Source organism: Clostridium sp. JN-1 (genome assembly GCF_003718715.1).
GTDB lineage: Bacteria > Bacillota > Clostridia > Clostridiales > Clostridiaceae > Clostridium_AV.
On record NZ_CP033465.1, the window covers coordinates 1,614,802 to 2,076,174 of the forward strand.

The following is a 461,373-nucleotide window of genomic DNA, read 5'->3' on the forward strand; positions in this document are numbered from 1 at the left end:
AATATTTACCATTTCAGCATGATAAAATATGTAATTAACCGGAGGTAACTAACATGAAAATATTTGGTAATATATTTTCTTCAAAACCTAAATCAATTTATACATTTATTCGAGAAGGAAACCTTAATGAAATAAGGAATTATTTTAAGGACGCTGGGGATTTAAATTATAATTCAAAGCTTGAAAATATGCTTTTTTTTGCTATTGATAATTGTGAAAATAATTATTTTGAAGTAATTGAAATACTAATAAATAACGGTGCCGATATTAACAGCCATCATGGCAGTCTTTCAGAAACCCCTCTTCATAGGTTTTGTGCACGGGGTAAACCTCGCATAGACGTAATAACTATGCTATTAGAAAAAGGAGCGAAAGTTAATGGACTCAACATATCCGGCAAGACTCCTATATTTTACTGCACCTTTAACTATTCTGTAGAGCTTCTGAATCTTCTTGTAAAATATGGAGCTGATATAAATATAAGAGACAAATATAAAAACACACTTCTTCATGATGATTATATTGGCTGTCCTTATGAAAACTTTGAAGAGTTTTTAAAAACCCTTATAAGTCTCGGATTCGATATTAATTCAAAAAATTCCTTAGGACTAACTCCTTTAGAAGCTTGTCAGAATAAAAAGATCAAAGCTATTATAAGAAAATACGCGTAAATAAATAAACCTCTTTGTATTTAAATGGTCTTGTAGTGAAACCAAACATAAAGAGGTTCAATTTATTTACCCATCATACTTGACTAAAGCCTTCTTTAAATTTCTAACTACACCTCTAGGATTTTCTACATCACACTTATATCTTGGAATTAAATGAACATGCAAATGCTTTATTGTCTGTCCAGCATAGTAATCTACATTAACTCCTATGTTGTATCCTGTTGGTTCATACTGAATATCTAACATCTCCTTAACCTCATGCATAAGGCTGTATATAGCTTTTATTTCTTCCTCTGTCGCTCAATGTCATCAGTTTAAAATGTAATAAAAAGTAAAAGGTTCCTTTCAAAAACACTTTACATTTTAAAATTATCACAAATGATCAAAAAGATCACATAGATTTTGTGTATTTCTAATGATTAAAATGAAATTTAACTTAGAGTATAATTTTAGTAGGCAAAAGTAGTAAATGTTACTGCATACTAAATTAAAAGGAGATACAAAAAGTACCTCCCACATACATAAAAAATCCATTATAATGTAAGTTGTGAAGACTATACAAGAAAATGGGTGAGATTATGTACAATTTAAGTTTAAATGATAAAAGTATAACTTTCAATGATTTGGAGAAAAAAATATATAAATATGTATGCGATGAGGCATGTAGATTTTTAAGAAAAGTGCTAACGCACCTAGACCGAAGGTTGATGGATGAAAGGGATAGTAAGGTCTATAGAAATAAAGGGTTAAGATCTACTTGTATAAAGACTATTATGGGAGACGTAGAGTTCAAAAGACGTATGTATAAATTTAAAACAGATGATGGGAAAAAAGCATATAAATTTTTATTAGATGAATATTTGCAAATGGATACAATAGGTCATATTTCAAGTACTTTAGTAGAAAAGATAGTTGATAATGTAACTAATGTATCTTAGAGAAATACTTCTAGTAATATCAAAGAGCTGACAAACCAAGAAATCAGCCATACAGCAGTATGGAATATAATACAAAAGTTAGGTTCTAAAATAGAAGAAAAGGAAGAAAGAAAAATACTGTTGAATAAAAAAGGACAATTGAATGGACCAAAAGAAGTTAAGGTTTTGTTTCAAGAACAAGATGGAATATGGCTAAATACACAGGGAAAAGATAGACCTAAGGGAAGTAAGTCTAAAAAGAAAGAACTTAAGCTTGGAATAACTTACGAAGGATGGAAGAAGAGAAATGGCAGCAAAGATGCTTATGTAGTTGAGAATAAAATAGCATGTGCTAGTTTTAGTACCGGTAAAAAGTTCAAAGAACTTAGTGATGCTACCATTGCAGAAATATATAATACAGATGAAATTGAAACAAGAATTTTAAATGGAGATGGAGCATCATGGATAAAACAAGGTATAGGGGATGAAGGCATATATTTTCAATTAGACCCATTTCATAAGAGCCAGGCTGTATTAAGGAATATACAAGACAAAAAGGAAGCACATAAACTAATGAAAATGCTGCATGATGGACAAATAGAAGAGAGTTTTGCATACGTAACAAAGCTAATGGTTAAATATACTGAAGATGAAAAAAAGTTTAAGAAGTTAAAAAAATTATATACATATATTTTTGACAATAAAATAGGATTAAGGCCATATCACTTAAGAGAAGAGATAAAAATGCCAGAAGCCCCGGAAGGCTTAGAATACAGAAATTTAGGAACAATGGAGCATAATATATGCGATATACTAGCTCAAAGGATGAAAGGAAGAAAAATGAGTTGGTCCATTAAAGGTGCAAATAATATGGCTAAGATATTAGCAGAAAAAGCAAGTAAGAGGATATATAATTTAATTAATGAAGTATGTTCTGGAGTTATTCCAGATAGTAAGTTAGAAACAATAACAGAAATGATTACGCTAACAGCAGCTGATGTAAATAAGAAAGTAAAGAAATGTTGTACAACAGGCAAGTATACCATTTACAGGCTGCGCCATGACTAATGGAAGAAAAGCAATACAAAGTTTTTTTAAGCAGAGAAATTTTAGTGAACTTATTTATAGATAAGTTTAAAATTCCAGATAAAAAGTTAAGGGGATAAGTACGCCCTTTCGGGCTGCGGGCGAAGCCCTTTGAAAATGGAATTTTTAACCACATTTATAATGGAAAAAGTTAAAAAATAAATTGCCTACTAGAACTTGACACAAACTCTAGTGAGAAACTTTTTGTATGATAAGTAGTTTTATGATATAATTATATATTGTCATTAAATAATGACTAAATAAAAAATGTAAAGTGAGACTATTAAAATGAGAAATGAAAAATTAGAAAGAACAATAATCAAACTAGATAATGAAATTGCTGCTATGAAAATTGCTAAGAAGTACTTATCAAATGTGGAAGAAATAAATAAAGTACAAGAGACTTTAAATAACAAGAGACAATTATTAGCCAATGAAATATATGCCGAGGATCATAAATCTTATTCAGAATGCCGCGAAGTTATAGAAGGAATGTTAGATAAAGAATTAGGAAAAGAAGAACAAATTGAATTGCTTGAAACGATAAAAGACAAATTTGGGAGAAAATCACCAAATGTAAGTAAAGTAAGTAATGGACTTAATGCTTGGCTAAAAGAACTTAGCATTGAATATAGTTGGATTAATAATGAAGAAACTGATTGGGATAAATTGGTTATAACTGGATTTGGATTATATAAGCAGAAATAAAACAGTTTACATACTAATATTATATTGACGGCTGGAGAGCGTCCACAGATTTTATGTAAATATCTCACCTGCCGTTACCAGTTTTTTTATTGAAATCCTTATGCATCCTGTTATTACTGCAAGTTCTAAAGAAGAATTTGTTTTTAATGCTGATTCAAAAAGAATACTTCCAAATTAGTATAATATATTCACATTATAATCTATCTTCAATTTTTATCAAAACGAAATATGAGATACTTGAATTAAAAGAATTTCAGCTGTCACCTAAACAATATTATAAATTCACTATGAAGCTGTAATATCTAACGTAAAATTTTCAAAAACAATTCACAAGAATATTAAATACAAAGGAGCACTAATATATGAATGGTAAAAGAAGAGAAGATGTTTATGCAGGAAGGCTTGTAGATATTGTGTTAAAAGAGGATCAACGCACTGGGAAATTGACACGTGGAACTGTCAAAGATATACTTACAAATTCAACCTATCATCCTAGAGGAATAAAAGTAAGGTTGAGCGACGGTAAAATAGGCAGAGTTCAAAATATAATAAAATAACTAAAAACCCCTTAAATAGAATAACTATTTAAGGGGTAAAATATTCATTAATTAAATAATAGTAATATTTTCTGCTTGAGGTCCTTTTGGTCCTTTAACTACGTCATAAGAAACTTTTTGACCTTCTTCAAGTGATTTGTAACCATCTGAATTTATTTGAGAAAAATGTGCAAAAACATCTTTTCCATCTTCTCCTGTAATAAATCCAAATCCTTTTTCTGAATTAAACCATTTTACTGTACCATTCATTTAATGTATACCTCCGAAATTTTATTCTTAAATTCATTGTAATAACCCACTAAATAAAATCTCGATATCACATACTATATTTATAAAGTACTAATTGAAATATATTCGTGTTGCATTAATTACTATTAATTTAAGTTCTTATTAATGATATCATAGTTTATTATATATAGCAAGTTATTTTAATATTATACCCTAATAAGTGATATAATATTTATCTAAAAGATGTAATCGATGGCGAATTTTTATTCTAAAAATCCTCCAAGCTTTTCTATTAAATACCTTTTTGAAATTTATTTCTATTCCTATATTACGAAATTGAAGATATTAAAATAATTTACTGGCACAAGAGATTAATTTATGATATAATTGCATCTATGTTTTTTGGATAATATATATATAGTTAAAAAATTAATGAATATGAGGTGGACAAAAATGGATAAAAGGATGACAACAACGGCTTTTGAACTTCCAGGATATAAGGTAGTAGAAAACAATGGATTAGTAAGAGGTATAATTGTTCGTTCAAGAAGTATTGTAGGGAATATAGGAGCAGGCTTACAAAGTCTTGTGGGTGGAAATATATCATTATATACTAAATTGTGTGAGCAGACTAGAAATGATGCTTTTGAATTAATGATGAAGCATGCAGATGAATTAGAATCTAATGCTATTATTGGAATTAGATATGATGCAAATGAGGTATCACAAGGCATAACAGAAGTTTTATGTTATGGTACAGCAGTTAATGTAGAAAAAGAATAGTTTAAAGAACATCTTATAGAAATAAAATCGCATTATTCAGAAAGAATTTGCGATTTTTTACTATGCAATATAAATGTTATATAAAGCAGCAGTTTTTCATAGAGACATAATAAGAAAAGGAAAAGAGGTTATCGCGCAAGAATTTTTAAAATCTATAGAGAACGCAGCCTGTGTACCCAAATTTAATTTTTCATTATAAATCAACAGAGACCTCTTCAAATAAAAAATTAGTATGATTTTACTTATATGTGATACTCAATAAAAATATTTTCAACTAAAAAATAAAGGCTAGTCTATAAGCAAAATTAGCCTTTAAGTAAATCCATACTTTGAATTATTATTTTTTTATTAATTTAAATGATTCTGTCTGCTCTTTAATACTTCTCTCGGCCGCAAGTCTTTCAATACTAGATGCTCCAAAGAAACCATCTATTCCTTCTGTTCTCTGAATTACATATTTAGCATCTTCTGGTTCTGCAATAGGTCCACCATGGCAAATTACCATAATATCTGGATTGACTGATCTGCCTGCTTTAATTATAGCTTCAATTTTCTCAACACAATCATCTAATGTAAGTGCTGTTTTAGCACCAATTGTACCTTTTGTAGTCAGACCCATATGTGCCACTAAAATATCAGCGCCTGCTTCTGCCATTGCTTTTGCTTGTTCTGGATCAAAAACATATGGCGTTGTAAGCATATCCAATTCATGTGCTTTTTTAATCATTTCAACTTCAAGTCCATATCCCATGCCTGTCTCTTCTAAATTTTGTCTAAATACTCCATCAATCAAACCTACTGTTGGGAAATTTTGAACTCCGCTAAATCCCTGAGCTTTTAATTGTTTTAAATATATATCCATAACTCTAAAAGGATCAGTTCCACAAACACCAGCAAGTACTGGAGTATTCTTTACAACTGGAAGTACTTCTGCTCCCATTTCAACTACAATTTTATTAGCATCTCCATAAGATAATAAACCTGCAAGAGAACCTCTTCCTGCCATTCTGTATCTTCCAGAGTTATATATAATAAGCATATCAGCACCACCAGCTTCGCTGCTCTTAGCTGTAATACCTGTTCCTGCTCCTACTCCTACCAATATTTTACCACTTTCAACCTGTTTTTTAAAACCTGATATAATTTCGCTTCTTGTCATTGTATTCATAAATAATTCCTCCTATAATTTAAATTTATTATTTTTTCATCATATCTATTAACTTTTGTGCTGCAGCCTCTGCAAATTCTACATCATTAATAGCACAATCCATTTCTACTATTTCCACAAAATTTTTATTTACATTATTTCTTAATATATCAAATAGAACCTTATCTTCTTCTGGTCCATAGAAAGGTTGACCTTCTACATCAATACCAGATATTCCTTTTAGTGGTATAAGCAATGCTGCTTTTTCTTTAGCCAAATTTAATTTTTCAGCTAACTTTTTACCAATTGCTTTATTTTCCTCTATATTTGTTCTCATAAGTGTTACTGTAGGGTTATGTTTATATAAATTACGTCCTTTAAATTTCTCTGGTACTGTATCGTATGGACCAAAGTTACACATATCAAGTGCACCTACAGATACAACTTGCGGAATATTATTTTTGCTTGCTGCCTCTAAACGCTTAGGTCCTGCATTTAAGACCCCTCCAATAATTTCATCTGCCCATTCAGTGGTTGTAAGATCTAGTACACCTTCAATGAAACCTCCATCAATAAGTGATTCCATTGAGCGTCCACCTATACCTGTTGCATGAAATACAAGGACTTCATATCCCCTTTTTTCAAGATACTCTCTTGCAGCTGTTATACATGGTGTTGTTACACCAAACATAGTTGCAGCAGCCAATGGCTTTTTCTCCACAACTCTTGTATTCTCAAACTTAACCATACCTGCAATTGCAAATACAGCATTTGTAAAAATCTTTGTTGAAATCGAGTTAAGACCTGCAATATCTACTATAGAAGGCATCATGATTATATCACTGGTACCTACATAAGGTTCAGTATTTCCTGAAGCAACTGTTGAAACCATAACCTTTGGCACACCTATAGGTAATGCCCTCATAGCTGGTGTCACTAAAGAAGTTCCTCCAGAACCTCCAAAAGAAATAATGCCATCGAATTTACCCTGCTTGTATAATTCAGGTACTAATTTTTCCATACCTTTTGCTAATAATTCTGTTGCTAATGCCCTATCTTTTTTAGAAGCTAAAGTTTCTATATCTATGCCTGCTGCCTTTGCTACTTCACTATTTGATACATCTGGTTCAAAAGTCGGCTTAAATACCCCTGTATGAATAGTAAAAGTACCTAAACCCAAACTTTCAACTAATTCCTTTACATATGAATATTCAATACCTTTGGTATCAAATGTTCCTGCAATAGCGATAGTCTTCAATTTATTTAACCTCCTTTACAACTTTATTTTTACCTAGTCTGTACAATACTAGGTAAATAGTTTAGAGAACGTTCTCATAAAAAAGTATGATTAATTACAAGTTAATCATACTTTTTTCATGCTTTAGAGTAAACGTTATTATGTACTATATTCTTGTGTTTATGTCATATTTCTAAATTTATATTGTTTTGGAGAACATCCCTTATACTTTTTAAATATTTTGCTAAACTGTGCATAATCCTGATAACCAACTAACACTGCTAATTCTGACAATTGAATATTCTCTTTAGATATAATTTCTGCTGCTTTATTTATACGAAATTTAACTAGATACTGTGGAAAACTACAGCCTACTTCTTTTTTAAACAAACTGCTTAAGTAACCTCTAGATACATGGGCTACTTTAGCTAAATCTAAAAATGAAATATCATTCATGTAATTTTGAGCAACATATTCTTTAACAAATTCAACATAATTATAATGCTTTGTAATTCCATCTAGCATCTTAACCATTAAATCATCTTTATCAAACTGAGCTGATGATTTAAAAGCTTTTGTTATATTTGTAATAGACTTTTCTGATGGAATTCTTTCAAATGCCGAGCCACCTACATATCCCATTAAATCTTCATTATTACTATACATATATTGAACATCAATTGGTGTTTTTACAGGCCCACCATATATTAATTTAATTACATTGGGCTTTAACTCATCACATTTATTAAATATCTTTGCTGCCTTAACCTTTGCAGCTTCCAGTGAGAAGACTTTTTTTGCTCCTAATAATCCCCCTCCTGTTAATCCCAAATGTACACAAATAACATCAGCTCCAGCATTAATCATTTGCTCTGCTTGTATTTTATTAAATACAAATGCAACTGTAAACATGTTTTCCCTATGAGCTATTCTTATTGCTTCTACCTCGGTTAAATAATTACATCCAGCTTCTTCAAGTGCTTCGCCGAATTGATTGTCTATCAATCCGACTGTAGGATAATTATTAATACCAGAAAAGCCCATATCTTTTATTTTATATATGTAGTTTTCCATATCTTTTGTAGGATCCGTTGCATTAAATCCAAAAATAATAGGCATATCTTTTACTAATGGTATTATTTCTTTTGAAGCAAAGTCCATTACCATATCATTGCTATTACAGAATGGTAAAAAACCCGCTAATGAGCTTCTCCCCATCTGCCGAAACCTACCAGAATTTAACGCTAAAATAAAATCAGCTCCACCCTTTTCTACATATTTTGCTGTCATTCCCGTACCTGTTGCTACACCAATAATATGGTTTCCTTTTTTTATTTGTACACTGATATTCTTCAATAACCTTTCTCTCTTCATATTTTTTCTATACCTCTCATCTTGTTCACCATTTACTATTTTTCATAATAGCTCACATTACCCAACTTTTAAAGAAGTAACTTTTCTAATTAATCCATAAAAGTTGTGAAGCAACTCATTAATCGTTGGAAACAGTAAAAACCCACTACATCTGTCGTGGGTTTCAGTTACAATCTTGTCTTTTAATTCACTGTATTATATCTATATTATCAACCAAATCCGGAATATTTTTTCTATAAATTCTTCCCGAAAAAGCTTCATGTGGAAGTGATATAAATTTAGTACTAGGCTGAATAATCCTGCGATAAATAGGGTCTGCAATCACAGCCTTTGCATTTTGCAAATACAGCATTATATTATCTTCATCTTCTGCCAAAATATCTTCTGATAATAACAAATCAGGTTCCGTTTCCAAAGGGCATAAAACTTTAACTTTCATATTCTTTGTAAGTGCAAGTGCTGCAGCTAATGATTCGGAGTAAATGTTTTCTCCAATAATAACTGTGTCACAGTCGCATACAGCTCGTTTATATGCAATTTGTGATTTTCCTGTGCTAATTGCTTTATCTAATGATTTCATTACTACAGCTGCAAACTGATCTCCCATTGGAACGCCGACAACATATGGTGTTCCAAACTTCTTCTGTAATTCTTTTGCTGCCAAAAGTCCAGTAGAAGAAACAACTAAGTTTACTTCTGCAGCTCCGGCTTGTTTCATTTGATCCAGTGTACTTCCCATTGCCCATGCAGATAAAACCTCGAAACCAGCTTCAGTTAATCGCCTTCTAATGCTGTCTACACTGCTGTTTACAGAATAATCTAAAGGAGTAACTCCAAGCACATTTACACTTTTTACTCTTTGAGGTAAACCATCCAAAGTAAATCGTTTAGCTATTTCAGCAAGAGCCTGTCCTGCTCCACATATATAAGAGTGCATTCCATTTGTTTGAATAGCAAATGTAGGGATTTTAGTTTCATTTTCAATCACTTCTGCAATAGCAAGAAAATCTGTACCTATCATCATTGGAATGGGTGTACCTGCAATAGCTATAAATTTAGGATGCAAGTCATTGGCAGCTGTCACAATATCATGTATTAATTTTTCATCATCACCCATGATAGCTTCCATTTCAGAAAGACCTGTAATATATATCATGCTGTCCATATCATACCAGCGTGGTTCGTCATGAGTAGTATATGTCGAATTGCACCCTGATGCATCATGCATGACAGTCATCCCGCCTAATTCATATAGTGCGGAACAGACACCCGATACATCTGCAGTATATATTGAAATAAATGCTGAAGTCTGTTTCATAAGCAGCAATCACACCCCAATCCTTTGACTTGTATAATTTCGCGTACATTTTTCGGATATATAAAAGCTTCTTTTATAAGCCCAGCTAGCCTCACAATTCCATCAAAACCATACATGCCGCCGCCTTCTACTATGTTTACAAAGTATTCACTTCCTGTAAAATAAGCAGCCTTTTGTCCTATTGCAAGGCTCTTTTCACTGCATTTTCTGTCCAGAACACGCATTTTTGCATGTACTGTAGCATACACTTTTATTTCAGGTTTGTTTTTTACAAGCCAGTCAAAATCTGTTTTGTCCCATTTTGTAAATGAATCTACATACAACCTATCTACATTAAATCCATTTTCCACAAGTAATCTTGTAAGTCCTGCTGGTCTCGGAACAGATGTATAATCTATAGAAATCTTTGCACCGCCAGTCACTTCTTTTGCTTCTTTCAAAGCATTTAAAGCTGCTAATTTTTCATCTTCGTATTCTTTTTTTGGTAATCCCAAATATTTGTTCAATATATTCAAATTTTTTGTTATTTCATCAAATCCATAACACAAAGGCAAATACAAGTGCTTCTGTTCTAATTTTTGTTGTAAATACTCCCCAGCTGGTATTGCAGCAGGAAGACAGGATATATTAGCACAACTTTCAGCCATTTTAAGGTATTCATCATAGGTTTTGCAAAGAGTAATATCCTTAAGTTCATATCCATTTTCACGGATGGTCCGTATTAATTCACTGCTTTCATCCGTAGGAATATTGTTGCCAATGATATTAATGCTTTTTTTGTTAATTTTAATTGGTTCAAGTATACTATACAACTGGCGTCTCATTTTCTCATCCGGCGTTAGACCACTTTTCCTCATAATAGGATCCATATAGCATTCTGCAAAGGCCACATCTGGATATCTTTTTCGTAATTCTCCATAAACTAGCTCCAAATCACATCCCATAAAATGCTGTATGCAGGTTGTATATAGCAAAACTACCGTGGGTTTTTGTGGAAGCTTCTCAAGTATATCCGATACACCCTCAATGATAAGTTCTTCCATGTCACCTTCCAGCACATTGTTCTCCTGTACAGCTATAGTTGAAAATCTGTCAGATGCGCCCATTTCTGCTGCTGTAAGAACAACTCCTCTTAAACAATTTGCTGCACATACATATATCTGATGTGATTTTGGAATGAGCATTCCAATATGAACTATATTCCATGTTCCCCTAGCAGGAGCATTATATTCAAGTCCAGATACAAAAGGTGCAGGAAATGCAGCATCTTTTATTGCAGTGCAGGCACCTGTCTCATCAACATGTCTAGATACATTTATAAGCATGATATCTCCTTCCCGCATATCCTTGTGATACTCTCTGCTAGCTTTCTATACTGTTTTGCAATATCACTTTCGGGAAATGCTTCTATTACCGTCTTATTCAAGGTTTCTGCTTCCTGAACGACATCACTCCTGTCTAGGGTACCAACTATTTCTGAATGAATATCCTCTGCCAATTCGCTCACTTTTTCATATTCATTTTTCACATTTCTTCTGTTAAGAATAACTCCCCCAAGGCTTGCATAACCTCTGCCTTTAAAGTTATCTATAGCCATTGCAATATTGGCTGCTGCATGAATGGCCATGTTTTCGCCTGACGTTATAATAAATACTTTGTCTGCATAGCCCTTACGCATTGGCATGGAAAATCCTCCGCATACTACATCACCCAATACGTCATATATCACTAAATCTGGTTTATATACATCATACGCGCCTTTTTCTTTTAACTTTTCCAGCGCTGCTATAATTCCTCTACCTGCACACCCTAAGCCTGGATTAGGACCACCTGCTTCCACACATATTACACCGCTGTATCCAATGGTAACCATGTCCTCCAGGGTAAAATCATTTTTCTTAGTTCTTACAAGTTCAAGTACTGTATTCATGTTTGCTTTACCATGAAGTGAAATTGTAGAATCAGCTTTAGGGTCGCATCCAATCTGCATGACTCTTATTCCTTTATCAGAAAGTGCAGCTGATATGTTAGAAACTGTTGTAGATTTTCCAATACCACCTTTTCCGTATACTGCAATTTTTATCATAATATGTTCCCTCCATATTCTAATTTACTAGAGTTCACCTATTCTTATTTTATAGGTATCTACGGCCAACATTTAAATGTCTGGTTCAGTTATCTATAGATAGTTAACCCTAAAACTAAACTTATGCAATTTACCAATTTAAATATAGCTGTTAGTATTTTAACTACCAACTATGTATAAGTATGGTAAGTTCCTAATATAATAAGTTCATGTTTACAATTTGCTATCCCTATTATAAACATTAGTATTTTCAATACATGTTAGAAATGTTTAAATTAACGATTTATATAAGATTCAATACCAGAAACTCAACATATCCCGGAGTGTAAGTTGAGTTTCGGCCGTGTAAGCCTGTATTAACATATTCTTGGAAGCAATTCTCCCCCTGGCGGCGGTAATAATGTTTCTGCACCAATTTCTGTTTTTACAATAACACGCCCCGGCATATCGCAAGTTACCTCACCTATAATAGCTGCATCTTTAGAATATTTACCCTTACGTAATGTATCAACAAGCTTTGGAGCAATTTCTTTTGGAGCAAAAATCACAAGCCTGCCTTCACATGCAAGATATAATGGTTCCAGTCCCAGCATACCGCATACACCCTTTACACCATCTGCTACTGGTATACTCTTTGAATCTAGTCTAATTCCAACTTTACTCTGCTCTGCAATTTCATATAATACCGTGCCGACACCCCCGCGTGTAGCATCTCTTATAACATGAATATCTTTTGACGTATCAAGCATAGCTTTTACTGTTCCCCATAATGGTGCACAATCACTTACTACATCTGATTCAATTCCAAACTCATTTCGTGCCAGCAAAACAGTACATCCATGTCGTCCTATATCACCGGTTACAATAACTGCATCACCAGGTTTTGCATTAAAGCCAGAAGTATTAACATCCTCCATAATCTGTCCTATACCTGTTGTTGTTATAAATACACCATCAACCTGCCCTTTTCCAGCCACCTTTGTATCTCCAGCTACTATTTTAACCCCTGCTTCATCTGCAGTCTTTTCCATAGCTGCTGCAATTTTCTCTAACTTATCCATTGGAAAGCCTTCTTCAATAACAAAGGCACAGGATAAATATAAGGGCCTCGCTCCCATACAAGATAAGTCATTTACTGTACCGCAAATGCTTAGTTTTCCAATGTTTCCACCTGGAAATTCTGATGGAGAAACAATAAATCCATCTGTTGTAAATGCTATTTTCCCACCTTTAATGTTCAATACTGCAGCATCGTCTGATGTTAAGTCAGAATTCGAAAAATGAGTTTTAAAAACCTTATCTATTAATTCTGATGTTTGTCTTCCTCCAGCCCCATGAGCTAGCATAACTGTTTTATCCATTTATATTTCCTCCATACTGATAATATGCTGAACATGCCCCTTCATTGGATACCATGCAGGCTCCAACGGGATGCAGTGGTGTACATCCTTTACCAAATACCATGCAATCTGATGGTTTACATTTTCCCTGCAAAACATCACCACATCGGCATGCCGGATTGCTTCTTCCCTTTACTTCTGGTAAATTGAATTTATCTCTGGCATCAAACTCTTTATAAGCTTCCTTCAATTTAAGACCTGAATTTTTAATAATGCCAAGACCTCTCCATTCAGAATCACAGTTCTCCATGATTTCAGATACAATAGCCTGAGCCGCTTTACTGCCTTCATGTGTTACAACTCTCGGATAACAGTTTTTAAAGAAGCTGCCTCCCTCTTGTAATTTTGTGATTATTACAGCAAGTGCTGTCATAATTTCATTTGCAGTAAAACCTGTTACTACTCCGCTAACGCCTTCGTTAACTAAAGACTCACAAATCTTAGTACCTGTAATGGCATGTACATGACCCGGATATAAAAATGCATCTGCACTGTCTTTTAGTGTTTTGTATGCTCCCGGCATAGTTTTGTTTGCCGTAAGTAATGCAAAATTTTTAAGCCCTGCATCTTTCGCCTTTTTCACCGACAGACAGCTGGCAGGTGTAGTTGTTTCAAATCCTACTGATAAGAATACTACCTGCTCTTTAAGGTGCCCACTTGCATACTCATAAGCATCAATAGGTGAGTATACTATTTGAACCTTTGCGCCTTTTGACCTAGCTTCCGCAAGGCTCATTTCTGAACCAGGGACTCTCACTAAATCTCCAAAAGTACATATTGTGGCATTATGGTAAAGAGCCAGCATAACAGCTTCATCAATAAAGCCAACAGGAGTAACGCAAACTGGACATCCCGGTCCTGATATCAGTTCAATATTCTCTGGTATGATATTTCTAATTCCCAGCCTGAATATTTCATGGGTATGAGTTCCGCAAACTTCCATAATGCGAATTTTGGGTCCCCTGTAGGATTCAATAATCTCCTTTGCGGTTTTTTTTATATTATTGAGCATTATAATTCCTCCATGATTTTATCTGTTTCGCTTTTGTCATCATTCGTAATTTTAGCAATGGCAATTCCTGCATGGACCATAACATAATCACCTGGTTCCAATTCATCGATTAATTCTGAAGATACTTCTCTTTTTGCTCCTGAAGCATCAATGACTGCCGTCCCTTCTTTAATCTTTACAACTTTTGCTGGCAAACCTACACACATAGTCATTCTCCTTTCATTTTTTCAATTTATTTATATGTTTCATTGCTGCTACTGCCTGCCCTAGTGCGATTCCTCCATCATTTGGCGGCAATAAACTATGGGTTAAAACTCTAAAGCCCATTTTTCTCAAACGTTCTATGCTCATTTTTAATAATAACTGGTTTTGATACACTCCACCGCTTAATGCTATAGTATTGATTCCACTTTTTTCTGAAGCATGTTCACAAGCAGCTGCAATCATGTCTGACAATTTTTCATGGAAAAAGTAAGCAAGCATCTGTGCATCTTTTCCAGCTAAAGTTTCCTCTACAATTTTCTTTACTAAAGCATCAGTTGCTAAAATTAACTGCGCATTTGAATTTTCATAAACAAGGCTTTCAAGCTCAATACTGTCGGCATCAGGAATCTTACCGCCGCTATTGTAAACAGCATATTTTTCTTCATAAGCTTCTGCTTCAAACTCAAGCATCATAGAAGCTTCACCTTCAAAAGATGATTGTTTTCTGATATTCAAGATAGCACTTACAGCATCAAACAAACGCCCCGCACTTGTAGATATTATGCTGTTTATTTTGTTGTCAGCCATCGTAAACTGAACATTGCAGCTCTTCTCATCACATAATTTAAGCATTTTTACAATTTCAGCTGCCTTTGCTCTGTCTTTGTATATACCATAGATCATAGATACTGCAATTCGCCAGCCCTCTTTAGCTGACATATCGCCGCCAATCTGGACAAAGGGTTTTATGCTGCCGAGCCTTTCAAAGCCATCATAAGTAGCCTTTAATAACTCCCCGCCCCAAATTGTTGCGTCAGTCCCATATCCTGTTCCATCAAAGGAAACACCTATAACCGGCTCGGAATAATCATTTTCAGCCATACAGGATACGATATGTGCATAGTGATGTTGAACCTGCAGAACAGGAATTCCAATTTCCTGTGCCACATAAGTAGTATTATACTTTGGATGCATATCGCATGCCGCAATGGCTGGCGTGATCTCAAGCAGAGTTTCAAGTCTTGTAATTGACTCTTTCAAAGCATTTACTGTTCTTAAATCTTCCATGTCACCAATATATGGGGACTGATAAAACAAATCATTTTTACCTAAGCAAAAAGTATTTTTGAGTTCACCGCCGACTGCTAGTACTTCCCCTTTAAACCCGTTTGTAATCATAAATGGCAGTGGTGCATATCCCCTAGAGCGCCTTATCATATAAGGTTTTTCTTCAAAGAAATCCATAACAGAATCATCTGCACGAATACGAATCATTCGGTTGTGTGATAATATAACATCACACATCTTTGATAATTCTGTTATTGCATCATTGTCATCTCTGCATATTGGTGTACCCGATGTATTACCGCTTGTCATAACTAGGCAGTCCGGCATGGATATATCATCATCATATCTAAATATGAGAAGTTGAAGGGGGGCATATGGAAGCATTACTCCAACCTTTGGATTGTAAGGTGCCGCAGCATCGCACACATTTCCACCTGGCTTTTTTTTCAGAAGTATGATTGGTTTCTGATATCCATTGAGTATTTCTTTTTGAACTTTTGTAAATTCACACTCACGTTCTACAGTTTCCATATCCCGCATCATAACTGCAAATGGTTTCGCTGGCCTTCTCTTTAATTTTCTAAGGCGCTGCACAGCTTCTTTACTTGCGGCGTTACAGCAAAGATGAAAGCCTCCAATTCCCTTTATAGCTGCAATCCCTCCATCATGGATTACTTGTCTTGTATAAGTAATTGCAGCTTTGCCACGTTCATCTCTTCCAATTAGGTAAACCTCCGGGCCGCATTCATTGCAGCATACCGGCTGTGCATCATATCTTCGAGTTTCTGCATGAGTGTATTCATATTCGCACTCTGGGCACATAGGAAATTCGCCCATGCTGGTACGCACACGGTCGTAAGGCATGGAATCTAAAATAGTAAGCCTTGGTCCGCAGCACGTACAATTTATAAATGGATGAAGGTATCGTCTGTCATTCTTATCAAAAAGTTCTTTTATACATTCTGGACAGATGCCAATATCTGGGGATACAAAAATCTCACCTTGCTCCTTTTCACTTTCAATAATTTCAAATTTATCAAATCTTTTTGACTCCACCACTTCATGCACATCAATTTTTAATATTGATGAACGTTTCGGAGGATTGTGTTTTAAATCATACAGAAAGCCTTCTACTTCACTTCTACTTCCCTGTGCCCATATTTCTACGTAAGATCCTTTGTTGCACACACTTCCAAGTATATGATTTCTACCTGCATGCCGACTTACTGTAGGTCTGAAGCCAACCCCCTGAACGATACCATAAACTCTTATAAGTAAAGTTTTATACGCCTTCATCTCATATCACATCTTTCCTGAAACTGCAAAATGCGGTGCGCTAACATACCTTCCCTTGAAGTTAGGTACTGCACGTTTCAATATATTATCTCCTACAATCACATCGTAATTTCCTTGTTCTATAAGTTCCACAAACTGATCCTCTTCTGTAAGAGAAATATCCTGATCTTCTCTAAGCTCGTCCTTTAGCATAAACCAAGAAGCAACTGTTACGTCTGAATTGACATTTCTATATATTTCATCTCTTATAGAATTTGCTATAACCTGCTGATGTATTACTAAAACCTTTTTACCTTCAAAACTTTTAAAATGTTCTTTCGTTTCATCCTGTAATATATCTGAGACAAGCGGATAATGAACTTCATAAGGTGTACCAAATCTTTCTCTTAAATACTGTGCAGCCTTTAATCCAGCAGGCGATACTACCAAATTTTTAAAAACACTTCCAGCTGATTCTACTTTTGATAAATCTACTCCCATACCGCAGCAGTAAACATTTTTAAAGCCCTCTTTCTTTAATGCAGCTTCTATTTTGTCTGCTGCCTTTAAATCACCTATATCAAGTGGAATTGTTCCAATCACACCGATGCTTTCTTTATCTACTGTGAAACCATCCTTTGCAAAGGTCTTAAACACTTTAAGATAAGCTTCTTGAGCTCCTGCGTCATATAAATTCATACCAGTAGTTTCTATGGTAAGGACAGGTATGTGGAGTTTCTTTTCTGCCATTTTCTTTATTGCATTGTAATCAGTAGCAATAACTGATGGTACCGGAGTTCCGATAACTGCTGCAAATTTTGCTCCCACTTTTTTAGCGGCATCCGCAAGCTTTGACACAAGCCTGTCATCACGCCCCAGTATAGCATCCATATCACGAAGACCTGCACTAAAAATTTTACTTTTTTCTACAGCCCATCTAGGCTCATCAAATCCACATATATTACCAGCACATCCTCCTGCATCACAGATAACTATAATTCCGCCTAACTTGTAAAGAACAGCTGCCGCACCAGACTGATCTGGTGCAAAAGGTGGTATATACTTCCTTAACCCTTTCATTTATGCCTCCTTACCAAAACAATCTAATGAATGTTTCAATTCCTCAAATAATTTTTTTATACCAGCATACCCAAATGGCTGAATATCCTGATTCCAAGGTACATTTGCACAGTTAGGATGATAGTACTCTGCGTCCTTGCCAATAGTTATATCAATATTTTCTTCACTGCAGTCATAATAAATCATGGTAGGTTCAAGATTGGAATAAATCTTGGTCCCAGGGCTCAATTTGGCAATTTTTCTTATATAAACAAAGTTTTCGTACGCAGGATTGCTATATATTTCAGCTACCTTGAATCCATATCTTAAAAGTGCCAAAGACAACTCAAAAGAATTAGCATTCAGGGTCTCCCCTATCGCAAAAGTTACATCATGATAAACAGCTTTAAATTCATCTACTGCCTTTTTCGCTTCGTCATAATACTTTTGATCATCAAATTTTGTACCAAGAGCATTTACGAAAATCCGATATTGATTTTGAACTTTATCTATCTGATACAGTCTTATAAGCTCTGCTGACGGAATATTCATCCGTTTCATAATATCCTGTGCTGCAAATCTTGCTTCTGGATTTAATACGAGATTAAAATTTGCCTCCGCCATATGCATATATTCATCAAAGTCTCTTAAGCGGGAGATTTCATTTATTTTCCTTATGCCAATGCTGTGCAGTAAATCATATAGTTCTGAGTTTTCTATAAGCGGAGCAAAATACCCTAGTATATTAACTGTATCCCGCCTTTTTTCCATTGGTTCAAGAAGCGAATAAATAGACTGTCTTACATGTACCATAGGGGGCTTACGGCTTTCTCTTGTCAATGCATACATATAACATGGAAGCACAGGAATATTCACCTTATCCATAGCTTTTCTACAAACACGCTCCATATCTGTTCCGAGCAGTGCATCAACACATGTAATACAAATCATAACTACTGACGGCATACTTGGTGTACACTCACAAATTTCTTCCACCGCCTTTGGAATCTTCTTCAAATGGCCTCCAGTAACTATATCTGTTTCATCCATCATCAAATAGAAAATTCTGCCGCCGTATTCACTGAGGTCACTTAATGCTGCCGTATTTCTGCCGCAGCATCCTGGAGCTACTAAAAGCATAACTGACCCTGGTATTGACAAGGCTGCACGCTTAACTCCAAACCCTTTAGCACCAGGTGAATTAAAAGAAAGTGCTGCCGGTGAACTATAAATCAAATGCGTATTCGGAATAAGTTCTGCAGGAATATTATCTTTACCTGCCCCGGCCAAATTTTCTGCTGTAATATAATATGGCTCTTTTTTCATTTCATCTCCTCATCTCTAATCAATAATTTGGCTAAATTAAAAAAGCTCTTACTTATTAGAAGGTTAGGATCCCCTTCAATAACCGTTTTACCCATTTCCTCAAAGCGGTTGATATCCTGATTTCTTGGAATATCACCTACAATTGGAAGATCAGCCCTTCTTGCAAAGTCTTTTATTTTTTCCTCTTCATTTTCAATATTTCTATGATTGAATACTATACCAAGCACTTTTGCATAACTTCTATCTTCAAAATTTTTAACTGCATTATTTATATTGTTAGCTGCATAAAGGGACATTTTTTCACCCGAAGTAACAATGAGTACTTTTTCAGCATATCCTTCACGAATAGGTGCTGCAAATCCACCGCAAACTACATCACCTAAAACATCATAAAGTACAACATCAGGTTTGTATGTTTCAAAAATATTTAAATCCTTTAATAAATTAAATGTAGTAATAATTCCTCTGCCAGCACAGCCCAGACCAGGTGTAGGTCCCCCGGCCTCTATACATAAAACGCCCCCAAAACCTACTTTTGAAATATCCTCAATTTTTTCTGGCTCCATATCAAATTCTCTCATATAATTCATTACAGGCATTAATTGTTGTCCTCCAAGCAAATTGATGCTGGAATCTGCTTTAGGATCACATCCTATCTGAATAACTTTTTTCCCGAGCTTGGCAAAAGCTGCTGACAAATTACTAGTAATTGTAGACTTTCCAATGCCGCCTTTCCCATATATGGCTATTTTCAGCACTTCTAAAACCCCCTATAAAATTTCATTTACAATTGCCGCATATTACATCTAGTACTTTTCCTTTTCCTATGTAAAAAAACTCCTCCCAAATTTGGAAAGAGCTTAAATGCAGTCATAATATATAAACAATGCACTAATGCAAAAATATTACTTTTTTACTGCCCGCTCTTTATCTCAGGACACCTTCGCTTCAGAGTGACAAGACTATTAATTTTACACATTTAGTTTATCATTCAAGATTGCTATTGTCAAGAATTTACACTAACTTGGCAAGGTATCTTTCTCTTTACTCTGTGCTCTAATTTTCTCATAGTCTTCGGGAGTATCAACATCCATTAATACTCCTCTATCTTCTACTAAAACAGCTGCAAACTCATGTGAACTTACAAAATCTCTCATTGATTCATAATTAGTATTCTCCAATACATCATCTAGTAAATTGCTATTCACAAGTATAGGATGACCTTTTTCGCCGTCATATACAGGTATAACAATATCTGCCTTACATTTAAGCATTTTTTCATAGGTTTCTTTTCTCACTAGTGGACAGTCTCCTGGAGTCAGAAAAAAACGCTCACCTCTAACTTTTCTCAGCCCAGTCTTTACTGAACTAAACATACCATCCATATAATTTTCATTTAAAACAATTGTTACTTTACTATATGATTTTAAAAGTTCAGCAATTATATTATAATTGCAGCCAGCAACTACTATGATATTAGAACAATAATCATACATGGATTCTATACAATTTTCTAAGATAGTCTTTTTTCCTAACTTTAAACTCATTTTATATTTTCCCATTCTACTCGATAATCCAGCTGCCAATACAACTCCATAAGTACTCACTTTAACACCCCTAATCTAAAGTAAAAAGTACAGGATAGAGATTATAGTGAAATCCTACAAATCTAAAACCTATGCTCTTCATTTCAATAGTGTATATTTTCTCCAATAAACACAAAAATATAATTTATACATATTTGACGTATTAGGGATGGTGATTTAACCTAGTTTATAACTATCATCTTAAGGCAGCTTTCCTTTTAAAGATCATACCATACTTTCACCATTTGACATTCTTACAATTTCTTGTTCTATATAGCAATTTCCATTATATATCTTTCTATTAAAAAAGCCGTCCCCTTTGCCTAAGCTTTTATAAATATTAACAAGTTTCGTTGATTTTCCTGAATTAACACTGCCAGTAATTATATTAATCATATAAATCTATGCAGTATTATTGCAAATGAAAACATTGCAATGGACAAGGTAACTTTTGCAACTATACCGCCCTTTCTTTTTTCAACCTGTTTCCTTGAAAACTTTTCTCTAGCTATTATATATGCTTCAATAATAATCGTATTTGCAGCACTTTCAAGCAGCATAAATTTTAAAAACGGGCTCAGTGCCCTAAGCTGCGATGTAAGTATAACTGATTTTGGCATAAACACAAAAATATACGTTAAAAAAATTGCTCTCCATGCCACATTCACTCCAGCTATATCTAAAATACCTATCTTCTTATTCTTTTTTTCTATTATTTTATACAAAAGCACTAATGAGGCAGCCTCAAAGATTATAGAAGCAGCTGGATTAACTACCTTAATAACATTCGGCTCAATAAACAAGTCAGTGAGTTTTATCGCTGCTGCAATAAATCCACCATAGAGTACGCACCAAGCTTCTCCTGTTTTTCTATAAATCTTATCTAAAAAATAAAAAGCAAGTGGAAACCATATACACCACCCAACACTTAAATCCATTCGATGCAGCAAGTATCCAAGTGTAGCTTCAACTATTCCCCAAAGTGAACCAAAAAATACAACAACACAAAAGTTTATCCAAATCTTCTCTGAGTGACGAAATTTTATTAACAAATTAGTCATATAAGCCCTCCAAAATTAAACATTCCTTATATTTTATTTTTCTTATTTAATTTTTATGATATTTAAAGTAAAAATTGCATACTTTTTATTTGCCTGGGAAATATATACTTTGTAATATCTTTTCATAGGGAGGAAACGCACTTGAGTAATACAGTAGGAATCGGGGTAAGTATACCAAGAAAAGAGGCTTTTGATAAAGTTACAGGAGCGGCAAAATATACAGATGACATAATCATTCCTGGTACTTTACATGCAAAAATGCTCACAAGCCGCTTTGCACATGCAAAAATTAAATCAATAGATGTATCTAAAGCTCAAAAATCACCAGGTGTTCAGGCAGTAATAACAGGAGATTATTTTCCTGTGCTCTCTGGATCAGTAATAGAGGATAGACCTGCCATAGCAAAAGATAAAGTGCGTTACTATGGTGAACCTGTTGCAGTGGTTGTTGCAAATAGTGAGCAGGAAGCAATGAAAGCTTTAAAACTAATAAATGTAGAATACGAGCCTTTACCTGTTGTTAATTCGATAAGCGAAGCTTTGAAGTCAGGTGCCGCTCTTATACATGAAAATATAGGTCAGTATAAACATGCAGTAGAGGATGTGTATCCTGAGCTAAATACTAACATTTCAGACCGAATTCAAATAAGAAAAGGTGATGCAGTAAAGGGATGGTCAGAAAGTGAAGTTACAGTAACTGGAAACTTCTCGCTTCCACAGTCAGATCATATTGCAATGGAAACTCGAAATGTTAGAGCACAGATTATGCCTGATGGGAAAGTAATAATTTATACTTCTTCACAAGCTCCATTTTCTGTTAAAAAGCGTTTAAGTAAAATTTATAATATACCGGAAGGAAATATAGTCGTTAAAGTACCATTTGTAGGTGGAGGATTTGGTGGTAAGGCAGCTGTTCAACTAGAAATTGTTGCATACCTTGCTTCAAAGGCTGTTAATGGCAGACCTGTTAGAATAGCCAACTCAAGAGAAGAAGATATTAAAACTTCACCATGTAGAATTGGAGTTGAGGCAAATTTAAAAATAGGTGCAACAAAAGATGGAATTATTAAGGTTCTTGAAGCCAAATATATGGTTGACAATGGGGCTTATGCAGATACTGGTCCGCGTATGGCTAAGGCTATAGCGGTAGATTGCTCGGGACCATATAATATTGAAAATATATGGTGTGACTCAATAAGTGTTTATACTAATCATACTTATGTTACTTCCTATCGCGGATTTGGTCATACAGAGTATACCTTCTGCATGGAGAGAATGATGGATAAGTTGGCAGCAAAGCTTGGCATTAATCCCTTAGAATTAAGGATTAAAAATGCCATAAGACCTAGTCAGTACACACCTACACAAGTAAAAACAACCAAAAGCAATATAGGAAATTTGCCTGCTTGCCTGCAAAAATTAAAAGAACTGGCAAAGTGGGATGAAGGTCAAGTAGTAAAAACAAAAGACGGTATGATAAAAGCAAAGGGAATGGGCTGCTTTTGGAAGACCTCAGATTCACCAACCAATGCTGTTTCTGGGACATTTCTCACTTTTAATACAGATGGAAGCATAAATCTAAATAACGGTGCAGTTGAAATTGGACCTAGTACAAAAACTACTTTAGCACAGATACTTGCTGAAAGATTAAAAATGGATGTATCGAGAATTCATGTATTCATGGGAGTAGATACACAAGTTTCACCAGAGCACTGGAAAACCGTTGCAAGCATGTCAACGTTTATGGCAGGAAGAGCTACCCTTAGAGCTGCTGATGATCTTATAAGGCAGCTGAAAAGCTTAGCTGCTACTGTTATGAACTCTCCACCGGAAGATTTAGATGTTGCAGAAGAAAAAGTGTATTTGAAGCAGGACCCAGAAATATATGTTTCATTCAAGGATTTAGCACGAGGATATAAACAGCCAAATGGTCTTGCAGTTGACGGTCAAATAATTGGGCGCGGAACCTTTATAATGAGTCATATTACTGACATAGACGAGAAAACGGGAAAAGGTAAACCTGGACCTGGATGGACTGTAGGTGCTCAAACAGTTGAAATTGAATATAATCCTTTAAACTATTCATATAGATTTTTGAAAGCAATTACTGTTTTAGACGCAGGTAAGGTAATCAATCCTAAAACCTCTAGAGGACTCATAATGGGAGGAATAAATATGGGCTTTGGAATAGCTACTAGGGAAGCTTTAGAATATGATAAGGATGCTAGACTGCAAACTACTACACTTAGAAATTATAAACCTATGAGGTTTGGTGAAAATCCAGAATATATAGTTGATTTTATTGAAACGCCTCAGATTGATGCACCTTTTGGAGCACGTGGATTTGCTGAACACGGCATAATAGCAATTCCAGCTGCATTTGCAAATGCTATGTCGCATGCAGCTGATTATGAATTTGATAAACTACCTATTACGCCTGAAGTAATTTGGAAAGCTAAGACTGGAGGAAAATATGATACCCTTTGATTTTGAATATTATAAACCTGAAACCGTTGAGGAAGCTGTTCAACTATATATTGAATTAAATGGTAAAGGAAAGAAACCTTTATATTATGGCGGCGGAACTGAGATTATAAGTATGGCAAGAGCTTATAACGTATATACAGAAGCAGTAATTGACATAAAAGGAATATCTGAATGTAATGTTCAAGAATTAAGAGATAACAAACTTATTATTGGTTCTGCTGTGACACTTACACAAATTGCTGAATCTAATTTATTTCCTCTACTTGGTTTAACAGTACAAAGAATTGCAGACCATACAGTACAAGATAAAATCACACTTGGAGGAAATATATCAGGAACAATTATATATAGGGAAGCTGTGCTGCCTCTTTTAATATCTAATAGTGAAGTTACTATAGCAGCTCCAAATGGAACAAAACAAGTTTTATTAAAGGATGCATTTGATAAAAGAATAAAACTAAATAGTGGAGAATTTATAGTAAATGTAATAGTAGATAGCCATTTTCTCTCACTGCCATATATGCATGTAAAAAGAACTAAAAGTGATAAGATAGACTATCCCTTAATTACTCTTACTGCACTTAAAGATAATAATAGAATAAACATAGCTTTTAGCGGAGTTTGTAATTATCCATTTAGATCTTCTTTAATTGAAGATTATTTAAACGATAATAGTCTGCAAAATAATATGCGTATTAACAATGTAATAGATACTATACCCGATTCAATATTAAGTGACTTAGCTGGATCAGCTAACTTTAGAAAATTTATGCTGCAAAAAATGCTTACAGAAGTTTTAGAGAAGCTGGAGGGATGATTAAATGCTGAAGATATCTGGTAAATCAATAATAACCTTAAATGTTAATGGAGAAGATAAAGAAGTTGCTGCAAAACCTTCAGATATTCTATTGAATACTCTTCGCATTGAATTAGGACTCACAGGAGCTAAACCAGGTTGTGAAAATGGGGACTGCGGTTCATGTACAGTTCTTGTGGATGACTGGCCTATAAAATCCTGCTTAATGCTGACAGTTGAAGCAATAGGCAAGAAAATAGTCACTGTTGAAGGTTTAAAAGATGCACCAATACAAAAAGCATTTGTAGAAAACTGGGGTTTTCAATGCGGATATTGTACATCTGGATTTTTAATGGTTTGTCATGCTTTGGCTAATATACACCCTGATGCAAATGACCATGTAATAGAGCAGTGGCTTCAATCTAATATTTGTCGATGTACCGGTTATGAAGAAATAGGAAATGCAATTAAGTCCATTTTAAAAAATAGCTAATTTTTTAAATTAGTCTCATTTTGCAAATAAGTCAAAATAAAAAGAACCTCATATAAGTTAAGGTCCTTTGCAATTACTTCTAATTTTTATAACTTATTTATCATACTAGCATTATAGGCTGCTCCAAATCCGTTGTCTATATTTACTACACTTACACCATTGGCGCAGCTATTTAACATGGACAGCAGTGCCGTAATTCCTCCAAGATTTGCTCCATAGCCAACACTTGTAGGAACTGCTATGACAGGTTTATCAACAAGTCCGCCTATAACACTAGCTAAAGCCCCTTCCATTCCTGCAATTACTATAACAACTTTTGCTCCTCTAATAATATCTAACCTTGAAAAAAGTCTGTGTATACCAGCAACACCGACATCAACTATTTTGATAGCTTTGTTTCCAAATATTTTAGCAGTTTCAAATGCTTCTTCCACAACAGGTAAGTCAGATGTACCAGCTGAAACAATGGCTATATAACTTTCTGTAAGAGGTTGTCCTTTTTTTCTATTGATTGTTATTGTTCGTGCAAGCTTATTATATTCTGCCTCGATACATATTTCTTTTACTGCATTATACATTTCTTCATTAGCTCTAGTTCCTAATATATTAGTATCTTTCGTAAGCATGAATTTAACAATGTCTCTAACTTGATCTACTGTCTTTCCTTCACAATATATTACTTCCGGATAACCAACTCTAATTTCTCTATGATTATCTATTTTAGCAAAGCCTAAATCTTTAAAAGGTAAATCTTCTAATTTTTTAAGAGCTTCTTCTATGTTTATTTTATTATCCTTAACACCTTCTAATAAAACTTTAATTTCCTCTTTATCCACTAGCTTTACCTCCTAGAATTCTTATACTACTTATTATCCATTCTTTTTATTTATTTTGTTCATCCAAGTTTTTCATTATAGTTTCATTAAAGCTTCCTACTCTATATCCTTGTAAGTCTAATGTTACATATTTAAATCCACATTCTTTTATATTTTTATCAATAGTGTCTAAAAGCTCTTCATCAAATAATTTACTTCTATCACCTTTACTTACTTCAATCCTAGCTAAATCTCCATGACATCTAACTCTAATTGCTCTAAAGCCTATGCTCATCATGTATTTTTCTGCATTTTCGATTTTTTCAAAATCCCCTACTTTTAATTCAGTTCCATATGGTATTCTTGTCAAAAGGCAAGCGTATGCTGGCTTGTTCCAAGTACTAAGTCCTAATTCTTTAGAAAAAGCTCTTATTTCTGCTTTAGTTAATTTGCACTCTAAAAGCGGACTCTTTACTTCTAATTCCTTTAATGCTTTAAGACCTGGTCTGTAGTCACTTATATCATCATAGTTAGTTCCATCAATCACATAGTTATACCCTTGTTCCTTAGCAATAGATAATATCATGCTAAACACTGCAGTCTTACAAAGATAACATCTGTTTTCTGGATTAAACTTAATTGAATCAATAATTGGAGCTTCTATAATTTCATGCTTAACTCCCAATTCTTTAACTAGTTCTCCTGCTTCTGCTATTTCCCATTTTGGAATATATGGTGATAAAATTGTAACTGCTTTTACATTGTCTCCAATGGCTTCTTTTGCTGCTTTAAGTAAAAAAGTACTATCTACCCCACCTGAAAATGCTAGAACAACTTTTCCTAACCTTTTAAGATATTTTATTAACTCATTATACTTTTCATTATTTATCATGTATGTTTTTACCTCACAAACATTAATTTAAATCTTGTTTATATACTGCTTTATATACCTTATCTATAGATATATTTTGTTCTTTTGCTATAGCCTTACATTCTTCATACTCTGGTTTATATTTTAATAATTTCCCTTTATAATAAGATTTTTTTACTGTAATATCTCCATACTCTGTTTTTACTTTTGAAAAATCTCTATTTAACATTATTTTTTGAACTTTATATTTTCTGACACCTATTGAAGTAGTTTCTTCAAAAAAAACATTTAAAACATTCTTTTCAGCTTTTTCATTAATTAGCACACTTAACTTTATCCCTGGTCTTCCCTTTTTCATAAATATAGGTGTTTTAAATACATCTAATGCTCCTGCTTCAAAAAGTTTTTCTTCTACATATCCATACAATTCTGGATTCATATCATCTATATTAGCTTCAAGTATATACTGCTCTTCTACTTTTTCAGCGCCTTCCTTTTCACCTAAATATACTCTTAAAACATTTGGAATTTCTAAATCTCTATGACCTATTCCATAACCTACCTTTTTAATAGAAAAATCAATTTTTTGAGTAAATTCATTAACATTTGCTGCGAGTATTGCAGCACCAGTAGGAGTAGTTGTTTCAAACTGCACTATTCCAGTATTAATTGGAATATTCTTTAGTATTTCTGATGTTGCAGGAGCTGGAACCGGCATAAGACCATGAGCACATTTAACAAATCCACCTCCAACTTGAACTGGAGATGCAATAATCTTGTCAACATCTAAATAATCTAAACAAATTGCTGCTCCCACCAAATCTACAATTGAATCAGCCGCTCCTACCTCATGAAAATGTACTTCATATAAACTTTTTCCATGAACTTTTGCTTCTGCTTCTGCAACCTTCATAAACATATCTAAGCTAAGTTTTTTGACTTTATCACTTAAGTCACTTGAATTTATTATTTCCTCTATATCCTTCAAGTTTCTATGATGATGCTCGTGATTATGAACATGCCCTTCATGGCTATGATTATGTTCCTTTAAATTAACATTTACTCTAGTCCCTGTTATTCCAAGTTTTGTGGAATTATCAATTATTAGCTTATATTCAGAATTTAAGTTAAGCTTTGAAAGTTCCTGCACTAAATATTCTTTAGGAACTCCTAAATCTATTAGTGCCGCCAAATTCATATCGCCGCTTATTCCGCAGAAACAATCATAATATAAAATCTGCATGTTTATCACTCCTTTTAATCATTTGAATTTAAGTTACATTATATAATGTTGCATTTTCTTAAAAAATCTTTATCACTCATAATATTTTCATATTTATCATCTCTTATTATTTTATGATCCTCTGAAAAGACAATAGCTCTATGAAAAATACCTTCTATATATTCAAAATCATGAGTTGCACAAATTATAGTTTTGCCGCTTTTATTTAGATCTATTAATAATCCATTTAAAAATCTTTTTCCCTTTGGATCTATGCCATTCATGGGTTCATCTAAAGTTATTACTTCTGGATTCATAGCTAAAACACTAGCAATTGCAACTCTCTTCTTTTCTCCTCCACTTAAATTATACGGATGTTCATCTTTTAACTTATCTATATTAAGAAGATTAAGTGAGTCTTTTACTCTTTTATTTACTTCTTCCTTTGGCAGTTCCATTTGCATAAGTCCAAATGCCAGTTCTTCAAAGACAGTAGAACAAAACAGCTGGGCATCAGAATTCTGAAATACAAATCCTAATCTTTTATGAAATAATTTTAAGAACTTAGTATCCTTTAATGTATGTTCATTTATTTCAGTATTATCAAATATATACTTGCCTTTACTTGGAAAAATGATGGCATTTAATATTTTTAAAAAGGTTGACTTTCCACTTCCGTTTGGACCTATAATGGCTATAGATTCCCCAGCTTTTATATGAACATTTACATTATCAAGAGCTGTTTTATTCTTGTATGTAAATGAAATATTCTCAAATTTTATCATCAATAACTCTCCTTAATTTATTTAGTAATTATAAAGTATATAAATAAACTAATCAAAAATATATTTATTACTAAATAAACATAGTCTGCTCTTTTAAATTTTAAATTGACTTTTGTAGAATATTCTCCTACAAAGCCTCTGCATTCCATAGCATGAAACATCTCTTCACTCATTTTATAAGACTTTATGAATAAATTTCCCATAATTCCTGTGAGAGAATTATATTTATTAGAAGTTATACCAATTGATCTAAGTTTTAATGCATACAACAAATTAATAGAATGTTCACCTAGAAGGACAATATATTTTATGGTTATATCCATAATCCATAAAAATATATCTGGTATAAATAATAGCTTTAATGATTTACTAATTTCACTCCATTTAGTATTATGAGCTAATAAATTCATAAGTAATATAGTTATAATTAGCTTTTGAAAAAGCAATAAACTATTATATATATTTCCATAAAACATAGATGGAATTAATGCTATTAAAGTTATTAATGGAAACATAAGACTTCTAAGTAATATCCTTTTTCTAAATTTCTCTTCCATAAGGAAAAGATTAATTAATACATATATGTCTATTATGAATAGGTAAATAAAACTTCTTGAAATAGACACGCAAAGTATCATTATTATAACACTTACAACCTTTAAGGTTGGATTTATTGAATAAATTAACTTATCTTGATTTTTATTTTGTCTGATTATAGAAATTATCTTAATTAAAGAAAAAATACTTTTTTCAACATATAAATTTTTTTCTTCCTTTGGAATGTAATTATCTTTTACTGAAAGCCATTCTGGAATCATTTAATCTCCTTTTACATTTTTCTTCAAATTTATTTTTCCCAAGGTCTTAAAAATGATTAAAATTACTATTACTCCAACTAATGCCGATAAAATATATCCAAAATATTTATTTAAAAATTTAAAGCTATAATCTTGAAATAGAGAGCTGTATTGAAATCCTTTTTCCATTCCTTTAGGTACAAATCCTAAAAGATTTTTGATTTCTTCCGATCCCCACTCTCCCCAAGCACCTCCATTTGCTAAAAGTCCTAAAGGAGCAGCTAAAATAAGAATTCCTATTACAATATATAAATATTTTGCCTTACTACTCTCCACTTTTCCTTTATATATTATATCAGGTAATGCTTTTTTTATATAGCTGTAAGCCCCCACAGTTATTATTCCTTCTAAAACTCCAACTACTAACAAGTGCGGTACCATCATAGCTGGAATAGATACAGCTAGACCATATGGACTGTATAGTGGTAATCCTGTAGAATCTTTAAAAAGTAACGGCTGAATGCCAAACTCAACTGCTGCAAATAATGCCGCCATATTGACAGAAATATATGCACCTAAAAAAGCTGCAATATATTCTCCTCTTTGATTTCTAAATAATTTTTTTATGAGTTTGAATAAATAAAATGCTGTAAATGGCATTATAAAAGCCATATTAAAACAGTTTACACCTATCGCTAAAATTCCTCCATCTCCAAAAAACAATGCTTGAATTACAAGGGCTATAGTAACTGCAAAAACAGCAGAATAAGGTCCAAGCAAAATAGCAGCAAGAGCTCCTCCAATAGCGTGTCCTGTAGTTCCTCCTGGAAGAGGTACATTAAACATCATAATTAAAAATGAAAAAGCTGCTGCCACTCCAAGAAGGGGCATTTTCTGTCTTGTCATTTCATCTTTTACCTTTAAACTCGCTCTTCTCCATATAGGTAACATAATTACTCCAAAAGCAGCACAAGTTGAAGGACTTAAATAATTATCAGGTATATGCATAAAGTTTTCCCTCCCTTAGATATCTAAATAATTAAATACTTATAATGCCTTAAATATGGAATTATTAAATTAAAACAAAATATGGAAATTGCATAAAATTAAATTTTAATTATGCAATTTCCTTATTTAATAAAAATTTGTACATCAAAGATAATTCTATTGTAAACAGGTTATTAAGTAATTATGTTTTTCCCCTCAGTTATGTTGTTATCCATAACTTAATTATAACAGGAGATTGCATAAATTTCTTTATTTATATAATATAAATTATGATTTTAAATTTTAATTTATGCACTTTCTACTTTGCCAGCATTTGGTGCTGTTTTTCCATTACCCCACTTTTTAACTGCAGCAGATGTTATTATCGGACATAAAATTGCAGTAATTACCGCTGAGGCAGCAAGGGCCGTAGTTGCAGCTCCAACTTGACTCGATAAACTTGGTATTGCCTGAGCTACAATTGCAGGAACTGCTACAGCACTACTAGCAGATGAGCAGTTTGCAGCAGCTGCATATCCTGGACGGCGAAGTATAAATTTGTCGGCAGGAACTAAGAATATGAATGACAATACAATAACTAATATTCCTAGTAAAAGACCTACAGGTCCGCCTTTAATTATGTTTACAATATTCAATGCGCTTCCAACAGAGAATCCTATAAATGGAAGTGTAAACATGATTCCAGGTTTTAAAAAGTTTCTTATATCTTCATCAAGATTTCCTAGTATAAAGCCTACAATCATTGTTGCAACTGATGCAAGTATAGCAATTGGCTTAAATCCGCCGCCTGCAGCTCCTAATCCAAGCAGTGTGAAAAGAGGACCAGCAGTAAGACCTAATAATGATTGAGCACCCATATCGTACTCATCTCCAATTTCAGGCATAAGCCCAAGATATATACCGCAGTTATCACTTGTAACAGCTGCTAAAAGCATCAAAGGTGTAATACCTAAAAGACCATCATTTCCAAACATTTTTACTACAATCATGGCTGGAATAAAACCTGCAAGAAATTTTGCAGTTGTAAGTACTGCTCCACGTTTTAATGATTCTGCAACACCTTTAGGGTTTATCTGTGCACCTACACATAGTAAGTTACAACCTATGAATGCTAAAGCACCAGTGGAAAAAGTTGCTGTAGCAATTCCACCAATTTTTAATATTTGAGGAAAACATGTATTTATTATTGCTGCGAGAAATAGCGGCACAATCATTAATCCACCTGGGACTTTTTGAACAGTTTTTAAAATTTTCATTTGCACTCCTCCTTATATTAGATCATAAATCCATCTTTATCAAATTTAATATCTTTTGGTTCACTTAAAATTTCAACATCTTCTCTATCCTTCAATTCATCATAATAGCTTTCTGAAACTTCTATTACATCCATTGTTGATGAATTCTTTATATGTGCTACTTTTACCTTATCAAAATCTATACCATTACAAGTTCTAATAGCAAGTAAAAGTGCATTTCTGTCATTATTTGCATACATTGGAATACGTCCGCCATTTAACATTGTAGCAGTTGATACATTAATCCAAGTAGATTCATAATCAACATCACATACACATCTTCTAGTAGTAATATCTGCATGATTTAATCCGCATGCATTATGGTGTGTTTCCTTTGTAAGACCTCTTATAAAAAGCTTTTTTAAATCAAGAATATCTTCAAATCCATGAGAGTTACTTCTTCCAACAACATTAGGATCAAATCCATTTCCACTGATATTCTTACCAATTTCATCAATTATAAGTACATCTATAGATGGCATTTTGAATTTTGCAATTTTCTTCTTTGCTATTTCAAGTAGTGCTGCATCTCTTTCAAGGATATGATCTTTTTCCATAACTTCTAAATTACCTATTTCATCATAGGCATTCTGAACAATTCCTACACCAAAAGCAACAGGAGCATTCTTTAAAAATACATCACAAACTTGAGGGATTCTTTCTGGGAATGAAGCAAATCCTTTCATATGAAACATAGAAGCTCCTTTATGTTTTGCCAAACCAATAGCCATCATCTTAGCCATACCGCTTTCATGTTTTCCCCTAAAATCTGTATGTGGTTTTACTTTATTAAGTACAACAATACCATCCGACTCATATGCATTTTTATCACAGTAAACTGGAGTCTTATCAGGTAATTCTCCTATCTTTACAACTTCCATAGAAGATAGTATAGGAACACCCATTGATTCTTCTGTAATATTATATGATGCTATGAAATCTTTTTGGCCTTCTGCAGTTCCACCAGCATGGCTTCCCATTGCAGGAATAATAAAAGGATTGGCTCCCCATTCTTTTAATTTTTTAACGATGGTTCCTATAATTATATCTAAATCAGGAATACCTCTACTTCCGGCAGTAATACAAATCCTTTTTCCTTTAAAAGCATCTTTATGAGAAAGGTTATTTTCCATTTCTTTCTCTACCCATCCTTTTAAATCTTCAATTTTGAATGGATCATAAATCTGCTTTATCTTCATCATTTTAGGTATCTTTATATTTTCCATTCCTTCAACTTTGACATTCATTTCAGGAAAATCAATAAATTTCATACTAAACTCAACCTCCAATTTTATATTTTTCATACCAGTATATATCATAAAAACTTTATTTATATGATAATATACTGGCATGAAATTTCACACAAATTAAAATTGATATTGATAAATCGCTGCAAAAGCGATTAAATCTTTACGTTATTTTCCAATATAAAGTGACTTATCATCAATTAGTTTATTAATTTGCTCATCTGTATATCCAATTTCCTTTAAAACATCTTTACCTTGTTCACCAATCATTGGTCCGCGTGCATAATCTGGTTCTCCCATTTCAGCAAAGTTTACAGGTGGTCTAACAAGTGTTCTTGTATTACCATTATCATATTTCATGCTGTAGAAACATTCATTAGCCCATGCTTGTTTATCTTCTAAAATTTCTTCCCATGATTGTGCAAGAGCAAAAGGAATATCTGCTTTTGTTAATCTTTCGCTGCATTCTTCAACAGTCATAGTTCTCATAGCTGCCATTACGATGTCATAAACTTCATATCCTACTCCAGCTTTTTGTACGTTCTGAATTGGGAAATACTTTTCAGAATCAATTAAATCATCTCTACCAATTGCAGCCATAAGTTTCTTATAGTAAGTATTGTAATCAGGTGTACATGTTTGTATATACCTTCCATCCTTTGTTTCCCATGCAGCAAGAAGTGGATTATTTCCATTACGAACATTTATAGGATATGGAGTTCCTACATCTTTGTATTGTGCAGCTTGAACCATCATTCCCATATTGAATACAGCAGTTTGAAACAAGCCTGTAGTAACTTTTTCTCCTATTCCCTTAGTTTTTGCTTGATATAGGGCAGCTAAAATACCAGCTGCAAGATTCATACCTACATTGTGATCTCCTAAACCAGGTACAACATTCATAGGAACAGAACCCTTTTGACGTAATGTTTCAAGATAACCACCTCTTGCAAAGAATGCAGTAAAGTCAAATCCTGGTAAATCTTTGTCAGGACCATATTCTCCATAACCTGTACACATTGCATAAACTAACTTAGGATATCTTCCTTTTAAACTTTCATAATCTAATCCAGCACGCTGTAAAGCTTGAACTCTCCAGTTTGTAATAAGTATATCTGCTGTATCTAATAGTTTAAAGAAAGCTTCTTTTCCTTCTGGAGTTTTCATATTTAAAGAAATACAGCGTTTATTAGCATTTTCAAGATCCCACGTAGTATTTTCATGCATATCTAAAGGTCTTCCTTCACTTGGTGCTGTATAACGAAGAGGATCTCCTTTAGGACTCTCTATCTTTATAACATCTGCACCTAAATCTGCAAGAAAACGTCCTGCAGTTGCAGCAGCTATAAAGTTTGCTAATTCAACAACTTTTACACCTTCTAATGGTTTGTTACTCATAATTAATTCCTCCTGACTATTATTAGATAAATTTTATTGAAATTGATTAATAAAAACGTGTCTTAATTACTTTTCCAACTGTTCTAGTATTTCAGGAATTACCTGATATAAGTCGCCAACAATACCATAATCAGCTACTTCGAAAATAGGAGCGCTTTCATTTTTATTGATAGCAACAATATAATCAGAATCTTGCATACCTGATAGATGCTGAATAGCACCAGAAATACCACAAGCAAAATATATTTTAGGTTTTACTGTTGTACCTGTCTGACCTACTTGATAAGAATGATCAATCCATCCTGCATCTACACATGCCCTTGAAGCAGCAATAGTTCCACCTAATTTATCTGCTAATTTTTTTAAAAGTTCAAATCCTTCTTGTTTTCCAAGTCCCATACCACCTGCAACAATTATCTCTGCATCTGTTAATGAAACCATATCTCCTGCTTTTTTTACGATGTCAAGAACTTTTGTTCTAATGTCGCCTGCTTTGAATTCTACATTTAATTTTACAATTTCACCTTTACGGCCTTCTTTATAAGCAGCCTTATCCATAACACCTGGTCTTACTGTAGACATCTGAGGACGATTATTTGGACAAACAATAGTAGCCATAAGATTTCCACCAAAAGCTGGTCTAGTCTGTTTAATCTTTTTATCTTCTGGATCAATTTCAAGTCTAGTACAATCAGCTGTTAATCCAGTATTACATTTTACAGCTAGACATGGACCTAAATCACGTCCTATATGAGTAGCTCCTAATAATACAATTTCAGGTTTGTATGTAGAAATTGCTTCAAAAATTACTTTTGAATAAGCATCAGTACGATAGTTTTCTAATTCTGGGTCATCAGCTGCATAAACTTTATCAGCACCATAAGCAAATAGTTGATCTGCTAATCCACTTACGTTGTTTCCACATAAAACTGCACAAAGTTCAGTACCAACTTCTTTTGCTAATTTCTTACCTTCACCAAGTAATTCAATTACTACTGGCATAATTTTTCCTTCACGCTGCTCAGCAAATACCCAAACACCTTTATATGCACTTAAATCAACTGCTGCTTTCTTTTCTTCCACTTTTTCAATTGCTCCAAATGGACAGTTCTTTACACAAACTCCGCATCCAGTACATGAGCCGCCAATGTCAGCAACTTTATTTTGAATAGTTATTGCACTAAAAGGACAGTTTTTTACACATTTAGCACAACCTTTGCATTTTTCCTTTAAAACTTTTACAGCCATTTCAACCCGCCCTTTCTATAATACATGTTTTTCTTCAAGTCTAGAAATAAGAGTAGCTGCCATTTCACTAACAGAGCCTTTTAACATTTCACCTTTTCCTTTTGGTGGTGGTGTAAATGAACGGAATACTTGTGTTGGTGATGCATTTAAACCGCAGTCTTTAGGGTCTAATTCTACATCTGCATGATTCCATACAGTAACTTCTTTTTTATAAGCATCAACAATACCGTAAATGCTCATGTATCTTGGCTCATTTAATTCTTTTACAGCTGTTAACAAGCAAGGAGTTTGTGCTTCAACAACTTCATATCCATCTTCCATTTGTCTTTGAACAACTACTTTATCTCCTTCAAGTTTTACATCTTGTACATAAGTAACTACTGGTAATCCGAGTCTTTGTGCTACTTGTGGTCCAACCTGTGCAGTATCACCATCGATAGCTTGTCTTCCAGCAAAAATAATATCTACTTTGCCAACCTTTTTTATGCCAGCTGCAATAGTTGTAGATGTTGCACAAGTATCAGCTCCACCAAATGCACGGTCACTTAATAGATATGCCTCATCTGCTCCCATAGCTAAACATTCACGTAATACAACAGTTGCTTGTGGTGGTCCCATAGTTAACACAGCTACTGTTGCATCAGGATTACTATCTTTTATAGCAAGTGCAGCTTCCAATGCATTAGCATCGTCGGGATTTAAAATACTAGGAACTCCATCTCTTATCAATGTACCTTTTACTGGATCGATTTTTACTTCGTTTGTATCAGGTACTTGTTTTACACATACTAAAATTTTCATAAATTACAACTCTCCTTCCTACTTTTTTAATAGCTTTCTAGAAATTACTATCTGTTGTACCTGTGAGGTTCCTTCATAAATAGTAAATACTCTGCAGTCTCTATATAAACGTTCTACTTTATAATCTTTTATAAATCCATATCCACCATGAATCTGAACAGCTTTAGCACAAATTTCATTACAAACTTCTGCTGCATAATATTTAGCCATAGAAGAAGCCATAGATGCATCTTTATTTGTATCTTTCAAATAAGCAGCATCATAAACTAATTCTTTGGCAGCCTTTAACTTGGTTGCCATATCTGCAATCATAAAACCTATAGCCTGAAAATCTCCAATTCTTCTTCCAAATTGTTTTCTTTCCTTAGCATACTTTATAGATTCATCTAGAGCTGCCTGTGCTATACCAATTGCTTGGGCTGCTACACCAATACGTCCTACATCAAGAGTTTTCATGGCATTTATAAATCCTTGATTTTCTTCTCCTAAAAGATTGCTCTTGTGTATTTTGACATTTTCTAGAATGATATCGCTAGTAGCACATCCAATGATACCCATCTTAGCTTCTGGTTTACCACAAGATACACCTTCCTGTTTCATATCAACGATAAAAGCAGAAATTCCTCTTGTCCCCTTGCTCATGTCTGTTTTTGCATATATTACAGCGTAATCTGCTAGAGGTGCCATTGTAATAAATGTCTTACGACCATTTAATATGTAATAATCTCCTTTTCTTACTGCTGTTGTAGTAAGTCCACCTGCATCAGATCCTGCTCCTGGTTCTGTAAGTGCAAATGAAAGCTTCTTTTTTCCTGTTATAACAGGTCTTAAATATTTTTCTTTCTGTTCGTCATTTCCAGATAATAATAATGGTCCTCCTGAAAGAGAATTTGGAGTTGAAACATAGAGGCTGGCAGCACCACTAACTCTTGTAACTTCTTCCATTACAATTACATATGCACGTGTATCTGCTCCTGCACCTCCTAATTCCTTTGGAACCTTTATTCCAAAGAAACCAGCTTTCGCCATCTTCTGTAAAATTTCTTCTGGGAATTCTCCTGTTGCTTCAACTTCATCCAAAATATCTGATGTCAATTCTTTTTCTGCAAAATCTCTTGCCAATTTTCTAATTAACTCATGCTGTTCTGTTAAAATCATAAATTTTCCTCCTTACCTATTCTTAGTTGAATTTCTTCCTTTAACTGCTTCACATTAACTTTTCCATTAGAATTTAGTGGAAACTTCTCAAGGTTGTAAATATATTTTGGAATTTTATAATTAGCTAAGTATTTTTCTAAATATTCTTCTAAATTATTGATCTGCATTTCCGCATCATCACTAACAATACATGCAGCTATTTCTTCTTGTACAACAGGTGCTGGTATTCCAAATACCTTTACTTGAAGAATATTAGGATATTTTATAATAACATCCTCAATTTCCTTTGGTGAGATGTTCTCCCCAGAACGTATTATAATTTCTTGTTTTCTTCCTGTAACATAAAGGTTTCCATCATTATCTACATACCCTATATCATCTGTATAAAGCCATCCGTCCTTAAGTTTTTTTAAGTTTTGATCAGGTCTTTTATAATAGCCCTGCATTACATTGTATCCTTTAATGATGATTTCTCCAGTTTCATAAGGTTTTAATTCATGTTTGTCTTCTCCTGTGCTTACAATTTTAAGTTCTACATTGGGAAGCACTTTTCCAACAGAAACGCATTTAATATCAAGGGGATCATTATAGCCGTTAAAAGTAATACTTGGTGATGCTTCTGTTTGTCCATAAGACTGCTGTAATTTTTCAAAATTGAGTTCTCTACATATCTTTAAATAATCCTCTTTAAAAACTGTAGAACCGGCAATGATCCCCGACTTCAGAGATGACAAATCATATTTTTTTCTTTCCGAATTACTTAAGAGAGCTAAGAACATAGTTGGAACTCCATTTAATATAGTAATCCTGTATTGATCAATACATTTTAGAACGTACGATGTATGAAATCCTGGTAATAAATACATACAAAATCCTTTATGCAAGCTTGCAAAAAAACTAACACTTAATCCAAAACAGTGGAACATAGGTAATGCTATACACATTCTATCTTCTTTAGTCCACCCCATTTGTTCTGCAGCTTCTCTGGATGTATTCATGAGTTGATAATGAGTAAGCATTACACCCTTAGGCATAGATGTTGTACCAGATGTAAATACCATACTTGCAATATCCTGCGGTGTAACTTTTCTCTCCGCTTCTCTTAGCCTTTCCATATCAGATAAGGTTAACTTTTCTAAAGCTTGAGTTTCGCCGCATTTACTAGACTTATTTTGTCCTATATATATATACTTCTTTATTTTTTCTATGTTTTTCTCCTTTAAACTAGCGACAACATCTTTGTGATTTTCATTTTTGCAAAAATCTCCATAGCATACATATTGTACATCTGAATATTCAAGAATTTGACTTAGCTCTCTTTCTTTATAATTAGGATTAATCAATACAGAAATAGCTCCAACTTTAGCCAGCGCTAAATAAGTAATTATCCAGTTAGGAGTATTAGTACTCCAAATAGCAACATGACTATTATATTCAATTCCGCAATCTAGAAATTTAATTGCAAATTTATTGGAAGTTTCATCTAGTTCTTTCCATGTATAAAATACATTTTCATACTCTATTGCATTTTCATCTGCCATAGTTTCCAGCTTATCCAATAAAACTTGTCCTATTGTTATATTTTTTAATTTCATACATCAGTTCTTCCTTTTCTAATTGATATAAATACTATACTACAAGCGGCTATAAACATTCCGTTTGTCACTTAACAAACACATTTCATGAGTAAAATACTAACCAATCATTTCTCCAAAAGTTTGAATTATTGTTTTAGCTTGTTCATAATTAACCATCTGTCTGTCAACTTCAATCATAGTACTTGGGATATCTGCTGCATCAAGAGCTCTTTTTACGAAAACATAATCAAATTCTTCTGGATCACAGAATTTTGTCATAAAAATAATCACACCTTGTGCACCTGTACGTTTTACCAAATCTACAATATAATCAGCTCGCTTTTTATCGACATCATATAACACAGAGCAATTGTCCATTTCTGAAAACTTTTGACTTAGAGAATCTAATGATGATGCTTGAGGTTTAGCATCTACTCTATACTGACGGGATTCATGTGCAATATCATCAGCAACTATCTGCATATTATTGTCATCTAAAATCTTTAATAAGTTTTTGCTATCAGCCAAAATTCCTGATGTAACAACTTTGATTTTTTTACTTTCTACAGGCTTGCTTTCTTTTAATGCATCTATTAATTTGTTTAACAACTTAGTATGTTCTTCTTTTGTAACAAAATATGCACTTTTAAATATGTCACTTCTTTGTGAAGCTGTTATATTAGGATACTTAATTAATAAATCACTAATCTTTCTCATTGCATTATTGTGTGCATTGTACACTTCAATAGATTTTTGTAATGCTTCTTCAGAAAAAGCTGCTCCTGTTGCTTTTTCAAGTTCTTTTATAACTTTTTCATATTCAGCTCTTGTGAATTTTCTTCCAACTTCATTTGCTCTGTTTTGTGGATAAGTCATTGGAATAAATGGAACATCTTTTACAGCGTACTTCCAATTTTGTCCAAGACATTTTAATGAATCACAAAGAGAAGGAACAACAATAGCAGATACACCCTTATACGCACCTGTAATTCCTAATTCCAAAATGGATTGTAGAATACTACAGATAAATGCAGGAAAATACTTCTTTGCTTCTTTTATTTCAATATCTGCACCCCATACTCCCATAGGAACAATCCCCATAGAATGGATAATTTCTTCTGGTGTATATACAGGTGCACAGATAACTACCTTTTTACCCTCTTTAATATAAGATTTGAGCTGCTTATCCGGATTTGCAGCAATATCATGAAATTTTGTTAATAATTCATTCAATGCAGCCATTTTATTTCCCCTCCTTATTTGCTTCCATAATCTCAGCTAATCCTTGTACACGAGTTTCATATTGTGCTTCTGAGAAGTTACGTGGATCAGCTTGATCTCCATCAAATGATACAACAGGAATTTCACATTCCTCTCCAATTTGACGGCTCATTTCATACATAAATCCACTCCAAAGCTTACAGGATCTATTTGTATGTACTAATAGACCTTTAGCACTGCACTTTTTAACTAGTGCAACTCTTTTATCACGAGCAAGTTCCAAATTTATTGAATTAGGAACTCTGCAGTATGCCCTTATCAGACCATCAAAATCATCATATATGAATCCAAATGCATCTGCATAAATTGTTGCTACCATATTCATACCTCTGGATTTTAATCCCTTGGATGTTACACGAAGATGCGGCCAGCAAGCAATTCCTTCAAACATAATTCTATATTTTTCTTCTGCATGAAATGTACTAGTGCCCTCTTTAACTGCCTTTTTGTACTCTTCCAATAAAGTTTCAAATGCTTCTGCTGCATCTACAGTTCCTCTAGCACATACTGCTACTGCCATATGATTTAATAAATCAAAACCATTTAATGGTGAAGGCTTATATTTTGTATAGCTAGTAGCTTCAAGCCATGCTCTAGATGTACGATTAGAAATTTTCATAACCTCTTTAAACTTCTCATCGCTCCACTTTTTACCGGTAATTTCTTCTAATTGTTTAATTGCAGCTAAAAATTGACCCTTTACATATGCAATCTGAGCATCGGACACTTCATAATCTGGATTGAAAGGAATATCAATTAAAATAAGTGGTATATTCAACTCTTTAGCAATGTTTTCATACCATTTAATCATACAGTTGCAGATATTGTTGCAGCATAATACGAAATCTGGCTGCGGCATATTTTGTTCCTTAACATCTTTTAATTTCATGTAAGCTAAGCTTATTCTTGCATAAGCACAAATGTCATTTGAATATCCATCGGATTCTGATTCGGAACATAATCTTTCACCAGCACCTCTAGCTGCAATCGCTGCTGCTTGATTTTCTGGATAGCAAACTTTAATACCAAGTGTTTGAAAAATTTCCTGTGGAAAATTACTAGCACACCATCCAATTTTTTCGCCCTTATCTTTTGCCTCCTGTACTTCTTTGTAATGTTTCACAACGATCTGGTTCAGCTTATAAGCAGCTGAATTAGGATCTACAGTTCTTTTTGCTTTTTTCTTTTCATCACCCATTTTTAAAATCCTCCTTTTCTAATTCACTTTATTGTAAGCAGCTAATGCTGCACCAAGTGCACCCATTAATTGAGCGGAAGGTGAATAAAAAATTTCTGCATCTAATTCTTTTGACAGTGCATTTCTAACCCCACCATTACGTGCTACACCGCCGCTCATACATACTTTTTCTTTAATCCCAATACGCTTAGCTAAAGAAGCAACTCTACTAGCTACGGAACTACAAATTCCAGCAACTAGGTTATTTAATTCCACGCCAGATGCAAGTTGGGATATTACCTCTGATTCTGCAAATACCGTACATGTACTTGAAATTTTAGCTGGCTCTGTTGCCTCTGCTGCCTTAACTTCTAAATCATTAATATCCAGCTGTAAAATTCCAGCCATAACATCTAAAAATCTACCTGTACCTGCTGCACATTTATCATTCATTAAAAAATTAACCATTCTACCTTTTTCGTTTAGGCTTAATACTTTTGCATCTTGTCCACCAATATCAATAATTGTTCTTACGTCAGGAAATATATGCTGTACTCCCAAAGCATGACAACTTAATTCACTGATTTCAGCATCAGCATCGGTATACATAGACCTTCCATATCCAGTTACTACCACATAACTTAAATCCTCTTGCGTAAGTCCAGAATTTTTCAATACTTCTTTCCTTGCCTTATCCGGTCCATCTGTACCTGTTCCTGCAATAACAATTGAAGAAGCAGCGATATCTTTTCCATCTTTTAAAATTACACATTTTGATGTTGTTGAACCTATATCAATGCCTAGTGTATACATGATAAAGGATTCCTCCTTTCTCCTATAAATAACTTTTGGAAATCAATTCTATTGCTGATTTACCAACTAGATAGCTAGTTATCTAGACCTCTAGTTAACTTGTTAACAAGTTAACAATTACATAATAACATATTATTTTTCATTTGTAAACGGATCCAATAAATTTATATTAAAATAATATTTTCAGGGGACAAAAGACATAAAAACAGAGTACATAGGACAATTGATGGTGAAGGAGGATTTTTCTCCGCTGCACTTACGAAAAATCTTTAATTAAATTAATCTAAAGCTATCCGATGAGGCTGTGGGTTTAAAACTTATTACCGCTGCTTTCAGTGTAAAAAGGTACAATTCCAGTAAAAATAAAGTAATATACGATTATGAGAATAAAAAATATGAAAAGTAAAAAATGTTAGTAATTATTAGATATGAGAAAATGGCCAGATATTTTGCTAAAATTTCTACAGACCGAGAAATAAATTTAACAATTATTAACAGCATAGAAATTGAACACTGCCATACAGCATTTTTACAATCCCTATGCAGTAACTTCAATTGTATTATTTTTATTTTGTAAAATATTCAGGATATTTTTCCTTTGCCAAATCGGCAAGTGTTGAAATACTACTCAAGTGCTTTGCTATACTATGTTGAGCTCTTTCTAAGTCATTATCTTTAATTGCATTTACAATTGCCCGATGTTCCTCTATCAATTCAGAAATTCTATGAGTAAGAGACACATCAACATTACGCCACCTAGTAATATGAAGCATTGGATTTTCCAAAATTTCCACCAATCGATAACGATTTACACTATCAACTATAATTTTATGAAACTGTGAATCTAGTTTCATATAACCTCTATCATATAATTTCAAATTTCGGTAATGTTCTTGCATTTCTAAATTGCTTTCTAACTTTTTTATTAATGACAGGCGGTTACTCTCTTTAATTTTTGTAAATATCTCATATAATACTTCTTTTTCTACTGCAGATCGCAGAACTAACAAATCCTCTATATAGTGTAAATCAATTAAACTGACGTAAGTCCCCCTCTGTGGATATACAGTAAGTAATTCCAATTGATTTAAACGATTAAATACATTACGAATGATAAAGCGAGAAGCATCATATTCTTGACACATCTGATTTTCACTAATCTTCTCACCTGGTTTCAATTCTAATTTTAATATTCTATTTCGCATATCACGATATACCTGTTCTACACTAACTGGTTGATTATTATTTAACATGTGCTCCATTTAATTCTCCTTTTTATAACATTTTAAATTTAAGGGATTTAAAATTTGCTTGTTCAAAATTTCATAGTTATAATTTTTTATACCTATGAAATTTTCTATTGATAAATATAATATAAGGCATAATCGTATGCCTTATATTATATTTATCATCATATTTAAATGTAGTATTGTTCTCTTTTTTATATTTACATTCTTAATTTAAGGCTCAAAAAGTTACTTATACTTTTTAATTCTGCAGTCAAATGACAACGTTGCACTATAAGTATATCACAATTTGGATTAAATCCAAAATGAAAGCTGTAACTAAATTAAGTATAAGTGCTGCATTTTAGCTTTTTAATCTATTTTAATAATTATTTTGTACTGCTTCTACAAGATTTAAATGAATATGATTCAAAAACCCTAATTTCTATAATATGTCTTAATACTTGGTATGTCATGGTAAAAGTTAAAATCAAAACTTAACTTTAGTTTTATCAGAAATAGTGTTATTATAAATTATATCCAGGTTAACTTTTACTTATTATCAATAATATATAATTAATGTTAATGAAACCCATAGGGAACTTCTTATTAAAATTAATTAACTTTTAGCATAATCTTACTTTAATTATTCAAACAAAAATATCATTAAATAAAAAAATAAATTGTAGTATAAAATTCTATATAATAAATAAATATATAATACAATCAACTATCTAACATACTTAGTTCATTATATTCAAAGATTCACTTATTTAAAATAATATTTATAAAATAGTTCGTTTAAATTTAATTAATAGTTTTAATAATACATTGACAATTATATCAAGGATATGTATTATTTAACACATGCGTAAATATTATTTCACTATGAATTTTATTTAATAATTAGTATAGTATGGTAAAACCATTTGTAGTTTACAATTCTTTATAAGGAGAAGCTTAATTATGTTAAATTTAGACGTAAATTATTATGAAACATATTTATTTAACAATTGGGATAACTTTAGAGCATACAGATTCTTGGGAAGTAGATTCATAAAACTTAAGGAGACTTCAGGAACCATATTTAGAGTTTGGGCACCTAATGCCTTAAAAGTAAGCGTTGTTGGTGATTTTAATAACTGGGATGGTAAAAATCATGTCATGAAAAAACAATCTGATACTGGTTTTTGGAATCTTTTTATAGAAGGCATTAAAGAAGGAGATCTATACAAATATGAAATTTTAACATCTGAGGGTAAATCCATTTTCAAATCGGATCCTTATGCTTTTTATTCAGAGCTTAGACCTAATACTGCTTCAATTGTTACAAATGTTGTGGGTAATTATGTATGGAATGATAAAAAGTGGTTTGAAGAGAAATCTAAAAAAAATACATTTTCTTCTCCATTAAATATATATGAAGTACATTTAAGTTCTTGGAAGTTAAATGCTAAAAAAAATTTTTACTCTTATAGAGAAATAGCTGATCTTCTCATCCCTTATATATTGGACATGGGGTATACTCATGTAGAATTACTTCCTATTGCAGAACATCCATTTGATGGCTCTTGGGGATATCAAACAACAGGATACTATTCCTTAACTAGTCGTTTCGGTACCCCCTCTGATTTTAAATATTTTGTAGATAAATTTCATCAAAATGGTATAGGGGTTATTATGGATTGGGTTCCAGGTCATTTTTGCAAAGATTCACATGGGTTGTATAAGTTTGATGGTTCTTATCTTTATGAATATCAAAATACTGACCTAAGAGAAAATTACGGTTGGGGAACTGCTAATTTCGACTTAGGTAAAACACAAGTGAGAAATTTTCTAATATCCAATGCTTTGTTTTGGTTTGAAACATATCACATAGATGGCATACGAGTTGATGCAGTAGCAAATATGCTCTATTTAAATTATGGAAAACAGGATAATCCAAATTTAAAAAATAAATATGGTGGCATTGAAAATCTTGAAGCAGTTGAATTTTTAAGGAAATTAAACAAAGCCATATTTGAGCATTTTCCAGATGCTTTAGTTATTGCAGAAGAATCAACAGCTTGGCCAATGGTTACACGTCCAGATTACGACGGTGGATTAGGTTTCAATTATAAATGGAATATGGGTTGGATGAATGATATTTTAAGATATATGGAGCTTGATGAAAATGGCAGAAAATATAATCATAATCTAATTACTTTTTCACTAATGTATGCTTTCTCAGAAAATTTTATACTGCCAATATCACATGACGAAGTTGTCTACGGTAAAAAGTCTATTTTAAACAAGATGCCGGGAAACTATGAAGACAAATTTTCAGGATTAAGAGCCTTCTTTGGTTATATGATGACTCATCCAGGTAAAAAACTGAACTTTATGGGAAATGAATTTGCACAATTTGATGAGTGGAAATTCAATTCAGAACTTGATTGGAACTTATTATCGTATCCAATGCATTCAAAGATGCAAAAATACGTTAAAGATTTAAATCACCTGTATAAAGATGAAAGTGCCTTATGGGAGCAGGATTACAGTTTTGATGGATTTAACTGGATAGATGCTTCAAATAATAACCAATGTATAATTTCTTTTATAAGGCAGGGATTTAGCAAAAATAACTTTATTATTGTCATATGTAATTTTAGTTTTAAGCCATATGAAGATTTTAAAATTGGTGTTCCAAGATTTATTAACTATGAGGAACTTTTCAACAGCAGCAATAGTATTTATGGCGGTTCAAATAATTTAAATAATAATATCATTCATCCAATTATGGAAAAATGGAATGACAGACCTTTTTGTATAAGGATAAAGCTACCAGCATTATCAACTATTTTTATTAAACCTATACTAGAAACTACTAAAAAACCAACAAAATTATTAATTACTAAAAATCTTACGCAGTTAAATGAAATACATCTTAAAACAAAAAGGTTATTAAAGGGAGGGGTTTCTATTGATAAAAAAAGAAATTATTGCAATGATACTGGCAGGCGGACAAGGCTCTCGATTAAAGGACTTGACAAAATATAATGCAAAGCCAGCTGTACCTTTTGGAGGAAAATATAGAATTATTGATTTCACTCTAAGTAATTGTACACACTCTGGTATTGATACTGTTGGAATATTAACACAATATCAGCCTCTAATTTTAAGTAACCATATAGGCATAGGCAGTCCGTGGGATCTCGATACAATGAATGGAGGAGTTACAATTCTTCCACCCCATGTTAGTCAGTCAGGGATGAATTGGTACAGTGGTACTGCCGATGCTATATATCAAAATATAAATTTTGTAGACTATTATGAGCCTGAATATATAGCTGTTTTATCTGGTGATCATATATACAAGATGGATTATTCTGCTATGTTAAATTATCACAAACAAAAAAATGCAGATGCAACTATAGCAGTTATAGAAGTACCTTTTGAAGAGGCTAGTCGATTTGGAATTATGAATACTGATGAACACAATCGTATAGTTGAATTTGAAGAAAAACCTAAAGAGCCTAAAAACAACATGGCCTCCATGGGAATATATATTTTCAATTGGAAAATGATAAAGGAATTTTTAAAGCAAGATGAAAATAATTCTTACTCCAGCAATGACTTTGGTAAAGATGTAATACCTGCTTTACTTAAGAATAATAAAAAATTATTTGCATATTCTTTCAAAGGGTACTGGAAGGATGTTGGTACAATTCAAAGTTATTGGGAAGCTAACATGGATTTATTAAAGGAAGATAATAAACTTAATTTATATGAAGAAGATTGGAAAATTTATTCCAATAATTCTACTCTACCACCTCAATACATAGGCAGTGGTGTTAAAGTAGAAAATTCAATGATTTCCGATGGATGTGTAATATTAGGCGATGTATTTAATTCTGTTTTATTTCCGGGTGTTCATGTTGATAAAAATTCAAGAATAACTGATTCTGTAATTTTACCAAATGTAACAATTGAAAGTAATGTAATAATAGATAGAGCAATAATAGGTAACAATTGTATTATAAGACAAAACAATATAATAGCTGATTCAAATAAAATTGTACTTATTGGTGAAGATAAGGAAATAGGCTTAAATTCTATAGCTATATAATGGGGTGATAATATGATAAAAAATTCATATATGTCAATGTTAATGTTAAATGAAAATCAAGAAGATATTAGAAGTTTAACTAAAAATAGGCCTCTGGCATCTATACCAATTTATGGTCGATACCGTATTATTGATTTTATTCTTTCAAATGTAGTAAATTCTGGGATACGAAACGTTGGTATCTTTTCACCAAATGATTCTCGTTCCTTAGCTGATCATCTTGGTACTGGACGTGCCTGGGATTTATCTAGAAATTCAGATGGATTATTTATATTTAGTTCTTATTCTAAACATAATCACCGCCAAAATGAAAATTTATTAAAGAACTTTGTGGAGTACCTTTCCATGAGTAAGCAAAAAAATGTTGTTTTAGCTAAATCTCATATGATATGTAATATTGATATTGCTAAAGTCATAATGGATCATGAAAAATCCCAAAAAGACATAACAATTGTCTATAAAAATATAAAAAATGCATATAACTATATGCATGGATGCCATATCCTAAATATAGATGATAAAGGTAATATATCAAAAATACAAAAAAATATTGGTTTTCATACTGAAGCTAATATTTGTATGGATATATTGATTATGAAAAAGGAATTATTAATTAAATTTTTATATGAATTCATTAAATCAAATTGTACAACTTTGTATGAATTTATATATTTAAATATAGATAAATACAATGTAAATACCTATGAATTTGATGGGTATTTACGATCTATTAATTCAATAAATCAATATTACCATGCTAATATAGATATGCTAAATTCTGAAGTGCTGTATGAACTTTTTAATAAAAATGGTTCTATATATACTAAACCTAAAAATGAACCTTCCACAAAATATGTTGAAAATTCTTCTGTAAGCAATTCACTAGTAGCTAATGGCTGTATTATTGAAGGAAACATTGAAAATAGTGTTATATCAAGACAAGTTCATGTTGAGGAAGGTGCTGCAATAAAAAATTCTATAATATTTCAAAATTCAAAAGTAGAAAGCGGTGCTTATTTGAATAATGTTATACTTGATAAAGATGTTTTTATTGGCAAAAATGTAAAAATTCAAGGTACATCAGAATTTCCAGTAGTTGTAGAAAAAAATAGTATTTTAAATTCTTATTAGATAACAAATCATATCCAAACTGGGGGGTAACAATATGGAGAAAATTTTATTTGCAGCATCAGAGGCTCATCCTTTTGCAAAAACGGGTGGTCTTGGTGACGTAGCTTATTCACTGCCTAAAGCACTAAGGAAATTAGGAGTTGACGCTAGAGTTATACTTCCTAAATATCTACAAATACCTTCAAATTTTAAATCAAGAATGCAGCATATTGCTGATTTTACTGTACCTGTGGGCTGGAGACAAAAATATTGTGGATTAGAATGTTATGATTTTAACGATGTTCCATTTTACTTTATAGATAATGAATACTATTTTAAAAGAAATAAACTTTATGGATTTTTTGATGATGGTGAAAGATTTTCATTTTTTTCAAGAGCTGTTTTGGAATCCATGAGATACATGGGAAATTTTTTCCCTGACATAATACATTGTAATGATTGGCATACTGGAATGATTCCTGTATTATTAAACGAACATTATAAAAAAAATAATGAGTATACCAATGTTAAGACTATTTTCTCAATCCACAATTTAAAATATCAAGGTGTTTTTCCTAAAGAAATACTAAGTGAGTTACTTTGCCTTGGAGATGAATATTTCAATGAGGGAGCACTTAAATACTATGATGCAATTTCATTTATGAAGGCAGGAATCAACTTTTCAGATATAATAACTACTGTAAGTAGATCATATGCAGAAGAAATAAAAACTCCTTTTTACGGTGAAACATTAGATGGTCTGCTCAATAGCAAAAGTTATAAACTTCATGGAATTGTAAATGGAATTGACTATGAAATCTTTGATCCTAGTAAGGATAAGCATATATACTATAGATACAATACATCAAATGTTTATGAGAAAATAAGAAATAAGACAAGACTTCAAAAAATATTAAACTTGCCTGAAAATAAAAGTGTTCCAGTAATCGCTATGGTTACAAGACTTGTTAAACAAAAGGGACTTGACCTAGTTGCTTCTATTATTCAAGAATTACTTGCCATGGATATTCAGCTGGTAGTTCTCGGCAGTGGTGATGAAAATTATCAGGACTTGTTTCAGTACTTTTCTCACATTTATCCTTCGAAACTTTCAGCTAACATAAAATTTGATGATGATCTTGCTTCTAAAATATATGCAGGCTCTGATATGTTTCTTATGCCGTCTCTCTTTGAACCTTGTGGAATTGGTCAATTAATTTCTTTAAGATACGGCACAATACCAATAGTAAGGGAGACAGGTGGGCTTAAGGATACAATAATCCCTTATAATGAATATACTGGGGAAGGTAACGGTTTTTCCTTTGCAAATTATGATGCTCATGAAATGTTAAATGCAATAAAATATGCTGTAAAAATATATGAAAATAAAAAAGCTTGGTCTGATATTATGAAAAGGGCAATGCTTGAAAATAATAGTTGGGAAAATTCTGCAAAAACTTATATTGATCTATACAAGACACTAATATAGTATTTAGAGGTGATTAACATGTCCTTAGATAAGGAATTTATCCAGAATAACTTTAAGCAAAAATTAACAAACATGTTTGCGGAAGATATAGATGAATCCAACAAATATCACTATTTTGAAGCCCTAAGCAGCTTAGTTAAAGACTATGCTTCAAAGGGGTTCAAGGATACAAATAAATATTATTTAAATAAAAAGCAAAAACAAGTTTATTATTTTTCAATGGAATTTTTAATAGGAAGACTTCTTGAAAATAATCTTATAAATCTTGGAATAAAAGATGTATGCGAAGAAGCTCTTTCAGAACTTGGAATAGATTTTAATGAAGTTTTATCTGTCGAACTAGATGCCGGTCTTGGTAATGGCGGACTTGGTAGATTAGCTGCTTGTTTTTTAGATTCAATGGCATCTATCGGAATCCCCGGACATGGATGCGGCATAAGATATAAATATGGACTTTTTGAACAAAAAATAAAGGATGGTTATCAAATAGAAGTACCAGACAATTGGCTTAAAAATGGCTATGTGTGGGAGACAAGAAAAACCGAAAAATCCGTTATAGTTAAGTTTGGAGGAAATGTAAATCTTATTAATGAAAATGGAAAACTTAAAGCTGTACATGAAAATTATGAACCTATACTTGCAGTCCCATATGATATACCAGTAGTTGGTTATCATAATAACATGGTAAATAACTTAAGGCTTTGGAGTGCAGAAACAGTTGATAAGGATTTTGACTTTTCTTCATTTAGTAATGGTGACTATTTAAAGGCTGTCGAATATAAATATTCAGTTGAATCCATAACTCAAGTACTATATCCAAATGATTCAACTGAAAAAGGAAAACTTTTAAGATTAAAGCAAGAATACTTTTTTGTAAGTGCAGGGCTTCAAAGTATACTCAGAAGATATGAAAAAATGAAACTTCCCCTAAATGAATTAGATAAGTATATAGCCATACACATAAATGATACTCATCCTTCTGTTGCCATTGCAGAATTAATGAGATTATTGGTCGATGAAAAATCAATGCCTTGGGATGAAGCATGGAAAATAACTACTAATGTCATGGCTTATACTAATCACACTATTTTAGCTGAAGCTCTAGAAAAATGGCCTGTAGATATGTTTAAAAAACTTCTTCCTAGAATTTATATGATTATAGAGGAAATAAACAGAAGATTTTGTTCTGAAGTTTTTGACAGGTACAATGGAAACCAAGCTAAAGTAAATGAAATGTCCATAATATCTAACAACAATGTACGTATGGCATACCTCTCCATAGTTGGCAGCCATTCAGTAAATGGAGTTGCAAAACTTCACACTGAAATACTCAAAAAACAAGAATTAAAAAGTTTTTATGAATTTTATCCTGAAAAATTCAACAATAAAACTAATGGTATAACACACAGAAGATGGCTTATTCAATCTAATCCTAAACTATCTAATTTAATAACCGGATCAATAGGTTCTGATTGGATTAAGCATCCTCTAAAATTAAAGGATCTTGAAAAGTTTGCTCATGACAGCTCAATTCAAAATAAATTTGCATGTATTAAAAAAGATAACAAAATACGTCTGTCAAACTTTATTAAAGAAAAATATGATTTAAATGTTGATCCTGATTCGATATTTGATGTACAAGCAAAAAGGCTTCATGCTTACAAAAGACAAGTTTTAAATGTATTCAATATCTTGGATTTATATAATAGATTAAAGGAAAATCCAAACTTAGACATTGTTCCTAGAACATTTATCTTTGCTGCAAAAGCTTCTCCTGGATACTTCTTGGCAAAGCAAGTTATAAAATTAATAAATACTGCTGCAAACAAGATAAATAATGATAGGAGCATAAATGATAAAATAAAGGTAGTATTTCTTGAAAACTATGGTGTATCCTTAGCCCAAAATCTTATACCTGCTGCAGATGTAAGTGAACAGATTTCAACAGCTTCCAAAGAAGCGTCTGGTACGGGAAACATGAAATTCATGATGAATGGAGCCATTACAATAGCTACCTTAGATGGTGCAAATGTTGAGATAAGAGAAGCCGTTGGAGACGATAATATAGTTATATTTGGTTTGACAGCAAAAGAAGTAATTGAATTCTATAAAAATAAAAACTATCATTCAAGAGATATTTTTAACAGCGATCCAAGAGTCAATAAAATCTTAACCCAGCTCACAAATGGATTTTTAGATGTATCTAATTATGAATTTAATGCAATATATGATAGTCTTTTATTCAATAACGACGAATATTTCGTATTAAAAGATTTTGATGCTTACGTAAAGGCCCAAAATAAAATAAATGATCTTTACGTAAATAAGAAAAAGTGGCAAGAAATGAGTATAGTAAATGTAGCTAACTCTGGTATTTTTTCAAGTGACAATACTATAGCAAAATATGCTGAAGAAATTTGGCATGTTAATAAAATTGATTTAAAAAATTAATATTTATTGGAGGAAAATTAAATGGACTCAATTTTACACAACTCGTGGGATTCCTTCTTTAGATCTCCATTTGGTGCAGTTGAATGTGATAAAAATGTATCCCTTAGAATTAAAGTATCTGCCCATTCTAATGTGAATGCCGCAAAACTAGTAATTTTTGATGATCACAATAAAAATTACTATCCTATGAATTTTGAATTTAAATCTAATGATAAAATTGTTTTCAATTACAATTTAAAAACCCCATCAGTTCCTAATTTACTTTTTTACTATTTTGAAATATGGATAGATGGGAAAGTAACTTTCTACGGAAACAATCATACCTTAACAGGTGGAACTGGAGACCTTTATGAAAGCTCTCCCCTCCCCTATCAAATTACAGTCTTTGAAAAAGGATATAAAACCCCTGATTGGTTTAAGAATTCAGTGATTTATCAAATATTTGTAGATAGGTTCTTTAATGGAAATCCCGATAAATCCATATCAAATCCTAAAAAAAATAGTTTTATATATGGAAATTGGTATGACAAACCAATGTACATAAAAGATTCGGAAAATAATAAAATACTGAGATGGGATTTTTATGGTGGAAACTTAAAAGGCATTACAAAAAAACTTGACTATTTAAAAGATCTCGGTATAAGCACAATTTATTTAAATCCAATATTTGAATCTCATAGTAATCACAAATATGATACAGCAAACTATAAGAAAATAGATAGTATGTTTGGAAATGAAAATATATTTAAAAAACTTGTAAAAGAAGCCTCTATAAGAAATATAAATATAATTCTAGATGGAGTTTTCAATCATACTGGATCAGACAGTATATATTTTAACAAATTCAATACCTATGACTCCATAGGTGCATATCAATCAAAGGATTCTAAGTACTATTCCTGGTATAATTTTAAGAGCTGCCCGGACGATTATGATTCCTGGTGGGGAATTCCAGACTTACCAAGTGTCAATGAATTAAATGAAAGTTATTTAAACTATATTATAAGAGATGATGACAGTGTTATAAAACATTGGATGAAAACTGGTATAAAAGGCTGGAGATTGGATGTTGCAGATGAGCTTCCAGACGAGTTTATAAAGGAACTTAAAGAAACTTGCAGCAAGCTCGATTCAAACTCTGTTGTCATAGGTGAAGTTTGGGAAGATGCTTCAAATAAAATAAGTTATAATAAAAGAAGGCAGTACTTTCTAGGAAAAGAATTAGATTCTGCAACTAATTACTTGATGAGGGACAATCTTTTAGATTTTTTAAGAAATAATATAAATTCTGTAACTTTACAAGACAAGTTTATGAGTTTATATGAAAACTATCCCCTTCATAACTTCTACTCCATGGTAAATCTCATAGGGAGTCATGACGTAGAAAGAATATATTCTATGTTAAAAGAAATTGCAGGTAATCTTTATATTGCTAACTCTAACAGTAATCTTGATAATATATGTTTTAAACTGTTAAAAATAGTAACATTAATTCAATTTACATTTCCTGGAGTACCCCTTTTATATTATGGTGATGAAATAGGACTTGAAGGACTTAAAGATCCTTATAATAGGGCAACTTACCCCTGGGGTAGAGAAAATAAGGATATTTTAAATTGGTACAAAAACTTAATTCATATAAGAAATGATGTAAAAGCTCTTAGAACAGGACATTGGAGGCAAATATGTTTTGGTGACAGCGTATATGGCTACTTTAGATATATATATAACCATAAAGATAAATTTAATACTCCTTCTAAAAATGCAACTTGCCTCGTGTTAATAAATAAAAATCCCTATGACAGTTATGACTTTAAAATAAATGTACATGATTATGTATATGATCATGATTTTAAAAACTTAACTAACATTTTTAATAAAAATGATAATATTAGAGTTATAAATAATGAATTAACTATTCACATTGATTCATTAGAAGGAAAGCTATATATAGACAAAACGTGAGAATATAGACATAAGAGATAGAGCTGCTGCACTGCAGATATCTACGCCAAACATTTAACATATGCCGAAGTATAAGTTAAATGTCTGCTGAGGAAATCTATAGCAGCAGCCCCTTGTTATTAACCTATAAAATTGTGATATTCTTCATCTGCAGCATTTTGAGCTGCAATTCTAGAATTATTTATAATATCATAATTATCTTTGATTAATTTAACAATATCCTTGTCCAGAGCATTTGGAGTCATATCATTCATTATCTCCATTACTTTACTATATTTTAACCCGCTTTTATATGGCCTATCTTCCTCTAATGCAACAAATACATCTGCTGCTGCCATAATCCTCGAACCAGTTGAGATTTGATCACCTTTTAGATGGAATGGATAGCCATTTCCATCTAATCGTTCATGGTGAAGTGCCCCCCATTTCCTTATAGTATCAAAATTTTTAACTTTCTTTAATATCTTATCTGTATAATATGGATGAATTCGTATTATATTATATTCTTCTTTTGTAAGTTTACCATGTTTCTCCAAAATTTCAGCAGGAACGGCAAGCTTACCCAAGTCATGGACATATCCTGACATTTTAATCGTATTACATCCATCTTCCGTAAAACCTTTGATTTTTGCAATTGCTTCTGCAGTAGACGCAACTCCACTAGAATGTGTAGCTGTAAACTCACTTCTAAAATCAATTATACGGCTAAATAATTTTATGAGTTCGGAAAATTCCTCATTAGATAAATCATTCTCACAGTTCAAATTATTCTTCAAAATATATTCAAGTGAATTTGAGCGAATATCAAGCCAAAATGATTCCTTTTTGGAAAGCTCAATAAATGCTTCAACTAATTCTGGAGTAAAGATACTGCCAGAGTATTTTGATATTTTTTCACGAATATAATCAACTTGGGTTAATATGTTTTTGTTTGGGTTTATAAGTACTGAAATTCTATCTGCTAAATTTAAAAGATGACTTTCAAGTGGAACTTCTTCTGAATTAACACCTTCACACTTTCCATTATTCCACGGTACATGATGATATCTTACATAATTTGCAATATTCAAAAATGGTTTGTATGTCTTCAAAAACATATATCCCTTTTCAGAATGACCATTTATACTATCCTCAAAATCAAATTTCAATGCTTTTATTTTGTCACTAACTGATAGTGCACCAATATCATGAAGTCCTCCAGCTATCACTATTTCCTTTTGTTTTTGAAAAGATAACCCTAACTGTTTACTTATATAATAAGACACAGTCGCAACTTGCTTATGATGATTTTCCACAGTTGGACTAGCTGAATCTACTGCTTCTGATAATGATAATACCAAATCTATTATTGAAACATTTATTTTCACCTAAACACCTCTATTCCTAAGTTATACAATAATTCTAACTCATTATAGCTCAGCTGTAAAATATAACTTCAAGTGGAAAACATGTTAGTCCTTAATATTTTAATACTTTCTGCTGTATTGACACAAGCGGCGAATTGTGATAAATTGATAATTTACATGCATTGTGATATAATAATAGGAACAGTTGATTTACAATAAAATATATTAATTCATTAATTAAATTAAATGACATCAATGCCACCTTTATAAGGTGGTTTTCTGTGTGACATAATTTTTATATTGTATAACTCAAAGTAATTTCGAATTATACAATTATTTTTACATTAAATATTAATATGGGAGGAATCTTATAATGAGAAAAAATTATAAAATGAAAAAAACAATATCAATTAAACACTTCATTTCAGAATTTGGTGAAAACTTTTCTGAACATATAAAAAAAAGATTACTGGAATTAGAAGTTCCAAGTGTTTTAACCAGAAAACAAACTAGTTATATATTAGATCTTAAGCATGTGGAACATACAAAGTATGACTGTACTTTAGAAAATAATTCAGCAGTACAAAAAGAATATGTATATGGTCAATTCATAGTAATGGATGACGTATTATACTTTTCTAAAGACTGCATAGAAGATGATAAAGTTATGAAATCACCTGTAGTAGATAAAATATATTATTCATTAGATGAGAAAGATATGCTTTATGACGATGATATAACAGCCAAAAAAGTAGATGATAGTAATATTGATTTTGTTATAGATACTATATTTACAGTATTTCCACAAGTATCCCAAAGATATCTAGATATCGTAGAAGAAATGATGTCACATTCGAGAAAATAAGAATCGAACTCATTATTTTAAAATTTCTTCATGTTCATTTTTAACATTTGCAAATCTCAAAATTTCCTTTATTATAGATTTCAAATATATAGAATGAATAATCAATATACTTTTTTATAAATATATTGATTTAACAATTCAACTTTAATTTTATACCTTGGTATGTTTTATTAGGTATATACGTAATTAGCATACAATCAATACTCTTTATTATAAAATAGTGCAGTTACAAATAACTTTACTCTTAGATTTAAGTGTTAAAATCTATATTGAATTTTTAATGCTGCACTATTTTATTTTTAAGATAGTTAATCCTTATTTGTTAGCTTTAAGCTCTCAAAATAATCCTTAATTTTTAAATCACTGCCCAATATGTGGCTTGATATCCAGCTTGATACAAAGTCAAGTAAATTTAAAATAGCCTTTTGTTGATTTTCATCTACTGAATTAAGATCTATATTTTCTAATTTTTCAATAAACTTAGCATGAATATGTTTTTGATCGTCTAACCCAGGATAATCATATAATTTCATGACTTTTTCTTCATCACTAAAGTGATAAGCTGTATAGTCTTTTAACTCGTCCAATAAATCCAATATATTATCATAATAGTCTATATGATTTTCATCTACTGCAAGTTTATATATACTCCTGCCTATTTCAAATAATCTTTTGTGTTCATCATCTATTTGCTTTATATTGCAGCTGTAATTTTCCTTCCATTCGAACATTGAACTTCCCCACTCCTTTACATCTATAATCCATAGTTCTATATTAATCTTATACCATAACAACTAAAATTTAAAGCACAATATGGTTTTAAATTTTACTATAAATTACCATATTGTACTCTCATTTACACTTCTATATTTTTCAACGCATTTGAACTAACTTTAATACAGAGAAGATACATTAAACAGTCTATTGCTAAAAGTACGAGTACAAGTATAGAATCTATTACAAGTATTTTTTCATTAAATTTTATAATTAAAAACATCAAAATTCCTGCAAATGCTACTCCAATAATCATACTTATAAACGCGTTAAAGTTTTGCTTAACAGCCTTAGCTTCATTATCCCAATTTAATTTAGGAAAATTCACATCAACTATTATTCCTAAAATACATGAAAAGACTATTCCTAAAGTAGAGATAAAAAGCGAAATAACAGCTAAATATATTGGTAATTTTATCAATATCATAGCAACTACAATAACAACTAGCATACTAACTATACTCAATATTATACCTGATAAAACCTTACCCATGATCTGAACTTTATAACTTACAGGTAAATACTTTAGTATATAAATATTATGACCTTCTCTTGATATAGCAGTACATGTAATCATATTAGTTGAAGCAACGAAAATACCAATTACCATAGAGAATCCTAAAATCATTCCAATTATTTTAGGTTCATTTATAAGTTTAGAAAACTCTCTTAATACTTTCATAAAATCTTTTTGAGTAAAAGCTGGTATTAAAATAAAAACTGGCCATATAAAATTCATCAGTACACAATTTAAAAAATAAGATGGTGTTCTAAAGAGTATTTTAAGTTCTTTTATTGTTATTGACTTTAACGGAAAATTTTTAGCAAATAATCTACTATTTTCACTTAAGTTTATTTCTTTTCTCTCTGAAGAAGACTCAGAACCTCCAACTGCTCCTTTAAAATATAATTTTTCTCCTATTATTAAAAGTATTATTATAGAAATTAAATTTAAGAATAAAAACAAAATTAAATACTTGAATCCAATTAATGAATTGTTAAAAATCAAGGATTTTGCTGCTATAGCCGAGTCAGGAAATATCTTAGATGTAAGTCCTATTAGTGAATTATTGCCTGAAGTTATCATATTTATCATATCTTGATTACTCATGCTGTTTTTCTGCATACCTTGAATCCATGTATTTACAAGTAAAGCTGCAGCTATTCCAAATATTCCTCCGAGTATTTTAAATAAATCTTTATGTTTGCCAATATTAGTAAAACTCATAATGAATATATTCAAAATAAGTGCTAAACTAAGTGGAATTACTGGTACTAAAATAAATAAGATTATAGAATATACATAATATACGATACCTTGAGAACTCTTAATTCCATAGGTGATTAAAAATGGCATAAGTAAAATAGTTTCTGTAAGGTATTCATATAGCAGACTTATGGTAAATTTAGCCCCTATTATTTCAGATGGTTTAAGCGGCATTGGCAGTAATATATCAATATCTTTACTGAAGTAAAATATATTGATAGTATAAAATATACCAAATAAAAATATTATAATACTGACAATTCCAATTCCAAGTCCAAGTATTAATCCTTGTTGATTTATAACAACGAGTCCTTCATAAATATTACTGATGAATTCAATGACAAGCCATATAGTTGGAATAAAACATAAAATTATAAAAATTCCAAGTGCAATACTTTTAATTCTTTTCTTTTTATCTCCAGAAGAATAATCACTATTTTTTAGCAGTATTTTTGTAAGTAAAATATATCTATTCATTTTCTGTCATCTCCAAAAATATCTTTTCTAATGATTCTTTATTTTCAAATTTATTTTCAAGTTCATCAAAAGTTCCACAAAACAATATTTTTCCCTTATTTATTATGGCAAATCTATCACACAATTTTTCGGCTATATCAAGTATATGAGTTGAAAAGAATACTGAATTTCCTTTATCAGCATGCTTCCTCATCATTTCTTTTAGTATGTACGATGATTTAGGATCAAGTCCTGTCATTGGTTCATCCAGTATCCATACGGAAGGATTGTGTACCAAAGCTCCCATTATAACTATCTTTTGTCTCATACCATGTGAATAACTTTGTATTTTATCATCTAATGCCTTATTCATTTCAAATTCTTGACTTAATTTCTTTATTATATCAATTCTTTTATGAGTGTCTACATCATATAAATCAGCAATAAAATTCAAGTACTCTATGCCCTTAAGCTTTAAAAACATATCTGGATTGTCTGGAACAAATCCAAAATTCTTTTTAGCTTTTATTGGATCTTTCTCAATATTTACTCCATTTATATTTATATGGCCACTATCTGCCTTTATAATTCCAGTTATCATTTTTATTGTAGTTGTTTTGCCAGCACCATTAGGTCCTAGGAAACCAAATATTTCCCCATCTGGTACCATTAAGTTTAAGTTGTCAACTGCCTTTGTCTTTCTATTATAACTTTTATTTATATTTATTAATTCTATCATTATAAATTTCCCTCCAAAGCAAAGATACATTTGTTATATATATGATATAACAAATGTATCTTCTAATCAATATAAACTTGTACTGTAAATTAACTATCTAGAGTCATCAATACTGCAAGTTTAGCTAAATTAAAAATAGAATTTTTTTCATTAATTATGGTTATATTTTCAGTAATAACGTTATTATCATCTATTGAAAATAATGAAGCAGCATTTTTTCTAAATGATGACACATCAAAATATCTTAATTCGAAACTAAAGCCTTTTCTTTCATTTTTTAAGTCATATAATTTATTTAACAAATCTCCCATGTTTTTTATATTTTTATCTTTTATCGTTTCCTTTTCCATACCCTTACTCAATACTAATATCAACATTTTAATCAATCTATCTGAAATTTGTCCATCCAGTTCACTATAGTTTTCATATATAAATTCTATCGATTTATTTAACTGATTTGAATATATATCTATGTTTTCATCACTCATTACAAATGCAAGTAAAACCATAGCAGTAGTTTCCATCTTATCTTCTAAATTGTTATCTTCATAATCAACAAAAGAACCATCTGCAAATTGATTTCTTGCAATTATTCTAAGTAATTTCTTCATTGGATACAATTTTTTTAAATGTATATTATTATTTGCATTACGTTTTCCCTTTTCCCTATTAACCTTATATTTTAATTTTTCCTCATCCCACTCTTCCAACTCTTCTATTTCACTCGCAAGATTGCTTTCATTGATTTTTGTTGGAATTATATTTTTAAGCTCAATTCCAAGTACTGGTTCTTCCCTAAGTTCCATAAATATAAATGTAGTTTCATGGCTTACAATTCTATTTTCCTTAGATAATTGTATTACTTTTTTTCTCATTGCTTCTCTTACTTCGCCCCGCTGAACTCCCATATTAAACTCAATAGATTTTATTCTCTTTCTAGACCAAATCTTCTTTAATAAATTTGCATTTTCTTCTGTATTAAAGTTATCTAAATTAACCTTTTTTACATATTGCTTTCCATCTACATTTCCATTTATGACAATTTGACCTGAAACTTCTCCCTCCACATTTGCAAAAATACAAAATGGTTCTCTATCATACATATAATCTATTGTTCTTGGATACGTAGATTTTACTTTTAAATTACCCCAGTTGATAGTTACATCATCAACTTCTGGATTTTTAATTCTCTTAAATTGTTTTAAAACTACATTTTCAATTCTTCGCCCATTATTTATAAATTCTGCTTTTCCAAAACTCTCATGTGCAAGTTTATTTAAAAAATAATTATTTGCAACTGAATCTATTCCAAAAGTAAATATCCTATTATCACCAATATTTTCTCTAACATAATCTAATATTTCATTTTCTTCTTCAACTTGATCATCAGTAAATATGAGTATAGTATTATGTCCGCCTTCATTTTCAAGGCTGTATTTTATAGCACCAAAAATATCTGCATCTTCTTCATCCTTTAGGTTATCTATCCACTCAGACGCTTTCCTTAAAGTATTTGCATTAAATTCTACCATACCATCTTGATTAAAGTGATGGAGTTTTACACCCATAGCTATAATATCAAACTTATCGCGGCTTGTTAAATTTCTTATACAAAGCTGCAGTGCATTTTTAGCCTGTTCTAATTTTTCACCTTTCATTGTATCTGAAATATCTATTAAGAAAACATAATTTTCAGATTTATCTTCTTCAAAAAAATCTAGTTTAGGTATAATTCTTAAATAAATTATTCCCCTATCTTCACCATCTTTCTTATACTCATATATCATGCCATCTGCTTCTTCAGGATTTTTTTCTCTCATGAACAAAACAAAGTCTTTATCCATTGATTCATAAATGCCTTCTAAGTTTACTTTTGCAATATTTTCTCCTTCTCTTTCAACTTTTATATTATGTGAAGGAGACTTGAATTCCAATCTGCACATTGATTCAACTATTATATTTGCCTTGAACTCAAAATCAAGTTTTAGTTTTTTCCTAGACATTTTTTCGATGATATTGTCTTTTAACATTCCAAGTTTAAATCCTTCTTGGAATTTTCTTTCTTCAAATACTGCAGGTATTAATAGTTTAAATGTATTATCCCTGTATTCAAGTTTATCTACATATGAAAGTTTTATGGTTACTGATTTACCCGCAATTATTTTACCTATACTAACCTTAAAAAAATGCGGTTTAAACTCCTCTAAAAGTAATGTTTTTTCTTTTCTCTCTCTTGCATTTTTATATATTTTAAATGCCTTATCCTTTTCCTCAACAACAGCTCTTAATGTCCTTCCACTTATTTCTACTTCAAATCCTGAAATAATAGCCGTTTTAGGTATTGGAAATATATAAAATCCGTCGATGTCCTTTTTCCCGCAGTTTTCATATGTTTGATTTATTGATATTTCTACAAATTGTCCGCAAACATTTCCGTTTATACTAACTTTTTTGAGTATTAAACTATCTGAGTTCTTAGTTTCACTTATGCCATAGGCCATTCTTAATCCTCCTTAATTTTTATTAATTTTGTTCATCCCATATCATTTTAGCAAGTGGAAATGGTTTTAATGCCCTATCTAATATTCCCTGTACATAAGCAATAAGTATGCCATAATTAACTATAGGTACATTAAATTCTTTTGCAGTATTAATTCTGTAGACCATAGAAGATCTATTTAACATACATCCTCCACAATGGACTATAAGCGCATACTTTTTTATATCATTTGTAAAAGAAACACCAGATGAAAACTCAAAGTCAATCTTTTTTCCTGTAATTTGCCTTATCCATCTAGGTATCTTTACTGTTCCTATATCATCGGATTGTCTGTGATGTGTACATCCTTCAGCTATAAGTACTTTATCTCCATCTTTTAGTTTTTCTACGGCTTTAACTCCCTTTATAAGTTCTACTAAATCTCCCTTATATCTTGCAAACAATATAGAAAATGAAGTCATTAAAATATCTTTAGGAGTATCTGCTGCTACTTTTGAAAATGCTTGAGAGTCCGTAACTACTATTTTAGGTTTTTTAGATAAACTTTCAAGTGTCTCCCTTAATTCATATTCCTTAGTTACAACTGCAACAGCATCACTTTCTAAGATATCCCTTATTGTCTGCTGCTGTGGAAGTATAAGTCTTCCTTTTGGAGCTGCTTTATCTATAGGTGTAACGAGAACTACAAAGTCCTCGGGTTTTATCAAATCTCCAATTATTTTGAATTTACCTTCATCTTTAGGCAATACATTTATTATTTGATTTTTTAGTTCTTTTATTCCTTCTGATGTAACTGCAGATACACTTACAACGGGCACATTAAATTCTTTTTTTATATTATTAATATAATCATTATTTATATTTGATATGTCAATTTTATTTAAAACCAATACAACTGGAAGCTTTTTATCATTTATTTGCTTCATTATATATTTATCATAATCTGTAATTCCTGCAGTTGAATCTATTACAAGTAATGATATATCAGTTTTATTTAAAACGTCCATAGTTTTTTCACATCTAAGTTCTCCAAGCTGACTTTCATCGCCAAGTCCAGCAGTGTCTATTATGACACACGGACCAATTGGAAGTATCTCCATAGACTTATAAACAGGGTCAGTAGTGGTACCTTCAACATCTGATACTATAGCTATATTCTGACCAGTTATAGCATTAATAATACTTGACTTTCCTGCATTTCTTCTCCCAAAAAGAGCTATGTGTACTCTTACAGAACTTGGTGATTCATTTAAACTCATAGTTTTTCCCTCCAACATTATTTTAAGTAAACTTTAACTTAGTATTATTTTATAACAAAGAAACTTAAATTAAAATACTAAAATATTTTGTGATATGAATTAAAAATAGAGGAATATAGATATTTTGATATCCATAATCCTCATATTTTTGCATAACAAATTATAACTTAAAATGCAGGAATTATACTTCCTTTATACTTTTCCTCAATAAACTTTTTAATTTCTGGAGATGTTATTGCTTTGTCTAAAGCTTTTACAAAGTCCTTATCCTTATCTTTGGTCCTTACTACTATTACATTAGCATAAGGTGAATCTTTAGATTCTATTGCTATTGCATCTTTAGTCGGATTTAATTTTGCATCCAGTGCAAAATTAGAATTTATTACAGCTGCATCCACATCACCTAATGTTCTTGGAAGCTGTGGTGCATCTAATTCTTTTATTTTTATATTTTTCTTATTTTCAGTTATATCAGTTTTAGAAATAAGCTCTCCATTTTTTACTTTTATAACTCCAGTTTTTTGAAGCAGCTTTAATGCTCTTGATTCATTTGTTGGATCATTTGGTACTGCAATTACAGCTCCATCTTTTAAGTCATTTAAACTTTTAACCTTTTTAGAATAAACCCCCATTGGCTCTAAATGTACCCTTACAGTATAAGCTAAATCTGTATGTTTTTCCTTATTAAACTTTTCTAAGTAAGGTATATGCTGAAAGAAATTAGCATCTATTTCTCCTGAATCAAGTGCAGTATTTGGCGCTACGTAATCTGTAAATTCTTTTATCTGCAAATCATATCCTTCTTTTGCAAGTATAGGCTTAACTTTCTCTAATATTTCCTTATGAGGTACAGGACTTGCCCCAATTTTTATGACTTTTTTGTCCGATTTATTATTACTCGAGACATCCTGCTTAGAAGTATTTCCGCAGCCTGTAAAAACAACTGAAAATAGTAACACTGATAAAATAATTGACAATATCTTTTTCATTTTATTTTCCCCCTTAAATTTTATTTGATTAAATATCTATATAATAGATTTCCAATTCCCTGAAGAATCTGTACAAGAACTATGAGTATTACAACTGTATACATCATAATATCTGTTTGAAATCTATAATATCCATATTTTATGGCTACATCTCCAAGACCTCCACCGCCAATGGCACCTGCCATAGCTGAGCAGCCTATAACACTTATTACAGTAAGTGTTATTCCAAGTACAATTGATGGAAGAGATTCCTTAATCATAACCTTGAATATAATTTGAAGATCACTTGCTCCAAATGACTTTGCAGCTTCTATTACTCCTGGATCTACTTCTTTAAGCGAAGATTCTATTACTCTAGTTGCAAAAGGTGCTGCTGCTATTGTAATTGGAACTATTGCAGCAGTAGTTCCAATAGTTGTACCTACAATCATCTTTGTAAAAGGCAAAATTGCTACCATTAATATGATAAAAGGAAAAGATCTTAAAGTATTAACTATAAATTCTAAAACTTTATTTACCACTTTGTTTGGTCTTAAACCTTTTTCATCAGTTATTATAAGAATAATTGATGGTATAAATGCAATTAATACAGCTATAACTGTTGATAAAAAAACCATATATAATGTTTCGCCAAAGGCCGGCAATAAAACTTCATTAATTAATTCCATTTTGTTCTACCTCCCATTTTATATTTTTTGAAGATAAGAAATTACATATTTTGTCCTTATGTTCTCCATCAAAATTTATTACAAGACTTCCAAGTACATCATTTCTGAACTTCTCAAGTTTTCCCCAAACTATAGAAATATCTATATCAAGCTCTCTTGCCATAGAAGTTATTATACTTTGAGTACTTATTTCCTTGGGGAAGAATATTCTTATATTCACTCCCGTTTCAGGAAGAGTTTTGTCTTCTCCTAAGAGACTTTTTAAATTATTGTTTGGCTTTAAAAATAAGTCTTTTACATATCCTACATCCTTTATTTGTCCATTTTCCATAACTGCAACCCTTTGACATACCTGCTTAATTACTTCCATCTGGTGAGTTACTATAACTATAGTTATATTTAATTCATCATTTATCTTTTTTAAAAGCTGTAGTATAGACTTTGTAGTTTTAGGATCTAATGCCGATGTTGCTTCATCACATAAGAGAACTTCTGGATCTAAAGACATTGCCCTTGCTATTGCAACCCTCTGCTTTTGTCCGCCGCTTAAATTTCTAGGTTTGCTATTGGCTTTATCTTGAAGTCCAACAATTTTTAGCAATTTTAAGACTTTTTCGTCTATTTCTTTTTTACCATATCCCCATACTTCCATAGGAAGAGATACATTTTCATATACTGTCTTTCTATTTAGCAAGTTAAAATTTTGAAATATCATTCCAATCTTTTTTCTAAACTCTCTTATTTCCTTTGATTTCATATCTTTTATTTCTTTCTCATCTATCTTTACACTTCCACTATCATAACTTTCAAGTCCATTCAAGCACCTTAAGAGTGTAGATTTACCAGCACCACTTTGTCCTATTATTCCAAATATCTCCCCCTTGTTTATATGCAAATTTATATCTTTCAGTACTTGATTTTTTCCAAAGTTTTTATTTACATTATTTATTTTTATCATTAAAATACCTCCCAATTTTAATTGTTTAAAACATATATCATATAAAAATGCAAAATTAAAAGCCGAAGAAATATCTCCAGCTTAAATAAACCTAATATTTCTCATCTTTCAACTATAAATATAGCTGCAGGAGTTGGCACCATTATATTATTAAACATAATACTGGTTGCCGGGTTTCATTGGGCCAGTCCCTCCACCGCTCTTGATAAGTGAACTTCAATATTAATTTGTTTTATTATGATTAATATTATAATTATATATTAAATCATTGTCAATAGTTTTTTATCGGACTTTACTTAATTTATTTAATAACTTAAAATATGTATGAACACTTGTTATTGTGGTGATAATTACATAGAAAGTATAAGAAGGTGAAATATGTGAGAATTCCAAATCATATAGGAATAATACCTGATGGTAACAGAAGATGGGCCGTCAGCAATGGATTAAAAAAAGAAGATGGATACTCATGGGGTCTTGAACCAGGTATGAAATTATTTAAGATATGTAAGAAATTAGGTGTAAGAGAACTTACTTATTATGGTTTTACTGTTGACAATACTAAGAGACCTGCAGTTCAAACCAAATCATTCACTAAAGCTTGTATAGAAGCCGTAAACATGCTTTCAAAAGAAGACGCTTCCTTACTCGTAATAGGAAATACAAAATCTCCTATGTTTCCAAAAGAACTTCTCCCGTATGTAAATAGAAAAAAGTTTGGTAATGGTTCTATGAAAGTAAACTTTTTGGTCAATTATGGTTGGGAATGGGACTTATCAAATATTAAATCACATACTGGAAATAGTGCTAAAAATATAATTAAATGTTTAAAATCTAGCGATGTAAGTAGGTTAGATTTAATAATAAGATGGGGAGGCAGAAGGAGATTAAGTGGTTTCTTACCAGTACAATCTGTATACTCAGATTTTTATATAATTGATGATTTGTGGCCTAACTTCAAACCAGATCATATATCCGAAGCATTACAATGGTATGATCATCAAGACATAACACTAGGCGGCTAAACTTTACAGTTAAAAGTTAGTAGTTAAGAACACGAATCATAGTATATATTTATATCAATTTAAAGGAAGCCTTTTGACTTCCCTTAATTCGTTTTATGAATATTGTGTAATACTTTTTTATGCTTATGTCACATATACTAAATAATAATAAATTATGATGTGAATTTGATTTAACACTATTATGGGATACCTAACTTTACATAAAAGTTATATTAGAAATTGATGTCTGCAATAGAATACAGTGCTGCTTTTCCACTCATTTTAATGCGGTTGCCCTCAACTTTGCAATACAAGGTTCCACCTCTCCTCGAAGCTTGATATGCAATAATATTGTTCTTTTTTATCTTATTTGCCCAAAACGGAACTATATGGCAGTGACCTGAACCGCAAACCGGGTCCTCTGGCACATTAAGTTTAGGAGCGAATGAACGTGATACACAGTCAAAGTTTTTTCCTTTTGCTGTAACTTGCAAAAGCAAACCGTCTAGTTCCTTAACTTTTTCTATATTAGGATTCATGCTGCAAACATCTTCTTCATTTTCTAATACGCAAAGTAAATCTCTAGACATCCATGCCTCAACGGGACGTACACCAATTGCCTCAACCATGGCATCAGTTACTTCCACTTTTTTTAGTTCATATGCTGGAAAATCCATTTCTAAAAGTTCATCATTTTTATTGACTGTCAAAATACCACTTAAAGTTTCGAAACGAACCTCTTTCAAACTTGGTTCTACAAATGTCATTATTATATATGCCGCAGCCAAAGTCGCATGCCCACAGAGATCTATTTCACCTCCAGGAGTAAACCATCTAAGTTTATAATTTTCACCTTCCTTTACTGCAAAGGCAGTTTCAGATAAATTATTTTCCATGGTAATATTTAATATAGTTTCATCATCAAGCCATTTGTCCATCACACAAACTGCTGCTGGATTTCCACCAAATACTTTGTCAGTAAAAGCATCCACTACATATTGTCTCATAATTTAATTTTCCTCCCATATATAAAATTTTATATACACTAACTTGTTAATTTATTAATATTATAAAATTTATTACACTTATTTACAATACAACATATTATAATCGTAAGGAGTGATATGTATGTATTATAATGGATCAAAATGTAACTACAAAAATTTAGTAGCTGGTACAAATTCTCGCATTATTAATAAAAATGGAAAATTTGTAAAAGCCATAAATTTTGATAATGCAGCTACTACTCCTCCTTTTTATTCTGTACTGCAGCAGATAATGAGTTTTTCGGAATACTACTCTTCTATCCACAGGGGAGCTGGATTTAAATCCGAATTTTCCTCTAAAATTTACGAAGACTCTAGAAAAACAATATGTGATTTTGTCCACTGCAATTACGAAGAAAATACAGTTATATATGTTAAAAATACTACTGAAGCCATAAACAAATTATCTTATCTCTTATATAATAAAAATAAAAATTTAATAATACTCTCCACTAGAATGGAACATCACTCCAATGACTTGCCATGGAGAAATAAATTTAAAACTGACTATATAGAAGTAGATGAATTGGGTAAATTAAAACTTGAAGATTTAGAATATAAATTAAGAAAATATATAAATAACGATAAGTTAGTATGTATTACAGGAGCTTCAAATGTAACAGGATATAAGAATCCAATATATAAAATAGCTAAATTGTGTCACTCTTACAATGCTAAAATACTTGTAGACGGTGCTCAATTAGTACCTCATTGTCCTATATATATGAATTCTATATCTAGTGAAGATCATATTGACTACTTAGTATTTTCAGCCCACAAGATGTATGCTCCATTTGGTATTGGAGTCCTAATAGGACCTAAAGAGACATTTATTGCTGCAGATCCTGAATATAGAGGGGGTGGAACGATAAAGCTCGTAACCGATGATTCTGTAGTATGGGCAGACCCTCCAGATAAAAATGAAGCAGGTTCACCTAATGTAATGGGAGTAGTTGCCTTGCTTGCAGCTATACGAACACTTAACAATATTGGCATGGAAAATGTTGATAGATACGAGATGAGTATATACAGATATGCTTTAAAAAGATTGAAGTCTATACCAAATATTACAATAGGATGTGATACTAACGCAAATTGCAGCAAAGTTGCAATAATCCCATTTAATATAGATGGAATTTTTCATGAAACTACTGCCAAATTATTGTCCTCTATATCACAAATTTCTGTGAGAAGCGGATGTTTTTGTGCTCAGCCATATGTACAAAGACTCCTTAAAATATCTAATTCAAAAATAAATTACTATAAAAATCATCCAGATTGTAAACGTCCGGGATTTGTAAGATTAAGTTTTGCTCTCTATAACACTTATTCTGAAATAGATATACTCGCTGATACACTTAAATATATAATTAAAACTAGATAATTATATAATTTCTAATCTACAGTTCAATTTACACCATTGGGATATACTGCTAAAGTTGAAATCATATTTTAAAACTTTTTATAAGTCTAAATTAATGATATTTTACGGTATATTCCAAGCTTACCTTTCAATATAATTAAGGCTTGCCTTCATAATTTTCTTAATACAATTTGATTATAATTTTTCTCCACTTATTAATATTTGTTTCAATTTTGTCAATTTAGTTTTATCCGATGACTACTCGCTCTAATACTCCCACTTATCCAAGTGAGAGTATTAGAAGCAGCTGGCGTCCCTGGATAACGATTTCTAAGCATCAGGTGGAGTTTAAAACTCCATCTGATGCCAAGAACTCTGTTTATAATTGTGCTTTTTTATTTTAATATATTGTGTACTCAAACTAAAAAGTGTTACAATATATAATATGTTATGTTAAATAATTACTCATTTAACATATTTAAATTAATTTACCTCTATAATAAATATCATACATTTAATACAAATTTGTTTAAAGGAGATGACATAAATGGATAAACTATTTCTTGAAGAATTATTAAAAAACATTTCTGCAGAATCTTTTGTAGCTAATTTTTGGGATGGTACATCTAAAAAATTCGGAGATGGTGAATCTAAATTTAAAGTAACATTTAATAAACCAATAAGTAAAAAGGCTATTATGGAAGATCCAAGTTTAGCTTTTGGAGAAGCTTATATGAATGGTGACATTGATTTTGAAGGAAGTATACAGGAAATTATAGAATCTATATATAGAAATAAAGAAAGCTTTCTTCACAATCACAAATTAATTGACAAACTTTTTAAATCAAAAGGTACATCAATAAAAGAACAAAAACAGGATATATCCCATCATTATGATATTGGTAATGATTTTTATAGTTTATGGCTTGATAAAAATTTAAATTATTCTTGTGCATACTTTAAAAATGAAGATGATAGCTTAGATCAAGCTCAAATAAATAAGGTAGATTATATACTAAAAAAGTTAAATTTAAAGCCAGGTCAAAGTCTCTTAGATATAGGCTGCGGTTGGGGTTATTTAATACTAAAGGCTGCAAAATTGTATAATGTTCATACTGTTGGAATAACTTTAAGTAAAGAACAATATACAAAAGTTAAAGAAAGAATAAAAGAAAATCAACTGGAGAACTTAGTTGAAGTTGAATTTTTAGATTATAGAGAATTACCTAAATTAAATAGAAAGTTTGATAGAGTAGTAAGTATTGGTATGATCGAGCATGTAGGGTCAGCTAATATCCCACTATATATGCAAACTGTAGAAAAAGTATTAAAAGATCACGGTGTTTTCTTACTACACTGTATTACAGGTCTTTTAGAAACTGAATGTAATAAATGGATTAGAAGGTACATCTTCCCCGGCGGATATATTCCATCTGTGAGGGAACTAATATCTTCCTTTCCAGACTTAGACTTTCACCTTGTAGATGCCGAAAGTCTTAGACTTCATTACTGTAAAACTCTCGAAAATTGGGCTTTTAATTTTGAAGCTCATCTCGATGAAGTACGACAAAAATTTGATGAAAGATTTATTAGAATGTGGAGACTTTACTTAAATTCTTGTGCAGCATCTTTTCATTACGGCACAATTGACATACATCAATTTATAATAACTAAAGACTTAAATAACGAATTACCAATGACAAGGGATTATTTATACACCCATGATTCATAATTCAAAAATATTAATACCAATAATAATTGATACCTGGATTGATTATAACCCCAAATGTTTTAAAAACATTTGGGGTTAACTTATATAAATTTAAAGATTCTTTCGCGTTAGCAAAAAATCAACCTTCAATGTCCTCTATCTTCTGTCAATTGTCCTTTATTGTCCTCTAAAAAATGCTTTGCTTTTTTTTATATTACGAATTGCAATTTTATAAGCTATTAGGCTGTTCCTGTAAGTAATTGTTATTCATTCTCAATTGATAACGATGTTCTGTTGATATATCATTGATAGCCTATTGATTTATCGTAGATTAAAGTTTATAATTGTTGTAACACATTTTATCAATTGAACATATAATATCTAGTAAGCTCTATACTATTGCTTAATTTTAAAATGAATTTTTACGTGTAATATACGGGAGGAACATAAAAATGAACAAAAATAATGCAGCTGCTTTATCTATATTCTCTAATTCGCTGCTTATAATATTTAAATTTACAGCCGGGATTATAATAGGATCTGTTAGTGTTATTTCCGAAGCAATCCATTCTTCTATAGATTTATTAGCAAGCTTTATAGCTTATTTTTCTATAAAGAAGGCATCCAAGTCAGAAGATTATGAACATCCTTTTGGACATGGCAAGTATGAAAACCTATCTGGCTTTATAGAAGCAATTTTAATATTTATAGCAGCTGCTTTAATAATTTTTGAAGCAGTAAAAAAAATTATATACGGGTCAAATATAGAATCTGTTGGTCCTGGGTTATTAGTTATGGGAGTATCAGCTTTAATTAATCTCTTTATTTCAAGGACACTCATGAAAATTGCTAAAAAGACGGAATCTATAGCACTTGAAGCAGATGGTACACATTTATTTACAGATGTAATAACAGCTTTTGGTGTATTTTTAGGTCTGTTACTTGTAAAAATAACTGGAATAAAGATCATAGATCCTATAACTGCTGTTATAGTAGGATTTCTAATAATAAAAACTTCAGTAGACCTAACTAGAAAGTCAATAAAAGATTTGGTTGACAGCAAACTGTCCGATAAAGATATAAATAAGCTTTTAAATGTAATAAATTCACACAAAGAAATAAAAGGCTATCACAATCTAAGAACAAGACAATGTGGAGATGAAAAGCAAATTGATATCCATTTAAATGTAGCTAGAACGTCATCTTTAATACAAGCCCATGATATCTGCACTACTGTTGAAAAAGAAATATACAACATTTTTCCTAAATCGTATGTTGTTATACATGCTGAACCAGAACAGCAAAAAAACAAACTTCCAGGAGAATAATCTCCTGGAAATCTATTTTTTCTGATCATTTTATACTATTAAAATTTATAAAATTTCATCTATAATTCCGCCGCCAACAAGTAAGTCTTTAGAATAAAATACTACTGACTGTCCTTTTGTTATGGCTCTTTGTTTTTCTTCAAATTTTACTTTTACTCTTCCATCTTCTAATTGAGTTATCCAAGCTCTTGAAGGTTTTGATGAATATCTAACCTTGGATTCTACTTCCATAGTACCTTGAAGACTTTCAAATGGTATGAAATTTATATCTTTTGCAATTAATTCTGTTTTAAATATATCTCCTTCATCTCCAAGAACAACTTCATTTGTAAGCGGATTTATGTCTATAACATACATTGGTTTACCAAATGAAGTTCCAAGTCCTTTTCTTTGACCTATTGTATAATATACTATTCCCTTATGTCTTCCAAGTACATTTCCTTTTTTGTCTACAAAATTTCCATTTCTTACTTTATCCGGTACTTGTTTTTTTATATATCTACCATGATTATTATCAGGTATAAAACATATTTCTTCACTATCTTTTTTATTATGAACAAGTAATCCTATGTTCTTTGCAATTTCCCTTATATGTTCCTTTTTGTATATTCCACATGGCATTAATGTATGAGCCAATTGAAATTGACTTAAATTATATAATACATATGTTTGATCCTTTTTGTCATCTTCTGATTTTCTTATTATATACCTTCCATTTTGCTTTTCTATAACAGCATAATGACCTGTAGCTACATATCTTGCTCCTAAATCCATGGCTTTCTTTAAGAGTGCATCAAACTTTATATACTTATTACAAGCTATGCATGGATTTGGAGTCCTTCCATTCATATACTCATCTATGAAATAATCTATAACATCTTTTTTAAATATTTCTTTAAAGTTAACAACATAAAATGGAATATCAAGTTTATAGGCAACTCTTCTCGCATCTTCTACAGAACTTAATGAACAGCAGCCTCCTTCATTTGCCTCATATTCTTCGTCTTCCTGCCATACCTGCATAGTTATTCCTATAACATCATATCCCTGCTGTTTTAGCAAATATGCCGTTACAGAACTATCTACTCCTCCACTCATTCCAACAACAACTTTTTTATTCATAATTACCACCTATCACCGTAAATTAATATATTATTTATTATCTTTTAATTTTTCTATACATTCCTTAACAACTTCTACAACATAGTTTATTTCTTCTTCAGCAGTTCCTGAACCTATAGTAAACCTTATAGAACTTCGAGCTAACTTTGGTGTCAATCCTATTGCAATTAGTACATGTGATGGCTCTAATGCTCCTGCTGAACATGCACTCCCAGCAGATACACATATTCCCCTTGCATCTAACATCATAAGTAATGTTTCTGCATCTACACCTTTAAAACTTACATTTATATTTCCCGGCAGTCTATCTTCACCTAAGGCACCATTTATACTTGTTCCCTGTATTTTAAGTAACTTTTGGATGAACATATCTCTAAGTTTTGTAAGCCTATCCTTTTGAACTTCTAAGTTTTGAACTGCAATATCAAGTGCTTTTCCTATTCCAACAATACCTGGTGTATTGTATGTTCCTGCTCTCCTGCCCCTCTCTTGTGATCCACCATGAATTAAATTATCTATTCTTATTCCCTTTCTTATGTAAAGAGCTCCAACACCCTTTGGACCATAAAATTTATGAGATGACATCGAAAGCAAATCTATATTCATATCTTTAACATCAATTTGTATGTTTCCAACTGCTTGAACTGCATCTGTGTGAAATATAATTTTTCTTTGTCTGCAAAAGTCGCCAATTTGTTTAATTGGCTGTATGGTTCCTATTTCATTGTTTGCAAACATTACTGATACAATTATGGTATCATTTCTTACTGCTTTCCTCAAATCTTTAAGTTCAATTTTTCCATACTTATTTACTGGAAGATAAGTAACATCGAATCCTAACTTTTCTAGATACTTACACGTATTTATTACTGCATGATGTTCTATGGAAGTAGTTATAATATGTTTTCCCTTGACTTTATGTGCAGAAGCTATTCCTTTAAGTGCCCAGTTATCGGATTCTGATCCTCCCGAAGTAAAGTATATTTCATCTACATTGGAATTTATGGCACTAGCTATCCTCTGTCTTGAAGCATCTATAGCCATTTTAGTTTTTCTAGATATATGATAAACAGATGAAGCATTTCCAAAGTACTCATCTATATACAATTTCATCTCTTCAATAACTTCAGGTTTTATATAAGTAGTTGCTGCATAATCCATATAAATTTCTTTACTCATTATGTGCCTGCTGTCAAAAATACATTGATGATTCACAAAATCTTTATCAGCAGACTTTTCACACCACCTTCATTTTTTGATAATTAAAAGCTGCATCATAAAAATATTTCTAAAACTGCATATATTTTAGTATATCATAAAAATCATTAAAATAATGATATGTTATATTTTTTCATTATAATATTATAGTATATTTTTAAAACCATGCAAAATAAGTAACAAAAATTTTTTAAAAACATAACTTATTATTGTAGAAGATTTTTTAGGAGGAAATATGTATTATAGTGATTTCGATTATATGAGATCTGATGATCACACAAATTCTCAAGACGAAAATTTTGAAATAACATGTCCTTTTTCTTTATGTCCTTTTGCATATCAAGCTAGAGGTTTTGTAGATATGCCTAGAGTTAATCCACCTGGACCACCTCCAGCATTTACCCCAACTAAGAAAAGTGCTGGCCCAAGCCTAAAAGCAGTTGATCCTGGTGCTATAAGACCTTGCAGGAACAGATTTGTTTATATTTGGCAAACTGACGGAAGATCTTACTGGGCTTATATAACTTTCGTAGGTCCTAGATCAATAGCTGGTTTTAGATGGATACCGCGTACACGTAGATGGACATATTTCGGGCTCGACCTAAGAAGAATAGAGTCTTTTTTCTGTGCATAATCAATCTATAACAATTATAACTTGTTGAGTAATATGCTGCTCAACAAGTTATATTTTAATAAACATTGATTTTTTAGTGTATTCCAATTTTATTTATTTGTAATTAACTTCATAAAATAATTAAATAAACTTTCTGGTTTTTCTTCTCCATAAATATAATAGGATAAAACATCGTCAAACCATATTACTGCTATACTCAAGAAGTACCAGTAAATACAATTTTTTAAACATATTTGTCCAAAAAAGTTGTATTTTTTTTGAGAATAATTCCATATATTTAAGTGTAAATACATATTTAAAAATGCACCTGCAATCAATTCTACACCTGTAATTAAAGATCCTCCTATAACAACTTGCTGCCACATCTTAAGTTTATAATATACTTCTCTATCATTTAAAGAGCCTATAATTACTGCACATAATCCACCTATAGGAAACATCCACAGCGAAGTCCAACCACATAAACTCCATTTTGATATACCACTAACTCCTGATAATGAGCAGCATAAAGCTCTTACTGCCACTTCTACATTTAAATAGATACTTCCAAATATAAAAAAATGAATTATTTTGTTCTTTTTATGTTTCAAGTAAAACACCTCTCAAAATCTAGTATTACCAATTTTGATAGATGTATTAGCTTGAACATTATTCTACTTAAATCTTAATAAAACAATTTATCATATATAAAAAATAACTCTAAAATAGTATCATACTACCTTAGAGCTTAATCCTTCTATATTTAAGATCTAATTTTTCTTATCCAAAACATATCATTTAATACTTGCCAATTTTGTGGAAACGGCTGTGCAAGTACCCAATAGCTTACCCCTCTTAATCCGTATTCATTTACCAACAGATACTTTGCTCTAACACTGCGTGCATCTTCAAACCATACCTCATGCTCTCTTCTAGAACTACTAAAATAATTATAGTGTGGGGATTGAGATTTTTGATCATACTTTATAACTGCTCCATACCGTCCGGCTCTATTTATTGCCTCTTGATTTCCTATACTTTCTGCAAATTCACCTCCAGGTGTATATGGTAGTGTCCAATCATATCCATACAATGGAACTCCCATCATAATCTTCTTAGGTGGTATTACAGAAACAGCATAATTTATTACTTTCCTCACTTCATTAATTGGAGCAACCGCCATAGGTGGACCTCCTGACCAACCCCACTCATAAGTCATTATTATGACAAAATCAACTATTTCACCATGTGCTTTATAATCATGTGCACCATGCCATGCTCCTTCCAAAGCATCATATGTTTTAGGAGCTAATGCTGTTGCCACAATATATCCTAATGGATGAAGACTTGCAACTAATTTTCTCAAGAAATTATTGTACTTTTGCCTATCTGATGGAGGTATTCTCTCAAAATCCACTATTACTCCATGATATGATTTTCTTTTCAACATATCAATTATGTTGTTTATTAAATTTTGTTGTAAACTTTGACTATTAAGTATTGTACTTATAAGCTGGGTATCAAAATTACTTCCGGATATATTTGTGACAGACAGCATAGGAGAAACTCTATTTTTTTGTGCCTCTTCAATTATGGTTGAATCATTTAAAGGAGTTAATCCTCCAGTTGAAGTAACATGATGGCTAAATGGAGTTAAATAAGTTAAATATTTTATCGGATCACTTAACACCTCTCTTTCCCTGCTGGGTGTTGAAGGCTGTATAAAAGCATTAACTTCAATAGTACCATAATTTTTAGCCTGCTCTGGAATTCTTAAAACCTGACCCGGGAAAATTCTGAAAGGACTTGTTAAGTTATTTAATTCAATTATACTCTCTATTGAGACCCCAAATTTCCTTGAAATAGACCATAAGCTGTCACTAGGTTTAACCACATAAGCTCTCTCTTGAGTTGGTACAATTAAACTTTGTCCAACAACCAAGGTATATGAACTATCAATTTGATTTGCATTTAGTATACTTTGAGGTGTTACTCCATAGTTTCTAGCTATGGACCATACAGAATCCCCTGGTTTAACTACATATATTCTCAATAAAAATTACCTTCCTTAAAATCTACTATCAATAAAATTATATTCATTACATATAATTTTATGTACTACTTTTATTATTTAACATACTAATAAAGTTGTTTCAACTTATTCAAATTTAATCAATTCCTCAAACATCTTAATTGCAAAATTATCCGTCATTCCGGTTATATAATCTATAACTGCCATTAAGTAATCATTTTTATTCGATAATCTATATATAATATTATTCTTATACTTATCCGATCTTTTTAAGCTGCCATTATCAAATGAATATTTAACTAGCCAGTCTCTAAAGGAATTAATCAGGCAGGGATATTCATTTAAATTCAGCTCAAGCTTATTAAATATCTCATATAAATTATTAGAATAAAATCCAGACAAAAAATCGTATATAGATTCAATAATAAGTTTTGCATAATTCTTAAAATACTTCAATCTTTTATGATTATAAATGTATTTATAATTAAATTCTTTTATTGAATTTATGAGTTCTAGGTATTTACTTGAAAAACAAATTCCTCCTTGCGGACTACTTGATTTGCATAAATCAATTGTAAAATTGTTAATTAACACTGTATTATTAATACTTTCAATACTTTCATTTTTTGAAACGATACATACTTTTCTTACAATTTCTAAGAGTTCATCTATTTGTTTTTGTGATAATATGTTTAATGTTAAAGCATCTTCTATATCCCGCCCGAGATAAGATATCTTATCTGATATCTTAACAACACATCCTTCCCAAGTATACGGCTCATATTCATTTGGTCTTTCAATACCTTCTAAATTTAAATATTCATTTCTCGGAAAAATAGCATTTTCATTGACTTCTCCACAATGACTTACAATCCCGTCTCTAACTGCATACGTTAAGTTTAAGTTCTTTTCTTTGCCATTTGGATCAGATAGTATTTCTATTTCATCTACAAATTTTAAACTATTTTTTTCATGCCAAAAATTTTTATTTAAGTCTCTTTTCATAATTTTCTTTATTACCTGCTCACCTTCATGTCCAAAAGGTGTGTGTCCAAGGTCATGTCCTATAGCAATAGCATTTGTAAGTTCCGTATTGAGTCCCAAAAATTTAGATATAGTATAACTAACAGCTGCAACATGATTTACATGTTCTATTCTAGTGCATATATGATCATGTCCGGCAGCAAAAAAAACTTGAGTCTTATGTTTTAACCTTCTATATGCTGTACAGTGCAAGATTCTATTATAGTCTCTTAAAAATTCACTTCTTATATCATCTTTTCTGATGTACAAATCACCATACCTCTTTATAAGATTACTCCATTTTTCATTATCTTTATATGCTCTTACTTCTTTAAATTTACCTGCTTGCATTTTATACCTTCTTTTTTAGCTATAACAGCCCTTTATATGTTTGCTTCAACTTTATAAATATAAACCTAGTAATTTAAAAAAAGCACCATATACGATGCTTTTTTATTTTAATTAATTTATCTTTTCTGTCTTCTTAAGAATGCTGGTACTTCCAAATTATTTTCATCCAACCTCTTATAATCTATTGGAGCATCAGATTCATCTTTATTTGCTGCAAAACTTGGCTGCTGTTTTTTATCTAAACCTTTTTTACTAAAATCCATCTTGCTTGCAGACTCATCACATTCAAAGCCCGTAGCAATTACAGTTATTCTTATTTCATCTTTTATGTTTTCGTCAATTACAGCTCCAAATATGATATTAGCATCTGGGTCAGCTGCATCTTGAACTATTTCTGCTGCCTCATTTATCTCAAGCAATCCTAGATCAGGTCCTCCAGTAACATTTAACAATACACCAGTAGCTCCAACTATTGATGTTTCAAGTAAAGGACTTGATATAGCTTGTTTAGCTGCATCCTGTGCCCTGCTATCTCCATTTCCTTTTCCAACTCCCATATGTGCAAGTCCTCTATCTATCATAATAGTTCTTACATCTGCAAAGTCTAAATTAACAAGTCCAGGTATTGTTATCAAATCAGATATTCCTTGTACGCCTTGCCTTAATACATCATCTGCAAACTTAAATGATTCCATTAAAGTTGTCTTTTTATCTACAATACTAAGTAATCTTTCATTTGGTATTGTAACTAGAGTATCTACTCTTTCTTTTAAAGTTTTTATACCCATTTCTGCATGAAGCATTCTCTTTCTACCTTCAAATGGGAAAGGTTTTGTTACAACACCTACAGTAAGTATTCCAGCAGATTTTGCTATTTCAGCAATTATGGGTGCAGCACCAGTCCCTGTTCCGCCTCCCATTCCCGCTGTAATAAATACCATATCTGCACCCTTTATAGCCTGTGCTATTTCATCTTTACTTTCTTCTGCAGCTTTTTGTCCAATTTCAGGATTAGCTCCTGCTCCTAATCCTTTAGTCAGTTTGTCTCCTATTTGAATTTTCTGTGATGCTTTTGAAAGCATTAATGCTTGCTTATCTGTATTTATAGCTATAAACTCAACATTTTTAAGTCCTTCTTTAATCATTCTATTTACAGCATTGTTTCCTCCGCCACCACATCCTATTACTTTTATTTGAGCGAATTGTTGAACATCAACATCAAAATCTAGCACAATATTAACCTCCTTATTAGAAAAAATCTGTGAAAAATTCTTTTATTTTTAATAAAAATCCGGTGTTATTTTCACCTTTCTTTAAATTCTTATCCTTTTCGTGGATCCACTCATCAGACTTTTTTTCTGTACTCTTTTCATTGCTAAATACATTTTTTTTATTTTTTACTACATCTGCAACATCTTTAACTATTCCAACAACAGATGCATACAATGGACTAGAAGCTCCTATATAATTAGGAATTCCTATTCTAACAGGCTTTTGCAATATTTCCTTACTAAACTCTTCAATATCCTTTGTTAAAGCCAAACCTCCTCCTACAATAACTATACCTGATAGCTTCTCGTAATGTCCACTAGCACTCATTTTTTCACCTATCATACAAAGTATTTCTTCTATTCTAGCCTCTATTATCTGTTTTAACATGGAAAAATCAACTTTTACCTTTGTATTATAGTCAGATATTACTTCTAGATTTAAATTACCGTTTTCACGACTTTTACCAACATTACCATACTTTATCTTAAGCTTTTCAGCTTCCGAAAACGGCAACTTGAGGCATATTGCAATATCATTAGTAATTATATTACCTCCTATAGGTATATTATCAATGTGAACTAATTTACCTCCATAATAAATATATATATTTGTACAATCAGCTCCTACATCTACAACTGCAACTCCTCTTTCAATTTCTTCTTTTTTTAATATAACTTCAGATATAGCTATAGGTTGAAATACTATACCTAATACTTTTATTTCTGATTTATTGATACTTTTAAAAAAGTTATTTACAACAGCAGTTTGAGCCAATATAAGTTGAGCATCTACTTCAAGTCTTAATCCACTCATACCTATCGGGTCTTTTATCTTATCATATCCATCTATAATATATTGCTGTGGTATTACTCCTATTATTTCTTTATCGGATGAAATTGTAGTTACTTTTGATGCTTTTAATACTCTTTTAACATCATTTTCTTTTATTTCCTTATCCTCAGATGATATAGCAACAATACCTTTATTTGATATTAATTCGCTTATTACACCAGGTAATGATATGTAAACTCCTGTAATTTTAGCATCTATCATTCTCTCTAACGAAGTTATACATTTCGTTATAGCTTCTGAAGTACTATCTATGTCAACAACAATTCCCTTCTGTACTCCACTACAGATTGATGATGTAATTCCCATTATCTGCACTACTCCATGCTTGTCTACTTTTCCAGCTGCAGCACATACCTTTGAGGATCCAATATCCATTCCGATTATATATCCACTCATTAAGCACCTTCCCCCTCCGAATGCAAATCATCAACTTATATATTCAACAAAAAAACTATTTTCCCTTTTATATTTTATCACATTTTAATAAAATCTCAAATATGATTAAAGTAGGCAATTCTGTTATACTTTAATACAAAAACAAGGAAAGACTGGTAAGTCCTTCCTTGTGCACTAATTTACTTTTTCCAAATCACTTATATCAATACTTCTAGTGTGAACTGTATGATTCCACTCTTTCTTATTTTTATCTAAAATCCCTTGTACTGATATTGGGAACCATGTTATGGTATATATTGGATATATTATGTAGCACAAAAATACTTTCATACTGAACTTTTTTTCTAAAATTAATATAAATGGAGTATATATATACTGTACCGTAGAATATACAATTACAATTATAGTAATTGAATTAAAATTAATAGAATAAATAAAACTATTAAAATTAGTTACTATATCAAATACCTTAATACAATATTGAATTATACCAATAATTGCTGAAGTTCCTATCAAAATAGTAACTATCGGCTGAATACTATATAGTGCACAATCAAATGAAGTAAAATTTAATTTTACTATAGATCTCTTTAAAAGTTTGAAGAAATATCTACTTGCCACATCTGCAAAACCCTGCATCCACCTTTTTCTCTGTTTCCATGACTGTACAAGTGTAAGCGGCTTCTCATCATATATTATTGCATCATGTGCCCAACCTACTTTGTATCCATTTAAAACAAGTTTACATGTAAATTCTAGATCTTCCGTTAAGCAATTAGCTCCCCATCCAAGCTTTTTTAATACATCGGCATCTATACAGAAACCTGTTCCTCCCAGCTGACTTGATAATCCAACATTGCTTCTTGCAAGTTGAAACATTCTATTACAAGACCAAAAAGCTATCGAATAACTTCCAGTAATCCAAGTATCATTAGGATTTTTACTATCAAGATATCCTTGTACAACTTTATATCCTTCACACAGCTTCTTATTCATTTCTTTAAGGAAATTTTTATGGACCAAATTATCTGCATCAAATATTGCAACTGCATCATATTTTTTATGTAATTTAAATATTCTTTCAAACATCCATTCAAGAGCATAACCTTTACCTATCTTTTCTTTATTATTTCTTTCGTATACAATAGCTCCTTCTTCTTTTGCTTTAATAAATGTCCTATCGCTGCAATTGTCAGCAATAACAAAAATATCATATAATTTCTTAGGATAATCAAGGTTTTTCAAACTTCCTATAATATCACGTATAACAGTTTCTTCATTATGTGCTGCTACAATTAATGCAAATCTTTTTCTAGGTTCTACTTCTCTTTTGTCCTTTCTTCTCCATATTCCAAATAACGATATAAATAAATAGTATATAGTTATGATGCCAACTACATACATTAGAATACGAGACGCATCATGAATTATTTCTTTAAAAATACTCACTACTGAATCCCTCCTAATTCAAAACTATTTTAGCATAAAAAGAGCTTAATTACTATAGGTTTCACATAATTGCAAGAAATATTCCATAGTTTATAAATTAATAAAAACAAAGTTTTCCTAACATTTTATATTAAATTATATGCTATTAATTTTTACAATATATTCAAATATAATTCCATAAACTTCAAAAGGGACAATCTATTCCTGTCCCTTTTTTATTATAACGATATTATTTTTGCTAACATTTCTCTATCAACAGCATAGTTTAATGCAGAATCATAAGATATCATACCTTTTTTATAGAGATTAGACAGGGCCATATCCATAGTTAACATCCCATACTTGGATCCTGTTTGCATTGAAGACTCTATTTGATAAGTCTTTCCTTCTCGTATCATATTTTTAATAGCAGTAGTAGCTACCATTATTTCTAATGCTGCAATTCTTCCACTGCCATCTGCTTTAGGTATAAGCTGCTGAGAAATTATCCCTTTCATAACTCCCGCTAACTGGATTCTGACTTGCTGCTGCTGATGCGGGGGAAATACATCAATAATCCTATCAATAGTTTTAGCTGCTCCTATAGTATGCAGTGTTGAAAAAACTAAATGTCCTGTTTCAGCAGCAGTTAGTGCTATTGATATAGTTTCCAAGTCTCTCATTTCTCCTATTAAAATTACATCAGGGTCTTCCCTTAATACAGCTCTTAATGCATTAGCATAGCTCCTTGTATCCCTTCCAATTTCTCTTTGATTAATTATTGATTTATTGTGTTTATGTAAATATTCAATAGGATCTTCTAACGTTATAATGTGTGCTGCTCTTGTTATATTAATTTCATTTATCATTGCAGCTAATGTAGTACTCTTACCAGAACCTGTTGGTCCTGTAACCAAAATCAATCCTCTTTTACTGAGCGTCAAATCTTTTATAACAGTTGAAACTTTTAATTCATTTAAGCTTGGTACTTTTAATCCAACTGCACGTATTGCTATTGCAGCACTTCCTCTTTGTTTAAATAAATTTACTCTAAACCTTCCAACTCCTGATACAGAAAATGACGTATCTATTTCTCCTATTTTCATGTAATCACCATAGAGGTCATTATCTAATATTTCTTTAGCATAAGCTTCTGTATCATCGGGATTAAGCTTTTCATTAGATATGTATAATAATTGACCATCTACTCTTATAACAGGTGGGACACCTACAGTTAAGTGTAAATCAGAAGCATTTTGATTAATTGTAATATTTAATAATTCTCTTAATGATATCAACTTTAGTTCTCCTTTCAATGACATCTGCCCTATGTTTCTTAAACTACACATAAAGATAATATTCTACAGTATTTTCATAATTCCTTTTTTAGTATAAAACTTTTTTTACTAACTGTATTAAAATATTATATATACAAATTAATATAGTAAAAGCTGAGAATTAATAATTAATTTTTAGTTTAAATTATTAATTTTCAGCTCTTTATCATTCTCTACCATAATTCAACTCTTTATACAACTTTTCTAATGCCCTTTTTTCTATTCTGGACACATAAGATCTAGATATTCCAAGAATTTTTGCTATCTCCCTCTGTGTTCTTGGCTTACCTTCTGATAAGCCATATCTCATTTGTACAACATTTTTTTCTCTTTCTGAAAGGCATGTATTGATTTTTGAATACAACTTTTTCACCTGTATCTTACTTTCAACTATTTCAATTATTGAATCTTCATCACTACTCAGTATATCCATAAGTGATATTTCATTACCTTCTTTGTCCACACCTATCGGATCTTGTAGGTATACTTCGTTTTTCGTTTTTTTATTGTTTCTTATAAGCATAAGTATTTCATTTTCTATGCACTTAGCTGCATAAGTCGCAAGCCGTGTTCCCTTTGAAACATCAAATGAATCTATAGCTTTAATAAGTCCAACAGTTCCTATAGATATCAAATCATCTACATCCTTAGCTGGATAAGAGTACTTTTTTACAATGTGCGCTACCAGTCTTAGGTTTCTCTCAACTAATACACTCTTAGCTAAGATATCTCCTTCTTTAAGTTTTTTTAGATAATACTTCTCCTCTTTATCACTCAAAGGTTGAGGAAACGAACTGTTATTCGTAACATATGCAGTAAAAAAAAACATATTACCAATCATGCCTAATAAGGAATTTGCTAGAAACAAAAGATAGTCCTCCCACTAGTGCTTATTAATATATTATGATTATATTTTTAAAAAAGTGCATACTATTTTATTTAATTATTTTTTAATTCCTGTACTATACTTTTAAAAATCGGTACAGCTGTGGTTCCTCCACTATCATTATCCTTATCAATATCTTCTACAAATACTACCATAGAATAGTCTTTTCCATTTAAATTAAAAAAACCTATAAACCAACCATCCGAATGTTCTTGTATAGTCTTACTATCCTTTACAGTTTCCATCCTCTGTGTACTTCCAGTTTTACCTCCAATTTCACAATTCGGCATATAAGCCTCTCTAGCCGTTCCATTTTCAACTACATTAATCATTTGACTTTTCATTGTTTGAGCCGTGGATTTATCTATGGCTTGATGCATAATAGTTTTATTTGCATCTTCAATTTCATTGTTGTTGTCATCCACATAACTATCAATTATTGTAGGTTTTACATATACACCCTTGTTTACAACCGTATTAGCTATGCTTATAGCCTCTACTGGTGTTATTCTTATATTTTGACCTATGGACATAAGACCTAAAGTTCCATCGCTAACTTTTGGATTTTTAACTTCACAATTTCCAGATTGCTCACAATCCAACCCCAATACTTTTTGAAATAATCCTTGAGAATTTGCATTGTCATAAAAGTTATTGAATCCAACTTTTGCACCTATTTGAGCAAATATATCGTTGCAAGATACTGCTAAAGCTTCCTCTGGGGTTAGGCTTCCATGCCCTTTGTCATCTTCTAATTCATAAAATCCCCTGCAGCTAAATTTCTCATTCGTCTGTATACTATTCCTGTCCAATCCTGCTTCTTCCACTATTACTTTGAAAATTGAACCTGGAAAAAATCCATGATTAGTAGATGCTCCAAGATTTATATTGGGCTTGCTGTCATCTTTCTGTACCATTGCCTTTATTTTCCCAGTATTTGCTTCCATTAAAACTGCACCAATTTGACTATATTTTTTGTTATCGCTGCTATTTAAAACATCTTTTATTTTATCTTCCATATTCTTATCAACTGTCAATCGTAAATTTATATTATTTTTAGGTAATTCAGTTTTTTGCCCAATTATTTTACCATTTACATCTCTGTCAATTATAAGCTGAGGTTTTTTATTATTTTTAGTCTTCTCAAAAATTTGCCCTTCTAAAGATTCAGGAGACTTTAATGTAGTACCATCAGTTTTTTTATTATTCATTAAAAGATTTTCAAGTTTCCATGTATCCCCTTTGTCTGAATCCGAATAAGCATATGTATAAAAACCTTTTACATCCTTTATATTCTTTAATTTATTATAAGTACTTTCATCTATAGGGTAATAGATCTTTTTGCTGCTATTTGAAACTTCTTCTTTTGATAAGTCATATTCACTATTATAATTTCTAAGTATGTACATAAGAGTTAATATTTCATTTTCATTTGTATCTATATTATCTTTACTAAATATATCTGGAGAAATAACAGCATAATATTTTTTAGTATAATTTATTAATTGTTTTCCATTACAATCAAACAGAGAAAAATTTGTATCTGTTAAATCTTCTTTATATGAATACTGTGACTCAGCCATAACTGATAACTTATTTGATCCAAAACATTGTATTCTTACTATATTTAAATACAATCCGGTAATTAATAAAATAAACATTATAAATATAGTACGTGTTCTCTTTTTTATTGTAACTTTGCTTATCTTAATTATCAAAAAAAACACCTCACCCTAGACTAAAATTTTGCCCAAAATAAGGTATTTTATTCAAGTTTAATTTTTACTTTTTATGATCAAGTCATCTTTTTTTAATCTAACTTCTGAATTTATTGTGTAAATCATTTGAGCATTTGGCGTTGATTCTATCTTCTCACCAAGTTCACTTTTTATATTTTTTATATAAATTTCGAAGTTATCTCCTTCAGGTCTCAAAATTTCGACCTTATCTCCTTCGAACACTTTGTTTCTCTGTTCTATAGTTGCAATATGTAAATTTTCATCATAACTTCTAACTATACCAACAATATCATAGTCTCTTATATATGATGATGTTTCATATACTTGATTTGGTTCTCCAAAGTAAAAGCCTGTATGATACGCCCTATGGCTAACTTTCATGAGATTATCGAGCCATTTTTGTTGAAATTCATATCCATCAGGATTTTCAAAATACGCATCTATTGCTTGCCTGTAAGATTTAACTACAGCAGCGACATAATATGAGCTTTTCATTCTTCCTTCTATTTTTAAAGAATTTACTCCAGACCTTACTAATTCAGGTATGTGCTTAATCATGCATAAATCCTTTGAATTCATTATGTAAGTACCTTTTTCATCCTCAAATATTGGAAAATATTCTCCCTTTCTCTTCTCTTCCACAAGATGGTATTTATATCTACAAGGTTGTGCACATTGTCCTCTATTTGAATCTCTACCAGTCATATAATTTGAAAGAAGGCATCTGCCTGAATAAGATATACACATTGAACCATGGACAAATACTTCTAATTCACAATCCTTAGAAACATTTTTCCTTATCTCCTGAATCTCTTTCATAGAAAGTTCTCTAGCCAAAACTATTCTTTTAGCACCTTGTTCATACCAAAATTGTGCCGATTTCCAATTAACAGTATTTGCTTGAGTACTCAAATGTATAGTTAAATCTGGAACTACTTGCTTGGCTGTAACCAATATACCAGGATCTGAAACTAATATGGCATCTACATTTAAGTCATATAAATTTTTTAAGTATTTTTCTAATCCATCAAAATCTTCATTTCGTGGAAATACATTTACAGTTACAAATACTTTTTTAGATCTATCATGAGCATATTTTACACCTTCATACAATTGTTCATCTGTAAAATTATCTGCAAAAGCTCTTAAATTGAGCCTATTTCCTCCAAGATAGACAGCATCTGCACCAAAATTTATAGCAGTTTTAAGTTTTTCTAAGTTTCCAGCTGGTGCTAGCAATTCAGGTTTATTCAAGTTAATTCCTCCTTGTGGTTACTGCAATACCATCTCCCATAGGTATAACAGATGTTATAAATTTTTTATTGTCTGATACAAGTTTTAAATAATTTCTCATTCTCTTGACAATAGTTATCTTTCTTCTAGCCACTAATTCATCACAGGCTACCATTCCCCTAAATAGAGCATTATCTGCTATTATTATTCCATCTTGTTTTAATAATCTCATACATTCCGGAAGAAAATGGTTATAGTGACCTTTTCCTGCATCTATAAATATTAAATCATACTCATCATTTAAATTCTTAAGCACTTCTATACAATCACCTTCAATAACCTTTATGTTATCTTCAAATCCATATTTTCTTATATTATCATTTGCTATTTTTATCATATGTGGATTTCTTTCAATTGTATGGATTGTACTTTTATTTTTAGAACTCATACTCATAAGTATAGAAGAGTAACCTATAGCTGTTCCAAGCTCAAGTATTTTAGAAGGGTTCTTGATATGTATCATAAGTTCTAAAAACTTACCTACTTCTTTATGGATTATTGGTACAGAATTATCACAGGCATACCTTTCTAATTCTTTTAATACACCACTGTTATCTTCTATAAGTGACTGTATGTATTTTTCCATGTAATCATAAGTAATACCGCTCACTCACTCTTACCTCCACATTTTCATTATATAATAGTAAGTGGTTAGTCAAGATATAGCACATCTATATTCTCAGCCATCCACTTATCAATTATACTACCTAGTTTTGTAAATTAATAATACTATTATTTTCTTCTTGCTGCTTTCTTTCTAAGATCAGTATTTAAAATTTTCTTTCTCATTGTTACTCTCTTAGGTGTAATTTCAACTAATTCATCCTCTGCTATAAATTCAAGTGATTGCTCTAGGCTCATATGTTTTGGTGGAACAAGCTTTAAAGATTCATCTGCTCCAGATGATCTTGTATTGGTTAAATGTTTTTTCTTACATACATTAACTTCTATGTCTTCAGATCTTGAACATTCTCCTGCTATCATTCCTTCATAAACTTCTATGCCTGGATCTATAAATAAATTTCCTCTTTCTTGTGCATTAAATAATCCATAGGTAATAGATACTCCATCATCAAATACTACAAGTGAACCTCTTGTTCTTTCTTGAATTTCTCCCTTGTATTCATCATAACCAGATAATACGTGATTCATTATTCCATTACCTTTGGTATCAGTCATGAATTCATTTCTAAATCCAATTAAGCCTCTTGCAGGTATCTTAAATTCTAATCTAGTGTAACCATTTATAGCTGAAGTCATATTTACCATTTCAGCCTTTCTTGGTCCAAGCTTTTCCATAACTACTCCCATAAATTCTTCAGGTACATCTATTGTTAAATATTCAATTGGTTCAAGTTTTTTCCCATTTTCTTCTTTATATATTACTGCAGGTTTTGAAACCTGAAATTCATATCCTTCTCTTCTCATAGTTTCTATTAATATAGAAAGATGAAGTTCTCCTCTTCCACTAACTTTAAAACAGTCAGGCGAATCTGTTTCTTCAACCCTAAGGGATACATTTGTTTCAAGTTCTTTCATAAGTCTATCCCTTAAATGTCTTGATGTAACGAATTCTCCATCACGTCCAGCAAAAGGAGAATTATTGACCATAAAGTTCATACTAAGTGTAGGTTCATCTATGTCTACAAAAGGAAGAGCTTCTGGATTACTAGTGTCTGCTATAGTTTCTCCTATATTTATATCAGGTATACCTGAAACTGCTACTATATCTCCTAATTTAGCTTCAGTAACTTCTTGTTTCTTTAATCCATCATACACATATAAATTTGACACTTTAACATTATCTATCTTGCCATCTTTTCTTATTAGTGCAACCTGTTCATTTCTATCTATAGAACCTCTTTCAATCTTACCTATACCTATTTTTCCAACATATTCGTTATAATCTATAGTTGTAATTAATAATTGAAGCGGCATGTCCAGATAGCCTTCTGGTGCTGGAACATTCTTCACTATTGCATCAAATAAAGGTTCCATAGTAGTAGAATCATCTTCCATCTCTTTTTTTGCAAATCCAGCTTTAGCTGAACAATAAACCAATGGAAAATCTAATTGCTCATCATTTGCTCCTAATTCTATGAACAAATCAAATACTTCATCTAAAACCTCAGCTGGTCTTGCATCAGGTCTATCTATTTTATTTATAACTACTATTGGATTTAAGTTAAGTTCTAAAGCTTTCTTTAAAACAAACTTAGTTTGAGGCATTGGTCCTTCGTATGCATCTACAACTAAAAGCACACTATCAACCATTTTAAGTACACGTTCAACTTCTCCACCAAAATCAGCATGTCCTGGAGTATCTACTATATTTATCTTCACTCCATTGTGAACAACTGCTGTATTTTTAGATAAGATTGTTATTCCTCTTTCTTTTTCAAGATCATTTGAATCCATAACTCTATCTTGAACTCTTTCATTTTCTCTAAAAACATTACTTTGTCTTAAAAGTGCATCGACCAAAGTAGTTTTACCATGATCAACGTGTGCAATAATTGCAACATTTCTTATATCATTTCTTGTAAATAATTTCATTATCGTTCCTCCACTTTTCTATTAGTAAAATTCAAATATCATAATATTATTTGAAATACATTCATAATAAATTACAATTATGTTTATTTAAAACATCCAAAAAAATTGGATACTTTCAAGTATCCAATCTTTACTCATTACCCTATCTATTTTAGTATCATAGTTTTAAAAAGTCAACTTATTATTTTTCTTCAAAAGAAAAATCTATTCCTATTGCGTCATTTAAGATTTTTAATAAGTCATTCCATATAACACTAAATTTTTGTTCTGCTTGAAGATATTCATTTACAGAAGGATTCGTTGATATTATTGAACCCATATTCTGAATTTTTTCTTTGGTTTCATCAGATACTTTACCATCTTCCATTTGTTCAGAATAAGCTTTTAATTGTAATTTTCTAAAATCACTTAGCATATCCTTATCTTTTTGATTGACTTTAATTTTTTCAGATGCTTCCCTCAATTTAACAACTTCATTACAGTTTTTAAGTTCTTCTGCAAATTCATTTGCTTTGTCATATATATTCATATAAACCCTCCTAGAAAGCCCAGCCTTATATTTCCATAATTATAGGTAATATCATAGGTTTTCTCTTCGTCTTTTCATATAAGAACAACCTTAAAGCTTCTTTTATACTTGATTTTATACTTGCCCATTCAGTTATGTGTTTTTCTTCACATTTTTTAAGAGCACCGCGTACTATTTCTCTAGCTTCCTCCATTAAATCTTCGGATTCTCTAACATATACAAAGCCCCTAGATATAATATCAGGACCAGCTATAACATTTCCAGTTTGTTTTTCAATTGTAACAACTACCGTTAAAATTCCATCTTGTGAAAGATGTTTTCTATCTCTTAAAACAATATTTCCAACATCGCCTACACCTAAACCATCTACAAATATCTGTCCAGCCGTGACAGTACCATTTTTTCGTATGCTGTCACGTGATACTTCTATTACATCGCCATTGTCTGCAATTACTATATTATTTTTATTCATTCCAAGCTTAGCAGCCAATTCTGCATGTTGTTTTAGATGTCTGTACTCCCCATGTACAGGGATAAAAAATTTAGGTTTTACGAGAGTATGCATAAGTTTTAATTCTTCTTGACATGCATGACCAGAAACATGTACATCAGCTAATGCTTCATATATTACTTCAGCACCTTTTTTAAATAATTGATTGATAACCCTTGAAACCAGTTTTTCATTTCCTGGTATTGGGGTTGCAGATATTATTACCATATCACCTGGAATTATATTTACCTTTTTGTGTTCAGAAGCTGCCATTCTTGAAAGAGCAGACATAGGTTCCCCTTGACTTCCTGTAGTAATAATAACTATTTTATTTTCTGGGTATTTGTTTATACTATCGATACTAATGAATACTTCTTTATCTGCCTTTATGTAACCTAAATCCATTGCTACTTCCATTACATTTTCCATGCTTCTTCCTGATATAGCTACTTTTCTGTCATACTTTATAGCAGCAGTAATTACTTGTTGTATCCTATGTATGTGAGAAGCAAATGTAGCAACTATTATTCTTCCCTTGGCAGTTGAAAAAATCTTTTGAAAAGTTTCACCTACTGTACTCTCGGACATTGTATATCCTGGTCTTTCGACATTAGTACTGTCAGCTAACATAACTAAAACACCTTTTTTACCTAATTCAGCAAATCTAGCTAAATCAGCAACACATCCATCAATAGGTGCATAGTCTATTTTAAAATCTCCTGTATGGAGAATTACCCCTAATGGAGTATGAACTGCAATAGCAACTGCATCTGCAATACTGTGACTTGTTCTTATAAATTCCACAGACGAATTTTCTAATTTAACTATATCTTTTGGTTTAACACATCTCAAGTCTACAGAATCCAGCATATTGTGTTCTTTTAATTTTGTTTCAACCAGTCCCAATGTTAATTTAGTACCATATACAGGAACATTTACTTCCCTCAATACATAAGGTAATGCACCTATATGATCCTCATGACCATGTGTTAAGAATATTCCCTTTACCCTATCTAAATTTTTTTGTAAATAACTTGTATCTGGTATTACTACATCTATACCTAACATTTCTTCATCTGGAAACTTCAAGCCACAATCTATTACTATTATATCATTTTTGTATTCTATGACTGTCAAGTTTTTACCAATTTCACCTAATCCGCCTAATGGAATAATCTTTATTTTTTCCCTTTCCTTGCGCAAAAAAATCTTTCCTCCTTTTTTATTATTTATTTATGGTCGATTGTAGAATTCTAACCCGTTGAATTTCAAGGCTTTCGTTTACCAATACGGAAACTTCTCCCTTCAATTTTTAAGCTAATTGTATCAATTTTTATAAAAACCTTTGTAAGCCTTGAAATACTGCATTACTATTTCGCAATCGTCTATATCATTTATTTATAATATTTTTTTTACATTCACTGCATATTCCATAAAATTTCAAGCTGTGGTTTGTAATCTTAAAATCATATTTAGATTCAATTTCATTTTCTAATCCTTCTAATAAATCTGCTTGAACCTCAAATACTTTTCCGCAATTTGTACACACAAGATGATGATGCTGATGATTTTCTTCCTGATGTACTAATTCATATCTTCCACAGCCGTCATCTAAATCTAATTTACAAACAATTTCCAATTCTTCTAGCAGCTGAATTGTCCTATATACCGTGGCAAGACCTATCTCCGGACAATCTTTTTTAACTAAATCATATAATTCCTCAGTAGTAAGATGACTGCCTTCATTTCTTATTATTATGTCAACTATAGCTCTTCTTTGCGGCGTAAGTTTATAGCCTTTTTCCTTGAAATTATTTTTAAGTTTTTCTATTTCCCCAGGTGAAAGCTTTGACATTATACTCCTGCTCCGTTTCCATAATATTTTAATTTCTGCCTTATATTAAATTGCACTCTAATCATCCCCAAATAGTGTTTCATATGCTTCTTGTACCATACTAAATTCATCATCATCATCTATTGTCACTAATACATCATTTCCTTCGCTGTCCTTATCTATTCTAAGTACTACGGCTTCTTCATCATCATTCTTCTTATCTTTGGGTACAACAATAACATACTCATTATTTTCAATATCTAATTTAGTCACTACTTCAAATTCAACTTCATTTCCATCTTCATCATTTACTGTTATTGTCATTGTATCATCTTCCATATTTTCACCCCTTTATAACAACATATTATATATCTCGTTTATTAGCTATACTATCCAAGTAACCTTGAAGTATGTAAGTAGCAGCTATCTTATCAACTATCTTCTTTCTCTTGCTCCTAGATAAATCTGCTTCAAGCATGGCTCTATGGGCTGCTACAGTAGTTAGCCTCTCATCCCACATCTTAATAGGTAAATCTATGTTATCTTTTATAATATTACAAAATTCCAATACTTTTTCACTTTGCGGACCCAAAGTTCCATTCATATTCTTAGGTAACCCTGAAATAATAGTATCTACATTATATTCAGAACAAATTTGTTTTAATTTTTCTATATCTTTTTCTTGATTTTTTCTTCTAATAGTAGTAATTCCTTGTGCAGTAATACCAAGTGGATCACTTACAGCAACTCCTATTGTTCTATCTCCTATATCTAATCCCAATATTCTCATATAAAATCTCCTAATTTAATATACCTAATAACCAAATTGTTTAATTAAAATAAAAGTGCCCCTTAAGGGCACCTTTATTTTATCCCCAAATAAGCTTTTAGGACTTCTTCCATAATCTCGTCTCTCTCAAGTTTTCTAACTAGTGCCCTTGCTCCATTATAATTTGTTATATAAGTTGGATCACCAGAAATTAAATATCCAACTAATTGGTTAACAGGGTTATAACCTTTTTTGATTAGCGAATCGTAAACCTCAGTTAATATTTCCTTGGTCAAATCTTTTTTGCTTTTGGATATATCAAACTGAATAGTATTATCGTTGCCCATTTATATCACCTCGCTAATAATCTAATACCTATATTATAGAACATATTTTTGAAAATGTATACTATTTAACTAATGTTTCCATGATCACAGAACTTTTTTCTATTGCTTCATCTACTTTTTCAGGAAGCTTTCCACCGGCTTGAGCCATATCTGGTCTTCCTCCTCCACTTCCTCCTGCAATAGCTGCAACTTCTTTTATGAGTTTGCCGCAGTGTACTCCCTTGGCTAAAGTACTTTTAGCTGCCATGGCTACAAACTGAACTCTATCCTTTGTCAAGCTGCACAGAAGAACTACACAATCTCCACCTTTACTTCTAATTTTATCTGCTAAACTTCTAAGTGCATCATTGTCAACATCTTTTACAATTCCTGTGAATAATTTTATACCCTTTATCTCTTTCACATTTTTCATTATGTCTTCTTCTGCACTGCCTGCTAATTTGGAATTTAATTTTTCAATTTGTTTTTCCTTTTCTTTTAGTTCTTGCAACTGCAAATCAATTTTGTGAGGTATCTCCTTTTCCGAACACTTTAATTTGTCTGCTGCTTGTTTTAATAAGTCGGTTTTATCTTCAATAAAATCTAAAGCTTTAAATCCTGTTACAGCTTCTATTCTCCTTATACCAGCTGCAATTCCAGTTTCAGATATTATTTTAAACAATCCTATTTCGGAAGAGTTATCTGCATGTGTTCCACCGCATAATTCCATGCTAAAATCTCCAATGGAAACTACCCTAACTTCATCTTTATACTTATCATCAAATAAAGCTACTGCTCCAATTTCTTTTGCCTGTTCCAAGTTCATAATACGGGTTTTAACTTCTAGACCCTTCATTATATTTTCATTTACTAATCTTTCAACTTTTTTCAATTCATCATGACTCAAAGCTTGAAAATGATTAAAGTCAAACCTCAATCTTTCATCATCAAGGTATGAACCAGATTGATGTACATGTTCTCCTAACACTTTTCTTAAAACTTCATCTAGAATATGCGTAGCCGTATGATTTCTTCTTATCTTTTTTCTGCGCTGTTCATCAATACATAAACTTATAGTATCATCTAATTTTATACTTCCTTCTTTTACTTCTACAAAGTGTAATATCTTACCTGATATATTATTTTTGCAGCCAACTACATTAGCCTTGAAGGAATTATTATATGCAAATCCAGTATCTCCTACTTGACCGCCCATTTCTGCATAAAAAGGAGTATTTTTGACTACTATTATTCCACTGTCTCCTTCATTTAGTGATGATACAAATTCTTCATCCTTAATTAAAAGAGTTACTCTAGAAGTAGTTTTTATGTTATTATAACCTTCAAATACAGTTTCTATGTCAAGTGGAATCTTATTTAATATTGTATCTTCTGCTCCCATATAGTTTGTTTCTTCTCTAGCAGCTCTAGCCCTTTTTCTCTGCATTTCCATTTCATTTTCAAACTCTTTTAAATCAGCTGACATACCTTTTTCTTCAAGTATTTCTTCAGTTAATTCAACTGGAAATCCATATGTGTCGTACAATTTGAATGCCCTTTCACCTGATAAAACTGTTTGCTTTTTTTCAAACATATCATTCATAAATTCATTTAAAATTTGCATTCCACTATCTAGAGTTTCATCAAATCTTTGTTCTTCTAAACTTATAATTTTCTTTATATAATCTCTTTTCTCTGAAAGTTCAGGATAATTTCCGCATGAATTATCTATAACTACATCTGTTAGTTTATACAAAAAAGCATTATTTATTCCTAATGACTTACCGTGCTTTGCTGCTCTTCTAAGCAGCCTTCTAAGCACATACCCCCTTCCTTCATTTGAAGGAAGTATTCCATCTGAAATCATAAAAGTTACACTTCTTATATGATCTGTTATAATTCTAATTGATATATCATTTTTTGAATTTTCGCCATACTTAACATTAGCAATATCACATACTTTATCTAAAATTGCTCTAATCGTGTCAACTTCAAATATACTTTCTTTATTCTGCATGATAGTAGCTATTCTTTCAAGTCCCATTCCCGTATCTATATTTGGATTTGCAAGCCTATTATAATTTCCACTTTCGTCTTTATCAAATTGAGTAAATACTAGATTCCAAAACTCAATTATCCTGTCCTCATCTCCTGCTTTTATAAATTCGTCTGCGGTCTTTACTGGTCCTTTTTCAATATTTTTATCATAATGGATCTCAGAACAAGGTCCGCATGGTCCTGTTCCATGTTCCCAAAAGTTGTCTTCCTTGCCAAGCCTAAAAACTCTTGAAGGCTCTACACCAACTTCCTTAGTCCAAATATCAAATGCTTCATCATCATCAAGATAAATGGTTACATAAAGCCTATCCTTAGGCAATTTTAATACTTCTGTGACAAACTCCCATGCCCATGGAATTGCTTCTTTTTTAAAATAATCCCCAAATGAAAAGTTTCCAAGCATTTCAAAGAAAGTTCCATGTCTTGATGTTTTTCCTACATTCTCTATATCACCTGTTCTTATACACTTTTGACATGTTGCAACTCTAGTTTTAGGTGGAGTTTTGAGTCCAGTAAAATATGGTTTTAATGGAGCCATTCCAGCATTTATTAAAAGTAAACTCTTATCATTCTTTGGAACAAGTGAGAAACTCTGCATTCTTAAATGTTCTTTACTCTCGAAAAAGCATAAGTACATTTCTCTTATTTCATTTAGCCCTAGTTTTTCCATCAATTATCACTCCTCGTATTTTAATTTTCATAAAAAAAGACTTTCATCCCAAAGGGACGAAAGTTACTTCGCGGTACCACCCTAATTACACAAACAATGTCATTTGTGAACTCGTTTATAATAAGACTCCCGAGCTGCTTCAATATAATCTACAAAAAGTTTTCACCAGCCACTTTCTCTCTATATGCAGAAATATATTTACTTCTCCCAATCATCATCAATATATTATATTATGTACTCAATTATTGTGAACCTCCACTACCACAAGAGTAGGGGCTTCGTACAGAAGATTGATAGTCTAAGCTATCCTTATTCTAGCGGGCGTATCCACTTCGCCGCTGCTGTATAGTGCATTTAAGCACACAACGCTGCTTTTCTTTAAGTTAAAAAGTATAGATAAAATTATAAGCAAAAGGTTACAATATGTCAATATAAATTACTTATATAGAAACCATTACCTAAAATAAATAATAATTTATATTATCATAAATTCCTTTAATTATTGCACCAATTGGAATTGCAAGTACCATTCCCATAAATCCAGCTGCTTTTCCTCCAATAATAAGCAGTATTATAACCATAAGAGGATGCATACTAACACTGTCTCCAGTTACTTTAGGTGATATTATATTTCCCTCCACCTGCTGCAGCAAATAAAGCCAAATTGTAACCCATAATGCACTTTGAGGTGACTTAAGTAATGCTACAAGTATAATTGGGACAGCCCCAAATACCGGTCCAAAATACGGAATTATATTCATAAATGCATTTAACATTGACAATATTACTGGAAAGTCTATTTTAAATACTATAAGTATTATAAAAGTTGCTGCTCCAATAATTGCACACAAAAATAACTGACTCAATATATATTTTCCAAGTATTTTATCTATGTCTAAGCTTATTTTTTTTATTAAATTTCTGCTCTTTGCCGGAAAAAAATTTAATATTTTATTATTTATATTATCACCATCTGATAAAAAGTAATAGGATATTATAGGCACAATGGTTACAACTACTATATTTTCTCCTAAATCCAATACTGAATCAAACAATTTCGTTACCATACTTACAACTTGATTGTTTACCTTAAGAGATAAGTTATTTACTATCGTATAAATAGTTTTATTGCTGCTTATTAACTTTATCTTATAATAAAAGACATCTATAAACTTTTGTATACTGCTTATTGTATCACTTATATTAGAACTTTCTTTGGAAATAGACGGTATTAAAAGGCTAAAACTTAAAATAAATATAAATATTAATGCACATATAAGTATTAATGCACTGTTTGTATTTTTTATTCCAAGACCTTCTAAGTATTTTTGTATTGGTTTTAAGGTGTATGAAACTATAAATGAAATAAAAATCAAGTACATTACTTCCCTCATAACTGCGCTTTTTACTAAAAAATATATTATAATTAAGCTTATAAGTATCAAAAAGAAATACCTATATTTCTTGACTTTGCATTTTACATTCATCTAAATCATCTTCCTTAAACAGCCGATGCGGTAAACTCAATAATTCTATATTTTCACTCCTTTTATTTAAGAAGATATTTTCATCTCCAAGTATTATATCTTTTACAAGTATTACCTTTTTGCCATAGATAAAGTTAGTGATAATTCCTGTAGACACTATCAAGGCAGTCATGTTAAACTTTTCCTTATCAAACATAATATCCTCTACAATTCCAACTATATTTCCTGCTCTATCCCGTACATCAATACCCCTTATGTCTTTAAAATTTAAAAACTTATCTTTCCTTGCCTTTACAACTATCATGACTGAATTAAAGCTAACAACATCTTCTAGCATTACACTAATATTGTTTTTAAACCAATTGTTAGATGATATGCTAAATCCGAGTATTCTCTTACTATCAAAATCTATAATCAAATCATTTATAATTCCCAGCTTTTTGCCACTTAAATCTACTACATCCATAAGCATAAAATCCTTAGATCTATACATTTTAACATATCACTCCAATTTAATTTTTTATAAACTTCTTATAATATTTTCTCCAAAGCAAAAAAAAATATAACCCCTTAAATAGGGGTTATATTAAAACAAGTTATTTAATTTCCATGAACATGCTCATGAATAGTTTCTGAATGAGTTTTTACTTTCCATGGTTCTAATCCTACTGATTCTCTATAGTTATTTATTGCCTTGTGAATTGCTTCTTCTGCTAATACTGAGCAGTGTACTTTTACTGGTGGAAGTCCATCCAAAGCTTCTGCTACTGCTTTATTTGTAAGATTCCATGCCTCGTCTATTGTCTTTCCCTTTATAAGTTCAGTAGCCATACTTGAAGAAGCTATAGCTGAACCACATCCAAATGTTTTGAATTTAACATCTTTAATTATATTATCTTCGACTTTTATATACATTTTCATTATATCTCCACATTGTGGGTTACCAACTTCTCCAATACCATTAGCATCAGGAATTTCTCCTACATTTCTAGGATTTCTAAAATGATCCATAACTTTTTCACTGTACATCATAATTTATTTACCTTCTTTCTTTTCATTCTCTTTTTTTAAGAATTCTTCCCAAAGTGGTGACATAGCCCTTCTTCTTTCAACAACCTCTGGGATTACTTTAAGAGCATAATCTACATCTTCTTCTGTAGTTCCTGCTCCAAGGCTTAACCTCATTGATCCATGTGCTACTTCATGCGGCAGTCCTAAAGATAAAAGTACATGTGATGGATTTAAGGAAGCAGATGCACAAGCACTTCCTGTAGAAATTTCTATTCCCTTATCATTTAAATCCAATAGAAGTGTTTCACCTTCTATTCCTATAAAACTAAAGTTAGCATTTCCAGGTAATCTCTTATCCAAATCCTTTCCAACTGGACCATTTATCTTTGTATAAGGTATCATCTTTGGTATGTTTTCTAATAATTTATTTCTAAGCTTTGTTAGCCTTGCAGATTCTGATTCCATCTCTTGTGTTGCTAATTCAATTGCCTTTCCTATTCCAACTATTCCTGGAACATTTTCAGTAGAAGCTCTTTTCCCCTTCTCCTGTTCTCCTCCATGAATTAAATTTTCTATTTTTACACCTTTTCTCAAGTACATAGCTCCTATCCCCTTAGGTCCATAGAATTTATGTCCTGACATTGAAAGTGCATCTATGTTCATTGATTTTACATCTATCTTTACGTGAGTAACAGCTTGAACTGCATCAGTATGAAAATATATATTATGTTCTTTGCATATCTTTCCTATTTCTTCTATAGGTTGAATTGTACCTACTTCATTGTTAGCAAACATTATTGAAACTAATATTGTCTTATCTGTAATTGCATTTTTCAAATCATCTAAGCTTATAAATCCATACTTATCTACTGGAAGATATGTTACATCAAACCCACTCTTTTCAAGAAACTTGCATGCATTTAATATAGCATGATGTTCTATTTTAGTAGTTATAATATGATTTCCTTTATTTTTATTTGCAAATGCTATACCTTTTAATATCCAGTTGTCGCTTTCCGAACCACCAGCTGTAAAAAATATTTCACTTTTTTCAGCATTTAAAGCTTTTGCAACTCTCCCTCTAGCTTTATCTATAGCCTTTTTAGGCTCATCTGAAATAGAATATAAAGAAGATGGATTTCCAAAGTACTCTGTAAAATACGGAAGCATTTCCTTTAGTACCTCCGGTTTAGTATAGGTAGTTGCTGAATAATCCATATAAATTTTCTTATCCATTTAAACATTATCTCCCTTCAATTTGTTTGAATTCATTTGTTTATAATCATCTACCATATCTTGAAGCGTAGTTGATTCCATAACGCTATCAATACTCTGTTTTATTCTAGCCCATAAAAGTCTTGTAGCACAATAATCTACATTACTACATACATTTTTTTTACTTGCATCTATGCAATCTGATATTTCTACTGGTCCTTCTAAAATACCCATTACTTCTGCTACAGTTATATCTTTAGGACTTCTGCTCAAAATATAGCCTCCCTGAGCCCCTCTAATACTTTTGATTAACCCAGATTTTCTAAGTGAAGAAAACAACTGTTCAAGATAATATTCAGATATATTTTGTCTTTCAGATATACTCTTTATAGACGACGGCCGTTCACCATAATGAATTGCCAAATCAACCATAGCTTTTACGCCATATCTTCCTTTAGTTGACAGCTTCACTTAACCACTTCCTTTAATGTTGAGTATTTTACTACAATTTCTATTCTGATAATATCAAATCCTAGTAAAGTTGTCAACAATAAAATTATTTTTTATCAATCTTTTTTCTTGATTTTTTCCCAATATTGTTTACTTATTTGTTCTATTTTATTTGTTCCATAATCATAATAACTTTTATCCTTAATATTATCCGGCAAGTACTGCTGTTTTACATAGTGATTCTCATAGTCATGAGGATATTTGTACCCCTCCATTCTACCAAGTACCTTTGCGCCATCATAATGTCCGTCTCTCAAATAATTTGGTATTTGTCCTATATCAATATTATTAATATCACTTAGAGCCCTATCAATGGCACAAATAGCTGAATTTGATTTTGGAGATACAGCTAAAAGTATGGCAGCTTCTGCAAGAGGTATTCTTGCTTCTGGAAGTCCTAATTGCACTGCCGAATCAACACATGCTTTTACTATTGAGATAGCTTGAGGATAAGCAAGACCTATATCTTCTGATGCAATAACTAAAAGTCTTCTGCATATTGATGTTAAATCGCCTGCTTTTATGAGAATTGCAAGGTAAAAAACAGCTGCATCAGGATCGCTGCCTCTTATTGATTTCTGAAAAGCACTTAGGACATCATAGTGACTGTCACCATCTCTGTCATGATTTAATAATTTTTTTTGATTGAGTTCACAAATTGAATCAACAGTAATCTTTATCTCATCTTCCTTTTTACTGCAGCATAAGATAATTTCCATTATGTTCAGTGCACGTCTTAGATCTCCATTAGATAAGTTTGCTATGTAATATAATGCATCTTCATCATATTTTATAAACTTATAACCTAAATCCTTTTTGCTGATTTCTATGCATCTACTTAATCCATTAACTATATCCTTTTGACTTAATGGTTTGAACTCTAGCACAAGACACCTGCTTAAAACAGCTTTAAATATATAAAAATAAGGATTTTCAGTAGTACTTCCTATAAGAGTTATTTGACCATTTTCAATAAACTCTAAAAGGCTTTGTTGTATTCTCTTAGTAAAATGATGAATTTCATCAATATAAAGTATCACACCATTGTAATTCATAATTGTATTTAAATCTTTTATTATATCTTTAATGTCCTTTAATGAGTCAGTTGTTCCATTTAACTTATATAACTTTTTTCCAGTAGAAGATGCTATTATATTAGCTACTGTAGTCTTTCCTGTTCCAGGCGGTCCATAAAAGATCATATTCATCAAATGTCCAGAATCTATCATTTTCCTCAAGACTTTGCCCTTCCCAAGCAAATGACTTTGCCCTACAATTTCATCTATATTCTTAGGTCTAATTTTATTAGCTAAAGGATTCATACAAAAACTCCCTTACTTTCTTCCATACTAATATTTTTCATATTCTTTCTTTCTATCTTTAAAATAAACAATCTTAAGGCTGCAAATATCTGCTATTTCTATTGCAGATTTAAAGTTCATACCTACTGCATCTATGTTATGTGCATCTGATCCAACAGTTATGTCTTTTCCTCCTAATTCCCTAAATCTCTTATATATTGGAATTATATTATCTACAGCACTCTTTGTACCTAATCTTCTTGTATTAAGTTCTATACACTTATCCTTTTCTATAAGTGCTTTGAGTATAGAATCTATTAAATCTGAATAATCATTGTAATAAATTTCTTTGTCATCAAATTTAGCATACCTAGCTATATAATCTATATGTCCCATACTATCTATGAAGTTATACATTTTCACACAATCAAGCATGGTCTTAAAATACTTACTATAGGCTTGTTCTTTGGTTTTTCCATTATAATATTTATCATAATAAATATCCATATTGTCAACTAAATGTATAGAACCTATGACATAATCAAAACAATTGCCTAATATTAATTTTTTGCTTTCAGCTTCACAATCTTGTTTCATTCCTATTTCTATACCAAGTAGTAAATTAGATCCTCTATATTTTGAATACTCTTCAAAATACTTTTTTTCATCAAAGCAGAAGGATCCGTTTATTGGAAACTTTAAGTCCATATGATCAGTCACTATAATTGAAATTCCTTTATTTTGTGTATTAACTACTGCATCTTCTATTTTCATATTTGAATCAGTTGAGAATTTGGTATGGATATGCGTATCAAACATAAAAAAAGCCTCCTTAACAAAATGTTAACAATATAATTTTAAGTTTAATGATAATGTCATCAATATAAAGTAAATTTTACACTTCCAAAGTTAAAAAATAAAGGTAAATATTGAAGCTCAATACATTGACGATATATATATTTTTTTACTTTTATAAATTTCAATTTCATAAATGTATATTTCATACATTCAAATATTAACCATATATTCAATAAATTATAATATAATTCTTCTTAAAACTTGAGTTTTTGTATATTTTAATGGTATAATAAAAAACATTAGCAGATAAACAAATAATTTTTCAATTAATATTAGGGGGGAAAGCTATTGAATAAGAAAATGCTATCTATTATTATGACGTTGATTTTAATGACAGTCATAAGTAGTAACGTTTTTGCTTCACCAAATACAAGCACATCTGATGAGTTAAAGCAAACTCAAAATGATAAAAAAGAAGTACAAACAAAAATTCAAGATTTAAATAATCAAATTGATGATGTAATGAAAAATGTTGATAAAAATAAACAAGATATGAATAAAATTGCAAAAGACATGAAGAATACACAAGCTAAATTAGAAACTGCACAAAAAAATTCAAAAGCTCAAGAGGATTTATTTGCAAAAAGATTAAGAGCTATGTATATAAATGGTTCTGACACTTATCTTCAAGTTCTTTTATCATCTGAAAATCTAGGTGACTTTATATCAAGATTAGATATGGTCACGAGAGTAATAGGCTATGATAAAAACGTTGTCAACAAGCTAAAATTGGAAAGACAAGCTATATCAGATCAAAAAAAAGCTTTAGATTCTGAAAATGCTAAGCTGCAAGCTCTGAAAACTACCAATGAAAGTAAGTTGTCAAAATTAAACAATGATATAAAAGAACAAAAGGATCTTTTAGGCAAAGTAACAGAAAAAGAAGGCCAATTACTTGCAAAAGAGTCTGCATCTAAAGAAGCAGCCTCTGCTAAAGAAGTAGCCTCTGCAAAAAGCAGCCCAAGTTCTAGCGGTACATTATCACGTGGTACGTCAGGGTCAGGGTCTTCTTCATATTCACAAGTACTCGATATATGTGCAACTGCATACTCAGGTGATGGTATTACTGCATCTGGAACAGCAACTAAGAGAAATTCCGGCGGCTATAGTACTATAGCTGTAGATCCTAGAGTTATACCAATTGGATCAAGAGTTTATGTAGATGGATATGGTTATGCTGTTGCTGAAGATACAGGTGGAGACATAAAGGGAAATAGAATAGATGTGTTTTTCAACTCAGAAGCAGAAGCCCAAAACTGGGGCGTAAGACCTGTTAAAGTATATATACTTAATTAAGGTGATATAGGCTGTCTAAATATGATTTTTAGACAGCCTTATTTTTTACTTCATTAACTTTTTTTGATATTTTCCAATCATCTTATATACTAAATTACGCGGCAGCTTAACTAACAACTTATTCATAATTCCAGGCACTATAACTTTTTTATTTTTTAATAATTGATGATATGCATCTTTAGCAACTTTATTTGGTGTCATTGAGGTTTTATTATCACGCTTACCTGCTCTTTTTGAAAAATTTGTTTTTGTTGCACCCGGACAAAGTGCTGATACTATAACATTATAAGGTTTAAGTTCTTCAGATATTGCTTGTGAAAAGGACAAAACATATGCTTTTGTTGCATAATAAACTGCTGTAAAAGGTCCTGGAGAAAATGAACCTGTAGATGCTACATTCAATATCTTACCTTTTTTGCATTTTACCATATCTCTTGCAAATAGTTTTGTAAGTTCTGTTAAAGCAGCTATATTCAACTTTAGCATTGTTATATCATCATCTATAGACTTTTCATGAAATAAACCTACATATCCTATACCTGCATTATTTATAAGTATATCAACTTTTTTGCCCAATTTACTAATATTATTATATACATTTTGAGCTGCATTACTTTCACATAAATCCTGTTCTATAGTGTTTACTTCGATATCATATTTATCCATTAATTTATAAGCTAATTTATCTAACTTGTTTATGTTGCGTGCAATTAAAATAAGATTAAAATTATTTTCAGCAAATACTTTTGCAAGTTCATAACCTATTCCGCTGGATGCGCCTGTTATAAGTACTGTATCAAAATTATTCACAAAATATCATCCCCAATTTATATAAACTTTTTATTTATCTTTTTTTGAAAAATCCCTTGTAAATATTATACTAGCATAATACTTATCTATTTTCATCCAATTTTCTGCATCACATTGAGTATATAATTAGATACTAAAATTCATGAAATAATTTGTAAGCATTTTCTTTATTGATATAAAAGAACTCCTTCTTATAAATAATTGTAAAATTATTGTCAAGAAAGAGTTCTTTTTATTTAATACTTTATTTTTAACACGAGGAAGAACTTCCCCCGCTTATAGTAAATCCTTGATTGAACCAGCTGTTTGAGTAATCAATAACTGATCCATTTACATATGCTTCGAGATCCGAATTATAAACAACATTTATACCTTCTGAATTAATAACTACATCATCATTATTTTTTACCTCATCCAGAGCTAATTGTAATCTTGGACCGCCTCAGCCATGACCCTCAAAACTAACTCTTAGCATTGCATTTTCAGTGTTTTTAGCTTTTTGTTTCATTTGATTAAACTTTTCAACTGCTTCTTTAGTAACCTTAACCACAGTAATTCACCTTTCCTTCATAATTTTTATTTTAGCTATTATTTATATGAATAAGTTAACATTGGAATCTTCTGCTTCTCCTAGATAATACCCCACGCCGCCTACTTTAACTCCATCTATTAGTTCTTCCTTTTTAAGTCCCATAACATCCATAGTCATTTGACATGCAACTATTTGTATTCCGCTGTCTATAGCAGCCTTAATTAAATCTTCAAGTGAAGAAACATTTTTATTTTTCATTGCCTTTTTCATCATTTTTGTTCCCATTCCAAGCATATTCATCTTGGAAAGCTTTAATTTTTTAGTTCCTCTTGGCATCATGAATCCAAACATCTTATCCATAAATCCCTTTGAAACTTTAACTTTTTCATGTTTTCTTAATATATTAAGTCCCCAAAAGGTAAAGAACATAGTAACCTTTTTGCCCATAGAAGCTGCACCATTTGCTATTACAAAGGATGCCATTGCTTTATCAAAATCTCCACTAAATACTACTAATGTCTTGTTATCCTTTTGTGCAATTGTACCAGCATTAATGCTTGTATTAGAAGTATTATTATTTAGCACTATCTGTTTTTTTTTACCCTTTCTTATGAAAGCTGTGATACTGCCTTTATCTTTTTCTCTACCTAATAATTCGTTATCTGTTCTTTCACACCAAGACTTTATATCTTCATAAAAACCTTGATCCGATGCAGTAACTTTTAATACTTCTCCTTCTTTCATATCCTGCACATTTGTATTAACCTGCATTAGTGGTCCTGGACAGCATAATCCACAAGCATCAAGATCTTTGTCAAAGTACCCTTTTTTATGTGCTTCAGATGCTTCTTTGTATTCATTTAAATTACTCTCTAAACTTACATTACTAGATTTTCCTTTTAAATTCATAGAACCTATGTCATTATTCTTATTCATTACAACATCCTTTGGTTTGAACTTACTCATGGTATAAGTTTTATATCCACCTGTTAAGTTCTTTACTTTGAATCCATTTGCCTTTAAGATTCTTGCAGCTATATATCCTCTAAGTCCTACCTGACAATAAACTAATATTTCTTTATTCTTATCCAATTCATTTAATTTATTTCTTAAATCATCTACAGGTATATTTAAAGCTCCGTTAATATTTCCATTACTATATTCTAATCCGGTTCTTACATCCACAAGTTGAGTAGTATTTTTATCCCTATTGTCTATATCTTCAGGAAGTACTGCATCCATTTTTCCTGTTAACACATTTGCAGCTACAAATCCAGCCATGTTTACTGGGTCTTTGGCAGAAGAGTAAGGCGGCGCATAAGCAAGTTCCAGCTCTTCTAAATCATAGATTGTTCCGCCAAGTCTCATAGTCACTGCTATGTCATCCATTCTCTTATCTACACCAGCATATCCAAAAGCTTGTGCTCCAAGTATTTTTCCTTTAGCATTGAAGATAAGCTTTATAGACATAGGTGAAGCTCCTGGGTAATAACCTGCACTAGATTGAGGATGAACATATATAACTTTGTATGGTATATTTTTTGATTTTAATGTTCTCTCGTTGTTTCCCGTACTTGAACCTGTCAATCCAAATACCTTTATAATTGATGTTCCCATAGTTCCTTTATAAATTGAATTTAAGCGGCATACATTATCTGCTGCAATTCTTCCTTGTTTATTAGCAGGTCCAGCAAGTGCAATAGCTGTCTTACTTCCATTTACAAAATCAACTACTTCAATAGCATCTCCTACTGCATATACTCCTTCTACATTAGTTTTCATTTTATTATTTACTATTATATGATCTTTTGGTCCAAGCTCTATTCCTGAGCCCTTTAAAAATACAGTATCTGGTTTTACTCCTATGGCAAGTATAACTATATCTGCATATAAAGTTTTTCCACTATTTAATGTTACCTTTATAACATTGTCGTCTTCCTTAAAAGACTTAACTCCATCTTTTAGTATAACCCCAACTCCATTATATTGTAGTTCCTTTTCCGCAAAAGTTACCATCTCTGAATCAAAAGGTGCTAATATATGCGGTGCTCCTTCAACTAAAGCTGTATTTAAGCCTCTCTCTTTAAGGTTTTCTGCCATCTCGACACCAATAAATCCTCCGCCAATAACAACTGCATTTTTTATATTACCCTTGTCGATATAAGCTTTTATTTTATCAGTATCTGGTACATTTCTTAGTGTAAATATCTTATCACTTTGTATTCCTTGTATAGAAGGCTCAGCAGGAGATGCTCCAGGTGATAAAATTAAATAATCATAATTTTCCTCATACTCGCCATTATCTTTACTATTTACCTTTACTTTTTTATTTTTAGTATCTACCGTTATTACTTTACTATTCACCCTAACATCAATATTAAATCTTGCTTTCATAGCTTCAGGAGTTTGTACTAATAATTTTTCTCTTTCCTTTATAGTCTCTCCTATATAATAAGGTAATCCACAGTTTGCAAAAGATATATATTCACCTTTTTCAAACAGTATTATTTCTGCATTTTCATCAAGCCTTCTAAGTCTTGCGGCAGCAGATGCACCTCCAGCTACTCCGCCAACTATTATAATTTTCTTCATATACATTTCCTCCCAGTATAAATATTATAATAATCTATTTTTCTTTATTTAAAATCACATTGATTAAATCTTCATAATCGTTATATTTATATATTACAATATAGTAATATAAAAATCAATACTTTTTTTGATAATCTAAAATTCAAATGCAAAGCATTTTTCTCTATAGCTGATTGCAAAACTAGGATAACATTCAGGAAGTTAATGGAATAAGGTTTGTCGAGCTGTCTGTCAATTAAGTTATACCAGTAATAACTAATTCGGACTTTAAAGAATCAGTTTTATGGATCTTTTAGTTCTTAGGTAAACGGTTTACCGTATACAAAATAAGTGCTCACCGACTAAGTCAGTGAGCACTTTATTCCTTCATCCGCAACTTACAAATTTATTTTTATCTACAATATTTATCTCTTAAAGCTAAAGTATACTTGACTGTTTGTTCTACAGCTTTTTCTTGATCCTCAATCATCTTATCAATAAGATTTTCTGGTGGATAATAATAGTCTGAAGGTTTAATTACATTTGGATCATATGGCGGTTTCTCAACTTTAAATGCTCCTTCACCCACATTAAATACTCCACCTGTTCCAGGTTCTCTCTTAAATGAAACTGCATATGGGAAACACATTTCTATATTTACTCTTGTTAATTTTGACTCATTAACAAGTATTTTAAAGCATTCATCTAAATCTATATTACCTGTACCTGCTGGAACTCCACAAACCTTATATTCATCTCCATCTTTAATTACAATATGATCTTTAAAATGTGTAGTAAATGCATATGGGGCTAGTTTTTTAACAGCTTCAACAGGATCTTCCCATGCCATCATTCCGTTTCCAATGTCACAATGTGCTCCAACCCAAGGGCTGTTTACTTCTTCTATTACTTTTATTACGTCATCTGTTGTTTCTTCTTCATGATTTTCAACTGCAAACTTTATTCTATATTTCTTTAATAATGGTACAACTTGTTTTATATCTCCAGGAGCTTTTTCTAATAATTTAACATCGTATTCTCCCATACAGCAGTAAGTACGAACAACATCTGCTCCTATTTTATGAGCTACTTCTATAACCTCTGTTAAATGTTTTGGATCTGTACCATTTGTATCGATTTCAGCGTATAATCCGTACTTTTTGATTTCCTGTCTTACTTTTTCTAAATATTCAGGTTCAAAGGACTCCAGAACAGCTATGTTCTGTACCCCTGGCCATGGAATAATATTTAGCATTACACCATCTAATCCTAATTCAGCAGTCCTTCTTATAAACTTAAATACATCCATTCTTCTAGTAATAAACTGTAGATGGTAGCTTTCTGTTTCTAATCCTATTTTCATATTAATCCTCCTCATATTATATAATCTTATTTTCATTATATTATTTATCCAATTAATGTTATTATATATTAATGTATGTGCATCTTTAAGGCATCTTGTTGATTTTGTGTGTTTTATAGGGTCTAATCTGTTTTTTATGTGTATTTTTAAGTGCTTTCACTTAAAATAAAATATTCAAAATATATATTAAATTATATCTTTAGTGTATATATCTTATCTATTTATTAACAATTTCTATTCCGTTTTTTAGGTAGTTATTCAGAATCTTAGAATCTAATTTTGAATCAGTTATAATTAAGTTCACTTCATGAATATCTTCTAATTTAATAAGTGATATTTTATCCATTTTACTACTATCAGCTAATATTATAGTTTCTTGAGAAATCTCTATTAATCCTTTTTCAATTTGAACCTCTTCTGGCATAAAATCAGTAATGCCCCTAATCAATGATACACCGCCAACGCTAATAAATGCTTTATCAGCGATAAAATTAGAGAGTAACTTTTTTGGAAGTTCACCAAAAAAAGCACGTTCCTTACTATTCAATATACCACCTGCCAAAATAACAGTGAAACTCTCTGCATCATCTAACTCATTAGCAATCATTAATGAATTGGTTATAACCGTAAGCTCTTTAAAGTTATTTTTTAGCTCTCTAGCAATTTCTATATTAGTAGTACTATCATTTAGTGCAATTGATTGACCATCCTCTATATATTTAATAGCAATTTTCGCAATTTCTCTTTTTTCATTAATAAATTCTTTTTCTCTATTTATATAATTTAATTTTTGAACTTCATTTTTTTTTAATACAGCGCCGCCATAAACGCGTTTCAATAACCCTTCTTTTTCAAGAGATTCTAAGTCTCTCCTTATTGTTTCAATAGAAACATCAAATAGTTTAGTTAATTTTGATACCTTAACGCTGCCTTCTTCTTCAAGCATTTGTATAATAGTGTCTTTTCTTTCTTCTGCTAACAACAAATTCCCCCCCTTTCATCAACTTATAGGTTTTTATTTATATCGTATCAGCATAAGAACTTTTATTAAATGCAAAATGTGGAATGCTATAATTATTTCATGACATTTATTATTTTTTGTATCCTATTATTAATATATTTTCTAAAATATTATCGCTGTAGAAATAGCTATAGGACGATTTAATATCAATCCTACAGCAGTCTATTTTACTTATTTTAGGCAGCTTCTTGGCCTAATGCTTTTTTCTTATTAACCATATGAACTAATAAACTACTTAAAATGAATCCTAATACTGAAAAAGCAATCATAAGCAAAAATACTTGTTTGTATCCATTAATTCCTGGAGTCTTATCTATTAATGAACCAAATAGAGGGAATGCAAACATTGAAGGCGCATATCCTACAAAACAAGCTACTGAAGTTGCAGCGCCGCTTATTTCTCTTGGTATTTCAACTTCTTCCATAGGTGCAAAGAATACTGCTCTCATTGTAAATATTATTGTTCCAAAACCAAGTGTAAATGTCATTCCTGCATATACATTCATTTTCTGATGCGGTAAGAATATAAATATTGTCATTGCTGCAATTGCTGCTACAAAAGCAGCTCTTATATATTTTGATGGAGATTTAAATCCCTTATCAGCTAAAAATCCACCTATAGGTCCGCCAACCATTTTTAAACCATACTGATTTATAATACCGTAAGCACCAACAAGCGCTACAGGCAGTCCATAAATATCCTTTAAGAATGGAATGAAATAGGTTAAACCACAATATACTGAATATACTGAGAATATAGTAAATGATACTAGCCATACTTCCGGCATTTTCAATGCTTTAATTGCACCTTGTAATGCAATTTTATTTTTATTAACTTCGCCATCTTTATTTTTAGTTGTTACTATTACATCATCTTCAAGTAAGAAATAAGAAATAATACCTACTACAATTACTATTGTTGAATAGAATACTATAGCTCCCTTTAAGCCAGTTGATCCTGCTCCTAATAGTTGAAATATTCCAAGAGCAGTAAATGCAACTATTGTATCAACTACTCCTCTGCCTGCCTCAAGAAATCCAAACATTCTTCCCTGTTCGTCTTTACCGCCTAGTAATCTAACTGACTTTACAAGAACCGGCCAGAATAACAATTCTGCAAATACAGCAAATAGACACCAAAGTATTAACATTCCTGTATATCCTGGAGACGTTAACATAAAGAATCCCAAAGCTCCAACACCTATCAGTCCAATTGGCAGCAGTTTCTTTTTGGAGAATCTATCTGTTAAATACATTGAAAATATATATCCGAAAGATTGGACAATTGCATAAGCAGATAACATTGCACCTATTTGTGTATTTGTTAAATGGAATTGCTGCTGCATAGGAACATAAAATGCATCTTTTAGGTATGGAAGTTTATAAATCGTTCCTCCTCCTAAAATTAAAGTTCCAAATGTCATCCATTTTTTAATACTCCCCTTTTTTTCTTCCAACTTAAAAACCTCCCACAATTATTATGAATAATGCCGTTAAAAATCGTTAAGTATCGAAAACATTTTCATTAATGCAAGTATATATTATTTTTTGTGGATTGTAAAGCATTTCTATGTACTTTTTTTGTTGTTTTGTGGCTTTTATTTGGAAACTCCTTTATATTTATTCAATATTCTTGCTTTTTTGTGCTTTTGTGATAATTTGTAGGTTGTATTTTTGTGTCATACTTGATATTATAGCTAAAATATATTTAACTACGGATACCTTACTTAAACCTGTTATGGTAATAATCTCTTTATTTGAAAAAGGAATTTTATTGTTCTATATAGATTAAACTTGGGGCTAGAAACCCTATGCATTTGATTACTCCTTTTTCATAGTAATTGCTGCGTGCTTATTTACTCTATTAAACACATAAATTGTTATTTTGCTGCATATCAATCCTAAAATTATGCCAGCTAAAACATCTGTAGGATAATGAACATATAAATACAACCTTGAAAAAGCTATCAAAGATGCCAAACCGAAAAAAACAAATGCATATCTTTTAAAATACTTTGCCAATACCCCTGCAGCTGCAAATGAAGAAGCAGCGTGTCCTGAAGGGAATGAATATGATAAAGGTTTTGGAATTAAAAGATTAGCTGCTGGTATATAAGTTGATGGTCTCATACGCTGAACTGCATGTTTTAAAATTCCTTCACATAAAATTGTATTTAATAATAAAGCTCCTAAAACCATAAAACCTATATTTCTATATTTTTTATTAATTATTAATAAAACAGCAATCGTAATCCATATAAATCCACCGCTGCCTAAGTAGGTCACGAAAACCATTATTTTATCCATTACATATCCATGCATATTATTATTTATACACAGGAGAATGTAATTATCAAGGTGTTGTATTAATGACATCATTTTTATTATTTCCTCCATTTCTTTTTTCTTTAATTAATATAACTACTGCTGGAATAATAGATATTATTATAATAACAATTAATACATGAAACTTAATTCTCTTCAAATAATCTGCATCTATTACATATAACATTATCTATTCTTAAGATTAAAATTACATTAAAAAGCTCTTAGATTTTCTTAAAAGTTGCTCTATATTTTAAAACTTACAAAAAATAAGATGAAAGGAACTTATCTTCCATCTTATACTATATCTTTATTTATCTAATTATTATGTATTGCATAACTAAAAACCTATATTTATTTCAAACAATGCATGTATTCTTTTGCCTTATCTCCACTTACTAAAAATGCTTGCCCTTTTGAACAAAATATTGAACTCGATGTATATTCAATATCTGCATTGTTATTGTATCCTATATTTTGTATAACTTCTTCTTGATTATGACAAACATCGTATCCATCAAATACAAAGTTGATTTTTCCCCTGCCATTTGTTGATGATATAAACTCTAAATTATAATTCATAAATTCTGACACAGGTCCTCTTCCATTTATAAAAACCTTGTCATTATGTATATCCGGGCTTTTAAAAGAACCATTTAATCTTTGTATATCTGACAAGACCTTTCCTATATACTCTACATCTGCTGATATTTTAAATCGGTAATATGGCTCTAAAACTACATTTTTAGCAGATTCAAGTCCTTGTCTTAGTGCCCTTAAAGTTGCTTCTCTAAAATCTCCACCACTTGTATGTTTAATATGCGCACGCCCCGTCAAAAGTGTAATCTTTAAGTCAGTTACTGGAGAACCCGTCAAAATTCCATGGTGTTCCCTTTCATATATATTGGTACGTATTAAATTTTGATTTCCAATTGTCAAATCATCTGTACTGCATTCACTTTTAAATGTAATTCCACTATTTCTCTCACCAGGCTCCAGCCTAAGATGTACTTCAGCATAATGCTTTAAAGGTTCAAAATGTCCATATCCTATGCTGTTCTCTAATATAGTTTCTTTATACAAAATTTTGCACGGACCAAAGTCAACTAATAAATTAAATCTTTCTTTTACAACCTGTTTTAAAACTTCAAGTTGAACTATACCCATAATATGAACTTGTATTTCTTTCATTTTCTCATTCCAAGTTATATTTAAAGCAGGATCCTCATCTTCTAAGATTTTAAAACAGTTTAAAACTTCTTTTGGATTTAATTTATCATCAAATATAACTTTTGATTTTAAAGTTGGTACTGCACTATAGTTTGCCTTTTTCCCTAAGCTGCCTATTCCATCTCCTATTTTTACACTTGTAAGTCCGCAAACTGCAAAAAGCTGGCCTGCCGAAACGCTGTCTGCTGTTTTAAACTTACTGCCATTGTAAATCCTTATTTCATTTACTTTTTCGTAATTTTCACCAATCTGAATTTTTTCTTTTATATTTAATACACCGCTTAGTGCTTTTATATAAGTAATCTTATTTTGATCTTCATCATATCGTACTTTATATACTATACCGCTAAACTTAACCTTATTGTCATATTCAGTAAAAGTTAATATATCAAGTTTTTCAATAAAAGTATCTATGCCAATATCTTTAAGCGCCGAACCACTAAAACATGGAAACAACTTATTTTGTTTAATCATCTTTCTCACAGAATTTAACCATAAATCTTTCTTATAGCCATTTTCCAAGTATTTCTCAAGAAGGTTATCGTCTTTCTCAGCTATAAATTCTACAAGTTCAGGACTCATATTTCCGCCTTCAAATGAATCATCCATTAGATATACATCTAAAGTCAAATTCAATTTTATTTCATTTAAGACAGCCTCAAGATTAGAAGTTTCTATATCAACTTTATTTATAAAGAAAAAAGTTGGAATTTTATTTTTCCTAAGTAATTCCCATATGACTTCCGTTTGACTTTGAATTCCCTGGTTTCCACTTATTATAACAATGGCATAATCCATAATTTGAATTGCCCTTTCCATTTCAGACGAAAAATCCATATGCCCTGGGGTATCTACTAAATAATAAGTAGAAGAATTATACTTAAAAACTGCTTGATCTGAAAATACAGTAATTCCTCTTTCCTTTTCTATATTATTATTATCTAGAAATGAGTCTTTATGATCCACTCTTCCAAGACTTCTAATGCTCTTTGTGTGATATAATATTTGTTCGGCAAGTGTTGTCTTTCCTGCATCTACATGTGCAAACATACCAATTATTTTATTCATATTAAGCACTCCTAAGTTAATTGTTCTTTTTTTTCGTTATCATATGCCTTTGAGGCCTTATAGTTATATCAGTTATAATCGTTCCTTCTCTTTGATTTAAAATATTTTCAACTGCACCTGCTACACATTCTGATGTTATATAACTATCCTCAGCATCACCTTCCCTAAAATTGCACTTATCATAAAAGTGTGTTTTAACTATATCAGGATGTATAGTTATAACCTTCACACCATATTTTCTAGTTTCTTCAAAAAGACTTTCCGAAAAATGTGTTAGTCCAGCTTTTGCAGCAGCATAAGCACATCCATATGTACTCCACTTTTTTGCCGTTATAGATGATATATTTATTATATATCCTTTATTCTTTTTTAAATCTCTAAGCAATAAGTTAGTTAATATCATAGGAGCTTCTAAATTTACTTCTACAATTTGGCGTATTTTATATGGATTTAATTCTTCATGAGGTCCAAAGTATCCAACCCCTGCACTATTAACAAGCATATATATATCATTTTCTTTTTTTATTTTCTTTATAATATCAACTACTTTATTTGTTTCCATTAAATCACAAACAACTTTTATAAAATTATCTGAGTTAAAATCTATTTTGGAAAAATCCCTTCCAAGACCATAAACCTTGTAATCCAAGCTTAAAAGTTTTTTACTTATTTCAAATCCTATACCAGAGGATGCCCCTGTTACAATTGCAGTTTTCATAAATTATACCTCTTTATCTTACATAAATTAATTAATCATAATTAAAGATACATTTATAGAACTAAATTTTCAAGTCAATTATTCAATAATCTGCAGATATTGCATATCAAGCATTGCATTGCAGCAAAATAAATGCTAACTGTACCATCTGTATATATTAGTATTGTAAATTATGTTGAAATAATTATAAATACTTATCTTACACTTACTAGGGCTGAAAAGCCCGCAGGTCGATAGACCATTAATTTTATACTTAGTTTTATTTGCTACAAAAGCTTTAAGAAAATCAATAATAAAATGCGCAGCATCGGAATTTTAAATTTTATCAAGCAGTATCAATAATTATTTGTAATACTTAGCCAAGATTTTTCTTAACCTTTCAGCTAAATTTTTATCATGTCAAATAATCCACCTGATGATTCATATGTATTAATTCTACGATATTACGAAAGAAATACATACAGAATAAGATTTACAGTTACACTTGCGATTTGAGCATGAAAATCAGAGCCTCATCGTCTAAGTTTTAGATTAATTTAATTACATACATAAAAATCCACAAAAATATGTATTTTAAGAGACTATCGTCTCAAAATCACTAAACGAATTATTCCACTTATGATATATAATTTGCTGATTTAAATCTATTTTTACTATGTTTTATTAGCCATTTAAATAAGCAAATATATACAATACTTAATGGCACATTTGTATAAATTGATGTATAAAATATTGTTAACAGTTATATACGTGATAAGGACAAACTTGGTTCATACGCAAAGGTATACTTGCAAACTGAAGGCACATTTAAAAAGTTTTTACAGTTCTTAGCGAAGTCTTTTGGAAAAATTTTAGTAGATTATATATGTTTGAGCTTTGCGAGTTTATATAATCTGCTTAAATTTTCAAAAGACGAGCTTAGAAATGTTAAAACTTTTTTAAAATGCTGAAGTTTGTGAGTATACCTTGGAGTATGAGTTAAGTTTGTCCTTATGCTGCATATATCTAACAACAATGCTTGATACGTAATATCTGCAAATTACGAAGCATTTTTTAAAGGACAATTTTCCTTTCAAATTTAATCTATTCCATCTGCTCTTTTGCCCATAACTTTTTTGTTAAGTGTCTTTTGTCTTCTTTTTTCCAACTCTTGTGCTATATCATCTATAGCTACACCCTGATGTACCATTAAAACTAACAAATGATATAATAAATCGCTTATTTCATAAACCTTCTCTTCTTTATTTGAATTTTTACTTGATATTATAACCTCAGAAGATTCTTCCCCTACCTTTTTTAATATTTTATCCAAACCCTCTTTAAACAAATAGCTAGTATATGATCCCGTTGCATAAACTTTATAAATGTATATAAAAACCTTATATAACTTTATAAATTTTACTTATGTTATCCATTACTAAATAACCTTTCCTATTCACAGAGTTCTATTTTAAATAATTGCTTATTCTACTTTAGTTTGGTGCAACTCTCCAAGGACTTAAATTCTCCCACAGCGCAGGATACATATAGTATAACCTTTCAAAATCACCATTTATACTATTTCATAATTACCAAGATTTATTGAAGCATTTTTATCTCTATCTATTTCTAGCCCGCAAATATCACATACATACATTCTATCTTTAAGTTTCAAATCTTTTTTTACATTTCCACAACAAGAACAAGTTTTACTGCTGGGATAAAATTTGTCTGCCTGAACAAACTCTATCCCATTAAACTTACATTTGTATTGCATTTGTCTAATGAATTCATAAAAACCTTGTTCTTGTATAGTTTTTGATAAATGTTTATTTTTTAGCATACCGCTAATATTTAAATTTTCCATTACAACTCTGTACGGTCTTAGTTTTATTATCATATTAGTAGCTTGATGTATGTGATTAGCTCTAATGTTATTAAGCTTTCTATATACAAGTTTAATAACTTTTTCTAGCTTAATAATATTATTTGTCTTATTAAATTTGCATCCTTCTCTATTTGCTTCATATTTTCTTGATACTTGTCTTTGTAATCTTTTTAATTTCTTTTTCAATTTTCTAACCTTAGTTGATTTATTAATGTTTTTAATAGGCTTATCTAAACAATTTACTACAGCCAGGTTAGAAACTCCTAAATCAATACCAATAGATAAATCTTTATTAAGCTCAACTTGGTTTTCGTTATGCTCAAAACCTAATGTTAAATACCAGTACTTGCCGTCAAAATGACATCTTGGATTATTATAATTAGGTAAAATAGGTATATCATAATTGGTTTTATATTTTACTTTACCTATCTTTTCAATATTGACTGCATTTCCTTTAAAGTAAAGTCTGTCGTATCTAACGTAAAAGGATTTTCTAGATTTTCTTTTGGTCTTAAATCTAGGGTATTTAGCTAATCCTTTGAAAAAGTTCTTATAAGCTTTGTCTAAATCATCAAAAGCCTGTGATGTAATTTGACCACTAACTTCTTTTAACCATTTATAATCTTCCTGCTTTTTAATAGTATTGTTAAATTCTTTTTTAATTTTAGCTTTTGAAGGTTCTAATCCCTGTTTATATAACTCTTCCCATCTAGCCCTGCCCCAATTATAGGCAAATCTCATTACACCGCAGAATTTGAACATTAATATTTCTTGTTCTTTGGTTGGAAATAACCTTATTTTTACTGCCTTTATCATTATTTTTCACCTCCCTTTCCATAAATTTATTATAACCATATAATAAATTTATAGGAGATGATTAATTATGATTTTAAAAGATTACATCTATACTCCTTAAAAGAGTGCTATTTTTATAAAGTTATATAAAGTTTTCAAAGAACATTTATAAAGTTTATTATGTTTATCATAGAACGCTGCTTCTATGATGCCATTTCGCTTACGCGAGTGGCCTCGACCTTTCGGATACGAGCGCAGACTATATCACTACCCGTTATACTTATTAGTACAAATTAGGTATCCTCCACTTCCACTATCTTTAGCTTATAGTGTACTTCCTTTACGGAATAGTCGTTGAACTTTACTCTATTCGAGTCTTAGCTGCTGATTATCCACTGCTTCAGCACTTAGGATTTAACCATATGCCATCTTAACTATTTTTTCTGCTTTCGCAACCTTCACGTCTAGGCTTATTTCATCCTTACGTTGTAGTTAGTTAAGCTTTAGGAACTTCCAGCAGTTCAAAGGATTTTGAATGCATAATATGCATCGCTCCATACTCTTTACGAATATGGGAGGTTTAGTTATAAGAAACTTTTAAAGTTTTATAAACTTTATGAAAGTTTCTGTAACTGTTTAGTTACCTCTACAGGATTGTCCCTCCTACTTTCTATAACTTCATAAAGATCTTTAAAAACATCATTCAAATCCATTTATAACCCTCCTTCCAAAATTGTATGGGAAAACTAACTAGAAAGTTAACTTATACACTAAAAAGTATTAGCAACATTTTCCTCCGTTACACTACGGAAAAACCTTTAATTATTTTTCATAACTTGTTTTGCTAAAGCAAAACATCGCTACTTAAGCAGATATCCCAAATCTTTGATTTGGTGATAGTCGCTTACGCAGAGTATACTCCTGCGAAACAAAAGAGCAGGAGTTTCCTTTAAATTTAAAGATTTTTCGTAGTGTAACGTAGAAAAATCCTCCTTCATTGTCCTCTGTCCTATATTTTTATATTACGAATTATAGTGTCAAAGGCTGTATATATTCCCCGGAGTGTAAGTTAAGTTGCAAATTAGGAACCCTATAGTATATTTCTATAAAAGCAGCTTCTATTGCCAGTATGACATGCTGCCCCAACTTGCTTTACTTTTATGAGCAGTGTATCTCCATCACAGTCAACACTTATACCCTTAACATATTGATAGTGTCCGGAAGTTTCTCCTTTATTCCAGTATTCATTTCTTGATCTACTCCAAAACCATGTAGTTCCACTTTGCAAAGTTCTCTTTAAAGACTCTTCATTCATATATGCAACCATTAAAACCTGCCCACTTTCATAATCTTGAATTACTGCTGGAATCAAGCCGCCTTTAAAATTAACTGCTTTCAAATTTTGAGTATTGATATTTTCATCCATATTATTTCCCCTCTTTAAATACCCTAAATTCTAACTTCTACATTTCTACTCTTTAAATACTCTTTTACTTGTTTTATGGTAAGTTCTCTATAGTGAAAAAGAGAAGCTGCAAGAGCTGCATCTGCATTAGATTCAGCAAACACATTATAAAAGTGCTCTAATTTTCCGCATCCTCCTGATGCTATAACTGGAATATTTACTGATTTTGATATCGTATCTGTAAGTGGTATATCATATCCGCTTTTGGTTCCATCTGTATCCATACTAGTTAAAAGTATTTCGCCTGCACCTAAAGTTTCTACTTTTTTTGCCCACTTTACTGCATCAAGTCCAGTATCAATTCTTCCACCATTTATGACTACATTCCAACCAGTCTTATCCTGTCTCATTCTAGCATCTATAGCTGCAACTACACATTGACTTCCAAACTTATCCGCTGCCCTTGTTATAAGTTCTGGATCATTTACTGCAGCTGAATTAACGGATATTTTATCTGCACCTGCCCTTAAAATGTTTTTAAAATCATCCAAATTTCTTATACCTCCTCCAACTGTCAAAGGTATAAATACTTCTTCTGCTGTTCTTCTAACTACATCTATCATCGTTTTTCTTTGATCACTCGTTGCAGTAATATCTAGAAATACTATTTCATCTGCACCTTCTTCATTATAAGCTTTTGCTATCTCAACAGGATCTCCTACATCCTTTAAGTTCACAAAATTAACTCCTTTAACTACTCTTCCACCTTCTACATCTAAACATGGTATTATTCTTTTAGTAAGCACAATTAATTCCTCCCAATTTCTATAGCATCTTGAAGGAAAATATCTCCTGAATAAATTGCCTTTCCAATAATAGCTCCATATACACCAACATTTTTTATATTTTTTACATCTTCTATATTTTTAACTCCACCTGAAGCAATTATATTACAGGAAACATTTGATTCAATTTCAGAAAGTTGTTTTAAATTAGCTCCTTTCAAAGTCCCATCTCTACTTATATCCGTAAATATTATAGTTTTTACGCCTACATCTTCAATTCTCTTTGCAAATTCTATATAGTCTATTTTGCTTACATTAACCCATCCATCTACAGCAACTAAACCATCTTTGGCATCTATACCGACGGCAATTTTATCTCCGTACTTTTTAACTGCTTCTTTTAACATATTAAAATCATTTAAAGCAGCTGTTCCAAGTATCACTTGGCTTACTTTACTTTCTATTAAAAGGTCTATTGTTTCAAGGTTTCTTATTCCTCCGCCAACTTCTACAGGAAGTTTAACTTCATTTATTACTCTTAAAACTTGATCTAAATTTCGCATTTTACCTTCAACGGCTCCATCTAAATCAACCATATGTAAATATTCCGCTCCTGCATCTTTAAAACTTAAAGCTGTCTCTACCACATCTTTTGCAACTACTTGAGCTGATGACATTTTCCCTTGATATAGTCTCACACACTTACCATCCTTTAGATCAATTGCTGGAATTATAATCAATTAAACTACCTCCTCATCTACTCAATTATTAAAACTTAGTCAACTTTGAAAAATTTTTAAGCATTTGCATCCCAACGTCACCGCTCTTTTCAGGATGAAATTGTACTCCAAACAAACTATCTTTACTTACAACTGCCGGTATATTCATTCCATAATAGGATACTGCATTTAAATTTTCACTATCCTCAACTTCCGTATAAAATGAGTGTACAAAATAAACATAACTTTCTTCATCAATTCCATTTAAAATTTCACATGTCTTTTTTATATTTAAGCTGTTCCACCCCATATGAGGTATCTTTACATCTGCATATATCTTTTTGACACTTCCTTTTAGAAGGTCAAGTCCGCTGCAAGTTTTTATCTCTTCACTAATACTAAACAAAAGCTGCATTCCTAAACATATCCCTAATGCTGGTTTTCCAGACTTTAAAGCCTCTTTAAATGCTTCATCTAATTTGGTCTCTCTCAAGTTTTTCATTGCATCTGGGAAAGCACCTACCCCAGGTAAAATAACTCCACTTGATTTTTCTATTTCCCCTGCATCAGAAGTTATAATTGCATCTTGACCTATATACTGAAGTGATTTCTGGACACTTCTTAAGTTTCCCATTCCATAATCTATTATTGCAATCATCAAATCACACTCCAATAATTTTTTATTTCAACTAATTTACAATATGCCTTTAGTAGACATTATTCCTTTTATTTTTTCATCACAAGTTACAGCTTCTCTTAAAGTTCTTCCAAAGGCTTTAAAAATTGCCTCTATCATATGGTGAGAATTATTCCCATAAAGTACTTTTATATGAAGAGTAATCCCTGCATTAAAGGCTACAGCTCTAAAAAATTCTTCAACCATTTCCGTATCCATTTGTCCAACTTTTTCAGCACTAAAATTTGCATCAAATACTAAATAAGGTCTTCCACTTATATCCATTGATACCATGCAAAGAACTTCATCCATAGGTAAAAAAGTTGTACCATATCTCTTTATCTGTGCCTTATCACCAAGAGCTCTTTCAATACACTTTCCAATAACTATTCCAATATCTTCAATAGTATGATGTGAATCAACATATAGATCCCCTTTTGCACTTACTTCCATATCTATAAATCCATGCTTTGACATAAGGCACAGCATATGGTCAAAAAAACCTATGCCTGTATCTATCTTATAATTTCCACTTCCATCAAGATCAATTTTAACATTTATATTTGTTTCATTAGTTTTTCTCGAAATTGAAGCTTTTCTCATAATACACCACCTTAAAGTTTTAGTTATTTTATAATTTTTTTCAAGCAATTAAGTACTGCTTCATTTTCCTTTCTGCTTCCAACACTTATCCTTATAAAATCATTGAGTCTTCCGTCACCAGCATAGTTTCTAACCGATATACTATTTTTTAAAAGCTCTTTATATATATTTTGTGAATCTTTAAGTTTCATAATTATAAAATTAGAGTGTGTTGGATAAACTTTCAGTCCATTTATACTTTTTAATCCATCAAACAAAAACTTTCTCTCAACAAGTACTTTTTTAGTATAATCTTTTATATAATCTGTGTTTTCTAAAATGACTTCACCAATAGCTTGAGTAACTGAATTGACATTAAAAACAGGTTTTACTTTTTTTATTTCTTGAATTAATTTATGATTTGTTATTAAAAATCCCAATCTTATAGCAGCCATTGCCGCAGCTTTTGAAAATGTTCTTAATACTATAAGATTTTCATAATCATTTATTTTATCCACTATTGATTCACCGTAAAATTCAATATAAGCTTCATCTACAACTACTATTGAATTACATTCATTAATTATCCTTAATACATCTTGCCTTGGTATTATTGTACCAACTGGATTATTGGGATTTGATACAAAAAGTACTTTTACTTTTTCTCTATTTACTGATTCTATTAATTTATCTACATTTAGAGAAAAATCTTCATTTAATTCAAATACTTTTGCCTTTCCACCTTCTATTTCAGTGTACTCCGCATATATCGAAAAATCAGGATTGACACACATTATACTTTCACCTTTATCTACAAATGCAGAAATTATAATTTGTATGAGTTCATCTGATCCATTTCCAGCCATTACATTTTTAGCATCTGTTTTTGCATAGTCAGCATACAACTTACATACCTTGGTTGAATCAGGATCAGGATATCTATTAAAATCAAGGCTTTTAATTTTACCTAAAACTTTTTCTAAAATATCACTGCGTATATTCATAAAATTTTCATTTGCATCTAACTTAATTTCATATTTAACTTCTGGTGCAGTATATGGATTAAAATTTTTAAGATTTTCTTTTAAGAATTTTTCTATCATTTTAACAATCTCCTTTAAGCACTATTTTAATCTAACCTTTACAGAATTAGCATGTGCAGTAAGCCCTTCTATATCAGCAAACTTCATAATTTTATTACTAACCTTTTGAAGCTCTTCTTGTGAGTAATATGTAAAGCTAGATTTCTTTACAAAATCATCTACTGATAATGGTGAAAAAAACCTTGCAGTCCCGCCTGTTGGAAGTACATGATTTGGACCTGCTATATAATCTCCGAGTGGTTCTGGTGCAAAATTTCCCATAAATATTGACCCTGCATTTTTTATACTCCCAAGAATAGAAAATGGCTCTTTAACACATAACTCCAAATGTTCTGGGGCTATAGAATTACTTAAATCAATTCCACTTTGAATATCATCTGTTACTATGATGAGTCCATAATTTTTTAATGATTCAAGAATTATATCTTTTCTGCTCAAATTCTCAACTTGCTTCTTTAATTCTTCTTTGACATCTTGAGCTAATTTTTCCGAAGTAGTTATTAAAACTGCTGATGCTAATTTATCATGTTCTGCTTGTGACATTAAGTCAGCTGCTACATAGCTGGGATCAACACTTTCATCAGCTAATATTAAAATTTCACTTGGACCTGCTATCATATCTATATTCACATATCCAAATACACTCTTCTTGGCCATAGCTACAAATATGTTTCCTGGTCCTACTATCTTATCAACTTTATCAATTATTTTTGTTCCAAATGCAAGTGCACCTATTGCCTGTGCACCTCCTGCTTTATAGATCTTATTAACTCCAGCTATATCAGCTGCTGCAAGTATGTTAGGATTTATGCTTCCATCTTTTGAAGGAGGCGTTACCATCACTATTTCTTTTACATCTGCTATTTTTGCTGGAATTACATTCATCAAAACCGAAGATGGATATGCTGCCGTACCGCCAGGCACATATACTCCTACTCTCTCTAATCCTCTAATTTGCTGTCCTAGTATTACTCCATTATCTTTTGTAATCATCCATGAGTTTTTCTTTTGTCTTTCGTGAAAAAACTTTATATTTTTTGCTGCAAGTTTTAATGTATCCAAAAATTCACTGTCAATAGTTTTATAAGCATTTTCTATTTCTTCTCTAGATACACAAATGCTGTCCTTATCTATACTTGAACTGTCAAATTTATTTGTATATTTTATTAAAGCATCATCACCATGCTTTTTTACATCCTGTAATATTTTATTTACTGATTCAATAACTTCACTTTGTACAGTTTTACCTCTTTCTTTAAAACCTTTCAAATAATTTTCTCCAGCTTCTGTACCACCATATATTAAATTTATAATATCTTCTTTCAAAATTACACCCCCAACTTAAATAGATAATTTTTCTTTTAATTTGACTTGTTTTTGAATAGAATTTATTATCCTTTCTATCTCATCTTTTTTCATTTTCATACTTGCTACATTAACAACCATCCTAGCACTTATATCACATATGTTCTCATATACAACAAGACCATTTTCCTTAAGCGTATTACCAGTTTCAACTATATCTACTATTGCATCAGCAAGACCTAATATAGGTGCTAATTCAACAGATCCTTCTATTTTTATGATTTCAACATCCTGACCAATTTTTCTAAAATACTCTCTAGCAACATTTGGATACTTTGTAGCTATCTTTTTTCTATTGTATCCTTCATAAAACTTATTATTTTTAGGTCCTGCAACTGCAAGTTTACATGCTCCAAATTTTAAATCAAGTACTTCATAAAAATTTCTCTTTTGTTCAAGTAAAGTATCCTTTCCAACTATACCTATATCAACAACTCCATATTCTACATATGTCAATACATCTGGTGCTTTAACGAGTACAAACTCAATATTATGCTTTTCATCTTTAAATATAAGTTTTCTACCTTTATTTATAATTTGACTGCAGTCTATACCTGAATATTGAAATAATTCAACAGCCCCTTTTTCAATTCTTCCTTTAGTCAAAGCTATTTTGACAGTTTTAGCATTACTCATAGTAAACTTCTCCCCATTTTTTATTTATAAATTTATAAGTTTCATATTCTTCTTCTCTGCATAATTAGCTGCTTCAATATTATTATCAAAAGAGCTTACTTCTGCTATTATACCTTTATTTCTAAGTTCTAAAGCCTTTTCATAAGCTTCCTTAAATGAATCACTTCCATAGCATATGAGAACCTTAGTCCTTTTATCTTCAAATGTTTGATTACTATCATCTAATGCTGATAGTACACTATCCACATCTATTGCAAAACCTGTTGCAGGTTCATTATCTCCAAACTGAGTTATAAGATTATCATATCTTCCTCCAGTTAATATATTTCCACCAACTCCGTGAGTATATCCTCTAAATATTATGCCTGTGTAATAATTTAAATCTTGAACCATTCCTAAATCTATAGATAAATATGAACTAAGCCCTATGCTTTCAATTACAGCATATACCTTTCTTATGCTATTTAAAGCAGCTTGAGCCATTTCATTATCCAAAGTAAGTTTTTCTGCCTTATCAAGTATTTCTATGCCTCCAAATAATCCCGGCATTTCTCTTAATACATTTAATACTTTGCCATCAATATTTTTTCTCTCAACTTCGAGTAATTCTGATAATGTTGTAAAGTTCTTACTCTCTATAGACTTTCTCAATTTTTCTTTCTTTTCATCTTCTAAATTTGTTTCTTCAATTACTGCTTTAAAGAATTCCGCTTGACCTAGTTCTATTTTAAAATCTTTGAGTCCGCAATTTAAAAGAGATCTAATTCCAATTATTATTGCTTCTACATCAGCTTTTAAACTCTTAACGCCTATTATTTCAATACCTGATTGAGTTATTTCATTATTATTTCCGTGTAAGCTTTCATTGACCCTATATATGTTAGATGTATAGCATAATTTAAGTGGATGAGGTGCTTCATTTAATTTTGCAGCAGCAATTCTTGCTATTGGTATAGTCATATCAGGTTTGAGTACTAATATCCTCCCTTGATTATCAAATAACTTATACATTTTTTCTTGAGGCAATGTTGTATTTTCTATATTAAATACATCATAAAATTCCAAAGTAGGAGATTTCAATTCCATAAAGCCGCTCTCTACATAAGTTTTTCTAAGTATATTTTCTATATAAATTTTTTTACTGCATTCCTCAAACAGCGTATCCTTTGTACCTTCGGGTATATATCTTCTCCAATTTGCCATTAATTTCGCTCCCTTATTTTATTACGTTATTAATTTAATATGATAAAGTGATGAATTACTATAATAATAACAACTTATAAGTAAAATTGCAATATATTAATAAATTTTATTTTTGATATATCATTAATAATAATGTCCCTTACTATTAAATTTATAAATCATGTATTTTTTTAAATTCAAAAAAAGCTTCAATTTTAAAAATACATTGAAGCTTTTTTAGTTGAATAAATTATTTATGTAATATACATTTCGGTTAAATTTTAGAAGTTTATTACGTTAACTAAAGAACTCTATGTGTAACTCCCTTAAACAATAGAGTTCTTTGGTGTTTTAAACATCCTTATTCAAGAAGTTCTATAACATCTTTATATATTAGAACATTTGATATATTGCCATAATATCTTATTACACCATCTATTACTGTAAAAGGTACTTCATACCCATTATCAATTAATTCTTTTATTCTAGGATATTTATCTCCCCAATTTTCATAATCACTTATATCTATAAATTCCAGCTTCACATTTTGGGATATACTGCTGTTAGCTATAAATCTTTGTAAATTCCTATACATATCCATCATGGTAAGCTGAATACTAGAATCACAGTTAGTACCATGGCCACAGCCGCCACCAGCAGCACTATTACAGCCCTTACATGTATTATTTTTGCTTGAGCAGCATCCATTTCCCCTGCATCCTCCGCACTTGCCAGAATTAAAATTTACTTTTTTGTTTTTTTCTCCAAAAATTTGAACTAATATATCCTTATTTATTTCTATCATCTCCTCAATTACATCATTTTTAATACAATCAATTTTAAAATATAATTAATTAGCTTAAGGAAGTTTTCTATCACTATATTATATAATATAAAAAACACGAACTGTAAATATACAGTCCGTTATAAATAAAAACAAGATTTAATTTTTATAATATTAAATGCCTATCCTTCACATTTTGATATTTTGTCAATATAATTTCTGTCATCGCTTATTCTTATGAGGCTTTCTATAAAATATTTACTTTTACTCTTAGGAATTTGTTTCTTTTCTATCAATTTGATCATTACCATACATATATCATATCTTTTAACGTGAGTATGACCCTCCTTAAACTTTTTATGTGTGTTGTGGATAATATAGTCACCTCCAGCCTTATATATCTTAAATTCTGGATTTTGATATATCTGTACACTCAAAGTTTTATCACCTCATAATCATAATAACATAGTATTATTATAAAATATTATAACTTTTCTAATATTATGACACCTTTTCATGTCCCATATAATCCACTTTTCAAGGAAAGTCAATACTTATTAATATCTTTATATAGTATATGATTTGCAAATTAAATTTGACTAATAAATATTCTATACATTTATCTCTACCTTTTGACCAAGCAGCTCATTATTTTCTTCTAAAAGAGGTTTTATTTGAGTTTGAATAAAATCTACAACTTGACCTGGAGCTCTGCCTATAAATTTTTTAGGATCTATTAGTGACAGTATTTCTTCCTCTGTCATGTTAAAAAACTCATCATTTATTATTCTAGATATTAAATCATTTTCTTTGCCTTCTTCTTTAACCACTTTTGCAGCCTGCATAGAATGCTGTCTAATTCTTTCATGTAAATCTTGTCTATCTCCACCTTTTTTAACAGCTTCCATTATTATATTTTCTGTAGCCATAAATGGCAGTTCTCTCTTAACATGAGCTTCTATAACTTTAGGATATACAACCATGTTTGAAGATACATTCATGTACAAGTTTAAAACTCCATCCAATGCTAAAAATGCCTCTGCAACTGATATCCTCTTATTTGCAGAATCATCAAGTGTTCTTTCAAACCACTGCGTAGATGCCGTTATAGCTGGGTTTAAAGAATCTACAATTACATATCTAGAAAGTGCACTTATTCTCTCTGATCTCATAGGATTTCTTTTATATGCCATAGCCGATGATCCTATTTGATTCTTTTCAAATGGCTCCTCCATCTCTTTCATATTTTGGAGAATCCTAAGATCATTACTAAACTTATATGCACTTTGTGCTATTTCTGAAAGTGTATTTAATATTATTGAGTCAACCTTTCTTGTATAAGTTTGACCTGTAATCATAAATTCACTTTTAAATCTCATTTTTTCTGCAACCATTTTATCAAGAGCTTTAACCTTATCTTCATTTCCATTAAATAACTCCATAAAACTAGCTTGGGTTCCCGTTGTACCTTTAACCCCTCTAAATCTCATATGATCTATAACAAAATCTATATTTTCCATATCCATGTATAAGTCTTGAATCCAAAGACAAGCTCTTTTACCAACTGTAGTCAGCTGGGCTGGTTGAAGATGTGTAAATCCAAGTGTAGGCAATTCCTTATATTTTAATGCAAATTCTGTAAGTGAATTTATAACATTTACCATTTTTTTCTTGATTATAAAAAGAGCCTCTCTCATTACTATCAAGTCCGTATTGTCCCCTACATAACAACTAGTAGCACCTAGGTGTATTATACCTTTTGCCTTAGGACACTGCACACCATAAGCATAAACATGGCTCATTACATCATGACGAACTTCTTTTTCCCTTTCTTCAGCAACTTCATAATTTATATTTTCAGCATTAGCCTTAAGCTCATTAATTTGTTCATCTGTTATATTTAAACCCAGCTGCTTTTCACACTCTGCTAAAGCAACCCATAATTTTCTCCACGTCTTAAATTTCATTTCGTCTGAGAATAAATAACTCATTTCCTTAGAAGCATATCTAGTATTAAGCGGCGTATTATAAATATCTCTTCTTTTCATTTTGCAAAAGACCTCCATACGTATATAATTTCTATTAACATATTTTTCATTCATATTATAGCATATAATCGCTATAAATAATATATTTTTGTTCGTGTTAAAAACATCCCTCGTTCTATTTTTTTTTATCATTAATATAATTTATTAAATGATACTATAACAAAAAAGGAGGAATATTGCTGTGTATAAATTAAACATTTTAGACAAGATTTCATTTATTCTAGTAATTATAGGTGCTATAAACTGGGGTTTAATAGGTTTATTTAATCTTAATATAGTAGGACTGCTATTTGGTGAGCCGGTAAATTTGCTTGGAAGAATAATTTACATACTAATAGGAATATCAGGATTGAATATGGTATTATTTCTATTTAAGATGAAAAGCAGTTACAAAAAATAAAAAACAGTCATAAATAAAAGGTTTTTATTTTAAACCTTTTATTTATAACTTTTAATTATTCTTCAAGGGAATTTAATAATTTAACTACTTCTTCTAATGCTAAAGATTCATCATCACCAGAAGCTGAAACTGTTATTGTAGCATTTTTAGTAACTCCTAGAGATAATACTCCTATAAGGCTCTTAACATTAGCCTTCTTCCCGTCAAATTCTATACTTACATCTGACTTAAAGGAAGATGCTTTCTTAACTAATAGTGTTGCAGGACGTGCATGCAAACCTGTTGAACTTTTAACTATAACTTCTTTAGATACCATTTTATTCACTCCTATATGTGTTTTTTCTAAGTTCCCTTATAATTATACCATTTTCTCTATATGTTTCAATACTTATATGACATCATAATTGTAAATTTTACTTTAAAGATTTTATAAATTCATCTATTCTATTTAAACCTTCTTTAATATTTTCCATGGAAGTAGCATATGAAAGCCTTACATAGTTATCAACTCCAAAACCTGCACCAGGTATTACTGCAACCTTTTGTTTCTCGAGTAGCATTTGTGAAAAGCTAAGCGAATCTTTTATTTCTAAGCCATCACACTTTTTACCAAATACTTTTGATATATTCATCATTGCATAAAATGCGCCTTCAGGTTTTCTGCAAGATATATTTTCTATAGAATTTACCCTGTCTATCATAAAGTCCCTTCTTCTTTTAAATTCTTGGACCATTATATCTATATCAGAAGAATCTGATTTCAATGCTTCTACAGAAGCATACTGTGCTATGGAATTTGGATTTGAAGTAGTATGACTTTGTATATTTGACATAAGCTTTACTATCTCTTCACTTGCAGCAGCATATCCAATCCTCCATCCAGTCATGGCATAAGTCTTAGATACACCATTTATAACTATGGTTCTATTATAAGCATCTTGTGACAAACTTGCTATGCTTATATGTTTATTATTTCCATATATCAATTTTTCATATATTTCATCTGATAAAATTAGTATATCATTTTCCCTAGCAAAATCTGCAATTGCTTGTAGTTCTTCCTTAGTATAAACAGTTCCTGTTGGATTATTAGGACTGTTTATTAATATCATTTTAGTCTTTTCTGTTAGTACTTTATTGAGAGAATCTACTGTATACTTAAAACCATTTTCTTCACTAGTTTGAGCAAATACTGGGACTCCATCTGCCAATTTTACAAGTTCTGGATAACTAACCCAATATGGTATAGGAATTATAACTTCATCACCCGGGTTTAAAACTGCTGAAAATGCGTTTGCAAGGCACTGCTTAGCTCCTGTTGAGACAATTATCTGATTTGTATTATATTTTAAGTTATTATCACTGCAGAATTTATCGACAATTGCTTTTTTTAGTTCCATTATACCTGAAGCAGGAGTATATTTAGTATACCCTTTTTTTATAGCTTCTATAGCAGCATTTTGTATGTTCTTTGGGGTATTAAAATCTGGTTCTCCTGCTCCAAAACCAACCACATCAATTCCCTTTGATTTCATTTCTTTTGCTTTAGCTGTTATAGCCAAAGTTATTGACGGCTGAATTTTCTGAGATTTCCTTGATAAAATCATTTTTATTCCTCCATTTCAACAATACTTATCTATTTTTAAAGGTACTTTTAGTTAATTTTAAATAACTAACTTAGAATACTTAGCCTAACTTCTAGCTACTAAAATAACTCCTATCATGATGAATATAACACCAATTATCCTTGTAAGTGAAATATTCTCCTTAAATATGAAATAAGAGAAAAGCATAACTAAAACATAACCCATACTTACCATAGGATATGCATAACTTAATTCCACTTTGCTTAAAACCTTTATCCATAATAAAAAACTTACACCATAAGATACTATACCGCACATAACTGGAATATTTTTTATTATGCTAATTATACTTGGTATTAAATGTCCTATAGTTAAATCTAACTCGACTCCTGTTATGCCGTACTTTACTAATACCTGTCCTACAGAACCTAATAAAACTGAAACTAATATTAATATTGTCATAAATTTAACTCCTTGTATTTACATATCGTAAGCTTAATAAAATGATAAAATCCATATACAAATATGAATATTTCAGGGAATGAATATCTTCCCTGACCTTCTGTTATAAAATATACTGAAGTAAACATACAAAATAAAATTACACAGTATAAATCAAATTTATTTATATCTCCAGATTTAAAATTAAATATATTTAGCAGTACATATATTCCATATAATAAAATGTATACTATTCCAAAAGCAAAAACAACACTTCTAATTATACCAGTAATTAAATATAAAACTGCCTTTGAACAATGGCTTAAATTAGCTCCATAAGTACTGTATACTATATCATCTCCTACAAAATATGTATTAAATAGCCTTTTAAAACCAAGTTCCATAAATTGCTTAGGATGAGATTTTATCCACTTTTTAGCTGCACTGCTTAACATCTTATTTTTTTGAGTCATATTTGCATTTTTATATTCTTGTGTTTTTACAACAGAATTTTCTACATCTTCTGCAGCCATCCATCTGCCATTCTTATTTTGTGAATTATTATTTATATATAAAACAATCCCGCCGTTATTTGATACATATGTAAATTGACCTATTAATTTTGTATTTCTATACAGCCATGGAGTCAGTATTAAAAAGCTTAAGATGAGTACAACAGCTGAATTTAAAAGCGGCTTCAAAAGTTTTTTTTGAATTATCAAGTCTACTAAAAAAATAGCAAGAAAAAAAACTATAAAAAATGGTTTTATCATTGTATTTAAACCAGTTAAAATCCCTATTAATACATACTTTAATCTTAGTTTACTAAAATACAAACATGTTATTCCAAGTAATATTGTAGTAAATAATATTTCTGTTCCCAAAATACTATTATAAAATATATTATTTGGCATAAATACAAATAAAGCAAATATTATTTTTCTTTCTATTTCCTTTAATGGTATCCTCTTTAATATAATCAAGAAAAATAAGTTTGAGATTAAGGTAAGAATTATATTAAATATTTTTGCATTAAGTATGCTTACTCCAAATACCTTAAATATTTGTCCTAATACTATTGGGTAACCTACTGAGGTATATGTGTCTCCCCATTGTTTTCCATTAGCTATTTCAGCAGCTAATTCATAATAATAATTAAAATCAGAAAATGGTTTAGTGTTTACAAGAGCTGCCCATAATATACAGCAAATTAAACCTGCCAGCATTATGATTTCATAATACTTATTTTGTTTTATTACGTTGATTTTCATAACAACTATTAGTCCTTTCTGTGCTCACTACAATTTTAAGTATATTATAAGTAATACCGATATCCCCCATAATACTATATTTATTAAAAAAGGAGTATCTTTAAAAAATACATCTTCTGGTTTTCCACCTATGTTCTTTTTATCCATCAAATATTGGTACCTAAATATTCCATACAGTACAAACGGTATTGTAAAAATCATAGTTTTGCTTTGTACAGAACTAAAAGTATAGAGACAGTATGCCATCAATATAGATGGTGTCACTATAGTAAGCATTTTATCTATCATATCTACAGAATACTCTTCTAATATTTTTCTATGTGATGCACTCTTATCTTTTAAAGCTATAATTTCACTCTTTCTCTTATTAAGTGCTATAAACAGAGCTAAAAGTATAGTACATAAAAATAGCCATGGAGATACTTGTACACCTGTAGCAAGACTTCCACTTTCTACTCTGAGTACAAACCCAAAGGTTATAGTCATTACATCTATTATCACCATGTTTTTTAACTTAAAACAATAAAATATATTCACAACTATATAAATCAAAAATATTGATAATATTTCTATGTTTAAATATAGATAAGAAAGAGATATAACACAAAAAACCACAAAAATATCCAGTATAACAGCAGTTTTCTTAGAAACTCTGCCGCTTGGAAGCGGTCTTTTTTTCTTGTCTGGATGGCACTTATCTTTTTCAATATCAACTATATCATTTAATATATATATAGTTGATGATGTAAGACAAAATAAAGCAAATGTCAATATATTGTAGTAAACTACACTTTTATCTAAAAACTTACCTGAAAAAACTACAGCAGCAAATACAAAAAAATTCTTAATCCACTGTTTTGGTCTCATTAATTGTAATATCGCTTTTATGTCCATATTTTCCTCCTTACAACAAACAACTATAATTACAATGTCTTTTTACATTTTAACACAGAGCACGATATAGTCAACTTTATTTGTACAAATTTTTTGTCTATATATAATTTTATCACATAATTTTTAAGTATTTAAAATTAATTTTTCGCAAAATATAATTTCCACAGTATTTATTCAACAAGTTAACAGAGTATTAAAAAAAGGCTTGAAAACTCAAGCCCTCTATTTATATACTATTTACTATCTTGGTTGAATTATTAATTTTATTGCAGTTCTCTCTTCACCATCTATTTCAATATCGGTAAATGCTGGAATGCAAATTAAATCTATACCGCTTGGTGCTACAAACCCTCTTGCTATTGCTACAGCCTTTACAGCTTGATTTAGAGCTCCTGCTCCTATAGCTTGTATCTCTGCGGCTCCTCTTTCTCTCAAAACACCTGCTAATGCCCCTGCCACTGAATTTGGACTCGATTTTGCTGAAACTTTTAATACTTCCATAATAAACCTCCTACATATTAATTATAAAATTATTTAACTTTATTTGTTATTGTTACTACAATATACTATTCTACATAAAATTAAAAATTCCTTTTAGATTTTGTAAATCTACTTACAAAATTTAAAAGGAATATTAATAAAATTAATTATTTTGCGTACTCAATAGCACGTGTTTCTCTTATTACATTTACTTTTATTTGACCAGGATACTCTAATTCATTTTCTATTCTCTTAACTATGTTCCTTGCCATTTCCACAGCTCCTGCATCATCAACTTCTTCTGGTTTGATCATGATTCTTATTTCCCTGCCCGCTTGAATGGCATATGACTTTTCCACACCTTCACATGAATTTGCTATTTCTTCCAGCTTTTCTAATCTCTTTATATAAGCTTCCAAAGTTTCTCTTCTAGCTCCAGGTCTTGCTGCTGATATAGCATCTGCTGCCTGGACAAGTACAGCCTCTAATGACTCAGATTCTACATCATCATGATGAGCTGCAATAGCATTTACAATTATAGAAGATTCATGATATTTTTTTGCAACTTCTGACCCAATAATTGCATGAGGTCCTTCTACTTCATGGTCAACAGCCTTACCTATATCATGAAGCAATCCTGCCCTTTTAGCAATAGTAGGATCAATTCCAAGCTCTGATGCCATAAGACCAGCTAAGTATGCAACCTCAATAGAATGTTTTAATACATTTTGACCATAACTAGTTCTATACTTTAATCTTCCCAATAACTTTATTAATTCCAAGTGAAGACCATGTACTCCTGTTTCGAAAGTTGCTTGTTCTCCTTCTTCTTTAATGTTATTTTCTACTTCCTTCTTAGCTTTTTCAACCATTTCCTCAATTCTTGCTGGATGAATTCTGCCATCAATTATCAGTTTTTCCAACGCTATTCTAGCTACTTCTCTTCTTATAGGATCAAATCCCGATAGAATTACTGCCTCTGGTGTATCATCAATTATTAAATCAACACCAGTTAATGTTTCAAGAGTCCTTATATTTCTACCTTCTCTTCCTATTATTCTCCCTTTCATTTCATCATTAGGGAGAGAAACAACATAAACAGTCGTTTCTGCAACATGATCTGCTGCACATCTTTGAATAGCACATGTTATTATTTCTCTTGCCTTTTTATCTGCTTCTTCCTTTGCCCTTGTTTCTACTTCTTTAATCATCATTGCAGATTCATGTTTTATTTCCTTATTAACCTCATCTAGCAATATTTCTTTAGCCTGTTCAGATGTTAAACCTGACAATCTCTCAAGTTCTTTTCTCTGCTTTTCATATAATTGTTCCACATTTTGTTGTAATTCATCAATTTTTTGCTGCTTTTTATTTAGATTTTCATCTCTTTTTTCAAGCATATCACTTTTTTTATCAAGTAATTCTTCTCTTTGAATTAACCTTCTCTCAAATCTCTGAGATTCATTTCTTCTATCCCTTGATTCCTTATCAAAATCTGCCCTTAATTTATGAACTTCTTCTTTAGCCTCAAGTATTGCCTCTTTCTTTTTGGATTCTGCATCCCTTTTAGCTTCTTCTTTTAATCTATTGGACTCTTTAAGAGCCTCCGATCTTATAGTTTCAGCTTTATTTTTTATAAGGTATAACATTATTAACAAAACAATAGCTACTATTATACCAGTAATAATTACATATATAATAGAATTCATATAAACACCTCCTTTGCTTTTATCACGTATATATATTTTAGGTAAAATATGCAAGCATAGAAAAGGTGCCTTATTTTATTCAATTGGTAACTAGTCAAAATAAATGATAAACCAGAATTTGTCTTAATTTTATATTATATTTTTATTATTGTCAAGTTTTAAGTGTTATATTATTAATATAATCCGTTATTTTACAATAACAAGAATTTATATTAGAATATCATGTTTTCCTTATGAAATATCAAGTTTTCCTTATGTTTTTATTTGAAATTTTATTTACTTTGAGTATCTTCTTCTTTTTTTAGTTTATCTTCTTCTTTTTTTAGTTTATCTTTTCCCTTAGCATCTTCATCTATCTTAGGATTTACGGCAGGAAGGTTATATTTTTGTCTTATATTATTTTCTATTTCATACATTATCTTAGGATTTTCTCTAAAAAATTGTTTTGCGTTTTCTCTTCCCTGCCCGAGCCTAGTTTCTTTGTATGAAAACCATGATCCACTTTTTTGAACAAGTTCTTCTCTAACACCAACATCTAAAACATTTCCCTCTCTTGATATTCCTTGGTTATACATTATATCAAATTCTGCTTGTTTAAATGGAGGTGCAACTTTATTTTTAATTACTTTAACCCTTGTTCTATTACCTACTATTTCATCACCTTGTTTTATAGAATCTATTCTTCTAACATCCAGTCTAACAGAAGAATAGAATTTTAGTGCTCTTCCGCCTGGAGTAGTTTCTGGATTTCCAAACATAACCCCTACTTTTTCTCTCAACTGGTTAATAAATACTACAGAACATTTGGACTTGTTTATAGCCCCAGTAAGTTTTCTTAAAGCTTGAGACATAAGTCTTGCTTGTAAGCCAACATGTGAATCTCCCATTTCTCCTTCTATTTCTGCTTTAGGAACTAGTGCAGCAACAGAATCAACTACTATTACATCTATAGCTCCTGATCTTACAAGTGCTTCAGCTATTTCAAGTGCTTGTTCTCCAGTATCTGGTTGAGATACAATTAAATTTTCTATATCCACTCCTAATTTCTTAGCATATCCTGGATCAAGAGCATGTTCAGCGTCTATAAATGCTGCAGCTCCTCCAGCTTTTTGTGCTTCAGCTATTATATGTAGAGCTACTGTAGTTTTACCAGATGATTCAGGTCCAAATATTTCTACAACCCTTCCCTTGGGGATACCGCCAATTCCAAGTGCTATATCCAGATCTAAACATCCAGTTGATATAGCATCTAAATCCAATACGCTGTTTTCACCAAGTTTCATTATAGAACCTTTACCAAATTGCTTTTCTATTTGCGTTAACGCAGAATCAAGTGCTTTTAATTTTTCAGTATTAATATTTGCCAAAATAGCCACTTCCCTTCCTTAATTATGGCATATATACTATATAGTATACGGGTTCGAACATTTGTTCTAAACTAATTATATAATATATTATATATTTGGTCAACCTAGTATAAGTTCAGCTATTTAAATCAAATATAACATTTATTATAGAAATCTATGCCTATAATTTAAAATTATCAAAAACATAGGTATTTTCTATATAGACATTATAATTATTTACATAAAATTATATTTTAAACAATCGAGTATAAGGAAAATAATTAATTTATTTTCTGTTCTTATGCACCGCGTGAGTAATACGCTAGAGCTAGAGCTAGAGCTTGAGCAGCTTTATAGGGTTCCTAACTCATAAGTTGACTTAGGCTGTAATCTGACTTGGGCACATAAAATAAAGAGTTAAATTTTTTAAAATTTAACTCTTTAATAAACCTATTTATCAGGTCTAAGCATTTCCTTATTCTTAATAAAATAATCTAGTCCAGATATTATAGTTATAATTATAGCTAATGTCATAGCCACATCTGTTGTCATATTTAAAAACTTATGAGGATGTTTAATAAATTTTTCTAGCATTCCTAGAAAAACATGTTGATAATTTAAATTTATTAATGCTAATACTATAGCTATTATCTGAGTAACTGTTTTTGCTTTTCCCCATTTACTTGCTGCTATAACTTTTCCTTCTGCAGCAGCTACAGTCCTAAGTCCAGTAACAGCAAATTCTCTAGCTATAATTATTATTGCTACCCATGAAGGAATTACATGGTATTCAACTAGACATACTAGTGCTGTTGTAACCAATAACTTATCTGCTAGAGGGTCCATTAATTTCCCAAAACTAGTTACTTGATTTCTGCTTCGCGCAATATATCCATCCAACTTATCTGTTATAGATGCTATAATAAATATAGCTATAGAAATAAGTGTACCATAAGGTATCCCTTTTATAGTTATAAATATTAAAAAAACAGGAACTAATATAATTCTAAGTATTGTAAGTTTATTAGCAAGATTCATAGTACACAACTCCTATTAAATCATATTCAAAAGCATGAGTGATTTTTACTTTAACAATTTCTCCTATCTTTAAGTCTTTATCACATTTAAAGTAAATGAGTCCATCAACTTCAGGAGTCATTTCATAACTTCTCCCATACCATTCTTCGTCTTTACCTTCCACTATAACGTCATATACTTTTCCAACCTTTTCACTATTAATATCCTTGGATATCTGTTGTTGAATACTCATAAGTTCTTCTTCTCTACTCTCTTTGATTTCCTCAGTAATTTGAGAATTCATCAAAGCTGCAGGAGTTCCCTCTTCTCTAGAATATTTAAAAACTCCTAATTTGTCAAATTTGATATCCTTAATAAATTCTTTCAATTCATCAAAATCATCCTGGGTTTCTCCAGGAAAACCTACTATAATAGAAGTTCTAAGTACAATATTTTTTATCTTTTGTCTCAATTTATGTATATTGCTTATTATATCTTGTCTTGTTCCTTTCCTTCCCATAGCTTTTAGCACATGATCACTTATATGTTGAATTGGTATATCTAGATACTTACATACTTTACTATTTCGTGCCATTTCATCTATGAGTTCCTGAGTAATTTGTTCAGGATAACAATACAGAATTCTGATCCATTCTATGCCATCTATAAGAGAAAGCTTTTTTATAAGTTCATGGAGCATGCTTTTACCATATATATCAATACCATAAATACTTGTGTCCTGTGCTATAAGTATCAGTTCTCTTACTCCCAAGCTAGCTAAATCAGATGCTTCCCTTAAAATATTTTCCATATGCCTGCTTCTATATTTCCCTCTTATTTTAGGTATTATACAGTAAGTGCAAAAGTTGTCACATCCTTCTGCTATCCTTATATAAGCATAGTGTGAATCAGTAGTTAGAACCCTATTTCCTTCATTTATATTTACATCACTATAGGTACAGCTATAAAACTTATTTTGATTTCCATTCATACAACTTTCTATAGCTCCACTTAACTTGTCATAGTCATTTACTCCAAGTAATATATCTATTTCCGGAATCAAATCCATTAATTCCTTACCATATCTTTGTGTAAGGCAGCCTGTAGCAGCCAAAAGTTTACATTTGTATTTCTTTTTGTATTCAGCCATTTCTAATATTGTATCTATAGATTCCTGTTTTGAATTTTCTATAAAACCACATGTATTAACAATTATAACATCAGCTTCTCTTGGGTCATCTACTATAATATATTCGATTTTAATATTGCTTAGAATAATTTCCGAATCTATTCTGTTCTTATCACAACCCAAACTTATTAGTCCAATTTTTACATTGTTCTTCACTATATTTCCTCCTGTATTATAGCATATTAAAATAAATACATAACTTATTTTAAGACTACTTATTATTTTTTACAAGCATAAATTTAATTTTTATTAAATCAAAAATGCAAAATCATTTAAAAAGTTTGATATCTATAAATCATCTTTCTTTATCAATACCTGTCTCGGCTTACTTCCATCTCTCGCCGATATTATCCCTCTTTCTTCCATTTGATCTATAATTCTAGCTGCTCTATTATAGCCTATTCTAAGTCTTCTCTGAAGCAGTGACGTAGAAGCTTGATTGGCTTGTACCACAATTTTAGTTGCTTCTTCTAATAATTTATCACATTCAGAATCCTTATTAGTATCAACATTGGTATCAATTTGATTTATTATATCACTTTGATATTGAGGAACTTTATGACTTGATTTGATAAAGCTAACTACCCTCTCAACCTCATTTTCTGATATAAATGCTCCCTGTATTCTTATTGGTTTAGCTTCGCCAACAGGATAAAATAACATATCTCCTTTACCTAAAAGCTTTTCCGCACCAGCACTATCTAATATTGTTCTAGAATCAATTTGGCTTGATACAGCAAAAGATATTCTAGAAGGAATATTAGCTTTAATGACTCCAGTAATAACATCTACAGATGGCCTTTGAGTAGCTATAACAAGGTGCATACCTGCTGCCCTTGCCATTTGAGCTAACCTACATACATAATCCTCCACATCATGTGGGGAAACCATCATTAAATCTGCTAACTCATCTATTATTATTACTATAAAAGGAAGCTTTTCTTGAGCCGTTCCCTTAACAGTTAATTTATTATAGCTTTCAATATTTCTAACGCCATTGTCTGCAAATAACTTATATCTTCTCTTCATTTCCTGCACAGCCCAGTTTAATGCTCCTGCGGCTTTTTTAGGATCTGTAACTACTGGTATCAATAAATGTGGAATTCCATTATATATACTGAGTTCAACTACTTTAGGATCTATCATAAGTAACTTGACATTGTCAGGAGAATACTTATACAAAAAACTAATTATAAGGGTATTTATACACACACTCTTACCAGATCCAGTTGCCCCAGCTATGAGCACATGAGGCATTTTTGAAAGATCAGATATAACACAGTTTCCAGCTATATCCTTTCCAAGACAAAACGCCAAATTATTATCTGAATTCATAAATTCAGATGATTCAATAACTTCTCTTAGATAAACAGGAGTTAACTCCCTATTTGGTACTTCTATTCCTATAGCTGATTTACCTGGAATAGGTGCTTCAATTCTAATTCCAGATGATGCAAGTCCCAATGCTATATCATCAGCTAAGTTTACTATTTTACTTACCTTAACACCAGGACTTGGTTGAATTTCAAATCTTGTGACAGATGGACCCTTGCTTACTTGAATGACTTTAGCTTCAACTCCAAAGCTCAACAAAGTTTCCTCAAGCTTACTAGCATTTCCTATTAATTCTTTTTTATCTTCTTTATTTAATTTAGATAGTGTATTTGTATTTAACAAATTAGAGTTTGGAAACTTATACATAACAATAGATGCTGCACTTTTTATTCGTTTACTAATTTCATCATTCATAGATCTATCAGAAGTTTTATCTGATGCACATTCAATATTTATGGGATGCTGTTTTGGCTTTTCTACTTCTTTATTTTTTTCAGATGACTTCATAAAATTTAATATCTTTATTCTGCTGTTTATTCCATTTATAAAATTCTTCTTTTTATCATTTTGGTTACAATCTTCAATATTATCTTCCTTTTCATCAATTAATTTTATTGCATCGTCATCATTTCTGTGAATAAAGTTTTTTACATTATATATTATTTCATATATAGTAATTTTACTCATTAAAATAAACGATATTATGTATAATGACAAAAAAATTATATAGCATCCTACTTTACCAAATAACTTTAATAGTGGAATATCTATTAAAATGCCTATCACACCAGCATGGATTATTGTATTTGATTCATATAATTTCCTTATAGCTAATTTTATATTGTTATCTACATAGTAATTATCAATTACAAGCATTTGTATAAAAAGCAGTGTATTTATAATAGAAAGTATTACTCCATAAAACTTTGTACTAAATTTCATTTTCTTCTTTTTAGCTATGTAACAAAATCCTATAAATATTATGAGTACTGGAAAGATAAAAGCTCCGAGGCCTGCGATGGTTATTAGAATTTTCTTTATAAAGTTTCCTACAATACCTGAAGTCTCAGGTGAAAAGACACTAATTATCATAAGTATGCCTATTGTAACTAGTAGAATTCCTTTCACATCATTATTATTTTGGTAACTTTCCACTTTTCTAGTCATGTACCTTATCACCTCAAGTTAATAATTCTACATGCTTATAATATTTCCTTTTATTTTAATATACCAAAATCATCAAAGGAAATTTCATTATAAACTTTCTTTTTATCAGCTAAGTTTACTTTTCTTTAGCTAACTTTTTTTCTATTAAAAATTCTAATTTAGATATTGCATCACTTATTCCGCCTACTTCATCTATTAGTCCTTCATCAACAGCTTGCTTTCCAATTAAAATAGTTCCCATATCATTTAACAGATCATTAGTCTGTGACATAAGCTTTGTTAAATTCTCCCTCTTAATTTTGGAAGTTCTAACTATGAATTCTGTAATTCTTTCCTGCATTTTCTTAAAATATTCAAATGTTTGCGGCACACCTATTACAAGCCCATTCATTCTTATGGGATGAACAATCATAGTAGCAGATGGTGATATAAATGAATAATCAGCTGAAGTAGCAAGAGGAACTCCTATAGAATGACCTCCTCCTATCACTAGAGAAACTGTTGGCTTACTCAAACTTCTTATCATTTCTGCTATTGCAAGTCCTGCTTCCACATCTCCACCGACAGTATTTAATACAACGAGTAATCCCTCTACTCTTTTATCATTTTCTACAGCTATGAGTTGGGGGATTACATGCTCATATTTAGTAGACTTAGTTTGTGGTGGAAGTATCATGTGTCCTTCTATTTGACCTATTATAGGCAAAATTTGAATTCTATCAATTCCCTCAGGTGTATTTGTAGTTCCTAATTCCTTTAAATTTTTTAATTCTTGATTTTTATTATCATTTTCTTCAGGCATATTATCTCCTCCTTAAACACAATCATATTTTGTGCATTAAGGTGATTATATATACATTTTTTACTACTTAAATTAATGATACTTTTTCAAAGACTCTTCTTCTGCATCAATTATTATTGTCTTAGATCCTATTTTTTTTACATATTCCCAAGGTACTTCTATAAATTCATTTTTGCTAAATAAGCCTATTTTAGATTTATTATTATTTAAGATTAACATTTTGAAATTTCCATATTCATCTATTACAGTATCATTATTTCCAAGGTAGTTAAATTTATTTCCATCATTTACATTAATTATTTCATACTTTTCCATTTCACTATATAACTTTAAATTGTCGCTCATGATTATCCTCCCTTATATAAATTAATATTTATGGTTAGTTCCTGTTAATTTACAATTATGATATGAGCTTTAAAAATATTACTTAAAGTTATATACATTAGAAATATGTATTATATAAGCTTTTTATCTCCGCTTGCTTTAAATAAACTTATATCTTTTTCCATTATGTTTTTAAGTTTATCTAAATTGACATTACTTCCAACAAATGCGGAGTTTACTATTCCTTTTTTAAAGGTTTTTTCCATAACTCTATTTACATCATCAATACTAACCTTATTCACTTTACTTATTATATCTTTAGGTGTATTTACTTTATTTAAAAATAGTACAGATTTACCATTACTAAACATTCTACTGCTGGTACTTTCAAGTCCTAAAATATAGTTTCCCTTTAGTTGTTCTTTTGCTATATTTAATTTTTTCTCACTTATTCCTTTTTGTGTAAACTTATATATTTCCTCTTTTATCATATAAACTACATCCTCAGAATATTTGCTATTTAAACTATTATATATGCTGACCATTCCCGTATTGTTAAAAGACGATATATACGAATATATTGAATAACACAATCCTCTTTCTTCTCTTATTTTTTGAAAGAGTATGGATGATGCCCCTCCTCCAAATATACTATTTAAAATTGACAATGTATAAATATCTTCATTACCTACCTCAACACCTGGTATTCCAAGTATCATATGAAGTTGTTCTATATTTTTCTTTTTAAACATATAATTGTTTAAAATTTCTGGTTTAGAGTACATTGTGAGTTTTTCATTACAACTTACCCAATTTTCAAAATATTCTTTTATCAGCTTTAATGTACTATTTATTTCAAACTTTCCTGAAATAGATATAACAGAATTTTCTGGCACGTAATAGGAAGATACATAGTCAAGTATTTGTTCCCTATTAAAAGAACTTACAGTGTGAGCATTACCTAATATAGGAAAGGATATTGAATCGTCTCCCCATGAAGCCTTGCTGTGTAAGTCTACCAAAACATCCTCTGGCAAATCTTCTCCCATATTTATTTCTTCTATGATTACTCCTTTTTCTCTTTCTATATCTTGAGGATCAAATTTACTATTAAAAAGCATATCAGCTATGACATCTAATGCTAATTCAAGATGAGAATCAAGAACTTTTGCATAAAAACATGTAGATTCTTTTCCAGTAAAAGCATTTATTTGACCGCCTACATTTTCTATACACTCTGCAATTTTAAGTGCACTTCTCCTTTTAGTGCCCTTAAAAAGCATATGTTCTATAAAATGTGAAATACCATTATTATCCTTACTTTCATTTCTAGATCCATTTTTTACCCACAAACCTACACTTACTGAATTAACATAATCTATATCTTCCAAAACAATACTCAAACCATTATCCAATTTAAATAAGTTATACATATACCCTCCTAATAAATTAAGATTATTAAACATCAAATAAACTAGAATGAACTTAATTAATGATAAAAATAAAAAGGCATTTTAATGCCCTTCTACTTTTGTTGATCTTTAGAATTCTTATCTTCTGAATCTTTTATAGCATCTTTTCGTGATAAATTAATTCTTCCTTGGTTATCAATTTCAGTTACCTTAACCAGTATTTCATCCCCCACAGATACTACATCTTCGACTTTATTTACCCTATTAAAGTCTAACTTAGATATATGAACAAGACCTTCTTTGCCTGGAAGTACTTCTACGAATGCTCCAAAGTTAGTTATCTTAGTTACCTTTCCAAGGTATATTTCTCCTACCTTGACTTCCTTTGTTAAGTCTTCTATTATCTTAAGAGCTTTCTTTGCCCCAGCACTATCTTCAGACATTACAAAAATTCTTCCATCTTCTTTTATATCAATCTTAACTCCAGTTTCGGCTATAATTTTATTTATAACTTTCCCACCTGTGCCAATAACGTCTCTTATCTTTTCAGGATCAATTGTCATAGTATAAGTTTTAGGTGCATATTTGGATACTTCTGCCCTATGTTCTGGTATACATTCATTTATCTTCTTTAATATGAATAGTCTGCCTTCCCTAGCTTTCTTAAGTGTCTCATTTATACATTCATTAGTCAAGCCATGAATTTTAGTATCAAATTGTATAGCTGTAATTCCAACTTCTGTTCCAGCAACCTTAAAGTCCATGTCTCCAAAGAAATCTTCTATACCTTGTATATCTGTTAAAATTTCTTGTTTAGACATATCCTCACTAGTTATAAGTCCCATAGCTATTCCTGCTGCCGGTCTCTTTATAGGAACACCTGCATCAAGTAATGCGAGTGTGCTTCCACAAACACTAGCTTGTGAAGTTGAACCATTTGAACTCAATACTTCTGAAACCAATCTTATTGTATATGGAAATTCACCTTCACCAGGAATAAGAGGTTCCAAAGCTTTTTCTGCTAAAGCACCATGGCCTATTTCCCTTCTGCCTGGTCCCCTTAAAGGTCTTGTTTCACCAGTACTATATGACGGAAAATTATAATGATGCATATATCTCTTGGATTCCTCTGATCCAATACCATCCAAAATTTGAACATCACCTAAAGCGCCAAGGGTTGCAACTGTCATTACTTGAGTTAATCCTCTAGTAAATAATCCAGTTCCATGAGTTCTTGGAAGTATACCAACTTCGCAAGTTATAGGCCTAATTTGATCAAATGCTCTTCCATCTGGTCTTCTATGTTCATTTAAGAGCATATTTCTAACTATTTCTTTTTGAATCCTATATATAACATCAGCTATATCGGCACCATTATCTGGATACTTTTCACTAAACTCTTCATCTATTTTTTCTTTTACTGAATCAACAGCTTCATTTCTTTTGTCTCTATCCATTATGTACATAGCTTCATTTAACATGTCAAATGAAAATTCTCTTACTTCTTTTTCAAGAGTTTCATCAACTTTATATAATGTTGGAACATCTTTTTTCTTACCAAATTTTTGCACAGCTTCTTCTTGGAAAGCTACTATCTTTTTACATTCTTCAAATCCAAGCAAAATGGCATCATACATGATATCCTCAGGTACTTCATCTCCACCTGCTTCTATCATCATGATTTTATCTTTTGTCGCACAAACTGTTAAATTTAGTGTGCTCTTTTTTCTTTGTTCAAGCCCTGGATTTATTACAAATTCACCATCAACAATGCCTACTGACACAGCACCAACTGGTGTATCAAAAGGTATACTTGATAAACACAAAGCCATAGATGCTCCATTTATTGCTAGTATATCAGGTAAGTTATCTTGTTCTACTGAAAGTACAGTACAAACTACTTGAACATCATTTCTATATCCCTTAGGAAATAGTGGTCTAAGCGGTCTATCTATAGCTCTTGCATGTAAAATTGCTTTCTCGGATGGTTTACCTTCTCTTTTTATAAATCCCCCCGGTATTTTACCTACTGAATATAATCTTTCTTCATATTCTATACTTAGTGGGAAAAAATCCACCCCTTCTCTTGGCTCGCTTGAAGCATTTGCATTAACAAGAACTACTGTATCACCATAGCTCACTAGTAATGCACAATTTGAAAGCATTCCAACTTTTCCATAATCAATTTTAAGAGTTCTTCCTGCTACATTAGTCTGCAATATTTGACTCATAAATTATTTAACCTCCCTTCATAGGTTTGTTTTAATATTATTATAGTTACTAATAAATTTTATTATACAATTATTAAATTAGTAAAATCATAATTGTAATTGAAATCGAAATATTTTGAATTAATTCTTAATTAAAATAAGAGCGGTATTAAGCCGCTCTAAAATTATTTTCTTAAATGTAATTTTGCAATAATAGCACGATATCTTTCAATATCTTCTTTCATTAAATAATTCAAAAGACCTCTTCTTTTACCAACCATCATTAAAAGACCTCTTCTTGAATGATGATCTTTCTTATGAATCTTCAAATGTTCATTTAAATGATTAATTCTTTCAGTAAGTAATGCAATTTGTACTTCTGGAGAACCTGTATCTCCTTCATGTCTTGCATATTCTACTATTATATTATTTTTCATTGCCTTTTCCATTTACTGACACCTCCAATTGTAATCTCCTAATTCCATGAAAGTCGTCGGCAAGTCGATTTTCATAGCATAAGGTTCACGAATGTATTATAGCAAATATGTTGTCAAATGTAAATTAAATTTTAAAATTAATTTGTAATTTTTGTTTACTTGCATACATCTTGTCTTTTTTTAATTGATCTGCTAATTCATCTAGTGAATCAAATTTTTTCTCATCTCTTATTCTATCTATGAAAAATATACTTACATATTGATTATATATATTTTCATGAAAGTTCAATATATTAGTTTCCACGCTCAATCTATTATCTTCTACAGTAGGATTATATCCAACGTTTGTTATTCCTTTATATGGTTTGTTTTTATAATATACTATGGTATAGTAAACCCCTCCTCTTGGAAGGATAAATCTCTTATCATAATTTAAATTTACAGTTGGAAATCCCAATTTTCTTCCAAGCTGTTTTCCTCTTATAATATTTCCTCCAACCATAAAGGGCCTTGTAAGCATTTTTCGAGCCTTTTTCATATTTCCTTCTTCAGATATAACATTTCTTATTGTAGAACTACTTACAACTTGACCTTTTAATTTTACTGGATCAACTATTTGAAGTAAATAATTATATTTTCTACTCATTTTCTTTAGAAGCGATAAATCGCCTAAATTTTTATACCCAAATCTATAATTGAATCCAACTACAATACCTTTAACATTATAATGTTCTACAAGGTTTACTATAAATTCTTCTGGAGTTATTTTCATAAAATCTTTATCAAAACTTGCCATATTGACTATATCAAGTCCAGCAGATTGTAATATCCTTATTTTACTTGGGTTATCCATAATAATTCTAGGGGCTAATTCTTTATTTATAACCATACGCGGATGATTTTTAAAGGTAAATACCATACTTTTAGCATTATTTTTTTTAGCAAGCTTTATAGTTTTATCTATTAACTTCATATGTCCCATATGTAATCCATCAAAGCTTCCCAAGGCAACATATGTATTATTTTTTAAATACTTTTTAAAATTATCTTCTATTAAAATCATATCAACATTACCTCTGCAATAACAACTTTGTCATTTTAAATCCAGAATCCCTTCTCATTCCTATACCTATAAATTTATCTTTTCCTATATAAACTCTATATAATTTATTCTTTTGTATATCCCCAATGACAAATAAATTATTCATCTCTACTCCATTGATGAGTAATTTTTCATATTTAGAATCTATATGAATCTCTGGATAATCCATTAAAACTCTGTCCATAGGTATTAAATAATTAGATATATTTTCTTTTGTGAGATCATCTAGCTTTATAGAATCCTCTATTCTAAAGTTTCCAGTTTCAATCCTTTTAAGATTCCACATAGAACCTCCACACTTTAGTTTTTCTCCGATGTCATAGCATAAGCTTCTTATATAAGTACCCTTAGAACACTTTACCATAAAAGTTATTTTTGGAATACTAACATCTATTATATCAATGTTATAAATATTTACATCCCTTGGCTTTCTCTCTATCTCTATACCCTGTCTTGCTAATGAATAAAGCCTTTTTCCATTTACCTTCAAAGCAGAATACATAGGTGGAATCTGCTTTATACTGCCTTCAAAACTCTTTATTGCGTAAGCAGCTTCATTTTCTGACAAGTAAACTTCACAGTTTTTAACTACAGTTCCTTCTCTATCGTAAGTATCAGTAACCATACCAAGCATAAGCTCAACTTTATATATCTTATAATCACTCATTATGTAATCAACTAACTTTGTTGCAGCTCCTATACATATTGGAAGAACTCCAGATGCTTCTGGGTCTAAAGTTCCTGTATGTCCTACCTTCTTAGTATCTGATATCTTTTTAACCTTTCTCACAACATCAAAAGAGCTCATTCCAACTGGTTTATTTATATTCAATATTCCATCCATATATATATCACTCTTTTTAATTAATTTCTTTTTCTACAGCTTCAACTATAATTTTTTCAGCTTCATATACACTTTTTCCATCCATTGAACAACCTGCAGCCCTAATATGTCCGCCGCCGCCAAAAGCTTCAGCAATCTTCCTAACATCTACCTTGGATTTAGATCTCAAACTAATTTTTGAACCTTTATCTGTTTCTTTTATAAGTATTCCAACCTCAACAGTTCCAACTTGCATTGCAAAGGTTATAATATCAGAAGTGTTAGTTTCTTCCTCTATTCCTAAGCTTGAAAGCATATCCTTGTTTAAGGTCATTAAACATATTTTTTCTCTTATTAATTTCATATTGTCAATTACTTTTCCATACAGCTTTATTCTCTCAAATTTCTTATTATCAAAAATAGTTCTATGAATTTCGCTAAAATCAATACCTGTATTAACTAAATCACCTGCTATGGTATGTGTAACACTTGTAGTTGAAGAATATCTAAATGATCCAGTATCAGTGATTATTGAAGTATACAAACATGCAGCTATATCTTTGTCAATATCTATTCCCATTATCCTTACCATTTGATAAACAATTTCGCTCACAGCAGCTGCATTAGTATCAACATAATTTAAATCTGCATATAAATCATTTGACATATGGTGGTCTATGTTTATTAAAGTGTATTTTCTATTGTTCAAATCTAATTCTGCATTAATTCTCTCAGTATTTCCACAATCAAGTACTATGACACAATCTGTATTTAACCTTACGTTTACAGTTTCACCATCTATTTCATGGGAACAAGGTAAAAATTTAAAATCCTCTGGAAGGCTTTCTTTGGATATTATATATACATCTTTTCCTTTTTTTCTAAGTGCTTGCATTAAAGCTAAAGATGAACCCAAAGAGTCGCCATCTGGAGATACATGGAAAGTAATTGCAATAGTATTACTTTCTTCTATCTTTTCTAGTACTTCATTCATTATCATTTTGCTGTTTTCCCTTTATTTCTTGGAGAATCTTATCTATATGCATACCTTGTTCTATACTATCATCTAGTTCCATGATTATCTCAGGAGTATACCTTAAATTAATTTTTTTTCCCACTTCTCTTCTTATAAATCCTGAAGAATTTTTCAATGCTTCAAAAGTACTTGACTTAGATTCCTCGCTTCCAAAAATACTTACATATACCTTGGCATATCTTAAATCTTTAGTTACATCAACTTTTGTAACGCTTACCATTGCAGTTATTCTAGGGTCTTTTACATTATGTTGAATTATATTACTTATTTCTTTTTTCATTTCTTCGTTTATTCTTCCACTTCTATACTTAGCCATATAATTCACCTCATTTTCTACTGATTTCATAGTCAATTAAATTTATTTTTATAGAAATTACAGCTGTTTCTTTATCTCTTCCATTTTATATGCCTCTATTACGTCTCCTTCTTTTATGTCATTAAACTTTTCAATGGAAAGTCCGCATTCGTATCCAGAAGCAACTTCTTTTGCATCATCTTTAAATCTCTTTAAAGATGCAAGCTCAGATTCAAATATTACTATACCATCTCTTATAACTCTAACACTGCTATTTCTAACCATCTTACCATCTGTTACATAACAGCCAGCAATAGTACCAACATTTGAAATCTTATATGTTTGCCTAATTTCAGCTTTTCCAATAACTACTTCTTTATAATCTGGTTCAAGCATACCTTCCATAGCTGCCTTTATATCATCTATTGCATTATATATTACCCTATAAGTTTTTATATCAACAGATTCTTTTTCAGCAGCAATTGTTGCATTTGTATCTGGTCTTACGTTAAATGCTATTATTATTGCATTAGATGCAGAAGCTAAAGTTACATCTGTTCCAGTTACAGCTCCTACAGCTCCATGTATAACCCTTACTTTTATTTCATCATTAGATAATTTCTCTAAAGATTGTTTTAAAGCTTCTATAGATCCATGTACATCTGCTTTAATTATAACATTTAGTTCTTTTACTTTACCTTCTTTTATCTGGCTATATAAATTTTCCAATGATACTTTATGAGTTGACTGTAAGTACTGCACTCTAAGTTTCTGTTTTCTCTTATCAGCCATTTCCCTTGCTGTTTTTTCATCTTTTACTTGATGGAATCTATCTCCTGAAGCTGGCACCTCTGAAAGTCCCAATATTTCTACTGGTATAGAAGGTCCTGCTGATTTTATTTTCTTTCCCTTGTCATCAAACATAGCTCTTATTCTTCCATATGTTGAACCAACTATTATTGAATCACCAACATGAAGTGTTCCATTTTGAACTAATAGAGTAGCTACAGCTCCTCTTCCCTTATCAAGTTTAGCTTCTATAACTGTTCCCTTTGCATTTCTATTAGGGTTTGCTTTTAATTCCTGCATTTCAGCAGTTAAAATAACCATTTCTAAAAGTGTATCTATTCCCTCTTTTGTATGTGCAGATACTGGAACACATATTACATCTCCGCCCCAATCTTCAGGTACAAGTCCATAATCAGTTAATTCTTGTTTAACTTTATCAGGATTTGCACCAGGTCTATCAATTTTATTTATAGCAACTACTATAGGAACATTTGCGGCTTTACAATGGTTTATCGCTTCTACAGTTTGCGGCATTATACCATCATCTGCTGCTACAACTAATATAACTATATCTGTAATTTGTGCACCTCTAGCTCTCATAGCTGTAAATGCTTCATGTCCTGGAGTATCTAAGAAGGTAATCTTTTGTCCATTTATATTTACAGTATACGCTCCTATATGTTGTGTAATTCCGCCAGCTTCCATACTTGTAACTTTAGATTTTCTAATAGCATCAAGTAAAGAAGTCTTTCCATGGTCAACGTGTCCCATAACTGTAATAACTGGAGGTCTGCCTTCTAAATTATCATCTTCTTCTTCGTCTTCTTCCTGTTCTACAGCTTCTTTATCAATATCTAATTCTTTCTTAACAACTATAGTATCAAATTTTTCTCCTAATTTTTCAGCAGTAGGAAAATCTATTTCGTCATTTATAGCTGCCATTACACCCATAAAAATAAGTTGTTTTATTACTTCTGTATAAGGCTTTCCTATTTTTTCTGCAAATTCCTTTACGGTTATGGTACTTTCTTCTAACTCCATAATATTATCTTTCTCCGAATCATTTGACTTTGAATTACTTGCACTTTCATCTTTCTTTTCCTTGTTGTTTTTATTCTTAACCTTGGTCGTTTTTAAAGATTTTTTCAAATTTTCCTCTTCCAAGTCGTCATATTTTTCTACTATGCTTTCTTTATCATCTATATTTTCTTCACCGTCTTTTTTTTCTGCAAATAACTCCTTAATTAATTGAGCATCTTCCTCTTCTATAGCACTCATATGATTCTTTACTTTGACATTAAATTCTTCATGTAAGATTTTTATCAAACTCTTACTTGATATATTCAATTCTTTAGCTAATTCATAAACTCTTACTTTTGTCAAATAGATCACCCCCGAAACTAAATTTATTTCCATATGTTAATTAGTTTTTTACTTATGTTCTCATCTGATATGCCTAATACCTTTATGACACTTGCACCTATTGATTTGCTCAATTTATCTTCGTCAATATTCTCAATTATAGGTACGTTAAACTTTTCAGCATAATTTTTAAACTTATCAAGCGTATTTTTACTTACACTTGAAGACAATAATATTAAAAATACCCTGCCGCGTTTTATTCCATCTTCACATTTATTATAACCTTCTAAAGTTTTTCCTGCACGTTTTGCCAGTCCTAAAAATTGAAAAAAGTTATTTTTCATTTTCTATTTCTTCCTTAAGTTTACTATATATTTCTTCATCTATAGTAATTTCTAAATTTTTTTCTAGTCTCTTGCTTTTAAATGCTTTCTCCAAACAGTCGATGTTTTTACAAACATAAGCTCCTCTTCCATTTTTTTTGCCAGTTAAGTCTATAAAAACTTCGTCTTCTTTGTTTTTTACAACCCTTATAAGCTCTTTCTTGGGTTTCATCTCCATGCATCCAGTACACATTCTCTTAGGTATCTTTTTTACCTTCATAGTTTTCACCACCTAATCTTCAAAATAAGTTTATTCCAAAACATCGCTGGTGTCTTCAGTATCTTTAATGTCTTCAGTACCTTTAATTTCCTCAGTATCTTTAATTTCTTCAGTGTCCTTAGTCTTTTCAACTTGTGATTTACTTTTGATATCAATTTTCCATCCTGTAAGTCTAGCAGCTAATCTAACATTTTGACCTTCTTTACCAATAGCTAATGAAAGCTGGTTGTCATCTACCACAATTTGTGCAAACTTGTTTTCTTCGTTCAAAGTTACATCTAAAACTTTAGCTGGGCTTAGAGAGTTAGCTATATATTCTTCTGGAAGTTTACTCCACTTTATGATATCAATTTTTTCATTTTTTAATTCATTAACTATGTTTTGAACCCTTATTCCTTTAGGTCCAACGCAAGCACCCATAGGATCAACATTTTCATCATTTGAACTAACTGCTATCTTAGTTCTTGAACCTGCTTCTCTAGATATTGCCTTAATTTCAACAGTACCATCAAATATTTCAGGAACTTCAAGTTCAAATAATCTCTTTATAAGACCAGGATGTGTTCTAGATATGACGATTTGTGCTCCTTTTGTAGTATTTTTAACTTCCACAATATAAAGCTTAAGTTTATCATTAAAATTATACTTTTCTCCAGGCATCTGCTCATTAGGACCAAGTACTGCTTCTGTTTTTCCTAAGTCAACAAGTACATTATTTTTGTCTTTTCTAATAACAGTACCAGTTATTATATCATCTTCTTTTTCAATGAAATCATTATATATGATTCTTCTCTCTTCTTCTTTTATCCTTTGAACAACAACTTGTTTTGCAGCTTGTGCAGCTACTCTTCCAAACTTCTTAGGAGTTACTTCTATACTAACTATATCATCAATATTATAACTTGTATCTATATTTTTAGCTTCTTCAACAGATATTTCATCTATTTCATCCATTACCTCTTCAACAACTCTTTTTTGAGAGTAAACATGAATTTCTCCATTTTCTCTATTCATTGTAACTTTAACATTTTGGTTACCTGATCCATGATTAGCATAATTTTTCTTGTAAGCTGCAACTAATGCATCTTCTATAGTTACAAACAATAAGTCTTCACTTATTCCCTTTTCTTTAACTATCTCTCGTAAAGCTTCAATAAATTCCTGATTCATTTTTCTAAATACCCTCCCTTAAAATTCCGCTCTTAAGTTTATATTTGAAACTTTATTTCTAGGAATGGAAATATTACTTCCAGCACAATCTATTACGATAGTTTCTTTATCAAATTCAATCAACTTTCCGTCATACTGTTTTTTTCCATTAAGTGCAGAATATAATCTAACTGCAATCTCTGATCCAGTATATTTTTTTAAATGTTCCTCCGTAAAAAGTGTTCTTTCTATTCCTGGAGATGATACTTCAAGATAATAACTATCTTTTATAGGGTCTTTTAAATCCAACATATCACTAACAGCTCTACTTACTTTTTCGCAGTCATCTAAAGATATATTTCCATTTTCTTTATCTATATATACTCTCAAGTAATTGTCTTTTCCTTCTTTTACAAACTCTAGATGATATAACTCATATCCAAGTTCAGTTGCTATAGGTGCTATAAAATCTATAAGTTTATCTTTCAAAGTATCTTTACTCATAATCTATCCCTCCCTATTTTGCATACCTTATAATCTTAAATAAGGCGTAATTTAAAATATTATCTAATTTATGCTAATTTAAAAACGCAACTGACGCTGCGTTTTTAACAAATAGAAAGAGCGGGCTATAACCCACTCTACATAATCCTAATAAAACTATCTAGATTTGTTAAGACTATTTTAGCACACTAGATAATTTATTTCAAGGAAAACTTATATAGAACTAATTAAACATAGATAATTGGTTAGTTTCAGGCAGTCCATTAAGACATCCATGTTTATCTAAAGTTTCTATAACAGACTTTGAAGCTTTAGATCTCATTCTCAAATCTTCCTTTGAAATAAACTTTCCATCCTTTCTACTTTCCACAATACCTTTAGCAGCATTTTCTCCAACACCTTGAAGTGCAGTTATTGGAATTCTTATTCCACCTTTTTCTATTAAAAACTTTGATACGTCTGATTTATATAAATCAATATTTAAAAACTTCAATCCTCTTTTATACATTTCATAACATAATTCCAATATAGTTATAAGTCCCTTGTCCTTTTGAGATATTTCATTTCCCATATCATATAACTCGTTTAGTTTCTTTCGTATAAACTCTTCTCCTTTTAAAACCACATCTACATCAAATTCATCTGCTCTTACTGTAAAATACGTTGCATAATAGGCCGCAGGATAATATACCTTAAAATATGCTATTCTAACTGCCATCATTACATAAGCTACCGCATGTCCTTTAGGAAACATATATTTAATCTTTTTACATGATTCAATATACCAGTCTGGTACATTATATTTTCTCATTATTGACTCATGTTCTTCTGAAAGTCCTTTACCTTTCCTTACCTTCTCCATTATGCTAAAAGATGTCTTCGGAGGCAGTCCCATATGGATTAAATACATCATTATATCATCTCTACATGCTATACAATCCTTTAATGTGGTATATCCTTCTTTTATATAGTACTGTGCATTATTGATCCATACATCTGTACCATGTGATAATCCTGATATTCTAACTAAATCTGCAAAAGTTTTTGGCTGCGTATCAACAAGCATTTGACGTACAAACTTAGTTCCAAATTCCGGCAGCCCATATGTACCAACAGGACATCCTAATTCTTCTTCAGTTATCCCAAGTGCTTCAGGTGATGTAAATAAGCTCATAACTTTATGATCTCCAAGTGGTATCGTCTTAGGATCAAGTCCTGTAAGATCCTGAAGCATCCTAAGAACTGTAGGGTCATCATGACCTAGTATATCTAGTTTCAGCAGTCTTCCACTTATGGAATGATAATCAAAATGAGTTGTTATTATATCTGTTTTATTATCATCTGCTGGATGCTGTATTGGGGTAAAATTGAATATTTCATTGTCCCTTGGAACAACCATAACTCCACCAGGATGCTGACCTGTAGTCCTCTTTATTCCAGTACACCCCATAGACAATCTTTCTATTTCAGCTTGAGATACTTTCATATTTTTTTCCTGCAAATATTTTTTAACAAATCCATATGCAGTTTTTTCTGCTATAGTTCCTATTGTCCCAGCTCTAAAAACATGACCTTCTCCAAAGAGTTCTTCTGTGTACTTGTGAACTACTGGCTGATATTCTCCTGAAAAATTTAAGTCTATATCGGGCTCTTTATCACCAGCAAAGCCAAGGAAAGTTTCAAAAGGTATATCATGACCATTTTTTCCTAAATTTGTTCCGCACTTTGGACAAACTTTGTCAGGTAAATCTGCACCCGAGTCAACTGAACCATCTGTTATAAACTCGCTGTATTTACACTTTGGGCAAACATAATGTGGAGGTAATCCATTTACTTCAGTTATATTTGACATAGTAGCAACAAATGAAGATCCAACAGAACCCCTGGAACCAACAAGATATCCATCTTTATATGATTTTGCAACTAGTTTTTCTGCTATTAGATACAAAACTGCATATCCATTATTTATTATAGAGTTTAATTCCTTTTCAAGTCTTTCATGCACAATATCTGGAAGCTTTTCTCCATATATGCGGTGTGCTTTTTCTAATGTCATATTTTTTATCTGCTCTTCTGCACCATCTATTTTAGGTGGAAAAGTTTCATCTGGTATTGGTTTTACACTTTCAATCATATCTGATATTTTCTGAGTGTTGTACACTACAACTTCTTTTGCTCTTTCACATCCAAGGTACTTAAATTCCTTTAACATTTCATCAGTTGTCCTAAAGTATAAAGGAGCTTGATCATCAGCATCTGAAAATCCTTGACCTTTCATTATGATTCTTCTAAAAACTTCATCTCCAGGATCCATAAAGTGAACATCACAAGTGGCAACTACAGGCATATTATTTTTGTCAGCCAAATCACATATTCTCTTATTTATGTCCTGCAGTTCTTTAACATCCTTGACTGTTTTATTTCTGACCATGAACATGTTATTTCCTGTAGGCTGAATTTCAAGGTAGTCATAAAATTCTATAATTTTCTTTAATTCGTCATCACTTTTTCCACTCATTATTTCCCTATACACCTGTCCAGCCTCACAAGCAGATCCAATTATAAGTCCTTCTCTATATTGCATTATAAGACTTTTAGGCATTCTTGGCCTTTTGAAGAAGTATTTTAAATTGGATATAGAAACTAACTTATATAGATTTTTAAGCCCAACTTGATTTTTAACCAATATTATTAAGTGATAAGTATGTTGTTTCTTTATATCTATATTGTCCAAAAATTGACTATTTAATTCAGCCATATTACATATTGACTTTTCTTTAAGCAATTTAAAACATTTAAGTAATATCTTTGCTGTAGCTTCAGCATCATCTACAGCTCTATGATGATTTTTTAATGATATACCCAAGTGTTTTGCAACTGTATTCAATTTATATCTCTTAAGTTCTGGGAATAAAAAAGTACATAGAGGTACCGTATCCATTATTGCATTTTTAAATTCTATACCTTGCTCTCTACAGCCTTTTTTAATAAAAGAAGTATCAAAGCTTGCATTATGAGCAACTAGTACATCATTACCTGCAAATTCCATAAACTTTGGCAAAACCTCTCTTATGCTGCCGCAAGAACTTACCATCTCTTGGCTTATACTTGTTAATTCAACTATATTTTGAGGTATGTCAATTTCAGGATTTACAAACTCACTAAATCTTTCAACAATCCTTCCCTCTCTTATTTTAACAGCACCTATTTCAATTATCCTGTCATTTGCACTTGAAAGTCCTGTTGTTTCTATGTCAAACACAATATACGTATCACTTAAGGTTTTATCGTCTCCATTTACTACTATAGGTACTCCATCATCTACAAGATAGGCTTCTATACCATAGATTACCTTAATATTATTCTTTTTAGCCGCATCCATAGCTTCAGGATAAGCTTGAACTACTCCATGATCCGTGATTGCTATAGCCTTATGACCCCATTTTGCTGCTCTTTTTATAAGAGATGATGCAGATGTCATACCATCCATCGCGCTCATTCGAGTATGCAGGTGCAGTTCAACTCTCTTTTCTTCTTCAGTATCCATTTTTTCAACTTTTTTGACTTTAACTATATCCTTTGCCATTACTACCGGTTCACGTGCATACATGTCATTTACGACTTCGCCTCTTACCTTGCAGTGAAGTCCTTCATTTATTTGATCAATTATCATATCTGCTTCTTTAGGTCTCGGAAAGAACTTAACGGTAATTGAACTAGTGTAATCTGTTATGTAAAAGCTCACTATCTTTCTTCCAGTCTTTGTCTCTATTATTTCCTTTTTAAAAATATCGCCGCATATAACAACCATGCCTGACGTTTCATTTAAACCTTTTATGTCAGCAATATTTCCTATTATATTTCTTCCTAATATAATAGGATTATTAGATGCAGCTGGTCCTATACTCATTTCTCTATTAGCTGAACTCTTTTCTTTAGAATTTCCTTTGGGTTTAGATACACTTTGTTCTTGCACATGTATACCATTTTCCTTTATAAGCTTTTCTATGTATTTTTTCTCATAATCCTGTGATTTCTTTAAATATTCCCTGTTATCAATATTTTCATCATACAAAAAATTAACATTGCAGTTGAGTCCAAATACTTCTTTGATAATATTACTTATAATCTTAGATATATTCTTTTTTTTCAAAAGATCATACATGAACTTATTTCCATAGTGAATATTTAATGTATCTTCGCTTAATTCTTTAGAGCAGTCCAATAAACACTGTCTGCATATGGGAGCAAAATCGTCTGCAATATTTATAAGTTCCGTCCAATACTTGTTACATACTTCTTCCAAAGTCACATTGGATATATCTTTATAACACAATATTTCAACATCGTTAAAACATCCAAACTTTTTACATATAAGTTCCTTAATCTTATTTTTTATATTCTTATTTAATTCGCCTGCAGATTTTAAAATTACTTTCAAAGTATTACTCTTTTTAAGATATTGTATCTTTAATAACTTAATATCAATATTTTGCTCCATAACACTGTCACTGTCATTTATATCCTCTTGCAGCATACTTATTAGATCCACACTCATAAAAATATTCCTCCCATTAAAAATCTATAGTTCTTCAATTTGACTTATGAGTTCATCTACTAAGTTTTCTTCTTTTACTTTTTTTACTATTTGGCCTTTTTTAAATATCAATCCTTCTCCTTTTCCACCTGCAATTCCAATGTCAGCTTCTCTTGCCTCTCCAGGTCCATTTACAACACATCCCATTATTGCAACTTTTATATTTTTATTACAATTACTTAGTCTTTTTTCCACTTCATTTGCTATTTTTATTATGTCTATTTGAGTTCTACCGCAAGTAGGACATGATATGAATTCAATTCCACTTTTTATATAACCTAATGTCTTTAAAATTTCTCTTCCAACTTTTATTTCTTCTGCTGGATCACCTGTAAGTGAAACTCTTATAGTATCACCTATACCCTGTGACAGGAGACTTCCTATTCCTATACTTGACTTAATAGTTCCCCTCCAAGTCGTTCCTGCTTCCGTAACCCCTAAGTGCAGTGGATATTTTACTTTATTTGAAATAATCTTATAACTCTCTATCATTTGATTGACATTAGATGATTTTATAGATATAACTATATCTTGAAAATTTAAGCTTTCAAATATAGATACATGCTCCAGTGCACTTTCAACTAAAGCCTCAGGGCACACTTTCCCATACTTATTTAATATATTCTTTTGAAGAGATCCAGAATTAACTCCTATTCTTATAGGTATATCTTTATCTTTAGCTGCTTCAACTACCCTTCTTACTCTATTTATGTTTCCAATATTACCAGGATTTATTCTAAGACCATTGACTCCATTTTCTATCGACTTAAGTGCTAATCTATAATCAAAGTGAATATCTGCAACTAGAGGAATTTTTATTTGTTTCACTATTTCCTTTATAGCTTCAGCAGCTTCCATGTCTGGAACTGCACATCTTATTATATCGCAGCCATAACCTTCTAGTTTTTTTATTTGACTTACTGTGTTTTCTACATCTCTAGTATCAGTATTAGTCATAGACTGAACCGATATTGGAGCGCCGCCTCCAATGTATGTATCTCCTATTTTTACCTTTATAGTATCATTTCTTCTCAAATTAATTCACCTCTCACAATAAGTAAACTGCCACCACCTTTAGAAGATGATGGCCTTTATTTATATTTTAAAATTTTATAGGATAGAATATATCTTTTATGGTAACCAAGACCATGAGTGCCATGAGTACGGCAAACCCAATATAATTAATAACCCCAACTTTATTGTCATCCACTTTTTTGCCTGTAAGTATCTCAAATATGAATAGTAATATATAACCACCATCTAATGCTGGTATAGGCAGCAAGTTAAATATACCAAGCTGCAGTGTTATATATGCAGCAAAAGCAGTAAGACTTAAAATTCCAGCTTTGGCTGCAGCTCCAGAAAGCTTTATTATTGTAACTGGTCCGCCAAAGTCATTCATAGACGCTCCTCCTGTAAATAAAACCTTAAAGAAAACAAATGTTTGTTTTATCAAAGACTTAGTCTCATCTAATCCATATTTGATAGATTCACCAAAACCTGCTTTTTCGATTGTTTTGAAGTATATACCAACTATATACCTATTTTGACTGTTATCCTTTATTGGAGTAACTTTAACTGTTTGAACCTTATTATCTCTAATATACGTTATGTTAGCAGGTTTATCACCGCCAGTATACATTTCTGTTACAAAATCGTCTCCAAGTGATACTTTAGAATTGTTGACTTTTACAATTTTATCTCCAGATTTTAAACCCATCACAGCAGCTGGCTGATTTGGAGCTACCTTATCTATTGTTGAAGAGACATAACCTCTAGCAGAGGCTATTATTGCAAAAAGTACAACTCCCAGCAAAAGGTTCATTATAGGTCCTGCAATTACAATACTCAATTTCCGCCATGGATTTTTGTTGTTAAATGACCTTGGATCACTGCTTCCCGATTCTTCTCCAAGCATTTTAACATATCCACCTATTGGAAGTATTCTTATAGAATATAAAGTTTCCTTACCATTTATCTTAAACAATTGAGGTCCCATACCTATGGCAAATTCTTCAACCTTTACACCATTTAATTTAGCCAAAGTAAAATGACCTAACTCATGGATTAAAATCAACAAACCGAATGCTATAATAGCCGCTATTATATACAAAAAAATCCCTCCACTTTAATTAAATTTACTTCTAACATACTCTTTAACTTCTAAATCTAATTCCAATACTTCTTCTAATTCATATGATTTTTTTACATTAAATTTATTCATACTTTCTTCTAATATATCCCCTATATCCAGGAACCTGATCTTTTTATGTATAAAAAGTTTTACAGCTTCTTCATTTGCTGCATTTAAAATTGCCGGCATAGTTCCTCCTATCTTACCTGCTTCATAAGCAAGTTTCAAAGGTTTAAAAGTACTTGTGTCTGGTTTTTCAAAAGTTAAACAACCTAAGTCAAAAAAATCCATCTTTTTAACTACAGCCTCATATCTATTAGGATATGTAAGTGCATATTGTATTGGAAGTCTCATATCTGTCGATGCCATCTGTGCTATTACACTTCCATCGTTATATTCAACCATAGAATGTATTACACTTTGAGGATGAACTACTACTTTGATATTATCATAGTCCATATTAAATAACCAATGTGCTTCTATAACTTCGAGCCCTTTGTTCATAAGGGTAGCTGAATCAATTGAAATTTTCTTTCCCATGTTCCATTTAGGGTGCTTGAGTGCCTGATCTACCGTAACACTCTTAAGCTCATCTCTATTTTTTCCCCTAAAGGGTCCTCCTGAAGCAGTTATAATTATGTTTTCTACGGAACTTTTATCATTGCCCTGAAGGCATTGAAAGATGGCACCATGCTCAGAATCCACTGGCAATATGCTGACATTATTTTTTTTAGCTTCGGACATAACAAGTTCTCCACCCGCAACTAAAGTTTCCTTATTAGCTAGTGCTATACTCTTTCCTGATTTTATTGCTTTTATTGTAGGTACTAATCCAACCATTCCAACTACAGCTGTAACAACCATGTCAGCGAATGATAAAGTGCTTATTTCTATTAATCCATCCATTCCGTACAATACATTAATTTTTAAATCTTTTTCTTTACAATACAACTGCACCTCTTCAAATGCTTTTTTATTCATCATAGCAACAAATGCTGGTTTAAATTCATCAATTATTTCAATTATTTTACTTGAATTTTTATTAGCAGATACACCAACTAATTCAAATTTATCTTTAAACCTTTTTATAACATCAAGCGTCTGTGTTCCAATTGAACCAGTAGCACCAAGTATGACTAACTTTTTCAAACTTAACATCTCCTATTTTTTATATCAAATAGCGTAAAATAACTTTAATCTTTAGAATCTTATATTTAGAATTTTTAACACGATTAAATATACCATATTTGTTATTTAAAATAAAGTAACCAATAAGTTAATACATAAAATAGAAATTAACATTTAAGGTACTTAAAATCCAATTAAAACCATTAAATATATAGTGTTCTATTATTAATATTATATATATTAACATTATATTAAATTTTATAAATTAAAAAATCGAGATTTAAAAAGGAATCTAGTAATACCAGATTCCTATCACATTTTTATTATAAATGTCAAATAATAATATACTATTACAGATGAAAACAAAATACTATCAAATCTATCTAAAATTCCACCATGTCCAGGTATTAAATTACTATAATCTTTTACACCTGCGTGCCTTTTTATTGATGACGCTGTAAGATCTCCAAACTGACTAAAAATTCCACATATTATTCCTAAAATTATGTAATGGTATAATGGTATAATAATAGCTTTTGAATTAATAAACATACCAAATAATAAACATCCAATAGTACTTCCGACTATTCCTCCAATAGATCCTTCAATTGTTTTTTTAGGGCTTACTTTTGGACACAACTTATTTTTTCCAAAATTTTTACCTATATAGTATGCAGCTGTATCACATCCCCATGATACAATAAATATAATCCATACAAAGTAATTCCCATAATCCTTGTTACTTACTAAAACTATAAAGCTAAAAAAAACCGCAGAATATAAAAATGCAAATATAGTTAAAGAAACATCTATAAAATTATATTTTAAATTCAAAACTGGTATACATAACAATATGAAAACTGCCATTATAATTGTAAAAAACATTAATTGAGTATTTACAGATTTGCTTAAAGTTACATAATATACTATGCAAAGTGCATATCCTAATATACCTATAGGATGGTTTACATCTTTCTCTCTCATAACTTTGTACAGTTCATACATTCCCATAAGCGACAATATCATAATACCATATTTTAAGACTTCTCCACCTATAAATAAAAATATTAAAAATGGTGCTAGTATTACTGCTCCTAAATACCTACTACTCACTAGATCATCTCCTACACTAAGAATTTATAAAAAAATATATTACTTGACTGCTCCAAATCTTCTATCTCTATTTTGATAATCATGTATAGCCTTATGTAAATGTACTTTCTTGAAATCCGGCCACTTTATATTAGAATACCAAAATTCTGAATAAGCACACTGCCAAAGCAAAAAATTACTTAATCTTTGTTCTCCACTTGGTCTTATTATTAAATCTGGATCAGGTATATTTTTAGTGTATAGATAATTACTTATTAGTTCTTGATTTATATCACTTTCTTCTATTACACCACTTTTTATATCCTTAATTATATTTTTAAAGGCATATATAAGTTCATCTCTTCCACCATAATTTATGGCAAGATTTAAAGTTAAGCCTGTATTAGATTTAGTTCTATCATAAGCCTCTATTAATTCTTCTTGACAAATACCCGGCAGCTTAGATATGTCTCCTATATGATTTATTATCACATTATTTAAATTTAACTCTTTGAATTCACTTTTTAAATATTGTGCAAGAAGGTTCATTAGTGTATTAACTTCATCACGAGGTCTTTTCCAATTTTCAGTTGAAAAAACATATAACGTTAAATACTTGACTTTTAATTTACTGCATTCCTTAACAATTTCTCTTACAGTCTCTATAGCAGCCTTATGACCCATAGTCCTTGGTAAATTTCTCTCTTTAGCCCATCTTCCATTGCCATCCATTATTATTGCAATATGCTTTGGTATGTTATTCATATCCAATTCTATATTGTCTGCTGCAACTTGTTCATCTCGTTTATTTAAAAACTTAAACATAATATACCTCCATATTATACTGTTTTAAAGTTCATACTTTTATATTATATACCAATTTATCATCTTCTACTAGTGAAGATCTGCAATTCGCAGTCTACAATGCAGAATGCTAATTGTACCATCTTATATATATTGATGTATCAAATTTTGTGGTTAGCCTTTATACATGGTTATAATAAAAGACCTGCGAAAACGCAGGCTTTTGTTATTATAATTATATGGACATAATTTCTTTTTCTTTACCCTCAACTAACTTATCAATTTCTTTAATAAACACATCTGTTTTCTTCTGTATTTCATCTTCACCTTTTTTTATTTCATCTTCAGAAATATCATTTTGCTTTTTAAGTGCCTTTAGCTTATCATTACAATCTCTTCTTATGCTTCTTATAGCAACTTTACATTCGTCTCCGTCTTTTTTTACGTTTTTAACTAGTGCTTTTCTAGTTTCTTCTGTGAGTTCAGGTATAATAAGTCTTATCATTTCACCATCATTATTAGGGTTTATACCTAAATCTGACTTCAAAATAGCTTTTTCTATATCCTTCATGGAGTTTTTATCCCAGGGTTGTATGGCAAGAATTCTAGGTTCAGGAACTGATATATTAGCTAATTGTGATATAGGTGTTGCAGTACCATAATATTCAACTTCTATTTTGTCTAATATCGCAGGATTAGCTCTACCTGCCTTTAATGACGCTAACTCTTTTTTCAAAACTGCAGTAGTTTTAAGCATTTTGTCATTTGCCGCATTTAAAATATCTTTAATCATAAAAATACCTCCCTTTTATCTATTATTTAGAAATAATTGTACCAATGTCTTCTCCACTTACAGCTTTTATTATGTTCTCTGGTTTATCTAGTCCAAATACTAAAATTGGTATATCATTATCCATACACAATGAAGTTGCTGTAGAATCCATAACTTGAAGACCCTTATCCAAAACTTCTATGTAACTTAACTTACTAAACTTTTTAGCATCTTTGTATTTATGTGGATCTTTATCATAAACTCCATCTACCTTTTTTGCAAGGAGTATAACATCTGCTTCTATTTCAGCAGCTCTTAATGCTGCAGTAGTATCAGTTGAAAAATAAGGATTTCCTGTACCTGCTGCAAATATAACTACTCTAGATTTTTCAAGATGTCTCATTGCTCTTCTTCTTATAAATGGTTCTGCTATTTCTCTCATTTCTATTGCAGTTTGAACCCTAGTGTTAACTCCAACTTTTTCAAGAGAATCCTGAAGTGCTAATGCATTTATACAAGTTGCAAGCATACCCATATAATCAGCAGTAGTTCTATCCATTTCTTTTCCGTTTCTTCCTCTCCAGATATTTCCGCCGCCTACAACAGCACCAACTTCAATTCCCATATCTACAAGAGCCTTTATCTCTTCAGCTATTTTATTACTAATATCAAAGTCTATTCCAAATCCTTTTTCTCCTGACAAAGCTTCTCCTGAAAGTTTCAACATCACTCTTTTATATTTAGGTTTACACATATATTATACCTCCGATTTGTAATAAATTACATATAATTTATTTTATTCTTTAAAAAAAGAGAACACACAGTGTTCTCTATTTTCAATTTCTTATTTACCCTGCATTTGTTTTTGAACTTCTTCAGCAAAGTTTTCTTCTTTTTTCTCTATTCCTTCACCTTTTTCAAATCTTACAAAATCAGTTACTTTTATTGGTGCTCCAACTTCTTTTGATTTTGCTTCAAGATACTTTTTAATAGTGAAATCTGAATCCTTTACCCAAACCTGATCAACTAAGCAGTTTTCCTTGTAATACTTTTGAATTCTTCCCATTACCATTTTTTCAATGATTTTTTCAGGTTTTCCTTCATTTAAAGCTTGAACTTTGTATATCTCTTTTTCCTTTTCCAATACGTCTTTATCTACTGAATCCCTATCTAAAAATAATGGATTAGTTGCAGCAACTTGCATAGCTACATCTTTTGCAATTTCTTTTAATGAATCACTTTGTTTTTCACATTCAAGTTTAACGAGAACACCTATTCTTCCACCGCCATGAACATAGCTTTGAATTACTCCATTTTGTACTGAAAATGATTTAAATCTTCTTACATTCATGTTTTCTCCAAGTTTTGCAATTAAAGCAGTTAGAGAATCCTTTATTGTAGTGTTCTCATCATATTTTTCTTCAACAAATTCTTCTACAGTCTTTGCACTTGTGGAAGCTGCTTTTTTTGAAATAACATCAACAAAGTTTGTAAAATCTTGATTTACTGAAACGAAATCAGTTTCACAGTTAACTTCTACTATTGCTGCATTTTTAAAATCATCTGATACATAAGCTTTTACTAAACCTTCAGATGCTACTCTTCCAGCTTTTTTAGCTGCAGCTGCTAATCCGTTTTCTCTTAATATTTCAACAGCTTTTTCTATATCACCATTGGCTTCATTTAATGCCTTTTTGCAGTTCATCATTCCTGCGCCGGTTCTTTCTCTTAGTTCTTTAACCATTTGTGCAGTTATCATGTTATATTCCTCCTATAATCCTATAAATTAAAGTCAATTCAAAAGGTAAATGAAAAAAATACTTCATTTACCTCAACAGACTATTCTGCTAATTCTTCTCCCTGTCTTCCCTCTACTACTGCATCTGCAATCTTTGATGTTATTAATTTTACAGCTCTTATTGCATCATCATTTCCTGGGATTACATAATCAACTTCATCTGGATCACAATTTGTATCAACAATAGCTACTACTGGTATTCCTGAAATTTTAGCTTCTGATATAGCATTTTTTTCTTTTCTTGGATCTACTACAAAAAGTGCTCCTATATTATTAGCATCCATTTTCTTAATTCCGCCTAAATTTTTCTGTAATTTTTCTTGTTCATTTTTAAGTTTTATAACTTCTTTCTTTGGAAGAACCTCAAATGTTCCATCCTCTTCCATCTTTTCAAGCTCTTCTAACTTCTTAATTCTGCCTTTTATAGTAACAAAGTTAGTTATCATTCCACCAAGCCATCTATTATTAACATAATGCATTCCACTTCTTAATGCTTCTTCTCTGATAGCTTCTTGTGCTTGTTTCTTAGTACCTACAAATAATATGTCTTTTCCTTGTTCAGAAACGCTCTTTATAAATTCATAAGCTTCTTCTACTTTTTTTACTGTTTTTTGTAAGTCTATAATGTAAATTCCATTTCTTTCTGTAAATATGTATGGAGCCATTTTAGGATTCCATCTTCTTGTTTGATGTCCAAAATGAACACCTGCTTCTAATAATTGTTTCATTGAAATAACTGACATAATTTTACCTCCTAGGTTTTTTCCTCCACTGCCATCATATTTATAAAACACCTTAAAATCAAAGGAACCATTTCATAAATTAGACAATGTGTGTATTTCTCACCTTTAGTAGTATATCACAAGCATTACTGCTATTCAACTATAAATTTAAAATTTCCTATATACAAATTATATAAATTAAAGGTTAGATTAAAATTTTTATTAACCTAACCCTCACATTAATGATTATTTACTATTTTATCTTTTTTAATTCATCCAATAGCTTGTCATTTAATATTCTTATATGAGTTCCCTTCATTCCCAAAGATCTTGACTCAATAACTCCAGCACTTTCAAACTTTCTAAGTGCATTTACTATAACAGATCTTGTAATTCCAACTTTATCTGCTATCTTTGAGGCAACAAGCAAACCTTCATTACCATCTAGTTCATCAAAAATGTGCTCAACTGCTTCTAATTCAGAATAAGACAGCGTTCCTATCGCAAGTTGAACTACAGCTTTTTTTCTAGCATCTTCTTCTATTACATCTTGTTTAGCCCTTAGTATTTCAAGTCCTATAATTGTAGCACTATATTCACTCAATACTAAGTCTTCATCTGTAAATTTTTCATCAAACCTTGCAAGTAGAAGTGTTCCCAATCTTTCTCTATTTCCATTTATAGGCACAATTGTTGTTAACTTGTTTTCTATAACGCAAGAATTGTTTTCTTGAAATACACATATCCCATTATTAGACAAGTTAGATAATGTTTCATTAACTGTTAATAATTTATTATTATATTTTTCTGGAAATCTCATTCCGCTTATAACTCTATCTTTTACTACATCGCATTCGAATCCTGTTGAAAAATTATAACCAAGTACTTTTCCCTTTCTACTTATAATATAAATATTACAGTTTAGTACATCACTTAGTAAATTACATATATCATTAAAAACAACTGGCTCAGTCCCTGACTTCTGTAATATCTTATTTAACATCCTTGTTTTATCCAATAAAGACTTCATTACTACTCCTCCTTAATAACTTTACAATATAACTAAACTATTCGTTATTTACAATCTTTGTTTATATAACTACAATCATCAAAATAAAAAATATTTTTTTATTTTATATGCGACAAAAGCATTGCGTAAATAATTTAGACTTTTTTAAATATTTTGAATTGTTTCTTACACAATAAATATCATAACATAATGGCTATTACATTTCAACATCATTTTTGTATGATTCGACATTTTGTTTTTAAGTAATGTACTAACTTTACTTTTTTTCCTCTAGTAGTTCGATATTTTTACACTCATTATTAGAACATTGTAAATAGTTTCCTTTAGCTTTACTGTATTTTTTAACCATATAACTTCCACATAATGAACATTTATTTGAGGTTGGTTCAAACCAACTCACGAAATCACATTCAGGGTAATTGCTGCATCCATAAAACTTTCTGCCTTTTTTACTCTTTTTAACTAAAACCTTTCCTCCACATTTAGGACACTTTACATCTAATTCTTGAACTATAGGTTTTGTATTCTTACATTCAGGATAACCTGGGCATGCAAGAAATTCTCCAAATCTTCCGTGTTTTATAACCATGTTTCTACCGCACTTTTCACATTTTACATCTGTAACTTTATCTTCTATTGTAACTTTTGCAATTTCCTTTTCAGCAGCATCAATAGCTTTTTTTAAAGGAGAATAAAATTCATCAACAACTTTTCTCCAGCTTTCTTTGCCTTCTTCAACATAGTCGAGCTTTTTTTCCATTTCTGCAGTAAATTCTATATCTACTATCTGTTTAAAGTGCTCACTTACTATATTATTTACTATATCACCTAATTCAGTAGGTTCCAATGTCTTTTTGGATCTTTCCACATACTTTCTCGCTAAAAGTGTAGATATTATTGGAGCATATGTACTTGGTCTGCCTATTCCATTTTCCTCTAGTGTTTTTACAAGACTAGCTTCAGAATACCTTGCTGGTGGTTGTGTAAAATGTTGTTTACCTTCTATGGTTTTTTTAATTAATTTTTCGCCTTCTTCTAAAATTGGAAAGTTTGTGTTGTCCTTCTCATCATCAGTAGCATAATCATATACTCTCATAAAACCATCAAATTCTATGTTTGAAGCATTTGCTTTAAGTCCGTATTTTCCATTATATATGCCTACAGATATAACATTCACTATGCAAGATGCCATCTGGCTTGCAACAAACCTATTCCATATTAATGTATATAATTTATATTGCTCCGGCTTCAAGTTTTCCTTAGCTATTTCAGGAGTAATTTGAACGTTAGTTGGTCTTACGGCTTCATGTGCATCTTGTATATTCTTTTTGCCCTTGAAGTTTCTAAATTTGTCCAAAGCATATTCTTTACCAAATTTATTTTCAACAAAATCCTTACATGCCTTTTGAGCCTCCAAAGCTATTCTCACAGAATCTGTTCTCATATAGGTTATAAGTCCAACCGTACCATAACCTTTAACATCCATGCCTTCATATAACTGTTGTGCAACAGACATAGTTCTCTTAGTTGAAAAGTTTAATTTTTTGTATGCATCCTGCTGCAGCGTACTTGTTGTAAATGGTGGAAGAGGATTTTTAGTTTTAGTAGATTTTTTTATTGACTTTACTATAAATTCACCGTTCTCCAAATTTGAAATTATAGCATCTGCTTCTTCTTTACTTCCTATCTCAACTTTCTTTTTATTAAGCGTAGTCAATTTAACTTTAAATGACTTTTTTAATTTTTCTTTATGCAGTTGACATTCTATTGTCCAGTATTCTTTAGGTACAAAAGCTTTAATTTCTTTTTCTCTATCACATATCATTTTTAAAGCTACAGATTGAACCCTACCTGCACTAAGTCCCCATCTTACTTTATTCCATAGTATTGGACTTATTTTATATCCTACTAGCCTATCAAGTACTCTTCTTGCCTGCTGTGCATTGACTAAATCCAAGTCGATTTTTCTAGGATTTTTTATGGCATTTTTAACAGCATCTTTTGTAATTTCGTGAAATTCAATTCTACAATTTTGATCTTCATTCAACTTAAGTACATGTGCTAAATGCCATGAAATAGCTTCACCTTCTCTATCAGGGTCGGTTGCAAGATATATTTTGTCACTCTTTTTAGCTTCTTTTCTAATCTTATCTAATAATTCTCCCTTTCCCCTTATTGTTATATACTTAGGATTGTACTCATTATCTATATCAACTCCCAATTGGCTTTTTGGAAGATCTCTTACATGTCCCATAGATGCTTGAACTGTATAATTTTTGCCTAAATATTTTCCTATAGTTTTAGCTTTTGCTGGTGATTCAACTATAATTAACTTCTGTCCCATTTTAAGCTCTAGTCAATATTTTATAACTAGAGTTTCACACCCCCTCGTTTTAAAACTTTTAGTTAATAAATATTCTTTTATTTTAATAAATACTATTCACTATATGTAAATAAATATACCTTTGCAACATAGATTAATTCTTTTATAATGTTTTTTCTACTTTTGCAAAGTAGTTTCCTGAAATACATATTACTTGATTCCTAAGTTGCAATTCAAATAATACCTCATATAATTGTTTTATGTCAACATTAGTTCTGCGAAATATATCATCTATGTGCATTGGTTCATCGCTTAATACATTATATATTCTGCCTTCCACTTTGGTAAGAATATCTGAACTTTTTTTACATTTAACCTTATTATTGTACTCTACACCTAAAACTTCAAATATATCTTTAAAATCCGTAAAGACATATGCACCTTCTCTTATTAACTTGTTTGTTCCCTTACTTTGTTCTTTAAAAATAGAACCCGGAACGCTCATTACATCTCTTCCTTGATCCAGAGCCAGACCTGCAGTTATAAGCGATCCACTCTTTTCCCCAGCTTCAACAACAATTATTAAATCACTTAAACCGCTTATTATTCTATTTCTAACTGGAAAGTTATAAGAAAACGGCTTAGTTCCAGGTATAAATTCTGATATTACACAGCCTTTTTCTGAAATTAAATCATACAACTTTTTGTTTTGTTTTGGATAAACTACATCGATTCCACATCCCAATACTGCACATGTAAATCCATTTTCCATTAAACTTCCACTATGCGCAAAAGTATCTATCCCCCTAGCCATTCCACTAATTATACTTATACCATTTTTTGAAAGTTCTCTGCTTATAAGTTCTGTAGAATTTTTTCCATATAACGTATAATTTCTCGATCCAACAACAGCAACGTTTAAATTTTGATTAAGCCTTCCTATATTACCTTTATAAAATAAAACAGCTGGATAGTCGCTTATATTTTTTAATTTAATTGGATAGTCTTTATCATAAAAGCTTATACTTTTTATGCCTTGAATAGAACATTTTTCGCATATATCTTCAAGCTTTGATTTACTCCAGAACTTTTTCATATGAATTTTAGTTTTCTCATCTATAAGTATATTTTCGTGATCATAAAATACATAATTCCATATATCATAAATGCTTTTAAAACTTTTTAATAACCTTATCTTTGATTTACTTGTAAGCCTTATTGAACTAAACCATAAATTATATATACTCATTAATATTTCCCCTTTAATTAACTTAATAAATCAAATTTTATATACAAGTTTATAATTATTTATGTTATATTATTATTTGGGCAGATAAATTTATTATATGCTCAATATTTAAGAAAGGATATAATATAACATTATGGATAAATTATTATTTGGTATTTCAGGACTTCCAGCTGGTGGTGAAGCTCAAAAATTCAATTACTCATCTGGAATAGCATATCTGAAATCCTTAAATCTTGATGCAATGGAACTTCCATTTGTCCGTTCTGTAAATGTTACAGAAAAAAATAAAAAAGACATATTGGAAGCTAAAATAAAACACAATTTTTATCTTTCAGCTCATGGTTCTTATTATGTAAACTTAAATGCAGATGAAGATGAAAAACAAAGTAAATCTCTTGAAAGGATTATAAAATGTGCAGAAGGTTTATCAAAGGTAAATGGAAGAAGTCTTGTATTTCATCCTGGTTTTTACCTAAAAGATTCTAAAGAGGAAACTTATACTACAATAAAAAATAACTTACTCAAACTTCCACATGATAGTGTTGACTATAGACTTGAAACTACAGGTAAGGCATCCCAATTTGGAAGCTTAAAGGAATTAGTTTCACTCTGTAAAGAAGTACCTTCATGCAAATTATGCGTAGATTTTTCACATATACATGCAAGATATAATGGTTCACTTAAAAGTTATGATGACTTTGCTAAAATACTGCAATATATAAAATCAAACTTAGGTGAAAATGCATTAAAAGATATGCACATACATATGTCTGGAATAAAATACAGTAATAAAGGTGAACAAAATCACTTACCATTTAAGGAAAGTGACTTTAATTATATAGAATGTTTACGTGCACTTAAGAAGTTTGATGTAAAAGGATGCATAATATGCGAAAGTCCTATACTTGAAAATGATGCATTACTTCTTAAACAAACCTACTGTGATTTATAAAATTTTGCATAAAAGACTCTCTAGTTTTCATAGGGAGTTTTTTACTCATATAATTTCTTCATTCAAAAACTTTCTGTACTGCAGAGCTTCTATTAAATGTTTTTTCTCTATATACTTAGAATTATCTAAGTCAGCTATAGTTCTAGAAACTTTTAATATTCTGCTGTAAGCTCTTGTACTCAATTTAAACTTACTATATATATTAGACATAATACTTTTACACTCTTTATTAAGTTTACAATACCTTTTTATGAGTTTTGCATTCATCTCAGAATTACAATATATATTATAATTTTTAAATCTATCTTTTTGAATTCTTCTTGCTTTTTCAACTCTCTTTCTAATACTAGACGAACTTTCACTTTTGGTTTTATATTGAATGTCATTGTATGAAAGTGAATTTACAAAAGTAAATAAATCTATTCTATCCATTATTGGACCAGATAATTTACTTATATATCTTTTTCTTTCATAATCACTGCAGGTACATGGTTTTGCTGAAGCATAAAAACCGCAGGGACATGGATTAGTAGAAAATACCGCCATAAAATTAGCAGGATATTCAACATTACCTAAAAGTCTGCATATTCTAACTACCTTATTTTCTAATGGCTGTCTTAGTGCTTCTAGAACTTGGCTTTTAAATTCCAAGACTTCATCTAAAAACAAAACCCCATTATGGGAAAGCGATACTTCTCCAGGCATGAGATTACCTCCACCTATTAGTGCAGTAGCTGTTGTATTATGGTGGGGACTTCTAAACGGTCTATTTTTTATAAGTCCTTTACTGCAATTTAGCTTACCTAATACACTATAAATTTTAGTTACTTCCAGTGCCTCTTCATAAGTAAGTTCAGGCAATATAGAAGGTATTCTCTCTGCGATCATCGTCTTACCTGAACCTGGAGGACCAATCATAAGCATATTATGATTACCAGCGGCAGCTACTTCAACTGCTCTTTTGCAGCTTTCCTGACCTATCACATCTTCAAAATCCAATTTTGAAGAAAATTCTACATTATCTTCCTTGTATTCATATGGAACCAAATCTCTATATATTATATATGCTGCTGCCTGTTTTAAATTGTCAAAACAATATACATTACTTCCTCTTACAGCTGAACACTCCTTTACATTTTGAGTAGGTATTAAAAAATTGCATATATCATTTTTTACTGCTTCTATGGCAATTGGCAAAACTCCCTTTACCCCGTTCAAATCTCCAGAAAGTGAAAGTTCGCCCATTATTAAAAACTTTTCTGCATCATTAAAAACAATTTGCTTAGTTGCAGTGAGTATTCCTATTGCTATTGGCAAATCAAAATGTGAGCCCTCCTTTCTAATATCAGCAGGTGCTAAATTTACTATTATTCTTCCAACTGGAAAGTCGAATCCAGAGTTTACTATTGCTGCCCTAACCCTCTCCTTGGATTCTCTTACTGAAGCATCTGCAAGACCTACAATATTAAAACATGGAAGTCCTCTTTCTATGTCAACTTCAACAGTAACTATCACTCCATCTATACCGCTAAATGTAGCAGTTACAATTTTAACTGCCATAACATCACCTCTGCTTAAGTATTGACAAATAAAAAATTATATATTCAAAACATTTATAAAACATTTTTACCAGTGTATAAAAATTTGATTTACAATCGATAACATTAATGCTAAAATCATTACATATAAAGTCGCTGACTATTTTAACGATATCTATAATAACAAAACAATATATTATTGAAGGGAAGAGATGTATGCAGTCTTTTAACAATGATATCGGTTCCATGGGCGAAGATATTGCTGAAAACTATTTAAAACAAATGGGCTATACTATACTCCAAAGAAATTTTAGATGTAAAGTAGGGGAGATAGATATAATTGGAAGGGATGGAAACTATATATGTTTCATTGAGGTCAAAACAAGATATGGTTCACTATTTGGTAACCCATGTGAATCTGTAACTTATTCTAAACAGCGTAAAATATATAAGACAGCTGAAATATATATAATGAAGAAAAAACTTTTTAAATTTAATTTCAGATTTGATGTAATTGAGGTAATACTTACAAATTATACAAACACACCTTCCATAAAACTTATTAAAGATGCCTTTCAAATATAAATTAAGAATAATAAAAACTGCATCAGGGGACGCAGTTTCTAACTTTTATATTATATTTTTTAGGAAACACATTCTATGTATTTTGCAGACACCATATTTCTTAATGGATTCTATATGTTCTTGAGTGCCATAACCTGCATTATTTTCAAATCCATAGTTAGGATATTCCTTTGAATACTCTTTCATTAATTTATCTCTATAAACCTTTGCTATTATGGATGCACAAGCTATACTAGCACTCTTGGCATCTCCCTTTATTATAAATTCATTATCTAAATTTAAGTTTTTAACAGCATACCCATCTGAAAGTACTAAATCAGGCTGTATTTTTAAACCATTTACAGACTTCTTGAGTACTTCATTATTACACCATGATATGCCTCTCTCATCTATTTTCATATTATTAATTAAGGCTATGTTAAAATCTAATGCCTTTGATTTAATAACTTTATCTAGTCTTTCCCTACTTACAGGCGATAACTTTTTGGAATCTTTTATCCCCAAAATCAAATCCTTATCACTTTTATAATTTAAATTTAAAGTTACAGCAGCAGCTACTATTGGACCTGCAAGAGGCCCCCTTCCAACTTCATCTGTACCTGCTATAAAGAGACATCTGCTAAACTTTTTATCAAATTCATACATACCTTTAACTCTATTTATTTCTTTTTCTTTCTTAACCACAAACTTATTTAAGCTTGTAGATAAGTTTTTAACATTTTTTCGTGAGTCACTGTCTAATGTCTCTATTATTTTGAAGAACTTTTCTTTTTTAGTATCAAAGTATTGATCTTTTAAAAAGTCTACATAATCTTTAATATTTTTAAAATTTAAGTTAGATGAATCTTGAAACAGCTTTACTTCTATCTGTTCAAAATGAGTAATCTTAATGTCACTTTCATCCATAAAAATAAACTCCATTCTTTAAATTAATTCAAGGTCTTTCAAGGGATATTTTGCCTAACTTTCCGCTTCTAAATTCATCCAAAAGGATTGTTGAAACTCTAGTATAGTCTATTCTACCACCAGAAACCACTGCACCTCTCTTTAAAGCTATTTTTTCCATATTTTTTAGTGGTTCTTCGTTTAATTCATTTAATTTGTATCTACTAATCAATTTATCAGGGTAATCATTTTGAAGCTTTTCTACTAACTTTAGTGCCAATTCCTCCGTATCAAGAATTTCATCTTTTATAGCCCCTGTAAATGCCAAATTTAACTGAGTTTCATGTTTTTCTAACTTAGGCCATAAAATTCCTGGAGTATCCATGAGCTCCATCCCAATTTTTGTCTTTATCCACTGTTTACTTCTAGTAACACCCGGCTTATTTCCCGTTTTAGCATTGCTGCTTTTAGCTGCTCTATTTATAAATGACGATTTTCCCACATTTGGTATTCCAACAACCATTACTCTATCTACTATTTTAGCAATTCCTCTTTGTTTAAGCCTAGCATGTTTATCCTTTAAGAGTTCATTTAACAGCGGCTTAATCGACTTTAAACCTTCGCCTGTATTACAATTGACACTTATAGTCTTTACATTATTACTTGATAAGTATTTGATCCAATCTTTTGTAACTGAAGCTTCGCTTAAGTCACTTTTATTCAATAATATTATTCTTGGTTTACTTCCGCATATTTCATTTATATCAGGATTTTCACTTGACCTTACTATTCTAGCATCCCTTATTTCTATTACAGCATCTACTAACTTTAAACTTTCTTTAAGTTCTCTTTTAGTTTTTGCCATATGTCCTGGAAACCAATTTATAACCATATTAACCCGTCCTTTCTAATTACTTTAAGCTGCCAAATCTACTAAACGGGTATATTCTTATTGCAGCTCTTCCAACTACCATTTTATAATCAACAAAACCTACATCAGGATATCTACTATCCCTGCTGTTATTTCTATTATCACCCATAACAAAAACTGTATTTTTAGGTACTGTCACTTCGTCAAAATCAGTCATTGTATGTTCAAGTATGTATGGCTCATCTTTTGGTACATCATTTACATATAACGTATTATTTTGAATTTTAATTCTATCCCCACCAACACCTACAACTCTTTTTATAAATTTTTCTTTTGGATTAGCAGGATATTTAATGACAACTATATCTCCTGGTTTAGGAGCTCTAAAATAGTAACTTACTTTTTCAACTATAAGTCTATCTTTATTGTTCAGAGTTGGATCCATAGAATGACCGTCTACACTTACTGTTTCAAATACAAAGGTTATTATTAAAAATGCTGCTATTATAGCTATAACTATAGATTTACCAAGTTCTAACAATTCCTTCATCAAAATTTAACACCACCTTAATATACAAAACGGGACTTTAAAAGCCCCGTTTTTATTATAGTATTTCCTTTACTTTTGCTGCCTTACCAACTCTGTTTCTTAAGTAGAATAATCTAGCTCTTCTTACTTTACCTCTTCTTACTACTTCTAATTTTTCAATTATAGGTGCATTAACAGGAAAAGTTCTCTCTACTCCAACACCATAAGCAACTCTTCTTACAGTGAAAGTTTCTCTTAAGCCGCCATTTTGTCTCTTCAATACTATTCCTTCGAATACTTGAATTCTTTCTCTGTTTCCTTCTTTGATTCTTACATGAACTTTTACAGTATCTCCTACATTAAATTGTGGTAGATCATTTCTTATTTGTTCTGCTTCTATTTGTTTTATTACTTCTAACATCGTGCCTTACCTCCTAATAATTATTCGACGTTCATATCCAGCTAATCTATAAGCAGACAGAGGAGCGCCTGTGTAGCACAAACTTTATTTTATCATATAATTTTACACTTTTCAATATTGCATTAAAATATATTTAACTTGCAGCTTTTCAAACCTCATCATTTTCGGTAAACTTAATATCTTCTATAAGTTTTTTATCTTCTTCTGTAAGTTTGAATTTTTTAAACAAATCAGGTCTTTTAATCCTAGTTATATTCAATGATTGAGCCTTTTTCCATTTCCTTATGTTTTCATGATGTCCTGATATTAATACTTGAGGTACTTTTTCTTCTCTAAAATTTTCAGGCCTCGTATACTGTGGATATTCTAATAATCCGCTGTAAAAGGATTCATCAATACAACTTTCACTATTAGATAATACTCCAGGAATCATCCTGCATATACTATCAACTACTGGTATACATGCCATTTCCCCGCCAGTTAATACAAAATCACCTAGTGATATTTCCATATCTATGTACTTATATGCTCTTTCATCTATTCCTTCATAGTGCCCACATAAAAATATAAGTTCTTTTTCTTTAGAAAGCTCTTTTGCCATTTCTTGGTTAAAAGTTTTTCCTCTTGGTCCTAAAAATATAACTTTTCCATTGTTATTTAATTTTACAGACTTTATAGAATCTACTATTGGCTGTGCTGCCATTATCATACCAGCACCGCCACCATATGGATAATCATCAACTTTTCTGTGCTTATCTAAAGTATAATCCCTAATATCAAATGTATTTATATCTATAATATTGTTTTTTATTGCTCTCCCAATTATACTGTGGTTAAATACTTCAAACATCTCAGGAAACAACGTCAAAATGTCTATCTTCACTGCCATGTGTCCGCGGGCTTTATTGTTATTTTCTTATTTTCTACATCAATATTAACCACAATATTTTTTAAAGCTGGAATCAAAAGTTCCTTTCCTTCCTTTATCCAATATACATCATTATTTTTAGTTTGTATAACATCAGCTACTTTACCATATTCAATACCATTTTCATCTATAACATCACAGCCTATTATATCTGCAATAAAATAGCTTCCTTCCTGAAGCTTTACAGCATCTTCTCTTGGAACTTCAATATACTTTTGCTTATATTTAATAGCTTCATCAATACTATCTATACCTTCAATCTTTAGGATAACTACCTTAGGTTGAACTTTGCATGAGACAACTTTATTTTCTTCTCCATCTATATATACTTTCTTTAAATTTTTAAATCTCTTTATGTCATCTGTTAAAGGATATACTTTTACTTCACCATTAATTCCATGGGTATTTATTATCTGCCCAATAGCTAAGAATTTTTTCATAAGTGTACCCCTCCTAACTTTAAAATTTAATTAAACAAAAGAGTTAGGTGTACCTAACTCTTATATTATCTCAACAACAACTCTTTTATTTTCTTTTATAGCTGCTGCCTTCACAACAGTTCTTATAGCTTTTGCTATTCTTCCCTGTTTTCCTATTACTTTTCCCATATCGTCTGGAGCAACTTTCAATTCAAGAATAATTGATTGTTCTCCAGCAATTTCATTAACTTGAACCATATCTGGGTTATCAACTAATGATTTAGCTATAATTTCAACTAATTCCTTCATTTATTACACCCCCAGTAACTATTTTGCAAGTTTTTCGCTTAATCCAGTTTTTACGAAAAGCTTTTTAACAACTTCTGTTGGTTGAGCACCATTTTCTACCCATTTAACAGCTTTTTCTTCATCATACTTTATAGTAGCTGGTTCAGTTGTTGGATTATAGTAACCTATTTCTTCAATAAATCTACCGTCTCTTGGAGATCTTGAATCTGCTACAACAATTCTATAAAATGGAGCTTTTTTTGCACCCATTCTTTTTAATCTTATTTTTACTGCCACTTATATCACCTCCTTGCAATAAACATCATAAGCAATTAAATATCTTGATTATGACTTCCTAATTATATAATTTATATAACAAGCTTATATTTTTAAACCTTAAAAAGGCAGCTTATTACCAAATAAACTTTTTTTGTTAAACGACTTTTTCATACCCTTCATTTGCTTCATCATCTTCTTCATGTTTTCAAAATCTTTTAATACCTTATTTACATTTTGAACTGTAGTACCTGATCCTTTTGCTATCCTCTTTTTTCTTGACATAGAAGCACTTATAATCGAAGGGTTTCTTCTTTCCTTTATTGTCATGGAATTTATTATAGCTTCCATTCTAGCCAATTCTTTTTCTTGACTGCTTAAATCTACACCTTTAAGTTCCTTTGATGCAGCTCCTGGCATCATTTCCATCAACTTATTTAAAGGGCCAAGTTTTTTCATTTGGTGCATAGAACTTAAAAAGTCTTCAAGATTAAACTCTTGACTCATTAGTCTAGTCCCTAATTTTTTAGCTTCTTCTTCATCTATTGACTGTTTTGCTTTTTCAATAAAAGATAAGACATCTCCCATTCCAAGTATCCTTGAAGCCATTCTATCAGGATGGAATACTTCAAAATCATTCATCTTTTCACCAGTACCTATAAACTTAATTGGCTTTTGTGTCATGGCTTTTATTGATAATGCCGCTCCACCTCTTGTATCACCATCAAGTTTTGTAAGTATAACTCCACTTATGTCAAGTTGTTCATTAAAACTACCTGCAACATTTACTGCATCTTGACCTGTCATAGAATCAACTACTAAGAGTATCTCATCTGGATTCACGTTTTGCTTTACATCTTTTAATTCATTCATTAAATCTTCATCTATATGGAGCCTTCCAGCAGTATCTATTATAACAACATTTAAGTTGTTATTTTTTGCATACTCCAAAGCACCTTTTGATATATCTACTGGTGTAACTTTATCACCCATAGAAAAAACAGGTATATCTATTTGTTTACCAACTACTTGAAGTTGTTTTATAGCTGCAGGTCTATATATATCACAAGCAGCTAAAAGTGGTCTTTTGTTGCTCTTTCTAAGTTGAAGTGCCAACTTACCACACATAGTAGTTTTACCTGCTCCTTGAAGACCAACTAACATTATAATAGTAATTCCACTTGAATTATATTTAATATCACTTTGTGTATTTCCCATTAAATCTTTAAGTTCATCATTAACTATCTTTATAACTTGCTGTGCTGGAGTCAAACTTTTAAGTACTTCTTCACCTAAGCTCTTTTCACTTACCTTCTTAATAAAGTCCTTTACTACTTTATAATTGACATCCGCTTCTAAAAGTGCAAGTTTTACTTCTCGCATAGCATCTTTTATATCTTTTTCTGAAAGTTTACCTTTTCCTCTAAGCTTTTTTAAGGTATCTTGAAGTTTAGAAGTTAATCCCTCAAAAGCCATGCCATTTTCCTCCTAAAAATTATCTATTATAGATTGTTTTATATTTTTTAATATTGCCTGACTCTCTTCATCTAAGCATTTAATTTTATCTATTTCACTTAGTAAAAACTTTTTAGTATTCATAAGTCTCAATGTTTTATCCATAAGACCAATTTTATTTTCGTATCCAATCAAAAGTTTATTACATCTTTTTATTATATCATAAACTGCCTGTCTGCTAGTATTTGTTAGCTCCGAAATTTCTGATAATGATAAATCATCATTATAATATAAATCCATTATACTTTTTTGTTTTTCTGTTAAAAGTTTTTCATAAATATCTAACAATATAGATATCTTTACTCTCTCTTCCATTAGGCATCTGCAATATACTTAATTGCATTTTCTCTCCTTTACTGACGAATTATATAATAACAAACATTTTTACATGTGTCAAGTAATTTTACTTAACAGGTAAATTTATTTTTAGAAAAGTGCTTCTGCAAACTCCTCAGCATTAAATTCCTGAAGGTCATCTATACCTTCTCCAACTCCTATAAGTTTAACGGGAATATTTAAAGTATTCTTTATAGATATAACAATGCCGCCTTTAGCTGTCCCATCTAACTTGGTGAGTATTATACCATCTATAGGACACACTTCTTGAAATTGTTTTGCTTGGTTTACAGCATTTTGACCTGTAGTAGCATCTAAAACTAATAAAACTTGTTTTTTAGCTTCCTTAAACTCTCTATCTAAAACTCTATTTATTTTACCTAATTCATCCATTAAATTTTTCTTATTATGAAGTCTTCCAGCAGTATCACATATAAGGACATCAGCTTTTCTTGCTTTAGCTGCTTGTATTGCATCAAAAACCACAGCTGCAGGATCTGACCCTTCCTTATGTTTTATAAGATCAACTTCTGCCCTATTACTCCAAACTTCTAATTGATCTATTGCTGCAGCTCTAAAAGTATCTGCAGCAGCCATTATTACCTTATGACCACTTTTCTTGAGTTTTGCAGCCATCTTGCCTATTGAAGTTGTCTTTCCAACTCCGTTTACTCCTATTACCATAATTACTTCAGGCACACTTTCAGGCTCTATGGATGAAACTTCATTTCCCATTATATCTACAATAACTTCTTTAAGACATGAACTTACTAGTGATGGATCTTTTATCCTATTTTCTCTTATTTTTTCTTTAAGCCTATCTATTATTTCCATAGTAGTCTCTACACCAATATCAGCAGTTATTAAAATTTCCTCCAAGTTTTCATATAATTCTTCATCTATGGTCATTGCACCGCTTAAAATATCAGTTATTCTCTCAGTTAAATTATTTTTAGTTTTGCTTAAACCATTCTTTAGTTTATCAAAAAGTTTACTAAACATTGCTTATTCCTCCATATTGATTAAATTATGAAACTTCCTCTTTTAAATCTACAGACACTATTTTTGATACTCCTTTTTCTTCCATAGTAACACCATACAAAACATCAGCTGCTTCCATAGTCCCTTTTCTATGAGTTATCACTATAAATTGTATACCATCAGAAAATTTTTTCAAGAACTCAGCATATCTAGCTACATTTGCATCGTCAAGTGCAGCTTCTATTTCATCTAGTATACAAAATGGTGTAGGCTTCATCTTTAATATAGCAAAGAGTAATGCTATAGCAGACAATCCCTTTTCTCCACCAGACATAAGGTTAATGTTTTGCAGTCTTTTTCCAGCTGGCTGCACTTTAATTTCTATATTTCCTGTAAGTTCATCACCATCTGATAAAATTAAATCAGCATTTCCTCCTTTGAAGAGTTCATTGAAAATTTCATTAAAGTTCTTTCTAATTTCTTTAAAATTTTTTGCAAATAATTCTCTCATATTTTCCGTCATTTCATTTATGAGACTTATAAGCTCTTCTTTTGATCTTATCAAATCATCTCTTTGTGAACTCATAAAGTCAACCTTTTCAACTAAAGTTTTATATTCCTCTATTGACCCTAAATTTACAACACCAAGATCTGAAATTCTGTTTTTTAAACTTACTATATCTTCTTTATAGGACTCTAAGTCTGGTATATCCTTTTTGTATTTAACTGCTTCTTCAAAAGTAACTTCTAACTCTTCATTTAATTTTGTATTCAAAGCTTTCTTTTCTGTATTAAACCTTGTTATCGATATCTCCGTCTTATGTAATTCTTTTTGATTTTGGTTTATGATAGATGTGATATCATTCAGCCTTTGACTATACTTTTCAACGTCTTGTCTAATATTTATCAAGTCAGCACTTGCATTTTTACTCTTCTCATCAAGTTCAACTATATGCTTATCTATTCTAATAATTTCATCTTCATTATGTTTTATTTTGCACTCATATTCTTTTATCATATTTTTAAGTTGTTCAACTTGATTATTTAAATCTAATTTCTTTTTATTCATTTCATCAATATCTATCTTGATATTTTCAAGTTTAGACTTCTTGTTTAAAACACTTTCATCAATTTGTGCTTTTTCAACTTTAAAATTAGTAAGCTTTTCTCTATTAATACCTATTTGCTTATTTTTATCCTCAAGTTTCTTTTCAGTTTCAATTATAAATTTATTATTTTCAAGCTGCTTATTAGATATAACTTTTAGTTCATCTTCTTTTAATTTTAAATTTTTCAAAGTTTCTTCTAACTTTGAATTCAACATCTTTATTTCAGTTGTACATACTCTTACACTTTCTTCTAACTTTTTATGTTCATCATCAATTGTATTTATTTTTTGCTCTGTCTTCGCAGCTTCAAGATTTTGGTTATAAATTTCATCCTTTAAATCTAGATTTTCATCATCTAACTTTTTAAACTTTAATTTATTAGATTCCATCTCTTTATCTAAAGCTTCAATTTTTTGAATACATTTATCCATTTCTAATTTGGTATCATGTATTTGCCTCTTCCTTCCTATTATACTTGTACTTTTATGTTGTAAACTTCCGCCAGTAAGGGATCCACCAGAGTTAACTACTTGTCCATCAAGGGTAACTATTCTAAAAGAATAATTACTTTGTTTAGCTATTTTAATGGCATTATCCATATTGTCACATATGATAGTTCTGCCAAGAACATGTTCAACAGCACACTTAAAAATCGGATTATATTCTATAAGATCACTTGCTATTCCTATGTAACCATCTATCTTTTTTATAGCCCTGACATCATTTATTTTTTTACCTCTAATTGTGCTTAGAGGAAGAAATGTAGCTCTTCCCATATTGTTATCTTTTAGATATCTTATAAGTCTTCTTGCAATGTTTTCATCCAATGTTATTACTTGTGAAATTGTAAATCCCAAGGCTATTTCTATTGCAATTTCAAGTTCCTTTTTTACTTTGAAGATATCACCCAATACAAAACAATCATCTTTATTTACATTTAATTTGCCTTTAGCTATATCATTCATCAACATTTTAACTGATCTTGTATAACCTTCATGTTGTTTTTCAAGATTACTTAGCATAGTATAATTAGCTTCTAATTTAGTTTTGCGAGTATTTAAGTCTTTAAGTTCATTTTCGCCGTATACAACTAGTTTATTCAACTTAAGCATGCTCTTTTTATTTTCTTGAATCTTGTCATTTACTTCAGATATTTTATTTTTCATATCATGAAGATTTTTAAATAAAGCATTTTTAGTATTTGAATTCATATCAATAGAATTAGAGTAACCCTTACACTGCGTTTCTATGTTGATTATCTTTTCTTTTAATTCTTTTACACTATTATTCATTATAACTAAATCATTTTTAACATTTGATACAGTTGTTACATATTCTATTTGATCATCTTTTAAATTTTTAACTAAGTTACTTTTATCATATATTGAAGCATCTAATTCACTTATGTATTTTTGAAAATTATCAGCATTTTCCCTTAACATTCTTTGTTTTTCCATTAAGCCATTTAAAGTTTTATTGTCAGCATATCTACTTTTAACCAAATCTATAATCTTTGATTCTGCAGTTTTAACTTCATTTGAATAACTTTCCACAGAAGAATGAGCATTTTTTAGTCTTTCATTGAACAAATTAATTTCTGATTCTAAATTTTGCTTTTTAGACTTGCTATCATAGTATTGTTTCTTATAACCTTCATCTTTCAAACTCAATTCACCAATTAACTTATTATTCTTAAGTATGTGCTCTTTGATGTTCTCATAATCTAAATTCAATTTTTCAATATCACAATTTACACCTTTTGAATTTTTTTGGAGCTCATCAACTTGCACTTGAATTGTTTCAATAAAGTGGATAATTATATTTATTTCCTTACCCTTAAGTTCTCCTGATATACTTATAAACTTTTTTGCCTTTTCATTTTCAAGTCTTAATGGTTCTAATCTCTCATTGTATGTCCTTAAGATGTCATCTATTCTAATTAAATTTGCATCTGTATTTTCTAATTTTTTTTGTGCTTCATCTTTTCTCCATCTAAATTTTACTATCCCTGCTGCTTCTTCTAAGATCCCTCTTCTATCTTCAGGTTTACCGCTTAGGATTGCATCTATCTTACCTTGTCCTATTATAGAATAGCCTTCTTTACCTATACCTGTATCCATAAAAAGTTGTTGAATATCTTTAAGTCTGCATTGAGTATTATTTATATAATATTCACTTTCCCCAGAACGATATAATCTTCTCGATATAGTTACATCTGTATAATCAATAGGCAGCTTTTTATCCTCATTATCTAATGTAAGAGATACTTGGCTAAGTCCTACCGCTTTTCTAAATTGGGTTCCAGCAAAAATTACATCTTCCATTTTGCCTCCCCTTAAGTTTTTTATGCTTTGTTCACCAAGTACCCATCTTACAGCATCTGCAATATTACTTTTTCCACTTCCATTTGGACCGACAATTCCCGTAATGCCTTTTTTTAAAGTTAATTCAGTTTTATCTGCAAAAGATTTAAATCCTCTTATTTCAATACACTTTAAAAACATAAAGTCACTCCTTATATATTTAACATTGGGAGCAAGCTTACTAAAAATATAATGATTACAAAGACAATAATAAATTTAGTCATTTTTTCCCTTTGATTCTTTTTCAACTTTAAACACCCCATTCTATTTAATAAGATTACAAGTTTACTTAATATAGTTTATATTATACAAATGAAAATATCAATTGCAAAAAAGTAAAAACCCTGTGAATTACATGTGAATTACACAGGGTTCATAACAATTTATTTATCTTGGTTCCACAATAAACTTTATGGCAGTTCTCTCCTCGCCATCTATGCTTATTTCAGAAAAAGCGGGGACCACCACTAAATCGATACCATTAGGGGCTACAAATCCCCTCGTAATTGCAATAGCTTTTACTGCTTGATTGACTGCTCCTGCTCCAACTGCTTGAACCTCTGCTGAAATATTACCTCTAAGCACTGCTGCTAATGCTCCTGCTACAGATTTGGGCTGTGATTTAGCTGATACCTTTAATACTTCCATGAATAATTCCTCCCTACAAATATTAGTTGATTCTTATATTTATAGTTATATTTCTATAAAATACTTGTATTTCCTTCTTTGTACTTTTCTATAATATATTTATATACTGATATTTTTTTACATTCCTCACTATTATCAAAAATCAAGTCGCCGCATATTACAGAATCATCCTGTACAATCTTAATATTTTTTGTTTTCATTTGTTTTATAGTGTCATTAAAAAACTTTTTCTTATCAGCATATAATTTTGATATATCTCTACTATTTATCTGCACAACTACATTTTTGGATTTAGATTTGAGGATTTCATCAAGCATACATTCATTATATATGCTTCCTTCAACTAATTCCCTAAAAGCAGGGTGAAATGGACCTGCTGCAAGTTCTCCACCTTCATTTATTTCCGCAGTTGGCTGAAGTCCTATTCTTATTACATTTATAGTATTTGCAAGGAGCATTACATATAAAATCTTACATATATGAACTGCTTCATACAATTCATACGGCTTATATATATTTTGATTATACATTTTTTCCATGGGAGTATTTTTTATAACTAAAGCTGGATATATTCTATATATATTAGGTTTCATAGCTATAGATTTTTTTACACTTTCGATATCTTTTTCAAAACTATCTCCAGGAAGTCCAACCATCATCTGATGTCCTAAACAAAATCCATATTTTCTTATAAGCTCAGATGCCCTTTTTACATCATCTGCTGAATGACCTCTTCCTGATTTTTTAAGTACACATTCATCTAAAGATTGAACACCTAATTCTATTATATCAACAGAGTACTTCTTTAAATTTTCAAGTATATTGTCATCAATATAATCTGGTCTAGTTGAAAGATGTATATAATCTATATAACCATTATCCTTATAGTATTTAGCAACTTCCAAAAGCTCATTTTGCTTTTTTATATCTATAGCAGTAAAGGTTCCACCAAAAAATGATACTTCAATTGTGGAATTATCTTTATCCATAGTTTTAAGGTATTCCTCTATGGTATTAATTGTAAAACTTGCATCTACTTTTTGTACACTTCCTGTAATTGTGTTTTGATTACAAAATACACAGTTATGAGGGCATCCTTCATGAGGTACAAAAATAGGTATTATATAATGATTCTTACTCATCCTCTTCCTCCATATTTTTAAGTGCCTGTTTTGCCGCATTTTGTTCTGCTTCTTTCTTACTATATCCAGTTCCATCACCAAGTATCTTTTCATCTACAGAAACTTGAGTATAGAACTTTCTTCTATGAGGTGGTCCTTCATATTTTAACAAATTATATTCAATATCTACATATCCATCTTTTTGAACAACTTCTTGTAACTTAGTTTTATAATCAAGCACTATTTTATTTAATATAGCTTTTTTTATTATACCCTTGAAATTATCAATAACAAACTTTCTAGCTATTTCAATTCCATTATCTATATAAATTGCAGCAATTATAGCTTCCATACAATCTGCAAGTATGGATACCCTTTCTCTGCCGCCAGTTAATTCTTCCCCCTTACTCATCCTTATATATTTACCTATGTCCAAATTCTTAGCTACTTCATAAAGTGAGTTTTCACATACGATAAGTGCTCTCTTCCTAGTAAGTTCACCCTCAGCTTTCTTTTTATAATTTAAAAACAAGTATTCTGATATACAAATTTGTAAGACAGCATCTCCTAAGAACTCAAGTCTTTCATTGAACTTAATTTTTTTGTTCCCGTTTGCATAAGAACTATGAGTAATTGCAGTTTCTAACAGCCCCTTATTACTAAAATTAACACCTAATTTCATTTCTAATTCTTCTGGTACATATATATCTTTCATATTAACTCCTTCTTGAAGTTTATTCTTCAACCTGCTATGACATAACAAATTCAAGAATAAACTACATTTTTACAAACTTAAAGCCCCGTATATAAACGGGACTCTCAAATTATTCTTCTGTATGAGCTTTTATGTAATCAACTATATCCCCAACAATAGTTACTTTTTCAGCATCTTCATCAGGTATTTCTAAATCAAACTCTGTCTCTAGAGCCATTATCAATTCAACAACATCAAGAGAATCAGCACCTAAGTCATCGATAAAAGATGATTCCATTTTTATTTCCCCTGCATCAATACCAAGTTGTTCTGATATTATACTTTTAACCTTTTCAAATATCACAGTCTTCACCTCCCAAAAGCTTTATAAATAAATAATATTACATAACGGTTATACCGTCAATATAAATAATACTAAAATTATTATATTAAAATGTTTAACATTAATACACATTATTTTAGTTATTATCCAGTTTACTTAATTGCATCCTTATATTATCCACAATCTTATTTTCATGGCAGCTTACAGCATTTCCTATTGCATTTTTTAATGCCTTGCCATTTGAGCTTCCATGTGCTTTTATACAAATTCCACTTGATCCCAAAAAAACTGCCCCACCGTATTCAGTATAATCAAATTTTTTTTTCAAATTTTTAAACATAGGTTTTAAAAATAAAGCTCCTAATTTACTTCTAGTTGACTTTGTAATCTCATCTTTGATCATGGCAAACAAGTTCATGCCAACTCCTTCATACATCTTAAGTATCGTGTTTCCAACAAAGCCATCACAAACTAATACATTTATATCACCATTAGATACATCTCTTGGTTCAACATTGCCTATGAAATTAAAATTTGTACTTTTTAACATATTATATGCAGTTTTAGTAAGTTCATTACCTTTTTCTTCTTCTACACCTATATTAACAAGTCCTATTGAAGGATTTTTTGCATTTAAAATATTTTCAAAATATAACTTTCCCATTAGGGCAAACTGAAGTAAGTATTGAGGTTTACAATCAACATTTGCACCCCCATCTATTATCATAAAGGCTCCATTTTTGCCTGGTAATATTGGTGCTAATGCAATCCTGTCTATACCTTTTATTCTTCCAATTATAAGCGCAGCTCCTGCCATGAGTGCTCCTGTACTGCCTGCTGAAACAACAGCATCAGCTTTTTTATCTTTAACAAGTTTAATTGCTTTAACTAGACTAGAATCTTTCTTTTTTCTAATGGCCATAACAGGTGTCTCATTTGTGTCTATAACTTCTCTGGCATCTAAAATTTGAATTTTGCTATTATCATAATTATACTTAGCAAGTTCATTTTTTATTACTTCTTCCCTGCCTGTGATTATTATATTTACATCAAATTCACTTAAAGCCATAACACAGCCTTGAACAACACTTTGCGGTGCAAAATCCCCGCCCATTCCATCCACGGCAACTATCATATACTTACCTCCTGTAATCATAAAAAAAGAAAGTCATAAGACTTTCTTCCTATTTTTCAGTTGAAACAACTTCCTTGCCATTATAATATCCACAACTTTTACATACTCTATGTGCAAGCTTCATCTCATGACATTGAGGACATTCAACTATTCCTGGTAAACTCAATTTAAAAGTCTGAGCTCTTCTTGAACCTCTTTTTCCTTTTGACAACTTTCTTGCTGGATTTCCCACAATAAACACCTCCTTAATCAGTCGAAAACATATCCTTTAGTTTTGCCAATCTAGGATCAATATCATCATTTTTACAATTACAAGTAGAATAATTTAAATTAGTTCCACAGTATTGACACAATCCCCTGCAATCTTCCTTACATAATCTTTTAATTGGCAACATCAATATTATATTATTTTCTAATACTTCTGTGATATCTATTGTATCACCATTAATAAAAATGATACCGTCATCTTTATTACTTTTTTCAACATTTGTAAATCTTTCTTTAACAGGAATATTTACAGTGTATTTAAACTTTTCTAGGCACCTTGAACAAGTGAGTTCCAAAACAGTATGTATCGCACCATTTAATTCAATAATATCTCTTACCTTAGTAAGAGTCCCATCTAATTTTATTGGTTCTAGTAGCTTGATATTTTCGCTTCCATCATTAAGGCTTTTTTCCACTGCTTCAATATGGAGCTCTTTTTCAAACATTTCTTTTTCTAATAAATCTGACACACATAATTTCATAATGCTCACCTCTATACATTAGCCACATTTATTATATAGAGATGAGCATTAAAAGTCAAGATTTATTTATATATAAAGAATTTTAAACTCACAATTCATAAATAACTTTGATTTTATTTTTCTACAATAGCCTTTGTATCCCTTGCTATCATAAGCTCTTCATTTGTTGGTATAACAAGAATTTTAACCTTAGAATCTGGAGTACTTATTTCCATAGCTTTTCCTCTTGCTGATTCATTTTTAGCTTTATCTATTTTAACTCCTAAGTATTCCAATCCCTTACAAATTCTTTCTCTGCCTTCACTGGAATTTTCTCCAAAGCCAGCAGTAAAGACTATACAATCAGCCCCATTTAAAACAGCAGCATATTGTCCAATATAAGTTATTACTCTGTAGTAATAAACATCCAGTGCAAGTTTGGCCCTTTCATTTCCTTCTTCAGAAGCCTTAGTTAAGTCTCTAAAATCGCTGCTTAATCCTGAAAGACCCAACACTCCTGATTGTTTGTTTATCAATTTGTCAACTTCTTCTGCTGACATATTTAATTTACTTATAAGGAAAGTTATAACGGCAGGATCTATATCACCACATCTAGTTCCCATAACAACTCCTGCAAGAGGTGTAAATCCCATTGTAGTATCTACAGATTTACCATCTTTAACTGCACAAAGACTTGCACCATTTCCTAAATGGCATGTAATTACCTTTAAATCGTTTAAATCTTTTCCAAGCATCTTTGCTGCTTCGGCTGATACAAATCTGTGAGAGGTTCCATGAAAACCATATTTTCTTACACCATACTTTTTATATAATTCATACGGCAGTGCATACATATATGCGTAATCTGGCATAGTTTGATGAAATGCAGTATCAAATACACCAACCATAGGTGTGTTTGGCATTAATTCCTTGCATGCATTTATACCTATTATGTTAGGTGGATTGTGAAGAGGTGCTAACTGAACGCAATCTTCAATAGCTTTCATAACATTTTCATCTATCAAAACAGACTCTGCGTACTTTTCTCCTCCATGTACAATTCTGTGTCCTACTGCTGATATTTCAGACATATCACTAATTACTCCATGTTTCTTATCAACAAGTGCATCTAGAACCAACTTTATTGCTACTTTATGGTCCTTCATTGGCTGTTCAGTTATATATTTTTCTCCATTGACTTTATGTGTTAATATTGAACCTTCAATTCCTATTCTTTCTACAAGTCCTTTTGCCAATACACTTTCATCTTTCATATTTATTAGTTGATACTTTAAAGATGAACTCCCGCAGTTTATTACTAATATATTCATTTCTACCTTCCTTTCAAATGAGATTTATAATTTTAATCAAAGTTATTAAAATACTAGTTTAATTAGTTTTGTGCTTGAACTGCAGTAATAGCAACTACATTTACTATATCATCTGCACTGCATCCTCTTGACAAGTCATTTATTGGTTTAGCAAATCCTTGACATATAGGTCCTATAGCTTCAGCTTTAGCAAATCTTTGAACTAATTTATATCCAATATTTCCAGCTTGAAGATCTGGGAATACTAATACATTTGCTTTTCCAGCTACACTGCTGTCAGGAGCTTTTAACTCTGCAACTTCTTTAACTATAGCAGCATCAAGTTGTAATTCTCCATCTACTGGTAAATCCGGATTCATCTCTTTAGCAAGTTCAGTTGCCTTAGTAACTTTATCAACTAAATCATGGCTGGCACTTCCCCTTGTTGAGAAAGATAACATAGCAACTTTAGGATCCATTCCACAAAGATTTTTTGCTGTTTCAGCAGTACTTATAGCTATTGCTGCTAATTCTTCAGAATTTGGCTGTGGATTTACAGCACAATCTGCAAATAATAACATGCCATCTTTTCCATAAGTGCAATTTGGAACTTCCATAATAAACATACTTGAAACTACTGACGTTCCAGGTGCAGTTTTTACTATTTGAAGTCCTGGTCTTAATAAATCACCTGTAGTATGTATAGCACCAGAAACCATTCCATCTACATATCCAAGCTTAACCATCATTGTTGCAAAATAAAGTGGATCTCTGACTATTTTATTAGCCTTTTCCAAAGTCATTCCCTTTTTCTTTCTAAGTTCATAAAATGCTTCTGCATATTCTGAAGTTTTTTCTGAAGTTTCAGGATTAGCTGTTTCTGCTCCATCGACTTTGACTCCAAGCTTCTTAGCTTTTTCTGCTATTACCTTTTCATCACCTACTAAGACTATATTAGCCAATCCATTTTCAATTATTTTAGCACAAGCTTTAATATTTCTCTCTTCTTCTCCCTCTGCTAAAACAATTTTCTTTTTGTTTGATTTTGCTTTTTTCCAGATTTCGTTCATTAATTTCATGTTCGTTTCCCCCTACTAATAAATTTACATACACTTATACTATAATCCTTTTACTGTACATTTTTCAATAAAAAAAATAAATTCTTATTAATTAAAGAATTGAGTTAATAAACTCAATATAGTGTACTTTGCGAATAACCTTATATCCAGTATTTATATTAGTATCCAAAACAAGTAATAATTAAACCTAGTCAAATAAAATTTGTATTTTAAAATACATTGACATTTAAAAATCATCAGATTAAAATTAATCAATATATGGGAGTGTTGTTTATGAATGTTACTGGAATTGTAGTAGAATACAATCCTTTTCACAAAGGTCATCTTTATCACATAAAAAAAGCACGGGAAGTAACCAAATCAGAAGGCATAATAGCTGTTATGAGCGGTAACTTTGTTCAAAGAGGTCAGCCTGCAATAATAGACAAATGGAATAGAACAAAAATGGCATTAGAAAATGGTGCAGACCTTGTACTTGAGCTTCCTGTTGTCTATAGTTTGTCTTCCGCTGAATTTTTTGCCCACGGCGCCATAAGTCTTTTTAATAACTTGGGTATAACAAATAATATATGTTTTGGAAGCGAACTTGGTCAAATTGAACCTTTACTCTTTATAGCTCAAATTTTAAATTCTGAACCAGATACCTTTAAAGCTTTATTAAAGGAGCAGCTATCAAAGGGAATTTCTTATCCAGCTGCAAGAAATAAAGCTCTTTTAGATTTTTTAACTCACTTGGATATTAAAGGCGTTAATCTTGACATCATAAACTTGGACAATATATTAAAATCACCTAATAATATACTTGGAATAGAATACTGCAAGAGTATACTGAACTTAAAGAGTAGTATTAAGCCATTTTCAATTGAAAGAATTGGTGAAAAATACAATGATACTTCATTAAATCATGATATTTCAAGTTCAACAGCTATAAGAAAATATATTGAAGGCAATTCTTCAATAACTGGTCTTAAAGAATTTTTGCCGGGCAGTGTGTACTGCTTATTAGAAAAACTTCAAAAAGGTCAATACGAGTTTGCATTTAATAATTCAATGCTAAAATATATAAAATACAAATACTTCTCAAATAAAACTAATTTAATAAAAAATATTCCTGATGTATCTGAAGGAATTGAAAACAGGATATTTAAATTTTTAAATGGTTCTAATAGTATGAAAGAGTTAATAGACAAGGCAAAAACAAAAAGATATACATATACTCGTATAAGCAGGATACTGTGTCAATTTTTCATTGGTTTTGAAAATTGGAATACAGGGGCAATGAGAAAAGCTGAATGTCCATATGCTAGAGTTTTAGGCTTTAATTCAGTTGGACTAAAGATACTCAAGGAAGCAAAATCAAAATGTTCTATACCCATATATACAAAATTACCTAGGAATATTAAGAATTCACTAGCTCTAGATGTACAAAGTACTAAAATGTACAGCTTATTAAATAAAAACATAAATCCCATGTCAGATTATCTTATAAGTCCAATAAAGTATATTTAACAACTTATAAGTACACATTTTTGATATTATTTATCATTTAAGATAAGAGGAATATATTCATAGATTTATCTATATATCTATACCAAATGGACTTGCGATAAGTTTTATCAATTTCAAAAATGGAGGTACTTAATGTTAAATACAATATTGTATTTATTGATACTCATAATAATTATACTTTTAGCTTTTTTGCTTAAAGATAAAAATACACTTATAACAATAATCTTCTCTTTACTTATAATTCAAATAATAATGGCTCCAAAAATATGCATAGAAGGCGTCATATCAGGAGCAACTTTATTTTTTTACAAGGTATTTCCATCATTATTTTCTTTTTTAATTGTATGCAATGTAATAATAGCATATGATGGAGTATACATATATTCTAAAGTTATAGGAAATATGATTTGCAAACCTTTAAGGCTTCCAGTAAGCTGTAGTTTTGTGGTTATAATAAGCGTATTATGTGGGTATCCCTTAGGGACAAAATATGCTTGTGATCTATATGAAAATAAAACAATAAACTTACAGACTTGTGAAAGACTTATCAATATAGCCTCTAATGGCAGTCCGCTATTTATACTGGGTTCCGTTGGAGTATCAATGCTAAAAGACGATTTTATAGGATACATATTACTTTTATCAAATATACTTTCATGCATAATTATGTCATTTTTAATTTTTCCAAAGCAAAAGCTTCCAAAAAATACTTACATTCAAAGCCGTCATACTATGTCACAAAATAATATTGGAGATGTGCTTAAATCAAGCATAGAAAATTCCATAAAAACTTGTTTATCGATAGGTGGATTTGTAACTCTTTTTTCTGTCATAAACAACATAATTAAAAACAACAGCTTATTTTCGATTATATTAAACAATATTTCATATATAACAAAAATTCCGCTGGATGTACTTCAAGGTTCTATACTTGGAATAATAGAAATGACTAATGGCTGTAATTTAATCTCGGGAACTAGTTTACCAATTTTACCTAAAATAGCAATTATAAGTTTTCTCTTTACTTTTAGTGGTTTATCAATAATTTCACAAGTATATTCTTTTACTTATAAATTTGATATATCAATGAAAACTTATACTTTAAGAAAGTTATTACAAGGACTTATATGTTCTATATTGAGCATATTTTTGTATAAAACATTTTACTGTAACTTATTTGTTATAAGTAGTTTTAACAGCTTACATAATTACAACCATTACAATACCCAAAATTTCATTTTTCTAGTATATATACTATTTTTAATTCCATGGATACTAACTAAACTAAAGTCCCTATTTCATATTCCTTAATTCTTTTACATTTTGTCTTATAACATCTGTCTTCAATTTTACACTTGAATCGAGTTCAACTAAAAAACTTTGCAGTTCACTTTTCAAGTTCAAAAGTAACTGCTTCTTTTTTTCATTTATTTCATTATCAAGTTCGTTTAATATTCCATCTGCATAGTCCCTTGCACCTAGTGTAATGGACTTTGCACTCTTTTGAGCAGATTTTATTATCTCTTCCGCCCTTGCATTTGCTTCCATCGTTATATCATGATTTTCAACTTGCTTTCTTAAAAATATCAAATTTTCCTTTTTCAAGTTTTCTGCTTCCTGAATGGAGTCACTTAATATTCTTTCCTTTTCCTCAACTATCCACTGTGCCTTTTTTAGTTCATCCGGAAGATAATTTATAATTTTTTCAACTATTTCTAAAGTTTCATTTTTATCTAATATCACTTTACCTGTCATAGGAACTTTAGAAGATGTTTCTAAAACTTCATGAAGATATTCTAACAATTTTATAACATCCATATTCTTTCCCCCTAAAGTTCTTTTACTCTTTTTAATACATAAGGTATAATTTCCTCTGGAACTAAATCTTTAATGCATCCTCCAAACATAGCAACTTGCTTTACAGAAGAAGAACTCAAAAAAGAATTTGCTGCACTTGTCATCATAAATACAGTTTCTATTTCAGGGTCTAATTTTTGATTCATAAGTGACATTTGAAATTCATATTCAAAATCCGAGACTGCTCTTAAACCCTTTATAATTATTTTCGAATTTTTTTCCTTCATAAAATTGATTAAAAGTCCATTAAAGCTTTCTACTTCAACGTTTGGTATATTTCTAACAACCTTTTTTATTAATTCAACCCTTCCCTCAATAGTAAAAAGTCCTTTTTTATCGGGATTTACAAGGACTGCTACAATAACCTTGTCAAAAACTTTACAGGATCTTTTTATTATATCTAAATGGCCATTAGTTATCGGGTCAAAACTTCCGGGATAGACAGCAACTCTCATAATTAATTATCCTCCTTATAATTATAAAAACATACTGTTGTATTTCCATATTTCCTATGATCGCTTAAAACTATGTTAGAATTTCCACCATATAGTTTTTCAGCAGTATCTATCTTTGTAACTATAATTCCAGTTTTACTTAACAATTTCTTCTCGTCAATTGACTCTATTGCTGGTGGTATCATATCTTTCATATAAGGCGGGTCTATAAAAATTAAATCAAATGTAATTTTTTTACTCTTAAATTCTTCAAGTGCTCTATATGAATTCATATTAATACATTTGCACCTATCTTCAAACTTTAGGTTTTTTACATTTTGAACAAGAAAAGAGTAAGTTTGAGGGTTTTGATCTACAAGGTAACATGACTTACAGCCTCTACTAGCAGCCTCAAGTCCCAAACTTCCTGTTCCAGAAAACATATCTAGAACTGTAGAACCATATACTTTCATTTGAATTATGTTAAATATGGCTTCCTTTATTCTATCTAAAGTAGGTCTCGTAACATTTGCTCCAATTGGTGACATGATTTTTCTACCTTTTGCAAGACCTGCAATAATTCTCATATTTTTCCCTCCCTGTTAAATAACAACTTATTAAAAATGAAAACACTTTTGATAATTTCTATAACATTTTAACATATATGCTTTCATTATACAAAATTATTTTATAATAAAGTTGATAGGGGCTGTCGCACTAAAAAATTAGTGCAACAGTTTTTTGCACACAAAAATAAATCCCCCACTCGAAAAAGTAGAAGATTTATAGTAAAATTAATATATGCCTAAATATATTAATTTACACAAAAATTATACTTCAAATCGTGGAAGTTATCAATTAAAACTTCCTCTAAATATTGAGTACATGATTCCAAATAATGATTCGGTGCGTTTGCTAAGTCAGTTTGTAGAGGAGATGGATTTAACTTCAAAACACCATTAGAAGAAAGAGTTAAAAATCTTGAGACTTCAAAGCTATTCAATATGCTTCGCAAAGAGAATCTTGAAAGAATTGTAAGCGAAGCAGGCTGCGAGTTGAAAATGAATCGAAGCATTCAAGCCGAAGGCTCTTTTGCAGAGATAAAACAGGATATGGGATTTCGTAGATATCTAAGTAAAGGTAAGAAGAATGTTTTGGCGGAAAGTGTTCTGTTAGCAATAGCACATAATATAAATAAGCTGCATAATAAAATTCAGTCAGATAGAACTAGAACACATCTTTTTCCACTTAAAAAAGTGCATAATTTTAAAATTTCAAAAACTCTACAAATCAAAAAAAGCCTTAATATCAAAGGTTTATTAAAGTGTGCAATTTTTTAATTATCGAGCTTATTTGGGGTTAAAATATCCTTAAATTTTCTATGAGACACACAAAAACGCTGCCGCGTTAGCATATTTTTTATGCTAATGCGACAGCCCCTATCAATTAATTATAAATGCATGTATTATTTATTTTTTTGTGCATCTTTTTTTAAAAAATATAGAAGTACTTCTGTACGTTCCCTTTGTTTCTCTTTTAGAGCCTCTGGTGACCAATTATAGAAGCCTTGTCCACTTTTGCTTCCTAAGTTTCCTGCTTCAACTTTGTCCTTCATTAACTTAGAAGGTTCTGTATAATTACATAAATCTTTAAATAAATACGTAGCTATATTATTGAATATATCCAGTCCTCCTAAATCTGCACTGCATAATGGTCCAGTAACAGGTAATCTTCTTCCATGTCCATACTCCATAGCTTTATCTACTTCCTCAGGTTTTGCCCAACCTTTTTCAACTATATATAAAGCTTCTCTAAGAAGTGCAAGTTGAAGACGGTTACCTATGAAACCCAAACATTCCTTTTCCATACGAACAGCTTTTTTACCTATAAATTCAGCCCAGTCCATGGTTATTTTCATCGTATCTTGTGATGTTTTTTCCCCAGGTACTACTTCTACTAAGGGAATTAACTGCGGTGGATTCCAAAAGTGAGCAATTACTGCTCTTTCAGGATGTTTTGTATTTTTAGCTATAGCTGTTGGACTAAGCCCTGAAGTATTACTAGCTAAAATTACTTCTGGTGGACAAAGTTCATCTAGCTGCTTAAAAATTCTTTGTTTAAGCTCTAGGTTTTCAGCTAAAGATTCTATTACAAAATCAGCATCTTTAACAGCATCCTCAATAGTTTCAGCTCCCTTTATTTTACTTAAGATTTCTTCGGATTCATTATCTGCTAACTCCCCTTCATCCTTTAAACGATTTAAATCAGCTTTTATACTGTTAAAGCCCCTATCTAAACTTGCATCAGATCTACCATACATAACTACATTTAATCCTGCCTTTGCAGAAAGTAATGCTATTCCATGTCCCATAGTTCCAGTACCTAATACTGTTATATTTTTAATATTCATACTTTATCTCCTCCCATCATATTAATTTAACATTTTCTTATTTAGATATTTATGATTTTTAATGATCTATATTTATATTCTACACGTCTGTAACTTTTTAGCAAATCGAGAGTTAGAAATGTTTGTGTCAAGTTCTAGTGGGCAATTTATTTTTTTGATTTTTCCATTACAACTTCAGTTAAAAATTTTATTCTTAAAAGGCTTCGCCCGCAGCCCGAAAGGGCGTACTTATCCCCTCAATTTTTTATCTGGAATTTTAAACTTATCTATAAATAAGTTCACTAAAATTTCTCTGTTTTAAAAAACTTTGTATTGATTTTCTCCCATTAGTCATGGCGCAGTCCGTAAATGGTATACTTGCCTGTTGTACAGGATAATATTTACCCATCTTTACTTTCTTATTTATATCAGCTGCTGTTATCGTAATCATTTCTGTTATTGTTTCTAACTTACTATCTGGAATAACTCCAGAGCATACTTCATTAATTACATTATATGTCCTCTTACTTGCTTTTTCTGCTAATATCTTAGCCAGATTATTTGCACCTTTAACTGATTTAGGTTTATAACTACTAAGTTTAAATTTAACATAATTTATTAGTTTTTCAGAGTTCATATCACATATATCAATTATATTTTTTCTGTCTGTTCCACTCGTTTTACTACCTTTATTTTTCTTAACCTTTTCTTGTTCCAAAATTGTATAGGTCAATTAATCACCTCTTGGAATTTCATTTCTTTTAGTCTTACAAGAACCCTATAACATCATATTATTCTATGTTTTGTATTATATTAACTTGTGGTTATTCCTCCATTTATTTTTATAAATTTCTACGGTACTGTGCCACTACTTTCACCTGTATTAAAATAAGTTATGATTGATTCCTTTCCTTATTACTATTTCATAGGTGCTAAGGCCTCCATATTACTGGCTTACGACGTTCCAATAATCCTATCAATACTATATCTTTAGGTAATTCCTTTGAGCCTACTTGCTTGATATTGCCTATAACAATATAGGGTTTTTCATAGAAACTATTTTTACTAGACCCCACAAGTCCCACATTTTTAGTGGTAAAGGCATTTCTACCTCCTATACATCTAGACCCTTACATTCAGAATTTCGTCAGTTCCTGCGGAACATTCTTACTATGAATATTTTACTGACTCCCAACCTATAGGTTACACCATTCACCTCTGAATAGCTTTCATGCGTTTATACTTACGGTAACTCTGAGTCGACTTCACCGAACTTTTTACATCTTGAAAATATACGCCTTCATCTTCTATACCTTGTTTTATCCATGATGCCCCATCTCCATTTAAAATTCTTGTTTCTATTTCATCTGTATTATATATCTCTGCAATGGCAGCATCACTAAGTTCTTTGAATTTTTTATAGGTACTAAAACTAACACATGCTATTTTATTCTCAACTACATAAGCATCTTTGCTGCCATTTCTCTTCTTCCATCCCTCATAAGTTATTCCAAGCTTAAGTTCTTTCTTTTTAGACTTACTTCTCTTAGGTCTGTCTTTTCCCTGTGTATTTAGCCATATTCCATCCTTCGGTCTAGGTGCGATAGCACCTTTTTTTAAAATCTACATGCCTCATCACATACATATTTATATATTTTTTTCTCCAAATCATTGAAAATTATACTTTTATCATTTAAACTTAAATCGTAAATAATCTCACCCATTTTCTTGTATAGTCTGCATAACTTACATTATAATGGATTTTTTATGTATGTGCGAGGTACTTTTTGTATCTCTCTTTAATTTTTGTATGCAGTAATAGTTACTACTTTTGCTTACTAAAATTATACTCTAAGTTATAATAATGATACAAAGTTTAAAATAAAAAAATGGGTAATATACATTTTTATTTCGTATACCCATCTTTTAATCAAAACTCAAATAAAAATAATTTTAATAAAGGTAAAAGTTTAATTATAACCATTTTAAAAATCATCATGTAAGTATATCATTCATGAATACCTTTGCTGATATTTTTAAATCATTCCACCTCTAATTATCATATACACTTAAAAATAAATTTTTTAATTCTTTAGCTAATATACTATCCTTATTTCCTGATAAAATATTTATCATAGGAAAAATATCCTCTTTCAGATTTTCCTTTTGCCCATTTCCATCTAAATAATAATTACAAACTGCAGAAATAAGTCTATCCTCGCAGCTAATCACTCCTAAATAAAAATTGTTATGATAAAATATAGGATCATTTTTTGAAATTCTTTGATAAGCTCTAACAGCAACATCAAAAGCTGCTGCGAATTCATTATAAGTACATTCGCCATATAATTTATCTAAAAGCTTTTCACATTTATCATGTACTCGTTTATTTAACATAAGATTTATCTAGTTACGAAAATAATAACAAAACGTAACCAGTTCCTCCTTTTAAAATTATTTTTTTCGCCTGTTATATTTTTTAATACCATGCTATCTTATTAAATCTCCATATTAATTGTAATGACTTAATTCCATAATGTTTTAATACTTTACCATCTAATGTCATCATATTGTACTGCCTTTTTTCAGGATACAATGCTATAATATAACCTAAATAGTTTATGCCGTCTTTCTTTGTGTATTTTACAAAGTTCCTATGCCTAAAACCTCTTAATTCGTTATGTTTATTGAATTTACTTAACTTCCTTCGCATATGTTTTATTGTCCAGTCTTTAATATTACATTGTCCTTGTGTCAGATGTTTGATATCTTGTCTTTGTTCAATAGTACCTTTAAATACCACTTTAGACCTTGTGTTACATTGTTGGACTAAGTGGATTATTGTTAATATCCACTACAGAGCAAAAGTTTTTTGATTTTGTAATCATTTCTGATTAACCTTCATTTCGGAGAAAATTTCTTCTTGTCTATACTTATAAGAGGACATATGTTTTTAGTGTTTAGCTTCCATGACATAGGTTAGGTACCGTCCTAAACATTCTCAGAGCAAGGGATTGAAGATTACGTCCTAGGGTGAGTATTTACCTTACTTATAAGTGTAGTTCAACGTGCTGCTCCTTTTTCAAGAAGCTGCACTCACTAAGACTTGAAAGCAATAAAAATGCACCACTAACTTACCTAAGTGTCATGATAAGTTACGATTTATTATTGTTTATAACAATAGTTTTATAGCTTTTAAAACTTACTGCTTATTTAAATTCAATTATAATGCCTTTTTTATAACAAGTCACTTAAATATACATTTTTTTAGTAGGATAAGCGCTAAATAATTATTCTATACACAGCTTTGACACTTAAAAAAGGTGCTTAATTTTAAAAATTTCAAAATTAAAAAAGCCTTAATAGTAAAGGCTTATTAAAGTATGCCATTTTTTAATTATTGAACTTATTTGGACTTAAAATATCATAAAATTTCCTATAAAGTACTAAAAAACACTGCCGCGTTAGCCTAGTTTTTTATGCTAATGCGACAGCCCCTTTATATAAATTATCTAACCTTCTAATTTATACAATTTAATTTTATTATATAAGCCAACCCTACTTATACCTAGTGTATGAGCTGTCTTATTTTTGTTCCAATTATTTTTTTTAAGACAATCTAGAATTACTTCTTTTTCAACTCTTTCAATTATATCTTTTAAATAACCATTATTATTATCAAATCTTTCAATTACATCTTTCAACCAGCTATTATTACTATCAAAATTTATTTGATTTTTAAATTTATCAGTTATCAATCTTGAAGGTAGATGTTCCAATTTTATGACTAAATCTGAATCCAATAAGTTTATCGCTCTCTCAATAACATTTTCAAGTTCTCTAACATTACCAGGCCATTTATACTTAATTAGGCAATCTAATGCTTCTTTTGATATTCCTTCTACATATATTCCAAGTCGATTTGCTATTTTTATCTTTAAACTATCAGCAAGAATAGGAATGTCCTCTTTTCTTTCTCTTAAAGGGGGAATTACTATCTTCATAACATTGAGTCTATAATACAAGTCTTCCCTAAACTCACCTTTTATAATACTATCTTCAAGGTTCTTATTCGTCGCAGCAATAATTCTAACATTAATTTTTTTTATTGTGTTTCCACCTATTCTTTCAATTTCTCTATCCTGAATTACTTTTAAAAGTTTGACTTGCATATACATAGGCATATCACCAATTTCATCTAGAAATATAGTTCCTCCATTTGCAAGCTCAAATTTTCCTTTTTTACCGCCCTTCTTTGCTCCAGTAAAAGCTCCTTCTTCATAGCCAAATAATTCTGATTCAAATAATTCTGAAGGAATTGAAGCACAGTTTATTTCTACAAATGGTCCTAAATATCTTTTACTAGCATTGTGAATACCATGGGCAAATAGTTCTTTACCTGTGCCGCTTTCACCCATTATAAGTACATTCGAATCAGTTTTAGCTACTTTCATAGCTATTGATTTTACCTCTTGTATTTTAGCAGAACTTCCTATAATATCCTCAATGGAATATCTTGCTTTTCTCTCTTTACTAAGTTCATTTTTGTAAAATTCAATCTGTCTTTGTAAATTGTTTAATTTTTTACTCAATGTATAAAAGTCACTTATATCCTTAAATATAACCTTACCAACAGCACCTATAATCTTGTTATCCTTTTTAATTGGAACACGCATAGCAATCATTTTATGATTATTTATTTTTTGAATGTCACCTACTTCTATATTACCGCTTTTAATAACTTCATGTAATCTCGTATTTTCTATTACATCTACAACTTTTTTTCCTTCAGGATTATCGCACCTTAGAAATTCCTTATAAGCCTTGCTCATCATAGTGATTATACCTTTTTCATCTACTAAAACAATACATTCATTTAAAGTATTCATTATAGTATCTAGTATATTTATATATGTTTCATTATCTATTAACTCTTGCTGCATTTTTTTATTATCTGTAATATCCCTAAAAATCGCTATTGCCCCATTAACCTTACCATCTATAATAATTGGTATTCTACTTATCACAAATTCCTTATCGTTAGCAAAAAATTTTTTATTTAATTCCTTTCTCCCACTTTTTATGGTTGTGGAAAGTTTTGTTTCAGGAATTACATCTTCTATATAGTCACCTATACATTTTGTTGAATTTATATATAAAAGTTCTTGAGCCTTATTATTTACAATTATCAAATATCCCTTTTCATCAACACCTATCAAAGCCTCGTTTATATTTTCAATTATTGCATCAAAACATTTTTGTAAAAACATAAAATCCCCCTCTGATTCTATATATTTTTAATTGCTTTAGATCCTATTTTCTCAATTAATTATAGATGCACGTATTATTTGTTTTTTTGTGCATCTTTTTTTAAAAAATATAGAAGTATTTCTGTACGTTCCATTTGTTTCTCTTTTAAATCCTCTGGTGACCAATTATAGAAGCCTTGTCCACTTTTGCTTCCTAAGTTTCCTGCTTCAACTTTGTCCTTCATTAACTTAGAAGGTTCTGTATAATTACATAAATCTTTAAATAAATACGTAGCTATATTATTGAATATATCCAGTCCTCCTAAATCTGCACTGCATAATGGTCCAGTAACAGGTAATCTTCTTCCATGTCCATACTCCATAGCTTTATCTACTTCCTCAGGTTTTGCCCAACCTTTTTCAACTATATATAAAGCTTCCCTAAGAAGTGCAAGTTGAAGACGGTTATCTATAAAACCCAAACATTCCTTCTCCATACGAACAGTTTTTTTACCTATAAATTCAGCCCAGTCCATGGTTATTTTCATCGTATCTTGTGATGTTTTTTCCCCAGGTACTACTTCTACTAAAGGAATTAACTGCGGTAGATTCCAGAAGTGAGCAATTACTGCTTTTTCAGCATGTTTTGTATTTTTAGCTATAGCTGTTAGACTAAGCCACGAAGTATTACTAGCTAAAATTACTTCTGGTGGACAAAGTTCATCTAGCTGCTCAAAAATTCTTTGTTTAAGCTCTAGATTTTGAGCTAAAGATTCTATTACAAAATCAGCATATTTAGCAGTATCCTCAATACTTTCAGCTCCCTTTATTTTAATTAAGATTTCTTCGGATTCATTATCTGCTAACTCCCCTTCATCCTTTAAACGACTTAAATCAGCTTTTATACTGTTAAATCCCCTATCTAAACTTGCATCAGATCTACCATACATAACTACATTTAATCCTGCTTTTGCAGAAAGTAATGCTATTCCATGTCCCATAGTTCCAGTACCTAATACTGTTAAATTTTTAATATTCATCATTTATCTCCTCCCATCATATTAATTCAACATTTTCTTATTTAAGTATTTATATTTTTTAATGATTTATATTTACATTTTACGCACTTGTAACTTTAGCAAGTCGAGTTAAAAATTTGTTTATGTCAGGTTATAGTGGGAATTTATTTTTTAGATTTTTTCCATTACAAATCCAGTTGAAAACTTTATCCACATAGGGCTTTGCTCACAGTCCGAAAGGGCGGAATCAATAGAAAGATTCTGGAAAGCCCTTAAAATGGAAATGTGTTATAGAAAAAGTTTACAAATAAGAATGATTTAGTGAATGCAATAAACGATTTTATGAATTACTACACAAATGGGTGTCAACAAAGATGCTATGAAATTCTAACACCAGAAGAATTTCATGAGAAACTGTTAAATGCTGCATAAAAGAAATACTGCTCAAACGAGCAGCATTCTGAAAACTTTTATTTTTTTCAATTGTCTACTTGACGGGATGCACACCATAATGCGGCAGTCCCTTTATTTAGTAAAGTTAAAATATTATCCACTTCAGAACCTATTTTGTAAGTTAATTTTATATAATTAAGAGAGGAATTTCTTGAATTATACAAAGTGGAAAATACTTTGTAAGAAGATTAAAAAGAAGCAAGTTCCAGACTTAAGTAAAGTAATAGCAAAGATATCTTTATAGGATTGTTTATGAGTTAAACCTGCAATTCCTAAAAGTGTAATAACTGCTCCATTATGAGGCAATGTATCCATACCTCCAGAAGCCATAGCGGCAACTCTGTGAAGTAATTGAGGATCTATACCAGAATTTTGAGCCCAAGTTAAATACTGTTTACCAAACATATCTAATACAATACTCATACCACCTGACGCTGAACCAGTTGTTCCCGCGAGAACATTTACGCTAACTGCTTCTGATAGAAGCGGACTGCCATTAGGATTAATATTAATTAAAGCATGAGCTATAGACTGAAATCCTGGAAGTGTTTTTATAACATTACCAAAGCCAACTTCTGAAGATGTATTCATAACAGCTAATAATGAACCTATAGCACCAGCATTAATAACTTTCGCTAAATTACCTTTTATACGTTTTGGATTAATTATAAATGCAATAATAATACCACAAAGGAGTGCAATAATAAGAGCCCAGTTATTCATTGTACCTACAACACCATCTTTTGAAATGCCATAAGGTTTTTGGGTTACCCAAGACATAATATTCCAATGTGGAAAAATAAACTTTTGTAAAATTAAAGTTATAACAAGTACTGAAACCAATGGCAGCGCTGATAAAAAAGGATTTGGCAAATCAGTTTCTTCAACAGGTACAGGTTCGTTAGTATGGCCTTCACCATATCCTTCTCCCGCTGCTTGAGCTTTACGTTTACGCCACTCTAAATAAGCCATGCCAGCAGCTAAAATAATAACAGTTCCTAATGTTCCAAAAACTGGAGCAGCATAAAGATCCGTGTTAAAGTATTTCATTGGTATTGAGTTCTGAATTTGCGGTGTTCCTGGAATAGCATCCATGGTGAATGAGAACGCTCCTAAAGCGATAGTGGCTGGGACAAGTCTTTTCGGTATATCTGCCTCCTTGAAAATAGAAGCTGCAAATGGATATACAGCAAAGGCCACAACAAAAAGGCTTACCCCACCATAAGTAAGGATTGCCGCTGATAGAACAACTGATAATATAGCATTTCTCTTTCCTAATTTATCTACAATTGCTTTAGCAATAGATTTTGCTTCACCAGATTCCTCCATAGCTTTACCGAATATGGCTCCTAACAAGAAGAATGGGAAATAAACCTTTGCGTAGTTGGCTAAATTCGGCAAAAATATTTCTGTATAGGTTGGTAAAAGTGCCATCCCAGAAAATAAAGCAGCTAATAGTGCGAAGATAGGAGCAAATGCTATAACTGAGAAGCCCCTATAGGCCATATACATTAATAGTCCTAAGCTTAAAAAAATTCCTAAAATCGCCATTTATAAGACCCCCTTTAATTTTTTCTTACTTTTTTCTACAGTAAAAAACATCTTAAATTAACCAACTTTTATTCCCATTAGTCCTTCTTTAAATATATTTTCATCCATAAGTTTCATATTTGGAGATACTATTGGTTTAAAATTCATATGGGCTAATACATCCTTTCCCAAATCTATTCCTGGAGCTATTTCTTCTAAGACCAAGCCTTCTTTAGTTAACCTAAACACTGCTCTTTCTGTAATATAGAGTACAGGCTGTTCAGCACTTACTGCATATTCACCACTAAAAGTAATTTGTTCAACGATATCTAAGAATTTATTGAACTTACCATCTTTTTCAATTATTAACTTTCCATCTCCTACTTTTACCTTTAAACCACCTGCTGTAAAAGTACCACAATAGACAACTTTTTTAGCATTTTGAGTTATATTAATAAGCCCTCCACATCCTGCAATCTTAGTTCCAAATTTACTAACGTTTACATTACCGAACTTATCACACTGCGCCAATCCTAAGAAAGCTGCATCAAGACCCCCACCATCATAAAAGTCGAATTGACTAGCTTGGTCTAGTATGCTTTCTGGATTAGTTAATGCTCCAAAGCTTAAACCTCCTGCAGTCACTCCTCCTATTTCACCTGACTCTACAGTTAGGGTCATTTCATGTGCAATACCTTCTTCATTAGCAACTATAGCTACTCCTTCTGGCACACCAATTCCTAGATTAATTACTGCATTAGGTATAAGCTCCATAGCCGCTCTTCTTGCTATTACCTTTCTTTCATCAAGTGGTAATAAATCTATTGAATCTACTAGGGATTTAACTTGCCCACAATATGATGGATTATAATCCTCAACAAAGGTCTGCATATGATTCTGAGGATTTGCAGCAACTATAGCATCAACATATATTCCTGGAATTTTAACTTTTCTTGGGTCTAGCGATCCTTTTACTACAATCTTTTCAGCTTGGACAATTACTATTCCACCTGAATTTTTAGCTGCTTGAGCCATTGCAGTTGCATCAAATGTTGCAGCTTCATTTTCTAAAGTTGCATTTCCCTTTTCGTCTGCATAAGTAGCTCTTAAAAGTACTACATTTATTGGAAAAGCTTTATATAATAAGTATTCCTTACCTTCAATGTTAACTACCTTTACTATATCCTCTATAGTAACTTCATTTAGCTTACCACCTTCAATTCTAGGGTCTATAAAGGTTTTTAATCCAACATGAGTAATTGTTCCAGGCTTTCCAGCAGCAATATCTCTATACAAATGTGATATAACTCCCTGCGGTAAGTTATATGCCTTTATTTTATTTTCTAGAGCCAATTTTTGAAGCTTTGGTGCTAATCCCCAATGACCTCCTATTACTTTATGAAGTAATCCCTCATGTCCAAGATGATTTAATCCCCTGTCTTTGCTATCACCTTGACCTGCTGCATAAACTAATGTTAGATTTTTAGGTTCCTGCTTCTCTAAATACTTTTTTTCAATTTCTAATGTAATTTCTTCCGGATGGCCACATCCAATGAAACCACCTACTGCAACAGTATCTCCATCTTTTATTAGATCAACTGCTTGTTGCTTCGAAATAACTTTAGATTTCATTTTTCAATCCCCTTCCATAATTATCTTCATCTTTTATTACTATACATAGCAGTTATAATGCCAAACATAAAAATTTATTAGTATAGTTCAAGACCATACTTGTATTAACAAATAAATATCTTAAGATAATTTATTATAAAAAAAATAAAGTGTACACATATTGTACACCTCATTTTTACAGAAACGGCTCAACTTGTTACCTAGACTCACATTATGTAAGAAAAATTTACATGTGTATTTTTTTTACACTAAGATAATAGATTAGGAGCTAAATAGTCTTTTATGTAAGTTACTTTAGTTATGCAAAATAGAAATCTAAATTGGTAATACTATCAAAAAATAAATATGGCGTACTTTCACTTATCGTGTTATATAAAAGTTACCACACAAATACACACACGGAAGGTAAGAAGTATACCAAGTACTAATATTGTATCCATTAATGATGAGCTTTACAACTACTAAAATTATACTCTAAGATTAGACTATATTTTCCTCTAACTTTAAAAAGTATGTTTATTAAAAGCAAAAATCTCTTCATATAATTTATAAAGAGATTTTTACCACTTTTATTCAATATTACATTTTACTTGTTAAATTCTTTTATCTGAGCTATCATTTCAGGTATTACTTTAGTGTAATCACCAACTATAGCAAGATCTGCTGCCTGCATTATTGCAGCTGAATCATCTTTGTTTATAGCAATTATGAAATCACTATCTTGCATTCCTGCTAAATGCTGTATTGCACCTGATATTCCACAAGCTATATATAAATTAGGTCTTACAGTTTTACCTGTTTGTCCTACTTGATATGCTTTATCTATCCAGCCGTTATCTACAGCTGCACGTGAAGCGGATATTGTTCCGCCTAATAAGTCTGCAAGTTCTTTTAGCATATTGAATCCTTCTGGACTGCCAAGTCCTCTTCCTCCTGATACAAGAACTTTAGCATCTCCTATATCTGCTATATTCTTAGCTGATTTTACTACTTCCTGTATCTTTGTTCTTATGTCATCTTCTTTTACATCGATATTTACTTTTTCTATATTTCCTCTTCTGCTGCTGTCTTTTTCTAATTTTTCAAATACTCCAGGTCTTACTGTTGACATCTGCGGTCTGTGATCAGTACATGCTATTGTAGCCATCAAGTTTCCACCGAATGCTGGTCTTGTCATAAGTAAGTTCCTGCCTTCTTCATCTATGTCAAGTCCTGTACAATCTGCTGTAAGTCCTGTTGAAAGTCTTGCAGATACTCTAGGTCCAAGATCTCTTCCTATAAATGTTGCACCAACTAAAAGTATTTCTGGTTTTCTAGTTGTAACAAGTTCATTTATTACATTTGCATATGCATCAGTTGTATAATTTTTTAAGTTTGGATTATCTACACATATAACTTTATCTGCTCCATAAGCTGCTAATTCTTTTGCAAGATTATCTACATTGCTTCCAAGAAGCAGAGCTGTTACTTCTTCGCCTAATTTATTTGCCAATTCTTTTCCTTTTCCGACTAACTCTAGGGCTACTTTCTGAAGTTTTCCGTCTCTTTGTTCAGCAAATACCCATACACCTTTATAATCTGCTATACTCATGTTTAAATCCCTCCTATAAATTTAGATGAAATGTTTCTCTTTTAGTTTTGCAACTCCGTATGCTGCTGCTTCTTTATATGGCTTATCTATAAGTTCGCCCTTTCCTTTTGCTGCTTTTGGCCATGATTTTTTAACTTTTGTTGGTGAACCTTTAAGTCCAAGAAGGGATTTATCTACATCTATGTCATCTGCTGTCCACAATTTTACTTCCTTCTTGTAAGCTTCAAATATTTTTGGCATGTACATATATCTTGGCTCATTCAATTCTTTTATTGCAGTTAAAAGAACTGGTGTCTTTACTTTTACTACTTCATATCCATCTTCAAGAGATTTCCTTACAGTAAGTTCATTTCCGCTTATCTTTACATCTTCTACATATGTTACCTGCGGTATTCCAAGGTGTTCTGCTATTTCTGGTCCTACTTGTGCAGTATCTCCATCTATAGCCTGTCTTCCGGCAAATATTATATCATAATCTAATTTTCTAAGTGCTCCTGCAAGTGCATTTGATGTAGCTAGTGTATCTGCTCCTGCAAATGCTCTATCAGAAATTAATATTGCTTCATCAGCACCCATTGCGAGAGCTTCCCTTAAAGCCTTATCGGCCTGTGGAGGTCCCATGCTGATTACTGTAACTTTTGCTCCTTCACTTTCCTTTAATTGAAGTGCTCCTTCAAGTGCATTTTTGTCATCTGGGTTTATTATTGATGGAACTCCCTCTCTTATAAGTGTTCCAGTCTTTGGATCTATTTTAACTTCGTTAGTATCAGGTACTTGTTTTAAGCAAACTACTATATTCATATGTTTAACCCTCCTATTTCCTTAACAAATTGCTTGCAATAACCATCTTTTGAACTTCTGATGTTCCTTCATATATTTCAGTTATCTTTGCATCTCTCATCATTCTCTCAAGTGGGTAATCCTTTGTATATCCATATCCGCCTAAGATCTGAACTGCTTTAGTTGTAACAAACATTGCAGTTTCTGCTGCAAACAATTTTGCTTCTGCTGCATCCATTGTGAACGGCATTCCTTCTTGTTTCTTCCAAGCTGCTTTGTATACAAGATATTTTGCTGCTTCTACTTTAGTTTTCATTTCAGCTACATACCATTGTAATCCCTGGAATGCTGAAAGTGGTTTTCCAAATTGTTTTCTTTCTTTCATGTAGTTTATAGCATACTCAAGTGCTCCTTCTGCTATTCCAAGAGCTTGTGCTCCTATTCCTATTCTGCCTCCGTCAAGTGTCATCATTGCAACTTTGAAACCTTTTCCTTCTTTTCCAAGAAGATTTGCTGCAGGTATTCTTAAATCTTCATATATAAGTTCTGTTGTTGAAGATCCTCTTATACCCATCTTATCTTCTACTTTTCCTATTGTAAATCCGGGCATTCCTCTCTCAATTATAAATGCTGATATACCTTTTGTTCCCCTGCTCTTATCTGTCATAGCAAAAGTTACAAAAGTATCTGCATATCCACCATTTGTAATGAATATCTTGGAACCATTTAATACATAATAATCTCCGTCTTTTTTTGCTGTAGTCTGCTGTGCTGCAGAATCTGTTCCTGCATTTGGTTCAGTTAGAGCAAATGCTCCTATCTTCTTTCCGCTGAATAAATCTGGAAGATATCTTTTCTTTTGATCTTCTGTACCAAAGTTGTATATTGGCCATGAGCACAGTGATGTATGTGCTGAAAAAGCAGTTGAAGTAGTTGTACAAGCTTTTGCAAGTTCTTCTACTACCATTATATAGCTTAAATAATCAGCACCAGCTCCGCCTAATTCCTTAGGATACGGCATACCCATCATGTTATACTTAGCCATTTTCTTCATTGTTTCTATTGGGTATCTTTCTGTTGCATCGACTTCTTTAGCTAAAGGCTCTACCTCATTTTTTACAAATTCAGCTGCCATTTGTTTTACTAATTCTTGTTCCTTTGTCAAACCAAAATTCATTACATTAACCTCCTATCTATTCTTAAAACATTTGTCTCTCTTCTCAACAAATGCAGTCATACCTTCTTTTTGATCTTCTGTTGCAAAACACAGTCCAAAAACTGCTGTTTCGTATGAAAGACCTGTATCTATATCGCATTGTATTCCTTTATTTATTGCAGCTTTACACATTTTAACTGCTATAGGTGCATTTGCTGCTATAGTATTTGCAAGATCCTTTGCTTCTTTCATCAAATTCTCTGGTTCTACTACTTTGTTTACAAGACCTACTCTATATGCTTCATTTGCATCAATGATTTTAGCAGTGTATATAAGTTCTTTTGCCATTCCTGGTCCAATTGTTCTTGCAAGTCTCTGTGTTCCGCCGCATCCTGGTGTGATTCCAAGACCTGCCTCTGGCTGTCCGAATTTAGCCTTAGTTGAAGCTATTCTTATATCACAAGCAAGTGATAGTTCACAGCCGCCTCCAAGTGCAAAACCGTTTACTGCAGCTATTACTGGTTTTTCAAGATTTTCTAATTTTCTGAAAGCTTCGTTTCCAGTCATTCCGAACTCTCTTCCGCCTTCAGTATTCATATCTTTCATTTGAGTTATGTCAGCGCCTGCAACAAAAGCTCTGCCTGCACCTGTAACTATTACAGCAAGTATTTCGCTGTCTTTAGCAATTTCATCAACAACAGCACTGATATCTACAAAAGTCTCCGTATTTAAAGCATTTAGTGCCTTAGGTCTGTTAATAGTAACTATAGCTATTTTTCCATCCTTTTCAAAGGTAAGATTTTTAAACTCCATTACTTGATCCTCCTTACAATTTACTTGTTTATCTTATATGTTTTGTACTTCTCCTGCATGAATGCAGGAAATACTAAAACTCTTCTATATAATTGGAATTCTTATTTCTTTTTAGGTGGCATAACTAATGCTTCCCCATCAATAACTACTTTTCCATGTTGGTTAGTACATACAGTCTTTAACTTAACTCTATTTTTTTCTACATTCATTTCTATAACTTCTACTTCTGCCTTTATTGTATCTCCAATATAGACTGGTGCTGTAAATTTAACCTGCTGTCCCATGTATATGGTTCCTGGTCCTGGAAGGTGCATTCCTAAGCAATTGGAAATAAGACCTGTTACTAATATTCCATGTGCTACTCTTCCTTTAAACATTGTTTGTTCTGAAGCAACCTGATTCACATGAGCTGGATTTAAATCTCCAGTAATTCCAGCAAAAAGATATACGTCTGTTTCAGATATAGTTTTTTCAACAGAAGCTTTATCTCCTAATTTTATTTCATTAATACTTAAACCTTGCATACTTCTTCCTCCTTAATACTATATTTTCTTGAATAAGATATGCACATTAAAAGTTTAATAATGTAATTGATTATTGACTAAATGGTTAAAGGTCCACAGCTTTTAAAAGTCTACAGCCTTTTAAAACCTTTAGCCCATAACTACACTATAATTTTTTAATAAGATCCTAAATTATCTTTGTTTTAATTATATTATCCTTTCAATAACAATTGCTGTCCCTTGTCCTTCACCTATACATAAGGTTGCAAAACCTTTTTTAGCAACCCTTTTATCATTTCATGTATAAATGTAACTAATATTCTATCCTATGACATTCTTATTGGATGGTTTGCATCCAATTTCATTTCGACTATCAACTATTTTTTGTCATTTAGTAAACAAATTAAATTAAGTTAACTATTCTTTGTCCTTTAATAAACAACTTAACGTAAGTAAACTATCACTTAAATGAACATTTCCGATTTTTACATCATCAGGAATAACTAAATCTACAGGAGCAAAGTTCCAAATCCCTTTAACGCCATTTTCAACTAAAATATCACATACTTTTTGTGCATTATTTCTAGGCACACATACTACACCAATATCTATATGGTTTTCTTGTAAGTATCCTGGTAAACAATCTATATCCCTTACACTTATATCTCTTATCTTTATTCCAACCAATTTAGGATTGATATCAAATAGTGATTCAAGAGTAAATCCAAGTTTTTCAAACCTCGTATAGTTTGCTATGGCCTGCCCTATGTTTCCTGCTCCTACTATTACTGTTTTGTAAGTTTTAGTAAGCCCCAAAATATTTCTTATTCCATTATACAGCTCACTTACATTATAACCATAACCCTGCTGGCCAAAATCTCCAAAACAATTCAAATCCTGTCTGATCTGGGACGCTGTAAAACCTATCTTTCCACTTAATTTTTTTGAAGAAATTCTATCGACATCATTTTTTAGTAATTCCCCAAGATACCTATGATACTTAGGCAATCTTTTTATAACAGCCATTGATATATTTTTTTTCTTCTCCATACTAAATCAATATGTTCAGTTTATTTATTATTAAAGTTCGTTTCTCTTTAAATGCTGACATACCTTCCTTTTGATCTTCTGCCGCAAAACATAAACCAAATAAATCCTTTTAAATTATCATTCCTGTTTCTATATAACTTTCAGTACCTTTATTTATAACTGTTTTTGAATATCTTACAGCTGACTGTAATTTAGAAACAATGTTTTCAGCTGAAGTTATAGCCTCAAGCATTAACTGACTTTTATATCAACAATCTCATCTTTAAATATATCTTCATCCATAAGTTTCATGTTTGAGGATATTATTGGTTTAAAGCTCATGTGGGCTAATACATCCTTTTCCAAATCTATTCCTGGAGCTATTTCTTCTAAGACCAAACCTTCTTTAGCTAGCCTAAATACTGCCCTTTCTGTAATATATAATACTGATTGTTTAATACTTCTAGCATATTCTGAACTGAAAGTAATCTGTTCTACAGAATTTACAAATTTATTAAATTTACCATCTTTTATTATTTTAAGTTTTCCATCCCCAACATCAACTTTAAGTCCTCCTCCTGTAAATGTACCACAATATACAACCTTTTTAGTATTTTGAGTTATATCAATAAATCCTCCGCACCCTGCAATCTTAGGACCAAATTTGCTTACATTTATATTCCCAAATTTATCACACTGTGCTAATCCTAAAAACGCTACATCAAGTCCACCACCATCATAAAAATCAAATTGACTTGCTTGGTCTAGTATGCTTTCTGGATTAGTTGAAGCTCCAAAACTTAAGCCGCTTGAAGGTACTCCACCAATTCCACCAGATTCTATAGTTAGAGTCATTTCATCAGAAATGCCTTCTTCATTTGCTATCGAAGCAACTCCTTCCGGCATACCTATTCCAAGATTAGTTATAGAATTTGGAACAAGTTCCATTGCTGCTCTTCTAGCTATGACTTTTCTTTCATTAAGGGGCATAGAATTTGATGAATTCAATAATACTTTAGCTTGTCCTGAATAAGAAGGATTATATTGTTCACCAAATGTTTGCATATGGTTTTTTGGATCTGCTACAACTATAGCATCAACATATATTCCTGGAATTTTAACTTCTTTCGGGTCAAGAGAACCTTTGGAGACAACACTCTCAACTTGTATAATTACTATTCCACCTGAATTCTTAGCTGCTTGAGCCATAGCAACTGCATCAAGAGTTACTGCTTCTTTTTCCATAGTTGCATTTCCATATTCATCTGCATAAGTTGCTCGTAAAAGTACAACATCTATTGGGAAAGCCTTATAAAATAAATATTCCCTGCCTTCTACATTAACCAACTTTACGATGTCTTTTGTAGTAATCTCATTTAGCTTGCCACCTTCAATTCTAGGATCTATGAAAGTTTTTAATCCAACATGAGTAATATTACCAGGTCTCTTGGCTGCAATATCTCTATATAATTGTGATATTACACCCTGCGGTAAATTATAGGCTTCAATTTTATTTTCTAATGCTAATTTCTGAAGTTTTGGAGTTAATCCCCAATGTCCACCAACTACCTTTTTTACTAATCCTTCATGTCCAAAATGGTTTAACCCTCTACTGTTGCTATCTCCTTGACCAGCAGCATATACCAATGTCAAATTTTTAGGAGTTTTAGTTTTTAAATATATACTTTCTATTTCAGCTGTAAGTTCTTCTGGATGTGCACATCCACAAAAACCACCAACAGCAACAGTATCTCCATCTTTTATTAAGTTAATTGCTTGACTTTTAGAGACTAATTTTGATTTCATAGTTTCTCATCTCCCACAATATTTTTAATATAATCTATTTTATTATTATTTAAATAGCAACTATGATGCCAAACATAAAAAATTATTAGTATGATTCACAGTCATACTTGTATTGACGAATAAATATCTTAAGATGATTTATTATATAAAAAAACAAAGTGTACACATATTGTACACATCATTTTTACAGAAAAGGCTGAACCTACTACCTGGACTCACGTTATGTAAAAAAAGTACACATGTATATTTTTTTTACACAATATATAATTACTTTTTTAATTAAACATGGCAATACAAAAAAACACCGCTATTTAAAGTTATATTAATTGCAGTGTTTTTAATTATTTTAATTTAATGTAAATTAATTGAAACAAATTAATTTTGACGTTTGCTTAAGTTTATTTAAAATTTGATTTTTAATCTTAATGTCATTTTCATCCTTACTTATTATAAGTTTCTTAGCTTCAAGGTTAGCAAATTTAAATATGCCCATGTCTTCTACAACATCTGACAGCAAGAAAGTATCTTCACCATGCTGCTTAAACCCAAAAACTTCTCCTCCTCCTCTTATCTTCAAATCCTGCTCTGCTATAAAAAATCCATCATTACTACTTTCCATTATCTCCATTCTTCTTCTTATTATGTCATTTTTTACGTCTGTAATGAGTATACAATAAGACTTGTACTTTCCTCTTCCAACTCTTCCTCTGAGCTGGTGGAGTTGTGATAGTCCAAACCTTTCTGCATTTTCTACAACCATTACAGTTGCATTTGGAACATTAATTCCAACTTCTATAACTGTAGTTGAAATAAGTACTTTTATCAATCCTTCCTTAAATTCTTCCATAACTTGTTCTTTCTCTTTAGGAGACATTTTACCATGAAGCACCTTTATACATATATTCTTAAAGTACTTTTCTTTCAATTCCTTAAATAATTCTTCCGCAGAAGTTATGCCTAATGTTTCATTTTCTTGAACTAAAGGACAAACTACATAAGCTTGCCTTCCCTTTTCAACTTCACTCAATACAAAATTATATGCTTTATCCTTATTAACTTTATTTACATAATACGTTTCTATTTTCTGTCTTCCCGGAGGAAGTTCATCTATAATAGACACATCTAAATCACCATACAAGCACAATGTTAATGTCCTCGGAATAGGTGTTGCAGTCATAACTAATGTGTCAACATCTTTAGACTTATTTGTAAGCTTATTCCTCTGCATTACGCCAAACCTATGCTGTTCGTCAGTTACTACTATTCCAAGTTTTTTAAATTCAACATCATCTTCAATAAGTGCATGAGTACCTATCACAAAATCTATTTCTCCATTTTTAAGTTCATCTTTTATTCTTTCTTTTTCCTTTTTAGCAGTACTCCCTGTGAGAAGTTTTGTATTTACATCAAAATCTTTAAACAAATTACTAGCTTCCAAAAAATGCTGTTTGGCGAGTATTTCCGTAGGTGCCATCAAAACAGCCTGATATCCATTTTTTATTACATTAAATATACTTATAAGTGCTACTATAGTCTTGCCGCTTCCAACATCACCTTGTACAAGTCTGCCCATTGTCTTTTCTCTTTTCTCATCAATCAATATTTCCCTTATCACTTTATTTTGAGCTTTCGTAAGTGGATATGGCAGGCTGTCTTTAAGTTTTACTAAATCACTGGCTATTTTAAAAGCCCTGCCCCTATTATTTAACACCTTATCTTTGAGCATTAATATCTTTAAAGAATATGTAAATAGCTCTTGAAACTTTAATCTTCTTTTAGCTTCATTCAATTCCTTAAAATCAACTGGATTATGTATTGTTCTTATAGCCTTATCTAAATCACATAATTTATACTTGTATATTAAACTTTTAGGTAAATTTTCTTCAATCTTTATATTTCTTAATAAATAAAATATTAATTTTATAATAGTATTATTAGTTATACCAGATGTCAATGCATACTTTGGTATTATTTTTTGCCTAGTATTATTAGCCAATTTACCTTTTATAATTTTAGGATTTATTATAAACAGTTCTCCTTTAAATTGTTCAAGTTTTCCTGAAATAGTATATGTGTTATTTATCTTAAAATTATTTTTCATGTAAGGTTGATTAAACCACTTTCCCTTAAAAAAACTTTTTCCATTGCTAAATAATATTGTAGTTATGACCTTACCAGTTTTAGTTCTTATATCCCTTTCTATCCTTTGAACATTACAATTTACTATAACTTTTTGATTAGTTTTATCACCTTTTATATCACTGCAAAGTGAAATTATTTCATAATCTCTTGGAAAGTATAGTAGTAAATCCATAATCGTAAATATAAAAAGTTTATTTAATGATTCAGCTGTCTTTGGTCCAACCCCTTTCAAAACAGTTATATTATCATATATATCCATATAAAACACCATCCTTCAAATAAAAAAAGCCCAATATAGGCTTTTTTATTTTATTCTACAGATACTATAAAATAATAAATAGATTGTTCCCCATTATAACATTGTATATCAATCTCTGGATACTTTTCTTCTAGCTTTGATGTGAGTTCATTTATACTTTCTTCATTACAATTCTTACCATATAATACAGTTATAAGTTCACTCTCTTCATTTACCATACTTGAAATAGTATCTTCACATATTTTGTATTTATCTTTGCCAACATGTTCAATCTTATCTTCAACAATTCCAAGTATATCTCCACTTTTTACATCTTTTCCATCAACTTGTGTATCTCTAACTGCAAAAGTTACAGAGCCGCTAATTACTTTATCTATAGATTCTTCCATACCCTTTATATTATCTTCTAATTTGAGCTCCGAATTAAAACATGTTGCTGCAGCAATTCCCTGTGGTATTGTCCTTGTAGGTATAACTTTTATATTCTTATTTGAAAGTTCTGAGGCTTGATTGGCTGTCATTATTATGTTTTTATTATTTGGCAAAATGAAAATATTCTCAGCATCTATATTTTCTATACAATCTAATATATCTTGAGTACTTGGATTCATAGTTTGACCGCCCTTGATTACAGCATCAACTCCAAGATCTTTAAATATATTTTTTATTCCTGAACCCACTATTACAGAAATAATTGCATACTTTTTTGTCTTATTATCCTCTTTTTGAACTTTCTCACTGTCTTCTTTAATTTCTTCATTTAAGTTTTCACTTTGAACATCCAATAAATTTCTATGCTGTTCCCTCATATTATCGATTTTTATTTTTGAGAGTTCACCTAATTTAATTGCCTCTGAAAGAACCCATCCTGGGTCATTTGTATGAATATGTACCTTAATTATATCATCATCTTTAACTACTGCCATAGAATCTCCAGCAGTTTGTAATTTTTGTTTTAAAGCATCTATATTTGAATTCTTAGAGTAAATAAAAAATTCCGTACAATATCCAAACTTTATATCATGCTCTTCTAATTTTTTTGAAACATGTTTAATTTGATTTTGAGGTTCTTCGTTAACATGCAACACTTCATGTGTGTCATCTCTTAATACTTCATACATACCTTGAAGAATAAGGAGTAATCCCATACCACCTGCATCTACAACTTTGGCCTTTTTTAAAACCTTGAGCATATCAGGGGTTTTATTTAATATAACCTCACAATATTCACATACTTCCTTTAGTAATGCAGTTACATCTTGTGTTTCAACTTCTGCAGCTCTTTCACCTGCCGCTCTTATTATTGTGAGTATTGTCCCTTCAGTAGGTCTCATAACAGCCTTATATGCTGATTTTGAACCTTCAATCAAGCTTTGAGCAAATTCACTGCAATTAATTTCTTCTTTATCTTCTAATCCATTTGCTATACCCCTCAATATTTGTGAAAGAATTACCCCTGAATTACCTCTTGCACCCATAAGTGCACCTCTAGATACACTTTTTGCTATATCAAAAACACCTCTGTTCTCCATACCAGCCATTTCCAAGGCTGCACTTTTAAATGTCATTGACATATTAGTTCCTGTATCTCCATCTGGTACTGGAAAAACATTTAATGAATTTACATGCTCTCTTTGTGCTTCTAATCTATTACTTGCATTAACTATCATGTTGTAAAAGCACTTTCCATTTATCTTTAAGTGTTCCATTTACTGAATTACCTCCTAGACTCTAACTCCCTGCACATTAACTGTTATACTTGAAACTTTAATTCCTGTATAATTTTCTATATTGTATTTTATTTTTTGAATTATGTTATTACATATTGCCGATATTTTAGTTCCATATTCTACTATTATATATAATTCTATAATTAATCCATTATCTTTGTAACGAACTTTTACTCCTTTACTTAAATTTTCATTTTTGATTAACTCCCAGAGTCCATCTTTAGCATTCCTAGAAGCCATTCCTACGACTCCATAACATTCCATAGTAGAAACACCTACGATATTAGCTATGACATCCTCCGAATAATCAATATGGCCATGTTCATTAGTTATATTACATATCATAATTAACCCTCCTTAATACAATACCATATTACATATTTTATATTAAATAAAAAATTTATTCAAGGAAATAAAATTAACCCCCTATAATGATAATTTACAACTTTAGGTTTATTTATTCGCGTTTTTATATTTTGTTTATATCTTGACTTGCACTTATTCATAACTATGTGGTAAAATAATAAATGTTTGAATTCAACAGAAAGTTTTATTTACAACTTTCGAAGGAGGTGTTTTTAGATGTCAAAAAAATGTGAAGTTTGTGGTAAAGGCGTTGTATTCGGCGTACAATATAGTCATTCTCATCACCAATCCAAGAGATCTTGGGCTCCAAATGTAAAAAAGATTAAAGCTGTAGTTGATGGAACCCCAAAGACTATACATGTTTGTACAAGGTGCCTTCGTTCAGGAAAGGTTCAACGTGCCATATAATAAATAAAAAATGCAATTGATAAAAACAATTGCATTTTTTTAATTTACTTTAAATTACTTTATAAAATTATGTTCTTACAATCTACTTCTTTTTTCTAAAAAACTTTATTATAGCAGATAAAAATTTAGGAAGCCTTATAGTTACTATTTTCAAATCAACTCCACCTCTTTACTTATGATTTTTAATTAAATACCATCCAACATAAATAAGTGCTGTGCCTACAACAATTATCCAGCCCCAGATAGGCAAAATAATTGTTAGCATAATTCCTATACCTACAGCCATCACTATAAATCCTAAATTTTCTTTTATTTTTTTTACACACCATTTTTTTGACATATACTATCCTATATAATTGCTCTATATCATTATATGAAGGGTACTCATAGAATGTTACAAAATAAATTTCTATAATTAATCTCTGCTGTAAAACACGAGTAGGTACCCACTTGTAAATATGATATCAACTTCATCATTTAAAAATTCATTTGATATGCATCTTCCATCTCCTATATTAAACAAGTAATTATCTAATTTATACTTTGCACCAACTATGCTCAAATTTTCTACTCTATTACAATATGCGTGAAGAGAAAATGTATCTCCTCTATTTCCTCTTAATTTTATTGACTTATCAGTTAGCTGAATGATGTTAAATTCATCCTTTATGTAACATTTTACACCTGCTTTTAAACATTTTAAAAGCATTCCTAAGCTGCCCATCATATGATCTACTCTTGTACCAGTACACCCAAGTAATACAATTTCATCTGGTTTAAATTCAAGTGCTTTTTCAACCACTAATTCTGTATCTGGAAAATCCTTCTGTGAAGGAAATCTTTCTATTGAACACTTTTTACAATTATTAAAGTGCTTAAATGCTTCCTCATCTATAGAATCAAAATCTCCCATTAAATAATCTGGAACTATATCATACTTATATAGTGAATTTGCACCGCTATCTGCACATATTAAGAAGGAAGAATCCTTTAATTCTTCCTTAATTAGCTTAAATGATGGTGATTTCCCCCCTGATACAATAACTATTTTCATCTAAAGATCTCTCCTTAAATCACTTATATTTTTTTCTATATTTCCACCTTTAAAAACTGCTGATCCAGCAACCATAATATTGGCACCGCATTTAGCTGCTTCTTCTATATTTTCTACTGTAATTCCACCATCTACTTCGATAAGCAAATCCTTATTTACCTTATTACTTAAATTCCTAAGTTCTCTTATTTTGTCTGAACAATATTTTATGTACTTTTGTCCTCCAAATCCAGGGTTTACAGTCATAATAAGTACCATATCTAAAGTAGGTATAAGATATTTTATACTTTCTACTGATGTAGCTGGATTCAAAGCCACAGCTGCTTTAACTCCAAAACTCTTTATATAATTTATAGTTCTATCTAAATGTTTATCGGCTTCATAATGTACAGTTATAATATCAGCACCACTTTTTACAAAATCCTCTATATACCTATCTGGCTTTTCTATCATTAAATGTACGTCAAATGGAAGAGACGTTACTTTTCTTATAGATTTTATCACAGGAACTCCAAAAGATATATTGGGTACAAATAATCCATCCATTACATCTATGTGAATCCAATCTGCTCCAGATTTATCTAACATTTTAACATCTTCGCCTAGCTTTGAAAAGTCAGCTGACAATATAGACGGAGCTATTTTTAACATTTGCTATTCCCCCTTAATGTTACCACTTATTATTTTTCTTCATTATATTTTCTAGTGTTTTTATATAAAATTCATATCTTTTGATATTTATTTTTCCATCTTGAACAGCTTTTTTTACTGCACAACTTGGTTCTTTATCGTGTACACATCCTGTAAACTTACACCTGCCAATATATTCCCTGAATTCTGGAAAACATTCTTGTAATTCTTCTTTACTCATAAAATCTATATCTATAGAGGAAAAACCAGGTGTATCTACTACAAATCCACCATTAATTTCTATGAGCTCACTGTGTCTTGTAGTATTTTTACCCCTTTTTAACTTTTGACTTATATCCCCAGTTTTCATTACTGGTTTACCTACAACTGAATTTAGTATAGTGGACTTTCCCACTCCAGATGCTCCACAAAATACGGTTACATTATTATCCAAAACTTCAATTATGTTTTCTACCCCAATGCCTTCTTTTGCCTTTAAAAATATAGCAGAATAACCGCAGCTCTTTATCATTTCTACAATCTCTTTTACATTTTCATCTTCCAAATTTACGAGATCTACTTTATTAAAACAGATGATTACTTTTAGGTTATTGTACTCACAATTTACAAGAAGTTTATTAATTAAATCTACATTTGCATCTGGATTTTTTAATGCAATGACTAATAAAGCCTGTGTAACATTTGCCACCGGCGGTCTTATAAGTCTATTTACTCTAGGATAAATTTTATCAATAACACCTTTGCCATTTTTTACGGAGATTTCTACTTTATCTCCTACCATAGGTACAAACCCGTCATATCTAAACTTTCCCCTAGCTTTACACTCTATTATTTTTTTATCTACTTTTATATAATAAAATCCAGATATTCCTTTTGTTATAATACCTTGCATACACCCTCCTAATTTACAATAGATTTTAAACAAATATAATAAAAACACTCAATATAAATTTTAAACAAAAATTAGTTAAGCTTCAAGTAATTTAATTACTTGAAGCACTAATAAATTTATTGATTATTATTTGTTGTACCACCATCTTGTTTCGGTGGATTTGGTTCTGGTTGTGGGTCTGGGTCTGGTTGTGGTTTTGGATCTGGTTTTGGATCTGGTTTTGGGTCTGGTTCTGGTTTTGGTTCTGGTTTTGGTTCTGGTTTTGGTTCTTGGTACTGATAATAACTCAAATTAATTGCTGCACCTGGTCTTGCTGATCCACTCACAGACTGACCTGACACTATTCCATCTTGAGACCTATCGCTAGTTGCTACTGCTGATTTAGACACCCTAAATCCTGATCCCGATAAAATGCTGTAAGCTTCACCCACACTCTTTCCAGTCACATTCGGTACTGCAACATTTTTAACTTCTGCTCCATTACTTACTACAAGACTTACAGTTGTGTTTGATGCAGCATTTGAATCAGGCTGTGGATCTTGACTTATTACAGAACCACTTTGAACACTATCACTATGCCTATAACTTATGTTTCCAACCTTTAACCCACTATTTTTAATGATGTCCTTTGCTGACTCCAAATCTACTCCAACTACATTTGGAACACTTAGGGTGTCTTGACCACTGCTTACACTAACCCTAACTTCCGAATTTACTTTAACCTTTGCTCCGGAAGCAGGATAAGTTTTAATTACAGTTCCTTCAGGTTTATTACTTTTTTCCTTACCTGCAAGTACAAACTTTAGCTTTTTATTTTCTATAGCCTTTTTAGCTTCATCTTGTTTCATACCAACTACATTTGGCACTGTAGTCTCCTTTGCAAATGCTCCTGACTTTCCAAATGCAAAGTATCCTGTAACTGCACCTATCACTACAATCAATACACCTAAAGCAGCTATAAGTATCCTCTTTTTATTTTTAGGATTTAATTTTTTAATTATACGATTGTCAGCCTCATCGTCCTCATCTTCTTCATCTTCATCTTCTTCATCATAATCATCATCATCGTATTTCTTATCTTCATCATCTGTAACTATAGGGTCCATTACTCTAGTCATATCATCATCTAAATCACTTGTACTTATGTTAAAAACTTGATTCTTTTCTATTCTTCTAAGATCAGCTAACATATCTTTTATATCTTGATATCTCTTTACAGGTTCTTTTTCAATTGCCTTTAAAATTAGTTTATTTAAACTTTGAGGAATATCAGGATTTATTTCTATTGGAGGAACTACAGGTTCTTGTATATGTTTTAATGCCACAGATACAGGACTGTCTGCATCATAAGGCACCCTTCCTGTAACCATCTCATATATAACTATACCCAGAGAATATATATCTGTTCTACAGTCTACAAAGCTTCCCTTGGCTTGTTCTGGTGAAAAATAATGGACAGATCCCATAACCTTACTGGAATTTGTAATTGTAACTGAATTCGATGCTTTTGCTATTCCAAAATCCGTTACTTTAACTACTCCTTCATCCGTAACCATAATATTATGAGGTTTTATATCTCTGTGTATAATGTTATTCTTGTGTGCACAAGCTAAAGCTTTTGATATTTGGATAGCTATATTAACAGCCCTAGTTGTATTCAATTTCCCATTTTGCACAATTATTTGTTTTAAAGTTTTACCCTTTATATATTCCATTACTATATAGTTTATGTCACCTTGGGTACCTACATCATAAATATCTACTATATTATTATCAGAAAGGCTTGCAGCTGCAGTAGCTTCTCTTTTAAATTTTTCAACAAATTCACTATCATTTGAGTATTGATTCTTTAGTATCTTTACCGCTACAAAACGGTTTAGAAGATGACATTTAGCCTTATAAACTAAAGCCATCCCTCCTTCTCCTATTTTTTCTAGAAGTTCATATCTATTCCCCAGCATAGTACCTATCATCTTTACACTCTCCTTAAAATACAATAACTGATATATTGTCTCTTGCACCCTTTAATTTACTAAGTTCTATAAGTTGTCTACATGCATCTTCATTATCATTTTTTAATATTATATCATACATCTCAATTAAGCTTACTTCATTAGACAATCCATCGGTACACAAAATAACTCTTTTTATATCATCCAACTTTACATCAAAGGTATCTATTTCCACAGAAATATTAGTTCCTAAAGCTCTTGTTATTATATTTTTATTAGGATGATCTATAGCTTCTTCTTCCGTTATACTTCCTTCGTCAATTAATTGCTGAACAAGAGAATGATCCTTAGTTACCTTTATTATTCCTTCTTTTTTTACTATATAGCAGCTGCTATCTCCGACATTTGCCACTACCATGTGTTTATCTTTTACTAAACAAGCAGTTATAGTTGTCCCCATTCCCTGCAGTCCTTCTCCGCTCTTTGACAATTCAAAAATTTTTTTATTTGCAAGTTTTATTCCTTCTATTAAAACACTTTCCATATCATCTATTAAACTCAAAGATTTTATATATTCAATAGTGGTATCTACTGCTAATTTACTAGCTACTTCTCCTGCATTATGTCCGCCCATTCCGTCAGCTATTATATAAATGTTATAATCATCTTTACTGTAAAATCCTAAGTAATCTTCATTTATCTTTCTATAGTTTCCTACATCGGATAGCATCCCCACCATCTTTTACACCCCTTCCAGGTCATTTTTAGATTTTAAATAACTTCTTCTTAGTTGACCACAAGCAGCATTAATGTCTGAACCCATCTCTCTCCTAATTGTAGTTTCTATACCACTTTTTGTTAAAATATTATAAAATCTTTTTACATTACTTGAAGATGATTTTTCATACTTTTTTTCTTTTACCTTATTTACTGGTATTAAGTTTACATGACATAAAATTCCCTTTAATAATTTGCTTAATTCATAAGCACATTCATCCATGTCATTTACATCTTTTATAAGTGCGTACTCAAAGCTCACCCTTCTATTAGTTTTTTTTATGTAATATTTGCATGCATCAATTATTTCAGCTATAGAATACTTATTGGCTATAGGCATCGTAGTTTTTCGGAGTTCATCATTTGGTGCATGAAGTGATATGGCTAGGGTTATTTGATAATTTTTTTCAGCAAGTTCTAAAATTCTAGGTATCAATCCGCAAGTTGACAAAGTCACATGCCTCTGTCCTATATTAAATGTATAATCAGAATTTACCATATCTAAAAATTTAATGACATTTTCATAGTTGTCTAAAGGCTCTCCACTTCCCATTAAAACTACATTTGATATTCTATCTTGAATCTTATTTTGTGCCTCTAATATTTGTGCTAATATTTCGCCTGTACTTAAGTTTCTTACCATCCCACCTAAAGTTGAAGCACAAAACCTGCAGCCCATTCTACACCCAACTTGAGTTGAAACACATATTGAATTTCCATGTCTGTATTTCATTACAACACATTCTATAACATTTCCATCCATAAATTCGTATAAAAACTTAAATGTATCACGAGCCTTGGATGTATACATATTTACGATTTTTGGTATGTCTATATAAAATGATTCACTTAATTTTTTCTTAGTAGATTTAGGTAAATTATTCATATGCTCAAAATCCCATATGTTTTTCTTATAAATCCACTCCATTACTTGTTTAGCTCTAAATTTACTTTCTCCATTTTCCTCCATCCAATTCTTTAGCTCGTAAATATCTAAATCTAAAATATTATACATTATCACACCTACCTACGTCTTACCATTTTAGCAATAAAAAAACCATCCATCAATTCATCTGGTAAAATAGTTATAAAACCTTCTTTATGATATATTATGTTACTTAACTTTCCAAGATAAAGGGGTTCAATTTCAAAATTTGGATATTTCTTTATAAACCATTTTATATTTTCTTCATTTTCTTGTTTATTTAACGTACATGTTGAATATATAAGTTTTCCACCTGGCTTTACATATCTAGCTGCGTTTGAAACAATATCCCTTTGAACTTTTAAAATACTTTTTAGTGACTCTTTGCTTTTAGTCCACTTGATTTCAGGTTTTTTTGCTATTATTCCAAGTCCGGAGCAAGGTGCATCAACCAATACCCTATCTCCTATTTTTTCATAATCACTTGAATAATTTGCAGCATCTAATTCACTGCATTTTACATTTGTTATTCCAAGTCTTTCAACATTCTGCTTTATTAAAGACAACTTATTGCGGTGAATATCAAAAGCAAATATTTTGCCTGTATTTTTCATAATTTCAGCTATATGAGATGTCTTTCCACCTGGTGCACTGCACAAATCTAAAACAACCATATCCTCTTTTAAGTCCATGGACGGGGCAACAAGCATTGCACTTTCATCTTGAACTGTTATCAATCCATCTTTAAATAGTGGATTATTTTCTATATTCTTACCCTTCTTTATTACAATAGCCTCAGGGCATATTTTCCCTTCTTCTATAGAATAGCCATTTTCAATTAACTTGTCGTATGTTTTATCATATCCTGCCTTTAAATTATTAACTCTAACAGTTACAGATGGAGTTTTGTTAAGTCCGCTTAATATATTTTCTGTAACTTTTAAACCATATTGATGTAAAAATATTTTTACAAGCCAAAGTGGAAAAGAATATTTAAATGCCAGCTCTTCATCTGCGGCATTATGTTTGCAGTAGTCAATTCCATCATTTCTGATGTAATTTCTAAGTACTGCATTTACAAATTTTGCATTTCTTATAGCCTTCATCTTAGTCAATTCAACTGCTTCATTTACTACAGCAAATGATGGGATTTTATCTAAGTACCTAATTTGATATATGGAAATCCTAAGTATATTTAAAACATCAATATTTAACTTCTTAAGTTCACTTTTAATATAATGTTTTAATATTATATCTATGGTATATTTATATTTTATCGTTCCATATACAATTTCTGTAATTAAAGCTTTATCCCTATCATCTATGTCTTTAGAGTTAAGTTCTCTTTTCAATTCTATGTTTGAATAAGCACCTTCACTCAACACCCTTTTAAGTACACTTACTGCTATATTTCTAGCATTATCCATCGTTTTACCTCTTAAAATATAATTTATTTAATTTTCTCGCCTGTTTAAAATTATTAATCTAGCAAGTTGTGCTATTGACGTTAACGCAGCTGCAACATAAGTCATAGCCGCTGCAGATAAAACTTTCCTAGCACTTTTCACTTCATCAGCATACAAAATACCTTTGCTATCTAATATTTTTAGTGCTCTACTAGATGCATTAAATTCAACAGGAAGTGTGACAAGTTGAAAAATAACTACTGCTGTAAAAAGTAATATTCCCAAGCTCGTTAATCCTCTAAATCCAAGTAATATTCCTGCTATAAGTAGTACCCATGAAAGACTTGAACTGAAGTTTACAACGGGTACTATCGAATTTCTAATAACTAAAGGTGCATAATGTCTTTGATGCTGAATAGCATGACCTGTTTCATGTGCTGCAACCCCAATAGATGCTACAGAGTTACTATAAAATACATCTTCTGAAAGTCTCATAACTTGCCTGGAAGGATCATAATGATCTGTAAGTTTTCCAGGTATAACTTCTACAGGTATATAGTTTAAACCATGGCTATCCAAAAGTATCCTAGCTACCTGTGCACCAGTATATCCTTTGGCACTTCTATAATTAGAATATTTATTAAAAGTAGAAGAAACTTTATATTGAGCCCATGCTGATATTATTAAAGCTGGAATTAATATAATAAAAGTACTATCAAAATAAAACATAAACTACACCTCATATTTTCTATAACCATAATTTATTTTCCAAACATAATACCGCTTTTTATTTCATGTCCTCTTATATAATCACTTACTTTCATGGCTTTGCCCCCAGGAAATTGTATAACTTTTAGAAGTAAGCTGCCCTTTCCACAAGCAACCTCTATTCCATCGTTACAAACACTGATTATATATCCAGGACTATGTTTTGAATCTTTATCTAGAAGTTCAGCTTCGTAGATTTTCATATTTTGACTATCATACTCAGTATATGCAACCGGCCATGGATTTAAACCCCTAATAAAATTTTTTATACTTAAGCTTTTCAAATTCCAGTCTATTCTAGCCATCTTCTTATCTAACATTGAAGCATATTTAGTTGGAGACTCTCCTTGTTTTTTTCTAGTTATATTTCCTTCTACAACATCATTTAACGTTTTACAAAGTAAATTTGCTCCATTTATCATAAGTAAATCATGAAGCTCACCTGCTGTCATATTATTTTCTATTTCAACTTTACTCTGCAAGAGCATATCTCCAGTATCTAATCCAACATCCATCATCATTGTAGTATTTCCTGTTTCTACTTCACCATTTATAACAGCCCAATTTATTGGTGCAGCTCCTCTGTACTTAGGTAAAAGTGAAGCATGTAAGTTTATACACCCATACTTTGGTATATCCAAAATTTCTTTTGTAAGTATTTGACCATAAGCTACTACCACAATAAAATCAGGATTTATGCACTTTAATTTTTCTATTGCTTCAATATCTTTCTTTAATTTTACAGGCTGATAAACTGGTATATTTTTGTCCACTGCAACTTCTTTTACAGCTGACATTGTCATCTTTTTTCCTCTTCCCTTAGGTTTATCTGGTTGAGTAAATACTGCCCTTACATTGAAATTTTCAATGAGCTTATTTAATGAAGGTACTGCAAATTCGGGTGTTCCCATAAATACTACATTTACATTATTGTTTTTCATTAATCATCAACTGCCTTATCTATAAATAATATACCATCTAAGTGATCTATTTCATGACACAGTGCCCTTGCGAGTAATCCTTCTCCTTTTATTACTATCTTTTCTCCTTTTTCATTTAAAGCTTCTACTTTAACTTTATAAGGTCTGTCAACTTTTTCCTGTTCCCCTGGAATACTTAGACAACCTTCCTCATCTATTTGGCTGCCTTCATGTGATATTATAACAGGATTTATAAGCCTAATTATTCCATCTCCAACATCTATTACTACAATTCTCTTAAGTATTCCAACTTGAGGTGCTGCAAGCCCTACACCATCTGCCTTATACATAGTTTCCTGCATATCGTCAAGTAAAGTTATAATTTTTTTATCTATATGCTCTACTTTCCTGCTCTTCTTTCTTAAAAGTTCGTCTCCATATTTTCGTATATTTCTTAATGCCATAATAAATACCTCCTAGCAATCATATAATAATATTATAATAATACATTAAAATACAGTATTATATATAAACAATTTACACTAATTATAATAACATATAATCAAAGCAAATTATTTGGATTAACATCAATACTTACCCTTATCTCACTTGCTGCATCTTTTAATGCATTGTAAATCATGCTTTTTACTTCCTTAGCAAATTCTATATTTATTTTGCCTTTTATAACTATTTGCCATCTAAATAATTCTTTTATTTTAGATACTTGGCATGGACATGGTCCTAACATTTTAATTTTATCATGTTTTTCTACTTTATTTTTTAATAGTACACCAACATTTTGTATATTTTTTATTAACATATCTTCACTTTTTGAGCTCATATTTATGAGGAGAATATCTGTAAAAGGTGGATATCCCATGGACTTTCTAATCTTAATTTCCTCTTTAAAAAATCCAGTATAATTATTATTAGAAGCAAAAACTATACTATAATTATCTGGATTGTAAGTTTGAACAATAACCTCTCCACTTTTCTCTCCTCTGCCAGCCCTTCCTGATACCTGAGTAATTAGTTGAAAAGTCCTTTCTGCTGATCTAAAATCTGGAAGATTTAAAGAAACATCTGCAGCAATAACTCCAACAAGTGTCACATTTTTAAAATCTAATCCTTTTGCAACCATTTGGGTTCCTATCAATATATCTGCATTTCCATTTTTAAAGTCATTGTATATTTGCTCATACGAATTTTTAGTCCTAGTCGTATCAAAATCCATTCTTAAAGTTACTGCCGAAGGAAAAAGTTTTTTTATTTCCCTTTCAACCTTTTCAGTACCCACGCCAAAAAACTTAACATACTTGCTGCCGCATTTAGGACATATTCTCGGTATGCTCTGACTAGCCCCACAATAGTGGCATATTAATTTTCTTTGTTCACTGTGGTATGTAAGTGAAATATCACAGTGTCTGCATTTAAAAACGTATCCACATTTTCTACAAGATACAAATGTTGAAAATCCTCTTCTATTTAAAAATAAGATTATCTGTTCTTTTTTATTTAATCTATCTTCTATACCTTGATAAAGTTTTCTGCTAAAAATAGACTTATTTGAGTTCATTAATTCTTCTCTCATATCAACTATTTTGACATCAGGCATTAGTGCACCATCTGCCCTATTTTTTATAGTAATGAGCTGTACATCTTTATTTATACAATCATAATAAGTTTCTATTGAAGGTGTAGCAGATCCCAAAACCAATTTGCACCCTTTTAACTCAGACTGCATTTTCCCTATTTCTCTTGCATTGTACTTTGGATTACTATCTGATTTATAACTTTCTTCATGTTCCTCATCAATTACTATTAATCCAAGGTTATTAAACGGTAGAAATATTGCTGATCTTGCACCAATTGCCACCTTAACTTTACCTTGTTTAACCCTAAGCCATTCATCATATCTTTCTCCATCAGAAAGTTTACTGTGAAATACACTTATATTTCTTCCAAATCTTCCTTTAAACCTTTCAACCATTTGAGGTGTTAGTGCAATTTCAGGGACAAGTATAATACATTCTTTATTTTGCTTTATCATTTCACTTACAAGATGCATATATATTTCAGTTTTGCCGCTTCCAGTTACCCCATGTATTAGAAATACTTTTTCTTGAGATTTAAGTATATTTTCAACTGCAGCATTTTGTTCAAGATTAAGTTTTTTAGCTTCATATTTTTTATACTCTCTATTATCATATCTATTTATTATTTTTTCTTTAATGATTAAACAGCCGTGTTTTATCATAGTATTTATTGAAGATAGAGATAAATTAAACTTATTAGCCAATGCACTTTTATTATACATTCCTTCATTATTTTTAACCGCATCATATATAAATTTATAATTATCTTTTAAAAGCTTTCCTTCCAACTTGCTGCCAGTATATATTACATTTTCTTTCTTGTTTTTTACGCCTCTAAATATACCTGCCGGAATGAAAGGCTTTATACACTCTAAATAAGTACTTAAGTATTTTTCTCTCATCTTAGTTATCATAATTAAATCTTTTTTACTAAACAAGGAAAATGATTCGCAGATTGCATTTAATTCCTTTATCTTATTATTTCCTGAATATTCTTCATACAATTCAACTATAAAAGCATCTATCAACTTATTTGTTCTGCCAAAAGGTACTTTTACCCTATACCCTATATCAATTTTTCCTAGTAAATTTTGGGGTACTTTATATGTAAATATTTTATCTAACTGCACAGAAGAATTATTAATTATAACACCTGCATATTTATTCACTTAATCACCTTTCAAACTAATTAACGTCTATAATTTTGCCGAATAACTACTAACTCCCACTTATATTAAAGTGGGAGTTAAGACGATAATATAAAATTATCTCATATTTATCAAGTCAAATAATTCTCTAGCAACTTGTCTTTTAGGCATTTTTTTCATAGGTATAACCCTGCCATCTCTACACAAAATAGTAGTTTTATTATCATCTGAAGCAAAACCCGAATCTGCAGCAGTTATATCATTAGCAACAATAAAATCTAAATTTTTAACTTCTAGTTTTTTCGCTGCATTTTCAATTAAGTCATTGCTCTCAGCTGCAAAACCTACAAGTATTTGTTTAGTTTTAACGCTTCCAAGTTTTTTAAGTATATCATTATCCTTAGTCAAAACTAAATTAAAATCATTTTCTGATTTTTTTATCTTTCTATTAGAATAAGTCTTAGGCTTATAATCAGCTACTGCTGCTGCCTTTACCACTATATCCTGTTTATCAAAATTATCTAAAACAACATTTAACATATCTTCATTAGTTTTAGCATATATCGTTTTCATTCCAATAGGCGGCTTAATATATGTATTTCCACATATAAGTGTAACCTCCGCTCCCCTGTCTCTAGCTTCCTCTGCAATAGCATATCCCATTTTACCTGATGACCTGTTTGTTATATATCTAACAGGATCTAAGGATGCTATAGTCGGACCTGCAGTAACTAACACTTTTTTACCTTTTAAGTCTTTTTTATCATATAACATACTTTGAACAACTTCAACTATTACATCTGTATCTTCTAACTTTCCTGTTCCGTAATCTCCACATGCTAATCTTCCACTAGATGGATTTATAAACTTATATCCAAGTTTCTTTAACTTTTCTATATTATCTTGAACTATAGCATTATTAAACATATTTGTATTCATAGCTGGTGCAAAAACAACCTGTGCATTAGTTGCCATAATAGTAGTTGACAATAGGTCATCTGCTATACCATTTGCAACCTTACCTATTATATTAGCAGTAGCTGGAACTACAAGCATCAAATCAGCTTTCTTAGCAAGCGAAATATGCTGTATTTCCCATGCCTTAGGTTCAACAAACATATCACAACTTACTATATTCTGACTTAACGTCTGAAAGCTCAAGGGAGTCACAAATTTTGCTGCAGATTCAGTCATAATAACATCTACATCAAAATCCTTCTTTTTTAGCTTGCTTATTACATCTAATGCCTTATAAACAGCAATTCCACCAGTTACCCCTATAGCAATATTTTTTTTACAGCCCATGATTTTACTTTATACCTTCCTTTACTGTTTTATAAGTAATGGCATTTTCATATATTTCATTAATTGCTATAGTAACAGGTTTAGCAGAATCAACATTTACAAGAGGTTTAGAACCTTCTATTATTTGTCTTGCTCTTTTAGCAGTTATGGTTACTAATGTGTACCTATTATCAACTTTTTTTAATAAATCCACTACGGATGGATTGATCATTGAATCATTCATTAATAATTTCCTCCTCTAGACCTAGTATATTTCCTTTTACTCTGTCTGTACGACACTGTTCAGCTATTATTATGCTCTGTATTCTTTTAACTGCCATATCAACAGTATCATTCACAACAACATAATTATACTTTGATGCATATTTTATTTCTTCATAAGCTGATTTAAATCTTATCATCAAAGACTTCTGTGTTTCACTTCCTCTACTGCTTATTCTATTTTTGAGCTCATCCATTGATGGCGGAAGTATAAATATAAATACTCCATCTGGATAACTCTTTTTAACATTTAGTGCACCTTGAATATCTATTTCTAAAATTACATTGATGCCATTTTCGATATAATTTAATGCCTTTGATTTAGGTGTTCCATAGTAATTCCCATAAACCTCAGCATACTCAATAAAATCGTCATTTTCTATTTTGGATTTAAATTCTTCTTTAGTTAAAAAGTAATAGTTTACTCCTTCTACTTCGCCTTTTCTAGGCTGTCTTGTAGTAGCAGAAACAGATATTAAAAAGTTACCTTTTTCGACTAAAGACTTACATATGGTTCCTTTTCCTGTACCTGAAGGTCCTGATATAACTATTAAAAGGCCTTTTTTCTTCTCCTCCATTATTCGTCTACCTCATTCGGTTCAACTTCATCTCCTTCATCTTTAGAAGATAACCTATGTGCTACAGTCTCAGGTTGAACTGCTGAAAGTATTACATGATCACTATCTGTAATTATAACAGCTCTAGTCCTCCTTCCATATGTAGCATCTATGAGCATTCCTCTATCTCTTGCTTCTTGAATTATTCTCTTTATTGGAGCAGACTCTGGACTCACTATAGCAACAAGTCTATTTGCTGAAACTATATTTCCAAAACCTATATTTATTAATTTTATATTCATATGTTTCCTCCTAATTTTTACTCTATGTTTTGTATTTGTTCTCTTATTTTTTCTATTTCATTTTTTATAGTCAAAGCATAATTAGTTATCTCTAAATTATTAGCTTTTGATGCAATTGTATTTGTTTCTCTATTCATTTCCTGAACAATGAAATCTAGTTTTCTTCCAATTGGCTCATCACGTTCTAAGGTTTCTTTTAGTTGAATTATATGGCTATTCATTCTAACTATTTCTTCATCAATACATGCTTTATCTGCAAAAATAGTAACTTCTGTCATAATTCTATTTTCATCTATATCATAATCACCTAATAATTCTTCTAATCGTTTTTTTAACTTATCTCTATATTCTTTTACTACAAGTGGTGATTTCTCCTCTATTTTATCTATTAAACCCTTAATAGCATCACATTTACCCAATATATTTTGTCTTAGCTTGATACCTTCTTTTTCTCTCATAGAAACGAGCATATCTATAGCTTCTTTTAAGGGCTTACTTATAATATCATTCCAAGTTTTCTCTATATCTTCTTGTTCTTCTTGTACTATAATCGCATCTGGAAACCTAGTAATCAAATCAAGAGATATTTTTTCCCCTATATCATATCTATCTTGTATTTTTTTCAAACATTCAACATAATTATCTACTAGATCTTCATTTAAATCAACTTTAATTCCTCTTTTTTTTAAATCATTTTTATTTATGAAAACATCCACTTTTCCTCTGTGAATTTTTTCCTGTATAACTTTTCTGATCCTATCTTCAAGGCATACTAAAGTTTTAGGCATCTTTATGTTTATATCACAATATCTATGATTTACTGTTTTTATCTCTACAGTAAAATCTCCTGTATCGTTCGATATGTTCCCCATTCCAAAACCAGTCATGCTTCTTACCATATTATTCATCCTTCCGTGTAACGCCCCTTAATTCATACTAATTATACATAAATACTGATAATAATTTCAAGTTAAATTTACACTAATGATATAAATAAGATTAGTTCGTACACTAAAACAATAATTATATATATTTGATAATGATTATACCATAAAATACGATTTATAAATATATTTACGGGAATATTACAAATTCTTTTAATATTAAAGGATTATACAAATCAAACCGCCATTTCCCTCATTAATAATCTTCTGAAGAGTTTTTTGTATCTTAATTTGCACATCCTCAGGCATTTTATACAGCTTATTTTGAAGTCCCTCTTTTACAAGTATTTCTAGTGACTTGCCAAACATGTTGCTTTGCCAAATCTTAGACGGATCACTTTCAAATTGTTCCAAAAGTGATTTAACCATTTCTTCACTTTCTCGCTCTGTTCCCATTATAGGTGAAATTTCTGTCTCGATATCTGCTCTTATAAAGTGCAGAGATGGTGCACTAGCTTTAAGTTTAACACCAAATCTATTTCCCTGCTTAACCATTTCAGGTTCTTCCAATTTCATTTCTGAAAGCTGAGGAGCAACTAATCCATATCCAGTTTCCTTTACATCAGTTAAAGCTTGGGCTATTTTGTCATACTCAGTCTTTGCAGCATGCATCTCCTTAACAGCTGAAAGCAGCTCACTCTCTCCTGAAATTTCGGTTTCACAAACTTCGCTTAAAATATTATAAAACAAGTTATCCTTAGGTTTTAAATTTATCCTAGCTACTCCCTGCCCCATATTTATTTCATCTATATTTGATTTACCCATGAATTCAACATCTTTTAAACTGTCTATAGACTTATTTATATCTCTAACCTTATATATATTTTTGCACATTTCCTTAACTACATCTATAAAATCAACTTTTAACCAATGTGATACTTCTAATTTTTCAATCCACTCTGGCATATCAATATTTATTTCTTTTATAGGAAATTCTCTAAGTACTCTCTCAAATACGTTAGTTATATCTCCCTCGTTCATATTCAAAACATTCATACATTGAACTGGTACATCATATTTTTCCTCAATTTCTTTTTTTAATGAAATTGTCTCTGGTTTATATGGATGTTCTGAGTTTAACACAACTATAAATGGCTTATTTATATCCTTGAGTTCATTTATTACTCTCTCTTCTGCTTCAACATAATCTTCCCTAGGTATTTCTGTAATAGATCCATCTGTAGTTACCACAAGCCCTATTGTAGAATGCTCATTTATAACTTTTTTGGTTCCTATTTCAGCAGCTTCTTCAAAAGGTATTTCATAATCATACCATGGAGTAGTAACCATTTTTGCATGTTCTCCATCCATATAACCTAATGCATTTTTTACAATATATCCAACACAATCAACCATTCTAACTTTAAACTTAGTATTCTCATTTAAATTTACTTCTATAGCTTCATTGGGAATAAATTTAGGTTCTGTAGTATGAATTGATTTTCCCGATGAACTTTGAGGCAGTTCATCTTTTGCCCTTTCTTTCTTATAAGAATTTTCAATTTTAGGTATAACCATAAGTTCCATAAATCTCTTTATAAATGTCGACTTTCCAGTTCTGACAGGTCCAACTACCCCAACATAGATATCCCCCTGAGTTCTTTCTGCTATATCATTGTATATATCAAAGTTATCCAAGTTATTCCCCCCACTACTATTATAATATTAACAGTATATATATACTTAAGTGGGGGTAAAATTATTACTCTTTCTTTCTTCTAAACTCTACCTTGATACCAGTACCCTCAAAGTCAAAATTCTCTCTAAGCTGATTTTCCAGATATCTCTGATATGAAAAATGCACACAATCTGGATTATTTACAAAGAATATAAAAGTAGGCGGCTTAACTCCTACTTGAGTTACATAGTAAATTTTAAGTCTTTGTGTTCCAACTACTGGAGGTTCTTTCATACTTATAGCTCTGCTAACAACATCATTTAAAACTCCAGTTTTTATTCTTTTAGAGTAATTATCATAACACTTTCTTACAATTTGAAGCACTTTTTGAACTCTTTGGCCTGTTAAAGCAGATATAAACAAATACGGTGCATAAGATAAAAATGAAAGTTCAGTTTGTATCTTATTTTTAAAATCTTTCATTGTATTAGTTTCTTTCTTTATTAAATCCCACTTGTTTACTATAACTAATATTGCCTTATTCAGTTCGTGTGCATATCCTATTATTTTTTCATCCTGCTCTGTTATGCCGTGTACTGCATCAATCATAAGTATGCAAACGTCTGCTCTCTCTATGGCTGTATATGTTCTTATAACACTGTACCTTTCTATTTCTTCCTTTACCTTACTTTTTCTCCTTATTCCAGCAGTATCTATAAGAATAAACTTTCCATAATCAGTTTCTAAGAAACTATCAATTGCATCTCTTGTAGTTCCCGGAATGTCACTTACTATAACTCTTTCTTCGCCTAAAAGCTGATTTATAAGGGATGATTTTCCAACATTTGGCTTACCTACGAAGGCTATTTTTACATATTCATCTTCTGCATCATATAAACTAGGATCCTTAAAATTCTCTACAATTTTATCAAGCATATCGCCCAGTCCCAATCCTTGAGAAGCAGATATGGAAATAGGATCTCCAATTCCTAGATTATAAAATTCATAAATATTATTTTCATCCTTCAGATTATCTATTTTGTTTACTACAAGAACTATTGGTTTATTGCTTTTTCTAAGCATTTGGGCAACTTCCCTATCAGAGTCAGTAAGTCCTTCCTTACCATCTACTATAAATACTATTACATCAGCAGTTTCAACAGCAATCTGAGCTTGCCTTCTCATTTGTGAAATTATTATATCACTGCTCTCAGGTTCTATACCTCCTGTATCTATTATAGTAAAATTGTACTTAAGCCATTCGGCTTCAGCATATATCCTGTCTCTTGTAACCCCAGGGGTATCTTGAACTATGGATATTCTTTTCCCCGCTAATTTATTAAACAATGTTGACTTTCCAACATTAGGTCTTCCTACTACAGCTACTATCGGTTTTCCCATATCTATTCCTCCTCACAATGTTCATTTATAATATCTATCAAATCTTCTCCTGTAAAACTGCGAATTAAGATTTTTCTATTTAAAGCTTTAGATAACTCTTCAACAGTCACATCATCTAAAAACACTTTATCACCGTTGTCACCTAGTTCATATCCTCTTCTAAGCATGTTATCTGATATTATTACATATTCACCTATTTCTCTTTTTCTCAACTGATCTATTATGTCAGCTGCGGTTAATAATCCAGCAACAGTTATAGTTTTTCCAAAAAAGTTATTTACTATTTTCTCTACTTTTATATCAATTTTATCATTTATAAGCCTTATTTTATTAGAAGCTTCTAGTATTTCATTATAGGCTGAAACTCCTGTTATCATTGTAAACGATCCCTTGACATTATCCTTTACTTTGGGCAGTGAATTTTCTATGTACGTTCTAAAGAGCCTTATCATTCCTATACCATCTTCTAATTGTTCAAATTCCCCATAGAATTCTTTAGGCGGCACATCCTTCTCTGCTAAAACATAAAACTCATCTGACATCCTTACAAAAGGGACTCCTATTTCATCTATATATTTTTTCTGGATTTTTTCAACCATATTAAGTTGTTCTAAGGCTGTATTCTTATCATATAACTTTAATGGATATAAATTATCTCTATATTTTGTAGCACCAACAGGCACAACTGCTAAGTTGAGTATATTAGGATATAATGCATATAAATCCTCTATTGTCTTTTTAAGTTCATCACCATCATTTATTTTAGGACATGATACAACTTGACAATTCATCTTTATACCAGCATGTGCCATCTTTTTTAATCTGCCGTATAAGTTGCCAGCAAATTTATTATTGATCATCTTAATTCTAAGCTCAGGATTAGTTGTATGTACAGATATGTTTATAGGACTTATTTTATATTTTATAATTCTATCTATATCCTCTTCGCTCATATTTGTCAAAGTAACAAAGTTTCCCTGCAAGAAAGCAAGTCTTGAATCATCGTCCTTGAAGTACAAAGTTTCTCTCATACCTTTAGGAAGTTGATCTATAAAGCAAAAAATACATTTATTATGACAGCTTTTAGGCTTATCCATAATAGGATCTTTAAACTCCACACCTAAATCTTCATCATAATCTTTATCTATTTCAAGTTTCCAAACTTCACCATCTTTTTTCTGGATTTCTACATTTACATATTCATCACATATTAAAAACTTATAATCTATAATATCATTAACTTGCTTGTCATTAATAGATATTAAAAAATCACCTATCTCAATTCCCAGTTCTTCTGCTATACTTTCTGGTTTAACTGATGCAATCTCATTTTTCATGTATAAAACTCCCTCTTTCTTGCTTACATTTAGTAATATTACCTTAATACTAAAATTTAGTCAATGCAAAAAATAGAAAGGACATCCTTTAATAAAACAACTGGATGTCTTTTATTTTTTTATTATTTTATTAAATTTATAAAGAAAACAACCATTCCTGATATGAATGCACTGCATGGTATAGTAATTATCCATGCCATTACTATATCTTTTGCTAAAGCCCACCTAACTGATGAAACCCTTTTAGCTGCACCTACTCCCATTATCGCCGTAGTGATAATATGTGTAGTACTTACTGGTGCATCGAACATAGTTGCTATAAATATTACAGTTGATGCACCCATTTCAGCAGAAAAGCCATTAACAGGAGCAAGTTTTGCCACTCCGCTTCCCATAGTCTTTATTATCTTTTTTCCTCCAAAGCTTGTACCAAGTGCCATAGATATAGCACAGCATATTTTTACCCAGATGGGTACCGAAAAATGATCTAAAAAACCAGCACTTACAAGTGCCATAGTTATAATACCCATAGATTTTTGGGCATCATTTCCTCCATGATTTAATGCTATAAACATTCCTGAAAAGATTTGTGCCTTTGAAAAGATCTTTGTAACTTTAGAAGGTGTTGTATTTCTAAGTATAAATCTCAATATAGTCATAAATACAAAACCAATTATAAATCCTATAATTGGTGATAAAAACAACCATAATACAACTTTCCAAAAAAATATAGACCAGTTTACTATAGTAAGAGAACGACTTGTGACAACTGCAGAACCAATTAATCCTCCTACAAGTGCATGTGATGAACTACTTGGCATTCCAAAATACCATGTTATTAAATTCCATATAATTGCACCAATCAATGCAGTCATTATAATTTCCGGAACTACATGACCAGAATCTATAATTCCATTACCTATAGTTTCTGCAACTTTTACGCTCATAAAAGCACCAATGAAATTCATTGTAACTGACATAATTACAGCTTGCCTTAATGTTAAAACCCTAGTAGAAACAGAACAAGCTATGGCATTTGCACTATCATGAAAGCCATTGATAAAATCAAAAATTAACGCAATAATAATAATAGCAAAAGTTAAAACTAATGTATTATGCATTTTTCATTACTACTCCTTCAATAATGTTAGCTATGTCCTCGCAAGCATCTAAACTATCTTCAAGATATTGATAAATTTCCCTCCACTTCATTACTTCAATAGTTTCCATATCTTCCCTAAATATATCCATAATTGCTCTTCTAGAAACTTTATCTCCTTCTTCTTCTATCCTATTCACTTCTATAATTTTCTTTGATATCAGAGTACTTGTTTTCATATTTTTTAATTCTTTCATTATGACAATTATTTCTTCACAGCAGCTAACTATCATATCACTTAATATTTTAGCCTCTTTAGTACAATCATTTACATTTAACATGACAAATCTACTAGCAGAAGACTCTATGTAATCAATTATATCGTCCATACCTTTTGCAATTAAATAAATATCTTCTCTGTCAAAAGGAGTTATAAAAGTTTTATTTAGTTGCTGAAGTATCTCATGTTGTTTCCTATCCCCTTCGTGTTCCACCTCTTTTAGTTTTTTTAAATTTTCTTCTGAATTTCCTAAATCGTTTAAAAAATCTAGCAACAATAGTGCTGCTTTATGAGCTATTTCGGCACTATCTATAAAAAAAGTATAAAATTTATCTTCTTTTGGAGTTAAACTAAACATTATATACCTCCTAATATGAAAGTGTACATTTTCGACCCTATAAAGTATAACATAAATTTTATTTAAATTAAATACAAAAAAATTTTTGTAAACGTTTGGTGAATTAAATTATCTAATTTTATTATTTACAATAAAATTAATAATAATTGTCTTTAAAATAAAAGTAATAATTATAAGCTAAAAGATGACAAAAAAATAATGTAAAATTACATCGCCATTATTTAAATAGCAGTAGTTAAGTAACTTTACATTATTAATATTATATCTTAAAATCAACTTAAATTTTCATAAAAAACACCATTATTCATTTAAATCCGTTAATTTTCCAGTTACAACGTATATAGTCCATTCACATATATTTGTAACATGATCTCCTACTCTTTCTAAATACTTACATACGAATAGTAATTGAGTTATTTGATTTATGTTTGATTTGTCACTTGACATTGTAACTAACATTTCTGTGAATACATTTCTATAAAACTCATCTACTTCATCATCCATTTTACATGCTCTGTATGCTTCATCTACATTTTTTGATACATACGAATCAAGTGATATTCTTATCATATCTATTACTAGTTGAGATATCTTTTGTATATCTACTAAGTTCTTTATATACTTTTCACCTTTTAACTTCTTTGTAATCTTAGCTATGTCAACTGCATAATCTGCCATCCTCTCTATATCCGTAACTATTTTGATAGTTGTAAATATAGTTCTCAAATCTGTAGCAAGTGGTTGTTCCTTAGCTATAAGTCTTATGCATTTGTTTTCTATTTCTTTTTGAAGGTCGTCAACTAAATCATCATTTTTAATTATTTTATCTGCAAGTTTATCATCTTGTTTAATCAATGATTGTATAGATTGATATAACTGTTTTTCAACTATACTTTCCATTCTAAGCAAATCGTTATTTAGATCTTCAAGTGCAGAATCAAATCCTATTCTTGTCATAGTACATCACCTCTTTTATTTCAATTAATTTAACCAAATCTTCCAGTTATATAATCTTCTGTTCCCTTATCCATTGGTTTATAAAATATGTTTTCCGTTTTGTCATACTCTACAACTTCACCATTCAAAAAAAATGCTGTATAATCTGATATCCTTCCAGCTTGCTGCATGTTATGTGTTACTATAATTATGGTATACTTTTTCTTAAGTTCATCCATAAGCTCTTCAATTTTCAATGTAGATATTGGATCAAGAGCTGAAGTTGGCTCATCCATAAGTAGTACCTCAGGCTCTACAGCAAGAGTTCTTGCTATGCATAATCTCTGCTGCTGACCTCCTGAAAGTCCTAATGCATTTTTATCTAATCTGTCCTTCACTTCATCCCAAATAGCTGCATCTTTTAAGCTGCTTTCTACAATTTCATTAAGCCTTTTTTTATTCTTAATTCCATGTATTTTAGGTCCATAAGTTATATTATCATATATTGACATTGGAAAGGGATTAGGTTTTTGAAACACCATCCCCACTCTTTTGCGTAATTCTATGACATCATAGTTTTCATATATATTTGAAGATTCAAATAGTACGTTTCCTTCAATTTTAACTGATTCAATTAAATCATTCATTCTATTTAGAGTTCTAAGAAAAGTAGATTTTCCGCATCCAGATGGACCTATCAAAGCTGTAACAGCATTTTTATGTATATTCAAATTTATGTTTTTTAGAGCTTGTGTATTTCCATAATACAAATTGAGATTTTTAACTTCTATTATACCCATTAAAAGCTATCCCCCCTAATCCTTTCCAGCATATGATTTGTATATTTTTTTACATAAAATTCTTGCAGCAATATTAAAAACTAAAACCATTATTATTAAAACGGCTGAAGCTTTGTTAGCTATTGCTGATGCATCTGGTACAATACCTTCTGAATTAAGCTTCCATATATATACTGATAGAGTTTCTGCAGGTCTCATTACACTAAAAGGAGATGATTTTTCAACTAAATCTGCAGTGTTAAAATGAAGTATTGGAGCACTCATACCTGCTGTATATAAAAGTGCCGCTGCTTCTCCAAAAATTCTACCAGCTGCCAAAATAATTCCTGTTAAAATTTGAGGCAGTGCTGAAGGCAATATAACTTTTTGAATAGTTTGCCACGTTGTAGCTCCAAGTCCCAAACTTGCTTCCTTGACAGCTTCTGAAGATGCCCTTATCGCATTTTCACTTACCCTTGTAAGAGAAGGTAAATTTAAAACTGCTATAGCAAGTGCTCCAGAAAGTAAAGTGAATCCCCATTTAGTCATATTTACAAAAACTAAGAGTCCAAATAACCCCACTACAATTGATGGAAGTGACGCCATAGTTTCTATACATAATCTTATTATGTTTAGTATGACTCCTTGTTTAGCATATTCTGCAAGATATATTCCTGCTCCTACTCCAAGTGGTATTGTAATTAAAAGTGATATTATAAGCATATAAAAGGAATTAAATAGTTGGGGTGCAATTCCACCTCCTGCTTCCCCTATCTTAGGATTTCCAAATAAGAAAGAAGAATTCAAACAGCCTCTTCCTTTAAATAATATATATCCTATTAACGATGCAAGAAGTGTTATGACAAATATAAATACAAGATAAATAACTCCTGTCCATATCTTATCTTTTAATTTAGCATTCATCTACTTAAATTCACCTCTTTTTTCAATAGCCCTTATAATTAAAATAAATATAAATGATATTACTAAAAGCAGCAGTGCAAGAGACCACAGTGCATCATTCCATACTGTTCCAGATGCCGTATTTCCCATATCCATAGTTAAAATACTTGTTAAAGTAGATGTAGGACTCATTAAATTATTTGGAAACTTAATAGAATTACCTATAACCATTTGTACTGCAAGTGCTTCTCCAAAAGCTCTTGCAAGTCCCAATACTATCCCAGTTAAAATACCACTTTTAGCAGCAGGTACTATTACTTTACTTATAGTTTGCCATCTTGTAGCTCCAAGTCCAAAAGACGCTTCCAAATAATTTTTTGGAATAATTTTAACAGCATCTGATGATAAACTAGCTATGGTTGGAAGTATCATAATGCTCAACACCAATATGCCAGCCAGCAGACTAAATCCTATTCCGCCAAAATTTTTCTTTAAAAATGGGAGTAAAACACTAAATCCTATCCACCCATATACAACTGATGGTATTCCAACAAATAATTCTAAAGCTGGCTGCAGTATTTTCTTTCCAATCCTGGGGGATATATAGTGCATAAAAATAGCAAGGGCAATACCAATAGGTGCACTCAATATAACCGCACCTATTGAAACAAATGTTGATCCAGCTATAAATATAAATGCACCTAATTTAGGATTTGAACTATCTGGAACCCATCTTGACGTAAATAAAAATTGCCAAATTGAGTACCCATCTTTAGTAAAAGTCTGTATTCCTTTAAATCCTAAGAATGCTATTATACTTAAAGTCAGTGCAACTATTATAAAACCGCAAACCATGGAATAGCCTTTACCAATATATTCATTTTTAAACTTTTTCCATATATTTTTATTATTTATGCTCTTTATCATTACACTTTTATTATTTATGCTGTTTATCATTATACATACTCCTTATTTATTCTTAACTTATGTATAAAAGGCTGGCTGCTCTAGAGCAGTCAGTCTAGAATTTTTTATTTTTTTATATCTGAAGATGGAATATATCCTAACTTTTCAATTAGAGACTTATTTTCATCACTCATCATATAATCTATAAATGCCTTTGATAAATCTTTAGCTTCACCTTTAGTGTACATATGTTCATAAGACCAGAATGGATATTTATTTGAAATTATATTTTCCTTATTAGCTTCAATACCATCAATCTTTAGTGGTTTTACGCTTTTCTTAACTTCATCGCTCAAATAAGTTAGTGATAAATAGCTTATAGAACCTTTTGTTGATTGTATTGCTTTTTCAACATTTCCATTTGAATCTTGAATAGTTCCAATACCTTCCTTTTCATCCTTTCCACCCATTACAGTATTCTTAAAAGCAGCTCTTGTTCCAGATGACTTTGCCCTATTTATAACATTTATAGCTAAGTCGTCCCCACCAACATCTTTCCAGTTAGTAATTTGACCTATAAATATTTTTTGAATTTGGTCTTTTGTTAAGCTATCAACTTTTACATCTTTATTAACTACAACCGCAAAGCCTACAGCACATACTTTATGATCTACAGGTTCCTTCGCCTTTGCTGCATCCAAACTTTTTTCTGCAAAAATATCGGAATTACCTATATCAACACTTCCTTCTTCAACTAATTTTAAACCAGTTCCACTTCCCCCTCCTTGAACATTCACTGATGCATTTGGATTCTTTTCATTAAACTTTTTACTTGTTTGTTCAACTAACGGCTGCAGTGCAGTTGAACCGGCTGCAGTTATTGAACCTGAAAACCCATTTTTATTACTTCCTGAATTTGACTGAGTATTACTTTGTCCACACCCAACAAACATTCCAGAAATTATCATTACAAATAATGCCCCTACAATAATCCTAAGATTGTTTTTTTTCATTACATAAAACCTCCTATTTCGATCACAAATATTATGATAAACTTTCAAGGTTAACGCATTGTTATACGTATGTTAATTAAATTTAACAAAAGCATTGCTTGTTATAGTATTTCTCATATAAAATAAAAATATGTTTAAGCAGTTAAAATACTTAAACATATTTTCAAAATTACATTTCTTCATTTTTTATTATTGGTATTGATATAATAAACTTGCTTCCCGTTTTTGGTTCACTCTTTACTTCTATGCTGCCATTAAATAAGATAACTATGTGCCTGACTATTGCAAGCCCTAATCCCGTTCCACCTTGCTTTCTTGACCTAGCCTTATCAATTATTTTAAAAATATAAAAGAAAACATCCTTCCATCTTGATTTTTTCTATATGAATGTGTCTTATAATCTTTTGAACAAAAAGTACATATATTTAAGTTTCTTATATCTTTAACTTTCTTTAACTCCAATTGATGTACTATACAATTTTGCATATTTAAATGTCTCCCTTTGTGTATATTAACATTTTTATAAATAGGTGTATTGGTAAATTTCTCAATTAATTCTTCGCTTACTTCATAGCAGCATTCATGAATATGAGGACCAATAACAGCTGTAATATCTTCTCCCTTACAGCTGTATTCTCTTTCCATCTTTTCAATTGTCTTGTACACTACGCAGCTTAAAGTACCTCTCCAGCCGCTGTGAACTGCTGCTATAACTTGACTTACTTTATCATACAAAAGAACTGAAACACAGTCCGCAGTAAAAACACCTACTGCTGCATTCCTTTTATTTGTAATAAAAGCATCTGCCTCATGACGTTTACCATCGTAATCTATAATTTTGTCACTATGAATTTGGTTCAAAAATCCAACTTCTTTTACACCAAACCACTTTTTTATATTTTGTATATTTTTGATTCCTATTTCCTTTTTTCTATCAAAGTCTAAATTATTTTCAGCTGTAGAAAATATCATTTCTGCCTTTTCAAAAGGTATACTTATAAACTTATACCCATCTATTAATACATCCTTCATACTAATCTCCTCTATCTATTCTAGTCTTAATCATATTTTAACATTTTTTCATATGCATATCATATTATCACCATAATATTTAACTATCTTAACTTAGATTTAGCAAAAAAAAATAAATGGCATACATCAAGTATTCCACTTATTTTTTTGCAATTAAATTCTTTATTTCTTCCATAAATGTATTTACATCTTTAAATTGCCTATAAACTGAAGCAAATCTAACATATGAAATTTCATCTAGATCCTTTAAACTTTCCATTATCATTTCACCTATGTCTTTTGAGCTAATTTCTGTTATCATATTATTACTTATGCTCTTTTCTATATTGTAAGCTACATCTTCAATTTGCTTTCTAGAAACAGGTCTTTTTTGGCAAGCTTTTATAAGCCCATTTATTATTTTATTTCTGTCAAAATACTCCCTATCCATATTTTTCTTTATAACTAAAACAGGTATGTTTTCAATTTTTTCATAGGTAGTATATCTCTTATTACATTTTAAACATTCTCTTCTTCTTCTAATTGCCATATTATCTTCAGTAGATCTTGAATCAACTACTTTGCTTTCACTATAACCACAGTAAGGGCATTTCACATTTATTCACGTCCTTCTAAATAAATATATTCCTCTGTATATATTATACACTGTTTGTGAAAAATTTGTAGTATCTATTGTACCTTATCCATCATATCTAGGCACTTTCCTGCACCAAGAACAACACACTCAAGTGGATTTTCTGCAATGCACGTATGTATATGTATTTCACTTTGTATAAGCTTATCCAAACCTTTTAAAAGTGAACCGCCGCCTGAAAGTACTATCCCTTTATCCATTATATCCGCTGCAAGTTCCGGCGGAGTTTGTTCAAGTGTAGTTTTAATTGCTTCAACTATGAGCGATACTGGTTCTTTCAAAGCTTCTCTTATTTCACTTCCTGTTATGGTAATAACCTTTGGAAATCCAGCCATTGAGTCACTGCCCATCACTTCCATAGTTTCTTCATCATCATCATCTTTATATGCAGAACCCAGCTGTATTTTAATATCTTCTGCTGTTCTTTCCCCTATGGTTACATTAAATTTTCTTTTTATGTAGTTAATAATTGTTTCATCCAGCTTATCTCCTGCAGCTTTTATACTCTTACTAGTAACAATACCTCCAAGTGAAACAACTGCCGCCTCAGTAGTACCTCCACCTATATCAATAATCATGCTGCCAACTGGCTCATCTACAGGCAAACCAGCTCCTATAGCTGCAGCTATAGGCTCTTCAATCGTCATAATTTTGTGTGCTCCTATTTCAGTTACTGCCTGATTAATTGATTTCTTTTCAACATCCGTAATTTCTGAAGGATGGCAAATTACAACTTTAAAGTTTTTAAAAGCACCCTTACCATCAACCTTTTTAATAAATTTTTTAAGCATTTGTTGAGCGACATCAAAGTTAGCAATTACTCCATCTCTTAATGGTCTAATAGTATCAATATTTTTTGGTGTTCTGCCTATCATATTCTTAGCCTCTAACCCAACAGCTAAGACTTTCCCATTTGTATTATCTACAGCTGCAGCTGACGGTTCATTTAACAGAATACCTTTCCCTTTTACATAAACCAAAGTATTTGAAGTTCCTAAATCTATTCCAATATCTCTAGACGTTACAAAAAATCTCATCAAAATTTCCCCTTTCAAATTTGCAATATATCTTTAGATAATATTGATGATAATGTACGTAAAGTAGATTTACATTTTCATAAAGTCCCATACATACTTTTTTTAAAGTATATATTTAATGAGGCTGCTTTTCAATACACAAACAATTCCTAACGTTCCACAATATGTTATTACCATAATATTTTGAAATATAAATTGTAGATTTAGAAATTATATTTATTGGTGTTAAAAAGGCAAAACCATAACAAAAATGTTATAGGTCCTGCCTGCATTACCAGTAACAATCAATAAAATACATCTATATATTTATGTTTGCATATACTTTTTTTCCATTATCAGCCGCAATTTTAACTTTAAACTTGAAAATTTATCATCATGTGGTATTTGCTGCAGCTATGCATACATCTTTAAGACATTGTATACACCATCTTCGTTATTGCTTTTAGCCACAAAATTAGCTCTTTTCTTCACATCTTCCGGAGCATTTCCCATGGCATAACTGTAATGTGCAACTTTAAACATAGATAAGTCATTATAATAATCGCCAAAAACCATAGTGTTTTTAGGATCTATATTAAACTTTTCTTGAATAACCTTTATGGCCCTTCCTTTACTTGTCCCCTTATTCATTATGTCTATCCACTTATCACCAGATACAACAAACTCAAGATCATCACTTATATTTTCCTTTAAATAATTGATCATGTCTTGAGTTACACCATTAGGCATGTGATATGTTATCTTATATACCGGCTTATTCATTTCACTAAAGGAATTTAACTTTACTACCGGAACATTAACTCTACCAAAAACATCCATGATATACTGTGATGGGTTCACTACATGTGCTTCATTTTCTGCCGACAGCATCATTATCTCACCTAAATTAGGTTTTAAATCTGTCATTTTCTTAACATTTTCTTTCGGAATGCTTTTTGAATAAATAACTTTGCCATCATGGTTATATCTTATAAATGCTCCATTTTGCGTTATAAATATAATATCATCTTTAACATTTTTAAAATTTACCGCAAGCTGGGAATAAAACCTTCCACTAGCTACTGCAAATTTTATATTTTTCTTACTAAGCCTAGATATTAGATCAAATACTTTCTCATTTATTTTACCATTGTCATTTATTAATGTACCATCCATATCCGTTGCTATAAGTTTTATCATAAGTCACCATCCTATTCTTATGCAATTATCTTTTGTTATATATTTTAACATAGTAGAAAAATAAATGGTATAATAATTGCATACAAATAAGGACTGGGTCATCAGTACATTTATTTATTATTTATTATAAAGTCTTCTCCATCAACTAATATAACATCTACTCCTATCTTTCTTATATTTTCCCATGGAATTTCTATATCATCGCTTTTTCCAAACCAGGACATCTTGCCTGATGGTATTATTATTGATATAATTTTATTTTGTTCACAGTCTACCTTAAAATCTTTTATAAGTCCCATTTTAGTGCCTGTGTTTATATCTATTATTTCCATAGCTTTCAAATTGACTATAGAATATAAACTCTCATCTTCTTCCATATTATTCATCCCCTCTAAAATTATCTCAATCAATTATTTTCATCTTTATATTATATGTATGCAAATGATCTTTGATGAAATATTTTAATAATATGAAATAGAGAAACCTGAAATAAATATTTTTATACTTATTTCAGGTTAAAAATAAATCTTATAAATAATATAATTACACATACTTCCTCATATGTCTTAAAGCTGTTTTTTCAAGTCTGGAAACTTGTGCCTGGGATATTCCTATTTCATCTGCAACTTCCATTTGTGTTCTACCATCGAAAAACCTCAAATTTAATATTAGTTTTTCTCTATCATTTAATTTTTTCATTGCTTCTTTAATTGCTATGTTTTGCAGCCAGCTATCATCAGCATTTTTATTATCACTTATTTGATCCATCACATATATTGCATCTCCACCGTCATGATATATGGGTTCAAATAGCGATACTGGATCTTGAATAGCATCTAATGCAAAAACCACTTCCTCTCTTGGAACTTCAAGTTCTTTAGCTATCTGTGATATAGTTGGCTCCTTGTTATTTTTATTTACTAACTTATCTCTAGCTTGCAGGGATCTGTAAGCAATATCCCTTAATGATCTGCTTACTCTTATTGAGTTGTTATCCCTTAGATATCTTTTTATCTCTCCTATTATCATTGGTACAGCATAAGTGGAAAATTTAACATTTTGGCTTAAATCGAAGTTATCTATAGACTTTATAAGTCCTATACATCCAACTTGAAATAAGTCATCTACATTTTCTCCCCTATTGTTAAACCTTTGAATAACACTAAGTACTAATCTTAAGTTTCCTTTAATAAAAGTATCCCTGGCATTATCATCTCCATTTTTCATTTGAATTAAAAGTTTCTTCATCTCTTTTTCTTTTAAAACTGGTAACTTTGCTGTGTTTACTCCACAAATTTCAACTTTATTAATTATCATAAAGTATCGCCCCTTTATAATAGATAGCATTTAAATTGTTTCCTAAGGAGCAAGATTTTATACTAAAGACAATCCTATAACATTTTATTTATTTCCTTCTTCAATCTTTTTATTATTCTCTTTTCAAGTCTTGAAATATATGATTGTGATATACCAAGCATATCTGCTACTTCTTTTTGTGTTTTTTCAGTTTTGCCATTTAAACCAAATCTCAAATTTACAATTTCTTTTTCCCTATCACTTAGTTTTCTCATAGCTATCATCAGAAGCTGTTTATCAACTTCATCTTCAATTAAACTGTAGACCACATCATTATCTGTACCTAAAATATCTGATAACAACAATTCATTTCCATCCCAGTCCACATTTAACGGTTCATAAAATGATATTTCTGCTTTTACCTTACTATTTCTTCTCAAATACATAAGTATTTCGTTTTCTATACACCTTGAAGCATATGTAGCAAGTTTGATTTTCTTTTCTGGATCAAAAGTGTTTACAGCTTTTATAAGTCCTATAGTTCCTACCGAAACTAAATCCTCAACATTAACGCCTGTATTTTCAAATTTTCTAGCTATGTAAACAACTAATCTTAAATTTCTTTCTATAAGGGTAGATCTAACTTTTTCTTCTCCAGAAACAAGTTTAGTAACTAAATCATCCTCTTCTTTTTTACTAAGTGGGGGCGGCAGAGCATCATTTCTTCCTATATAGTAAATATCTTTAACGAAAATTCTTAATTTTGTAAATATTCTATTAAGAATAATTTTTAATTTTAGTATCAAAGCTTACATCTCCTTTTACATCTTCGTATAGCACTAAAATGTCAAACTTCTCGAAAGAAGTGCATTGTACTCATTAAATTCACTTAACTTTTGATCGCAAAATGCAATTATAGCTTCTCTTTTTTCATACTTATTTGTTTCATATATAACTACATACTTGGGCTTAATCCCCTTCATCATACCTTCTTGTCCGTTAACTACCCTATAAGGTATATAAAACTTATCATACATCTTTAAATCAATATCCTTGAAAATTGACTTTTCAACTACTATTACAGGCAAATTTGTAGCAGGTTCTCTTAATTCATTTCCAGTATCTAAAAAAGCTTTAATTGTCTTTTTGCTATTATTTAGTACAATGTCTACGCTGTATATAAATTTATTCAAATCTTTTTTATCCTTAACATAAATTAGTATTCTATCGGCAAATATATAAGCTAACATAAGTGAAATCATAAGTTTTTTATAAGAAAAATTTGCAATGAAAAAGTAATTTCCATAATCAGGAGTATTATATTCTAAGAACATACAAATACCTGCAAGTATCATTGAATATAAGATAAATATACTTAAAATTTTTAAATTTAGTTTTATTTTTTTGCTCCTAAAGGCTATAAATACCATTGCTAATGCAACCAAAAGTTTAAATAAAATAGATGACAATTTAACTAAAGAAGGATAAACTAATACAATTGTGTACATTGCTCCAATTAAAGCTGAAATAAATATATATACAAATTTAATTTCTATTTTTAAAGTTCGTGCGGTTACATATAGTAGAAAAAAGTTTACTATTAAATTTTCAAGAATCAAAACATCAAGGTAAATAATCAATAGACTTTCTCACCCCTACCTTTATTATTTATACCATTATTATATACCTATTAATTTCAATATTTTGTCATTTTTTAATAAAAAATAATATTTTTGTTTTCCATAATATGCCACAAAAGTTAGAGGAGCTGCCTTAAAATTTTTATTTTAAGGCAGCTCCTCTAACTTTTCTAAATTTAATATAATATAAAATGTAAATTGTTGTAATTAAATTATTTATATACTTTTTTTCTGTATGTTTTGCTATGTAAATAACACTAGTTTAATCAACTATTTTTTTGTGGTTCTTCATACCCTTCACCAAAAGTTTCTACAGTTACACTCTTCATATTTTGATCTTCATAAGGTTTATCATTATAATCTCTTTTTTGTGACACTATTTTATCTACTTCTTCAATTCCCTCTATAACCTTTCCAAAAGCAGCATATTGTCCATCAAGGTGAGCTGCGTCATCTGCCATTATAAAGAATTGTGATCCAGCAGAATCAGGATCCATTGTTCTAGCCATGGAAATTACTCCTTTTTCATGTCTTAAATTGTTTTCAAAGCCATTTGATGAAAATTCACCTTTAATTGAATAACCTGGTCCTCCCATTCCTGTACCTTCAGGATCTCCTCCTTGAATCATAAATCCTGGTATAACCCTATGAAAAATTGTACCATTATAAAAACCTTTTTTAACTAATGATATAAAATTATTTACCGTATTTGGTGCAGCATCTGGATAAAGTTCTATTTTTATCAACTTTTCATCTTCCATTTTAATTGTAACTATAGGATTTTTCATTTACTTTCCCTCTTTTCTTAATATTAGTACCAATACCACATTTTCATTAAATTTGCATGTATTTATACAATAATTTTTATTAGAACTCTTGTCAAGGCAGTAACTTTGCTAAACACATTATATCCCTATGCATTTACTATTTCTCCACCATTTACATGTATAGTTTGCCCTGTAATACAAGATGCATTTTCTGAAGCTAAAAATACATAAGCTCCTGAACATTCTACAGGTTGACCTGCCCTTCCTATAGGAGTGTCCATTCCAAACTTCGAAGTTTCTTCTTCATTAAAGCAGGATGGTACTAACGGTGTCCATGTTGCTCCTGGTGCAACTGCATTTACCCTTATACCTGTTTTAGCATTTGCAAGTGCAGTAGATAGTGATCTTGTAAAGGCTACTACAGCACCTTTTGTCATTGAATAATCTACCAAATCAGGACTGCCCCTAAAAGCAACTATTGAAGCTGTATTTATTATACTTGCTCCACTCTTTAAATGCTGCATTGCAGCCCTAGTCATATAAAATGTCCCATATGCATTAACTTTAAAAGTTCTATCAAATTGGTCATCTTTAAGTTGTTTCAAATCTTTACATTCATACTGAACTGCAGCATTGTTAACTAGTATATCTATCTTTCCATATGCATCAATAGTTTTTTGCATAACACTATTGCAAAAATTTACATCACTTATGTCTCCTGGTATAAGGATGCATCTTGCACCTTTGCCTTCCACAATTTTTTTAGTTTCTTCAGCATCTCTATGTTCATTTAAATATACAATTGCTATGTCAGCACCCTGATTTGCATATGCCGCAGAGATGGCTCTACCTATACCGCTGTCACCTCCTGTAATTATTGCACTCTTTCCTTTTAAAAGGTCGCCCTTCTTATTATAAACAGGATCATCATATATTGGCGCTGGATTCATCTCATATTCAAATCCTGGATGCCTATTTTGATGTTGTTTGGGAAAAGATGTTGGAAAATTCATATTAACTCCTCCTATATTCTGTATTTTCAAGAATAGTATCTTCATATAGAAGAAAAATATTTATAAAAAGATCAGCTAAATCTATTTTGCTAAGAAAGTTTAAGGACAGTATTTCATCTTTTCTCGGGAAATATTTATGTAAAACAATTATATAAATATGCCTATTCTCCTATTAACTGCACATACCTTGGAGTATGTCCTGTATATGGAAGAAACTTATCTATAATGTCTTTTGTAATAATCTTAAGACTTGAAGTATTAATACAAGGATGACATCCTAAATATTTTTCCTTTATTATATCTTCATCAATTAAAAGCTCTACGTTATGTTCTGTATCGTTCATAAGTCCCATAACACTCACGGATCCTGGTGTAATATCAAGATATTTTTCCATATACTCTGCTGGTCCAAACGACAGACGTGAAGATTGAATTTGAGATGATAATTCTTTTGTCTTGAATTTTTTATCTCCAGGCATCATAAGCAAGTAAAATTTAGTTTTTTGGCTGTTGCATAGAAATAAATTTTTACAAATATCAGTGCCCAAAAGCTTTTCTATATCATGACAATCCTCAATACTTGCTGCTTCATCATGATCTATACGACTATACGATATATTAAGCTTCTCTAACAAGTCATAAACTGCCATCTCCTTAGATAATCTAGAATCTTCTGGTTTCGCAGTATAAATAGTTGGATTTATATATATCTTTGCCATTGCGTATCCCTCTCTTTGTCCATTAATTTAAATTATTATACCACAAATTAGCTTTTTTGGTATCTCACTTAACTTGATTATTCCCTTATTTTCAAGTATTTAGTATCAAATTTTATATAAATAATGAACCTGATTTACATTCATCATTTATAAATTTAAATCAGGTTCAACATGAACTATTGCATATTTTATTTTAAATTCTTTGGCTAACATTGTTTCTATTTCCTCTGTAATTTTATGACTTTTGATTACAGTTAAGTTGGGATCAACAGATATGATAACATCAAGTAAAATACTATTTCCATGAACTCTTGCCTTAATATCTTTTATTTTATTTACACCTCTAACTTTTTTTATTTTTGAAATTATACCATCTAATTCATTTTTGTCAAAACCATCAGTTAAATTATGAGAAGCTTCTTTAAAAATACTAAAGCCTGTTTTAAATATTAATATTCCTACAACTATTGCTGCAAGTGGATCTATCCATGGAAACCCAAATTGTGAAGCTATAATTCCAAGAGCAGTACCTATACCTACAAATGCATCCGAGAGATTATCTTTAGCCGCTGCTTTTAAAGCAGAACTTCTAACTTTAATTGAAACTTTCATATTATAACGGTATACAATATATATAGCTAATGCACAAATAATAGCAACTATTGCTGCTATCATATCTGGAGCTTTTTTCTTAAAAAATATTACTGAATGAATTCCGCTGTAGATAACCTCAAGGCTAACAGCTATCATTATCAAAGATGCAATTAAGGAAGCTATTGTCTCTGCCCTTAAGTGTCCATAAGCATGATCTTCATCAGCAGGTTTTCTAGATATTTTAAGCCCTATTATAATGGATATAGATGCAATTATATCTGTTGAATTATTAAATCCATCTGCAATAAGTGCTTCTGATTTTGAAAAATAACCAACTGTCAATTTAAATATAGTTAAAACAATGTAGACTATAAGACCTAATTGTGCTCCTCTTTCAGCAATTTTAAGATTTTTATAATTTTCCTCCATATTTTTTTCCTCTCAAACTAGATTATATACGTTATTATACTCATTTTACTAAATTAATATAAAATAATTTAAAAAGCTAATTATAATTTTATGCTGCTTGACAAAATTTCACTATACTATTATAAAGGAGTCAAAGGACAGAGGACAATGAAGGTTGATTTTTTGCTAACGCAAAAGAATCTTTAAATTTATATGTAAGGATGTGTTATAATGACCGATTATTTTAATTTGATAAAGCAGCGTGAAAGCTGTAGAAATTATACAGATAAAACTGTAGAAAAAGAAAAATTGATTTCATGTATAGAAGCAGCTAGAATTGCCCCTTCTGCTTGTAATGGTCAACCTTGGAGATTCATAGTTGTAAACAACAGAGAAATTTCATCAAAAGTTGCAAAATGCATTCAAGACGTCGTTATGAACAAGTTTACAGAAAAATGTCCAGCATTTATCATTGTGCTTCAAGAAAAAACTGATATAAAAGCTAGAATTGGTGGTTCAATTAAAAATCAAGACTATGCATCAGTTGATATAGGTATCGCAGTTTGTCAATTATGCCTAGCAGCTACAGAGCAGGGATTATCAACTTGTATCATGGGATGGTTCAATGAAAAAAAGCTTAAAGAATTACTCAGTATACCAAATTCAAAGAGAATTAGACTTGTAATAAGTATTGGATACTCTGCTGATAAAAATATACGTAATAAAGTACGTAAAAGTATTGATGAAATTGCAAAATTTATAGACTAACTTTCTGTTTAAAAAATCAAAAGTACACACTTAGCAAATAATTTTACCCATAAACAGCTCTCAATGTATTCCTATATATGGTTTCTAAATTGCAGCTTAACTTACAAATTAAAACAACCATACATTGCTTTTAACTTAAAACTTAACTCATACGCAGGGATATATTTGCAAAATGAAAGCACATTTAAAAAGTTTTTTACAGCTCTTAGTGAAGTATTTTAAAAAATCTTAGTAGGTTATATATTGTCTGAGCTTGCGAGTTTATATAATCTACTTAAATTTTCAAAATACAAGCTTAGAGCTGTTAAAACTTTTTAACGTGCTGAAGTTTGCAAATATATCCCGGAGTATGAGTTAAGTTTTGAGTCAGAAACTCTACACTTCACATTCAAAATCAGAAGTTAATGTAATATTAAGTTATTTTTGAACAAAAATTGAGAAATCTTGAGATATCAAGTGATTTGGGATTTTATTTTAATTAACTTGTTTAAAATCACTCTAAATGTGTTTTTTTGAAAATTGTTATATGGTATGTATAACTATATAATAAGTTCATAAGATTCGTTAAATAAATTATTTAAAAATATATAAATTAATTTTTAGGAGGATAAATTTATGGGAGTATTCAAAAGAGTATCAAATATTTTTAGGGCAAAGGCAAATAATGCATTAGATAATGTTGAAAATCCAGTAGAGCTTTTAAATCAAAAGGTTAGAGATATGGAAGAAAGTTTTAACAAGGCAAAACTTTCTTCTGCACAAATATTAGGTAATGTTCATGAAATAGAAAAGAAAATGAATGCTGCAAAAAAAGCTTCTGAGGACTTTGATAATAAAGTAAAATTAGCTTTAAGCAAAGGTAATGAAGATCTTGCTAAAAAAGCACTTGCTAAAAAAATTGAAGCTGATAAAAGTTATGATTCATTAAAAGCAAGTCATGAGGTTGCTGTAAAAAAAGCTGAAACTATAAAGCAAAAATTATCAGAGCTTGAACACGAAATTGAAAAAACAAGAACTTACAGAGATGAAGCCACTGCAAGATATAATAATGCGGAAGCTAGTAAAAAAGTTAATGAAATTTTAGCTGATGTAAATACGGGAAATAATAAAATAAGTTTAGACGATATAGAAAGAAAAATTCAAAAGAAGGAATCCATAGCTGAAGGATTAGAAGATTTAAAAAAGGATGACTTTTTCGATAAGGAATTTGAAAAATTAAATGAACCAGATCTTGATTCAGAATTAGAAAAATATAAACAAAAAAATTAATATATCTCTTGTTAACTTTAAAGGAGGATCAGAGGATGTTTTTAAATGAATTGAATAAAAAAGAGTCTATTGCTTTTATAAATCTAGTTGAACTGCTGGCTAAATCAGATAACTTGTTCGCTAAAAATGAAAAAAGTTTGATCAATGACTACATAGTTGAGCTTTCACTTAAAGATGAAGAAATTCCTGATTTATCATTTGATAAGGTTATTGAACATTTTAAAAATTCCACAAGCAGAATTAAAAACATAGTATATCTTGAACTTATTGGCTTAGCCTTAATAGATGGAAGTTTTGATAAAGAAGAGATAAGATTTTTAAATGCAATTGCCGGTCAATTTAACATAAGTAAGGAAAAACAGCAAGATTTTATAGATTATTTTAAAATAGTACAAGAAAAGTATGACTCAACATTTATTGATGCTGAAAGTAAATTGAAATCTTTAAAAGAACTTGCTCAAAAATTATTATAAAAAAGGCCTCCAGATTCCAATATGGTTTTCTGGAGGTTCTTAATTTTAACTTATTTTTTATAAAATATCGCAACAGCTGCAAATCCAAAATAAAATGGTATATAAGCAAATCCTGTAGAATCAAAATTTATAATCATATTTGCTATATATACTATCGGAACAGATATTAGCATAACTATTTTATTAATTTTAAGTTTATTAGATACAATTCCTAAAATAAAAGATATACAAGGGTAATAGACAAATATTAATATCATTATTGATTTTATAGACAAGTCCTTAGTAAAATGAGTTACCACTGCAATTAAAATTATAGATACAGCTATCATGAGTATATTGAATATAGTATTTCTTAAATTTTGCTTCATTAGTTTAGCTCCTTATTGTACACAAATTATATATTTATTTTACCATTAACATCTATTATATCAATAAACCAGCATTAAAAGTTTGTGTCAAGTCCCAGCTAACAATTTATTTTTTGAAATTTTTCCATTATAAATTTAGTTAAAAATCAAAATTCCTATACAATTTTAAAGATACTAAATAAGATATAGTGTAACTTACTAAACCAACTATAAAAAATGCTGTCATAATTGTATAAATCAAATCCGGTCTAGTTAAAAATCCAATAATTTTTCCCCCGATAACTGTTTCAGAAATCTTTTTTATAATTTGAGGTATTAAAAATAATAATATATATGTTACTAATTTTACACTTTCTATAAACTTACTTTCCTTTATTTCAAATGGATTTATAATTGCAAAATAAATTAAAAGACAACTCAATGGAACAATTAAAACCCATGGACTTGTTAAATTGTATCCTTTAATTCCTATAACTTTCAATAATAGAGTTTCTACAGCCATAACTAAATAAAAAAATAAAGTGTAGATTATCATCATCAAGTAATTAGACAGTACTACCAAGTTTCTATGGACTGGTAAACTGTTTATTATCATGTAATCATTTTTTCTCTTCTTATACCTTTCCATAATTAAAAAACTTAGATATCCCATAAAAAGCACTATGAAACCATATCCTAAATTATTGAATTTACTTGCTTTATATACTATATACACACATACAGCTAAAATCAATGTAAATATATATAATGACTTTCTTACAAGAATCAATTCTTTATTTATTAAATTTATCATTTTTCTCACCCCCAAAATTCATGTTCAACATAATATTTTTTTAAATATCCTTTTTTTCATAAAATTTAATAGATAACAAGATACATACTATAAAAAATATAGTAGTAAATGCTGCAGCTGCAGGTTGAATTTCAAAGTAATTGAAGCCTAAAAAATTTATGATCTTATCTACATTATTAAAATCTTGTTCTGAACTCTTTAAAAAGAATGTAAAACTACTAGTCCAAATTATAATATATAAGATTGCTGCAGCTAATTGAGAAACTCTGTACTTTAAAGAGAAATTTATGAGTAAATTAAAACACATAATAATGCTTACAAATTCAAAAGCAAAAAGTAGCTTATTAAATGAAATCACATTAAAATTTCCAAAAATGCTTAATAAGAATGATAGTACATAACAAAAAAACACCACAACAACTTGTAAGATAAGTACTTCAATATATCTTGAAATCACTATTTGTTTTCTAGTTACAGGGAGAGAGTTGGTAATATTATTTGCCTTCCTAAATCCTTCAACTCTTCCTGCACCTTCCACTATTACATATACAAGTGCAAAACTCATTAAAAAATATATTCCATCTGTTCTCAATTGACTTTGAAAGCAAAATAAAATAAACATTATTATGACAATACTTCTAATTGAAGTTTTTTGATACATTAAGTCCTTCAATATGAGATTAAGCATCTCTTATTCCCCCTTTAAAGTAGTAAAAAACATGATATCCTCTAAACTTGCTTTTTCAACTAAAACCTTATCTTTATATGTCCTTCTAATATCATCCTTATTACTAGTTAGGGCTTCAAATCCAAATTTATTTTTTCTAATACCTATGAATTGTCTTTTAGAATCTTCATTTAACATGTCAAGGGATCCTTTGACAATTGCATATTCATCCATAACAACATCTTTTTCTTTTGAAAAAACTATTTTTCCATTATTTATAAATGTTATATAATCTGCAATCTTTTCTAAATCAGTAGTTATATGAGTAGAAAAAAATATACTCTTTTTTTCATCTTGTATCAATTCATATAATATGTCCAAAATTTCTCTTCTAAAGATTGGATCAAGTCCTGCTGTTGGCTCATCCATTATTATAAGCTCAGCATTATGGCTTAAAGCCATAGCAAGTGCAAATTTAGTTTTCATTCCCTTGGAAAGTTTTTTTATCTTATCTTTTAAATTTAATCCAAATTGATTTATATAATTATTGAAAACACTATCATCCCATTTAGAATAAAAAGGTCTTATTATTTTCCTCATTTCATAAATTGTAAGTTCATCATAATAGTAGTTTTCATCATATACAAAACCTATTCTATTTTTTACTTCTCTTTCATACTTTTCATTGTCCATGCCAAATAATTTTATTTCACCACTTGTTTTTTTGACTAAATTCATTATGAGCTTTATAGTTGTACTTTTTCCTGCACCATTTGGTCCTATAAATCCCATTATATATCCCTTTGGAAGAGTAAAATTTATGTCCTTTAAAGTAAAATTATCATATTCTTTTCTCAAATTTCTTATTTCTAAAATATTATCCATTATAACTACCTCCATTTATAAGTTTAAATAATTTAACCATTTGCAAACCTAATTGTTATATAAAACCTTAAGAACTTCTATAATTTCCTCTAATGAAATATCCATGGCTATGCTCTCATCAACCACATCTTGAAGTTTTTCCTCTATCATCTTCATTTTCCTCTCTTTTAAAATCTCCTTGTTTTGTGCTGAAACAAAGCTTCCTTTTCCAGGCACAGTTTCAATAAATCCTTCCCTCTCAAGTTCTTCATAAGCTCTTTTAGTTGTAATAACACTTATCTGAAGTTCTTTAGCAAGATTTCTTATAGAAGGAAGGCTTTCTCCTTGATCAATATCTCCCCTTATAATTAATGCCTTTATCTGTTCTTTTATCTGTTCGTAAATTGGTTTATTAGAGGAATTAGATATTAAAATATTCATATTTATTACCCCTTAATATTTTATGTATATACTGTATATGATAAGTATATACAGTATATACATAAAAAGCAATACCCTTTTAAAAACATAGGACAGAGGACAATGAAGGTTGATTTTTTTGCCAACGCAAAAAAATCTTTAAATTTATATAAGTTAGCAATGTTTCGCTTTAGCGAAACGAGCTATAAAAAATTTAATTAAAGATTTTTCGTAAGCTTAGCTGAGAAAAATCCTCCTTCTCTGTCCTATGTCCTCTGTCCTATGTCCTCTGCTTTTGTCCTTTGCTTTTGTCCTTTGTCCTATGTTTAAGATATATTATCTTTTGGAATAAGAAATTGGATATATCTAACTAGCACATATAATGTTATTAAAACTCCTGCTGCTTCTTGAAATTTTGCTAAATATTTCAGTGATAAAATAGCTTGTCCAGACTTATTTAAGAATCCATTTACAAGCTTCATTGCCATAGCACTTATAACAAGTGGAAATGTAAATCCCGAATAACTTGGATAAAATTTTAACCTTAAAAGCTTAAATAACATAATTATAACTACCGAATACATTATAATTGATAATGTAATTAGCAGCCAAAACATTATCATATTTTTAACTTTAAATGAATTCATATATCCTGCCAAGAGCAAGCTTGCTGGTGCTGCAAATATAGCTAGTGTTGGTAATGCTTCTTCTGGTATTTTCTTAAACTTTATAACTCTGTAAATAACCACTGGCAAAAGTACTAAATAAGTTATAAATCCAAACCAAAATATTACTCGACCTACATTCGCCATTCCAAAAACAGGACCTGTTACACTAGCAAAAACTATACCAACGTAGACGATAAACCAAGATGAAAACACTTTCTCAATATTAAAATCAAGTACAAATTTCTTCGTAAACCACAGTATTAATAAAATATGTATTATAAGTCCTGCAATCCACACTGTAAAAGCTAATGATGCTGCATATTCTTTAAGGTAAGTTGCCATTAACATGATGCTCATTGAAAGTGTTGGAAATGTGTTAGCTACAACGGGATTATTTAGTTTTTCAGCTGCACTCTTAGGATATTTTATAATCTTTGCTATTATTAAAGTAAATAGTATTAATGCTATTATTCCAAATATACTATGGTATACCTCTCCATGTGACTGCACAAGATTTCCTGATGCTGCTAGTCCTAAAATAAGTCCTACTATAGGTACTGGATACTTTTTTAAAAATTGATTCATTAAATGTCTTTAATAAATAAAAGTGAATTGACCAAAGAAGAACTTCTTGACAAGGTTCAAGCTAATGCTGAAGAACTTTTCAGAAGCGGTACATTTTTTTGCAGCGAGTCAGTAGTACAAACAATCAACGAATTATTAGGAAAGCCATATGATAATAACATAGTTAAGCTGGCAAGTGGATTTCCTATAGGAATGGGTAAGTCAGGATGTTTATGTGGTGCCGTTTCAGGTGGGCAAATGACTTTAGGCATGGTATATGGCAAAGTTAAAGGTCAGTCCATGAATGAAAAGATGTTTAAAAAATCTAAGGCCCTTCACGACTACATTAAAGATGAATACAAGTCAACTTGCTGCAGAGTTATAACAAGAGAATGGGCTGGAGATAACTTCAAAAGTCAAGAAAGAAAAAATCATTGTATCACAATCACTGGTAAAGTAGCAAGATGGGTTGCTAATGAATTTATTGAAGATGGACAAATTAAAGTAAAGTAATATTATGATCTTTAAAACTTATACATAAAAATATAGCTTGTTGAATAACAATATTGGTTGTTCAACAAGCTTTTGTAAATTTACGATACTTTATCTAAACTTTTTATTTCGCTGCTTATAGCTTCAAATCTTCTCTTGTCTTTTAAATCTAATGCCCCATTTGCAAACACATACAGTGCTTCCAGGTAAATTTCATCACGTTCCTTCTTTGTAATAGGATTCAAGAAAATTTCACTATCATATTTAATTTTTGGTTTATTTCCAAAATAAACTTGCTTTAATACCTTTATATATGTTGTGAACTCATCTTTAAACAGCACAAAAAAATTTCTATTTTGCTTATCTACATTATTCTTTATTGAACACATTTTTACACAATCTTGATTTAGAGAATTAATTACTATTTTTTCTCCATTTTTAATGATAAACTCTTTATACTCTATGTGTTCATTATTCATAAACCTATTATTTATCTTATTTAAAAAGTTTATATATCTTTTCAATTCATCTCTAGTTAAAGAATACTGATTGTCTATAATTTGTCTATTTATATTTTTCTTAAACGACAAATTACAATTAATTAAATCATTAAATGATACAATTATATAATCTGTCATTTTATTTAAAACTTTGTCTGGAATAAGTTTTATTTGATAAGAAGAATCATCTTCTATTTTTGGTAAAATAAATTTACTAATTTCCATAATCAACTCTCCTAAATATAACCAATTCATGTAATCATACATGAAAAAATCATTTTATATATACATGCAAAATATTAAAAGCATTAAAAATATAGTAACCTTACACCATATTTTTAATACTTTTAATATTTAATTTAATATAATCAAAAATAAATATGACTTGCAAACTCAAGCCATATTACAATTGGTGCAGGTGAAGGGACTCGAACCCCCATGCCGTAAAGCGCTAGATCCTAAGTCTAGTGCGTCTGCCAATTTCGCCACACCTGCATATATATAATTTAATGAGGTTAACGCCTTGCGTCGTTAACTAAGTGACTATCACAAAATCAGAGATTTTGGATATCTACTTATGGTGGCTTACCGGGGAATCGAACCCCGGACACCATGATTAAAAGTCATGTGCTCTACCAACTGAGCTAGTAAACCTTATGGCTGGGATGGCAGGATTTGAACCTACGAATGATGGAGTCAAAGTCCATTGCCTTACCACTTGGCGACACCCCAATAACTTAAAAATTATTAACAACAACAACTAACACTCATACATTATAGTAACTTTTATTACACTTGTCAACCATTTTTTATTCATTTATGCCGATTATTAGCTTATTATCTACAATTCGTAACTTTAAAAAATGCTTTGCATTTTTCTATATTATGATTTGAAAAATGGTTATAATAAACATAATAAACTAAATTTTTAGGTAGGCGATATTATGAAAAATAGAATTCACTACAATTCTCCTGTTATATTAACTTTTAGCTTTTTGGCTTTTGGAGTACTACTTCTTGGAATGCTTACACAAGGTATCTCTACAAAACTTTTTTTCACCAGTTTTAGAACATCATTTTATGATCCATTACAATACTTAAGATTATTTACATATATTTTGGGTCATGCAAACTGGGCACATTTTTCAAGCAATTTTATTATAATACTATTAGTAGGTCCTATGGTTGAAGAAAAGTATGGCTCTAAAGAACTTTTTAAAATGATAATTTTCACAGCTTTCTTAACTGGATTTATAAATATAACATTTTCAAATAACGCTTTGCTAGGTGCAAGTGGTATTGTGTTCATGTTAATACTTTTAAGTTCATTTGCCAATGTGAAGCATGGTGAAATACCTCTTACTTTAATATTAGTTGTCATAGTATTTATGGGTAAAGAAATTTTTAGTGGTTTATTTATACAGGATAACATTGCTCATTCTGCGCACATAATAGGTGGACTTTGCGGCGGAGTTTTTGGTTATTTAAAAAATAGAAAAAAACTAGAATAAGTACAAATAAAATCAATAATTCAAATTGAATCTTCTTCTTGTTAACTTACCATTATACAAAAGCATATGAGGAACAATAATCGACTCTAATGTTTGACATTGTTTCTTATCAATTGCATAAATATTTCAGGAGTAACTACTTTCACATGAGAATTTTGCTTTAGTTTATTTATAACTTCTTCGACATTGCGAGCATTTTTACTCCAAACATGAACATAAACAAATGTGAATGCTTTAGGATTACATGCATTTACTTCACCTGAATTGACCCTGCTGTTAATTTTACTTACTAATTCATCTTCCTCTTCAATGCTATTCCAAAGCAAATCTCTACAGGATACTATTGGTTTATTGTTGGACCATAAAATTTGTCCTTGAAAGTTGTCATGCCTACTGTAATCAAGATAAAATATTCCTTGAATATTGTCCTTTTTAGTGAACTTATCCCAAAGATCAATATTATTAAAAGCTGAATCATCTATAATTGCAACATACTTTTCGGCTACCCTTTTCATATAATCATTTAATGTGTTGATATATGTGTTTAACTCACTTTTATTAAATTTACTTGGATACACATACCCATTTCCAGAAGGTGCTACAATAAAATTATTATATGTATTTTCATTACTTATGCTCTCATAATATAAATTAAAAACAGTAGGTGCTAAATAGTATACAGATGGACTCATAGACCACCCCAAACTAAGTCTATCTCTATTTGGATACCCAAACCAATTAGTAGAACTATAGTTAGTCCCAAGATTCCACTGCTGGTTATCACCATCAGACATTATAAATGTAACATAATGAAATTTTCCGCTTTGAGGAATCGTCAAATGAGGCTTTCTAAAAATACATTGTGATGGAAAAGCACTTAAAGTAGTTAAATTATATGACCAATCTGCAGCAACCAGACTTGTACCATACTTTGATGCTGTACTTACATTTATAAACTCATCAGGTCCCCACCCTAAACAAATGGCATTACTCGTCATAGACGAAAATATCTTATCCCTTAAACTTGTCTTATCTATGCTGTCTTCATAAAACACTAATGACTTGCTCATTATGGCATAATCCCTTAATGAAGCTGCTTTATCAGGAGAAAGTTGAATTACAATAGAATGATTTAACCCATTATTCCATAAATTATTGTAAGCCCAGTTTTCATCTGTATTTCTACAATCCCCTCTAATTTCTGTAATACCATTACTTCTCACCTTAAATTCTATGGACTCATCAACAACTATAGACTTATTTAAAGCTGCAAGAGAACAGGCATTATTTATTGAAGGATCTTTCGGCGACTTATTACTATAAAGTATGTATCCATCTATGTATTTCTTATATAAACTTAGTAATTGCCATGGATCTGAAATGATTTTATAAGGAATTTTATAGTTAGTGTTTAAATCCTCTAACCATACTTTATAATCTGGTTGGGTAGAATCAAGTGTATATATTTGAAAAGAACAATGGCCATTAACTAGTCCCTGAAGACTAGCTACCATTGTTCTTTCAGCAGGCGTCATTGAATCTTGAGAAATTGCAAATATTTTTTTGGGGAATACTGGATTTTTTATATACCTTGAAGTATTTTGCATCATAAAATTAATGGGAGAAGCTGATGTTTCCTTAGTACCAGCTGCATTTTTCCAATCGCTCCACTTTACACTGAAGGAATCACCATTTTCTTTACAATACGTATAAAATTTTTGTAAGAAATTCATTCTTTCATTATTGTTAAAAGATTTAACTTGGTCTTCATCATAATTTCCGAGTGCTAATTGTCTTTTTATAATATCATCTGCACTAACTTCCTTATAATTTTTAACCATATCATACATGATCATAAAAGTAGCAGTCCTTCCTATACCATGTTTACAGTGAAAATGAACCCATGAATTTTGAGGCTGAGTTTTTGCAAACTTTATAAAGTAATCAACCATATCATCTGTAGGTATTCCGCCATCTCTAACTGGTATTCTAGTATAAGATAAAGCTCTGGATTTAACAAGTTCATTTTCGTCTTGCACTTTAGTTGGAACTATAGTTTCTTTAGGATGATTATAAAAAGTAATTGGGACGTTTAATTTTATGCTTTTTAATTTATTAGCTTCATCAAGTAAAACCTGTTTTCTTGTTAAACCTGCATTAGCATTGTTTTTTTCATCAACCCAACTGACCGCAAATTCATTGATAAAACCATGAGACTCCTGTCTCAAATCTACAATCGTTATGGGCAAAGATGTTCCTATAGCCTTTATCAAAATAGGAAGATTATTTACGGAAAACTGTTGACTTCCTGAAATATTTAGTTTATCCAAGCCTTTGATATTTAAATTTTTATCATTTATGGCAGTTAAATTTGAAGTCTTACGAAAGTTCTTAGGCAAAGTATCTTTATTCCTAAATGAGTCCAAAACAAGCTTTACATTACTTTTCCCAAAAGATTCTAAAGAAGTAGTTTTATTTACTAATGATACAGATAATATAATAATTAATATAAATGTCACTACAGTATATATCAATGATTTCAATTTTTTGTGCAATTATATTCACTTCTTTCATATAAAGTATGCATTAAGTTTTACAAGATTAGTATAGACTAACAAAATCATTTTCATACTAATAATATGCATTTTCAAATTATCATCTCTTTTTTAATAACAACTATTGATTTTTCAGAAATAATTCATTAAAAAATCAATCTTAATATGTATTTATATTTCAGCATGGGATTGTTAAAACAGCGGCACAAGATTTAGAAACTTATGTTGAAAGCTTAATAACTTTTTATTTAATATTATAAAAAGATCAATTGAAAATATTATATTCATAGGTACCATACGTTACTGAATTTAACAACTTTAAATGCTATAATATTATGTAATAAAATCTTATTAAAGCATTTAAAGAAGGTGATATCTTGGGACTTAAAACAATTAAAGAGGATATGATTAATTGGCTGAAGAAAATTGCATATAATCAAAATTTAGTTGATAATGAATATATTGGTCATTGTCCTAACTTTGCCACTCGCTGTTGTTTAACTTGCGATAGGTGCTGGAAAGATTATCAAGAAACGAAATAGTCCATTATATATTAATTTTATACTACACCATCAATATATGATTTTCTGATATAGTCTATATAGACCTCCCTCCCACACAGTTCCACTTATGGGTAGTGTTAATGGGAAAAATAATGTTTTTCTAATCTTCCTTTATCCGCATCTTTCGCTACATACTATGTAATTAACACTTTAAAAACTACAAATATGTTTTGAGTGATTGGAATTCATACATAAAATGAGCCTGCCTTAAAATAATTTTAAAGCAGGCTTGTTTTTATTAAACTAGCAATTTAACATGGTTTTTCCTTCACCACATAATTTTTCAAAATCTTTCGTAAATGCATCTACTGCAGAAGTGACTACTGCTAGATTAACTAATCCCTCAATTACATCTGGAGTTGCAATAGTACCTGCACCTTGTTTGTGGTACATTTGCTGAAATTGAAGAAGTTCCAGCATAGTATACACCACCTATTGGTCCACGACCATACCTAGTATTTTTGTATTTTATTATTTCATTTATATATACATCGTAAGCGTCCCTAAGCATCATATCTACATAATCATCATCATTTCCATATTTAGGAGCTTTACTTAATAAAATATTCTGAACCTTCTTGCCTTCTTCTCCCTGGAAATTATTAATTAATGCATTCCATAACTCTTCTGGAGTCATTAATTTGTCCCCAAACACACATTTTTAATAGCTGCAAGAGAATCTCCTAAGTTCGCAATACCAACTTGAAGGTCACTAATAAAATCATATATTGCTCCACCTTCTTTAATTGTCAAACCTCTTTCTATACAATCATCTGTCAAAGCCTAGCATAAAATATCTGCTGCTTCTTGTTCTAATACCATAATATCTGCACAGCTATCAATAATAACGCAATGTCGTGTAAACTCACTGATAATCTTCTTCTATGCATTTTTTACTTGTTCAAAGGATGTCATATTTTTAAAGTGTTCTACTCCTTCACAAACTTTAATGCCAGATTCAATATCTACACCATCATTTAGTGCTATTAGTAAAGATTTAGGGAAGTTTAAGAAACTCATATCAGTACATCGATAACCCCATTTACCTGGAACTAATATGACATGGAAAATAAATACTATGCCTTTAAAGGTGTAAAACCTCTGTATGAAGAAGATTTATTAGATTACCAAAATATTTTTATCAATAACGGATTTAACTGCTATTTTTAGTATTTAAATTTTACTATATAAACATTCCCTTTCAAATCTACTAACGTAATTATACATCTTTGTTTTTATTTTGTTTACCTTGACTTAGTTATACCCTTATACTATTATAAAACTATACTTTGGTTAGTTAATAACTTATAGGTATATAGGAGGAACCATCATGGTAGATAAATTACCAGAATGTCCAGTAGAAATTGCGCTACTAGCATTAGGGCAAAAATGGAAATTTCTTATTTTGAGAGAACTTATGCGCTCTCATGGGAGAGCACTTAGATTTTCAGAAATAAAAAATGGCATAAACAATATTAGCGACAAAATGTTGTCAAAAAATTTAAAGATTATGGAGAACGAGGGCATTATATCAAGGAAAGTTTTTGCACAAGTGCCACCAAGAGTAGAATACTCACTAACAGAGTTAGGAATGAAACTTCATCCTGTTTTGCGCTCACTTTTCGAATGGGGACTAATGTATAAACAGTTTATCAAGGTGGAAAAGGAGAATGAAAATGAATAGAGTTGTAATTACAGGTATGGGGGTTGTTTCACCTATTGGAAATAATTTAGAAGAATTTTGGAAGAATATTAAAGAAGGAAATCACGGTATTGACTTTATCAATAGTTTTGATATAAGCAATTTTCCTGTTAAGGTAGCAGCACAAGTTAAAAATTTCGATCCTTCATTAGTTTTAGATAAAAAGGGTATACGAAGAACTGACTCATATTGTCAATATGCACTTGAAGCTGCACGTCAAGCCATTATAGATTGTGGTACCGATTTTAAAGAATATAACCCTTACCGTTTAGGAGTCATTATTGGAAGCGGTATTGGGGGAATACATACATTAGAAACTGAATATAAAAAATTTTTAAGGGAAGGAAACCGTCATATTTCTCCATTTACTATTCCTATGTTAATTCCAAATATGGCATCAGGAGTTGTTGCAATGAAGTATGGTTTTAAAGGGAATAACTATGGTATGGTATCCGCATGCAGTACTTCTGCTCATACAATCGGAGAAGCATTTACATCTATTAAATATGGTAAATTAGATGTTTGTATAGCAGGTGGAGCTGAATCATCCATTACTCCATTCACTTTAAGTGGATTTAATAACATGAAAACTTTAACAAACAGCAATAATCCTGATAGAGCTTCTATTCCATTTGATAAAGATAGAGATGGTTTTGTAATGGGTGAAGGTTCAGGTATTGTTATACTGGAAAGTTTAGATAGTGCACTAAAAAGGAATGCTAAAATATATGCAGAATTAGTTGGATACGGTGCTACTGAAGATGCGTACCATATTACTTGTCCTGATCCATCGGGACAAGCTTCATGTCAAGCTATTTTATCTGCATGTACAGAAGCAAATATAAACCCAAATGAAATTGATTATATAAATGCACACGGAACAGCAACTCCAATCAATGATAAATATGAAACGAATGCCATTAAACTTGCCTTTAAGGAACATGCAAAAGATGTTTTTATAAGTTCAACCAAATCTATGACAGGTCACTTGCTGGGAGCATCTGGAGCAGTTGAATCAATTATATGTTCGATGGCTTTATATGACAAATTTATTCCAATGACCGTTGGATATAAAAACTTCGACCCAGAGTGTGATTTAAACTATGTAACAAAATCAGGAATTCAAAAAGACATTAAGTATGCCCTTTCTAATTCTATGGGATTCGGCGGACACAATGCAACTTTATGTTTCAAGAAATTTGATAATTAACATAAAAGGTTTCTAGTTGCAAACTAGAAACCTTTTAATCTATTATAACATTTCTAATATTTCTATTGTATATTTTTCACCTGGGGCATCAACTTCAACTATATCTCCAGCCTTTTTACCCACTAACGCTTTTCCTAAATCTGATTCTATACTTATAAGCATATCTTCTGGATCTGCATCCATAGTAGTTACCAATGATACAGTTTCTTCATCTTCATCCTCTATGAATTTAACTTTAAATTTACTATTAACTCCTATTACTGATTTATCTGTATTTTTAGTATCTATTACAGTTGCAGTTGAAATCATATTTAATAAGTACTGAATTCTATTATCATTTTCTCTATAGTTTGCACAAGCTTCTTTATATTCTGCATTTTCCGATCTATCACCATGTGCAGCAGCTATTAGCTTTTCCTTTGCTATTTCAGCTCTTTTTACAGTCATTCTATAATCTAATTCCTCTTTTAATTTATCCACATTTTCTTGTGTTAATATGTTCTTCATATAATGATAACCCTCCCTACAATATATTACCTTAGTATTATATATTATATAGGGAAAAAATTAAAACCTACTGCATTATTTGTTTCATCTTTATTCTACTCAAACATATCTCCTGCAATAACTATTTCTAAATTAATCAACTCTTAACTTCTTAATTAATGTACATTTATTTATGTAACCATTTTTCTAAAAATTTAACTGTCTCATTCCATGAATCAACATTTGCTTTTGCAAAGCTTTCTAGATCGCATGGATATTTTTTTGATGGATATATTGATTGAAATGGTACTGTTAACATATGTCTTGCCTTTTCATAGGTAATGTGTTTATATTCATGTTTAAAATGTAAACTTTTAAATAATTTACACGCTGTTTCTGAATGCATTTCCTTTATCATAATACTGTTTCATAATTTCTATGCAATCTTCAGTTATCTTAATATTGATTGCACGTTTATCTTTCATATTTTTTTCTAAAATCACATATTTTTTTTCCAAATTTATAACAATATGCTTTACATTTTGCTTGGAACATCCCATCTTGTCTGATATTCCACTATAAGAAGCTTCATTTTCTGGCAAATGTAAAATTGCTAAAAGTACCATCCATTAAGGAATAATATTTTTCAGGATGCTCTTTTACTAAGAAGATACCGAGAGCACTGCCCCATGATTCACCCACCAGATAAATTTTATCCTTATTGAATGTTTTACATAAATAATCTGTCAATGCATATCCATCTTGAATATATGTATTCAGCGTTATATTTTTTGTATTAATAGCGCCAAATGACTTGCATGAACCCGGTTGATCCCAATTTACTACAACAAAATTATCTCCGAGAACTGCAAGGTTATAACGCACAGCTGCCATTTCGGAACCTCCAGGTCCTCCTGCCAAGAAAAGCAGAACAGGTTTATTTTTATCTTTGCCTCGTATGCTGATCCATTCATTACGACCATTTAATTTTACCTCCTTTAGTTCTGCGATACTGCCTTGCAATGCCTTTCCATGTGAATCCAATATTGGAGGTGTTTTAGTTGAAAAATGGCTGAATGCTGTAAATCCAAACATGAGTACAATAAATCCTCCTATAATTGTTATAGTTCTTTTAAGGCGTAAAATTACTTTATTTGTTTGATTTTTTTTATTTTATTTAATATAAATTGTATGCAGTAGAATAAAGTTGTCAGTAGACCTAAAGCACTGATTAGAAATAGCACAGTAAAAATAGTGATTTGTATCAATTATCCCATCTCCCTTTTCGACTATTGGTCGAATATATTTACAGCTTATCATATTTTTCGACCGATGGTCAAGTGCTAATTTATATGTTATAATATCAGAGGTAGGTGTTAAAAATGGGTAAGAGAGAACTAATAATTAAAGCAATGGAACAATTATTAATGGAAGACAAGGGAGCATCTTGTTCTGTAAGTGATATTGCACAAAAGGCAGGTATTGGAAAAGGAAGTATATATTACTACTATAAATCAAAGGAGGAGCTTTTTGATGCGGTTGTTGATTATATATATTCCCGAAAGATTAACCAGTACAAAGAAGTAATTACAAAGGACAAACTGAACGCTCTAGAAAAATTAGAGTTCATATTTAAAAGTTATCGTAATTCAGCTGTTGATTCTTCTATAGATTTATACCTTCATCAACAGCAAAACGCAGCTATACATCAAAAATCGCTTGCTAAAATACTAAATTTACTTTCTCCGATAATAGCAGATATCTTTAATCAAGGTATTAATGAAAAACTGTTTATTTGTGAAAAGCCAGGGGAAACTGCAGAAATATTTATATCCACATTTTGCTTTTTATTTGACCATGGTATTTTTGAGTGGACGGCAGAGCAAATAGAGAAAAAGGCTAAAGCCCTGGCTTATCTGTTTGAAAAGGGTTTAAGTGCACCGGAGGGGAGCTTTAAATTCTTATATAGTTAATAAAATATAGATTGCTTATATTAAAACATATGTGATATAAATTGTTATACGCAAAAATGGGTAAATACTGTACAAAAAATAAATACTGTAGTAATATATATAATGATTTTAAAATTATATAATGAGTGTTCCTTGCCTAACCACTTATTAATAAAAAAACAAGGAGGTAATCAAAAATGAATTTTATTAGTAAAGATAACAAAATTTCCGTTAAGTCACTAGTCAAAATTGCCATAACAGCTGCATTATATGCAGTTGCTACTACTGCTATAGCACCTTTAAGTTATGGTGCTGTTCAATTCAGATTTTCAGAAGTTATGACTCTTCTTGCTTTTGTAGATCCCGTATATATACCCGGACTTGTACTTGGATGTGCACTTTCCAATTTATATAGCCCACTCGGTATAGTAGATGTGGTAGTTGGTACTACTGCTACTTTTTTGAGTGTATACATGATAAGCAAAACTAAACATTTGTTTATAGCATCCTTATGGCCTACTATCATGAACTCAATTATTGTTGGTGCGGAATTATTTTTTGTACTCCATCAACCATTTTGGATATCTGCAGCATACGTAGCTATTGGAGAATTTGTAGTTGTAACTTGCATAGGATGTCCACTTTTCAAGTTACTTATGAGAAAAGAAAATATCTTAAAAGTTTTGAAATACCAGTAATTTAACATAACTTGTTGAATTATTAAAATAAAAAACATTAGCAATAATTAAAGTTATTGCTAATGTTTTTTATGTACAATCTATAACTATTTTTCGAATTTAAAATCTTTTAGCAAATCTGCCAAACTTGTATTTGCCTGGCCTCGATCTACATACTTTTTAAAATCACCTTGAGGTTTTCCTGCTGCTTCTTTTATGCTTAAGCTTATTCTATCTTTTTCACTATCTATATCTAAAATTTTTACCTTAACTTTATCTCCTGCTTTTAATGCATCAGAAGCTTTTAAAATTCTATCTTCTGATATTTGAGATAAGTGAACAAGTCCTTCAACACCATCCATTATCTCAACAAAAGCTCCAAAATCTACAACCTTGGATACTGTTCCTTCTACTATATCTCCTGCCTTAAATTTGCTGCTTACATTGTTCCATGGGTCTTCACTTACATCCTTTAATGAAAGCGATATTCTGTTCTTTTCCCTATCAACATCTAATACATAAACTTCAACTTTATCTCCAACACTCACTACGTCTGAAGCTTTTTTTACTCTCTTCCATGATAATTCTGAGAGATGTACAAGTCCATCTACTCCTCCTAAATCAACAAAAGCACCAAAGTTAGTGAGTCTAACTACAACTCCTTCTCTCTTTTCTCCAGCTTTTATAGTGTTCCAAAGCTCATCTTTTTTAACTTTAAGATGCTCCTCTTCAACCTTTTTACCAGATACTACTACTTCTTCTTTTTCCTTTTCAAATTCAATAATTTTTACTTTAATTGTCTTTCCAACAACTGAATTTAAATCTTTTACATAAGCTAATGAAATTTGAGAAGCTGGCATAAATACTCTAATGCCTTCTATGAAACCTACAACTCCACCTTTTACAGTCTTAGATATAGTTACCTCCAAAATATCTCCCTTTTTAAATACACTTTCAAGTTTATCTAAAACTTTTATCCTGTCTGCAATTTTCTTAGATACAAGTACATTTCCTTCTCCATTATTCATTTTCATTACATATACATATACTTCATCATTTTCTTTTAAGATTTCATCAGGATTTACGTCTTGATTGCTGCTCATTTCGCTTTTAGGTAATAATGCATCCGACATGTACCCTATGTTTACTGCAGCACCATCTTCTGATACGGATATAATCTTTCCTTTTACAACCTCTCCTGCTCTTATAGTTTTCATTGAAGTTTCAATTTCATCCATAAATTCATTCATTGAAGCTTTATTATTTTCTTCTGCCATACTTATCTCTCCTAACTATATAACTTTACTTTAAATTTATAAATCATTTAATGATTTATATCCAAATATCGTTTGTGCATTTCTTACTGCTCTAAGTACTGCCTCTTCAACTACCTTAGCAGATAAGAAACCAACAACAGACATATCTGCATCAACCTTTCCAGTTGCCATGGTAAATATGGTATCACCATCAAACATGGAATGTGCAGGTCTCATAGTTCTTGCATAACCATCGTGAGCCATAGAAGCAATCTTGTTCATTTCACTCTTATTGAACTTTCCATTTGTCACTACTACTCCAATTGTAGTATTTCCACTAAACAAGTTTTTCTTTTCAGAGTAATTTTGTATCATTATATCTTCTGTACAAGCAAAAGTCCTCTTGTCTTTATTTAAAGCACCTGCTATTATTTTTCCCGTATGTGGATCTATTACATCTCCAAGACAATTTACTGCGGCGCATGCACCAACTTTAAGTTCACCAACTTGAAGTGCATAACACCCAAGTCCTCCTTTCATTGAATATTCCGCTTCTCCAAATATTTTTCCAACGGCAGCGCCGCTGCCTGCGCCTACATTACCTTCTTCACATTTATTTATTTCTGAATTCTTACATGCTTCGTATCCCATAGTTTTATCTGGTCTTATTTTATAGTTTCCAATATTAAGGTCAAATAAAACTGCTGAACAAACAATTGGTACCTTAGTAACTTTTACATCAAATCCAATATTTTTTTCTTCTAAATACTGCATGACTCCCCCAGCTGCATCAAGACCAAAAGCACTTCCTCCAGCTAGTACTACAGCATGAATTCTATCTACGAGATTTACAGGGTCAAGTAAGTCAGTTTCCCTTGTCCCTGGAGACCCTCCCCTTACATCAACTCCTGCTGGAGCTCCCTCATCACAAATAACTACAGTACAACCTGTTGGTCCCTCTAAATTTTGGGCATTTCCTATTCTTATGCCGTCAATTTCACTAAATGATATCTCCTTCATATATTTTCTCCCCACATCTATAAAATTATTGAACTTTTTGATTTGATAATCCATCTAATTTCATTCTATAGACATTAGTTGTCATATTAGTAGTATCAATCGTAGTATAATATATCCAATTTCCTGCTGTATTTAAAGAAATTATATTTTTACTGTTATTTATGAGCCTATAACCACTTCCATCAGTCTTTATACTATATATTCCATTAGAGTTATATCCAGAACAGTATATATAACCATCTTTTACCTTTACTGCTGTAGAACAATCAGTTGAACTCAAAAGTTTTTTGTTTGATCCATCAACCTCCATACTATACAAACTGCCTGAGTTATTTCCGTCTATAGAACTATAGTAAATATAATTATCAACTATATTTACATTCTTACTATTGTCAAAGTTCAATTTTTGTCTTTGAGTACCATCTTTTCTAACCCTATATAAACTGTCATTATCATCAACATTACAATAGTATATCCAATCACCTTGTACTTTCATGTAATCAACTGCTGAATCATTTGAAATCAATTGATTATTGGATCCATCTTCATCAATCCTGTATATTTTATAATTATCATCTACATTTAAGTAGTATATCTTATTATCTACATTTTGAAGATATATACCGCGTTTTGAACCTACTATTTGCTTGTCTGTACCATCATTTTTCATCTTATAAATTGAAAAGTTTTGTGGATTATCGCTGTTTGTGTACTTAGCATAGTATATATAGTCCCCATCAAAATTCAAGTATCTTGGTATATCATCGCTAATCTTTTGCTTATCAGTTCCTGTTTTTCTAACTCTGTAAAATGCACTATTTTTATTATTATCACTATAATTTACATAGTATATCCAATCATTATTGGACCATATTTTATTTGTAAAATCATCAGATAACTTTTGTGCTTTAGTCAAATCTGTATTATCCGACTTTATCTTATATAATCCGGTTTCAGCACCAGATGTTGAATTTTGACTATTTAAGCTAAAATATATCCATCCTCCATCATTCACAAGATTGGATCCGTTGTTTTCAACATTATAATAGTATACTGGAGTCTTTGTATAATTTTGGGTATCGTCTACTTCATATCCAACTGACTGTTTAATATCATCTAATTCTGAATCTTTTATTCCAGCACTTCCACCTATAGCATACACATTCTTGACACTAGCTTTTTTATCTGCAATAAGATATTTTGCATTTAAATCATTTTTATCCCCTACGAATACAATAGGATTTCCATCTATAGCTGCAAATGCAGATGCACTTAAAGCATCTGGAAATTGTTCTGAATATGCAAGATCTATATTTTGAAAGTCAAATTTGTCTTCAAATGTTTTTATTATGTTCATATTCATCTCATACTTATCTTTACCTGTTATTCTTTGAACATTTGGAAATTGATATGCAATATTATCTGATATAACATCACTATTTCCTAATACATAAGTTTTAGGTATATCTCTTCCGCTTATAAAATTTCTTATACAATCAGGTACAGTATCTTTAGGTATAAGTATTATAGGTATTTGAAGCTTTGCAGCTATTGGAGCAATTGAAAGGGCATCAGAAAAATCTGAATCCGTCGCAAGTATTATACCGTTTTGAGTACCTATTTGCTGCGCTACTGCAGTTGAAGTTTCATTTCTATCAGCTCCGTAAAATCTTTGAGTAGCTATCCCCATACTTTGCACTGATTTTTCTATCGAAGGGTCAACCACGAAGTTTCCACCTACAATAATTATTTGTTTTACATTTAATCTTTTTAATTCATTATAAGCATTATCATTTAGTTTACCTTTTTCTGTCAGTAGAATAGGTGCATTATATTTCTTAGCAAGTACAGATGCACTCAAGGCATCTGGAAAGTTTTCTCCATTTACTATTACTGCATAATTAGATGCTGTTTTCCAGCCTTCTTGTACAACTTTTGCACAAGTTTCATATCTATCGTTTCCCCAAATCCTCGTGCTGTTAACAGCATAAGCTGCACTAACTTTATAAGAACCCATTATAAGCATACTTCCTACTGCAGTACTTATAAGTGCATTCAAGAAAAGTTTTCTCCTTAGCATAAAGTTTTACCTCCTAATAAAGTAACATTTTCTTTCCATTATACCATAATTATTCATAATAAAAAAACTCAAGCTCTAATGCAAGAACTTGAGATATTTTCCTTATTATTTATGTCTTATTTTATTTACTGCAGTTACAACTGCGGTAGTAATTAAAATTGATAAAATAGCCTCTGGTATTCCATTTAACACACACACTGTTAGTATTCCATCCTTAGCAGCATTTACACTTACATTTAGAGCTTTTGCATATGGTTTTAAGTATATAATATAAATCATACCCATAACCCCTATAGTATTTGTAAGTGATCCAACTAATCCAGCTAACATTGTACTTAAGTGTTTAAATCTGTTTGCACATACTTTATAAGAATAATACGCAGTTATTCCTATAAGCACCCTTGGTAAAACTGATACCAATGGATTTATAAATGCAAACGATACCGGCGTTGGTGAAGTTACAGCTTGTATAATACTAAAGACTCCAAATATCAATCCAACCATACTTCCAACTACAGGGCCTTCAAGTACCGCTCCTATTATTACTGGTACATGCATTATAGTAGCTTTTACAGGCGGTATAGGTATAAACCCTAACCCTGTAACACCTAAAATAATTGAAATTGCCGACAACATACCTATTACAGCAAGCTGCCTTGTTTTAAATTTCACAAGCGAGTTTAAATTTCTTTCCATAATACTCCTCCGTTCTTATTCCTTTTAGGATATAATTCGGACACATCCTTATAAATTCGTTCAGTTTCATAAGAATACCGACGATTTAATTGTATCATTTTTAATGCAAAATTCAATAGGCAATTTATGCTTTTATAATTGATATATCTTGTGTATGGAATCCCACTCACTTCTAAGTATCCCATACAAATACATGTCATATCTTACTCCATCCCTGTGAATGAATTCTCTATAAGTACCTTCTCTTTTAAAGCCCAACTTTTCATATAATGCTATTGCACTTTGATTATATTCTATAACATTTAATTGTATTCTATTTAAGTTGAGTTCTTCAAATCCAAATTCCATAGTAAGATATAGAGCCTCTTTTGCATATCCCATTCCCCTATATTCTTGTCTTCCAATTCCTATATATATTACACTTGTACCATTATTCCAAAGTATGTTTTCAAATCCTGTAACTCCTATAAATTTATTATCTTTTACAGTTCTTATTGCAAATATATATTCCTTATCTGTCTTTCTTATAGAATCTATCATTGACTTTATTTCATTTTCTTCTTGTGGATACGCTGCCACCATATCATAAAATCGTAAAAAATAAGCATCATTATACCATTCTTTAAATTGTTGAATATCTTCATCCATAAAAGCTGTAAGCTTAACTTTTGTTCCCTTTAGCAAACTTTTTATTGACATACACACATCTTCTTTCTATGCTGTACTAGCAGTTTAAAATAAACTTTTTTTCTAATTTAATTGGATAATATGACATTTTGGATTTTCTAAGCCCTACAATTCCTAAATCCTGCTCTCTATTTATTATTTTAACATCATTAAAGCACCTATCTATAAATTCCTTATTTATAAAACTATATGCTCCATTTATGTTCCTGTCTGCCTTTTCAATATGAATTACAGCTAATTTATCATTTAATCTCTCTCCTATACTAAATGCTGCAATTTTATCATCTACATATACAACTATGCCTTCCAATGACAGCTCATCAATGTTATTTATTATATCTTCTATGCCCTGTAATTCATAATATAGCATATCTTCCTGCCCTGCTTTATTTTCTTCATACCATGTATATGCTGCTTCTATTACATCAGCTGCTGCCTTCCCATTACTTATCTTTGCTACTTCATAATTATAGTTTTTCACAAATGAATTATAGTGATTTTTTTTCTTATGAAGTTTTTTACCAGATAACATTATGAGCTTTTGAGCTTCATACAAATAATCAAAATTATCCCTATCTTCTTTTATACATTCATTGACATCTCCAAACAAAGCTTTCATTTCAAGTATAAAGTTTTCTTCCAAATCCTTAAATAAATATTTAATATGATGTTCTGCTTTATACTGTATTAACTTTTCAACTATATCTTTTAAATCCTCCTTTTCATATCCTAGAGGCTGCATAAAATAGTAGTCTCCATCAAAATCTTTTTTCTTTATTATAAGTGCATTCTTATATATAGTATATCTTATATCACAAGCATCTCTCCAAATATATAAAGTTGTAAATGAGTATTCGCAGCTCAAAAATTTGTATGGATAAATGTATTTATCAAATAGTACCTTATCCTGCAGTTCTAATTTTTTGAAATTCATAATATCTACCTTTCTATATTTCAATTTTGATTATTAACTAAGTGCTGTTTAATTTAAATTAGCATATAAAATTATTCATTAGAATTATGTTCCTAACCAATTATATTAAATTTATCAGCACTATTCAAACAGCGATTATTATACCTTAATAGCGATTATTATACTTTAATAAAGGTTATTATACTTTAATAACGATTATTACATTTTAATGACTATCATTAATTTTAAAACAATTATTTCAATCATATTATTTGCCGCAAAATATGAAAAAATGTTATACTTACATTAAATTTGATATTATATATTTTTACTTTATTCTTGAAGTTGTTACATTGATATTATTTTGGAGGTATTAATCGATGTTTAAAGTCAAAAAAAATTTTATTTTAATATTTTTAATCGCAATTTCACTACTACTTGGCGGATGCAGTACATCAAATTCCGCTGATTCCAATAAAAGCAGTGATCAAAAAATGGAATCAACTAAAAATACAACTTATCCACTTAAGATAAAAGATTCCACAAACAGGCAAATCACAATTAAAGACGAACCTAAAAAAGTTGTATCTCTAGCACCAAATGTTACAGAAACTATCTATGCATTGAATAAACAAAGTACATTAATAGGTAGAACTGACTATTGTACATATCCTAAGGAAGCCCTTAAGGTTCCATCTGTGGGGAATTTAACTGATCCAGATGTTGAAAAGATCATTCAACTAAAACCTGATCTCGTTATAGCTTCCAGCCTTACAGAACCAGCTAGTTTGAAAAAGTTAGAACAAGTTAACTTAAATGTTTTAGTTCTATCTAATGTTGAAAGTTTTGAAAACACTTATAACACTATAAAAACCATTGGAACAGTTTTAAATGCCAACCAAGAAGCATATACTATTGTTTCTAATATGCAAAAGAAAGTTAAAGATGTTGAGGCAAAAGTTAAAGGCAAATCTTCACCTACAGTATATTATGTTGTAAGTTATGGAAAAAGCGGTGACTTTACTGCAGGCAAAGATACTTTCATAGGTAAAATGCTGGAAATGGCAGGAGGGAAAAATGCTGCAGATGACGTAAACGGCTGGAATTATAGTTTAGAAAAACTTGTTGAAAAAAATCCTGACATACTAATATGCTCTAATAAATTTAATTCAAAAGATGGAATAAAATCAGCTGCAGGTTACAAAGACTTAAATGCCGTAAAAACGAATAAACTTTTTGAAATGGACGAAGATATAATTAGCAGGCAGGGTCCAAGATTAGCAGATGGACTTGAAGCTCTAGCTAAGATAATACATCCTGAAGCATTTAAATAATTTCTATGAAAGAGGATTTTACTATGAACCTTTTTTTAAGTAAAAAGCACTTTAAGTTAAACTTTTGTATTTGTGTAATATTACTTTTCTTAGCTGTAATAATATCAACTACCTTAGGCTCTGCAAATATATCTTTTAAGGAAACATTTTGTATAATGTTAAGTAAGATACCTTTTTTAAACAATCTTATTGGATCTAAAAATATATCACAAGATCATATGCTTATAATACTGCAAATAAGACTTCCCAGAATAATAACATCTGCATTAGTTGGAATGGGATTATCTGTAGTAGGTGCTTCTTTCCAGGCAGTATTTAAAAATCCAATGGCAGATCCATATGTACTTGGAGTATCCTCTGGCTCTGCCTTGGGTGCTGCCATTGGTATCGTACTTGGACTCGATCAATTAAAGTTTGGAACTGCTGCAATTACCATAATAGCTTTTATTGGTTCAATTTTAACTACAATCATAGTTTATAATATTGCAAAGGTAAAAAATAAAATACCAACTACAACATTATTATTAGCAGGTGTATCTATGGGTTTTCTTTTATCTTCACTGATTTCAATAATTATGGTATTTAATAGACAGCAAATTGAAAAAATCCTATTTTGGACAATGGGCAGTGTTTCAGCTGCAAGTTATAAACAAATACTAACTCTCTTACCATTTTTAATTGTTGGTATAATTATAATATTATCTTTTTCAAAAGATTTAAATATAATGTTAACTGGCGATGATACCGCTAGAAGTTTAGGAATAGAAGTTGATACTGTTAAAAAGATAATACTTGGAGTTTCTTCTATAATTGTTGCTGCTTGTGTATCAATAAGCGGCGTAATTGGTTTTGTCGGGTTAATAATTCCCCATGCTGTACGCATGGTATTAGGTCCAGACCATAAGGTATTACTGCCTTTTTCCATGATAGTTGGTGCTATATTTATGATTATTTCAGATACTATTGCAAGGACAATAGCAGCTCCTTCTGAAATACCAGTTGGTGCCATAACAGCTCTATTTGGTTCTCCATATTTTATTTATCTATTAATCAAAACTAAGAAGAAGGTGATGTAGTTGACTTCCTTAAATTCATCTGCAATCAATGTTCAAAACTTGTCTTACAGCTTTAATACAAACGAAATATTACATAAAATAAATATAAATTTTTTAGAAAATAAATTTTATTCAATCATAGGACCAAATGGTTCTGGTAAAACTACTTTTCTAAAAAACATTGCAAAAATTTTAAAGCCAAAAAAGAAGACCGTTTTTATAGAAAATATGGATATCCTTAATTTAAAGAATAAATTTTTAGCAAAGAGACTTGCTGTAGTTCCCCAAGACTCAACTATAGACTTTGACTTTTCAGCTTGGGATATAGTTTTAATGGGAAGGACTCCTTATTTATCAAAATTTGAAAATGAATCGAAAGAAGACTGCGATATTGTAAAAAGTGCAATGAATATGACTAATACATGGCATCTCCGCAATAAACTCATTAACCAATTAAGTGGTGGAGAAAAGCAGAGAGTACTTATAGCAAGGGCACTTGCTCAAGATACGGATATCATATTACTAGATGAGCCAATATCACATCTTGACTTACATCATCAAATTGAAATTTTAGATACTATTAAATCATTAAACGACAAAGTAACTGTAATCACTGTACTGCATGATTTAAATTTAGCTTCTCAATACAGCGATTACTTAATACTTATGGATAATGGTTCAATTGTAAAGCAAGGAACTCCCGAAGAAGTTATGACAGAAGAAACTATTAAAGATGTATATAAAATAAATATATGTATGATAAAAAATCCTGTAAATGGTAAGCCTCATGTAATTCCCATTATACTAGATACAAAAAAATAAATTATAACTTATATTTCTAATTTTCTCCTTAAAGCTGCGATCCAGGGTTGATTTTTTATAACTGCTAAACTTTTTTCCAAATTTAAGCTGACTATTCTATAAATTATTTCACCCTGTACAATAGCAAAAATCAAATCAAAAATTACATGCTGTTTTGTAAATTGGGTAGATATTATAATTATAAAAGCCATAAATATCAATAGTATTTTATTTAATAAAAATTTATTATCAATGTCTTTTGTCCCTTTTACAACTAGATAACATGTAAGTACATGTATACTTGGAAAACAATTATAAGGTTTATCTGTCTTATATATAAGTCTTACTAAATTAGTTAAAATATCATTTCCATATAACTCAGGTCTCGGAACAGTTGTTTGAAAAAAATAGTATATAATGTAACTCGTTATAAGTCCAAATATAATACTGAAAAGTACTTTATAATAAGTCCTTTTATAGTAAAAACAAAAATATACAAGAGACAAAAACATAAATGGGTACCACATTAAATACGGAACTGCAAATAATTTTATAAATGGTATTTTCATATCCATATCTGTAATCATATAATGCACGCCCCTTGATGAATTGCCCAAACAAATATAGAATACATTTACAATTGGAATCAAGAGCATGAAACTTAAATCAAATAAATTATATTTAAGTTTTTTCATACTATTCATCACCCTTATTTTTGATATTAGCCTTAGATAACCTAATCTTAATAAAGTTTGTGTATTTACAATTACATTTATTCAAAAACATAAAAAAACTACTAGCAGCAAAATGCTACTAGCAGCAAAATGCTACTAGCAGTTTTATATTATGGAACATGGTATATTTATATTTTAATCATCTTACTTGACAATTAGATGGCAAATTTATTAACAAATTATTAATAAATTTCAATAACAATTATTTGTGAAGTCTTCCGAAGGCATCTGCAGCCATTATAGCTGCATATACATCATCAGCTGTAACTTTAAAAGGCATATTATGAATAGTTTCTCCTTCTGCACATGCAGCCTCTGCCACTTTTCGTATATCTTCTTCTTTGACTTCACTTATTCCCATATCTTCTAAGGTAATAGGTAAATTTAAATCCATACACAATCCTATTACTTCCTCCAGCTCTTCTATAGGACTATTTTCAAGTAACAATTGGGCAATTGTTCCAAACGCTACCTTTTCACCATGATAGAGATTATGACATTCTTCAAGAACTGTAAACCCATTATGTATTGCATGAGCTCCAGCTAATCCACCACTTTCAAAACCAACTCCACTTAAATAAGTATTGGCTTCAACTACATTTTCTACTGCTTCCGTACAAACTTTATTTTCTACTGCTAATTTTGCTTTAAGTCCATCATCTAAAAGCGTTTCATAGCATAATCTTGCTAGTGCTAAAGCAGCTTTTGTTATCCTTCCACCACTCATATTTACTGCATTTGCTTGTGCACATGCTCTAGCTTCAAAATAAGTAGCTAGTGCATCTCCTATACCTGAAACAAGCAGCCTTACAGGTGCCTTGCAAACAATACCAGTATCAACTAAAACGAGTTCAGGATTTTTAGGAAGCATTAAGTACTTACTAAATACTCCTTGTTCGGTATAAATAACTGAAAGTGCACTGCACGGTGCATCTGTTGAAGCTATAGTAGGAACTATTACTACTGGTGCATTTTCGTAATAAGCTACAGCCTTTGCAGTATCAAATATTTTTCCACCACCTATGCCAACTACAACTTTAGAATTACTCTTTTTTACTCCATCACACAGCCTTTTTATCTCGCTTTCTGAGCATTCACCATTAAACGGTTCAAAGGTTAAACTTACATTTTTTCCTTTGAAGCTTTCTTCTATAACCTTCTGAGTTCTTTTTATTCCATTTGGACTTGCAATTATAAAGAAAGACTTTCCTAAATTTTTAGTGTGTTCACTAAAATTTTTAAGTTCTCCATTTCCTTGTATATATTTACTTGGTGATATTATTATTTTTGCCATGTTTATAACTCCTTTCCAATGCATTGTTATTATAGTGACATTTTTTTTAATTTTAGCATAACTTATAACAATTGTTCAAGAGTTTCCTTAATTATCCTCTGTCCTCTGTTTTTAATCCCTGTTTATAGGAAATCCTTCTTTAAAATATGTTCTTGGATATAATAAGTCTTTTACTTTTTCTTTGCTGCACTTTCCATTTTTCATAAATACATCTGGTATACCTTTTAGTGATATCCTTACATTTTCTATATTAAATATATCACATACATTTTCTATACAATCCAATGTTTCTTTATTTTTACCTTCTCTTAAATATTTAGTTATATCATCTCCAGTAATCCATCCTTTTTCAGAATAATCCTTATCATAATTTAAAACAGTACACTTTAATTTACTCTTATCGTTTCCTGCAATAGATGACATAAAGAAAGTTTTCACCATTATATCATCTATAGGAAGGCTGTAACCTGCAAAAATTATATGTTTGGCATTTTTCATTAGTAATCCAACTTCTGTTTTAACTTCTTCTAATGGAGCAATATTCTGCCTTTTTGCCATAGTTTGCATTATAAGAGGCATATCTGATGGATAAGTTATTTGTCCGCAATATGGGCATTCTATAGCTCCTCTCTTGCTTTTTAGTTCCTTTACACCTCTATACTTCCAATTTTGTTGTAATTCATCTACTATTGACGGTCCAAAAACTTCGGTAGAAAGTCTGCACCAACTTCCACCAAAAGTAGTAATATATTTACCACATTCAGGGCATATCCTTGAGTCAAAAATTCCATGTGGAAATAACATTTTTCCTATTCTTATAATTCTAGAAGGATATTCATAGTCATTAATCCTCTTGCATTGAGGTTCTCCTACTGTATACCATATTTCATTATCAGTACTATCTAGTTTTCTACCTGCTATTTGAGTTCCAAAGTCATCAAACAATCTAAGTTTTAATCCACATTTCAAATATGATGGATTGTCGTTATACTCTTTATGAGCATTAAAAACATTCCACATTATTATAGGATCCCAATTAAAGGATATAATTGCATATGAATAAAGGTAAAATCTCCTGCTGTTTCTAAGATAACCTCTTTTGTCAAATTCAAATGACTCTTCTTCCATGAGTTCCGTAAGAGTTTTTGAAAGTTCATAATACGGTTCAAGTTTATTTTTATCCATATATCCTGGTTCACATTGTATACTAAGTCTTTCTAATTCTTCAATCAATAAAATAAGGCATCTTTTAGCACCTTCTACCCTCTCACTTCTTAAAAACTGAGTACTCCCATTTATAAAAGCATTAAAACCCATACCATTGTCAATTAATTGATCTAGCATTGTAAAAAGCTCATGCATGTCTATTTTAGTATTTGTACCTATAATCAGCTGCAGAGCTTCTAAATCATATATTTTAGATAATATGGGATGATAGACTAAATCTTCTGTAACAAGCTTCTTAAATGCTTTTTTTAATGTGTCATCTTTGCCTTCTAAAAATGAAAAATCATTTTGATTTATTTTAATTACAATTTCAATTAATTCTTTAGTTGCGTAGAGTCCAAGGGACTCAGTAGCTCCAGCACCCCAAAGTATAACCGTTTCAGGCCAGTATTTTTCAGACATATTAATCACCCGTATCCTCTTTTATTTAATTTGACTTTCTGTGTTTGTTAACATATTCTCTAAAATTCCATCTGGTAAAAAAGTCATAAGCAGCTTTATATCCTGCTTCAAATAACTTCATGCTTTTAGCCTTACTTATATTAAAGTCAGTAGTTTTGACTCCTATAGTTGGTATTGATATAGTTCTAATCATATCTTTATCTGATATATACGTTTCATCATAAGTTTCTATTATGCACTCTGCTAAGTCCAGCACATATGAAATAAAATTATCCTCCCTATTACTATAACACTTTTCCAGTTTTTCAAACTTGAGTCCAAAAGTCGGCCACCTTGGAACTCCTTCAACATCAAATATCCACACTGGAAAATTACTTAATATTCCTCCATCGACTATATAACTATTTATATTGTTATACTTTAAAAGTACTGGTTTAAAATAAAAAGGTATACTTATACTCATTCTAACAGCAGTTGAAATCTTGAATTCCATAGGATCTATACCATAGTATTTTATATCATCTGGAAGTATTAAAAGACGCTTTTTAGTTACATCAGCTGCTATTATTTTTAAATTTGATTTTCCACTAGAACTCACATCTTTAAACTTGGTCTTATTCTTAGCGTTTAAAAGTGCCTCAATCCAGGTTTCTAGATAGCTTCCAGAATACAGTCCCTTACTTACTGCCATTTTTAATATCTTAAGAGGCAGTGGTAAATACTTGCTCTTATCAATAAATTTAGTGTAGTCGAGACTCATAAGCATATTTTTTAAATCCTGTCCGCTGTACCCTGCAGCTAAAAGTGAAGCTATAATTGCTCCTGCAGAACTTCCAGCAACCCTTTGCCACTTATATCCACTTTGTTCTAGATAACAGATGGCTCCTACAAATCCAATAGCCTTAACCCCTCCACCCTGAAAAACAATATCTGCTTTCAATTTTTAATAATCACCTCAAAAAAATGTATTCACTATATTCTATTATTTTATATAAAATTTGTTCATAGATTTTTCCGGTTATAAAATTTGCAAAATTAACCTATATGTATTAAAATGTCATATTATATGAGGAAGGTGTATTAAATGAGCAGATATTTTATTCAAGTTTTTGGAAGAGTCCAGGGAGTGGGTTTTAGATACTCTGCAAGTTTTTGGGCAAAATCACTTAACTTGACTGGATGGGTCAAAAATTGTGAAGACGGAAGTGTTCAAATGGAAGTTCAAGGAGATACCAAAGACATATCTTCATTTATAGATAAAATTGAAAATGGCGGCAGATTCATACATGTAGAAGATAAGATATGCAGAAAAATATGTACCATTGATAGTGAGAAATATTTTAGAGTTGCCTACTAAAACATGTAAATATAGAGTTTATAGACTCTATATTTACAGTATTTATAATTTTACTTGTCAGATAAATCTATTTTAAATTTCAAATCATCTCTTATTTCATAACCGCTAAAAGCATTGGTTCCTATTTTATATTTTTTGTTCTTGTCTAAAGACTCAAATTCCATAATATATAAGTTAGGGTTATCCTTATCTTTTTTAATACTAAAGTCATTATTTTTTCTTTGGACTACTTTTTCATCACTATTTATTATAAACAATTCTTTTGCTTGCACTGCCGGTAGTTTTCCCTGTGCTGTGTATCTAACAATTGTCTTATCCTTGTCTGTATATATTTCTTTAATTGTAAGCTTACCCATTTTCCCCTGCGAAAGTTCTATAGGATATTTTCCATCTATGTTTTTATATATCGGAGATACTTCAACATTATTTTCACCATAATTAACCTTATATGGTATAACAGTCAAATATTTCGGGATATGCTTTGAGCTAACAAATCTATATTCATACTCAAAATCACTTGATGCAGAATTTTTGACTTCATCACCCGAAATACCTTTTTCTGAAATTTCATCACCATTATCATCAAAAATAAACCATTGATTATATTCATATTTTTTATTATCCTGTCTATTGTACTTCCCTGTAACATTTATTATAGTATTTATAGGTGTAAAGCTCACTTTTTTAACATCAATAGTTGTATCAGGAAATTTTATAATAGTATTAGGTTTAAATGTCTTGGTGTTTTTTAGCACTTCATCTTTTGAAATACTAAATTTAAAATTCCAATTTCCTTTTATGTTATATATATTTGTTATATTCAAATCTACATTAAAAATAGATGGAAGATTTTTATCTCCTATATCCATGGTTTCTGAATTTACATAAGTGTGACTGTCTAAATATTTACCATCACTTCCTGAACCACTTGAAGGACGTTTACCATTTATTTTTAAATACTGTATTAATCCAAAAGGAACAAAATTACTGTCTTTACCCTGCATTTCAATAATTTCTTTTCCACTTTTCATTAGGTCTTTTATATTTCCTTTAGATTTTACAGTGTAACCTATCATCAAACTACTATCATCACACACTACTTCATTTATAGTAAAAGTTATTTCTTTATCCGCTGCACTTTTATTTATCACCTCGGAATATTCCTGATATTCTCCATGATCACTTTTATTTTCTCTATTTATGAGTTGAATTATGGATTTAAATGCAGAAACATTTTTAGCAAGAACGGGTACTCCCACTCCTGCGGCAATTGATATTACGACAATCACTGCACAAGCTGCTGCTTTATACCTGAATTTTCTAAAACTATTTTTAGTTTCAACTTGTTTTAATAATTTCTTTTTTAATTTTTTCTTTCTCAAATCATCCATTTTTAAATCTGTATCATCATTTTCTTTATCATCTGTATATATATAATTAAATAGTTCAAGCATATCTTTTTCATCAAATAAGTCTTTATTCATTTATACAACCTCCATTTCTTAAAAAGATAAGTTTTTTCTTTAAAACTTTTCTTCCTCTTGAAAGTCTATTGTCAACCGCACTTCTATTCATTCCTAAAGAATTTGCTATGTCAACTATATCTTCCTGGACAAGATACCTTCTTATGAAAATCTCCCTATCTATCTCATTTAATTCTTTTATAAGTTTAATAACTTCATTTTTGTTTTCTTTCGATATAATCAAACTTTCTACCTGTTCCTTTGATTCAAGCATGTAATCTTCTATACAATCTACCTTTATATCTTTAATAACTTTTTTCTTATAATTTATTGCCCTATATTTTGCCACTGCTTTAAACCAATACTTAAAATTTCCCTTCTTGTCATCAAACTTATCTGCATTGTTCCATAAACACATAAATATATCATTAATACATTCATCTATATAAGTAGAATACCTATTAGAACCAAATATCGAAAAAACTATTTTATATATATAATCAGAATAACTATCAAAAGCATATTCCAACGCCTTTGGATTCTTATTTTTAATTTCTGTAATAAAATTGTTGTCACTTATATGCATTTTCCCCTCCTAATATTTTATAATCAAGTTAGTAAATATTTTAAAAGGCCTTTCATATAATAATACAAATCTATTTATATATTTCTATCATACAATCATACACCCCAGGGGTGTAATTTTTTCCAGTATAAAAAAAGACATGTGCTATTACCATGTCTTTTCTATATTATCATACTAATTTTTTGACATTTAAATGGAAGCTTACATTTAATAAATAGTTTCATTTTAAATTTAAGCTGCTGCTCTTCTTTTTATAGCAGCATTTACAGCATTAAATAATACTACTGCAGCTATGGTATTTATAACTACTGCTGGAATGACTACTGATAATACCAATGCCTTAAAACTTGTTGGTAATCCAACTATTACAAAAGCAGCACTTAAAAATACGATTCCGCTTATAAAAGTTCCAATTGCTGTAGTAATCATAATTTTTATTTGACTATTTAACTTTTGTCTAAAAGGCTTTAATAGTAAGAACATAACATTTGTAGTTACAATTTTATCTACTACATTAGGTATTTGTCCTCCTGGAAAGCCAGTAGTCGCAGCTGACAATACTCCAGCTATTATTCCTGCACACATGCAAGATTTATAATCTTCGTTTAATATCATTATGATAAATAACATAGCTAACGAAAAGTCTGGTTTCATACCCAAAAATAAAGGTGGAGTCATTTGGTGCAGTATTGTACCTACTGCTAAAAGTAGTGAATTTATAACTAATTTTCTTATATTCATAATAAAAATCTCCTCTCAATATACACATTTAATAATTTTAAAATAAATTCATTATTTATATAGAAAGCCGGCTTCTATCTATTAAATAAAAAATTATAAAAATAAAAAATCTCCGTCCTAATAATATTATTAGGACGGAGATAACACTTCCGCGGTACCACCTAAATTACGTTAAAAAACGCCTCTTATTCAGATACAAACATATCCTAACCATTATATCGTATGGTACACGGTAACCACTACTCTTCAAAATTGAATTTCAATTTACTTCTCAGAGGTCCATTCACCAACAAGCTGTAGTATTGAGATCTCACCATCCTCAACTCTCTTTAACTAAACTAATTTAGCTACTCTTCCTCATCAACGATTTTATCTATTAAATTAGATTTATTTTAACACCAATAATCAAGGTTGTCAATAACTAAAATCACCATGATCAGGGCAAACACATCTTTATATTGTATTTTGTTCCAATGTAAAGATGTGTTTTTAAAATATGTAAAATAACTTTTGTAAGTGTGTATTTGTTTCAATGTTCTGTAAATTAATCATCCACTTATCCTTGGGGTATCATTATTTCTTCTATTCTTTACCTCGTAGAGGGTTAAAAATAACTTTTTCTAAGTAACTTTTATCTAAAGCGCATCTAAGTTTCTTCAAATTCAAGCTTTTCTTTGAAGTTTTTTCTTCCCTAAGTAAATTTAATGATAAGTGTCGTAAGACTGCTAGATTTCCAGCAGAATTATTCTTCCTAGCTCTACGCTTATCTTCGTTAAAAGAAACATCTAGAACCCAATGAAGTTTATTCTCTATGCCCCAATGTTGTCTCACATCCTTAGAAAACAATTCTATTGATTCAAGGCTAGTTATATAATAGCTACGTTCAAATGTTTCTTTATCCCCAACAATTCGCTCTCGCTCAACCATTCCAATTGATTTAATATTTTTCCGATTACCTTTGTTATCTAACCATGAAATATCATTAACTAAATAATACTTTCTTGTTTCGATTCTTCCATGATTTTTTTCTTTAGTAATAAGTTTAAGTACATCTACATCTTTGATTTCATCTTTTATTATTGAATCAAAAAATAATTCTACATTATTATAAAGAGTTCCTTGACTTTTCTTTAATGCTAATATGTAATCTGCTTCTTTTTCTATAATTGCTTCAGCTATTTTCTTTTGAGTACCCATAGCATCAATAGTAACAATGGTGTTCTTTAACTCTAATAGTTCTAGTAATTTAGAAATTGCTGTAATCTCATTGGACTTATCTTCTGTTTTGATTTGACCTAAAACTACTTGGTTTTCATTTGCCCAGGCACTAACCATGTGAATTGCTTTTTGATTTGAACTACCGCAAGACGAACCTCTTAGTGTTTTGCCATCTATAGATACTATTTCACCTTTTACTAAATTAGATAACTCTTTAATCAGTTCATTAAAACATTTTTGAAATTGTTTAGGATCTATTTGAGAAAATACCCTGTTAAATGTGTCATGTGATGAAATTCCATTAGGAAGCTCAAAATACCTTCTTAGCCATTCTTCGCTTGCTTCTGAAAATTCTACAATACCATTATAGGATTCAGCACCACTAGTTATAGCACATATAGCTATTCCTATAATATCTATAAACTTATGCCTTTTATTGTCATTTGTCTATATCCAAGAATTCCACCTTTTGCCTCATAGGCATCTTTTATTAGCAGTATCAATACTTTATTAAACATTTCATTTTTATTTTCTTTGCGGCTTAACCATTTATAATAAGAAGAGCGTGGAATTTCTGCAAATTTACATAATACCGAAATAGGATATTCTTTTTCATTGTGTATTTCTTGAATCGCCACATAAATATTTTCATTCTGAACTTGGCTTAAAATCGCCTCTTCTCTATTTCGTCGAGTTTTTTTAAGAATTCCATCTCCATTTCTTTTCGCTTGTTTTCTGCCTTTAACAGACGATTTTCAGTGCGAAGTTTTTCCAACCCTGACATTTTATCTTCAGGTTTAATATGACCTCCGCAGTCAAGCAGTCCTTTAACTCCGTTTGTCTTATATTTTTTAAGCCAGGTGTAAACCTGTTGGTATTATACTTGATATTTTTCAGCTGTTTGAGCATAGTTATTTTCATTCTCAATACAGCATTTAACTATTGTAATCCGTTCTTCATAAGTGGTTTTTCGTCCTTTAGTCATGATAGTTGTTCCTCCTGTTCCAGAGGTTTTTAATTCCTCATGACTATTATACTTTATAATCCACTTTCTGAGTTGAGTTGTACTACGCATTTTATATTTAATTAAAATTTCTGGTACTGAAAGCCTACGTCTGAAATAATCGTGTACTGCATTTTTCTTTATATATGAAGAATATTTTCTGCACTTATTATTTTCCTTAAATGCAGTAATTCCAAAAGTCTTATATAAACGGAGCCAATCTTTAAACCCAGATTGACTTACATTATATATACGACAGCTTTCTCTGAATCCATTAGTACCATTAAGATATTCAGTTACAATCTTTACTTTTTCTTCAAAGGAAAACTTATGTTTAAATGACACTGAAAACACTCCTTCCTAAGTAAACAAGTTTTATTATTTCACTTGTCTACCTAGGAGGGAGCATATCAAAATTAGTATAACAGTCAATTTTTATTATGTAAACTTCCAAATGTTCTATAATTTAATCTATTTTTTCACAAACTGTCTTAGAAGTACTATCAATATTTATTTCATTCCTATATTCTACAGTTTCAATATTACAGTTATCTCCTATTGTAACATTGTTTCCTCTTACTATCTTTGCTGTAGTATTTTCAAGAAAAACATCATCACCTTCAATTGTATTTGCTTCAAGTCCATTACTATTCATAAAAAGGTTTAGCATTTTAACAAAAAAATGGCCCTTTCCTAATCTTACTTTTATATTTTCTCCTCCTATATCTTTTACTCTACAGCTCCCATACATCTCTATATCAATATTCCCTGCATTTAGTAGTCCTCCTATTTTAAATCCACCTCTTGCATTAAAATTTTCTGCCTCACAGTCGCCATCTATAGAAACTGAACCTGATATTTGTATATCTTCTGTATGCAAACCGCCTCCTATATCGGAAGATCCACTTATTTTCACTTTTCTTGCATTAACATCCCCTAATATATGTGAAGATCCGCTTACAGTTATTTCATTAGTATCAAGATCTCCTGTTATTTTAGTGCTGCCGCTAATTCCAACTGTTTCAGCCTTTACATTTCCATTAGCAGAGGAAGATCCTGAGCACTTATAAGTATAACATTCTATATCTCCTTCAACTTTAGCTGAACCACTGATTTTTACTTCATTATATTTCCCACCGCTGATTTTTCCTGATCCAGAAATTTTCATATCGACTAATTTTTCTTCCATTTTAAAGCTTCCCTTCATTATACAAATTTATTTTTGATTTTAACTCTTCTACACATTCTCCAGCATTTACCTTTAATACAAGTACAGCTTCCCTTTCAATATATATTTCATTAGGTATTAGCATTAAAAAACATAATCCTACTCCAAATTTTCTTATAAGCACTACATCACAATATCTACCATCAAAATTTTTGTAGTTTTTTTCTAAAGTATCAAGTACCAGTTTTCCTTCTTCTAAACTTGCCTTACCAGACTTGATAAACCTATCTACAATACCCATAAATAATAACTCATTAAAATAAAATCCATTACTTTCTTTATGAGCAGTTTTATATAGATTTATCGCAATCTGTGAAACAATGTTTTGTTTCAATACATCACTTTCTTCTAAAAATACTGTTGAAAGATTTGGAGAAAATATTCTTGCTAGCTCATCTAATGATATATCTTTTTTAAAACTTTTAATTTTTTCTACTCTTTCTAGTATTTCTTTTCTTGGAAAAAATGTTTCCTGACCTGTAAAGCTGGACTTTTTTATAAACCACTCCTCAGGTATAAGATTTTTCCTCTTCCATCTATATAATTGCCCATAGGATATATCCGTTATTTTAAGCAATTCTTTTTTAGAAATTAGATTTTCTTCTTCCATATGTTCATTCCCCTCTTCAACTATTTTATAAAAACAGTATAACATAACATTGTTACATTAGCAATGTTAGTTGAAAATAAAAAAATTAGGAACTATACATATATGTTGCAAAGTTCCCCTACTCAAATAAATTTTCTACTTCAGATTCTTGATAATACCTCATCATATCATATTTTAGCCTTATATAACCGATACCTGTTGATAAACTGATTCTTTTTTATTTATTGCTGACAATACATCAAACACAAGATCAGGTTGATCCATCATCAAAAAGTGTCCTGCATTAGGAATTATAAATATATCTTTATTTGGTGCTTTTATATCTTTAAAATAATCTTCAGCTATAACATGAGGAGCTTGCCAATCCCTTCCCCCCAAAATGTAATATACCGGCACCTTATATTCTTTGGATTCTCTGCGTAGATTAAAGCCCTCAAGGAAACTGTGAACCTTTGAATTTGCCTTAAAAATCTTCATAAATGCTATAATATCGGAGAACTTAAAAATGGGGCTTTTAAATGCAGCTATCCAGATATCAATGCCTATCTCCATACCTAATTTGTATTTTCCCTGAAGCTTACGAACTACATTACATTTTCTCAAAAACTCTTTATCAAAAACAGTTTTGCTGCCAGGATATTCACCTATACTTTCAAGCTTTTTCAATGATTTTTTATCATCTGCTTCTTCAATCATTTCTTTAACTTTGTTATAGCCTACCTGCTCATTTTCCACCATACCAATAACCTGTCCAGCACCAATATAATACTCTACATCTTCCGGATGCTTTCTGATAAATACCGACCCAAGAACACTTCCCCAGAAATGGCCAAATATAACAATCTTTTTCTTGTTATATTTTTTCTTAAGATACTGGATAACTTCAAATAAGTCCTGAAGCATCAACTCTATTGTAGGAAGTTTATCCGGATTCTTAGTCAGGGTCTTCCCAGCACCCCTCTGATCCCAATGAACCACAGTATATATTTCTTCCCATCTATCTTGAAATAATCCTGTAAATAAGGATTCCGCCGAACCCGGTCCTCCGTGTAAAAATAACATTACAGGATTATCAAAGCTTGTTCCTAGATGATACAGAAACTGATCTATTCCATTAATCCTTACATATTCAAAAGTACATATTAACCTGTTGTTTTTATTTCTCATAATTTTTCCTCTCCTTTCTTTGATTTTTTCTTATATTTTCAAATTCCTTTAATATTCTTGCTGCGTCATCTTTCTGACTTTCATCTACTTTTAAATTACTATCTTCTTCAAAGCCATCTTGTTCTTCACCATCAAATCGATACAGTTTTTTCAGCATTCCCCAAATAGTTTCTAGCTCTTCAGTTGAAAAATCCTTAAAAAGCTGTGCCATAAAGAATATTCCTCTTTCTGAAACTTGATACAATACCTGCTTTCCAGTTTCCGTAATTATTACATTAACAGCACGTCTATCTTCAGGATTAGGCATAACATCAACATATCCCTTTTTCTGCATGACAGTAACAATTTGTTTTACATTTTGTTTAGTGGAACCAAGCTTTCTTGCAATATTATTAAAGGTAGTTTTACCTTCAGATAAATGAGCAATTGCAACCATGGTCATATACTGCCTTGAAGTCAAATTTCCAAGGTATTCATCTCCTCTTACCTGAAGCTTATTGGCCAGTGAAAATAACGTTGCATAGGTTTGTTCCATTAAAAATATTTCTCTATATGTATCCATAAAAGTTTTTCCTCCTATAAGACAATATATTGTCTTACTATAGTTTAATAATATTTTTTATATTTGTCAATATATTGTCTATTATTTTATTATATAATCCAGCAAATAATAAGATGTACCAGTCCTTATTATTCTTTGATCAATAAATCTTACTTAGTGGGAGTTTGTTTCTCCCACTAAGTTTAGATAAATATTTTCCACTTACTACAGGCTTAGCCTTGATTTTGTGTCCATAGTAAAGTCATGTTATAATCTATTTGTTATGTTAATTCAAAGCAAGAATATTATTTAAACGAGGTATAGTATATGATTGGAATAATGTTTGTATGTCACAGCAACATATGCCGTTCAGCTCACCAAATTAGATTATCAGAAGTATGATTATATCATAGGAATGAAGGAGTATAATATAAGAAATATTCTCAGAGTAATTGGACAAGATCCTGAAAACAAAGTTATAAAACTTCTTCATTTTTCAGCTACTTCAGGTGACATTGCAGATCCCTGGTACACAGGTAATTTCGACGAAACCTATGATGATATAAAAGCGAATTGTGAATCTCTTTTAAAATACATATCAAATAAAGCTTCATATAAAAATGCTTCATGCTTGATATAACAAAGGTGAAACTTATAATCAATTAAATTCTTATTTCTCTCATTATTTACTTCTTAAGTTAATTCTTTTATCTTATTTTTAAGATCTTCATATATTACCTACTCATAGACCCCATCCTTTATCACAGAGTTGACACCCCTCTGCTACCACAGCTATAGTATTCCTTTTTCGTCTAATATAGTGGCTTCAATTTCACTTAATATTTTTTCACTAATACTATTCGAATGTACAATATTTCAATACATAGTTTTCCCAATTTACATTCATATGTGCATATCATACCGTATCATTACATTTTTATCAAAAATAAGGTACATATTGATACCTGAGCCATAAAAGGTTTTGAAATTTTGTATGATAAGTAGTTTTATGATATAATTACCCATTGTCGTTAAACAATGACTAAATAAAAAATGTAAAGTGAGTAATGGACTTAATGCTTGGTTGAAAGAACTTAACATTGAATATAGTTGGATTAATAGTGAAGAAACTGGTTGGGATAAATTGATTATAACTGGATTTGGATTATATAAGCAGAAATAAACAGAGTTCTTGGTTTCAGGTGGAGTTTTTTTCTCCATCTGAGTCTTATTAACAGTATTCTTAGTGTCTTTAGCACTTAGCATACGTTATCCTTATAGTTTTGGTTACAAATATTACATTTTGCTAGTGTATCGATACATTAGTTATGTCATCCTTCTAATGCTATAATATCCGTAATGTTTTAGTAAAATACCATTTATTACAAAGAGGACATTATATGAGAAACAAAAATTCAAGACTAATCAAATTAATTCAAACTGCATTATTAGCAGCATTATGTTTTATATCATTTACTTTTCTTCAAATTAAAATTCCAGTGCCAGGAGGAGATGCAACTTCATTACATGTGGGCAATGCCTTCTGTATACTTGCTGCTTTACTTCTCGGCGGATGGTATGGCGGACTTGCTGGAGCTATAGGAATGACACTATCAGATCTTTTAGATCCCGTATATATTTTAGGAGCACCTAAAACCTTTGTATTAAAATTGTGCATTGGATTGATAACAGGGTTAATTGCCCATAATTATGCTAAAATAAACGATAGTAATGATAAAGCTTATGTTCTTAAATGGGCCATTATTGCTTCAGCTTGTGGACTCGCATTTAATGTAACTTTTGATCCTATTGTAGGATACTTTTACAAGCAGTACATCCTGGGACAACCCCAAAAAGCAGCATTAATTTTAACAAAATTTAATGCAGTTACTACACTTATCAACGCAGTAGTCTCTATAATATTAGTAAGTCTTATTTATAGTGCCCTAATCCCAATTTTAAAAAAATCAGGACTTTTATTAACAGAAGAAAAGAGAATAAAATCAGACAATAAAAAAGCCTCTTAATCAGCAAAAATAACTTCTTATAGGCAGAACTCTGTTTATTCCATCTATAAGAAGTTTTACAAGTTTCATTACTTATTATAAATCCACTTATCTGATTGGCTACCTACTGTAACACTCCCACGCACTTTGATAGAAAAGCAGATATCATTTAATTGGTGGTTACACTTGGTATTATTCAACAATTTTATAATATACTCTTGCAGTTAGAGAAAATACAACTGCATAAATTACTGCAAAAACAAGGATTGTGGATAAAGTGCAAAGCATAAATAAGGATACATTTTTCAAATATAGAACGGCAAGCAGCTTTGTAATCATTGGAAACGCAAAAGCAACATGGATCACTGTAAAAACAAGTGGTAGAAAAAATACCATTAATACTTGGCTTCTTATCGTTTTCTTTATTTCTTTTTTACTCATTCCTACCTTTTGCATGATCTCAAAACGTTCCTTATCGTCATATCCTTCCGAGATCTGCTTATAATAAATAATTAGCACTGTTGCCATTAAAAATAATGCACCTAAAAATATGCCTATAAAGAACAACCCACCATACATCATAAAGAAATTTTCTCTACTGCCTGCAGCACTATTAATATGGACTTCTATCTTATTTTCCATAAATTTTTCCTTCAAATCTTTAGATAGGGCTGAAATGTCCTTGTCTGTTCCTTGTACGTCAAATCCAATTGTATATTCTTTATACCCCTTTTTCCCTATAGCATCTATATCATTTACAAACAGTACATAGGAATCTACTATATCCTCCATCTGACTTTCCATTCCTGCTATAGGTTTATCTAATACTTGTTTGATCTTAAAGGTTTTGTTACCAATGGTAATATTATTCTTATCATAATTCTTTGCTTTTGAAAAAATAATTGCTTCGTCATCAGCAAGGCTAACATTCTTTCCTTCTAATCTATTGTAATCCGAAATAGGCATAAGCACTATCATTGAGATATTTGAACTATAACCAGGTTCACTTCTCAATAAAAATTTACCATCTTTTTTTGTAGCTGCAAAACTATTATCCCAATAGTTAAGTTTGTCATTTATACCTACTTTACTATTTTTTGTTTCAACATCTATAATTTCATCTATCTTTTGTACCTGGCTTTTACTAACTTGTGAAGCACTTACCATTAAATTTCTTGGAAATCGAGTTCTCAAAACATCTTCCATTCCTGCATATAGAGAAACTGTAGTAGAAAGCATCACAATTACTGCGGTACTTAAGATACAGATATTCGCAAGTCCCACTGCATTCTGCTTCATTCTGTACAGCATACCGGAGATGGCTACAAAATGGTTTGTTTTGTAATAAAACTTTTTATGATTTCTAAGAAACTTTAATAATGCAATACTTCCTGCTGTAAAAATAGCATAGGTTCCTATCATAACTAAGATAACTGCAACAAAAAACAAATTTAGAGCAGAAAGTGGTGATTGAACCTTCAGTGCTATTCCATATCCAGTACCTAAGGTTATTACTCCTATAATGGTCATAATCCATTTAGTTTTTGGCTCCCTTTCTCCCTGCTCCGTCCCTTTCAAAAGTTCAATAGGCTTTGACATTTTAATTTGAACTAAGTTTGATAATAATGTTACAAAAAAAATACCTATAAAAACAATTAAAGTTATTATTATAGATGGCACTGAAATAGAAAAACCGAAGGACACTTTAAATCTAAGTATCTTTAAAAGCAAAAGAAACATAAGTTTATTAAGAATAATTCCACCAATAAGTCCCGCTGTTAAGCTTATAAAGGAAGTAAAAATACTTTCAAAAAACAGCACCTTAGCAATATGCTTTTTCTCAAGACCTAACACATTATACAGTCCAATTTCTTTTTTACGCCTTTTCATTAAAAAACTATTTGTGTAAAAAAGAAATATAGCTGAAAAAATTCCTATTATGATTGTTCCCAAATGGAGAATAATTTTTAGATCCGCAGATCCACTTACACCATCCAGCCCCTTATTTATTGAAAGAGCATGCATCATATAAAACATCATAATAGTACATATACAGGTAACTATAAATGGAAAGTATGTCTTACTATTCTTCTTAATATTTATTACTGCTAACCTTGGGTAAAATAGTTTACTCATTTACTCTACCTCCAGTGGCAATAACCGTAAGTGTGTTTGAAATTTTTTCAAACATTTCCTCATTGGACATTGATCCTCTATAAAGCTGGTGGAATATCTCTCCATCCTTAATAAAAAGCACTCTTCCTGCCCTGCTTGCTGCCTTAGTACTGTGGGTAACCATAAGAATTGTTTGCCCATCTTTATTAATTTCCGAAAACAATTTTAAAAGCTGATCTGCAGCTTTGGAATCAAGTGCTCCTGTTGGCTCATCGGCTAAAATAAGCTGCGGTGCCGTAATCAAAGCTCTTGCAGCAGCCGCCCTTTGCTTTTGCCCACCGGACACCTCATAAGGAAACTTTGACAATATATCTTTTATACCTAACTTCTCAGCAATAGGTATTAATCTCTTTTCCATTTCCTCATAGGACTTTCCAGATAAAACAAGGGGTAAGAATATATTATCTTTTAAAGAGAAAGTATCAAGCAAATTAAAATCTTGAAATACAAAACCTAAATTATCCCTGCGAAATGCAGTAATCTCACTTTCTTTCATTGCTACAATATTCTCACCCTGCAGTAAAACCTCACCACTTGTGGGTTTATCTAAAGATGCCAGTATATTAAGCAGTGTGGTTTTCCCCGAACCTGACTCTCCCATAATCGCTACATACTCACCTTTTTCCACTGAAAATGTTACATTACTTAATGCTTGAACTTGATTTCCACCAAATCTTGTTGCATATATTTTTTTCAAATTATTCACTTCTAGTAATTTCATGTTTTTTCCTCCTTTTAGTCGGAACACGGGGTAACTTAAAACATTCACTGTCGTTCACAAGTTACCCGCAAAAGTCCATTTAGGACTTTTGCCTCCTCGCTGTACTTTGACTATACTATGATTATAAGAAAAAAAGAAATGCTCAGCCATAACTTTGGCTTACATTTCCTTCTTTAACCTTACATCACTGTAAGATTAGAGATAACCACACCAGACACTCAACTTATACGCAGGTATATGTTAAGTGTCTGGTGTGGATGTCTATAGACTCACTCAATCATAGTTTTCACAGAGGAAAGGTCAATTTTTACCCTTGTTCCAACATTAATCTTAGAGGTAATAGTTATTCTATGGGAAAGCTTATCTAGTATCTTTTTACAAAGATAAAGTCCAATCCCAGTTGCCTTTTTATCCATACGTCCATTATATCCAGTAAAACCTTTTTCAAACACTCTCGGCAAATCCTCTCTAGAAATACCTATTCCCGTGTCCTCAATTACAAGCACCTTTTCTACCTCATCCTCCATGTATATTGATACTTTTCCGCTGCTTGTATATTTAAGAGCATTAGAAAGTATCTGTTCAATTACAAATACCAGCCACTTTTCATCTGTAAGCACAGAACAATCCATTTCTTTTAACTCAAGGGCTATCTTTTTTCTAATAAATATTGGGGCGTATTTTCTAATGGCTTGTTTTACAATTCCTAACAAGCTGTAGTTTTGAAGCACTAAATCCGCTGATACACCATCAATTTTTAAATAGCCTAACACCATTTCAACATACTGCTCAATTTTAAAGGTTTGTTCTAATAATTCCTTATTTTGTTCAGTATAGTCACTTTGTAATAATAATCTCATCGCAGCAATTGGCGTCTTAATTTGATGTGCCCAAAGAGTATAGTAATCCATCATATCTGTCTGCTTAATATCTATCTTTGAAATCAATTCTATTTTTTGACTATAAAGAGCTCTTAAAATATTTTGATAGTCAATTTCAATTAAGCTGCTAGTAAGCGGCAATTTTTCTAAACCTGTGCTGATTTGTTTTTCTAGAATATACAGCTCGTTATGCTTTTTATAATACTTCATAAAATCACAAATTATGAAGATAAAAGCTGTACAGGCTGATAAAAAAAATGCATATACAATTGACTCAAGTGGTAAAGAATATAGCGAAAAGACTGCAGCAAAAATAGCAAGAAAAACACTATCCATTACTATTGTTTTTCTGTGATCTTTAATATACCATAATACAACCCATAAAAAAGATTTTTCTTTCATATCATTCCACCATATACCCGATACCTTTTTTCGTTTTAATAAAATCGCAAATACCAACTTCTGAAAGCTTTTTTCTAAGACGAGTAACATTAACAGTTAAAGTATTATCATCTATATAGCTGTCACTTTCCCACAGCCTTACCATAATAACATCTCGAGGTATTACTTTACCAGTATTCTCAAGTAAAATCTGAAGAATCTTAAATTCATTTTTTGTAAGCTCCAGTTTATTATCCTTGTATTCAACAGCGGCGCTGCTGAGGTTTAATACTACGCCTTTATACTCAATTACGTCCATCTTACCGCTAAAGGAATAGGTCCTTCTTAAAAGTGCCTGCACCTTTGCCACAAGAATGTTTAAATCAAAGGGCTTTGCAATAAAGTCATCACCGCCCATATTTACAGCCATAATAATATTCATATTATCAGACATAGAAGAAACAAAAATAATAGGAACCTTTGATATTTTTCGAATTTCGCTGCACCAGTGATAACCATTTAAAAATGGCAGAGATATATCCAAAAGCACAAGATGCGGATCAAACTGAACAAATTGTGCAATAACATCTTTAAAATCAACTATATATTTAGTTTCATAATTCCACTTACAGAGACAATTTTTCATTGATTTTGCAATTATCATATCATCTTCAACAATTAAAACTTTATACATACTTATTGCCATCAACTTCCCTTCAGACCATTTAATTTATTACTTAGTATATCATACTTTTATATAGTTTTGCCTTATCTCTTCTTTTTACATGCTAATTAGCATATACTTTATTGTGTTTATTGATTTTTTTTATAGAAAATGATATATATATAATGGGTTCATGAAGCTTGTTGGTCGTGTAATTTTCAACTTATAATGAAGGGAGGATAGCCTAATAATAAAACTTTAAGTTAAGTTTATTGCTGGGTATCGTGAAGTTTAATGAAAAAATTTTTAAAACGATTGTTAATTGTTTTAGCTGCTGCACTCATTATTTTTATTGCTGTTTTTCATAAAAGAATCATATTAACTTATAATTTAGTTAACAAATATGTTTCTTTAAAAAATCTTAATATGACAAATCAAAAAGTTGATGGATTAAAAATGTCCAAATCCATGAATTACAAAGATGTTGTATATAAAAATACTAATGGAGTCCCACTAACACTGGATATTTATTCTTCACTAAAGAAGAATGGCGGTCCCTCACCAGTGATTTTATATGTTCACGGCGGCAGCTGGGTTTATGGTGATAAAAGTATTCCAGATGCGTTAAGTCCTGTACTTAATACTTTCAGAGAAGAAGGATACACAATTATTAGTACTTCTTATGAACTCAGTAGGGATAAGGCTAATTTCAATAAACAAGCTGCAGATGTTAAGGATACTATAAGATGGATATATAAAAATAAATCTAATTACAATCTTGATCCAAATGAAATAGGAGTTATTGGTGTTTCATCTGGTGCTCATCTTTCTCTTCTAGCTAGTTACAGCGGCAGTGATGAGTTTACAGATGATAAAGATTTAAGTAAGTATCCATCTAAAATTAAATATTTAATTGATTTTGCAGGTCCAACTGATTTAAGCCTTTTAAATACAAATGATTTAAATTATGACTTATCAAAAATTTATAATTCAATAAAAGATAAGAATACTGTGATAAAAAAATTCAATCCTATAAATTATGTTAGTAAGGGAATTCCAAATACATTAATAATACACAGTAATTTGGATCCTATGGTCCCTTATAAAAGCTCAAAAGAACTTTATGATAAATGTATTGAAGAACATGCCAAAGTAAAATTAATTACTTTAAAAAGTAGTGTACATGATTTATCAAACATTTCAAATGATGACATAGTTTCTATGTCTAAAGGATTGTTAAAGTTTGTAATATTAAATTCTCCACTATAACCATAAATTAAAACCCGCGGCTATCGCGGGTTTTATCGACAGATGAATATCACCTGTCGATAAATTTATATGATTAAGAATTATAACAAAGGCTTTCTGATGGATATTCTGGATCACAAGTTATGTCTATACCAAGCTTTCTAAATGTTTGCTCATCATGTGTACTTAAAATTGTAGTTGAGTGGGCTTGGCATCCTTTTAACATTGTTAATTTCTCCATAGCCATTTGTGACATGGGGTTTGTAGCTGCGCATATGCTAAGTGCCATTAATACCTCTTCACAACTTAATGCAGTATTCTTATTTCCCAATGTTTTTGATTTTAAATTTATGATTGGCTCAAGTATAACTGGTGATATAAGATGAATTTCATCAGATATATTAGCAAAATGCTTAATAGCATTTAAAATTACCGCTGCTGTTGAATCTAATAAATCTGAGCTTTTACCAGTTAATATTGTTCCATCATTAAGTTCTATTGCTACAACTGGACAAATATCATTTTCTCCTGCTGTTTCCTTTAATTTAGCAGATTTTTCCCTTGCAGGGACAACAACTTTTCTATCCTCTTGTTTTAAATTAAGTTCTTCCATAATTAGTTTAGCTCTTTGGAAGGTTTCTTTGTCTACATAACCTTTTTTATACTCACAGCCTGTTTTGAAATATCTTCTTATTATTTCTTGTCTAGATGCTTCTTTAACAACTTCATCATCAACAATACTAAACCCTACTCTGTTAACCCCCATATCTGTTGGAGATTTGTATACGGATTCTTTACCTGTTATCTTTTCAATAATTCTCTTAAGTACAGGAAAAGCTTCTATATCACGGTTATAGTTTACAGCTACCTTATTATAAGCATCAAGATGGAATGAATCAACTAAGTTTACATCTTTAAGATCTACTGTTGCAGCTTCATAAGCTATATTTAAAGGGTGTTTTAAAGGAATATTCCATACTGGGAAAGTTTCAAACTTTGAGTATCCAGCAGCTTTTCCTCTTTTACTTTCGTGGTAAAGCTGGCTAAGACATGTTGCAAGTTTCCCACTTCCTGGGCCCGGCGCTGTTACAACTACTATAGGTTTAGTTGTTTCAATATATGGATTTTTACCATATCCCTCATCACTTACAATTGTATCTACATCTGTAGGATATCCTTTAGTAGCTTGATGTTTATATACTTTTATACCTCTGCGCTCAAGTTTATTTATAAAAACCGTTGCTGCAGGCTGCCCGTTATATCTAGTAATTACAACACTATTTACATCAAGATCATACTCTCTAAAATCATCTATTAATCTTAAAACATCCACATCATAAGTGATTCCAAAGTCTCCTCTTATTTTGTTTCTTTCTATATCTCCTGCATATACGCAAATAATTATTTCAGCTTTTTCTTTTAATTTATGTAAAAGCTTTATTTTTGCATTCTCATCAAATCCAGGTAAAACCCTCTTTGCATGAAGGTCAAATAATAACTTTCCACCAAATTCTAAATATAATTTATCATAGTTATTAACTCTTTCTAAAATATATTTTGATTGTTCTTCTAAATACTTCTTGTGATCAAATCCTATCTTCATAGTCTGCTCCTCACTATACTAAAATTATTAATTCACTATTTTTGTTACCAAATTTAAAAATATCGACAAGAAAAATGTTTTCTCAATATTTTATTATTACATAACTTTAGCTTAAAGTGAACAATTTTCAACATATATTTTCATAAGCGGAGAAAAATAGACTTGAAAAGATTTACACAACATCAATTTTTTCAAATTCATACATACCTTTAAGAATAAATAAAATAGCTATAACTATTCCAATGACATACATGTAAATTCCTGTTTCAAAAGGATGTGTATTAGCTCCAGTCAAAATAGCTCTTCCTGGATATGTCCAAGGGAAGAAAATCCAAAACCTAGTATTAGATATTAATACTGAAGGTATAGAAAAGATTGCTCCTATGCCTAATGCAACTCCTATATTAGAAAATCTCATACTTAAATAATATTGTATTGCCATAACTGGGATAAGTGCAATAAAAGCTAATAGAGGACCATATATTATACCTAAAGGTATTTTACTATTTCCTGCTAATATACTTCCTGCAGCTATAACCATAAGCATAAATCCAAGTAAGTTTAAAAATACAATACCAGCTCCCACTAAAAATTTTGCTAAATAAATCTGTTTCCTTTTTACTGAGAGAGTTAAAATTCTTCTAAAGTTGTTTTCACTATTTTCTATTCTAACTATTATAGCCATTACTATAGTAACAAATAAGGAAAGTATGAATAATCCATAAAACATTGCGCTTTGAGTATAAATCTGCTGCCATATATTTTGTCCTTTTGAGGTAAATAACTCCTTATACCTTATAAAGTTTGTAAATCCTAATGCCACAAAAAATAATGGTAAAAACATTGCTAGAGCAAGGATATTAGAATGTCTTAACTTCAAAAACTCTACTTCTAATAACTTTTTCATAATAATCATCATTCCTTTCTATGTGCTCAAGGCACAAAAGTTCACTTTCAAATTAACTTCCTATATATCTCTATTTTTAAACTCTAAAATTCCTACAGCTAACCATATAACACAAGAAATAATCCCAAAAATCGCTGCTGTCTGTGAGTCACTTCCATCATTAAAAGGCATTGCTCTTAAAAAACATGAATAGGGAAAAATATTCCCCAAGATTTTGCTTTGAGCCATCATATAAGCACTCATTACACCTGCAAAGCCAATTCCTGCTGCAAGCAAAGAGTTTTTAATATAACAGCTGATAAATTGTTGAATACTTATAACTCCTAAAGCAGTAACAACTTGAAATATAAAATATTTTAGTATTAGTATATAGCTTCCATCTGCTTTAAATAGGTTTTTCATAGCTATCACCCCGAGAGTATTTATGATTATAGCTATAATAGTAAATATAAAAATTACTACCCATTTTGAAAAATATATCTTCCACCTATCTACTGGTCTTGACAGTACCTGTTTCCAAGTGTTTTCGCTGTATTCAGCATAATTTACTATAACAGACAGCAGAACGATTAGTGTAAGTAAAAAGAAAAACCATAATGCCTCTAGATGATTTGTATAAATTAAGATACCTAACTTGTCATTAATGCCCATTTCCATTGCTTGTTTAAGTCTCTTACCAGAAGTTAGCCAATCAAACCTTAAATGCAAATCTATAAAAAGTAGAACAAGAGAAAGTATAGGGATACCAAATGCTATTTTATATAAAGCACTTCTTTTGTACTTCATAAATTCAGATTTTAAAATTAATGCTAAACTCATATAGCCTTACCCCCTTCAGTAACATCAATGAATATTTGTTCAAGGCTTTTTTCAACTTCTACAAATTTAAATATTTTATTGCCTTTTAATATCAATTGTTTAAGTAATTCATCTGCACTAATCTCTTTAGGTTTTATAAATATATTGTTATTTTCTACTTTTGTTCTATATCCATAATCATTTAAAGTCTTTATTGTTTCCTCTAAGTTTTGCGAACATATACAGATTTCCCCTTTACTTCTACTGTGGAGCTCTTCTAAAGTTCCTTGAAACAAGAGATCTCCTTTATTTATAATTCCGATATCATCTGCCATAAGCTCTATTTCGCTTAAAATATGACTTGATATTATTACTGTGATATTTGAGATTTTAGGGAGGCCTTTTATAAGTTCTCTTATTTCATGTATTCCTGAAGGATCTAAGCCATTTGTAGGCTCATCTAATATCAATAATTCTGGTTTTGAAATTAACGCCTGAGCAATTCCTAATCTCTGTTTCATTCCAAGAGAAAACTTTTTAGCCTGTCTATCTTTAAATTTAGTAAGCTTTACTATCTCTAATGCCTCATCAATACTTTTATCATCTAAATCTAAAAGCTTTGCTGTTACCTGCAAATTTTCATATGCAGTTAAGTTTCCATAGTAAGATGGTGATTCTACAATAGCCCCTATTTTTCTTAAAATCTCCATTTTGTTTTTTCTTAAATCTTTACCAAATATATTTATTTCACCACTAGTAGGCTTCATAAGCCCTAAAATCATACGTATAGTTGTAGACTTACCAGCACCATTAGGCCCTAAAAAGCCATATATTCTTCCCTTTCGTACTTGTAAGCTTAAGTCCCTTACCGCTCTAAAGCTCTCAAATTTCTTATTTAAATTTTTTGTTTCAATAATAAATTGTGACATTTTTAGTCCTACCTTTCTTTAATAAAACATTTTACTGAATTGATACTTTAAATTCATAATTTTTTGTATTGCCGTTTATATCTATAATCCTAAGCTGCCAAACTTAACTCATCTTTATAAGAACCTTAACGGAACCTTAAAGTTTAGATATTTTTCTAAATATATAAAAATAGATGTTATAATAAAAAATATATAAAATATCTGGGAGGTTACTATGCAGAATGAAGTTTTAGATAGAAAAATTCTTTTAATTGATGATGAAGCTGAAATTTTGAAGCTTATAGAAACTGTTCTTAAAAAAGAGGGCTTTAGACGAATAATTAAGGCTAGTAATGGAATAGATGGTATTAGTTTATGCAAAAGTGAAAATCCAGATTTAATTGTATTAGATGTAATGATGCCTCATATGGATGGCTTTGATGTGTGCAAAAAAATAAGGGAGTTTTCTTTTGTTCCTATTATTTTTTTATCTGCAAAATCTGAAGATATGGATAAGATTTTAGCACTAGGTCTTGGTGGAGATGATTATGTAACCAAGCCTTTTAGTCCAAAGGAAGTAGCTTTTAGAATTAAAGCTCATTTAAGAAGAAACTTATACATAAAAAAAGAATTGTCCATAAAAGAAGACAAAATAAACTTTGGAAGCATAATTATTGATTTTCATAAAGGAGAAGTTTTAAAGAATAATGAGCTTGTATCTCTTACACCAAGAGAATACACACTGTTATCTTACATGGCTAAAAATTCAAACCAAATATTAAGCAAGCAAATGTTATGCGATGCGGTATGGGGAGATGATTTTGAAGGATACGATAATACTATAATGGTGCATATAAGAAAATTAAGAGAAAAGCTAGAAGATATTCCATCCAACCCTAAACATATAATAACTGTTAAAGGCTTAGAATATAAGCTTATAAGGGAAGAATAAAATGAGACTTTTAAAGAAATTAAGCACAAACTTATCTCTAACTAGAAAATTTTTAATTACACTTATAATTATAGTGATTGTAGAATTTGTATTAAATTTATTTGTTTACTTTCAATTAGTTGTATATACTCAAAATTCATCTTATTTTAGCCCTGAAAGATTTACATTAAATTTTTCTGATTACATATATATAAACGATAATACTCCTTATTTAAAGGATGATGGTAAAAAAGCTCTTGAAAAAGAGTCTGCATGGATTCAGATAATAGATAATAGCTTTAAAGAGGTTTATTCATGCAATAAACCTAAAGAAGTTCCTGCGCAATATACTCCTATAAAATTTGCACATATTTATAAGTATGATATTGCTAATTCTTCTGTATTTGTAAGTGCAAAAGAACTAAATAATAAAAATTTCACTTATATAATAGGTTTTCCTATGAATACTGTTGGAAAATATACTCTTATTTTTAATCCTTCTTCAACAAAACAATTTATCTGGAACGGATTTCTTATTTTAGTACTTATAAATATAGTTACAGCAATAATTTTATCCTATTTCCTATTTGGTAAAAAATTAGGAAAACCTTTAGAAAATATTATAGAAGGAATAAATGAGCTTTCTTGCGGAAACTATGAAATTAAATTTGAAGAAAAAGGCATTTACAAAAATGTATTCAAGAATTTAAATAATTTAGGAATAACTCTTAGAGACAATAAAAACAAACGAGATGAATTAGATAAAATGAGAGATACCTGGATTTCTTCCATATCTCATGATGTAAAAACTCCCCTATCCTCTGTAAAAGGCTATTCGGAGCTTATGAAGGATACTGAATACACTTTTTCTAGAGAAGAAATTTTAGATTATTCAGCTATAATATATGATAAAGCTTCTTATATTGAAGGCTTAATTGGTGATCTAAATTTAACTTACAAGATAAAAAATAAGGCTTTTACATTAGATAAAAAAGAAGTAAACCTTGTACATTTACTGCAAAACATAATTATAGAAATCTTAAATCATCCATTATATTCAAATAGGAATATAACTTTTGAACCTTCAGAAGAAATTATATGTGCATATGTAGATGAAGCTTTATTTAAAAGATGTTTGGTTAATTTAATCTTCAATTCAATAATTCATAATGATGAAGATGTTAAAATTAATGTTTCTATTTATAAAATGGATAACATTTATATAGAAATAAAGGATAACGGAAATGGTATAAGCCCTGAGGATTTAAAACATATATTTGAAAGATATTATAGAGGTACGAACACCTCATCTTCAAAAGAAGGCTCAGGCTTAGGTATGGCTATAGCAAAACAAGTATTGGATATTCATGAAGCCTCTATTTCCATAGAAAGCTCACTAGGAGTTGGAACTACTTTAACCTTAGTTTTATAGATAAACAACCTAGGATAGTAATGTGGTCATACCTCTTTAAAAATATCCTTCAGAAGGCACGTTAACTGCCATCTTTCCTTGAATTGACTTAACTAAAAGGATAAGTGAATGCCTTTGTTAAGCTTTTCAAAGCATTTAAAGGCATTCCAATTTCTTTTGATAGACAAAGTATGTTGTAAGCAAATTGCATGCACTAATAAACAATAACTTGATTTAGCAAAGAATAATGATTCTATATGGAGTAGTTTGGGCAGGTATGCTCTTGGTTGTAGGTCCATAGACAACAATTAGATTTCTATTTCCAGGGTGCCTATTAAAAATCTGATCGTTTGTTAGAATTACCTCAGTTGCTGGGCCGATATTTAGTTTTAAATTTCCACCGCTGCTTATAAGTTGATTATTAAAATAGTCTACTGTAACATTTTGATATTCTGTATTTTTTGCCATAACAATTGCAGGATACTGCGGAGGATAAATAAGAATGGCAGGGGCATTTGCATCATAAAATCCAGTTACCTCATCTCCTGCCTCTACCACTTCATGATCTACAAAGTAAGTTCCTGGAGATACCATAAAATTTACCGGGCCCTTGTCTTTGCTTTCAAGTGACATTAATTTATAGCATCCCCTTGATGTATCACTTTGATCAGGGTAAAAATCTCCAATCCTTATAACGGTACCACTAAAAGCTGCAAATTTTTGTACTTTATTTCTAAACTTTTGAGTTTGATTCATGTAGTAAGGACAACAGGAAAATTGTCTATAATACATACATAATACTCCTTTATATTAATACGATTAAAACCTCATCGTTAATAGTATATGAGACGTTATAAAAAGTGATACTCAATTAAATATACTTTAAAGTAAAATGCCATTTTTCTCGTTCCCTCACTGCTATAAATTACAAGAAAAACATGGCATACCTTATTGCATTTGTAAATACTATTAAGTAAAGTAATCCGAATATAAAGATATGATGAAATTTGTTAGGCTCATATGTCATCATTTAATTATATATAATATCATTTTGGTTTTTAATTATGGCTATGTTTTAAATCAATGTTGAAATTTGGCACAAACTTGTGAATATACTATAATTATGCTGCATTCGATGAAAGGAGGGCATGATTATGGCGAATTCAAGCGATTTAATAGAACAAATACAAAGATTAACGTTATACCAACAACAGCATATATATTCTTTTTTAGAAGAAGTGCTTGTATTAGGTTCACAGGTAAGCCAGATTACACAGGAAGTTAAAGAATTTAGATTTGCCAAGGGAAAAGTCTGCCCTCATTGTGGTGCTGAAACTATATCAAGAAACGGAAAATATAATGGGAAACAACGATATATATGTAAATCATGCAGAAAGACTTTTACCGACTTCACCAACTCTGCTACTTATAAGAGCATTTTTTGGCATAGGCCCTGTTGAAGGTGTTATTGAGGCTGATGAAGTATTCTTTGCTGAAAGTTTTAAAGGTGCAAAGCCTTCTAAAATGCCAAGAAAATCTCGTAAAAGAGGTAAACAGGTTAAAAAGAGAGGTATAATCTAACGAACAAGTATGTATAGCCACTACTATTGATAGACAGGGTAATTTAATCATAGAATTACTGTGTAAAGGTAAGAATGACACATCAAGAATTAGAAAGGCTCTATGGTGGTCGTATAGGGGATAACTCTATCCTTTGTACTGATAGTCATAAGAGTTATGTTCAATTCGCCCATGATTTTTCATTAGACCATAAGCGTGTAAAAAGAGGAAAACATAAAGAAGGAATATATCATATTCAGCACATTAATGCTGTTCACAGCAAATTAAAAAAGTGGATGAATAGATTTAATGGTGTTGCCACTAAATATATCAGTAACTATATGTACTGGTTCAAGTGGCTCGAACTATTTGAAATTTACAGTAGTTTATTAGGATACTTAATTGATAGATTTGGCGAAAAGTAGCCCATAATATTTAAATGAGCCAAAGGAGGACAACCCTTCTTTAATTATGTGCTAATTTCAACACTATATTAAAACATAGCCTTAATTATCTGTAAATGTTGTATTTTTATAAAAAAGCAATAAATTTTAACGTCCATGTTATGATATTATTAAATTACACCTTCTGTTTCATTTCCTGCTTCATTTAAACTTTTATTATTTTATAGAAATAACCTAACCGCACTGTCAGATATAAAATCAAATTTTATATTCATCCATCTTTGCATATTATAAATATACTTTTGTCCAAATATTAGAGAAGATAGATTCTTAATAATTGAATATGCTGCATATGGATGTGGTAAAGCGCAGTCGTTTTTTGATTTATATGAAAATTTATCTATTAAATTATAATGTTTTTAGATATCCAATTACTTTAAGTATATTTCCTTGTAAGCGCATGGAATATATTTTTTTCATCTCCAATTTTAGTACAATCCTTGGCTTATCTCCCAATAGTTTACCATAAGTGTTCAAGTATTATAAACTTATAATTAATGAGCTTTATAAAAGTATTGCGTATCAAGCATTGTTGTTAGATATATGCTTGATAATTACAAACTTAATTCATACTCCGGGGTATGAATTAAGTTTTTCCTTATAAAGTATATATTAGCTGGCAACAATATTTTATACATCAATGTATACAAATATGGAATTAGATATTGTTTAAACTTGATTATTTAGATGGCTAATAAAACATAATAAAAATAGATTTAAATCAGCAAATTATATATCATAAGTGGAATCATTCGTTTAGTGATTTTGAGATGATAGTCTCTTGAAATACATATTTTTGTGGATTTTTATGTATGTAATTAAATTAATCTAAAACTTAGACGATAGGGCTGTGATTTTGATGTTCAAATCGCAAATGTAACTGTAAGTCTTATCCTGTATGTATTTCTTTCGTACTATCGTAGAATTAATACATATGAATCATCAGGTGGATTATTTGACATGATAAAAATTTAGCTGAAAGGTTAAGGAAACTTTTTGGTGAATTATTACAAATAATTATTGATACTGCTTCATAAAAATATGGTTTCATTCCAAAACCTGCATTGTTTACTAATACGAAAATACCTTTCTCTTTTATTTTACCAATAACTTGGTCAACACCTTCTCTATTAGAAAGTTCTGCTATAACTACATCTACATTAATTCTATATTTATTTTTAAGTTTATCCGCATATTTATCTATTACATCTTTTCTTCTGCCTGTTATAATTAAATCATATCCCATGCTTGCAAAATACTTAGCATATGATGCACCAAGTCCACTTGTTGCTCCTGTTATTACTGCTACTCTACTCATTTTCATTCCTCCAGTTTCTATATAAATTTTCTTATTTCTTTTTTCAAAGTTATTCTACCATCTTAATTTAAACTGAATTTAAACTACCTTGCTAAATTTTATATTTTATTAGCAAAAACAATAAAACAAAAAACTGCATTATAAACTTACAAGCTATAATACAGTTTAAATTTAATTTTAAATTACTTTTCTGTTGAAAGTGATACAATAAATGATGCTCCTTTATTTATCTCACTTTCAACTTTGATAGTTCCTCTATGAAGGTCAACTATTTTTTTAGCAATAGCAAGACCTAGTCCATTCCCTCCAAGTTCCCTTTTTCTCGATTTGTCTACCATATAAAAGCGTTCAAATATATGTCTTTGTTCTTCTTCACTTATACTAATACCGCTGTCCTTAATTATTACCTTAATACTTGCTTCTTCTCTTTTAATTGATACATACATTTTGCTTTCATAAGGTGTAAACTTAATTCCATTACTTAATAAATTAATCCAAACAGTTCCACAATCTAAAGCAGATAGTTTTAACAAATTATCGCTTAGCTTAAATAATCTTTTAGTCTCCATTTGAATAATTCCTAAATAAGATTTCTTTTCTTCGCAGAATAAATTCTGATTTTGTAATAATGCAGCAAAACCCCGTATAGAAGTAAGTGGCGATTGTATTTCATGAGATACGTTTGAGACAAAATCTTGACGCATTATTTCCATATTGCTTAAAACTGCTTTGCCATATTATTTACAAAGTTCCCATCCATTTATATTAGGCATCATAATATCTGTAATAACCATGTCCACTTTTTCAACATCTAATTTTTTTAAGGCCTCTTTACCATCAAAAGCAGTTACTATTTCATAATTTTCATTTTTCAGTAATGACTGTATTAACATATTTATATTTTTATCATCATCTGCTATTAATATTTTACTCATAATAAACACCTCTTGAGTTCATTTTAGCACTTTATTTTAAACTGAATTTAAACTCTTGTCATTCATCTTTTGCACTTCTTAAAACAGAACCTAGCTATTCTGTTTGTCTGTTATCCTACTTTATATTAACATAGAATTATAATTAATATAGAGTATTTTAGATAACTAATTTATATCTTTTACTAAAATAAGGGAGGGGTTTATCATGGAGAAAGTTTATTTAAAAAAAGAAGATTGCTGCGGTTGTAGTGCATGTTACAATATTTGTCCTGCACAGGCAATTTGTATGAAACCAGATGAGGAGGGATTTTTATATCCAGTCATAGACCAAGCACTATGTGTAGATTGTCACAGCTGCTTAAATGTTTGCCCTATAATTTGCGATGGAAATTACAAAGGAAAAACTATACCAGAATTTTTAGCAGCTAAGCACAGATCAGAAGATGTTTTAATGAATTCTGCATCTGGAGGAATCTTTACAGCAATTTCCGATGCAATACTTCGGGAAGGTGGAGTAGTTTATGGTGCCGACTTCGACGAAAAATTTCATGTGTTACATAAAAGAGCAGAAAACTATGATCAGCGAAATCGAATGAGAATATCTAAATACGTACAGAGTAACATGGGAGATACTTTTCAACAAATAAAAAAGGACTTAGCCGATAAAAAGAAAGTGTTATTTACTGGGACTCCATGTCAAAACGCAGGATTGAGAGGATATATAGGCGATTCACCATTGGTCAAAAATCTATACCTATGTGATTTGATTTGTCATAGTATTCCAAGTCCTTTAATTTGGGAAGATTACAAAAGACTATTAGAAAAAGAGTACGGCGGAAAACTAACCAGTATTCAATTTCGATCTAAGATAATTGATTGGAGTCGGGAAAACAGTAAAAAGGCATTCCTATTTACCACTTCAAATAGCCAAGAGATTCACAACGATAAAAGATTCTATCAACTTTTCTTTGGAGAAAAAACTATTATGCGTCCTTCTTGTGAACAATGCAGATTTACAGACATACATCGTGTATCAGATATTACTATTGCAGATTATTGGGGAATTGAAAAGTACGCTCCTGAATTGATGAATAAAAAAGGTGTTTCTGTAGTTTTAATCAACAATAAAAAAGGTGCTGATCTCCTTGAAAAATGCAGCGAAGAATTGAAATATGAAAAACGTCCGAAGGAAGAATCTCTTATAGAGCAGCAGCGTTTAAGTAAACCTGTAAAGTTTCCAGAAAACCGCAAAAAATTCTGGGATGATTATAGAAAATATGGCTTTGGGTATATCGTTGAACAATTAGCCAAATAATATATTTTAACCTATATGCATATTACAAATTTCAAATAAACTTTGTATAAAATTATTTTAATATTCTAAAACTAAAATTAGAAACTTTTAAGAGGTGATAAAGTCATGCAAAATAAAAAACCTGATAACCAAGATGATAAGACTAAATCAATGTTAAGTCACAGCGATGAAAGTAGAAATTCAGAGACTGGTTATTTAAAACGTGGTAATCCTGCAGTTATACATGCTAAAGCAAGAGCCATGCGCAATAACAGCAATGATTCATTTGAGTAAATAAAGGCAAAGTTAGTATTCCAAGTTCAACTGCTTGAAATACTAACCCTGCCTTATATCGAAAAATCCACACAATTATATCATAGAATTCTCGACAAGCAGCTTATAACAATAATTAATTATCTCGCTTCTCTTAATTATTCCTATAAATATATCATTATCATCTACAACAGGAACAAAATTTTGATTTACTGCTAGAGATATAAGATTTTCTATATCTTCATTAATGTGAACAGGTTTATTCCTTATATTCTTAATTATATCCTTGAGATAAATTTTACTCGTATCCTTAAAATTAAATTCCTGTGTATCCTTTATTTTCCAGAGCAGATCACCTTCCGTCAGAGTTCCTGCATACTTTCCCCTATCATCTATAATTGGGACAGCAGTATATCCACTTCGCTCCATTTTTTCAAGAGCTTGTCTCATGGTGTTGTCTATACAAACATGCACAACATCTTCCTTTGGTGTTAGAAAAAAAGCTATGTTCATAACTTCCCCCTTCTTATTGCAAGTATCATATTATATGATATTTTTTATTAAAATATTACTTTATTAATCTGTTTTATCAGAATATTCATGTTCAACATACTGCATTTTTTTAAGCATATTTTCTATATTAGTTACTTCTTCACCAGATATTTCAGTATCCCCTCTATATATTGATTCTAATGATATCTTAAGCCCCATAATAATACTCCTAATCTCTTCTATACTAAAAAGCATTAACAAATTTTCTTTCATTATTGTCACGGCTCCTTTCATTAAAAATACTTTATGAAGATATATTAGATATATATACAGTACTCGATTTTGAAGAAAATGACAAGTGAGTTCATAAAACATTCACTTGTCATTCACATTACACAACTTAAACTTCGTATTTTATCAAAAGTTTGCTATAAAATCACAGTAGTCTTCTAACATATCTTTAGTATACAGTTTTCTACCCATAAGCCTATATATTATATCTAACCTTCTATAACCTTCTTTATATAATTTATATTCTTTTAATAACCTTTTTAGCATACCTTTATTTATTTTAAGCAGCGTGACTAGTTCATCTATGGTATAAAATTCTTTTGATAAAATTTTTTCTAATTTCTCTTGCATTTCTAACTTATATTTTAAATCTAACTGTCTATTTTTATGAGGACCATTTTTACCTCTATGATGTTCAGAACAAAGATACTTAAAATTAATTGGAAAATCAATTCCACCTTGACTTCTATAGACTATATGATGTTTGTCAGCTTGCTTGCCGCAGACTTCACACTTAAACAACTTTTCCCCTCCCACTATAAAAATCAATTCTACACTTTTATTATATCATAGGTTTAGAAATATTTCGCATTTTTTTATATTACATATTTTTTATTATAGAATTTCTAATTATATTTGATAAATCCTTCTTTTCTTCTTTTGAAATACTTTGCGTATCAATTGGTTTTAGTATTTTGACACTAACATCTGCAGGCTTAATTTTCCATCCATTAGCTTCTAAAACTTTATATGTACCATTTATTGCTACTGGTACTACAAGTGAATTTGACTTCAATGCAAGTTTCATACTTCCCTTTTTAAACTCACCAACTTGATCTCCCTTACTTCTAGTTCCTTCAGGGAAAATGCACATATTATAACCATTTTTTAAATTTTCTACTCCTTCATTTATTGACTTAACAGATTCCCTAATGTTTGATCTATCTATAAATACACAATGAATTTCTTTCATCCAGCCGCTTATTATCTTAGCTTTAAGCAGTTCCTTTTTAGCTATGAATCCAGATGATCTATTAACTGCAGTAAGTAAAACTGGTATATCAAGAAGTCCTTGATGATTTGCTACAAGCAAGCAGCTTTTGTGAGGTAAATTTTCAATTCCATCAACATTAAGTTTTATTCCAGCTTTCCTAACAGTAAAATTAGCCCATTTTAGGAGACAATATTCACTTAACCTTTCAGCTTCTTCTATTCTCCCGCTTTTTCTCAATCGATCTATTTTAAATTTTTTTGGCCCATAAACTGCTATAAATAAAATAAATTCTAAATATAAAAAAAATGATTTCATAATATCACTCCTATGCTTTTATAACAAAACACACCACATATAAGTGCTGCATTTTAGTTATCACAATTTCATTTGTTTTTATTATTTTTTATTGTCTTCACAAGTACAACTACTAAAAATATAAGTAATATCGAAAATATAGGTGTCGCAGAATAATATATTATCTTGTCAAAATCCATAAAACTAATCCCCTTTATAAAAAATCAAATTAATGCAATAATATATTTTATAACATAAAGTAACTTTATTTAAATATAATATACTTCCATAAATATACTTACATAATTATTTATATTATATATTCAAATCAAAATAAAAACAACTTTATTGTATGTTTGGTGGTGAATAATAAATTGAGATATGCATTGTACTGGATATTCTTAATAAATGCCTTTGTTTCAATAATAGTTATAATATTAGAGAGGAAAAATCCTGAAAAAACTATTGCTTGGTTATTAGTTTTTATCGCACTTCCACCAATCGGATTGTTTCTATACATTTTCCTCGGTAGAAACTGGAAGAAACATAAACTTCACGATGAAACAAACATAAACATACAAGAACTAGTTTATGAAGCCATGCGCGGTATACATGACTATGGATATTCATCATTAATTGAATTACTTTCAAGAAATAGTGAATCCCCCCTTTTTAGGGATAACAGCATAAAGATATTTAAAGATGGAAATGGAAAATTTAAATCTTTAAAAAAAGAACTTCTAAAAGCAAAGCATCATATTCACCTGGAATATTATATCGTAAAAAGTGATGGAGTAGGTAACGAACTAAAAGACATACTAATAAAGAAAGCACAAGAAGGAGTTAAAATTAGATTCATACTAGATAAGGTTGGCTGTATAGGAATAAAAAAGAGCTACATAAGAGAACTTAAAGATGCTGGAGTTGATATAGTATATTATTCTTACTTTCTAGCACCACTTTTAAGACACATAAATACTCAAATAAATTATAGAAATCACAGAAAAATAGCAATAATTGATGGAAAAGTAGGCTTCGTAGGCGGAATAAATATAGGTGATGAATACATTGGCAAAAGCAAATATGGATATTGGCGGGATACTCACATAATGGTAAAAGGTGACTTCGTATATGGATTGCAGGCAGTATTTTTAGATGACTTCGCCGCTATTAAAGAAGCAAATAAAGAACTTTTTTATTATGATGATAACTTTGAAGAATTTTTTCCTCAGTACGGCAGCTATGATGGTAAACTAATGCAGCTTATAAAAAGCGGTCCTAACTCAGAGTTTCCTGCAATCGAGCAGGCAGTTTTGAAAATGATAAGTACTGCAAAAAGACATGTTTACATCACTACTCCATATTTTATACCTACTGAAAGCATATCCAATGCCTTAAAAATAGCAGCTTTAAGCGGAGTAGATGTAATAATACTTTTCCCAGCTAGATATGACCACATACTTGTACACTGTGCTTCTGTAACTTATCTTGAGGATCTCGTTAGAAATGGTGTCAAACTTTATTTTTACGACAGGAATTCATTTATACATGCAAAAACTACATCTATAGATGGAGACCTTTGTACAATAGGCACTGCAAACATGGATATAAGAAGCTATGAGTTAAATTATGAAATAAATGCTGTAATTTACGATGAAGCCGCAACAGAAGAACTTGAAAATTTATTTTTTGAAGACTTGAAAAAGAGTAAAAGAATTTCTGTTGAATACTTTGACAATCTTCCACTTCATATAAAAGTCTTTGAAGCTTTTTGCAGGATATTTTCATCACTAATGTAGTTTTTAGCTTGTTAAGCAATAATATTATTACCTAGCAAGCTGTACTACAATAATATTAAAAAATGTTTGATGAATTTTCTTCTTTTATAAATCCTTTTCTATATGCTATAAGCAGCTTTTCCAAATTTGTAATTTGTTCTTTTAATTCTTGTCCTATATCTGTATCTGCAACCTTTTTTCTCTTAACTGAATGCTCAAGTATTATAGTTGACGAAAGTATATCTTTGTTATCTTTTATAGCATCTTGTATAGCTGCAAATGGTTTATGTGAAGTTAAAAGTAATCCATATGAATTATATATCAAAGTATACCCTGCTATTCCAGTTTGAGGCTGATATGCCTTGCAAAACCCTCCATCTATCACAAGTAAACGTCCATTTGCTTTTATAGGACTTTCTCCTTCTTTAGTTTTTACTGGAATATGTCCATTTATTATATGAGATTCATCAGGATTTAAATTAAATTCACTTAAAATCTCTTTACATATGGTTTCATTATCCCTATATTTATAATAATAATTTTTTTCTTCATAATGTGTTTCCTCATCATCTATAAAATATCTTTCAAACGTTGTCATTCTCTTTTTACTAAATTCAGGTGAATCTGGTCCGCACCATAAGTACCACATCATATCCATGCCATATCTCTTTACATTTATATCATCTTTAAAGAAATAAGAATCTCTTGCAACTCTATCAAACCTATCTAGTAAACTTCTTCCACTATATTTTATATTTCCTATTTTTACTTCTTTAAAGCTGCCATCTTTATTTAATGGAATGCAGCCGTGATACAGAAGATTTGAATTATATACTAAATACATTCCGCCCTTACTATACAAAAATTTAATATGTTTTTGCAGCTTTTCACTGTTTAAAAATGAATTAGTTAATTTTTCAACTAATTCATTTTCTCTGTCAGTCAATTTGTAAGGATCCTTAAAATCAACTGTTGGAAAATTTGTATCATTTAACTTATATGTTTTGCCATATAAGTTTATCTCACCTTTTTCAATATTTATTTTATCTAAAAGAAGTCTGTCGTTCATTTCAAACTCAGGTCTTCTTTTTATAATATTACCTTCAATTTTAAATTGAATAATAGCTATAGCCTTATGCATTTTTGCAAATAGAGATAATTCTCCTTGACTTATATCTTTATCTATAGTCTTTGGGATAAAATTATTACATGGATCGTCACCATAAAACTCCATAGCAAATGTGGCTAGCGGCAATAAATTAATTCCATATCCATCTTCAATAATTCTTAAATTAGCATACCTAAGCGAAATTCTCAGTACATTTGCAGCACATGCTTCGCAGCCAGAGGCAGCACCCATCCACAATATATCATGATTACCCCATTGAATATCAACTGAATGATGCTTCATAAGTGCATCCATTATTATATCTGCGCCGGGACCTCTATCATATATATCGCCTATTATATGAAGCCTGTCTACTGCTAACCTTTGTATAACATTTGATATAGCTACGATAAATTCATCTGCTCTATCTATATCTATAATAGCCTCTATGATACCATTATAATAATCTTGTTTATCTATTTTGTCCCCCTGCTCGTGCAATAATTCTTCAATTACATATGCAAAATCTTGAGGAAGAGCTTTTCTAACTTTTGATCTAGTATACTTTGAACTTACATTTTTACACATCTCTATAAGTTGATGCAATGCTACCTTATACCAATCCTTCATATTACTTTCAGTTTTTTTAATTAACTCCAGCTTTTGTTCAGGGTAATAAATTAAAGTTGCAAGAGCTGATTTTTGTTGTTCTACAAGTGAATTTCCAAATACATCATCTATTTTTCTCTTTATGACACCAGAGGCATTTTTGAGCATATGTGTAAACGATTCATATTCACCGTGAATATCACTTATAAAATGTTCTGTTCCCTTTGGCAAGTTCAAAATAGCTTGTAGATTTATTATCTCAGTACTTGCACTTGATATAGTAGGATATTGTTTTGACAATAGTTTAAGATATCTTAAATCTTCCTCTATTACCTTCAAATTATTTTCGTCGTAGAAAATCATATCGTTTTCTCCTTCTAAAATTAATTAATATTGTAATGAGCTGCACTTTATTTGTTATTAGTATATCATATATTATGACATTAACATAGCACATTAATTTATAATTAAACAATTTATATTTTTTCTCTTAATCTATAATTACCATACCTTCTACTAAACCTTAAACATTTCTATATGTATCATATATATATTAAATTATATTCATTCTAACACATACAAATAAAAATTTGGGGAAAAATAAAAAGTTTAGCAAAGCTTTTATTTACACATAACTTTGTTATTTTAACTTCCCCAAAACCACTTTTTAAATGAATTTTTTGTTTTTTTATCATTATTATCTTCTACTAATTTGTTAGATAATTGCCTTTTACTTTCAGCATCTTTATTATTTAAACTATCAAGTTGTTTTTCTAACTTTAACTTTTTTATATTTTCAACTTTAAGTTTATTTCGTAAGTAATCTACTTCATCTCTTAATTCTTCATACTTTTTTATAAGTTCTCTATTATTTTTGACTTCTTTTTTCAATTGGTATTTTACATTATTTATTTCTTCCTTTTCATATTTAATACTGTTATATAATTTATCGGGACTAACCTTTGTTACATCAAATTTATCTTCAATATAAGTTAATATAACTTCTCTTGCCATTACAGCTGTACTATATTTTTTTTCTGAATTTAATATTTGAGTATTACTGCTCTGCAGCTTTTGTTCTCTATCTGAAATTGCTATATCATAAGGAATGTCATCCTCTTCTTCAAAATATATGGTTGCTTTAATTTTATTGATTTCCATATCAATTTTGTCGATTGCTCCTTTTCCCTCAAAGTTTTTACTAGTTACAAGAACTGCTTTTTCATCATATGATATACATAATCTTTGAGGATTTTCAAATGTAGTTTTTATTGTTGTAACTACTTCACCTGTTAAAATATTTAAAACTTCAATTCTATTTAATTTTGAATTGATTACATACAATAATTTGTTATATATTTTTAAGTCCTTAACTATAGAACCTTTTTTTAATTTAATATATGATCTATTTCCACTCTTTAAATGCAGTATGGTTATATTTCCACTGTCTTTTTTCAAGTTAGCTGATTTGTTTCCTATATATATATCATCTTTATTCACACAAATACAATACGGATTAATTCCAACTTCTCTGTACTGTGAAATAAGTTTTAAATCTTCTGTATCATACACTTTTAGCTTATTTTCTAAAATATCTAAAACAAACAATCTCTTATTTTTCATGTCAATTTTTAAAGAATTTATTGCAGTAAATCCGCCTATATATCCTTTCTTCTCTCCACTTTCAAGATCATATACAAATATCTCTTCAACATTAGATACATATATTATATTTTTATTTGGATCTATTTGCGCTATACCATTATTTTGCATATTCCACACCCTGCTGGGACTGCATAAATCAGTAAACATCTCAACTTTATTATCTCTATCACTTACAATGTACAAATTATTTTTTGAATCAATTATTACATTTTCAGGTATTAATCCAGTGTCAATTTCTTTTATAATATTAAAACTGCCGCCGTCGATTACTGACAGAGTTTTTTTACCCAAATGTGATACATAATATATTTTATTGTTATTTCTTAATGTCATTTACTTATTTTCATCCTTTCAAAATATTCCTATATATCATCTGATTTTTTCCTTAAAAAATGGGCAAATATTGATTCATTTCTCTCAAGTTCAAGTTGTTTCTTGATTTCTTCATTTTCATGATTTAACTTTTCTATTTGAATTTTAAGTGCAGAATTTTCTTTTATGAGTGATTCATTTTGATCTTGAAGTTCTTCATTATTGCCTTGTTCTTCCTCCAACTGTTTTTTTATACCTTTGAGCTGATTTTCCACTTTACCCTTTACTTCAGTAAGTATATTACAATTTTCATCTGCTTTACTTTTTTGTTCAAATGCCCTATTTAGTTTTTTTTCATATTCCTCTATAAATCCTTGTTTTTTCTGTAATTGTACTTGAAGCAAATTTATCTTTTTTTCAAAAACCTTGTTAGTAGAACTCATTTTAGATATTCGCTCTTTTATTTTTTTTATATTTTCTTTAGATACATGAGGTGTATTTTTATTTTTTAACTCAGGCATCAAGTCAAATATTCTCTTTATCAAATAGTCAAAATTATAAAAATAACTATCTGGTTCGCCTGTGCCATAAATTTGAACTGATTGATACAGACCATCTGTACTATCTTTTGAAATATAATTGTAAACTTGCAAATTTAGCTCAGAGCTAATGTGTATATCTACTGGTTTACACCACTTATTATTATCATATACTGAACATCTTATTTTATTTTCTTGTATAAAACAAACATAGATATTATTGCCTCTATAAAAAATAATAGGTTCTACAATTTCATCTTGACTCTCAAAAACTTTGTAGTTTTTTATTTTATTATCAAAATCAATCCATACATGTTCAAGCGTATATATTGAATTTTCCTTAAGTTTATTTAATATGTGTATTCCTGCATCAGTCATTAAAACCTTAAAAGATATATTTTCACCTTTTAACCCATATAATCTAATAGGAGAAGTCCAAAAATTATTTTCATAACTCAAATAATTTAATGATACTTCATCCCCAGCATCTGTTACAAAAAACAAATCAATAGATCCTGTAATTCCCACTTTTATCTCATAGTATTTATCTGAAACTTTTGGCAGGATAATATCATAAAGATCGTTAAATTTCGTTTCTTTTCCATTCCATATACAATGTATTAATGTTCCGTGATCTCTTCCATTATCTTCACAAAGCAAATAAAATATATGCATATTTTCACCTATGATTTCAACTTTTAAATCAGATATTATGATATCATCACTTTTAGTACTGTAAAGTATCTTACCCATCCACTTACCTGCGTTAATAGTACAATATCCAAGCTTTCCTTTTAAATTAGAATATACAATATGAACTTTTTCATATACATCAACATATACATAAAAGTCATTTACTGACTTGCAAATAATTTTTTCCTTAGTCCATTTTCCTTCATTATACATAATCTTATAAACTAATTCTCTATTTTGATTCAAATAATATTTCCATGTATTATTACTAGAATCTGTATATATCCAAGGATATTCATTTTTCACTGCACACTCCCCCCTTATAAAATTATATTTTTTTTAATAAAGTTTATACCTTAATTTTAAATTAATGCATTTATTTAAATTACTTGGAGATATCACCATCTTAATCTTTCAGCATATTATGTAATGTAAGTATTTAGATATTTTTCGTATAGTTTATTCTTTAAAAGGAGGAAGATTTATGTCTATCAATTTTGAAAAGTTTGTGCCAAGACCAGGTCTTGTAAATAAACAAGGACGTCTGCCTGATCCTTCAGAATTAGTTTGTATCGAAGTACCTAAAGTATTTGATCAATGTCTAATTAAAAGATGTCTTTTTTACCATGATGGTCCTGACACAAACTCAACAGATTGTGAATTAAGAAGTAATTCACTAGCTAATCCAAAGATGTATATGGGATGCAGAGATTTCAAAGTTAAACTTGTGTCCGTAGATAAAATTCCACTTAAAGATAAATCCGGATTTAAAAAGCTAATTATATCTTACATCATTTCGTTTTATGCAGATTATATAGATTGTAATGCAGTAAATAAAAGTGAATTCTTTGAAATTAATAGAACAGATGTGATAGGAAAATTTTATTGTCCTGACTCTGTATCTCAAGTTTCAAATACTCATGTACACTTTGAAAATTCAAAAGAAGATGAAGATAATCTAATAAAACTTGTAATGGTTGCTGAAGCATTACAAGGTACGCTAACTAAAGATTGCAGCGGATGTGATGTTCTAGATATTACATTAGGCTACTATATTGTTGTAAAATCTGAACTCGTTGTTCAACTTCTCATACCATCTTATAGTTACTGTTCTTTGCCTAAGGAACCATGCCCTACTGAGCCTGAAGAAGATGTATGTGAAAAGTTTAATAAATCACCTGCACCTAAATTTTATCCTGATCAAAATCTAGAACCGCTGTTCGATGATTCTAATTCAGATGATTGTGACAATAACTACAATACTAGTGATGATACAATTTGCAACTATACTATTGAAAGCAACAATACAAATTATAAATATAATAATCAAAATGAAGATATGTGAAATGCTCTCTCACAATTTCATATATAACTCATATAATATATTAGCACAGATACCAAAGATGTTTAAGTAATTTGCTTAAGTTAAAAAGGAGGATTATTTATGAATTCACTTTCAAATAATAATAATAATAATGGAAATTGCTATGATCATTGTCCGCAGCCACAACCGCCTTGTGATCCTTGTCATGATCACCATAAACAGTACTTTAATCCTTGTCCGCCAAAGTATGTTGAATGTCCTGAAAATGTTGACTTACATCCATTACCAGGATCAGCACTTTTAGAAAAAGGTATTGGAAATAATCCAGTTGTTAATCATGCAAGCGTAATTGGTATTCCACTTTCACCTACAAATCCTTTAGTTGTAGCACAAGTAACTATAGATCCAACTTGCCTCTGTTTTCCAACTATAAAAGTTGAATTTTCAAGTTTATTACAACTTACTGGACTTGCTATTACAGATTCATTAACTATTCAATTGAATAGGATTATTGGTACTTCAGGTGTTAAAGAAACTCTACAAACCTTCACTATAAACTTTTCACTTTTACTATCTGGAACTTTACCATTTAGCTTTGTATTTGGAGATGTAAGTGCAAATTCCAAACCAAGGACTTATTCAGTAGAGGTAACTGGTGCTTCTGCTTTAGCTGCTCTTGCTTCAATTCAGTTTAATAATGTAGATATACTGGCACTTGCAGTTGGTGGTTTAAGGGAATGTTAATTAGATAAAAAGACCTCATAAAGGGGTCTTTTTTTATTACTTAATTTGGAATTTACGATCAAGTAAAAAAAATATACTCATTAAAAATAACGAGCATATTTTCTTATACTTAATTATAAGAATGATGGCTATTTAAATTTACTTTCGTTCGTTTCACATTTACTATTATACACATTTTTATTTACTGTATCAATATGTATTTTTGCAATTTACAATTATTTTTTTAAAATAAATTAGTACAGATATAAATTCTGTACTAATCCTTAATAATACTATAAAATATGTATTTTAAAATTTTTTATAACAACTTGATATATCTTTTAAGGCTTCCACAATCTTATCAATGTCTTCTTTTTTGTTAAAATATCCTATACCAATTCTAACTGCCCCTTTTTCCTGTGTGCCCATGAGTTTATGAGCTGTTGGAGCACAATGTATACCTACTCTAACCATAATGTCATATTTTCTATCTAGCTCAAATGCTATTTCTTCAGCTGGAATATCTGATAGATTAAATGATATTACTCCTACTATCTTTTTATAATCTCTAGGTCCGTAAATTTCTATCCCATCTACTTCGCTAATTTTTTGGATAGCATATTTTATAAGAGATTCTTCTTTTTTTCTTATATTTTCTATACCCTTTGAATAAATAAAATTTAAAGCTTCTCCTAATCCTACTATACCAACTACATTAGGAGTTCCAGCTTCATATTTATTTGGAAAGTAATCAGGTTGATATGGATAACTTGAATCTCCTCCTGTTCCACCTGATTTTGAAGGAATTATGTTTGCATCACAGTTCATTAAAAACCCGCCTGTACCAGTTGGTCCAAGTAAACTTTTATGACCTGTAAAGGCAAGAATACCTATATTGTCCTTAACAACATCTATTGGATAAGCTCCGGCTGTTTGTGCTGCATCTACAAGGAAAACTATGTTATGCCTTTTAGCTATCTCACCTATTTCCCTTATTGGTTGAATAGTGCCAAGCACATTAGAAGCATGTACGAATACTATTAATTTAGTATTTGGTTTTATGAGTTTTTCAACATCTGAAGCTTTAGTAATTCCATCATGAGTACAAGGTACTGTAGATATTTCTATGTTTCTATCTCTTTCTAATGTCTTTAATGGTCTCCATACTGCATTATGTTCTACACTGCTTGTTATGACATGGTCTCCTTCCTTTAAAAAACCATTTATAACCATATTAAGGGCATCAGTTATATTGCTAGTAAATATAACTTTTGCTGGGTCTTTACCATTAAATAATTTACATACCATACTGCGTGCATTATAAAGCAGTCTATCTGCTTCAATTGCAGTTTTATAAGCTCCTCTTCCTGCTGTAGCTCCTATATCTTTCATATATGACATCATCTTTTGAATTACTGCATCCGGCTTAGGATAAGAGGTAGCTGCGTTATCCAAATATATTCCCATTTTAATTCCTCCTAGATATTAAATCATTACTTATTTTCAATAAACATTATATCATATAATAATGCACTCAATTATATATAGATAAACTACTCATATATATCTACAGGAGTATTTAGTGTTACATATTTTTTCAAAATATTTATATCATCATTAGATAACATAACACTTCCACACGTTAAGTTATGATTATCCTTACCACCGTGAATTCCTACATCTCCACCTAAAGCTGTATTCCACGGCGGCTGCTTTTTTTCATCTATTGCACTTTTTATTCTATCAAATGTCTGTTTATCTATAGTTCCTTGTTCCAATCCCTTTTTAGCATCTTGTATGTTAGGATAACTTATTCCAATAAAATAAGTATGCTTTGTCTTGTTGGTTTTATAACATATATAATAATTTCCTTCAGGAGTTTTATTATCTCCCTGCATTTCTTTTTTTCCATCTATTGAACTTCCTAAACTTATATCAAATCTTCCTATTAGCTTTTTATCTGCGTATAGTTCAAGTATCTTTTTCTTCTTATATACCTTTATTGAAGTTTTTTCTGGAATTTTTCCCGGCTTATTAAAAAATATCTTTTTATTATCCATGTCATCATTTTTATAATTATGATTTTCATTTGATGAATTTGCATTACTATTTACCGGCGAACTAACAGCCCTATTTTTTATATACCCTCCTATTGATACAGTTGAAACAGTACCAATTAAGAGTATTCCAAATGCTAAAAATATCACAGGGAAAAACTTATAAATTTTCACCATACCACCTCAGTTTTTAATAAATTCTACGTGCCTATTATAGATTTTATCCACTTTATAAGACCCTCGCTTTTTCCTCCAAAGGATCTATATTGATTATACATATTATCGTACTGTTTTACTTTTTCATTATAAGAGTCAACTGCTTGTTTATAATTTTTAACTTCATCATTGTACTGTATAATCAAACTATTTTTTTTATCTGTATCATAAGAATTACTTAATGAATTTATTTCCTTTTTCAAGTTTTGGATCTTATCATTTTGTTTTGCGAGGTTGGTATTCATATCTTTTATAGATTTTTTATCTTTTTGTAAAGATTCATTCATATCTTTAAGCATCTGTTTGTTTCGCAGCTGTTCACCACTTTTTAAGTCTACTAGTCCAGCAATAAAAACCAATAAAAAAACTATAGTTATCATACAAGTCTCAAATAAAAATGATTTTAGTAACGACTTTAGTTTGTTCACAACAATCCCTCTCCTACTTCAAAGCCTCTTATCGTTGAAGTGTATATTCGCAGACATAAATCAACTTCTATTTACCATATGATAATTATAATCCTTTTATTACCTCTTATTTGGTTACATATAAATTATTATCACAAAGTTCGCATTTATTTATGAACTCTTCTATTTTATGTTCTTCTTCTCGTATTTTCTCACTTGTCATATCTCCCCTACCCAGTCTATCACAAAGAGACAGCAGTGCTATTTCCCTATAATCAACTTCTCTCATCATTTGTTTTAAGTTACCAAATGGAAGTTTCTTTGAAGTAAAAAGTGTTTGCATATGCCATCTAACCAAGAGAGATACATCTTTAACAAACTGTTTTTCACAATTAAACTCACTTAAGAATTCAATGCAGAGTTTTTCCCCTTTTATATCATGATCATAGGAAGTTATCCTTCCATTTTTTAGCTTTGTAGCAGGAGCCTTTCCTAAATCATGGAGAAGTGCTGCCCACATAAATACCTTTACATCATTACTCAAATTTTTACGTTTAGCTGCTTCATCAATAACAAGCATAGTATGATTCCATACACTGCCTTCAGAATGATACTTAGGCGATTGAGGTGTACTTATTAAATCCCTAAGCATTGTAAGTGGATAAACATAATCATATATTTCATTTTTTATAGAAAAATTAAAATATAAAGAAGGCATCTTATCCTCCATTAAATGCAAATTAAATTCCTTAAAAATTTCATTTAACTTTTTTATAATTGCATCATCCTTCCATCTCAATTTATAATAATACTTTAAATTTATTTTTCCCAAGTTAAATTTTAATATAACTTATTATTAAAGTATAGTATTGTTAGTATTTATGTAACATTTATACAATTATGGTATACACTTCATAAAAATTTTATCTTAAAGTATTAATAACTTTTCATTATATACGATAATAGGGATATATTGTGTATTACTGCTTTTTTTGAGGGGGGAAAATATTATAATGAATAAATCAAAACAAATGATATTTGCATTTTTTATATCGACAGCAATTATGAGTAGTAGAAATTTGTTACATACTAACCAGGTACTTGCTGAAAGTATTTTACCTAATATTCAAAGTAATGCCTATAACAGTTCAAATATTTTCACAAAATGTGGATATAAAGGACAATGCACATGGTTTGCATACGGCAGAGTTCTAGAAAAACTTTCAATAGCACTTCCATCGGAATTCTACGGAAATGCTGTAGATTGGTGGTATGCTAATGCAAGGGATAAAGTATACCCTTATGGCTATGAACCTAAGGCCAATTCAATAGTAGTTTGGGGCGGTGGAAAATACGGATATGGTCATGTAGGTTTTGTAGAAAAAGTAGAGGGAGATACTGTCTATCTTAATGAAGGTAACTTCAGCGTAAGAGGTTCATATGATGGCAATGTAAAAACTTTATCTAAAGAAGCTATGAAAAATAGAGGCAACTTATTCTTAAAAGGATACATATATTTATCTCAAGGAAGTAGTTCTCAAGGCGGCTCTAATTCATCAGATTCTACACAAAATCCAAGTAGTGGACAACCTGTTATAAAAACCGGTACTGTAAACTTATCCAATTCTAATTCATGTTTAAATGTTAGAAACAGTGCATCAACATCTTCAAGTGTCATTGGTTCCCTTGCCAAAGGAGCAAATGTTAGCATAGTTTCTGAATCAAACAATTGGTATAAAATTAAGTATAATTCATCTTATGGATATGTGAGTTCTAAATATGTAAATTCTGGATCATCTAGTCAAAATGATTCGTCATCTAATAATGCAACAAACGAAACAGTTATAGGCAGCGGTACTGTAAATGTATCTAATTTAAGCTCATACTTAAACGTTAGAAATAGTGCATCAACATCTTCAAGCATTATTGGTTCTCTTTCCAAAGGAGCTAACGTAAGCATAGTTGCTGAATTAAATGGTTGGTATAAAATTAAGTATAATTCATCTTACGGATATGTAAGTTCTAAATATATAGGTACAAATTCAAATTCAAGTGATAATACAAATTCTTCAGTATCAAATACACCAAATACTTCTGGAAAAGTTGGATTTGTTAATACTAGCAGCAAATCTTCATATTTAAATTTAAGAAGTAATCCTGGAGGCAGTATAATAGGTTCTTTACCTTATGGAGCAAAACTTCAAATACTTGGAACGTCCGGCAGCTGGTATAAAGTAAACTACAATGGTAAAATTGGATATGTTTCTGGAAGTTATGTTAAATTATCTTCTAATGAAGCTAACAATACTTCATCAGTAAAATCAGATCAAAACGCTTTAACCAATAAAATAAAATCAGTTAAATTAAATGATTCTTCTGCCACATTGAATTTAAGAAATAGTCCGTGGACAGGACGAATATTAACTCAAATTCCAAATGGGGGTAAAGTTGAGGTTTTATCAACTAATGGACGTTGGTATAAAGTAAAATATGAATCATACGTTGGATATATCCACTGTGATTATATAGATGTAAACCCTGGTTCGAATAACGATAATAATTCAAATAATACCAAAAACAATACAGACAGCAGTAATTCAAATAATATAAATACTGGCAGCCAAGATACAAAAAACAATGGTGCAATTACTATGAGTTATTTAAATATAAATCAGGATAAATTGAAACAATTTTTAAAACAAAATAATTCGCTGTTAGCAAGTGAGCCCTATTTCTCAAGTATAATTTCTACTGCAAGCCAGTATAATTTAAATCCATTAATACTTTTTGCAATAGCTGGTTCAGAGCAAAGTTTTGTTCCAAGCAATACTCTAGATGCTTCTAAGATAGCTAACAATCCTTTTAATGTACACGGAAGTTGGCAGCAGTATAATACTAATATAAGTGATTCTTCTGGAATAGCAGCTAGAACGGTTATAAACCTTTCAAAGGGTATGCCCCAGGATTCAAACTTATTTTCCTACATAGGACCTAAGTATGCTGAAGATAGCAATTGGGGAAATAAAACTTACAGTATCTTCAAGCAATTGAGTTCAATTGCACTATAAAAAAACAGAGGACAATGTCCTATGTCCTCTGTCCTCTCAAATATATCTCGGAGTGTAAGTTAAGCTGCAATCTAGGAACCATATAATTAGCTTGTTATTATTGGTAACAGTACTATAAGAAGTATGAATACTGCGAGTATTATTATGCTTTCTTTTCTTCCAAAGTTCATAGTCCATCCTATTCCAAATCTCTTTTCTACAAATAGAGCTGGATCATCTTTATTTACATAAATTGTATTACCAAGTTTCCAGTACTTATCATCATCTATATTTGAAACCTTTGAATCACCTTTTGAACCGTTATTAAAGTCTATCCTGCTTCCACCTTGACCTATCTTTATAGATACATATACACTAAATATTACCATCACGATTGCTATTACAATTGGAATTATAGAAGATATTTTAGGATTTAGCTTAATTACTTGAAATATAGTCAAATTTCCAAAAGTAAATAGTAAATTCATTACTATACAAGATACAACCATAAATTTGGACCATGTATGTCTAAATATTTTATCCCTTTTTTGTGACTCTTCTGGATTTGAAGGATTTATCTGCTGCTTAGACCATGCTATTATTTTATATGAAAAAAACATTATTGCAGTCATAAAAATTTGTGCTGCAGGCATCGCCCATATTACCTTATATGATTTATCCATCCACCCATTTGGATTACCAGAAAAATCAAAATGAGTTGGAACTCTATATGGTAAACTGCTGTAGTATTTAAATCCTATGGCTATGTTCACAATTATTATAGCAATACATAGTAAAAACCACAGCGGAGATACTAATATTTTACTTCTATTATTTGTTGAAAAATTTGTATCTATTACAACCATTGACTTTTTACCATTAAACCACTTATTTTGACTTTTTATAAATTTAACTTTTTTATTACTCATATAGTAAACAAAAAATGTAATTGTAAGGTACACGAATATGCTTAAAGTTCCTATCATATAAACATACTCTGGTAATATATAAACAAAACAAATCATTAAAGCCATGAATAAAATAAATGTTATAATATTGTTTTTAGCATAATCCTTATATATAGCTTTTAATTCATCATTATCAATTTTATCTTCTGGTATTCTAACTCCAAAGTATATATCCTTCCTTGCAAGTTTTGGTGTTAAAACTTGAAAAATAAATATTATAAATATATTAAAACTCATAAATAAAATGAATATAAACTGATCATTTTTCATGTTTTATACCTCCAGAATACATTTCAAATAATTTATTGCATTGTTTTAAAAAATCTTCTTTATCTACACCTCTACAAATTGCTTCTGCTATAGTATACTGCATTTCTTCTTTTAAACCTTTCAAGTAATCTTTAGAAGGTTTCTTAGACAATTTGCTTATTACAGCCCCTTTTCTTCTGTCTATTGTCACAAATCCATCTGCTTTGAGTAAATTATAAGTTTTATTTACAGTATGCATATTTATACCTATGTCTTCAGCCATTTGACGAACAGATGGAAGGCTGTCATTTTCTTTAAGATCTCCCATAGCTATACCATATATTATTTGTCTTTTAAGTTGAATGTAAATAGGCGTATCTGATTCAAAGTCTAACTTTAATAACATATCGTCACCTTCATCATATGATATATTTGTTATACACATAATATAACAAGTATAAATAACTGTCAACATATTTAAATAATAAAATAAGAGGTTATATTCAAGACAATTCATTAATTATCTTAGAATATAACCTCTTACCTTTAATATTCATCATTTTTTTCAATTTATTTTATTAATTCTCACACCATCATCATTAAATATTTTTTTTAAATGTTTTTCTGTTGTAAATACAGTGCACATAAGCACTGGGATAAATGCTATTAGTGGAACCCAAAATCCCTTACTTCCAATTACCGCGTACGATATTCTTCCTATAATTATTAGAATTATTCCTGCTATAATGTACTGATTTGTTGAATATCTATTTCCCTCATCCCATGTATCTTGATTTTGTGTTGAAAGAACCGTACGATATCCATACCATGAGTTGATCTTTTTAGGTCTCACAATTTTAGGTATTAAGCCAAACGCTAAAGTTACAAATCCAAATACAAGTGAATACACCATAACATACATTCCCTTCCCTTCAATACTAATATAAAATTATAATTTATTTTTGAATTTTATAGCCAACCTATCTAATAGTCCTTGTTTTTCATGTCCACCTTCAAGATAAACCACAAAAACTATATTTAAAATATTCCGCCATCTACTCTAATTACTTGACCTGTTATATATTTAGAACTATCTTTGCTCAAAAATAAAACAGTGTTTGCAATATCTTCCCCAGTACCAAACTTGCCAATTGGTATCTCATCTTCTAATTCATATCTCTCGTTTTCAGTAAGCCACTTGTTCATATCTGTATCTATAACACCTGGTGCTGCTGCGTTTACTCTTATGTTCGATGGAGCTAACTCCTTTGCCAAAGATTTTGTAAACAAGTTAATAGCTCCTTTAGTTGCAGAATAAACTACTTCACAAGAAGCTCCAATACTCCCCCACATTGAGGATATATTTACTATTGAGCCGCTTTTCTTTGCTATCATATACTTTATTGCATTATGTGAACAATTTATTGTTCCTTTAAGATTTATATCTATCATTTTATTCCAGTCATCTTCGTCCATATCCATAAATAAACCTACATTTGAAACTCCTGCATTATTAATTAATATGTCTATTTTTCCAAAATTATTTATAGCCTGATCAATTAAATTTTTACTTTCTTTATAATTACTGACATCCGCTTTAAATATCATTCCATATGCTCCTATGCTTTTTATAGCACTTAAAGTCTGAACCGCTGCCTCTTTATTTTCTCTATAATTTACTACTACAGAAGCACCTTCTTTAGCAAGGGCAATAGCTATAGCTCTGCCTATTCCCCTAGAAGCACCTGTTACTACAGCCACTTTTCCCATTAAGTTATTCAATTTAAGTTTCCACTCCTTTAAAAATACAAAATGATTTCTTTAATTATAACGATATAATAATTGCTATCATAATTATTATATCACTTAACAGATGAACTTACATACTACTTAGTTCCACTTTTACTGTAATGTTTCCATTGATGACGTGTATCGTTTGGTTGAATTATAGTGTATAATTAAGTAAATGTTGTTTTATGTTATATATAGAAAATATATCAATTGTAAAAAAGGAGGAGATATATGAAGCATAAACATATTAAAATAATATTTATGTGTTTCATCGTTATAATAGTATACATTATATCAGATATTTTTACTCATTCAACAATTGAAAGAACTATAAGAACAGATTTATTTTTTAGAGGATATTTTGTTAAAGCATTTGAAACAGAAATTTCTAAAAGACCAATTCATGACTCTCAATATGGTGATATGTATTTTTGTACAAATCCTGCCATTGGTCCAGATTCATATAGTCTTATTAAAAAACATAAATATTCTAAAAAAATTCAATATTGGTATATTAATAACGCTGGTGGTGGATAAACAACATTAATTAAAGGGTTAAATTCTGTTTTTAGCAAAGTTTAATCCTTATTTTAAATTATAAATAATTTGTTAATTAGTCTTTCTTAATACTGCAAAAATTCAAGTTATGCTATATAATTATCTAAAACTGCAGTGTACTATTACATAAACTTAAATTAAAATAGTGGAAACAATTTATAACTTCTTATTCATCAAAGACTTACTTATACAAAATTAATTTAAGGAGTTGATTATTTTGAAAAACGTTTTAAACAAACTTTCTTATTATTTTAGAGAAAGTTATGGTATTGATAAGCTTTCCACTCACCTATATATTGGTGGATTAATTTTATCACTATTTAAACATACAGCTGCATTAGGATTTGTGTTTTTCATATATGCCACATGGAGATGTCTTTCTAAAAATAAATATAAGAGATATAATGAGTTACAAGCTTATGAAAATTTTATCTTACCAATAGCTAAAAGGTTCAGTAAATTTAAATATTCTATGAATGATCATAAATACTATAAAATATTTAAATGTCCCAATTGTTCACAAAAATTAAGAGTCCCTAAACATAAAGGAAGAATAACCATAACCTGTAATGCTTGCGGCACTTCCTTTAAGAAAAAATCTTAGCACTTTTGATTTATTGTAACTATAATAAAATATAATAGTAATTCAAAAGTAGGTGCTAATATTGAGTGAAAGAAGAATATTTACTTCAGTTTTAAAACTTATAATTTTAATATTTTGGATAGTATTTCAGTTTGTATTTATGGCACTGATTTATAATACATTTCATGTATTTTCTTTATATTACTTTGCCTTCTTCGAGGTTATAAGTATTCTTTGCGTAATTCACTTAAATTACAAAGACGAAAATACATCTTATAAAATTAGCTGGATTCTTTTAATACTGCTGATTCCTGTAGTAGGAGTTATTGTCTACATCTTGGCTAGAATTGGGATAATGTATACTTTGAATAAAATTAATAAAATGAACGTAAATGAAAACATATTTCCCGATGAAGACGAAGAAATGCTTTATTCTTTAAAAAAAGAAAATAAAGTAAGATACAATGAAACAAGACTTATTAAAAATGTCAGTAATTGTGTAACTTACTCAAACACAAAGATTGAATATTTTTCCTCAGGAGAAGATATGTATAAAAGACTCCTTGTAGAATTAAAAAAAGCAAAAAAGTTTATCTTCTTAGAATACTTTATAATTTCGGAAAGTAAAATGTGGGACGAAATTTTTAAAATTTTAAAAGAAAAAGCCAATAGTGGAGTAGAAGTAAGAATTTTAGTAGATTACGTGGGCTCTCTATTTGTTTTTCCAAGTGGTTTAAAAAAATCAGCTAAGTCAAATAATATAAAATTAAAAGTTTTTAATCCTTTTAAAATAATTTTAGATCTTATGTTAAATTACAGGGATCACAGAAAAGTAACAATAATCGATGGAAAAGTTGCCTTTAATGGAGGATTTAATATAGGCGACGAATATATAAATTCATATAAGAAATATGGATATTGGAAAGATATGTCTACATGTTTACAGGGGCAAGCAGTTTACAGCTTTACCGCAATGTTCCTAGAAATGTGGCAATCTATAACCAAAGAAAAAGAAGATTTTGAGAAATATAAAGTTGCAGCCAAGCCAGAAAAAAGTCAAGGTATTGTAGTTCCTTATGACAGCGGCCCTACAAAACGCGATGATATTGCAGAAGATGTGTATTTAAGTATTATAAATAGTGCTAAAGACTATATTTATATCACAACTCCATATTTGATAATAGGCTATGAAATGTTACTTGCTTTATCTCTAGCAGCTAAAAAAGGGGTTGATGTAAGAATAATAACTCCTTTTATTCCAGATAAAAAAGTCATACAGATTTTGACTAGATCTCATTATGATAAATTGCTTGAAGCCGGAGTAAAAATATATGAATATACACCGGGATTTATTCATGGAAAAACATTTCTATCTGATGATGAATGTGCAGTAGTTGGAACTATAAATATGGATTATAGAAGTTTATACTTACATTTTGAATGTGCAACTTATATGTATAATGTTCCCATAATAAAAGATATTCATGAGGATTTTATTAAAACTCTAGAAGTATCACACAGAATAGATAAAGATGTTTGGGAAAAAAGAAGTTTTCTAAAGAAGGTTATTGAATCTATTCTAAGAATGTTTGCTCCACTAGCATAAACAACTATATAAAGCTATGAAATATAATCATGCACGAAGAACGTACCTAGATTTGTGTAAATCAAATCTAGGTACGTTCTCGTGGATTTATTATTCCATACATTACTTCATCACAAATTCCCGTATTATTTCTACCTGCTTTTATTCCTGTTCCTTCATATTTCATTCCACATTTAATCATTACTTTACCCGAATTAGAATTAAGTAAATCATGCTTTGCCTCTATACGATTAGCCCCCACTTCTTGAAAGAAAAATTTTATTAAAGCTTTAAGTGCTTCTGAAGTTATACCTTGATTCCAATATTTGCGTCCAATGCAATAACCTATTTCTACAGCTTCTATATTTTCCCTATAGTTAACTACACCAATACTACCAATCGCTTCTCCTATGCTTTTAAACTCAATGCACCATTGGTAGTTTTTATCACTTGCATAATCTTTTATCCATGTGTCAATTACTTTGCGACTTACTTCTAAATCTTTATGAGTTGGCCAACTTAAAAATTTGGTTACTTCATCATCACTTGCCCAATTTTTATACATATCATCTGTATCTGATAATGTAAATTTTCGTAATATCAATCTTTCCGTTTCTATCTTTACTGTTCCTAAATTTTTCATACGAAACTCCTTTACAATTAAATTACAATTTTATAATGACTCCAAAATCTTAGTTGTCACATCTTTTAAGAAATATAAAAATACAACCTATCTATCGTAAATTTGTAATACATCAACATAATCCTTGTATTATGAACACACAAACACAACTATATTCAAAGAATTATATTAATGTAATCACATCTCTTTATGATATTTAGAGAAGTATACAATGTAAACCATAAAAATAAATACATATGCTGAAATTGTAAGTAAGATCACAAATGAATTTGATTTTAACAAAATATATATAATTGTAATAATACTAAATACTATTCCCATAATATCAAATGCCTTAGCTTTAGCCATATTTTCAATTCTAATATTTCTTTCATCTTCATCTATTTTCTTAGCAAAAAATTTTTGATATATGGAATTAACAACTAAAGATACACACATTGCCATAAGAATTATATACTTAGTTTTCAATGTATATCCACCTATAAAAAATAGACCAATTAACGATCCGAGTAGCATTACCGCTACTATTGCAATAGATATATAATTAGAAACTTTCATTTTATAATATTCCCCCTATTAATCACAAAGTGTAAATAATTCATCTACTGTAGTATTTAATAATTTAGCTAGTTTCATAGCTAACTCTAACGTAGGATTGTATTTATTATTTTCAATAGCATTTATAGTTTGTCTCGTTACATTTAAAGCATTTGCCACATCTTCCTGTCTAAGCCCAAGTTGTTTTCGTAAAACTTTTATGTTATTTTTCATTTCTACCAATCTTCCATTTCAAAAAATATTCAACTGCCATTAAAATAATATTCTGAGTTACTATAAGAAAACTAATTACTTCAAATTCTTTTCCATGAGTGACATTGTATATCATCCAAATTGCCAAAAATATAATAGTATAAGCCCAAGCAAATTTTATCGCCTTTAAGCTAATACTCATTTCCATTTCATCCATTTTCCTCATAATAATTTCGCTCCACTTAAATTTAATATAGGCCTTAAAATGTAAAAAACATCTTACATTTTAATTTTAACAATTAATAAGGGCAAATGTCAATATCTTTTTACATTTTTATATATAATATCAATGAAATGAATAGAAATAAAAATGTCATTAAATACTGCATTATTAATTTATCAAATAATATCTGTACATTCAGATTTGTTGATTTATTCGCCTAAATTTCAAAATCCCCCCTAGTTCTCGCAAACTCGCTTAATCTCTTGATGCCCCTCTCAATAAGCCATAATTTCGGGTAATAAAAAACAGAGTATTTCTACCCTGGTATTTATTGCTTGATCTTTTATATTAAAGTATAGCTTCCTGCTTACTATCCCATCACCATATCCACAAGTTGTTCCTGCGAGCAATGAGCTACCATATCGGGTGCTACTTCAATAGACCAATCAAGTCCTGATTCAGCAACAAGCTTTTCAGAAACCTTTTTATCAAAGCCATAAATTTTCATTATGCCTTCTATTGTTGCTTTAAAAATCATTTCTTTAAATTCAGTCATGTTCATTTACTCACACCTCACTTTATTCTATTAATTATATCCTCATTACATTCTATTTTATTGGTAATCTGTGTCATAGTACCGTCTGCACTATAATTATAAACATTATCTTCACCAATAATTTTTATAGCTTCTTCTACAATTTATGCTGCACTAAAATAAATTCAAACTCACAGCCCCTCATCGGCTAGCTTTAGATTAATTTAATTACATCAATAAAAGCCCACAAAAATATGTATTTCAAGGAACTACCGTCCATAAAACCATCAAATGAGGAAATAATTAAGGATATATAATTCACTTGATTACCAAATATTGTGGCAGATTTGCATATATGATTTATAAGAAAAAACTTAATTCATACGCAGATATATATATGTAAAGTGAAAGCACATTTAAAAAGTTTTTTATGCAAGTCTTAGTGAAGTATTTTAGAAAATTTTAGAAGATTAAATATTGGTTAAAGGTCTAAATGACCTTTAACGAGCGACTTATCAATGGTAATTGATAAGTTAGTCCGACTGAGCTTGCGAGTTTATTTAATCTTCTTAAATTTTCAAAATACAAACTTTAGACTTGCTAAAACTTTTTAACGTGCTGAACTTTACATATATATCTCGGAGTATGAATTAAGTTTGGAATTATAAACCACATATGCCGACCACAATATTTGATACACAGTATATGCAAATTACATACTGCAGTTATTTTACCTGATTACATTCATCTTTGCTATGAGAAACATAGTCTTCATACCAAGACCTGTAAACTTTTCCTCATACTCTGTAAAAACATTTTTATTAAATCCACTGTTATGCAAATCATATGTTAAATACTTTATAGTAAAGTCATTTTCACGAAAATATTCTAATGATTCATTAAAAAGTTCCTCATTATCTGTTTTAAACCATATTTCGCTTGATAATTTTAAAAACTTCCTGTATTTATTTAAAAATACTGTATGAGTGAGTCTTCTATTTTTATGTCTCCTCTTAGGCCATGGATTACAAAAATTTATGTATATCCTGCTCACTTCATTTTTATCAAAAATATCTTCAATATTACCTATATTCATTGGTACTATTCTAGCATTTTCAATTTTAGATTCTTTGAGTTTTTTAAGTGCATATATCAAGACTTCATCTTTTAAATCAATTCCTACGTAGTTTATATCCTTATTATTTTCTGCATTAGTAACTAAGAACTTACCTCTTCCACAGCCGAGTTCTAAATATATATCATTATTGTTTTTAAATTCTTCATGCCACAGTCCCTTTTTTTGAGCAGGATTTATGATAGTTAAATGACTAGCTTCCATCTCCGGTCTAGCCCACCACTTTTTTCTAAGTCTCATATTATAAAATATTCTCCTTTATTACACTAATATTTGCTGCGTTTTTTACTTATATTATTAAATTTACAATTTTCATAAATAAACTATATAAAAGTGCTGAAGGAACTCCAACTATATAATTAGCCAAAGGAGTAGCTATAAAAATCAATAATATTATAAGTTGATATCTATATAGTGTATCTGAAATTTTGAAATAAGTTGAAGGAAATAAGTCCCTCAAAATATGAAAACCATCTAAACCTGGTATAGGTATTAAGTTAAATACGAAAAGCATGCAGTTAATACTTACAACAGCTGAAAATATACTTATAATTATACTGTACAGCGTTGGAATATTAGTAAATAAAATTGCACCAAACTTAGCTATTACGCCAACAATCACTGCTCCAACAAATGCCAGTATTAAATTGGCAAGAGGTCCTGCAAAAGAAACCTTTAAATCATCTTTATACCTGTTCTTTAATGCACCTGGATTTGTTTCTACAGGCTTAGCCCATCCAAAACCAACCAATATAATCATCAAAAATCCTAGTATATCTATATGAACAAAAGGATTTAAAGTAAGCCTTCCTTGAAATTTAGGAGTTTTATCCCCAAGCCTATCTGCAGCTAATGCATGAGCATATTCATGAAAAGTCAACCCTATTAGTACAGCAGGTATTATAAGTATTTTTTGTAGTAACCAATTGTTCAATAAAATCATCCCTTCTTAAATGTTTAATCAATTGAGGTCTTCAATAACTTTCCATCACTTACTGAAGCAATTCCATTATCATATATCTGTATAAATGTACCTGGATATTTATATTGTTTCCCATTTTTCATTTCTGTTACAATTCCCTTAAAATTATCATTTACATATATATTTCCTTGACTATTCACATATATATCATTTTTATCAAATGGACTGTTTAAATCTATAGATTTAAAATTGCTTGTGTTTTCTTTAATATTTCCATAAAATATTTTAGAAACCTTATCTCCGTCTGATTCACCTATATATATATTATCATCATCATCTATTCCAAGCAGGGAAGGATTATCTACTCCATCTACGTCAATAGATTGTTCTTGATCTGTTGCATATATCTTATGATAAGTTAAATCTTCATATACTAACTTATCCTCATGAGGTATTATTTCTATGTTTCCTATCATATATGCCTTTGTTTCAACCTTTTTTAATTCTTTCATTACATTTATCCAATATATGCTGCTTCTTTTTCCACTGTTAGCTACTTTTACATATATAACATTTGTAAGTGGCGACGCTTGTATATCTTCAACTTCTGAATTTTTATCAGCCCAATCCAATTCTTTTATGTCTTCTTTTACATTTTTATCAACATCATAATAAGCTAATGTAAGATTAGATTCAAGTTTTAAATTAGATTTTTCTGCTATAAGCATTCTATTTCTATTTGGAATCCATTTGTAAAATGATACCTGTGTATCGCTGCCAAAGTCTACATTTTTTTGCTGTCCGTTTTTAGTATCTATTACCTTTAAACCATCATCAGTATAATATGCTGCAAATCTTCCATCATAAGATAAACTTATATTTTTAGCTTCATCAGGTATATCAATTTTTATTTCTGGACTTTTAGTTGTCTTTTTAACTATTTTCTTAGTCTTTATAGGAGCTGTATCCGAAGTTAAAATATAATTATTTGCATAAAAAAGTCCAGACATCTGCAAAGTCAGTGATATGACAACCCACAGCACAATTTTTTTAAAAACCTTCATCTTGAATTCTCCTTCATATACATTTTAGCTAGGACTTAACATAAATGGCTGACGGAATAGATCTCTCACCTAACGGATCACAAGGATTATTCTGTATCTCTCCGCCATAGTACATAGTTGAAGAAGATCCTCCATCCAAATTTGAAGCATTTACTGCACCATATTGTAACATTATATTTTGCACATCTTTCAAAGTAGCTCCTAAGCTTCTAGTTTGTCTTCCATCTATAACTAAGAGTAATATTGAACCATCCTTTCTTTGTCCAATAGCAGTCCTTGGAGCTACTCCCCAGCCGCCATCACCTGACTTTATAGTTCCTTTTCCATCTATAACCAAGGCTGGTCCAAATGATATGGCATCTGTAACTCCAAGTGAAGTCATTTCATTTAAACTATGTGGTCCTACTAACAATACTCCATCTTTAGTAATTGCGACAGTATCATTTTTAGAATTTGGATTGCTTATATCATTATATACAATTTTATCATTACTCATAAGTATTCCTATAGGTTTTCCTCCTGTTCCAGTCCATTTACTATCTTGAGATGAACTATCTACAAATCCTCCTGCATTTATAGCTGCTATTGCTTTATTGTCTTTAGCTATCTGGCTTGTCATTTCTCCTTCTACACCCAGCTTTTTACTATATCCAACCTTTACTCTAGTAGGATCATGCACAATAAGCATATATCCTTTAAATTTCTTTCCATCACTAATTTCTTCTCTTTCTATACTATCATCATGATTATTTTCAAATTTTAGCTGTGTTAAATCAGTTTGTTCTAAATTGTCAATACTATTTTCACCTAAAATCTTATTTATTTCAGCATCTGATAAAAAGAATTTAGCAATAAACTGATGACTTAATGTAGTCATAGCAGCACCTACTACTGTTTTCTTAACATTTTGAAATGGTCCATAAAATATCAAAAGTGGAGCTGTTACTCCAGTAAATATCAACTCAAATACTAAAAAAAACATCATTGTCTTCCAAATAGGTGTTTTTTTACTACCTTTGGGTTTTCTTTTGTCCATGCTTAAACCTTTCCTTTCTAAAAAATATATCTCTCAATATTGTACAATAAATGACGACTTTTTTAAATAGCATAGTTATTTAATAAATCTAAACGTTTTGTTAATAAAAAGAATCCTAACAACGCTTTGTTGTTAGGATTCACAATTTATCTGTTAATTATGATCTTTAAGAGCCTTTACAAAAACTTCTGCTGATCCAAGATTTGTTGCAAGTGGAACGCAGTGGACATCACATATTCTAAGTAATGCTGAAATATCTGGCTCATGAGGTTGTGCTGTAAGAGGGTCTCTCAAAAATATAACGAAATCCATATTGCCTTCAGCTACCATTGCACCAATTTCTTGATCTCCACCTAATGGTCCTGAAAGAAATCTATGAACTTTTAACCCTACTATCTCACTTATAAGTCTTCCAGTAGTACCTGTTGCAAAAATTTCATGATCCTTGAATACATCTTCATACCTTTTTACAAAATCTACTATGTCATCTTTTTTCTTATCATGTGCGATAAATGCAATTCTCATAATTATTCTCCTTAAAAATTAATTTTTTTCCTTCTCATCCCAACACTTAAAATTAAACCTACTCCCATGAAATTAGTTATCATAGAACTTCCTCCATAACTCATGAAAGGAAGTGTTATACCTGTTATTGGCATTATTCCTATTGTCATTCCAATGTTTTGAAATATTGAAAACAACATAGCTGATATAATTCCAATACACATTACTGATCCAAAAATATCCTTGGAGCTCTTGGATATTTTTATAAATCTATATATTAATATAGAATACAAAATTATAAGGAATACTGCACCTAAAATACCCCATTCCTCTCCAACTACCGAAAATATAAAGTCTGTATGTGCTTCCGGTACAAATCCTCCGCCTACTTGAGTTCCTTTTAGAAAGCCTTTTCCAAAAAATCCACTTGAACCTATTCCTATTTGAGAAGATATAAGCTGATTTCCTGATCCAAGCTCGTCCGATTCTGGACTCAAAAATGATGTCAATCTAGTCTTCCAATATTCCTGCATTAATGGGGAATTCCATATTGCTGTTACAAGTGCAACTAATCCTAGAAAGCCGCCGCCAATAACTTTTAAGTTCAAACCCGCTATAAAATACATTCCTAAAACCGAGAAGAAGTAAATCATAGTCATTCCCATATCCGGCTGTTTTAATAAAAGAATCATAGGTATCACAGCATACATTGTAAGCTTAAGGAAGTTTCTAATATTATTGATATTTCCCTCCATATCATCCAGCTGCTTTGCAATCATTATAATCATTCCAAGTCTTGCAAATTCAGAAGGTTGAAACTGAAAAGAACCTATTTTCATCCATGATGATGCACCATTTATAGTAGACTTAAATACAGTATCATTTAATATAAGTAAAAATATGCCGGACCAATATATTATATGAGCATAATTTTTAATTAAAGAATAATCAAACAACAAAATTAAAAATACTATCACAATTCCAACAATAAGCCATAAAAGTTGAGCTTTTAAAAAGTAAGTGCCAAACTTCATATGCGTAGCACTATAAATATTGAGAGATCCAAATACTACTATAATTGTTACTATAATAATAGACAAAAAGTCTACTTCTTTTACTAATTTTTTATTAACAGCAATTTTTTGCAACATAAATCTCATCCCTCCAATACAAATATGATTATACCACAAATTTTAAAAAAAGCTATGTAAATTTAACATAGCTTCTTTATATTATCTCTTTATTCTCTTTATTGGAATACTTGCAATTAGAGCTGGTGAATCCCCTTCTATTTCCTCCATTTTCGTCATTTTTACATCTATTTCTTCTGAATCAATTTCTACATATTTCGAAAGTACTTTCAATATATCTTCCTTTATTGACTCTAATAAATCTGGTGAGACATTAGATCTATCATGTATTAATATTAATCGCAAACGATCCTTAGCTAATTCCTTGGAGGACGGCTTTGAAGAAAACATCTTAAATAAATCCATGATATTACCTCCCTATTTTATGCCAAAGAGCTTTTTAAAACTTGAAAAAAAGCTTTTATTAGCTGATTCTAAATTCATAAGTGGAACCTTCTCACCCATTATTCGCCTGGCTATATTTTTAAATGCTTGTCCTGACGCTGCCGTATTATCTAAAACTATTGGTTCTCCTTTATTTGTCGAAATAGTAATACTTCTATCATCAGGAACTACACCTACAAGCTCTATAGCTAAACTATCCAATATATCATTAATGTCAAGCATTTCCCCATTTTTAGTCATATCATAATTTATTCTGTTTATTACAAGCTGATGCATGTCTAAACCTTTTGAATCTAACTTTCCTATAACCCTATCTGAGTCCCTTACAGAAGTAACTTCTGGATTAACGACAACTAAAGCTCTATCTGCTCCAGCTACAGCATTCTCAAATCCTTGTTCTATACCTGCTGGACAATCTATCATTACATAGTCAAATTCTTTTTTTAAGTCCTGTACAAGTTTCGTCATCTGCTCTTTACTAACATCATTCTTATCTCTAGTTTGAGCAGTTGGAAGTAAGTAGAGATTAGATAATCTTTTATCTTTTATGAGAGCTTGTTTTAACCTGCATTTATCTTCTACCACATCTATTAATGTAAACACAATTCTATTTTCAAGTCCCATTAAGACATCAAGATTTCTAAGTCCTGTATCTCCATCTACTACTACTACACTTTTTCCAAATGACGCTAATGCCGTACCAACATTGGCTGTGGTAGTTGTTTTTCCAACTCCGCCTTTGCCTGACGTCACTACAATAGCTTCTCCCATTTAAAATACCTCCATTAAATAAATTTGTTGGGTAAATATGGTTCTACAATTATCGTATCACCTTTAACTTTAGCAACTTCTGGATACTGAGGTTTAACACTGTCTTCTGGTGATCTTGTCATTATGTTTGCTATTTGAAGTATTTCAGGTTGAAGATAAAAAGCCGCTACCAAGGCCCTGGTATTACCTCCAAATCCTGCATGCACATACCCCCTTAGCGCCCCTAATATAATTACATTGCCCCCTGCATAAATTTCTGCGCCTGCATTAACATCTCCTATTATTACTACATTACCATTGTAATTTATAATTTGACCGCTTCTTACTGTCTTTCTTAAAAACTTAGTACGTCCTTCATAAATTCCTGTAAATGCCCTAACCTTTTTTTCTTGACTATCTTCCAGTATACAATCCTTTATCAAAAATTGTTCAAATAGTATATTCTTTAACTTACGAAACTCTTTTTGGTTTATATACTGTAGTTCAGTCGTTATTTTAAGAGTAGCACCTCTATAAAAGACTTTTCCTCTTGACAACTTTCCAATTAAAGTTTCAATCATTTCATCAAAATCTTTAAACTTATTCATATTTATAACTGCATTAATCCCCTCTTTATTGCCTTTAATTACTATACTATCATCTACCATATTAGACCTCCAGTAAAAGCCACCCATTTTATTTATATTTCAACGCAATATTTATAAATCCTTCTAAGTTTGTACTATTTAATTATATTTTATCATAAAACATAATTTATTTAAGATATAATTGGAAAGTTGGAAAAATATTCATCATTGTAAATACTTACCTCAAAATGCAAAAGACAAAATACAGAGGACAATGAAGGTTGATTTTTTGCTAACGCAAAAGAATCTTTAAATTTATATAAGTTAGCAGTGTTTCGCTTTAGCGAAACGAATTATCAAAAATCTTTAATTTAAAAGAAACTCATGTTATTTTGTTTCTTGGGAAGTACTCTCCCAAGTAAGCAGGCATCTAAAATCTATGATTTTTAGATGCCTGCTTAGGTTTGTTTTGCATTAGCAAAACAAACCTAAAAAATAAATTAGTTTTCTGACATAAGGAAGAAAACTCACCTTCACTGTCCTATGTCCTATGTTCTATGTTTTTTTGTCCTCTGTACTCTCAAAAATATTGCACCGCAATATTTTTATATTACAAATTATTTATTGACCGCTGCTGCTAGTTTGAGAACTTGAATCACTGCTATTAGCTTGAGAACTTGAAGCATCACTATTTGTTTGAGCACCTGAATCTCCGCTATTTGTTTGATCACTTGAATTATTGTTTAGTTTAAAGTATGCAGAATATATATCCCTAGCAATATAAGCACTTTGAGCTCCTTGACCGCCATCAAACATTACAATACATACTGCTATCTTAGGATTGTCTAATGGTGCAAATCCAACATATACTGAATAATCGGTTCTTCCAACAGCTTCCTGGTTGTTCATACTAGCTGTACCAGTTTTTCCTGCAGTTGGTATAGGGAAATTTTGAAATGCACCAGCAGCAGTACCTTTTTCATTAACAGCAGCCATTCCAGCTTTAACTGCTGCTATATTTTCAGGACTAATTCCTGTTTTTTCTACTACTTCAGGTTTATTTTGTTCAATCACCTTGCCATCTGGATTCAAAATTTTATCTACAAGATGAACTTTATATCTAGTTCCCCCATTTGCCAGTGTTGCAATGTAATTTGCAATTTGAAGTGGGGTAAACTGATCCATACCTTGACCTATGGAAGCATCATATATAGGTGCCCCAACATTAATTTGACTGTTTGCATCAGAAACTGTTATATAATAAATACAAGATATCATAGATTTTATATCCTTATCGGAAATATTCTTATCTTTGTACTTAGGATCTTCTTGTATTAAATCAGTTAACATACTGCTGCAGCTATCCTTATTAAATGCACTGTTTCCATTCTTTATTGCATCTTGTATTGATTGTTTTAATTTTTTCTTTATATCTTTAACTTTACTTGAATCATTATTATCATCATATAAATCTATAGGTGTAAATTTGAATCCATTATCTCCGCCAGATTTTAATGTTTCCATTGTCTTATATAAATAAGTATTAGCATACAAATTCTTCATGGACCACATATTAAATACCTGACCAAAAGCTTCTGGTATTTCTATACCAGTTGATGGCTTAACATTTGAATTAGGTGGAACCCCAAGTCCAAATTTCCATGCATATTTAGCAAGTCCATCACTTCCTATAGTTTCTCTAATCAATTTACCTACTGTCATAAAATATGGGTTACTTGATTTTTGAATTGCAGATATCAAATCAACTGGCCCATTTGCTCCATCTAACTTAAACTGCGTAATATGTCCTCCACCTTTATCAAATACACCTTCATCATCTACTACAAATCCAGGAGTTATTACTCCACTTTGCAGACCTGCTATTGCAGTCATAGGTTTAAATGTAGATCCCGGCGGTATAAGTGATTGAGTAGCATAATTATAAAACGGTTTTGGATATATATCATAAGGATCTTTTCTTATTGCAGCATTATTTTTTATACTTTTATCTATAGGAAAAAGAGTATTTAATACGTCATCTTCACTTTGCCCTGGATAATATGCCATTAATCCCCTTTGTTCTATATACTGCTTACCAAACGCTCCAAGGTCAGGATTGAAAAACTTATTGTATAAATCTGTATTTAACCCGCCCGGGGTTGAAAATAAATTAGGGTCATATCCTGGTCTACTTGCAAGTGCTATTACACCGCCTGTATTTACATCTAAAACTACTGCTGCTCCTCTTGTAGCATTAGCCGTATTAGATCCCTGCTGTGAAGAAGGATTTGCTCTTAATTCAGCCATTTTACTATCAAGTGCTTTTTCTGCAGCTGCTTGAACATCTTTATCTATAGTTAACCCAAGACTTTGACCTGGATATGAATCCCTGCTCCCAAGTTCTTCAATTATTCTTCCTTGTTTATTGAGCTTAACAATTTTACCACCTTTAGAACCTTTTAGTCTGTCTTCAAATCCAGACTCTAATCCTGCAGCCCCTATATAATCCGTACTAGTGTCATATCCCTTTTCACTGTATTTATCATCATCAGAAGTTATTTTAGATATATAACCAAGGAATGCAGATCCAAGTTCACCATTAGGGTAAGTTCTAATAGGCTCAGTATTTACATCAATTCCTGGGAGCTCATTTAGCATTTGTAAAAACACTAAAGCAGTACTCTTCTTTATGTTACTGGCAATAGTTACTGGTTTATATCCAGAAAAACTATTCATCTTAGAAGTATCTTTTATTATCATAAACCTTCTCTGCTGTTCCAGAGTATATTTTTTATCATCTATTTTATACTTCTTTACGAGATACTTAAAAGTTTCTTCTGGTGTTATCTTTAATAATTCTTCATCAACTTTAGCGTTATCTGCTTCTGTAAGTTGATCTTTTTTCTTACCCTTAAATAACTTCTTTATTACTTCATCATCTAATCCTCTATCTTTCTTAAATCTTAACTCAAGATTTTTTTTGGTATGCGGATCATCACTTCTAAATTCAAATCTATAAGGATTAATTTTTAACTCAAAATCATCTTGTTGAGTTTCTCCATTCTCATCTAAAATTTTAAATACCTTGTCCATAGTTTGGAAAAAGGTCTTGTCACTTTCATCAGTTTGATTATAGACTAAAACATAACTTTGAGTATTGGTAGCAAGCACACTTCCATTACTATCAAAAATTTTTCCCCTAGGTGCAGCTTCAGGGATTTCTCTTATAGAATTGCTATCTGCCTTTGCTTTGAAATCTTCTCCTTTTACAACTTGAAGAAAAACTATTCTAGATAAAATAGAAGTGAATATTAAAGTCATTATAATTAATAGAGCTGAATATCTGTTAAAATTTCTTTTATTTTTGATTTTCATGAAATCACCATTCCCTTAAAATCTCCATCTCTTTTGCATATATGGCTTTTGGCAAAGCCTATATACACTTCTATACATTATAAGTGCTATAATCGCATCATATATACCTATAAAAAATACATTTCCCAAGCTGCTATATACCTTACCTATATACAATATTATAAAAACCAAAATTCCCTTTAAAATACTCAATGAAAAACATGTAACTACAGGCATAAGTATTTTCTGCTTAAGTATACTATTACCTATAAATCCAGCTAATATGCATATAATCATATCAGTAAAAGCATTTATTCCAAAACCATTTAGAAAGTAAACGTCTTGAAGCATACCACACAAAGCTCCAATCCATAACCCTTCCCAGCTTCCATTTATAATCGAATATGAAATTATAAAAATTAAAAGCAAGCTAGGATATACGCCTCTTATAGATAAAAATGGCATTAACACATTATCCAATATAAAAAATAATATTGACAGCAATATTAAAATCAACGTTTTTCTCATATCATATCACCTTAATATTTCACATCTATTTTATTTTTAGGGATAACTACAAAAACTTCATTGATCTTGTTAAAATCAACATATGGTTTTACTATAGCATTCTTCATTACTTTACCCTTATCTTCTTGCACATCTATTACTGAACCTATTCTTATTCCCTTAGGATAAAATCCTCCAAGACCTGATGTCAATATAACATCTCCTTTTTTTACATTGGAACTTTCAGGCAAATAGCACAGCTGTGTAAGCAATTTATTATCGCTATCCTTGTATCCCTTAACTACTCCACTATTTTCATCCGTACTCTCTATAGTTGCACTTACAGCTATATTTTCATTTGATAAAGTTTGAACTATTGACCAACTACTACCTACTTTAGTTATTTGTCCAACTAATCCTTCTGCAGTTACGACTATCATTTGTTTTTCAATTCCACTTTTACTTCCCTTATTTATAATAAATTGATCTAGAACTCCATCACCGCTTTTGCCTATAATATCACATCCTAAATAGTCATATTCCGATCTTTGATTTTTAAAGTTGAGCATTTTCCTTAAATTATCATTATCACTTTTAAGTGAGTTGTATTCCACTAATTTATTTTCGAGTTCACTATTTTTCTTTTTTAATTGTTCATTTTCAGTTTTGACATCAGAAAAGTTAAATATAAAACCCACAAAATTCTTTACACCATTATTAAGCTTGTATATTGTACCTTGAACTGGATTAAAGGCAGCACCTATGCTATTTTCTAAAAAAGGTAATTTATTTCTCCTGAATCCCTGTGTAATTAAAATTAAAAATGTAACTGACAGTACTACAATTGCTACTGCCAGTTTATTTTTGAATATCTTCATAATTATTATTTTCTACTAGCTATTATCTTGTCTATAGTATCTAGTGCTTTACCTGCACCAAGAGCAACACAGTCAAGAGGAGATTCTGCTATATGAACAGGCATATGTGTTTCTTTATTTATAAGTAAATCCAGTCCTTTAAGCATTGCACCACCGCCAGCAAGCATTATACCTTTATCCATGATATCTGAAGCTAGTTCTGGAGGTGTTTTTTCAAGAGTAGTCTTTATAGAATCAATTATTGCAACTACTGCTTCTTGCAGCGCACTTCTCACTTCAGTTTCTGTAATATTTATAACCTTAGGCAGTCCTGATATTAAATCTCTACCTCTTATTTCCATAGACTTTTCTTCTTCATCTTCAACCTGGAATGCTGATCCAAGTTGTATTTTTACATTTTCTGCAGTTCTCTCACCTATTGCTAAACTATACTCTTTTTTTATATAGTTTACTATAGATTGGTCTAATTCATCTCCAGCTATTCTTAAAGATTTACTTGTAACTATTCCGCCGAGAGATATAACTGCAACTTCAGTAGTACCTCCTCCAATATCAACTATCATGCTTCCTGTTGGTTCATTTACTGGAAGTCCAGCACCAATAGCAGCTGCCATAGGTTCTTCCATAAGAAGTACATCTCTTGCTCCAGCTTGTTTTGTAGCCTCATCTATAGCTCTCTTTTCAACTTCTGTAACTCCTGAAGGAAAACATATAACTATTCTTGGGCTTGTGAAAGCAGATTTTGGACTTATCTTCTCAATAAACTTTCTAAGCATAGTTTGTGTAACATCGAAATCAGCAATCACGCCATCTTTTAAAGGTCTTATAGCTACTATATTTCCTGGTGTTCTTCCTATCATTTCTTTAGCTTCAGCCCCTACAGCTAAAACCTTTTTTGCTTCATTATTTATAGCCACAACCGAAGGCTCTCTAAGTGCTATTCCCTTACTCTTTACATATATTAAAGTATTTGCTGTTCCTAAATCGATTCCCATATCTCTTGTTATGCCAAAAAATCCCATCATTTTTCTCCTTTCAATACATAACTACAATATTCCTTTTTCTTTTAAACTAATGTATTTTCCATTTCCTATAATTAAATGATCTAACAAAGTAATTCCTAGAATTTTACCACATTCTTTCAATCTATAAGTTATATTCAAATCTTCACTACTAGGCGAAGGATCGCCAGAAGGATGATTATGACATATTATAATAGAAGCACTATTTTTCTTTATAGCCTCACAAAATACTTCACGCGGATGTACTATAGAAGAATTTAAACTTCCAGCAGAAATATCACTAACACATATTACAATATTTTTGGTATTTAGCAATATCTCCATTAAATGCTCCTGTTTTAAATTACTCATTTCACTCATTACAAGATTAGCAGCATCAAGCGGCTTCAAAATTTTGTATTCACCGCCATCTTTATAAGAATTAAATCTCTTAGATATCTCTGCTATAGCTACAATCTGAGCAGATTTGACTTTTCCTACCCCATAAAGACTTTGAAAAGCCTCTAAGTTTGAATTCAACAGTCCATTGAGTCCTCCACTTTCTTTTATGATCCTATTACTTAATTCTACTATATTTTCTTTTTTACTTCCAGACCCCAATATTATTGATAAAAGTTCAGCATTTGACAATGCTTTTACTCCATATTTTAATAACCTCTCCCTAGGTCTTTCATTTTTAGATAAATCCATAATTTTTCCCATATAACTACCTTCTTTATAGATTTACCCCCATACTCCTTAGCATATTAGACAATTTATTTAAAGGCAATCCTACAACATTATAGTAGCATCCATGGATTTCCTCGACAAAAATTCCTCCATACCCTTGAATGCCATATGCTCCTGCTTTGTCTATGCCTTCACCTGTTTTTATGTATTTTATTATATCATTATCAGATAAAGTAGAAAATTTGACATCTGTACAAACAAAATCCCTTTTTACTTCATGCTTTAGTGTATCCACTAAAGCTATACCTGAATATACTTTGTGAACATTTCCACTTAGTAATTTAAGCATATTAAAAGCTTCTTTTTCATCCTTGGGTTTTCCAAGTATTTTATTTTTAAAAGACACAATAGTATCACATCCTACTATTATAATCCTATTTTTAACTTTATCATTTAAACTATTTTTTACACTCACGGCTTTTTGCTCAGCTAGTTCCATTACATAATAGGCACAATTTCCTTTAAATTCAACTAAACTTTCATCAAAATTGCTAACTATTATTTCAAAATTATCCGTTAGCCTATGGAATAATTCCTGCCTTCTACTTGAAGCTGACGCCAGAATAACTCTCATTATTAGTATCACTCCTTAATCTAGTATCTTCTATATAATATTATAGCCACAATTATACCAGCTATAGTCATTATGCTAACATTTAAACTCAATCCTAAAGTTAACACCATAAACTTTAAATTTAATACTAGTGGAGTTGAACTGCCTATAACGTATGTATTTTTTAAAAAGCTTAAGAAATTAAAATTTTCTCCTATTATATCCCCAATGAAACTTCCAGACATGGCTCCTAATAATATTATAAAACATAAAAAGCCGCTGCTCTTTTCAGCTCCTTTCAAATTAATCCCCCACTTTAATTTTATATCTAATATAGTTTATCATTTAATAAAAGGTTAAACAAGTATATATACAATTGTTTTAAAAAAAATTAAAAAAGATAGAGGACAGATGACAAAGGACATGTGACAGAGAAGGTAAGTTTTCTTCCTTACGTCAGAAAACTAATTTATTTTTTAGGCTTGTTTCGCTAAAGCGAAACATTGCCAATTTAAATTTAAAGATTTTTTTGCGTTAGCAAAAAAATCAACCTTCATTGTCCTCTGTCCTATATCCTCTGTCCTCTGTCCTATGTCCTCTGTTTTTACAGTGTCAAAGACTGTATATATTTTCTGGAGTATGAGTTAAGTTTTTACTTGAAAACCCTATAATTTTACTTTTTCCCAACCTTATTTAAAAAATTATATACATATATATAATTTTCTTCAACTTTGTCTTTAGATATCTTATCTGGTAATTTATTTATGTAAGATTTAATTTCATTTAATGCATTTAAGTTTTTACCGTCTTTAACCTTATCAAGTGAATTGGTCCATTTCTTTAATTCTGACGTCTGTACAGCTTCAACATTTTTTTCTGACATCTTGTTTAAAACTTGTATATATGCATTTACTAACTCCACTATTTGAGTATTACATTGGCTATCTTTATCTACAGAAAATACTATTTTTGAATTATCAACTTTTTGCTCAGTAAGAGATGCTGCAATATCTTTTCCTGTTTTTTCATTATAAATTCCAAGTAACACTCTTGTTTTATCTTGTTCTGTCACTGAAAATGACATCCCATATTGTTTTAAAACATTTTTTTCTTGTTCAGCATTGCTTTTATCCGTATATATTCCACCTTGTACAACTATAAACTTACCCGATTTTTGATCATTTGGTACAGCATTACTATTTTGACTCCCTTTTTTAGTCTGGTTGTTTATTTGAGTGTCTGCTGCACTGCTAGCTTTATTTGTTAAACTGCTGTTTCCAGTAAATATTTTAAATATTACAGTTGCAAAGAAAAACGCAAATATTAAAATAGAAACTACTATTAAAATAAATGACTTACCATCACTTTTTTGTTTTAAATCATACCTTGTGTATTTCATTTTTTCACCACCAAGCTTTGTTTTATATATTCAATATATTAATATTTATAAAAATGCTGTTTTATTACATATAATTATGAATAGGCAGTAAAAAAGTGCTGAATTTTTAACATGAATTTATCATTAAAAAAAATCAGCACTTTTATCTCATTTCCAATAAGATACTCACTAATCGATATAAGTACTAGTTAAGATCTATTCTACAGCTATTAAATCCACTTTTACAACATTTTTAATCGATGAAAGTTCATCAACTAAATCATTAATTTCTGTATTTAATTTAGATGCATCAAACGTTATTGTAACACTTGCCGCCTTGTTTATTGGAATATCTTGATTTATTGTAAGTATACTACCTCTTCTTAAAGCTATCTTATCTAATATCTTAGATAGCGTACCTGCTTCATGTGCAAGCATTAACCCCAAGGTAACTTTATGTCCTGTTACACCTTCCGACAATGTAAATACAAAGTCCTTATATTTATAATATGTACTTCTACTTATTCCCACCTTTTTTACCCCATCAGATATATCCTTTACTTCTCCAATTCTCAAAAGCTCTTTTAACTTTATAACTTTGGTAAAAACCTGAGGAAGAATTCTCGTATCAATTATCAAATATTTAGTATTCATAAAACCCCTCGTTTCTGTCCGTATATTATAGACATATGTATGCATACAAAGTATATTATCATAACAAATTAATAAGTTCAAGCTTTTATATAAAATTACGAAAAATATTGCCAGGGCAAACGCATATAAGATTTTAGGGCACAGCCCTTTTATTTTTACGGTTTAATCAATATAATCTAATATATAAAACCAAAGTTAAGAAGTAAGAGTAAAAAAGTAATAGTTGTGGTGAAAATTCAGCTTTGCTGAATTTTCACCACAACTATTACTTCTTAGCTCCTGCTTCTTACTTATTCACAAATTCCAATTTAGCTGTCTTACGACATTTGTCTTTAAATTTACTGAAAGAAGAAAAAAGTTCAAAGAAAAATTTAAATTTAAAGATTCTTTTGCGTTAGCAAAAAATCAACCTTCACTGTCCTATGTCCTCTAAAAATGCGAAGCATTTTTCCTAGATACATACTTTGTATGAAGCAATTCATGGGACTTATTTCCCAAAGGTTCTTTTAAAAATTCTTTATAAATTTCTTTTATAGCAGGGTTTTCATGAGATTTTCTTATGCTTAAATTGACATCATGTTGATATATAGATTTCTTTCTATTACTATAAGCTTGTTCTCTATCAGAATCCATAAATAACTTAGGCTGACCGCCGCCGCTTATGCATCCTTCCGGACATGTCATCACTTCTATAAAATGTAAGTCACACTTTCCTTCTTTTATAGATTCTAAAACAGGCTTAACATTTTTAAGTCCTGATGCTACACCAACTTTAAGTTTCAAATCTCCAAGTTCAATTTCAGCTGTTCTAAATCCTTCTCCTCCTCTTACCATAGTAAGATCTAGATTAGGGATTGGCTTTTTAGTTACAAGTTCATAGCCAGTTCTAATGGCTGCCTCCATAACTCCTCCAGTTGAACCAAATATAGTTCCTGCACCAGAATATTCTCCAAGTGGATCATCAAAGTTTTCCTCTTGTAATTCATAGAAATCTATTCCCTCATCTTTTAGAAGTTGTGCTAATTCCCTAGTAGTTATAACTAAATCCACATCCCTATATCCACTATCTTGCATTTCTTCTCTTTCGCATTCAAATTCTTTACAAGTACAAGGCATTACTGATACGCTGTAAATTCTACCAGGTTTAATTCCATTTATTTTTGCACCATAAGTCTTAAATACTGCACCAGACATTTGCTGTGGTGACTTACAGGTTGAAAGATGATCCAAAAGTTCGGGATATGTTTGTTCTATATATTTTATCCATGCAGGACAGCATGATGTAAACATAGGTAAATTTTTATTCTCTTTTAATCTAGATATTAATTCACTTCCTTCTTCCATTATAGTAAGATCTGCTCCAAAATTTGTATCATAAACTTTGTCAAATCCTAACTTTCTAAGCGATGCAGCCATTTTACCTGGAGTTAGCGTTCCAAGAGGCAGTCCAAAATCTTCACCTAATGCAACTCTAACTGATGGTCCGCACTGAACAACTTTAAACATATCTTTATTTCTAAGCATTTCCTTCAATTTTTTTACTTGTCCAAGACTATAAGCTGCAAAAATTGGCTCTCTTACACTCATGAGCATTCCTCTATCAAAAAGCTTTTTACTTCTCGGAGCAGAAGTTTCTTTATCTGTAGGTAAATATCCCTTACAAATTTGTACACATTGCCCGCACATAATACATTTATCTACATTTATAGTCTGTGGTTTTTCATCTTCACCTTCTATGGCATCAACAGGACATACTTCTGCACAGCGTCTGCAACCCGTACACAATTCTTTATCTATATTTATTATGGGATTATTCAACATATACAACATTCCCTTCTTTTCACATTCATTTTAATACTCAACTATAATCCGCTGTCTGACATAAGCTCTAATGCAGCTTTAATATTATGGTCCCTCTTATCCTCTTCGGGATTTACTACCCTTAAAGCATCTTTAGGACATGCTTTTACACAATTAGGTTCCCCACCAGCATTTTTACATAAATCACACTTATAAGCTATTAACTTTAACTTTCTATTTATTCCACCATCAACTGATTTACTTTCAAATTTAGGCATTAAATCTACAGCACCTATAGGACATACAATCGTACAAGTTTTGCAGCCTATACATAACTTTTGATTTACTACTATATTTCCATTCTCATACGTAATAGCTTTTGTTGGACATACTTTTGCACAATGTGAATCTTCGCATTGTCTGCATTGAATTCTTATACTATATTCTTTATTTTTAACAATAAACGCCCTTGGAACAATTGGTGTATCCATATTGCCTACTGTCAATCCTCTGCCGTTTTCTCTATGATTTGCTGCACAAGCTACCTCACACGAACGACAATTTATACACTTTTTAGGATCTATCAAAACAAAAGGATTGAGTTCTAATTTCATTTTATAATTTACCACCCTTCTTTTAGTTTCGTATCATCTAAATATCATAATCTTTGTACATTTTTGCAATTTGCTTAGAACTTTTTTCTCTTTTACATTTATCACACATAACCTTACTTAAATCTAATTCCATACCTGCTCTCTTATATGCAAATCTGATATGTTCTTCTGCAGCAAAGTACTCACCGCACACACTGCACTTTACCATTTTGAATTTTTTACCCCAGATTTCCATACAGCCATCCTTTTGAGTTATCTTTATGGCATTAGTTGGGCAGACATTAGCACATGAACCGCAGCCTATGCAATCTGGTGAAATTTCATTGTATGGAGTTGATACATCTTTATATATTCCCCTGTTTACAGTAGATATAGCCCCTATCCCAAGTTCGTCACAAGCTCTAGTGCACAATCCACAAATAACACAATTTTCCGCCCTGTCTAATTTAAATCTTTCAATTCTATGCTCATCAACATTGAAAAATTTAGCTAAATCATCAATTTCCTTATTTTCAGGGCATCTAGCTTTTAAAAGCATAACCAAATTTTTTCTCATCCTCTTTATCTTATCTGAATTTGTAACAACTTCTATCTCTTTAGTTACAGGAAATAAGCAAGCTGTAACAACCTTTGTTCTGCCTCTATCTATAACTTCTACCATGCACAATCTACAGCTTCCAATACCAGCCAAGGCATCACTATGACATAATGTAGGTATATATATATTATTTCTTCTTGCAATTTGAAGAATAAATTCTCCACGCTGGCATTCACAAGTCTTTCCATCTATGATTATATTCATAAGAACCACACCCCCTTATTTTACTTTGACCCCATTAAACTTGCACATATTCATACAGTTTCCACATCTTACACACTTTTGAATGTCAATGCTGTGGGGCTCCTTAACTTCTCCATATATTGCACCTGCAGGACAATTCCTCTTACACAAGTCACAGCCTGTACACTTATTAGGGTCTATTACAAATGTTGTAAGCTTTTTACATACACCTGCACGGCATCTCTTATCATGAATATGTTCCTCAAACTCATCTCTAAAATATCTTATTGCAGCTGTAACAGGATTTGGGGCACTCTTGCCTAATCCACATAATGATGCTTGACCTACCATAGAACCTATCTCAAGGAGCTCATCTATATCTCCTTCCCTGCCACTTCCATTACATATATCTGTGAGTATTTCAAGCATTCTCCTTATGCCTTCTCTGCAAGGTACACACTTTCCACATGATTCTTCTGAAAGGAAGCTCAAATAATACCTTGTAACATCCACAATACATGTCCTATCATCCATTACAATCATACCGCCCGAACCCATCATAGAATTAGCTGCTTTAAGAGTGTCATAATCAACTGGAAGGTCTAAGTATTTTTCTGGTAAGCATCCTCCAGATGGTCCGCCTACTTGAACAGCTTTAAATTTTCTATCATTTAAAACTCCACCGCCTATATTAAATATGATTTCCCTTAAAGTTGTACCCATAGGTACTTCTACAAGCCCAGTATTCTTAACTTTACCAACTAGTGAAAATACTTTTGTTCCTTTGCTCTTTTCCATACTTCCTATGGAGTGATACCAATCTCCACCATTTTGAATTATTACAGGAACATCTGCCAAGGTTTCAACATTATTTAATACAGTTGGCTTACCCCACAATCCTTTTTCAGTAGTGTGAATATACTTAGCTCTTGGCTCTCCAACTTTTCCCTCAATAGACGACATAAGTGCTGTAGATTCGCCGCATACAAATGCTCCTCCACCTCTTACTATTTGAATATCAAAAGAAAAATTACTTCCAAGTATACTATCTCCTAATAGGTTATTTTCCCTAGCTATATCTATGGATTTTTGTAAATTTTCTATAGCTAATCTATATTCATCTCTTACATATGCAAAACCTTGATCACTGTGAACTGCATATGCGCATAAAGTCATACCTTCAATAACACTGTAAGGATCTCCTTCCATAATACCCCTATCCATAAATGCACCAGGGTCACCTTCATCACCATTACATACTACATACTTAGGACTAGTATCAATATCTGCAGCAGTTTTCCACTTACGACCAGTAGGAAATCCGGCTCCTCCTCTTCCTCTTAACCCTGAAATTGATATTTCATGCAGTACATCTTCAGGCTTCATTTGAGAAATTGCTTTTTTTAAAGCTTCATATCCACCTCTTACTATATAATCACTTATACTTGCAGGATCTATTTCTCCAACATTTCTAAGGGCAATCTTATACTGTCTTTTACAAAACTCACTTTGTTTGTGGTTTTTAAGTCTCTTTTTAGTAGATGTTTCAAAATACAATAGTTTTTCAATAATTTCCCCATTTATCAAGGTCTTTTTTACTATATCTTCTACATCTTGAACTTTAACTTTAAAGTAAGCTATATCATCCGGGTATATTTTTATAACAGGTCCCTTCTCACAGAGTCCATCACATCCAGCAGCTTTTAATTCAAATTTAGTTTTTACTTCAGCATTAGCCCCAAGTTCACTTATTTTGTTTTTAAGTTCTTCATAAACTGCTGTACTATTTTTTGCCAAACAACCTGTTCCGCAGCACACATTAATAGTTTTCTTTTCATCCATTATTTTTCACCCCTATAACTATCAATAATTTCTTTTACAATTTTAGGTGTTAAATTTCCGTAATATTTATCATTTATCATCATAACAGGAGATATAGCACAACAGCCAATGCAGTTAACAGTATTTATTGAAAACATACGATCTTTTGTAGTCTCACCCGGCTTAATTCCAAGATATTTTTCAAGTTCATCAAACACAACCATTGATCCAGCTACATGACATGCTGTTCCATCACATACAGTTATAATATATTTTCCCTTTGGCGTAAGACTCAACGCCTTATAAAAAGTAGCCATTCCATACAGCCTGCTTACAGGTGTATCTAAATACTTTGCTAAAGCTTCTATGGCTTCTCTTGGTATATACTTGTACTTTCTTTGTATATCCTGTAAAATAGCCAAGGTAAACCTTTTCTGTTTAGGGTATTTTTTTATAACATCCGCTGCATCTAAATTATTAGATTTATTTTGTTCCTGTACCGTATCCATCTAAAATTCACCCTCTTATTATTTAATTATTTATAATAAACAGAACAATACTCTGTTTACTCTTTTAAAAAATTACTTGAACATTTGAGTTAAAAGCATATTGAGTATCAATTACATTCATTTTTTAAAATTATTACCTTTACTTTTTAATAAAAAGTTATAACTTTATCCAAAAATTATCGCGCTTATTTTCTTTGAAATTTAAGAATTAATATATTTATACCTAATATAAATGAAAATTGTTTATAATAGCGGTCATTATTTTTTTAAAGTCAAAATAAACAAGTCTTATCAAACAAGATTAGAAAATGTATGATGAGCAAATTTAAGTTTTGTTACTATTCAGAAAATATCAACTATGCAATAATAAACTTGCAATATTTTCTTTTAGTATATTTTAGAATATTATAAATTCAATGTCAAGCGAACCGTAATTCGTAATTTAAAAATATTGCAATGCAAAACAAAAAGAGAGGAAATTCCTCTCTTTTAAAACTATTACATTCAATAGTGAAATCCAAAATACCGTCGCCCTAATTTTGACACCTATCTCCCGATAGGTGGGTGTCCTCACAAATGCTTTTATCGCCCTTATTACCGTTTAAAGGATTCACACAAAAGTACATATCCACATCTAAATGTTGAACTCCCGTTTTTATAATGTAGGTTCAAAACTTAGAGCTTGTCGAATATTTCAGAAGCTATTCAGTTTTAATGGTGCGAAGGATGGGATTTGAACCCACACGATATTACTCGCTACCCCCTCAAAGTAGTGCGTCTGCCGTTCCGCCACCTTCGCTTAATTATAAATTATATAAAAATTATTCGATTGAATCAAAGTAAAAACCTTTTCTAATCAGTATTATACTATTTATTCTGTATTTGTCAATATAGCTTTTTTAAAAACTATTATGCTTATGATAACTTTTTCAAAGCTTATATTATATCTAATTTCGCACAAATAATGTTTTTTAATATTTCATCTTCTAAAGTTTATTTTTATATAAATATTTGTATATATTATAATTTACTTTTACTCTTTTTACATATTTACTTGTTTCTTCAAATGGTATGTAGTGTAAGTTTTTTCCATCATCAGAATGTTCTTTTTCGTTTAGCCACTTTTTTACATTACCTCTTCCACCGTTATATGCAGCCAATACAACTTCTATATTTCCATTAAACTCATTCTTTAAATCATTAATATACCAGCATCCCATTTTAATGTTAAATTCAGGAGTCATGAGCATGTCAACACTAAAATCACTTATACCCATTTTTTTTGCAGCCCATTTAGCAGTCTCTGGGGTAATCTGCATAAGTCCATATGCATTTTTATTTGATATTGCAGCCTCATCAAAATTACTTTCTGCTTTTATAACAGCTGCTATTAAATATGGATCTACATTATACTCGTTTGCATATTTAACAATATAATTTGAATATTGTATTGGGTAAAAATATCTTGCTATAGATTTTCCAAATACCAACACTATAATTACTAGTGCTAAAATTATTTTGATCTTTTTTTTCAATTCATTTTGTGCCCAAGATTCTAAGGCACTCCACCCCCCTTAAATTTTATACCAATTTTGCTTAGTACAATATATAAGTTTTCTTTTGTTTGAGTTATATCACCCGAATTATCTATAATGTAGTCTGCAAACCTTCTTTTTTCCTCTAAAGCCATCTGTGAATTTATTCTAATTAAAACTTGACTTTCTGATAATTCATCTCTTTTTTTAACTCTCTCTATTTGAGTCTTTAAATCCACCCATACTAATAGGTTTATATCCATATATGTATGAAAGTTGTTCTCTATTAATGTAGGTGCGTCCAAGATACAAAACTTTTTTCCATCTTGCTCACACTTTTCTAATCTAATAAATGTTTCCTTACGTATAAATGGCATTATTATTTGTTCATATTTTTTTCTCTCTTCCTTATTTTGAAAAATATAATTTCCAAATTCTTTTCTTTTTAATTTACCATCCTCATCAAAAAAAACATTTCCAAATTCATTTTTTACATCTTGAAGTATCTCAGGGTAAATCTTCAAAACTTCTCTTGCTATAATATCCGCATCTAAAATGTAAAATCCCATATCACAAAGTAGTTTAGAAACAGTACTTTTACCACTTCCAATGCCGCCTGTAAGCCCAATTTTAAGCATAGATATTCCTCCATTTATTTTGTTTCATACCAATTGTCCCCAGTATTTATATCTACCTCTAAAGGTACCTTTAATTCTACAGCACTTTCCATCTCATCTCTAACTAAATTCTTGACATCTTCAATTTCATCTTTATATACATTTAATATTAATTCATCATGAACTTGGAGAATTAAATAACTTTTACAGCCTTTTTCCTTTAGCTTATTGTATACATTAACCATAGCTATCTTTATTATATCTGCTGCACTGCCTTGAATTGGTGTATTCATGGCTAATCTCTTTCCAAATTCTCTCACCATCTTATTAGAAGAATTTATTTCAGGAATAAATCTTCTTCTATTTGCTATAGTAGTCACATACGATTGTTTTTGAGCTTTCTCTATAATATTATCCAAATACTCCTTTACACCAGGATATCTTTCAAAATATTTGTCTATATAATTTCTAGCTTCTTTTCTGGTTATTTTCAAATCCTTGGCAAGACTAAAATCACCTATGCCATAAACTATGCCAAAATTTACAGCTTTAGCATTACTTCTCTGGGTATGTGTTACTTCATCCATTGGAACATTGAACACTTCTGATGCCGTTTTCGTATGAATATCACTATGATTTAAAAATGCATCTATTAAATTACTGTCATTTGCTATGTGTGCAAGTACCCTGAGTTCTATTTGTGAATAATCAGCAGACAATATCACTGAATCTTTTTCAGGTATAAATATTTTTCTTATCTCTTTTCCCATTTCATACTTTACCGGTATGTTTTGCAAGTTTGGCTCAGTGCTAGAAAGTCGTCCAGTAGTTGTAACTGTCTGATTAAAGCTTGAATGAATCTTATCATCTACATCAATTACAGATTTTAATCCTTCTATATATGTAGAATATAACTTAGTAAGCTGCCTATAATATATTATTTTTTCTATTATAGGATGTTTGTCATAAAGTTTTTCTAGGACTTCTGCATTTGTTGAATATCCAGTTTTAGTTTTCTTTATTACAGGTAAGTCTAGTTTTTCAAATAAGATTTTACCTAATTGCTTTGGAGAATTTATGTTAAATTCTTCATCTGCCATCAAATATATACTTTTCTTGCAGCTTTCAATTTCATTTTTAAACTTTTCCTCTAGTTCTATGAGTTTAGCCTTGTCGACTCTAAACCCTTCATATTCCATTGAAGCTAACACATATATAAGCGGCTGTTCTATATTATACAGTAATTCATTCATATTTTTATCTTCTATAGTATCTTTAAGTACTTTATAGAGTTTAATAAGTAAAATTGTTTTCCTTACTTGGAACTCATCACCTTCTCCAGCTGCATCAATAGTCAAATAGTCTTCTATTATGGTTTCAAGATCATACTTTCCCCTTGAAGAATCTATTAAATAAGCAGCTATTTTAACATCAAACTTGATTCCTCTAAAATTTATGCCTGCTTTTTGGAGCACTGTAAGTGGAAGTTTCACATCATAACTTACTTTTTCAATTTCATCGTCTTCAAAAATAAGCTTTAATAAATCTACTGCAGCTTCACTATCAGCATCATATATTTTTTTAATGTTTATTATATAATTCAAGCCATCTATACTTATGAATATTTTATCTATATAGCTTTTAGAATAGCTATTTTTATCTTCAATCTTAAAAGTCAAATACAAGCTTTCTTTTTTCTTACAAGTATCTAATATATTATATACAACTTTTTTTAATTTTTCTAAGTCGCTGGCTAATTCAAATTTTAATGTATCTTTAAAACTTTCACCGCTGTCTTGATTTTTAGGTAATTTTATTTTATCAATCAAAGATTTAAATTGAAGTCTCATAAACAATTTTTTGAGAGCACTCTCATCATAATTATCTTTTGATTTTATATCATCCAAATTAATCTCTATGGGTACATCAGTTACAATAGTTGCTAACTTCTTGCTAAATATTGCCTGGTCACTGTACTGTCTTAAATTCTCCTTAATTTTATTTCCTTTTATATTATCAATATTCATTAATACATTTTCTATGCTTCCATATTCTTTTATTAGTTTAAAAGCTGTCTTTTCACCTATGCCGGGTACTCCAGGTATATTATCTGACTTATCACCCATAAGACCTTTTACATCTATAAATTGAGCAGGTGTTACTCCAAACTCATCTATCATTCTATTTTTATCATATATTTCTTTTTCAGTAACCCCTTTTTTTGTTATTACAACTTTTACACTATCTGCTGCAAGCTGCAGTGCATCTTTATCTCCTGTAACTACATACACTTCTATATTTTCTTCTCCTGCAAATTTAGAAAGTGTACCTATTATATCATCTGCCTCAAATCCATCTATCTCAAATATATTTATGGAAAGCAATTTTAGTATTTCTTTAATTATTGGAAATTGTTCTTCTAATTCAGGAGGCATTCTTTTTCTACCAGCCTTATAGTCCTTATATTCATTATGTCTAAATGTTGGAGCCTTTTTATCAAAAGTACATACTATATAATCTGCTTTTATCTCTTCTTTCATTTTAAGTAACATTGTAATAAATCCGTATACAGCATTAGTATGTATTCCTTCAGAATTAGTAAGCGGCGGAAGAGCATAAAATGTTCTATTCATAATACTATTACCATCAAGTACTAGTAATTTTTGTTTTAACATGTTAAACCTCCTATTTAATAGATATCAAACTCTTGAACTTCTTTATTATAACATCTTAATATACTATTCTCTATAAAACTTATAATTAACTTTAATTTATAAAATATAATGTATTTTTATACTTTGTGTTAATATAAACCATTTCATCCTCCTTAATCAATATAATCCTTTAATTTCATCATATAGATCCATATCCCTGTACATAATGTTATTTGAATATTATGATAGTTAGCCTAAAATAGACAGCGGGAGGGGTTTATTTGTTAACTTATGAATTTAAAAAAAACATACCTGTATTCAAATGTGATTTCTGTGGAAAATGCAGTGGATTTTTAGAATCTACATCTAAGTGTGATATAAAAAACAGAGGATGCTGCTGGTACTTTCCTAAGTACAACTTAGTGGACATCAAAAATATACTAAATCTAAATAAAGAATCTTTTATTTATAAAATATGTAATATGAAAAATTCTTATGTAAGTCAGTATCATATACAAGTAAGCGGTAAGTTTTTTAAAAATGATTATAATAAATATATATTATATGGAAGTGAAATTTCAGGTTTTAAAACAAAGTTTTTTTTCAGAATTTGTCCATTTTTCAAAAGACACGGATGCAGCTTAGATTTTTCACTAAGACCGCATCCGTGTAATTTATATCTTTGTAGAGAAATAATAGACTGGTGTAATGATAACTATAATACATATTCAACTGAAAGAAAAGATTACTATGCATACTGTAATTACTTTCATGAATGTATAAAACAGTCACTAATAGAAGCTAATACTGATTTATCTAAAAATATTAAGCAAAGTTTATCTATTATTAAGAAATTTGATATGCCGCTTTTCCACGGCAGAGATCTTGACAATTTAGAATTTCATAAAAAAGCAGCAGATTTTTAAAATCTGCTGTTTTTTATCAAGTTAATCCTTAAATATTCTGCCTATCATTTCAAATAAAAATTTATGAGATCCTCTATCTTTCATAGTAACTTTTCTTTTACTTTTTTCCAAACTGCTCTTTTTAAGTTTTGGAGTTTGCTTTTTCATATAATCACACCCCCCATTATATTATTCAAAGTTAGAATTTATATTTTGTACTTACTAAATAAGTTTATACCAAATTTAAAACTCGAGTAGAAAAACTTGTTATTTATATATATACTACATTATTATAGTATTAAAATTAGTTCTTGTCACTATCTTACTTGTATAAAAATAGAACCCCATATATAGGGTCCTACTTTTTTACTTAAATTATGTTACTTATTTTCATTAGCTTTAGCTTTTTTATTAAAACCAAGTGCATAATAACAAATTAACAAAATTGCAAACCAAATAGGTGCAATGATAAGTGCTATCAGTGTATCATGGTTGAAGAACATCATAAAGACTACAAATATTAAAAATGCTAAGGCAATCCAGTTGCAGTAAGGGTATCCAATCATAGGGAACTTTAATTTCTTTACTTGTTCATCTGTAAGTCTTTTTCTGAATTTCATTTGACATACTAATATTACTCCCCATGTCCAAATTGCTCCAAAAGTTGCAACACTAGTTACATACGTAAATACTTTTGAAGGAACAACATAATTTAGTAACACTCCTATTAATAAGAAACCTGCTGAAATTATTATACCATTCTTTGGCACCTTTGTTTTACTTAATTCAGAAAACTTTTTTGGTGCTGTTCCTTGAAGTGAGAGATTATAAAGCATACGGCCTGTACTAAAAATACCACTATTACATGAAGATAAAGCTGCTGTTAATACAACAAAGTTTATTATACCTGCTGCTGCTGCAATTCCAAGTTTACTAAATGTTAAAACAAATGGACTTCCAGTCGTTCCTATTTCATTCCATGGATAAATTGCCATAATTACAAAAAGTGCACCTACGTAAAATATTAATATCCTATATATAACTTTATTTATAGCTGATGGTATAGTCTTTTCAGGATTTTGTGCTTCGCCTGCTGTTACTCCAATAAGTTCAGTCCCAAGAAATGCAAATGTAACCATAACTACTGATGAAATTGCTCCACCTATACCTTTAGGGAAGAAACCTCCATGGCTCCATAAATTTGAAATACCAATTGGTTTGCCTCCATTTCCTAAACCAAATATAATCATAAAGGCACCTAAAACAATCAGCGCAATGATTGTAACAACTTTAATTAATGCAAACCAGAATTCAAATTCTCCATAAGCTTTTACAGCTATTAGATTTATACAAGTCATTATAATAACTGCAAGAAGAGCTGGTATCCACTGCGGCATCGATGGTATCCAAAACTTAACATACACACCTACTGCCGTAACTTCTGCCATACATGTTGTAATCCACATAAACCAATAAGTCCATCCAGTTAAATACCCAGCAAGTGGGCTGATAAATTCAGTAGCATAAGCACTAAAAGATCCAGAAACCGGATATGAAACTGCTATTTCACCAAGTGCTCTCATAATAAAAAACATCATAATTCCAGCAACAAGATATACAAAAAGAATTGATGGTCCTGCTTGCTGAATTGTAGTTGCTGACCCTAAAAATAAGCCAACACCAATTGCTCCACCAAGTGCAATTAATTGAATATGCCTTCCTTGAAGACCACGTTCAAGATCTTCATTCAGCGCATTTTGTTTATTTTGTTCACCCATTTGAACCCTCCTCAAATCTTAATTTAAATAGTTTAATATTTTCCTATCGTGCTATATTATTGTCGCACATTTAAATCAATCAAGATTGATTATTGCAGTAAAAAGTTTTATGATACTGTTCCAAATATTCAGAATTAATAATTTAATAATATCATATTTTTTATATTCTTGCAACAATTTTATATTTTACCGATAAAATACAGTTCAAATTATTCATTTTTTCAATATTTATGGATGATGATTACATTAATCAACCATAAAATACAAAATATTACAAATATAATTTGAACAAATATATAAAGCATATCTACTAAAATGAATTTTTATTAGATATGCCTTATAATTATTCTAATTTTCAATAAATATGAATCGTAATATAATTATCTTTAATTTAATAAAAACCTTCCATTTGAGGAGTAAATACATTCAATATAATTGAATCTTCTAACGCTAAAATTCCATGACTAGCATTTGGTTTAACATAATAACTGTCACCCGTTCTCAATATTTCTTTTTTTCCTTCAAGTTCGAGCTCAAAACTACCTTTCAATATATAGCTTATTTGTTCATTTTTATGGGAGTGAATAACTTCAACTGCCCCCTTTAAAAAGTGGAATTCTACTCCCATTAAATTTCCTCCATGGGAAATTACCTTTTTTGAAATCCCATCATCTATATTTTTAAGTTTAGCATTATTATTTTTTATTATCATTTAGCTATACCTCCCGAGCATAATTGTATTTATATAGCATTTTATTTAATTATACCAATTTTTTAAAATTATATGTACATTTTTATAATAAATTTATAAGATTAATATAAAATATTAACAATAGTCTAACTTATCATTAAATTTTAACTGCAGATTGCAAAGGTAAATTTAAACTATTTAATTTTAAAATTGTGATTTGCATTAGTATTTTGTAACACATTTAAAAATCTTTTCATATCATATTAGTATAAATTGTTCTTATGGAGGTTTTTTATGTATCCTTACAGAAACAAAACAGAAGACTCTGAAAATGTCACTGATGAAGACCGCCATTCTAATCATGATCAAAACAATCATGATGATGAATCCAAGTCTGAACAGCGTATGAACTCATGTCCTATGACCCAGCCAGCATTTATGAATTACTATGAAATGATGCATTCCCCATCTATGAAATGTCCTATGATGACAAATCAAGATAGCTATAGTGACGATGATGATGATTATGACGACTATGATGACTATGACTACTATGATGATGATAACGCAGATGACCCTTATGATTACTACAACAGCAGCGATGATGATGATGCTTACAGAAGTGGAAAACATAGAAGGCGCAGAAGACGCAGAAGAAGACGCAGAAGACCTTACCCTCCTTATTTTTGTCCTTTCTTCCAATGTAGATAGATAATTAGTATAAAGGGACTGCTGCACTTAAGCAATTTACATACAATATGTTGTTTTGTAAGTCAAAAATCAATACAACATATTGTATAAATTGCTCTTAGTGCAGCAGTCCCTTTTTCTGTAAGTATGTTTTATTATTCAACCACTGTTATATCTTTTGGATAGTGGTTCAATATTTCACATCCATCTTCAGTTGCAATTACTAAATCCTCTATACGTACTCCAACATCACCTGGAAGATAAATTCCCGGCTCAATTGAAAAAATTTGACCTGGTCTAACTATATCAGTATTAACTGAAGAAACATCTCCAAAATCGTGATCTTCTATTCCTATCGAATGTCCAAGTCTATGAGTGAAGTATTTTCCATATCCCTTTTCTGTAATGTAATCTCTAGCTGCAGCATCTATATCGCAAAATCTAACCCCAGCTTTGACCTTTTCTATTCCCCTCTTATTGGCTTCAAGAACTATATTATATACTTCTTTGCTGTGGTCTGAAACATGCTTGTAGAAAACAGTTCTAGTAATATCTGAACAATATGAATCCTTTTTACATCCTATATCAATGACTACACTGTCTCCTTCTTTAACAGTTGAGCCATCCATTACATGATGTGGATCAGCCGCATTAGCACCATAGCCTACAATTGGATCAAACGAATGTCCTTCTGCTCCTAATTCTTCCCATATATCAGAAAGTATTTTACCCATTTTCTTCTCTGAGTATTTTTTTGGAACAAGGTTTATCATTTTGCCTACTGCAATATCGTCAAGTTTAGATGCATTCCTCATCAATTGTTTTTCTGTTTCATCTTTACAAGCTCTCACTTTATCTATAATTCCAGAAGCATTTATAAAAGTACTTCCGCCTTTTAATTCCATTAACTGAAGTAAAAAGCGAGCTGGCCAATTTTTATCTACACCCATTGGTTTATCTTTTTCAACATATTTTGCTAAAATTTCAACAGGATTTTGTATATCATTATACACTACCTTCTCCACACCTAAATCTTCATTTATAGGAAATAACTCATTTATAAATAACTTATTATTTCCATTCAATGTTATATAAAGTGCAAGCATCCTCTCTCCTGGCAAAATCCATCTTCCAGTTAAATAAAATATTGAGCATGGATCAGAAACTATCATCTGCGGTATTTTTTCACTTTCCATAAGTTTTAAAACTTTTTTAAGTCTTTCTTGTATCATTATAAATCCCCTCCTCATAATAATTATATTTGATTTTCTACAATTTGTAGAAAGTTAAATAATCTATATAATACTTGATACTATTAAATAGCTTTATCTGCATTGTTTTCCTTGAATCCAGTTCTTTTGACAAAGTTATTCCAAATAGCTATTCCACTAAATATTACAATTAGTCCTCCACCAATCATCTCTACTTCATATATTATATTTCCCTTTAAAGTATCCATAACAGGTGCAGCTGATAAAACTATACCAATTATTACAACTGTTAGTACCATATATGAAATTCTAATTGCTGTTTTATTTTTCTTTGAAATTTCATAAGGTCTATTTTCATTTGGTCTTGATTTTCTAAGCTTAATATATGATGAAAACAATAGTACATAAGGGAATAATGCTGTAAGAGCTGTCATTGTAACTAACACATTGTATATAGCATCAACTGATGGAAGTAAAGCGGTTGCAACTAATATTACAGTTACTATTACAGCTTGAAGATAAACAGCTCTAGTTGGTATATTATGCTCATTAAGTTTTGTAAAGGATTCTGAAAATATCCCCTTATTTACACTTCCAAAAAGCATTTTTATAGGTGAAGCAATATAAAGTATTATAGCTCCGAAAATTGAAAGTGATATTCCCAATGCTACAAGCCTTATAAACCATGTTCCTATTCCAAGATCACTAGCAACTTTTGAAAGTGCAACTAATATACCTTGAGAAGCAGTTATTTTATCTGTAGGTAATATAAGCGTTATTGCAATTGAGCCTAAAACATAAAGTCCTGCAACCATAACTGCTGCTATTATTATTGACTTTGGGAAATTTTTCTTAGGGTTATCTATTTCAGTTACAAAATTAGCAGTTGTTTCAGCTCCAGCAAGTGCAAACATTACAGATGAAATCGCAGCAAATGAACTTGCATTTAATTTTGGAGTTAATGTTTGAATTGTGTATGCTGATGCCGGCTCATGTCCAAATACATAGACAGATACAAATGCCATTATTATAAGCAATATTGCTGGGACAGTTGATCCTAATGCTCCAACACTCGTAAAAATCTTAGCAAAAGCCATGCCTTTTGTACTTATTACTGATAGTACCCAAAATACTATTAATGATGATACCATTACAAATATTTTGCTGCTTGCAAGTGCAGGTACTCCTATAGCATATGATATATTTACAATTAAAAATGTCAAAAATGAAGTATACCAAAATATTTTTGCTGTCCAATTTAACCAAGAAACCATAAATCCTTGTTTATCACCATAAGCTTCTTTTACCCACTCATAGAGTCCGCCGTCTCTTGGATATGTTGCAGCAAGTTCTGCGCATATTAGAGCCGCTGGAACAAAGAAAATAAATGTAAAAAGTATCCACATTGGAATAGCACCCAATCCAAGTCCAAAGCTAGATGCTGTTGACTTAGAAATCCACCTTATTCCAAAAAGTGCTGATACATTCATAAATACTAAGTCCCATAATCCAATTTTATTTTTCATTTTTTCCCTCCTATTTAATTATTACCTTAAGAATTGTAATTTAAATGATTAATTCGTATAATATTTGTATAATACCTATACATTAATTACAATATTATCATATTTTCTGAAATATGTATATATTTTTTTTACTCATACAATAATTATTATACATATACTGAAACCTTTAATTAATTTCGTATTTTTTAACAAGGAGGAAAATAATGATTAGTGAAATAGCCAAAAAAATTCGTAATTTAAGGAAAAAAAATAATCTTACTTTAAAGGATTTAAGTGAAAAAACAGATCTTTCGATAAGTTTTTTGTCTCAAATAGAAAATGGTTCTTCTTCACTTGCCATTACATCATTGAAAAAAATTGCAGATGCATTAAACGTTCCAATGAATTATTTTTTTAACCCGCCGGAAGTCAATAACTTTTTAGTTAAGTCATCAGAAGCTAAGGTATTTAAAATAGAAGGTTCAAACTCTGAATTTTCAAGAATAAGTGGAGATTTTCCATCAAGGAAACTTGAATCAATGTTAATAGTAATACCTCCTGAACAAATGCATGGAAGTACATTTAGTCATCCTGGGGAAGAGTTTGTATATGTACTTAAAGGTGCTTTAATTGTAACTTTAGATGAAAAAGAGTATATTTTGGAAGCTGGAGATTCCATTCAATATCCTTCGACTATTTTACATTCGTGGCTTAATCCACTTGAAGAACCTGCGAGCTTACTTTCTGTAGTTACTCCTATTATTTTTTAAAAAACAATATGTACCCTGCAGGATAGAACAGCGTCTTTTCTGTATCTATCTTACAGGGTACATCTTATCTTTTCTTATTCATTTATTATTGATATTTTTTCATCTACTAAATCTACTTTTATATTTGATCCATCTGAAAATTTTCCTTGAAGATAATCTTCTGAAATTTTATCTTCAATATACCTTTGAATAGCTCTTCTAAGCGGCCTTGCACCATACCTATCATCGTATCCAATATTTAATATGAAATCTTTAACTTTATCTGTTACCGTTATATTGATATTTTTCTCAGATACTTCTTCTTTTACTTCTTCAATCATTAAATCCATAATTTTGTATACTTCTTCTCTAGTTAGAGGTTTAAATACTATAATTTCATCTATTCTATTCAAAAATTCAGGTTTGAAAGTTTGTTTCAATGCATCTTTTGCATGATTTTCCAAGCTATCATAACTTTCTTCTCCAAAACCTATTCTATTACCTTTAAAATCTGTTCCTGCATTTGATGTCATTATGATAATAGTATTATCAAAGTAAACTGTTCTTCCCTGACCATCTGTAAGCCTTCCATCTTCAAGAATTTGCAAAAGCATATTAAATACATCTGGATGAGCTTTTTCAATTTCATCAAGTAATATAACAGAATATGGTTTTCTTCTAACTTTCTCAGTAAGCTGTCCTCCTTCATCATATCCTACATATCCTGGAGGCGCTCCAATTAATTTTGATACAGTATGCTTTTCCATATATTCTGACATATCAATACGAATTAATGATTCTTCATTTCCAAACAATTCACTTGAAAGTACTTTCACAAGTTCAGTTTTACCAACACCTGTTGGTCCTACAAATATAAATGATACAGGTTTTCCCTTTTTCTTGAATCCAAGCCTGTTTCTTCTTATGGCCCTAGATAAGTTTGTAACTGCTTCATTTTGTCCTATAACTCTTTTATGCAGGATATTTTCAAGATTCAATAATTTTTGCGATTCCTTTTCTCTCACTTTATGAACAGGAATTTTTGTCCATGATTCAATTACAAAAGCAATATCATCAAGGGTTAATTCTACATTTGAGCTGGCATCCTTAAGTTCATTAACTTGTGTCTGAAGCTTGCACTCCTTAGTCTTTAATTCTGCAGCCTTTTGATACTCAGCATTATTTGCAGCATCCTGTATTTCATCTTGTATACTTGTAAGTTCTCTTTTTAAGTTTTCCAAATTCAAAAGACATTTATTATTTAAATTTGCTCGTGAAGCAGCTTCATCAATTACATCTATTGCCTTATCAGGTAAATACCTATCAGAAATATACCTTTGTGACAAATTTACTGCTGCTTCAATAACTTCATTAGATATCTTTACTTTGTGGTAATCCTCATAATATTTTTTTATACCATTTAATATCTCTATAGTTTCTTCAATCGTTGGCTCTTCAACTAAAATAGGTTGAAATCTTCTCTCTAAAGCAGAATCCTTTTCTATATACTTTCTATATTCATCTATTGTAGTTGTTCCAATTACTTGTATTTCACCCCTAGCAAGCGACGGTTTCAAAATGTTAGCAGCATTTAAAGCACCTCCTTGGGCTTCTCCTGCTCCTATTATATTGTGAATTTCATCAATTACTATAATAATATTTCCACTTTCCTTTACTTCTTCCACAATTGATTTCATTCTGCCTTCAAACTGCCCTCTAAATTGAGTTCCTGCTACAACTGCAGTTAGATCCAAAAGATATACTTCCATATCCAATAATTTTACAGGCACTTCTTTATTTGCAATTTTCAAAGCAAGTCCTTCTGCTATAGCTGTTTTTCCTACTCCAGGCTCTCCTATTAATACCGGATTATTTTTAGTTCTTCTATTTAAAATCTGTATAATCCTATCGATTTCTTTATTCCGTCCAATTATATTGTCTATTTTCTTCTCTCTAGCCTTTTCCGTCAAGTTTGTTCCATATTTGTCTAAGTTACTTCTTTTCTTTGAAAACCACTTCTTTTTAGTTTTAACACTGCCAGAATTATGATTATCTTTTTCTTCACTATTTTCATCATTAGACCTTTTATTAATATCAGAATCATTTTCTTTGTTTTCTACATTTTTGGCAGGTGCAATAGAATTAAATAAGTTCATAAACATATCGCTATTTGCAAATTTATCTATGTCTATTTCACCAATCATATTATTTATTTGATTCGAAAAATTTTCTATATCTTCTTGTTTTATTCCATTTTGCTCCATTAATTGATTTATAGCAGGTAAGCCAACACTTTTAGCACACTCTGCACACAATCCTATAGTTTCAAATTTCCCATTTTCTACTTTCAATGTAAAAACCGTAGCTGGATTTTTATGGCAAATAGAACATAATTGCATTTCAATCATCTCCATAACTAGTATATAATATTATTATGATGATTATATCATATTTCTTTCATATTAATATTAAATTACTTTGTTCTTCAGCATTAATAATGCCAGCATTCATTTTATACTGATAAATTTATCCTAAAATTTATCAGCTATAGTATCAGTATAATATATAACTATATAAATGTATATTCCTATTTTGCACAAAATAGTATAGTTCATAAATAATTTACTTAAAATTTAAATATAGATATGTTTTTGGTATAATGTATTTACATATATTAATGGAGGTAGTTAGTATGTTAAAACGTAATATGACATTAGAATTAGTTGCAAAATTTAATGAATACATCACAAAAATATTAAAATACAAAAGGGAAGGTAATTTCGATAAGGCTCTAGTATTAATAGATGATACTTTTAAGGAAATATTTAGGTTGAGTTTAAAATTTTTCAATTCATTTTCAGATGAAAATCTTATAGATATGATAAAATCTGGAGGAAGTGTTAACTCTGATAAGTGTATAATGATGGCAAAACTTTTGGAAGAAGAAGCTTATATATTTGAAATTCAAAAAAAAGGCGATGAATCTTTTTGTATATTACTCAAATCTCTAAACTTATTTTTAGAAGCATACATAAATAATAATACTGATTCTAATTTAAAAGAACACTTTTCAGACATAGATTTAATTGTGGAAAAAGTACAAGAATATAAGATTCCTTCATATATTCAATACAAATTAATTGACTATTATACCGATGTACATAAATATGATAAAGCTGAAGACATCATGTTTGAGATAATTGAATACGATGATTTTAGCATTGATTCCATAAAATCAGGTATAAAATTTTATGAGTCACTTCTCCTTAAAGATGATAAAGATTTAAGTGAAAACAATCTTCCCCGTGAAGAAATAAATGAATCTGTAAAGTTTTTAAAAAACAAACTGCCTGCTAATTCTTAAATTAGTTAATATTAAATCGTAAAATTATATGACACATGTTAAATAGCTTATTTATAAATCCACGTTTACACGAATCGTGAAATTTATAAATAAGCTTATTTTTTTAACTTATTTTCTACTTAACACTGCGAAGTTTACCTTTATATGAATTTGTTTTCATTATGCTGTAGACTATACCAATAGCCATCCAGCTAAATCCTACTATTTTTGAAATTTTGGACATATTTATCCATATATAGAAACAAATCAAGAAACCTAATACAGGGAATACTAGATTCCATATGAACTTCATACCCGTTCTCTCTCTTTTTCTAATATAGAAATGAACTAATACACATAAGTTTACAAACATGAATCCTATAAAGGCTCCAAAGCATACTAAGTCTGAAGCTGTTTCCAAACTTAAAATCCAAGCTCCTACTATACTTACAGCACTCATTATTATAATATTAAAGGTTGGTGTTTTATATTTAGGGCTGAGATGAGCAAATACTTTTTCAGGTATAACATTATCTCTTCCCATACCATAAAGTAATCTTACGGCTCCTGCCTGTGCAGCTACTCCTCCAGCTACTAATGCTACTATAAATGCTGTTGAGCAAAATACAACAAGTGCATTTCCTCCAACTTTTTCTATAATGTAAATAAAAGCTGAATCCACATTAGGATAAGTAGTATAATTAGGCCATACTAATGCTCCTACATAAGCTTGTAATATAAATATTGCTCCACCTATTAAACAAGTTAATATAGCAGCTCTTCCTATATCTTTGGAAGGGTTTACAGATTCTTCAGCTAAAGTTGTTACAGCATCAAATCCTAAAAATGATAATGCAGCTGTGCCTACACCTGAAATTATGCAGCCGGGTGCTGCTGTGCTGGGATTGTATATTGCCTTTGCATAAAATAAAGTACCCGTTCCTACTCCACCAATTACAGCATGTACTGCGGCACCCACAAAAGTAATAAGACATGCAAAACTAAAAATTGCTATAATTGTATCTACTTTAGCAGTTACTTGAACTCCTAGATAATTAACTGTGGCTATAAACGCTGAAAATATAATAACCCAAAGCCAATTAGGAATAGCAGGTATTAATGTGTGGGCATAAATAGCAGCAACTATATTTATCTGAAGTGGTAATAATACATAGTCTAAGAACATCATCCATCCTGTTAGAAATCCTACCTGCGGATTTATAACCCTTTCAACATAGGTATAACTTGACCCTGCTACAGGAAATGCTCCAGCCATTTTACCATAACTATATGCAGTAAATATCATAGCAAACATTCCTATAAGATACGCCAGCGCCATATGACCATTAGTTTTATTGTTTATTACTCCATAAAGTGCAAATGGTGCCAAAGGATTGATGAATACTATACCAAATATAAGAATGTCCTTAAATGTCAATACCCTTTTTAATTCCTGTTTATATCCTAAGTTATCCACCTGGATATGTCTCCGCTCTTGTAAAGCATCACTCATATTTTTTACCTCCTCTAAAGACTTTAATTATATATTTTTTATATATTTTTCTTTCTATTTTGTTAACATAATTAATATTTGCTAAAGCATAATGTACACCTCCAGTATACTTAAATTACAGTCTTACAATAGGTAACAATTAGTTTACAATAACACTGTACTTTACTTATATGTAAATTATGTATACATAATATGATATTATAGCTTGTTCTTTTTTGCAATTGGCAATTTACTGAAAATTCAGAGTTTTTCTTCTAATATGGTACCGTTATTTATTAATACATTGTTCTACATCCTGATTAATTATAAACTAATGAAGATTTCTTTAAATTTCAATTTTTAAAGTTTAATAAAATGCATATTCAATTTTAATAAAAAAAGCTATAAAATATAGACTATTAGCCTAATTTTATAGCTTTTTATACTATTTATTTTATATTTATGCCAAGTTCATCTAATTGAGATTTATCTACTGTATTAGGTGCCTTAGTTAATGGGCAAAAAGCATTTTGATTCTTAGGGAAAGCAATTACATCTTTTATATTTTCAGTATTTGCAAGGAACATGACCATTCTATCAAGTCCATATGCAAGTCCGCCGTGAGGTGGAGGACCAAATTTAAATGCTTCCAATAAGTATCCAAACTTTTCTTGAGCTTTTTCTTGACTAATTCCTATAACTTTAAACATCTTTTCTTGAAGAGCTGTATTATGTATTCTAATACTTCCTCCTCCAAGTTCTTCACCATTTAAAACTATGTCATAAGCTTTTGCTCTAACTCGTCCTGGATCTGTATCAAGATACTCTATATCTTCATCCATTGGCATAGTAAATGGATGATGTTCTGCTTCAAATCTACCTTCTTCTTCATTGTATGAAAGAAGTGGAAATTCAGTTATCCATACAAATCTAAATTCTTTATTATTTTCTAGTATTCCTAATTTTTTTGCCATATTAAGTCGTAATGCACCTAAGCTTTGGAATACTACACTATTTTTATCTGCCACTATTAAAATTAAATCTCCAGTTTTTGCTTCAATTTTATTTAATATTGCATTAGTTTGTTCTTCAGTTAAGAATTTAGCTATTGAAGATTTTACTCCATCTTCTCTATTAGCTATCCATACAAGTCCTTTTGCTCCATATGTCTTTACAAAATCAACTAACTTATCAATTTGCTTTCTTCCCATATTAGCAGATTCCGGAACCTTTATTCCACGTACTGATCCACCGTTTTCAATGGCATTTTGAAATACTTTAAAATCTATATCTTTTACAGCATCTGTTAAGTTATTTATTTCCATATCAAACCTTAAATCAGGTTTATCGCTTCCATATTTCTCCATAGCAGTTTTATATGTCATTCTCTCAATTGGAAGTTTTACGTCTGCTCCAGCTATTTCCTTAAATACTCTTTGTATAAGTTTTTCATTTAAGTTTATAACATCGTCTTCTTCTACAAATGAAAGTTCCATATCAACTTGTGTAAATTCAGGCTGTCTGTTTGCCCTTAAATCTTCATCTCTAAAGCACTTTGCTATTTGAAAGTATCTATCATATCCAGATACCATTAAAAGCTGTTTATATAATTGAGGTGACTGCGGCAGAGCATAAAAATTTCCTGGAAAATTTCTGCTTGGTACGAGATAATCTCTAGCACCTTCTGGAGTACTTCTGCCAAGTACTGGTGTTTCCATTTCAAGAAAGCCATTTTCATCCATAAAATCTCTAATTACTTTTGTGGTTTTATGTCTTGTCATAAATATCTTCTGCATATCTGGTCTTCTCAAATCTAGATATCTATATTTAAGTCTTACACTTTCTGCAGCATCTAATCCTTCTTTTATGTATATTGGTGGAGTTTCAGATTCTGATAATATCTTTATGTATTCTCCTCTTAATTCTACCATACCTGTTGGAAGATCCTTATTTGGAGATTGTCTCTTTACAATAGTTCCTGTAACAGCTATACAGTATTCTGACCTTACATCATCTGACTTTTCAAAAGCATCTTTATCTATTTCTTCTCCAAATACTACTTGAAGTATGCCTGTTCTATCTCTTAAATCTATGAATATAAGACCACCTAAATTTCTTTTTCTCTGAACCCAACCCATTACGGTAACTTTACTATCTACGTTAGATTCCCTAAGTTTACCGCACATTATGGTCCTTTTGAGTCCTCTTAATGATTCACCCATTCTTATTTCCTCCAATTCATATAATAATTGCTTATATCTATATATAATCTAACTAAAACAATTAGTAATTTAATTAGAATAATACACTAAATTATGTACTAGTTTTCATTTACTATCTTAGCTATTTCTCTCAAATCATTTATGTTTATTTCAAACTGTTTTCCATCTTCCATTCTCTTTAACTTGGCAGTACCCGACTCAAGTTCATTATCACCAATTATTAAAGTAAATCTTACATCTATTTTATTGGCATACTTCATCTCTGCTTTTACGCTTCTATTCATGTGATCACATTCACACTTTAAGCCTTCTTCTCTCAGTCTGTTTATAATCTTCAAGACTTCCATCTTGGCATCCACGCCAATTGATCCAATGTACAAATCTATATAAGGTTCTTTTGGTATTTCTATTCCATTTTCCTCAAGAGTAAGTATTGTTCTTTCTATTCCCATACCAAATCCAACAGCTGGCATAGATGGACCGCCAACTTCCTCTATAAGGTAATCATACCTTCCCCCGCCGCATATTGTAATTCCTTTATGTATTATTTCAAATACAGTTTTACTATAATAATCAAGTCCTCTTACAATAAGTGGATCTACTTCGTATCCTATACCCATAGCTGTAAGGGATTTTTTTAAATTCTCAAAGTGTGCCTTACATTCATCACAAATATAATCAAGTATGACAGGAGCATTCTTTACTATTTTTTTACAACTTGATACCTTACAATCAAGTATTCTCATAGGATTCTTCTCAAATCTAGTCTTACATGTATCACACAGCTTATCATAATTGTCAGATAAGAACTTCTTTAAAGCATCATTATATTTCTTCCTGCACTTTGGACATCCTATGCTGTTTATGTTGAGCTTAATATCCTTTACTCCAAGTTCCTTATAAACTCTCATAGCAAGGCTTATTATCTCTGCATCTAGAGAAGCTGCTTGAGATCCAAATACTTCTACTCCAAATTGATGATGTTCTCTAAGTCTCCCTTTTTGAACATTTTCATATCTAAATACAGGTGTAAAATAAAAAAGTTTTGTTGGCTGTGCTTCATTATAAAGGCTGCTTTCTACAAATGCCCTTACTGCAGGTGAAGTACCTTCTGGCTTAAGAGTTATACTTCTTCCTGCCCTATCATTAAAAGTATACATTTCTTTTTGTACTACATCTGTTGTTTCCCCAACACCTCTTTGAAATAATTCTGTATGTTCAAATATAGGTGTTCTTATTTCCCTGCACCCATATGATGATGCTATTTTTTTAAACTTATTTTCTAAGTACTGCCACTTATATGATTCTGCTGGCAGTATATCTTTAGTACCTTTCGGAGCTTGTATATTACTCATATTTAATTTCCTCCTCTTTATATAATGTATTTAACAATTTAACTTTTTTATCTATCATCTCATCAACTCTTTTTATGTATTCCCTTACATCCTTGACATTAAAATGACGCTCTATCCTATTTTCATCTAAGAAGACTACTTTTGATACAGCATCTGCACCACAAGCTATGATAGTTTGTCTTTCCTCAATCATTTGAATATTGTATAAACCTTCTTTACCGCATTTGGCATAACCTACATTCTCCATATTGCCAACCATATTCTTTTGCCTGTACATGTAGTAAGGATTCATATTAATCTTTTTAGATAAATTAATTGTTTCTTCATACATAAGGTTTAATTCATGTTGATCTGGAACAGCAAAACTTACGTTGTTAACCATATTTTCATGAAGTCTTGAACCTCTTTTTACAGACAAACCGTGTACAGTAAGATTATCTGGATCAAGTTTTTCTATACATTCACAAGTTTTCTTTATGCTGTTTAAGTTTTCGCCTGGAAGTCCAACTATTATATCCATGTTTATATTGTTAAAGCCGCAGTTCCTTGCCATATTAAATTTATCTATTACATCCTTAGAACTGTGTCTTCTGCCAATGAGATTCAAAGTTTCATCATTCATGGTTTGTGGATTTATGCTTATTCTATCTACCTTATATTTTTTCATACTTTCCAATTTACTTAAAGTTATACTATCTGGTCTTCCACATTCTACTGTAAATTCTTTTATTTGATTTTTGCATACAAAACTATTATATATTTGATGCATAACTTTTTCAAATTGTTCATCATTAATTGAAGTTGGAGTACCTCCTCCAAAGTAAATACACTCAACATTTAAATTCATCTTTTTTATGTAAGAAGCTGTCTTAGTTAATTCATTACATAGACATTCCAAATATTTAGGAACAATCTTTTTACATCTGTCAATTGGATTTGATGCAAATGAACAATATAAACATCTGCTAGGACAAAATGGCATTCCAACATAAATACTGATACTTTTCTTATCCCTATTTACAAATTTACTTTCTAATTTAGCTATATCAATACACAATTTTGCTTTATCTTCCCTTGTATCATAGTGATATTTAAAATAGTCTATTATATGATTATAATCTTTTCCTTCTTTTAAGAGCTCAAGGGCTATCTTACTTGGTCTTATTCCAACTAATGTTCCCCACGGAAGTTCTTTTTTCTTTTCAGCTGAAAGGTATTCAAAAACTGCCTTTTTAACAACTTGTTTGATTTTAAGTCCTTTATAAAATTCAAAACTTTTACAATTGGTTCCATTAGAAATAACTACAGTGTCTTCTAATACATCAACACTGTAGTTCCAATTTTCACTTGAAAATTCTATATTGCAAAAATTATAAAAGATATTGAACAATTGATAAACATCATATCTAAAGTCCATATTATTAAGTTTTATTACAATTGTCTTTAATGAATTCATTATCTATAATTTATCCTCCAATTCAACAAATCACGTAAGCTATTTAATCCAAATATAATTTATAAAAATGGATTATTCATTTTTTCACTTTGTATACTGCTTTTAGGACCGTGGCCGGGATAAACAATAGTTTTATCTGGAAGTACTATTAATTTTTCTTTAACACTTTTTATTATACTATTGTAATCTCCACCGCCAAAGTCAGTCCTTCCAATGGACCCTGCAAACAAGGTATCTCCTGTGAAAACAACATTATCCATTAAGAATGAAACTCCCCCGGGTGTATGTCCTGGAGTATATATACACTTTATAGTTGTATCTCCTATCTTAAATTCATCACCATCATCTATATACTTGTCAACTTTTCCAATTATATCTCCATACATAAATTCTCCATTTTCAATCATCTTATAGTCTTTTTCATGCATATATATTGGTGCGCCAAACTTTTCCTTCATGTAAAAAGCTCCTCCTGTATGATCTGCATGACCATGCGTAAGCAAAATATATTTTAAATTGCCAACAATATACTTCGATAAAACATCACCATCTCCACCTGGATCTATAACCACAGTTTCTTTAGTCTTATCATCCGTTATTATATAACAATTGGCTGAGTAAACTCCAACAGGCATTGATTTTATATTCATAACTTTTCCTCCCACTTACACCTTGAATTTTAAAATGTTTTTTTACTATCAATCAATATTGTAACTGGTCCATCATTTTCTATAGTAACCATCATATCTGCTCCGAACTTTCCAGTTTCAACTTTTTGTATTGACTCTTTACATTGTCTTACAAATTCATCATACATCTTTTCTGCTTTTTCTCCACCTAGGGCTTCTATAAAACTTGGTCTTCTTCCATGTCTGCAGTCTCCATAAAGCGTAAATTGTGAAACTATTAAAAGTTCTCCTTGAACATCCTTAATTGATTTGTTTAACTTACCATTTTCATCTTCAAATACCCTTAAATTTACTATTTTATCTCTTAAGTAAGTAATATCATTAAGAGTATCCTCCTTAGATATACCTAATAAAACATTGAAACCATTCTCTATTTCTCCAGCAACTTTTCCACCTATTTCAACTTTTGAATGTTTAACTCTCTGTACTACTGCACGCATTTAAATTCCCCCTCTCTTGAATTTAATTTTTAGTTCTGTAAACATCTATAACGCCCTTCATCTTCTTTATTTTTTTCATTACGTCTTTTAAATCATCTGTATTAATTATCTTAAGTTTTACACTTATCATAACTATTGAATTCCTGGGCGGCTGAGTATTTATAGAATATAAATACGTCTTGCTATCACTTATTATTTCCATACACTCCGCCAATAATCTGTCTCTATCTTCACACTTAATCATTATCTCTGCAATATACTCAGCACCTTTAGGTGATCCCCACCTTACATCAACTACTTTGTTTTCTTCTTTTTTAATCAAAAATTGCACATTTTTGCAATTACTTCTGTGGATTGAAACTCCTCTTCCCTTTGTTATATAACCTATTATTGAATCACCTGGAACTGGATTACAGCATTTAGCAAACCTAACAAGTAAATTACTTTCTCCCTTTACTATTACAGCAGGTGATTTAGATTTACCTCTGCCGTGTTTTGTACCTTTGTTTAAATGTTCTTCTATAACTTCTAGATTACTCATGTCATAATTTTTACTTTTAACATAACTATCTCTCAGTTTAAATACTACAGTAGATGTAATTACTGCACCAACTCCAACTGCTGCATACAAATCTTCAATGGATTTCATATTATATCTCTTTAAAATATCATTCAAAACTTCTTCTTTGGCAATTTCCCCAAAGTTATATCCCTGCTTTTTTGCTGCTTTTTCTAAAAGTTCTTTACCCTTACTTACATTCTCTTCCCTTTTAGCTTTTTTAAACCAAGCTTTAATTTTGCTTTTAGCTTGATTGCTTTTAACTATATTAAGCCAATCTATACTTGGCCCTTTAGGAGTAGTAGCTGCAAGGACTTCAACTATTTCACCAGTCTTTAAATTGTAATCTAAAGGAACCATCTTTCCATTTACTTTCGCTCCAACACATCTATTTCCTATATCAGTATGAATCTTATAAGCAAAGTCTATAGGAGTTGCATCATATGGTAAATTTATTACTTTCCCTTTAGGCGTGAACACAAAAACCTCATCTGAAAACAAGTCTATTTTAAAGCCTTCCATAAATTCTTCTGCATCAGAAGTTTCTGTTTGCCATTCCAGTATTTCTCTAAGCCATGTTAACTTTTTATCTATATCTTCTGCTGTGGTTACTCCCTCTTTATACTTCCAATGAGCTGCTATACCATATTCAGCAGTTCTGTGCATTTCAAATGTCCTTATCTGTATCTCAAATGGTTTGCCCTGCGGCCCTATTACAGTTGAATGAAGTGATTGATACATATTGGGCTTAGGCATTGCAATATAGTCTTTAAATCTGCCCGGTATGGGCTTATATATGGTATGAACTATTCCAAGTGCTGCATAACAATCCTTAACACTATCTACTAATATTCTAACTGCTGTTAAATCAAAAATTTGATCGATGGTTTTATTTTTATTTACCATTTTTCTGTATATACTGTAAAAGTGTTTAGGTCTTCCATCTATATCAGCACCTATATTTGATTTATCTAAATTTTGTCTAAGCTGTTCTATTATTTCAGCTATATACTTTTCACGTTCTTCTCTTTTTTCAGCTATTTTTCTAACTATGAAGTAGTATTCATTTGGATTTATATATCTAAAAGCCAGATCTTCCAATTCCCATTTAATTTTGGACATACCCAATCTATGTGCTAGTGGAGCATAAATATCAAATGTTTCTTTTGATTTTTCTTTCTGCTTTTCAACAGGCATATATTTTAATGTCCTCATATTGTGAAGCCTATCTGCAAGCTTTATTAAAATAACTCTTATATCCTTTGCCATAGCTAAAAGCATCTTTCTAACATTGTCTGCTTGCTCTTCTTCTTTTGTCTTATACTGTATTTTGCCAAGCTTAGTTACTCCATCTACTAAGTTAGCAACCTCTTTACTAAATTCTCTAGATATATCCTCATAGGTATAACTAGTATCTTCTATAACATCATGCAGCAAACCTGCTGTTATAGTACTAGTATCCATCCCCATGTCTGCTAATATGCACGCAACTTCTACAGGATGTACTATATATGGTTCACCTGATTCTCTTTTTTGAAATTTATGTGCTTCATATGCCAAATTATAAGCTTTTTTAACCATTTTCTTATCAACATTATTACAATTCTTATCTATTTTTTCAATTAATTTATCCAGCATATTACTACTCCCTTAAAATCAATGGCTGGTTAACAAAACCAGCCATTATTTTTTAATAATATTATATTATATCATGTAGAAACTTGCAATTTTTAAAATTAATGGACTACAAATTATATTGTACTAAAGACTTAACATCATATTTTTTCAACTTTTCTTTCCCTTTTAAATCAGTTAATTCAATTACAAAATCTATTGTTACAACATTTCCTCCAACTTGTTCTACAAGCTTAGCTGCTGAACTTATTGTACCTCCTGTTGCAAGTAAATCGTCTACTATTGCGACTCTTTGACCTTTCTTTATGGCATCCTTGTGCATTTCTAACTCATCACTGCCATATTCTAATTTATAACTTGCACTTATAGTTTCACAAGGTAATTTTCCCTTTTTCCTCACAGGAACGAATCCTGCCCCAATAGCGTAAGCTATAGGAGCACCAAATAAAAACCCCCTAGCTTCTGGTCCAATTACAATATCTATATCCTTATCTTTTAAATAACTAGCCATTTTATCAACTGTATATTTAAATGCTTCTTTATCTTTTAATAACGTAGTTACATCTTTAAAGCTTATCCCTTCGTGTGGAAATCCTTCTATCACCCTTATTTTTTCTTTTATATCCATGTGTTTTCCCCCTCAATGTACTTAATATATAAACTAAATAGCATCACTTAATAAGTATATATTAATTATTGACAAACATTCAATATTTTAAAAAACTTTTATATAACATATTTTCGCTGCCTAATGTCTCATTTTTTAAATATTTAGCTATCTGCTCTGCTCTATCCATAGAAGATGTTGTAAATAGTTCAACAGCTATTCTTGCATTATCTACAGTTCTCTTACATTTCATTGATGATATAATGTTTTGAGCTAAATTATATATATTAAAAAGATCTATACTATTTATATTATAGACTTTTAAGAGTGCCTTCAATCCATAATTATTAGTACAATTAAAATGTGATAATCCTTCTTCAACCATTATTCTATTTTCGCCGTATAAATTTACTCCATGAAAAACTGTACCAAGTGTCACTAAATCTAAATACTTACTTATGTATCTCATCTGATAGTACATAGATATAGCTTGTGATAACTTAAATGCAACCCCTACTGCAGCTAAATCTTTAAAAGGATAATTACATCCCTTTTGATTTGGATTTACTACGACTGTATCTGGCAAAGTATCTTTACATTTATGATAATCAGTTATTATAACATCTATTCCCAATCTTCTACATAACTCAACTTGTGAAATAGAATTCATTCCGCATCCTACAGTAACAATCAATTTTGTTCCCAACAATTTTATGTAATTTTTCACTTCATAAGAATTAATATCAAATTTATCATCTATATTATTTGATACAAAATATTCTACATCTGCATTTAAATATTTTGAAACAAGCATAAGCAAAGAAATAGCAGTTATGGAATCAACATCATAACAGCCATATATAACTATTTTTTCTCTTTCATTTACAGCTTTAACTATTCTCTCTAAAGCTTTTTCCATACCTTTCATTAAAAAAGGATCAGGTACAATTTCTTCTTTATGACTATGCATGTTTGCTTTTTGTATCTCCATAATAAAATCCTCCAAATTTATCGAAAGCATATATATTATAAATGATATTGCCGCGTTTTACAAATACCCTGCGGCTAGATTATTTACAATAGTAAAATTAAAAACCTAAATATCTCTAGATTTTTTATTTTATCACATAGAATTCAATATTTAAATATTAAAATTGTTGAATTTATTCATTTAAGCTCACATTTGGAATTTTTTCTTAACTTGATAGGCAATAATTACAAAAAAACTAACTTCTTATGATAAATTTATCATAAGAAGTTAGTAGCTAAATAAGAATTATTTTGCTGGTTTGAGTTTTGCACTCCTAGAAGACTTTTTACCAAAGTGTTTTTTAAATATTACCCAAAAAGGAGTTGCTATAAATATTGAGGAATAACATCCTGAAACAATTCCAACTAATAAAGGTTTTGAAAAGTTTCTTATGGATGGAACAAATATAAAAACAGATGTTAAAGTTATTAAAACCGTTATTACTGTATTTATAGATCTTGCCATAGTTTGAGTTAAGCTTGCATTTGCAAGTTTAGCTGGATCAGCACCCCTCATATACTTATGATTTTCTCTTATTCTATCAAACACAACAACTGTATCATTTATGGAATAACCTACAACAGTTAAAATTGCCGCTACAAAACTAGAATCAACAGGTATTCTAAAAACAGCATATACTGAAAGCATTATTAATACATCATGTATAAGTGATAACATAGCGGCCATACCAAAATTAAATTCAAATCTTATTCCTATGTATAACAGCATTGCTATCATTGCTATTATTACAGCTTTAATTGCCTTTACTTTAGTCTCCTTACCAATTGATGCTCCTATATTTTCTTGATTTGTAAGGGAACTTTTCTTATATTCTTTTTTTACATCATTTACTATGCTGCTCACATCATCATTAGTTAAATTTGCACTTTTTATCTCTATTGAACTTCCATTTACCTTATTTGATTGAAAATCTTTTGTATATTTACTCACTATTTTATCAACATCAGGTTTATTGAAATTAGTTCCTAAATTTATTTCTACTGCAGTACCACCTTTAAAATCCAATCCATATTCTAAACCTTTGGCAGCCATGGTGAAAATGCCCACGAGAATTATAATAGAGGATATTGTAAACCAAATTTTTGTCTTTTCTATTATTTTAAGCATGTTACTTTACCCCCTTTCTGAAATCATGAACACCAAAAGTACCTATAGTCTCTTTATGATTGAAGAATCCAATATTTGCTGCTAACTTTATTAAAGTTCTTGTAACTGTTATTGCTGTAAACATGCTGAGTACAGTACCAACTATAAGTGTAAGTGCAAATCCCTTTACAGATCCTGAACCAAGTCCATATAGTATTACACCTGCAATTATTGTCGTAATATTGGAATCAAGTACTGATGACATTGCCCTGTGGAATCCTGCGTCAATTGATGACTTTATAGACCTTCCACCTTTAAGTTCTTCCTTCATCCTTTCAAATATAAGTACGTTAGCATCTACTGCCATACCTATTGTTAAAAGCAGTCCTGCTATACCTGCAAGTGTTAAAGTAACATGTATATTTGCATAAGCTAAAAGTACTATATATATATATAAAGTAAGTGCAATATCTGCAATCACACCCGGAACCCTATAGTATAAGATCATAAATATCATAACTATACCTATACCAATTTTACCCGCTAATATACTCAGTGGAAGTGCATTGGCACCAAGTGAGGCTCCTACAGTTTTTACTTCAACTGGTTTAACTTTAACTGGCAGAGCACCTGATTTAATTATGTTAGCTTGTCTTTTTGCTTCATCAATACTGCTGCTTCCGGCAATTTCTGCCTTACCATCAGTTATATGCGCACTAACTTGTGGATTTGTAAGCATTTGATCGTCCATATATATTGCTATTTTTTGACCCATGAATTTTTGAGTAGCATCTGCAAATTTTTTAGTTCCACTTTCGTTTAATTCAAGACCTACTTTAGGCTGTTGATCATCTTGCCCTATGTATGCATTAGCATCTTTTACATCGCTGCCAGTAAGTATAACTTGATTATCAGGTCCAACAAATTTAAGATCTCCTGTTTTAGCTATGCTATCCACTACTTCTTTAGAATCATACTTACCTGGAATTTCTATCCTTATCCTGTTTTTTCCTTCTCTAGTAACTACTGTTTCATTTACGCCTAGTTTGTTTACCCTCATAGATAAAAGCTCTATAGTTCTATCCATAGTAGTTTGATCAACATTTTTAGATTGAACTTCTTCAAGTACAGAAACTCCACCTTGAAGATCAAGACCCTTAGTTATAACTTCACTAAATGGCTTAAGTCTGTAGCCAGCAAATGTAAATCCATATTTTCCTGTATAAACTAAAAATCCTAATACAACTATACATAAAGCAAACAATATACTACTTTTTGCTTTGTTTTTCATCTTCATCCTCCTTCGTAAACAATTAATATTATACTATTACATATATTTACAACAGTCATTATATTACTTAAAAAAAATATCGTCAATACATAATAATATTGGAGAATATTTAGCCTTTAGTCCTCCATAAATTTTGACTTTAAAGCTATAGCACACTCTATCCTCTTTTTTTGCATTTTACATCCTAACGAGTAAGGCACGTGCATGTCCCCATTAAAATTATAATTGTTTGCTTGACAACCTCCGCTGCAATAAAACCTTGCCCAACATTTTTTACATTCAGGTTTACTGTATATATTGGCAGATTTAAATTCAGAAACTATATCATTTTTGAGTTTAATATTATCATCTAATAAACTTCCAAGCTTAAAATCCTGATTTCCAACGAATTGATGACATGGGTAAATATCACCTTCAGGTGTTACAGCAACATATTCATGTCCAGCACCGCAGCCGGATATTCTCTTATAAACACAAGGACCTCCCTGTAAGTCTATATTAAAATGATAGAACTTGAAATCTCTTCCCTCTTTATGACGTTTAATCATTTCTTCATATAATTTATCATACTGCTCAAATATCACAGGAAGATTTTCTTCCTTAAGTGAAAGTGGATTATCATTAGGTAATACAACAGGTTCTATAGATATTTCATCAAAACCGCTATCTGCTAAAAACTTTATATCTTCAAAAAAGTCCAAATTAAGTCTTGTAAAAGTTCCCCTAGCATAATATTGCTTTGATTTATCCCTTATAGACACCATTTTCTTTATCTTAGGCAGTATGGCATCAAAAGATCCACTTCCATCTACTCTTACTCTAACTCTATCATTAACTTCTTTTCTTCCATCTATACTAAGCACTATATTTCCCGTATTCTTATCTAAGTAATCCATTATTTCGTCATTTAACAAAGTAGCATTTGTAGTCATTGTAAATCTTATATTTTTATTATGTATTTTTTCCTGTTTTTTAGCATATTCAATAACTTGCTTAACAGTATCAAATGCCATAAGTGGTTCTCCACCAAATAAATCAACTTCTATGTTTTTCCTTGGGCCTGATTTTTCTATTACAAAATCTATTGCTTTTTTACCAATTTCAGGTGTCATGAGTTTTCTGCAGCCTTTATAATCTCCTTCATCAGCAAAGCAGTATTTACACCTTAAATTACAATCATGAGCTATATTAAGACATAAAGCTTTTATATAACTAGGTGTCTTAGTCTCATTTACGGCTATATCTCCATATAAATCCTCTGAATAAAGCATTCCATCATCTACTAATGATTTGATTTCTGAATATGCTTCTTCTATCATTTCTTTTGAATATTTACCATCTAACTTCTTTATAACTTCTGATATACTTAATAATCCTTCATCGTCCAAAATGTCATATACTAATTCATCTACTGCATGAACGGCTCCAGAGTTAACATCTATTACGTAAAACTCACCACTCTGAATAAACTTATGAATATTTGCCAACTTTTTTTCCTCCTAAAATTTTATATATATTGTAATTACAGATATACTATAAAATAAAATATATCTATATACTGGTTCTCAATTACTTATAGAGAACAAAAGCTTGTTTAAATTTAAAGCAGTAACAAAATGTTACTGCCCAAGTTTATATTAATTTTCACAAGCTAAATTAGCAACTGTACAAGAAGTTTTACATGCTGATTGACAAGAATTAGCACATTCCTTGCATCCCGGCTTATTTAAACTATCCTTTATATTTGTTTTATTTATAGTTTTTATATGTTTCATTTAAATTCCTCCATTTCCTTACGGTTTCCTGTTTGATTATATCATAAGTAATAAATAAAATAAAGTTAATAATCTTTTAAATCTCTGTCCCTTAAACCATTATATGATTTTATATATTTACTCCAATCATTCCTGAAAGAATCCCAACTAATAGTGCTAGTCCAAACCTTTTAATCCTATCAATACCCAATACCGCAGAATTTCCAGAAATTATAGAAACTATGTAAAGTACTAACAAGTATAATACAGCTACCATAATACCTATAAGCCATCCTCTTTTTTTTATCTTTTTTACAGCATATATGGAACCATACATTATACTTAAAAGAGTAGTAACTAAATAAAACATAGAACTTACTTTGTCACTAACTTCAGTAAACGTCATTATAACTGCAAATATCAACAGCAGTATGACAGTCATTATAAATCCTCTTAGGACACCTTCAGCAGCTGGAACATAACTTGTACTATTATTCTTCTCCACAAAAACACCTCCTATCTAATAGTACTTATGTAGAAAGAAGGTGTTTTATGATTAATTTTTAATCTTGTTTTTTTTCAAGTTTTTTATTTTCTTTCTTATCTTGTTTAGATTCATTTGACTCAAAACTTGACATTAAATTTAATATTCCAGTTTTATCTAATCTTATTTTTAACTTATCAGGTCCAGTCTGTAAAATAACATCTCTTTCCTGAATGTTTGTTATTTTTCCTATTATACCGCCTTTGGTAATAATTTGATCATTTACTCTTAAGCTATTTAGCATTTTATTATATTTCTTTTTTCTCTTGTTTTCTGGTACAAGTATAAGTAAATAACACAAAATTAACATAAATATAATAGGAGAAAATTGTACTAAAGTCTTCATATATGTTCACCACCTTTTTAAAATTAAAAAAATTAAATCAAATTAATTTTTATGCTCTTCCATTCCATTCACTGAGTTTTTGTTCTTTATACTCTTTAAAATAGCCGCCATCAATGGCATCTCTAATTTCCTGCATCATATTATTATAAAAATATAAATTATGAAGCACACAAAGTCTCATTGCAAGCATTTCCTTTGCTTTAAATAAGTGTCTTATATATGCTCTTGAATAGTTTCTACAAGTTGGACACATACACCCTTCATCTATTGGTTTTGAATCCAGTTCATACTTTGCATTCAATAAGTTTATTTTACCATACTTAGTAAACACATGAGCATGTCTTCCATTTCTGGCAGGAAGTACACAATCAAAAAAATCTACTCCTCTATCGACTGCTTCTAATATGTTACTTGGCATGCCAACTCCCATTAAATATATTGGTTTATCTTGCGGCAAATTAGGTACTACAGCATCTATTATCCTATACATTTCTTCATGTGTTTCTCCAACAGCCAATCCGCCAATAGCATAACCATCCAAATCCATTTTAGATATTGTTTTTGCATGTTTTATTCTTATATCATCATAAGTTCCACCTTGATTTATACCAAATAGCATCTGTTTTTTATTTATAGTGTTAGGAAGACTATTTAGTCTATCAAGTTCAATTTTACACCTTTCAAGCCACCTTGTAGTTCTCTCAACTGACTTTTCAACATAATCCCTAGGCGAAGGATTTGATATACATTCATCAAAAGCCATTGCTATAGTTGAACCTAAGTTACTCTGTATTCCCATACTTTCTTCAGGTCCCATAAAAATTTTTCTACCATCTATATGAGAGTTAAAGTAAACTCCTTCTTCTTTTATCTTTCTTATCTTAGCTAGCGAGAAAACTTGAAATCCACCCGAATCAGTCAATATAGGTCTATCCCAATTCATAAATTTATGGAGTCCTCCAAGCTTTTTTATAACTTCATCTCCTGGTCTCAAATGAAGATGATATGTATTTGATAGTTCAACCTGACATCCTATTTCTTTGAGGTCAACACTTGAAACAGCACCTTTTATAGCCGCAAGAGTACCTACATTCATAAATACAGGTGTCTGAATTACTCCATGTGGAGTAGTAAATTCTCCTCTTCTTGTTTTACCGCATTTTTTAAGCAGTTTATACATTTAAACACTCCTTATTTTATAAACATTGCATCTCCGAAACTAAAAAATCTATACTTCTCTTTTACTGCCGTATTATAAGCATTCAATATATTTTCTCTTCCACATAATGCACTTACAAGCATTATTAAAGTTGACTCAGGAAGGTGAAAATTTGTTATAAGCTTATCAACAATTTTATATTTGTATCCAGGATATATAAAAATATCTGTCCATCCAGATTGTTCTCTTACTCTTCCATTTTCATCACCTATGGTTTCAAGTGTTCTGCACGAAGTAGTTCCAACTGCAACTACACTTTTACCACTTTCCTTGGTCTTGTTTATTATATCAGCTGTTTCTTTACTCATGCAATAGTACTCTGAGTGCATATTGTGTTCTTCAATATTTTCTTCTTTTACAGGTCTAAAAGTTCCAAGCCCAACATGTAAAGTTAAGAAAACTACATTTACACCTCTGTTTCTTATCTCATCAAGTAATTCTTCTGTAAAATGCAGTCCCGCAGTTGGTGCTGCTGCTGATCCTAGTTCTTTGGAATAAACAGTTTGATACATTTCCTTATCTTCTAATTTTTCCTTTATATAAGGTGGAAGCGGCATTTGTCCAAGTCTATCTAATACTTCTTCAAATATCCCTTCATATTCAAATTTAACTTTTCTTATTCCTTCATCTTCTATATCTATTACTTCTGCTTTTAGCTCACCATTTCCAAATGTAAACCTGCTGCCAATTTGAGCCCTTTTACCTGGTTTAACAAGTGTTTCCCATGTATCTTTATCAATTCTCTTTAAAAGTAAGAATTCCATCTTTCCTCCAGTATCTTCCTTAGATCCTATGAGTCTTGCTGGAATTACCCTTGTATCATTTAAAACTAAACAATCACCTTCATGCAAGTAATCAATTATATCTTTAAATATTTTATGTTCAATATTGCCAGTCTTTTTATCCAAAACCATAAGCCTAGCTTCGTCTCTTTTTTCCATAGGATGCTGTGCAATTAATTCCTGTGGTAAATAAAAATCGAAATCTTTTAATTTCATACTTTCACTCCATTTCATCTTATGTCTTTAAATTACTTAGTAGTTTCTTTATTATCAAAAATGGAACATTGTTCCTTACTACTATTTTTAGATTTTTCAATACTTCTATTTAAATGTTTATATGCTAATTTTGTAGCCATTCTGCCTCTTGGAGTTCTAATTATAAATCCTTTTTGAAGAAGATAAGGCTCATATACATCCTGTATAGTATCTAATTCCTCACCTATAAAATATGAAAGAGTTTCTATACCAACAGGACCTCCATTAAAATTATCTATTACAGCTAATAGTATCTTATTATCTATATTGTCAAACCCTTCTCCATCGACTCCAAGAAGTTTTAGTGCATCTCTTGCTGTTTTTAAATTTATTATACCATTGCCTTCAACATCTGAATAATCTCTTACTCTCTTTAATAATCTATTTGCAATTCTCGGAGTTCCTCTGGATCTCTTTCCAATTTCAAGTGCAGCATCTCCATCTATCTCTACTTTTAATATCTTAGCAGATCTCATTATTATCTCCTGCAATTCTTCTTCTCTATAAAACTCCATAGTACAAAGAACTCCAAACCTATCTCTAAGTGGAGATGTTAAAAGTCCAACCCTTGTAGTAGCCCCTATAAGGGTAAATTTAGCTAAATCAAGTCTAATTGACTTTGCTGCTGCACCCTTTCCTATTACTATATCCAATGAATAGTCTTCCATAGCTGGGTACAATATTTCTTCTACATTTCTATTTAATCTGTGAATTTCATCTATAAAAAGTACATCATAATCATTTAAGCTAGTCAAAATAGCCGCCAAATCTCCTGCCCTCTCTATGGCTGGACCAGAAGTAACTTTTAAGTTTCCTCCCATTTCTGCTGCTATTATATTGGCTAGTGTAGTTTTTCCAAGTCCCGGAGGCCCATATAAGAGTACATGATCTAAAGCTTCTTTTCTCTTTTTGGCTGCCTTTATAAAAATTCTAAGTTCTTCTTTTACTTTTTGCTGTCCGATGTATTCGTTTAGTCTTTTAGGTCTTAAACTATACTCATTTTCACTGTCCCCACGTATATTTACAGGTGTCACTATTCTATCTTCCACAAAATTCACCTACCTAACCAATTAGAAACTTCAATGAACTTTTTATCATGTCTTCAACCGAATTATGTTTATCCACTTCATTCAGCGCTTTTAATGCTTCCTTTTCGGAGTAGCCTAATGTAATTAAAGCTTCTAAAGCTTCTGAAACTTTTTGCTCTCCTTCATCATTCCCTAAATCTTGATTTAAAAGCATATCATCATCTTGTTTTATTTTATCTTTTAACTCCAATATGATTCTCTGTGCTGTCTTTTTTCCTATTCCTGGAGCCCTTACAATTGCCTTTTCATCTCCAATTAATATTGCATATTTTAAATTATTTACACTGCTTATTGAAAGGAGGGATAATGCTGCCTTAGCACCTATTCCATTTACAGCAAGAAGTAAATTAAACATATTTAATTCTTCCTTTGATAAAAAGCCGTATAATCCAATGAAATCTTCTCTAACAATTTGTTGTAAATACAATGTTATCTCTTCATTTATCTTTGGGAGTTTTGCAAGTGTACTTCCAGGAGTATATATTTTGTATCCAATTCCACTATTTTCAACTATTACATAGTCCTTATTCATTCCAACATAAATTCCTTTTATGTACTCATACATATAAAATCCCCCAAAATTATAATCTTGTAACATATAATACTTTACCATTATACTAAATTTAATTCAACCACCTACAAAATGCAAAAACAAAGGACAAAAGCAGAGGACAGAGGACAGTGAATGTTGATTTTTTGCTAACGCAAAAGAATCTTTAAATTTATATAATCCAGTGCAAATGCATTTTCATATCGCAAGTTCTCAGCTAAATTGGAATTTATAAGTGTTCTTTACAGGAGATTTCCTCCACCTCAAGCTTGAAAACACAGATTAAGTTGAGCATTGCATCCGAAAAATCCCACCTATCCTTTCCCGTATTATGAATCATAATGGCTTGTAAAGCTGCTTTCTTTTCTGCTGGGTCTTCAACGAATGCAACACGTCCTGTCCCGATTATACTCTGAAAACGTGCAGAATATTGACAAGCGGTTTCGCCTTCATTGAGCTTATAATTCGTATCTAATTCAAATCCAGCAGAGTGTGTTTTGGAAATTAAATCAATTTTCCGCCCCTCCTTAGCTCCATGAAAATAGAAGGTTCTGTTGCTATCTTTTGCAGCATACCCAAAGTTCAATGGGACAATATATACTTCTCCACCATCATAAAAACCTAATCGACAACAATGACAGTTAGAAATGATTTCATTAATTTTTTCGTTACCCGTTATTTCTCTGTCTTTTCTTCTCATGCTTTCATCCTCCAATCAAATTTACTATCTCTATCCTTTGTCCTATATCCTCTGTCCTCTAGTTCTAGTCCTATGTCCTCTGCTTTTATTTTTAAGGCTGTCCCATACCCTGTATAACCCAAGGGGAGTTCTTATCTTTCCTAACAACCCAAAACCATTTTTGATCTTTTCCACTTTTTTGGGCTCCTCCTTCTTCTTTATACTTTGCATCATAAAAAACATTAAACACTTTGATATTTGCTGCTTTAGCTTCTTTAGCTTCTTTAGCTTTTCCCTTAACATCATATAGATATGGTTCTTTAAGCTCTGGATCAGTGTCTTCTTCTATACTAATAAGTTTCATATAATCTATACTGTTAATACATTCAGATAAACGTTCATCATTGTTAATTAATGTTTTTTGTACAGCATCTACATTTTTTTCGTTCATATATTTAAAATAATTTTCAACTACTTTTTGAGCATCTAATGAGTCTTTACTATTACTTTTATTGTTAACTACTTGCTTAGAAGTTGTTGAATCTTTAGTGCTATTTGTATTTTGAGTTTTTTCAGTACAACCAACAATAGTAAGTAATACACTTAAAGTTATACATGTAAATATAAGTTTAAATTTCACATTAATACACACCTTTCACTATTGATTAAAAAAAGCTATCCTATGTATTAGAGATAGCTTTTTAAAGTTATAATTTATTACTTAGTAACGGATTCCAATTACTCTACAATTTGAATACTTACCAGGATATACATTATCTAGATTTTGATCATTTACATCATCAGAATGTGCTGTAAAATAAACTTTATTACCAATTTTTTTAACAACTAATGCACTGTGATGCCAAGTTTGATAGTATGAATTATAAAATTGAAGTACATCCCCAGATTTACATATATACCTATTACTTTCATAGCCTACTCCACCATTAATTAACCAATTATAAAAAGGAATAACCCCACTCCAATAGTCACTGCTACCATACTTAGTAGCCCACCAATAACTTGTCTGAGGAATACCTCCATAATTCAAACATTGTGAAACAAAGTTTGTACAATCTCCATGCTTCTTTGAATAATCTGGGAAATTAGGATTTCTTCTATGAGCCCATTCCTCAGCATACGCAGCAGCTCCAGCTCCACTTCCTGATGTTTTATACGAAGATAAACCTTTTATACTATTTTGAGATTGTTCTTTATCTACTTTATCTTGATTCTTTTTTGCATTTAAATCTGCTTGTACATTTGAAAACTGTTTAGTTAACTCTTTATAATTAATCTTATTATCATAATTGGCAGTTAACCCTAATTCCTGAGTAGTAGAATTATTATAATCATCATTTAAATCTATAACATCGTGTATCTTCCATTGACCATTTATATTTTTTAGAATAAATTTATACTTTAATACTTGTTGTTGTTTTATATTAGAATCTTCATCAAAAATCATTGTTAAATTATTTTCCACAGTTACATTTGCAATATTATTATTAATATTAAAATTAGTATATGTAATTTTAATATCATAACTATTAAGTTTATAGTTAATTCCTTTATACCATTCTGAATAATAGTTATTTTTTGTTTTACTATATTCCTCTAAATCGTCATTACATATTAAATTTTTCGAATCATGAATTTTAAAATCTTTTACTGATTGCAATTCATTGTCAAAGTAAGAATAAATAGTATTTTTTATGTTTGTTTCAGAACTTGAAATACTACTAGCCTTAACACTATTCATACTGAAAAAAATTAAAGCACATACTAATAATAATGTTTTTACTAAGTATTTACGCATAACCCCCCTAATTTTGTAAATATTTACATTAATATCTTAGCACTATAGTGATACCAAATCAATCAAAATATTCGTATTTATTCCAATCATTATTAATATTGTAAACTACGTATATATAAAAAGAACGTACCTAGATTTGATTTACCTAAATCTAGGTACGTTCTCTGAATTTCTTTTAAATTAAAGATTTTTTGAAGCACAGCGGAGAAAAATCCTCCTTTTCTGTCCTATGTCCTCTGTCCTATGGTTTTATGTCCTCTGTTTTTATATGCTATTCATAGTCTTCAAGTCTTGCTTCTGCATCTTCCCTTGTATTGCATTCAAAGTATTTATTACCTTTTGTTAAGAGTTCAATGTCTGCTTTTTTTAGTCTGTTAGTCTTTATATCGGTTATATCCCTCTGCTTATTTTCTATAAACATATTTCCATCACTATCAGTTTTATATATAGCAATATATTCACCTTTTATACCAACCACATATTTATTTGGAGCATACTTATCAACTTCTTTAACAAGAACAACTTGAGATGGGTTTATACTTTCAACTTTATACCCATCTTTTTTATATATTTCATTTAATTCATCTTTAGTTTTGCCTCTTAATTTTCCAGAGTTATCTTCTTTTTGCTTTTCTATGTCACCACTTTTAGCGTACTTTATTTTAAAAATTATACATGCATCTGATGAAACTTTAGGATTTAAATCAGAATGTGCATTTACAACTTTTTCATCCTTATTTACAGTACTTGTGTTTTCTAACTTATGTACACAAATATAATAAGTACCACTAAAAACTACGAGAGTTAAAACAGCTAATAAAATATTCCTAATTTTTCTCTTATTTCTATAAAAAAAATCCATAATATTCCTCCTTTTTATTGAATATTATGGACAACATTTTTAAATTTTATACAATCATTTTTTAAGCTTTCGTAAAATTTATCATCTTGATAAACTTTTTATAATATATTGCAAATTCCATCACTTTAGGACTTGTTATTATATTCCATAACATAGGATTGCTACATAGAAATATTTCTATTTTCATTTCTTTTCCTTAGTAACATATATACAGGTAAACCAATGATTGTTACTCCTAATCCATATAAAGCAAAACTTGTACTAGTAATAAGTGTACTAACTCCAACATACAATGCACCTATTATACCTATTATTGGTATAACAGGATATAAAGGAACTTTGTATGAATCTTCCTTTATAAGTTCTTTATGATTTTTTCTCAATAAGAATACTCCACCTATACCAAGCATTATGAATATCCAATTTACAAAAACTACAAGATTGGTTAAAGTATCAAATGAACCTGTTAAAGTATAAATACATGCTAATGCAAGTTGGAAAATCATTGCATTTGCAGGTGTTCCATTTTTATTTAACTTAGAAAAGAAATCCTCTGCTACAAATAGTTTATCCTTTGCCATAGCAAAAGGAAGCCTAGCACCTGTCATAATAAATGGACTTAGACATCCAACTATTGATATTATAATACCAATGGAAATAAGTCCAGCACCAGTCGGTCCAAATAATATTACAGAAGCATCTGCAACTGCCTTTTTTGAAGCTGCAACTGCAGCAACTGGCATAGTATTTATAACTGCTAAATTTACACCAAGATATACAATTGTAACAATAGTTAAACCTATTACTATTGCTTTAGGAAGATCTTTTACAGGATTTTTTAATTCTCCAGCCATATTAGTTACCGCTATCCATCCTTCATATGCAAAAAGTACACCTAGTACTGCCGCACCAAATCCAACTCCTGTACTTGCTGATGATGCCATTGGAGTAAATGCATGTACTTTTCCCATGGCAAGCCCTGCAGCAATAATAACAGCAATTGGTATTAACTTGGCAATAGCAGCAATGCTTGCAAACTTTGTTCCAACCTTTGTAGATATTAAATTAATGATTCCGAGCACTAGTAATAAAGCTAAGGCAAGAATTTTTTGTCCCACAGGTGTAATATCCATAAATGAAGTACATTGAGTTGCAAAAACAACTGCCAGTGCAGCATCCAATCCAGGATAATAGATTAATACCTGCACCCACCCAAATAAAAAGCTCATCTTTTCCCCATATAGCTTTTTTAAATAAACTATTAATCCTCCTGTTTCAGGAATAGCTGAACCCAATTCTGCAATACTAAGCGCCCCGGCAATTGTAATAATACATCCAACTACCCATGCTAAAATTCCCAATCCTGGTGCACCTGCATTCTTAAATACGGACGAAGGTTTAAAAAACACTCCACTGCCTATTACAACACCAACTACCAACAAAGTAGCTTCCAATAAATTAATTTCCTTCTTAAGACCTGGGCTATTATTTTTAGGTCCTTCCATAATACTTTATTGCACCTCCATATTTTATTTGTATTATGAGGGACTTAGTTAACTTACCTTATGTCCCTCCAGCTTTTTAAATTAACTTAATATTTAAATCCTTTAGTACTTGAGTTACAAACTGTCTATTGGATTTTGTCTCATCAATCAAATACTGTATGTCATTTTCATTAGCTGTAACTGTTTGAACTTGTTTTACTGCATTTTTTATATATGATTTTTTTAACTTATTCATATCAAAATATTTTGTTTTTATTAATGATGGGTGTTCTGGAAGTATAATATTTTTTCCAGGGGTATCTTCTTTAGGATTACCAAACTTAATGACAATGCCATTTTCTCTTGCAAAAGAAAGCTGTGCAAGAGGATGTTTTCCAGCACCAGTATATTCGGTTTCTTGAACTACAATAACTTGATCTTCATCTAGTTCTTGTGCTAAAGCAAAAGCAGCTGTTAAAGATGTATTTCCTGCAGGACCTCTTTCCATTCCTTCAAGTACTGAAAGTGCTTCTGTAGTATAGAACACTTCACCTTGTTGAACGATTAAGAAATTATCCATATATCTTAAAGCTCTTGCTGCACTTCTTGGAACATCTGAATGATCAGGATTTGTTAAATATGGAACTCCAAATCCAGTATGACCGGTTGTAAAAGATTTTTTATTAAAATCTGTATCTGAAGCCATGTGCAGACCTGATAAATCAACACTTGCTCCATAAATCTTTGTTTTTGTTGCTCCAGCCTTTATTAATCCTCTAGCTGTTCCAGTTAAATTTCCACCGCCAGCTTGAGTTGCAATAACATAATCTGGATCCTTTCCAATTAATTTTCTACACTGTTTTGAAATTTCATATCCTAATGTTTCTACACCAGCAATGCCTAATGTTGAATATAAGGAAGCATTAAAATAATGTGTATCCTCTAATACCCTTAAAAATGTATAAAATAATTCGGGTCCAACAGTTAATTGAATAACTTCTGCACCAAAGCACTCACATTTTCTCTGCTTTTCAAGTATTTCAGGTTGTCCAACCTTCCTTGAATCATAACATTCCTGAACAATTATACATTTAAGATTTCTCATTGCTGCTTGTGAAGCAACTGCTGCACCATAATTTCCACTAGTTGAAGCAGCAATACCTTTATATCCTAATTTTTTTGCATGATATGCAGATATAGATGCTCTTCTATCTTTAAAACTTCCTGATGGATTACACTGTTCATCTTTTACAAATATTCTCGCACCTTTACCTTTAGGGGAAATTTTTCTTGCAAGTGCGGTCAAGTTTTTAAGCTCTAATAAAGGAGTATTCCCAACTCCTACTTCCCTTTGAATTTTAATAATGTCTTCAAGAGTATACCCTGTGTCATTCATCATTCTTTCATAATCAAAGGCAATGTTTCCTGATTCATATAGTGAATAATCCATCCCTGTAGCATTTTTTATAATTTCATTATTTCTAGCAGTAACTGCTGCATAACTATTATCTCTTACCATTAGTTTTCACCTTCCTGCAAAATTTTTTTTACTTGTTTGTCAATTTGCAAAAGCTCAGGTATAAATTCATTTCCAAATCCATAACTAAATTTAGGATTTATTTCTTCTAATTCACCGATTTCTTTTCTTCCTGTTACTGTAGTTATTGAAACAGTATCACCAATTTCAGCATCCTCATTTAAAAAGCCTTTTACCCATAATTCTAATGGAACTTTTTTTGTCTCTTCTGGAATTTTAGCAGTTCTTTCTTCAGGCTCTAATACAATATTGTGTATTTGAACCCAATCTCCTTTTTTTGCAAACATGCATACTTCACACCTTTCTATTTATTCTCAATATATTATGAGCAAACATTGTGCCAATAGTTTTAATTTTATTAATTTTCTAATTTATAACTTTTTATTTATATATATCCTTCATCTACAGAGGTTTTTAAGTTTTTACATTTTTATATCATGGAAATAAACTTCACACATACATGGAAATTTATTTCCCATATAAAAATCGCAGTAACACGATTTACATACGGTCAGCAGTTTATTGTGATAAACTGCAGGATATTTAATTAAGAATGTGTAATTATTGTTAATATGAGAGATAATTTTTGGGGGATAAAATAGTGAGAATAAAAAGTATAAAAGCTAAAAATATCTTTATCTTATTATTTTTTTGTATATTTATATTGATATTTATAAATAAGGTAATTGAAAGTAAATATGATATAAACCTAATTAAATTTGTAAGGGAATCCCAACCTCTTACAAGTGAAGAAAAAGAATGGTTAAAGCAAAATCCTATTATATATGGTGCAGATAATAATTCCCCTCCGCTTAGATATGTTGATAAAGAATCAGGTCAATATAAAGGAACTTCAATCGACATTATACATGCACTATCAGTTGAATTAGGAATTGAAATTAAATATAAGCCGCTTATTTTTAAGGACTCATTTACAAATTTAGATCATGGAGAAATAAGTATGTGTGACCTATTTCCAAGCCCTAACAGGAGTAAAAAATATCTATTTTCAGACCCACTTTACAATTTGAGAGGAGTAATACTTGTATCAGCACAAAATAACAGCATTAAGTCATATTCGGATTTATTAGATTTAAAAGTAGCAGTACCAGATGGAGATTATGCAATAGAGTTTTTAAATTCTATGCATTGTACTGTTAAATATAGTTATACACAAAACATGTCAGAAGCAATTAACCTTTTAAAAAGTAAACAAGTTGATGCAGTTGTAGGTGATGAACCTGTCATTAGCTGCCTAATAAATAAAATGAATATTAAAAACAAAATGAAAATCATAGATAAACCACTTTATGAAAAAGAAGCTGCACTAGCAATTCCAAAATCAAAACCTATACTGCTCAATATTATAAATAAAGGCATCCTTGAAATTAAAAGAAAAAACGTTACTGAAAAAATACAGCAGAAGTGGTTTGGAATATCAGCTCCTATTTCAAAACAAAGTATATCTAATACAATAATAATTATTGTAGGACTAATATTTGCATTAATATTTTTGATATTCTATATTATGTATCTTTGGAATAGCAGACTAAAAAGAGAAGTTGATAAACAAACTGAAGAATTATACATTAGTAGGAATGATCTTCAGACAACCTTTGATGGATTGACTTACCTTATTATTGAAGTAAATAAGAATCATAAAATTGATAATGTGAATAAAGCATTTTGCCAATTTTGGGGGATAGATAGAAATAAAATTATTGGAACAGAATGTAGTAAATTTAAAGAATTTATATGTCCGAATTGTAATAATTGCTGTATAAGACATACATATCTATATGGAAGTGAAGAAAAATATGATATAAGCTATAACGATAGATTTTATAATGTAGATACATTCCCAATCAATGATAAAAGCAAAAATTTTATTAAAACACTATTTGTTATGAAAGATGTAACGCAGCTCAAAATTAACGAAAAGCAGTTATTACAGGCAGATAAAATGGCAGCTGTTGGTCAATTAGCAGCAGGAGTTGCACACGAAATTAGAAACCCATTAGGTCTAATAAGAGACTATTTATACGTATTAAAAGGGCAAATTAAACAAGATAATGATAGAATTAAAAAATGCATAAGTGTAATTGAATCATCGGTTAATAGAGCAAATAGTATTATAAATAATTTACTGAACTTTTCACGTGTATCTAATGATGAACGGCAAAAAGTGAATATTAAAAAATTGACTCAGGAAATCTTGAACCTAGAAAACAAAAGTTTAGAAAAGCATAATATAATTTTACAACAGGAATTTGAAGATGATATGTACTGCTATGTAAACGTCGAATCATTAAAGCATATATTAATAAATATTATATCTAATGCAATTGATGCAATGGAAAACGGCGGAACATTATATATTAAATGCAGTAACTCAGATGAAAAATTAATATATACAATTAGTGATACTGGAATAGGTATTAAGGATAAAGATATAGATAATATATTTCATCCTTTTTTTACAACAAAGTCACCAGGAAAAGGTACAGGCCTTGGTTTATATATAGTATATAATGAAGTTCAAAAATGCGGTGGAGAAATAAAAGTTTTAAGTAAATATGGCAGGGGCACTACTTTTACAATTACCTTACCAAACACTAATTCATAGGATATAGGAGTTGATTAATATGACTTCAAAGAGAAACTTTAAAATTTTAATTGTTGATGATGAAAAAGATTATCGAGAAGTATTCAAAATGATACTAAGTGATGAGGGATACTGGGTTAGTTCAGCTTCTTCTGGAGAAGATGCACTAAACATATTAAAAAGAGAAAACATTAATCTTGTTTTAACTGATTTAATTATGCCAAAAATGGATGGAATGCAATTACTTGAAAGAATAAAAAAAGAATACGCTGATACAGAAGTAATAGTTGTTACAGGCTATGGTACGATAGAAACTGCAGTTAGTGCTATAAAAAAAGGTGCATTTAGTTATTTTATTAAAAGCCGTAAAGCTGAGGAGTTACTAATAGAAATTGAAAAGCTTGAAAAACTTCACCATTTAGAAAAAGATAATAAATATTGGAGAAATCAGCAAAATAGAAATGTATATCTTTTAAAGACTAAAAATAAAAAATATGAAAATGTACTTAAAGTTATAAATAAAGCAGCAGTTAGCAATGCAAGTATTTTAATTACCGGGGAATCTGGGGTAGGAAAGGAAATTGTTGCAAGACGTATTCATGAGTTAAGCAGCAGAAAAAATGGACATTTTGTAGCTGTCAATTGTCAGTCATTATCAGAAAACTTGCTTGAATCAGAACTTTTTGGTCATGAAAAAGGAGCTTTCACCGGAGCTAACGAAAGAAGAATAGGTAGATTTGAAGAAGCTGATGACGGCACCCTCTTTTTAGATGAGATAGGCGAAATGCCAATAAATATTCAAACTAAATTATTAAGAACCTTAGAAAATAGAACTATAGAAAGAATCGGAAGTAATAGAGAAATCAGTGTAAATCTAAGACTTATTTCCGCTACAAATAGGAATATATATAAAGCTGTTGAAAATGGTGATTTTAGAGAAGACCTATTTTACAGAATAAATACTATAATCATAAATATTCCGCCATTAAGAGATAGAAAAGAAGATTTGCCAATGTTTATAGATTTTTTCTTTAATAAATTTTCAAAAGAGCAAAAAAAAGAAATTACTTTTATCGAAAAAAAAGTTAAAGATTACTTGTTAACTTATAATTATCCAGGTAACATAAGGGAGCTTAAGAATATCATTGAAAGACTAGTTGTACTTTCTGAAAAAGGAGTGGTTAGGAAAGATGATCTTCCTGAAAACAGGATTAGAAAAGGAAACAATATACAACATTCAGATACAATAATGCCGCTTAAAGAATACAAAAAAAAAGTTGAATCTAAATATATTTCTGAAGCATTAGCTAAGTGTAATGGAAATATAACTAAAACATCACAGATACTAAATATTAGCAGAAGGCAGCTTTTTAATAAGATAACCGAATACAATTTAAAACCTTGATACAGAGGACAGAGGACAGAGAAGGAGGATTTTTCTTAGCTTCGCTTACGAAAAATCTTTAATTAAACTTTTGATAGCTCGTTTCGCTAAAGCGAAACATTGCTAACTTATATAAATTTAAAGATTCTTTTGCGTTAGCAAAAAATCAACCTTCATTGTCCTCTGTCCTATGTCCTATGTCCTCTAAAAATGCTTCGCATTTTTTTAAGCTTTGTATTTTTCTTGTAATATAAATAATATCTTTAACAAATAATAAAAAAATACAGTGTTATTGATATTATTTTTACTATCTACACTTTATCTATAAGAAATTTATAATAACTTAATGGAGGAAAAACTATGAGTTTTAAAATTAATGACAAAGTTACATGGGTAGGTAAGATTGATTGGGAATTGAGAAATTTTCATGGAAAAGAATATTCTACACACAGGGGAAGCTCCTATAACTCATATCTAATAAGAGATGAGAAAACAGTTCTAATAGATACTGTATGGGTACCTTTCTCTAAAGAGTTTATTTCTAATCTGAAAAATGAAATAGATTTAAAAGAGATAGACTATATAGTAATGAATCATTCTGAACCAGATCACAGCGGTGCTTTAACTGATTTGATGAAGGAGATACCTGATACTCCAATATACTGTACTAAAAATGGTAAAGACATAATAAAAGGACACTGCCATGAGGATTGGAACTTTGTAACTGTTAAAACTGGAGATACTTTAGATATTGGGAAAAATAAATTAACCTTCATAGAAGCAAGAATGCTGCACTGGCCAGATACTATGTTTACATATTATAATGGTGAAAATATATTATTTAGCAATGACGCCTTCGGCCAGCATTATGCTTCAGAATTAATGTATAATGATAAAGCAGACCATGCTGAACTTATGCAAGAAGCAATAAAATATTATGCTAACATATTAACACCTTATAGTACCTTTGTATCAAAGAAAATTGAGGAAGTGTTAAGCTTTAACTTACCAGTGGATATGATATGCCCAAGTCACGGCATTATTTGGAGAGACAATCCAATTCAAATAATAAATAAATATATGGAATGGTCGCAGAACTACAAGGAAAACCAAGTAACATTAATATATGATACCATGTGGAACAGCACAAGAAGAATGGCTGAAGCAATTGCCGAAGGTATTAAGTCAGTTAATAAGGATATTAATGTTAAAATATTTAATTCTGGAAAATCTGATAAAAATGATATCATGACAGAGGTATTTAAGTCAAAAGTTATACTTGTAGGCTCAAGTACTATTAATAATGGTATTCTTTCTTCTACAGCAGCTATTCTTGAAATGATGAGAGGACTTAAATTCAAAGATAAGAAGGCAGCTGCTTTTGGTAGTTACGGTTGGGGCGGGGAAAGTGTGAAAATGATTACTGAAGAGTTAAAAAAAGATGGTTTTGAAATATTAAATGATGGAATAAAAGAAAAATGGATACCTGATGAAGAAGGCTTGAAAAGATGCCGGGAGTATGGGAAAAATATTGCAAGTAAAATTTAATACTAATAAAGACTAAGTTAACTTGTGGTTATTGTTATAAAATATAGATGCAAATCAAAAAATTAGATTAACTTGTTTGATTATTGTAATACTATTCCTTATAATGTAATCAAATGAATTACATTAGGGGGTGACAATAATGAACAAGAAGAAAATAACTAGGTATCTATTAAGTTTAGGAATTATGTGCAGTTTATTGACGGCACCAGTGATAGGCAAACCTAATCAATCAAGTACGGCAAAGGCGGTGTCATCTGATAGGGTTTGTGACTATAACGGTGCACAGGAAGAGCCATTGCAAACTAAATATGGTGAAATAACATCATTAAAAACTATGAAAGACCATTTGTCCGAGTATACGAATCTCGATGATTTGTTAAAGTCACCATATTTAGTTGATGTGGATAAGACTAATAATCCAGACTTATTTTGTACTTACTTTGGTGTATTAAACCTTGATGTTAGTAAATTAGGATTAGACGGTAAAGTATACCATTGGACTGACGAGCTTGGAATTCAGCATTTTGAGGAGATATTACGCATATACCAGGATGATAAAAGTGGTGTCATATCCAGAGTCAAAGTTGATAGGACAGCATCACATATCGGGATTCTACACAAAGCTCATATTACACCATTCTACACTGCACAGGATGACACTCTCAAATATTTATGCAAGATGAATGGTACTTTGGGAAACCTAGTAAATCCGGTTCCAGCTAAAGCATATAGCTTTAATAGCTCAGATGGAGTTAATCCTATACCAGATGGATATGAGGGCAGCAATTATCATCGTATAAATACGGATAATAGACCATCAGGGGCAGCCCTAGCTAATGTGATAATACCTGATCCGATACCTGTAGACAAACCAGAGGATGTAGTAATCCCAGAGAGTTTATTTACTGATAGCAAGAATCAAGGATATAACAGTGGGGATAATATACCCAAACCAGTTCCAAAACCAATCCAAAAACCAGATATAACATCTACTAGATTAGCAGGGGAAGACAGATTTGCTACTTCCTTGACTATAGCAAAAGAATATGTAGGTACTGGAACTTTAGATAATATAGTTATATCAACTGGATATGGATTTGCGGATTCTCTAGCAGGTTCTACACTGGCTGGAAAATTGGATTGCCCGATATTGCTTATGGGTGATATAAAAGATAGCCAGGAAAACTTGAACTATATAGCATCCAAACTATCTAAGAATGGTCATATATATATCTTAGGCGGCGAGAGTGTAATGCCAGATACTTTTAAGCAGTGGTTTATTGACAGAGGCTATTCAGCCGATAATATCATTAGACTTGGTGGACAAGACAGAGAAGATACTTGTGAAAAGATAGCATTACAACTTCATGCACCAATAGGTAATCCAGTTATAATAGCAAGTGAAGAGGACTTTCCGGATGCACTATCGGTATCATCGGCAGCCACAGCGAAGGGATATCCAATAATATTGATACCGCATGATTCTTTACCAGAGCATGCTTCATCCTACTTAAGTGCAGAGAAACCTTCAACGGTTTATTTGATAGGTGGAACTGGTTCTGTGGATGAAAATACTGCAAATAAGATACAAGCAGTTACAGGCTTATCGCCAGACAACCTAGTTCGTCTAGCGGGGGCAGATAGATTTGAAACTTCAATGGTAATAGCAAATTACTTCAAGCAGTCAGATGGTAATATAACAGTGGTTAATGGAGAAGACTATCCAGATGCAATCTCTGGCAGTGTACTGTCAGCAAAGAAGAATTCACCAATAATTCTTACTGATAATTCAAACCTCTCCTCGATACGCGGCTTTATGTCAGCTAATGCTACTACAAATGTTTATTTTCTAGGAGGTACTGCGGTATTGCCAGATAGTACAAAAACAGAGTTGTTAACACAGTAATAACACAAAAACGCCCTCCTATTTTGGTTATATACCAATATAAGAGGGTGTTCTATTTGCAGCATTCATAATTCGAATATAAAAGGCTGTAAATCCTTTAGCCTTCGAATTCTTCTGGAAAATCAGCATTGCTATAGACATCTTGAACATCATCATCATCTTCAAGTTTATCTATAAGCTTTTGAACCTTTTCTGCATCTTCCATGTTTACAGAAACTGTGTTGTCTGGAATCATAGTTACTTCAGCTGATATGAATTCGTATCCTTTTTTCTCAAGGTTTTCTCTAACTGTAGAAAAATCTTGAGGTGTAGTTGTGATTTCAAATACCTCATCTAGTGATTGAAAATCTTCTGCACCGGCATCTAATGCTTCCATCATGATTTCATCTTCATCCATACCATCTTTTTTCTCTATAACTATTTGGCCTTTTTGCTGGAACATCCAACCTACGCAGCCATTAGCTCCAAGATTTCCACCATGTCTTGAAAAAGCCGTTCTAACACTACTTGCTGTTCTATTTTTGTTATCAGTTAAAGCATTTACTACAAAAGCAACTCCGCATGGTCCATATCCTTCATAAACTATTTCTTCATAGTTTACGCCTTCCATTTCACCTGCACCTTTTTTGATTGCCCTAGTTATAGTATCTTGAGGCATGTTATTTGCTTTTGCCTTAGCTATTACATCCCTTAATTTACTATTTGAGTCAATATTTGAGCCTCCACTTTTAGCTGCTATAGCTAACTCTTTACCTAACTTTGTAAAGATTTTTCCCCTTTTAGCATCAATTTTTCCTTTTTTAGCCTGTATATTATGCCATTTTGAATGTCCTGACATATCTATTCCCCCTAACGCATGTATATGTATTATATTAAATTTTAAAAAGTTCATAATATTATATTTACACAAACTTTTTTACATAATTATTTAATTAAAATCTACAAATCGTGTATTTATAGCAAAATACGTAAAATATTATATCATACAAAGCATAATAAATACAAACCAATTAGAAAAAATGCGAAGCATTTTTTAGAGGACATAGGACATAGGACAGAGAAGGTTGATTTTTTGCTAACGCAAAAGAATCTTTAAATTTATATAAGTTAGCAATGTTTCGCTTCAGCGAAACGAGTTATCAAAAATCTTTAATTTTAAAAAGCTCATATTCTTTTGTTTCTTGGAAAGCACTCTTCTAAGTAAGCAATTATCTAAAAATCATAGATTTTAGATGCCTGCTTAAGCGATATTTTGCATTAGCAAAACAAACCTAAAAATAAATTAGTTTTCTGACGTAAGGAAGAAAACTTACCTTCACTGTCCTATGTCCTATGTCCTCTCAAAAATATTGCATCGCAATATTTTTGGCTAGCAAGTTCTAAATAGTCTATTATCCATCTTGAAATAATAGTCTTCATCTCCAACTATAACTTCACATTTACCACTTGTAGTCTCTATAGTTGATTTCTCTATCTTAGTAACAGTTTCAACTGGAGCATACATTGTCAATTTAACCTTATCTTTATAATCCATATCTTCTATAAACCATAAATTCTTTTCAAATAAATATTTTATTCTATCAACCATATCATAATTTATAACTATCTCAAGTACACACCCTTTTACTTTTTCTACTATTCCACCTGTCTTTACTGCCATTGATGCTGCTTTTGAATAAGCCCTAACAAGTCCGCCTTTTCCAAGAAGTATTCCTCCAAAATATCTTGTAACTACAATTACTGTATCTGTTATACCATTTTTCTTTATAACGTCTAATACTGGAATTCCTCCTGTTCCCTGCGGTTCACCATCATCACTATACCTCTGTATGCCAAAGTTTTCTCCTATGATATAAGCATATACATTATGTCTTGCTTCTTTATTTTTACTTTTTACTTCTTTTATAAAGTCTTTAGCTTCATTTTCAGCTGCAACTCTCTTTATGCTTCCTATAAATACTGACTTTTTTTCTTCAAATTGAGCGCTTTTAGTATCCTTTATAGTAAAATATCCCATATAGGTATCACCTCTTACCCTAAAATTAACATTCTTCATTTACTACAGACTTTTGTAAAATCTTTTTCTAAATATATCTGTGCTGATACTTTTAAATACTCTTTATCAGTTGTTTCATAAACTTTTTTAACTTTCTCCCTAGCCTTTGAACTTTTAATTTTCAAAAGAGCTTTTATAGAATACATGATAACTTGTGGATTAGAATCATCAAGTGCTCTTATTAAAATATCTTCTGATGACTTGTCGCCTATTTTCCCTAAAGCTGATACTGACATTCGCCTAACATTAACATGGTTATTTACTGAAGCTTTAGAAAGTACATCAATTACACTTTTATCTCCTATTTCCCCGAGTATCCATACAGCTGTTTCCTTATATTTAATACTCATATCAGCGTAATTATGCCTTATAAATTCAATTAACTTATTCTTATCTTGATCATTCAAACTTTTTAATGTGTCCACCTTGTCTTGTTTTGCGGTGCTCACCATGATTTCAAATAGCCTGCGTACATCATAACTTTTAGCTAAAATTCCATACTTTATTTTTCCATTAAGCACATGCATTTGTACAGTTTCCTTAGCTAAATTTCTAATTTTACAAAGGGCATCTATACTTTTTCCTTCTAGAAACATAAAATAGGTTATATCTTCATCATCATAATCATCAATTTTATTCCAATCTATATCTATCATGCCTACTTTTTTCAACAGCTATCACCACCAATAACACTGCATTTTAAATTATTTAATTAATTCACTTAATATTTTTATGCCGTCTTCCATATTTTTTTTGTCAGTTTGTGAAAAAACAATTTTAAAATACTTTAATCCATTTACAGCATCTTTATAGAAAATAGTACCAGGCATAATTAAAACATTTTTTTCTTTTGCCATTCTGAATAGTTGAATTGAATTAATATTAAATTTATCCTTTATCTTTATGTAAAAATGCAAACCGCCGCCTGGATCTATAAAATCAACTTTATCACCTAAGTATTTAATTAATAACCCTTTCATAAATAAATATTTATCAGTATACACATTATTCAGCTTATCTATATACTTTTTCCAAAGCCCTTTAGTTATATATAAATCCAATGCTCTTTGCATAAGACTTGAAGTTGATATATCCGTATTAATTTTAGAATTTTGAATGCTTTCTTTAAATTTTTTAGGCGGTATCAAATACCCTATCCTTATTCCTGGTAAGAATATCTTGGAAAAACTCTTTATATATATTACCCTATCATTTTTATCCAAGCTTTTTAAGCTAGCATATTCTATATTTTTATCATATATCAATTCAGAAAGGTAATCATCTTCTATTATATAAAAATCATATATATCAGCCAACCTCAATAACTGCTCTTTTTTTTGCCTGCTGCAGCTAATTCCTGTAGGATTTTGAAAATAGGTCATTGTATAAAAACATTTAATGCTATTTTTCCTCAATATCTTCTCAAACTTATCTATATTGACTCCATCACCTTCTATAGGAATTTCATATATATTAGCTCTTCTCCACTTAAATACGGATAGTGCCCCGCTGTATGTAGGCATTTCAACTGCGACACTATCATTTGTATTGATAAGAGATTTACTTACTATATCAATTCCCTGCTGTGCTCCTGAAACTATCAAAATATCATCTATATTTACTTCATTATTCCAAAATACCTTACTTATACTTTTTCTAAGTCCATCATATCCTAAAGCTTCTTGATAAATTAAAGCATCTGCTCCATCCCTATCAAGTACTTCATTTAATACATTTTTAAACGAACTTACAGGGAAAAAATCACTGCACGGACTTTCACCTGTAAAATTTATGAATTTCTTAAAACTTCCACTTGATACTTTTTTCATTGTGTCAGAATATTCTCTCCTAAAACCTCTACTTACATCCTTTCTCTTTGCATAAGTACCACTTCCAATTTTTTGTACTGCATATCCTTCATCTTGAAGTATATTGTAAGTATGTACTATAGTTATATTGTTAACCCCTAAGAACTTTGATAATTTTCTTATTGGAGGTAATTTTTCACCATCTTTTATCTTATTATTATCTATAAGTCTTTTTATATGTTTTGAAATTGTAATATACTTGGGAGTATCTTGTGAAAATTTTAAAAAGTATTTATCCATTGGAAAACCCCTCTTAAATTTAATTATATCTATTACTATTTAATTATACTATAAATAAAACTTTAGCGAATTTAAATTTTAAAAAACTTAAGTTTGCTAAAGTTTTACCCTATAACCTTTTTAAATAAAATAAACATTTTCTTTAAAAATAACTATCCCATTTTCAGTTTTCAAATCTCTAGTTTCCTTCTTTATTATATTCTTCTCCCAAAGTTTACTTAATATTTCTTCCATATTTATATCGTAATTACTAAATACTTTATCCTCTTTTATATCTTCAGAACTTAAAAAGCAATCCCTATCTCTCATGTAATTTAGTAAAACGTTAGTTAAATCTCTTATTGATTTATCAATATTTACTTGAAAGTAGTTCAATATGTTTATAATAGCATTTTCTACTTCACCCTTGTTAAAAAATAGCTTATCTACACATTTCTTAAATTCATCATTTAAGTTCATCGCCATAATCATTGCATCTTTACTTATCATATGACCAGAAGAGTTAACATATAACTTAGAATATTCTTCTGCACACTTAACTGCAGCTGTATATGCAGTATATATATCATCATTATGCATGTATTTTTTACAAATACCTATGTTTTTTAATAACTGCCCCAAATATACCATATTCCATCTTTCTCTAACCGAGTCAGGATAATATCTTTCATTATCATATCTTACTGTTATCTCCATATCTTTAGAAAATACCAATTTGGAAGATGCAAATATTCTGTGAATAAAACTTCCCTTTATATCTTCTCCTTGAAGCTGTATAAATTTATTCTTACTCATCAGTTTTATATGGACAGGTATACCTTTTTCTTCAGTATAAATATTTTGAATATCCAAATATTTTTTATCCAGTATAACAAATAAATCGATATCAGATTCATCCCATAAATCACCTGTAACCATACTTCCAAAAACCATAACAGCAAGTACTAACTTGTTTTTCTTCATCCTGTTAACTACTCCGTTGAAAGCTTTTTGGTATTGTAAGATAGTTTTTGCCATAGCATTATCGCCCCCCATTTTTAAATAATTAATAATAAAGCCACAGCATTTTTATTAATTGTTTAATTTTTTATATTATATAACATAATTGAATGTGATTACAATTTTTTTGAGCTGAGCATATATTTTTCACATTTATTATATACTTCATCATCTACAAGTGCATCTATATATGTTCCATTATCTACATATTCTTCTTTGTTAATTTTTGAATTTCTATGGAGGAATGCTTCCATAGATTGTTCTGAATATGGTATTAAATATTCTACATTTCTCAATTTACACGGCAAAACATTTAAAATTTCTTTTAGTAATAAATCAATATTTTCACCTTTTTTAGCAGAAATACAAACTGATTTAATTCCTTTGTTCTGATCTAATATTTTATTTATGTCATCTTCTGCTGCCTTATCCATCTTGTTTAATACAAGTATCATAGGTTTATCCTTTAATCCCAATTGTTCCAGTATATCGTTTACTGCACTTATTTGTTCATAAGCATACTTAGAGGAACAATCTATTACATGTAACAACAAATCAGAATAAATAACTTCCTCAAGTGTTGATTTAAAAGCTTCAACAAGATCATGAGGTAATTTTCTTATAAAACCTACTGTATCCGTAACTGCAGCTATTCTCGCATCAGGCAGTTCTATTACTCTAGTTGTGGTATCTAATGTGGCAAATAACATATCTGCTTCAAAAACTTTCTGCTTTTGCACGCCTTCTTTTAAAAGAGCTACTTCACATAGTTTGTTTCTCAAAGTTGATTTACCTGCATTGGTATAACCAACCAATGCTATTTTTTCAAGTTCACTTCTTTTATTTCTCTGAGTACTTCTCACCTGTTTTATCTTTTTGAGTTCTTTAGTAAGATCATATATTTTTTCCCTTATATGTCTTTTATCAACCTCAAGTTTCTTTTCTCCAGGTCCGCGTGTTCCTATTCCGCCGCCTGTTCTTGAAAGTACAGTTCCAAGTCCGCTCAATCTTGGAAGTCTATATTTTAACTGTGCAAGTTCAACTTGTATTTTAGCTTCTCTGCTTTTTGCCCTTCTCGCAAAGATCTCAAGTATTAATGTAGTTCTATCAATTACCTTAGCTCCAACATTTTCTTCTAAGTTTCTAACTTGAGAAGCAGAAAGTTCATCATCAAAAATAATTACATTTGCGTTATACGACTGTCTGAGCAGCGCTATTTCACTAACTTTTCCACTTCCAACATAAAAAGCAGTATCTATTACAGCTTTTTTCTGCAGTACTTCATACACTACTTTTACATTACATGCTTTTGCAAGTTCAGCTAATTCATCTATACTTTCTTGACTTTCAACTCCAACCAAAATAGCTCTTTCTGCATCATCTTCAATAACTTCAGTATCTTTCATTAAGTCTTCAGTATAGTTTATTACTTTCAATATATCATAATTGATACCATCTTCGAGGCTAAGAGGCTGAGTAACTTGTGCAGTAAATAAATCATTTTGAATAGAACAAAATCCAATTGTCATTTTATTGCATTTGCCTTCATTTACTCCAAGTGCAGCAATACAATCTAACTTTAATTTAAGGAGAGCTGATAAATCTACTGCCGATAAAGTACAATTTCCATTTGGATGTGTATGCACTATTCTTATTCCGGATAATTTTCTCTGTTTTATATCTACTTCAGGCATTTCAACAGTAGTGCTGTCACCTATAGCTACACTTATAATATTTCCTTTTCTATTTATCGCTGCACTAATTTCCCTATTCAAATTATCTGTAACTTCACACAATAAATTTATAAGATTATCATCACATAGACTATCCTTTGGCATTTTCATATCATAAATTTTTTCTAATTTACTTAAGATGGAATTTCTAACTCCATCGGTATTTCCATATATCATATAACCACCTCCGTAAAACTACATAAAAATAGTTTTTATTTAAACAAGCTTATCATTCTTTTACTTCCAACTTTAAAATTTTAGCAGCATATTTAGCTGTACTTGCTTGAACAACTAATGTCACAATAATCGCCATAAATGTAACTGCTGATATAATCTGTGCATTTTGAACTTTCATGCTTACAATCATACCTGCTAATGCCGCTGGTATAACACCAGTTTCTCTGGTCCACATCAAATACAATGCTTCCCTGAAATTCCATTTTGCTTTTCTATCCCAAATTATAGAGAAAAATACTGAAACAGGTCTTGCTGCAAATATAAATAATAATACTACAATAAGTGCTTGACTCCAATACTGACCAAGTATATTAAAGTTAATCTGTGTTCCTAAAATCGTAAATATGAGTATTCTAAGTATCATTATCAAGACTTCCTTAAAATCAAGATGAACTCTCTCATCATCAGCATCAATTGACAATTTAAATACATCTTTATTTCCACATACAATTCCAAATATAAATACTGCCATAAATCCACTAAAACCAAAATGTTCGGAAACAACATATGCACCTAACACAGCTGCTACTGCAATTTCTCCTGGATATCCACTAAATATTCTCATTTTTCCCCTGCCAAGAAGGAAAACCACAGCATATCCTATAATTCCACCTACAAATATACCTCCAAATGCCTTTACAAGAAGCTGAACTATACAGCTTGAAATTGAAAAACTTCCTCCTAAAATCACTCCAAGTATGGTAAAAGTTATAATTGCTCCTGCTGCATCATTAAAAGCTGATTCAGAAATTATAGTTTGTTTTAACTTACTGCTTATGTTCATATTTTTAAATAGCGGAACCAATACAGAAGGATCTGTAGAAGCTATAACTGATCCAAGCAAAAGTGCATATATAAAATCTATTTTAAGTACCTTGGATGCAAAAAATCCAGTAATGAACGTAGATATTATAACTCCTAGTGTAGCTAAAAGCGTTACAGATACCTTTACCTTATTTAATATCTTAAGTTTAACTTCTCGTCCTCCATCATATAATATATATGCTGCCCCAAAATTTAAAATTAATTGATTTTCAATCTTAAATACATCAAAATTTACTATATTTAAAACTTGAGGGCCTAAAATAACACCAGCCAATATAAATAAAACAACATCCGGTATATGTACTATTTTACTTAACTTGACACAAATAATACCTGTTAAAATTAAAATGCATAATAATCCCATTAAATTTTGAGTTAATAAAGTTATATTTCCTTCCATTTACGCTGTTTACCTCTTTTTCTACTTATTAATTAAGTTGTTATATAAATTGTCTTTAAAATAATATTTTAACTTAAACTCATAATAAAGTAAAACATAACTTTAATCTGCAAAGCATAAATTGCAGTTATATTATATAAGGTATTGAAAGGAATCTAAAATATTGTTAATATAAATAAAGAATTTTCAATTTAAAAATCGATTTGGAGGATCACAATGGAAGATAAAATTAAAAACACATTAATATCAAAAGAACAAATATTAAGTAAACTTTCTGAAACAGGAAAGCTTATATCTAAAGAATACAAAGGTAAAAACTTATACGTTTTATCACTTTTAAGAGGTAGTTTTATATTTGCTGCAGATTTAGTAAGAGAAATAGATTTGCCTTTAATGATAGGTTTCATGACAACTTCAAGTTATGGTAATTCTGAGACATCATCTGGAAATGTAAAAATAATAAACGATATACCTGATGACATAAAAGGACGTGATGTTCTTATTGTTGATGATATTATAGATACTGGAATAACTATGAATTTTGTAATAAATCATGTAAAATCTTTAGGAGCAAATAGTGTAAAATGCTGTACTCTTTTAGATAAACCTACTAGGCGAAGAGTAGACATCAAGCCAGACTTTTTCTGCTTCAAAATTCCAGATGTATTCGTAGCTGGTTACGGATTAAACTACGGCGATTATTATAGAAACATACCTTACGTATTTAACTTTGAAGAAAAATAAATTCTACATAGTAAAAATATTTCATCGCACTATTTTTGATTTGAGATGACAAAAGACATAAAAACATAAGACAAAGAACAAAGGCAGAGGACAGAGGACATAGGACAGTGAAGGTAAGTTTTCTTCCTTACGTCATAAAACTAATTTATTTTTAGGTTCGTTTTGCTAATGCAAAACATCACTTAAGCAGGCATCTAAAATCTACGATTTTTAGATGCCTGCTTACTTAGGAGAGTATCTTTAAGGAACAAAAGAATATGGGTTTCTTTAATTAAATTTTTGATAACTCGTTTCGCTAAGGCGAAACATTTCTAACTTATATAAATTTAAAGATTTTTTTGCGTTAGCAAAAAATCAACCTTCTCTGTCCTCTGTCTTCTGTCCTCTGTTTTTTTGTCTTACTTTTGATTTTGAAGTTTAAAGCCTGCATTATCCAAGCCTAAGTTTATGGAGGTTTCTGGAACTTTACCAACTATTATTGTTTCTGAAATTGGCACTTCATTTTTGATACTGATATTTTTGCTATTAGGTGGTACTATAATTCTCATATTTGTATTAACTTGTACATATATTTTATGTCTTGTTTGATTTATTCCAGCACTTTCAAAGTTAGAAATATACTTGGTTTCTATATAGCCTACAGGCTGCATCTTTACAGTTATATTAGGTCCCCAAAAAGCAAGCAAATTATTCTTTAATATATAACCTAATGGTATCTTTATTCCAGTTTCTCCTATACTTCTCAATTGTTTTTGAGACTGAATTGCTACATCACAAGCTATTTTACTCATCTTTAAAGTATCTGCCTTCATCATAACTACGCTGCCTTCACTATCTTTATCTATATGTATAATATCATCGTAGTTAAATTCTTTAGAATACTCATTTAATATGACTGAATTTATTGTCTCTGTAACTTGAGCTCTAACTTCTGCTTCGGACGCTGTAATAATAGCTGGAGTTATTAAAAAGTTGATTATATATATATTAATCATAATTAAAGAAAATATTAGTACTGCTAAAAAATATATTTTTATCTTTTTATCGATTCTAAATTTTCTTTTTATATTTTTCACTTCCTTAAATTTAAATATTTTATACTTTCTAATCCATAAATAGTGTTAGTGCAGTATTAATGATGGTTATTTCATTAATACTTTAATTTGTGATATAATAATTAAAATTAACTATTTTACATAAACAAGGAGGACAATTATGGGCAAGAAGCGTAAAAAAGCTAAAGCTAAAACTCGCTTTAAGGCTTTAAAAACCACGCTGATTACTATTTTAAGTTTATTTATATTAGGAGCAGTAACCTTTGCAGGAGTAGCTTTTGCAGCAATAAAAAGTGCCCCTCCTTTAAATGTTAACCAACTCTTAACTTTAGATGAACCTTCAGCTTTATACGATGACCAAAATCAATTTATGGATGTCGTAGTTACTGATAAACAAAGAAAAGTTATCCATTATAAAGATATGCCTCAAAATCTAAGAAATGCCTTCATTAGTATAGAAGATGAAAGATTTTATAAACATAAGGGTATAGACGTAAAAAGAATAGTTGGTGTTGCATTTATAGATGTAAAAAATAAGTTGACAAGGCAATCTGGTTTACAAGGTGCTTCAACTATAACTCAACAGCTTGTAAAAAATACCTTATTATCTTCTGAAGTTTCCTTTAAGCGGAAGATTCAAGAAATGTATCTTTCAGTAAAGCTTGAAAAATACTTGTCAAAGGATCAAATACTAGAAGCGTATATGAACACAATATATCTTGGAGGAAGGGCAATGGGAGTTGAAGCTGCCTCAGAGCAGTATTTTGATAAAAGTGCTAAAGACTTGAACTTAATTGAATGTGCATACATAGCTGGAATTCCGCAAAGTCCATCAGTATACTATGCTTTTTCTTCTACTTCTAAAAAAGATCCATCTATATACTTGAACAGAACTCGAACTGTATTAAAGAAAATGTACGAAAATGGATACATAACAGCACAAGCTTATAATAACGCTTTAACGGACTTATCCAATAATAAATTAGTTTTTAAGCCTCAAAATTCTAATGACGGCAAACTCAATTATGAATACTTTACACTGCCTGCTGTAGATCAAGTAAAAAAGGCATTAGAAAGTAAATATCACTATAGTGAAAGTCAAGCAGAGCATCAATTAATGTACGGCGGTCTAAAAATATATACAACAATGGATAAATCTATTCAAGATAATACTCAACAAACTTTAAACAATACAGATATACTAGGAAATAATTCTCCAAATAATATCGAACAGCCTCAGGCTTCAGCTGTCGTAATGGATTATCACTCTGGAGAAGTAAAATGCATAATTGGAGGAAGAGGAGATCAACCAGCTAGATCTTACAATAGAGCTGCATCAAATAATTTTCTTAGACCTACTGGTTCAAGTATAAAACCATTAACAGTGTATGGACCTGCAATTGAATCAAAAGAGTACACAGGTGCTACAATTATTAATGATTCTCCATTAAGTAATGATATTTCTCAAAAATATGGTTCTGATGGTGAAGGATATACTCCTAGTGATGACGACGGTGAGTATATGGGCAATATAACTTTGAGAACAGCATTGACACATTCAAGAAACTTAGCGGCAGTAAAAATAGAAGATAAGCTTGGAATTAATACTGGAATAGATTATGCTCAAAAATTTGGTATAACATTAGATGAACATGATAAAACAAGTATATCTGCACTGTCTTTGGGACAATTGCATCATGGTGCAAATCCACTAATCATGGCAGCTGCTTATGGAACTTTTGGCAATAATGGTATATACACTTCTCCTAAGCTCTACACTAAGGTAGTCGATAGATCTGGAAAAGTAATTTTACAAAATGATACTTCTACAAAAAAGATACTTTCCCCACAAAGTTCATACATTATGTATGACTTGCTAAAAGGTCCTGTTAGTGCTGAAGGTACCGGATCAAGTGCAAACTTTGGAGATATGCCTGTTAGAGGTAAAACTGGTACTACCACTGATTCAAAAGATTTATGGTTTTGCGGACTTACGCCTTATTATTCTGCAGCTGTTTGGATAGGCAATGATGATGACTCTGTAATTTCAGGATACAACAGTAATACATCTGCTGCTCTATGGGCAGCAATAATGGAATCGATACATCAAAATTTGTCGCCTAAAGATATAGATATGCCTGATGGAATAATAACAGACCCTATATGTGAACTTTCAGGTAAACTTGCAAGTTCTATATGCTATAGTGATCCAAATGGAAGTACAGTTTACAATGAATTATTTATAGATGGAACTCAACCTGGAAGTCATTGTAATATTTCACATTTATCTAATGGAATTAATTCATTCCTTAATAATCCTGTACTAAAAAAATTTAAAGGAAATAATAACAATAACAATAATAATAACGAGAATAATGCTATTAACAAGAATGCTTCTAAAAAGAAAACGCATCAAGATAATAATCCGGACAATAATGTAGAAAATAATGTAGAAAATAATAATAATACTGATACAAATGAAAATAATACTAATACTAATACAAATACTAATACAAATACAAATACAAATACAAATGAGGATACATCAACAGATAATTAAGTTAAACCCTATTTAGATTAAGAATTAGTCTAAATAGGGTTTTTACAAACTTTAGATAATTATTCTTTAGATTTAGGATTAAATATCAATGCCATAACATATCCAAATATTATGGCAGCAGTTATACCGCCAGCTGTACCCTTTACTCCACCAGTAAATGCTCCTATAAGTCCTTTACTATTTACTTCTTTTATTGTAGATTTAGCAAGCGAACATCCAAAACCAGGTAAAGGTATTGTAGCTCCTGCCTTACCATACTTTATAACCACATCGTATATATTTAGTGCTCCTAAAATTACACCTACTGTAACAAATACTACTAATATCCTGGCAGGTGTTAATTTTGTTTCATCCATCAATATTTGACCAATTACACATATAATTCCACCAACTATGAATGCCATTAAATAACTCTTCATATAAAGTCAGCCTCCTAATCTTAATATTCCACCGATACAGCATGTGCTATACCAGGAATACTTTCTCCTTGAAGTGAAGATGTAGTACTTAAAAGAGCTCCTGTTGAAACAAGCAGTACCTTTTTAAACTTTCTACTTAACATATTTTTATATATATATCCACAGTAAACTACAGCAGAACATCCACATCCACTTCCTCCAGCATTAGTATCACTTTGATCACTGCTAAATATCTGCTCACCACAATCCATATAATTTGAAGATATATCATAACCATATTTTCTTAATAACTTTTCCGTGATTTCTTTACCATACTTCCCTAAATCACCTGTAGCTATGAGATCATAGTCTTCTGGAACACGTCCTGTGTCTTTAAAGTGTTGATATATAGTTGCCGCTGCTGCTGGTGCCATAGCTGCTCCCATATTATTAGAATCTGTAATTCCATAGTCCTTTACTTTACCAGTTGTCACATAAGTAATATACGGAAAGTCTCCCTCTCTTCCAAGAATCATTGACCCAGCACCAGTTACCGTCCACTGTGATGTAAGTGCTCTTTGGGTTCCAAATTCGAGAGGAAATCTAAACTGTCTTTCAGATGATGCAAAATGAGATGATGTTGCTGCTATAACATAATTTGCAAATTGTCCATCCATTATCATTGATGCCACACTAAGTGACTCTGTCATTGTTGAACAAGCGCCATAAAGTCCTAAAAAAGGTATATTCATTCCCCTAGCTGCAAAACTTGATGCCGATAGTTGGTTTAATAAATCGCCTGTTAACATATACCCTATTTTTTTTTGATCCAAATTTGCCTTTTTAATACTTTCTGATACGGCAGTAAACAATATATTACTTTCTGCTTTTTCAAAGCTTTCATTACCATTATGATCTTCATTTAAAATAATATCGAAATAGTTCTTAAAGTTTCCCTTACCTTCTTTAGGTCCAACAATACTTGCTGTTGAAATTATCTTAGGTTTACTTTCAATTCTTACAGTTTGATCCCCTAATCTTTTATTCAAAATTAAGCCCCCTTCAAAAAAGTTTATTTATTATAAAGTAAACAATTCCTACGACTACCGACGAACCTATTCCATAAACAAGTACTGGACCTGCTATGGTAAACATTTTTGCTGCTACCCCAAATACATATCCCTCTTTTTTAAATTCCATTGCCGGAGAAACTATAGAATTTGCAAAACCAGTTATAGGTACAACTGTACCAGCTCCTGCAAAAGCAGCTATTTTATCATATATACCTATTCCAGTTAAAAGTGCAGCTATAAATATCATAACTATGGATACATATGTTCCAGCTTCATCGTTAGATAATCCAATACCTACAAAATAATTACTGAAAAATTGTCCAACATCACATATTAATCCACCAACCACAAATGCGCATATACAATTTTTTACCAAGTTCGGTTTAGGCTGTATGTTTGAATATAAATTTTGAAATTCATCCCTAATTTCCTGTTCATTTACATCCATGTATATCCTTCTTTCATAAATTTTTATAACTTTATTTTATGTTGTATAAAAATTTTTAAACAGGAATAAACATATATTAATTTTAAATTAACAAAACTATAATGTTTCTAGTTTGTAGCTTAACTTACACTCCGGGAAATATATACATTACTTTTAGCTTAAAACTTAGTTTGCACGCAGGGATATTCTGACAAAATGAAAGCACATATAAATACTTTTTTATCATTCTTGGCGAAGTATTTATCGTGCTGAAGTTTGGCAGCATATCCCGGAGTGTAAACTAAGTTTGGAATTAGAAGCCCTATATTTATATAAAATAAAAAAATAGGATATAAAATTTTATATCCTATCCACTCAATGTCTTTTTCATTACCTTTAAAACTTTCTTTTCAATTCTAGATACTTGTACTTGACTTATTCCAAGCATTTTTGCCACTTGAACTTGTGTTTTATCTTTAAAGTATCTAAGCATTATGATCTGTCTAGATTTCACATCTAAATCCCTTAATGCTTCCTTTAAAGCTATTCTATTTATCATTTTTGTATCTTCTTCACGATTTTGGCTTAACTTATCAATAAGTAAAACCGGTGATCCATCATCTTGATGTATAGTATCATATAAATATTGCAGACTATTTGCAGATTCCATAGCAAATACAATTTCTTCTCTTTCTATACCTGAATACTTAGCTAATTCTTCAATTGTTGGCTCCCTATTTAACTCCTTAGTTAAACTTTCCCTATCATAATGTAACTTCTTAGCTGTATTTTTTACACTTCTGCTAACTTTTATTATGCCATCGTCCCTTAAAAATCTTTTTATTTCACCAAGTATCATTGGTACAGCATAAGTGGAAAACTTAACATTATATTTTTCATCAAAATTGTTCACTGCTTTGACTAATCCAATACACCCAATTTGGAATATATCCTCATATTCGTATCCCCTATTTAAAAACTTTTTACTAATAGCTGATACAAGTGGTAAATTTACTTTTACAAGTCTATTTAAAGCTTGCTTATCTCCACTTTGGGCACTTTTTATAAGCTGAACACTGTTTTCATAGTTATAATCTGGTTTTTTAACTGCTTCTTCACCCATATTAATTCACCTAACTTAATGATTTAAAATTTTTTTTCATCGTTATTCTTGTCCCTTTATTTTTCTCAGAATAAATTTCTAATTTGTCCATAAATGTTTCCATAACCGTAAAACCCATACCTGATCTTTCTAAATCTGGTCTTGATGTATATAATGGTTGTCTTGCAAGCTCTATATTTTCTATTCCAATACCATTATCACAAATTGTAATTGTTAGTTCTCTTCCCTCTATGTAAGATTCTATTTTTATTATATCTTCCTTGTTTTGATATCCATGTATTATAGAATTAGTTACTGCTTCTGATACAGCAGTTTTTACATCTGTAATCTCTTCTATAGTAGGATCGAGTTGAGATACAAAGGCTGCTACTGCAACTCTAGCAAAACTTTCATTTTCTGATTTACTTAGGAATTCTATTTTCATCATATTATTGTACATTTATAACTCCCCCCACATTAAATACTCTGAACTGCTTCTTCTATAGTGTCATAAATTTTAATTATTTTAAATATACCTGATAGTTCAAATACTCTTTTTATAGAATCAGTTGCTCTGCTTATACATATACTTCCTTTTTTCATACTTAACTTCTTATATCTTCCTATTACAACACCTATACCTGAACTATCCATAAAGCTTACATTTTTAAAATCCAATATCAATTTAGTAATTTTATCTTGATTTAACCTATCGTCTATCTTATTTCTGACTTCTTCAGCACTGTGATGATCTAATTCTCCAATCATATGTACAATAAGCTTATCATCTGATTTTTCAAATTTTAAATACATTATATCCAAGACTCTACTAAAACCATATATAAGTTTTAGCGTTAAAGACTTCCCTCTTTAACTTTAATTTACCATATTATAAGTACTTATAATATGACTGCAAACAACTCAAATGTCATTTACAGCATATGCATAATTGCATAGTCCGAGTCAGACGATTTAACCCCCCTTCGAATTTATAAAATTATAAGTATACCAGTATGTTAATTATATTCTATGTATGTAATAATTTTCCTCCTTTTTTTTAACGCTTCTATTTTTTATTTTTACCACTTACACCGTTTATATACACAGTAATAAAGTATTTCCACAAAATTTATGAATATATATTGTAATTGTCATTTATTTAAAACATTGATATAATAAATTTGCATGCATAATAAATACATTTAAGTTTGGAGGTATATTATGATGGATATGTGGATTAGAGAAGGTCAAATAGAAAATGCTGTTATGACCTATAAAGTAAAAGAAACTCTTGTAAGGAAAAAAACTAAATATCAAGATTTATGTATTGCCGATACATATGAATTAGGCAGAATGCTTACTTTAGATGGAATTGTTCAAACTACAATTAAGGATGAGTACGTATATCATGAAATGATAACTCATATTCCTCTTTTTACACATCCAAATCCTAAAAAGGTTCTTGTAGTTGGCGGTGGAGATGGCGGTGCTGTAAGAGAAATTTTAAAACACCCTTCTGTACAAAAAGTTATACTATGCGAAATTGATGAAGAAGTTATCAAAGAGTGCAAAAAGTTTTTACCTGAAATAAGCTCAAAATTAGATGATCCAAAATGCGAAATTTTTATCGGTGATGGAATAAAGTATGTACATGAACATAAAAATGAATTTGACGTAATAATAGTTGATTCCACCGATCCATTTGGTGCTGCTGAAGGATTATTTGGCGGAAGTTTTTATAAAGAAATATCTGAATGTTTAACTCAAGACGGTATATTTATAGCACAAACTGAAACTCCTTTTTATTTGCCTGAAACAGTAAAACGTGTATATAATGATGCAAATAATATATTCTCTATAACTAAACTATTTATGGCTGGAATTCCTACATATCCAAGTGGATTTTGGAGTTTTACAATTGGTTCAAAAAAATATGATCCTGAATATGCTGACTTATCAAATACAATTGAAATAGATACAAAATACTATACTAAAAAACTTCACAAAGCTTGTTTTGTACTTCCTAAGTTTATAGAAGATTTAATAAAATAACTGCATACGTAGTTTACATAATTCATGCATCAAGCAATAACTTTCAGTTTCTGTTACGACCTTAAGAGATCGCAGCAGAAACTAGAAGTTAATTAGCCTTCTTTTCCCATCCTTTAAAGCCTTTGATTAATATTAAATTGAAAAATACTCATCAATCCTTAGGCTATCTTTGGGAATGTATTTGCAGCATGGGACATAATATAAGTTTTTAAATTGCTGCCTTTTTTCTTATAGGTCAGCTTTAAAGCTTCTTCTACTGTTTTTACTACAGTTATATTTGCTTTTTTTACAAGCTTTGGATCTAAATCTGACACAAATATAACATCATACTTATTTGCAAGATCGCAGAATATATATCCTACATCTTTTGAGATACTGTATTCACGTCTTAGCTCCTTTTCTCTATCTAACATGTTGTCATAATTTAATATCATATTCTGAACATCTTTATTACCGCCTAAACCTTCTCTGCACTGACTTAATATAATCATTGTTCCGCCGTCTTTTACTGCTTCCTTAGCATTCATTATTGTTTTGCTTGATTGATAGAAGTTTATATCCTTTGGATATCCACCGGCAGTAGCTATTACCAAATCCGCTTTTTCATTTATATTGACACTATCTAATTTTTCAACTATTTTGCATCCTTCATAAAAAGCTTCAATATAATTACCGCTGACTGCTGAAACTATACTACCATTTGCATCTACAATTACATTAAATATAAATGTAGGTCTTAAGAAAGCTGCTGCCTGCATCATATCTTCATTCACAGGATTACCTTTTAATTTTCCACTTCTTACATTAGGATTTTTTCCTTCACCTAAATTTTCATTTAAAGTAAGTGAATGGTTTTTCATTATAGTTTGGTAGGATGAAATACCTGGTAAAATAGTTTTTCTACCTCCTCCCCATCCTGCAAGAAAGTGATAAACAATTCCTCCTGTAAGAACTATATGGTCGCATTCATAAGCTTTTTTATTTACTTTTATTGGAGTACCATAAGTTGTTTTCCCTAAGTATACTAGGTTATCTTCATCAAAACAGTCATGATCTATAACTTCAAATCTTTTAGCTAGTTTATCTCCTAGAAGTTTAACATGTTCATCTCTGTTTTGTTTTCTGTGCGACCCTAGAGCACTTATAATTTTAATGTCTTCATCCTTAACTCCTCCCTTATTTAATTCTTCAACTATTTTATACAGAAACTTATCTGTTTTCTCCCATGCTCTAGTTACATCAGGTACTACTAAACAAACAGTTTCCCCTGGCTTAACAAGCTCCTTAAGTCTTGGACTTCCTATTGGATTTTGCAGTGTATTTACTATAATTTCCTCCTCTGATTGCGATACTCTAAAAGGTTTGCTTTCTATTACCCCAAGCAAATTTTTATCTTCAATAGAAACGCTTACTTTGGTACTCCCATAATCTAATTCAAAACTTTTCATATTAACCCTCCCATTTTAAATTTGAACTTATAAGGAATATGAGCCAAAAAATTTTCGCTAAAAGCAGGTCTTATCTGTATTAACTTTCCGTCCTCATCAAATTCTAGACTAGTGCAGTCTGCTGTCAGACCAGTTTTTAAATACCTGTAATTAAAAAAACCTTGTGTTATTAATTTAAAAATATTTAATATAAAATATTTACTATTTATATATTTTACAAATAAAAGTTTTATTACAAGTAACAAAATTTAGGAAAACACAACTAATAGTCAAACATCTTCAAATCAATATAACAAAAAGAGAGAAACATCGTTTCTCTCTTCTTATACGTACTATAAATTAATTATTGTATTTAGAGTTATTAAATATTTTCTATTATTTCATTAACTGCTTTTTTTAACTCATCCATAACTTACACACACCATTGTTTATTTTAGCTGCAAATTGCGCCTAATGGTATTTTTAATTATTCAGTATATGCATTTATAATTTTTTCTTCTTTAGGTGTAATATTAAAATATTCATTTAATATATCATCATTTACGCTTTTTACACCTTTTATAATAGGTATCCTTAATTTCATTAAATTATTTGGATAGTATTCAAATAAACTTTCACCTAATTTTTTAGCAAATGTTTTAAAATAAAATTCATATAATTTGCTGTTTAATAAACTTAAAATATATTCATAACTCATTTCAAAATCTTGATTTAGTACTAATGCATATACATCTGCACTAAAATAGCTTCCCGAGTCCAGTGCAAACCTATTATCGTTACTTTTATATGGAAAAATTATTTTTTTGCTTTCAAAAATATCTGAATTTCTGCCCCATTGAAGTTCAAACCACTTTCTTATACCATTTTTACATTCTCTTCTATTTACAAGTTTATCTTTATATTTCTCAATATGGTTTATAATATGGGGATAGTCTTTTTCATCATCTATGAAATCAGCATATATTAAAAACTTATCTTCCTTTACAATTTCACCTTTTCTTATAAAACTGCTTTTTATCCACGGTCTTATAATAGAGGTCTCCAGTTTCTCTCCTGCTATACTTTCTCTATCCACAACAAATGCTTTATCACAACCTGTTATTATTCCTTGATAGCTTCTACTTATACCTTTCAATGTGTATAATGTTTTATTTTGTATTTTATCTAAAATCTTTCTTTCACCTTTATCTATGAGTATCCAGCTGTCACTCTTTAAATAACAGCTTTCCATATAAAACCTCTTGATTTTACCATAATCATTTGAAAATAAACCATCTATGAAAAGTTTTCTATCTCTATATTTATTTTTGAGCGGCTTTAAAATTTCTACATTATAATTTTCATCTTTTTTATTCTCTAAGAATACTATAACTGGATCAATTCCTACCCCTTTAAACGGTCTTATTCCATGAAAATCTATTATTTTATGTATAACTGTATTATTTGCTAATAAACGCCTTAAATTTTCTCCACTTGGGGATTCAATAAAATACCTTGAGGTTATAAATGTTAATTTCCCATCATTTTTTAAATTATCAATTGACTTTTCAAAAAAGCAGTATGAAATATCACCCTTATCCTTATACACACTTTTATACATGCTTTTTAAAATACGTGTATAGTCTTTATCTACAGACTTATGTCCTATATATGGTGGATTTCCTATAATTACATCATACTTACTTTTTAACTCTTGAATTAAAAAATCTTGTTTTACAAAGTTTTTTTTATTTATATGTCCGCACATTGCAAATATATCTATTTGCAATATCTTAAGTGCAGTTTCGTCTATATCAAAAGCATATATATTATTTTCTATAATGTGTTTATCTACGTTTTGAATATTAATATTTAATTTATTATTAGTATTTATCACATTTAAATTTTTTAGAAAAATACTTTTTAGATATTTAAAACAAGGAATAATTATATTTCCAACTCCACAAGCTGGGTCTAAAATTTTTAAATATGGATTTTTTATTATATCATTTTCATTTACAGTGTTCTTTACAATATATTCTGCTGCTTCTTTGGGAGTATACACTGCACCATTTACTTTTTTATATTCATTGAGTTCATAGTATTTTTGTCCAAAACTAGTACCTTTATCAATCCCAAGTGCATTTTTGTAGTTATCTACAGCTATTTTTTTATAGCAGGCATCTATAGGCTGTAAAATTATATTATATAATTCCGATATACTCTCTACAAAACTTTCAATCATATTTAACCTCTTCAAACTAAAATCTTAACATTGGCAATGTTTCGCTTTAGCGAAACGAGTTATCAAAAATTTAATTAAAGATTTTTCGTAAGCTTAGCGGAGAAAAATCCTCCTTCATTGTCCTCTGTCCTCTGATTTTGTCTTCTGTTTTTATGTGCATAAGCCTTATTAACGGTATGTAATAGCTTTAAATAAGAACTTGGGTATTGATGACAATCTCTTTATTCTAGAAGGTTCTTTATAGACCCTGTAAAGCCATTCAAGTCCCATATTTATCATCCATTTTGGTGCTCTCTTAGATTTTCCAGAAAAGACATCAAAACTTCCTCCTACTCCCATGAATACCTTACACGGAAGTTTATTCATATTTTTTATTATAAAAATATCCTGCCTTGGTGAACCCATTGCTGCGAAAAGTGCATATGGTTTTTTTGATATAATGTCTTCTATAATATTTTCACAATTATTTAAATCAAAATATCCATTATGACTTCCGCTTATATTTATATCTGGATATTTAATTTTAAGATTGCATATACAGCTCTTTAATACTTCTTCTTTAGCTCCTATTAAATATATGCTTTCGTTATTTCTTATACACAGTTTTATTATTTCTTCCATAACGTCTATACCAGCTATTTTTTCTTTTACAGGCTGACGTATAAGCTTTGCAGCTAGTACAGTTCCAATTCCATCAGGTATTATTATAGAACTTTCAGATGTAAAGTTTTGGAGCATGATATCGTCCCTTAGTCCATTATATAATACTTCAGGATTTCCAGATATTATATTGACTTTATCAAATTTATCTATATACTCTATAAGTTCTTGTTTTGTTCCATTAAATACATTAAACTTTAATATCTTACTAAACATTTTAGTTCCCTTTCCAATTTTTAAGTAAAAATAGGGAATTAAAATTATAAATTAATCCCCTACTCTCATTTCATATTTAAAAGGCGCCTTCGTTTTTAGCTACTGAAAATACCGTTCTAAATAATATTTTTATGTCCATCCATATCGAAAAATTCTTTATATAAGTTAAATCATAATATACTGTCTTTCCTAATTCTATTTCTCCTCTTCCACTTATCTGAGCCAAACCTGTTATCCCCTGAGTTACAAGTAACCTTTGCCTATATGCCTTAGGATAATATTTAACTACATCTGGAATTTCAGGTCTCGGTCCAACCAAACTCATGCTGCCAAATAATACATTGAACAATTGAGGTATCTCGTCCAAACTCGTTTTCCTCAAAAATGCACCTGCTTTGGTTACCCTATTGTCATTCTTACTTTGAAATACAAAATTGCTCAAATCACCTGGTTTAATATCCAATTCTCTTTTTTTCTCTGCATTTACAACCATAGTTCTGAACTTGTATATGGTAAACTCTTTTCCATTTTTGCCTATTCTAACTTGCTTAAAAATAACAGGTCCCTTTGAATCCAATTTAATCCATATTGACAATATTAAAAATACTGGCGATAAGATTATAATGCCTATCAAAGATAAAACAAAATCAATACACCTTTTAAGTGCAAATTGAAATGTTTTGCTTTTTATATCCTTTGCTGCATCTATTTTTATATCTTCAGCTTTCATTTACATCCTCCTGCAACATTCTTACACACAAACATAGTATAAATAAATTTTATAGTATTTATAAGAACTTTTCAATTGATATTTAAAATTTCTTATAAATACTTATCTATCGTGCTAATTCTTGTTCAACCTCCTGGCTTATAGAAGCAGTTCCTCCATATATAATTTGACTAGTAAAGCTTTTAGAGTCTATAAAGCTTTTCTGTTCTTTATTATTATCATCTACAAGTATCAAAGGAGCATTTAATTTTGCAGATAATACACTTCCTGCTAATGCATCTGGAAAATCCTTACCAGAGGCAAATGTAACATAACTTCCATCCATTTTAAAGTATTTTGCTATGTCAAGGGAAGTTTCATATCTGTCAATTCCTCCTATTCTCACAAAGTTGTTATCTGATAAACCTGTTAAACTCTTTATATTGTCTTTAACATAATCAGATATTACACCATTTCCTCCTATTATATACACTTGAGATGGTCTTATCTTTTTTATAGTTTCCTTAGATTCATTTGGTATATCGTAGAAATCAGAAAATATTACAGGATAACCCTTTGCTGCAGCTACAGCTGAAACACTCAATCCATCAGGGAAACTACTTCCTGATACTACAAAAACAGGAGTTCCTACTGCTGCATTTATTTCATCATTTATCGATTTTACAGCTCCAAATTTTTCTCCATCTTCAAGCAGCTTAATGTTATTATATCCCAAACTTTTTAAACTAATAATAATATCCTCATTTGTGTTTTGTTCATTTCCAAGGATATATATTTTATCATTTTTGTCCATATGTCTATTTATATATTGAACTGCAGGTTGATTTTCTGAATAAGTTTTACCTGAAAGTAATATAGGTGCATTTAACTTCTTTGCAAGTACACTGCCGCTTAAAGCATTATTAAAGTCATATCCTGAAGTTATAACTACATTATTTACATTTGAATTATTAAATTCTTCAGCTATACTACTTGCAGTCTCAAATCTATCTTCTCCGCTTAATCTTTTGCTTTCATAATTTTTTACTTCAGCAGGTTTCCAACTTGCAACTTTTGTCTGTGCTTGATCATAGTTTTTCAGATATGTACCTGAACTTTCTTCACCATATGATTTCCACTTATCAAAGTTTAAAACTTGATCGTATCTATTAACGACATTATCATTTATCTTATAATATGTATTGTAATCAAATGAATTATCAACTGAACCTTGGTCGGTTAACTGTACATTATAGTTACTGTATCCAGTTAAAAACAGATTGTTTCTAAAATAATTTTTAGTAGAACATTCTAACATAAATACATCACACCAGCTGTTACCATAAAGTACATTATTGTTTATATAATTATTAGTGGCATTAGAACCTATTGCAATTCCATATGCATGATTATTATAGAGGTGATTATTCGTAATCTTACAATTACTACCTCCATTAGGACTTCCATATAATTGAATAGCCGCTCCTGCATTATCATGAATATCATTACCATCAAATACCCAATTATTTGATTGATAACCAATATATATGCCGTGATCTTTAGGTTTATTTACTTTTAATCCTACATTGTATATTGTACAATTTTTTACTGTACAATTATCTGAATTTTCACCATCTATTCCAGAAGTACCATATGGTCTGTATACTGGATAATCTAAATCCCATATTTTTAGATCACTCATTTCTATATGATGTGACCTATCAGTTATGTATATTCCAGCGCCTGTATATTGAGTCACTTTTATACCTTCAACTTTCCAGTATGAACTATTTCTAAAAGTTATTGCATCTGGTGCTGTTTTTCCACCCCAATTTAGCCTATAATCACCTGTCATAGTAACAGATTCACCTGAATAACTTTTAATAGTAAACCATGCATCTTGTGATCCCTGCTTATTGAATATATCAGTAGTTTCAGTATAAACTCCACCTCTTATTATAAGAGTATCTCCAGGACTTAATGAATCTAATCCTGCTTGAATCGTTTTAAATGGACTTCCTATACTTCCATTATTATTATTATTTCCTGTTTGAGAGACATAAAAAGTTTTTGATGAATTACTGGCAAACACTTTATTACCTCCTGATACTGCATTAATTCCCATAATAACAGTAAATAAAGCTATTATAAAAATTATTTTATAACGCATTATATTTTCTATTTTAACATTCATGATGAAATTTAGATTCCTCCCCCTTGAGCCTAACATAAGACGGCCCGGCAAACTTTATTTCATTAATTTCCCGAAAATTATTCTAGTTTTGCAATCGGCTGTTGACTAATTATGCTATTAAAAAACAAATTTCATTATAGCACACTAAAATATTTTTTTCATTAACACCCAAAGTTATTATGATAATGTTAACTATAATTTAATATTCTTAGGTTAAAGTCAAAAATTAAAATACTATCCTTATTTACTCTTTATGAAAGTGGATAGTATTTTAATTTTTAATTTAAAGTTTTACCTTTTAATGATTTAATTAAATCAAAGAATTCTTCCAGTTTAAACAAATATATAAATAAAAAGTATACTAAACTTCCTAAGACAAATGATACTAAAATACAAATAATGCTCGACTTAACACTCATACTTAAGAAACTCAAAACCACTTTATTTACACTTAGTATTACAAATCCCATTATAATAGATGAGACAAGTATTTTCAAAAAGTTAATACATATCTTCTTCAAATTCATGCCGCTTAACTTTTTATTTAAATCTAAAATCATTAAAATTGTAGTAATTATAACTGATATACTTGTAGCTAAAGTAAGTCCAGATACCTTCATATACTTTACAATAAATACATTTATAACAATATTTATTCCTATTCCAACTAAACTGTTTATCATAGGGGTTTTTGTATCTTTTATTGAATAAAATGCCTTATTCAAAATATCTCTTATACCATATGCAGCCATAGATGGTGCATAAAATAAAAGAGCATTTGAAGTAAGTTTAGCTGCTTCATCCGTAAAAGCCCCTCTTTTAAATATAACTGTTATAAGTGGATCTCTTAAAAGTGCTATTGCAAAAGCTGCAGGTATCATTATAAGCATTATAGTACTTAAAGATTTTTCAAGTTCTTTTTTGTATCCAGCTCTATCTTTTTTAGCTGCCATTTCGGATAATGTAGGATATACTATCATTGCAATTCCTATAGCAAAAACTTCATATGCGAGGGTATTTATTTTGTTAGAGCAGTCTAATACAGTAACTGCACCAAAAAATATATTTGTTGCAAATGATCTATTTACAAATAAGTTTAACTGTATGACAGATGTACTTATTACAACTGGAATCATTAATTTAAACATCCTGCCTATTTCTTTATCTTTAAAGTCTACAGCAGAACTATACTTATATCCTAATTTCTTATACTTAGGCACGTTTATTAAAAACTGCATAAAAAATCCTATTACTGTGGCAACTGCAAAACCTACTATTCCAAATTTTGAAGCCATAAACACTAAGTATATTATATATACAATATTTGAAACTGCTGACATTGCAGCTGGTTCATAAAATTCTTTATGACACTGCAAGACACCAGTAATTACACTTTGCAAACTTACAAATATCAATGAGAGCAGCATTATTCTAGTTACTTTTATAGACATTGCAAAAATCTTAGGATCTTTTTCAAATCCATGACCGAACAAATATATTATATATTTAGCAAAAATCATTAATATTATAGTTATTAGTATTGTATAAATTGATGACAAATTTATAACATTGTTTACAAACTTGTTTGACTTCTTCTTACTATACTTTTGAAGATGTTCCATATGTACTGGTATAAAAGTTGTAGTCAATCCATAGCTTATGGTAGTAAGTAAGTACACAATTCCAAGCCCAAAGTTATATATATCAGTAACATATGTTGCTCCAAATTTGGCAGCTATTAGTGAATCTCTTATTAGTGCAAATAACTTTCCAAGCACTATAATTATCATCACTATAACTGAACTCTTAAAAACTTTTTTACTTGCCATAGTTTACACTCCGATTACTTGTAAGTATATTTCTATATACATTATAGTAGTTATTACAAAATGTCTGAGTTGAGTAATTTTTTACACAAAAGTTATAAAAATCAGTTCCCATTTTACTTAAGTTATGCTTATTTTCGTAAGCATCTTTCATACTTTTGTAAATGCCATTAACATCGTTATTTTCTATAATAAATCCCGTTTCCTTATTTATAAGTTCATCCAAATCCCCTACTTTTGCAGCTATAACTGGAACTTTAACTGCCGCACTTTCTAATACAACAATAGGAGGACATCCTCCTTCACTTAAGGAACTCAAAATACTTATATCCGAAGCATTAATATAATCTACTGCATTTTCTTTAAATCCTGTAAATATTACCTTACCTTCTAAATTCAATGAATTTGCCTTTTCTTTTAAACTTTCCTTGAGAGGTCCATCACCAACTATAATAAGTTTTATATTTTTAATTTCTCTCTCAAGCTTTGCAAATGCAAGAATCAAGCTCATTTGATTTTTTACAGGATGCATTCTAGCCACATTTACAAATACAAAATCTTTAAAATCTATATTTAATTTTTCTCTAATCTCATCTTTATCTAAACTTAAATTTACAGTATCATAATTTATGCCGTTACTTACTATAAACTTTTGCCCTTTAAATCCATCCTTAACCATTAAATTTCTTATATATTTAGACACACAAACATAGTACTTAAAACTTTTTAGCCCCTTAATACTTAAGGGGGTGAAAAAAATAAATTTAAATTTACTATTTAAAAAATCCTGCTTGTAATTACTATGTATCGTGGCTGCTGAAGGTATTTGCAAATTTTTTTTCAAAAAATAGTGAAGTAAAAAAGCTTTTGCACCGTGAAAATCTATTAAATCTATATCATTTTCTAATGCATACTTTAAAATCTCATCTTTGCACTTCAACATATTTTTAGAAAATTTTACTGCATCAATATTCATATTAATTGCCTTGTCATAAAGCGGTCCTTCTCCAATTGTTCCTATGATACACTTAAACTTTTTTACTGAATAATAGCTTAAATTTAATACATGATTAGCACCGCCGCCAACATCATTTCCCGATATTATCTGTAAAACTCTGATTTTTGACACCTCCTTAGTGCCTCTTCACCAGCAAGTAGTATCCAGAAAAAGGATGTAGTCTTAGGGACAAAAAATAAGTTGTCAGATATGTTCATGATTAAAAATGCTATAACAGAAGCAAAAAAGCCTGTATAAAAGTATTTTAAGAACTTATCTTCAATAGATCCAGCTAATTCTTTAATTCTAATTAGAGCATTTATTAATATTGATACAAAAAATATTATCCCAAAGATTCCAAGTTCACTTTGTATTTTTAAATATGAATTATGACATGGAAATCTCTTGTAATCATAGTATATATACAATTCATGATATTTAGCTACATATTTATCATACAAACTTACAAAGTTTCCATTTCCAACACCCAGTATAGGATGATCCTTTATCATATACCATGCTGTTTTCCACAACTTAAGTCTTGTAAAATTTTCAGCACTGTTACCTATATCCATAATTCTTGAACCTATTTGCGGAATTAAAAACATTATGACTCCCAAACCACCAATTGGAAATATAAGTTTCCAGCTGTATACTACAGCTAAAACCACAAGCCCAATAACAAATCCAAGCATAGCATTACGAGAATAACAAAATACTATATTTACAATTAAACATGCTGAAAGTAATCCACAAAGTACTTTTTTCTTAAAATCTTTCATGTATAATGTAATCATTATTATCGGAAATACTGCTAGTATTAAAAATGCCCCAAAGTTATTAGCATTGTCCAAAGAAACTGTAACTTTAGGTCTTCCTAAAAATCCATCAGTTTTTACAAAACTTTTATTAAGTCCAAACCCGGTAAAATACTGAAAAATTCCAAATATGCTCATTATAATTGTACATACTATATATGAACCTATAAAACCCTTTATATACTTACTCTTCGTAAATTCATATTTTATTATAAAGAATAACGCTGCATATGTAAAAAATCTAAAAGTTTCCTGTAAGGCCATTCCTTTTTCTGCAGCATAACTAACAGATATAAGCATGATTAAAAGCAGTCCTGCCATAGAAAGTGTTAAGTAATCCGTAAAAAAATCTTTTATTCCATCTATGAATCTTTTTCTCACATGCTTATCCAATATTAAATTTAAGAAATAAACTACAAATATTGAAAATAATATATAATCCCCTAAACTTATATTTTTAAACTTAACTTCATTTGGAATTAGGGGATTAATTATGATATAGATACACATGATTATATATAAAATTGCCCTCACTATTTTCACCTGCTTTTAGTTGAACTTAATATTATTTAATTTATAAACTACCTGGACATTTTTGCATTCTTTTCAATGACTTTTCTGGATTTAAATATATAAAAACTAAATAATCCGCGCAAAAATCCAAATCCATAGCTAATGTGCAATATAGGGAATATTATAGGAATATACTTAAGTAATTTAAAATTCCCCTTGAATGACTTAAGAGATGCAATTAAATCTCCAATTAAATACATGCATACTTCTAAAATCCATAAATAAAGTATTGGTCTTATAAATATTCCAAGAAGTATTCCTAAAATATTAGTAACAACAAACATAAGTGGTACTAGATGTCTTATAGACGCCGGTCTCCCATGTTTTTGCATAACTCTTACTTTCCAAAATCCATATTGATAATATTGTTTCCAAAGTTTCTTTAAAGATGACCTGCTGTAATAAGAAGATTTAACTTTAGGTGTTAAAAGAATTTTATAACCATTTTTAATTACTCTATAGTTTAATTCATCATCTTGATTTCTAACTAATTCACCATCAAAGTATCCTATTTTATCAAGCACTTCTTTTCTATATGCTCCAAAAGCTACTGTATCTACAAATGTTTCTTCGTGTGCATACCTAAATAGTGCATTTCCAACTCCAAATGGTGAGCTCATGGCCATAGCTACTGCCGTACCTTTATCATCTTCGCTTATAGTCTCTATAGGTCCACCAGCACATCCTACTTCTTTATTTTTTAAAGCTTCTACGTTGTATTTTATAAAATCCTTGTCTGCAAAAGCATGTGCCCCAAATATTATAACTATATCTGCTTTACTTTTTTTTATTCCCTCATTCATACCTTTTGGTGCTGTGCGGCCTTTATTATCTACTAATTTAATATTTCCATACTTTTCTTCATAATCTTTAACTATTTGCCTAGTCTTATCATCTGACATACCATCACATACAAACACTTCAAAATATTCTTTAGGATAAGTTTGTCTCATGAAAGAATCCAAACACTTTGCTATGTACTTTTCCTCATTTCTACATGGAATGATTATAGAAACTGTATCCATATTACTTCACCTACCTCTTTGCTATCTTATCCATTATAAGTATCCTTAAACTATTTAATTCTCTTATATTTATAATAAACGCTGTTAATACAAATACAAATAATCCCGCTAAAGATGAAATTCCAACTTTTATAAGCACAATTATTGTTGAGTTATAACTAAGGTGCATGATATTATTTAAAACTTTCATGACAATTATCATAGGTATTGATGCTATAACTGTCTTTATAAATGTTTGAACTATATATTTTCCATTTATACTTCCTATTTTTTTCCTAAGTGTATAAATTAATAGTATACAAGCTATGTACATTGATACTGCATCAGCAAGTGCCAATCCATTAAGCCCCATGAAACTTTTAAATACAAATATGAGGCATATGTTAATACCCATAGCTATAGCACTATTTATCATAGGAGTTTTAGTATCCTTTAAAGTATAATATGCCTTACAAACAAAATCTCTCATTCCAAATCCTAAAAGTCCTATAGAATAGAACACTAAAAGCATGGAAGTTTGAATTGTAGAGTTTTCTGTAAATGCACCTCTTTGAAAAAGAATATACACTATAGGTCTGCTTTGAACCATAACTATAAAAGAAATTGGAAGTATCATAATTATGAGCATACCAAGGGATTCACTTAAAGTTTGTTTCATTTCTGACATCTTATTTCCAGCCATTTGTTTTGACATTTTAGGATATATAATTGTAGCAATTGTAACTACAAATATGTCTACAAATAGTGCAAATACTCTGTATGCATAATTTAAAAAAGTAACACTTCCTGCACTAAAATGTGTGGCTTGTGCCCTTTCTATAAAAGTATTTATTTGTTGAACTCCTGTTCCAATTATTACAGGTAAGAGCATAATGCACATTTTTATGAGCATTGGATCTTTGAAATTTACTCTAAACTTATATTTAAATCCAACCTTTTTCATTGCTAAAATTTGAGGAAGTATCTGTGCAAAAGTAGCTATAAATGTTGCTATTGTAAGCCCGATAACTCCATATTTATCTTTAACAATAATCAAGTAACCTATTGTTATAATATTTAAAGGCAGTGCTACAAGAGCAGGTACTGTAAAATTTCCTTCTGATTGAAGAACTGCATTAAATATGTACATGACGGCATTAAATATAAGAGTTGGAATAAGTATAACTGTAAGCTTTTGTGTGAAAACAAGCTTTTCTCCAGTAAATCCTGGGTTAAGGAGCATTACTATAGGTTTGCTAAATATTATGCATACAATTGATATAACAGCTGTCACAATTATAAATACATTTAGTGTATTGTTTATAAACTTAGCAGCTTCTTCTTTTCCATCTTTTAGTTTTTTATCATTATATAATGGGATAAGAGTAGTAGTTATAGCTGCCCCTATCATTATAAATAACACCATAGGTACATTAGATGCCTGGAAAAAGGCATCTAAATCACCGGCTTTAAAATTAGCTGCAGTTATACTATCTCTTACTAATCCAAGAAACTTACTTGCAAATGTACACATTACTATTATTCCAGCTGTTGCTGCTAACTTTTTAGAATTAATACTCATACCTTATCTTATCCTTTAAATTATTTATTTGTATAAAAGAAACACTCAAGGCAAATAATAACCAGTTAGGTAAAAAGTATGTAACAGAACTTGGTGAAAAACTTCCTATCGTAAAACCTACTAAAGAAGTCATGAGAGCATACGCTGTACACTTATCTATATTATTATTTTCATTATGACCTATTTTAAATAAATTATATAGTAAATAAAGGTAAAATAATCCATAAAGTATTATGAATATACCAAAGTCTCCTAAAATTTCTATGGCTAATCCATGGACACTATATATTCCATGTGTATTATTTACATCTTTCAAATGTTGAATTGAGTTTCCTGCTCCAAATCCTAAAACTCTTTTTTCGTTAACTACACCAGTTACTATATCATACATTATAGTAACTCTTACATTTTCAGAGCCTTCATCTCCTATTTCAGCTTTACTTATCTTAGACATACTGCTCATTTTCTCCACCATCTTTTGTTCATATTCGGCACTATGACTAACTAATAAATAACTATATTTATATATTCCAGCAAATGCAGCAACTATTATTAGAGGATAAATTAAAGCTTTTATCTTTCCTTCTTTAAAAACTATTAAAGTAAAAACTATCATAGTTAATGCTATTGATAAAATACTTGATCTAGAGTTTGTTAAAACCAATGCTGTAAAACCAAGTAAAGTAAAAATACCATAAAATGCTTTAGCCTTAATACTTTTTGCAAAATAAGTTAAAAACAATAAGAATGGAATACCCATACTTAAAAATGTAGCATAATTATTTGCATTAAAGAAAAAGACAACTGGTCTGCTTTTTAAAACTACAAGTTCTTTTGTAGTAAGTTTATACAAAATGCTGTCGTAATAGTGTTTTACCGGCAGCTGAGTTCCTGTCATTGCTTCTATCATACCTATTATTATAGTGAGTAAAAATACTAGTCCAATTACTTTTAGAGAATTATAAAACCTTTCTTTCGTTGTATTAAATATAGCAACTATAAATAAAAATGAAATCATCATGGCATATATTATTATATACTTGATATTCAAGCTTTTACTTTCAGCCCATATAAAGCTGCAGCATATGTATACAAACCACAGCACATAAAATCCAAGCAATTTTTTATTCACTTTTTTCAATTGATATCTGTCTCTATGTAAATTGATTATAGTTAAAACAATACATATGGCAAGTAGTATGTGAAAAAAATACAGCTTTTCATGTTTTGGAAAATATGAAGCATACTCAAATATACTAGAAACTAAAAGTGTATAATATATATTTTCATAAAAACTATCTGCACCTGTTATAAAACATGCTCCGACTACACTTACAAAAAATAGTGCACTTATTATGTAATTTTTATTTATAATAGAAGATGCCAAAAGTATAATAAAAATCGCTAAAATGTATATATTGCTCCTTCTATTTATTCCATACATTAATTTTTCCCCCTATTTAAAATTTTCTTGTAAAGTTCATTCATTATTTCAGCATTGTGTTTCCAATCATATTTTTCTTGAGCTATCCTCACAGCATTACCCGAAAATAACTTAAGCTTCTTTTCATCTTCAACCAGTAACTTTAACTTATTTTTTAAAGCAGTACTATCCTTAGGGTTTACTTTATATCCATTACAATCATCAAATACTATTTCCTTTAATCCCCCTACATTTGTGCAAACTACTGGTCTTCCACATGCACAAGCTTCTACAGCTGATACTCCAAAGCTCTCACTTAAAGATGGTATACAAACTATATCCATTTTATTTATGTAATCAGGAACATCTACATTATCTACATTCCCTGTAAACTCAACATACTCACTTATGTTTAAATCGCTGCATAGTTTTTCTAGGTTTGACCTTTCAGGGCCATCACCTACTACCATTAATTTTAAGTTTTTAGCAGTATCATTTAAAAGCCCACTAAAAGCTTGTATAAGATATTTTATTCCATATATCTTATGTAAGTTTTTGATAACTCCAATTGTAATATAATCATTGCTAAGTACTGGCATCTTAATATTAAACTTGTTTATATCAACACCAAATGGGGTTATTGTTATATTTTCTTTTTTATAATATTTTTTAGTTTCATTAGCCATATCCACACTAGTAGAACATACTGCATCCGCTCCATTTAAAATAAACTTAAGCAGCTTAGCATTTATGGAACTAGCTTTGGGAAATTCATATACATCACTTCCCCAAACGGAAATTATAAATGGATGATAGCCGCTTATACGTCCATACAGTCCATAACTTGTGGCATAATGACTGTGTAATATATCTGGTTTTATACTTTTTACTATACTTTTAATCTTTAAAAGTATAGTAAAGTAAGCTAATTTACTATTAAAAGGTGGTTTTACAACGATAACTTTGACATTGTCTTGGTACGCATAATTTGTACCCCTCATGGATATCAAGTATATCTCATTATTTAATCTTGAAAAGTAATCCACCCATTTTCTAGTGTGTATACTATCTGCATCTGCTAAAAAGCAAATTCTAGCCATAAAAACACCTCAAATGTATAAATTAATATATTATTTCCAAACTATTGATTCTTTAAAAGTTGATCTTCTGGAACATTTCTCAAATATTTAGCTGGATTTCCCGCAACTATTTTTCCATTCTCTACATCTTTAGTAGCTACACTACCTGCAGCCACAAAGCCGTCTTCATATATTGTTTTCCCAGGCAATATTGTAGCTTGTGCTCCAATCCTGCCGCCTTTTTTTATTGTAACGCCTTTAAAATGTTTATATCTTTCTTTTGAACGTGCTGCAAAATTGTCATTTGAAGTCACAACTCCAGGTGCTATAAATACATTATCTTCTACTTCTGAATAAGCAGTTAAATATACATTAGTTTCCAATTTACAATTTGATCCAACATTACAGAAGTTTTCAATAGCAGCTCCTCTTCCTATAATTGTTTTTGATCCTATTGTAACATTTTCTCTAACTGTAGCAAGATCAGCAATTAAAGTTTTTTCTCCTATTTTACAACCGCAGTAAATTATAACCCCTGCTCCTATTAAGCATCCTTCAGCTATGAAAGCTGGCTCAAACTTTTCCTCATCTTTAAAAATACTATTAACAGATCTCATAGGCTCTTTTCCAACTACTGTATTATCATCTATTCTCACATTATTTTCTATACTACTTCCCTTATGAATTACAACATTATGTCCTATAATACAGTTATCTCCTATTTTTACGTCTTCTTCTATAACTACAAACTTACCTATCTTAACATTACTTCCAATATTAGATTTATGTGATATAAAATTTTCACTCAAAATAAACACCTCAATCTATTAATAATTATAATCACCACTAGTATTAACTATTATTTTTATTTAAAACATGAATTTTATTCGTGAATTTTCTTAACTCCAGCCATTTCCATAGTTGAAAATTTTTTAAGTGGAAACTTAACTGGCATACCAGTAAGCCTTGATTTATAAGCAGCAAGAATTATAGACATACCTTTTTTACCTTCCTTACCGCTTACTAAAGGTTCCCTATCATTATTTATGGCATCTATCATATCTTTAAATAATGGAATATGTCCAAATCCATAAACTGTATCAGGATCACTTTCCTGTTCACTTAAAATCTTTTCTTCTTCATTTTCACTGCTGTCAGCAAATCTCCATGTTTCTATCTTATTTACTGCCAATCCACCTATGCAAACTGCTCCACTTTCGCCAAAAATGCTCAAAGTTTCTTCTAAATTTTTAGGATATACACATGCACTGCCTTCAATAATTCCTATTGAACCATTTTTAAATCTTACAATTACTGCTCCAAAATCTTCAGCTTCTATATCTCTTAGGAATGTGTCACATTGAGAATAAACAGAGTCTATTTCTCCACCCATCATCCATTGAAGTAAATCAATATCATGTATACATTGGTTCATAAGTGTTCCGCCATCTAACTTCCATGTTCCCCTCCATGGAGCTTGAGTATAGTAGCCCATATTTCTATTCCAAAGAATTCTAGCAGTACCATTTATGAGTCTTCCAAATCTATTTTGTTCTACAGCTTTTCTTAATTTTTGAATAGGTTTATTGAATCTGTTTTGATGACTTATGCATAACTTGACATTGTTTTTTTCTGAAGCCTTTATCATATTATCTGCATCTTCAATTGATAAAGCCATTGGCTTTTCACATATAACATGTTTTTTGTGTTCCATACAATATATTGCAATTTCAGGATGATAGCCGCTTTCTGTTGCAACAGTTACTACATCTATATCTTCTTTTTCTATCATTTCCTTATAGTCTTTGTATACAGCTACTTTACAATCTTCATTGATTTTACTCATATATTCTTGTTTTTTTGCTTCTGCTTTGTCATAATCTATATCACAAACAGCTGCAAGTGAAGCTTCTTTACTATTAGAAACTAATGCTTCAACATGTTTATATGAAATTCTTCCACATCCAATAATAGCAAATTTTAATTTTTTCATAAAAAACACTCCTTAATTATTAAGATTGTCCTCAAGTAAAATATTAATCTATAACCTTTAAATGACAAATTAAAATTTGTTATTTAGGTAAGAACTAATAGGTAAAAGTTAAGAGTTTATGAAAAAATTCAGCAAGGCTGAATTTTCACCACAACTATTACTTCTTAGCTCTTACCTCTTACTTATTCACAAATTCTAATTTGTCACCAATTTATTATAACTTATGAATCTTTTCTCTATTATTTTTAACATCTTTAGTAGCATTTCTTGTATCATATAATATTTTGGCCTTAGCAACAATTTCTTCATAGTCATAATCACTATGATCAGTAGTTATTATAACTATATCTGCTTTATCTATATTTTCTTCTAAGTCTACTGAATGATATACCTTTCCATTGTGTTTGAATTCAGGTATATATGGATCATTTACAAGTATTTCAGCACCATTTTTCTCTAAGTTTTCTATTACCTTTAGAGCTGGTGATTCTCTCATATCATCTATATCTTTTTTGTATGCTACTCCAAGTAAAAGAACTTTGGCACCATTCATTGCTTTTTTGTGTTCATTTAATAATTTCATAGCATTGTCAACTACAAACTCAGGCATAGAATCATTTATTATTCCAGATGATTCTATTAATTTTGTATGGAAATCATATTCTTTTGCTTTCCATTCCAAATAAAATGGATCAAGTGGTATACAATGTCCTCCAAGTCCCGGACCTGGATAAAAAGCCATATAACCATATGGTTTTGTCTTAGCTGCATTTATCACTTCCCATACATCTATTCCCATCTTGTTACATAGTATAGCCATTTCATTAACTAAAGCTATATTTATATTTCTGAAAGTATTTTCAAGTATCTTTTCCATTTCTGCAATAGCTGGGGATGATACTGTATATATTTCACTCTTTAATACGCTTCTATAAAGAGTTGCTGCTACTTCTGTACATTCTTCAGTACAGCCGCCAACTACTTTAGGTGTATTTTTAGTTTTAAATTGTTTATTACCTGGGTCAACTCTCTCTGGAGAAAATGCTAAAAAGAAGTCCTTTCCACATTTTAACCCATTTCTTTCAAGTATCGGTTTTAAAACTTCTTCTGTAGTTCCAGGATAAGTAGTGCTCTCAAGTACTACAAGCATTCCTCTATGAAGATATTTTGCTACACTTTCAGTCGAATTTACTACGTATGATATATCTGGCTGTTTATATTTATCAAGTGGAGTAGGTACACATATACAAACGGTATCTACATCTTTTACGAAACTAAAATCTGTAGTGGCACTTAATCTTTTGTTTTTTACTAAATCAGAAAGATCTGAATCCACTATGTCACCTATGTAATTTTTGCCTTCATTTACCATTGAAACTTTTTTATCTTGAACATCAAAACCTATTACCTCATATCCAGCCTTAGCTTTTTCTACAGCAAGAGGAAGTCCTACATATCCTAATCCAACTACTCCTAGTTTAGCTGTTTTATTGTTTAATTTTAATATTAAATCATCTTTTAATTTTGACATACTTTACCTCCTAGTTTTAGTACATTTACGTTTCTCATTATAATATAACTTCATTTTTTTGTCATCTAATATATTAATTTTATATTTTATACTACTTTTAGAAGTGACAGGAATTAAAATCCCTGTCACTTCTAAAAATAGTTAAATTAATCATTTTTCTTTCTCTCATAGGTTGGAACTTTCTCTGCAATAAGCTTGAAAATATCTTCTTTATCCATATATGCAGCATTTCTAAATTGTTCGATAGATTCTTCTACGAATTTCATATCAACATGGTTAGGTTTTTCTACAAAAATCTTATCATGTTCTGTAGACGTAAGTGCAACTTCATTCATAAGCAATTCTTCATATAATTTTTCGCCGGGTCTAAGCCCAGTATATTCTATCTTTATATCAACTTCTGGTTTATAACCTGATAATGTAATCAAGTCTCTTGCTAAATCCACTATTTTAACTGGCTTGCCCATGTCTAATACAAATATCTCTCCACCTTTAGCTATAGCACCAGCTTGTATAACCAATTGTGCTGCTTCAGGTATTGTCATAAAAAATCTATTTATTTCTGGATGAGTAACCGTAACAGGCCCCCCATGTGCTATTTGCTTTTTAAAAAGTGGTATAACAGAACCATTACTTCCTAAAACATTTCCAAATCTAACTGCCACATATTCTGTTTGGCTTACCCCATCAAAAGCTTGAACCATTATTTCACAAAATCTCTTCGTGGCACCCATTATATTAGTTGGGTTAACAGCTTTATCTGTACTTATTTGTACAAATTTTTTAACCTTAAATTTATCGCAGCACTTTAGTACATTATAAGTACCTATTATATTATTCTTAATTGCTTCGGCTGGATTTTCTTCCATAAGCGGCACATGCTTATGTGCAGCGGCATGAAAAACTACATCAGGTTTATAGTGATTAAATATATCTGAAAGTCTTCTTTCATCTCTTATTGATGCTATAATTATTTCCTTATAGAGTTCAGGATAATTGTAATTTAACTCCATCTGAACATCATATACATTGTTTTCATATATATCTAAAATTAAAAGCTTACTAGGGTTAAACCTAGCTATCTGCCTGCATAATTCAGAGCCTATTGAGCCTCCTCCTCCAGTTACTAATATAACCTTATCTTTTATGTACTCATTTATATTCTCATCATTTAATTTAACTTCGTCTCTTCCAAGTAAATCATCTATATTTACTTCTCTAAGCTTACTTATATTTACTTTTCCATCTATTAGCTGGTATAATCCTGGAAGGGTTTTTACCTTACAATTTGTACTCTTACAAATGTTTATGATTTCACGTTTTGCTTGAAGATCTGCTGAAGGAATTGAAAGTATTATCTCCTCAACTTTTTTCTCTTGACAAACTTTTCTTATACATTCTCTTCCGCCCAAAACTTCTATGCCATTTATCAACTTACCTTTTTTAGAACCATCATCGTCTATCATTCCAACTATATTGTATTTTAAATTGCTGTGTCTCTTTATTTCCTTTATAATAAGAGCTGAAGCATCTCCGGCACCTATTATAAGGACTTTCTTATCTTCACCTTTTACTGTTTTTTCATTTTTACTATCTTCAACTATCCTATAAGTAAACCTTATGCCTCCTAGTGCTAATACAGATAAAGTCCAAAAAATTATATGAACAGTAAATGGAAATCTATAATATTTATTTTCAAGAAACTTATAATTTACAAAGTAACTATATATTATAAAAACAATATTAGATAATGTAACTGAATATACTATAGACATTAACTCTTCTATTGAAGCGTATTTCCATATGCTATTATACAATTTAAAAAAGTTATTGAATATTAACTCTATAACCACCACAGGAATTATTGATAATTTCAAAATCACCATATATTCTTTTGGTATATTGAAATCAAACCTTAAGGCAAAAGCAAAGTATAAAGTAATTACTAGGAAAACTATATCATATATAATAAGTTTTTTATCTTTCTGCAATCTTGACACTTCCTTAAACTAGTTATTATAAATATTAGATTAAAACTCTCTTCTCTATTTTACCTCATTAGAAAAATTATTCAACATATTTTTTACTGTCCAATTCCGTAATATAAAAAAATATTGCAGAGCAATATTTTTTTATATTACGAATTGCAATTTTTATTTGTTGTCTCGTTTGTTATCTCATTTTCTAAACTTTTAAAAAGTTCTTCATTACTCAATTTAAGCAGATATTCCATAAATGGTTTTTTCAGCTCTTTTCTTTTTAATGCATATTCTACTGTAGCTTCAAGAAATCCAAGTTTATCTCCTACATCATATCTTCTTCCTTCAAAATTATAAGCATACATTGCTTCACAATCAATTAAAGTTCTAAGTGCATCTGTAAGTTGTATTTCTCCACCTTTTCCTGGAGATGTATTTCTAAGAATATCAAATATTGTAGGTGTTATTATATACCTTCCCAGAATTGCAATATTAGAAGGTGCCTCATCAACCTTTGGTTTTTCAATTAAATCTTTAACTTTATAAACTTTATCTTCTATATGCATGCCTTTTACAATGCCATATTTATAAACTTCTTCCCTAGGAACTTCTTGAACACCTATGATAGATGTTCTATACTCATTGAAGCAATCTATTAACTGTTTTAAGCATGGCACTTTGCTGTCAACTACATCATCACCAAGCATTACTGCAAATGGTTCATTTCCAACAAAAGTTCTAGCACAATTTATTGCATGCCCAAGTCCTTTAGGTTCCTTTTGTCTTATATAATATATATCAACCATATTTGATATTTCCTTGACCATGGAAAGAAGTTCATCTTTTCCATGTTCTTCTAGTTCTTTTTCAAGTTCTACTGATTTATCAAAATGATCTTCTATTGCTCTTTTATTTCTTCCTGTTATTATAAGTATTTCTTCTATACCTGAAGCTACAGCTTCTTCTA

434 protein-coding genes, 4 tRNA genes, 1 other RNA gene, 9 pseudogenes, 1 riboswitch and 2 other annotated features (1 of these 451 only partly in view) are annotated in these 461,373 nt (G+C 30.4%); of the genes and pseudogenes, 67 read left to right on the top strand and 381 right to left on the bottom strand.

Features of this window, described 5'->3' with window-relative positions; translation table 11 throughout:
* The first annotated feature begins 53 nt into the window (after positions 1–53).
* Positions 54–671, top strand: a complete 618-nt coding sequence (locus EBB51_RS07635) for an ankyrin repeat domain-containing protein (RefSeq protein ID WP_123053916.1) — start codon at positions 54–56, stop codon at positions 669–671.
* Between the two features lie 66 nt (positions 672–737).
* Here the strand turns inward: EBB51_RS07635 and EBB51_RS13860 are convergent.
* Positions 738–971, bottom strand: a pseudogene (locus EBB51_RS13860) (HIT family protein); the annotation flags it as partial.
* Between the two features lie 278 nt (positions 972–1,249).
* Here EBB51_RS13860 and EBB51_RS07645 point away from each other — a divergent pair.
* The 3 genes and pseudogenes from EBB51_RS07645 (at position 1,250) to EBB51_RS07655 (ending at position 3,939) form a co-directional block, all read left to right on the top strand.
* Positions 1,250–2,656, top strand: a pseudogene (locus EBB51_RS07645) (ISLre2 family transposase).
* Between the two features lie 306 nt (positions 2,657–2,962).
* Positions 2,963–3,382 carry a hypothetical protein gene (locus EBB51_RS07650; RefSeq protein WP_123053918.1) on the top strand — a complete coding sequence of 140 codons (420 nt, stop codon included), beginning with the start codon at positions 2,963–2,965 and terminating at the stop codon, positions 3,380–3,382.
* A 362-nt stretch (positions 3,383–3,744) separates the two neighbouring features.
* Positions 3,745–3,939, top strand: coding sequence for a YwbE family protein (locus tag EBB51_RS07655; RefSeq protein WP_123053919.1), 195 nt, complete (start codon positions 3,745–3,747; stop codon positions 3,937–3,939).
* Positions 3,940–3,990: 51 nt separating this feature from the next.
* Here EBB51_RS07655 and EBB51_RS07660 read toward each other — a convergent pair whose 3' ends face one another.
* Positions 3,991–4,188 carry a cold-shock protein gene (locus EBB51_RS07660; protein ID WP_123053920.1) on the bottom strand — a complete coding sequence of 66 codons (198 nt, stop codon included), beginning with the start codon at positions 4,186–4,188 and terminating at the stop codon, positions 3,991–3,993.
* A 432-nt stretch (positions 4,189–4,620) separates the two neighbouring features.
* Between EBB51_RS07660 and EBB51_RS07665 the strand changes: the two genes are divergently transcribed.
* Entirely contained in the window at positions 4,621–4,950 is a 330-nt protein-coding gene (locus EBB51_RS07665) for a YbjQ family protein (protein WP_123053921.1), read from the top strand.
* Between the two features lie 337 nt (positions 4,951–5,287).
* On the opposite strand, the gene EBB51_RS07670 is transcribed toward EBB51_RS07665, so the two are convergent.
* From EBB51_RS07670 to EBB51_RS07740, 16 genes are all read right to left on the bottom strand, one after another.
* Complete coding sequence (locus tag EBB51_RS07670) at positions 5,288–6,118, bottom strand: phosphoenolpyruvate hydrolase family protein (RefSeq protein WP_123053922.1); 831 nt, start codon at positions 6,116–6,118, stop codon at positions 5,288–5,290.
* A 28-nt stretch (positions 6,119–6,146) separates the two neighbouring features.
* Positions 6,147–7,355 carry a Tm-1-like ATP-binding domain-containing protein gene (locus EBB51_RS07675; RefSeq protein WP_123053923.1) on the bottom strand — a complete coding sequence of 403 codons (1,209 nt, stop codon included), beginning with the start codon at positions 7,353–7,355 and terminating at the stop codon, positions 6,147–6,149.
* Between the two features lie 159 nt (positions 7,356–7,514).
* A complete protein-coding gene (locus tag EBB51_RS07680) occupies positions 7,515–8,708 on the bottom strand; it encodes a phosphoenolpyruvate hydrolase family protein (protein ID WP_123053924.1) in 1,194 nt (397 codons plus the stop codon).
* Positions 8,709–8,895: 187 nt separating this feature from the next.
* Positions 8,896–10,026, bottom strand: coding sequence for a nitrogenase component 1 (locus tag EBB51_RS07685; RefSeq protein ID WP_123053925.1), 1,131 nt, complete (start codon positions 10,024–10,026; stop codon positions 8,896–8,898).
* Entirely contained in the window at positions 10,023–11,351 is a 1,329-nt protein-coding gene (locus EBB51_RS07690; RefSeq protein ID WP_123053926.1) for a nitrogenase component 1, read from the bottom strand. Before EBB51_RS07690 ends, EBB51_RS07685 begins: the two co-directional genes overlap by 4 nt.
* A complete protein-coding gene (locus EBB51_RS07695; RefSeq protein ID WP_123053927.1) occupies positions 11,342–12,112 on the bottom strand; it encodes a nitrogenase iron protein NifH in 771 nt (256 codons plus the stop codon). The genes EBB51_RS07690 and EBB51_RS07695 overlap by 10 nt, the downstream gene beginning before the upstream one ends.
* Positions 12,113–12,468: 356 nt before the next feature.
* Positions 12,469–13,473, bottom strand: coding sequence for a hydrogenase expression/formation protein HypE (hypE, locus tag EBB51_RS07700; protein WP_123053928.1), 1,005 nt, complete (start codon positions 13,471–13,473; stop codon positions 12,469–12,471).
* Positions 13,466–14,524 carry a hydrogenase formation protein HypD gene (gene hypD / locus EBB51_RS07705; protein ID WP_123053929.1) on the bottom strand — a complete coding sequence of 353 codons (1,059 nt, stop codon included), beginning with the start codon at positions 14,522–14,524 and terminating at the stop codon, positions 13,466–13,468. The genes hypE and hypD overlap by 8 nt, the downstream gene beginning before the upstream one ends.
* Complete coding sequence (locus EBB51_RS07710; protein ID WP_123053930.1) at positions 14,524–14,730, bottom strand: HypC/HybG/HupF family hydrogenase formation chaperone; 207 nt, start codon at positions 14,728–14,730, stop codon at positions 14,524–14,526. The genes hypD and EBB51_RS07710 overlap by 1 nt, the downstream gene beginning before the upstream one ends.
* Positions 14,731–14,743: 13 nt before the next feature.
* Positions 14,744–17,092 carry a carbamoyltransferase HypF gene (gene hypF / locus EBB51_RS07715; protein ID WP_123053931.1) on the bottom strand — a complete coding sequence of 783 codons (2,349 nt, stop codon included), beginning with the start codon at positions 17,090–17,092 and terminating at the stop codon, positions 14,744–14,746.
* A gap of 6 nt (positions 17,093–17,098) precedes the next feature.
* The gene (locus EBB51_RS07720) at positions 17,099–18,151 is read right to left on the bottom strand and encodes a nitrogenase component 1 (protein ID WP_123053932.1); all 1,053 of its coding nucleotides are present in this window, start codon (positions 18,149–18,151) and stop codon (positions 17,099–17,101) included.
* Positions 18,152–19,456 carry a nitrogenase component 1 gene (locus EBB51_RS07725; RefSeq protein ID WP_123053933.1) on the bottom strand — a complete coding sequence of 435 codons (1,305 nt, stop codon included), beginning with the start codon at positions 19,454–19,456 and terminating at the stop codon, positions 18,152–18,154.
* The gene (locus EBB51_RS07730; protein WP_123053934.1) at positions 19,453–20,214 is read right to left on the bottom strand and encodes a nitrogenase iron protein NifH; all 762 of its coding nucleotides are present in this window, start codon (positions 20,212–20,214) and stop codon (positions 19,453–19,455) included. The genes EBB51_RS07725 and EBB51_RS07730 overlap by 4 nt, the downstream gene beginning before the upstream one ends.
* 261 nt (positions 20,215–20,475) lie before the next feature.
* Entirely contained in the window at positions 20,476–21,063 is a 588-nt protein-coding gene (locus EBB51_RS07735) for a nucleotidyltransferase family protein (RefSeq protein WP_123053935.1), read from the bottom strand.
* 204 nt (positions 21,064–21,267) lie between these two features.
* Positions 21,268–21,438, bottom strand: a complete 171-nt coding sequence (locus tag EBB51_RS13670; protein ID WP_190285246.1) for a hypothetical protein — start codon at positions 21,436–21,438, stop codon at positions 21,268–21,270.
* Positions 21,435–22,103, bottom strand: a complete 669-nt coding sequence (locus EBB51_RS07740) for a hypothetical protein (RefSeq protein ID WP_123053936.1) — start codon at positions 22,101–22,103, stop codon at positions 21,435–21,437. Before EBB51_RS07740 ends, EBB51_RS13670 begins: the two co-directional genes overlap by 4 nt.
* A gap of 141 nt (positions 22,104–22,244) precedes the next feature.
* Here EBB51_RS07740 and EBB51_RS07745 point away from each other — a divergent pair, with 141 nt between their 5' ends.
* Genes EBB51_RS07745 through EBB51_RS07755 form a run of 3 tightly spaced genes read left to right on the top strand, consistent with a single transcriptional unit; the run spans position 22,245 to position 25,879 of the window.
* Positions 22,245–24,590, top strand: coding sequence for a xanthine dehydrogenase family protein molybdopterin-binding subunit (locus EBB51_RS07745; RefSeq protein WP_123053937.1), 2,346 nt, complete (start codon positions 22,245–22,247; stop codon positions 24,588–24,590).
* Positions 24,577–25,407, top strand: a complete 831-nt coding sequence (locus EBB51_RS07750; RefSeq protein WP_123053938.1) for an FAD binding domain-containing protein — start codon at positions 24,577–24,579, stop codon at positions 25,405–25,407. The genes EBB51_RS07745 and EBB51_RS07750 overlap by 14 nt, the downstream gene beginning before the upstream one ends.
* Positions 25,408–25,411: 4 nt before the next feature.
* Positions 25,412–25,879 carry a (2Fe-2S)-binding protein gene (locus EBB51_RS07755; protein WP_123053939.1) on the top strand — a complete coding sequence of 156 codons (468 nt, stop codon included), beginning with the start codon at positions 25,412–25,414 and terminating at the stop codon, positions 25,877–25,879.
* Between the two features lie 86 nt (positions 25,880–25,965).
* Here EBB51_RS07755 and larB read toward each other — a convergent pair whose 3' ends face one another.
* The 17 genes from larB to EBB51_RS07840 all read right to left on the bottom strand — a co-directional run bounded on the left by larB (position 25,966) and on the right by EBB51_RS07840 (position 44,634).
* Positions 25,966–26,715, bottom strand: a complete 750-nt coding sequence (larB, locus tag EBB51_RS07760) for a nickel pincer cofactor biosynthesis protein LarB (protein ID WP_123053940.1) — start codon at positions 26,713–26,715, stop codon at positions 25,966–25,968.
* Positions 26,716–26,761: 46 nt separating this feature from the next.
* A complete protein-coding gene (gene larE / locus EBB51_RS07765; RefSeq protein ID WP_123053941.1) occupies positions 26,762–27,586 on the bottom strand; it encodes an ATP-dependent sacrificial sulfur transferase LarE in 825 nt (274 codons plus the stop codon).
* 22 nt (positions 27,587–27,608) lie between these two features.
* Positions 27,609–28,808 (bottom strand): nickel pincer cofactor biosynthesis protein LarC, encoded by a 1,200-nt coding sequence (larC, locus tag EBB51_RS07770; protein WP_123053942.1) that lies wholly within the window; start codon positions 28,806–28,808, stop codon positions 27,609–27,611.
* 38 nt (positions 28,809–28,846) lie between these two features.
* Positions 28,847–29,572: an ABC transporter ATP-binding protein gene (locus EBB51_RS07775; RefSeq protein WP_123053943.1), complete on the bottom strand. Its 726-nt coding sequence runs from the start codon at positions 29,570–29,572 to the stop codon at positions 28,847–28,849.
* 17 nt (positions 29,573–29,589) lie between these two features.
* Complete coding sequence (locus EBB51_RS07780) at positions 29,590–30,390, bottom strand: energy-coupling factor transporter transmembrane component T (protein WP_123053944.1); 801 nt, start codon at positions 30,388–30,390, stop codon at positions 29,590–29,592.
* Entirely contained in the window at positions 30,391–31,377 is a 987-nt protein-coding gene (gene cbiM, locus EBB51_RS07785; protein ID WP_123053945.1) for a cobalt transporter CbiM, read from the bottom strand.
* A gap of 287 nt (positions 31,378–31,664) precedes the next feature.
* Complete coding sequence (locus EBB51_RS07790) at positions 31,665–32,633, bottom strand: 2-keto-3-deoxygluconate permease (protein WP_123053946.1); 969 nt, start codon at positions 32,631–32,633, stop codon at positions 31,665–31,667.
* A 17-nt stretch (positions 32,634–32,650) separates the two neighbouring features.
* Positions 32,651–33,943, bottom strand: coding sequence for a lactate racemase domain-containing protein (locus EBB51_RS07795; RefSeq protein ID WP_123053947.1), 1,293 nt, complete (start codon positions 33,941–33,943; stop codon positions 32,651–32,653).
* A gap of 144 nt (positions 33,944–34,087) precedes the next feature.
* Positions 34,088–35,317 (bottom strand): CaiB/BaiF CoA-transferase family protein, encoded by a 1,230-nt coding sequence (locus EBB51_RS07800; RefSeq protein ID WP_123053948.1) that lies wholly within the window; start codon positions 35,315–35,317, stop codon positions 34,088–34,090.
* 66 nt (positions 35,318–35,383) lie between these two features.
* Entirely contained in the window at positions 35,384–36,565 is a 1,182-nt protein-coding gene (locus tag EBB51_RS07805; protein WP_123053949.1) for an electron transfer flavoprotein subunit alpha, read from the bottom strand.
* A gap of 15 nt (positions 36,566–36,580) precedes the next feature.
* Positions 36,581–37,366, bottom strand: coding sequence for an electron transfer flavoprotein subunit beta (gene etfB / locus EBB51_RS07810; protein ID WP_123053950.1), 786 nt, complete (start codon positions 37,364–37,366; stop codon positions 36,581–36,583).
* Positions 37,367–37,384: 18 nt separating this feature from the next.
* Positions 37,385–38,524, bottom strand: a complete 1,140-nt coding sequence (locus tag EBB51_RS07815; RefSeq protein WP_123053951.1) for an acyl-CoA dehydrogenase family protein — start codon at positions 38,522–38,524, stop codon at positions 37,385–37,387.
* The gene (locus EBB51_RS07820; protein WP_123053952.1) at positions 38,521–40,119 is read right to left on the bottom strand and encodes an AMP-binding protein; all 1,599 of its coding nucleotides are present in this window, start codon (positions 40,117–40,119) and stop codon (positions 38,521–38,523) included. Before EBB51_RS07820 ends, EBB51_RS07815 begins: the two co-directional genes overlap by 4 nt.
* A gap of 99 nt (positions 40,120–40,218) precedes the next feature.
* Positions 40,219–41,343, bottom strand: coding sequence for a 2-hydroxyacyl-CoA dehydratase family protein (locus EBB51_RS07825; RefSeq protein WP_123053953.1), 1,125 nt, complete (start codon positions 41,341–41,343; stop codon positions 40,219–40,221).
* A gap of 1 nt (position 41,344) precedes the next feature.
* On the bottom strand, positions 41,345–42,580 hold the full coding sequence (locus tag EBB51_RS07830; RefSeq protein ID WP_123053954.1) for a 2-hydroxyacyl-CoA dehydratase: 1,236 nt from the start codon (positions 42,578–42,580) through the stop codon (positions 41,345–41,347).
* Between the two features lie 18 nt (positions 42,581–42,598).
* Positions 42,599–43,372 carry an acyl-CoA dehydratase activase gene (locus EBB51_RS07835; RefSeq protein WP_123053955.1) on the bottom strand — a complete coding sequence of 258 codons (774 nt, stop codon included), beginning with the start codon at positions 43,370–43,372 and terminating at the stop codon, positions 42,599–42,601.
* A 566-nt stretch (positions 43,373–43,938) separates the two neighbouring features.
* Entirely contained in the window at positions 43,939–44,634 is a 696-nt protein-coding gene (locus EBB51_RS07840) for a GntR family transcriptional regulator (protein ID WP_123053956.1), read from the bottom strand.
* 930 nt (positions 44,635–45,564) lie between these two features.
* On the opposite strand from EBB51_RS07840, the gene glgB reads away from it, so the two are divergent.
* From glgB to EBB51_RS07870, 6 genes are read left to right on the top strand one after another with little or no spacing between them, the layout of a single operon-like run.
* Positions 45,565–47,637: a 1,4-alpha-glucan branching protein GlgB gene (gene glgB, locus EBB51_RS07845; protein ID WP_123053957.1), complete on the top strand. Its 2,073-nt coding sequence runs from the start codon at positions 45,565–45,567 to the stop codon at positions 47,635–47,637.
* A complete protein-coding gene (locus EBB51_RS07850) occupies positions 47,561–48,706 on the top strand; it encodes a glucose-1-phosphate adenylyltransferase (protein WP_123053958.1) in 1,146 nt (381 codons plus the stop codon). The genes glgB and EBB51_RS07850 overlap by 77 nt, the downstream gene beginning before the upstream one ends.
* A gap of 12 nt (positions 48,707–48,718) precedes the next feature.
* Positions 48,719–49,837: a glucose-1-phosphate adenylyltransferase subunit GlgD gene (gene glgD, locus EBB51_RS07855; protein ID WP_123053959.1), complete on the top strand. Its 1,119-nt coding sequence runs from the start codon at positions 48,719–48,721 to the stop codon at positions 49,835–49,837.
* Between the two features lie 34 nt (positions 49,838–49,871).
* On the top strand, positions 49,872–51,305 hold the full coding sequence (glgA, locus tag EBB51_RS07860; RefSeq protein WP_123053960.1) for a glycogen synthase GlgA: 1,434 nt from the start codon (positions 49,872–49,874) through the stop codon (positions 51,303–51,305).
* An 18-nt stretch (positions 51,306–51,323) separates the two neighbouring features.
* On the top strand, positions 51,324–53,756 hold the full coding sequence (locus EBB51_RS07865) for a glycogen/starch/alpha-glucan phosphorylase (protein WP_123053961.1): 2,433 nt from the start codon (positions 51,324–51,326) through the stop codon (positions 53,754–53,756).
* Between the two features lie 21 nt (positions 53,757–53,777).
* The gene (locus EBB51_RS07870; RefSeq protein WP_123053962.1) at positions 53,778–55,721 is read left to right on the top strand and encodes a glycoside hydrolase family 13 protein; all 1,944 of its coding nucleotides are present in this window, start codon (positions 53,778–53,780) and stop codon (positions 55,719–55,721) included.
* 119 nt (positions 55,722–55,840) lie between these two features.
* On the opposite strand, the gene EBB51_RS07875 is transcribed toward EBB51_RS07870, so the two are convergent.
* Positions 55,841–57,088: an HD domain-containing phosphohydrolase gene (locus tag EBB51_RS07875; protein ID WP_123053963.1), complete on the bottom strand. Its 1,248-nt coding sequence runs from the start codon at positions 57,086–57,088 to the stop codon at positions 55,841–55,843.
* A 352-nt stretch (positions 57,089–57,440) separates the two neighbouring features.
* Between EBB51_RS07875 and EBB51_RS07880 the strand changes: the two genes are divergently transcribed.
* The gene (locus tag EBB51_RS07880) at positions 57,441–57,932 is read left to right on the top strand and encodes a hypothetical protein (RefSeq protein WP_123053964.1); all 492 of its coding nucleotides are present in this window, start codon (positions 57,441–57,443) and stop codon (positions 57,930–57,932) included.
* A 308-nt stretch (positions 57,933–58,240) separates the two neighbouring features.
* Here the strand turns inward: EBB51_RS07880 and EBB51_RS07885 are convergent, their stop codons facing one another.
* The 8 genes from EBB51_RS07885 to EBB51_RS07920 all read right to left on the bottom strand — a co-directional run bounded on the left by EBB51_RS07885 (position 58,241) and on the right by EBB51_RS07920 (position 67,542).
* Positions 58,241–58,663 (bottom strand): hemerythrin family protein, encoded by a 423-nt coding sequence (locus tag EBB51_RS07885; protein ID WP_123053965.1) that lies wholly within the window; start codon positions 58,661–58,663, stop codon positions 58,241–58,243.
* 125 nt (positions 58,664–58,788) lie between these two features.
* Positions 58,789–60,450 carry a transporter gene (locus EBB51_RS07890; protein ID WP_123053966.1) on the bottom strand — a complete coding sequence of 554 codons (1,662 nt, stop codon included), beginning with the start codon at positions 60,448–60,450 and terminating at the stop codon, positions 58,789–58,791.
* The gene (locus EBB51_RS07895) at positions 60,443–61,168 is read right to left on the bottom strand and encodes an ABC transporter ATP-binding protein (protein ID WP_123053967.1); all 726 of its coding nucleotides are present in this window, start codon (positions 61,166–61,168) and stop codon (positions 60,443–60,445) included. Before EBB51_RS07895 ends, EBB51_RS07890 begins: the two co-directional genes overlap by 8 nt.
* An 89-nt stretch (positions 61,169–61,257) precedes the next feature.
* A complete protein-coding gene (locus EBB51_RS07900; protein WP_123053968.1) occupies positions 61,258–63,669 on the bottom strand; it encodes a VIT and VWA domain-containing protein in 2,412 nt (803 codons plus the stop codon).
* Between the two features lie 22 nt (positions 63,670–63,691).
* Positions 63,692–64,927, bottom strand: a complete 1,236-nt coding sequence (gene hydF, locus EBB51_RS07905; protein WP_123053969.1) for a [FeFe] hydrogenase H-cluster maturation GTPase HydF — start codon at positions 64,925–64,927, stop codon at positions 63,692–63,694.
* A gap of 167 nt (positions 64,928–65,094) precedes the next feature.
* Positions 65,095–65,916: a MetQ/NlpA family ABC transporter substrate-binding protein gene (locus tag EBB51_RS07910; RefSeq protein WP_123053970.1), complete on the bottom strand. Its 822-nt coding sequence runs from the start codon at positions 65,914–65,916 to the stop codon at positions 65,095–65,097.
* A 20-nt stretch (positions 65,917–65,936) separates the two neighbouring features.
* A complete protein-coding gene (locus EBB51_RS07915; RefSeq protein WP_123053971.1) occupies positions 65,937–66,584 on the bottom strand; it encodes a methionine ABC transporter permease in 648 nt (215 codons plus the stop codon).
* A complete protein-coding gene (locus EBB51_RS07920) occupies positions 66,571–67,542 on the bottom strand; it encodes a methionine ABC transporter ATP-binding protein (protein ID WP_123053972.1) in 972 nt (323 codons plus the stop codon). The genes EBB51_RS07915 and EBB51_RS07920 overlap by 14 nt, the downstream gene beginning before the upstream one ends.
* A 98-nt stretch (positions 67,543–67,640) precedes the next feature.
* A riboswitch (SAM riboswitch) is annotated at positions 67,641–67,754 on the bottom strand.
* Between the two features lie 168 nt (positions 67,755–67,922).
* Between EBB51_RS07920 and EBB51_RS07925 the strand changes: the two genes are divergently transcribed.
* Positions 67,923–68,567 (top strand): undecaprenyl diphosphate synthase family protein, encoded by a 645-nt coding sequence (locus EBB51_RS07925; protein ID WP_123053973.1) that lies wholly within the window; start codon positions 67,923–67,925, stop codon positions 68,565–68,567.
* Between the two features lie 212 nt (positions 68,568–68,779).
* On the opposite strand, the gene EBB51_RS07930 is transcribed toward EBB51_RS07925, so the two are convergent.
* Positions 68,780–69,553: a PhzF family phenazine biosynthesis protein gene (locus tag EBB51_RS07930; RefSeq protein WP_123053974.1), complete on the bottom strand. Its 774-nt coding sequence runs from the start codon at positions 69,551–69,553 to the stop codon at positions 68,780–68,782.
* Positions 69,554–69,674: 121 nt separating this feature from the next.
* Between EBB51_RS07930 and EBB51_RS07935 the strand changes: the two genes are divergently transcribed.
* From EBB51_RS07935 to EBB51_RS07950, 3 genes are all read left to right on the top strand, one after another.
* Positions 69,675–70,976: an aminotransferase class V-fold PLP-dependent enzyme gene (locus EBB51_RS07935; protein WP_123053975.1), complete on the top strand. Its 1,302-nt coding sequence runs from the start codon at positions 69,675–69,677 to the stop codon at positions 70,974–70,976.
* A gap of 526 nt (positions 70,977–71,502) precedes the next feature.
* A complete protein-coding gene (locus EBB51_RS07945; RefSeq protein WP_123053976.1) occupies positions 71,503–72,687 on the top strand; it encodes a class I SAM-dependent methyltransferase in 1,185 nt (394 codons plus the stop codon).
* Between the two features lie 431 nt (positions 72,688–73,118).
* On the top strand, positions 73,119–73,994 hold the full coding sequence (locus EBB51_RS07950; protein WP_123053977.1) for a cation diffusion facilitator family transporter: 876 nt from the start codon (positions 73,119–73,121) through the stop codon (positions 73,992–73,994).
* A gap of 45 nt (positions 73,995–74,039) precedes the next feature.
* Here EBB51_RS07950 and mnmA read toward each other — a convergent pair whose 3' ends face one another.
* Positions 74,040–75,116: a tRNA 2-thiouridine(34) synthase MnmA gene (gene mnmA / locus EBB51_RS07955; protein ID WP_123053978.1), complete on the bottom strand. Its 1,077-nt coding sequence runs from the start codon at positions 75,114–75,116 to the stop codon at positions 74,040–74,042.
* A 30-nt stretch (positions 75,117–75,146) separates the two neighbouring features.
* Positions 75,147–76,295 carry a cysteine desulfurase NifS gene (nifS, locus tag EBB51_RS07960; RefSeq protein ID WP_123053979.1) on the bottom strand — a complete coding sequence of 383 codons (1,149 nt, stop codon included), beginning with the start codon at positions 76,293–76,295 and terminating at the stop codon, positions 75,147–75,149.
* 274 nt (positions 76,296–76,569) lie between these two features.
* On the opposite strand from nifS (EBB51_RS07960), the gene EBB51_RS07965 reads away from it, so the two are divergent.
* Complete coding sequence (locus tag EBB51_RS07965) at positions 76,570–76,968, top strand: hypothetical protein (RefSeq protein ID WP_243103813.1); 399 nt, start codon at positions 76,570–76,572, stop codon at positions 76,966–76,968.
* An 89-nt stretch (positions 76,969–77,057) separates the two neighbouring features.
* Here EBB51_RS07965 and EBB51_RS07970 read toward each other — a convergent pair whose 3' ends face one another.
* The 26 genes from EBB51_RS07970 to EBB51_RS08100 all read right to left on the bottom strand — a co-directional run bounded on the left by EBB51_RS07970 (position 77,058) and on the right by EBB51_RS08100 (position 105,131).
* The gene (locus EBB51_RS07970) at positions 77,058–77,558 is read right to left on the bottom strand and encodes a hypothetical protein (RefSeq protein ID WP_123053980.1); all 501 of its coding nucleotides are present in this window, start codon (positions 77,556–77,558) and stop codon (positions 77,058–77,060) included.
* A 152-nt stretch (positions 77,559–77,710) separates the two neighbouring features.
* A complete protein-coding gene (locus tag EBB51_RS07975) occupies positions 77,711–79,000 on the bottom strand; it encodes a glycoside hydrolase family 18 protein (RefSeq protein ID WP_123053981.1) in 1,290 nt (429 codons plus the stop codon).
* Positions 79,001–79,105: 105 nt separating this feature from the next.
* Positions 79,106–80,353: an HD domain-containing protein gene (locus EBB51_RS07980; RefSeq protein WP_123053982.1), complete on the bottom strand. Its 1,248-nt coding sequence runs from the start codon at positions 80,351–80,353 to the stop codon at positions 79,106–79,108.
* A gap of 116 nt (positions 80,354–80,469) precedes the next feature.
* Positions 80,470–81,585 (bottom strand): cell division protein FtsZ, encoded by a 1,116-nt coding sequence (gene ftsZ / locus EBB51_RS07985; protein ID WP_123053983.1) that lies wholly within the window; start codon positions 81,583–81,585, stop codon positions 80,470–80,472.
* 16 nt (positions 81,586–81,601) lie between these two features.
* Positions 81,602–82,873, bottom strand: coding sequence for a cell division protein FtsA (gene ftsA / locus EBB51_RS07990; RefSeq protein WP_123053984.1), 1,272 nt, complete (start codon positions 82,871–82,873; stop codon positions 81,602–81,604).
* Positions 82,874–83,047: 174 nt separating this feature from the next.
* Positions 83,048–84,322, bottom strand: coding sequence for a glycosyltransferase family 2 protein (locus EBB51_RS07995; RefSeq protein WP_123053985.1), 1,275 nt, complete (start codon positions 84,320–84,322; stop codon positions 83,048–83,050).
* Between the two features lie 218 nt (positions 84,323–84,540).
* The gene (locus tag EBB51_RS08000; protein WP_123053986.1) at positions 84,541–85,599 is read right to left on the bottom strand and encodes a type IV pilus twitching motility protein PilT; all 1,059 of its coding nucleotides are present in this window, start codon (positions 85,597–85,599) and stop codon (positions 84,541–84,543) included.
* A 205-nt stretch (positions 85,600–85,804) separates the two neighbouring features.
* A complete protein-coding gene (sigK, locus tag EBB51_RS08005; RefSeq protein WP_123053987.1) occupies positions 85,805–86,506 on the bottom strand; it encodes an RNA polymerase sporulation sigma factor SigK in 702 nt (233 codons plus the stop codon).
* A 71-nt stretch (positions 86,507–86,577) separates the two neighbouring features.
* Positions 86,578–88,242, bottom strand: coding sequence for a penicillin-binding transpeptidase domain-containing protein (locus tag EBB51_RS08010; protein ID WP_123053988.1), 1,665 nt, complete (start codon positions 88,240–88,242; stop codon positions 86,578–86,580).
* Positions 88,243–88,299: 57 nt separating this feature from the next.
* Positions 88,300–89,517, bottom strand: coding sequence for a U32 family peptidase (locus EBB51_RS08015; RefSeq protein ID WP_123053989.1), 1,218 nt, complete (start codon positions 89,515–89,517; stop codon positions 88,300–88,302).
* A gap of 1 nt (position 89,518) precedes the next feature.
* Entirely contained in the window at positions 89,519–90,166 is a 648-nt protein-coding gene (locus EBB51_RS08020; protein ID WP_123053990.1) for an O-methyltransferase, read from the bottom strand.
* Between the two features lie 122 nt (positions 90,167–90,288).
* On the bottom strand, positions 90,289–92,112 hold the full coding sequence (gene typA, locus EBB51_RS08025; RefSeq protein WP_123053991.1) for a translational GTPase TypA: 1,824 nt from the start codon (positions 92,110–92,112) through the stop codon (positions 90,289–90,291).
* 181 nt (positions 92,113–92,293) lie between these two features.
* Positions 92,294–92,641 carry a YlbF family regulator gene (locus tag EBB51_RS08030; RefSeq protein ID WP_123053992.1) on the bottom strand — a complete coding sequence of 116 codons (348 nt, stop codon included), beginning with the start codon at positions 92,639–92,641 and terminating at the stop codon, positions 92,294–92,296.
* Between the two features lie 25 nt (positions 92,642–92,666).
* Complete coding sequence (locus EBB51_RS08035; RefSeq protein WP_123053993.1) at positions 92,667–94,334, bottom strand: ribonuclease J; 1,668 nt, start codon at positions 94,332–94,334, stop codon at positions 92,667–92,669.
* A 187-nt stretch (positions 94,335–94,521) separates the two neighbouring features.
* Entirely contained in the window at positions 94,522–94,986 is a 465-nt protein-coding gene (locus tag EBB51_RS08040) for a Fur family transcriptional regulator (RefSeq protein WP_123053994.1), read from the bottom strand.
* Between the two features lie 57 nt (positions 94,987–95,043).
* The gene (locus tag EBB51_RS08045) at positions 95,044–95,304 is read right to left on the bottom strand and encodes a DUF1292 domain-containing protein (RefSeq protein WP_123053995.1); all 261 of its coding nucleotides are present in this window, start codon (positions 95,302–95,304) and stop codon (positions 95,044–95,046) included.
* Positions 95,305–95,329: 25 nt separating this feature from the next.
* Positions 95,330–95,755 (bottom strand): Holliday junction resolvase RuvX, encoded by a 426-nt coding sequence (ruvX, locus tag EBB51_RS08050; RefSeq protein WP_123053996.1) that lies wholly within the window; start codon positions 95,753–95,755, stop codon positions 95,330–95,332.
* Positions 95,756–95,829: 74 nt separating this feature from the next.
* The gene (locus tag EBB51_RS08055; protein ID WP_123053997.1) at positions 95,830–96,081 is read right to left on the bottom strand and encodes an IreB family regulatory phosphoprotein; all 252 of its coding nucleotides are present in this window, start codon (positions 96,079–96,081) and stop codon (positions 95,830–95,832) included.
* Between the two features lie 61 nt (positions 96,082–96,142).
* Positions 96,143–98,788 carry an alanine--tRNA ligase gene (gene alaS / locus EBB51_RS08060; protein ID WP_123053998.1) on the bottom strand — a complete coding sequence of 882 codons (2,646 nt, stop codon included), beginning with the start codon at positions 98,786–98,788 and terminating at the stop codon, positions 96,143–96,145.
* Between the two features lie 49 nt (positions 98,789–98,837).
* Positions 98,838–99,012, bottom strand: a binding site (T-box leader).
* A 234-nt stretch (positions 99,013–99,246) separates the two neighbouring features.
* A complete protein-coding gene (locus tag EBB51_RS08070; RefSeq protein ID WP_123053999.1) occupies positions 99,247–100,275 on the bottom strand; it encodes an AI-2E family transporter in 1,029 nt (342 codons plus the stop codon).
* The gene (locus tag EBB51_RS08075) at positions 100,244–100,768 is read right to left on the bottom strand and encodes a PRC-barrel domain-containing protein (RefSeq protein WP_123054000.1); all 525 of its coding nucleotides are present in this window, start codon (positions 100,766–100,768) and stop codon (positions 100,244–100,246) included. The genes EBB51_RS08070 and EBB51_RS08075 overlap by 32 nt, the downstream gene beginning before the upstream one ends.
* A 107-nt stretch (positions 100,769–100,875) precedes the next feature.
* Entirely contained in the window at positions 100,876–101,304 is a 429-nt protein-coding gene (gene nifU, locus EBB51_RS08080) for a Fe-S cluster assembly scaffold protein NifU (RefSeq protein WP_123055016.1), read from the bottom strand.
* A 6-nt stretch (positions 101,305–101,310) separates the two neighbouring features.
* Positions 101,311–102,522, bottom strand: coding sequence for a cysteine desulfurase NifS (gene nifS, locus EBB51_RS08085; RefSeq protein WP_123054001.1), 1,212 nt, complete (start codon positions 102,520–102,522; stop codon positions 101,311–101,313).
* Positions 102,523–102,972, bottom strand: coding sequence for an Rrf2 family transcriptional regulator (locus tag EBB51_RS08090; protein ID WP_123054002.1), 450 nt, complete (start codon positions 102,970–102,972; stop codon positions 102,523–102,525).
* Positions 102,973–103,067: 95 nt separating this feature from the next.
* Entirely contained in the window at positions 103,068–104,333 is a 1,266-nt protein-coding gene (locus tag EBB51_RS08095; protein ID WP_123054003.1) for a replication-associated recombination protein A, read from the bottom strand.
* 27 nt (positions 104,334–104,360) lie between these two features.
* Entirely contained in the window at positions 104,361–105,131 is a 771-nt protein-coding gene (locus tag EBB51_RS08100; protein WP_123054004.1) for a histidinol phosphate phosphatase, read from the bottom strand.
* A gap of 327 nt (positions 105,132–105,458) precedes the next feature.
* Between EBB51_RS08100 and EBB51_RS08105 the strand changes: the two genes are divergently transcribed.
* A complete protein-coding gene (locus EBB51_RS08105) occupies positions 105,459–106,466 on the top strand; it encodes a 3D domain-containing protein (RefSeq protein WP_123054005.1) in 1,008 nt (335 codons plus the stop codon).
* 45 nt (positions 106,467–106,511) lie between these two features.
* Here the strand turns inward: EBB51_RS08105 and EBB51_RS08110 are convergent, their stop codons facing one another.
* From EBB51_RS08110 to purB, 24 genes are all read right to left on the bottom strand, one after another.
* Complete coding sequence (locus EBB51_RS08110) at positions 106,512–107,276, bottom strand: SDR family oxidoreductase (protein WP_123054006.1); 765 nt, start codon at positions 107,274–107,276, stop codon at positions 106,512–106,514.
* Between the two features lie 250 nt (positions 107,277–107,526).
* The gene (locus EBB51_RS14015) at positions 107,527–107,826 is read right to left on the bottom strand and encodes an iron-sulfur cluster assembly accessory protein (protein WP_347560931.1); all 300 of its coding nucleotides are present in this window, start codon (positions 107,824–107,826) and stop codon (positions 107,527–107,529) included.
* A gap of 42 nt (positions 107,827–107,868) precedes the next feature.
* The gene (locus EBB51_RS08115; RefSeq protein ID WP_123054007.1) at positions 107,869–110,400 is read right to left on the bottom strand and encodes a DsrE/DsrF/DrsH-like family protein; all 2,532 of its coding nucleotides are present in this window, start codon (positions 110,398–110,400) and stop codon (positions 107,869–107,871) included.
* Between the two features lie 391 nt (positions 110,401–110,791).
* Positions 110,792–111,742, bottom strand: a complete 951-nt coding sequence (locus EBB51_RS08120; protein WP_123054008.1) for a sugar phosphate isomerase/epimerase family protein — start codon at positions 111,740–111,742, stop codon at positions 110,792–110,794.
* 217 nt (positions 111,743–111,959) lie between these two features.
* The gene (locus tag EBB51_RS08125; protein ID WP_123054009.1) at positions 111,960–112,724 is read right to left on the bottom strand and encodes a DeoR/GlpR family DNA-binding transcription regulator; all 765 of its coding nucleotides are present in this window, start codon (positions 112,722–112,724) and stop codon (positions 111,960–111,962) included.
* Between the two features lie 215 nt (positions 112,725–112,939).
* A complete protein-coding gene (locus EBB51_RS08130; RefSeq protein WP_347560932.1) occupies positions 112,940–114,220 on the bottom strand; it encodes an MFS transporter in 1,281 nt (426 codons plus the stop codon).
* A 364-nt stretch (positions 114,221–114,584) separates the two neighbouring features.
* On the bottom strand, positions 114,585–115,142 hold the full coding sequence (locus EBB51_RS08135) for a phosphatase PAP2 family protein (protein ID WP_190285247.1): 558 nt from the start codon (positions 115,140–115,142) through the stop codon (positions 114,585–114,587).
* Positions 115,117–115,275 (bottom strand): hypothetical protein, encoded by a 159-nt coding sequence (locus EBB51_RS13675; RefSeq protein WP_190285248.1) that lies wholly within the window; start codon positions 115,273–115,275, stop codon positions 115,117–115,119. The genes EBB51_RS08135 and EBB51_RS13675 overlap by 26 nt, the downstream gene beginning before the upstream one ends.
* Before the next feature lie 167 nt (positions 115,276–115,442).
* Positions 115,443–117,386: a TetM/TetW/TetO/TetS family tetracycline resistance ribosomal protection protein gene (locus EBB51_RS08140; protein WP_123054010.1), complete on the bottom strand. Its 1,944-nt coding sequence runs from the start codon at positions 117,384–117,386 to the stop codon at positions 115,443–115,445.
* Positions 117,387–117,402: 16 nt separating this feature from the next.
* The gene (locus EBB51_RS08145; protein ID WP_123054011.1) at positions 117,403–118,104 is read right to left on the bottom strand and encodes an SDR family NAD(P)-dependent oxidoreductase; all 702 of its coding nucleotides are present in this window, start codon (positions 118,102–118,104) and stop codon (positions 117,403–117,405) included.
* A 1,078-nt stretch (positions 118,105–119,182) separates the two neighbouring features.
* Positions 119,183–119,497: a phosphoribosyl-ATP diphosphatase gene (gene hisE / locus EBB51_RS08150; RefSeq protein WP_123054012.1), complete on the bottom strand. Its 315-nt coding sequence runs from the start codon at positions 119,495–119,497 to the stop codon at positions 119,183–119,185.
* Between the two features lie 159 nt (positions 119,498–119,656).
* Positions 119,657–120,787 carry an RNA-guided endonuclease TnpB family protein gene (locus EBB51_RS08155; RefSeq protein WP_123054013.1) on the bottom strand — a complete coding sequence of 377 codons (1,131 nt, stop codon included), beginning with the start codon at positions 120,785–120,787 and terminating at the stop codon, positions 119,657–119,659.
* A gap of 1,069 nt (positions 120,788–121,856) precedes the next feature.
* Entirely contained in the window at positions 121,857–122,192 is a 336-nt protein-coding gene (gene hisI, locus EBB51_RS08160) for a phosphoribosyl-AMP cyclohydrolase (RefSeq protein WP_123054014.1), read from the bottom strand.
* A 23-nt stretch (positions 122,193–122,215) separates the two neighbouring features.
* Positions 122,216–122,977, bottom strand: coding sequence for an imidazole glycerol phosphate synthase subunit HisF (gene hisF / locus EBB51_RS08165; RefSeq protein WP_123054015.1), 762 nt, complete (start codon positions 122,975–122,977; stop codon positions 122,216–122,218).
* 2 nt (positions 122,978–122,979) lie between these two features.
* A complete protein-coding gene (gene hisA, locus EBB51_RS08170; protein WP_123054016.1) occupies positions 122,980–123,696 on the bottom strand; it encodes a 1-(5-phosphoribosyl)-5-[(5-phosphoribosylamino)methylideneamino]imidazole-4-carboxamide isomerase in 717 nt (238 codons plus the stop codon).
* Positions 123,697–123,724: 28 nt separating this feature from the next.
* Positions 123,725–124,333 carry an imidazole glycerol phosphate synthase subunit HisH gene (gene hisH, locus EBB51_RS08175; protein ID WP_123054017.1) on the bottom strand — a complete coding sequence of 203 codons (609 nt, stop codon included), beginning with the start codon at positions 124,331–124,333 and terminating at the stop codon, positions 123,725–123,727.
* 36 nt (positions 124,334–124,369) lie between these two features.
* Positions 124,370–124,954, bottom strand: coding sequence for an imidazoleglycerol-phosphate dehydratase HisB (gene hisB, locus EBB51_RS08180; protein WP_123055019.1), 585 nt, complete (start codon positions 124,952–124,954; stop codon positions 124,370–124,372).
* A 23-nt stretch (positions 124,955–124,977) separates the two neighbouring features.
* On the bottom strand, positions 124,978–126,036 hold the full coding sequence (gene hisC, locus EBB51_RS08185) for a histidinol-phosphate transaminase (protein WP_123054018.1): 1,059 nt from the start codon (positions 126,034–126,036) through the stop codon (positions 124,978–124,980).
* A 21-nt stretch (positions 126,037–126,057) separates the two neighbouring features.
* A complete protein-coding gene (hisD, locus tag EBB51_RS08190; RefSeq protein WP_243103943.1) occupies positions 126,058–127,350 on the bottom strand; it encodes a histidinol dehydrogenase in 1,293 nt (430 codons plus the stop codon).
* 27 nt (positions 127,351–127,377) lie between these two features.
* Positions 127,378–128,037, bottom strand: coding sequence for an ATP phosphoribosyltransferase (hisG, locus tag EBB51_RS08195; protein ID WP_123054020.1), 660 nt, complete (start codon positions 128,035–128,037; stop codon positions 127,378–127,380).
* Positions 128,038–128,061: 24 nt separating this feature from the next.
* Positions 128,062–129,240, bottom strand: coding sequence for an ATP phosphoribosyltransferase regulatory subunit (locus EBB51_RS08200; protein WP_123054021.1), 1,179 nt, complete (start codon positions 129,238–129,240; stop codon positions 128,062–128,064).
* 340 nt (positions 129,241–129,580) lie between these two features.
* Positions 129,581–130,024 carry a hypothetical protein gene (locus tag EBB51_RS08205; RefSeq protein ID WP_123054022.1) on the bottom strand — a complete coding sequence of 148 codons (444 nt, stop codon included), beginning with the start codon at positions 130,022–130,024 and terminating at the stop codon, positions 129,581–129,583.
* Positions 130,025–130,185: 161 nt separating this feature from the next.
* Positions 130,186–130,440: a hypothetical protein gene (locus EBB51_RS08210; protein WP_123054023.1), complete on the bottom strand. Its 255-nt coding sequence runs from the start codon at positions 130,438–130,440 to the stop codon at positions 130,186–130,188.
* Between the two features lie 174 nt (positions 130,441–130,614).
* Positions 130,615–132,051, bottom strand: coding sequence for an adenylosuccinate lyase (purB, locus tag EBB51_RS08215; protein WP_123054024.1), 1,437 nt, complete (start codon positions 132,049–132,051; stop codon positions 130,615–130,617).
* A 181-nt stretch (positions 132,052–132,232) separates the two neighbouring features.
* Here purB and EBB51_RS08220 point away from each other — a divergent pair, with 181 nt between their 5' ends.
* Positions 132,233–132,451, top strand: coding sequence for a DUF378 domain-containing protein (locus tag EBB51_RS08220; protein ID WP_123054025.1), 219 nt, complete (start codon positions 132,233–132,235; stop codon positions 132,449–132,451).
* 55 nt (positions 132,452–132,506) lie between these two features.
* Here the strand turns inward: EBB51_RS08220 and EBB51_RS08225 are convergent, their stop codons facing one another.
* The 38 genes from EBB51_RS08225 to dprA all read right to left on the bottom strand — a co-directional run bounded on the left by EBB51_RS08225 (position 132,507) and on the right by dprA (position 175,383).
* Entirely contained in the window at positions 132,507–132,767 is a 261-nt protein-coding gene (locus tag EBB51_RS08225; RefSeq protein WP_123054026.1) for an HPr family phosphocarrier protein, read from the bottom strand.
* A gap of 97 nt (positions 132,768–132,864) precedes the next feature.
* Positions 132,865–134,058: a pyridoxal phosphate-dependent aminotransferase gene (locus tag EBB51_RS08230; protein WP_123054027.1), complete on the bottom strand. Its 1,194-nt coding sequence runs from the start codon at positions 134,056–134,058 to the stop codon at positions 132,865–132,867.
* Positions 134,059–134,142: 84 nt separating this feature from the next.
* Positions 134,143–134,499, bottom strand: coding sequence for an SMR family transporter (locus EBB51_RS08235; RefSeq protein WP_123054028.1), 357 nt, complete (start codon positions 134,497–134,499; stop codon positions 134,143–134,145).
* Positions 134,496–135,749 (bottom strand): hypothetical protein, encoded by a 1,254-nt coding sequence (locus EBB51_RS08240; protein ID WP_123054029.1) that lies wholly within the window; start codon positions 135,747–135,749, stop codon positions 134,496–134,498. The genes EBB51_RS08235 and EBB51_RS08240 overlap by 4 nt, the downstream gene beginning before the upstream one ends.
* A gap of 27 nt (positions 135,750–135,776) precedes the next feature.
* Positions 135,777–136,643, bottom strand: coding sequence for a decaprenyl-phosphate phosphoribosyltransferase (locus EBB51_RS08245; protein WP_123054030.1), 867 nt, complete (start codon positions 136,641–136,643; stop codon positions 135,777–135,779).
* A gap of 240 nt (positions 136,644–136,883) precedes the next feature.
* Entirely contained in the window at positions 136,884–137,144 is a 261-nt protein-coding gene (gene spoVS, locus EBB51_RS08250; RefSeq protein WP_123054031.1) for a stage V sporulation protein SpoVS, read from the bottom strand.
* A 146-nt stretch (positions 137,145–137,290) separates the two neighbouring features.
* Positions 137,291–138,832 (bottom strand): ribonuclease Y, encoded by a 1,542-nt coding sequence (gene rny / locus EBB51_RS08255; protein ID WP_123054032.1) that lies wholly within the window; start codon positions 138,830–138,832, stop codon positions 137,291–137,293.
* Positions 138,833–139,104: 272 nt separating this feature from the next.
* Complete coding sequence (recA, locus tag EBB51_RS08260; protein WP_123054033.1) at positions 139,105–140,199, bottom strand: recombinase RecA; 1,095 nt, start codon at positions 140,197–140,199, stop codon at positions 139,105–139,107.
* A 429-nt stretch (positions 140,200–140,628) separates the two neighbouring features.
* On the bottom strand, positions 140,629–141,216 hold the full coding sequence (gene pgsA, locus EBB51_RS08265) for a CDP-diacylglycerol--glycerol-3-phosphate 3-phosphatidyltransferase (RefSeq protein ID WP_123054034.1): 588 nt from the start codon (positions 141,214–141,216) through the stop codon (positions 140,629–140,631).
* Positions 141,203–142,540: a 30S ribosomal protein S12 methylthiotransferase RimO gene (gene rimO, locus EBB51_RS08270; RefSeq protein ID WP_123054035.1), complete on the bottom strand. Its 1,338-nt coding sequence runs from the start codon at positions 142,538–142,540 to the stop codon at positions 141,203–141,205. Before rimO ends, pgsA begins: the two co-directional genes overlap by 14 nt.
* Before the next feature lie 132 nt (positions 142,541–142,672).
* Positions 142,673–144,898 (bottom strand): DNA translocase FtsK, encoded by a 2,226-nt coding sequence (locus tag EBB51_RS08275; protein WP_123054036.1) that lies wholly within the window; start codon positions 144,896–144,898, stop codon positions 142,673–142,675.
* A 103-nt stretch (positions 144,899–145,001) separates the two neighbouring features.
* Positions 145,002–145,688, bottom strand: coding sequence for an ATP-dependent Clp protease proteolytic subunit (locus EBB51_RS08280; RefSeq protein WP_123054037.1), 687 nt, complete (start codon positions 145,686–145,688; stop codon positions 145,002–145,004).
* Between the two features lie 72 nt (positions 145,689–145,760).
* Positions 145,761–146,033 (bottom strand): YlmC/YmxH family sporulation protein, encoded by a 273-nt coding sequence (locus tag EBB51_RS08285; protein ID WP_123054038.1) that lies wholly within the window; start codon positions 146,031–146,033, stop codon positions 145,761–145,763.
* Positions 146,034–146,143: 110 nt separating this feature from the next.
* Positions 146,144–147,445, bottom strand: coding sequence for a pitrilysin family protein (locus EBB51_RS08290; RefSeq protein WP_123054039.1), 1,302 nt, complete (start codon positions 147,443–147,445; stop codon positions 146,144–146,146).
* Positions 147,446–147,537: 92 nt separating this feature from the next.
* Positions 147,538–149,655, bottom strand: a complete 2,118-nt coding sequence (locus EBB51_RS08295) for a polyribonucleotide nucleotidyltransferase (RefSeq protein ID WP_123054040.1) — start codon at positions 149,653–149,655, stop codon at positions 147,538–147,540.
* A gap of 164 nt (positions 149,656–149,819) precedes the next feature.
* Positions 149,820–150,083: a 30S ribosomal protein S15 gene (gene rpsO / locus EBB51_RS08300; RefSeq protein ID WP_123054041.1), complete on the bottom strand. Its 264-nt coding sequence runs from the start codon at positions 150,081–150,083 to the stop codon at positions 149,820–149,822.
* Positions 150,084–150,195: 112 nt separating this feature from the next.
* The gene (locus EBB51_RS08305) at positions 150,196–151,134 is read right to left on the bottom strand and encodes a bifunctional riboflavin kinase/FAD synthetase (protein WP_123054042.1); all 939 of its coding nucleotides are present in this window, start codon (positions 151,132–151,134) and stop codon (positions 150,196–150,198) included.
* A 7-nt stretch (positions 151,135–151,141) separates the two neighbouring features.
* Positions 151,142–152,017 (bottom strand): tRNA pseudouridine(55) synthase TruB, encoded by an 876-nt coding sequence (truB, locus tag EBB51_RS08310; protein WP_123054043.1) that lies wholly within the window; start codon positions 152,015–152,017, stop codon positions 151,142–151,144.
* Positions 152,018–152,033: 16 nt separating this feature from the next.
* Entirely contained in the window at positions 152,034–152,996 is a 963-nt protein-coding gene (locus EBB51_RS08315) for a bifunctional oligoribonuclease/PAP phosphatase NrnA (RefSeq protein WP_123054044.1), read from the bottom strand.
* Entirely contained in the window at positions 152,983–153,348 is a 366-nt protein-coding gene (gene rbfA / locus EBB51_RS08320) for a 30S ribosome-binding factor RbfA (protein WP_123054045.1), read from the bottom strand. Before rbfA ends, EBB51_RS08315 begins: the two co-directional genes overlap by 14 nt.
* 57 nt (positions 153,349–153,405) lie before the next feature.
* Entirely contained in the window at positions 153,406–155,499 is a 2,094-nt protein-coding gene (gene infB, locus EBB51_RS08325; RefSeq protein ID WP_123054046.1) for a translation initiation factor IF-2, read from the bottom strand.
* Between the two features lie 23 nt (positions 155,500–155,522).
* Positions 155,523–155,822: a ribosomal L7Ae/L30e/S12e/Gadd45 family protein gene (locus tag EBB51_RS08330; RefSeq protein ID WP_123054047.1), complete on the bottom strand. Its 300-nt coding sequence runs from the start codon at positions 155,820–155,822 to the stop codon at positions 155,523–155,525.
* Entirely contained in the window at positions 155,812–156,081 is a 270-nt protein-coding gene (locus tag EBB51_RS08335; RefSeq protein WP_123054048.1) for a YlxR family protein, read from the bottom strand. The genes EBB51_RS08330 and EBB51_RS08335 overlap by 11 nt, the downstream gene beginning before the upstream one ends.
* Positions 156,082–156,111: 30 nt before the next feature.
* Positions 156,112–157,251 carry a transcription termination factor NusA gene (nusA, locus tag EBB51_RS08340; RefSeq protein WP_123054049.1) on the bottom strand — a complete coding sequence of 380 codons (1,140 nt, stop codon included), beginning with the start codon at positions 157,249–157,251 and terminating at the stop codon, positions 156,112–156,114.
* 18 nt (positions 157,252–157,269) lie between these two features.
* The gene (gene rimP / locus EBB51_RS08345; protein WP_123054050.1) at positions 157,270–157,734 is read right to left on the bottom strand and encodes a ribosome maturation factor RimP; all 465 of its coding nucleotides are present in this window, start codon (positions 157,732–157,734) and stop codon (positions 157,270–157,272) included.
* A gap of 223 nt (positions 157,735–157,957) precedes the next feature.
* Positions 157,958–162,292, bottom strand: a complete 4,335-nt coding sequence (locus EBB51_RS08350) for a PolC-type DNA polymerase III (protein WP_123054051.1) — start codon at positions 162,290–162,292, stop codon at positions 157,958–157,960.
* Positions 162,293–162,316: 24 nt separating this feature from the next.
* The gene (gene ispG / locus EBB51_RS08355; RefSeq protein ID WP_123054052.1) at positions 162,317–163,366 is read right to left on the bottom strand and encodes a flavodoxin-dependent (E)-4-hydroxy-3-methylbut-2-enyl-diphosphate synthase; all 1,050 of its coding nucleotides are present in this window, start codon (positions 163,364–163,366) and stop codon (positions 162,317–162,319) included.
* A gap of 67 nt (positions 163,367–163,433) precedes the next feature.
* Complete coding sequence (locus EBB51_RS08360) at positions 163,434–164,444, bottom strand: M50 family metallopeptidase (RefSeq protein WP_123054053.1); 1,011 nt, start codon at positions 164,442–164,444, stop codon at positions 163,434–163,436.
* A gap of 15 nt (positions 164,445–164,459) precedes the next feature.
* The gene (gene dxr, locus EBB51_RS08365; protein WP_123054054.1) at positions 164,460–165,614 is read right to left on the bottom strand and encodes a 1-deoxy-D-xylulose-5-phosphate reductoisomerase; all 1,155 of its coding nucleotides are present in this window, start codon (positions 165,612–165,614) and stop codon (positions 164,460–164,462) included.
* A gap of 291 nt (positions 165,615–165,905) precedes the next feature.
* A complete protein-coding gene (locus EBB51_RS08370) occupies positions 165,906–166,706 on the bottom strand; it encodes a phosphatidate cytidylyltransferase (RefSeq protein WP_123054055.1) in 801 nt (266 codons plus the stop codon).
* Between the two features lie 39 nt (positions 166,707–166,745).
* On the bottom strand, positions 166,746–167,510 hold the full coding sequence (locus EBB51_RS08375) for an isoprenyl transferase (protein WP_123054056.1): 765 nt from the start codon (positions 167,508–167,510) through the stop codon (positions 166,746–166,748).
* Between the two features lie 214 nt (positions 167,511–167,724).
* A complete protein-coding gene (gene frr / locus EBB51_RS08380; RefSeq protein ID WP_123054057.1) occupies positions 167,725–168,282 on the bottom strand; it encodes a ribosome recycling factor in 558 nt (185 codons plus the stop codon).
* Between the two features lie 22 nt (positions 168,283–168,304).
* Entirely contained in the window at positions 168,305–169,015 is a 711-nt protein-coding gene (pyrH, locus tag EBB51_RS08385; RefSeq protein WP_123054058.1) for a UMP kinase, read from the bottom strand.
* 90 nt (positions 169,016–169,105) lie between these two features.
* The gene (gene tsf / locus EBB51_RS08390) at positions 169,106–170,020 is read right to left on the bottom strand and encodes a translation elongation factor Ts (RefSeq protein WP_123054059.1); all 915 of its coding nucleotides are present in this window, start codon (positions 170,018–170,020) and stop codon (positions 169,106–169,108) included.
* Between the two features lie 80 nt (positions 170,021–170,100).
* On the bottom strand, positions 170,101–170,802 hold the full coding sequence (rpsB, locus tag EBB51_RS08395) for a 30S ribosomal protein S2 (protein ID WP_123054060.1): 702 nt from the start codon (positions 170,800–170,802) through the stop codon (positions 170,101–170,103).
* Positions 170,803–171,034: 232 nt separating this feature from the next.
* Positions 171,035–171,811: a GTP-sensing pleiotropic transcriptional regulator CodY gene (gene codY, locus EBB51_RS08400; RefSeq protein WP_123054061.1), complete on the bottom strand. Its 777-nt coding sequence runs from the start codon at positions 171,809–171,811 to the stop codon at positions 171,035–171,037.
* A gap of 256 nt (positions 171,812–172,067) precedes the next feature.
* A complete protein-coding gene (topA, locus tag EBB51_RS08405) occupies positions 172,068–174,155 on the bottom strand; it encodes a type I DNA topoisomerase (RefSeq protein WP_123054062.1) in 2,088 nt (695 codons plus the stop codon).
* A 142-nt stretch (positions 174,156–174,297) separates the two neighbouring features.
* Complete coding sequence (dprA, locus tag EBB51_RS08410; RefSeq protein WP_123054063.1) at positions 174,298–175,383, bottom strand: DNA-processing protein DprA; 1,086 nt, start codon at positions 175,381–175,383, stop codon at positions 174,298–174,300.
* A 133-nt stretch (positions 175,384–175,516) separates the two neighbouring features.
* Between dprA and EBB51_RS08415 the strand changes: the two genes are divergently transcribed.
* The gene (locus EBB51_RS08415) at positions 175,517–176,335 is read left to right on the top strand and encodes a TIM barrel protein (protein WP_123054064.1); all 819 of its coding nucleotides are present in this window, start codon (positions 175,517–175,519) and stop codon (positions 176,333–176,335) included.
* A 45-nt stretch (positions 176,336–176,380) separates the two neighbouring features.
* On the opposite strand, the gene EBB51_RS08420 is transcribed toward EBB51_RS08415, so the two are convergent.
* Complete coding sequence (locus EBB51_RS08420; protein ID WP_123054065.1) at positions 176,381–177,895, bottom strand: YifB family Mg chelatase-like AAA ATPase; 1,515 nt, start codon at positions 177,893–177,895, stop codon at positions 176,381–176,383.
* Positions 177,896–178,089: 194 nt separating this feature from the next.
* Between EBB51_RS08420 and EBB51_RS08425 the strand changes: the two genes are divergently transcribed.
* Positions 178,090–178,458 (top strand): YraN family protein, encoded by a 369-nt coding sequence (locus EBB51_RS08425; RefSeq protein ID WP_123054066.1) that lies wholly within the window; start codon positions 178,090–178,092, stop codon positions 178,456–178,458.
* A gap of 45 nt (positions 178,459–178,503) precedes the next feature.
* On the opposite strand, the gene EBB51_RS08430 is transcribed toward EBB51_RS08425, so the two are convergent.
* The 21 genes from EBB51_RS08430 to pta form a co-directional block, all read right to left on the bottom strand.
* Entirely contained in the window at positions 178,504–179,364 is an 861-nt protein-coding gene (locus EBB51_RS08430) for a ribonuclease HII (protein WP_123054067.1), read from the bottom strand.
* A 28-nt stretch (positions 179,365–179,392) separates the two neighbouring features.
* Positions 179,393–180,235 (bottom strand): ribosome biogenesis GTPase YlqF, encoded by an 843-nt coding sequence (gene ylqF, locus EBB51_RS08435; RefSeq protein ID WP_123054068.1) that lies wholly within the window; start codon positions 180,233–180,235, stop codon positions 179,393–179,395.
* A gap of 19 nt (positions 180,236–180,254) precedes the next feature.
* The gene (lepB, locus tag EBB51_RS08440) at positions 180,255–180,767 is read right to left on the bottom strand and encodes a signal peptidase I (RefSeq protein ID WP_123054069.1); all 513 of its coding nucleotides are present in this window, start codon (positions 180,765–180,767) and stop codon (positions 180,255–180,257) included.
* A 52-nt stretch (positions 180,768–180,819) separates the two neighbouring features.
* Positions 180,820–181,164, bottom strand: coding sequence for a 50S ribosomal protein L19 (gene rplS, locus EBB51_RS08445; protein WP_123054070.1), 345 nt, complete (start codon positions 181,162–181,164; stop codon positions 180,820–180,822).
* Between the two features lie 148 nt (positions 181,165–181,312).
* A complete protein-coding gene (trmD, locus tag EBB51_RS08450) occupies positions 181,313–182,053 on the bottom strand; it encodes a tRNA (guanosine(37)-N1)-methyltransferase TrmD (RefSeq protein ID WP_190285250.1) in 741 nt (246 codons plus the stop codon).
* Entirely contained in the window at positions 182,044–182,532 is a 489-nt protein-coding gene (rimM, locus tag EBB51_RS08455) for a ribosome maturation factor RimM (RefSeq protein WP_123054071.1), read from the bottom strand. Before rimM ends, trmD begins: the two co-directional genes overlap by 10 nt.
* 60 nt (positions 182,533–182,592) lie before the next feature.
* A complete protein-coding gene (locus EBB51_RS08460; protein WP_013237955.1) occupies positions 182,593–182,820 on the bottom strand; it encodes a KH domain-containing protein in 228 nt (75 codons plus the stop codon).
* 18 nt (positions 182,821–182,838) lie between these two features.
* Complete coding sequence (rpsP, locus tag EBB51_RS08465; RefSeq protein ID WP_123054072.1) at positions 182,839–183,096, bottom strand: 30S ribosomal protein S16; 258 nt, start codon at positions 183,094–183,096, stop codon at positions 182,839–182,841.
* Between the two features lie 99 nt (positions 183,097–183,195).
* On the bottom strand, positions 183,196–184,551 hold the full coding sequence (gene ffh / locus EBB51_RS08470) for a signal recognition particle protein (RefSeq protein ID WP_123054073.1): 1,356 nt from the start codon (positions 184,549–184,551) through the stop codon (positions 183,196–183,198).
* Positions 184,552–184,563: 12 nt separating this feature from the next.
* Positions 184,564–184,905 carry a putative DNA-binding protein gene (locus EBB51_RS08475; RefSeq protein WP_123054074.1) on the bottom strand — a complete coding sequence of 114 codons (342 nt, stop codon included), beginning with the start codon at positions 184,903–184,905 and terminating at the stop codon, positions 184,564–184,566.
* A 111-nt stretch (positions 184,906–185,016) separates the two neighbouring features.
* Complete coding sequence (ftsY, locus tag EBB51_RS08480) at positions 185,017–185,928, bottom strand: signal recognition particle-docking protein FtsY (protein ID WP_123054075.1); 912 nt, start codon at positions 185,926–185,928, stop codon at positions 185,017–185,019.
* 25 nt (positions 185,929–185,953) lie between these two features.
* Entirely contained in the window at positions 185,954–189,520 is a 3,567-nt protein-coding gene (gene smc / locus EBB51_RS08485) for a chromosome segregation protein SMC (protein WP_123054076.1), read from the bottom strand.
* Between the two features lie 246 nt (positions 189,521–189,766).
* Positions 189,767–190,027 (bottom strand): stage V sporulation protein S, encoded by a 261-nt coding sequence (locus EBB51_RS08495; protein WP_123054078.1) that lies wholly within the window; start codon positions 190,025–190,027, stop codon positions 189,767–189,769.
* A 53-nt stretch (positions 190,028–190,080) separates the two neighbouring features.
* A complete protein-coding gene (locus tag EBB51_RS08500; protein WP_123054079.1) occupies positions 190,081–191,169 on the bottom strand; it encodes a radical SAM protein in 1,089 nt (362 codons plus the stop codon).
* Complete coding sequence (rnc, locus tag EBB51_RS08505; RefSeq protein ID WP_123054080.1) at positions 191,162–191,863, bottom strand: ribonuclease III; 702 nt, start codon at positions 191,861–191,863, stop codon at positions 191,162–191,164. The genes EBB51_RS08500 and rnc overlap by 8 nt, the downstream gene beginning before the upstream one ends.
* Before the next feature lie 109 nt (positions 191,864–191,972).
* The gene (gene acpP / locus EBB51_RS08510) at positions 191,973–192,206 is read right to left on the bottom strand and encodes an acyl carrier protein (protein WP_123054081.1); all 234 of its coding nucleotides are present in this window, start codon (positions 192,204–192,206) and stop codon (positions 191,973–191,975) included.
* 115 nt (positions 192,207–192,321) lie between these two features.
* Complete coding sequence (plsX, locus tag EBB51_RS08515; protein ID WP_123054082.1) at positions 192,322–193,320, bottom strand: phosphate acyltransferase PlsX; 999 nt, start codon at positions 193,318–193,320, stop codon at positions 192,322–192,324.
* A 49-nt stretch (positions 193,321–193,369) separates the two neighbouring features.
* Complete coding sequence (rpmF, locus tag EBB51_RS08520; RefSeq protein ID WP_123054083.1) at positions 193,370–193,552, bottom strand: 50S ribosomal protein L32; 183 nt, start codon at positions 193,550–193,552, stop codon at positions 193,370–193,372.
* Positions 193,553–193,565: 13 nt separating this feature from the next.
* The gene (locus EBB51_RS08525) at positions 193,566–194,069 is read right to left on the bottom strand and encodes a DUF177 domain-containing protein (RefSeq protein WP_123054084.1); all 504 of its coding nucleotides are present in this window, start codon (positions 194,067–194,069) and stop codon (positions 193,566–193,568) included.
* Positions 194,070–194,182: 113 nt separating this feature from the next.
* Positions 194,183–195,379, bottom strand: a complete 1,197-nt coding sequence (locus EBB51_RS08530; protein ID WP_123054085.1) for an acetate kinase — start codon at positions 195,377–195,379, stop codon at positions 194,183–194,185.
* Between the two features lie 62 nt (positions 195,380–195,441).
* Entirely contained in the window at positions 195,442–196,437 is a 996-nt protein-coding gene (gene pta / locus EBB51_RS08535; protein WP_123054086.1) for a phosphate acetyltransferase, read from the bottom strand.
* Positions 196,438–196,710: 273 nt separating this feature from the next.
* Between pta and EBB51_RS08540 the strand changes: the two genes are divergently transcribed.
* Entirely contained in the window at positions 196,711–197,946 is a 1,236-nt protein-coding gene (locus tag EBB51_RS08540) for a nucleotidyltransferase (protein WP_123054087.1), read from the top strand.
* Between the two features lie 132 nt (positions 197,947–198,078).
* On the top strand, positions 198,079–199,257 hold the full coding sequence (gene ylbJ / locus EBB51_RS08545) for a sporulation integral membrane protein YlbJ (RefSeq protein ID WP_123054088.1): 1,179 nt from the start codon (positions 198,079–198,081) through the stop codon (positions 199,255–199,257).
* Here ylbJ and EBB51_RS08550 read toward each other — a convergent pair.
* The 3 genes from EBB51_RS08550 to rsmD are packed head-to-tail and all read right to left on the bottom strand — an operon-like array spanning position 199,240 to position 200,824.
* Complete coding sequence (locus EBB51_RS08550) at positions 199,240–199,764, bottom strand: ATPase (RefSeq protein WP_123054089.1); 525 nt, start codon at positions 199,762–199,764, stop codon at positions 199,240–199,242. The genes ylbJ and EBB51_RS08550 overlap by 18 nt on opposite strands.
* Before the next feature lie 11 nt (positions 199,765–199,775).
* A complete protein-coding gene (coaD, locus tag EBB51_RS08555; protein ID WP_123054090.1) occupies positions 199,776–200,258 on the bottom strand; it encodes a pantetheine-phosphate adenylyltransferase in 483 nt (160 codons plus the stop codon).
* Between the two features lie 2 nt (positions 200,259–200,260).
* Positions 200,261–200,824: a 16S rRNA (guanine(966)-N(2))-methyltransferase RsmD gene (gene rsmD, locus EBB51_RS08560; protein ID WP_123054091.1), complete on the bottom strand. Its 564-nt coding sequence runs from the start codon at positions 200,822–200,824 to the stop codon at positions 200,261–200,263.
* 399 nt (positions 200,825–201,223) lie between these two features.
* On the opposite strand from rsmD, the pseudogene EBB51_RS08570 reads away from it, so the two are divergent.
* A pseudogene (locus EBB51_RS08570) lies at positions 201,224–201,577 on the top strand (transposase); the annotation flags it as partial.
* A 125-nt stretch (positions 201,578–201,702) separates the two neighbouring features.
* Here EBB51_RS08570 and EBB51_RS08575 read toward each other — a convergent pair.
* From EBB51_RS08575 to EBB51_RS08675, 21 genes and pseudogenes are all read right to left on the bottom strand, one after another.
* Positions 201,703–202,647: a 3-hydroxyacyl-CoA dehydrogenase family protein gene (locus tag EBB51_RS08575; protein WP_123054092.1), complete on the bottom strand. Its 945-nt coding sequence runs from the start codon at positions 202,645–202,647 to the stop codon at positions 201,703–201,705.
* A 262-nt stretch (positions 202,648–202,909) separates the two neighbouring features.
* Positions 202,910–203,359, bottom strand: a complete 450-nt coding sequence (locus tag EBB51_RS08580; protein ID WP_123054093.1) for a hypothetical protein — start codon at positions 203,357–203,359, stop codon at positions 202,910–202,912.
* A 479-nt stretch (positions 203,360–203,838) separates the two neighbouring features.
* Positions 203,839–204,249: a UPF0236 family protein gene (locus tag EBB51_RS08585; protein ID WP_123055021.1), complete on the bottom strand. Its 411-nt coding sequence runs from the start codon at positions 204,247–204,249 to the stop codon at positions 203,839–203,841.
* 429 nt (positions 204,250–204,678) lie between these two features.
* The gene (locus EBB51_RS08590; protein WP_123054094.1) at positions 204,679–205,023 is read right to left on the bottom strand and encodes a hypothetical protein; all 345 of its coding nucleotides are present in this window, start codon (positions 205,021–205,023) and stop codon (positions 204,679–204,681) included.
* An 82-nt stretch (positions 205,024–205,105) separates the two neighbouring features.
* Positions 205,106–205,429 (bottom strand): hypothetical protein, encoded by a 324-nt coding sequence (locus EBB51_RS08595; RefSeq protein WP_123054095.1) that lies wholly within the window; start codon positions 205,427–205,429, stop codon positions 205,106–205,108.
* 709 nt (positions 205,430–206,138) lie between these two features.
* Positions 206,139–207,896, bottom strand: coding sequence for a sigma 54-interacting transcriptional regulator (locus EBB51_RS08600; protein ID WP_123054096.1), 1,758 nt, complete (start codon positions 207,894–207,896; stop codon positions 206,139–206,141).
* 74 nt (positions 207,897–207,970) lie between these two features.
* A complete protein-coding gene (locus tag EBB51_RS08605) occupies positions 207,971–208,915 on the bottom strand; it encodes a 3-hydroxyacyl-CoA dehydrogenase family protein (RefSeq protein WP_123055022.1) in 945 nt (314 codons plus the stop codon).
* 588 nt (positions 208,916–209,503) lie between these two features.
* A complete protein-coding gene (locus EBB51_RS08610; protein WP_123054097.1) occupies positions 209,504–210,898 on the bottom strand; it encodes a GntP family permease in 1,395 nt (464 codons plus the stop codon).
* 57 nt (positions 210,899–210,955) lie between these two features.
* A complete protein-coding gene (locus tag EBB51_RS08615) occupies positions 210,956–212,509 on the bottom strand; it encodes an acyl CoA:acetate/3-ketoacid CoA transferase (RefSeq protein WP_123054098.1) in 1,554 nt (517 codons plus the stop codon).
* 586 nt (positions 212,510–213,095) lie between these two features.
* On the bottom strand, positions 213,096–214,100 hold the full coding sequence (locus EBB51_RS08620; RefSeq protein WP_123054099.1) for an electron transfer flavoprotein subunit alpha/FixB family protein: 1,005 nt from the start codon (positions 214,098–214,100) through the stop codon (positions 213,096–213,098).
* Positions 214,101–214,121: 21 nt separating this feature from the next.
* Complete coding sequence (locus EBB51_RS08625) at positions 214,122–214,901, bottom strand: electron transfer flavoprotein subunit beta/FixA family protein (RefSeq protein ID WP_123054100.1); 780 nt, start codon at positions 214,899–214,901, stop codon at positions 214,122–214,124.
* A gap of 13 nt (positions 214,902–214,914) precedes the next feature.
* Positions 214,915–216,057 (bottom strand): acyl-CoA dehydrogenase, encoded by a 1,143-nt coding sequence (locus EBB51_RS08630; RefSeq protein ID WP_123054101.1) that lies wholly within the window; start codon positions 216,055–216,057, stop codon positions 214,915–214,917.
* Between the two features lie 12 nt (positions 216,058–216,069).
* Positions 216,070–216,849: a short-chain-enoyl-CoA hydratase gene (locus EBB51_RS08635; protein ID WP_123054102.1), complete on the bottom strand. Its 780-nt coding sequence runs from the start codon at positions 216,847–216,849 to the stop codon at positions 216,070–216,072.
* A gap of 101 nt (positions 216,850–216,950) precedes the next feature.
* Positions 216,951–217,373 carry a MaoC family dehydratase gene (locus tag EBB51_RS08640; RefSeq protein WP_123054103.1) on the bottom strand — a complete coding sequence of 141 codons (423 nt, stop codon included), beginning with the start codon at positions 217,371–217,373 and terminating at the stop codon, positions 216,951–216,953.
* A gap of 186 nt (positions 217,374–217,559) precedes the next feature.
* Positions 217,560–217,699: pseudogene (locus EBB51_RS08645) on the bottom strand (acetyl-CoA C-acyltransferase); the annotation flags it as partial.
* 70 nt (positions 217,700–217,769) lie between these two features.
* The gene (locus tag EBB51_RS08650; RefSeq protein ID WP_123054104.1) at positions 217,770–218,402 is read right to left on the bottom strand and encodes a redox-sensing transcriptional repressor Rex; all 633 of its coding nucleotides are present in this window, start codon (positions 218,400–218,402) and stop codon (positions 217,770–217,772) included.
* A gap of 1 nt (position 218,403) precedes the next feature.
* Positions 218,404–218,637: pseudogene (locus EBB51_RS14020) on the bottom strand (hypothetical protein); the annotation flags it as partial.
* The gene (locus EBB51_RS08660; protein WP_123054105.1) at positions 218,634–220,187 is read right to left on the bottom strand and encodes an acyl CoA:acetate/3-ketoacid CoA transferase; all 1,554 of its coding nucleotides are present in this window, start codon (positions 220,185–220,187) and stop codon (positions 218,634–218,636) included. The pseudogene EBB51_RS14020 and the gene EBB51_RS08660, both read right to left, overlap by 4 nt.
* 361 nt (positions 220,188–220,548) lie before the next feature.
* Entirely contained in the window at positions 220,549–222,588 is a 2,040-nt protein-coding gene (gene recG / locus EBB51_RS08665) for an ATP-dependent DNA helicase RecG (RefSeq protein ID WP_123054106.1), read from the bottom strand.
* 50 nt (positions 222,589–222,638) lie between these two features.
* The gene (locus tag EBB51_RS08670) at positions 222,639–224,297 is read right to left on the bottom strand and encodes a DAK2 domain-containing protein (RefSeq protein ID WP_123054107.1); all 1,659 of its coding nucleotides are present in this window, start codon (positions 224,295–224,297) and stop codon (positions 222,639–222,641) included.
* 15 nt (positions 224,298–224,312) lie between these two features.
* Complete coding sequence (locus EBB51_RS08675; protein ID WP_123054108.1) at positions 224,313–224,663, bottom strand: Asp23/Gls24 family envelope stress response protein; 351 nt, start codon at positions 224,661–224,663, stop codon at positions 224,313–224,315.
* 237 nt (positions 224,664–224,900) lie between these two features.
* On the opposite strand from EBB51_RS08675, the gene rpmB reads away from it, so the two are divergent.
* On the top strand, positions 224,901–225,092 hold the full coding sequence (rpmB, locus tag EBB51_RS08680; protein ID WP_123054109.1) for a 50S ribosomal protein L28: 192 nt from the start codon (positions 224,901–224,903) through the stop codon (positions 225,090–225,092).
* Positions 225,093–225,261: 169 nt separating this feature from the next.
* Here rpmB and EBB51_RS13680 read toward each other — a convergent pair whose 3' ends face one another.
* From EBB51_RS13680 to EBB51_RS08875, 40 genes and pseudogenes are all read right to left on the bottom strand, one after another.
* The gene (locus EBB51_RS13680) at positions 225,262–225,432 is read right to left on the bottom strand and encodes a hypothetical protein (protein WP_190285251.1); all 171 of its coding nucleotides are present in this window, start codon (positions 225,430–225,432) and stop codon (positions 225,262–225,264) included.
* A gap of 75 nt (positions 225,433–225,507) precedes the next feature.
* Positions 225,508–226,146: a thiamine diphosphokinase gene (locus EBB51_RS08685; RefSeq protein ID WP_123054110.1), complete on the bottom strand. Its 639-nt coding sequence runs from the start codon at positions 226,144–226,146 to the stop codon at positions 225,508–225,510.
* Entirely contained in the window at positions 226,147–226,797 is a 651-nt protein-coding gene (gene rpe / locus EBB51_RS08690) for a ribulose-phosphate 3-epimerase (RefSeq protein WP_123054111.1), read from the bottom strand. It abuts the gene before it with no gap.
* Between the two features lie 19 nt (positions 226,798–226,816).
* Positions 226,817–227,689 carry a ribosome small subunit-dependent GTPase A gene (rsgA, locus tag EBB51_RS08695; protein WP_123054112.1) on the bottom strand — a complete coding sequence of 291 codons (873 nt, stop codon included), beginning with the start codon at positions 227,687–227,689 and terminating at the stop codon, positions 226,817–226,819.
* Between the two features lie 116 nt (positions 227,690–227,805).
* On the bottom strand, positions 227,806–229,662 hold the full coding sequence (gene pknB / locus EBB51_RS08700; protein WP_123054113.1) for a Stk1 family PASTA domain-containing Ser/Thr kinase: 1,857 nt from the start codon (positions 229,660–229,662) through the stop codon (positions 227,806–227,808).
* 13 nt (positions 229,663–229,675) lie between these two features.
* Entirely contained in the window at positions 229,676–230,380 is a 705-nt protein-coding gene (locus EBB51_RS08705) for a Stp1/IreP family PP2C-type Ser/Thr phosphatase (protein ID WP_123054114.1), read from the bottom strand.
* A gap of 3 nt (positions 230,381–230,383) precedes the next feature.
* Entirely contained in the window at positions 230,384–231,433 is a 1,050-nt protein-coding gene (gene rlmN / locus EBB51_RS08710) for a 23S rRNA (adenine(2503)-C(2))-methyltransferase RlmN (RefSeq protein ID WP_123054115.1), read from the bottom strand.
* Positions 231,434–231,441: 8 nt separating this feature from the next.
* Complete coding sequence (gene rsmB / locus EBB51_RS08715; RefSeq protein ID WP_123054116.1) at positions 231,442–232,770, bottom strand: 16S rRNA (cytosine(967)-C(5))-methyltransferase RsmB; 1,329 nt, start codon at positions 232,768–232,770, stop codon at positions 231,442–231,444.
* A gap of 27 nt (positions 232,771–232,797) precedes the next feature.
* Positions 232,798–233,478 (bottom strand): zinc metallopeptidase, encoded by a 681-nt coding sequence (locus EBB51_RS08720; RefSeq protein WP_123054117.1) that lies wholly within the window; start codon positions 233,476–233,478, stop codon positions 232,798–232,800.
* 32 nt (positions 233,479–233,510) lie between these two features.
* Positions 233,511–234,458: a methionyl-tRNA formyltransferase gene (gene fmt / locus EBB51_RS08725; RefSeq protein WP_123054118.1), complete on the bottom strand. Its 948-nt coding sequence runs from the start codon at positions 234,456–234,458 to the stop codon at positions 233,511–233,513.
* Positions 234,458–234,901, bottom strand: a complete 444-nt coding sequence (gene def, locus EBB51_RS08730) for a peptide deformylase (protein WP_123054119.1) — start codon at positions 234,899–234,901, stop codon at positions 234,458–234,460. Before def ends, fmt begins: the two co-directional genes overlap by 1 nt.
* Positions 234,902–234,999: 98 nt before the next feature.
* A complete protein-coding gene (priA, locus tag EBB51_RS08735) occupies positions 235,000–237,201 on the bottom strand; it encodes a primosomal protein N' (RefSeq protein WP_123054120.1) in 2,202 nt (733 codons plus the stop codon).
* A 96-nt stretch (positions 237,202–237,297) separates the two neighbouring features.
* Positions 237,298–238,485, bottom strand: coding sequence for a bifunctional phosphopantothenoylcysteine decarboxylase/phosphopantothenate--cysteine ligase CoaBC (gene coaBC / locus EBB51_RS08740; protein ID WP_123054121.1), 1,188 nt, complete (start codon positions 238,483–238,485; stop codon positions 237,298–237,300).
* A 4-nt stretch (positions 238,486–238,489) separates the two neighbouring features.
* Positions 238,490–238,708: a DNA-directed RNA polymerase subunit omega gene (gene rpoZ / locus EBB51_RS08745; protein ID WP_123054122.1), complete on the bottom strand. Its 219-nt coding sequence runs from the start codon at positions 238,706–238,708 to the stop codon at positions 238,490–238,492.
* Entirely contained in the window at positions 238,701–239,324 is a 624-nt protein-coding gene (gmk, locus tag EBB51_RS08750) for a guanylate kinase (protein WP_123054123.1), read from the bottom strand. The genes rpoZ and gmk overlap by 8 nt, the downstream gene beginning before the upstream one ends.
* Entirely contained in the window at positions 239,324–239,605 is a 282-nt protein-coding gene (locus tag EBB51_RS08755; RefSeq protein WP_123054124.1) for a DUF370 domain-containing protein, read from the bottom strand. Before EBB51_RS08755 ends, gmk begins: the two co-directional genes overlap by 1 nt.
* 17 nt (positions 239,606–239,622) lie before the next feature.
* Positions 239,623–240,504: a YicC/YloC family endoribonuclease gene (locus tag EBB51_RS08760; protein ID WP_123054125.1), complete on the bottom strand. Its 882-nt coding sequence runs from the start codon at positions 240,502–240,504 to the stop codon at positions 239,623–239,625.
* Between the two features lie 204 nt (positions 240,505–240,708).
* Positions 240,709–242,187 (bottom strand): stage IV sporulation protein A, encoded by a 1,479-nt coding sequence (spoIVA, locus tag EBB51_RS08765; RefSeq protein ID WP_123054126.1) that lies wholly within the window; start codon positions 242,185–242,187, stop codon positions 240,709–240,711.
* Positions 242,188–242,251: 64 nt separating this feature from the next.
* Complete coding sequence (gene der, locus EBB51_RS08770) at positions 242,252–243,568, bottom strand: ribosome biogenesis GTPase Der (RefSeq protein WP_123054127.1); 1,317 nt, start codon at positions 243,566–243,568, stop codon at positions 242,252–242,254.
* Between the two features lie 2 nt (positions 243,569–243,570).
* Complete coding sequence (locus tag EBB51_RS08775; RefSeq protein WP_123054128.1) at positions 243,571–244,905, bottom strand: DUF512 domain-containing protein; 1,335 nt, start codon at positions 244,903–244,905, stop codon at positions 243,571–243,573.
* 122 nt (positions 244,906–245,027) lie between these two features.
* Positions 245,028–246,026 (bottom strand): inorganic phosphate transporter, encoded by a 999-nt coding sequence (locus tag EBB51_RS08780; RefSeq protein ID WP_123054129.1) that lies wholly within the window; start codon positions 246,024–246,026, stop codon positions 245,028–245,030.
* Positions 246,019–246,642, bottom strand: a complete 624-nt coding sequence (locus EBB51_RS08785) for a DUF47 family protein (RefSeq protein WP_123054130.1) — start codon at positions 246,640–246,642, stop codon at positions 246,019–246,021. The genes EBB51_RS08780 and EBB51_RS08785 overlap by 8 nt, the downstream gene beginning before the upstream one ends.
* A 300-nt stretch (positions 246,643–246,942) precedes the next feature.
* Complete coding sequence (gene phoU / locus EBB51_RS08790) at positions 246,943–247,599, bottom strand: phosphate signaling complex protein PhoU (RefSeq protein ID WP_123054131.1); 657 nt, start codon at positions 247,597–247,599, stop codon at positions 246,943–246,945.
* A 29-nt stretch (positions 247,600–247,628) separates the two neighbouring features.
* Positions 247,629–248,378 (bottom strand): phosphate ABC transporter ATP-binding protein PstB, encoded by a 750-nt coding sequence (gene pstB, locus EBB51_RS08795; protein ID WP_123054132.1) that lies wholly within the window; start codon positions 248,376–248,378, stop codon positions 247,629–247,631.
* Between the two features lie 15 nt (positions 248,379–248,393).
* Positions 248,394–249,281, bottom strand: coding sequence for a phosphate ABC transporter permease PstA (gene pstA / locus EBB51_RS08800; RefSeq protein ID WP_123054133.1), 888 nt, complete (start codon positions 249,279–249,281; stop codon positions 248,394–248,396).
* A complete protein-coding gene (pstC, locus tag EBB51_RS08805) occupies positions 249,282–250,217 on the bottom strand; it encodes a phosphate ABC transporter permease subunit PstC (protein WP_243103814.1) in 936 nt (311 codons plus the stop codon).
* 74 nt (positions 250,218–250,291) lie between these two features.
* Positions 250,292–251,179 (bottom strand): phosphate ABC transporter substrate-binding protein, encoded by an 888-nt coding sequence (locus EBB51_RS08810; protein WP_123054134.1) that lies wholly within the window; start codon positions 251,177–251,179, stop codon positions 250,292–250,294.
* Positions 251,180–251,348: 169 nt separating this feature from the next.
* Positions 251,349–251,513 (bottom strand): annotated as a pseudogene (locus EBB51_RS08815) (ATP-binding protein); the annotation flags it as partial.
* Positions 251,513–252,211, bottom strand: a complete 699-nt coding sequence (gene pgeF, locus EBB51_RS08820; protein WP_123054135.1) for a peptidoglycan editing factor PgeF — start codon at positions 252,209–252,211, stop codon at positions 251,513–251,515. The pseudogene EBB51_RS08815 and the gene pgeF, both read right to left, overlap by 1 nt.
* Positions 252,212–252,350: 139 nt before the next feature.
* Positions 252,351–252,806, bottom strand: coding sequence for a transcriptional regulator NrdR (gene nrdR, locus EBB51_RS08825; RefSeq protein ID WP_123054136.1), 456 nt, complete (start codon positions 252,804–252,806; stop codon positions 252,351–252,353).
* A 74-nt stretch (positions 252,807–252,880) separates the two neighbouring features.
* Positions 252,881–253,882: a rod shape-determining protein gene (locus tag EBB51_RS08830; RefSeq protein ID WP_123054137.1), complete on the bottom strand. Its 1,002-nt coding sequence runs from the start codon at positions 253,880–253,882 to the stop codon at positions 252,881–252,883.
* Between the two features lie 393 nt (positions 253,883–254,275).
* Positions 254,276–255,061, bottom strand: coding sequence for an HAD family hydrolase (locus tag EBB51_RS08835; protein ID WP_123054138.1), 786 nt, complete (start codon positions 255,059–255,061; stop codon positions 254,276–254,278).
* Between the two features lie 110 nt (positions 255,062–255,171).
* On the bottom strand, positions 255,172–255,438 hold the full coding sequence (locus EBB51_RS08840; RefSeq protein WP_123054139.1) for a YlmC/YmxH family sporulation protein: 267 nt from the start codon (positions 255,436–255,438) through the stop codon (positions 255,172–255,174).
* A gap of 166 nt (positions 255,439–255,604) precedes the next feature.
* Positions 255,605–256,378 (bottom strand): RNA polymerase sporulation sigma factor SigG, encoded by a 774-nt coding sequence (sigG, locus tag EBB51_RS08845; protein WP_123054140.1) that lies wholly within the window; start codon positions 256,376–256,378, stop codon positions 255,605–255,607.
* A gap of 74 nt (positions 256,379–256,452) precedes the next feature.
* Positions 256,453–257,160, bottom strand: a complete 708-nt coding sequence (gene sigE, locus EBB51_RS08850; RefSeq protein WP_123055025.1) for an RNA polymerase sporulation sigma factor SigE — start codon at positions 257,158–257,160, stop codon at positions 256,453–256,455.
* Between the two features lie 36 nt (positions 257,161–257,196).
* Positions 257,197–257,997, bottom strand: a complete 801-nt coding sequence (gene spoIIGA, locus EBB51_RS08855) for a sigma-E processing peptidase SpoIIGA (protein WP_123054141.1) — start codon at positions 257,995–257,997, stop codon at positions 257,197–257,199.
* Between the two features lie 266 nt (positions 257,998–258,263).
* On the bottom strand, positions 258,264–258,785 hold the full coding sequence (locus EBB51_RS08860) for a peptidylprolyl isomerase (protein ID WP_123054142.1): 522 nt from the start codon (positions 258,783–258,785) through the stop codon (positions 258,264–258,266).
* A gap of 125 nt (positions 258,786–258,910) precedes the next feature.
* Positions 258,911–259,777: an SDR family oxidoreductase gene (locus EBB51_RS08865; protein WP_123054143.1), complete on the bottom strand. Its 867-nt coding sequence runs from the start codon at positions 259,775–259,777 to the stop codon at positions 258,911–258,913.
* A gap of 161 nt (positions 259,778–259,938) precedes the next feature.
* Positions 259,939–260,496: a prolyl-tRNA synthetase associated domain-containing protein gene (locus EBB51_RS08870; protein ID WP_123054144.1), complete on the bottom strand. Its 558-nt coding sequence runs from the start codon at positions 260,494–260,496 to the stop codon at positions 259,939–259,941.
* 147 nt (positions 260,497–260,643) lie between these two features.
* Positions 260,644–261,519, bottom strand: a complete 876-nt coding sequence (locus EBB51_RS08875; RefSeq protein WP_123054145.1) for a cation diffusion facilitator family transporter — start codon at positions 261,517–261,519, stop codon at positions 260,644–260,646.
* A gap of 210 nt (positions 261,520–261,729) precedes the next feature.
* On the opposite strand from EBB51_RS08875, the gene EBB51_RS08880 reads away from it, so the two are divergent.
* From EBB51_RS08880 to EBB51_RS08890, 3 genes are all read left to right on the top strand, one after another.
* The gene (locus EBB51_RS08880; RefSeq protein WP_123054146.1) at positions 261,730–262,266 is read left to right on the top strand and encodes a nitroreductase family protein; all 537 of its coding nucleotides are present in this window, start codon (positions 261,730–261,732) and stop codon (positions 262,264–262,266) included.
* A 615-nt stretch (positions 262,267–262,881) separates the two neighbouring features.
* Complete coding sequence (locus tag EBB51_RS08885) at positions 262,882–263,535, top strand: PspA/IM30 family protein (protein ID WP_123054147.1); 654 nt, start codon at positions 262,882–262,884, stop codon at positions 263,533–263,535.
* Between the two features lie 35 nt (positions 263,536–263,570).
* Positions 263,571–264,008, top strand: a complete 438-nt coding sequence (locus tag EBB51_RS08890) for a hypothetical protein (protein ID WP_123054148.1) — start codon at positions 263,571–263,573, stop codon at positions 264,006–264,008.
* 50 nt (positions 264,009–264,058) lie between these two features.
* Here the strand turns inward: EBB51_RS08890 and EBB51_RS08895 are convergent, their stop codons facing one another.
* The 6 genes from EBB51_RS08895 to EBB51_RS08920 form a co-directional block, all read right to left on the bottom strand.
* Entirely contained in the window at positions 264,059–264,376 is a 318-nt protein-coding gene (locus tag EBB51_RS08895) for a hypothetical protein (protein WP_123054149.1), read from the bottom strand.
* A 139-nt stretch (positions 264,377–264,515) separates the two neighbouring features.
* A complete protein-coding gene (locus EBB51_RS08900) occupies positions 264,516–265,169 on the bottom strand; it encodes an ABC-2 transporter permease (protein ID WP_123054150.1) in 654 nt (217 codons plus the stop codon).
* Between the two features lie 40 nt (positions 265,170–265,209).
* A complete protein-coding gene (locus tag EBB51_RS08905) occupies positions 265,210–265,857 on the bottom strand; it encodes an ABC-2 transporter permease (RefSeq protein WP_123054151.1) in 648 nt (215 codons plus the stop codon).
* Positions 265,858–265,860: 3 nt separating this feature from the next.
* Positions 265,861–266,721, bottom strand: coding sequence for an ABC transporter ATP-binding protein (locus EBB51_RS08910; protein ID WP_123054152.1), 861 nt, complete (start codon positions 266,719–266,721; stop codon positions 265,861–265,863).
* Between the two features lie 48 nt (positions 266,722–266,769).
* Entirely contained in the window at positions 266,770–267,141 is a 372-nt protein-coding gene (locus EBB51_RS08915; protein ID WP_123054153.1) for a GntR family transcriptional regulator, read from the bottom strand.
* A 305-nt stretch (positions 267,142–267,446) separates the two neighbouring features.
* Entirely contained in the window at positions 267,447–268,373 is a 927-nt protein-coding gene (locus tag EBB51_RS08920; protein WP_123054154.1) for a TDT family transporter, read from the bottom strand.
* 3 nt (positions 268,374–268,376) lie between these two features.
* On the opposite strand from EBB51_RS08920, the gene EBB51_RS08925 reads away from it, so the two are divergent.
* Positions 268,377–268,865, top strand: a complete 489-nt coding sequence (locus EBB51_RS08925) for a C-GCAxxG-C-C family protein (RefSeq protein WP_123054155.1) — start codon at positions 268,377–268,379, stop codon at positions 268,863–268,865.
* 80 nt (positions 268,866–268,945) lie between these two features.
* On the opposite strand, the gene EBB51_RS08930 is transcribed toward EBB51_RS08925, so the two are convergent.
* The 4 genes from EBB51_RS08930 to EBB51_RS08945 form a co-directional block, all read right to left on the bottom strand.
* Positions 268,946–269,569, bottom strand: coding sequence for a hypothetical protein (locus tag EBB51_RS08930; RefSeq protein ID WP_123054156.1), 624 nt, complete (start codon positions 269,567–269,569; stop codon positions 268,946–268,948).
* A gap of 185 nt (positions 269,570–269,754) precedes the next feature.
* A tRNA-Leu gene (locus tag EBB51_RS08935) sits at positions 269,755–269,839 on the bottom strand.
* An 83-nt stretch (positions 269,840–269,922) separates the two neighbouring features.
* A tRNA-Lys gene (locus EBB51_RS08940) sits at positions 269,923–269,998 on the bottom strand.
* Positions 269,999–270,001: 3 nt separating this feature from the next.
* Positions 270,002–270,076 (bottom strand) — tRNA-Gln (locus EBB51_RS08945).
* Positions 270,077–270,288: 212 nt separating this feature from the next.
* Between EBB51_RS08945 and EBB51_RS08950 the strand changes: the two genes are divergently transcribed.
* Entirely contained in the window at positions 270,289–270,855 is a 567-nt protein-coding gene (locus EBB51_RS08950) for a rhomboid family intramembrane serine protease (RefSeq protein WP_123054157.1), read from the top strand.
* Positions 270,856–270,941: 86 nt separating this feature from the next.
* Here the strand turns inward: EBB51_RS08950 and EBB51_RS08955 are convergent, their stop codons facing one another.
* A complete protein-coding gene (locus tag EBB51_RS08955; RefSeq protein ID WP_123054158.1) occupies positions 270,942–273,410 on the bottom strand; it encodes a GxGYxYP domain-containing protein in 2,469 nt (822 codons plus the stop codon).
* A 914-nt stretch (positions 273,411–274,324) separates the two neighbouring features.
* A pseudogene (locus tag EBB51_RS08960) lies at positions 274,325–275,026 on the bottom strand (pyruvate formate lyase family protein); the annotation flags it as partial.
* A gap of 277 nt (positions 275,027–275,303) precedes the next feature.
* Here EBB51_RS08960 and EBB51_RS08965 point away from each other — a divergent pair.
* Both EBB51_RS08965 and fabF read left to right on the top strand, forming a co-directional pair.
* Positions 275,304–275,657 (top strand): helix-turn-helix domain-containing protein, encoded by a 354-nt coding sequence (locus EBB51_RS08965; RefSeq protein ID WP_123054159.1) that lies wholly within the window; start codon positions 275,304–275,306, stop codon positions 275,655–275,657.
* The gene (gene fabF, locus EBB51_RS08970; RefSeq protein ID WP_190285252.1) at positions 275,644–276,885 is read left to right on the top strand and encodes a beta-ketoacyl-ACP synthase II; all 1,242 of its coding nucleotides are present in this window, start codon (positions 275,644–275,646) and stop codon (positions 276,883–276,885) included. Before EBB51_RS08965 ends, fabF begins: the two co-directional genes overlap by 14 nt.
* Before the next feature lie 42 nt (positions 276,886–276,927).
* On the opposite strand, the gene greA is transcribed toward fabF, so the two are convergent.
* The 4 genes from greA to EBB51_RS08990 form a co-directional block, all read right to left on the bottom strand.
* Positions 276,928–277,392 (bottom strand): transcription elongation factor GreA, encoded by a 465-nt coding sequence (gene greA / locus EBB51_RS08975; protein ID WP_123054160.1) that lies wholly within the window; start codon positions 277,390–277,392, stop codon positions 276,928–276,930.
* A gap of 166 nt (positions 277,393–277,558) precedes the next feature.
* On the bottom strand, positions 277,559–277,789 hold the full coding sequence (locus EBB51_RS08980) for an acyl-CoA thioester hydrolase/BAAT C-terminal domain-containing protein (protein WP_123054161.1): 231 nt from the start codon (positions 277,787–277,789) through the stop codon (positions 277,559–277,561).
* Positions 277,755–277,973: a hypothetical protein gene (locus EBB51_RS08985; RefSeq protein ID WP_243103816.1), complete on the bottom strand. Its 219-nt coding sequence runs from the start codon at positions 277,971–277,973 to the stop codon at positions 277,755–277,757. The genes EBB51_RS08980 and EBB51_RS08985 overlap by 35 nt, the downstream gene beginning before the upstream one ends.
* Positions 277,960–278,466 carry an alpha/beta fold hydrolase gene (locus EBB51_RS08990; RefSeq protein ID WP_123054162.1) on the bottom strand — a complete coding sequence of 169 codons (507 nt, stop codon included), beginning with the start codon at positions 278,464–278,466 and terminating at the stop codon, positions 277,960–277,962. The genes EBB51_RS08985 and EBB51_RS08990 overlap by 14 nt, the downstream gene beginning before the upstream one ends.
* A gap of 287 nt (positions 278,467–278,753) precedes the next feature.
* Here EBB51_RS08990 and EBB51_RS08995 point away from each other — a divergent pair, with 287 nt between their 5' ends.
* Positions 278,754–279,344 (top strand): TetR/AcrR family transcriptional regulator, encoded by a 591-nt coding sequence (locus tag EBB51_RS08995; RefSeq protein WP_123054163.1) that lies wholly within the window; start codon positions 278,754–278,756, stop codon positions 279,342–279,344.
* A gap of 176 nt (positions 279,345–279,520) precedes the next feature.
* On the top strand, positions 279,521–280,021 hold the full coding sequence (locus tag EBB51_RS09000; RefSeq protein ID WP_190285253.1) for a QueT transporter family protein: 501 nt from the start codon (positions 279,521–279,523) through the stop codon (positions 280,019–280,021).
* Between the two features lie 86 nt (positions 280,022–280,107).
* On the opposite strand, the gene rpsA is transcribed toward EBB51_RS09000, so the two are convergent.
* The 6 genes from rpsA to EBB51_RS09030 all read right to left on the bottom strand — a co-directional run bounded on the left by rpsA (position 280,108) and on the right by EBB51_RS09030 (position 286,676).
* Positions 280,108–281,277, bottom strand: coding sequence for a 30S ribosomal protein S1 (gene rpsA, locus EBB51_RS09005; protein ID WP_123054164.1), 1,170 nt, complete (start codon positions 281,275–281,277; stop codon positions 280,108–280,110).
* Between the two features lie 36 nt (positions 281,278–281,313).
* Positions 281,314–282,276, bottom strand: a complete 963-nt coding sequence (locus EBB51_RS09010) for a P1 family peptidase (protein ID WP_123055028.1) — start codon at positions 282,274–282,276, stop codon at positions 281,314–281,316.
* Between the two features lie 25 nt (positions 282,277–282,301).
* Positions 282,302–284,356: a cell wall-binding repeat-containing protein gene (locus EBB51_RS09015; protein WP_123054165.1), complete on the bottom strand. Its 2,055-nt coding sequence runs from the start codon at positions 284,354–284,356 to the stop codon at positions 282,302–282,304.
* Between the two features lie 105 nt (positions 284,357–284,461).
* Positions 284,462–285,052, bottom strand: a complete 591-nt coding sequence (locus EBB51_RS09020; RefSeq protein ID WP_123054166.1) for an ECF transporter S component — start codon at positions 285,050–285,052, stop codon at positions 284,462–284,464.
* A 132-nt stretch (positions 285,053–285,184) separates the two neighbouring features.
* Positions 285,185–285,751, bottom strand: coding sequence for a GNAT family protein (locus EBB51_RS09025; protein WP_123054167.1), 567 nt, complete (start codon positions 285,749–285,751; stop codon positions 285,185–285,187).
* Between the two features lie 25 nt (positions 285,752–285,776).
* Positions 285,777–286,676 (bottom strand): phosphatidylglycerol lysyltransferase domain-containing protein, encoded by a 900-nt coding sequence (locus EBB51_RS09030; protein WP_123055029.1) that lies wholly within the window; start codon positions 286,674–286,676, stop codon positions 285,777–285,779.
* Positions 286,677–287,032: 356 nt separating this feature from the next.
* Between EBB51_RS09030 and EBB51_RS09035 the strand changes: the two genes are divergently transcribed.
* Genes EBB51_RS09035 through EBB51_RS09045 form a run of 3 tightly spaced genes read left to right on the top strand, consistent with a single transcriptional unit; the run spans position 287,033 to position 289,863 of the window.
* The gene (locus EBB51_RS09035) at positions 287,033–287,986 is read left to right on the top strand and encodes an ABC transporter substrate-binding protein (RefSeq protein ID WP_123054168.1); all 954 of its coding nucleotides are present in this window, start codon (positions 287,033–287,035) and stop codon (positions 287,984–287,986) included.
* Between the two features lie 23 nt (positions 287,987–288,009).
* Positions 288,010–289,062 carry an iron ABC transporter permease gene (locus tag EBB51_RS09040; RefSeq protein ID WP_123054169.1) on the top strand — a complete coding sequence of 351 codons (1,053 nt, stop codon included), beginning with the start codon at positions 288,010–288,012 and terminating at the stop codon, positions 289,060–289,062.
* Entirely contained in the window at positions 289,063–289,863 is an 801-nt protein-coding gene (locus EBB51_RS09045) for an ABC transporter ATP-binding protein (RefSeq protein ID WP_123054170.1), read from the top strand.
* Between the two features lie 8 nt (positions 289,864–289,871).
* On the opposite strand, the gene EBB51_RS09050 is transcribed toward EBB51_RS09045, so the two are convergent.
* The 4 genes from EBB51_RS09050 to EBB51_RS09065 form a co-directional block, all read right to left on the bottom strand.
* Positions 289,872–290,537, bottom strand: a complete 666-nt coding sequence (locus EBB51_RS09050; RefSeq protein WP_123054171.1) for a phosphatase PAP2 family protein — start codon at positions 290,535–290,537, stop codon at positions 289,872–289,874.
* Positions 290,538–290,778: 241 nt separating this feature from the next.
* A complete protein-coding gene (locus tag EBB51_RS09055; protein WP_123054172.1) occupies positions 290,779–291,870 on the bottom strand; it encodes a glycerol dehydrogenase in 1,092 nt (363 codons plus the stop codon).
* A gap of 111 nt (positions 291,871–291,981) precedes the next feature.
* The gene (locus EBB51_RS09060) at positions 291,982–293,499 is read right to left on the bottom strand and encodes a hypothetical protein (protein ID WP_123055030.1); all 1,518 of its coding nucleotides are present in this window, start codon (positions 293,497–293,499) and stop codon (positions 291,982–291,984) included.
* 25 nt (positions 293,500–293,524) lie between these two features.
* Entirely contained in the window at positions 293,525–294,439 is a 915-nt protein-coding gene (locus tag EBB51_RS09065) for a patatin-like phospholipase family protein (protein WP_123054173.1), read from the bottom strand.
* 144 nt (positions 294,440–294,583) lie between these two features.
* Between EBB51_RS09065 and EBB51_RS09070 the strand changes: the two genes are divergently transcribed.
* Complete coding sequence (locus tag EBB51_RS09070) at positions 294,584–294,856, top strand: acylphosphatase (RefSeq protein ID WP_123054174.1); 273 nt, start codon at positions 294,584–294,586, stop codon at positions 294,854–294,856.
* A 50-nt stretch (positions 294,857–294,906) separates the two neighbouring features.
* Here the strand turns inward: EBB51_RS09070 and EBB51_RS09075 are convergent, their stop codons facing one another.
* The 10 genes from EBB51_RS09075 to EBB51_RS09120 all read right to left on the bottom strand — a co-directional run bounded on the left by EBB51_RS09075 (position 294,907) and on the right by EBB51_RS09120 (position 303,434).
* Entirely contained in the window at positions 294,907–296,340 is a 1,434-nt protein-coding gene (locus tag EBB51_RS09075) for a DUF4179 domain-containing protein (protein WP_123054175.1), read from the bottom strand.
* On the bottom strand, positions 296,333–296,905 hold the full coding sequence (locus EBB51_RS09080; RefSeq protein WP_123054176.1) for a sigma-70 family RNA polymerase sigma factor: 573 nt from the start codon (positions 296,903–296,905) through the stop codon (positions 296,333–296,335). The genes EBB51_RS09075 and EBB51_RS09080 overlap by 8 nt, the downstream gene beginning before the upstream one ends.
* Before the next feature lie 231 nt (positions 296,906–297,136).
* Positions 297,137–297,646: a tryptophan transporter gene (locus tag EBB51_RS09085; RefSeq protein ID WP_123054177.1), complete on the bottom strand. Its 510-nt coding sequence runs from the start codon at positions 297,644–297,646 to the stop codon at positions 297,137–297,139.
* Between the two features lie 127 nt (positions 297,647–297,773).
* Positions 297,774–298,019 (bottom strand) — a binding site (T-box leader).
* 209 nt (positions 298,020–298,228) lie between these two features.
* The gene (locus tag EBB51_RS09090) at positions 298,229–299,284 is read right to left on the bottom strand and encodes an ISAs1 family transposase (protein ID WP_123054178.1); all 1,056 of its coding nucleotides are present in this window, start codon (positions 299,282–299,284) and stop codon (positions 298,229–298,231) included.
* Positions 299,281–299,502, bottom strand: a complete 222-nt coding sequence (locus tag EBB51_RS09095) for a hypothetical protein (protein ID WP_123054179.1) — start codon at positions 299,500–299,502, stop codon at positions 299,281–299,283. Before EBB51_RS09095 ends, EBB51_RS09090 begins: the two co-directional genes overlap by 4 nt.
* A gap of 239 nt (positions 299,503–299,741) precedes the next feature.
* Positions 299,742–300,212, bottom strand: coding sequence for a helix-turn-helix domain-containing protein (locus tag EBB51_RS09100; RefSeq protein WP_190285254.1), 471 nt, complete (start codon positions 300,210–300,212; stop codon positions 299,742–299,744).
* A 121-nt stretch (positions 300,213–300,333) separates the two neighbouring features.
* Positions 300,334–301,056 carry a polymer-forming cytoskeletal protein gene (locus tag EBB51_RS09105; protein WP_243103818.1) on the bottom strand — a complete coding sequence of 241 codons (723 nt, stop codon included), beginning with the start codon at positions 301,054–301,056 and terminating at the stop codon, positions 300,334–300,336.
* Position 301,057: 1 nt separating this feature from the next.
* A complete protein-coding gene (locus EBB51_RS09110) occupies positions 301,058–301,705 on the bottom strand; it encodes a YhbD family protein (RefSeq protein WP_123054182.1) in 648 nt (215 codons plus the stop codon).
* Positions 301,706–301,885: 180 nt separating this feature from the next.
* Positions 301,886–302,872 carry an alpha/beta hydrolase gene (locus tag EBB51_RS09115; protein ID WP_123054183.1) on the bottom strand — a complete coding sequence of 329 codons (987 nt, stop codon included), beginning with the start codon at positions 302,870–302,872 and terminating at the stop codon, positions 301,886–301,888.
* Positions 302,862–303,434 carry a MarR family transcriptional regulator gene (locus EBB51_RS09120; protein WP_123054184.1) on the bottom strand — a complete coding sequence of 191 codons (573 nt, stop codon included), beginning with the start codon at positions 303,432–303,434 and terminating at the stop codon, positions 302,862–302,864. The genes EBB51_RS09115 and EBB51_RS09120 overlap by 11 nt, the downstream gene beginning before the upstream one ends.
* Positions 303,435–303,756: 322 nt before the next feature.
* Between EBB51_RS09120 and EBB51_RS09125 the strand changes: the two genes are divergently transcribed.
* Complete coding sequence (locus tag EBB51_RS09125) at positions 303,757–304,053, top strand: hypothetical protein (RefSeq protein ID WP_123054185.1); 297 nt, start codon at positions 303,757–303,759, stop codon at positions 304,051–304,053.
* Positions 304,054–304,813: 760 nt separating this feature from the next.
* On the top strand, positions 304,814–305,440 hold the full coding sequence (locus EBB51_RS09130) for an ECF transporter S component (RefSeq protein ID WP_123054186.1): 627 nt from the start codon (positions 304,814–304,816) through the stop codon (positions 305,438–305,440).
* A gap of 171 nt (positions 305,441–305,611) precedes the next feature.
* Here EBB51_RS09130 and EBB51_RS09135 read toward each other — a convergent pair whose 3' ends face one another.
* The 4 genes from EBB51_RS09135 to EBB51_RS09150 form a co-directional block, all read right to left on the bottom strand.
* Positions 305,612–307,555, bottom strand: a complete 1,944-nt coding sequence (locus EBB51_RS09135; RefSeq protein ID WP_123054187.1) for an ABC transporter permease — start codon at positions 307,553–307,555, stop codon at positions 305,612–305,614.
* Positions 307,548–308,315, bottom strand: coding sequence for an ABC transporter ATP-binding protein (locus EBB51_RS09140; protein WP_123054188.1), 768 nt, complete (start codon positions 308,313–308,315; stop codon positions 307,548–307,550). Before EBB51_RS09140 ends, EBB51_RS09135 begins: the two co-directional genes overlap by 8 nt.
* Before the next feature lie 269 nt (positions 308,316–308,584).
* Positions 308,585–309,598: a sensor histidine kinase gene (locus EBB51_RS09145; protein ID WP_123054189.1), complete on the bottom strand. Its 1,014-nt coding sequence runs from the start codon at positions 309,596–309,598 to the stop codon at positions 308,585–308,587.
* A gap of 1 nt (position 309,599) precedes the next feature.
* Positions 309,600–310,271 (bottom strand): response regulator transcription factor, encoded by a 672-nt coding sequence (locus EBB51_RS09150; protein WP_123055031.1) that lies wholly within the window; start codon positions 310,269–310,271, stop codon positions 309,600–309,602.
* 264 nt (positions 310,272–310,535) lie between these two features.
* Here EBB51_RS09150 and EBB51_RS09155 point away from each other — a divergent pair, with 264 nt between their 5' ends.
* A complete protein-coding gene (locus EBB51_RS09155; protein WP_123054190.1) occupies positions 310,536–311,510 on the top strand; it encodes an alpha/beta hydrolase in 975 nt (324 codons plus the stop codon).
* Positions 311,511–311,583: 73 nt separating this feature from the next.
* On the opposite strand, the gene EBB51_RS09160 is transcribed toward EBB51_RS09155, so the two are convergent.
* The 4 genes from EBB51_RS09160 to EBB51_RS09175 all read right to left on the bottom strand — a co-directional run bounded on the left by EBB51_RS09160 (position 311,584) and on the right by EBB51_RS09175 (position 315,726).
* Complete coding sequence (locus tag EBB51_RS09160) at positions 311,584–313,092, bottom strand: DUF1846 domain-containing protein (protein WP_123054191.1); 1,509 nt, start codon at positions 313,090–313,092, stop codon at positions 311,584–311,586.
* A 172-nt stretch (positions 313,093–313,264) separates the two neighbouring features.
* Positions 313,265–313,999, bottom strand: a complete 735-nt coding sequence (locus tag EBB51_RS09165) for an ABC transporter permease (protein ID WP_190285255.1) — start codon at positions 313,997–313,999, stop codon at positions 313,265–313,267.
* Between the two features lie 60 nt (positions 314,000–314,059).
* The gene (locus tag EBB51_RS09170; RefSeq protein WP_123054193.1) at positions 314,060–314,818 is read right to left on the bottom strand and encodes an ABC transporter permease; all 759 of its coding nucleotides are present in this window, start codon (positions 314,816–314,818) and stop codon (positions 314,060–314,062) included.
* Complete coding sequence (locus EBB51_RS09175) at positions 314,815–315,726, bottom strand: ABC transporter ATP-binding protein (protein ID WP_123054194.1); 912 nt, start codon at positions 315,724–315,726, stop codon at positions 314,815–314,817. Before EBB51_RS09175 ends, EBB51_RS09170 begins: the two co-directional genes overlap by 4 nt.
* Positions 315,727–315,940: 214 nt before the next feature.
* Here EBB51_RS09175 and EBB51_RS09180 point away from each other — a divergent pair, with 214 nt between their 5' ends.
* Both EBB51_RS09180 and EBB51_RS09185 read left to right on the top strand, forming a co-directional pair.
* Complete coding sequence (locus EBB51_RS09180) at positions 315,941–316,657, top strand: response regulator transcription factor (RefSeq protein WP_123054195.1); 717 nt, start codon at positions 315,941–315,943, stop codon at positions 316,655–316,657.
* Between the two features lies 1 nt (position 316,658).
* The gene (locus tag EBB51_RS09185) at positions 316,659–318,068 is read left to right on the top strand and encodes a HAMP domain-containing sensor histidine kinase (RefSeq protein ID WP_123054196.1); all 1,410 of its coding nucleotides are present in this window, start codon (positions 316,659–316,661) and stop codon (positions 318,066–318,068) included.
* A gap of 213 nt (positions 318,069–318,281) precedes the next feature.
* Here EBB51_RS09185 and EBB51_RS09190 read toward each other — a convergent pair whose 3' ends face one another.
* Positions 318,282–318,839 carry a hypothetical protein gene (locus EBB51_RS09190; protein WP_123054197.1) on the bottom strand — a complete coding sequence of 186 codons (558 nt, stop codon included), beginning with the start codon at positions 318,837–318,839 and terminating at the stop codon, positions 318,282–318,284.
* A 362-nt stretch (positions 318,840–319,201) separates the two neighbouring features.
* On the opposite strand from EBB51_RS09190, the pseudogene EBB51_RS09195 reads away from it, so the two are divergent.
* A pseudogene (locus tag EBB51_RS09195) lies at positions 319,202–319,981 on the top strand (IS1595 family transposase); the annotation flags it as partial.
* Positions 319,982–320,996: 1,015 nt separating this feature from the next.
* Here the strand turns inward: EBB51_RS09195 and EBB51_RS09200 are convergent.
* The 3 genes from EBB51_RS09200 to EBB51_RS09210 form a co-directional block, all read right to left on the bottom strand.
* Positions 320,997–321,389, bottom strand: coding sequence for an SDR family NAD(P)-dependent oxidoreductase (locus tag EBB51_RS09200; protein ID WP_190285256.1), 393 nt, complete (start codon positions 321,387–321,389; stop codon positions 320,997–320,999).
* Positions 321,390–321,571: 182 nt separating this feature from the next.
* Positions 321,572–322,102 (bottom strand): HAMP domain-containing sensor histidine kinase, encoded by a 531-nt coding sequence (locus EBB51_RS09205; protein ID WP_123054199.1) that lies wholly within the window; start codon positions 322,100–322,102, stop codon positions 321,572–321,574.
* 24 nt (positions 322,103–322,126) lie between these two features.
* Positions 322,127–322,324: a response regulator gene (locus EBB51_RS09210; protein ID WP_123054200.1), complete on the bottom strand. Its 198-nt coding sequence runs from the start codon at positions 322,322–322,324 to the stop codon at positions 322,127–322,129.
* Between the two features lie 205 nt (positions 322,325–322,529).
* Here EBB51_RS09210 and EBB51_RS09215 point away from each other — a divergent pair, with 205 nt between their 5' ends.
* Positions 322,530–323,639 carry a Coenzyme F420 hydrogenase/dehydrogenase, beta subunit C-terminal domain gene (locus EBB51_RS09215; RefSeq protein ID WP_123054201.1) on the top strand — a complete coding sequence of 370 codons (1,110 nt, stop codon included), beginning with the start codon at positions 322,530–322,532 and terminating at the stop codon, positions 323,637–323,639.
* 105 nt (positions 323,640–323,744) lie between these two features.
* Positions 323,745–323,912, top strand: a complete 168-nt coding sequence (locus EBB51_RS13685) for a hypothetical protein (protein WP_190285257.1) — start codon at positions 323,745–323,747, stop codon at positions 323,910–323,912.
* Between the two features lie 75 nt (positions 323,913–323,987).
* Here EBB51_RS13685 and EBB51_RS09220 read toward each other — a convergent pair whose 3' ends face one another.
* The 4 genes from EBB51_RS09220 to EBB51_RS09235 form a co-directional block, all read right to left on the bottom strand.
* Complete coding sequence (locus EBB51_RS09220) at positions 323,988–324,404, bottom strand: CBS domain-containing protein (protein ID WP_123054202.1); 417 nt, start codon at positions 324,402–324,404, stop codon at positions 323,988–323,990.
* A gap of 63 nt (positions 324,405–324,467) precedes the next feature.
* The gene (locus EBB51_RS09225) at positions 324,468–324,656 is read right to left on the bottom strand and encodes a hypothetical protein (protein ID WP_123054203.1); all 189 of its coding nucleotides are present in this window, start codon (positions 324,654–324,656) and stop codon (positions 324,468–324,470) included.
* Positions 324,657–324,800: 144 nt separating this feature from the next.
* On the bottom strand, positions 324,801–325,196 hold the full coding sequence (locus EBB51_RS09230; protein ID WP_123054204.1) for an HNH endonuclease: 396 nt from the start codon (positions 325,194–325,196) through the stop codon (positions 324,801–324,803).
* Between the two features lie 79 nt (positions 325,197–325,275).
* The gene (locus EBB51_RS09235) at positions 325,276–325,983 is read right to left on the bottom strand and encodes a lysophospholipid acyltransferase family protein (protein ID WP_123054205.1); all 708 of its coding nucleotides are present in this window, start codon (positions 325,981–325,983) and stop codon (positions 325,276–325,278) included.
* 341 nt (positions 325,984–326,324) lie between these two features.
* Here EBB51_RS09235 and cls (EBB51_RS09240) point away from each other — a divergent pair, with 341 nt between their 5' ends.
* Positions 326,325–327,761 carry a cardiolipin synthase gene (gene cls / locus EBB51_RS09240; protein WP_190285258.1) on the top strand — a complete coding sequence of 479 codons (1,437 nt, stop codon included), beginning with the start codon at positions 326,325–326,327 and terminating at the stop codon, positions 327,759–327,761.
* A gap of 55 nt (positions 327,762–327,816) precedes the next feature.
* Here cls (EBB51_RS09240) and EBB51_RS09245 read toward each other — a convergent pair whose 3' ends face one another.
* The 3 genes from EBB51_RS09245 to EBB51_RS09255 form a co-directional block, all read right to left on the bottom strand.
* Positions 327,817–329,820 carry a fructose-1,6-bisphosphatase gene (locus tag EBB51_RS09245; RefSeq protein WP_123054207.1) on the bottom strand — a complete coding sequence of 668 codons (2,004 nt, stop codon included), beginning with the start codon at positions 329,818–329,820 and terminating at the stop codon, positions 327,817–327,819.
* 282 nt (positions 329,821–330,102) lie between these two features.
* Positions 330,103–331,455, bottom strand: coding sequence for a hypothetical protein (locus EBB51_RS09250; protein WP_123054208.1), 1,353 nt, complete (start codon positions 331,453–331,455; stop codon positions 330,103–330,105).
* A 29-nt stretch (positions 331,456–331,484) separates the two neighbouring features.
* The gene (locus EBB51_RS09255; RefSeq protein WP_123054209.1) at positions 331,485–332,972 is read right to left on the bottom strand and encodes a hypothetical protein; all 1,488 of its coding nucleotides are present in this window, start codon (positions 332,970–332,972) and stop codon (positions 331,485–331,487) included.
* A 178-nt stretch (positions 332,973–333,150) separates the two neighbouring features.
* Here EBB51_RS09255 and EBB51_RS09260 point away from each other — a divergent pair, with 178 nt between their 5' ends.
* Positions 333,151–334,011, top strand: coding sequence for a hypothetical protein (locus tag EBB51_RS09260; protein ID WP_243103820.1), 861 nt, complete (start codon positions 333,151–333,153; stop codon positions 334,009–334,011).
* 99 nt (positions 334,012–334,110) lie between these two features.
* Positions 334,111–334,734, top strand: coding sequence for a DUF4489 domain-containing protein (locus EBB51_RS09265; RefSeq protein ID WP_123054210.1), 624 nt, complete (start codon positions 334,111–334,113; stop codon positions 334,732–334,734).
* Positions 334,735–335,022: 288 nt separating this feature from the next.
* Here EBB51_RS09265 and EBB51_RS09270 read toward each other — a convergent pair whose 3' ends face one another.
* From EBB51_RS09270 to EBB51_RS09285, 4 genes are all read right to left on the bottom strand, one after another.
* On the bottom strand, positions 335,023–336,180 hold the full coding sequence (locus EBB51_RS09270) for an aminotransferase class V-fold PLP-dependent enzyme (protein ID WP_123054211.1): 1,158 nt from the start codon (positions 336,178–336,180) through the stop codon (positions 335,023–335,025).
* A gap of 86 nt (positions 336,181–336,266) precedes the next feature.
* Positions 336,267–336,947, bottom strand: a complete 681-nt coding sequence (locus EBB51_RS09275; protein WP_123054212.1) for a L,D-transpeptidase family protein — start codon at positions 336,945–336,947, stop codon at positions 336,267–336,269.
* Positions 336,948–336,970: 23 nt separating this feature from the next.
* A complete protein-coding gene (locus EBB51_RS09280) occupies positions 336,971–337,414 on the bottom strand; it encodes a hypothetical protein (protein ID WP_123054213.1) in 444 nt (147 codons plus the stop codon).
* Between the two features lie 106 nt (positions 337,415–337,520).
* Entirely contained in the window at positions 337,521–338,111 is a 591-nt protein-coding gene (locus EBB51_RS09285) for an HDIG domain-containing metalloprotein (RefSeq protein ID WP_243103822.1), read from the bottom strand.
* A 295-nt stretch (positions 338,112–338,406) separates the two neighbouring features.
* Between EBB51_RS09285 and EBB51_RS09290 the strand changes: the two genes are divergently transcribed.
* Positions 338,407–340,461 carry an SH3 domain-containing protein gene (locus EBB51_RS09290; protein WP_123054214.1) on the top strand — a complete coding sequence of 685 codons (2,055 nt, stop codon included), beginning with the start codon at positions 338,407–338,409 and terminating at the stop codon, positions 340,459–340,461.
* 86 nt (positions 340,462–340,547) lie between these two features.
* Here EBB51_RS09290 and EBB51_RS09295 read toward each other — a convergent pair whose 3' ends face one another.
* From EBB51_RS09295 to EBB51_RS09310, 4 genes are all read right to left on the bottom strand, one after another.
* Entirely contained in the window at positions 340,548–341,678 is a 1,131-nt protein-coding gene (locus EBB51_RS09295; protein ID WP_123054215.1) for a DUF1648 domain-containing protein, read from the bottom strand.
* Positions 341,668–342,063, bottom strand: coding sequence for a GntR family transcriptional regulator (locus EBB51_RS09300; RefSeq protein ID WP_123055033.1), 396 nt, complete (start codon positions 342,061–342,063; stop codon positions 341,668–341,670). Before EBB51_RS09300 ends, EBB51_RS09295 begins: the two co-directional genes overlap by 11 nt.
* Positions 342,064–342,222: 159 nt before the next feature.
* Entirely contained in the window at positions 342,223–342,579 is a 357-nt protein-coding gene (locus EBB51_RS09305) for an SdpI family protein (RefSeq protein WP_123054216.1), read from the bottom strand.
* 116 nt (positions 342,580–342,695) lie between these two features.
* A complete protein-coding gene (locus EBB51_RS09310) occupies positions 342,696–343,439 on the bottom strand; it encodes an SDR family oxidoreductase (protein ID WP_123054217.1) in 744 nt (247 codons plus the stop codon).
* Positions 343,440–343,679: 240 nt separating this feature from the next.
* Between EBB51_RS09310 and EBB51_RS09315 the strand changes: the two genes are divergently transcribed.
* The 3 genes from EBB51_RS09315 to cls (EBB51_RS09325) all read left to right on the top strand — a co-directional run bounded on the left by EBB51_RS09315 (position 343,680) and on the right by cls (EBB51_RS09325) (position 346,195).
* Positions 343,680–343,985 carry a hypothetical protein gene (locus EBB51_RS09315; protein ID WP_123054218.1) on the top strand — a complete coding sequence of 102 codons (306 nt, stop codon included), beginning with the start codon at positions 343,680–343,682 and terminating at the stop codon, positions 343,983–343,985.
* A 238-nt stretch (positions 343,986–344,223) separates the two neighbouring features.
* Positions 344,224–344,610 carry a hypothetical protein gene (locus EBB51_RS09320; protein ID WP_123054219.1) on the top strand — a complete coding sequence of 129 codons (387 nt, stop codon included), beginning with the start codon at positions 344,224–344,226 and terminating at the stop codon, positions 344,608–344,610.
* Positions 344,611–344,671: 61 nt separating this feature from the next.
* A complete protein-coding gene (gene cls / locus EBB51_RS09325; RefSeq protein WP_123054220.1) occupies positions 344,672–346,195 on the top strand; it encodes a cardiolipin synthase in 1,524 nt (507 codons plus the stop codon).
* 67 nt (positions 346,196–346,262) lie between these two features.
* Here the strand turns inward: cls (EBB51_RS09325) and EBB51_RS09330 are convergent, their stop codons facing one another.
* The 33 genes from EBB51_RS09330 to polA form a co-directional block, all read right to left on the bottom strand.
* Entirely contained in the window at positions 346,263–346,817 is a 555-nt protein-coding gene (locus tag EBB51_RS09330; RefSeq protein WP_123054221.1) for a GNAT family N-acetyltransferase, read from the bottom strand.
* Between the two features lie 177 nt (positions 346,818–346,994).
* On the bottom strand, positions 346,995–347,375 hold the full coding sequence (locus tag EBB51_RS09335; RefSeq protein WP_243103824.1) for a hypothetical protein: 381 nt from the start codon (positions 347,373–347,375) through the stop codon (positions 346,995–346,997).
* A gap of 18 nt (positions 347,376–347,393) precedes the next feature.
* Positions 347,394–347,588: a helix-turn-helix transcriptional regulator gene (locus EBB51_RS09340; protein WP_123054222.1), complete on the bottom strand. Its 195-nt coding sequence runs from the start codon at positions 347,586–347,588 to the stop codon at positions 347,394–347,396.
* Entirely contained in the window at positions 347,578–347,793 is a 216-nt protein-coding gene (locus EBB51_RS09345) for a hypothetical protein (protein WP_123054223.1), read from the bottom strand. Before EBB51_RS09345 ends, EBB51_RS09340 begins: the two co-directional genes overlap by 11 nt.
* Positions 347,794–348,160: 367 nt before the next feature.
* Positions 348,161–348,352 (bottom strand): hypothetical protein, encoded by a 192-nt coding sequence (locus tag EBB51_RS09350; protein ID WP_123054224.1) that lies wholly within the window; start codon positions 348,350–348,352, stop codon positions 348,161–348,163.
* Between the two features lie 703 nt (positions 348,353–349,055).
* Entirely contained in the window at positions 349,056–349,700 is a 645-nt protein-coding gene (trmB, locus tag EBB51_RS09355; protein WP_123054225.1) for a tRNA (guanosine(46)-N7)-methyltransferase TrmB, read from the bottom strand.
* A 49-nt stretch (positions 349,701–349,749) separates the two neighbouring features.
* On the bottom strand, positions 349,750–350,400 hold the full coding sequence (locus EBB51_RS09360) for a site-2 protease family protein (RefSeq protein WP_190285364.1): 651 nt from the start codon (positions 350,398–350,400) through the stop codon (positions 349,750–349,752).
* 17 nt (positions 350,401–350,417) lie between these two features.
* A complete protein-coding gene (locus tag EBB51_RS09365) occupies positions 350,418–351,446 on the bottom strand; it encodes a hypothetical protein (RefSeq protein WP_123054227.1) in 1,029 nt (342 codons plus the stop codon).
* Positions 351,447–351,474: 28 nt separating this feature from the next.
* Positions 351,475–352,482 (bottom strand): phosphodiester glycosidase family protein, encoded by a 1,008-nt coding sequence (locus EBB51_RS09370; protein ID WP_123054228.1) that lies wholly within the window; start codon positions 352,480–352,482, stop codon positions 351,475–351,477.
* Between the two features lie 153 nt (positions 352,483–352,635).
* Entirely contained in the window at positions 352,636–353,007 is a 372-nt protein-coding gene (mgsA, locus tag EBB51_RS09375; RefSeq protein WP_123054229.1) for a methylglyoxal synthase, read from the bottom strand.
* A gap of 11 nt (positions 353,008–353,018) precedes the next feature.
* Positions 353,019–354,137, bottom strand: a complete 1,119-nt coding sequence (rodA, locus tag EBB51_RS09380) for a rod shape-determining protein RodA (protein ID WP_123054230.1) — start codon at positions 354,135–354,137, stop codon at positions 353,019–353,021.
* An 81-nt stretch (positions 354,138–354,218) separates the two neighbouring features.
* On the bottom strand, positions 354,219–354,482 hold the full coding sequence (gene minE, locus EBB51_RS09385; protein ID WP_123054231.1) for a cell division topological specificity factor MinE: 264 nt from the start codon (positions 354,480–354,482) through the stop codon (positions 354,219–354,221).
* Between the two features lie 12 nt (positions 354,483–354,494).
* Positions 354,495–355,292 (bottom strand): septum site-determining protein MinD, encoded by a 798-nt coding sequence (gene minD / locus EBB51_RS09390; RefSeq protein WP_123054232.1) that lies wholly within the window; start codon positions 355,290–355,292, stop codon positions 354,495–354,497.
* Between the two features lie 14 nt (positions 355,293–355,306).
* Positions 355,307–355,939 (bottom strand): septum site-determining protein MinC, encoded by a 633-nt coding sequence (gene minC / locus EBB51_RS09395; protein WP_123054233.1) that lies wholly within the window; start codon positions 355,937–355,939, stop codon positions 355,307–355,309.
* Positions 355,940–356,479: 540 nt separating this feature from the next.
* Complete coding sequence (locus EBB51_RS09400; protein WP_123054234.1) at positions 356,480–359,233, bottom strand: penicillin-binding transpeptidase domain-containing protein; 2,754 nt, start codon at positions 359,231–359,233, stop codon at positions 356,480–356,482.
* 15 nt (positions 359,234–359,248) lie between these two features.
* Positions 359,249–359,740 carry a rod shape-determining protein MreD gene (gene mreD / locus EBB51_RS09405; RefSeq protein WP_123054235.1) on the bottom strand — a complete coding sequence of 164 codons (492 nt, stop codon included), beginning with the start codon at positions 359,738–359,740 and terminating at the stop codon, positions 359,249–359,251.
* Between the two features lie 11 nt (positions 359,741–359,751).
* Positions 359,752–360,597 carry a rod shape-determining protein MreC gene (mreC, locus tag EBB51_RS09410; RefSeq protein ID WP_123054236.1) on the bottom strand — a complete coding sequence of 282 codons (846 nt, stop codon included), beginning with the start codon at positions 360,595–360,597 and terminating at the stop codon, positions 359,752–359,754.
* 5 nt (positions 360,598–360,602) lie between these two features.
* Positions 360,603–361,619 carry a rod shape-determining protein gene (locus tag EBB51_RS09415; protein ID WP_123054237.1) on the bottom strand — a complete coding sequence of 339 codons (1,017 nt, stop codon included), beginning with the start codon at positions 361,617–361,619 and terminating at the stop codon, positions 360,603–360,605.
* A gap of 24 nt (positions 361,620–361,643) precedes the next feature.
* Positions 361,644–362,321: a DNA repair protein RadC gene (radC, locus tag EBB51_RS09420; RefSeq protein ID WP_123054238.1), complete on the bottom strand. Its 678-nt coding sequence runs from the start codon at positions 362,319–362,321 to the stop codon at positions 361,644–361,646.
* Between the two features lie 13 nt (positions 362,322–362,334).
* Positions 362,335–362,922, bottom strand: coding sequence for a Maf-like protein (locus tag EBB51_RS09425; RefSeq protein WP_123054239.1), 588 nt, complete (start codon positions 362,920–362,922; stop codon positions 362,335–362,337).
* A gap of 20 nt (positions 362,923–362,942) precedes the next feature.
* Positions 362,943–363,203, bottom strand: a complete 261-nt coding sequence (locus EBB51_RS09430) for a DUF4321 domain-containing protein (RefSeq protein WP_123054240.1) — start codon at positions 363,201–363,203, stop codon at positions 362,943–362,945.
* A gap of 371 nt (positions 363,204–363,574) precedes the next feature.
* Positions 363,575–364,300 carry a hypothetical protein gene (locus EBB51_RS09435; protein ID WP_123054241.1) on the bottom strand — a complete coding sequence of 242 codons (726 nt, stop codon included), beginning with the start codon at positions 364,298–364,300 and terminating at the stop codon, positions 363,575–363,577.
* A gap of 195 nt (positions 364,301–364,495) precedes the next feature.
* Positions 364,496–364,933 (bottom strand): ACT domain-containing protein, encoded by a 438-nt coding sequence (locus EBB51_RS09440; RefSeq protein ID WP_123054242.1) that lies wholly within the window; start codon positions 364,931–364,933, stop codon positions 364,496–364,498.
* A gap of 429 nt (positions 364,934–365,362) precedes the next feature.
* Positions 365,363–366,763: a [FeFe] hydrogenase, group A gene (locus EBB51_RS09445; protein WP_190285259.1), complete on the bottom strand. Its 1,401-nt coding sequence runs from the start codon at positions 366,761–366,763 to the stop codon at positions 365,363–365,365.
* A 32-nt stretch (positions 366,764–366,795) separates the two neighbouring features.
* A complete protein-coding gene (locus tag EBB51_RS09450) occupies positions 366,796–367,347 on the bottom strand; it encodes a 4Fe-4S dicluster domain-containing protein (protein ID WP_123054243.1) in 552 nt (183 codons plus the stop codon).
* 37 nt (positions 367,348–367,384) lie between these two features.
* Positions 367,385–368,149 carry a 2Fe-2S iron-sulfur cluster-binding protein gene (locus EBB51_RS09455; RefSeq protein WP_123054244.1) on the bottom strand — a complete coding sequence of 255 codons (765 nt, stop codon included), beginning with the start codon at positions 368,147–368,149 and terminating at the stop codon, positions 367,385–367,387.
* Positions 368,150–368,164: 15 nt separating this feature from the next.
* The gene (locus EBB51_RS09460) at positions 368,165–369,970 is read right to left on the bottom strand and encodes an NADH-quinone oxidoreductase subunit NuoF (RefSeq protein ID WP_123054245.1); all 1,806 of its coding nucleotides are present in this window, start codon (positions 369,968–369,970) and stop codon (positions 368,165–368,167) included.
* Entirely contained in the window at positions 369,970–370,458 is a 489-nt protein-coding gene (nuoE, locus tag EBB51_RS09465; RefSeq protein ID WP_123054246.1) for an NADH-quinone oxidoreductase subunit NuoE, read from the bottom strand. Before nuoE ends, EBB51_RS09460 begins: the two co-directional genes overlap by 1 nt.
* A gap of 510 nt (positions 370,459–370,968) precedes the next feature.
* Positions 370,969–371,162: non-coding RNA, 6S RNA (gene ssrS, locus EBB51_RS09470), on the bottom strand.
* A gap of 11 nt (positions 371,163–371,173) precedes the next feature.
* Positions 371,174–371,257: transfer RNA gene (locus EBB51_RS09475), tRNA-Leu, on the bottom strand.
* A gap of 187 nt (positions 371,258–371,444) precedes the next feature.
* Positions 371,445–371,993, bottom strand: a complete 549-nt coding sequence (locus EBB51_RS09480; RefSeq protein ID WP_190285260.1) for a lytic transglycosylase domain-containing protein — start codon at positions 371,991–371,993, stop codon at positions 371,445–371,447.
* 20 nt (positions 371,994–372,013) lie between these two features.
* Positions 372,014–372,631 (bottom strand): dephospho-CoA kinase, encoded by a 618-nt coding sequence (gene coaE / locus EBB51_RS09485; protein WP_123054247.1) that lies wholly within the window; start codon positions 372,629–372,631, stop codon positions 372,014–372,016.
* Between the two features lie 14 nt (positions 372,632–372,645).
* On the bottom strand, positions 372,646–375,285 hold the full coding sequence (gene polA / locus EBB51_RS09490; RefSeq protein ID WP_123054248.1) for a DNA polymerase I: 2,640 nt from the start codon (positions 375,283–375,285) through the stop codon (positions 372,646–372,648).
* Positions 375,286–375,545: 260 nt separating this feature from the next.
* Here polA and EBB51_RS09495 point away from each other — a divergent pair, with 260 nt between their 5' ends.
* The gene (locus EBB51_RS09495) at positions 375,546–376,190 is read left to right on the top strand and encodes a hypothetical protein (protein ID WP_123054249.1); all 645 of its coding nucleotides are present in this window, start codon (positions 375,546–375,548) and stop codon (positions 376,188–376,190) included.
* 21 nt (positions 376,191–376,211) lie between these two features.
* On the opposite strand, the gene EBB51_RS13970 is transcribed toward EBB51_RS09495, so the two are convergent.
* The 3 genes from EBB51_RS13970 to EBB51_RS09505 all read right to left on the bottom strand — a co-directional run bounded on the left by EBB51_RS13970 (position 376,212) and on the right by EBB51_RS09505 (position 378,659).
* Positions 376,212–376,337 (bottom strand): hypothetical protein, encoded by a 126-nt coding sequence (locus tag EBB51_RS13970; protein ID WP_279221785.1) that lies wholly within the window; start codon positions 376,335–376,337, stop codon positions 376,212–376,214.
* Positions 376,338–376,549: 212 nt separating this feature from the next.
* Entirely contained in the window at positions 376,550–377,947 is a 1,398-nt protein-coding gene (locus tag EBB51_RS09500) for an amino acid permease (RefSeq protein ID WP_190285261.1), read from the bottom strand.
* A 391-nt stretch (positions 377,948–378,338) separates the two neighbouring features.
* Positions 378,339–378,659: a cupin domain-containing protein gene (locus EBB51_RS09505; protein ID WP_123054250.1), complete on the bottom strand. Its 321-nt coding sequence runs from the start codon at positions 378,657–378,659 to the stop codon at positions 378,339–378,341.
* A 273-nt stretch (positions 378,660–378,932) separates the two neighbouring features.
* Between EBB51_RS09505 and EBB51_RS13875 the strand changes: the two genes are divergently transcribed.
* Positions 378,933–379,349, top strand: a complete 417-nt coding sequence (locus EBB51_RS13875; RefSeq protein ID WP_123054251.1) for a hypothetical protein — start codon at positions 378,933–378,935, stop codon at positions 379,347–379,349.
* A gap of 134 nt (positions 379,350–379,483) precedes the next feature.
* Here the strand turns inward: EBB51_RS13875 and EBB51_RS09515 are convergent, their stop codons facing one another.
* Together EBB51_RS09515 and EBB51_RS09520 are read right to left on the bottom strand one after the other, a co-directional pair.
* The gene (locus tag EBB51_RS09515; protein ID WP_123054252.1) at positions 379,484–380,560 is read right to left on the bottom strand and encodes a Xaa-Pro peptidase family protein; all 1,077 of its coding nucleotides are present in this window, start codon (positions 380,558–380,560) and stop codon (positions 379,484–379,486) included.
* A gap of 83 nt (positions 380,561–380,643) precedes the next feature.
* A complete protein-coding gene (locus tag EBB51_RS09520; protein WP_123054253.1) occupies positions 380,644–382,065 on the bottom strand; it encodes an amino acid permease in 1,422 nt (473 codons plus the stop codon).
* 203 nt (positions 382,066–382,268) lie between these two features.
* On the opposite strand from EBB51_RS09520, the gene EBB51_RS09525 reads away from it, so the two are divergent.
* Positions 382,269–382,814 (top strand): XRE family transcriptional regulator, encoded by a 546-nt coding sequence (locus EBB51_RS09525; RefSeq protein WP_123054254.1) that lies wholly within the window; start codon positions 382,269–382,271, stop codon positions 382,812–382,814.
* A 74-nt stretch (positions 382,815–382,888) separates the two neighbouring features.
* Here EBB51_RS09525 and EBB51_RS09530 read toward each other — a convergent pair whose 3' ends face one another.
* Complete coding sequence (locus tag EBB51_RS09530; RefSeq protein ID WP_123054255.1) at positions 382,889–385,192, bottom strand: ATP-dependent Clp protease ATP-binding subunit; 2,304 nt, start codon at positions 385,190–385,192, stop codon at positions 382,889–382,891.
* A gap of 293 nt (positions 385,193–385,485) precedes the next feature.
* Between EBB51_RS09530 and EBB51_RS09535 the strand changes: the two genes are divergently transcribed.
* Positions 385,486–386,157: a DUF6483 family protein gene (locus EBB51_RS09535; protein WP_123054256.1), complete on the top strand. Its 672-nt coding sequence runs from the start codon at positions 385,486–385,488 to the stop codon at positions 386,155–386,157.
* Positions 386,158–386,272: 115 nt separating this feature from the next.
* Here the strand turns inward: EBB51_RS09535 and EBB51_RS09540 are convergent, their stop codons facing one another.
* From EBB51_RS09540 to ortA, 26 genes are all read right to left on the bottom strand, one after another.
* Positions 386,273–387,649 carry an APC family permease gene (locus EBB51_RS09540; RefSeq protein ID WP_123054257.1) on the bottom strand — a complete coding sequence of 459 codons (1,377 nt, stop codon included), beginning with the start codon at positions 387,647–387,649 and terminating at the stop codon, positions 386,273–386,275.
* Positions 387,650–388,077: 428 nt separating this feature from the next.
* Positions 388,078–389,850 carry an aspartate--tRNA ligase gene (gene aspS, locus EBB51_RS09545; RefSeq protein WP_123054258.1) on the bottom strand — a complete coding sequence of 591 codons (1,773 nt, stop codon included), beginning with the start codon at positions 389,848–389,850 and terminating at the stop codon, positions 388,078–388,080.
* Positions 389,851–389,948: 98 nt separating this feature from the next.
* On the bottom strand, positions 389,949–391,205 hold the full coding sequence (gene hisS / locus EBB51_RS09550) for a histidine--tRNA ligase (protein WP_123054259.1): 1,257 nt from the start codon (positions 391,203–391,205) through the stop codon (positions 389,949–389,951).
* Positions 391,198–392,661: a coproporphyrinogen III oxidase gene (locus EBB51_RS09555; RefSeq protein WP_123054260.1), complete on the bottom strand. Its 1,464-nt coding sequence runs from the start codon at positions 392,659–392,661 to the stop codon at positions 391,198–391,200. Before EBB51_RS09555 ends, hisS begins: the two co-directional genes overlap by 8 nt.
* Before the next feature lie 59 nt (positions 392,662–392,720).
* Complete coding sequence (locus EBB51_RS09560; RefSeq protein ID WP_123054261.1) at positions 392,721–393,311, bottom strand: MBL fold metallo-hydrolase; 591 nt, start codon at positions 393,309–393,311, stop codon at positions 392,721–392,723.
* A 29-nt stretch (positions 393,312–393,340) separates the two neighbouring features.
* The gene (dtd, locus tag EBB51_RS09565; protein WP_123054262.1) at positions 393,341–393,790 is read right to left on the bottom strand and encodes a D-aminoacyl-tRNA deacylase; all 450 of its coding nucleotides are present in this window, start codon (positions 393,788–393,790) and stop codon (positions 393,341–393,343) included.
* Between the two features lie 22 nt (positions 393,791–393,812).
* Entirely contained in the window at positions 393,813–395,987 is a 2,175-nt protein-coding gene (locus EBB51_RS09570; RefSeq protein WP_123054263.1) for a bifunctional (p)ppGpp synthetase/guanosine-3',5'-bis(diphosphate) 3'-pyrophosphohydrolase, read from the bottom strand.
* 106 nt (positions 395,988–396,093) lie between these two features.
* Positions 396,094–396,612, bottom strand: a complete 519-nt coding sequence (locus EBB51_RS09575; RefSeq protein WP_123054264.1) for an adenine phosphoribosyltransferase — start codon at positions 396,610–396,612, stop codon at positions 396,094–396,096.
* Between the two features lie 79 nt (positions 396,613–396,691).
* Positions 396,692–397,582, bottom strand: a complete 891-nt coding sequence (locus EBB51_RS09580) for a DHH family phosphoesterase (RefSeq protein ID WP_123054265.1) — start codon at positions 397,580–397,582, stop codon at positions 396,692–396,694.
* Positions 397,583–397,867: 285 nt separating this feature from the next.
* Positions 397,868–398,749, bottom strand: coding sequence for a protein translocase subunit SecF (gene secF, locus EBB51_RS09585; RefSeq protein WP_123054266.1), 882 nt, complete (start codon positions 398,747–398,749; stop codon positions 397,868–397,870).
* Between the two features lies 1 nt (position 398,750).
* Positions 398,751–400,019: a protein translocase subunit SecD gene (secD, locus tag EBB51_RS09590; protein ID WP_123054267.1), complete on the bottom strand. Its 1,269-nt coding sequence runs from the start codon at positions 400,017–400,019 to the stop codon at positions 398,751–398,753.
* A 116-nt stretch (positions 400,020–400,135) separates the two neighbouring features.
* A complete protein-coding gene (gene scfB / locus EBB51_RS09595; protein ID WP_123054268.1) occupies positions 400,136–401,506 on the bottom strand; it encodes a thioether cross-link-forming SCIFF peptide maturase in 1,371 nt (456 codons plus the stop codon).
* Between the two features lie 150 nt (positions 401,507–401,656).
* Positions 401,657–401,794, bottom strand: a complete 138-nt coding sequence (gene scfA, locus EBB51_RS09600; protein ID WP_123054269.1) for a six-cysteine ranthipeptide SCIFF — start codon at positions 401,792–401,794, stop codon at positions 401,657–401,659.
* Between the two features lie 109 nt (positions 401,795–401,903).
* Complete coding sequence (locus EBB51_RS09605) at positions 401,904–402,278, bottom strand: TIGR04086 family membrane protein (RefSeq protein ID WP_123054270.1); 375 nt, start codon at positions 402,276–402,278, stop codon at positions 401,904–401,906.
* 58 nt (positions 402,279–402,336) lie between these two features.
* Positions 402,337–402,663 (bottom strand): preprotein translocase subunit YajC, encoded by a 327-nt coding sequence (gene yajC, locus EBB51_RS09610; protein ID WP_123054271.1) that lies wholly within the window; start codon positions 402,661–402,663, stop codon positions 402,337–402,339.
* 49 nt (positions 402,664–402,712) lie between these two features.
* Positions 402,713–403,843 carry a tRNA guanosine(34) transglycosylase Tgt gene (tgt, locus tag EBB51_RS09615; RefSeq protein WP_123054272.1) on the bottom strand — a complete coding sequence of 377 codons (1,131 nt, stop codon included), beginning with the start codon at positions 403,841–403,843 and terminating at the stop codon, positions 402,713–402,715.
* Positions 403,844–403,854: 11 nt separating this feature from the next.
* Positions 403,855–404,880 carry a tRNA preQ1(34) S-adenosylmethionine ribosyltransferase-isomerase QueA gene (gene queA, locus EBB51_RS09620; RefSeq protein WP_123054273.1) on the bottom strand — a complete coding sequence of 342 codons (1,026 nt, stop codon included), beginning with the start codon at positions 404,878–404,880 and terminating at the stop codon, positions 403,855–403,857.
* 32 nt (positions 404,881–404,912) lie between these two features.
* Complete coding sequence (ruvB, locus tag EBB51_RS09625) at positions 404,913–405,968, bottom strand: Holliday junction branch migration DNA helicase RuvB (RefSeq protein ID WP_123054274.1); 1,056 nt, start codon at positions 405,966–405,968, stop codon at positions 404,913–404,915.
* Positions 405,969–405,981: 13 nt separating this feature from the next.
* Positions 405,982–406,572 (bottom strand): Holliday junction branch migration protein RuvA, encoded by a 591-nt coding sequence (gene ruvA / locus EBB51_RS09630; protein ID WP_123054275.1) that lies wholly within the window; start codon positions 406,570–406,572, stop codon positions 405,982–405,984.
* Between the two features lie 214 nt (positions 406,573–406,786).
* Positions 406,787–407,257 (bottom strand): pyridoxamine 5'-phosphate oxidase family protein, encoded by a 471-nt coding sequence (locus EBB51_RS09635; protein ID WP_123054276.1) that lies wholly within the window; start codon positions 407,255–407,257, stop codon positions 406,787–406,789.
* Between the two features lie 91 nt (positions 407,258–407,348).
* Positions 407,349–407,876 (bottom strand): DUF4829 domain-containing protein, encoded by a 528-nt coding sequence (locus EBB51_RS09640; RefSeq protein ID WP_123054277.1) that lies wholly within the window; start codon positions 407,874–407,876, stop codon positions 407,349–407,351.
* Positions 407,877–407,957: 81 nt separating this feature from the next.
* On the bottom strand, positions 407,958–409,055 hold the full coding sequence (locus EBB51_RS09645) for an amidase domain-containing protein (RefSeq protein WP_123054278.1): 1,098 nt from the start codon (positions 409,053–409,055) through the stop codon (positions 407,958–407,960).
* 271 nt (positions 409,056–409,326) lie between these two features.
* The gene (locus EBB51_RS09650; protein ID WP_123054279.1) at positions 409,327–409,917 is read right to left on the bottom strand and encodes a hypothetical protein; all 591 of its coding nucleotides are present in this window, start codon (positions 409,915–409,917) and stop codon (positions 409,327–409,329) included.
* Between the two features lie 161 nt (positions 409,918–410,078).
* Positions 410,079–411,422 (bottom strand): amino acid permease, encoded by a 1,344-nt coding sequence (locus tag EBB51_RS09655; protein WP_123054280.1) that lies wholly within the window; start codon positions 411,420–411,422, stop codon positions 410,079–410,081.
* A gap of 76 nt (positions 411,423–411,498) precedes the next feature.
* Positions 411,499–412,920, bottom strand: a complete 1,422-nt coding sequence (gene ortB, locus EBB51_RS09660; protein WP_123054281.1) for a 2-amino-4-oxopentanoate thiolase subunit OrtB — start codon at positions 412,918–412,920, stop codon at positions 411,499–411,501.
* A complete protein-coding gene (ortA, locus tag EBB51_RS09665; protein ID WP_123054282.1) occupies positions 412,920–413,225 on the bottom strand; it encodes a 2-amino-4-oxopentanoate thiolase subunit OrtA in 306 nt (101 codons plus the stop codon). The genes ortB and ortA overlap by 1 nt, the downstream gene beginning before the upstream one ends.
* Before the next feature lie 314 nt (positions 413,226–413,539).
* Between ortA and EBB51_RS09670 the strand changes: the two genes are divergently transcribed.
* The 4 genes from EBB51_RS09670 (at position 413,540) to EBB51_RS09685 (ending at position 420,381) form a co-directional block, all read left to right on the top strand.
* Positions 413,540–415,564: a transporter substrate-binding domain-containing protein gene (locus EBB51_RS09670; protein ID WP_190285262.1), complete on the top strand. Its 2,025-nt coding sequence runs from the start codon at positions 413,540–413,542 to the stop codon at positions 415,562–415,564.
* 19 nt (positions 415,565–415,583) lie between these two features.
* Positions 415,584–416,948, top strand: a complete 1,365-nt coding sequence (locus tag EBB51_RS09675; protein ID WP_123054284.1) for a sigma-54 dependent transcriptional regulator — start codon at positions 415,584–415,586, stop codon at positions 416,946–416,948.
* A 339-nt stretch (positions 416,949–417,287) separates the two neighbouring features.
* Entirely contained in the window at positions 417,288–418,475 is a 1,188-nt protein-coding gene (locus tag EBB51_RS09680; RefSeq protein WP_123054285.1) for an anaerobic nitric oxide reductase flavorubredoxin, read from the top strand.
* A gap of 139 nt (positions 418,476–418,614) precedes the next feature.
* Positions 418,615–420,381 carry a cell wall-binding repeat-containing protein gene (locus tag EBB51_RS09685; protein WP_123054286.1) on the top strand — a complete coding sequence of 589 codons (1,767 nt, stop codon included), beginning with the start codon at positions 418,615–418,617 and terminating at the stop codon, positions 420,379–420,381.
* Between the two features lie 97 nt (positions 420,382–420,478).
* On the opposite strand, the gene EBB51_RS09690 is transcribed toward EBB51_RS09685, so the two are convergent.
* The 7 genes from EBB51_RS09690 to EBB51_RS09720 form a co-directional block, all read right to left on the bottom strand.
* Entirely contained in the window at positions 420,479–421,219 is a 741-nt protein-coding gene (locus tag EBB51_RS09690; protein ID WP_123054287.1) for a YebC/PmpR family DNA-binding transcriptional regulator, read from the bottom strand.
* Between the two features lie 531 nt (positions 421,220–421,750).
* Positions 421,751–422,398, bottom strand: coding sequence for a YigZ family protein (locus EBB51_RS09695; RefSeq protein ID WP_123054288.1), 648 nt, complete (start codon positions 422,396–422,398; stop codon positions 421,751–421,753).
* A 35-nt stretch (positions 422,399–422,433) separates the two neighbouring features.
* Complete coding sequence (locus EBB51_RS09700) at positions 422,434–423,093, bottom strand: HEAT repeat domain-containing protein (RefSeq protein ID WP_123055038.1); 660 nt, start codon at positions 423,091–423,093, stop codon at positions 422,434–422,436.
* Positions 423,094–423,141: 48 nt separating this feature from the next.
* Positions 423,142–424,545 carry a PLP-dependent aminotransferase family protein gene (locus EBB51_RS09705; protein WP_123054289.1) on the bottom strand — a complete coding sequence of 468 codons (1,404 nt, stop codon included), beginning with the start codon at positions 424,543–424,545 and terminating at the stop codon, positions 423,142–423,144.
* A gap of 120 nt (positions 424,546–424,665) precedes the next feature.
* Positions 424,666–425,562 carry a nucleotidyltransferase domain-containing protein gene (locus EBB51_RS09710; protein WP_123054290.1) on the bottom strand — a complete coding sequence of 299 codons (897 nt, stop codon included), beginning with the start codon at positions 425,560–425,562 and terminating at the stop codon, positions 424,666–424,668.
* Positions 425,563–425,660: 98 nt separating this feature from the next.
* Positions 425,661–427,454, bottom strand: a complete 1,794-nt coding sequence (hflX, locus tag EBB51_RS09715) for a GTPase HflX (protein ID WP_123054291.1) — start codon at positions 427,452–427,454, stop codon at positions 425,661–425,663.
* A 52-nt stretch (positions 427,455–427,506) separates the two neighbouring features.
* The gene (locus EBB51_RS09720; RefSeq protein ID WP_123054292.1) at positions 427,507–428,739 is read right to left on the bottom strand and encodes a sodium:proton antiporter; all 1,233 of its coding nucleotides are present in this window, start codon (positions 428,737–428,739) and stop codon (positions 427,507–427,509) included.
* Positions 428,740–428,955: 216 nt separating this feature from the next.
* Here EBB51_RS09720 and hpt point away from each other — a divergent pair, with 216 nt between their 5' ends.
* On the top strand, positions 428,956–429,483 hold the full coding sequence (gene hpt / locus EBB51_RS09725) for a hypoxanthine phosphoribosyltransferase (RefSeq protein ID WP_123054293.1): 528 nt from the start codon (positions 428,956–428,958) through the stop codon (positions 429,481–429,483).
* Between the two features lie 398 nt (positions 429,484–429,881).
* Here hpt and yunB read toward each other — a convergent pair whose 3' ends face one another.
* On the bottom strand, positions 429,882–430,559 hold the full coding sequence (gene yunB, locus EBB51_RS09730) for a sporulation protein YunB (RefSeq protein ID WP_123054294.1): 678 nt from the start codon (positions 430,557–430,559) through the stop codon (positions 429,882–429,884).
* Between the two features lie 139 nt (positions 430,560–430,698).
* Here yunB and EBB51_RS09735 point away from each other — a divergent pair, with 139 nt between their 5' ends.
* Entirely contained in the window at positions 430,699–433,098 is a 2,400-nt protein-coding gene (locus EBB51_RS09735) for a PBP1A family penicillin-binding protein (protein WP_123054295.1), read from the top strand.
* A 59-nt stretch (positions 433,099–433,157) separates the two neighbouring features.
* Here the strand turns inward: EBB51_RS09735 and spoVAE are convergent, their stop codons facing one another.
* The 6 genes from spoVAE to spoIIAA form a co-directional block, all read right to left on the bottom strand.
* Complete coding sequence (gene spoVAE / locus EBB51_RS09740; RefSeq protein ID WP_123054296.1) at positions 433,158–433,517, bottom strand: stage V sporulation protein AE; 360 nt, start codon at positions 433,515–433,517, stop codon at positions 433,158–433,160.
* A gap of 20 nt (positions 433,518–433,537) precedes the next feature.
* Entirely contained in the window at positions 433,538–434,545 is a 1,008-nt protein-coding gene (gene spoVAD / locus EBB51_RS09745; RefSeq protein ID WP_123054297.1) for a stage V sporulation protein AD, read from the bottom strand.
* Positions 434,546–434,558: 13 nt separating this feature from the next.
* Complete coding sequence (spoVAC, locus tag EBB51_RS09750; RefSeq protein ID WP_123054298.1) at positions 434,559–435,017, bottom strand: stage V sporulation protein AC; 459 nt, start codon at positions 435,015–435,017, stop codon at positions 434,559–434,561.
* A gap of 346 nt (positions 435,018–435,363) precedes the next feature.
* Positions 435,364–436,119 (bottom strand): RNA polymerase sporulation sigma factor SigF, encoded by a 756-nt coding sequence (sigF, locus tag EBB51_RS09755; RefSeq protein WP_123054299.1) that lies wholly within the window; start codon positions 436,117–436,119, stop codon positions 435,364–435,366.
* A 10-nt stretch (positions 436,120–436,129) separates the two neighbouring features.
* Positions 436,130–436,558 carry an anti-sigma F factor gene (spoIIAB, locus tag EBB51_RS09760; RefSeq protein WP_123054300.1) on the bottom strand — a complete coding sequence of 143 codons (429 nt, stop codon included), beginning with the start codon at positions 436,556–436,558 and terminating at the stop codon, positions 436,130–436,132.
* 17 nt (positions 436,559–436,575) lie between these two features.
* Positions 436,576–436,911 (bottom strand): anti-sigma F factor antagonist, encoded by a 336-nt coding sequence (gene spoIIAA / locus EBB51_RS09765; RefSeq protein ID WP_123054301.1) that lies wholly within the window; start codon positions 436,909–436,911, stop codon positions 436,576–436,578.
* 411 nt (positions 436,912–437,322) lie between these two features.
* Here spoIIAA and speE point away from each other — a divergent pair, with 411 nt between their 5' ends.
* Entirely contained in the window at positions 437,323–438,150 is an 828-nt protein-coding gene (speE, locus tag EBB51_RS09770; RefSeq protein ID WP_123055039.1) for a polyamine aminopropyltransferase, read from the top strand.
* Positions 438,151–438,308: 158 nt separating this feature from the next.
* On the opposite strand, the gene larA is transcribed toward speE, so the two are convergent.
* The 18 genes and pseudogenes from larA to galU all read right to left on the bottom strand — a co-directional run.
* Entirely contained in the window at positions 438,309–439,598 is a 1,290-nt protein-coding gene (larA, locus tag EBB51_RS09775; protein WP_123054302.1) for a nickel-dependent lactate racemase, read from the bottom strand.
* Between the two features lie 35 nt (positions 439,599–439,633).
* Positions 439,634–439,738, bottom strand: a pseudogene (locus EBB51_RS13880) (electron transfer flavoprotein subunit alpha/FixB family protein); the annotation flags it as partial.
* Between the two features lie 326 nt (positions 439,739–440,064).
* Positions 440,065–441,819, bottom strand: coding sequence for an N-6 DNA methylase (locus EBB51_RS09785; RefSeq protein WP_190285367.1), 1,755 nt, complete (start codon positions 441,817–441,819; stop codon positions 440,065–440,067).
* 171 nt (positions 441,820–441,990) lie between these two features.
* Entirely contained in the window at positions 441,991–442,698 is a 708-nt protein-coding gene (locus EBB51_RS09790) for a WecB/TagA/CpsF family glycosyltransferase (RefSeq protein WP_123054304.1), read from the bottom strand.
* Between the two features lie 76 nt (positions 442,699–442,774).
* Entirely contained in the window at positions 442,775–443,428 is a 654-nt protein-coding gene (locus EBB51_RS09795) for a sugar transferase (protein WP_123054305.1), read from the bottom strand.
* A 106-nt stretch (positions 443,429–443,534) separates the two neighbouring features.
* On the bottom strand, positions 443,535–445,601 hold the full coding sequence (locus tag EBB51_RS09800) for a cell wall-binding repeat-containing protein (protein ID WP_123054306.1): 2,067 nt from the start codon (positions 445,599–445,601) through the stop codon (positions 443,535–443,537).
* Positions 445,602–445,879: 278 nt separating this feature from the next.
* Complete coding sequence (gene murJ / locus EBB51_RS09805) at positions 445,880–447,430, bottom strand: murein biosynthesis integral membrane protein MurJ (protein WP_123054307.1); 1,551 nt, start codon at positions 447,428–447,430, stop codon at positions 445,880–445,882.
* Entirely contained in the window at positions 447,420–448,556 is a 1,137-nt protein-coding gene (locus EBB51_RS09810) for a glycosyltransferase (protein ID WP_123054308.1), read from the bottom strand. The genes murJ (EBB51_RS09805) and EBB51_RS09810 overlap by 11 nt, the downstream gene beginning before the upstream one ends.
* A complete protein-coding gene (locus tag EBB51_RS09815; protein ID WP_243103825.1) occupies positions 448,529–449,776 on the bottom strand; it encodes an O-antigen ligase family protein in 1,248 nt (415 codons plus the stop codon). The genes EBB51_RS09810 and EBB51_RS09815 overlap by 28 nt, the downstream gene beginning before the upstream one ends.
* A 47-nt stretch (positions 449,777–449,823) precedes the next feature.
* Positions 449,824–450,840, bottom strand: a complete 1,017-nt coding sequence (locus EBB51_RS09820) for a glycosyltransferase family 2 protein (protein ID WP_123054310.1) — start codon at positions 450,838–450,840, stop codon at positions 449,824–449,826.
* A 10-nt stretch (positions 450,841–450,850) separates the two neighbouring features.
* Positions 450,851–452,401, bottom strand: a complete 1,551-nt coding sequence (gene murJ / locus EBB51_RS09825; RefSeq protein WP_123054311.1) for a murein biosynthesis integral membrane protein MurJ — start codon at positions 452,399–452,401, stop codon at positions 450,851–450,853.
* The gene (locus tag EBB51_RS09830; protein ID WP_123054312.1) at positions 452,391–453,845 is read right to left on the bottom strand and encodes an O-antigen ligase family protein; all 1,455 of its coding nucleotides are present in this window, start codon (positions 453,843–453,845) and stop codon (positions 452,391–452,393) included. Before EBB51_RS09830 ends, murJ (EBB51_RS09825) begins: the two co-directional genes overlap by 11 nt.
* Entirely contained in the window at positions 453,845–454,924 is a 1,080-nt protein-coding gene (locus EBB51_RS09835) for a glycosyltransferase (protein ID WP_123054313.1), read from the bottom strand. Before EBB51_RS09835 ends, EBB51_RS09830 begins: the two co-directional genes overlap by 1 nt.
* A gap of 41 nt (positions 454,925–454,965) precedes the next feature.
* On the bottom strand, positions 454,966–455,712 hold the full coding sequence (locus tag EBB51_RS09840; RefSeq protein WP_123054314.1) for an acyltransferase: 747 nt from the start codon (positions 455,710–455,712) through the stop codon (positions 454,966–454,968).
* Positions 455,713–455,786: 74 nt separating this feature from the next.
* Positions 455,787–456,896 (bottom strand): Gfo/Idh/MocA family oxidoreductase, encoded by a 1,110-nt coding sequence (locus EBB51_RS09845; protein WP_123054315.1) that lies wholly within the window; start codon positions 456,894–456,896, stop codon positions 455,787–455,789.
* A gap of 214 nt (positions 456,897–457,110) precedes the next feature.
* Positions 457,111–458,427: a nucleotide sugar dehydrogenase gene (locus tag EBB51_RS09850; protein WP_123054316.1), complete on the bottom strand. Its 1,317-nt coding sequence runs from the start codon at positions 458,425–458,427 to the stop codon at positions 457,111–457,113.
* 146 nt (positions 458,428–458,573) lie between these two features.
* Entirely contained in the window at positions 458,574–460,418 is a 1,845-nt protein-coding gene (locus tag EBB51_RS09855; RefSeq protein WP_123054317.1) for a nucleoside-diphosphate sugar epimerase/dehydratase, read from the bottom strand.
* Positions 460,419–460,564: 146 nt separating this feature from the next.
* A protein-coding gene (gene galU / locus EBB51_RS09860; RefSeq protein WP_123054318.1) for a UTP--glucose-1-phosphate uridylyltransferase GalU crosses the window boundary here: on the bottom strand, positions 460,565–461,373 show its 3' portion. The gene runs 121 nt beyond the window's last position; only the last 809 of its 930 coding nucleotides appear in the window; its start codon lies off the right edge, out of view; the stop codon is at positions 460,565–460,567.

Bases quoted from the DNA above. Each gene is read 5' to 3' on its own strand.
- EBB51_RS07635 (WP_123053916.1), top strand. From the start codon at position 54: ATGAAAATATTTGGTAATATATTTTCTTCAAAACCTAAATCAATTTAT.
- EBB51_RS07650 (WP_123053918.1), top strand. From the start codon at position 2,963: ATGAGAAATGAAAAATTAGAAAGAACAATAATCAAACTAGATAATGAA.
- EBB51_RS07655 (WP_123053919.1), top strand. From the start codon at position 3,745: ATGAATGGTAAAAGAAGAGAAGATGTTTATGCAGGAAGGCTTGTAGAT.
- EBB51_RS07660 (WP_123053920.1), bottom strand. From the start codon at position 4,188: ATGAATGGTACAGTAAAATGGTTTAATTCAGAAAAAGGATTTGGATTT.
- EBB51_RS07665 (WP_123053921.1), top strand. From the start codon at position 4,621: ATGGATAAAAGGATGACAACAACGGCTTTTGAACTTCCAGGATATAAG.
- EBB51_RS07670 (WP_123053922.1), bottom strand. From the start codon at position 6,118: ATGAATACAATGACAAGAAGCGAAATTATATCAGGTTTTAAAAAACAG.
- EBB51_RS07680 (WP_123053924.1), bottom strand. From the start codon at position 8,708: ATGAAGAGAGAAAGGTTATTGAAGAATATCAGTGTACAAATAAAAAAA.
- EBB51_RS07685 (WP_123053925.1), bottom strand. From the start codon at position 10,026: ATGAAACAGACTTCAGCATTTATTTCAATATATACTGCAGATGTATCG.
- EBB51_RS07690 (WP_123053926.1), bottom strand. From the start codon at position 11,351: ATGCTTATAAATGTATCTAGACATGTTGATGAGACAGGTGCCTGCACT.
- EBB51_RS07695 (WP_123053927.1), bottom strand. From the start codon at position 12,112: ATGATAAAAATTGCAGTATACGGAAAAGGTGGTATTGGAAAATCTACA.
- hypE (WP_123053928.1), bottom strand. From the start codon at position 13,473: ATGGATAAAACAGTTATGCTAGCTCATGGGGCTGGAGGAAGACAAACA.
- hypD (WP_123053929.1), bottom strand. From the start codon at position 14,524: ATGCTCAATAATATAAAAAAAACCGCAAAGGAGATTATTGAATCCTAC.
- EBB51_RS07710 (WP_123053930.1), bottom strand. From the start codon at position 14,730: ATGTGTGTAGGTTTGCCAGCAAAAGTTGTAAAGATTAAAGAAGGGACG.
- hypF (WP_123053931.1), bottom strand. From the start codon at position 17,092: ATGAAGGCGTATAAAACTTTACTTATAAGAGTTTATGGTATCGTTCAG.
- EBB51_RS07720 (WP_123053932.1), bottom strand. From the start codon at position 18,151: ATGAAAGGGTTAAGGAAGTATATACCACCTTTTGCACCAGATCAGTCT.
- EBB51_RS07725 (WP_123053933.1), bottom strand. From the start codon at position 19,456: ATGAAAAAAGAGCCATATTATATTACAGCAGAAAATTTGGCCGGGGCA.
- EBB51_RS13670 (WP_190285246.1), bottom strand. From the start codon at position 21,438: ATGATTAATATAATTACTGGCAGTGTTAATTCAGGAAAATCAACGAAA.
- EBB51_RS07740 (WP_123053936.1), bottom strand. From the start codon at position 22,103: ATGACTAATTTGTTAATAAAATTTCGTCACTCAGAGAAGATTTGGATA.
- EBB51_RS07750 (WP_123053938.1), top strand. From the start codon at position 24,577: ATGATACCCTTTGATTTTGAATATTATAAACCTGAAACCGTTGAGGAA.
- EBB51_RS07755 (WP_123053939.1), top strand. From the start codon at position 25,412: ATGCTGAAGATATCTGGTAAATCAATAATAACCTTAAATGTTAATGGA.
- larE (WP_123053941.1), bottom strand. From the start codon at position 27,586: ATGATAAATAATGAAAAGTATAATGAGTTAATAAAATATCTTAAAAGG.
- larC (WP_123053942.1), bottom strand. From the start codon at position 28,808: ATGCAGATTTTATATTATGATTGTTTCTGCGGAATAAGCGGCGATATG.
- EBB51_RS07775 (WP_123053943.1), bottom strand. From the start codon at position 29,572: ATGATAAAATTTGAGAATATTTCATTTACATACAAGAATAAAACAGCT.
- EBB51_RS07780 (WP_123053944.1), bottom strand. From the start codon at position 30,390: ATGATTCCAGAATGGCTTTCAGTAAAAGATAATTACATTCCAAAGGAA.
- cbiM (WP_123053945.1), bottom strand. From the start codon at position 31,377: ATGCATATACCTGATAATTATTTAAGTCCTTCAACTTGTGCTGCTTTT.
- EBB51_RS07790 (WP_123053946.1), bottom strand. From the start codon at position 32,633: ATGAAAATTTTAAAAACTGTTCAAAAAGTCCCAGGTGGATTAATGATT.
- EBB51_RS07795 (WP_123053947.1), bottom strand. From the start codon at position 33,943: ATGAAATTTATTGATTTTCCTGAAATGAATGTCAAAGTTGAAGGAATG.
- EBB51_RS07800 (WP_123053948.1), bottom strand. From the start codon at position 35,317: ATGAGTAACAAACCATTAGAAGGTGTAAAAGTTGTTGAATTAGCAAAC.
- EBB51_RS07805 (WP_123053949.1), bottom strand. From the start codon at position 36,565: ATGGCTGTAAAAGTTTTAAAGGAAAAATGCAAAGGTTGTGCTAAATGT.
- etfB (WP_123053950.1), bottom strand. From the start codon at position 37,366: ATGAAAATTTTAGTATGTGTAAAACAAGTACCTGATACAAACGAAGTA.
- EBB51_RS07815 (WP_123053951.1), bottom strand. From the start codon at position 38,524: ATGATTTTAACAGAACAGCATGAGTTAATTAGAAAATTGGCAAGAGAT.
- EBB51_RS07820 (WP_123053952.1), bottom strand. From the start codon at position 40,119: ATGAAATTAAAAAATATAACAATAGGACAAGTTTTATTGGATAAGCTG.
- EBB51_RS07825 (WP_123053953.1), bottom strand. From the start codon at position 41,343: ATGGCTGCATTGAATGAATTATTAACAAAATTTCATGATATTGCTGCA.
- EBB51_RS07830 (WP_123053954.1), bottom strand. From the start codon at position 42,580: ATGGGTGATGAAAAGAAAAAAGCAAAAAGAACTGTAGATCCTAATTCA.
- EBB51_RS07835 (WP_123053955.1), bottom strand. From the start codon at position 43,372: ATGTATACACTAGGCATTGATATAGGTTCAACAACATCAAAATGTGTA.
- EBB51_RS07840 (WP_123053956.1), bottom strand. From the start codon at position 44,634: ATGGAGCACATGTTAAATAATAATCAACCAGTTAGTGTAGAACAGGTA.
- glgB (WP_123053957.1), top strand. From the start codon at position 45,565: ATGTTAAATTTAGACGTAAATTATTATGAAACATATTTATTTAACAAT.
- glgD (WP_123053959.1), top strand. From the start codon at position 48,719: ATGATAAAAAATTCATATATGTCAATGTTAATGTTAAATGAAAATCAA.
- glgA (WP_123053960.1), top strand. From the start codon at position 49,872: ATGGAGAAAATTTTATTTGCAGCATCAGAGGCTCATCCTTTTGCAAAA.
- EBB51_RS07865 (WP_123053961.1), top strand. From the start codon at position 51,324: ATGTCCTTAGATAAGGAATTTATCCAGAATAACTTTAAGCAAAAATTA.
- EBB51_RS07870 (WP_123053962.1), top strand. From the start codon at position 53,778: ATGGACTCAATTTTACACAACTCGTGGGATTCCTTCTTTAGATCTCCA.
- EBB51_RS07880 (WP_123053964.1), top strand. From the start codon at position 57,441: ATGAGAAAAAATTATAAAATGAAAAAAACAATATCAATTAAACACTTC.
- EBB51_RS07885 (WP_123053965.1), bottom strand. From the start codon at position 58,663: ATGTTCGAATGGAAGGAAAATTACAGCTGCAATATAAAGCAAATAGAT.
- EBB51_RS07890 (WP_123053966.1), bottom strand. From the start codon at position 60,450: ATGAATAGATATATTTTACTTACAAAAATACTGCTAAAAAATAGTGAT.
- EBB51_RS07895 (WP_123053967.1), bottom strand. From the start codon at position 61,168: ATGATAGAATTAATAAATATAAATAAAAGTTATAATAGAAAGACAAAG.
- EBB51_RS07900 (WP_123053968.1), bottom strand. From the start codon at position 63,669: ATGGCCTATGGCATAAGTGAAACTAAGAACTCAGATAGTTTAATACTC.
- hydF (WP_123053969.1), bottom strand. From the start codon at position 64,927: ATGAGTTTAAATGAATCACCAAGTTCTGTAAGAGTACACATAGCTCTT.
- EBB51_RS07910 (WP_123053970.1), bottom strand. From the start codon at position 65,916: ATGAAAAAGATATTGTCAATTATTTTATCAGTGTTACTATTTTCAGTT.
- EBB51_RS07915 (WP_123053971.1), bottom strand. From the start codon at position 66,584: ATGGAATTAATTAATGAAGTTTTATTGCCGGCCTTTGGCGAAACATTA.
- EBB51_RS07920 (WP_123053972.1), bottom strand. From the start codon at position 67,542: ATGATAAAAATAAATAATGTAAATAAAAACTTTGGAAAAAATCAAGTA.
- EBB51_RS07930 (WP_123053974.1), bottom strand. From the start codon at position 69,553: ATGAGACAATATGTAGTGGATGCTTTTACTGACAAAGTATTTGGTGGA.
- EBB51_RS07935 (WP_123053975.1), top strand. From the start codon at position 69,675: ATGTATTATAATGGATCAAAATGTAACTACAAAAATTTAGTAGCTGGT.
- EBB51_RS07945 (WP_123053976.1), top strand. From the start codon at position 71,503: ATGGATAAACTATTTCTTGAAGAATTATTAAAAAACATTTCTGCAGAA.
- EBB51_RS07950 (WP_123053977.1), top strand. From the start codon at position 73,119: ATGAACAAAAATAATGCAGCTGCTTTATCTATATTCTCTAATTCGCTG.
- mnmA (WP_123053978.1), bottom strand. From the start codon at position 75,116: ATGAATAAAAAAGTTGTTGTTGGAATGAGTGGAGGAGTAGATAGTTCT.
- nifS (WP_123053979.1), bottom strand. From the start codon at position 76,295: ATGAGTAAAGAAATTTATATGGATTATGCAGCAACTACTTATATAAAA.
- EBB51_RS07965 (WP_243103813.1), top strand. From the start codon at position 76,570: ATGTATTATAGTGATTTCGATTATATGAGATCTGATGATCACACAAAT.
- EBB51_RS07980 (WP_123053982.1), bottom strand. From the start codon at position 80,353: ATGCAAGCAGGTAAATTTAAAGAAGTAAGAGCATATAAAGATAATGAA.
- ftsA (WP_123053984.1), bottom strand. From the start codon at position 82,873: ATGAGTGGATATATAATCGGAATGGATATTGGATCCTCAAAGGTATGT.
- typA (WP_123053991.1), bottom strand. From the start codon at position 92,112: ATGAAATTATTTACAAGAAATGATATAAGAAATGTTGCAATTATTGCA.
- EBB51_RS08030 (WP_123053992.1), bottom strand. From the start codon at position 92,641: ATGAATATATATGACAAAGCAAATGAATTTGCAGAAGAACTTAAAAAC.
- EBB51_RS08040 (WP_123053994.1), bottom strand. From the start codon at position 94,986: ATGTCAAAGCTTTCACCTGGGGAAATAGAAAAACTTAAAAATAATTTC.
- EBB51_RS08045 (WP_123053995.1), bottom strand. From the start codon at position 95,304: ATGGAAGATGATACAATGACAATAACAGTAAATGATGAAGATGGAAAT.
- ruvX (WP_123053996.1), bottom strand. From the start codon at position 95,755: ATGAGAATATTGGGATTAGATATAGGAGATAGAACAATAGGAGTTGCT.
- EBB51_RS08055 (WP_123053997.1), bottom strand. From the start codon at position 96,081: ATGGGCAACGATAATACTATTCAGTTTGATATATCCAAAAGCAAAAAA.
- alaS (WP_123053998.1), bottom strand. From the start codon at position 98,788: ATGGAAAAACTAGGGCTAAATGAAATAAGAGAAATGTACTTATGCTTT.
- EBB51_RS08070 (WP_123053999.1), bottom strand. From the start codon at position 100,275: ATGAATGTAAAATGCAAAGTCAAGAAATATAGGTATTTCTTTTTGATA.
- EBB51_RS08075 (WP_123054000.1), bottom strand. From the start codon at position 100,768: ATGTATAGATCTAAGGATTTTATGCTTATGGATGTAGTAGATTTAAGT.
- nifU (WP_123055016.1), bottom strand. From the start codon at position 101,304: ATGTACAGTGAAAAAGTTATGGATCATTTTAGAAATCCTAGAAATGTA.
- nifS (WP_123054001.1), bottom strand. From the start codon at position 102,522: ATGGATAAGAAAATTTATATGGATTATTCAGCAACTACCTATACTAAA.
- EBB51_RS08095 (WP_123054003.1), bottom strand. From the start codon at position 104,333: ATGAATCCTTTAGCTAATAAAATTAGACCTAAGAATATAGATGAAATT.
- EBB51_RS08100 (WP_123054004.1), bottom strand. From the start codon at position 105,131: ATGTTTGATACGCATATCCATACCAAATTCTCAACTGATTCAAATATG.
- EBB51_RS08115 (WP_123054007.1), bottom strand. From the start codon at position 110,400: ATGAAGAAAATTATAATAGTTGGCGGAGTAGCTGGAGGTGCATCTGCT.
- EBB51_RS08120 (WP_123054008.1), bottom strand. From the start codon at position 111,742: ATGAAAATAGGATTAGAAACAGAAAGCTACCATCTACAGTTTATTACT.
- EBB51_RS08135 (WP_190285247.1), bottom strand. From the start codon at position 115,142: ATGATGTCATTAATACAACACCTTGATAATTACATTCTCCTGTGTATA.
- EBB51_RS13675 (WP_190285248.1), bottom strand. From the start codon at position 115,275: ATGTTATATGTAATAGATGCAGATTATTTGAAGAGAATTAAGTTTCAT.
- EBB51_RS08140 (WP_123054010.1), bottom strand. From the start codon at position 117,386: ATGAATAAAATAATTGGTATGTTTGCACATGTAGATGCAGGAAAGACA.
- EBB51_RS08145 (WP_123054011.1), bottom strand. From the start codon at position 118,104: ATGAAAACTGCAATTGTAACAGGGGCATCCTCTGGTATAGGATTTGAA.
- EBB51_RS08155 (WP_123054013.1), bottom strand. From the start codon at position 120,787: ATGATAAAGGCAGTAAAAATAAGGTTATTTCCAACCAAAGAACAAGAA.
- hisI (WP_123054014.1), bottom strand. From the start codon at position 122,192: ATGGATGAAAATATCAATACTCAAAATTTGAAAGCAGTTAATTTTAAA.
- hisH (WP_123054017.1), bottom strand. From the start codon at position 124,333: ATGATTGCAATAATAGATTATGGAATGGGAAACTTAAGAAGTGTCCAG.
- hisB (WP_123055019.1), bottom strand. From the start codon at position 124,954: ATGAGAAAAGCTTCAATTTCGAGAAAAACTAATGAAACAAATATAAAT.
- hisC (WP_123054018.1), bottom strand. From the start codon at position 126,036: ATGATAGAAAAATTCTTAAAAGAAAATCTTAAAAATTTTAATCCATAT.
- hisG (WP_123054020.1), bottom strand. From the start codon at position 128,037: ATGAGTAATGCTAAAACTGTCAAAATAGCTTTGACTAAAGGAAGAATT.
- EBB51_RS08200 (WP_123054021.1), bottom strand. From the start codon at position 129,240: ATGGCAAATTGGAGAAGATATATACCCGAAGGTACAAAGGATACGCTG.
- EBB51_RS08205 (WP_123054022.1), bottom strand. From the start codon at position 130,024: ATGATAGAAATAAATAAGGATATATTAGTTCAAATTTTTGGAGAAAAA.
- purB (WP_123054024.1), bottom strand. From the start codon at position 132,051: ATGAAAAGAAGAGATATTTATAATACGCCGCTTAATACTAGATATGCT.
- EBB51_RS08225 (WP_123054026.1), bottom strand. From the start codon at position 132,767: ATGGTATCTAAAGAAGTTATAGTTAAAAGTTCAACAGGTTTGCATGCA.
- EBB51_RS08230 (WP_123054027.1), bottom strand. From the start codon at position 134,058: ATGATTTTATCAAGGAAATCTCAGAAAATTCAGCCGTCAATAACTTTG.
- EBB51_RS08235 (WP_123054028.1), bottom strand. From the start codon at position 134,499: ATGACAATATTAATATTAGTTTCAGTTTTATTAGGTTCTGTAGGACAG.
- EBB51_RS08240 (WP_123054029.1), bottom strand. From the start codon at position 135,749: ATGAAAATCAACGTAATAAAACAAAATAAGTATTATGAAATCATAATG.
- EBB51_RS08245 (WP_123054030.1), bottom strand. From the start codon at position 136,643: ATGGACATAAAAGCGATATTACAATTAATGAGACCAAAACAGTGGATT.
- spoVS (WP_123054031.1), bottom strand. From the start codon at position 137,144: ATGGAAGTATTAAAAGTTTCAGCAAAATCGAGTCCAAATTCAGTGGCA.
- rny (WP_123054032.1), bottom strand. From the start codon at position 138,832: ATGAATTCTATTATATATGTAATTATTACTGGTATAATAGTAGCTATT.
- pgsA (WP_123054034.1), bottom strand. From the start codon at position 141,216: ATGAATCTTGCTAATAAACTTACAATACTTAGAATTATATTAGTTCCT.
- EBB51_RS08280 (WP_123054037.1), bottom strand. From the start codon at position 145,688: ATGCCTGAAGAAAATGATAATAAAAATCAAGAATTAAAAAATTTAAAG.
- EBB51_RS08285 (WP_123054038.1), bottom strand. From the start codon at position 146,033: ATGAGCGACAATTTAAAGTTATATAGTGAAATGGAAAAGTATGAAATA.
- EBB51_RS08290 (WP_123054039.1), bottom strand. From the start codon at position 147,445: ATGTATAACTTATTTAAATTGGATAATGGTTTGAGTATTGTTTTGGAA.
- EBB51_RS08295 (WP_123054040.1), bottom strand. From the start codon at position 149,655: ATGAGTCAAATATTGCAGACTAATGTAGCAGGAAGAACTCTTAAAATT.
- rpsO (WP_123054041.1), bottom strand. From the start codon at position 150,083: ATGGAAAAGGCAATGAAAAATAATATAATAGTAGAATATGCAAGACAT.
- EBB51_RS08305 (WP_123054042.1), bottom strand. From the start codon at position 151,134: ATGATTTTAATAGAAGATAATTTTAAAAAGTATTTAAAAAATAATACA.
- truB (WP_123054043.1), bottom strand. From the start codon at position 152,017: ATGGATGGAATATTGAATATAAATAAACCAGTTGGAATGAGCTCTTTT.
- EBB51_RS08315 (WP_123054044.1), bottom strand. From the start codon at position 152,996: ATGATAATGAATGAAGTACTAGAAAAGATAGAAGAAAGTAATACTATT.
- rbfA (WP_123054045.1), bottom strand. From the start codon at position 153,348: ATGGCTAAGTATAGAAGTGGAAGAATAAACGAAGAAATGAAAAAAGAA.
- EBB51_RS08330 (WP_123054047.1), bottom strand. From the start codon at position 155,822: ATGAAAAATAACTTTTTTCAATTTTTAGGACTGGCAAAACGTGCAGGA.
- EBB51_RS08335 (WP_123054048.1), bottom strand. From the start codon at position 156,081: ATGAAGGTAAAAAAGATACCTAAGAGAATGTGTACTGGATGCATGGAG.
- nusA (WP_123054049.1), bottom strand. From the start codon at position 157,251: ATGAATCAGGAATTTATTGAAGCTTTACGAGAGATAGTTAAAGAAAAG.
- rimP (WP_123054050.1), bottom strand. From the start codon at position 157,734: ATGAGTAAAGATACTTTGAAAGATAAACTTATAGATTTTATAGCACCT.
- EBB51_RS08350 (WP_123054051.1), bottom strand. From the start codon at position 162,292: ATGAGTGTGGATCTAATAAGTATGCTGCAAGAGGATATAAATGACAGT.
- EBB51_RS08375 (WP_123054056.1), bottom strand. From the start codon at position 167,510: ATGTTTAAGTTTTTAAATAAACGAGATGAACAAGTTGCAGCAGACAAT.
- frr (WP_123054057.1), bottom strand. From the start codon at position 168,282: ATGATTAAAGATATTTTAAATGCGGCAAATGACAAAATGCTTAAAACT.
- pyrH (WP_123054058.1), bottom strand. From the start codon at position 169,015: ATGTGTAAACCTAAATATAAAAGAGTGATGTTGAAACTTTCAGGAGAA.
- tsf (WP_123054059.1), bottom strand. From the start codon at position 170,020: ATGATAACTGCACAAATGGTTAAAGAACTAAGAGAAAGAACCGGCGCA.
- rpsB (WP_123054060.1), bottom strand. From the start codon at position 170,802: ATGTCAGTTATTTCAATGAAACAATTATTAGAAGCAGGTGTTCATTTT.
- codY (WP_123054061.1), bottom strand. From the start codon at position 171,811: ATGAAGTCTTTATTGGATAAAACAAGGATGTTAAATAAGATATTACAG.
- topA (WP_123054062.1), bottom strand. From the start codon at position 174,155: ATGGGACAGAAGTTAATTATAGTTGAATCACCAGCAAAAGCTAAAACT.
- dprA (WP_123054063.1), bottom strand. From the start codon at position 175,383: ATGAGTATATATAATTTATGGTTTAGTTCAATAAGGCTTACAAGTAAA.
- EBB51_RS08415 (WP_123054064.1), top strand. From the start codon at position 175,517: ATGGATAAATTATTATTTGGTATTTCAGGACTTCCAGCTGGTGGTGAA.
- EBB51_RS08420 (WP_123054065.1), bottom strand. From the start codon at position 177,895: ATGGCAGTTAAAATTGTAACTGCTACATTTAGCGGTATAGATGGAGTG.
- EBB51_RS08425 (WP_123054066.1), top strand. From the start codon at position 178,090: ATGCAGTCTTTTAACAATGATATCGGTTCCATGGGCGAAGATATTGCT.
- EBB51_RS08430 (WP_123054067.1), bottom strand. From the start codon at position 179,364: ATGGATGAAAGTGACATTAAGATTACTCATTTTGAACAGATAGAAGTA.
- ylqF (WP_123054068.1), bottom strand. From the start codon at position 180,235: ATGGTTATAAATTGGTTTCCAGGACATATGGCAAAAACTAAAAGAGAA.
- rplS (WP_123054070.1), bottom strand. From the start codon at position 181,164: ATGTTAGAAGTAATAAAACAAATAGAAGCAGAACAAATAAGAAATGAT.
- trmD (WP_190285250.1), bottom strand. From the start codon at position 182,053: ATGGCAGTGAAGATAGACATTTTGACGTTGTTTCCTGAGATGTTTGAA.
- rimM (WP_123054071.1), bottom strand. From the start codon at position 182,532: ATGAAAAAATTCTTAGCTATTGGGCAGATAATAAATACCCATGGAATT.
- EBB51_RS08460 (WP_013237955.1), bottom strand. From the start codon at position 182,820: ATGAAGGAATTAGTTGAAATTATAGCTAAATCATTAGTTGATAACCCA.
- ffh (WP_123054073.1), bottom strand. From the start codon at position 184,551: ATGGCTTTTGAGGGATTAACTTCTAAACTTCAAGATACCTTAAAAAAG.
- EBB51_RS08475 (WP_123054074.1), bottom strand. From the start codon at position 184,905: ATGGAAGAGAGAGTAAAGATATCTATATTGTTAGATATTTATGAAAAA.
- ftsY (WP_123054075.1), bottom strand. From the start codon at position 185,928: ATGTTTAGTAAACTTTTTGATAAACTAAAGAATGGTTTAAGCAAAACT.
- smc (WP_123054076.1), bottom strand. From the start codon at position 189,520: ATGTTTTTAAAGTGTATTGAAATAAGAGGATTTAAATCTTTTGCAGAT.
- EBB51_RS08495 (WP_123054078.1), bottom strand. From the start codon at position 190,027: ATGGAAGTATTAAAGGTATCAGCTAAATCACAGCCCAAATCTGTAGCA.
- EBB51_RS08500 (WP_123054079.1), bottom strand. From the start codon at position 191,169: ATGAGTAAGAATCATTATATAATACCTATTTTTGTACCTCATGAAGGA.
- rnc (WP_123054080.1), bottom strand. From the start codon at position 191,863: ATGAAAGATATATATGTACCAGAAGAATTAGAAATGAAATTAGGTGTT.
- plsX (WP_123054082.1), bottom strand. From the start codon at position 193,320: ATGATAGTTGCCGTGGATGGAATGGGCGGGGATTTTGCACCGCAAAGT.
- EBB51_RS08525 (WP_123054084.1), bottom strand. From the start codon at position 194,069: ATGAAATTATGTGTGTCAGATTTATTAGAAAAAGAAATGTTTGAAAAA.
- EBB51_RS08530 (WP_123054085.1), bottom strand. From the start codon at position 195,379: ATGAATATATTAGTAATAAACTGCGGGAGTTCATCTTTAAAGTATCAA.
- pta (WP_123054086.1), bottom strand. From the start codon at position 196,437: ATGAAATTAATGAACGAAATCTGGAAAAAAGCAAAATCAAACAAAAAG.
- EBB51_RS08540 (WP_123054087.1), top strand. From the start codon at position 196,711: ATGAATGTTACTGGAATTGTAGTAGAATACAATCCTTTTCACAAAGGT.
- ylbJ (WP_123054088.1), top strand. From the start codon at position 198,079: ATGTTAAATACAATATTGTATTTATTGATACTCATAATAATTATACTT.
- EBB51_RS08550 (WP_123054089.1), bottom strand. From the start codon at position 199,764: ATGGATGTTATAAAATTGTTAGAATATCTTCATGAAGTTTTAGAAACA.
- coaD (WP_123054090.1), bottom strand. From the start codon at position 200,258: ATGAGAGTTGCTGTCTATCCCGGAAGTTTTGACCCGATAACTAATGGC.
- rsmD (WP_123054091.1), bottom strand. From the start codon at position 200,824: ATGAGAATTATTGCAGGTCTTGCAAAAGGTAGAAAAATCATGTCACCA.
- EBB51_RS08575 (WP_123054092.1), bottom strand. From the start codon at position 202,647: ATGAATATTAAAAATATAACAGTATTAGGTACTGGAACTATGGGACAT.
- EBB51_RS08590 (WP_123054094.1), bottom strand. From the start codon at position 205,023: ATGTTAAATAAACGAGTACATGATAAATGTGAAAAGCTTTTAGATAAA.
- EBB51_RS08600 (WP_123054096.1), bottom strand. From the start codon at position 207,896: ATGTTTTTACAAAAATGTTTTGATGCAATAATTGAAAATATAAACGAG.
- EBB51_RS08605 (WP_123055022.1), bottom strand. From the start codon at position 208,915: ATGAATATTAAAAATTTAACAGTATTAGGTACTGGAACTATGGGACAT.
- EBB51_RS08610 (WP_123054097.1), bottom strand. From the start codon at position 210,898: ATGGCGATTTTAGGAATTTTTTTAAGCTTAGGACTATTAATGTATATG.
- EBB51_RS08615 (WP_123054098.1), bottom strand. From the start codon at position 212,509: ATGAAATCTAAAGTTATTTCGAAGCAACAAGCAGTTGATCTAATAAAA.
- EBB51_RS08620 (WP_123054099.1), bottom strand. From the start codon at position 214,100: ATGAGTATAGCAGATTATAAAGGTGTATGGGTATTTGCTGAACAAAGA.
- EBB51_RS08625 (WP_123054100.1), bottom strand. From the start codon at position 214,901: ATGAATATAGTAGTTTGCTTAAAACAAGTACCTGATACTAACGAAGTT.
- EBB51_RS08630 (WP_123054101.1), bottom strand. From the start codon at position 216,057: ATGAATTTTGGTTTGACAAAGGAACAAGAATTAGTAAAACAAATGGCA.
- EBB51_RS08635 (WP_123054102.1), bottom strand. From the start codon at position 216,849: ATGGAGTTTAAAAATCTTACCTTTGAAAAGGATGGAAAAATAGCTATA.
- EBB51_RS08640 (WP_123054103.1), bottom strand. From the start codon at position 217,373: ATGCAAGGTTTAAGTATTAATGAAATAAAATTAGGAGATAAAGCTTCT.
- EBB51_RS08650 (WP_123054104.1), bottom strand. From the start codon at position 218,402: ATGGAGAAGAAAAAAAATATATCAATGGCTGTTATAAAAAGATTGCCT.
- EBB51_RS08660 (WP_123054105.1), bottom strand. From the start codon at position 220,187: ATGAAATCAAAATTAGTCTCTAAAAGTCAAGCAATTAACTTAATAAAA.
- recG (WP_123054106.1), bottom strand. From the start codon at position 222,588: ATGGATATATATGATAATATAACTGTTTTGAAAGGGGTTGGACCAAAG.
- EBB51_RS08670 (WP_123054107.1), bottom strand. From the start codon at position 224,297: ATGGAACACTTAAAGATAAATGGAAAGTGCTTTTACAACATGATAGTT.
- EBB51_RS08675 (WP_123054108.1), bottom strand. From the start codon at position 224,663: ATGATATGTAATATAACTAATGAACATGGCCATATTGATTATTCGGAG.
- rpmB (WP_123054109.1), top strand. From the start codon at position 224,901: ATGTCAAAAAAATGTGAAGTTTGTGGTAAAGGCGTTGTATTCGGCGTA.
- EBB51_RS13680 (WP_190285251.1), bottom strand. From the start codon at position 225,432: ATGTCAAAAAAATGGTGTGTAAAAAAAATAAAAGAAAATTTAGGATTT.
- EBB51_RS08685 (WP_123054110.1), bottom strand. From the start codon at position 226,146: ATGAAAATAGTTATTGTATCAGGGGGGAAATCACCATCATTTAAGCTA.
- rpe (WP_123054111.1), bottom strand. From the start codon at position 226,797: ATGTTAAAAATAGCTCCGTCTATATTGTCAGCTGACTTTTCAAAGCTA.
- rsgA (WP_123054112.1), bottom strand. From the start codon at position 227,689: ATGCAAGGTATTATAACAAAAGGAATATCTGGATTTTATTATATAAAA.
- pknB (WP_123054113.1), bottom strand. From the start codon at position 229,662: ATGATAGGTACTATGCTGGGGAATAGATATGAACTTCTAGAAAAAATA.
- EBB51_RS08705 (WP_123054114.1), bottom strand. From the start codon at position 230,380: ATGGTGGGGATGCTATCCGATGTAGGAAACTATAGAAAGATAAATGAA.
- rlmN (WP_123054115.1), bottom strand. From the start codon at position 231,433: ATGTATAATATTTTAGATTTAGATATTTACGAGCTAAAGAATTGGATG.
- rsmB (WP_123054116.1), bottom strand. From the start codon at position 232,770: ATGGATAATGCTAGAAATATAGCAGTAAGTGTACTTAAAAGGGTGTTG.
- EBB51_RS08720 (WP_123054117.1), bottom strand. From the start codon at position 233,478: ATGTTTTATTTTGATAGTACTTTTATTATATTAATTCCAGCTTTAATA.
- fmt (WP_123054118.1), bottom strand. From the start codon at position 234,458: ATGAAAAACAATAATGTAAATGTAGTATTTATGGGAACACCCGAATTT.
- def (WP_123054119.1), bottom strand. From the start codon at position 234,901: ATGGCATTAAGAAATATACGAAAATATGGAGACGAACTTTTAAGAAAG.
- coaBC (WP_123054121.1), bottom strand. From the start codon at position 238,485: ATGGGCTGTAAAAAAAATATTGCTATAGGGGTAACTGGTGGAATTGCT.
- rpoZ (WP_123054122.1), bottom strand. From the start codon at position 238,708: ATGAATGATTCAATGATCAATCCATCCGTAGTGGATTTATTAAAAAAA.
- gmk (WP_123054123.1), bottom strand. From the start codon at position 239,324: ATGGAGGAGAAGAAAAAAGGCCTTTTAATAGTTATATCAGGACCTTCA.
- EBB51_RS08755 (WP_123054124.1), bottom strand. From the start codon at position 239,605: ATGAATATAAAATTAATAAATATAGGTTTTGGAAATATAGTTTCAGCA.
- EBB51_RS08760 (WP_123054125.1), bottom strand. From the start codon at position 240,504: ATGGTAAGAAGCATGACTGGTTTTGGAATGGGGAACATATCGAACGAT.
- der (WP_123054127.1), bottom strand. From the start codon at position 243,568: ATGGGAAAACCGATAGTAGCTGTAGTAGGAAGACCTAATGTTGGAAAG.
- EBB51_RS08775 (WP_123054128.1), bottom strand. From the start codon at position 244,905: ATGAAAAATGAGATTGCATCAGTTAAACCAGAAAGTATAGCAGAAGAA.
- EBB51_RS08780 (WP_123054129.1), bottom strand. From the start codon at position 246,026: ATGCATAATACATTAGTTTTAACTTTTGCTATTATTATTATTGCGTTA.
- EBB51_RS08785 (WP_123054130.1), bottom strand. From the start codon at position 246,642: ATGTTTAGTTTAACTCCAAAAGAAGATAAATTTTATACTTTTTTTATA.
- phoU (WP_123054131.1), bottom strand. From the start codon at position 247,599: ATGACAAGAATAGGATTTGATTCTGCACTTGAAGATCTAAATAACGAT.
- pstB (WP_123054132.1), bottom strand. From the start codon at position 248,378: ATGGGTATAATAGAAGTTAAAAATCTCAATTTGTATTATGGAAATACA.
- pstA (WP_123054133.1), bottom strand. From the start codon at position 249,281: ATGAATGCTAAATTAAAAGATAAGATATGGACAGGAGTTATTTATCTT.
- pstC (WP_243103814.1), bottom strand. From the start codon at position 250,217: ATGATAAACAGCATAAATAATAAAAGTGTAATGATAAAGAGCATAAAT.
- EBB51_RS08810 (WP_123054134.1), bottom strand. From the start codon at position 251,179: ATGAAAAAAAACAATCTTAGGATTATTGTAGGGGCATTATTTGTAATG.
- pgeF (WP_123054135.1), bottom strand. From the start codon at position 252,211: ATGAAGGATGTATTAATAGATGGGTATAAGTTTATAAGTATACCTTTT.
- EBB51_RS08830 (WP_123054137.1), bottom strand. From the start codon at position 253,882: ATGAGATTTTTTGTAACGTCTAGAGATATTGGAATAGATTTAGGAACT.
- EBB51_RS08835 (WP_123054138.1), bottom strand. From the start codon at position 255,061: ATGATAAAACTTATAGCAACGGATATGGATGGTACATTAATAAATGAC.
- EBB51_RS08840 (WP_123054139.1), bottom strand. From the start codon at position 255,438: ATGGAAGAAGATGAGAGTTTATATTCTATAGTCAATTTGAAAGCTATG.
- sigG (WP_123054140.1), bottom strand. From the start codon at position 256,378: ATGATAATTAATAAAGTTGAAATTTGTGGAGTAAACACAGCAAAGTTA.
- EBB51_RS08860 (WP_123054142.1), bottom strand. From the start codon at position 258,785: ATGAAAAATCCTATAGTTACAATTAAAATGGAAGATGAAAAGTTGATA.
- EBB51_RS08865 (WP_123054143.1), bottom strand. From the start codon at position 259,777: ATGAATTTTCCAACATCTTTTCCCAAACAACATCAAAATAGGCATCCA.
- EBB51_RS08870 (WP_123054144.1), bottom strand. From the start codon at position 260,496: ATGGCAAAGATATATATAAATCCAACTATTTATACTGCGAAACCAGAA.
- EBB51_RS08875 (WP_123054145.1), bottom strand. From the start codon at position 261,519: ATGGAGGAAAATTATAAAAATCTTAAAATTGCTGAAAGAGGAGCACAA.
- EBB51_RS08880 (WP_123054146.1), top strand. From the start codon at position 261,730: ATGACCGATTATTTTAATTTGATAAAGCAGCGTGAAAGCTGTAGAAAT.
- EBB51_RS08885 (WP_123054147.1), top strand. From the start codon at position 262,882: ATGGGAGTATTCAAAAGAGTATCAAATATTTTTAGGGCAAAGGCAAAT.
- EBB51_RS08890 (WP_123054148.1), top strand. From the start codon at position 263,571: ATGTTTTTAAATGAATTGAATAAAAAAGAGTCTATTGCTTTTATAAAT.
- EBB51_RS08895 (WP_123054149.1), bottom strand. From the start codon at position 264,376: ATGAAGCAAAATTTAAGAAATACTATATTCAATATACTCATGATAGCT.
- EBB51_RS08900 (WP_123054150.1), bottom strand. From the start codon at position 265,169: ATGATAAATTTAATAAATAAAGAATTGATTCTTGTAAGAAAGTCATTA.
- EBB51_RS08905 (WP_123054151.1), bottom strand. From the start codon at position 265,857: ATGCTTAATCTCATATTGAAGGACTTAATGTATCAAAAAACTTCAATT.
- EBB51_RS08910 (WP_123054152.1), bottom strand. From the start codon at position 266,721: ATGGATAATATTTTAGAAATAAGAAATTTGAGAAAAGAATATGATAAT.
- EBB51_RS08915 (WP_123054153.1), bottom strand. From the start codon at position 267,141: ATGAATATTTTAATATCTAATTCCTCTAATAAACCAATTTACGAACAG.
- EBB51_RS08920 (WP_123054154.1), bottom strand. From the start codon at position 268,373: ATGAATCAATTTTTAAAAAAGTATCCAGTACCTATAGTAGGACTTATT.
- EBB51_RS08925 (WP_123054155.1), top strand. From the start codon at position 268,377: ATGTCTTTAATAAATAAAAGTGAATTGACCAAAGAAGAACTTCTTGAC.
- EBB51_RS08930 (WP_123054156.1), bottom strand. From the start codon at position 269,569: ATGGAAATTAGTAAATTTATTTTACCAAAAATAGAAGATGATTCTTCT.
- EBB51_RS08950 (WP_123054157.1), top strand. From the start codon at position 270,289: ATGAAAAATAGAATTCACTACAATTCTCCTGTTATATTAACTTTTAGC.
- EBB51_RS08965 (WP_123054159.1), top strand. From the start codon at position 275,304: ATGGTAGATAAATTACCAGAATGTCCAGTAGAAATTGCGCTACTAGCA.
- fabF (WP_190285252.1), top strand. From the start codon at position 275,644: ATGAAAATGAATAGAGTTGTAATTACAGGTATGGGGGTTGTTTCACCT.
- greA (WP_123054160.1), bottom strand. From the start codon at position 277,392: ATGAAGAACATATTAACACAAGAAAATGTGGATAAATTAAAAGAGGAA.
- EBB51_RS08980 (WP_123054161.1), bottom strand. From the start codon at position 277,789: ATGATAAAGGAAATGCATTCAGAAACAGCGTGTAAATTATTTAAAAGT.
- EBB51_RS08990 (WP_123054162.1), bottom strand. From the start codon at position 278,466: ATGTTTGGATTTACAGCATTCAGCCATTTTTCAACTAAAACACCTCCA.
- EBB51_RS08995 (WP_123054163.1), top strand. From the start codon at position 278,754: ATGGGTAAGAGAGAACTAATAATTAAAGCAATGGAACAATTATTAATG.
- EBB51_RS09000 (WP_190285253.1), top strand. From the start codon at position 279,521: ATGAATTTTATTAGTAAAGATAACAAAATTTCCGTTAAGTCACTAGTC.
- rpsA (WP_123054164.1), bottom strand. From the start codon at position 281,277: ATGGCAGAAGAAAATAATAAAGCTTCAATGAATGAATTTATGGATGAA.
- EBB51_RS09010 (WP_123055028.1), bottom strand. From the start codon at position 282,276: ATGAAGGAGATATCATTTAGTGAAATTGACGGCATAAGAATAGGAAAT.
- EBB51_RS09015 (WP_123054165.1), bottom strand. From the start codon at position 284,356: ATGCTAAGGAGAAAACTTTTCTTGAATGCACTTATAAGTACTGCAGTA.
- EBB51_RS09020 (WP_123054166.1), bottom strand. From the start codon at position 285,052: ATGGAAAGAAATTTAAACTCGCTTGTGAAATTTAAAACAAGGCAGCTT.
- EBB51_RS09025 (WP_123054167.1), bottom strand. From the start codon at position 285,751: ATGTCAATAAAAAGTTTGCTAAAGGGAACAAAAGTTAAGCTTACAGCT.
- EBB51_RS09035 (WP_123054168.1), top strand. From the start codon at position 287,033: ATGTTTAAAGTCAAAAAAAATTTTATTTTAATATTTTTAATCGCAATT.
- EBB51_RS09040 (WP_123054169.1), top strand. From the start codon at position 288,010: ATGAACCTTTTTTTAAGTAAAAAGCACTTTAAGTTAAACTTTTGTATT.
- EBB51_RS09050 (WP_123054171.1), bottom strand. From the start codon at position 290,537: ATGAAAAAACTTAAATATAATTTATTTGATTTAAGTTTCATGCTCTTG.
- EBB51_RS09055 (WP_123054172.1), bottom strand. From the start codon at position 291,870: ATGGCAAAAATAATAATATCACCAAGTAAATATATACAAGGAAATGGA.
- EBB51_RS09060 (WP_123055030.1), bottom strand. From the start codon at position 293,499: ATGTCTGAAAAATACTGGCCTGAAACGGTTATACTTTGGGGTGCTGGA.
- EBB51_RS09070 (WP_123054174.1), top strand. From the start codon at position 294,584: ATGAGCAGATATTTTATTCAAGTTTTTGGAAGAGTCCAGGGAGTGGGT.
- EBB51_RS09075 (WP_123054175.1), bottom strand. From the start codon at position 296,340: ATGAATAAAGACTTATTTGATGAAAAAGATATGCTTGAACTATTTAAT.
- EBB51_RS09080 (WP_123054176.1), bottom strand. From the start codon at position 296,905: ATGCATATAAGTGACAACAATTTTATTACAGAAATTAAAAATAAGAAT.
- EBB51_RS09085 (WP_123054177.1), bottom strand. From the start codon at position 297,646: ATGAATATAAGAAAATTAGTTATAAATTCACTACTTTTAGCAGTAGGT.
- EBB51_RS09105 (WP_243103818.1), bottom strand. From the start codon at position 301,056: ATGGAAGAAAAATTAGTCGATATGAAAATTTCTGGATCAGGAAAAATC.
- EBB51_RS09110 (WP_123054182.1), bottom strand. From the start codon at position 301,705: ATGGAAGAAGAAAATCTAATTTCTAAAAAAGAATTGCTTAAAATAACG.
- EBB51_RS09115 (WP_123054183.1), bottom strand. From the start codon at position 302,872: ATGAGAAATAAAAACAACAGGTTAATATGTACTTTTGAATATGTAAGG.
- EBB51_RS09120 (WP_123054184.1), bottom strand. From the start codon at position 303,434: ATGGATACATATAGAGAAATATTTTTAATGGAACAAACCTATGCAACG.
- EBB51_RS09130 (WP_123054186.1), top strand. From the start codon at position 304,814: ATGAGAAACAAAAATTCAAGACTAATCAAATTAATTCAAACTGCATTA.
- EBB51_RS09135 (WP_123054187.1), bottom strand. From the start codon at position 307,555: ATGAGTAAACTATTTTACCCAAGGTTAGCAGTAATAAATATTAAGAAG.
- EBB51_RS09140 (WP_123054188.1), bottom strand. From the start codon at position 308,315: ATGAAATTACTAGAAGTGAATAATTTGAAAAAAATATATGCAACAAGA.
- EBB51_RS09145 (WP_123054189.1), bottom strand. From the start codon at position 309,598: ATGAAAGAAAAATCTTTTTTATGGGTTGTATTATGGTATATTAAAGAT.
- EBB51_RS09150 (WP_123055031.1), bottom strand. From the start codon at position 310,271: ATGTATAAAGTTTTAATTGTTGAAGATGATATGATAATTGCAAAATCA.
- EBB51_RS09155 (WP_123054190.1), top strand. From the start codon at position 310,536: ATGAAAAAATTTTTAAAACGATTGTTAATTGTTTTAGCTGCTGCACTC.
- EBB51_RS09160 (WP_123054191.1), bottom strand. From the start codon at position 313,092: ATGAAGATAGGATTTGATCACAAGAAGTATTTAGAAGAACAATCAAAA.
- EBB51_RS09165 (WP_190285255.1), bottom strand. From the start codon at position 313,999: ATGAAAAAGTTATTAGAAGTAGAGTTTTTGAAGTTAAGACATTCTAAT.
- EBB51_RS09170 (WP_123054193.1), bottom strand. From the start codon at position 314,818: ATGAGTTTAGCATTAATTTTAAAATCTGAATTTATGAAGTACAAAAGA.
- EBB51_RS09175 (WP_123054194.1), bottom strand. From the start codon at position 315,726: ATGTCACAATTTATTATTGAAACAAAAAATTTAAATAAGAAATTTGAG.
- EBB51_RS09180 (WP_123054195.1), top strand. From the start codon at position 315,941: ATGCAGAATGAAGTTTTAGATAGAAAAATTCTTTTAATTGATGATGAA.
- EBB51_RS09185 (WP_123054196.1), top strand. From the start codon at position 316,659: ATGAGACTTTTAAAGAAATTAAGCACAAACTTATCTCTAACTAGAAAA.
- EBB51_RS09190 (WP_123054197.1), bottom strand. From the start codon at position 318,839: ATGTATTATAGACAATTTTCCTGTTGTCCTTACTACATGAATCAAACT.
- EBB51_RS09200 (WP_190285256.1), bottom strand. From the start codon at position 321,389: ATGAGTAGAGTAGCAGTAATAACAGGAGCAACAAGTGGACTTGGTGCA.
- EBB51_RS09205 (WP_123054199.1), bottom strand. From the start codon at position 322,102: ATGGAAATAATGCGTCAAGATTTTGTCTCAAACGTATCTCATGAAATA.
- EBB51_RS09210 (WP_123054200.1), bottom strand. From the start codon at position 322,324: ATGAGTAAAATATTAATAGCAGATGATGATAAAAATATAAATATGTTA.
- EBB51_RS09215 (WP_123054201.1), top strand. From the start codon at position 322,530: ATGGAGAAAGTTTATTTAAAAAAAGAAGATTGCTGCGGTTGTAGTGCA.
- EBB51_RS13685 (WP_190285257.1), top strand. From the start codon at position 323,745: ATGCAAAATAAAAAACCTGATAACCAAGATGATAAGACTAAATCAATG.
- EBB51_RS09220 (WP_123054202.1), bottom strand. From the start codon at position 324,404: ATGAACATAGCTTTTTTTCTAACACCAAAGGAAGATGTTGTGCATGTT.
- EBB51_RS09225 (WP_123054203.1), bottom strand. From the start codon at position 324,656: ATGAAAGAAAATTTGTTAATGCTTTTTAGTATAGAAGAGATTAGGAGT.
- EBB51_RS09235 (WP_123054205.1), bottom strand. From the start codon at position 325,983: ATGAAATCATTTTTTTTATATTTAGAATTTATTTTATTTATAGCAGTT.
- EBB51_RS09245 (WP_123054207.1), bottom strand. From the start codon at position 329,820: ATGATTTTCTACGACGAAAATAATTTGAAGGTAATAGAGGAAGATTTA.
- EBB51_RS09250 (WP_123054208.1), bottom strand. From the start codon at position 331,455: ATGACATTAAGAAATAACAATAAAATATATTATGTATCACATTTGGGT.
- EBB51_RS09260 (WP_243103820.1), top strand. From the start codon at position 333,151: ATGTCTATCAATTTTGAAAAGTTTGTGCCAAGACCAGGTCTTGTAAAT.
- EBB51_RS09265 (WP_123054210.1), top strand. From the start codon at position 334,111: ATGAATTCACTTTCAAATAATAATAATAATAATGGAAATTGCTATGAT.
- EBB51_RS09270 (WP_123054211.1), bottom strand. From the start codon at position 336,180: ATGGGAATATATTTGGATAACGCAGCTACCTCTTATCCTAAGCCGGAT.
- EBB51_RS09275 (WP_123054212.1), bottom strand. From the start codon at position 336,947: ATGGTGAAAATTTATAAGTTTTTCCCTGTGATATTTTTAGCATTTGGA.
- EBB51_RS09285 (WP_243103822.1), bottom strand. From the start codon at position 338,111: ATGCCTTCTTTATATTTTAATTTTTCTATAAAAAATGAAATATATGAT.
- EBB51_RS09290 (WP_123054214.1), top strand. From the start codon at position 338,407: ATGAATAAATCAAAACAAATGATATTTGCATTTTTTATATCGACAGCA.
- EBB51_RS09295 (WP_123054215.1), bottom strand. From the start codon at position 341,678: ATGAAAAATGATCAGTTTATATTCATTTTATTTATGAGTTTTAATATA.
- EBB51_RS09300 (WP_123055033.1), bottom strand. From the start codon at position 342,063: ATGTTATTAAAGTTAGACTTTGAATCAGATACGCCTATTTACATTCAA.
- EBB51_RS09305 (WP_123054216.1), bottom strand. From the start codon at position 342,579: ATGTATGTTATGGTGTATTCACTTGTATTTGGATTTGTAACTTTAGCG.
- EBB51_RS09315 (WP_123054218.1), top strand. From the start codon at position 343,680: ATGAAGCATAAACATATTAAAATAATATTTATGTGTTTCATCGTTATA.
- EBB51_RS09330 (WP_123054221.1), bottom strand. From the start codon at position 346,817: ATGAAAAATTTAGGAACAGTAAAGATAGAAACGGAAAGATTGATATTA.
- EBB51_RS09335 (WP_243103824.1), bottom strand. From the start codon at position 347,375: ATGAAAGTTTCTAATTATATATCTATTGCAATAGTAGCGGTAATGCTA.
- EBB51_RS09340 (WP_123054222.1), bottom strand. From the start codon at position 347,588: ATGAAAAATAACATAAAAGTTTTACGAAAACAACTTGGGCTTAGACAG.
- EBB51_RS09345 (WP_123054223.1), bottom strand. From the start codon at position 347,793: ATGAGGAAAATGGATGAAATGGAAATGAGTATTAGCTTAAAGGCGATA.
- EBB51_RS09350 (WP_123054224.1), bottom strand. From the start codon at position 348,352: ATGAACATGACTGAATTTAAAGAAATGATTTTTAAAGCAACAATAGAA.
- trmB (WP_123054225.1), bottom strand. From the start codon at position 349,700: ATGAGACTTAGAAAAAAGTGGTGGGCTAGACCGGAGATGGAAGCTAGT.
- EBB51_RS09365 (WP_123054227.1), bottom strand. From the start codon at position 351,446: ATGAAGGTTTTTAAAAAAATTGTGCTGTGGGTTGTCATATCACTGACT.
- EBB51_RS09370 (WP_123054228.1), bottom strand. From the start codon at position 352,482: ATGGACAAAAGAAAACCCAAAGGTAGTAAAAAAACACCTATTTGGAAG.
- mgsA (WP_123054229.1), bottom strand. From the start codon at position 353,007: ATGAGAATTGCATTTATCGCACATGATAAGAAAAAAGATGACATAGTA.
- rodA (WP_123054230.1), bottom strand. From the start codon at position 354,137: ATGTTGCAAAAAATTGCTGTTAATAAAAAATTAGTAAAAGAAGTAGAC.
- minE (WP_123054231.1), bottom strand. From the start codon at position 354,482: ATGGATTTATTTAAGATGTTTTCTTCAAAGCCGTCCTCCAAGGAATTA.
- minD (WP_123054232.1), bottom strand. From the start codon at position 355,292: ATGGGAGAAGCTATTGTAGTGACGTCAGGCAAAGGCGGAGTTGGAAAA.
- minC (WP_123054233.1), bottom strand. From the start codon at position 355,939: ATGGTAGATGATAGTATAGTAATTAAAGGCAATAAAGAGGGGATTAAT.
- EBB51_RS09400 (WP_123054234.1), bottom strand. From the start codon at position 359,233: ATGAAAATCAAAAATAAAAGAAATTTTAACAGATATTCAGCTCTATTA.
- mreD (WP_123054235.1), bottom strand. From the start codon at position 359,740: ATGAGAAAAACGTTGATTTTAATATTGCTGTCAATATTATTTTTTATA.
- mreC (WP_123054236.1), bottom strand. From the start codon at position 360,597: ATGAAGATATTCAAAAATAAACTGGCAGTAGCAATTGTAGTACTGTCA.
- EBB51_RS09415 (WP_123054237.1), bottom strand. From the start codon at position 361,619: ATGGGATTTTTTGGCATAACAAGAGATATGGGAATCGATTTAGGAACA.
- radC (WP_123054238.1), bottom strand. From the start codon at position 362,321: ATGGGAAAAATTATGGATTTATCTAAAAATGAAAGACCTAGGGAGAGG.
- EBB51_RS09425 (WP_123054239.1), bottom strand. From the start codon at position 362,922: ATGAGAGTTATTCTGGCGTCAGCTTCAAGTAGAAGGCAGGAATTATTC.
- EBB51_RS09435 (WP_123054241.1), bottom strand. From the start codon at position 364,300: ATGAAATACACAAGGTATGATTTAAAACAAAAAAGTGATGGTAAGTCA.
- EBB51_RS09440 (WP_123054242.1), bottom strand. From the start codon at position 364,933: ATGAATACTAAATATTTGATAATTGATACGAGAATTCTTCCTCAGGTT.
- EBB51_RS09445 (WP_190285259.1), bottom strand. From the start codon at position 366,763: ATGTTGTATATGTTGAATAATCCCATAATAAATATAGATAAAGAATTG.
- EBB51_RS09450 (WP_123054243.1), bottom strand. From the start codon at position 367,347: ATGAAATTAGAACTCAATCCTTTTGTTTTGATAGATCCTAAAAAGTGT.
- EBB51_RS09455 (WP_123054244.1), bottom strand. From the start codon at position 368,149: ATGAATATAATCATAGATGGAAAGACTTGTGAATGCCAGCGTGGAGAA.
- EBB51_RS09460 (WP_123054245.1), bottom strand. From the start codon at position 369,970: ATGGATGAAAAGAAAACTATTAATGTGTGCTGCGGAACAGGTTGTTTG.
- nuoE (WP_123054246.1), bottom strand. From the start codon at position 370,458: ATGGATACGGTACAGGAACAAAATAAATCTAATAATTTAGATGCAGCG.
- coaE (WP_123054247.1), bottom strand. From the start codon at position 372,631: ATGCTTAAAATTGGGCTTACAGGCGGCATTGGAAGTGGTAAAAGTACT.
- polA (WP_123054248.1), bottom strand. From the start codon at position 375,285: ATGTTAAAACAAAAATTACTAGTACTTGATGGTAATAGTATTATGAAT.
- EBB51_RS13970 (WP_279221785.1), bottom strand. From the start codon at position 376,337: ATGAAAAAGCAAACTCCAAAACTTAAAAAGAGCAGTTTGGAAAAAAGT.
- EBB51_RS09500 (WP_190285261.1), bottom strand. From the start codon at position 377,947: ATGGGTGAACAAAATAAACAAAATGCGCTGAATGAAGATCTTGAACGT.
- EBB51_RS09505 (WP_123054250.1), bottom strand. From the start codon at position 378,659: ATGATAATAAAAAATAATAATGCTAAACTTAAAAATATAGATGATGGG.
- EBB51_RS13875 (WP_123054251.1), top strand. From the start codon at position 378,933: ATGTATCCTTACAGAAACAAAACAGAAGACTCTGAAAATGTCACTGAT.
- EBB51_RS09515 (WP_123054252.1), bottom strand. From the start codon at position 380,560: ATGATACAAGAAAGACTTAAAAAAGTTTTAAAACTTATGGAAAGTGAA.
- EBB51_RS09520 (WP_123054253.1), bottom strand. From the start codon at position 382,065: ATGAAAAATAAAATTGGATTATGGGACTTAGTATTTATGAATGTATCA.
- EBB51_RS09525 (WP_123054254.1), top strand. From the start codon at position 382,269: ATGATTAGTGAAATAGCCAAAAAAATTCGTAATTTAAGGAAAAAAAAT.
- EBB51_RS09530 (WP_123054255.1), bottom strand. From the start codon at position 385,192: ATGCAATTATGTTCTATTTGCCATAAAAATCCAGCTACGGTTTTTACA.
- EBB51_RS09535 (WP_123054256.1), top strand. From the start codon at position 385,486: ATGTTAAAACGTAATATGACATTAGAATTAGTTGCAAAATTTAATGAA.
- EBB51_RS09540 (WP_123054257.1), bottom strand. From the start codon at position 387,649: ATGAGTGATGCTTTACAAGAGCGGAGACATATCCAGGTGGATAACTTA.
- aspS (WP_123054258.1), bottom strand. From the start codon at position 389,850: ATGGGTGAATCATTAAGAGGACTCAAAAGGACCATAATGTGCGGTAAA.
- hisS (WP_123054259.1), bottom strand. From the start codon at position 391,205: ATGAGTAATATACAAGCTCCGAAAGGTACTAAAGATATACTGCCAGCA.
- EBB51_RS09555 (WP_123054260.1), bottom strand. From the start codon at position 392,661: ATGAATTCATTAAAGACAATTGTAATAAAACTTAATAATATGGACTTT.
- EBB51_RS09560 (WP_123054261.1), bottom strand. From the start codon at position 393,311: ATGAATATAAAATCAATGCCTGTTGGAGTTTACTCAGCCAATTGTTAT.
- dtd (WP_123054262.1), bottom strand. From the start codon at position 393,790: ATGCGTGCAGTAGTACAGAGAGTTAAACATTCAAAAGTTGAAATAGGT.
- EBB51_RS09570 (WP_123054263.1), bottom strand. From the start codon at position 395,987: ATGCTGGATAAATTAATTGAAAAAATAGATAAGAATTGTAATAATGTT.
- EBB51_RS09575 (WP_123054264.1), bottom strand. From the start codon at position 396,612: ATGGATATAAAAGAAAAAATAAGGGTGATAGAAGGATTTCCACACGAA.
- EBB51_RS09580 (WP_123054265.1), bottom strand. From the start codon at position 397,582: ATGGAGATACAAAAAGCAAACATGCATAGTCATAAAGAAGAAATTGTA.
- secF (WP_123054266.1), bottom strand. From the start codon at position 398,749: ATGCTTAAAATAATAGAAAAGACAAAAATTTGGTTTACAATATCCTCT.
- secD (WP_123054267.1), bottom strand. From the start codon at position 400,019: ATGAAAAACAAAGCAAAAAGTAGTATATTGTTTGCTTTATGTATAGTT.
- scfA (WP_123054269.1), bottom strand. From the start codon at position 401,794: ATGAAACATATAAAAACTATAAATAAAACAAATATAAAGGATAGTTTA.
- yajC (WP_123054271.1), bottom strand. From the start codon at position 402,663: ATGAAGACTTTAGTACAATTTTCTCCTATTATATTTATGTTAATTTTG.
- tgt (WP_123054272.1), bottom strand. From the start codon at position 403,843: ATGTATAAACTGCTTAAAAAATGCGGTAAAACAAGAAGAGGAGAATTT.
- queA (WP_123054273.1), bottom strand. From the start codon at position 404,880: ATGAAATTAAAAGATTTCGATTTTTATTTACCACAGGAATTAATTGCA.
- ruvA (WP_123054275.1), bottom strand. From the start codon at position 406,572: ATGTATGAGTACATAAAAGGAATTTATGTTGGAATGAATAAGGACTAT.
- EBB51_RS09635 (WP_123054276.1), bottom strand. From the start codon at position 407,257: ATGAGAAGAAAAGACAGAGAAATAACGGGTAACGAAAAAATTAATGAA.
- EBB51_RS09645 (WP_123054278.1), bottom strand. From the start codon at position 409,055: ATGCGTAAATACTTAGTAAAAACATTATTATTAGTATGTGCTTTAATT.
- EBB51_RS09650 (WP_123054279.1), bottom strand. From the start codon at position 409,917: ATGGATTTTTTTTATAGAAATAAGAGAAAAATTAGGAATATTTTATTA.
- EBB51_RS09655 (WP_123054280.1), bottom strand. From the start codon at position 411,422: ATGGAAGGACCTAAAAATAATAGCCCAGGTCTTAAGAAGGAAATTAAT.
- ortB (WP_123054281.1), bottom strand. From the start codon at position 412,920: ATGGTAAGAGATAATAGTTATGCAGCAGTTACTGCTAGAAATAATGAA.
- ortA (WP_123054282.1), bottom strand. From the start codon at position 413,225: ATGTTTGCAAAAAAAGGAGATTGGGTTCAAATACACAATATTGTATTA.
- EBB51_RS09675 (WP_123054284.1), top strand. From the start codon at position 415,584: ATGACTTCAAAGAGAAACTTTAAAATTTTAATTGTTGATGATGAAAAA.
- EBB51_RS09680 (WP_123054285.1), top strand. From the start codon at position 417,288: ATGAGTTTTAAAATTAATGACAAAGTTACATGGGTAGGTAAGATTGAT.
- EBB51_RS09685 (WP_123054286.1), top strand. From the start codon at position 418,615: ATGAACAAGAAGAAAATAACTAGGTATCTATTAAGTTTAGGAATTATG.
- EBB51_RS09690 (WP_123054287.1), bottom strand. From the start codon at position 421,219: ATGTCAGGACATTCAAAATGGCATAATATACAGGCTAAAAAAGGAAAA.
- EBB51_RS09695 (WP_123054288.1), bottom strand. From the start codon at position 422,398: ATGGGATATTTTACTATAAAGGATACTAAAAGCGCTCAATTTGAAGAA.
- EBB51_RS09700 (WP_123055038.1), bottom strand. From the start codon at position 423,093: ATGATAGATATAGATTGGAATAAAATTGATGATTATGATGATGAAGAT.
- EBB51_RS09705 (WP_123054289.1), bottom strand. From the start codon at position 424,545: ATGGATAAATACTTTTTAAAATTTTCACAAGATACTCCCAAGTATATT.
- EBB51_RS09710 (WP_123054290.1), bottom strand. From the start codon at position 425,562: ATGGCAAAAACTATCTTACAATACCAAAAAGCTTTCAACGGAGTAGTT.
- hflX (WP_123054291.1), bottom strand. From the start codon at position 427,454: ATGATATATGGAAATACCGATGGAGTTAGAAATTCCATCTTAAGTAAA.
- EBB51_RS09720 (WP_123054292.1), bottom strand. From the start codon at position 428,739: ATGGAAGGAAATATAACTTTATTAACTCAAAATTTAATGGGATTATTA.
- hpt (WP_123054293.1), top strand. From the start codon at position 428,956: ATGGAAGATAAAATTAAAAACACATTAATATCAAAAGAACAAATATTA.
- EBB51_RS09735 (WP_123054295.1), top strand. From the start codon at position 430,699: ATGGGCAAGAAGCGTAAAAAAGCTAAAGCTAAAACTCGCTTTAAGGCT.
- spoVAE (WP_123054296.1), bottom strand. From the start codon at position 433,517: ATGAAGAGTTATTTAATGGCATTCATAGTTGGTGGAATTATATGTGTA.
- spoVAC (WP_123054298.1), bottom strand. From the start codon at position 435,017: ATGGATGTAAATGAACAGGAAATTAGGGATGAATTTCAAAATTTATAT.
- sigF (WP_123054299.1), bottom strand. From the start codon at position 436,119: ATGGGTGAAGAAGCAGTTAAAAAACCAGATTATAACTATGAAAACAGT.
- spoIIAB (WP_123054300.1), bottom strand. From the start codon at position 436,558: ATGTACAATAATATGATGAAAATAGAATTCCTAAGTAAATCAGAAAAT.
- spoIIAA (WP_123054301.1), bottom strand. From the start codon at position 436,911: ATGTATTTAAAATTTGAAAAATCAGATGATAAGCTTATTGTACATATG.
- speE (WP_123055039.1), top strand. From the start codon at position 437,323: ATGGATATGTGGATTAGAGAAGGTCAAATAGAAAATGCTGTTATGACC.
- larA (WP_123054302.1), bottom strand. From the start codon at position 439,598: ATGAAAAGTTTTGAATTAGATTATGGGAGTACCAAAGTAAGCGTTTCT.
- EBB51_RS09790 (WP_123054304.1), bottom strand. From the start codon at position 442,698: ATGTTTAGTAAGATATTAAAGTTTAATGTATTTAATGGAACAAAACAA.
- EBB51_RS09795 (WP_123054305.1), bottom strand. From the start codon at position 443,428: ATGAAAGCTGAAGATATAAAAATAGATGCAGCAAAGGATATAAAAAGC.
- EBB51_RS09800 (WP_123054306.1), bottom strand. From the start codon at position 445,601: ATGAATGTTAAAATAGAAAATATAATGCGTTATAAAATAATTTTTATA.
- murJ (WP_123054307.1), bottom strand. From the start codon at position 447,430: ATGGCAAGTAAAAAAGTTTTTAAGAGTTCAGTTATAGTGATGATAATT.
- EBB51_RS09820 (WP_123054310.1), bottom strand. From the start codon at position 450,840: ATGGATACAGTTTCTATAATCATTCCATGTAGAAATGAGGAAAAGTAC.
- murJ (WP_123054311.1), bottom strand. From the start codon at position 452,401: ATGAGTATTAATTCTAAAAAGTTAGCAGCAACAGCTGGAATAATAGTA.
- EBB51_RS09830 (WP_123054312.1), bottom strand. From the start codon at position 453,845: ATGTATGGAATAAATAGAAGGAGCAATATATACATTTTAGCGATTTTT.
- EBB51_RS09835 (WP_123054313.1), bottom strand. From the start codon at position 454,924: ATGGCTAGAATTTGCTTTTTAGCAGATGCAGATAGTATACACACTAGA.
- EBB51_RS09845 (WP_123054315.1), bottom strand. From the start codon at position 456,896: ATGAAAAAATTAAAATTTGCTATTATTGGATGTGGAAGAATTTCATAT.
- EBB51_RS09850 (WP_123054316.1), bottom strand. From the start codon at position 458,427: ATGTCAAAATTAAAAGATGATTTAATATTAAAATTAAACAATAAAACA.